The 459,388-nt window shown below is 59.8% G+C and carries 411 protein-coding genes, 8 tRNA genes, 4 rRNA genes and 3 pseudogenes (1 of these 426 only partly in view); 173 read left to right on the top strand and 253 right to left on the bottom strand.

The window, feature by feature from the left end; all coding sequences use genetic code 11:
* Positions 1–413 precede the first annotated feature (413 nt).
* Positions 414–818: a hypothetical protein gene (locus ACEE43_RS09555; protein ID WP_421084770.1), complete on the top strand. Its 405-nt coding sequence runs from the start codon at positions 414–416 to the stop codon at positions 816–818.
* Positions 819–867: 49 nt separating this feature from the next.
* Here the strand turns inward: ACEE43_RS09555 and ACEE43_RS09550 are convergent, their stop codons facing one another.
* Both ACEE43_RS09550 and ACEE43_RS09545 read right to left on the bottom strand, forming a co-directional pair.
* Positions 868–1,335, bottom strand: a complete 468-nt coding sequence (locus ACEE43_RS09550) for a hypothetical protein (protein ID WP_421084771.1) — start codon at positions 1,333–1,335, stop codon at positions 868–870.
* A gap of 86 nt (positions 1,336–1,421) precedes the next feature.
* Positions 1,422–1,760: a hypothetical protein gene (locus ACEE43_RS09545; RefSeq protein ID WP_449108128.1), complete on the bottom strand. Its 339-nt coding sequence runs from the start codon at positions 1,758–1,760 to the stop codon at positions 1,422–1,424.
* A 529-nt stretch (positions 1,761–2,289) separates the two neighbouring features.
* On the opposite strand from ACEE43_RS09545, the gene ACEE43_RS09540 reads away from it, so the two are divergent.
* Positions 2,290–2,916, top strand: coding sequence for a GNAT family N-acetyltransferase (locus ACEE43_RS09540; protein WP_449108127.1), 627 nt, complete (start codon positions 2,290–2,292; stop codon positions 2,914–2,916).
* Between the two features lie 8 nt (positions 2,917–2,924).
* Positions 2,925–3,488, top strand: a complete 564-nt coding sequence (locus tag ACEE43_RS09535; RefSeq protein ID WP_449108126.1) for a recombinase family protein — start codon at positions 2,925–2,927, stop codon at positions 3,486–3,488.
* On the opposite strand, the gene ACEE43_RS09530 is transcribed toward ACEE43_RS09535, so the two are convergent.
* From ACEE43_RS09530 to ACEE43_RS09495, 8 genes are all read right to left on the bottom strand, one after another.
* The gene (locus ACEE43_RS09530; RefSeq protein ID WP_449108125.1) at positions 3,485–4,015 is read right to left on the bottom strand and encodes a hypothetical protein; all 531 of its coding nucleotides are present in this window, start codon (positions 4,013–4,015) and stop codon (positions 3,485–3,487) included. The genes ACEE43_RS09535 and ACEE43_RS09530 overlap by 4 nt on opposite strands.
* A 521-nt stretch (positions 4,016–4,536) precedes the next feature.
* On the bottom strand, positions 4,537–4,881 hold the full coding sequence (locus tag ACEE43_RS09525; RefSeq protein ID WP_449108124.1) for a hypothetical protein: 345 nt from the start codon (positions 4,879–4,881) through the stop codon (positions 4,537–4,539).
* Entirely contained in the window at positions 4,881–5,537 is a 657-nt protein-coding gene (locus tag ACEE43_RS09520) for an AAA family ATPase (protein ID WP_449108123.1), read from the bottom strand. Before ACEE43_RS09520 ends, ACEE43_RS09525 begins: the two co-directional genes overlap by 1 nt.
* Positions 5,538–5,627: 90 nt before the next feature.
* Positions 5,628–6,365, bottom strand: coding sequence for a hypothetical protein (locus ACEE43_RS09515; RefSeq protein ID WP_449108122.1), 738 nt, complete (start codon positions 6,363–6,365; stop codon positions 5,628–5,630).
* 100 nt (positions 6,366–6,465) lie between these two features.
* Positions 6,466–7,431, bottom strand: a complete 966-nt coding sequence (locus ACEE43_RS09510) for a hypothetical protein (protein ID WP_449122311.1) — start codon at positions 7,429–7,431, stop codon at positions 6,466–6,468.
* A gap of 190 nt (positions 7,432–7,621) precedes the next feature.
* Positions 7,622–8,482 carry an RNA polymerase sigma factor gene (locus ACEE43_RS09505; protein WP_449107943.1) on the bottom strand — a complete coding sequence of 287 codons (861 nt, stop codon included), beginning with the start codon at positions 8,480–8,482 and terminating at the stop codon, positions 7,622–7,624.
* 165 nt (positions 8,483–8,647) lie between these two features.
* On the bottom strand, positions 8,648–9,760 hold the full coding sequence (locus ACEE43_RS09500) for a hypothetical protein (RefSeq protein ID WP_449107942.1): 1,113 nt from the start codon (positions 9,758–9,760) through the stop codon (positions 8,648–8,650).
* A gap of 300 nt (positions 9,761–10,060) precedes the next feature.
* Complete coding sequence (locus ACEE43_RS09495) at positions 10,061–10,273, bottom strand: helix-turn-helix domain-containing protein (RefSeq protein WP_449107947.1); 213 nt, start codon at positions 10,271–10,273, stop codon at positions 10,061–10,063.
* Between the two features lie 137 nt (positions 10,274–10,410).
* Here ACEE43_RS09495 and ACEE43_RS09490 point away from each other — a divergent pair.
* A pseudogene (locus tag ACEE43_RS09490) lies at positions 10,411–10,638 on the top strand (helix-turn-helix domain-containing protein); the annotation flags it as partial.
* Between the two features lie 91 nt (positions 10,639–10,729).
* Here the strand turns inward: ACEE43_RS09490 and ACEE43_RS09485 are convergent.
* Positions 10,730–10,802: transfer RNA gene (locus ACEE43_RS09485), tRNA-Lys, on the bottom strand.
* A 357-nt stretch (positions 10,803–11,159) separates the two neighbouring features.
* On the opposite strand from ACEE43_RS09485, the gene ACEE43_RS09480 reads away from it, so the two are divergent.
* Positions 11,160–11,870 (top strand): hypothetical protein, encoded by a 711-nt coding sequence (locus tag ACEE43_RS09480; RefSeq protein WP_449107941.1) that lies wholly within the window; start codon positions 11,160–11,162, stop codon positions 11,868–11,870.
* Between the two features lie 120 nt (positions 11,871–11,990).
* Here the strand turns inward: ACEE43_RS09480 and ACEE43_RS09475 are convergent, their stop codons facing one another.
* Positions 11,991–15,890 (bottom strand): S8 family serine peptidase, encoded by a 3,900-nt coding sequence (locus tag ACEE43_RS09475; RefSeq protein WP_449107940.1) that lies wholly within the window; start codon positions 15,888–15,890, stop codon positions 11,991–11,993.
* 496 nt (positions 15,891–16,386) lie between these two features.
* Between ACEE43_RS09475 and ACEE43_RS09470 the strand changes: the two genes are divergently transcribed.
* From ACEE43_RS09470 to ACEE43_RS09455, 4 genes are all read left to right on the top strand, one after another.
* Entirely contained in the window at positions 16,387–17,004 is a 618-nt protein-coding gene (locus ACEE43_RS09470) for a DUF47 domain-containing protein (protein WP_237196394.1), read from the top strand.
* Positions 17,005–18,015, top strand: coding sequence for an anion permease (locus ACEE43_RS09465; RefSeq protein WP_449107939.1), 1,011 nt, complete (start codon positions 17,005–17,007; stop codon positions 18,013–18,015).
* 94 nt (positions 18,016–18,109) lie between these two features.
* Complete coding sequence (locus ACEE43_RS09460; RefSeq protein ID WP_237207300.1) at positions 18,110–19,087, top strand: glycosyltransferase family 2 protein; 978 nt, start codon at positions 18,110–18,112, stop codon at positions 19,085–19,087.
* A 2-nt stretch (positions 19,088–19,089) separates the two neighbouring features.
* A complete protein-coding gene (locus ACEE43_RS09455) occupies positions 19,090–20,574 on the top strand; it encodes a polysaccharide pyruvyl transferase family protein (protein ID WP_449107938.1) in 1,485 nt (494 codons plus the stop codon).
* Between the two features lie 204 nt (positions 20,575–20,778).
* On the opposite strand, the gene pstB is transcribed toward ACEE43_RS09455, so the two are convergent.
* From pstB to ACEE43_RS09435, 4 genes are all read right to left on the bottom strand, one after another.
* Positions 20,779–21,558, bottom strand: coding sequence for a phosphate ABC transporter ATP-binding protein PstB (gene pstB / locus ACEE43_RS09450; RefSeq protein ID WP_135011575.1), 780 nt, complete (start codon positions 21,556–21,558; stop codon positions 20,779–20,781).
* 68 nt (positions 21,559–21,626) lie between these two features.
* On the bottom strand, positions 21,627–22,724 hold the full coding sequence (gene pstA / locus ACEE43_RS09445; RefSeq protein WP_449107937.1) for a phosphate ABC transporter permease PstA: 1,098 nt from the start codon (positions 22,722–22,724) through the stop codon (positions 21,627–21,629).
* The gene (gene pstC, locus ACEE43_RS09440) at positions 22,724–23,692 is read right to left on the bottom strand and encodes a phosphate ABC transporter permease subunit PstC (RefSeq protein ID WP_449107936.1); all 969 of its coding nucleotides are present in this window, start codon (positions 23,690–23,692) and stop codon (positions 22,724–22,726) included. The genes pstA and pstC overlap by 1 nt, the downstream gene beginning before the upstream one ends.
* 83 nt (positions 23,693–23,775) lie before the next feature.
* Complete coding sequence (locus tag ACEE43_RS09435) at positions 23,776–24,885, bottom strand: phosphate ABC transporter substrate-binding protein PstS (RefSeq protein WP_449107935.1); 1,110 nt, start codon at positions 24,883–24,885, stop codon at positions 23,776–23,778.
* Positions 24,886–25,174: 289 nt separating this feature from the next.
* Between ACEE43_RS09435 and ACEE43_RS09430 the strand changes: the two genes are divergently transcribed.
* Complete coding sequence (locus ACEE43_RS09430; RefSeq protein WP_449109329.1) at positions 25,175–26,584, top strand: FUSC family protein; 1,410 nt, start codon at positions 25,175–25,177, stop codon at positions 26,582–26,584.
* Here ACEE43_RS09430 and radA read toward each other — a convergent pair.
* The 3 genes from radA to ACEE43_RS09415 all read right to left on the bottom strand — a co-directional run bounded on the left by radA (position 26,581) and on the right by ACEE43_RS09415 (position 30,006).
* Positions 26,581–27,984 carry a DNA repair protein RadA gene (gene radA / locus ACEE43_RS09425; protein ID WP_449107933.1) on the bottom strand — a complete coding sequence of 468 codons (1,404 nt, stop codon included), beginning with the start codon at positions 27,982–27,984 and terminating at the stop codon, positions 26,581–26,583. The genes ACEE43_RS09430 and radA overlap by 4 nt on opposite strands.
* 64 nt (positions 27,985–28,048) lie before the next feature.
* Positions 28,049–29,116 (bottom strand): DNA integrity scanning diadenylate cyclase DisA, encoded by a 1,068-nt coding sequence (gene disA, locus ACEE43_RS09420; RefSeq protein WP_449107932.1) that lies wholly within the window; start codon positions 29,114–29,116, stop codon positions 28,049–28,051.
* Between the two features lie 95 nt (positions 29,117–29,211).
* Positions 29,212–30,006 carry a hypothetical protein gene (locus tag ACEE43_RS09415; RefSeq protein ID WP_449107931.1) on the bottom strand — a complete coding sequence of 265 codons (795 nt, stop codon included), beginning with the start codon at positions 30,004–30,006 and terminating at the stop codon, positions 29,212–29,214.
* 86 nt (positions 30,007–30,092) lie between these two features.
* Here ACEE43_RS09415 and ACEE43_RS09410 point away from each other — a divergent pair, with 86 nt between their 5' ends.
* Positions 30,093–31,058: an A/G-specific adenine glycosylase gene (locus ACEE43_RS09410; RefSeq protein WP_449107930.1), complete on the top strand. Its 966-nt coding sequence runs from the start codon at positions 30,093–30,095 to the stop codon at positions 31,056–31,058.
* A 16-nt stretch (positions 31,059–31,074) separates the two neighbouring features.
* On the opposite strand, the gene ACEE43_RS09405 is transcribed toward ACEE43_RS09410, so the two are convergent.
* The 23 genes from ACEE43_RS09405 to ACEE43_RS09295 form a co-directional block, all read right to left on the bottom strand.
* Positions 31,075–31,359, bottom strand: coding sequence for a hypothetical protein (locus tag ACEE43_RS09405; protein ID WP_449107929.1), 285 nt, complete (start codon positions 31,357–31,359; stop codon positions 31,075–31,077).
* Positions 31,353–31,919: a hypothetical protein gene (locus ACEE43_RS09400; RefSeq protein ID WP_449107928.1), complete on the bottom strand. Its 567-nt coding sequence runs from the start codon at positions 31,917–31,919 to the stop codon at positions 31,353–31,355. The genes ACEE43_RS09405 and ACEE43_RS09400 overlap by 7 nt, the downstream gene beginning before the upstream one ends.
* A 25-nt stretch (positions 31,920–31,944) precedes the next feature.
* On the bottom strand, positions 31,945–32,274 hold the full coding sequence (locus tag ACEE43_RS09395; protein WP_449107927.1) for a hypothetical protein: 330 nt from the start codon (positions 32,272–32,274) through the stop codon (positions 31,945–31,947).
* The gene (locus ACEE43_RS09390) at positions 32,259–32,816 is read right to left on the bottom strand and encodes a hypothetical protein (RefSeq protein ID WP_449107926.1); all 558 of its coding nucleotides are present in this window, start codon (positions 32,814–32,816) and stop codon (positions 32,259–32,261) included. Before ACEE43_RS09390 ends, ACEE43_RS09395 begins: the two co-directional genes overlap by 16 nt.
* A 90-nt stretch (positions 32,817–32,906) precedes the next feature.
* Positions 32,907–33,413, bottom strand: a complete 507-nt coding sequence (locus ACEE43_RS09385; RefSeq protein WP_377126950.1) for an amino-acid N-acetyltransferase — start codon at positions 33,411–33,413, stop codon at positions 32,907–32,909.
* A 419-nt stretch (positions 33,414–33,832) separates the two neighbouring features.
* Positions 33,833–36,451 carry an ATP-dependent Clp protease ATP-binding subunit gene (locus ACEE43_RS09380; RefSeq protein WP_237185229.1) on the bottom strand — a complete coding sequence of 873 codons (2,619 nt, stop codon included), beginning with the start codon at positions 36,449–36,451 and terminating at the stop codon, positions 33,833–33,835.
* Positions 36,452–36,898: 447 nt separating this feature from the next.
* The gene (locus ACEE43_RS09375; protein WP_185174003.1) at positions 36,899–37,252 is read right to left on the bottom strand and encodes a histone-like nucleoid-structuring protein Lsr2; all 354 of its coding nucleotides are present in this window, start codon (positions 37,250–37,252) and stop codon (positions 36,899–36,901) included.
* A 206-nt stretch (positions 37,253–37,458) separates the two neighbouring features.
* Entirely contained in the window at positions 37,459–37,656 is a 198-nt protein-coding gene (locus ACEE43_RS09370) for a hypothetical protein (RefSeq protein ID WP_326504093.1), read from the bottom strand.
* 123 nt (positions 37,657–37,779) lie between these two features.
* Positions 37,780–39,237 (bottom strand): lysine--tRNA ligase, encoded by a 1,458-nt coding sequence (gene lysS, locus ACEE43_RS09365; protein ID WP_237211919.1) that lies wholly within the window; start codon positions 39,235–39,237, stop codon positions 37,780–37,782.
* A 97-nt stretch (positions 39,238–39,334) separates the two neighbouring features.
* Positions 39,335–40,201, bottom strand: a complete 867-nt coding sequence (gene panC / locus ACEE43_RS09360; protein ID WP_449107946.1) for a pantoate--beta-alanine ligase — start codon at positions 40,199–40,201, stop codon at positions 39,335–39,337.
* 90 nt (positions 40,202–40,291) lie between these two features.
* Positions 40,292–41,194, bottom strand: a complete 903-nt coding sequence (locus ACEE43_RS09355; protein ID WP_449107925.1) for a Rossmann-like and DUF2520 domain-containing protein — start codon at positions 41,192–41,194, stop codon at positions 40,292–40,294.
* A 61-nt stretch (positions 41,195–41,255) separates the two neighbouring features.
* A complete protein-coding gene (locus ACEE43_RS09350) occupies positions 41,256–42,878 on the bottom strand; it encodes a PH domain-containing protein (RefSeq protein ID WP_449107924.1) in 1,623 nt (540 codons plus the stop codon).
* Positions 42,879–43,436 carry a PH domain-containing protein gene (locus ACEE43_RS09345; protein ID WP_237210233.1) on the bottom strand — a complete coding sequence of 186 codons (558 nt, stop codon included), beginning with the start codon at positions 43,434–43,436 and terminating at the stop codon, positions 42,879–42,881. It abuts the gene before it with no gap.
* An 84-nt stretch (positions 43,437–43,520) separates the two neighbouring features.
* A complete protein-coding gene (locus ACEE43_RS09340) occupies positions 43,521–44,048 on the bottom strand; it encodes a DUF3180 domain-containing protein (RefSeq protein WP_449107923.1) in 528 nt (175 codons plus the stop codon).
* Positions 44,045–44,551 carry a 2-amino-4-hydroxy-6-hydroxymethyldihydropteridine diphosphokinase gene (gene folK / locus ACEE43_RS09335; RefSeq protein WP_449107922.1) on the bottom strand — a complete coding sequence of 169 codons (507 nt, stop codon included), beginning with the start codon at positions 44,549–44,551 and terminating at the stop codon, positions 44,045–44,047. Before folK ends, ACEE43_RS09340 begins: the two co-directional genes overlap by 4 nt.
* Positions 44,541–44,951, bottom strand: a complete 411-nt coding sequence (gene folB, locus ACEE43_RS09330; protein ID WP_237196340.1) for a dihydroneopterin aldolase — start codon at positions 44,949–44,951, stop codon at positions 44,541–44,543. The genes folK and folB overlap by 11 nt, the downstream gene beginning before the upstream one ends.
* Positions 44,952–45,209: 258 nt before the next feature.
* Complete coding sequence (folP, locus tag ACEE43_RS09325; RefSeq protein ID WP_449107921.1) at positions 45,210–46,109, bottom strand: dihydropteroate synthase; 900 nt, start codon at positions 46,107–46,109, stop codon at positions 45,210–45,212.
* Between the two features lie 114 nt (positions 46,110–46,223).
* Positions 46,224–46,790 (bottom strand): GTP cyclohydrolase I FolE, encoded by a 567-nt coding sequence (gene folE / locus ACEE43_RS09320; RefSeq protein ID WP_237205595.1) that lies wholly within the window; start codon positions 46,788–46,790, stop codon positions 46,224–46,226.
* Positions 46,790–48,883, bottom strand: a complete 2,094-nt coding sequence (gene ftsH / locus ACEE43_RS09315) for an ATP-dependent zinc metalloprotease FtsH (RefSeq protein ID WP_272878932.1) — start codon at positions 48,881–48,883, stop codon at positions 46,790–46,792. The genes folE and ftsH overlap by 1 nt, the downstream gene beginning before the upstream one ends.
* A 308-nt stretch (positions 48,884–49,191) precedes the next feature.
* Positions 49,192–49,743: a hypoxanthine phosphoribosyltransferase gene (hpt, locus tag ACEE43_RS09310; protein ID WP_185173992.1), complete on the bottom strand. Its 552-nt coding sequence runs from the start codon at positions 49,741–49,743 to the stop codon at positions 49,192–49,194.
* Between the two features lie 84 nt (positions 49,744–49,827).
* Positions 49,828–51,021 carry a tRNA lysidine(34) synthetase TilS gene (gene tilS / locus ACEE43_RS09305; protein WP_449107920.1) on the bottom strand — a complete coding sequence of 398 codons (1,194 nt, stop codon included), beginning with the start codon at positions 51,019–51,021 and terminating at the stop codon, positions 49,828–49,830.
* Positions 51,021–52,151 carry a zinc-dependent metalloprotease gene (locus ACEE43_RS09300; protein WP_449107919.1) on the bottom strand — a complete coding sequence of 377 codons (1,131 nt, stop codon included), beginning with the start codon at positions 52,149–52,151 and terminating at the stop codon, positions 51,021–51,023. Before ACEE43_RS09300 ends, tilS begins: the two co-directional genes overlap by 1 nt.
* Before the next feature lie 154 nt (positions 52,152–52,305).
* A complete protein-coding gene (locus ACEE43_RS09295) occupies positions 52,306–52,824 on the bottom strand; it encodes an inorganic diphosphatase (RefSeq protein WP_237237040.1) in 519 nt (172 codons plus the stop codon).
* 208 nt (positions 52,825–53,032) lie between these two features.
* On the opposite strand from ACEE43_RS09295, the gene dacB reads away from it, so the two are divergent.
* The gene (gene dacB / locus ACEE43_RS09290) at positions 53,033–54,433 is read left to right on the top strand and encodes a D-alanyl-D-alanine carboxypeptidase/D-alanyl-D-alanine endopeptidase (protein ID WP_449107918.1); all 1,401 of its coding nucleotides are present in this window, start codon (positions 53,033–53,035) and stop codon (positions 54,431–54,433) included.
* Positions 54,434–54,521: 88 nt separating this feature from the next.
* On the opposite strand, the gene ACEE43_RS09285 is transcribed toward dacB, so the two are convergent.
* On the bottom strand, positions 54,522–55,640 hold the full coding sequence (locus ACEE43_RS09285) for a CAP domain-containing protein (protein WP_449107917.1): 1,119 nt from the start codon (positions 55,638–55,640) through the stop codon (positions 54,522–54,524).
* Positions 55,641–56,062: 422 nt separating this feature from the next.
* Here ACEE43_RS09285 and ACEE43_RS09280 point away from each other — a divergent pair, with 422 nt between their 5' ends.
* From ACEE43_RS09280 to ACEE43_RS09270, 3 genes are read left to right on the top strand one after another with little or no spacing between them, the layout of a single operon-like run.
* The gene (locus ACEE43_RS09280) at positions 56,063–59,857 is read left to right on the top strand and encodes an AAA domain-containing protein (protein WP_449107916.1); all 3,795 of its coding nucleotides are present in this window, start codon (positions 56,063–56,065) and stop codon (positions 59,855–59,857) included.
* Position 59,858: 1 nt separating this feature from the next.
* Positions 59,859–60,587 carry a hypothetical protein gene (locus tag ACEE43_RS09275; RefSeq protein WP_449107915.1) on the top strand — a complete coding sequence of 243 codons (729 nt, stop codon included), beginning with the start codon at positions 59,859–59,861 and terminating at the stop codon, positions 60,585–60,587.
* A 36-nt stretch (positions 60,588–60,623) separates the two neighbouring features.
* Complete coding sequence (locus ACEE43_RS09270) at positions 60,624–61,250, top strand: recombinase RecJ (protein WP_449107914.1); 627 nt, start codon at positions 60,624–60,626, stop codon at positions 61,248–61,250.
* Between the two features lie 19 nt (positions 61,251–61,269).
* Here ACEE43_RS09270 and ACEE43_RS09265 read toward each other — a convergent pair whose 3' ends face one another.
* The 7 genes from ACEE43_RS09265 to serS form a co-directional block, all read right to left on the bottom strand.
* Positions 61,270–62,190, bottom strand: a complete 921-nt coding sequence (locus ACEE43_RS09265) for an AEC family transporter (RefSeq protein WP_449107913.1) — start codon at positions 62,188–62,190, stop codon at positions 61,270–61,272.
* A 27-nt stretch (positions 62,191–62,217) separates the two neighbouring features.
* Positions 62,218–62,583, bottom strand: coding sequence for a thiol-disulfide oxidoreductase DCC family protein (locus ACEE43_RS09260; protein ID WP_449107912.1), 366 nt, complete (start codon positions 62,581–62,583; stop codon positions 62,218–62,220).
* 118 nt (positions 62,584–62,701) lie between these two features.
* Positions 62,702–63,562 carry an HAD family hydrolase gene (locus tag ACEE43_RS09255; protein WP_377126895.1) on the bottom strand — a complete coding sequence of 287 codons (861 nt, stop codon included), beginning with the start codon at positions 63,560–63,562 and terminating at the stop codon, positions 62,702–62,704.
* Positions 63,563–64,648: 1,086 nt separating this feature from the next.
* Entirely contained in the window at positions 64,649–65,494 is an 846-nt protein-coding gene (locus ACEE43_RS09250; protein WP_449107910.1) for a metal ABC transporter permease, read from the bottom strand.
* Positions 65,494–66,246: a metal ABC transporter ATP-binding protein gene (locus tag ACEE43_RS09245; RefSeq protein WP_449107909.1), complete on the bottom strand. Its 753-nt coding sequence runs from the start codon at positions 66,244–66,246 to the stop codon at positions 65,494–65,496. Before ACEE43_RS09245 ends, ACEE43_RS09250 begins: the two co-directional genes overlap by 1 nt.
* A 20-nt stretch (positions 66,247–66,266) precedes the next feature.
* Complete coding sequence (locus ACEE43_RS09240) at positions 66,267–67,211, bottom strand: metal ABC transporter substrate-binding protein (protein ID WP_449107908.1); 945 nt, start codon at positions 67,209–67,211, stop codon at positions 66,267–66,269.
* A 105-nt stretch (positions 67,212–67,316) separates the two neighbouring features.
* Positions 67,317–68,621, bottom strand: coding sequence for a serine--tRNA ligase (serS, locus tag ACEE43_RS09235; RefSeq protein WP_449107907.1), 1,305 nt, complete (start codon positions 68,619–68,621; stop codon positions 67,317–67,319).
* Positions 68,622–68,765: 144 nt separating this feature from the next.
* On the opposite strand from serS, the gene ACEE43_RS09230 reads away from it, so the two are divergent.
* Positions 68,766–69,926 (top strand): diacylglycerol/lipid kinase family protein, encoded by a 1,161-nt coding sequence (locus ACEE43_RS09230; protein ID WP_449107906.1) that lies wholly within the window; start codon positions 68,766–68,768, stop codon positions 69,924–69,926.
* Here ACEE43_RS09230 and pheA read toward each other — a convergent pair.
* Together pheA and ACEE43_RS09220 are read right to left on the bottom strand one after the other, a co-directional pair.
* Entirely contained in the window at positions 69,923–70,876 is a 954-nt protein-coding gene (gene pheA, locus ACEE43_RS09225; protein ID WP_449107945.1) for a prephenate dehydratase, read from the bottom strand. The genes ACEE43_RS09230 and pheA overlap by 4 nt on opposite strands.
* Positions 70,877–71,170: 294 nt before the next feature.
* Positions 71,171–72,673, bottom strand: a complete 1,503-nt coding sequence (locus ACEE43_RS09220; protein ID WP_449107905.1) for a MutH/Sau3AI family endonuclease — start codon at positions 72,671–72,673, stop codon at positions 71,171–71,173.
* A 131-nt stretch (positions 72,674–72,804) separates the two neighbouring features.
* On the opposite strand from ACEE43_RS09220, the gene dcm reads away from it, so the two are divergent.
* A complete protein-coding gene (dcm, locus tag ACEE43_RS09215) occupies positions 72,805–74,130 on the top strand; it encodes a DNA (cytosine-5-)-methyltransferase (RefSeq protein ID WP_449107904.1) in 1,326 nt (441 codons plus the stop codon).
* 28 nt (positions 74,131–74,158) lie between these two features.
* Here the strand turns inward: dcm and ACEE43_RS09210 are convergent, their stop codons facing one another.
* Entirely contained in the window at positions 74,159–74,287 is a 129-nt protein-coding gene (locus ACEE43_RS09210) for a hypothetical protein (RefSeq protein WP_449107903.1), read from the bottom strand.
* Between the two features lie 181 nt (positions 74,288–74,468).
* On the opposite strand from ACEE43_RS09210, the gene ACEE43_RS09205 reads away from it, so the two are divergent.
* The 4 genes from ACEE43_RS09205 to ACEE43_RS09190 all read left to right on the top strand — a co-directional run bounded on the left by ACEE43_RS09205 (position 74,469) and on the right by ACEE43_RS09190 (position 77,388).
* Positions 74,469–75,149 (top strand): DUF6318 family protein, encoded by a 681-nt coding sequence (locus tag ACEE43_RS09205; RefSeq protein WP_449107902.1) that lies wholly within the window; start codon positions 74,469–74,471, stop codon positions 75,147–75,149.
* 109 nt (positions 75,150–75,258) lie between these two features.
* Entirely contained in the window at positions 75,259–76,131 is an 873-nt protein-coding gene (locus ACEE43_RS09200; protein ID WP_449107901.1) for a hypothetical protein, read from the top strand.
* Positions 76,132–76,564: 433 nt separating this feature from the next.
* Positions 76,565–76,984 carry a hypothetical protein gene (locus ACEE43_RS09195; RefSeq protein WP_449107900.1) on the top strand — a complete coding sequence of 140 codons (420 nt, stop codon included), beginning with the start codon at positions 76,565–76,567 and terminating at the stop codon, positions 76,982–76,984.
* Positions 76,981–77,388 (top strand): hypothetical protein, encoded by a 408-nt coding sequence (locus ACEE43_RS09190; protein WP_449107899.1) that lies wholly within the window; start codon positions 76,981–76,983, stop codon positions 77,386–77,388. Before ACEE43_RS09195 ends, ACEE43_RS09190 begins: the two co-directional genes overlap by 4 nt.
* Before the next feature lie 92 nt (positions 77,389–77,480).
* Here ACEE43_RS09190 and ald read toward each other — a convergent pair whose 3' ends face one another.
* The 4 genes from ald to ACEE43_RS09170 form a co-directional block, all read right to left on the bottom strand.
* A complete protein-coding gene (gene ald / locus ACEE43_RS09185) occupies positions 77,481–78,569 on the bottom strand; it encodes an alanine dehydrogenase (RefSeq protein ID WP_449107898.1) in 1,089 nt (362 codons plus the stop codon).
* Positions 78,570–78,744: 175 nt separating this feature from the next.
* Positions 78,745–79,716, bottom strand: coding sequence for an Abi family protein (locus tag ACEE43_RS09180; RefSeq protein ID WP_449107897.1), 972 nt, complete (start codon positions 79,714–79,716; stop codon positions 78,745–78,747).
* Positions 79,717–79,896: 180 nt separating this feature from the next.
* Positions 79,897–80,313 carry a DUF3151 domain-containing protein gene (locus tag ACEE43_RS09175; RefSeq protein WP_135012220.1) on the bottom strand — a complete coding sequence of 139 codons (417 nt, stop codon included), beginning with the start codon at positions 80,311–80,313 and terminating at the stop codon, positions 79,897–79,899.
* A 41-nt stretch (positions 80,314–80,354) separates the two neighbouring features.
* Positions 80,355–81,566: a Fic family protein gene (locus ACEE43_RS09170; RefSeq protein WP_431464493.1), complete on the bottom strand. Its 1,212-nt coding sequence runs from the start codon at positions 81,564–81,566 to the stop codon at positions 80,355–80,357.
* 315 nt (positions 81,567–81,881) lie between these two features.
* Here ACEE43_RS09170 and gltS point away from each other — a divergent pair, with 315 nt between their 5' ends.
* Positions 81,882–83,105, top strand: coding sequence for a sodium/glutamate symporter (gene gltS, locus ACEE43_RS09165; RefSeq protein ID WP_449107896.1), 1,224 nt, complete (start codon positions 81,882–81,884; stop codon positions 83,103–83,105).
* 124 nt (positions 83,106–83,229) lie between these two features.
* On the opposite strand, the gene fbaA is transcribed toward gltS, so the two are convergent.
* The 10 genes from fbaA to ACEE43_RS09115 all read right to left on the bottom strand — a co-directional run bounded on the left by fbaA (position 83,230) and on the right by ACEE43_RS09115 (position 93,725).
* A complete protein-coding gene (fbaA, locus tag ACEE43_RS09160) occupies positions 83,230–84,255 on the bottom strand; it encodes a class II fructose-bisphosphate aldolase (protein ID WP_135012224.1) in 1,026 nt (341 codons plus the stop codon).
* A gap of 335 nt (positions 84,256–84,590) precedes the next feature.
* Entirely contained in the window at positions 84,591–86,201 is a 1,611-nt protein-coding gene (locus tag ACEE43_RS09155; RefSeq protein ID WP_449107895.1) for an SLC13 family permease, read from the bottom strand.
* A gap of 140 nt (positions 86,202–86,341) precedes the next feature.
* Positions 86,342–87,802, bottom strand: a complete 1,461-nt coding sequence (locus ACEE43_RS09150) for an MFS transporter (RefSeq protein ID WP_237237391.1) — start codon at positions 87,800–87,802, stop codon at positions 86,342–86,344.
* 207 nt (positions 87,803–88,009) lie between these two features.
* Positions 88,010–88,666 carry a TrmH family RNA methyltransferase gene (locus ACEE43_RS09145; protein ID WP_237187356.1) on the bottom strand — a complete coding sequence of 219 codons (657 nt, stop codon included), beginning with the start codon at positions 88,664–88,666 and terminating at the stop codon, positions 88,010–88,012.
* On the bottom strand, positions 88,667–89,248 hold the full coding sequence (gene pyrE, locus ACEE43_RS09140) for an orotate phosphoribosyltransferase (RefSeq protein WP_237196272.1): 582 nt from the start codon (positions 89,246–89,248) through the stop codon (positions 88,667–88,669).
* A 107-nt stretch (positions 89,249–89,355) separates the two neighbouring features.
* The gene (locus ACEE43_RS09135) at positions 89,356–90,288 is read right to left on the bottom strand and encodes a hypothetical protein (protein WP_377125574.1); all 933 of its coding nucleotides are present in this window, start codon (positions 90,286–90,288) and stop codon (positions 89,356–89,358) included.
* Positions 90,281–91,195 carry an ATP-binding cassette domain-containing protein gene (locus tag ACEE43_RS09130; protein WP_449107894.1) on the bottom strand — a complete coding sequence of 305 codons (915 nt, stop codon included), beginning with the start codon at positions 91,193–91,195 and terminating at the stop codon, positions 90,281–90,283. Before ACEE43_RS09130 ends, ACEE43_RS09135 begins: the two co-directional genes overlap by 8 nt.
* Positions 91,192–91,608, bottom strand: coding sequence for a GntR family transcriptional regulator (locus ACEE43_RS09125; RefSeq protein WP_449107893.1), 417 nt, complete (start codon positions 91,606–91,608; stop codon positions 91,192–91,194). Before ACEE43_RS09125 ends, ACEE43_RS09130 begins: the two co-directional genes overlap by 4 nt.
* Before the next feature lie 184 nt (positions 91,609–91,792).
* The gene (locus ACEE43_RS09120) at positions 91,793–93,217 is read right to left on the bottom strand and encodes an anthranilate synthase component I family protein (protein ID WP_449107892.1); all 1,425 of its coding nucleotides are present in this window, start codon (positions 93,215–93,217) and stop codon (positions 91,793–91,795) included.
* 178 nt (positions 93,218–93,395) lie between these two features.
* Complete coding sequence (locus ACEE43_RS09115) at positions 93,396–93,725, bottom strand: rhodanese-like domain-containing protein (RefSeq protein WP_237187352.1); 330 nt, start codon at positions 93,723–93,725, stop codon at positions 93,396–93,398.
* Between the two features lie 231 nt (positions 93,726–93,956).
* Here ACEE43_RS09115 and ACEE43_RS09110 point away from each other — a divergent pair, with 231 nt between their 5' ends.
* Positions 93,957–95,939 carry an OPT family oligopeptide transporter gene (locus ACEE43_RS09110; RefSeq protein ID WP_449107891.1) on the top strand — a complete coding sequence of 661 codons (1,983 nt, stop codon included), beginning with the start codon at positions 93,957–93,959 and terminating at the stop codon, positions 95,937–95,939.
* A 133-nt stretch (positions 95,940–96,072) separates the two neighbouring features.
* Here the strand turns inward: ACEE43_RS09110 and mnhG are convergent, their stop codons facing one another.
* The 6 genes from mnhG to ACEE43_RS09080 are packed head-to-tail and all read right to left on the bottom strand — an operon-like array spanning position 96,073 to position 102,691.
* Positions 96,073–96,429 (bottom strand): monovalent cation/H(+) antiporter subunit G, encoded by a 357-nt coding sequence (mnhG, locus tag ACEE43_RS09105; RefSeq protein WP_449107890.1) that lies wholly within the window; start codon positions 96,427–96,429, stop codon positions 96,073–96,075.
* A gap of 3 nt (positions 96,430–96,432) precedes the next feature.
* A complete protein-coding gene (locus ACEE43_RS09100; RefSeq protein ID WP_449107889.1) occupies positions 96,433–96,852 on the bottom strand; it encodes a monovalent cation/H+ antiporter complex subunit F in 420 nt (139 codons plus the stop codon).
* On the bottom strand, positions 96,849–97,433 hold the full coding sequence (locus tag ACEE43_RS09095) for a Na+/H+ antiporter subunit E (RefSeq protein ID WP_237207350.1): 585 nt from the start codon (positions 97,431–97,433) through the stop codon (positions 96,849–96,851). Before ACEE43_RS09095 ends, ACEE43_RS09100 begins: the two co-directional genes overlap by 4 nt.
* The gene (locus ACEE43_RS09090) at positions 97,430–99,046 is read right to left on the bottom strand and encodes a Na+/H+ antiporter subunit D (protein WP_449107944.1); all 1,617 of its coding nucleotides are present in this window, start codon (positions 99,044–99,046) and stop codon (positions 97,430–97,432) included. The genes ACEE43_RS09095 and ACEE43_RS09090 overlap by 4 nt, the downstream gene beginning before the upstream one ends.
* 9 nt (positions 99,047–99,055) lie before the next feature.
* The gene (locus ACEE43_RS09085) at positions 99,056–99,568 is read right to left on the bottom strand and encodes a Na(+)/H(+) antiporter subunit C (RefSeq protein WP_449107888.1); all 513 of its coding nucleotides are present in this window, start codon (positions 99,566–99,568) and stop codon (positions 99,056–99,058) included.
* A gap of 3 nt (positions 99,569–99,571) precedes the next feature.
* A complete protein-coding gene (locus ACEE43_RS09080; RefSeq protein ID WP_449107887.1) occupies positions 99,572–102,691 on the bottom strand; it encodes a Na+/H+ antiporter subunit A in 3,120 nt (1,039 codons plus the stop codon).
* 308 nt (positions 102,692–102,999) lie between these two features.
* On the opposite strand from ACEE43_RS09080, the gene ACEE43_RS09075 reads away from it, so the two are divergent.
* A complete protein-coding gene (locus ACEE43_RS09075; protein ID WP_449107886.1) occupies positions 103,000–104,346 on the top strand; it encodes a uracil-xanthine permease family protein in 1,347 nt (448 codons plus the stop codon).
* A 77-nt stretch (positions 104,347–104,423) separates the two neighbouring features.
* Here ACEE43_RS09075 and ACEE43_RS09070 read toward each other — a convergent pair whose 3' ends face one another.
* From ACEE43_RS09070 to ACEE43_RS09055, 4 genes are all read right to left on the bottom strand, one after another.
* Entirely contained in the window at positions 104,424–105,230 is an 807-nt protein-coding gene (locus tag ACEE43_RS09070; RefSeq protein ID WP_449107885.1) for a glycerophosphodiester phosphodiesterase family protein, read from the bottom strand.
* Positions 105,231–105,258: 28 nt separating this feature from the next.
* Positions 105,259–106,092 carry a Cof-type HAD-IIB family hydrolase gene (locus ACEE43_RS09065; protein ID WP_449107884.1) on the bottom strand — a complete coding sequence of 278 codons (834 nt, stop codon included), beginning with the start codon at positions 106,090–106,092 and terminating at the stop codon, positions 105,259–105,261.
* Positions 106,093–106,247: 155 nt separating this feature from the next.
* Positions 106,248–106,772 carry a YbhB/YbcL family Raf kinase inhibitor-like protein gene (locus ACEE43_RS09060; RefSeq protein WP_237241902.1) on the bottom strand — a complete coding sequence of 175 codons (525 nt, stop codon included), beginning with the start codon at positions 106,770–106,772 and terminating at the stop codon, positions 106,248–106,250.
* Between the two features lie 150 nt (positions 106,773–106,922).
* Positions 106,923–107,867 carry a carbohydrate kinase family protein gene (locus ACEE43_RS09055; RefSeq protein ID WP_449107883.1) on the bottom strand — a complete coding sequence of 315 codons (945 nt, stop codon included), beginning with the start codon at positions 107,865–107,867 and terminating at the stop codon, positions 106,923–106,925.
* A gap of 221 nt (positions 107,868–108,088) precedes the next feature.
* Between ACEE43_RS09055 and ACEE43_RS09050 the strand changes: the two genes are divergently transcribed.
* Positions 108,089–109,534 carry a glyceraldehyde-3-phosphate dehydrogenase gene (locus ACEE43_RS09050; protein WP_237207381.1) on the top strand — a complete coding sequence of 482 codons (1,446 nt, stop codon included), beginning with the start codon at positions 108,089–108,091 and terminating at the stop codon, positions 109,532–109,534.
* A 217-nt stretch (positions 109,535–109,751) separates the two neighbouring features.
* Here ACEE43_RS09050 and ACEE43_RS09045 read toward each other — a convergent pair whose 3' ends face one another.
* From ACEE43_RS09045 to ACEE43_RS09030, 4 genes are read right to left on the bottom strand one after another with little or no spacing between them, the layout of a single operon-like run.
* Complete coding sequence (locus ACEE43_RS09045; protein ID WP_449107882.1) at positions 109,752–110,678, bottom strand: ABC transporter substrate-binding protein; 927 nt, start codon at positions 110,676–110,678, stop codon at positions 109,752–109,754.
* 6 nt (positions 110,679–110,684) lie between these two features.
* The gene (locus ACEE43_RS09040) at positions 110,685–111,341 is read right to left on the bottom strand and encodes an ABC transporter permease (RefSeq protein WP_237210598.1); all 657 of its coding nucleotides are present in this window, start codon (positions 111,339–111,341) and stop codon (positions 110,685–110,687) included.
* Entirely contained in the window at positions 111,338–112,012 is a 675-nt protein-coding gene (locus tag ACEE43_RS09035; RefSeq protein ID WP_449107881.1) for an ABC transporter permease, read from the bottom strand. The genes ACEE43_RS09040 and ACEE43_RS09035 overlap by 4 nt, the downstream gene beginning before the upstream one ends.
* Positions 112,009–113,139: an ABC transporter ATP-binding protein gene (locus ACEE43_RS09030; protein WP_449107880.1), complete on the bottom strand. Its 1,131-nt coding sequence runs from the start codon at positions 113,137–113,139 to the stop codon at positions 112,009–112,011. The genes ACEE43_RS09035 and ACEE43_RS09030 overlap by 4 nt, the downstream gene beginning before the upstream one ends.
* A 178-nt stretch (positions 113,140–113,317) precedes the next feature.
* Between ACEE43_RS09030 and ACEE43_RS09025 the strand changes: the two genes are divergently transcribed.
* Positions 113,318–114,121, top strand: coding sequence for an exodeoxyribonuclease III (locus ACEE43_RS09025; protein ID WP_449107879.1), 804 nt, complete (start codon positions 113,318–113,320; stop codon positions 114,119–114,121).
* Between the two features lie 94 nt (positions 114,122–114,215).
* Here ACEE43_RS09025 and ACEE43_RS09020 read toward each other — a convergent pair.
* From ACEE43_RS09020 to ACEE43_RS08995, 6 genes are all read right to left on the bottom strand, one after another.
* A tRNA-Phe gene (locus ACEE43_RS09020) sits at positions 114,216–114,288 on the bottom strand.
* A gap of 63 nt (positions 114,289–114,351) precedes the next feature.
* Positions 114,352–114,425, bottom strand: a tRNA-Asp gene (locus tag ACEE43_RS09015).
* Positions 114,426–114,476: 51 nt separating this feature from the next.
* Positions 114,477–114,549, bottom strand: a tRNA-Glu gene (locus tag ACEE43_RS09010).
* A gap of 70 nt (positions 114,550–114,619) precedes the next feature.
* Entirely contained in the window at positions 114,620–114,859 is a 240-nt protein-coding gene (locus ACEE43_RS09005; protein ID WP_237236503.1) for a hypothetical protein, read from the bottom strand.
* A 67-nt stretch (positions 114,860–114,926) separates the two neighbouring features.
* On the bottom strand, positions 114,927–115,937 hold the full coding sequence (locus ACEE43_RS09000) for a universal stress protein (protein WP_449107878.1): 1,011 nt from the start codon (positions 115,935–115,937) through the stop codon (positions 114,927–114,929).
* Between the two features lie 296 nt (positions 115,938–116,233).
* A complete protein-coding gene (locus ACEE43_RS08995; protein WP_449107877.1) occupies positions 116,234–116,893 on the bottom strand; it encodes an LGFP repeat-containing protein in 660 nt (219 codons plus the stop codon).
* A gap of 192 nt (positions 116,894–117,085) precedes the next feature.
* Between ACEE43_RS08995 and ACEE43_RS08990 the strand changes: the two genes are divergently transcribed.
* Positions 117,086–118,423 carry a D-arabinono-1,4-lactone oxidase gene (locus ACEE43_RS08990; RefSeq protein ID WP_449107876.1) on the top strand — a complete coding sequence of 446 codons (1,338 nt, stop codon included), beginning with the start codon at positions 117,086–117,088 and terminating at the stop codon, positions 118,421–118,423.
* A gap of 87 nt (positions 118,424–118,510) precedes the next feature.
* Here the strand turns inward: ACEE43_RS08990 and ACEE43_RS08985 are convergent, their stop codons facing one another.
* The 3 genes from ACEE43_RS08985 to ACEE43_RS08975 all read right to left on the bottom strand — a co-directional run bounded on the left by ACEE43_RS08985 (position 118,511) and on the right by ACEE43_RS08975 (position 122,263).
* Positions 118,511–119,917 carry an FAD-dependent oxidoreductase gene (locus ACEE43_RS08985; RefSeq protein ID WP_283490149.1) on the bottom strand — a complete coding sequence of 469 codons (1,407 nt, stop codon included), beginning with the start codon at positions 119,915–119,917 and terminating at the stop codon, positions 118,511–118,513.
* A 182-nt stretch (positions 119,918–120,099) separates the two neighbouring features.
* Positions 120,100–120,552 (bottom strand): hypothetical protein, encoded by a 453-nt coding sequence (locus tag ACEE43_RS08980; protein WP_449107875.1) that lies wholly within the window; start codon positions 120,550–120,552, stop codon positions 120,100–120,102.
* A 1,147-nt stretch (positions 120,553–121,699) separates the two neighbouring features.
* Positions 121,700–122,263 (bottom strand): hypothetical protein, encoded by a 564-nt coding sequence (locus ACEE43_RS08975; RefSeq protein ID WP_449122310.1) that lies wholly within the window; start codon positions 122,261–122,263, stop codon positions 121,700–121,702.
* A 349-nt stretch (positions 122,264–122,612) separates the two neighbouring features.
* On the opposite strand from ACEE43_RS08975, the gene ACEE43_RS08970 reads away from it, so the two are divergent.
* The 3 genes from ACEE43_RS08970 to ACEE43_RS08960 are packed head-to-tail and all read left to right on the top strand — an operon-like array spanning position 122,613 to position 124,633.
* On the top strand, positions 122,613–122,801 hold the full coding sequence (locus ACEE43_RS08970) for a hypothetical protein (RefSeq protein WP_449107873.1): 189 nt from the start codon (positions 122,613–122,615) through the stop codon (positions 122,799–122,801).
* 8 nt (positions 122,802–122,809) lie between these two features.
* On the top strand, positions 122,810–123,964 hold the full coding sequence (locus tag ACEE43_RS08965; RefSeq protein ID WP_449107872.1) for a sensor histidine kinase: 1,155 nt from the start codon (positions 122,810–122,812) through the stop codon (positions 123,962–123,964).
* Positions 123,965–123,979: 15 nt separating this feature from the next.
* Positions 123,980–124,633, top strand: a complete 654-nt coding sequence (locus ACEE43_RS08960; RefSeq protein WP_449107871.1) for a response regulator transcription factor — start codon at positions 123,980–123,982, stop codon at positions 124,631–124,633.
* 116 nt (positions 124,634–124,749) lie between these two features.
* Here the strand turns inward: ACEE43_RS08960 and ACEE43_RS08955 are convergent.
* Positions 124,750–125,962: pseudogene (locus tag ACEE43_RS08955) on the bottom strand (IS3 family transposase).
* A 136-nt stretch (positions 125,963–126,098) separates the two neighbouring features.
* Here ACEE43_RS08955 and ACEE43_RS08950 point away from each other — a divergent pair.
* The 4 genes from ACEE43_RS08950 to ACEE43_RS08935 all read left to right on the top strand — a co-directional run bounded on the left by ACEE43_RS08950 (position 126,099) and on the right by ACEE43_RS08935 (position 129,034).
* Complete coding sequence (locus tag ACEE43_RS08950; protein ID WP_237187077.1) at positions 126,099–126,875, top strand: transposase; 777 nt, start codon at positions 126,099–126,101, stop codon at positions 126,873–126,875.
* A gap of 197 nt (positions 126,876–127,072) precedes the next feature.
* A complete protein-coding gene (locus ACEE43_RS08945; protein WP_449107295.1) occupies positions 127,073–127,963 on the top strand; it encodes a hypothetical protein in 891 nt (296 codons plus the stop codon).
* A 5-nt stretch (positions 127,964–127,968) separates the two neighbouring features.
* Positions 127,969–128,472 carry a hypothetical protein gene (locus ACEE43_RS08940; protein WP_449107294.1) on the top strand — a complete coding sequence of 168 codons (504 nt, stop codon included), beginning with the start codon at positions 127,969–127,971 and terminating at the stop codon, positions 128,470–128,472.
* 241 nt (positions 128,473–128,713) lie between these two features.
* On the top strand, positions 128,714–129,034 hold the full coding sequence (locus tag ACEE43_RS08935) for a type II toxin-antitoxin system HicB family antitoxin (protein ID WP_449107293.1): 321 nt from the start codon (positions 128,714–128,716) through the stop codon (positions 129,032–129,034).
* Between the two features lie 75 nt (positions 129,035–129,109).
* Here ACEE43_RS08935 and ACEE43_RS08930 read toward each other — a convergent pair whose 3' ends face one another.
* The 4 genes from ACEE43_RS08930 to ACEE43_RS08915 form a co-directional block, all read right to left on the bottom strand.
* Positions 129,110–131,407 carry an FdhF/YdeP family oxidoreductase gene (locus ACEE43_RS08930; RefSeq protein ID WP_449107292.1) on the bottom strand — a complete coding sequence of 766 codons (2,298 nt, stop codon included), beginning with the start codon at positions 131,405–131,407 and terminating at the stop codon, positions 129,110–129,112.
* A 30-nt stretch (positions 131,408–131,437) separates the two neighbouring features.
* Positions 131,438–132,319 carry a formate dehydrogenase accessory sulfurtransferase FdhD gene (fdhD, locus tag ACEE43_RS08925; RefSeq protein ID WP_449107291.1) on the bottom strand — a complete coding sequence of 294 codons (882 nt, stop codon included), beginning with the start codon at positions 132,317–132,319 and terminating at the stop codon, positions 131,438–131,440.
* The gene (locus ACEE43_RS08920; protein WP_449107290.1) at positions 132,306–132,608 is read right to left on the bottom strand and encodes a DUF6457 domain-containing protein; all 303 of its coding nucleotides are present in this window, start codon (positions 132,606–132,608) and stop codon (positions 132,306–132,308) included. The genes fdhD and ACEE43_RS08920 overlap by 14 nt, the downstream gene beginning before the upstream one ends.
* Before the next feature lie 65 nt (positions 132,609–132,673).
* Entirely contained in the window at positions 132,674–133,021 is a 348-nt protein-coding gene (locus ACEE43_RS08915; RefSeq protein WP_237210577.1) for a DUF2218 domain-containing protein, read from the bottom strand.
* A gap of 218 nt (positions 133,022–133,239) precedes the next feature.
* Between ACEE43_RS08915 and ACEE43_RS08910 the strand changes: the two genes are divergently transcribed.
* Positions 133,240–134,718 (top strand): NCS2 family permease, encoded by a 1,479-nt coding sequence (locus tag ACEE43_RS08910; RefSeq protein ID WP_449107289.1) that lies wholly within the window; start codon positions 133,240–133,242, stop codon positions 134,716–134,718.
* Positions 134,719–134,851: 133 nt separating this feature from the next.
* Positions 134,852–135,274: a YchJ family protein gene (locus ACEE43_RS08905; RefSeq protein WP_449107288.1), complete on the top strand. Its 423-nt coding sequence runs from the start codon at positions 134,852–134,854 to the stop codon at positions 135,272–135,274.
* A gap of 111 nt (positions 135,275–135,385) precedes the next feature.
* Here the strand turns inward: ACEE43_RS08905 and ACEE43_RS08900 are convergent, their stop codons facing one another.
* Positions 135,386–136,303 carry a spermidine synthase gene (locus ACEE43_RS08900; RefSeq protein WP_449107287.1) on the bottom strand — a complete coding sequence of 306 codons (918 nt, stop codon included), beginning with the start codon at positions 136,301–136,303 and terminating at the stop codon, positions 135,386–135,388.
* A gap of 85 nt (positions 136,304–136,388) precedes the next feature.
* Here ACEE43_RS08900 and ACEE43_RS08895 point away from each other — a divergent pair, with 85 nt between their 5' ends.
* On the top strand, positions 136,389–137,003 hold the full coding sequence (locus ACEE43_RS08895) for a GNAT family N-acetyltransferase (RefSeq protein WP_449107286.1): 615 nt from the start codon (positions 136,389–136,391) through the stop codon (positions 137,001–137,003).
* A 70-nt stretch (positions 137,004–137,073) separates the two neighbouring features.
* On the top strand, positions 137,074–138,162 hold the full coding sequence (locus ACEE43_RS08890) for a glutathione S-transferase family protein (protein ID WP_449107285.1): 1,089 nt from the start codon (positions 137,074–137,076) through the stop codon (positions 138,160–138,162).
* A 47-nt stretch (positions 138,163–138,209) separates the two neighbouring features.
* On the opposite strand, the gene ACEE43_RS08885 is transcribed toward ACEE43_RS08890, so the two are convergent.
* Entirely contained in the window at positions 138,210–140,096 is a 1,887-nt protein-coding gene (locus ACEE43_RS08885; protein ID WP_449107284.1) for a hypothetical protein, read from the bottom strand.
* A 2-nt stretch (positions 140,097–140,098) separates the two neighbouring features.
* Positions 140,099–140,644, bottom strand: coding sequence for a hypothetical protein (locus ACEE43_RS08880; RefSeq protein ID WP_449107283.1), 546 nt, complete (start codon positions 140,642–140,644; stop codon positions 140,099–140,101).
* Between the two features lie 266 nt (positions 140,645–140,910).
* Here ACEE43_RS08880 and purB point away from each other — a divergent pair, with 266 nt between their 5' ends.
* Together purB and ACEE43_RS08870 are read left to right on the top strand one after the other, a co-directional pair.
* Complete coding sequence (gene purB, locus ACEE43_RS08875; protein ID WP_449107282.1) at positions 140,911–142,344, top strand: adenylosuccinate lyase; 1,434 nt, start codon at positions 140,911–140,913, stop codon at positions 142,342–142,344.
* 93 nt (positions 142,345–142,437) lie between these two features.
* Positions 142,438–143,508, top strand: a complete 1,071-nt coding sequence (locus tag ACEE43_RS08870; RefSeq protein WP_449107281.1) for a hypothetical protein — start codon at positions 142,438–142,440, stop codon at positions 143,506–143,508.
* A 113-nt stretch (positions 143,509–143,621) separates the two neighbouring features.
* Here the strand turns inward: ACEE43_RS08870 and ypfJ are convergent, their stop codons facing one another.
* Together ypfJ and ACEE43_RS08860 are read right to left on the bottom strand one after the other, a co-directional pair.
* The gene (ypfJ, locus tag ACEE43_RS08865) at positions 143,622–144,557 is read right to left on the bottom strand and encodes a KPN_02809 family neutral zinc metallopeptidase (protein WP_449107280.1); all 936 of its coding nucleotides are present in this window, start codon (positions 144,555–144,557) and stop codon (positions 143,622–143,624) included.
* 12 nt (positions 144,558–144,569) lie between these two features.
* Positions 144,570–145,367, bottom strand: coding sequence for a di- and tripeptidase (locus tag ACEE43_RS08860; protein ID WP_449107279.1), 798 nt, complete (start codon positions 145,365–145,367; stop codon positions 144,570–144,572).
* A 677-nt stretch (positions 145,368–146,044) separates the two neighbouring features.
* Between ACEE43_RS08860 and ACEE43_RS08855 the strand changes: the two genes are divergently transcribed.
* Positions 146,045–146,359 carry a hypothetical protein gene (locus ACEE43_RS08855; RefSeq protein ID WP_449107278.1) on the top strand — a complete coding sequence of 105 codons (315 nt, stop codon included), beginning with the start codon at positions 146,045–146,047 and terminating at the stop codon, positions 146,357–146,359.
* Here the strand turns inward: ACEE43_RS08855 and ACEE43_RS08850 are convergent.
* From ACEE43_RS08850 to ACEE43_RS08830, 5 genes are read right to left on the bottom strand one after another with little or no spacing between them, the layout of a single operon-like run.
* A complete protein-coding gene (locus ACEE43_RS08850) occupies positions 146,356–147,165 on the bottom strand; it encodes a spermidine synthase (RefSeq protein WP_449107277.1) in 810 nt (269 codons plus the stop codon). The genes ACEE43_RS08855 and ACEE43_RS08850 overlap by 4 nt on opposite strands.
* Positions 147,166–147,189: 24 nt before the next feature.
* Positions 147,190–148,134 carry a cation diffusion facilitator family transporter gene (locus ACEE43_RS08845; protein ID WP_449107276.1) on the bottom strand — a complete coding sequence of 315 codons (945 nt, stop codon included), beginning with the start codon at positions 148,132–148,134 and terminating at the stop codon, positions 147,190–147,192.
* 9 nt (positions 148,135–148,143) lie between these two features.
* Positions 148,144–148,461, bottom strand: a complete 318-nt coding sequence (locus ACEE43_RS08840) for an acylphosphatase (protein ID WP_449107275.1) — start codon at positions 148,459–148,461, stop codon at positions 148,144–148,146.
* A gap of 16 nt (positions 148,462–148,477) precedes the next feature.
* Positions 148,478–149,293 carry a carbon-nitrogen hydrolase family protein gene (locus ACEE43_RS08835; RefSeq protein WP_449107274.1) on the bottom strand — a complete coding sequence of 272 codons (816 nt, stop codon included), beginning with the start codon at positions 149,291–149,293 and terminating at the stop codon, positions 148,478–148,480.
* 47 nt (positions 149,294–149,340) lie between these two features.
* Positions 149,341–150,012 carry a DsbA family protein gene (locus ACEE43_RS08830; RefSeq protein ID WP_449107273.1) on the bottom strand — a complete coding sequence of 224 codons (672 nt, stop codon included), beginning with the start codon at positions 150,010–150,012 and terminating at the stop codon, positions 149,341–149,343.
* Positions 150,013–150,235: 223 nt separating this feature from the next.
* On the opposite strand from ACEE43_RS08830, the gene pta reads away from it, so the two are divergent.
* The 3 genes from pta to ACEE43_RS08815 all read left to right on the top strand — a co-directional run bounded on the left by pta (position 150,236) and on the right by ACEE43_RS08815 (position 154,286).
* Positions 150,236–152,347 (top strand): phosphate acetyltransferase, encoded by a 2,112-nt coding sequence (gene pta, locus ACEE43_RS08825; RefSeq protein ID WP_449107272.1) that lies wholly within the window; start codon positions 150,236–150,238, stop codon positions 152,345–152,347.
* A gap of 288 nt (positions 152,348–152,635) precedes the next feature.
* Positions 152,636–153,772: an acetate/propionate family kinase gene (locus ACEE43_RS08820; RefSeq protein WP_449107271.1), complete on the top strand. Its 1,137-nt coding sequence runs from the start codon at positions 152,636–152,638 to the stop codon at positions 153,770–153,772.
* 253 nt (positions 153,773–154,025) lie between these two features.
* A complete protein-coding gene (locus ACEE43_RS08815) occupies positions 154,026–154,286 on the top strand; it encodes a hypothetical protein (RefSeq protein WP_449107270.1) in 261 nt (86 codons plus the stop codon).
* Positions 154,287–154,793: 507 nt separating this feature from the next.
* On the opposite strand, the gene ACEE43_RS08810 is transcribed toward ACEE43_RS08815, so the two are convergent.
* Positions 154,794–155,063, bottom strand: coding sequence for a type II toxin-antitoxin system RelE family toxin (locus ACEE43_RS08810; RefSeq protein ID WP_449107269.1), 270 nt, complete (start codon positions 155,061–155,063; stop codon positions 154,794–154,796).
* Positions 155,060–155,305 carry a type II toxin-antitoxin system RelB family antitoxin gene (gene relB, locus ACEE43_RS08805; RefSeq protein WP_237198326.1) on the bottom strand — a complete coding sequence of 82 codons (246 nt, stop codon included), beginning with the start codon at positions 155,303–155,305 and terminating at the stop codon, positions 155,060–155,062. The genes ACEE43_RS08810 and relB overlap by 4 nt, the downstream gene beginning before the upstream one ends.
* Before the next feature lie 263 nt (positions 155,306–155,568).
* Between relB and ACEE43_RS08800 the strand changes: the two genes are divergently transcribed.
* The 4 genes from ACEE43_RS08800 (at position 155,569) to ACEE43_RS08785 (ending at position 159,930) form a co-directional block, all read left to right on the top strand.
* Entirely contained in the window at positions 155,569–155,922 is a 354-nt protein-coding gene (locus ACEE43_RS08800) for a hypothetical protein (RefSeq protein WP_449107268.1), read from the top strand.
* 359 nt (positions 155,923–156,281) lie between these two features.
* Entirely contained in the window at positions 156,282–156,695 is a 414-nt protein-coding gene (locus ACEE43_RS08795) for a hypothetical protein (RefSeq protein WP_449107267.1), read from the top strand.
* 627 nt (positions 156,696–157,322) lie between these two features.
* Positions 157,323–158,756, top strand: coding sequence for a M48 family metallopeptidase (locus ACEE43_RS08790; RefSeq protein ID WP_449107266.1), 1,434 nt, complete (start codon positions 157,323–157,325; stop codon positions 158,754–158,756).
* 202 nt (positions 158,757–158,958) lie between these two features.
* Positions 158,959–159,930, top strand: coding sequence for a bile acid:sodium symporter family protein (locus ACEE43_RS08785; protein WP_449107265.1), 972 nt, complete (start codon positions 158,959–158,961; stop codon positions 159,928–159,930).
* A 62-nt stretch (positions 159,931–159,992) separates the two neighbouring features.
* On the opposite strand, the gene ACEE43_RS08780 is transcribed toward ACEE43_RS08785, so the two are convergent.
* Entirely contained in the window at positions 159,993–160,946 is a 954-nt protein-coding gene (locus tag ACEE43_RS08780; protein ID WP_449107264.1) for a LysR family transcriptional regulator, read from the bottom strand.
* An 88-nt stretch (positions 160,947–161,034) separates the two neighbouring features.
* Here ACEE43_RS08780 and ACEE43_RS08775 point away from each other — a divergent pair, with 88 nt between their 5' ends.
* Positions 161,035–161,748, top strand: coding sequence for a LysE family translocator (locus ACEE43_RS08775; protein WP_449107263.1), 714 nt, complete (start codon positions 161,035–161,037; stop codon positions 161,746–161,748).
* A gap of 114 nt (positions 161,749–161,862) precedes the next feature.
* Here the strand turns inward: ACEE43_RS08775 and ACEE43_RS08770 are convergent, their stop codons facing one another.
* Positions 161,863–163,968: a glycoside hydrolase family 15 protein gene (locus tag ACEE43_RS08770; protein WP_449107262.1), complete on the bottom strand. Its 2,106-nt coding sequence runs from the start codon at positions 163,966–163,968 to the stop codon at positions 161,863–161,865.
* Between the two features lie 157 nt (positions 163,969–164,125).
* Here ACEE43_RS08770 and ACEE43_RS08765 point away from each other — a divergent pair, with 157 nt between their 5' ends.
* The 4 genes from ACEE43_RS08765 to ACEE43_RS08750 all read left to right on the top strand — a co-directional run bounded on the left by ACEE43_RS08765 (position 164,126) and on the right by ACEE43_RS08750 (position 167,888).
* Positions 164,126–164,461 carry a metal-sensitive transcriptional regulator gene (locus ACEE43_RS08765; RefSeq protein WP_431464274.1) on the top strand — a complete coding sequence of 112 codons (336 nt, stop codon included), beginning with the start codon at positions 164,126–164,128 and terminating at the stop codon, positions 164,459–164,461.
* An 84-nt stretch (positions 164,462–164,545) separates the two neighbouring features.
* A complete protein-coding gene (locus ACEE43_RS08760; RefSeq protein WP_449107261.1) occupies positions 164,546–164,761 on the top strand; it encodes a heavy-metal-associated domain-containing protein in 216 nt (71 codons plus the stop codon).
* Between the two features lie 240 nt (positions 164,762–165,001).
* Complete coding sequence (locus ACEE43_RS08755) at positions 165,002–167,284, top strand: heavy metal translocating P-type ATPase (protein ID WP_449107260.1); 2,283 nt, start codon at positions 165,002–165,004, stop codon at positions 167,282–167,284.
* A gap of 28 nt (positions 167,285–167,312) precedes the next feature.
* The gene (locus ACEE43_RS08750; RefSeq protein WP_449107259.1) at positions 167,313–167,888 is read left to right on the top strand and encodes a YdhK family protein; all 576 of its coding nucleotides are present in this window, start codon (positions 167,313–167,315) and stop codon (positions 167,886–167,888) included.
* Positions 167,889–167,971: 83 nt separating this feature from the next.
* Here the strand turns inward: ACEE43_RS08750 and ACEE43_RS08745 are convergent, their stop codons facing one another.
* From ACEE43_RS08745 to ACEE43_RS08720, 6 genes are all read right to left on the bottom strand, one after another.
* A complete protein-coding gene (locus tag ACEE43_RS08745) occupies positions 167,972–168,979 on the bottom strand; it encodes an LLM class flavin-dependent oxidoreductase (RefSeq protein WP_449107258.1) in 1,008 nt (335 codons plus the stop codon).
* Positions 168,980–169,183: 204 nt separating this feature from the next.
* Entirely contained in the window at positions 169,184–169,876 is a 693-nt protein-coding gene (locus ACEE43_RS08740) for an MOSC domain-containing protein (RefSeq protein WP_449107257.1), read from the bottom strand.
* Between the two features lie 80 nt (positions 169,877–169,956).
* Positions 169,957–170,736, bottom strand: a complete 780-nt coding sequence (locus tag ACEE43_RS08735) for an enoyl-CoA hydratase (RefSeq protein ID WP_237196140.1) — start codon at positions 170,734–170,736, stop codon at positions 169,957–169,959.
* A 26-nt stretch (positions 170,737–170,762) separates the two neighbouring features.
* On the bottom strand, positions 170,763–171,692 hold the full coding sequence (mmsB, locus tag ACEE43_RS08730; protein WP_449107256.1) for a 3-hydroxyisobutyrate dehydrogenase: 930 nt from the start codon (positions 171,690–171,692) through the stop codon (positions 170,763–170,765).
* Between the two features lie 54 nt (positions 171,693–171,746).
* Positions 171,747–172,508 carry an SDR family oxidoreductase gene (locus tag ACEE43_RS08725; RefSeq protein WP_449107255.1) on the bottom strand — a complete coding sequence of 254 codons (762 nt, stop codon included), beginning with the start codon at positions 172,506–172,508 and terminating at the stop codon, positions 171,747–171,749.
* Positions 172,509–172,539: 31 nt separating this feature from the next.
* On the bottom strand, positions 172,540–173,745 hold the full coding sequence (locus ACEE43_RS08720) for an acyl-CoA dehydrogenase family protein (RefSeq protein WP_449107254.1): 1,206 nt from the start codon (positions 173,743–173,745) through the stop codon (positions 172,540–172,542).
* Between the two features lie 288 nt (positions 173,746–174,033).
* On the opposite strand from ACEE43_RS08720, the gene ACEE43_RS08715 reads away from it, so the two are divergent.
* Positions 174,034–175,803, top strand: a complete 1,770-nt coding sequence (locus ACEE43_RS08715) for an AMP-binding protein (protein ID WP_449107253.1) — start codon at positions 174,034–174,036, stop codon at positions 175,801–175,803.
* A 110-nt stretch (positions 175,804–175,913) separates the two neighbouring features.
* Here ACEE43_RS08715 and ACEE43_RS08710 read toward each other — a convergent pair whose 3' ends face one another.
* The 7 genes from ACEE43_RS08710 to ACEE43_RS08680 all read right to left on the bottom strand — a co-directional run bounded on the left by ACEE43_RS08710 (position 175,914) and on the right by ACEE43_RS08680 (position 185,008).
* Complete coding sequence (locus ACEE43_RS08710; RefSeq protein WP_449107252.1) at positions 175,914–176,999, bottom strand: enoyl-CoA hydratase/isomerase family protein; 1,086 nt, start codon at positions 176,997–176,999, stop codon at positions 175,914–175,916.
* A 12-nt stretch (positions 177,000–177,011) separates the two neighbouring features.
* Positions 177,012–178,511: a CoA-acylating methylmalonate-semialdehyde dehydrogenase gene (locus ACEE43_RS08705; protein WP_237186715.1), complete on the bottom strand. Its 1,500-nt coding sequence runs from the start codon at positions 178,509–178,511 to the stop codon at positions 177,012–177,014.
* A gap of 161 nt (positions 178,512–178,672) precedes the next feature.
* Positions 178,673–180,364 carry an alpha-keto acid decarboxylase family protein gene (locus ACEE43_RS08700; RefSeq protein ID WP_449107251.1) on the bottom strand — a complete coding sequence of 564 codons (1,692 nt, stop codon included), beginning with the start codon at positions 180,362–180,364 and terminating at the stop codon, positions 178,673–178,675.
* A 186-nt stretch (positions 180,365–180,550) separates the two neighbouring features.
* Positions 180,551–180,961 (bottom strand): hypothetical protein, encoded by a 411-nt coding sequence (locus ACEE43_RS08695; RefSeq protein ID WP_237196126.1) that lies wholly within the window; start codon positions 180,959–180,961, stop codon positions 180,551–180,553.
* 68 nt (positions 180,962–181,029) lie between these two features.
* Positions 181,030–181,695 (bottom strand): DUF308 domain-containing protein, encoded by a 666-nt coding sequence (locus ACEE43_RS08690; RefSeq protein ID WP_449107250.1) that lies wholly within the window; start codon positions 181,693–181,695, stop codon positions 181,030–181,032.
* A 58-nt stretch (positions 181,696–181,753) separates the two neighbouring features.
* Positions 181,754–183,355 carry a MocR-like pyridoxine biosynthesis transcription factor PdxR gene (gene pdxR, locus ACEE43_RS08685; RefSeq protein WP_449107249.1) on the bottom strand — a complete coding sequence of 534 codons (1,602 nt, stop codon included), beginning with the start codon at positions 183,353–183,355 and terminating at the stop codon, positions 181,754–181,756.
* 201 nt (positions 183,356–183,556) lie between these two features.
* Positions 183,557–185,008, bottom strand: coding sequence for a glycoside hydrolase family 16 protein (locus ACEE43_RS08680; protein ID WP_449107248.1), 1,452 nt, complete (start codon positions 185,006–185,008; stop codon positions 183,557–183,559).
* A gap of 536 nt (positions 185,009–185,544) precedes the next feature.
* Between ACEE43_RS08680 and pdxS the strand changes: the two genes are divergently transcribed.
* Entirely contained in the window at positions 185,545–186,462 is a 918-nt protein-coding gene (gene pdxS, locus ACEE43_RS08675) for a pyridoxal 5'-phosphate synthase lyase subunit PdxS (protein WP_185173864.1), read from the top strand.
* A gap of 124 nt (positions 186,463–186,586) precedes the next feature.
* A complete protein-coding gene (pdxT, locus tag ACEE43_RS08670) occupies positions 186,587–187,225 on the top strand; it encodes a pyridoxal 5'-phosphate synthase glutaminase subunit PdxT (protein WP_449107247.1) in 639 nt (212 codons plus the stop codon).
* 107 nt (positions 187,226–187,332) lie between these two features.
* Here the strand turns inward: pdxT and ACEE43_RS08665 are convergent, their stop codons facing one another.
* The 4 genes from ACEE43_RS08665 to ACEE43_RS08650 form a co-directional block, all read right to left on the bottom strand.
* Positions 187,333–188,346: a TPM domain-containing protein gene (locus ACEE43_RS08665; RefSeq protein ID WP_449107246.1), complete on the bottom strand. Its 1,014-nt coding sequence runs from the start codon at positions 188,344–188,346 to the stop codon at positions 187,333–187,335.
* A gap of 197 nt (positions 188,347–188,543) precedes the next feature.
* Complete coding sequence (locus ACEE43_RS08660; RefSeq protein WP_449107245.1) at positions 188,544–189,137, bottom strand: PIN domain-containing protein; 594 nt, start codon at positions 189,135–189,137, stop codon at positions 188,544–188,546.
* Positions 189,138–189,191: 54 nt separating this feature from the next.
* Positions 189,192–189,653: a helix-turn-helix domain-containing protein gene (locus ACEE43_RS08655; protein ID WP_431464239.1), complete on the bottom strand. Its 462-nt coding sequence runs from the start codon at positions 189,651–189,653 to the stop codon at positions 189,192–189,194.
* 118 nt (positions 189,654–189,771) lie between these two features.
* The gene (locus ACEE43_RS08650; protein WP_449107244.1) at positions 189,772–191,256 is read right to left on the bottom strand and encodes a phospholipase D-like domain-containing protein; all 1,485 of its coding nucleotides are present in this window, start codon (positions 191,254–191,256) and stop codon (positions 189,772–189,774) included.
* Positions 191,257–191,372: 116 nt separating this feature from the next.
* Between ACEE43_RS08650 and ACEE43_RS08645 the strand changes: the two genes are divergently transcribed.
* Positions 191,373–191,981: a TetR/AcrR family transcriptional regulator gene (locus ACEE43_RS08645; RefSeq protein ID WP_449107243.1), complete on the top strand. Its 609-nt coding sequence runs from the start codon at positions 191,373–191,375 to the stop codon at positions 191,979–191,981.
* A 53-nt stretch (positions 191,982–192,034) separates the two neighbouring features.
* On the top strand, positions 192,035–194,875 hold the full coding sequence (locus ACEE43_RS08640; protein ID WP_449122309.1) for a YhgE/Pip family protein: 2,841 nt from the start codon (positions 192,035–192,037) through the stop codon (positions 194,873–194,875).
* A gap of 81 nt (positions 194,876–194,956) precedes the next feature.
* Here the strand turns inward: ACEE43_RS08640 and ACEE43_RS08635 are convergent, their stop codons facing one another.
* Both ACEE43_RS08635 and ACEE43_RS08630 read right to left on the bottom strand, forming a co-directional pair.
* Positions 194,957–195,280 (bottom strand): HepT-like ribonuclease domain-containing protein, encoded by a 324-nt coding sequence (locus tag ACEE43_RS08635; protein WP_326503750.1) that lies wholly within the window; start codon positions 195,278–195,280, stop codon positions 194,957–194,959.
* Entirely contained in the window at positions 195,277–195,750 is a 474-nt protein-coding gene (locus ACEE43_RS08630) for a nucleotidyltransferase family protein (RefSeq protein ID WP_449107241.1), read from the bottom strand. The genes ACEE43_RS08635 and ACEE43_RS08630 overlap by 4 nt, the downstream gene beginning before the upstream one ends.
* 152 nt (positions 195,751–195,902) lie before the next feature.
* Between ACEE43_RS08630 and ACEE43_RS08625 the strand changes: the two genes are divergently transcribed.
* The 3 genes from ACEE43_RS08625 to ACEE43_RS08615 are packed head-to-tail and all read left to right on the top strand — an operon-like array spanning position 195,903 to position 200,076.
* Complete coding sequence (locus ACEE43_RS08625; RefSeq protein ID WP_449107240.1) at positions 195,903–196,370, top strand: YbjN domain-containing protein; 468 nt, start codon at positions 195,903–195,905, stop codon at positions 196,368–196,370.
* A gap of 2 nt (positions 196,371–196,372) precedes the next feature.
* A complete protein-coding gene (locus tag ACEE43_RS08620) occupies positions 196,373–198,205 on the top strand; it encodes an HSP90 family protein (protein WP_449107239.1) in 1,833 nt (610 codons plus the stop codon).
* Positions 198,206–198,231: 26 nt separating this feature from the next.
* Complete coding sequence (locus ACEE43_RS08615) at positions 198,232–200,076, top strand: hypothetical protein (protein WP_449107238.1); 1,845 nt, start codon at positions 198,232–198,234, stop codon at positions 200,074–200,076.
* Here ACEE43_RS08615 and ACEE43_RS08610 read toward each other — a convergent pair.
* From ACEE43_RS08610 to ACEE43_RS08575, 8 genes are all read right to left on the bottom strand, one after another.
* The gene (locus ACEE43_RS08610) at positions 200,073–201,533 is read right to left on the bottom strand and encodes an MATE family efflux transporter (protein ID WP_449107237.1); all 1,461 of its coding nucleotides are present in this window, start codon (positions 201,531–201,533) and stop codon (positions 200,073–200,075) included. The genes ACEE43_RS08615 and ACEE43_RS08610 overlap by 4 nt on opposite strands.
* Before the next feature lie 94 nt (positions 201,534–201,627).
* On the bottom strand, positions 201,628–202,467 hold the full coding sequence (locus ACEE43_RS08605) for a shikimate 5-dehydrogenase (RefSeq protein WP_449107236.1): 840 nt from the start codon (positions 202,465–202,467) through the stop codon (positions 201,628–201,630).
* Positions 202,468–202,653: 186 nt separating this feature from the next.
* Positions 202,654–203,166, bottom strand: a complete 513-nt coding sequence (locus ACEE43_RS08600; protein WP_449107235.1) for a GNAT family N-acetyltransferase — start codon at positions 203,164–203,166, stop codon at positions 202,654–202,656.
* 90 nt (positions 203,167–203,256) lie between these two features.
* A complete protein-coding gene (locus ACEE43_RS08595) occupies positions 203,257–203,778 on the bottom strand; it encodes an N-acetyltransferase family protein (RefSeq protein WP_449107234.1) in 522 nt (173 codons plus the stop codon).
* Between the two features lie 2 nt (positions 203,779–203,780).
* Positions 203,781–204,188, bottom strand: a complete 408-nt coding sequence (locus tag ACEE43_RS08590; protein ID WP_449107233.1) for an RNA-binding S4 domain-containing protein — start codon at positions 204,186–204,188, stop codon at positions 203,781–203,783.
* A gap of 37 nt (positions 204,189–204,225) precedes the next feature.
* Positions 204,226–205,359: a Fic family protein gene (locus ACEE43_RS08585; RefSeq protein ID WP_449107232.1), complete on the bottom strand. Its 1,134-nt coding sequence runs from the start codon at positions 205,357–205,359 to the stop codon at positions 204,226–204,228.
* Positions 205,360–205,483: 124 nt separating this feature from the next.
* Positions 205,484–206,803 (bottom strand): Y-family DNA polymerase, encoded by a 1,320-nt coding sequence (locus tag ACEE43_RS08580; RefSeq protein ID WP_449107231.1) that lies wholly within the window; start codon positions 206,801–206,803, stop codon positions 205,484–205,486.
* 2 nt (positions 206,804–206,805) lie between these two features.
* Positions 206,806–207,234, bottom strand: coding sequence for a LexA family protein (locus ACEE43_RS08575; protein ID WP_449107230.1), 429 nt, complete (start codon positions 207,232–207,234; stop codon positions 206,806–206,808).
* 193 nt (positions 207,235–207,427) lie between these two features.
* Here ACEE43_RS08575 and ACEE43_RS08570 point away from each other — a divergent pair, with 193 nt between their 5' ends.
* Complete coding sequence (locus ACEE43_RS08570) at positions 207,428–208,423, top strand: sucrase ferredoxin (protein ID WP_449107229.1); 996 nt, start codon at positions 207,428–207,430, stop codon at positions 208,421–208,423.
* On the opposite strand, the gene ACEE43_RS08565 is transcribed toward ACEE43_RS08570, so the two are convergent.
* Together ACEE43_RS08565 and ACEE43_RS08560 are read right to left on the bottom strand one after the other, a co-directional pair.
* Positions 208,364–209,110 (bottom strand): VIT1/CCC1 transporter family protein, encoded by a 747-nt coding sequence (locus ACEE43_RS08565; protein ID WP_449107228.1) that lies wholly within the window; start codon positions 209,108–209,110, stop codon positions 208,364–208,366. The genes ACEE43_RS08570 and ACEE43_RS08565 overlap by 60 nt on opposite strands.
* Positions 209,111–209,211: 101 nt before the next feature.
* Complete coding sequence (locus ACEE43_RS08560) at positions 209,212–210,201, bottom strand: alpha/beta hydrolase (RefSeq protein WP_449107227.1); 990 nt, start codon at positions 210,199–210,201, stop codon at positions 209,212–209,214.
* 129 nt (positions 210,202–210,330) lie between these two features.
* Between ACEE43_RS08560 and ACEE43_RS08555 the strand changes: the two genes are divergently transcribed.
* Positions 210,331–211,986, top strand: coding sequence for an alpha-keto acid decarboxylase family protein (locus tag ACEE43_RS08555; protein WP_449107226.1), 1,656 nt, complete (start codon positions 210,331–210,333; stop codon positions 211,984–211,986).
* Positions 211,987–212,013: 27 nt separating this feature from the next.
* On the opposite strand, the gene ACEE43_RS08550 is transcribed toward ACEE43_RS08555, so the two are convergent.
* Entirely contained in the window at positions 212,014–213,402 is a 1,389-nt protein-coding gene (locus ACEE43_RS08550) for an MBL fold metallo-hydrolase (protein WP_449107225.1), read from the bottom strand.
* 128 nt (positions 213,403–213,530) lie between these two features.
* On the opposite strand from ACEE43_RS08550, the gene ACEE43_RS08545 reads away from it, so the two are divergent.
* A complete protein-coding gene (locus ACEE43_RS08545) occupies positions 213,531–213,788 on the top strand; it encodes a metal-sensitive transcriptional regulator (protein ID WP_449107224.1) in 258 nt (85 codons plus the stop codon).
* 103 nt (positions 213,789–213,891) lie between these two features.
* On the opposite strand, the gene ACEE43_RS08540 is transcribed toward ACEE43_RS08545, so the two are convergent.
* The 9 genes from ACEE43_RS08540 to ACEE43_RS08500 all read right to left on the bottom strand — a co-directional run bounded on the left by ACEE43_RS08540 (position 213,892) and on the right by ACEE43_RS08500 (position 224,421).
* A complete protein-coding gene (locus tag ACEE43_RS08540; RefSeq protein ID WP_449107223.1) occupies positions 213,892–214,494 on the bottom strand; it encodes a rhodanese-like domain-containing protein in 603 nt (200 codons plus the stop codon).
* A gap of 14 nt (positions 214,495–214,508) precedes the next feature.
* The gene (locus ACEE43_RS08535) at positions 214,509–215,285 is read right to left on the bottom strand and encodes a sulfite exporter TauE/SafE family protein (protein ID WP_449107222.1); all 777 of its coding nucleotides are present in this window, start codon (positions 215,283–215,285) and stop codon (positions 214,509–214,511) included.
* Positions 215,286–215,453: 168 nt separating this feature from the next.
* Complete coding sequence (locus tag ACEE43_RS08530; RefSeq protein ID WP_237198277.1) at positions 215,454–216,911, bottom strand: amino acid permease; 1,458 nt, start codon at positions 216,909–216,911, stop codon at positions 215,454–215,456.
* Positions 216,912–217,169: 258 nt separating this feature from the next.
* Complete coding sequence (locus ACEE43_RS08525; RefSeq protein WP_449107221.1) at positions 217,170–218,480, bottom strand: type II toxin-antitoxin system HipA family toxin; 1,311 nt, start codon at positions 218,478–218,480, stop codon at positions 217,170–217,172.
* Complete coding sequence (locus ACEE43_RS08520) at positions 218,477–218,842, bottom strand: helix-turn-helix domain-containing protein (RefSeq protein ID WP_346923987.1); 366 nt, start codon at positions 218,840–218,842, stop codon at positions 218,477–218,479. Before ACEE43_RS08520 ends, ACEE43_RS08525 begins: the two co-directional genes overlap by 4 nt.
* Positions 218,843–219,042: 200 nt before the next feature.
* Positions 219,043–220,419: an NAD-dependent succinate-semialdehyde dehydrogenase gene (locus tag ACEE43_RS08515; protein WP_449107220.1), complete on the bottom strand. Its 1,377-nt coding sequence runs from the start codon at positions 220,417–220,419 to the stop codon at positions 219,043–219,045.
* Between the two features lie 256 nt (positions 220,420–220,675).
* Positions 220,676–222,022, bottom strand: coding sequence for a 4-aminobutyrate--2-oxoglutarate transaminase (gabT, locus tag ACEE43_RS08510; RefSeq protein WP_449107219.1), 1,347 nt, complete (start codon positions 222,020–222,022; stop codon positions 220,676–220,678).
* Between the two features lie 121 nt (positions 222,023–222,143).
* Positions 222,144–223,631: an NAD-dependent succinate-semialdehyde dehydrogenase gene (locus ACEE43_RS08505; RefSeq protein WP_449107218.1), complete on the bottom strand. Its 1,488-nt coding sequence runs from the start codon at positions 223,629–223,631 to the stop codon at positions 222,144–222,146.
* A 283-nt stretch (positions 223,632–223,914) separates the two neighbouring features.
* A complete protein-coding gene (locus ACEE43_RS08500) occupies positions 223,915–224,421 on the bottom strand; it encodes a hypothetical protein (protein ID WP_449107217.1) in 507 nt (168 codons plus the stop codon).
* A 303-nt stretch (positions 224,422–224,724) separates the two neighbouring features.
* Here ACEE43_RS08500 and ACEE43_RS08495 point away from each other — a divergent pair, with 303 nt between their 5' ends.
* The 3 genes from ACEE43_RS08495 (at position 224,725) to ACEE43_RS08485 (ending at position 227,627) form a co-directional block, all read left to right on the top strand.
* Positions 224,725–226,407 carry a hypothetical protein gene (locus ACEE43_RS08495; RefSeq protein WP_449107216.1) on the top strand — a complete coding sequence of 561 codons (1,683 nt, stop codon included), beginning with the start codon at positions 224,725–224,727 and terminating at the stop codon, positions 226,405–226,407.
* 128 nt (positions 226,408–226,535) lie between these two features.
* Positions 226,536–227,129 carry an arsenic metallochaperone ArsD family protein gene (locus tag ACEE43_RS08490; protein ID WP_449107215.1) on the top strand — a complete coding sequence of 198 codons (594 nt, stop codon included), beginning with the start codon at positions 226,536–226,538 and terminating at the stop codon, positions 227,127–227,129.
* Between the two features lie 36 nt (positions 227,130–227,165).
* Positions 227,166–227,627 carry a GyrI-like domain-containing protein gene (locus ACEE43_RS08485; RefSeq protein ID WP_135013458.1) on the top strand — a complete coding sequence of 154 codons (462 nt, stop codon included), beginning with the start codon at positions 227,166–227,168 and terminating at the stop codon, positions 227,625–227,627.
* Positions 227,628–227,719: 92 nt separating this feature from the next.
* Here the strand turns inward: ACEE43_RS08485 and ACEE43_RS08480 are convergent, their stop codons facing one another.
* The gene (locus ACEE43_RS08480) at positions 227,720–228,778 is read right to left on the bottom strand and encodes a hypothetical protein (protein ID WP_449107214.1); all 1,059 of its coding nucleotides are present in this window, start codon (positions 228,776–228,778) and stop codon (positions 227,720–227,722) included.
* A gap of 52 nt (positions 228,779–228,830) precedes the next feature.
* Between ACEE43_RS08480 and ACEE43_RS08475 the strand changes: the two genes are divergently transcribed.
* A complete protein-coding gene (locus tag ACEE43_RS08475; protein WP_237198268.1) occupies positions 228,831–229,301 on the top strand; it encodes a MarR family winged helix-turn-helix transcriptional regulator in 471 nt (156 codons plus the stop codon).
* 170 nt (positions 229,302–229,471) lie between these two features.
* On the opposite strand, the gene ACEE43_RS08470 is transcribed toward ACEE43_RS08475, so the two are convergent.
* Complete coding sequence (locus ACEE43_RS08470) at positions 229,472–234,373, bottom strand: NAD-glutamate dehydrogenase (protein WP_449107213.1); 4,902 nt, start codon at positions 234,371–234,373, stop codon at positions 229,472–229,474.
* 256 nt (positions 234,374–234,629) lie between these two features.
* Here ACEE43_RS08470 and ACEE43_RS08465 point away from each other — a divergent pair, with 256 nt between their 5' ends.
* The 3 genes from ACEE43_RS08465 (at position 234,630) to ACEE43_RS08455 (ending at position 238,985) form a co-directional block, all read left to right on the top strand.
* Positions 234,630–236,906, top strand: a complete 2,277-nt coding sequence (locus ACEE43_RS08465; RefSeq protein WP_449107212.1) for an NAD-glutamate dehydrogenase domain-containing protein — start codon at positions 234,630–234,632, stop codon at positions 236,904–236,906.
* A gap of 205 nt (positions 236,907–237,111) precedes the next feature.
* Positions 237,112–238,146 carry a helix-turn-helix domain-containing protein gene (locus ACEE43_RS08460; protein WP_237198265.1) on the top strand — a complete coding sequence of 345 codons (1,035 nt, stop codon included), beginning with the start codon at positions 237,112–237,114 and terminating at the stop codon, positions 238,144–238,146.
* Entirely contained in the window at positions 238,146–238,985 is an 840-nt protein-coding gene (locus ACEE43_RS08455; RefSeq protein WP_449107211.1) for a hypothetical protein, read from the top strand. The genes ACEE43_RS08460 and ACEE43_RS08455 overlap by 1 nt, the downstream gene beginning before the upstream one ends.
* Positions 238,986–239,028: 43 nt before the next feature.
* Here ACEE43_RS08455 and ACEE43_RS08450 read toward each other — a convergent pair whose 3' ends face one another.
* Both ACEE43_RS08450 and ACEE43_RS08445 read right to left on the bottom strand, forming a co-directional pair.
* Positions 239,029–240,351: an MFS transporter gene (locus ACEE43_RS08450; protein ID WP_449107210.1), complete on the bottom strand. Its 1,323-nt coding sequence runs from the start codon at positions 240,349–240,351 to the stop codon at positions 239,029–239,031.
* Positions 240,352–240,483: 132 nt separating this feature from the next.
* Positions 240,484–242,652, bottom strand: coding sequence for an acyltransferase family protein (locus ACEE43_RS08445; protein ID WP_449107209.1), 2,169 nt, complete (start codon positions 242,650–242,652; stop codon positions 240,484–240,486).
* A 1,001-nt stretch (positions 242,653–243,653) separates the two neighbouring features.
* Between ACEE43_RS08445 and ACEE43_RS08440 the strand changes: the two genes are divergently transcribed.
* Positions 243,654–244,232 carry a hypothetical protein gene (locus ACEE43_RS08440; protein WP_449107208.1) on the top strand — a complete coding sequence of 193 codons (579 nt, stop codon included), beginning with the start codon at positions 243,654–243,656 and terminating at the stop codon, positions 244,230–244,232.
* Positions 244,233–244,276: 44 nt separating this feature from the next.
* On the opposite strand, the gene ACEE43_RS08435 is transcribed toward ACEE43_RS08440, so the two are convergent.
* The 5 genes from ACEE43_RS08435 to ACEE43_RS08415 form a co-directional block, all read right to left on the bottom strand.
* The gene (locus ACEE43_RS08435) at positions 244,277–245,125 is read right to left on the bottom strand and encodes a glycosyltransferase (RefSeq protein ID WP_237198259.1); all 849 of its coding nucleotides are present in this window, start codon (positions 245,123–245,125) and stop codon (positions 244,277–244,279) included.
* Positions 245,125–246,195, bottom strand: coding sequence for a glycosyltransferase family 4 protein (locus ACEE43_RS08430; RefSeq protein WP_449107207.1), 1,071 nt, complete (start codon positions 246,193–246,195; stop codon positions 245,125–245,127). Before ACEE43_RS08430 ends, ACEE43_RS08435 begins: the two co-directional genes overlap by 1 nt.
* A gap of 52 nt (positions 246,196–246,247) precedes the next feature.
* On the bottom strand, positions 246,248–246,649 hold the full coding sequence (locus tag ACEE43_RS08425) for a DUF2304 domain-containing protein (protein WP_237237553.1): 402 nt from the start codon (positions 246,647–246,649) through the stop codon (positions 246,248–246,250).
* Between the two features lie 2 nt (positions 246,650–246,651).
* A complete protein-coding gene (locus ACEE43_RS08420; RefSeq protein ID WP_237237552.1) occupies positions 246,652–247,395 on the bottom strand; it encodes a glycosyltransferase family 2 protein in 744 nt (247 codons plus the stop codon).
* A 120-nt stretch (positions 247,396–247,515) separates the two neighbouring features.
* Positions 247,516–249,531, bottom strand: coding sequence for a DUF6541 family protein (locus ACEE43_RS08415; RefSeq protein ID WP_431464200.1), 2,016 nt, complete (start codon positions 249,529–249,531; stop codon positions 247,516–247,518).
* 463 nt (positions 249,532–249,994) lie between these two features.
* Here ACEE43_RS08415 and ACEE43_RS08410 point away from each other — a divergent pair, with 463 nt between their 5' ends.
* Positions 249,995–251,662, top strand: a complete 1,668-nt coding sequence (locus ACEE43_RS08410) for an alpha-keto acid decarboxylase family protein (RefSeq protein ID WP_449107206.1) — start codon at positions 249,995–249,997, stop codon at positions 251,660–251,662.
* Positions 251,663–251,744: 82 nt separating this feature from the next.
* Here the strand turns inward: ACEE43_RS08410 and ACEE43_RS08405 are convergent, their stop codons facing one another.
* Both ACEE43_RS08405 and ACEE43_RS08400 read right to left on the bottom strand, forming a co-directional pair.
* A complete protein-coding gene (locus ACEE43_RS08405) occupies positions 251,745–253,151 on the bottom strand; it encodes a GntP family permease (RefSeq protein WP_449107205.1) in 1,407 nt (468 codons plus the stop codon).
* A 23-nt stretch (positions 253,152–253,174) separates the two neighbouring features.
* A complete protein-coding gene (locus tag ACEE43_RS08400; RefSeq protein ID WP_449107204.1) occupies positions 253,175–253,693 on the bottom strand; it encodes a gluconokinase in 519 nt (172 codons plus the stop codon).
* 226 nt (positions 253,694–253,919) lie between these two features.
* On the opposite strand from ACEE43_RS08400, the gene ACEE43_RS08395 reads away from it, so the two are divergent.
* Positions 253,920–254,441 (top strand): flavin reductase family protein, encoded by a 522-nt coding sequence (locus ACEE43_RS08395; protein WP_185173806.1) that lies wholly within the window; start codon positions 253,920–253,922, stop codon positions 254,439–254,441.
* A gap of 39 nt (positions 254,442–254,480) precedes the next feature.
* Positions 254,481–255,710: an acetylornithine deacetylase gene (locus ACEE43_RS08390; protein ID WP_449107203.1), complete on the top strand. Its 1,230-nt coding sequence runs from the start codon at positions 254,481–254,483 to the stop codon at positions 255,708–255,710.
* A gap of 77 nt (positions 255,711–255,787) precedes the next feature.
* On the opposite strand, the gene ACEE43_RS08385 is transcribed toward ACEE43_RS08390, so the two are convergent.
* The 6 genes and pseudogenes from ACEE43_RS08385 to brnQ form a co-directional block, all read right to left on the bottom strand.
* Positions 255,788–256,750, bottom strand: a complete 963-nt coding sequence (locus ACEE43_RS08385) for an MIP/aquaporin family protein (RefSeq protein WP_449107202.1) — start codon at positions 256,748–256,750, stop codon at positions 255,788–255,790.
* 266 nt (positions 256,751–257,016) lie between these two features.
* A complete protein-coding gene (locus tag ACEE43_RS08380; protein ID WP_449107201.1) occupies positions 257,017–257,640 on the bottom strand; it encodes a VanZ family protein in 624 nt (207 codons plus the stop codon).
* A gap of 79 nt (positions 257,641–257,719) precedes the next feature.
* Positions 257,720–258,121 carry a fluoride efflux transporter FluC gene (locus tag ACEE43_RS08375; RefSeq protein WP_449107200.1) on the bottom strand — a complete coding sequence of 134 codons (402 nt, stop codon included), beginning with the start codon at positions 258,119–258,121 and terminating at the stop codon, positions 257,720–257,722.
* A 3-nt stretch (positions 258,122–258,124) separates the two neighbouring features.
* Complete coding sequence (locus ACEE43_RS08370; protein ID WP_449107199.1) at positions 258,125–258,577, bottom strand: fluoride efflux transporter FluC; 453 nt, start codon at positions 258,575–258,577, stop codon at positions 258,125–258,127.
* Positions 258,578–258,634: 57 nt separating this feature from the next.
* Positions 258,635–258,893 (bottom strand): annotated as a pseudogene (locus tag ACEE43_RS08365) (response regulator); the annotation flags it as partial.
* 477 nt (positions 258,894–259,370) lie between these two features.
* Positions 259,371–260,708, bottom strand: a complete 1,338-nt coding sequence (brnQ, locus tag ACEE43_RS08360) for a branched-chain amino acid transport system II carrier protein (RefSeq protein WP_449107198.1) — start codon at positions 260,706–260,708, stop codon at positions 259,371–259,373.
* A gap of 151 nt (positions 260,709–260,859) precedes the next feature.
* Here brnQ and ACEE43_RS08355 point away from each other — a divergent pair, with 151 nt between their 5' ends.
* Positions 260,860–261,711, top strand: coding sequence for a PRD domain-containing protein (locus tag ACEE43_RS08355; protein ID WP_449107197.1), 852 nt, complete (start codon positions 260,860–260,862; stop codon positions 261,709–261,711).
* A 69-nt stretch (positions 261,712–261,780) separates the two neighbouring features.
* On the opposite strand, the gene ACEE43_RS08350 is transcribed toward ACEE43_RS08355, so the two are convergent.
* Together ACEE43_RS08350 and ACEE43_RS08345 are read right to left on the bottom strand one after the other, a co-directional pair.
* Positions 261,781–262,704 carry a hypothetical protein gene (locus tag ACEE43_RS08350; protein ID WP_449107196.1) on the bottom strand — a complete coding sequence of 308 codons (924 nt, stop codon included), beginning with the start codon at positions 262,702–262,704 and terminating at the stop codon, positions 261,781–261,783.
* Between the two features lie 207 nt (positions 262,705–262,911).
* Complete coding sequence (locus ACEE43_RS08345) at positions 262,912–264,237, bottom strand: hypothetical protein (protein ID WP_449107195.1); 1,326 nt, start codon at positions 264,235–264,237, stop codon at positions 262,912–262,914.
* Positions 264,238–264,441: 204 nt separating this feature from the next.
* Between ACEE43_RS08345 and ACEE43_RS08340 the strand changes: the two genes are divergently transcribed.
* From ACEE43_RS08340 to ACEE43_RS08330, 3 genes are all read left to right on the top strand, one after another.
* Complete coding sequence (locus ACEE43_RS08340) at positions 264,442–265,527, top strand: LLM class flavin-dependent oxidoreductase (RefSeq protein WP_185173794.1); 1,086 nt, start codon at positions 264,442–264,444, stop codon at positions 265,525–265,527.
* A gap of 12 nt (positions 265,528–265,539) precedes the next feature.
* A complete protein-coding gene (locus tag ACEE43_RS08335; protein WP_449107194.1) occupies positions 265,540–266,316 on the top strand; it encodes a CE1759 family FMN reductase in 777 nt (258 codons plus the stop codon).
* Between the two features lie 384 nt (positions 266,317–266,700).
* On the top strand, positions 266,701–267,093 hold the full coding sequence (locus tag ACEE43_RS08330; protein ID WP_449107193.1) for a MarR family winged helix-turn-helix transcriptional regulator: 393 nt from the start codon (positions 266,701–266,703) through the stop codon (positions 267,091–267,093).
* 83 nt (positions 267,094–267,176) lie between these two features.
* Here ACEE43_RS08330 and ACEE43_RS08325 read toward each other — a convergent pair whose 3' ends face one another.
* The 5 genes from ACEE43_RS08325 to ACEE43_RS08305 all read right to left on the bottom strand — a co-directional run bounded on the left by ACEE43_RS08325 (position 267,177) and on the right by ACEE43_RS08305 (position 271,951).
* Positions 267,177–267,413, bottom strand: a complete 237-nt coding sequence (locus ACEE43_RS08325) for a hypothetical protein (RefSeq protein WP_237212084.1) — start codon at positions 267,411–267,413, stop codon at positions 267,177–267,179.
* Positions 267,414–267,429: 16 nt separating this feature from the next.
* Positions 267,430–267,813 carry a hypothetical protein gene (locus ACEE43_RS08320; RefSeq protein ID WP_237212085.1) on the bottom strand — a complete coding sequence of 128 codons (384 nt, stop codon included), beginning with the start codon at positions 267,811–267,813 and terminating at the stop codon, positions 267,430–267,432.
* A gap of 181 nt (positions 267,814–267,994) precedes the next feature.
* Positions 267,995–269,764 carry a cation:proton antiporter gene (locus ACEE43_RS08315; protein ID WP_449107192.1) on the bottom strand — a complete coding sequence of 590 codons (1,770 nt, stop codon included), beginning with the start codon at positions 269,762–269,764 and terminating at the stop codon, positions 267,995–267,997.
* A gap of 103 nt (positions 269,765–269,867) precedes the next feature.
* The gene (bioB, locus tag ACEE43_RS08310) at positions 269,868–271,103 is read right to left on the bottom strand and encodes a biotin synthase BioB (protein ID WP_449107191.1); all 1,236 of its coding nucleotides are present in this window, start codon (positions 271,101–271,103) and stop codon (positions 269,868–269,870) included.
* 146 nt (positions 271,104–271,249) lie between these two features.
* Complete coding sequence (locus ACEE43_RS08305) at positions 271,250–271,951, bottom strand: hypothetical protein (protein WP_449107190.1); 702 nt, start codon at positions 271,949–271,951, stop codon at positions 271,250–271,252.
* A gap of 81 nt (positions 271,952–272,032) precedes the next feature.
* Between ACEE43_RS08305 and ACEE43_RS08300 the strand changes: the two genes are divergently transcribed.
* From ACEE43_RS08300 to ACEE43_RS08280, 5 genes are all read left to right on the top strand, one after another.
* On the top strand, positions 272,033–272,575 hold the full coding sequence (locus tag ACEE43_RS08300) for a TetR/AcrR family transcriptional regulator (RefSeq protein WP_449107189.1): 543 nt from the start codon (positions 272,033–272,035) through the stop codon (positions 272,573–272,575).
* Between the two features lie 39 nt (positions 272,576–272,614).
* Positions 272,615–273,988 carry a galactokinase gene (locus tag ACEE43_RS08295; RefSeq protein WP_449107188.1) on the top strand — a complete coding sequence of 458 codons (1,374 nt, stop codon included), beginning with the start codon at positions 272,615–272,617 and terminating at the stop codon, positions 273,986–273,988.
* A gap of 162 nt (positions 273,989–274,150) precedes the next feature.
* The gene (locus ACEE43_RS08290; RefSeq protein WP_237198233.1) at positions 274,151–274,381 is read left to right on the top strand and encodes a CsbD family protein; all 231 of its coding nucleotides are present in this window, start codon (positions 274,151–274,153) and stop codon (positions 274,379–274,381) included.
* Between the two features lie 175 nt (positions 274,382–274,556).
* The gene (locus tag ACEE43_RS08285; protein WP_377127291.1) at positions 274,557–274,859 is read left to right on the top strand and encodes a glutaredoxin domain-containing protein; all 303 of its coding nucleotides are present in this window, start codon (positions 274,557–274,559) and stop codon (positions 274,857–274,859) included.
* Between the two features lie 53 nt (positions 274,860–274,912).
* Positions 274,913–275,515 carry a PepSY domain-containing protein gene (locus ACEE43_RS08280; RefSeq protein ID WP_449107187.1) on the top strand — a complete coding sequence of 201 codons (603 nt, stop codon included), beginning with the start codon at positions 274,913–274,915 and terminating at the stop codon, positions 275,513–275,515.
* 254 nt (positions 275,516–275,769) lie between these two features.
* Here ACEE43_RS08280 and ACEE43_RS08275 read toward each other — a convergent pair whose 3' ends face one another.
* The 3 genes from ACEE43_RS08275 to ACEE43_RS08265 form a co-directional block, all read right to left on the bottom strand.
* Entirely contained in the window at positions 275,770–276,534 is a 765-nt protein-coding gene (locus tag ACEE43_RS08275) for a rhomboid family intramembrane serine protease (protein ID WP_449107186.1), read from the bottom strand.
* 106 nt (positions 276,535–276,640) lie between these two features.
* Entirely contained in the window at positions 276,641–277,165 is a 525-nt protein-coding gene (locus ACEE43_RS08270; RefSeq protein ID WP_135011286.1) for a peptidylprolyl isomerase, read from the bottom strand.
* An 89-nt stretch (positions 277,166–277,254) separates the two neighbouring features.
* A complete protein-coding gene (locus tag ACEE43_RS08265) occupies positions 277,255–278,445 on the bottom strand; it encodes an AAA family ATPase (protein WP_449107185.1) in 1,191 nt (396 codons plus the stop codon).
* A gap of 354 nt (positions 278,446–278,799) precedes the next feature.
* Here ACEE43_RS08265 and ACEE43_RS08260 point away from each other — a divergent pair, with 354 nt between their 5' ends.
* Together ACEE43_RS08260 and ACEE43_RS08255 are read left to right on the top strand one after the other, a co-directional pair.
* A complete protein-coding gene (locus ACEE43_RS08260; RefSeq protein WP_449107184.1) occupies positions 278,800–279,432 on the top strand; it encodes a hypothetical protein in 633 nt (210 codons plus the stop codon).
* A 207-nt stretch (positions 279,433–279,639) separates the two neighbouring features.
* Entirely contained in the window at positions 279,640–280,611 is a 972-nt protein-coding gene (locus ACEE43_RS08255) for an amidohydrolase family protein (RefSeq protein ID WP_449107183.1), read from the top strand.
* A 64-nt stretch (positions 280,612–280,675) separates the two neighbouring features.
* Here the strand turns inward: ACEE43_RS08255 and ACEE43_RS08250 are convergent, their stop codons facing one another.
* The 16 genes from ACEE43_RS08250 to dnaA all read right to left on the bottom strand — a co-directional run bounded on the left by ACEE43_RS08250 (position 280,676) and on the right by dnaA (position 295,988).
* Positions 280,676–282,142, bottom strand: a complete 1,467-nt coding sequence (locus ACEE43_RS08250) for a sodium/glutamate symporter (RefSeq protein ID WP_449107182.1) — start codon at positions 282,140–282,142, stop codon at positions 280,676–280,678.
* Between the two features lie 264 nt (positions 282,143–282,406).
* A 5S ribosomal RNA gene (rrf, locus tag ACEE43_RS08245) occupies positions 282,407–282,523 on the bottom strand.
* Between the two features lie 3 nt (positions 282,524–282,526).
* Positions 282,527–282,599, bottom strand: a tRNA-Ala gene (locus ACEE43_RS08240).
* 347 nt (positions 282,600–282,946) lie between these two features.
* On the bottom strand, positions 282,947–283,234 hold the full coding sequence (locus ACEE43_RS08235) for a hypothetical protein (protein WP_449107181.1): 288 nt from the start codon (positions 283,232–283,234) through the stop codon (positions 282,947–282,949).
* A complete protein-coding gene (locus ACEE43_RS08230; protein WP_449107180.1) occupies positions 283,235–284,428 on the bottom strand; it encodes an anion permease in 1,194 nt (397 codons plus the stop codon).
* 437 nt (positions 284,429–284,865) lie between these two features.
* Positions 284,866–284,982 (bottom strand): 5S ribosomal RNA (rrf, locus tag ACEE43_RS08225).
* 3 nt (positions 284,983–284,985) lie between these two features.
* Positions 284,986–285,058, bottom strand: a tRNA-Ala gene (locus ACEE43_RS08220).
* Between the two features lie 12 nt (positions 285,059–285,070).
* On the bottom strand, positions 285,071–285,190 hold the full coding sequence (locus ACEE43_RS08215) for a DLW-39 family protein (RefSeq protein WP_449107179.1): 120 nt from the start codon (positions 285,188–285,190) through the stop codon (positions 285,071–285,073).
* Between the two features lie 23 nt (positions 285,191–285,213).
* Positions 285,214–285,287: transfer RNA gene (locus tag ACEE43_RS08210), tRNA-Ile, on the bottom strand.
* A 157-nt stretch (positions 285,288–285,444) separates the two neighbouring features.
* Positions 285,445–285,951 (bottom strand): DUF3566 domain-containing protein, encoded by a 507-nt coding sequence (locus tag ACEE43_RS08205; protein ID WP_449107178.1) that lies wholly within the window; start codon positions 285,949–285,951, stop codon positions 285,445–285,447.
* Positions 285,941–288,583 (bottom strand): DNA gyrase subunit A, encoded by a 2,643-nt coding sequence (gene gyrA / locus ACEE43_RS08200; protein WP_449107177.1) that lies wholly within the window; start codon positions 288,581–288,583, stop codon positions 285,941–285,943. Before gyrA ends, ACEE43_RS08205 begins: the two co-directional genes overlap by 11 nt.
* 74 nt (positions 288,584–288,657) lie before the next feature.
* Entirely contained in the window at positions 288,658–290,685 is a 2,028-nt protein-coding gene (gene gyrB / locus ACEE43_RS08195) for a DNA topoisomerase (ATP-hydrolyzing) subunit B (RefSeq protein WP_449107176.1), read from the bottom strand.
* A gap of 300 nt (positions 290,686–290,985) precedes the next feature.
* The gene (locus ACEE43_RS08190) at positions 290,986–291,579 is read right to left on the bottom strand and encodes a DUF721 domain-containing protein (RefSeq protein ID WP_449107175.1); all 594 of its coding nucleotides are present in this window, start codon (positions 291,577–291,579) and stop codon (positions 290,986–290,988) included.
* An 18-nt stretch (positions 291,580–291,597) separates the two neighbouring features.
* Positions 291,598–292,791, bottom strand: coding sequence for a DNA replication/repair protein RecF (recF, locus tag ACEE43_RS08185; RefSeq protein ID WP_449107297.1), 1,194 nt, complete (start codon positions 292,789–292,791; stop codon positions 291,598–291,600).
* Between the two features lie 36 nt (positions 292,792–292,827).
* Positions 292,828–293,955, bottom strand: coding sequence for a DNA polymerase III subunit beta (gene dnaN / locus ACEE43_RS08180; RefSeq protein WP_237221979.1), 1,128 nt, complete (start codon positions 293,953–293,955; stop codon positions 292,828–292,830).
* 461 nt (positions 293,956–294,416) lie between these two features.
* The gene (gene dnaA, locus ACEE43_RS08175; protein ID WP_449107296.1) at positions 294,417–295,988 is read right to left on the bottom strand and encodes a chromosomal replication initiator protein DnaA; all 1,572 of its coding nucleotides are present in this window, start codon (positions 295,986–295,988) and stop codon (positions 294,417–294,419) included.
* A gap of 496 nt (positions 295,989–296,484) precedes the next feature.
* Here dnaA and rpmH point away from each other — a divergent pair, with 496 nt between their 5' ends.
* The 6 genes from rpmH (at position 296,485) to rsmG (ending at position 299,725) form a co-directional block, all read left to right on the top strand.
* Complete coding sequence (gene rpmH / locus ACEE43_RS08170; RefSeq protein WP_083091541.1) at positions 296,485–296,622, top strand: 50S ribosomal protein L34; 138 nt, start codon at positions 296,485–296,487, stop codon at positions 296,620–296,622.
* A 95-nt stretch (positions 296,623–296,717) separates the two neighbouring features.
* Entirely contained in the window at positions 296,718–297,080 is a 363-nt protein-coding gene (gene rnpA / locus ACEE43_RS08165) for a ribonuclease P protein component (protein WP_135011299.1), read from the top strand.
* 3 nt (positions 297,081–297,083) lie between these two features.
* Positions 297,084–297,488 (top strand): membrane protein insertion efficiency factor YidD, encoded by a 405-nt coding sequence (yidD, locus tag ACEE43_RS08160; protein ID WP_449107174.1) that lies wholly within the window; start codon positions 297,084–297,086, stop codon positions 297,486–297,488.
* Positions 297,489–297,546: 58 nt separating this feature from the next.
* Positions 297,547–298,518, top strand: coding sequence for a membrane protein insertase YidC (gene yidC, locus ACEE43_RS08155; RefSeq protein ID WP_237205117.1), 972 nt, complete (start codon positions 297,547–297,549; stop codon positions 298,516–298,518).
* A gap of 22 nt (positions 298,519–298,540) precedes the next feature.
* The gene (locus ACEE43_RS08150) at positions 298,541–299,071 is read left to right on the top strand and encodes a Jag family protein (RefSeq protein ID WP_449107173.1); all 531 of its coding nucleotides are present in this window, start codon (positions 298,541–298,543) and stop codon (positions 299,069–299,071) included.
* 3 nt (positions 299,072–299,074) lie between these two features.
* Positions 299,075–299,725, top strand: coding sequence for a 16S rRNA (guanine(527)-N(7))-methyltransferase RsmG (rsmG, locus tag ACEE43_RS08145; RefSeq protein ID WP_449107172.1), 651 nt, complete (start codon positions 299,075–299,077; stop codon positions 299,723–299,725).
* Between the two features lie 65 nt (positions 299,726–299,790).
* On the opposite strand, the gene ACEE43_RS08140 is transcribed toward rsmG, so the two are convergent.
* On the bottom strand, positions 299,791–300,306 hold the full coding sequence (locus tag ACEE43_RS08140) for an N-acetyltransferase family protein (protein ID WP_449107171.1): 516 nt from the start codon (positions 300,304–300,306) through the stop codon (positions 299,791–299,793).
* Between the two features lie 354 nt (positions 300,307–300,660).
* Between ACEE43_RS08140 and ACEE43_RS08135 the strand changes: the two genes are divergently transcribed.
* The 5 genes from ACEE43_RS08135 to ACEE43_RS08115 all read left to right on the top strand — a co-directional run bounded on the left by ACEE43_RS08135 (position 300,661) and on the right by ACEE43_RS08115 (position 305,700).
* Positions 300,661–301,479: a ParA family protein gene (locus ACEE43_RS08135; RefSeq protein ID WP_449122321.1), complete on the top strand. Its 819-nt coding sequence runs from the start codon at positions 300,661–300,663 to the stop codon at positions 301,477–301,479.
* Positions 301,480–301,678: 199 nt separating this feature from the next.
* Positions 301,679–302,788, top strand: a complete 1,110-nt coding sequence (locus tag ACEE43_RS08130) for a ParB/RepB/Spo0J family partition protein (RefSeq protein WP_449107169.1) — start codon at positions 301,679–301,681, stop codon at positions 302,786–302,788.
* A gap of 908 nt (positions 302,789–303,696) precedes the next feature.
* On the top strand, positions 303,697–303,975 hold the full coding sequence (locus ACEE43_RS08125) for a hypothetical protein (protein ID WP_449107168.1): 279 nt from the start codon (positions 303,697–303,699) through the stop codon (positions 303,973–303,975).
* Positions 303,976–304,072: 97 nt separating this feature from the next.
* A complete protein-coding gene (locus tag ACEE43_RS08120) occupies positions 304,073–304,858 on the top strand; it encodes a helix-turn-helix domain-containing protein (RefSeq protein WP_449107167.1) in 786 nt (261 codons plus the stop codon).
* 182 nt (positions 304,859–305,040) lie between these two features.
* A complete protein-coding gene (locus ACEE43_RS08115; RefSeq protein ID WP_449107166.1) occupies positions 305,041–305,700 on the top strand; it encodes a hypothetical protein in 660 nt (219 codons plus the stop codon).
* 143 nt (positions 305,701–305,843) lie between these two features.
* Here the strand turns inward: ACEE43_RS08115 and trxA are convergent, their stop codons facing one another.
* The 5 genes from trxA to ACEE43_RS08090 all read right to left on the bottom strand — a co-directional run bounded on the left by trxA (position 305,844) and on the right by ACEE43_RS08090 (position 310,851).
* The gene (trxA, locus tag ACEE43_RS08110) at positions 305,844–306,164 is read right to left on the bottom strand and encodes a thioredoxin (protein WP_185173759.1); all 321 of its coding nucleotides are present in this window, start codon (positions 306,162–306,164) and stop codon (positions 305,844–305,846) included.
* Positions 306,165–306,199: 35 nt separating this feature from the next.
* Positions 306,200–307,234 (bottom strand): thioredoxin-disulfide reductase, encoded by a 1,035-nt coding sequence (trxB, locus tag ACEE43_RS08105; protein WP_449107165.1) that lies wholly within the window; start codon positions 307,232–307,234, stop codon positions 306,200–306,202.
* A gap of 94 nt (positions 307,235–307,328) precedes the next feature.
* Entirely contained in the window at positions 307,329–308,591 is a 1,263-nt protein-coding gene (locus tag ACEE43_RS08100) for a serine/threonine protein kinase (RefSeq protein ID WP_449107164.1), read from the bottom strand.
* A gap of 49 nt (positions 308,592–308,640) precedes the next feature.
* On the bottom strand, positions 308,641–310,323 hold the full coding sequence (gene murJ, locus ACEE43_RS08095) for a murein biosynthesis integral membrane protein MurJ (protein WP_449107163.1): 1,683 nt from the start codon (positions 310,321–310,323) through the stop codon (positions 308,641–308,643).
* Between the two features lie 24 nt (positions 310,324–310,347).
* On the bottom strand, positions 310,348–310,851 hold the full coding sequence (locus ACEE43_RS08090) for an NUDIX domain-containing protein (RefSeq protein ID WP_237197713.1): 504 nt from the start codon (positions 310,849–310,851) through the stop codon (positions 310,348–310,350).
* Positions 310,852–310,943: 92 nt separating this feature from the next.
* Here ACEE43_RS08090 and ACEE43_RS08085 point away from each other — a divergent pair, with 92 nt between their 5' ends.
* The 14 genes from ACEE43_RS08085 to ACEE43_RS08020 all read left to right on the top strand — a co-directional run bounded on the left by ACEE43_RS08085 (position 310,944) and on the right by ACEE43_RS08020 (position 322,759).
* A complete protein-coding gene (locus ACEE43_RS08085) occupies positions 310,944–312,350 on the top strand; it encodes a CCA tRNA nucleotidyltransferase (protein WP_449107162.1) in 1,407 nt (468 codons plus the stop codon).
* 65 nt (positions 312,351–312,415) lie between these two features.
* The gene (locus tag ACEE43_RS08080) at positions 312,416–312,994 is read left to right on the top strand and encodes a helix-turn-helix domain-containing protein (RefSeq protein ID WP_449107161.1); all 579 of its coding nucleotides are present in this window, start codon (positions 312,416–312,418) and stop codon (positions 312,992–312,994) included.
* A 119-nt stretch (positions 312,995–313,113) separates the two neighbouring features.
* Positions 313,114–314,124: an ABC transporter ATP-binding protein gene (locus ACEE43_RS08075; RefSeq protein WP_449107160.1), complete on the top strand. Its 1,011-nt coding sequence runs from the start codon at positions 313,114–313,116 to the stop codon at positions 314,122–314,124.
* 2 nt (positions 314,125–314,126) lie between these two features.
* Positions 314,127–315,011 carry a hypothetical protein gene (locus tag ACEE43_RS08070; RefSeq protein WP_449107159.1) on the top strand — a complete coding sequence of 295 codons (885 nt, stop codon included), beginning with the start codon at positions 314,127–314,129 and terminating at the stop codon, positions 315,009–315,011.
* A gap of 90 nt (positions 315,012–315,101) precedes the next feature.
* Positions 315,102–316,376, top strand: coding sequence for a hypothetical protein (locus tag ACEE43_RS08065; RefSeq protein WP_449107158.1), 1,275 nt, complete (start codon positions 315,102–315,104; stop codon positions 316,374–316,376).
* Between the two features lie 25 nt (positions 316,377–316,401).
* Positions 316,402–316,755, top strand: a complete 354-nt coding sequence (locus tag ACEE43_RS08060; protein WP_237187013.1) for a TM2 domain-containing protein — start codon at positions 316,402–316,404, stop codon at positions 316,753–316,755.
* 176 nt (positions 316,756–316,931) lie between these two features.
* Positions 316,932–317,237 (top strand): 30S ribosomal protein S6, encoded by a 306-nt coding sequence (gene rpsF, locus ACEE43_RS08055; RefSeq protein WP_135011322.1) that lies wholly within the window; start codon positions 316,932–316,934, stop codon positions 317,235–317,237.
* Between the two features lie 88 nt (positions 317,238–317,325).
* Entirely contained in the window at positions 317,326–317,994 is a 669-nt protein-coding gene (locus ACEE43_RS08050) for a single-stranded DNA-binding protein (RefSeq protein WP_237207639.1), read from the top strand.
* A 129-nt stretch (positions 317,995–318,123) separates the two neighbouring features.
* Positions 318,124–318,360 carry a 30S ribosomal protein S18 gene (rpsR, locus tag ACEE43_RS08045; RefSeq protein WP_004005948.1) on the top strand — a complete coding sequence of 79 codons (237 nt, stop codon included), beginning with the start codon at positions 318,124–318,126 and terminating at the stop codon, positions 318,358–318,360.
* Between the two features lie 22 nt (positions 318,361–318,382).
* Positions 318,383–318,832, top strand: coding sequence for a 50S ribosomal protein L9 (rplI, locus tag ACEE43_RS08040; protein WP_449107157.1), 450 nt, complete (start codon positions 318,383–318,385; stop codon positions 318,830–318,832).
* Positions 318,833–318,963: 131 nt separating this feature from the next.
* A complete protein-coding gene (locus ACEE43_RS08035; protein ID WP_449107156.1) occupies positions 318,964–319,290 on the top strand; it encodes a hypothetical protein in 327 nt (108 codons plus the stop codon).
* Positions 319,291–319,637: 347 nt separating this feature from the next.
* Complete coding sequence (locus ACEE43_RS08030; RefSeq protein ID WP_449107155.1) at positions 319,638–320,927, top strand: DUF418 domain-containing protein; 1,290 nt, start codon at positions 319,638–319,640, stop codon at positions 320,925–320,927.
* 357 nt (positions 320,928–321,284) lie between these two features.
* Positions 321,285–321,599: a DMT family transporter gene (locus tag ACEE43_RS08025; protein ID WP_449107154.1), complete on the top strand. Its 315-nt coding sequence runs from the start codon at positions 321,285–321,287 to the stop codon at positions 321,597–321,599.
* Between the two features lie 23 nt (positions 321,600–321,622).
* Positions 321,623–322,759 (top strand): glycerate kinase, encoded by a 1,137-nt coding sequence (locus ACEE43_RS08020; protein ID WP_449107153.1) that lies wholly within the window; start codon positions 321,623–321,625, stop codon positions 322,757–322,759.
* On the opposite strand, the gene ACEE43_RS08015 is transcribed toward ACEE43_RS08020, so the two are convergent.
* Together ACEE43_RS08015 and ACEE43_RS08010 are read right to left on the bottom strand one after the other, a co-directional pair.
* Entirely contained in the window at positions 322,756–323,799 is a 1,044-nt protein-coding gene (locus tag ACEE43_RS08015) for an ABC transporter substrate-binding protein (RefSeq protein WP_449107152.1), read from the bottom strand. The two genes, ACEE43_RS08020 and ACEE43_RS08015, sit on opposite strands and share 4 nt — an antisense overlap.
* Positions 323,800–323,886: 87 nt before the next feature.
* Positions 323,887–324,864: a siderophore-interacting protein gene (locus tag ACEE43_RS08010; protein ID WP_449107151.1), complete on the bottom strand. Its 978-nt coding sequence runs from the start codon at positions 324,862–324,864 to the stop codon at positions 323,887–323,889.
* 146 nt (positions 324,865–325,010) lie between these two features.
* On the opposite strand from ACEE43_RS08010, the gene ACEE43_RS08005 reads away from it, so the two are divergent.
* From ACEE43_RS08005 to dnaB, 3 genes are all read left to right on the top strand, one after another.
* The gene (locus ACEE43_RS08005; protein WP_449107150.1) at positions 325,011–325,358 is read left to right on the top strand and encodes a hypothetical protein; all 348 of its coding nucleotides are present in this window, start codon (positions 325,011–325,013) and stop codon (positions 325,356–325,358) included.
* Between the two features lie 9 nt (positions 325,359–325,367).
* Positions 325,368–325,733, top strand: coding sequence for a hypothetical protein (locus ACEE43_RS08000; protein WP_449107149.1), 366 nt, complete (start codon positions 325,368–325,370; stop codon positions 325,731–325,733).
* A gap of 84 nt (positions 325,734–325,817) precedes the next feature.
* Positions 325,818–329,039, top strand: a complete 3,222-nt coding sequence (gene dnaB / locus ACEE43_RS07995; protein WP_449107148.1) for a replicative DNA helicase — start codon at positions 325,818–325,820, stop codon at positions 329,037–329,039.
* 39 nt (positions 329,040–329,078) lie between these two features.
* Here dnaB and ACEE43_RS07990 read toward each other — a convergent pair whose 3' ends face one another.
* On the bottom strand, positions 329,079–329,765 hold the full coding sequence (locus tag ACEE43_RS07990; protein ID WP_449107147.1) for a TetR/AcrR family transcriptional regulator: 687 nt from the start codon (positions 329,763–329,765) through the stop codon (positions 329,079–329,081).
* Positions 329,766–329,916: 151 nt separating this feature from the next.
* Between ACEE43_RS07990 and ACEE43_RS07985 the strand changes: the two genes are divergently transcribed.
* The 5 genes from ACEE43_RS07985 (at position 329,917) to ACEE43_RS07965 (ending at position 334,459) form a co-directional block, all read left to right on the top strand.
* The gene (locus tag ACEE43_RS07985; RefSeq protein ID WP_449107146.1) at positions 329,917–330,582 is read left to right on the top strand and encodes a DNA alkylation repair protein; all 666 of its coding nucleotides are present in this window, start codon (positions 329,917–329,919) and stop codon (positions 330,580–330,582) included.
* 38 nt (positions 330,583–330,620) lie between these two features.
* Complete coding sequence (locus ACEE43_RS07980; protein ID WP_449107145.1) at positions 330,621–331,478, top strand: uroporphyrinogen-III synthase; 858 nt, start codon at positions 330,621–330,623, stop codon at positions 331,476–331,478.
* Positions 331,479–331,495: 17 nt separating this feature from the next.
* Positions 331,496–332,068 (top strand): DUF421 domain-containing protein, encoded by a 573-nt coding sequence (locus tag ACEE43_RS07975; protein WP_449107144.1) that lies wholly within the window; start codon positions 331,496–331,498, stop codon positions 332,066–332,068.
* A gap of 106 nt (positions 332,069–332,174) precedes the next feature.
* Complete coding sequence (locus tag ACEE43_RS07970; protein ID WP_449107143.1) at positions 332,175–333,614, top strand: histidine kinase; 1,440 nt, start codon at positions 332,175–332,177, stop codon at positions 333,612–333,614.
* A 35-nt stretch (positions 333,615–333,649) separates the two neighbouring features.
* Complete coding sequence (locus ACEE43_RS07965) at positions 333,650–334,459, top strand: LuxR C-terminal-related transcriptional regulator (protein ID WP_449107142.1); 810 nt, start codon at positions 333,650–333,652, stop codon at positions 334,457–334,459.
* A gap of 61 nt (positions 334,460–334,520) precedes the next feature.
* On the opposite strand, the gene ACEE43_RS07960 is transcribed toward ACEE43_RS07965, so the two are convergent.
* On the bottom strand, positions 334,521–335,504 hold the full coding sequence (locus ACEE43_RS07960; RefSeq protein WP_449107141.1) for an LLM class flavin-dependent oxidoreductase: 984 nt from the start codon (positions 335,502–335,504) through the stop codon (positions 334,521–334,523).
* An 852-nt stretch (positions 335,505–336,356) separates the two neighbouring features.
* Between ACEE43_RS07960 and ACEE43_RS07955 the strand changes: the two genes are divergently transcribed.
* The 5 genes from ACEE43_RS07955 to ACEE43_RS07935 all read left to right on the top strand — a co-directional run bounded on the left by ACEE43_RS07955 (position 336,357) and on the right by ACEE43_RS07935 (position 344,291).
* Positions 336,357–337,885: ribosomal RNA gene (locus tag ACEE43_RS07955) — 16S ribosomal RNA — on the top strand.
* 377 nt (positions 337,886–338,262) lie between these two features.
* A 23S ribosomal RNA gene (locus ACEE43_RS07950) occupies positions 338,263–341,355 on the top strand.
* Positions 341,356–341,559: 204 nt separating this feature from the next.
* Complete coding sequence (locus ACEE43_RS07945; protein ID WP_449107713.1) at positions 341,560–342,786, top strand: hypothetical protein; 1,227 nt, start codon at positions 341,560–341,562, stop codon at positions 342,784–342,786.
* A 123-nt stretch (positions 342,787–342,909) separates the two neighbouring features.
* Complete coding sequence (locus ACEE43_RS07940; RefSeq protein ID WP_322785916.1) at positions 342,910–343,119, top strand: helix-turn-helix transcriptional regulator; 210 nt, start codon at positions 342,910–342,912, stop codon at positions 343,117–343,119.
* Positions 343,116–344,291 carry a type II toxin-antitoxin system HipA family toxin gene (locus ACEE43_RS07935; RefSeq protein WP_431463508.1) on the top strand — a complete coding sequence of 392 codons (1,176 nt, stop codon included), beginning with the start codon at positions 343,116–343,118 and terminating at the stop codon, positions 344,289–344,291. Before ACEE43_RS07940 ends, ACEE43_RS07935 begins: the two co-directional genes overlap by 4 nt.
* Positions 344,292–344,334: 43 nt before the next feature.
* Here the strand turns inward: ACEE43_RS07935 and ACEE43_RS07930 are convergent, their stop codons facing one another.
* Positions 344,335–344,958, bottom strand: a complete 624-nt coding sequence (locus tag ACEE43_RS07930) for a LysE/ArgO family amino acid transporter (RefSeq protein ID WP_449107712.1) — start codon at positions 344,956–344,958, stop codon at positions 344,335–344,337.
* 70 nt (positions 344,959–345,028) lie between these two features.
* On the opposite strand from ACEE43_RS07930, the gene ACEE43_RS07925 reads away from it, so the two are divergent.
* From ACEE43_RS07925 to ACEE43_RS07915, 3 genes are all read left to right on the top strand, one after another.
* A complete protein-coding gene (locus ACEE43_RS07925) occupies positions 345,029–345,943 on the top strand; it encodes a LysR family transcriptional regulator ArgP (protein ID WP_449107711.1) in 915 nt (304 codons plus the stop codon).
* 117 nt (positions 345,944–346,060) lie between these two features.
* The gene (locus ACEE43_RS07920; RefSeq protein ID WP_449107710.1) at positions 346,061–346,600 is read left to right on the top strand and encodes a YceI family protein; all 540 of its coding nucleotides are present in this window, start codon (positions 346,061–346,063) and stop codon (positions 346,598–346,600) included.
* A 199-nt stretch (positions 346,601–346,799) separates the two neighbouring features.
* A complete protein-coding gene (locus ACEE43_RS07915; RefSeq protein WP_449107709.1) occupies positions 346,800–347,771 on the top strand; it encodes an arsenic resistance protein in 972 nt (323 codons plus the stop codon).
* Positions 347,772–347,806: 35 nt separating this feature from the next.
* On the opposite strand, the gene ACEE43_RS07910 is transcribed toward ACEE43_RS07915, so the two are convergent.
* Together ACEE43_RS07910 and ACEE43_RS07905 are read right to left on the bottom strand one after the other, a co-directional pair.
* Entirely contained in the window at positions 347,807–347,992 is a 186-nt protein-coding gene (locus tag ACEE43_RS07910) for a long-chain fatty acid--CoA ligase (protein ID WP_185173728.1), read from the bottom strand.
* A gap of 8 nt (positions 347,993–348,000) precedes the next feature.
* Positions 348,001–348,276, bottom strand: a complete 276-nt coding sequence (locus tag ACEE43_RS07905) for a cell division protein CrgA (RefSeq protein WP_237197782.1) — start codon at positions 348,274–348,276, stop codon at positions 348,001–348,003.
* A 133-nt stretch (positions 348,277–348,409) separates the two neighbouring features.
* Here ACEE43_RS07905 and ACEE43_RS07900 point away from each other — a divergent pair, with 133 nt between their 5' ends.
* From ACEE43_RS07900 to ACEE43_RS07890, 3 genes are all read left to right on the top strand, one after another.
* Positions 348,410–349,234, top strand: coding sequence for a class E sortase (locus ACEE43_RS07900; RefSeq protein ID WP_449107708.1), 825 nt, complete (start codon positions 348,410–348,412; stop codon positions 349,232–349,234).
* Positions 349,235–349,267: 33 nt separating this feature from the next.
* Positions 349,268–349,429, top strand: a complete 162-nt coding sequence (locus ACEE43_RS07895; RefSeq protein WP_185173726.1) for a hypothetical protein — start codon at positions 349,268–349,270, stop codon at positions 349,427–349,429.
* 64 nt (positions 349,430–349,493) lie between these two features.
* Entirely contained in the window at positions 349,494–350,135 is a 642-nt protein-coding gene (locus ACEE43_RS07890; protein ID WP_237186450.1) for an aminodeoxychorismate/anthranilate synthase component II, read from the top strand.
* 85 nt (positions 350,136–350,220) lie between these two features.
* On the opposite strand, the gene pknB is transcribed toward ACEE43_RS07890, so the two are convergent.
* Genes pknB through ACEE43_RS07855 form a run of 7 tightly spaced genes read right to left on the bottom strand, consistent with a single transcriptional unit; the run spans position 350,221 to position 359,896 of the window.
* Positions 350,221–352,185, bottom strand: coding sequence for a Stk1 family PASTA domain-containing Ser/Thr kinase (pknB, locus tag ACEE43_RS07885; protein ID WP_449107707.1), 1,965 nt, complete (start codon positions 352,183–352,185; stop codon positions 350,221–350,223).
* 26 nt (positions 352,186–352,211) lie between these two features.
* Positions 352,212–353,936: a protein kinase domain-containing protein gene (locus ACEE43_RS07880; protein WP_449107706.1), complete on the bottom strand. Its 1,725-nt coding sequence runs from the start codon at positions 353,934–353,936 to the stop codon at positions 352,212–352,214.
* The gene (locus ACEE43_RS07875; protein ID WP_449107705.1) at positions 353,933–355,375 is read right to left on the bottom strand and encodes a peptidoglycan D,D-transpeptidase FtsI family protein; all 1,443 of its coding nucleotides are present in this window, start codon (positions 355,373–355,375) and stop codon (positions 353,933–353,935) included. Before ACEE43_RS07875 ends, ACEE43_RS07880 begins: the two co-directional genes overlap by 4 nt.
* A complete protein-coding gene (locus tag ACEE43_RS07870) occupies positions 355,368–356,819 on the bottom strand; it encodes an FtsW/RodA/SpoVE family cell cycle protein (protein ID WP_449107704.1) in 1,452 nt (483 codons plus the stop codon). Before ACEE43_RS07870 ends, ACEE43_RS07875 begins: the two co-directional genes overlap by 8 nt.
* A complete protein-coding gene (locus ACEE43_RS07865; protein WP_449107703.1) occupies positions 356,819–358,558 on the bottom strand; it encodes a PP2C family protein-serine/threonine phosphatase in 1,740 nt (579 codons plus the stop codon). The genes ACEE43_RS07870 and ACEE43_RS07865 overlap by 1 nt, the downstream gene beginning before the upstream one ends.
* A 3-nt stretch (positions 358,559–358,561) precedes the next feature.
* On the bottom strand, positions 358,562–359,065 hold the full coding sequence (locus ACEE43_RS07860; RefSeq protein ID WP_449107702.1) for an FHA domain-containing protein FhaB/FipA: 504 nt from the start codon (positions 359,063–359,065) through the stop codon (positions 358,562–358,564).
* 3 nt (positions 359,066–359,068) lie between these two features.
* Positions 359,069–359,896 carry an FhaA domain-containing protein gene (locus ACEE43_RS07855; protein WP_449107701.1) on the bottom strand — a complete coding sequence of 276 codons (828 nt, stop codon included), beginning with the start codon at positions 359,894–359,896 and terminating at the stop codon, positions 359,069–359,071.
* 317 nt (positions 359,897–360,213) lie between these two features.
* Between ACEE43_RS07855 and ACEE43_RS07850 the strand changes: the two genes are divergently transcribed.
* Positions 360,214–360,297, top strand: a tRNA-Leu gene (locus tag ACEE43_RS07850).
* A 242-nt stretch (positions 360,298–360,539) separates the two neighbouring features.
* Here the strand turns inward: ACEE43_RS07850 and ACEE43_RS07845 are convergent.
* From ACEE43_RS07845 to nhaA (ACEE43_RS07800), 10 genes are all read right to left on the bottom strand, one after another.
* Positions 360,540–361,478: a DUF808 domain-containing protein gene (locus ACEE43_RS07845; RefSeq protein WP_449107700.1), complete on the bottom strand. Its 939-nt coding sequence runs from the start codon at positions 361,476–361,478 to the stop codon at positions 360,540–360,542.
* A 137-nt stretch (positions 361,479–361,615) separates the two neighbouring features.
* On the bottom strand, positions 361,616–362,680 hold the full coding sequence (locus ACEE43_RS07840; protein ID WP_449107699.1) for an NAD(P)-dependent alcohol dehydrogenase: 1,065 nt from the start codon (positions 362,678–362,680) through the stop codon (positions 361,616–361,618).
* A 66-nt stretch (positions 362,681–362,746) separates the two neighbouring features.
* Positions 362,747–363,082 carry a PLD nuclease N-terminal domain-containing protein gene (locus ACEE43_RS07835; RefSeq protein WP_431463522.1) on the bottom strand — a complete coding sequence of 112 codons (336 nt, stop codon included), beginning with the start codon at positions 363,080–363,082 and terminating at the stop codon, positions 362,747–362,749.
* 155 nt (positions 363,083–363,237) lie between these two features.
* The gene (locus ACEE43_RS07830; RefSeq protein WP_449107698.1) at positions 363,238–365,526 is read right to left on the bottom strand and encodes a 5'-nucleotidase C-terminal domain-containing protein; all 2,289 of its coding nucleotides are present in this window, start codon (positions 365,524–365,526) and stop codon (positions 363,238–363,240) included.
* 101 nt (positions 365,527–365,627) lie between these two features.
* Complete coding sequence (locus ACEE43_RS07825) at positions 365,628–367,046, bottom strand: TIGR01777 family oxidoreductase (protein ID WP_449107697.1); 1,419 nt, start codon at positions 367,044–367,046, stop codon at positions 365,628–365,630.
* A gap of 91 nt (positions 367,047–367,137) precedes the next feature.
* Positions 367,138–367,596 (bottom strand): hypothetical protein, encoded by a 459-nt coding sequence (locus ACEE43_RS07820; protein WP_449107696.1) that lies wholly within the window; start codon positions 367,594–367,596, stop codon positions 367,138–367,140.
* 455 nt (positions 367,597–368,051) lie between these two features.
* Positions 368,052–369,554, bottom strand: a complete 1,503-nt coding sequence (locus ACEE43_RS07815; RefSeq protein ID WP_449107695.1) for an APC family permease — start codon at positions 369,552–369,554, stop codon at positions 368,052–368,054.
* 178 nt (positions 369,555–369,732) lie between these two features.
* Positions 369,733–371,283 (bottom strand): alanine/glycine:cation symporter family protein, encoded by a 1,551-nt coding sequence (locus ACEE43_RS07810; protein ID WP_449107694.1) that lies wholly within the window; start codon positions 371,281–371,283, stop codon positions 369,733–369,735.
* Between the two features lie 306 nt (positions 371,284–371,589).
* Entirely contained in the window at positions 371,590–372,948 is a 1,359-nt protein-coding gene (nhaA, locus tag ACEE43_RS07805) for a Na+/H+ antiporter NhaA (protein ID WP_449107693.1), read from the bottom strand.
* Positions 372,949–373,156: 208 nt separating this feature from the next.
* Positions 373,157–374,506, bottom strand: a complete 1,350-nt coding sequence (nhaA, locus tag ACEE43_RS07800) for a Na+/H+ antiporter NhaA (protein WP_449107692.1) — start codon at positions 374,504–374,506, stop codon at positions 373,157–373,159.
* Positions 374,507–374,922: 416 nt separating this feature from the next.
* Between nhaA (ACEE43_RS07800) and ACEE43_RS07795 the strand changes: the two genes are divergently transcribed.
* Positions 374,923–375,447, top strand: a complete 525-nt coding sequence (locus tag ACEE43_RS07795) for a MarR family winged helix-turn-helix transcriptional regulator (protein WP_449107691.1) — start codon at positions 374,923–374,925, stop codon at positions 375,445–375,447.
* Between the two features lie 772 nt (positions 375,448–376,219).
* Here the strand turns inward: ACEE43_RS07795 and ACEE43_RS07790 are convergent.
* Positions 376,220–376,399 (bottom strand): NAD(P)-binding protein, encoded by a 180-nt coding sequence (locus tag ACEE43_RS07790; RefSeq protein WP_449107717.1) that lies wholly within the window; start codon positions 376,397–376,399, stop codon positions 376,220–376,222.
* Between the two features lie 88 nt (positions 376,400–376,487).
* A complete protein-coding gene (locus tag ACEE43_RS07785; protein ID WP_449107690.1) occupies positions 376,488–376,913 on the bottom strand; it encodes a nuclear transport factor 2 family protein in 426 nt (141 codons plus the stop codon).
* A 101-nt stretch (positions 376,914–377,014) separates the two neighbouring features.
* On the opposite strand from ACEE43_RS07785, the gene ACEE43_RS07780 reads away from it, so the two are divergent.
* The 4 genes from ACEE43_RS07780 to ACEE43_RS07765 all read left to right on the top strand — a co-directional run bounded on the left by ACEE43_RS07780 (position 377,015) and on the right by ACEE43_RS07765 (position 381,028).
* Positions 377,015–377,401: a winged helix-turn-helix transcriptional regulator gene (locus tag ACEE43_RS07780; RefSeq protein ID WP_449107689.1), complete on the top strand. Its 387-nt coding sequence runs from the start codon at positions 377,015–377,017 to the stop codon at positions 377,399–377,401.
* A 1,069-nt stretch (positions 377,402–378,470) separates the two neighbouring features.
* Positions 378,471–378,947: a 4'-phosphopantetheinyl transferase family protein gene (locus tag ACEE43_RS07775; RefSeq protein ID WP_449107716.1), complete on the top strand. Its 477-nt coding sequence runs from the start codon at positions 378,471–378,473 to the stop codon at positions 378,945–378,947.
* Positions 378,948–379,159: 212 nt separating this feature from the next.
* Positions 379,160–379,792: a superoxide dismutase gene (locus ACEE43_RS07770; RefSeq protein ID WP_135012588.1), complete on the top strand. Its 633-nt coding sequence runs from the start codon at positions 379,160–379,162 to the stop codon at positions 379,790–379,792.
* 168 nt (positions 379,793–379,960) lie between these two features.
* Positions 379,961–381,028 carry a thermonuclease family protein gene (locus tag ACEE43_RS07765; RefSeq protein ID WP_449107688.1) on the top strand — a complete coding sequence of 356 codons (1,068 nt, stop codon included), beginning with the start codon at positions 379,961–379,963 and terminating at the stop codon, positions 381,026–381,028.
* Here ACEE43_RS07765 and ACEE43_RS07760 read toward each other — a convergent pair.
* From ACEE43_RS07760 to ACEE43_RS07725, 8 genes are all read right to left on the bottom strand, one after another.
* Positions 381,025–381,882, bottom strand: coding sequence for a thermonuclease family protein (locus tag ACEE43_RS07760; RefSeq protein WP_449107687.1), 858 nt, complete (start codon positions 381,880–381,882; stop codon positions 381,025–381,027). The genes ACEE43_RS07765 and ACEE43_RS07760 overlap by 4 nt on opposite strands.
* Positions 381,882–382,706: an NUDIX hydrolase gene (locus tag ACEE43_RS07755; RefSeq protein ID WP_449107686.1), complete on the bottom strand. Its 825-nt coding sequence runs from the start codon at positions 382,704–382,706 to the stop codon at positions 381,882–381,884. The genes ACEE43_RS07760 and ACEE43_RS07755 overlap by 1 nt, the downstream gene beginning before the upstream one ends.
* 202 nt (positions 382,707–382,908) lie before the next feature.
* Positions 382,909–383,229 (bottom strand): putative quinol monooxygenase, encoded by a 321-nt coding sequence (locus tag ACEE43_RS07750; protein ID WP_237206921.1) that lies wholly within the window; start codon positions 383,227–383,229, stop codon positions 382,909–382,911.
* A 128-nt stretch (positions 383,230–383,357) separates the two neighbouring features.
* The gene (locus ACEE43_RS07745; protein WP_237242942.1) at positions 383,358–384,209 is read right to left on the bottom strand and encodes an anchored repeat-type ABC transporter permease subunit; all 852 of its coding nucleotides are present in this window, start codon (positions 384,207–384,209) and stop codon (positions 383,358–383,360) included.
* A gap of 148 nt (positions 384,210–384,357) precedes the next feature.
* Positions 384,358–385,149 (bottom strand): anchored repeat-type ABC transporter ATP-binding subunit, encoded by a 792-nt coding sequence (locus tag ACEE43_RS07740; protein ID WP_449107685.1) that lies wholly within the window; start codon positions 385,147–385,149, stop codon positions 384,358–384,360.
* The gene (locus tag ACEE43_RS07735) at positions 385,146–386,183 is read right to left on the bottom strand and encodes a choice-of-anchor M domain-containing protein (protein WP_449107684.1); all 1,038 of its coding nucleotides are present in this window, start codon (positions 386,181–386,183) and stop codon (positions 385,146–385,148) included. The genes ACEE43_RS07740 and ACEE43_RS07735 overlap by 4 nt, the downstream gene beginning before the upstream one ends.
* Before the next feature lie 37 nt (positions 386,184–386,220).
* Positions 386,221–387,840 carry an anchored repeat ABC transporter, substrate-binding protein gene (locus ACEE43_RS07730; RefSeq protein ID WP_449107683.1) on the bottom strand — a complete coding sequence of 540 codons (1,620 nt, stop codon included), beginning with the start codon at positions 387,838–387,840 and terminating at the stop codon, positions 386,221–386,223.
* Positions 387,806–389,887 carry a TIGR03773 family transporter-associated surface protein gene (locus ACEE43_RS07725; protein ID WP_449107682.1) on the bottom strand — a complete coding sequence of 694 codons (2,082 nt, stop codon included), beginning with the start codon at positions 389,885–389,887 and terminating at the stop codon, positions 387,806–387,808. Before ACEE43_RS07725 ends, ACEE43_RS07730 begins: the two co-directional genes overlap by 35 nt.
* Positions 389,888–390,012: 125 nt before the next feature.
* Between ACEE43_RS07725 and ACEE43_RS07720 the strand changes: the two genes are divergently transcribed.
* Both ACEE43_RS07720 and ACEE43_RS07715 read left to right on the top strand, forming a co-directional pair.
* On the top strand, positions 390,013–392,721 hold the full coding sequence (locus ACEE43_RS07720) for a choice-of-anchor M domain-containing protein (RefSeq protein WP_449107681.1): 2,709 nt from the start codon (positions 390,013–390,015) through the stop codon (positions 392,719–392,721).
* Between the two features lie 187 nt (positions 392,722–392,908).
* A complete protein-coding gene (locus tag ACEE43_RS07715) occupies positions 392,909–394,144 on the top strand; it encodes an NRAMP family divalent metal transporter (protein ID WP_237205381.1) in 1,236 nt (411 codons plus the stop codon).
* 78 nt (positions 394,145–394,222) lie between these two features.
* Here the strand turns inward: ACEE43_RS07715 and ACEE43_RS07710 are convergent, their stop codons facing one another.
* Complete coding sequence (locus ACEE43_RS07710) at positions 394,223–394,909, bottom strand: GntR family transcriptional regulator (protein ID WP_449107680.1); 687 nt, start codon at positions 394,907–394,909, stop codon at positions 394,223–394,225.
* Positions 394,910–395,071: 162 nt separating this feature from the next.
* Between ACEE43_RS07710 and ACEE43_RS07705 the strand changes: the two genes are divergently transcribed.
* A complete protein-coding gene (locus ACEE43_RS07705; RefSeq protein WP_449107679.1) occupies positions 395,072–395,728 on the top strand; it encodes a hypothetical protein in 657 nt (218 codons plus the stop codon).
* A gap of 167 nt (positions 395,729–395,895) precedes the next feature.
* Here the strand turns inward: ACEE43_RS07705 and ACEE43_RS07700 are convergent, their stop codons facing one another.
* Together ACEE43_RS07700 and ACEE43_RS07695 are read right to left on the bottom strand one after the other, a co-directional pair.
* A complete protein-coding gene (locus ACEE43_RS07700; RefSeq protein ID WP_449107678.1) occupies positions 395,896–397,704 on the bottom strand; it encodes an acetyl/propionyl/methylcrotonyl-CoA carboxylase subunit alpha in 1,809 nt (602 codons plus the stop codon).
* Between the two features lie 5 nt (positions 397,705–397,709).
* Entirely contained in the window at positions 397,710–399,551 is a 1,842-nt protein-coding gene (locus tag ACEE43_RS07695; RefSeq protein WP_449107677.1) for a 5-oxoprolinase subunit B/C family protein, read from the bottom strand.
* Between the two features lie 802 nt (positions 399,552–400,353).
* Between ACEE43_RS07695 and ACEE43_RS07690 the strand changes: the two genes are divergently transcribed.
* Positions 400,354–400,893, top strand: coding sequence for a DUF559 domain-containing protein (locus ACEE43_RS07690; protein ID WP_449107676.1), 540 nt, complete (start codon positions 400,354–400,356; stop codon positions 400,891–400,893).
* A 95-nt stretch (positions 400,894–400,988) separates the two neighbouring features.
* On the opposite strand, the gene ACEE43_RS07685 is transcribed toward ACEE43_RS07690, so the two are convergent.
* Positions 400,989–401,750 carry a LamB/YcsF family protein gene (locus ACEE43_RS07685; RefSeq protein WP_449107675.1) on the bottom strand — a complete coding sequence of 254 codons (762 nt, stop codon included), beginning with the start codon at positions 401,748–401,750 and terminating at the stop codon, positions 400,989–400,991.
* Between the two features lie 134 nt (positions 401,751–401,884).
* Between ACEE43_RS07685 and ACEE43_RS07680 the strand changes: the two genes are divergently transcribed.
* Both ACEE43_RS07680 and ACEE43_RS07675 read left to right on the top strand, forming a co-directional pair.
* Positions 401,885–403,123, top strand: a complete 1,239-nt coding sequence (locus ACEE43_RS07680) for an MFS transporter (protein ID WP_449107674.1) — start codon at positions 401,885–401,887, stop codon at positions 403,121–403,123.
* A gap of 41 nt (positions 403,124–403,164) precedes the next feature.
* Positions 403,165–403,656, top strand: a complete 492-nt coding sequence (locus ACEE43_RS07675) for a hypothetical protein (protein WP_449107673.1) — start codon at positions 403,165–403,167, stop codon at positions 403,654–403,656.
* Positions 403,657–403,749: 93 nt separating this feature from the next.
* Here the strand turns inward: ACEE43_RS07675 and ACEE43_RS07670 are convergent, their stop codons facing one another.
* Positions 403,750–404,139: a DUF805 domain-containing protein gene (locus ACEE43_RS07670; RefSeq protein ID WP_449122320.1), complete on the bottom strand. Its 390-nt coding sequence runs from the start codon at positions 404,137–404,139 to the stop codon at positions 403,750–403,752.
* Position 404,140: 1 nt separating this feature from the next.
* Here ACEE43_RS07670 and ACEE43_RS07665 point away from each other — a divergent pair, with 1 nt between their 5' ends.
* The 4 genes from ACEE43_RS07665 (at position 404,141) to ACEE43_RS07650 (ending at position 408,479) form a co-directional block, all read left to right on the top strand.
* On the top strand, positions 404,141–404,848 hold the full coding sequence (locus ACEE43_RS07665) for a hypothetical protein (protein ID WP_449122322.1): 708 nt from the start codon (positions 404,141–404,143) through the stop codon (positions 404,846–404,848).
* Between the two features lie 216 nt (positions 404,849–405,064).
* Positions 405,065–406,489 carry an efflux RND transporter periplasmic adaptor subunit gene (locus ACEE43_RS07660; RefSeq protein ID WP_449107670.1) on the top strand — a complete coding sequence of 475 codons (1,425 nt, stop codon included), beginning with the start codon at positions 405,065–405,067 and terminating at the stop codon, positions 406,487–406,489.
* A gap of 2 nt (positions 406,490–406,491) precedes the next feature.
* Positions 406,492–407,181 carry an ABC transporter ATP-binding protein gene (locus ACEE43_RS07655; RefSeq protein WP_237199995.1) on the top strand — a complete coding sequence of 230 codons (690 nt, stop codon included), beginning with the start codon at positions 406,492–406,494 and terminating at the stop codon, positions 407,179–407,181.
* Positions 407,178–408,479, top strand: coding sequence for an ABC transporter permease (locus ACEE43_RS07650; RefSeq protein WP_449107669.1), 1,302 nt, complete (start codon positions 407,178–407,180; stop codon positions 408,477–408,479). The genes ACEE43_RS07655 and ACEE43_RS07650 overlap by 4 nt, the downstream gene beginning before the upstream one ends.
* A 108-nt stretch (positions 408,480–408,587) precedes the next feature.
* Here ACEE43_RS07650 and ACEE43_RS07645 read toward each other — a convergent pair whose 3' ends face one another.
* Positions 408,588–410,237: a thiamine pyrophosphate-binding protein gene (locus ACEE43_RS07645; RefSeq protein ID WP_449107668.1), complete on the bottom strand. Its 1,650-nt coding sequence runs from the start codon at positions 410,235–410,237 to the stop codon at positions 408,588–408,590.
* A gap of 258 nt (positions 410,238–410,495) precedes the next feature.
* Here ACEE43_RS07645 and ACEE43_RS07640 point away from each other — a divergent pair, with 258 nt between their 5' ends.
* Complete coding sequence (locus tag ACEE43_RS07640) at positions 410,496–411,560, top strand: hypothetical protein (protein WP_449107667.1); 1,065 nt, start codon at positions 410,496–410,498, stop codon at positions 411,558–411,560.
* 81 nt (positions 411,561–411,641) lie between these two features.
* Here the strand turns inward: ACEE43_RS07640 and ACEE43_RS07635 are convergent, their stop codons facing one another.
* The 4 genes from ACEE43_RS07635 to ACEE43_RS07620 all read right to left on the bottom strand — a co-directional run bounded on the left by ACEE43_RS07635 (position 411,642) and on the right by ACEE43_RS07620 (position 418,610).
* On the bottom strand, positions 411,642–412,493 hold the full coding sequence (locus tag ACEE43_RS07635) for a GNAT family N-acetyltransferase (protein ID WP_449107666.1): 852 nt from the start codon (positions 412,491–412,493) through the stop codon (positions 411,642–411,644).
* Positions 412,486–413,904, bottom strand: a complete 1,419-nt coding sequence (locus tag ACEE43_RS07630) for a sodium:solute symporter (RefSeq protein ID WP_449107665.1) — start codon at positions 413,902–413,904, stop codon at positions 412,486–412,488. Before ACEE43_RS07630 ends, ACEE43_RS07635 begins: the two co-directional genes overlap by 8 nt.
* Positions 413,905–414,107: 203 nt before the next feature.
* The gene (locus ACEE43_RS07625) at positions 414,108–415,517 is read right to left on the bottom strand and encodes an MFS transporter (RefSeq protein ID WP_237186320.1); all 1,410 of its coding nucleotides are present in this window, start codon (positions 415,515–415,517) and stop codon (positions 414,108–414,110) included.
* Between the two features lie 27 nt (positions 415,518–415,544).
* Positions 415,545–418,610, bottom strand: coding sequence for a glycoside hydrolase family 2 TIM barrel-domain containing protein (locus ACEE43_RS07620; protein WP_449107664.1), 3,066 nt, complete (start codon positions 418,608–418,610; stop codon positions 415,545–415,547).
* 246 nt (positions 418,611–418,856) lie between these two features.
* On the opposite strand from ACEE43_RS07620, the gene ACEE43_RS07615 reads away from it, so the two are divergent.
* The 9 genes from ACEE43_RS07615 (at position 418,857) to ACEE43_RS07575 (ending at position 428,736) form a co-directional block, all read left to right on the top strand.
* Complete coding sequence (locus ACEE43_RS07615) at positions 418,857–419,627, top strand: DeoR/GlpR family DNA-binding transcription regulator (protein ID WP_237205416.1); 771 nt, start codon at positions 418,857–418,859, stop codon at positions 419,625–419,627.
* Positions 419,624–420,748, top strand: a complete 1,125-nt coding sequence (gene galT, locus ACEE43_RS07610) for a galactose-1-phosphate uridylyltransferase (protein WP_449107663.1) — start codon at positions 419,624–419,626, stop codon at positions 420,746–420,748. Before ACEE43_RS07615 ends, galT begins: the two co-directional genes overlap by 4 nt.
* Positions 420,749–420,760: 12 nt before the next feature.
* Positions 420,761–422,095, top strand: a complete 1,335-nt coding sequence (gene galK, locus ACEE43_RS07605) for a galactokinase (protein WP_449107662.1) — start codon at positions 420,761–420,763, stop codon at positions 422,093–422,095.
* 7 nt (positions 422,096–422,102) lie between these two features.
* Positions 422,103–423,035 carry an aldose 1-epimerase family protein gene (locus ACEE43_RS07600; RefSeq protein ID WP_377128414.1) on the top strand — a complete coding sequence of 311 codons (933 nt, stop codon included), beginning with the start codon at positions 422,103–422,105 and terminating at the stop codon, positions 423,033–423,035.
* A gap of 389 nt (positions 423,036–423,424) precedes the next feature.
* A complete protein-coding gene (speB, locus tag ACEE43_RS07595; protein WP_449107715.1) occupies positions 423,425–424,444 on the top strand; it encodes an agmatinase in 1,020 nt (339 codons plus the stop codon).
* Between the two features lie 2 nt (positions 424,445–424,446).
* A complete protein-coding gene (locus ACEE43_RS07590) occupies positions 424,447–425,718 on the top strand; it encodes an aminotransferase-like domain-containing protein (RefSeq protein ID WP_449107661.1) in 1,272 nt (423 codons plus the stop codon).
* Positions 425,719–425,911: 193 nt separating this feature from the next.
* A complete protein-coding gene (locus tag ACEE43_RS07585; protein ID WP_449107660.1) occupies positions 425,912–426,643 on the top strand; it encodes a glycerophosphodiester phosphodiesterase family protein in 732 nt (243 codons plus the stop codon).
* 114 nt (positions 426,644–426,757) lie between these two features.
* The gene (locus ACEE43_RS07580; RefSeq protein ID WP_237199268.1) at positions 426,758–427,132 is read left to right on the top strand and encodes a hypothetical protein; all 375 of its coding nucleotides are present in this window, start codon (positions 426,758–426,760) and stop codon (positions 427,130–427,132) included.
* A 110-nt stretch (positions 427,133–427,242) separates the two neighbouring features.
* Positions 427,243–428,736: a DUF1846 domain-containing protein gene (locus tag ACEE43_RS07575; protein ID WP_449107659.1), complete on the top strand. Its 1,494-nt coding sequence runs from the start codon at positions 427,243–427,245 to the stop codon at positions 428,734–428,736.
* A gap of 101 nt (positions 428,737–428,837) precedes the next feature.
* Here ACEE43_RS07575 and ACEE43_RS07570 read toward each other — a convergent pair whose 3' ends face one another.
* The 3 genes from ACEE43_RS07570 to ACEE43_RS07560 all read right to left on the bottom strand — a co-directional run bounded on the left by ACEE43_RS07570 (position 428,838) and on the right by ACEE43_RS07560 (position 432,831).
* Positions 428,838–429,239, bottom strand: a complete 402-nt coding sequence (locus ACEE43_RS07570) for a cupin domain-containing protein (RefSeq protein ID WP_449107658.1) — start codon at positions 429,237–429,239, stop codon at positions 428,838–428,840.
* A gap of 84 nt (positions 429,240–429,323) precedes the next feature.
* A complete protein-coding gene (locus ACEE43_RS07565) occupies positions 429,324–429,941 on the bottom strand; it encodes a lytic transglycosylase domain-containing protein (RefSeq protein WP_449107657.1) in 618 nt (205 codons plus the stop codon).
* Positions 429,942–429,990: 49 nt separating this feature from the next.
* A complete protein-coding gene (locus tag ACEE43_RS07560; protein WP_449107656.1) occupies positions 429,991–432,831 on the bottom strand; it encodes a multicopper oxidase domain-containing protein in 2,841 nt (946 codons plus the stop codon).
* 199 nt (positions 432,832–433,030) lie between these two features.
* Here ACEE43_RS07560 and ACEE43_RS07555 point away from each other — a divergent pair, with 199 nt between their 5' ends.
* The 7 genes from ACEE43_RS07555 (at position 433,031) to ACEE43_RS07525 (ending at position 439,327) form a co-directional block, all read left to right on the top strand.
* Complete coding sequence (locus ACEE43_RS07555; protein WP_237209743.1) at positions 433,031–433,534, top strand: DUF456 domain-containing protein; 504 nt, start codon at positions 433,031–433,033, stop codon at positions 433,532–433,534.
* A gap of 18 nt (positions 433,535–433,552) precedes the next feature.
* Positions 433,553–434,020: a hypothetical protein gene (locus ACEE43_RS07550; protein ID WP_449107655.1), complete on the top strand. Its 468-nt coding sequence runs from the start codon at positions 433,553–433,555 to the stop codon at positions 434,018–434,020.
* Between the two features lie 6 nt (positions 434,021–434,026).
* Positions 434,027–435,304: a glycosyltransferase 87 family protein gene (locus ACEE43_RS07545; RefSeq protein ID WP_449107654.1), complete on the top strand. Its 1,278-nt coding sequence runs from the start codon at positions 434,027–434,029 to the stop codon at positions 435,302–435,304.
* Between the two features lie 145 nt (positions 435,305–435,449).
* Positions 435,450–436,109: a hypothetical protein gene (locus ACEE43_RS07540; protein ID WP_449107653.1), complete on the top strand. Its 660-nt coding sequence runs from the start codon at positions 435,450–435,452 to the stop codon at positions 436,107–436,109.
* A complete protein-coding gene (locus tag ACEE43_RS07535) occupies positions 436,099–436,824 on the top strand; it encodes a hypothetical protein (RefSeq protein ID WP_449107652.1) in 726 nt (241 codons plus the stop codon). The genes ACEE43_RS07540 and ACEE43_RS07535 overlap by 11 nt, the downstream gene beginning before the upstream one ends.
* Before the next feature lie 60 nt (positions 436,825–436,884).
* The gene (locus tag ACEE43_RS07530; protein WP_449107651.1) at positions 436,885–438,012 is read left to right on the top strand and encodes a CPBP family intramembrane glutamic endopeptidase; all 1,128 of its coding nucleotides are present in this window, start codon (positions 436,885–436,887) and stop codon (positions 438,010–438,012) included.
* Positions 438,013–438,022: 10 nt separating this feature from the next.
* Positions 438,023–439,327: a M18 family aminopeptidase gene (locus ACEE43_RS07525; protein ID WP_449107650.1), complete on the top strand. Its 1,305-nt coding sequence runs from the start codon at positions 438,023–438,025 to the stop codon at positions 439,325–439,327.
* Positions 439,328–439,544: 217 nt separating this feature from the next.
* Here the strand turns inward: ACEE43_RS07525 and ACEE43_RS07520 are convergent, their stop codons facing one another.
* Positions 439,545–439,910 (bottom strand): GNAT family N-acetyltransferase, encoded by a 366-nt coding sequence (locus tag ACEE43_RS07520; RefSeq protein WP_449107649.1) that lies wholly within the window; start codon positions 439,908–439,910, stop codon positions 439,545–439,547.
* A gap of 68 nt (positions 439,911–439,978) precedes the next feature.
* Positions 439,979–440,434 (bottom strand): carboxymuconolactone decarboxylase family protein, encoded by a 456-nt coding sequence (locus ACEE43_RS07515; protein WP_237186266.1) that lies wholly within the window; start codon positions 440,432–440,434, stop codon positions 439,979–439,981.
* Between the two features lie 102 nt (positions 440,435–440,536).
* On the opposite strand from ACEE43_RS07515, the gene ACEE43_RS07510 reads away from it, so the two are divergent.
* Entirely contained in the window at positions 440,537–441,274 is a 738-nt protein-coding gene (locus ACEE43_RS07510; RefSeq protein ID WP_449107648.1) for a phosphatase PAP2 family protein, read from the top strand.
* Here ACEE43_RS07510 and nadE read toward each other — a convergent pair.
* Positions 441,243–442,067 carry an ammonia-dependent NAD(+) synthetase gene (gene nadE, locus ACEE43_RS07505; protein WP_449107647.1) on the bottom strand — a complete coding sequence of 275 codons (825 nt, stop codon included), beginning with the start codon at positions 442,065–442,067 and terminating at the stop codon, positions 441,243–441,245. The two genes, ACEE43_RS07510 and nadE, sit on opposite strands and share 32 nt — an antisense overlap.
* A 172-nt stretch (positions 442,068–442,239) precedes the next feature.
* Here nadE and ACEE43_RS07500 point away from each other — a divergent pair, with 172 nt between their 5' ends.
* Positions 442,240–442,707 (top strand): DUF4870 domain-containing protein, encoded by a 468-nt coding sequence (locus tag ACEE43_RS07500; protein ID WP_449107646.1) that lies wholly within the window; start codon positions 442,240–442,242, stop codon positions 442,705–442,707.
* Positions 442,708–442,711: 4 nt separating this feature from the next.
* On the opposite strand, the gene ACEE43_RS07495 is transcribed toward ACEE43_RS07500, so the two are convergent.
* Positions 442,712–443,137 carry an arsenate-mycothiol transferase ArsC gene (locus ACEE43_RS07495; RefSeq protein WP_449107645.1) on the bottom strand — a complete coding sequence of 142 codons (426 nt, stop codon included), beginning with the start codon at positions 443,135–443,137 and terminating at the stop codon, positions 442,712–442,714.
* Between the two features lie 262 nt (positions 443,138–443,399).
* Here ACEE43_RS07495 and ACEE43_RS07490 point away from each other — a divergent pair, with 262 nt between their 5' ends.
* Positions 443,400–444,584, top strand: coding sequence for a tyramine oxidase subunit B (locus ACEE43_RS07490; protein WP_449107644.1), 1,185 nt, complete (start codon positions 443,400–443,402; stop codon positions 444,582–444,584).
* A 188-nt stretch (positions 444,585–444,772) separates the two neighbouring features.
* On the opposite strand, the gene ACEE43_RS07485 is transcribed toward ACEE43_RS07490, so the two are convergent.
* Entirely contained in the window at positions 444,773–446,749 is a 1,977-nt protein-coding gene (locus ACEE43_RS07485) for a M13 family metallopeptidase (RefSeq protein ID WP_449107643.1), read from the bottom strand.
* Positions 446,750–446,989: 240 nt separating this feature from the next.
* Between ACEE43_RS07485 and ACEE43_RS07480 the strand changes: the two genes are divergently transcribed.
* The 4 genes from ACEE43_RS07480 (at position 446,990) to ACEE43_RS07465 (ending at position 451,016) form a co-directional block, all read left to right on the top strand.
* A complete protein-coding gene (locus tag ACEE43_RS07480; protein ID WP_449107642.1) occupies positions 446,990–447,961 on the top strand; it encodes a hypothetical protein in 972 nt (323 codons plus the stop codon).
* Positions 447,962–448,071: 110 nt separating this feature from the next.
* A complete protein-coding gene (locus ACEE43_RS07475) occupies positions 448,072–449,592 on the top strand; it encodes an MDR family MFS transporter (RefSeq protein ID WP_449107641.1) in 1,521 nt (506 codons plus the stop codon).
* Positions 449,593–449,613: 21 nt separating this feature from the next.
* Positions 449,614–449,874: a trypsin-like serine protease gene (locus ACEE43_RS07470; RefSeq protein ID WP_449107714.1), complete on the top strand. Its 261-nt coding sequence runs from the start codon at positions 449,614–449,616 to the stop codon at positions 449,872–449,874.
* Positions 449,875–450,029: 155 nt separating this feature from the next.
* The gene (locus ACEE43_RS07465; protein WP_449107640.1) at positions 450,030–451,016 is read left to right on the top strand and encodes an aldo/keto reductase; all 987 of its coding nucleotides are present in this window, start codon (positions 450,030–450,032) and stop codon (positions 451,014–451,016) included.
* 89 nt (positions 451,017–451,105) lie between these two features.
* On the opposite strand, the gene ACEE43_RS07460 is transcribed toward ACEE43_RS07465, so the two are convergent.
* Positions 451,106–451,531: an arsenate-mycothiol transferase ArsC gene (locus tag ACEE43_RS07460; RefSeq protein ID WP_449107639.1), complete on the bottom strand. Its 426-nt coding sequence runs from the start codon at positions 451,529–451,531 to the stop codon at positions 451,106–451,108.
* A gap of 101 nt (positions 451,532–451,632) precedes the next feature.
* Complete coding sequence (locus ACEE43_RS07455; protein ID WP_449107638.1) at positions 451,633–452,691, bottom strand: Ltp family lipoprotein; 1,059 nt, start codon at positions 452,689–452,691, stop codon at positions 451,633–451,635.
* A gap of 305 nt (positions 452,692–452,996) precedes the next feature.
* Between ACEE43_RS07455 and ACEE43_RS07450 the strand changes: the two genes are divergently transcribed.
* Positions 452,997–454,292, top strand: a complete 1,296-nt coding sequence (locus ACEE43_RS07450) for an adenylosuccinate synthase (protein ID WP_449107637.1) — start codon at positions 452,997–452,999, stop codon at positions 454,290–454,292.
* A 122-nt stretch (positions 454,293–454,414) separates the two neighbouring features.
* Positions 454,415–455,428 carry a magnesium and cobalt transport protein CorA gene (locus tag ACEE43_RS07445; RefSeq protein WP_237242659.1) on the top strand — a complete coding sequence of 338 codons (1,014 nt, stop codon included), beginning with the start codon at positions 454,415–454,417 and terminating at the stop codon, positions 455,426–455,428.
* 109 nt (positions 455,429–455,537) lie between these two features.
* Here ACEE43_RS07445 and ACEE43_RS07440 read toward each other — a convergent pair whose 3' ends face one another.
* Positions 455,538–457,073 carry an MFS transporter gene (locus ACEE43_RS07440; protein WP_449107636.1) on the bottom strand — a complete coding sequence of 512 codons (1,536 nt, stop codon included), beginning with the start codon at positions 457,071–457,073 and terminating at the stop codon, positions 455,538–455,540.
* Between the two features lie 142 nt (positions 457,074–457,215).
* Here ACEE43_RS07440 and ACEE43_RS07435 point away from each other — a divergent pair, with 142 nt between their 5' ends.
* Entirely contained in the window at positions 457,216–457,746 is a 531-nt protein-coding gene (locus tag ACEE43_RS07435; protein WP_449107635.1) for a TetR/AcrR family transcriptional regulator, read from the top strand.
* On the opposite strand, the gene ACEE43_RS07430 is transcribed toward ACEE43_RS07435, so the two are convergent.
* Positions 457,743–459,388, bottom strand: the 3' portion of a protein-coding gene (locus ACEE43_RS07430) for an alpha,alpha-phosphotrehalase (protein WP_449107634.1). It continues 16 nt past the right edge of the window; 1,646 of the gene's 1,662 nt are visible here — the last part of the coding sequence; its start codon lies off the right edge, out of view; it ends in the stop codon at positions 457,743–457,745. The genes ACEE43_RS07435 and ACEE43_RS07430 overlap by 4 nt on opposite strands.

Genomic DNA, 459,388 nt, shown 5'->3' with positions numbered 1-459,388 from the left:
CCCGCCCTGTGCCGGTTGGCGAAGCAAAGAGAACTGAGCCGTCAAAGAAAAAATGGCAACCCTTTAGGGCGGTGGGGCACCACTTTTTCTGAGGAAATAAGCGTAGCGCCGAAGAAAAAGGGGATAACCACCGCTGCGAGCTTGCGAGCAGTTGCATTTTTTCTTGGCTCAGTATCTTTGTCGTAGGCAACCGGCACCTACTATCACCGCGATCAGTAGCGGCCTTGCAAATAGGACTTAAGCTTTGGCTGGAAGTAAGCCGCTACTGATCCTGCGGTGAAGCTAGCAGAGCCAGCGGCGCGGCAGCGACGATGTCCTTTTCTTGCGCCTAAAAATCAGCAAGCTCTGTTAAAGAAGAAGGCTCTCAGGTAGTCTAGAAGCAAGAGAACTTCATTACCCTATGAGGAGGAACTATGGCAGGCCGTAAAAGTAGCACAGCCATTAATGCACAGAAGAAGGCAGCAGAAGCTGCTCTAAAGTTTCAGCAACAACAGGATCGCTTGTTGGAACTTGCAGCTGAGTTTTTCTCTATTCCTGAGAAGAACGGTGTTAGTGATCTGGAGAAGCAGATTGAGGATTTAGAAGTAAAAATTCAGCAACTGCGCGAAAAGATTAATCAGCAACAGGAAAGCTCACAGCTTGAACAGGCTGCCGTAGTTGTTCGGATGAAAACTGAAGGTATTGCTGTGGGTGAGATTGCTCAGCGTTTGGCAATTTCTTCCTCTGAAGCGCGTAGGCTTCTGAAGATGGCTCCCCAGCAAAGTGAAGGATCTTCTACGAATGACAGCGAAGATTCCCGTTCAGATACTGCGGTATAGATAGAAAGAATGGTGGCTCTACCCAGTGAGGGTAGAGCCACCATTCGTTCTAGAAGAGTGAAAGTTGTTCTGCCGGTATGCCTTTCATGAGTTCATCAACGGCTTGCTGCTTGTAGCCGTCCTTAAGGGTAATTTCGCGCAGGGTGCGTGCAGCTTCCGCTCGGTCAGTTTTTGATTTGGTAGGCCTGCCCTGGAAGTTGGATCGGCCTCTTCTAGAGCGGTCAGCCATGTTTTCTGCCCTGGTTCCAGCGGTTAAGTGTGTGTCAGCTTGAGCCGTTGCTTTGACGCATAGGGTGTTATCGCACCGGTGCAGGGCGTGCAGATCAGTGAGGTTCTCATGTATGAGGGAGAGTGCGTAGCGGTGAGCACGCATGGGTGCGTCCTTGCCGGTGGTGGTGTCTTTTCGCCAGAAGATTCCGTAGCCGTCGTCGCTGATAGCGCCAGTCCATATCCAGCAGGATTCTGGTGCAGGCCCTTTGACAACGTGGTTGAAAAATCGTTGTTCTTCTGTGCTCATGGCTCTACTGTAGCTGCTTCTGTACGTTCTTAAAAGAGTTCTGGCCGGTGTAGATGTCCACACCGGCCAATTATCGTCCATCAGCTTTATGCAGCGTGTGCCTTGACGTACTCTGCAACCGCCAAACGTACAATCTCAGATTCTTTCTTACCTTGGCGTGCTGCCAGAATAGCCACACTATCCTTGAGCTGCTGGGGGACGCGTGCACGGATAGATGGAGACTCTCCACGCTCTTTCCCTACCTGCGGGCGACCAGGGGCGAACATGGCCAGAGCTTCCTCTTCGCTGGATGCGCCAGTAGCTGCAAGAATCAGTTCAAGAGCCCCAGCGTTATCTCGGCGGATGGTGCGGGGGTCCGCTTCAACTTCGCCTGCCTCGATAGCTCGTGAGTAGTTTTCGTAGTATTCGTTAGTTCCGTAGGTCATCGTTTCCTTCCTTTCTTTAAAGGTACTTGCGATACTTGGACCCCAGGGGCATGACGTGAAAAATCTTCAGACCCCTTGGTGGGATTACCTCTGCGATAACTTCGATATACCGGTCAGTCTGACCGTGAGGGTGCCCGATATATAGAGTGGCGGGCTTGAATCCATCACGACCGGGGATGTCTACTGCTACCTCGTGGTGCAAGATCGCGTAGATCGCATCTTGCTGTGAGATGCCATGCTTGCTTGCGCTAGGGGTAAATTCAACTGCCATACCTATATTGTAGCCGAATAAACGACTACAGTAAATAGCCGCGCAGGAACTGAGTCAAAAATGTTCACTGACAGGTTATGACTCACTCAGGTTTTGACTCAGACTTCTGACGCAAGAAAGAGGGCTTCCCACTCCCCCGCAACGCCGGTAGACTAGGTTGCGTCAAAAACGTTCAATTATGAGTCAGCGCTCTAAAGACTCAACCAAGAACTCCCCTGCACGGCTACCCAGTCCTAAAAGGGCAAGAAAGAAGACTCAATGGAACTGAAAACCCTCAAGACTGAACGAGAACAAAAACCAGCTCGACTCATGGTTCACGAGCTCATTACTCCAACAAATCTCACCAAGTACAAAGAAGATGAACTACAACGTCGAAAGCTGCGCAACCTCTTCACAGCAGCAGGACTCGATGCACCAGAGGTACATGATCTGTGGCTAGGCGCTTTCGACCACAACCAGCTAATCGGTGCTATCCACGCCACCAGCTTCCTGTATCACTGGGACATCAACAGCTTCTTTCGGCTCGATACCCCAGGACAGAAAGAAACCCTCAAATCAATTCGCTACTGCTGTGAAAATACTGCCTTCATCGAAGAACTTGCCGTCACCCCGAACTACCGAGGTCAAGGCATTGGCAAAGAATTACTCCAGGCCTGCTACAACTACTTCCAAGAGCATCAGGTCACGAAGTTCTCTCTAGCTGCTCGAAAAATTGAATCACGGGAGTTCTTTGCCCATGCTGGATTTCAAAATTTCAAACACACCCTGCCTACAGAGTACTTCACCGGAGTAGGCCCAGTAATAATGCGCCCCGAATACCGCCCCAACAACATCTACATGGGGATTGATCTTAGAGCCACAAGCTCTGAAACAACTAGACAGTGAATCAGCTGATGAAAATTGGTTACGCCCGCGTCTCAACTAACCAACAACAAGACTCTCTCGAAGCTCAACACCAGACACTCAAGACCTACGGCTGCGAAAAAATCTTTACAGACCAAATCTCAGGGGCCCGAGCAGACCGCCCGGGCCTCACTGCTGCACTTGCCTACGCACGAAAAGATGACAGCATCGTTGTCACCCGCCTTGACCGACTAGGACGCTCCACCATCGACGTCCTCCGAACCGTTCAAGAACTCACCAGTCGAGGCATCACAATAGAAGCTCTTGATACGAAACTTGATACCCGCACCCCTGCTGGGAAACTCGTTCTTTCCGTGCTCGCGTCAATGGCCGAATTTGAACGTGACTTGATAGTAGAACGCACCCGCGAAGGCCTGGCACACGCACGTTCCCAAGGGCGTATTGGTGGCCGTCCACCTAAACTCACCGAAGACCAACAGCAAGCAGCGATGCGCCTTATCGACAACGGCATGAGTGAGAACCAAGTAGCTGCCACACTAGGGGTCTCGCGATCCACTATCACGCGCCTCAAAGCAAAGAACCGCAACGCCTAGGAACCTAATGTGCGCTCCAGATAGGGGCCAACAGTCTTATTGAGCAGCACCCATATCTTTTTCCGTTGCCCTTCAGTAGGCTCATTACGCTGATTGAACATCTTGACCAAGAACTGATAATCAGCCTCAGGGTTGCCATCATTATATGAATTAGGGTCAAAGCAACCCTCCTCATATAGCTTCTTCAGCACGGCTCTTGAGATAGCTCCGCCATTGAGTGCCAAGGTTCCAGATTCCCTATACTCTGCAAGGACCGCATACATCTGCCTAGCAACGCTAACTTGCTGGTCCAGGTCCTGACGCCCGAACAGCTTAATGCAACTAGAGCCGATGGGATAGAGCTTTGCCTCGGTCTCACGGTTATGGATAGTGAAGAGATACTTCAAATTCTCTTTGCCGCAAACACAGCTTTGCAAGCAATCAGGGTCAATATCCCGGTCTACCAAATCCCACTCATACCGGGCTGACTCAAAATCGCCAGCACAGGATAGGGCAACTACTTCCCTCGGTAAATTCCAGCTACTCATAGTGCCATCATAACCACGTCAAGAAACGAAAACGCCGCCCTGCTTCCAAGAAACAGAGCGGCGTTCCTGCCATCATCTCACCACAAGAATCAGGCAATTGTAGGCATTAGCCCCTCTCCCCCGGTGTCAAGAGAGCCCCTCATGCAAGAAAGGGTTTGAAAACACCAGAGAATCAGAGTAAGTGCCATGATTTTACTAGCGCCTAAAGCGCCAGCACCCATTGTACGGGATAATTCAATCTCTCTCCCTCCCCAGGTGTCTCATACCCCCGATGGTCTCTCACCTGATATGAGGGAACGAACGAGGTAAACGATGAAACTTATAGCCAGGCCCCAGAGGATGCAATATCCGATAGCTTGGCGTATCTGGGGGAACCTCCCCAGCACAGGAATCATGGCCGCAGGAATCCCCACGAACAGCCCCATCATCCAGATAACCTGATGGGCTGCCCGCACGAACTCCCAGAGCCGGTGTCTCAGTGGTGGTTTCCTGTACTGGGGCGGGTAACGATTCATATCAACTTACACTTCTTTGGTGATAGGAACTTCAGCCCCGAACTCTGCTTCTAAAGCTGTGAAGAAGTACCGCTCCATGAGCTTTGCCTTGCTAATGTCCAGCTGCTCTGCTGCGTAGTTCATCAGCTCTTTTTGGCTTTCAGTGGCCTGGATGGTGTAGATGCCACGTTTGAGGCTGGCTTTGGCTCGGGCTTTGACCCGATCTTTGGTATCAGCAGGCATCTCTACCGCCTGGGTCTTAACAACCTTCTTGATAGCTGCTGGCGTCTCTTCTTGTTTCCAGCTGGCATCTTTTTCTGCTGCCTCAATGAAGTCATCAGCAGTTTTTTCAGCGCTGCGTTTACGAACCATTAGTGGCCTTCTTTCAGGGTCAGGATTTCTTGGGCCAGCAGCTGCACCTCTGCCTTAGCCTTTGCATCTTTAGCTTCCACCACAGAGATACCTTCACTCATGGCACTTTGATAAGCCTTGCGGTGATAGATCACCACATCGGCCACCTCAGCTTCGATACCTTGGGGGAAGTCCTCTAGATAGTCTCGTGCTTCTTGGATTTCGTCGCTCAAAGCATGAGTCGATGCTTTGGATATGACAATGAGAGTCTTGAGCTCTTCGTTAAAGTCTCGTGCAGTGTCGATGGTGTCTGCCAGGTCAAGAGTAGAGTCTAAGTCAGCTTGGGAGGTGCCAGTGGGCACCAGAAGAATATCGGCTGCGATCATAGCTGATCGGGTCTCCTTGGAGTCCTTACCCGCCGTGTCGATGATGACAATATCGTTCTGCTCGTCCATCTCTTTGAGAGTGGCTGAGAGCTTGCCTTCTTTGCGGGTGGTGATAACCGGGGCATGCCCCAGCTCTTCTCGATCGTCTGCCCAACGGGAAGCAGTACGCACTGACGGATCGGTCTCCAAGACGTGAACTTTTTTACCGAGCTGCTGAAAAGCTACGGCTAGATTGACAGCGAGAGTGGACTTGCCAACCCCGCCTTTGTGGTGAGCAATTAGTAAAATCATGGCTCCATCCTAACAATTAACAGAACACAACACAACAGAACAAAACAATTTTGTTTTGTTGAGTTCTATGTAATGGTGAACAGTGGCGGCTTACAGACTGACTGGAGTAGTTTCAATGATGAGGTTGTCGGCGTAGCGGAACTGGAACTCTCCCCCGACATCCTCAACGGACGGCCCTGAGCAAGTCATCAAGACAATGCGCTTATCCCCTGCTGCTCGGAAGATTCGTGATTCAATTTCCTGCTGTTCACGCAGCTGTTCAGCCAGGGCTGAGTCGGATGGGTTTGCAGCTACTTTGGCTTCAAGGCTTGGGTCAAATTGAGGGGCAACAATTACGCTGGTTACTTGAGAGATAACTAAGGTTCCATCCCCCGCCTTTGTATAGATCACATCGCAGGCCTGGAGCTTATGCAGGTTACCCCAGGCAGTGAGTTCACCACCTTGAGGGCTTTTGACTCCCGGCTGTAAATCAACATGGCCGACCAACAAGGACGCCCCCTCGGGGGATTCAATAGCTTCTGAGGGTGCGTAGATAATTCCATCGTCGCCGATGGATTCACCCGGTAGATAGTCGCTGGGGTTGAAGCTGGCTCCCACCTCTAGCACCGGTGAGTACCAGCTGCCCGGTGTTAGGTCTAGATTCTGCGGTAGTTGCTCTGGTGGTGGGCATTGGTAGTCCATGAACTCGCTAGCAGGTGCTGGCGCTTGGGCGATTTCTTGCACGACGGCTGGGGCTGGCTCCTGATATGCCTGTGTGAGTACGAGCCCGCCTCCTGCCGCTAGGGTCAAGGCAGTGCCGGTGAGTAGAAGTGCCTGATATTTTTTCATGGGCTCTAGCCTTTTGTCTTCAGAGAGGGAAGGGGAAGGGAGGGGAGGAACCGGGGGTGCTCTCGCAGGCGATAGCACCCCCGGCTTTCTCTATAGCTTCTTAGGAAGCGGTGGTTGCCTGGCGGCGGTAGAGGATGATTCCTGCTGCGGCCAGGCTTACCCCGGTTGCACCTACAACGCCTAGAAGAAGGGGCGCTGTATTCTTGCGGTCTGTGGCTGGGGCTGCTTCGATAGATGCTGCGCCACCTGCCTTGAAGGTGGTTGCAGGCACCTTGCGCTCAGTAGTCTTCTTCTCGCCGGTAACAGGGTTAGTCACGGTCTGAGTAACGGTAGTCTGACCTTCTGCTGGGTTAACCACAAATTCAGTGGTGACATGTTCGCCTGCTGCGGTGACTTCTTCAGTCACCACAACAGTTTCGCCAGTCTCAGTGGTCTGCTCCTGTGTGACGGTGCCAGTGAGCAAAATGTTCTGCTCAGCGTCTACCTCAACGGGGATAACTTCAGCGGGGGCACTGGGTGTCGGGGCGATGGTTTCTACCGGCACCGGGGCGTTTTCAGGCTCGCTGGGATCAGCTGAAGGCTCGACAGGCGCAGCAGTAGGTTCTGCCGGGACAGTCTCACTCTCGACAGGTTCGGGGGTGGGCTCTGCTGATTCGCTAGGCTCCGGTGAGGGTTCCTCGGTAGGCTGGGGAGCTTCAGTGGGGCTAGCAGTCGGAACAGGGACGACCTCAATAGGCTCAGGGGTTTCGCTATCTTCTGGTTCAGGGGTGGGCTCTGCTGATTCGCTAGGCTCCGGTGAGGGTTCCTCGGTAGGCTGGGGAGCTTCAGTGGGGCTAGCAGTCGGAACAGGGACGACCTCAATAGGCTCAGGGGTCTCTTCAGCAGCGGGCTGGTCGCCGTCGAGTGTTTCGGCTGGTTTTTCCTCGGCTGCTTGGATAGCTGCTAGACGGAGCGTATTCGGGGTTGCTGAGGGCTTGGCGTCCTCAGCGAAGGCCAAGGGGGCTACAGCAAGCATGGAAGTTACAGCCAGGGCTGCGGCTGAGCCAGTGAGCTTTGCGGGCTTCATAGATTCTCTTTTCTCTTTCTGGTGGGGAGGCTAGGTGCCTCCCCACAGGTGTATATGAGGATTTGGGATGTTTTGAGAGCAGAACGGGGAAGTTTTTTCGAGCACGTTGCCCTCTAGGGGGTGCAATAGAACTAAACAGAACACAATTGTTTAGTTCTATTGCACATTGTTCTGTTGTGTCATGTGGTGGCTAGATATCTCCTTGCTGTATGACGGTGAGGGCTAGGTTGAAAAGCTCACAGGTGGTGGAAATGCACCGCTGGGCGTAGGCATAGCTCCAGTTGCAGATCTCGGCTAGGGCTACCACGTCAATATCGTCTACGTGCCCGGCGTCCAGGGTGGCTTCAGTAACGCTGTGCGTAAAGTGCGGAGACTTGCCTAGTTTGCTCTGGGGCAGGCAGGAGATGACCTCCTGCATGAGTACCGGCGCTGTCTCTAGCCCTTCTTCCTTTCGGTATCGGTGAATCAGCAAAGCCCGGTAAATAACCTCGGTGTACATGAGTACTTTGGCGCTGGACTTGTAGAGGGTTTTCTCAGCGATACCGAGCACCTCAGCTGTAGCTCGGTAGCTCAGCGGTTCCTCAGTCAGAATCAGATTCAGCACTCGGGTGATGGGTTCGATGTCCCCTAGTGCTTTGACTGCGATACCTAGCACCGCTGCTAGGTCCTGAAGTTTTTCTTCCATGTGGCCTAGGGCCAGCAGGGTTTCTAGTGCTGAGTCTGCGGTCAAGCCTGTGAGGGCTGCTTCGGTTGTGATTTCTGCTTGGGTGCGGTCATCGCTTTTGAGGTGTCGTAGGTGGGCATAGGCGCACCTGACGGCGATGCTGCGGATCCAGGCTCCAAAATCGCCTTGAGCCTCATCGAAGGTATGCAGGCCTTTGTGGGCGGCCAGGAAGGTTTCTTGGTGGGTGTCTTCGATGGCTCCGTGTAGGTCGCTGATGTGTGGGAATTTTGCCAGAACTGAGTAGATGACTTTGCTGGTGTTTTTCCAGGCTTCTAGACGTTCTGGTGTCCATTGGCAGGTGTGGTTTTGCATGTTGTTGTCTTGCATGACGGATCTCTCTCCTGCTTTCGCTGCCTGCCGGTGGTGAGGGGAAATCGGCAGGGGTTGAAGGCATATGGGAATTTTTTGGGTTTGGGACTTTATGGGGGAGGGCTAGGTGTGGTGAGTGGGGGAACCTAGCGTGTGGGGTTGTTTGAGGTCTGGGGTTCTTTCTTAGGCTGTTTGGTTCTCTCGGTGGAATCTGGGTGCGCTGGGGAAGTTTTGAGGCCCTGTAGGGTTCCAGTGCTCTTCTGGAGGGGCGGCTTTTCTGTCAGCTGCACAACTGCGGCACTCTCCGCCTGCTGAATAGTCCAGGTTGTGTATTGGGCAGGTCAGGCGCTTAGGAAGGTTCTGCTGGCGTTGGGTGGATTGGGCTAGGGAAATGAGCTCATGGAACTCCTGGGTGATGCAGGAGTAGGCGAATCGCTGGGGGCTACGCACTGGCTGAGTGGCACGGGAGAAAACGATGGTGATGATTTGGCTAAGCACATCATCGTCAATGGTGGATGTATCCAGGTGTGCCTGGTGCAGGTCTTGGCGGAGCTTGGTGTGGTTGACTCCGTGGGTAATCCGGGGTGAAAGACCTGGGGTCTGAGAACTAGCTGGAAGCTGGTTTGTGACAGCTGGGGAAGATTTTTTTGCTGGCTCTTCGGTCGGTCGGTCAGTCTGGTTATCCACAGAGGTGCCGTTGCTGACTGACTGAGGGACTGATGGGTCTTTTAACGGGTTAAACGCGCGCGCGTTCCTATTAAAGGCACTTTGCTGAATTTTTCCGGTTGAAATACCTGAGTTTTCCGGTTGGTCAGCATGGTTTTTCCGGTTGAACGTTCTACCGGAAAATTTTTCCGCTTGAGTCTGACTAGGGGTTTCTTTTCTACCGGAAAATTTTTCCGGTTGGTCATCGTGGAAGTTATCCACAGGCTCATAGCTGGGGATAACTTCGTATTTTTTGCGATTCCGTGCAGCCTTTTTGCGGTCTTCTTCGGCGTGGGGGTAAGGGGCTTTTTCGTAGCCTGTGACTTCGGGGTGGAGGACGATGGCGTCTGTCTTGCGTCCCCGCCCAAAGGTCATAGTGCGTCGTTCGGTATGGAGCAGGCCCATCTCTCGAAATTGGGCAATACAGGTTCTGAGGGTGCGGTCAGTGACATTGGCTTTGTAAGCAAGTTTGGCTTGGCCGGTGAAGCATACGCCGTCCGAGTCGGCTTCGTTGGCTATGGCTATGAGGACCTGGAACTGGGAGTTCTTGACGTCTTGTCTCAGGGCCCATGTGATCATTTCTAGTGACATGGCTTATTTCATTCCTGCTAGTGCGTACCAGATGCTTGGCTCAGTGAGGGATCTGGCTGCTTCGGGGAGGATTTGCTTTCCGCTGGTCATGAAGAGATAGCGGGCTTCTCGGGGGTAGGGAGCTGAAGGTGATCCGGAAAGTTTGGGGAGCTGCTGGTTGGCCTCAAGAGCTGTTAGCTTTTGCTCTCGATGGGGGTCTGTAAGCAGTTTTTTGAGTTGTGGTTGCAGAGCCTGTGCTCGAGTCTTAGGTTTTATCGGTGTGAGTCCATAAGTCTTGGCTACTAGAGCAGTCATGCAAATTCACCTCGTAGGGTTTACAAGTTGCTCGTAAGCGATTCCTAGCAGATTCGCCAGCTGGGCCAGCTCGTAGACGTTAAACGGAACCTGGCCTTTTAGCCTCCGCCTAAAAGCAGGAGCGCTCAGGTCGAGAGCTTGTGCAGCTCCAGTAATGCTTTGCCCAGAACGCGCTAGCTCCGCGCGAACATTGAGACCGACTTCAGTAGATATATTCATTTGCGTGTCCATAAAAGACACACTAGAACTTTAATGGCTACAATACAAGCTTTTTGTGCTCGTTTTAGACACAAATAGAGACTTTTTGGACTAGCTGTGCTACTTTGTAGAACATAAACGTTCCAGATGAAGGAGGCATGATGCCTAAGACTTGGACAAGTGGCCCAGTTTCTGAGTTTGAGTTAGCCGTTGCTGGAGAAGTTAAGTCCTGGATGGGAAGACGTGGCTTAAGCGCCCGACAGTTAGCAGATGAAATAGGAATGGCACATTCTGCGCTTTCCAAAAGACTTCGAGGCGTGAGCGCTTTTACTATCAATGATTTAGGGGTAATTGCTGCGTACCTGGGGATTACTCTTGGGCAGTTGCTTGGGTCAGTCGTAGACTCACCCCTTACCAGTGAAGACGCAGAAAACCCCGCCCCGGCATCGCCGGAACGGGGTGAATCTGATGAAGATGTGCGCCCTGTGGGGCTCGAACCCACGACCCACGGATTAAAAGTCCGATGCTCTACCAACTGAGCTAAAGGCGCATCCACTGAGTAAACTCAGCGCCTTCCACTATACACCCCGTGACGCAAAGCTCCAAAAACCCGGCCTCAACGGGCGTCCGCGCCGCCACCGTGCTCTAATAGCTGTGTGACCGCCCTACTGAACAGCCCCCTCACCCACTACGCCGCAGCCCTGCTGCTCTTCGTCGGCCTCACTACGGCCCTGCTCGCTGCCCAAAAGATTCAGCTCCGCTGGTAGCCCTATATCGTTATCCTGCGGGCCTGCCTGCAACTCGCCGTCATCGCCCTGATGCTCACCAGCGTCATCACGCGCTCCCGAGTTTTACCTCTCAGCGCATAGCCTTTCCCTCGTCCCGTAGCAGTTCTACACTGGTAGGCATGCCTTCTGACGCCCGCTTTCACCGCCCCGTCCGCCTCTCTACCGAAAAGTTTGAACGCTACCAGGGTGCTGGCAGCCCAGAGGACCTAGCTGCGGCTGCCCAGGCGTCCGCCCGCGCCCTGCTAGCCCGCGGACGCGCCAACGAAGACCCCTCCGTCACCAAACGCCTGGTGCACTACACCGACGAGTTCGGTATCGAAGCCGTAGCTGAACTCTGGTCGCGGGCAGCCCCCGTGACCGTTGCCGGGGCCCTCTGGCGTATCTATGCCCTGCGCGGCGTCATTCGTGCTAATTCCCAGCTCATGAGCCACTACTACGAGCGCGGCATGCACTCCAGCTACCTGGCTCAGGCCCTGGCCGGGGTGCCCTCGCCGCCTACTGCTGACGAAATCTGCGCCACCGTCGATGCAATTCTGGCAGGCGCCTACACCGGCGACTTCGACGTTGCCCTCAACCGCTTTGCGGCTTTCTGCCGCGTGCTGGCTTTGGGGCAGGACGATGTCGCCCTGGAGCTAAGGCACGGCCAGCGGGTCTCACCCAGGGGCGGGCACCCCGATGAGGTGACCGAGCTACACCGCCCCTCAGCCGAGGTGCGTGACGAGGCCGCTGCGCGGGCCGTCCGCCTGCGAACCGCTGCCCGTAGGCTCACCGGAACCGCGCGCGAGCTCGAAGAAGCCGCCCTCAACTGGCGGGCTGGAACCCTGGACTAATATAGGCCCAATAGCAAAAACTCGGCCCCTCTTCGATCTGGAAGAGGGGCCGAGTCTTGTTTCAACAGGTCTTGCTAGAAACCTAGCTACAGGACCCAGATGAAGTTTTCACCACCGACCTTAGCGGGGAGAAACATTCTGGTCGAAACGGTAGAGGAAGGCAGCCATTGCATCACGGGCGATGGGGGTAACGGGACGGAAAGTACCGTCAGCCCAACCGGTGGTTACACCAGACTCAGCCAGCCAAGAAATTTCCTTGTAGAACTGGGTGTCGGGAGCAACGTCAGAGAACTGGCCACCCTGGGGTGCCACATATTCAGGCTCACCTGCGAAACGGTAGAAGAAGGCAGCCATAGCGTCACGGTTGACGGAATCATGGGGACGGAAGGTGCCATCTGCCCAACCGGTGCTGATACCAGAAGCGTGCATCCAGGCAATTTCCTTGTAGAACTGGTGGTCAGTAGCTACGTCCTTGAAGGGAGACTCGCTCGGAGCGGTGAACTGGGGGCTACCGGCCAAGCGGTAGAAGAAGGCAGCCATAGCGCCACGCTCTACATTATCTAGGGGCTTGAAGGTGCCGTCGGGGTAGCCGGTGGTGATACCGCGCTCAGCCAGCCAAGCGATTTCCTTGTAGAACTGATCGTCAGGGCTGACGTCCTTGAAACGGGGGTTCTGAATCTTTTCTTCCTGAACCAGTGATACGATTTCAGCCTTGCCGCCGTCTTCACCGGCTTTGACGCCACTCAGGTCGCCAGTACCGTTATGCATGTGCAGGAGCAGTGCCTGAGCATCCTTGACGTTGACGCTGCCACGGTTAACCGTGATATCAGCCTCGGGGGCGTCAATGAACAAACCGCTTGCGTCAGACGCAGTGCCTTCGAACCACAGGTTGGGGCTGTGGGGATTGAAGGAAACCCAGTCAGTTGCATCGGTATGGCGGCCGTTCTCGTACCAGGAGTAGGTGTCTACCTTGTAGCGCAGGTCGCCAGCGTTATCAGCGGTAATACCCATCTTGGATAGCTGTACAGGTAGGGCTAGGACGTTGCTGTCGAAGGTGTTGGTATCAACGCTACCGAAAGCCCCATTGATGGGCTGGTGGTCCAGGGCGGTCAGCTTACCATTGACATAGCCAACCAGGGTTGCAACGGGGTAGTCAAGACCAGCAACACGGTTAGTGTAGACGTAGTAGTCTGCGCGGTTATTGCCATCAACATCGAAAGCTACTTCAATGCTGGTGGGGTTAGTGAGGTTCTCCCAGTTGGACCAGGTGGAGACACCGATACTCATCATGCCGTCCTTGGCGACATCTCCGCTAGTTGCCTGCAGGGCAGGAACGTTGGTAGAAGCACCGACGTACTGAAGGTCAACGCGCTGACTGGTAACAGCACCCAGGGTAGAGGTCTTCTTGCGTTCAGAAACAGCACCGAGCTCGAAAGCACCGACCAGAGACTTATAACCACCCTGATTAACGGCGGTCCCCTCAAGGTCGATGGTGCTCTTAAGGCTGTATTCCCCGAATTCAACGGTACTTGCAGCAGCCTTCATATCTGATACAGGCTTGGGTGCAATCTGCAGGGGCAGACGCATCTCGTTACCATTCTCAGTCAGCAGGAGACGGCCAGATTCAATGCTCATAAACTGGCGATCGTAACCCAGCTGCTGGGCTGAGCTGGCCGATTCAAGCTTCTTTTCCAGCTTGGAGGGGTCAACGGTGACAGTAACGACGAAGGTGGTCTTTCCACCAGCCTCAACAGATACGGTCTTAGGAGCCGATACCTCAACACCGGGCAGGTCGGAGGAAGCAGCGAATGAAACCTCGTAGGTATGAGCCTTGTTGTCTGAGTTATCGACGGTGAGTTTGCGGGTAAAGGTCTGAACACCAGCATCGGGGAGAACTTCAATCACGCCGAAGCTTTCAGAGACCTGATCGGGGTGATCAGCGCTGTAGGTCAGAACCTTCTGGTTGACAGCCTTCAGGGCGTCAACACGGCCGGAGCCCACACGCTCTACAGAGTGGATAGCGCCGTCTTCAGTCTTCAGGTCATGAACAGCTGAGTTCATGATAGCGGCCTTGACCTGGGGAGCTGAGTAGCTCTGGTTGGCTTCATAGACCAGGGCTGCAATACCTGCGACATGGGGAGAAGCCATGGAGGTACCGGACATTACAGCCTTATCAGAGCCGCCAGCAACGGCAGCTGAGCCGATGCCGGTACCGGGGGCGGCAACGTCCGGCTTGGTGTAACCGACGGTGCCGTGAACACCACGGCCGGTTGAAGTATTGACCTGGTCAAAGAGACCGTGCTCAACCAGAACGGAGGAAATCCATTCGTTCTTCAGCTCAATCTTGACTTCTTCACCGGCATCGAGAGCAGCACGAACCTTTTCAGCATCCTGAGCAACCAGACGGATGCCAGGGATGGTTGAGTTACCTGCGATACCAATCGTCTCGTAATCCAGGTTGGAGGCAAGGATTACACCCTTACCGCCTGCCTTTTCAATGTTGTTGAAGCGGACAGCCGAGCCACAAGGGAAGGTTTCAAAGTTATCGGTCCAGTCAATGAAAACCCATTTGCCGCCGAAGTCAGTGCCCTCGGGGTAGGCATCACAACCGAAGGGGTTCTCGGGGGTGCTCTTGACGACCTCACCAATCAGCTGCTCAGGGGTAGCAGCTGAGTAATCGAAGCTGACAGAGTAGTCACCGCTGAGGTCACCGGCAAGACCTGCAGGGGAATGAACCTTAGCCTTGTCGATAGCGGCGGTAGAACCGATGGAGTTAGCAACAGCCAGAGCTGAGCGGGCATTAGCCGGGTTACCGGAAATAGAGTAGGTATCGCCGTTGCCGTTAGCCGCACGGGAGTTGCCAGCTGCAGCGACAGAGAGGACACCCTGGCGGGTCAGGGCGTCAACAATGACGTTTTCGGGGTCGTCGGTAGCACCGTAGTCAGAGCCCAGGGACATATTAACTACATCAACGCGGTCGTCATACTTACCGTCGTTATTGGGGTCTAGGGCGCGGTCGAGGGCCTGGCCAGTGAGGTCGGTGGACCCTTCACAGCCAAAGACACGGAAGTCAACGATCTGGGCGCCCGGAGCTGAACCAGCACCGATCTTCATGCCCTTCATCTCTTCTTCGGTGATCTTGGTGTAGTCGCCCTTGAAGGTGCTGCCGTCAGCGTTGACGGCGTAGCCCGCTGCGGTACCTGCAACGTGGGTACCGTGCCCTGCAAAGCGGCAGTCAAGCGGGTTATTATCAGGCTGAGGCAAGGCATCAGCAGCGTCGCTACCTGAGTCGTAGTTGTCGCCGGCAAGGTCATAGCCACCGAGGTACTTTTCGGGGTCGTATAGGCCAGAGTCAGCGGCCGGCATATCGGTCATCTTGGAAGCCTTTTCGTAGGCTTCAGCGGTACCGGGGCCACCGAACTGGGTGTGGGTGTAGTCAACGCCGGTATCAATAATAGCGATTTTGACACCCTTACCGGTGTAGCCGGTCTGCTGCCAGCTTGCGATGGCTTGGGTATCGATGACGGTGCCGGTATTGGACGGGGTCTTCGACACGATGGGGGAAATCATGACAACATCGCTGCGAGAAGCCAGTTCACGAATCTTCTCAGCGTCACCGCGAATTGCTACACCGCGGACGGAATTATGAGCGGTATAGAGGACGCTTGCGCCAGTTTCAGCAGCCACTGCTCGCCCCTGACGCTCAACGGCCGCAGCAATGGCCTGAACTTCTGCCTGGGCATCGACAGGAGCCTGCTTACCTTGCAGGACGGCGGCAGGCTGGGTGCTCTCATAGGCACCTTTGCCCTTGAACTGGACAAATACGCTAACGGTACCCTCAGCCGCTTTCATGGAAGGAGTGAGCACCTGTTCGTTCATGGTCTGAGTAGCACTTTGGAACAGGTCAGCATCGGTCAGAGAGTTAGCCGCAGGCAGGCCCATAGAGAGAACCATACCGAGGCCAAGCAGGGAGGCCGCACCGCTGCGGGCTACCTTCTTGGGTGTGTATTTTTTCGTCATGGAAGGATTTCCTTTATCCAAGTGATCCGTTGTGGTGTATACCGCTAAATTTACGAGTGCTTCAACCATGACTCACATCACAACTACTGGTCAATACCCAACCCGGATTTTGCTCGAAATTTTTATATAACTTGTCACAATATGAGATATCCATCCATGTCAACTCAAAGTCTCTTCAAGGAAACCATTTTCATACCCAGGGTTGACATCCCACTCCAACAGGAGAATGATGGATACCAAGATGTCAGGCTGCTAATAGGTAGCCCCGGGCTCCAAATCTTTAGCCGCTTCGAGCGGCCTTCCGCCGAGAGGCGCTCCCAGCCTGACATCGCTAAACTTCATATCGCGGTGCCGGGCTCCGCCTCTCTTTCTATGAGGCAGGTAGCCCGGCACTTGCGTCCGCACCGGGGATTTTACCGAGCCCTCCCCCGTTAACCTTGGCGCGGTACCATAAGCTCATCACCTGCCCACCGCCCACACCCAGGAGAGCTGGCCCATGCTTCAACGTATGTTCCCCCAAGAGAACACCTCGCTGACCGCCCTAGCCACACTCTCAGAGCAGGTTACAGGTGCTGCAGCCCTGCTCTCAGAAATGGTGGGCTCCCCCGAAGACCGCTACCCCGAGCTACTCGAGCGCACTCTCACCCACGAAGCTGCCACCCTCGACATGCTGCACACCACCATGACCGCTGTGCGCAGCTCCTTCTCAACTCCTATCCCCCGCGAAGACATCTACACCCTGGCTGTCTCACTCAACAATGTCGTTGAGAAGCTGACCTCAGCCGCCAACATTCTGCACCTCTACCACATCGTGCGGTTCTCGCCCAAGGCAGCGACCCTGCTCGACCTCATCCAGCGCCAGGCTGTACTCACCACCGAAATCATCCCCAAACTCAGCACCCTGCGCGACCTGGACGACTACTGGATTACTATGCTCCGCATCGCCAAGCAGGCCGTACGCATAGCTGAAGAATACGACGCCGACATTCAGGACCGCTACAAGCAGACCCGCTACCTGCAAACCACCCAGTTCGTGCGTAAGCTCATCGAGGCTTCCGAAGCTATGCGTACCGTTGCCACCGAAATCGGCCGCATTATCGTGCAGGAGTCCTAGTTGACTCTTGCCCTCTTTGCCCTTGGCTGCCTAGCCCTGATTGCCTTTACCTTCGTCACCGGCTTTCGAGACGCCCCCAACGCCACCGCCATACCCGTGAAAACCAGGGCCCTCACCCCCAAAATCGCCCTACGCACCAGCGCCCTCTTTAACGCCGTCGGCATGGCCATGACCGGCATCATGCTAGGCTCAGTCACCACCCACTGGCTCACCGTCCCCCACAACAACACTGGCCTGGGTCTGGTACTCACCGCCCTCATCTCAGCGGTAGCCTGGGGCATTATCACCTGGTGGTTCCGCATCCCGTCCTCATCTACCCACGCCCTCATCGGCGGCCTAGCCGGGGCAGCATGGGCCGCACGCTCAACCGATCTAGGCAGCTTCAGCCCCTTCTCTGAGCCCCTTGCCACCTTCCTTTTCGTGCCCCTCATCCTGGCCCCCATCGTCCTCTTCGTCCTCGCATGGGCAGTGGTCTTCCCCTTCTACGGGCTCCTACAACGCTCCTACCCCTCAACCGTCAACCGCTTCTCCCGCAGCGTCCTCTCCCTAGCCAACTCCCTCATCTCTCTCATCCACGGCATTCAAACCGGGCAACGAGCCGTCGTTATTTACGCCGTACTTTTGCTTTCTGCCGGACTCGAAGTTCACCCCACCACCTACATCATCTCCGCCCTTTTCCTTGCTATGGTGCTGGGCTTCGGCACAGCCCGAGGTAGCTCCCGCATCGGCTACACCTTCGCCCACCAAATGGTTAAAGTTGACCCCTTCCGCGGGGCGGTTGCCCAAAGCTCAACAGCCCTGGCCTTGGTATTTCTCCAGTTCTTCCTCAACACCCCGGTCTCGTCCTCCCATCTGGCAGCCTCCGCCGTCCTCGGATCGGGAGTCAACCAGCGCTTCGCCGCGGTACGCCACAAAATCGTGCTCCGCATCATCCTCACCTGGTTTATCACCATGCCAGCCTGTTTTCTGCTCGCCGCTGTTCTCTTTCTGGCGCTCTCCCCCCTGCTGTAGCGCTCCTACCTGCTCCGGCGCGCTCTCGGCAAGAAAGCCACCTCTTCGATATATTGGGGACTAAGACTACGCACCGTCCACGTGAAAGAGCAGCATGCCTACAGTTTCAATCATTGTTCGCACAAAAGACCGCCCCATCTTCCTCCAGCGAGCCCTAGCTAACATCGCGGAACAAACATTTACCGATTATGTTGTTGCGGTAGTGAATGACGGTGGCAACCAACAAGCCGTAGAGCGCGTCATAGCCCAAGAACCCCGTATCAAAGAGCTGCTGACTATTCACAATGAAGAGTCACGAGGCATGGAGGCCGCCTCAAACCAAGGCATTCAAGCTACACAGTCCACTTACATCGCCATCCATGATGACGATGACCTATGGGAACCCACTTTCCTCGAAACAACCGTTCACCGCCTCGAAGAAACCGGGGAAAACATGGTAACGGTACGCACTGACGAATACTTTGAACGCATTACCGACAACGGAACATTCGAGTTCATCGACTCACGCCCTTTCTGGGCAATTCTTAAGGACATCACAGTTCAAGATTTGACCCGTATCAACCGCGCAGTTCCTATCTCAATCCTGCACCGCCGGTCCCTCCACGATGAACTTGGTTTCTATAATGAGAACCTACCCGTGGTAGGCGACTGGGAATTCAATCTACGCGTCGCGGCCCGATACCCCATTCTGTTTATCGACGAGCTACTTGCTCACTGGTCGCAACGCCCTGACCAGACAGAGGGCGCACTCGCTAATAGCGTTCATGCGGGCAAAGTTCTGCACGGAATCTACGACGGGCGTGTGCGGGCGCAGGCTATTCGTGATGATTTAGCAAACAACGGCCACCTCGGTTCCTACCTCTATCAGGCTCATCTCGCAAACCAGGTTGATGGCAGCGTGGGGCATAACATCGACCTCACCCACCGTGTTCTTGACGAGCTGAGGACGATTAGTGTCAAACTAGACCGTATAGAAGAAACCACTCGCACCACCTCAGAGCGGCTCGAACGCATCGAGCGGGCGTTGTCTCTCAAGTCTCGCCTCACACGCTTTGTGAAAGGAAACCGCTAATCATGCCTCGCATTCTTGTGCTCGCAGACCTAGGGCAGTCTGTGTACCACGTTGGCGACGAAGCTATGGGCATCGCAACCGCCGCTGAGCTCACCCGCCGCGGCTACGAAGTCTACATCGCTACCCGCTCTGTTGAGCACTCCCAGGCCTACATTGGTTCCGCTACTGGCTACATTAAAACCCTCGAATTCCCCTGGCCGCCTGCAGAGCGCGAAATTTTTTTGGGCGACCTCAAGGCCTACCTCGCCGGTGACAGTGCCCGCCCTGAAATAGCTGATTTTGTGCGCCAGGTTGCCGATATGGACGGCATCGTGATCGCCGGTGGCGGTAATATGAACTCAACCTACGGTTGGCTCCTGTACGAGCGGGCGGCCTATGCACTCATCGCCCGTCAGCATGAGATTCCCCTGGTGATCTCTGGTCAGTCGGTGGGGCCGGTACTTACAGAGGCCGATTCCGATACCCTGCGCGACATGCTTTCTTCTGCCCAGCTTGTGGGTATGCGGGAAAAATCCTCCTACACCTGGGCTACCCAGCAGGGCGTTCAAGCCCACCTGATTGTGGACGATGCCACCTTCTATCAGCATCAGAAGCGCTCCCTACCGGGCCGTCCGGTCGTAGACCTACCCGAACACTATATTTGCGCCACTTTCTCGGGCCTTAACCCGGGGCAGGCCCGGGTTATCGGGCAGTTGCTTGACGATATGCACCGCGAATACGGCCTGCGCACCGTCTTCCTGCCCCACATGGGCGAGCCCCTGACCGACCAGGGCGATGTGGCAGTGCACGCCGAAATCGCTTCACACATGTTCTCCGATCCCGTGCAGCTACCCATGGTGCACACGGACGACGCCGTACAGGTTCACCGCGGTGCCTTCATCGCGGTCTCTACCCGCTACCACCCCGGTGTCTTCTCCCTCTCAGCAGGTGTTCCCTTCGTGGCGCTACTGCCCGATGCCTTCACCGACATGCGGGTACGCGGCATGATGGAGCAGTACGGGGCTGAAAACTACGCTATTCCCCTGGCTCTGCTCAATTCTGATGCTCCGGCTGAAGCCCTGCACGAAGTCATTCAGCTCCGCAATGAACTCTCTGAAACCCTGCTGGCGCGAGCCGAGCAGCTGCGCGGTTTCTCCGCCAGCTGGTGGGACGCCGCCTCCCACGTCCTCCTGCACGGGGCAGGGCAGGCTGCCCCGGCCGTCCGCGAGCTAGGCAACACCCCCACCATCTTTACCGGCGAGTGGAACATAACCAACCTGCTGGTGCGCGACGATATCGCAGACATTTCACTGGCTGCTGCCCGTGCCAGCGCCGAAACCGACCGGGCCCTCTCCTGGGACTACCAGCGTCTACTCCAGCGCGACCGAGCTCAGGCTCGTGCCGACGAGCTAGAGCGTCGTAACGCCGAGCTGGCTGACTCCCTCATTGAGGCCGAAGAAAACGCCACCCTGCGCGGCTGGATGCGCCGCAAGATGCGCGGCGAGTAGCCAAGCACCGGCAGATACGCAGCACCCCGGTATAAGCCGGGGTGCCACACTAAAAGCCGCCCGACCCCGTCCTTTCCAGCAGCGAAAGGAGTTACGGGGCCGGGCGGTACACACATTCCCATGGTGTTCCCTCCCCCGCACAGCTACGGGGTGAGGGAAGTTTTGTATGCCCGCTTATAGCGGGCGGCTAGCGGGGCGCTAGGCTTAGCCGAAGCGGCCTGAGACGTAGTCTTCGGTGGCCTTCTGGCTGGGGTTGTTGAAGATTTCCTGGGTGGGGGCGTACTCGATGAGCTTGCCGGGCTTACCGGTGCCCGCAATGTTGAAGAAGGCGGTCTTGTCTGAGACGCGGGCTGCCTGCTGCATATTGTGGGTCACGATGACGACGGTGAAGTTTTCCTTGAGCTCGTTGATGAGGTCTTCAACGGCCAGGGTTGAGATGGGGTCGAGGGCGGAGCAGGGCTCGTCCATGAGGATCACATCGGGCTTGACCGCGATAGAGCGGGCGATGCACAGGCGCTGCTGCTGGCCGCCGGAGAGGCCGGAGCCGGGCTTATCGAGGCGGTCCTTGACCTCGTTCCAGAGGTTGGCGCCGCGCAGGGATGACTCGACCAGCTCGTCTGCATCGGTTTTGGAGATCTTGCGGTTGTTGAGCTTGACGCCCGCCAGCACGTTCTCACGAATGGACATGGTGGGGAAAGGGTTGGGGCGCTGGAAAACCATACCGATCTGGGAGCGGACGACCACGGGGTCAACGCCCTTGCCGTAGAGGTTTTCGCCGTCGAGCAGTACCTTACCTTCAACGCGGGCACCGGGGATAACCTCGTGCATGCGGTTGAGGGTGCGCAGGAAGGTGGACTTGCCGCAGCCTGAGGGGCCGATGAAGGCGGTGACGGTGCGGGGTTCGATTTCCATGGAGATGTCTTCTACCGCGAGGAAGTCGCCGTAGTACACGTTCAGGTTTTCAACGTCGATGCGCTTTGACATGGAGTTTTTCCTTTTTCTAAAAGTCTTGTGGGGGCCGGTGGGCACGCTAGGCTGGTGCGCTGCTGGGTTTATCGGCCGGTCTTGGGGGCGAAGATCTTGGCGATGGCTCGGGCGATGAGGTTGAGTACCATCACGATGATGATCAGGATCAGTGCGGCAGCCCAGGCGCGGGTCTCTGAGACCGAGGCGGCGGTGGGGCTGGTGGGCGTCATGATCTGGTAGTAGATGTAGGTGGGCAGGGTTGCCATCCAGCCGCTGAAGGCGCTCCAGTTGATGGAGGTGACGAAGCCTGCGGTCACCAAGATGGGGGCGGTTTCGCCGATGACGCGGGCGATAGCCAGGGTCACGCCCGATGCGATGCCCGAGATAGCGGTGGGGATAACGACCTTCATGATGGTGCGCCACTTACGGACGCCCAGGGCGTAGGACGCCTCGCGCAGTTCGTTGGGCACGATTCGCAGCATTTCTTCGGCGTTACGCACCACGGTGGGAATCATGAGGACGGACAGGGCGACCGCAGCCACCAGGCCCATACGGTTCATGGGGTTACCTGATACCAGGGCGAAGAAGGAGGCTGCGAAGAGGCCCGCCACGATGGAGGGGATGCCGGTCATGACGTCCACGAAGAAAGTGATGGCTTTGGAGAGCCACTTGCCCTGGCCGTATTCCACCAGGTAGATAGCGGTGAGCAGGCCGATGGGGACCGAGATGACGGTGGCCAGCAGGGTGATTTCCAGGGTACCAATGATGGCGTGGTAGATACCGCCGAATACGGGACCTTCACCGGCGGCTGCGGCGTTGTCGTGGACGCCGGTGACGCCCTTCATGGAGGTGCTCAGAAAGCTGCCTGAAAGGCCAGGAATACCCTTGGCGAGTACGGTGTAGAGCACCGAGACCAGGGGGATGAGGGCTACCAGGAAGGTGCCGTAGACCAGGTAGCGGGCGAAGGCGTCCTGGCCCTTGCGCTTGCCCTCGAAGGAGGTGACGGCCAGGGGGCCGGCAATCACGAAGATGATGCCTGCAAAGAGGGCGAAGGTTGCGATGGAGAAGCCGGTGAGGGCACTGGCGGCGGCGCCCAGAATCAGGGAGCCTGCGCCGACGGCCAGAGGCAGCCACTTGGGGGCCTGGCGGCTGGCGAAGCGGGATGAGGTGGTAGCTACAGACATTAGTTAGCTCCTGAGAAGTCCTTGTAGCGGGCCACGATCATGCGGGCCAGGATGTTGACGATGAGGGTGATGACGAAGAGCACCAGACCTGCGGCAATAAGCTCTGACATGCGCAGACCGTAGGCCTCGGGGAAGTTGAGGGCGATCTCTGAGGCGAAGGTCTGGTTGCCGGATTTGATGATGGAGGCGGTCAGCGGGCCGGACGCTAGCACCAGGGTCACTGCCATGGTTTCACCGAGAGCACGACCCAGGGCCAGCATAACGGAGGAAATGATGCCGGTGCGGGCGAAGGGGAAGACGGTCATGCGAATCATCTCCCAGCGAGTGGCACCCAGACCCAGGGCTGCTTCTTCCTGCAGAGTGGGGGTCTGGATGAAGATTTCGCGGCACATGGAGGTGATGATCGGCAAGATCATGATGCCCAGGACGATGCCCGCGGTCAGAATAGTCTTACCGGTCTGTGAGGCGGGGCCTTCGAAGATAGGGATGAAGCCCAGGTAGGCGGCGAGCCAGTCGTAGAAGGGCACGATCTTGGGGGCCAGTACCGAAGCGCCCCAGGCACCGAAGATAACGGAGGGGATGGCGGCCAGCAGGTCGATGACGTAGCCGATACCCTTAGCCAGCTTGCGGGGGGCGTAGTGGGAGATGAACAGAGCCACGCCGATGCCGATGGGGGTTGCCAGGAGCAGGGCGATAGTCGAGGCGATGAGGGTGCCGATAGTCAGCGGGATGATGTACTGAATAAAGCTGCCGCTGGTGAGGTCTGCTGGGTCTGCGGTGAAAACCGGCAGGGCCTGGGCGACCAGGAAGATAGCGACAGCTGCCAGGACGATAAGAATAAGGACGCCGGCGCCGAGGGAGATACCCGAGAAGATTTTATCTGCCGCCGGGTTTCCTACATCGGGAAGGTCCTTGGTTTTCGCGCGGGCGCTGCTGGTGCCCGACTGCGGTGCTGCTGTGGTTGACATGGGAATGTGAAACCTTTGTCGTTTTGACGCGGGTCAAGGTGCGACCGGGTGGGAAACCTGGCCGCACCTTGATGAACGCGGTGTTACTGGGTAACGGTGATGGATTCGATAGCCTTCTGAGCATCAGCGATGAGGGCGCTGGTCAGGGGGGCTGACTGGGCTGCATCGGCGGCGTCCTGCTGACCCTGCTCGGAGACTACGTAGTTCTCGTAGGCTTTGACCAGGGTGACGTCGTCTTCTGAGGAGTAGCCGGAGCAGACGATGTGGTAGGAGACCAGAACAACGGGGTAGGCGGTGGAGTCATTGGGGGTGCGGTTGATGTTGATCGCCATGTCGTTCTCGTTCATGCCGCCGACGCGCTCTGAGAGTTCAACGGTCTTGGCAGCGGCATCTGCTGAGAGTTCAACGTAGGAGTCACCGACCTTGACGTTGACCTTGCCCAGGTCGCCGATGGCTGAGGCGTCCGCGTAAGTGATAGCACCCTCGGTGGATGAGGTGGTGGAGACAACACCGGAGGTACCCTTGTTGGATTCACCGGCGTACTGGGAGGGCCAGTTGCCGTCTGCCTCTACGTCCCAGGCGCCGTTAGAGGCGGCAGCCAGGTACTCGGTGAAGTTCTGGGTGGTGCCGGAGTCATCCGAGCGGTGGACAACGGTAATCTTAGTGTCGGGCAGGGTAACGCCTTCGTTCTGTGAGGCGATAGCTGCATCGTTCCAGGTGGTGATTTCGCCCTTGAAGATCTTGGCGATGGTTTCGCCGTCCAGGTTCAGGGATGAGACGCCCGGCAGGTTGAAGGCTACGGCTACGGGGGAGATGTAGACGGGGATGTTGATGGCGCCGCCGTCACCGCAGACTGCCTTTGATTCTTCCCATTCGGTGGCCTTGAGAGCGCGGTCTGAGCCGGCGAACTTAGCGCCACCAGCGAGCAGGGCCTCGCGGCCTGCACCGGAGCCGTCCGGTGAGTACTGTACGGTGCCGCCCAGGTTAGCGAAACCGGTTTCCCAAGCGGTGATTGCTGCCTGCTGGGATGAGGCGCCGACGCCGGTCAGGGGGGTGGAGGGCAGGGAAGCTGCGCTGGAGCCTGCGTCTGAGGAGGTGGCGGTGCCGGTTGCATTGTCTGAACCGCAAGCGGTGAATGCGAGTGCGCCTACAGCTGCAAGTGAGCCCCAACGAGCAAGTGACTTAGCCTTCACAGGTGATTTCCTTTGAGTTTGTGTGCCCTACCCTGTCTCGTGTGAGAACTGTGTGAGACGGTGAGTAGGAAGGGAACGGTGTCTAACGCATCTGACTTTAGGAGCGTTAGGTAGCAGGTGGGCTAGCAGTGGGTGAACGGTGGGTGAACAGGGGGCGCACAGTTAGGGTTAAGGACGCTGGCGGTCGGGTTGAGGCCGCAGGTTTAGAATGGTGGGTATGGGTTTTGGTCAGCAGGTTGAAAGTTTAAAGAAGCGAGCTCGGAATCATAGTCGCCTGGGCTGGCAGCGTATGAAGGACGGCTTTTTCCAGTCTCTTCAGATTGTGGTCTCGGGTATCGGGGCCTATCTTTTTGCGGAGAAGGTGCTGGGGCATACCGAACCAATTTTTGCGGCAACCGCTGCCATTGTTTCTCTGGGTTATATCACCGGCGCTACCCATGCCCGCCGCATCCTAGAGGTGTCGTTTGGTGTGACCCTGGGCATCTTGATGGGTGATATGATGATGCTCGCCCTGGGTCGGGGCATCTGGCAGGCAGGGCTTGTGATGTTCCTGTCTGTTATGCTGGCCCGTTTTTTGGATAACGGTATTATTTTCACGATTCAGATGGGTCTGCAGTCCTGCCTGGTGGTCTTGCTCCCGCCGAATATTGACGGGCCTTTTGCCCGAAGCCTAGACGGTATTGTCGGTGGCCTGTGCGCTTTTTTGCTCATGTTCCTCTTCCCGAAAGACCCGCGTCGCACCCCGCGTGAGAACGCTAAAACCATGATGGGTTCTTTTGCTGCGGTCTTCCGCGATGCAGGTGAGGCCATGGAGCACTACGACGGCAAGGAGGCCTGGCATGCCCTGGCGTCTGCCCGTCGTCTACAGCCTCTCTATAACACCTGTGAGAAAGACATTATTACCTCAAAGGGCATGGCCCAGCTGGCCTGGACGGGCCGGTCTCATATGAAGGAGCTCGACCGCTATTCCCAGGCCCTGAGCAAGATTGACTACGCTATCCGCAACACCCGGGTGCTCAACCGCCGACTCGCTTCAACCATCAATAACGTGCAGATTTCGCAGGAGGCTATCACTTCTATCGCTGAGGCCCTCAAGAGCATTGGTGGTGCGGTGGAGGTGCTGGGTGAGGGTATGTCTGCCCCTGATGCGAGCGTCCGTAATGAGCGCAAGGTCAAGGCCCGCCAGGACCTATCGCAGCTGGCTGGGCAGCTAGAGCCGCACCTGATGGGTGTGCGCACGATGGAGGCCGAAGCCCTGGTGCTGATGCTTCGCCCCCTGGTGGTTGATCTTTTGGAGGCTTCGGGGCTGACCCACCAGCAGGCAGTGGATATGCTGGTACCCCTGGGGGATTCCATGACGGAGCACGCCCCCGCCACGACCATTCTGCCGGTGCAGGCAGGTGCGGACGCCGGTGGTCAGCAGGGCTCTCACCAGCAGCGGGTGGAGCAGAAGCATCGAGACGACACCCGTCAGCTCACCACGGTGCTGCGAGCCAAAGACCGGGCTCCGATTCGGGAGATTCGGGAGGCCTCGGTGAGGGACCCCCGCAGTATGCCAGCCGTACCGCCGGCAGGAAACGGGGCGGACGCGTCCGCCGGGCTACGTGAGAGCGCCGCTAGAGTCGAGAAGCAGCAGGCTCTGAACACGGCCCAGCTGACCGTGATCGAACAGAACCTCAAGAAGGAGAAGGGCAACTAGCCCTGACCGGGGAAGAGCAGAGCCAGGGCCTCCCCCAGCGAGGCGACCTCGCGCACCGATACTCCGGCGGGCACGTCACCCACACCGGCAGGTGATGCGGGCACAATCACGTGGGTGAAGCCCAGGCGGCCGACCTCGGCAATCCGCTGGCGGATGCCGGGAACAGCTCGTACCTCACCCGCTAGACCGACCTCGCCAAAGACCGCCAGCTTGCGGGGCAGAGGCTTGTCTTGGGCGGCGGAGGCCAGGGCGATGACGCAGGCCAGGTCGGCGGACGGCTCAGAAATCTTAGCCCCGCCCACCGTTGAGATATAGCAGTCTAGCTTGCCCACGTTGAACCCGGCCCGCTTCTGGAGCACAGCCAGCAGCATAGAGATGCGGGAGCTGTCGAGACCGCTGGTGGTTCTTCGGGGCTGCGGGGTGGCGCTGGTGTCGAGCAGGGCCTGAACCTCGGCGAGCAGGGGGCGGCGGCCCTCCATGGTGACGGTAACGCAGGTGCCCGAGACCGGGTGCGGGGTGCGGGAGACAAAGAGACCCGAGGGGTCGGTGACGGGGGCGATGCCGTCCTCGTGCATATCGAAACAGCCCACCTCGTCAGTGGGGCCAAAGCGGTTCTTGATAGCCCGCAGCATACGAATAGGGGTGTGCTTATCGCCCTCGAACTGGCAGACAACATCGACCAGGTGCTCCAGCAGGCGGGGGCCAGCGATAGTGCCCTCCTTCGTCACGTGGCCCACCAGCAGGGTGCACATGTTGCGGCGTTTAGCGGCGGCAATCAGCGAGGCGGCCACCTCTCGCACCTGGGTGACGCCACCGGCGCTCCCCTCGACCTCAGATGAGGCCAGGGTCTGCACCGAGTCCACAATTAGCAGGTCAGGGTTGACCTGTTCGATATGGGCCAGGGCGGTGCCGAGATCGGTTTCGCTGGTCAGGTAGAGGGTATCGGCCAGGGCACCAATGCGGTCGGCGCGGAGCTTGACCTGGGCCGCAGACTCTTCGCCGGTCACATACAGGACGTTGTGGGGCTTTCCCGTTGACTCACCGCGGGCAAAGGTAGCGGCTACATCGAGCAGTAGGGTGGACTTACCGACGCCGGGTTCACCGGCCATGAGAATCACTGCCCCGGGCACCAGGCCGCCGCCTAAGACACGGTCGAACTCCGGGTTGCAGGTGCTCATGTAGTGAGCCACGGTGGAATCAACCCGCCCAATGGGCTGGGCGGGCGTCTGCACACTCGATGCCACGGTGGTTTTCGCGGCGACCGGTCCGACGGCTTCTTCTACGGTGCCCCAGGACTGGCATTCGCCGCAACGCCCCACCCATTTAGCGGTGGTCCAGCCGCATTCGGTGCAGCGGTAGGCGTTAGCGGAGCGTGAGCGGGTTGTTTTACGGGTAGCCATATCAACAGCATAAGGCCGGTGGCTGACACTTTAAGCACGGCTAGCTACCGCCAGTAGCCAAAGCCTACATAAATCTCTCTAAGAGCGAGCTTTCGGCCATGCGGGAGAGGGATTCTCGAATCACGCGGGCGCGCTGTTCACCGATGCCCTCAACAGCCCGCAGGTCATCGAGGCTGGCGGCCATGAGCGACTGCAGGCCGTCAAAGCGGTCGACCAGGCGGTCAGCAACCGCCCCGGGCATGGACTTGATACCGGCCAGTAGGCGATGGCCGTGGGGGTGTAGCGGTGCATCCAGCTCTTCGCCCAGCCCCGCGGTACGGGCGATGGTCAGGGGGTCAATGATTTCCTTATCATCGAGCTGAATCAGGGCATCTACAGCAGCCTGAAGTTCCTCAGGGGTTGTATCTGCTGGGAGGTAGTCGCGCAGTACAACCCAGGTGGCGGGCAGGTTATGGGTCGTCAGTTCTTCCAGTTGCAGGGCAACCAGGCGACCCACGTTGCCCAGCTCCACCACGTAGTGGCCCGCTTCAACGGTGATTCTACGAACCATCTCCATGCGCTGCAGGGTGCTCGCTACATCACGCAGGGTCACGTTGGCTTCGATTTCTAGGGAAGAGAGCTGATGGAGCACCTGTTCTAGGCGTTCAGTGTAGCTATCAAGGGTACGAATCGCCTGGTTGGCACGGCTCATGAGCGACTGGGTATCTTCAACCGTGTAACGGATTCCCTCAGTGTAGACCGAAATCAGGGACATAGACGCGCTCACCGCGATGACGGGGAAGCCGGTTTGTTTTGCCACACGTTCTGCGGTGCGGTGGCGGGTACCCGACTCATTGGTATCGATGGACGGGTCGGGTAGCAGCTGCACTCCTGCCGCCAGCAGGGTGGAAGCGTCCTTGTCGCAAACAATCGCGCCGTCCATCTTGGCGAGCTCCCGAACGCGGGTGGCAGAGAATTCGGTGTTGATAGCAAACCCGCCCGATGACATCTGCGCTACGGTCTTATCGCTGCCCAGCACAATCAGCGCACCGGTGCGGCCGCGCAAGATTCGTTCCAGGCCCTCGCGGAGTTCGGTACCGGGGGCGATTTGGGCGATTGTTTTCAGCAGAGATTCACTATAAACCGTTAGCACTCCACCAATTTTAGTGCACAGAGGGGCTAGAAACGGCACCGCCCCGGCACGCGCAGGGCGGGCCGGGACGGTAGCGGTCTGTGAGGCTAAGGTTCTTAGCCGGTGACGATGATACGGACGGGCTGTGAGGTCACGCCGTTGACGGTTGCGGTTGCCCAGTAGTAGCCGGGCTGGATGGTTGCTGAGGTGTTGCAGCCCAGGACGTTGAGGGAGCGGTTCCAGGTCAGGGCGGTGGTGTTGGTGGCACCTGCGGCAACTTCGGCGTCTTCTACGGGGTTGGCGTAGCACTGGGCGTAGTTGTAGACCTGGGCGGGGCCGGAGGTGATGTTAACGTCTACGTTGTTGGCGCCGCCGGTCACGATGCAGGGGTTACCCGAGGTGTTGGTGTAGGTAACGGCCAGGGCAGGGTTCTGGCCCGCTGCGTAGCTGTTGCGGTCGGCGGTTAGGCTTACCTGTAGGTCGGCTGCGGTGCAGGCGGCCGCAACAACCTCGGTGGGTGAGGCGGACGCAGTGGGTTCAGCTGATTCGCTGGGCTCAGCGGACGCGGTGGGCTCGGCTGATTCGGTAGCCTCTGCGCTGGCGGTGGCTGATTCATTTGCGTCGGCTGACGCTGATTCGGTGGCGCTTGCGGAGTCGCTGGGCTCAGCGCTTTCTGAGGGGGTCGCTGATTCGGTAGCGCGCTGACTAAAGTCGCTGAAGGCTTCAGCGCTGGTGGAGGTACTTGCTGTGGCGGTTGCGTTGTCGGAGCTGTTACCGCGACCTGCTAACCAGCTGATGAGGCCGATAATGAGGAGCAGAACTAGGACCAGAATAAGCAGGGCAACAATGCGGCGGCGGCGGTAGACCTCGGGTGAGACCTCTTCCACCTGTGAATCAACGTTTTCAGACATACATCTAGAGTACCTTTTTCTATGCCGCCTGCGGAACTTTTGCGCCGTATTAGCTTGCGTGAAGGCCGGTGCTTTAGAGTGTTGGGGTGTCTTTTACTTTGCCGCTGAGCCAGCTGACTCCCCAGGAACTTGAGAACCTGCACACCGAGATTAACGGGTGGTATTTAGAGAACCGCCGTGACCTGCCCTGGCGCACCGGGAGCAATACTCCCTGGGAGGTGATGGTCAGCGAATTTATGCTGCAGCAGACTCCGGTTAAGCGGGTCTTGCCGGTCTGGGAAACTTGGTTAGAGCGCTGGCCCTCCCCGGCTGATTTGGCGGCTGAAGATTCGGGCGAGGCTGTGCGTGCCTGGGGACGCCTGGGCTACCCCCGCCGAGCCCTGCGGCTGCATGCTGCGGCCCAGGCTATCGTTCAGAAGCACGGTGGCCAAGTACCCGGCAGCTACGAGGAGCTGCTGGCTTTACCCGGTGTAGGTTCATATACCGCTGCGGCTATATCTGTGTTTGCCTTTGGGGCGCGGGCCACGGTGATTGATACTAATATTCGCCGGGTCCATGCCCGCCTTATCTCGGGCAAGGCGCTGCCGTCTAAGGCACTCACAGCAGCCGAAACCCGTTTAGCTGACGAGCTCATGCCCGCCGATCTGGCGGCGTCCTGCCTGTGGAATGTATCGGTCATGGAGCTGGGAGCGCTCGTCTGCACCGCTAAATCCCCGAGCTGCGAGCGCTGCCCGGTGGTGGATTCCTGTGCCTGGGTTGCGGCAGGACGCCCCGAGGCCGATTATGTACCTAAGGGCCAGGCCTGGGCCGGTACCGACCGCCAGTTGCGGGGTGCCATGATGGGCGTGCTGCGCGCCGCCCAGGAGCCGGTGCCGGCCCAGCTGCTGACCAGTGTGGGGCGGGTAGATATGGTTGTTCCCGAGGGCCTTGTTCCTGCTGTTGCGAAGCTGCGGGCGCTCACTCCCCCGCCGGAGCAGGTTGAGCGCTGCTTCTCGGGGCTCCTGGCGGACGGCCTCGCCCGGCAGGTTGAGGGCGGCAGGGTCAGCCTCTAGCTGGTTCTTAAATTCACTACGCCGCACTTCCCAAGAGAATCGCTGCGAAGGGGATAACCACTCCGGCGATGAAGGAGAAGAGGAAGTAGCCTCGCTTGAAGACCCCGTGCTGGCGGGGGTAGCGCACCCCGTTTGCGTATGTGCCTGCGATGAGCAGAATAAGAGACAAGAGTTGAGCGGAGGGAATAAGGAGCACAAAGACCAGTACCGGGTACCAGGGCTGGGCGAAGAAGCCCGGCCGGTAGTTGAGGTAGACCTGACGGCCGGTGGTGTCGTAGTGGGTGTCTGTTCTCTTTAGCATGTCAGTCTCGCTTCTGCGGTGCCCTCGCTGTCAATGGAAAAGTTCACGCAACGGGTGTAGCCATAGCTGTTGAGGCTGGTGCGGTTGAACTCCCGCACCACCGATACCCGGGCTGTCGAACCCTTTTCTTCCCATATCTCAGGCTCCCTATCGTAGACCGAGTTATCGCCAAGCAGGGAAAAGCTAGATGAGGTGTAGGTGAGGTTGCTCAGATAGGTGATGGCAGAGCCGTCGGTACACCATCCCAAGGAGAAAACCGTGGTGGTCAGGTCAGAACCCAGCAGGTTTTCTTCTGTCACCGGGGTACTCGCCTGCCAGCACTGATGGCCTGCATAGAGAGCGGCTTCTTTTTCGGTAATCTTATCGCGGGTTGATCCCGTCACCAGATTACTGACGCTCCAGAGGCTCACCGATACAAGTAGCGCACCGTCATTATTCTGCATGTGGTCCCAGTTCTTCATTTGCTGGCTAGAGACAAGCCAGCCCAGTAAGAGGGGCAGAATAATCAACATGGCGGTACATACCCGCCCTAGCAAGATGGTGTGATGCCTCGTTTTCATGATTCTCCTCGCTTTCTCACTGGGGCTAGGGGCGCGCGTCCGTCACGCTCACCCCGGTCGCCAAGGTAAGCACCAGGTGCACCACGGGCAGGAGGGCCACAAGCACCACTGAAAGATAGAAGTAGACCGGGTAAAAGACCTCATAGACCCTGGGGTAGCGCACCCCGTGGGTATAAACGCCAGCGGCTAGCACCAGCCACAGGGCTAGGGGCTGATTTACGAGCAAAAGCAGGAGCAGGGTCAGAGGATAAACCCAGGTCGCAAAGAGGCCGGGTACTGTCTGCACAAAGACCGGGCGACCGTTCTCAGCCAGAACCGTACCTGGTACCTGCTCTAGGTCTAGTTGGGGACGCATGAGAGCTCTCCTTCCGCTGTACCCTCAGCATCGAGGGTAAAGGCCACGCACCGTTCGAAACCGTAGCTCGGCAGGCCGCTACTGTTATTCACCATGCGGCTAATAACCGTGCGGTATGACTCGAGGGAATCCAGCTCATAGGCCAGTGAATAATCGGGGTTAGCAGGCGGGTCTGAGCGCATGTTAGGGCCCTCGTAGTCAACCGTGGTGGCGTCCTGCTGGTAGACGATGCCGCCGTCCTTCGCACACCAGATAACGGAGAATTTATGGGCCAGAAGCTCCTTGCCCAGAATATTTGTTTCGGCCACGCGGGTGAAAGCCTGCCAGCACTGGGCGTCTGAATAGCCGGGTACTGCTGCCTTACGGGTCACCGTAATGTGTTCAATAGGCTCACTGCTCGGTGAGCGCCCTAAAGTTGAAGTTCCCGCCAGGAAAAACGAGGCAGCAACGGCGAGCAAGAGGCTCAAGCCGAGTGCGGCGCCGGCAACGATGCCGGGTCGCTTTTTCTGACGGTATGTTCCCTGTAAATCCTGACGACTCATGGTTCACACCTTTCAGAAGTTGTGAACTAGATTACCTTAAAAGCCGGGCATATTCTAGACCTGTAGAAGGAAAACCTCCAGCTCCTCCCCCTAAATTTCCAGAATCATCCGGGTATTTCCCAGAGTATTGGGCTTCACCCGGGCAAGGTCAAGAAACTCAGCCACACCCTCATCGTGCGACCGCAGCAGCTCCATAAAAGTCTCAGGGTCAATCTGATCCTGATTCTCCATCACCCTAAACCCCTGGCGCTTGAAGAAATCTACCTCAAAGGTCAGGCAAAAAACACTGGCAACACCCAGCCGCCTAGCCCGCTCCACCAGAGCGGCCACCAGGGCGTGCCCCACTCCCCGACCGCGCGCAGCAGGAGCTGCCGCCAGCGTCCTAATTTCAGCGATATTCTGCCACATCACGTGCAGGGCCCCGCAGCCAAGAACCTGCCCGGCGGCGTCCTCAACAATAAGGAACTCCTGGATAGCCTCATAGTAGGCCACAGCTTCTTTATCAAGCAGGATCCCCTCAAGTGCCAGCGGGCGCACCAGGGCTTGGATAGCGGGTACATCGTGCACGGTGGCGGGGCGGACGGTCACATCTGTCATTCCTCAAGGCTACTGCCCTGCCCACCCGGGAGCCAAAGCCCCGTGAGACGCGAAGCCGCTTAAACAATAAATCAGCCCCCGACCGCCAACCGGCGCGGGAGCTGATTTACATCATTACACACACATACACACAAGAGTCTTCTTGTCCTAAAGTTGCCCCACACACCGGGGCTTTATCGCTTCAGGGGCTCTGTCGAACCGTATGACTTAAGTATGGCAAGCCAGCCTTGAGCGCAAGCCTTAAAGAGCTGGGCGCAAGCTGAAAGGTTGGTCAAGCTTTGGTTACATTTTTGACTGCCCATCACAAAAGCATCACAGAACCAGCCAGCGCACCACAAAACTACCCGGTGCAGCACAAAGCCGCCTGCGGCGTCCTTGGCATCAGGACGCCGCAGGCGGCTTGCGCTTGCAGAAGCGGCTTAGCGCTCGTCGGCCTCGCGGGCCTCTTCAGCCTCGAAACGCTGCTCGGCAGTCTCGTTAGCTACCTCAGCTTCGGGGATTGCGGGGAGTTCCTTCTCGTCCTCGCCAAAGGCCTTGTCGAAGGCCTCGGCGTCCAGCTCACCCAGGGGAGCTGACGAGAAGGTGAACTTGGCCAGGTCGCCCTCGCCCTCAACGTCCACGGTGATCTTCTCGCCGGACTTGATCTCACCGAAGAGGATCTTCTCAGAGAGCGGGTCTTCCAGGTTGCGCTGCATCTCGCGGCGCAGCGGGCGGGCACCCATGGAGGGGTCGTAGCCCTTAGCTGCCATGAGAGCCTTAGCCTTATCGGTCAGCTCGATTGACATATCCTGCTCAGCCAGGCGCTTGGCCAGGCGGGCAACGAAGAGGTCAACAATCTGCAGAATCTCAGACTCGGAGAGCTGGGGGAAGACGATGATGTCGTCCACGCGGTTGAGGAACTCGGGGCGGAAGTGCTCCTTGAGGGATTCCATCACGCGGCCCTGCATGCGCTCGTAGGAGCCCTGGTCGTCGCCGACCTGCTGGAAGCCCACGGGTACACGGCGGGCCATTTCGCGGGAGCCCAGGTTGGTGGTCATGATGATGACGGTGTTCTTGAAGTCCACCACGCGACCCTGGGAGTCGGTCAGACGGCCGTCTTCCAGAATCTGCAGCAGGGAGTTGAACAGGTCAGCGTGAGCCTTTTCAACCTCGTCAAAGAGCACAACGGAGAAGGGCTTGCGGCGGACCTTCTCGGTCAGCTGGCCGCCCTCCTCGTAGCCAACGTAGCCGGGAGGGGCACCGAAGAGGCGGGACACGGTGTGCTTCTCCTGGTACTCCGACATATCCAGGGTGATGAGGGCGTCCTCATCCCCAAAGAGGAACTCAGCCAGGGCCTTAGCCAGCTCGGTCTTACCGACACCGGTGGGGCCGGCGAAGATGAAGGAGCCGCCGGGGCGCTTGGGGTCCTTGAGGCCAGCACGGGTACGGCGAATTGAACGGGAGAGAGCCTTGATGGCGTTCTCCTGGCCGATGACGCGCTTGTGCAGCTCCTCTTCCATCTTGAGCAGACGGCCGGATTCTTCCTCGGTAATCTTGTAGACCGGAACGCCGGTGGAGAAGGCCAGGACGTCGGCGATAACCTCGGGGGTTACCTCACCGAAAGCATCGCCGGCATTGCGCCACTGTTGCTCGGCTTCTTCCTTCTCAGCAGCCAGCTTCTGCTCCTTGTCGCGCAGGTCAGCTGCTTTCTCGAACTCGTTAGCCGCGATGGCTTCTTCCTTCTCGCCCTTGAGCTTGGCGATGCGCTCTTCAAGTACCTTGATTTCCGGCGGGGCAGTCATACGCTTAATGCGCAGGCGGGCACCGGCCTCGTCAATCAGGTCAACGGCCTTATCGGGCAGGAAGCGGTCAGAGATGTAGCGGTGAGCCAGGTTAACGGCGGTCTCCAGAGCCTCATCTGAGATGGTCACGCGGTGGTGAGCTTCGTACTTATCGCGCAGACCCTTAAGAATCTCAACAGCCAGCTCGGGGCTGGGCTCATCGACCTGGATGGGCTGGAAGCGGCGTTCCAGGGCGGGGTCCTTCTCAATGTGCTTGCGGTACTCATCGAGGGTGGTTGCACCGATAGTCTGCAGCTCACCGCGGGCCAGCATGGGCTTCAGAATTGAGGCAGCGTCGATAGCACCCTCGGCGGCACCTGCACCGACCAGGGTGTGAATTTCGTCGATGAAGAGGATGATGTCACCGCGATTGCGAATCTCCTTCAGCACCTTCTTCATGCGCTCTTCGAAGTCACCGCGGTAGCGGGAACCCGCCACCATAGAGCCCAAATCCAGGGTGTAAAGGTGCTTGTCCTTCAGAGTTTCAGGCACATCACCGTGCACAATCGCCTGGGCCAGGCCCTCAGCAACAGCGGTCTTACCCACACCGGGCTCACCAATCAGCACGGGGTTGTTCTTAGTACGGCGAGAGAGCACCTGCATAACGCGCTCCATCTCCTTATGGCGACCAATCACGGGGTCAAGCTTGCCCTCGCGCGCCGCAGCCGTGAGATTGCGTCCGAACTGGTCAAGAATGGCAGAGCCAGCCGGGGTACCCTCGCGGGAGTTACCCGCACCCACACCGGCGGTCTCCTTACCACCCTCACCGTTGTTATTACCGGGGTAGCCAGAAATCAGATCCATCACGGTCTGACGAACCTTAGCCGGCTCAGCACCCAGCTTGGTCAGAATCTGGTTACCCACACCCTCATTAGCGCGCACCATACCCAGCAGAATGTGCTCGGTACCAATGTAGCCGTGGTTCAGCTGGATAGCCTCGCGCATCGACAGCTCAAGAACCTTCTTAGCGCGCGGGGTAAAGGGAATATGACCGCTGGACGCCTGGGGGCCAGAACCGATGATGTCCTGCACCTGGTCGCGCACGGCAGTGAGATTAATACCGAGCGACTCAAGAGCGCGAGCCGCAATACCCTCACCCTCGTGAATCAGACCGAGCAGAATGTGTTCGGTACCGATGTAGTTGTGGTTCAGCATGCGTGCTTCTTCTTGGGCAAGCACGATGACGCGGCGGGCGCGGTCGGTAAACCGTTCAAACATTGAACACTCCTTGGAAACTTACTATTACCCAAAAGATTACGCGCGTTTTCACCCCCGCGGGGCGCTGTTCGCCACGGAATGAATGGGGCTTATTTATCAGGGGTTCCGCATGCTCACGCTGGATGAAGCCCAGCAGATTCCGAGCGCGCGAGGAAATTAATCTGCGGGCGGAATAGGCGTAAGCCTGACCCTCACGCCCCGCCTGACGGCGGATTCCGTTCGCTCTTGTGTGCTCGCGCGCTCGCACTCGCTCACTTCATCGAGCCAGCAGCTTCGCTGTGAGCATGCTTCACCCGCACTTATTGAATAAGCTTCATTTACTCGATAAGACCTGCCGAAAAATCACCCAATTTTTCTTCTACACGCATGCTTTATAGGCCGCTTATAAATAATTGAGGCGGAACCCGCTGAGCGGGTTCCGCCTCATAGAGACAAGAAGAAGATTATTTACTTGCTTTCTTTGCCCATAGCCTTGTAGTAGGCGTCCTGAATGTTCTGGTGGATACGACCGCGGCTTGAAACCTCGTAGCCGTTTTCCTGGGCCCACTTACGAATTTCAGCGATTTCGGGGTTGCGCTTAGCGGTGGTGCGTGAACCTGCGGGGCGGCCGGGGGTGCGCTGGGCACCCTGAACACGGCGGGCCTTAGCAGCGAAAGGACGGATGGCGTCACGCAGACGGGCAGCATTAGCGCTAGAAAGATCGATTTCGAACTGGCCGCCGTCGAGACCGAAACGTACGGTTTCTTCTGCGGGGCCGCCGTCGAGATCGTCTTCAAGAATAATCTTGACCTTCTGAGCCATTATGTTCTCCTTGGATGAGGCTGTTTAGGGAATATGAACCCAACCGCGTTTTTGGGCAGGGAAGGACATATAAGAGGATAATCCGCCTTCTACCCTTTTCTGTGGGGTACGCAATCGAGTTAGTCACCCTTGATGACTAAAATAAATAGTACATATTCTTTTCTCAAAAAGGAAATAAAGTCACGCTTCAGAGAACAAAAAGACTTTTATTTAGTTTCTGATGTTCCAAAAGGGTCCCGGGTTCCGTCCGCGTTTTTTACAGAGCGGTACCAGGCTTCGGCGTCCTTTTCGATATCCCGGCGGGCAGCACGCTCGGTGCGGTCAGCACGATTCATCCAGCGCAAAATAAAATAAAGCACCAGGCCCGCGCCTATGGAGGGAACCAGGCCAATCAGGAATTCCATCTCTTCTCTACCTTTCTCGGGTTTATGCTCCCTCCAATCTACCCTAGGCGGCGGTGTAGAGGGGCTGGCAAACAAAAGCCCGCCTGGCAGGCTGCCAGGCGGGCACAAGAGCGTTAGGACGCTTTACTCGGCTTCGGGCTTCATCAGCGGGAAGAGAATGGTCTCGCGGATACCTACGCCGGTGAAGAGCATAATCAGGCGGTCGATGCCCAGGCCCAGGCCGCCCATGGGGGGCGCACCGTATTCAAGGGCGCGCAGGAAGTCGTCGTCGAGCTGCATGGCTTCGTCATCACCACCGGCAGCCAGCTTGGACTGCTCAGTGAGGCGCTCACGCTGAATCACGGGGTCAATGAGCTCGGAGAAGGCGGTGCCTCGCTCCATACCGCCGATGATGAGGTCCCAGGCCTCGATGAGGTTGGCCTCGGAGCGGTGCTGGCGGGCCAGAGGCTGGGCTGAGGGCGGGTAGTCGTAGACGAAGGTGGGGTTGATGAGGGTGGGTTCAACGATTTCACCGAAGAGTTCAACAACCAGCTTCTCGGCGTCCCACTTGGGGTCAACGGGGACCTCGTGCTTCTCGGCGATAGCGCGCAGTTCTTCTGCGGTGGTGGCGGGGGTAATCTCAACGCCTACGGCCTCGGACAGGCCGGGGTAGACGCCCAGCCACTTCCATTCGCCGGTCAGGTCGATGGTACCGGCTTCGGTTTCGATCTGGTGTACGCCCACAGCGTCGGCGCAGGCCATGATGATTTCCTGCATGCGCTTGGCCATGACGAACTGGTCGGCGTAGGCCTCGTAGCATTCCAGGGTGGTGAATTCGGGGCTGTGGGTGGAGTCTACGCCCTCGTTGCGGAAGACACGGCCGATTTCGTAGACGCGTTCCAGGCCGCCCACTTCGGCGCGCTTGAGGAAGAGCTCGGTGGCGATGCGCAGGGTCATGGGCTGGTCAAAGGCGTTCAGATGGGTTTCGAAGGGGCGGGCTGCCGCACCACCGTGAATGAGCTGCAGGATGGGGGTTTCCAGCTCAATATAGCCGTGGTCATTCAGGACGTTACGCACGGTCTGGGTAATCTTGGCGCGCTTGATCACCAGGTCGCGGGCTTCATCGCGCACCATCAAATCGAGGTAGCGCTGGCGCACGCGGGTCTCTTCGTTAAGGTCAGAGTGCAGGTTGGGCATAGGGCGCAGGGCCTTGGATGCCATCTGCCATTCTTCGGCCATGATGGAGAGCTCGCCGCGGCGGGAAGAAATAACCTCGCCCTTGACGAAGACGTGGTCGCCCAGATCAACCAGGGCCTTCCAGTCTGCCAGGGATTCTTCACCTACGCTGGCCAGGGAAATCATGGCCTGGATGCGGGTGCCATTGCCCTGCTGGAGGGAGGCGAAGCAGAGCTTGCCGGTGTTGCGGACGAAAACCACGCGTCCGGCGACACCCACGATGTCACCGGTGGTCTGGTCAGCTTCGAGCGTACCGTCGTACTTTTCGCGAATTTCGGTGATGGTGTGGGTGACGGGGACGCCCACGGGGTAGGCTTCGCGCCCGGATTCAAGCAGCTTGGCGCGCTTTTCGAGGCGGATCTGCATCTGCTCTGAGACGCCGTGGTCGAAGCCGGTGGTTTCTGCGGGGGTGTTGCCCTGTTCAGTCAATGATGTACCTGTTCTTAGGTTGGGTGTAGAGGTCTTAGTTAATTTCCATGTTATCGATGAGGCGGGTGGAGCCAACGTAGGCTGCCACGAGCGCTAGCACACGTGCCTGTTCATTCTGGGGGGCCTCGAATGTGTCGGTATCGACCACTTCTAGGTAGTCCAGGCGTACGCCGTCGGTGCTGTCGATGGTGGCACGGGCCTGGGCGATATCCTCAGCGGTGAAGCTACCGGTGATGTACTTTTCGCGCAGGGTGGCCAGGGTTCGGGACAGAACCAGGGCTGCTTCGCGTTCTTCAGCGCTCAGGTACTGGTTGCGTGATGAGAGGGCCAGCCCGTCATCCGCGCGCACCACGGGCACCGGTTTGATGGTCACCTGGTGGTTGAAGTCCTTAACCATGCGCTGAATGAGGGCCAGCTGCTGGGCGTCCTTCTGCCCGAAGTAGGCGTTAAGGGTGCCCTCCCCTACCAGGGGCTTCAGAATGTTGAAGAACTTATTGACCACGGTGAGCACGCCGTCGAAGTGGCCGGGGCGGGTCTTGCCCTCAAAGAGGGTGCCCAGCTTGCCTGAAACAACGGTGATTTTGGGGTCGCCACCGGGGTACATTTCTTCAACAGTGGGGGCGAAGATGACGTCGACGCCCGCTTGGGTTGCCAGGGCGGCGTCCGCTTCAAGAGTGCGGGGGTAGCGGTCGTAGTCTTCGTTGGGCCCGAACTGGAGGGGGTTCACGAAGATAGAGAGCACCACAACATCGTTCTGTTCGCGGGCACGGCGAATCAGGGTGGCGTGCCCGTCGTGCAGGGCGCCCATGGTGGCTACATAGCCTACGGTGAGGGGCTTCTCTGCGGCGGGGGTTTCACCGGTGTCTCGGCGGCGACTGGCGGTGGTGAGGGCCAGGAGCATTTCGTTGCCAAGATCGGTGATGGTGTGTGCGATAGGGGCTTGACTCGTCACGGTGGTGAGGGGTCCTTTCGTGTTTTGCGCCCTCCCAGTTTACCCGGCGAGCGCTTGAAGCACAGCATGGTAGCTCTCATCGGTGAGGGCTCCGCGGCTGTGGGCGCGTTCGGCGGTGGCGCGGGCGAGGGCCAGGTAGGCGGCCTTGATGTCGTCTGCGTTTTCTTCGAGTGCGTAGCTGGCGAGGGTTTGGGCGTGGGCGGCTACGGTGTGGGCGTCTCCGCGGGCGACGGGGCCGGTGAGGGCGCTATCGCCGTTGGCGAGGGCGTTGTCGAGGGAGGCTCTCAGCAGCGGTTCGATGTAGCGGGCCGGGTTCTCGATGCCGATGGAGGCCAGGATTTGGAGGGCCTGGCCGATGATGGTAACCAGGTGGTTGGAGCCGTGGGCAAGGGCAGCGTGGTAGAGGGGGCGGTCGCCTTCGGCTATCAGGACGGGCTCTCCCCCCATCTCAACGACCAGGGCCTGAGCGATGGGGGTGAAGGGGGCTGGGCCGGTGACGCCGAAGCTGGTGTTGGCGAGGCGGGGTAGGTCGAGGGAGAGGCCGGTGAAGGTCATCGCCGGGTGGATGGCTAGGCCGATGGCGCCCTGGGCGGTAGCCGGGGCTAGGACGCCCACACCGTGGCGTCCTGAGGTGTGGATGAGAATTTGCCCGGGCCGCCAGCCATCGGTTTCGGCGATACCTTTGACCAGGTCGGGCAGGGCGTCGTCGGGTACGGCCAGGAGCACCACTTCGCTGGTGGTAATGATCTCGGGGATGGTGGACACCGGGACGCCGGGGAGCAGGGCTTCGGCTCGGGTACGGGAAGCTTCTGAGACAGCGTGGACGCCGGTGATCAGGTGCCCGGCGGCGCGGAGGGCTGCGCCAAGTACGGCCCCTACCTTCCCTGCCGAAATCACGCCGATACCCAGGCGGGCGGGCTTAAGGTGGTTGGTGCTCTGCATGGGGCCCTTTCTGTCTGCGTCCTGCCTGCTTAGTTTACCGGGGCACCGTGCTGCTCACTCCCTAAGACCCTACTCCTTCTCTCTTTACCCTAGAGTTTGTCTCAGGGTGAAGAGAGAAAGAATAGGGTGATTCAGGCGCAGCCCCCATCTGGGCCAGGCGGACGGTCAGGGCGCGGGCGACCTCGGCGTCCGCATTATGCACGGAGGAGGACAGGGTTCCCCCGGCGACCCGCAAGGACAGGTGGGCCAGCCCGGCTTTCTTCTGCAGGGGCCCCTGGGCCAGCTCAAAACTCTGCACCTTACGGTGCGGCACAAAGGTTAGACGGCGCACCCAGCGACCCGAGCGGACCAAGAGAAGCAGAGGGGTCACCGCAAAACCGTTGCGACGGTAGGTGAACGGGTCAAACCAGCGGGCAGACGCCGGGGACACCGTAAAGCCCTGATCTGTGCCGCTTCCCGCCAGGCCAGCTAAGAGCTGGTCAGGTGACACGCCACCGTCCTGCTGGGCAGGGAGTACCAGGGGTAGCACCCGCATCACGTCATCAAGGGTGCCCACCGGGAGCAGCTCACCGGCAAACTCACCCTGTCCCTCGCCCTTACCGAGCAGGGTCACCTTGACCCGGTACCAGCCGGTTATACGCCAGAGCAGGGGCTGCTCCACCGAAATACGCTGGACGCGCCCCTCAGGTAGGGTCTGGGTGGTGGTATCGGTAAAGCCAAAGCGGGTTTTCAGCCCGTCCGGGCTGGTGGAGAGCGAAAAGTTAAAACCGGTGTTAAAGCGCTTCCAGGTGCTCGAGACGATAGCCAGGATAACAGCCGCGTTCGAGGCAAATATAGCGCCCAAGGACATCTCTGCCCAGAGCATGAGGCCGCCCAGGCTCAGCAGGAAGAGAAGACCCACAAGCCAGCCCAGGCTCAGCACCATGGACCCTAATAACCGCGCTACCGGTACCTTGACAATCAGCTGCTCGCCGGCGTCCTTAACCCCCAGAAAATTCTCGGTGAGATGGTCACCCAGGCGGTCTGCAATATCGCGGTGGGCAGGCTGCTCAACAGGGGCGGACGCCGCCGGGGAGGTTGCTGACCCCTCCTTGAGGGTGCGCACCTGAGCCAGCAGCCGCTCACGCAGGGAGCGGGCCTCGGAGTACTTGAGGAACTGCACGCGCAGGGCTGAGGAATCACCGTCAGCCACATCAAACTTAAGCTCAGCTAAGCCCAGTAAGCGAGCCATGAACGGGCGGTTCACGTCGATGGACTGCACCCGATCCAGCCGGGCTTTGCGCTCAGTTTTGAAGAGCATACCGCTCTTGATGTAGACATTGCGGTCATCGACGGCAAAACGGTAAAAGAACCAGGTGGAGAGGAAGGGCAGTAACAAGAGGAGGAAGAAGACGGCCAGCACGCCCAGGAACCAGAAGCCCCCGAAGATGCTCGTCCAGGAGAGGAAGACGGTGTCGGGCGGGCCGACCTCGCCCAGCTCGCGCAGGTCAAGGGGTTCTTCCCCGGTAAAGAGGTCATCGACCAGGTTGTTCGCGATGGTGTAGATAAAAACGACAATAATCAGCCAGGCCCGTACCAGGGGTGAGAGCGGGTGGGCTCGGCGCCAGGTGAGGGCTGCTTCTTCGCGAGCGGTGATATCGGTGGAAACCGCCGGTGACTCTGAGGTAGGTGCTTGTTCGCTCATTTAGAGACCCGCCATCTTTGCATCCGACAGGTCGGTCAGTACCTCGCGCAGTTGGTCAGCATCGCTCTTGGCCAGGCCCGGAATGGTGATGCTGTTCGCTGCGGTTTTTACCTCAACGCTGGCCAGGGAGAGCGCGTTTTCAAGGGGGCCAGAGGAAACATCGACGTACTGGATACGGCCGTAAGGCACGGCGGTGACCGAGCGGAAGAGCAGACCAGAACGCTTGAGCAGGTGGTCAGTGCGTTCGCTGTAGCCGATTGCCTGCACCCGGCGCTTAACCAGCACCAGAGCCCACACGCGCCAGATAAGCACCAGACCGAACAGACCCCAGTAGGCCCAAGGGGCCCAGTTCCAGCTCTCCACCACAAGCGTCATGATAAGCGGCAAGGACGCCAGCCCCAACAGAATAAGAGACCAGATCAAAGAGGTAATGAGCTTAACCCGAACGTACTTGGGCGAGACCCGCTTCCAGCTGACCTCGGGCAGATCTATAGTCTGCTTGCCCAGGCCATCCAGGTCGAGCGGGGGCAGGGTAGGTGTAAATTGCGGCTCGTTCATGGTGCTCTCTCGTTACGTATACATGTCAGGGTGTGGTCTACACCATTATGGCACGGAGGTGAGAAAGCTAAACCAAAGGTTACCTTAGGACGAGGCGTCCGGCTTATTACGAGCCAAGGGGCCGGTCTGCGGGCTGACCTCACCGACCCCACCACCGGCGTCCTCATCTCCCGGAGGAATTTTGCACCAGTTCTCGGCGACGATACCGGCAACCAGCATCACCAGTCCGCCGGCTAAAGCGACAGAGCTTTCCACCAGCGGTTGCGCCGAAGCACGGGAGGTCAGTAGACCCAGCTGGTAGACCAGGATAGCCACCTGCCAGCCGGTCACCAGGGCACCGGTGAGGGCAAGAGCCTGAGCGAAGACCGCTACACGGGCGGCCATGAGGGGGTTCATGGAACCGGCATTCTTACGAGTCTCAACCCGGCTGAATTTGAGCACCTGCCGGGCGAAGTAGAGGGCCAGGGAGCCGAGAATCAGAGCCGCTACTACGGTCAAGGCGGGCAGGGAGAGCTCCGGCCCGCCAGAGCTCACGCTCAGGAAGTTCAGTACAGCACCGCTTGCAACCCCGACAGCCGCTAGGAGGGCAAGGGCTCGGCTTCGCAGTTTCACGCGCAGACCACCGGGGCGGGGTGGAACTCGCGGATGCCACCGGCGTCCGCAGCATCATCTGCCAGCTGGCGCACCGATAAACCCAAAAGGAGGGCAGCGGGGTCCATACGGGCCCAGGGTTCCAGCACAAAGGCCCGTTCAGCAGCCCGCGGGTGGGGCAGGGTGAGATCGGGGTCGTCCATCTCCAGGGAGGCGATGTCAATAATGTCGATATCCAGGGTACGCGGGCCCCAGCGAACATCGCGGGTACGGTGGTGCTTCTGCTCAATCTGCTGGGTATATTCCAGTAGTATGAAGGGCCGCAGGCTGGTCTCAATCTCAACCACCATGTTGGCGTAATCGGGCTGGCCGACAGGGCCGCCCACGGGAGCTGTGATAGCGATAGGGGAAATCTTGGTCACCGCGATTTTCTCGTGGGAGCAGATATCGCCAATTGCCTTAATCAGGGTGTCTTCGCTATTGCCCAGGTTAGAGCCCAGGGCAAGAATGGCTTTAACCGGCATGCTTCTCCCTAAAAATCGTCACCGACACATCGGCAAAGGTCACCTCGATAGGGGCCTTGGGCTTATGTACGGTCAGCTCAACCGCCAGCAGGGGGAACTTCTCGAGCACAGCGGTAGCGATACGCTCAGCCAGGGTTTCGATGAGATCCAGGGATTCACCGGTGACGATTTCGCGGATGACCTCAGCTACTTCGGCGTAGTTGACGGTGTGCGCCACATCGTCAGTGGCAGCGGCCCGGGTAAAGTCGGTGAACATGGTGATATCGACGAAGAAGGGCTGGCCGGTCTGCTTTTCCGAGTCGAGCACCCCGTGGTAGCCCACGCTACCCACACCTGTGAGTGTTATGCGGTCAGCGCGCGAGTAGTCTCGCGTATCTGCCGATGAGCTGTGATCGTGCATGGTCACCTTTCACCGAGTCTGGTCACCGGTGGGAGTTCAGAGTTGAAGCGCCGGTGCTTTGTAGCCATTATCCACGCAGCGGGAGCAACCGTTAGTGACCGTTATGTGTGCCCTTCGACATGCCGAAAGATAGTCTCACCCGGGTATTTGCTGGGAAGGGTAGTACTTAAGCGGGCCTAAAGTACCACCTCTAAAGCGCTTAAAGTCACAAAGACATTTTCATTTATGACGCTTCTGTTTCATGGCTACCTGCGCCACCTAGTTTGAGAGAGCGGACGCTCGCCGCCAGGCTGCGCGCACGGCCAGGGCATCGGCGGTCGCCTGCACATTATGGACGCGCACGGCCCAGGCTCCTGCCTCAGCTGCCATCACCGAAAGGGCTGCGCTGGCAACATCCCGTTCAGTAGCCGGGCGCTCAGTAACCTGTTCTGCCGGCAGGCCGGAGGCTGCGGCGTCCTGCTCCTGCAAAAGCCGGGCGATAAAGCGCTTGCGGGAACCAGCCACCAACACCCGGTGCCCCTCAGCTGTCAGGGCCTGCAGACCCGCTAAAATTTGCCAGTTTTGCTCCCCCTGCTTAGCAAAGCCGGGGCCGGGGTCAAGAATAATCTGCTTGGGTGCCACTCCCCCGGCAAGCAGTCGCTCGCGCAGGGTAAAGAGCTCGCTAAAGACCTCACCGGCAACATCGGTGTAGACGGCCTGGGAGTCCATGGTGATGGAGGTACCGCGCGAGTGCATGAGAATGTAGGGCACGCCCAGCTCAGCGACAGTCTCAATCATGTCTTCGCGCAGGCTCATGCCAGCAACGTCGTTGATGATGTGGGCGCCAGCTGCGACGGCGGCACGGGCGGTTTCGGGGTTGAGGGTATCAACCGACATGACGATGTTCTCAGCAGCTAAAGCTTCAATAACAGGCAGGACGCGGCGCTGCTCCTCAGCCAGGTCAACACGGGTGGCACCGGGGCGGGTTGATTCGCCCCCCACATCAATAATGTCTGCCCCCTGGGCAACCAGGGTCTTGGCGTGCGCAACTGCCGTGGCGGCGTCCGCGTGCAAGCCACCATCTGAGAAGGAATCGGGGGTGACGTTGAGAATCCCCATGATCAGGGTGCGGTCGGTGGGCAGGTTGGCGAAGGAACCGTGGGCGTGAGGAAGGGTCATGCACCCAGGCTAGCACTCGCTTACCTGCTCGCCTGAGCTAAGGGGACCGCAAAACCAAAAAAGGACCGCATATTATGCGGTCCTTTTTTAGAAATCAGGTCCCCTTGGGAGAAATCAGGAGGCGTTGATCAGGCTCATCGCCTCGGCACGGGTAGCGGGATCGCGCAGGGCCCCGCGGACGGCGCTCGTCACCGTCTTGGTTCCCGGCTTCCGCACCCCGCGCATGGACATGCACATGTGCTCAGCCTGCATCACCACAATCGCACCGGTGGGCTGCAAATGCTCTTCGAGAGCCTCAATCACCTGGGTAGTCAGACGCTCCTGCACCTGGGGGCGCTTGGCGTAGACGTCCACCAGGCGGGCCAACTTGGAGAGACCGGTGACCTTACCGTCACCACCGGGAATGTAGCCGATGTGGGCGTGCCCGAAGAAGGGCACCAGGTGGTGCTCGCAGGTCGAGTAGAAGGGAATATCCTTGACCAAAACCAGCTCGGAATGGTCAATGTCGAAAGTGGTTCCCAGAATATCGCCGGCGCTCTGGTGCAGACCGGCAAACATCTCATCGTAGGCACGGGCCACACGGGCCGGAGTATCGAGTAGGCCGTCACGGTCCGGGTCTTCGCCGATAGCCAGCAGAATCTCGCGAATAGCGGCCTCGATACGGGGCTGGTCAACTGCCATTAACGGGGCCCTCCCAGGGGGTCAACATCGGGGTTACCTGCGGGGCCTGCGGCACCGGGGTGGGGGTTACCGGGATCCATGGGGTCAACGGTGGGCTGCTGAACGATCGGCTCTTCAGCGGCAGGAGCCTCATCAGCTTCTGCCTTAGCCACCTTAACCGGGGGAAGAGCAGAGGGCTCGCGGTTGGACTTGGAGTACCAGTGGTCGCGTTCGGGGCGCTTGCGCACGCCCGCGAAGATTTCTGCCAGGTCGTTCTCGAGCAGGGTTTCCTTCTCGAGCAGGGCTAGGGAGAGGGCATCGAGTACATCGCGGTTATCGCGCAGAATCTCGTAGGCCTCATCGTGGGCCTGCTCCAGCAGGGCTGCGACTTCCTGGTCAACAAGGTAGGCCATCTCGTCGGAGAAGTTGTTGCCGCCGCCAGCACCACCGCCCAGGAAGGGGTCGGATTCCTTGGCAGCTAGACGTACTGAGCCGACCTTGGCGCTCATGCCGTATTCGGTGACCATCTTGCGGGCAGTGTCGGTTGCCTTCTGAATGTCGTTGGATGCGCCGGTTGAGGGATCGTGGAAGATCAGCTCTTCGGCTGCGCGGCCGCCCATGGCGTAGGCCATCTGGTCCAGCAGTTCGTGGCGGGTGGTGGAGTACTTGTCGTCCTGAGGCATGACCATGGTGTAGCCAAGGGCACGGCCACGCGGCAGAATCGTAATCTTGGTGACGGGTGCTGAGTTGCGCAGGGCAGCTGCAACCAGGGCGTGACCGCCTTCGTGGTAGGCGGTGACGGTGCGCTCGTGCTCGCTCATGATGCGGGAGGAGCGCTGGGGGCCTGCCATGACGCGGTCGATTGCCTCGTCGATAGCGCGTTCGTCGATGACGTTACCGCCGTCGCGGGCGGTCAGCAGAGCCGCTTCGTTCATGACGTTGGCCAGGTCAGCACCGGTGAAGCCGGGGGTGCGCTTGGCAACGGAGGCTAGGTCAACGCGGCGGTCGATGGGTTTGCCGGTTGCGTGCACCTCGAGGATGCGCTGGCGGCCCTTGAGGTCGGGAGCGTCTACACCGACCTGGCGGTCGAAGCGGCCAGGACGCAGCAGGGCCGGGTCAAGCACGTCGGGGCGGTTGGTTGCCGCGATAACGATGATGTTAGAGGTGCCGTCAAAGCCGTCCATCTCAACCAGCAGCTGGTTGAGGGTCTGCTCGCGCTCGTCGTTACCGCCGCCCATGCCGACGCCACGCTGACGACCGACGGCGTCAATTTCGTCGACGAAAATGATAGCGGCCTTGTTGGACTTAGCTTCCTTGAAGAGGTCGCGCACGCGGGAGGCACCCACGCCCACGAACATTTCAACGAAGTCGGAGCCGGAGATGGAGTAGAAGGGGACGCCCGCTTCACCGGCTACAGCCTTAGCTAGCAGGGTCTTACCGGTGCCGGGAGGGCCGTAGAGCAGTACGCCCTTAGGGATCTTGGCGCCCAGGCGGGTGAACTTCTCGGGTTCAGCCAGGAATTCGCGGACTTCTTCGAGTTCAGCTAGAGCCTCGTCAACACCGGCGACATCAGCAAAACGCACGGTGGGGTTGTCTTTGTTGAACTTCTTGGCGCGGGACTTGGAGAAGTTCATAATCTGGTTGCTGCCGCCGCCCATGCGTGACATGAGGAACCAGAAGAGGGCCACCAGGATCACGAAAGGCAGGATGAAGGACAGCATGGAGGTGAACCAGTTGGTCTGCACCGGCTGATCGGTGTAGGACTCAAGGTTGGCATTGTCCATGGCCGCGACAACGTCGGTAGCGCGGGGCTGTACGTAGTAGAAGCTCACGTTCTTGCCCTGGTTCTCACCGGCGGCGTTCACGTAGTCTTCCTTGAGTTCCAGGTCTACGCGCTGGTCGCCGTCGAAGATTTTGGCGCTGACGACTTTCTCGTCATTCAGCAGGCTAATACCCACGTTGGTATCAACGCGGGTTGAGGCTGCTAGGGAGTTTGCGAAGATCATGGGCACGGCAATGAGAACTGCCAGCAAGACCCAGAACCAGGGCCCTGAGATGAGCTTGCCGAAGAACCCCTTTTTCTTGGGGTCGGGGGTATTATCCGTATTCTGCACAGCCGCGCCTTCCACAAAAATAACGGGGCGGGGCGCCGTGTGCGCCCCGCACAAAGGTAGCCCCAGCACCCGGCAGTGGGTGCAGTTGGGCCTAGACCTATCTAATGTACCTAAAGTTGCTGAGTGCTTGCTTGATACCTCAAGGTTTTCACCTCAGGGCTAAAGGACCAACGAAGCATGGCCCTGGTAGGCTCCCCGTAGCCGACTGGCTGGGTCTGGCATGAATTACGACGAGCCTCCAGGCGAGGAGCAAGAAGGTTAGTCGGCGGAGGGGAGTCTGCCAGGGCTCTCTGACAGGTGCTCGGTGTTTAGGAGTAGACGTGCGGTGCCAGGGTGACGATGCAGTCCAGGTTGCGGTAGCGCTCGGCGAAGTCCAGGCCGTAGCCCACTACGAATTCGGGTTCGATGTCCCAGCCGACGTACTTGACCTCAACGTCGGTCTTGACGCTCTTGGGCTTGCGCAGCAGGGTGCAGATTTCGACCGAGTTGGCGCCGCGGGATACCAGGTTCTGCTGGAGCCACTTGAGGGTCAGGCCGGAGTCGATGATGTCTTCGACGATGAGCACGTCGCGGCCGGTCAGGTCGGTGTCGAGGTCCTTGAGGATGCGGACGACGCCGGATGACTTGGTGCCTGAACCGTAGGATGAGACGGCCATCCAGTCCATGGTGTAGTGGGCCTTGAGGGCGCGGGAGAGGTCGGCTACGACCATGATGGCGCCCTTGAGTACGCCGACCAGCAGTACGTCGCGGCCTTCGTAGTCCTTGTCGATTTGGGCGGCAAGTTCCTTAATCTTGGCGTCGATTTCTTCTTTGCTGAAGAGAACGTGCTTGATGTCGTTCTGTACGTCGAGTGCGTCCACGGTTGATCGCTTTCTGCTGGTTCAAAGGGTGTGCGCCCTGCCCTGTTGGGTAGGGCAAAGCGCGTGTTCACCTTTAAGTATGGTTTATGGGGCGGTGTTGAGTAAAACGATGAGGCCGGTTTTCTTGAGGTTGTAGCTCTGACCTGCCCGGGTGATGGTGGTACCGGGGCGGCGGCGGTAGGCAGAAATATGGCCGGGCAGCTGGAGGGGGCCGGCAGTCGAGTGGTCGCCAGCGAAAGCATCGAGGGCGGCAAGACGCTCGAAGCCCGGGGCGATGCCGCCGGCTTGTTCGAGAGCTAGGGCCAGGACGCGGGTGCGCAGGGCCGGGTGCAGGGCGGCGAGCGCGGCGCGGTTGAGCAGAACCATGTCCCTGCTGGGCTCCACCCCGAGCAGACCCGCGACATCGGTGCCTGCGGGGGCGAGGGCGTCCGCGTCCACCAGTATGTCATTCAGGGCCTGGCGGGCGGCGGACGCCAGGTAGTCGGCGTCCGCACCGGCAATGGTCGCGGTGCGGGCCAGGGATACAGCTACGCCGCCGCCCAGGTGTTCTTCAAGGTAGGGCAGGACGCTGTGGCGCACGCGGGCGCGCATGAGCGACTGGTCGGTGTTGGTGGGGTCCTGCCAGGGGGTGAGGCCCGCATCAGCGCAGATCTCTTCGATGTCTGACCTGCGCAGGGTGAGCAGGGGGCGGATGACCCGTACAGGGCCGGCGGGGTGGTCTTCGGTGCGGTCCACGGGCATACCCGCCAGGGAACGGGTGCCAGAGCCCCGAGCCAGGCCCAGCAGTACGGTTTCGGCCTGGTCGTCGAGGGTGTGGCCCAGGGCAACGGCGTCCGCCCCGGTTGCGGCCAGCGCCCGGGCGAAAGCACCGTATCGGGCGGTTCGAGCGGCCATTTCGGGCCCCTCCTTACCCTCTTCAACGGTCACGGTTTCTACCAGCACCGGGCTAAGACCCAGCTCCCGCAGAATCTGGGCGGTGCGCTCGGCCACCTGGGCTGACCCCTCCTGGAGCTGGTGGTCCACCACAACCGCCCCCACGCGCACGTCCTGCCGCCGGTTGAAGTGGGCCAACAGAACCGCTAAGGCCAAGGAGTCGGGGCCACCCGATACGGCAGCCAGCACCAGGGGAACCTGCCCTGCTTCTGGGCCTGCGCCCGGGCGTCCTGACGAACCGGTGGGAGCAACCGTACCTGCCCCAAATACCTGCTCCAGCACACCGGCGACCTCGCGGCGGGCAGCTCCCACCAGGGGGTTCAGACGGGTTTTACGCTGCTGCACTAGTTCTTCTCTTCCTCTAGGTCTGCGCCCAGTACCCGCTCAATCCAGCGGGAAGGGGTGTGAATTTCGGCTACGGTGGGTAGGTTCTCGGGGGCCTGCCAGATACGGTTGAACCGCTCCATGCCTACCTCGTCGATGATGGCCTGCACGAACTTTTGGCCGTTCTTGTACTGGGCCATCTTGGCGTCCATGCCCAGAAGTTTGCTCATAAAGCGGGGGAAGAAACCCTGGGTTTGGCTGCGGCGCTCAAAACGGCGGCGGATGGTTTTAACGGAAGGGACGATTGAGGAATCAACGGCGTCCATCACCACGTTGGCGTGGCCCTCGAGCAGGCTCATCACACCGGTGATGCGGTCGAGCAGGTCCTTGCCCTCATCGCTGAGCAGCAGGGCAGCACCAGCGGGGCGGGCTGCCTCAGCGCTCTCCCCCGGCGCTTCCTGCTTCTTCATACCGCGCACAGCGCCACTGGCAGCTGCGGCGATACGCTCCGGTAGGTTATCGGTGGTCTCCCCCAGCTCCCGACCCAGCCGGTGCATCAGGTCAAGCAGGTAGTCGCGCAACCAGGGGGCAGCGGCAAACTGTACCCGGTGGGTCTGCTCGTGCAGGGCCACCCAGAGACGAAAGTCAGCCGGGTCGAGGTTCAGCTCTTCTTCCAGCTTCATCAGGTTGGGAGCCACAATCATTAGGCGGCCGCCGGGTGCCCCGTGGCCGGCAAGCGCCGCATAGGGGTCGTACTGGCCCAGGACGCGGGTAGACAGGAAGGCCAGCACACCCCCAATTTCTGCCGCCCCGCCAATCTCAGTCACAGCGTGCTCGGCATCAGACAGCTGAGCCAGGCGCTGACCCAGCACCTCTTGGGCAATAGGGCCTAGCATCACGTCAAATGACTGGGTATTAGCCTTCACCCAGGTAGCCCTATCAACAATCAGCAGTTCAGAGTCGTGCAGGTTCTCAGCTGCCGCCAGCTGCGTAATAGCGTGCACGTGATCAACCGCGGCAGTAGCCGCATAGCGCATCTCTTCAACGGCCCGGCGCTTAGCCGCAGCCTCAGCGCGGGGGCCAGCCGGAGCCAGCACACCGGCAATCTTATGGGCTAAAGAAAAATTCAGGGGCAAGGATGAAGAGCTCATGGCACCCCACTCTACCGGCTCCTAACCGCTCCGGCCTACCTCAGCCAACCGGCGGCGTCCGCGCCTTTAAAGGGGAAAAGGCCGGGCCCCGTGCAGAGCCCAGCCTTCTTTCCCGGTGGGGGCACTAGTTAGCTTTCGCTACCCCACCAAGTCTTTAGTTATCGTCTGCTTCAGCTTCAGCAGCGGACTCGTAGTGAGACTTCTCAAAACGAACCTGAGCCTCAGCTACCAGCTTCTCAGCGAAGGCGCGGTCTTCCCAGCCCTCACCCTTAACCCACTTACCGGGCTCCAGATCCTTGTAACGCTCGAAGAAGTGCTTGATTTCTTCCTTGAGCTGGTCGGCAACGTCACCGATTTCCTGGATGTGGTCGTAGCGCTTGTCTGCGGGAACGCAGAGAACCTTGTCGTCGCCGCCAGCCTCGTCGGTCATGCGGAAAACGCCGATGGGGCGAGCTTCAACCAGGACGCCGGGGACAACGTCAACATCGAGAATAACCATGGCGTCGAGGGGGTCGCCGTCTTCGCCCAGGGTGTCCTCAAAGTAGCCGTAAGCGGTGGGGTACTGCATGGAGGTGAACAGCACGCGGTCTAGACGCAGGCGACCGGTTTCGTGGTCAATTTCGTACTTGACGCGTGAGCCGCGGTTAATTTCAATCGTGACGTCGAGTTCCAAGGGGAACCTCCTGGTTGAGTGGTGTGTTTGACTCGCGCTGCGCGCGAGTGGTTCGGCATATTAGTCTAACCGAGAACCGGCAGGCTGCACCCCTTTTACAGGGCAGGCGCGCCAGTGTCACACGTATTACATGCCTCTGCTTCCAAGGTCAGGCATATACCCTATATAGAAGGACCCCTTCGCCCGAGAGCTAACCTGTGGAGGTTTCATGGCCACTTCTCACCGACGCCCCCTGACCGCCTGGGTGGTTACTGCCCTGCTCGCAGCCGGGTGTGCAGTAGCAGGAGCCTGGGCTGTACCGGCCTGGCAGGAGTCCCAGGACCTCCGCGAATCCTCGGTAGCCCCTGATATCACGGCCTCGCCGGTTGCGGTGACAGAAGCAAGCGCCGGTGCTGCCCTCGATTCAGCGGCCCTGAGCGCAGAGCTCGATAGCGTCCTTGACGGTTTAGGCCAGGGGGTTTTCTCAGCCCAGGTTCTTGATGCAGAAACCGGTCAGAGCCTCTACTCCCGTGAGGCCCAAGCGAGCCGAACCCCGGCGTCCAACATGAAGCTGCTCGTGGACTACGCCCTGCTGACCACTGCACCGCAAGCCCGCTTCACCACGTCCGTCGACCTCAACGACGACTCAACCCTTACCCTGGTTGCCGGCGGCGATACCCTACTGGTGCCTGGGCACTCCGACCCCACAGCTGTGATGGGGTACGCCGGCATCGAGACCCTAGCAGAACGCACCATCGAGGGCCTTAAAGAGCAGGGCATCAGCGGCAAGGCCCTTACCCTCAACCTGGACACCACTATCTTTTCCGGCAGCTCCCTTAACCCCGAGTGGGCCCAGGAAGATATCGACTCCGGCTTCATCAGTGCTGTTACCCCCCTCGCCTTTTACTCCCACTACTCCCCCACCAGCGACGGAACCGCATCAAGCGGCAGCCGCCCCAGCAACGCCCCGGCAGAAGTGCAGCAGGTGCTGGTAGAGGCTCTCAATAGGTTAGGAACGGACGCCGGGCTCACCTTCACCGCGGGCGAGCAGCTCACAGCCCCCAGCAGCGGACGCGAGATTGCGGCCGTGCAGTCAGCCACCGCCGCAGAGCAATCGGCCCTCATGATGCAGGAAACGGATAATTCGCTGGCTGAGACCCTAGGCCGAAACCTTTCTGCCCTCACAGGCGGCGATGGCTCTACCCAAGGGGCAGTTACCGCCGTACGCGAGGCTCTCTCTACCGCCGGCCTACCCACCAACTACACCCAGGTTGACCTCAGCGGTCTTTCCATGAACAACAAGGTCAGCAACGAACTGCTCACCAGCATTGCCCTGCGCGCGGTCAAGGGAAACACCAGCGAACGCCTCACCCTGCAGGGCCTGCCGGTAGCCGGCTACAGCGGAACCTTGGGCCTCGCCAGCCGCTTCAACGACGCTGACGAAACCGGTGGGCGCGGGGTCGTCCGCGCTAAAACCGGAACCCTGAACTCCGTGCTGTCACTCACCGGCTACACCGTCACAGAATCCGGGCGGGTAGTAGTCTTCTCGATTATCATGAACGACCTTGAAGACACCGGTGCCGCCAAGAACACTATCGATCGGTTTGCAGCTACTCTCAGTAACCAGTAAACATAGATAGCTATAAAGGCGGCGGCTCCACAGGTGTGGAGCCGCCGTTCGTGTCGGTGTCTAGGTGTCTGAACCTAGAAGATGGTAGTTAGCTTACCCAGGTACCGCGAGCCTGGGTCCAGTTAATGGTGGTACCGCTGGAAAAAGTCACACGGGTTACCCCATCAACCCAACGGATCTCGTCGGTTACAGGGAAGCCCAGCACTGCGGGGCCGCCCAGGGCGTACCAGCGAGCTGAAATAGCACCGGTTCCAACGATAACGCGGGCACCCGTGGAGGGGGTCCAGTAAACAGACATGATGCCATTCCCCTTGATGAAGTCCTGGCGCATCCCCCCCGAGAAGGCATGTTCAGAATTCATGGGGTAGCCCCAGTTACGCTCAAAGTTGCTGCCCGCATAACGGCCACCGATAGCGCCAGGCCAGTAAACATTGTGAGCACCGGTTGATGCGGTCCAGTAGATGGTGCGCCCCTTATCAAAGTTCTGAATAATGCCACCGTTAACTGAGGCAAAAGGATTACCTGTAGGTAAGCCAAAGGTATCCGCACCACCGTTAGCGTAGTAGTGGTCAGAAAGTTTATCGCTAATCGCATAGGCGCTTACTTCAGAAAACGCATTAGACAGGGTGTTGACGCTTGAGATGGTAGAGACATAGTCATTGGGCCCCTTACCTGCTTCGTAGCGGTAGATACCAACGTTGCCGAGTACGCGCCAGGGCAGGGAGGTACCGTGACCGTAGCAGAAGCCGATACCAATGACATTTGCCTGGGGAGCCAAGATGGCTGCACGGTGGGGAGGGGAGCTCTTCCAGAAGTTGAGAAGCTGGTTGAGGTCGTCATTGTAGGAAAGAGCGATAACTTCGCGAACGAAGCTGTAGCCCTGCACCTTGGAGTTGTAGAGGAACTCGGTGCCGTGGGAATAATACCCGGCCTTGAACTGGCGGATAGCCTCACCCTCCATCACCGATGCGACAGTGGCTGAATGCTTAACAGCGCCTAGGCCATTCTGAGCACGGTAGGCGTTGATGAGGTTGAGCAGGGTCTGCTGGTCGGCGGCACGCTGAGCTGCTGAGACCGTGCGAATGTCTGAAGCAGCTGCGGTAGCGGCGGTGACGGCGGTGGCAGTAGCCAGGCCGGTCAGGGTCAGGACGGCCGCCTGACGGCGAGTGGGGCGAACAGCTCGTGTGGTTTCAAGAATGCTCTTCATGCAGATTCCTCTTTTTCGAGTGGTAATCGAGTGGTAATGGCGCAAAGGGGAGTTTGCTGAACACAACTTTATAGAATCGTGACCTATTTTTGACCATTTTGTGATGTTTTTTTGGATTAAATTCGACGCGAATCTCATGCTGAAAAAATATAAAGTTTACTTATTTATATATATCAGCAGGCCAGCCCTGTTAATCAGCACAGCACCAAAAACCCTGAAGTCCAATCTGATTAAAATTTGTATCTGTGATGTAGATTACATCTATAAGATTTTTGTTCTATACCCAGTAGTAACTTATAGAATAAATGTTCTAAACAAATCTATTGGTACGAACCATTTGCGTGTGGAATGTGCTGACTCTGATCGCCCTAAAATGTCAGCCTCCCTTGCTAGCCTTGAAGACAGCAACCTCTAGGAGCCCCATGTTCTTCATCGATGCAGATTCCGCCCCGTCGCCGCTAGTGTCTGGCCTTGAACCCCTTGGTAAATCGCTGGTCTACTCAGCCTCTGACCTGGTGCTCTCAGCCCAGTGCCAATTTGCCGCCCTCTATGCTCTTGACCAGGCGTTAGGCAGGGTGCCCCGCTTAGAGCGCATTGAAGACCCTCAGCTTCGCAGAGCTGCGGCCCTGGGTGAAGCCCACGAACAGCGCGTCCTCGATGACTTTCTCCAAACCTACGGCAGCTGGGACCCAGCCTCGGGCCGGGGGGTGTATCAGGTTGAGCCCCCGCGTACCTACACTCGGCAGGCCCTTGAAGAGAAGCGGGTAGAGACCCTCGAAGCTCTGCGTGCAGGAGCCGATGTTGTCTTCCAGGCCAGCTTCTTTGACGGTTCCTTTCACGGGCGTGCCGACTTCCTTGTAAAGCAGTCCGACGGGAGCTACCGGGTGGTTGACACTAAGCTGGCACGTACAGCCCGCGTCCCTGCTCTACTTCAGGTCGCTGCCTATGCCGACCAGCTCCACCGCGAGAGCATCCCCTGTGACCCTTACGTCTCGCTCATTTTGGGTAACAATATTGAGTCCCTGCACGAGCTTGCTACCCTCGCACCGGTCTTCGAGCAGAAGCGCCAACGCCTCGTAGAGCTCCTCACCGCCCATCGGGAGCCGGGGGCTGCCCCGGTGAGCTGGTTTGTAGAAGCCGATAGCCCAGAGATTACCCGGTGCGGGCGCTGCGACACCTGCCAGGTGATGGTGCGAGAGCATCGCGACATGCTGCTGACTGCCGGCATGACATCGCGGTCGCGGCAAGCTATTTACGAGCGCTGTGGTGTGCAAAGTATCGACGAGCTAGCTTCCTTAGCGGGCCAGCCCCAGCTCCCTGGGCTGGTGCGCCGCTATGCGGAGCAGGCAGCCCTACAGACCGGTGTGTCGGAGCCTGACGGGGCAGTGGTGGTTGAGAAAGAGGGGCAGGAATATACTGTCTCTTACAAGCTCCTGCCCCGGCACTCTTTACGTATGCTTCCGCGGGCGAGCGCGGGCGACCTTTTTATGAGTCTTCGGTCTGACCCGCTCTGGCGCGATGGGAAGGCAGCTCACCCTTCTCTTGCCTGGGGTTTAACCTATCTCGTGGGTGCTGTGCACCTGGCTGATCAGCCCAGCGAGGAGCCCCTCTTTAGCCAGTTTTGGGCGTCTGACCGGGCGGCGGAGGGGCGGCTGTTAGCCGATTTTCTCGGTATGCTGCACCATCAGCGTCAGCTGAACCCTGGCTTGCGGGTCTATTACTTTGGGGCGTCTGTTGTGGCTGCTCTTCAGCAGTTGGCGTCGGTGCACGGGGTTGGCGAAGCTTATCTCACCGATATGCAGCGGGAGGGTGTTTTTGTCGATCTTTCTGAGGTGCTGCGCCGGTCGATGCGTTTGAGCGAGGGCACCCGGGCACTGACCGCTATTGAGCCCCTCTACGCTCAGGGGCTTGAGCCTGACCTTGATATTCCGGTGACGGCCTTTGCTGATGTAGCCGAGGCAGAAAAGGAAGGGCGTGCTGAGCAGGCCGAAGCTATGCGCTCTGCACTTGCTCGTAGTCTGTATCGCACGGGTCTGTCTCTGTCTCAGTTGCGTGCCTGGTTGCTGGGGTTGGCGGGCCGGTCGGTCGACGATGAGCTGGTGCAGCCCGCTCCCCTGGCCGATCTGAATGAGCTGCTGGTGCAGGCGGGTAGGGCTGAAGACGAGACGGATACTGAGCGGGTTCTACGCCGGTTTGTTGAGGCTCTGGACGCCGGTGGCGAGTTGGAGCCGCAGAAGCAGGCTGTTGCTATGGTGGCTACGGCGACGGGCTACCATCGTCGCGAGCGCCGTCAGTTCTGGTGGGATCATTTCAATCGGCTTATGGCTCCCCGTGAGGATTGGGAGGACGCCCGCGATGTGGTTTTGCTGGGGCGATTGCAGGTGGTTGCCGATTGGCATCGTCCGGAGCGGGCACGATCCACGGTGCGTTTGCTGAGCGGGGTGGCGAGGGTCGCTCCGGGCTCGTCGGTGAAGGTGGGCGATAGCAACCTCTTTGCCATGTATGCTCGCCCTTTTCCGCCCTTTTTGGAGCGGGAGGCTCGGCAGCAGGCTTTAACCTATGCGGCTCTGCATGAGGGGGTACTGCCGGTGGAGGCCGAGCGGGCCGGCGCCTTTAATACCGAGATTGTGGAGCTGGAAGAGATTCCGGAGCATGAAGCGGGTCAGCCCAATCTGGTACGGATTACGGTGCGGGAGAGTTTGAAGACCTCAGACGGTGAGCCAGCTGAGCCTTACTCGCATCTGCCGATGGCGCTCACTCCCGGGCAGCCTATTCCGACGCAGGCCCAGGAGCAGGCTCTACTTGAATTGGCGGCGCGTACCGCCCGGGTGCTACCTGAGTTACCGGCGTCGGCGGGTACCGATGTGATTCGTCGTGTTCCGCCGCGGCTGGTCGGGGGCGGTGTTTTGCCGCGTCCGCAGGATTTTGTAGAGACGCACGGTTCTCTTGCGACGGTGCAGGCTATTTATCAGGCGGTGAGCCAGCTCGATCGGTCGTATGTGGCGGTGCAGGGCCCTCCGGGGTCGGGTAAGACTTTCGTGGGTTCTCATGTGATTGGCCGTCTTGTGGCTGCGGGCTGGAAGGTGGGTATTGTGGCCCAGTCTCATGCGGTAGTTGAGAACATGCTGCTGGGCTGTATCAGTAATGGCCGCGTAGACCCTGACCAGATCGCTAAGGGGGCGGGCAAGAGCCAGACCCCGAATTTCCCCTGGCGCGAGGTTCGCAACCCCGATGTTTCCAGGTTCATGGATGAACCCGGTGGCCGTATTTTTGGCGGCACGGCCTGGGATTTTGCCTCTGACCGCAAGTTCCGGTTTGAGGGGCTTGATCTTCTGGTGATTGACGAGGCGGGTCAGTATTCCTTAGCCAATACACTGGCGGTGGCCCGTTCGGCCAAGAACCTGCTGCTCCTGGGCGACCCGGCCCAGCTACCCCAGGTCACGCAGGGCACCCACCCCTACCCGGTGGACGAGTCTGCCCTGGGCTGGCTTTCAGTGGGCCGTACGGTGCTGCCTGAAGAGTTTGGCTATTTTCTCGATGTCACCTGGCGTATGCACCCGGCCCTGTGCGCCCCGGTCTCGGCCCTATCGTATGAGGGGCGGCTGGCGTCCGCCCCCTCGGGCACCGAGAGGCACCTGGAGGGGTGGGAGCCCGGGGTCTACCTGCGCACGATAGAACACCGGGGTAACTCAACGGCTTCAGTCGAAGAGGCTGATGAGATTGTGGCTTTGGCCCGCGGCTTCCTGGGGCACCTGTGGACTCCCCACCTGGCTGCCCCCGAGCAGGCAGCGCCCCTAGCACCCTCAGACATTATTGTGGTGGCAGCCTATAACGCCCAGGTTGATACGATTCGGGCGGCTCTGCTGGAGGCGGGGCTAGCGGACTCCGACGGCGGGGGTGTGCGCGTCGGTACGGTTGATAAGTTCCAGGGGCAGGAGGCTCCGGTGGTGCTGGTGTCGATGGCTGCTTCGAGTGCCGGTGATAGCCCCCGCGGAACCGATTTTCTGCTCTCGCCCAACCGGTTGAATGTTGCCCTGTCCCGCGGTATGTGGGCAGCGGTGGTGGTGTGCTCAACCCGGTTTACCGACTTTCTGCCCACCAGCCCCGAGGCGCTAGCCCTGCTAGGTGCCTTTATCCGCCTTGAGCGGGCAGCCCTGCCCTTCCCCGATGAGGGGGAGGCGGGCGTCCGCCCCGATACCCCCACCGTTAGGAGTTAGCATGCCCCTCTCCCCCACCCACCGTAAGCGCTCCCCCTATCTCTTTCACTTTGATGGGCAGACCGTGGCCCTGGGTGAGCCCCGCTACTTGCAGCGTATCGACGAGCGTCTTCGCGAGCAGGGGTACGCCACCAGGCCCACCTACTGGGATCAGGCCTACCTAGCTGATTTGGCTGCGTCAAGCCCCGAGGATGCCGAGCACGGCCAGTTTGCGGCGCCGAGCGACCCGGCCCAGCTCAACAGCGTGGGGGTTTCGTGTAGCAGTAGCGAGTTCTGGTCTGCCATGTATGCCCGCAGCTTTGACGCTACGCCCTGGGGCGGGGAGGGCGACACCCTCTATATGCCCCAGCTGCCCGACTGGCTAGAGCGCACCCGGGCCTGGACGCTTGACCCTCTAGCCCCGCAGGACGGCCCCGGCGACTTAGACCCGGCAGGGGGCTGGGTGCGGGTGCGGGATCAGTCCGGTGCGGGCGCACCCCTGGGGCTCTTCCAGCTCACGAGCCCCGATTATTTCTGGGTCTTTGGGTCGGCTCCCGACCTCAAACAGGTGGTGCACCTGTGCCGGGAGTTGGGGCACGATTTATCCGGCTTCGACTCTGCCACCGCCTATCTGGGCTATGACCTGACCTGCAGTAGCGTCCGGCTGCCGATTGAGTGTGCCCAGCCGCTACAGGAGCAGCTCTTCCTTGCCGGGGTGGACGCCGAAACCCTGCTCTGGGGTGAGGGCTAGTTTTCTGCCCGGTGACTCTAGGGCATACTGAGAAGCATGTTTGTACTGACCTTCATTGCCCGCTCATCCCAGGGTTCGGTGCAGGAGCACCTCGCCGACCTGGAGAACCGTCTCGAACAGCTGGCTCCCACTGTTGCTTTTACCCGCACCTACCCTGATGAGGTGCAGGGGGCTTTCGATCAGGCCGAGGACGCCCTCGCCGCCGCCCTGCTCGGGGCTCGTTTTGGTGGTTTCTGGGTGGGTATCGGGGCCGGTGAACTGGTGCGGCCGCGCTTCGCAGCGGCCCTGGGCGCAATTTCTACCCCGGAGTGTTCCGGTGCTGCTTTGAGCCTGTCACGCTCGGCCGTGGAACAAGCCCAGACCGGGGCCCCGCCGCGCGGTATCTGTGTGCATGCAGCTGGCCAGGGGGTGCGGGCGGATCAGGTGACCGGTCTGTTGCGCCTGCTCTACCGGGTGGCGTCCGCCCGTACCGAAGCCGAGTGGCGGGTGCTTGACCTGCTCGTGCCCGGTGTGCGCGGGCAGCAAAAGGCGGTAGCCCAGGCTCTGGGAATTACCTCCCAGGCGGTGAGCAAGACCCTGGTGCGGTCCTACTGGCATGAGGAGCTGGCTTCTCGCGAGCTCATCGCCGAGCTGCTTGAGGGCTTGGAGGGTCAGGAGCAGTAGGCCGGATACCGGCAAACTGTCAGTGCAAGAGGAGTGAAATCACCAGAATCACGGGCATGGCGCCCAGGGTACTGAGCAGCACGATATCGCGGGAGAGCGTGGTTGCTACGTTGTACCGCACCGCGTAGTTATACATGTTCTGGGCGCTGGGCAGGGCAGCAAGAATGGTGGCCGCGAAGATATCGCTCTCACTGAGGTGGAAAATGTAGCGGGCCAGCAGGTAGGCAACCAGCGGCATCAGAAGGTTTTTAAAGCTGGCGGCAAGCACGGTTTCAAGGCGCTGGCCGGGAGTATCGAGCGCCTTGGAGCCCCGAAGTGACATGCCGAAAGCTGCCAGGATCAGCGGTACGCCCGCGCCGCCCAAGATGCGGAAGGGCTCCATTACCACGTCGGGAACCTGCAGGTTGAACACGTTGACCAGCAGGCCCAGGGCTGAACCGATAATCAGCGGGTTTTTGATGGGCTGGGTGGCAACGGCTTTCATGGAAACCGAGCCGTGGGAGATAGCATCCAGGATTGAAAGCACGATGGGGGCGGCGATCAGGAGCTGGAAGAGCAGGATAGGGGCTACCTGGGCGGCGTCGCCCACGATGTAGGTTGCTACGGGCAGACCCATATTGTTGGCGTTGATATAGCCGCTGGCGGCGGCACCCACGGTGACGGTGCCGGCGTCCTTTTTGAGCAGGAACCTGGCGATGACGGCAAACAGCAGGGCGACCGTAGCGAAGCTCAAGATAGCCACGGGAAGGCGGCCGGAGAAGATAACGTGCAGGTCAGCCCCGGCCATGGTCACGAACATGAGCGGGGGCAGGGCTACGAAGAAGGCAAAACGGTTGAGGGAGAGCCCAGAGTTGGGCGGTAGAATGTCGAGGCGGGCGACCAGGTAGCCTACGCCCACCACTACCGCGATGATGGTAAAGCCTTCGAGGACTGCGAGCATGCTGGGCTTCTTTCTGCCGTCGAGCCGTTAGGGCTTGAGCTGGCAGGCGGTGGAGCGGTTGGTGGAGATTTGCAGGTAGACTCGCTCAGCCAGCGGGCGCAGCAGGGGGTTCTTCAGGGCGGACGCCGCCACCCGCACGGGCGCGTACCGGCTGGTGGAAAGGGCTAGGGCGATGGCGAGCGCCCCGTAGGCCACCTGCCCGGTGGGGGTGATGAAGGGGATTTGGCGCATGAAGCGTTCGAGGTCGACGCCGTACTCTTGTAGACGGTCGTAGTGCCCGGCCTGCACCCGGGCGGCTAGGCCCAGGTGGGTGAGTACTCGGGCGGCTTTTTGGCAGATGCCGCAGTCGGGGTCATAGAGTAGGACGCCGGTGGCGGGCAGGGAGTTGCTCACGGTGGGCCTTTCGGTGTGCTGGGACAGTAAACCAAGTACGAATGTGACTCTTGTTCCCGAGCGGGCGTTGTTTTAACGTACTTTCGGGAATATCAGTCGCATTCGAATCTGCTGAATTTTAGAGCAGGTCCCGCAGGATCGGCACCGTGCCGTCCTCGTAGACCGAACCGGTGACGTCCGTAGCCAGCTCCGCCACCTCGGGTAGGGCCTGGCCCATGGCAACGCCGCGGGCTGCCCAGTGGATCATTTCCTTGTCGTTGAGGCCGTCGCCGATGGCGATGGTGTGGCGGGGGTCCACGCGCAGCTTGCGGCGGATTTGTTCCAGGGCGGTCGCCTTCGAAACCCCGTGCGCAGCCACATCGAGCCAGGCGCTCCAGCCCACCGCGTAGTTCACCCCATGCAGGCCCGAATCGTAGATAGCACGCTTGAAATCATCAGGGGTGTCTGTGGGTGAGCAGACCACCACACGCACGGCCGACTTCATCGCAGCCATCTCGGTGCGGGTGGTCTTCACGGTGTTGACGCCGAAGGACCAGTCCTCAAAGTTATCGGTGGCATAGACCGTTCCGTCGGGTGCTTCCAGGGCCAAGGACGCGTGTGGCAGCTTGGCCTTGAGCAGGGTGATGGCGTTGGAGGGGTCGAAGCTGACCTTGTCGATGATGCGGTAGCCAGCTTCTAGGGAGGGGTCGATGCTAAGGGTAACCGCGCCGTTGGAGCTCACCGCGTAGCCGCGCGTCAGCCCAATCATCTCAACGATGGGCAGGGTAGCACCCAGGGAGCGTCCGGTGGAAATGACCACGTGGTGGCCCGCGTCCACAACATCCTGGGCTGCCTTTTTGACGGCCTCGCTCATGGCCCCGTCGTGGTTGACCAGGGTGCCATCAACGTCGATAGCAACCAAGTACTTAGCGCCCTCTTCTTTCTGCCAGGCAGAGCGGCGAAGCGGCAGGGTTTGCATGTCTTTGATCTCTGAAATCATCGGTGTCTCTTTTCTCTCGTGTAGACCAGACTATACAAAAGCCGGGTTAAGGCAAGGTGAGCGCCGCGTGAAGCCTAGCGGTTAGGACGCCGCCCGCCGGGCACCTGCTCAATGCGCCTTGTGCAGATGTGGCGCTGCCCGCCAAATGTGGCAGTGCCGCCGCCACATTTGGGGATTAGTGCAACATGTTGCACCCACGAACAGGCTCGATAGCTTTGAATTGTCCCTAGACTAAGGCCTCTTGCTAAGAGCCCGTGGAATAAATGCTTGCCCCGCTAGCCAGGACGCCGCGACTGGATTAAGCGCATTGAGCAGACGTACTGCGCACCGGTGATAGTGCTGAAGTTCCCTGACATCGAGTAGAGGCTCAAGGTGCGAAGCTCGATTTCGCGCATATCGCAGATGCTGAGCCCAGTAATACACAACGTTGCGGTGCTTAGAAAAATATTTTGAAAGTTCCGTCTCCCAGATAGCTACTCGAATATTGTTACTTCCTGCATCGGGGTGCGGAAGTAGGCTAGTCCAGGTTCCAAAGGTCAGCCCCGCTACATAGTCATCGTGAGTGGGGTACGGCTTAGTGTTTTTATTATTAATGTCTTTCATCGAGGACCGACTTTTATCTTTGAGCGAGACTCGTCGAGCAGGGGCCACGATGTTTCTAATGCGTGGAGCTGGGTCTTCAATCCACTCTTGGCTGTAAGGCCCCTCTCGGCCAGGTTCAGCAGTGTAATCCTGTGCCGCGTTCCATGACTTTAGGGCCAAATCAACCGTGTTTCTTAGGTGCACTTCCACCATCGCGGTTGTTGATAAAACGGCAGCGGATGATTCAAGATTCCATAGATAAAGGGCTAGTGCTCTGCTACGGTCTCCCTGCGCCTGAGTGAGGTAGGTAGAGAGTCTGGCCGAACCTATTTGTGCAGCGATAATATTTTCAGTTGATTCCTTCATTGGCGTCTTTGCCTCCGGCAGGTCTTGCTGTTGATTTGAGCTCTATGGGATAATGGTAGGCATAAAACGGTTTAAAACCCGTATGCATTGAGGGCTACTGCTTAGTCATAAGCGGTAGCCCTTTTATTTATGTCCGTGTTATGACGCCCTCCGTGCCCGCGCAACCGCCAGCAGGCCGTGGTGCGGGGCGAAGAGGTAGGCCAGGCCGAAGAGGACGCCGAGGGCCAGCACCACGGTGCCGCCGGCTGAGACGTCGAGCAGGTAGCCCATGAAGAAGCCAGCAAGGGCAGCGGTCAGGGAGACCCCTGCCGAGATGAGCAGCATGGTAGTGAAGCGGTCGGTGAGCAGGCGGGCGGTTGCCCCCGGTATCACCAGCAGGGCTACAACCAGCACAACGCCCACGATCTGAAGAGCCAGCACAGAGGTCAGGGCCAGGGCAACCAGCAGTAGCCCGGAGAGCAGTTTGGGGCTGAGCCCGATGGCGTGGGTGTAGCCGGGGTCGAAGGCGTAGAGCACCAGGTCACGGCGCTTAATAAGCAGCACAGCAACAACTAGTACGGCCAGCAGGCCTATCTGCCAGACGTCCGCCCACGACACACCCAGCACGTTACCGAAGATGACCGAGTGCAGATCAACCTGGGAAGGGAAGGCCGAGATGAGCACCAACCCCAGGGCGAACATAACGGTGAAGACAATGCCGATGGCGGCGTCCTCGCGCACGCGCCCGCGGGCGGCAACCGACCCGATGAGGGCGACGGCCACCAGGGCGGCAATCAGGGCGCCCAGGGCGAAGGGGGCACCCAGAATGTAGGCCAGGGCCACGCCGGGAAGTACGGCGTGGGAGATGCCGTCGCCCATGAGCGACCAGCCCATGAGCACCAGCCAGCAGGAGAGCAGGGCGCAGACCAGGGCCGCCAGCACGGTCACCAGCAGGCCGCGCTGCATGAAGCCGTAGGTGAGCGGTTCGATGAAGAGTTCGTACATTAGTTCTCCCCTGTCAGCGGGTTCATTCCGAAGGCTCGCACGATGTTTTCGGGGGCCAGCACGGTGGCGGGGTCGCCGGTGAGTAGCACTTCGTTACGGAGCAGGACGGCAGTGTCGGCCAGGTCTGCCAGGTTGGCCAGGTCGTGGGTTGAGATGAGTATCCCAGCGCCGTCGGCGCGCAGCTCTTTGAAGAGACTCACCAGCATGGCTTCGCTCTTTTTATCGACGCCGGCGAAGGGTTCATCGAGCAGCAGCAAGCGGGCGCCCTGGGCCAGGCCACGGGCAACGAAGGCGCGTTTGCGCTGGCCGCCAGAAAGGTTGCCGATTTGCCGGTGGGCCAGCTCGGTGAGCCCGACCCGCTCCAGGGCGGTATCGACGGCGGCCCGGTCGGTGGCACCCAGGCGGCGGGTGATGCCCAGTCGGCTGTAGCGTCCCTGGCTGACCACGTCGCGCACCGAAACCGGGAAGGTGAAGTCGATGTCCTCGCTCTGGGGTACGTAGCTGACCAGGCCCTGTTTGCGGGCCTCGCGCGGGGCAAGCCCGTCAATCCGGACGCTACCCGATGCGGGCACCACGCCCATAATGGCCTTGAAGAGGGTGGACTTACCAGAGCCGTTCATGCCGACCAGCCCGCAGATACTCCCGGGGGCAACGTGCAGGGACGCCCGGTTCAGGGCACGCACGGCCCCGGAGCCGGGTGCCCCGTAGGTGACAGTTACATCGGTGAGCTGGAGCAGCGGTGGTGCAGTCATAGAACCTCAGTTTAGGGCGGTTATTGGCTGAGGGCCTCAGCCATGAGGCGGGTATCGTAGCGGATTAAATCGAGATAGGTGGGCACGGGGCCGTCGGCGTCAGACAGGGAATCGACGTAGAGGGCTCCGGCGTAGGTTGCGCCGGTGTCGGTGGCGATTTGTTCCATGGTGCGGGTGGGCACGGTGGATTCGCAGAAGACAGCGGGCACGGCGCTGCCCGCTACCCGGTCGGAGAGTTCCATCATGCGGCGGGCACCGGTTTCGCCGTCGGAGTTCACTGCCCAAAGGTAGGCTTCATCGAGACCGGCGTCGGCGGCCAGGTAGGAGAAGGCGCCCTCGCAGGTCACCAGAAGCCGCTGGTGTTGGGGGAGATTACTGATGGCGGAGATGAGTTCTTGGTGTACCTGGCTGAGTTCCTGCTTGTAGGCTTCGGCATTGGCCCGGTAACTGTCGGCGTGGGCCGGGTCGAGGTCGGCCAAGGCCGCCGCGATGTTATCGGCGTAGGTTTTGGCGGCGACCGGGCTCATCCAGGCGTGGGGGTTGGGGTAGCCCTCCCCCTCCCCTTCGGCGATGCTGAGGGGCGTAATTCCTTCGGTGACGGTGATAGCCGGGGCGTCGGCGTCCTGCAAAAATTGCTCAAGCCAGGCTTCTAGGTTGAGGCCGTTGGCGAGGATCAGGTCGGCGTCCGCTGCCTTGCGCACATCCGATGGGGTGGGCTCGTAGCCGTGGATTTCAGCCCCGGCTTTGGTGAGAGATTCAACCTCAACGTGCTCTCCGCCGATGGCGCTAGCCATGTCTGCGAGCACGGTGAAGGTGGCAAGCACCCGGGGTTTTCCCTGAATTGCGGTTTGCGCGGACGCCTGCCCGGCGGCGTCCTGCCCGGTAGCACTCGGGGCGCAGGCGGAAAGGACGCCTGCCACCAGCACCAGCACGCTGGCCAGTAGGGCGCGGGTACGGTTGGGCATGGGAGCTCCCTTCCTCGGTCACGCTTAAAAGCAGAAGGTACCATCTACGTCGATTATACCCACAAACGAGGTGGTCTTTTCCGAAGTAGATGGTACCTTACGGGGTTAGGCTGCTACGGGGATAACCTCAAGGCCGCCCATGTAGGGGCGCAGGGCCTCGGGGATACGCACGGAGCCGTCTGCCTGCTGGTGGGTTTCCAGGATTGCAACCAGCCAGCGGGTGGTCGCCAGGGTACCGTTCAGGGTGGCAACGGTGCGGGTGCCGCCCTTCTTGGTCTTGCCGTCTGCGGTGACGGTGTCGGGCATGCGCTCACGCACGTTCAGACGGCGGGCCTGGTAGGTGGTGCAGTTAGAGGTTGAGGTCAGTTCGCGGAAGGCGCCCTGGGTGGGTACCCAGGCTTCGCAGTCGAACTTGCGGGCGGCGGACGAGCCCAGGTCACCCGCAGCGGTATCGATGACGCGGTAGGAGAGCTCGCACTTGGCCAGCATCTCTTCTTCCCAGGCCAGCATCTTGGCGTGCATGTCTTCTGCCTGCTCGACGGGGCAGTAGACGAACATTTCGGCCTTGTTGAACTGGTGTACGCGGATGATACCGCGGGTGTCCTTACCTGCGGAGCCGGCTTCGCGGCGGTAGCAGGAGGACCAGCCCAGGTACTTCTTGGGGCCCTTTTCGAAGTCGATGATTTCGTCGGCGTGGTAGCCGGCGATAGCGACCTCGGAGGTGCCGACCAGGTAGAGGTCGTCGCGCTCGAGGCGGTAGATTTCGTCATCGTGTTCGACGTTGAAGCCGGTACCGTTCATGGTTTCGGGGCGCACCAGGGTAGGGGTGGTGAGCATGGTGAAGCCGTTGGCGGTGGCCTGGTCGAGGGCCATCCACATGAGAGCCTGCTCCAGGCGGGCTACATGGCCCTTGAGGAAGTAGAAGCGGGAGCCTGAAACCTTAGCGCCGCGTACCATGTCGATACCGTCAACCAGTTCGCCGATTTCAAGGTGGTCGCGGGGTTCAAAGCCGTCTGCTTCGAAGTTGCGGGGTTCGCCTACCTGCTTGACGACCACGTAGTCGTCCTCGCCACCGGCAGGAATACCGTCAATAATCAGGTTGCCTACGCTGGCGACCAGTTCTTCCTGGCGGGCTGCAGCGGCGTCAGCGGCGGCCTTGGCTTCTGAGACTTTCTGGGAGAGTTCCTTAACCTCAGCGAGCAGGGCCTGCTTTTCTTCCTTGGCGGCCTTGCCGATCTTCTTGGAGAAGACGTTCTGTTCGGCGCGTAGCTTCTCGAATTCGTTGATGGAGGTGCGGCGGGTGGCGTCCGCTTCGAGAATCTGGTCGATGACGGTTTCGTCAGCGCCGCGAGCGCGCTGGGAGGCGCGGAAGGCGTCGGGGTTTTCACGCAGGAGGTTAATGTCAATCATGCCTCTAAATTTACCGTAGTTGCCGCTGCGATGTCAGGCGTGCGGACGCTGGGAGCGGCGGGGTGCGTCCGCTGGGGTGGTGGAGGGGCAGGTGCTGGGGAGCCGGGGTCGGCGGGGAAGGGTTTTATTCAGTATGCTGGTGATATGGTTTCGCGTACAACTCTCGGTGTATCCCTTACTGCTGCTTCTGCTCTTGCCCTGAGTGGGGTGGCGCTGTCTGTGCGCAAGGGCAGGCGGGAGCGTCCTGATCTTTTCCCGGTCTACCGGCCCCTGCATCGCATGTTGGAACCGGGTGAACCGAAGCAGGTCGCGGTGGTCTATAACCCCACCAAGGATCGGGCTGATTCGGTGATTCGCATGATTACAGCCGAGCTGGGCCTGGCTGATTGGCCTCGGGCTAGGTTCTATGAGACTGAGGCGGACGACCCCGGCTTTGGTATGGCCCAGCAGGCTGCGGCGGACGGGGCTGAGATTGTGCTGGCTGTGGGCGGTGACGGCACCGTACGCGCTGTGGCGGACGGCCTGGCGGGCACCACTGCCACCTTAGGCATTGTGCCCTTGGGCACGGGTAATCTGCTGGCTCGCAACCTCGACATGGACGTCAATGACCTGCACGCCTGCATCAATATTGCTCTGCACGGGCAGAGCCGCACCATCGACATGATTCGTATGGAGATGCAGGGCGAGAAGGAGCTTCCACCGGTCAATTTTGTGGTCATGGGCGGGGCAGGTTTTGACGCCCAGATTATGACCGACACCCGAGAAGATTTGAAAGCCCGCATCGGCTGGTTGGCCTATGTTGAGGCTAGCACCCGGCACATGTTCACCCGCCGCCGCCCAGCGGTGATTACGGTGAATAACGGTGCGCCCGTTCGCCGCAAGATTCGGGCGGTGTTGGTTGCCAATACCGGCAAGATTCAGGGTGGGGTGAATCTTGCGCAGACAGCTCAGCTGTCCGATGGGCAGCTTGAGGTGATTGTGCTGACCCCACGCAACCTGGGTAGCTGGGTGCGTATGGCGGCTCAGTTTATTCTGCGCCCCACCCGGGTGCGCTACCCGGTGGTCGAGCACTTTGTGGGTACGGACGTCCGCGTCTACTTCCCCAATACCAGCTTGCCCGTTGAGGTGGACGGGGACGTGCTCGGTGACGTCAGCGATTTTCATGCCCAGGTGCTCCCCGCCGCGGTGAAGGTGCAAGTTTACCCTGATGACATGCAGATTCGTTCGCTCAGTGATTTTGTGAACGCCCGCGAGGAGCTAGTAGAGCAGCACCGCCGCTGGTGGCAGAGGCTCTTGCGGCTCTAGATATTGTGCTTGAGCGCCTCGGGCCGCCCGCCCGGGAAGAGGGTTTCCACCCAGTCGCGGGCAGCGTTGAAGGACTCTTCATCGTGCATGGGGTCTACCGCTGCCAGGCGCTTGTCGGCTCGCGGGTAGGAGCCCAGGTAGAGCACGCCGGGTGAGACCCGGTGGATACCGCGCAGGGCATCGCGCACACGGGCGTCGTAGAGGTGCCCGTCAATGTCGATGGAGAAGAAATAGGAGCCCAGGAATTCGCCGGTAGGGCGAGATTCAATGCGGGAGAGGTTGATTCCCCGGGTGGAGAACTGTTCGAGCAGGTCAAGCAGGGCGCCGGGGCGGTCCTGGGGTAGCGGGATGACCAGGGTGGTTTTGTCGGCCCCGGTCGGTGCGGGAGTTTCAGCGTCGCGGGCGACGAGCACGAAACGGGTGACAGCGTTTTTGTTATCGCCGATATTGTGGGCCAGCACTTCTAGCTCGGGGTGGGCTTGAGCGACTGCCGGTGAGCAGACGGCGGCCTCGTAACCCGGGTTATCGTTGAGCAGGCCAAGGGCCGCGCCAGCAGTGGACGAGCCGGGCAGGTAGCCGGCGTCCGGCTTATTCTCTGCCACCCAGCGGCGCACCTGCGCCCAGGCGTGGGTGTGCGTTGAAATGGTTTTGACGTTCTCTAGCGTGGTGCCGGGGCGGGCAACCAGCACGAAGGTGATGGGTACCAGCACTTCGCGAACGATACGCAGGGACCCGTCGAGAGCTGCAATGGCGTCGAGGGTTGCGGTCACACCACCTTCAACGGAGTTTTCGATGGGTACCATGGCAGCGTCGGCGGTGCCGTCGCGCAGGGCGTCGAGGGCTGCGGGGACGGACGTTGCGGGTATGCGTTCGGCGTCGGGGGCACCGGGCACGGTGAGGAGGGCTGCTTCGGTGAAGGTTCCGGACGGGCCGAGGTAGGTGTAGCGCATGGGGTCTAGTTTAGCGGGTGGACGCAGCACCCCGGCTTCTTGCCGGAGGGTTAGGGGAGGTTTGTACCGGGGGCTGCCCATATAGCGGGACCAGAAGGTTGAAAGAGGTGAAACAGGCTTAAGCTCGCTGCCGACCCTCTCACCTGGTTCATTAACTGGCTCACCAGATTCACACCCCGCCTTGCGGCAGATTCCGTCCGCTCTTGTGTGCTCGCATGCTCGCACCCGCTCACTCCATCGAACCAGCAGCTTCGCTGTAAGCCTGTTTCACCTCAGTTTTTTGAATCACTCTCCCTAAAGGAACTCAGATTGATTGAGTAGCTCAACCATGAGGGAACCCTTTATCCAATAATCCAGATTGTAGAAGGCATGTCCGTTAAGGACTAACGGTTTCTTCGATGAATTTCCGCTCGTACCCCTGATAAAGATTTCATATTCTTTGGACTTAGGTAGGTTGTTCCCCATCTTTGGGAAACCGTTTTTGTTATAGATAACCGTTCCATCTTTTCGCAGAGCCAAGTGAGTGGTCATCTCCTGCTGAAGGTACATGCGACGCATTGTCTCCCAAACTCTCCGGGCAGATTCTTCAAACATGCTGTCTGAAAATTCAATAACCTTAACGCCCCTGAAGATATCTAGGCTTCTGTCCTTCCCCTGATGACGTTCAAAGACCCCGCATAAGAACCTGTGGCTAAAAAGGTAATCAAAAAGTGTTGAATCTTCGAAAGCTGTATCGTCCTCAAATTCTGAGAATACGACCGGGGTAAGTTTAGAATCCTCCTTCTTATGGCCGGTGCCCTTAATGGGTATTGCCTTAACGATGAAGCCAGCTTTAGCGAGCTCTTCAATAGAACTAGCTTTAACGTAATCTCCAGTAAGCATGTACCCAAGTATGTAGTTGGTTGCCCCTTTGCTGATTTGGTCAGCAAGAGTAGAAGATTTAGCTTCTGCCGCTTCTTTAGCAATATCCCCTAGCTTCATACCAACATAAGGTGCTACAGACTTAGATATCTGTTGGAGCAGGTCCGAATAATCGGAAACCCCTGTCAGTCTCTGCTGCGATGATTTCGCGCTAAATATTTCTTTTGTCTTTACTTTGAAGTACGAGTTTTTTATAGCCAACCGGGCACGAGGAAATTTAGGAGCAACCTCTAGATACATCAGCCCACCAAGGGCAGCGGATAGCTCTGCCCTCAGAGCTCGACGTTCTTCGTCATCGGTTTGAGAGTCCTGAAGCTGTCTAATAACATGCTGACCACGCTCAGAAGCGAAGAAACCATGGACGTGCTCCCAATCTGACTTGATAATCTCTCTTTCTTCATCACTAAAGTGAAGATTTGAGTAAAGCAAGTATCGGAATTTTCTATAGTCTTCAGTCGAGAGCGCACGGGTGTCACCATACTGGTAGTACACCAGCAAGATATTCTGGATCTTCTCCCACAGATGGGAGTCTATGAAACTCTCTTGAACGACTCCAGAGTAGTTCACGTTAGTTATCGTAAGACGTTCCTTGGCGTGATACTCAGCCTTCGCCCCTTCCCCGCGTTTGTAGACCCCAGTCACCTTCAGCTCCGTTGGAATCCCGTCAACCAAGAGGTCAGCTTTCTGGAGAGAATCTTTGGGGAGGCCCAGGACAGATTGTTCGATGACATCGCCAGGAACCCCCTTGACCACGCGATCAGGACGGCTTTCCACATAACGATCAATAAGACGCTTGCTGTCAACTTCCCCCAGCGTCCTGCCCATAGCTGCATCTAGGAGGGACTCCAAAGACTCCCTGGTGAATTCATTGGCCATTCTCTAAACTCATTTCGCTCGACGAAAGCAGAAAGCACCTAAATTATAGATGCTTATCACATAGAATTGATCAGAACACCTATTCTGATCTATACTCTTAAGACCTACAGTTCCAAGCGGAAGGTTCAACCGTGGCAGACCAGCCGATTCGTATCATCGAGCTCTTTGCAGGTGTCGGCGGCTTCCGCCTGGGCTTCGAAGGCTACAACAAAGATGGGTTTACCCTGCCCTCAGCTGGCAGCTTTGAGACAGTCTGGGCTAACCAGTGGGAACCCCCAGGAACACCCACCAAGCAGTTTGCTGCCCGTTGCTATGTTGCACGTTTTGGTGAAGAAAACTTCCTCAACGAAGACATCAATAAAGCTCTCACCATGGCCGAGAATGGTGAAATCACTATTCCAGACGCAGATATGCTCGTTGGCGGCTTCCCCTGCCAAGACTACTCTGTCTCCAAGCCCTTATCTCAATCACACGGCATTGAAGGCAAAAAGGGCGTACTCTGGTGGGATATCTACCGTGCGCTAGAGATGAAGAAGCCTCGCTACGTTGTCCTCGAAAATGTAGACCGACTACTGAAATCACCCTCGAAACAGCGTGGTCGTGACTTCGCAATTATTCTTTCATGCTTCTACTCGCTGGGGTATTCCGTTGAGTGGCGCGTTATTAACGCAGCTGACTATGGCCACCCCCAGAAGCGTAAACGTGTATATATCTATGCAGAACTTACCGACACAACGTGGAACCTAGAAACAACCCTGCGTACCGAAGGGGTTTTTGCTGAGGCCTTCCCTATTACCCAGAACCTGACTCGCGAAGATAACTTCAGCATTAGTATTGACCCCTTTGAAGTGACTCAAAACTTTGGTCTAGGTGCAAAAACCTCACGGTTCCAAGATGCCGGCGTAATGCAGCACGGTAAAATCTATACCGCGAAGCCAGAAGCTCTGTACACAGGCAAATGTCTTACTCTCGGCGATATCGTGGTCGACGAAACCGAAGTGCCAGACCAGTTCTTTATTGAACCTAGCAAAATCCAGGCCTGGGAATACCTTAAGGGTGGAAAAAAGGAAGAACGCATTAATAAAGCTAGTGGATTCAAGTACACCTACTCAGAAGGTAGTATGTCCTTCCCCGACCCCCTCGACCGCCCGGCACGCACCATTTTGACCGGCGAGGGCGGAGCAGGTGCCTCACGATTTAAACATGTTGTGAAGACGAAATCAGGTCGCCTACGCCGTCTTATTCCCGATGAACTAGATCAGATTCAGGGTTTCCCCAAGGGCTGGACTGATGCGGGCTTAACTGATGGACATCGTGCTTTCTGCATGGGCAACGCATTAGTCGTGGGCATCCCTAACGCACTTGGCAAGGCTATCAATCGCCGCCACTACGGGCTAGAGCGCGAGAATGCATCTCTCACTAATACGGTAGATAGTTCTTCCGACACCCTTTTCTAGCCAATGCCCTAATTACTACAAGCGCCCCTCACACCACCATGTGAGGGGCGCTTTGCTCGTTATATTTTGGAGCACTGTTAGATAGAGAAACAGGATGAACAACAGGTTCAGCTTCCTCCTGACCCGCTTGCTTTCTTACCTGCTCAAATGCTTTCATAGGCCCTTCTCTGTAGGCCTATTAGCCCACGTCAGACGCAAGACCTGTGGATAACTGGCCGTCTTCAGCGTAATCTGCTGTCAAAAACCGGGCAAGCGGGCCGAAACTCTTGCCATGGCACAAACCCAGCACTATAAACACACATAAGACCTAGTCACAAAGATGTCACCAGGAGACCCTTATGAAACACACTCCCACCCGTAATCTTGCTCTAACAGCTATCGCGCTACTAGCTCTTACAGGTTGCGGTGCGCAGGCAACAGGCTCAGTTCCCGAACCGGATTCAAGTACCACAACTTCCGCGGTAGCAGCCACCTCTGCGAGCGCCGTGGAGGAAACTACCAGCGCAGAAGAAACCAATTATTCGGGTGGCTCAAAAGCACCCGAAGGTGAATACCGCGCTGCGGACGAGCACGGCCCCGCCCAGAACGTACCTAAGCCGGTTGCTCCAGAAGGCATGAACGTGGAAAGCACCGATGCCATGCTCCTGTTCATCAACTACTGGAACGAGATGCGAAACTACGCCAACCAAACAGGCGATATTTCTAGTATCCAAAGCTTGGTCGATGAGTCTTTTGAACAAGAGCAAAAATACTACGATTCCCTGCAAAAGATTTATGAATCAGGTGGATGGGTCATCGGAGGAAATCGGACTATTCACTACAATAAGGATTTGCTTATCTCCTACGGTAATGGTGAGTACTCAATAGGTTCGAACTTCGAAGTCGAAAATACTGTGCTCTGGGTTAACAACGAAGCAAGAGCGTACGATAACTCAGACTCTATTTATAAGGGAATTGACCTTCGTCTAAAATTTATTGATAATTCCTGGAAAATAGTAAGTGCTAAGGTAGTGAGCTAAAATGCGCAGAAAGTATCTAGCATTTACTCTAGCCTCTGTTTTGGCATTCGGCCCAGCATATACCGCTAGTGCTGAAACTAAAAGCGGCACAGAGGGAGATAATTTTTATGTGTCCCTAGAAGATATTAATAATTTTGCTATAGCCCACGAAGGTTATGAAGAGGACCGAGATATCCCTCAACCAATCGACGCCCCTTCTACCGACGCAGCAGCGGCCGTCCAGCTTATCTACTTCGATAAGCCCCGAGGCCCCAACCGTGCAGCCCTCCAAGTAGGAGGCGCACCCTCACCAGGCACCTACTGCCTGGCAAGCGACGGGGACCTCGGCGTCCTCTCCCTCGTCCCAGCCGACTGGGCCGACGGTGCAGACACCCCCTACAACACTCCCCAAGGTCCCATCGGCTGCGTCCCCCTCACCCCAGCAGAACTCGAAGCTGCAGGCCTAGAACTCGCCGAAGAAAACGGGCAAACCGTGCTGCGCACCATCCGCGTCACGCTCACCACCCACGACTTCGACACCTTCCCCATCGCAGCCGCCACACCCCAGCAAGAACGCGCACCCCACACCCTAAAAAACTACAACACCAACTTCTGGGCCGACCCCAACCCCCAAGAATTCACGCGCACCATCAACGGCCAAAACGTCGTACTCCGCGCAACCCCCATCTCCTACACCTTCGACTACGGAGACGGCGCCGCCCTCGGGCCAATAACCTACCCCGGCTACCAGCTCGGCGCGGACGTCTGGGACCAGCCCACCGACACCTCCCACCGCTACACAGACCCCGGCGACTACTACTTCGCTCTGACCACCACCTACCGCGGTGAATACTCCGTCGATGGCGGGCCCTGGCAGGTTATCGACGGTACAGTCAGCCGTACCAGCGACCCGCAGCTGGTGCGAGTCTGGCGCACACAGGTTGGCCTGGTTGCCGAGGACTGCGCTACAGGTGCGGACGCCTGGGGCTGCACCAGCGGCTAACCCAGCCCCTCACCCAAGAAACTTCACAAGAAAAGTATTTTCTTAGGTTTCGCACAGGTTCCCCGAATTGAGTTCAAAGGTTAGGGTGCCATAGTTAAAGACATGAGGACGAGGAGAGAAAACCTCGCAACCTCAAGAGACTGAGAATCTCACCGTGACGATGAGTCACCTCTTTCAGAGAGATGTGTGTAACCTCTGAAGCTCCTCCCCTAGGGGATAGGTGCGAAAGAAATGTGTGTGTATGAGAAAAGGTCGCAACCAAAAGGTTGCGACCTTTTCTCTATCCACCCAAATAGTAAGCAATGATATAATTGGGTGGAGTAGGCAGACAACAAGGAGGTTACCGCCATACCCAACAACAAATAGCGGGCAACCCTAGCCTGACTAGAGCCCCCAGTTCTACAATGGTAGAAATCTCAAGGAGGAGATTCTCATGACCGAACAGACCATCCAGTCCCGGCCAGCCGTGCAGCAGGCGTCCGCGCCCTATCTCTACGAGGAACGTATCGGCGGCAGCTGGCCACAAGCCCTCACCATCACCGCCCTCTTCACGGCTCTCGCAGCCAGTCTCATATTCCAGGCCCACCTGCTCACCATGGTTCTTATCTTCTGCTGTGTAGCGTTCGGTTTTTACATTAGCCGTCGTCGAGCATCAGCAAAAAGAACCCTGCCTATCAGCTATGGTTTAGCCTCCCAGACTGTTTTCGCAGTGGCCGTCTTTGCCCTGCTCTTTCCTGGTCTGGATGACCCCGCCAGCGCCACCTGGCGCCTCCCCCTCCTGGCAGTCACCACCTTCATCTTCCACCGCTTTGTCACCCCCGGCTACCATCCCCTCAGCCAGGAGCAGGAATGACAAACACCCCGGCACACGAACCAAGCCAAGACCCCATCATAATCGGGGCTTCTCCCGCAGCCGCTCTGGTCATTGGCCTAGGCTACGGGTCTATAGCCTGGGGCATATATGCCGACAGCAACTGGCTGGGATTCGTCTCTATCTTCCTCGGCGGAGTCGGCCTCGAAATGGCTCGTGTTCCCTGGCAGGGCAAGTACGCCTGGCACGGGGCCGGGATTCTCTTTCTCGGCCTGGCAGGCACCATGCTAGGAACCTTCCTCTTCTACACCCTGCTACCGGAATCACTTGCGCTCACAGTGTGGGGCACAGCGTCCCTCAACGCCGCGCTAGCGTACATGCTCTACCTCTTGGCGCGCAGGCTCCTGCCGGTGCGCCCACCATATACGGGCAAGCACAGCAAGTAGCCCGGAAATATACAAAGGACGCCCGCCCACCCCCCCTGCCGCAGGGCAGGAAGGTGGGGCGGGCGTCCGCACCCTTAAGCTACCTCTAAAACCTAGGCAGCAGGCAGCTCAGGGAAGGCCTCAGCAACGCCGGCGAAAGTAATCTTGCCAGCATCGGTGTTCAGGCCCAGAGCCAGGTCGGGGTTGTTGGCCAGGGCCTCGTCCACGCCAGCAGCCAGCTTCAGCACGTAGGGCAAGGTGGCGTCGGTCAGGGCAATAGTCGAAGTGCGGGGCACAGCACCGGGCATGTTAGCAACGCAGTAGTGACGGATGCCGTCCACCTCAAAAATCGGGTCAGCATAGGTGGTGGGGCGGGAAGTCTCGAAGCAACCGCCCTGGTCAATCGCAACGTCAATCAGCAGGGTACCGGGCTTCATGGTCTTCAGGTGCTCACGGCGCACAACCTTAGGAGCCTTAGCGCCAGGAACCAGAATCGAACCGATCACCACATCGGCCTCAGCGATTTCACGCTCAATATTCGCGGGAGTGGAGTTCAGCACGCGCGCAGTAGACCCAAACAGGTCAGACAGTTCACGCACACGGGGGCCGTAACCCTCAAGAATAGTCACCTCAGCGCCAGCACCAACAGCCAGCTTAGCGGCGTGGGTACCCACGTTACCGCCACCCAGAACCACCACGCGGCCGGGGGCAACACCGGGCACGCCACCCAGCAGAATACCCTGACCACCCTCGGTAGCCATGGTGTACTGGGTCGCAGCCTGAGCAGCCAGACGGCCCGCAACCTCACTCATGGGAAGCAGCAGGGGCAGGGCACGGCCGTTACGCACAGTCTCGTACGCAATACCGCGGGTCTTAGCAGCCAGCAGAGCTTCGGTCAGGGGCTTGTCAGCGGCCAGGTGCAGGTAAGTGAAAAGGGTCAGATCCTCACGCAGGTACTTGTACTCGGATTCAATCGGCTCTTTGACCTTCACCAGCAGTTCAGCCTGGTTCCAGGCCTCGTCCTGGCTGACCAGGGTAGCGCCTGCCTTCTCGTATTCCTCGTTGGAGAAGCCTGCGCCGAGCCCGGCGTCCTTCTCAATCAGTACTTCGTGGCCAGCCTGAACAAGAGCCAGCACGCCGTCGGGGGTGAGGCCAACGCGCTGTTCCTGGGGCTTGATTTCGCGGGGTACGCCAATGCGCATGAGGGGGTCTCCCATTCATTTTCGTCGTTGAAAACTGTTGCGTTAATCAGCCTACGCCCTTTTGTTGAACAAAAACAACCCGCCCCAAATTTTCCTCATATTTCTAAGAAAATCTGGGGCGGTCAGGGGCTAGGCCAGCTCGGCGGCGGCAGCCGGGTCGAAGATTTGAAGGCATCTATAGAGAGGGGAAAAGCATTCCTTCTTCATATGTTGCATCGCTACTGACAAGCTGCCATAGCTCAGTTGAGTACGTCTGGTCTCCTTGAATATGGTCCACCCAATCAGACAACAGACGCAGAATATGAGCGGGAGCTTCCACCGGTAATCCCGAATACTCTAAACCTGTTGCTCCTTTCCACGGTGACTTTGCAACAGGACGAGTAAGACGCCTACCCCACAATCGGTTGTGGTGAGCAGCTAGGTTCCGAAAGAAATTTACGTTACCAATAGCTCGACGTAGTTCCTCAGCTCGTGTAAACCCTAAATCATCCATCAGACGCTGTATCTGGTTGGTATCTTTCCAGGTGCTCACCATCTTTGAGAGATCCCCGAGAGACATCGCCTCAACCATTGCCCACAAAGGAACCTGCTGCCCCTGATTCACGAAGTGTTGAAGATACAGCTCCTCGCGATTCAGGGTGTCTTCAATGCTTCTCATCAAAGATTCACGGCTGCGAGTAAGACCCGCGTGTTTAGCCTGCCAAGCATCTAAGGGCATTCCACGAGGCGGCAGGTTACTAGGGCGGGAGGGCTCGTATGCACTTCTCAAAAGATAGCGGGTAGGCCCGTTCTTTGCCCCTTCTGCCAGGCGAAAGGCTACCCGTGTTCTAATAATTGGTTCAATCACCTGCACACCACGAAAAACCAGTAGCCGCATCTGATCATCAAGCGAGTAGACCGTCAGAAGCTGTTCGAGAGTCGTTCCCGGCTTGAACTCATCAGCCGGAGCAGGTTCCATAAACTGCTTAAAGTAACCGCTGAAACGGTAGTAGTTCTGGTGCGCAAGGAAGTTGGCCAAAAGAACCCGCTGAGAATCGTCTAAAGGCAACCCACGCATCTCTAGTTTGGCTACCTGTTGGTCTATATCAAGCCATGGTTTGGTACGTTGCGGAGGGTGTTTTGGTGCCAGGTCTGAAGGCAGAATCATGTCTAAATTTTATAGAAAAATCCCCGTAGCGTACACGGCTAACGGATCAGCCAGTCACAAAGGACCGTACGCAACGGGGATGAATGTTGCTCTATAGTCTACCCGATTTCTGCTCAAGTGTTGAGCCTGCTCAAGGTAATCTACTCAACATCTAGAGCCACTGGAGAACCTAGATACAACCTAGGCCAGCTCGGCGGCGGCAGCCGGGTCGGAGTCGTTCAGGAACTTCTCAATACGCTCAGCCTCATCCGTCTCACCGATCGCTGCTGCGGTCTGACCCAGAATCAGCAGGGCCTTCAAGAAACCCCGGTTCGGTTCATGGCTCACCGGAATCGGGCCGTGCCCGCGCCAACCATTGCCGCGCAGGGCGTCCAGACCGCGGTGGTAGCCCACGCGCGCATAGGCGTAGGCTTCAAGAGTCCTACCGGCGCTCAGGGTTTCTTCAGCCAGCAGGGCCCAGGCCAGCGACGACTTGGGGAAGGCCTGCGCAAGGTCGGCAGGAGCTTCACCGGCGCGGACGCGGGCCGTCAGCTCAGGCTCTTCAGGCAGCAGGGTGGGGGCGGGGCCATCTAGCAGGTTCTTACCGGCAAGTGACATGGGTACTCCATTCAACTCAAATTCTTGTAACTACAAAAAGTCTACGCGTGCCCGGGGAAAAGGAGGGCCTTGCCTGCCTCACTCAACCGCACGCGCAGGGGACGGGACGAGGTGCGCTCAACCAGTCTTTCTTGTTCCACTTCAACAAGATAGGCCCGAACCGTATTTCGCGACTTCCCAAGAATCTGCGCTAAATCGCTCCATTCAATTCCGCGGCCCCCGCTGAAAAGATGAGCCTGACCCAGAATAAACAGCGCATCAAGCGCGCCAGCCGACAGCTCAGACTCGCCTGACTTAAGCCCGTCGACACGCTCATGCAGCAACTGCATCATCTGTTTCTTTGCCTCAAAATCATCAATGAGTTCAAGCTGTGCGTCACGTATGAACCCAAGTATTACATGGGCAAATAGTGTGACTTCACCATAATTAAGCGGCTCCTCAGCTTCGGTAAAAGCCCTGTGGTATTCCTCTTTTTTCTGCTTTATAAGGTGCGAGAGGGCAAGCACCGTGTAGGTAGAGAGAACCTCCTGCAGCTGGGCGCTTAAGAAAAAACGCCCGAAGCGTCCATTGCCGTCATAGAAGGGGTGGGCCGCCTCAAACATAAAGTGCGAGACAGCTCTAGAAGGAAGAAAGGGCACCTCGGTGTTCTCAAGATGGTCAAACATAGCCCGTAGCTGCTGTTCAAGTGCCTCTTCGTCGCGAGCACCAGTATGAATAATTTTGCCTGCCCCATCATGCACAAAGACAGGACCAGCCCTAAAAAGCCTGCCATCAGGGCGGTCTTCATCAGCGATCTCTGACCCAAAAAGGCGGTCGTAGGTAGCTCGTACTTCTTCCAGGGTATGCGGAACGTCAACCTTGCCCTGCGATAGCTCAAGATAGAGCCGAGCAATCTCTCTAAACTTCTTGTTATCAGAGGGTTCAGCGTCGAGGGCCTCCTGGATCTCCTGCCTGGTTGACCGCACGCCCTCAATCTCGTTCGTCGCTGAAATTTCCTGGGTGATGAGCTCATACAGGTAACTTGCCCGAGCAGTCGCGGGAAGACTAGCGGCAAGTTCCTCAAGAGTTCTCTCATTCAGCAGGATCTGTTCCTGCAGAAGGAGCAGCTGGGGGGTCACTGTGTAAAACAGAGTGTGGTCGCCCAGAACAAAGCTGGTTTCGTACCCCATATCGCGGCGTTCCTGCGCGAACCTTTCAGCGGTCTGCCGGTCGAACTGGTGAAAAATAGATTTGAGGCTCCGGTATTTTTTCATGCTCCCCTATCTCCCAAAATCTCATCTTTTTGGTAGTTACAGGCAATCCTATGCCACTCTATCTCCCAAAAACACCCCATTTTGGGAGATAGAACCACAACCAAACGCCTCTAACTCCCAAAAACACCCTTTTTTGTATTTAAGCCTCGCGCCGCCCACCAGCTACTCCCATGCCTGCCGACGGCAGGCGTCCGCGCACCCCGCTGTGACGAAAACCCAGCCGCACCACACCGAGGTGTCCCGTATAGTGTGAGAGGTCAACTTCGCCGACGAAGTGGAAAACACACACGATCACATAGATACAGAGAGACTCCTATGACGCTTGAACTCACCATGGTTCAGTCCGCCGGCTGGGCAGTAATGCTGCTGCTGCTCGGTATGTGGATTAAGAACCGCTTCTACTTCTTCCAGCGGTTCGCCATCCCCTCGCCCGTCATCGGCGGCTTCCTCTTCTCCCTGGTCAACCTGGTACTCAACCAGACCGGGGTATTGACCATCAAGTTCGACACCACCCTGCAGAGCTTCTTCATGGTCATCTTCTTCACCTCGGTCGGATACGGTGCCTCGCTCAAGGTGCTCAAGTCAGCCGGCTCAAAGGTAGGCCTCTTCCTGCTGGTCGCAACGGGTCTCTGTATCGCGCAGAACATCGTGGCCGTCCTGGTCGCCCCCGTGGTCAACGTCGACCCGGCCCTGGCGCTCATGACCGGCTCCACCCCCATGACCGGCGGCCACGGTGTTTCCGGTGGTATCGCCCCGCTCGTTGAAGCCTCCGGCGTCACCGGTGCAGAAACCGTCGCCTACACCGCCGCAACCTTCGGCCTCATCGCCGGCTCACTCATGGGTGGCCCCGTCGCCAACCGCCTAATCATCAAGCACAACCTGCTCGAGAAGGAACCCTCCCACCAGGTCAACATCAATACGGCCCTGCTGACCGTACGCCCCCGCAAGCTCGACGCCGACAGCATCCTGCACGGCTTCATCATGATCCTGGTCGCCATGTTCATCGGTAGCTACCTGACCGAAGCCCTCAACTACCTGGTCGGCCAGCTCACCGACCGCGCCGCCTTCCCCAGCTACATGGGCCCCATGATCATCGCCATCGCCCTGCGCTACATCAGCGACCGCCGCAACTCCAAGGAATACCACGAGCTCGTCCCCGAGCAGGAGGTCGAGGTACTGGGCAACATCGGCCTCAACGTCTTTTTGGCGATGGCCCTCATGAATATTCAGCTCTGGCAGCTGGCCGAGCTGGCTATCCCGCTCATCGTGCTCCTGCTAGCCCAGATTGCACTCATGTGGGTATGGGCTAACTTCGTTACCTTCCGTGCCATGGGCGCAGACTACGACGCAGCTATCCTCACCGCCGGCCACTGCGGCTTCGGCATGGGCGCAACCCCCAACGGCATCGCCAACATGGCTTCCCTGGTCACCAAATACAAGGCCTCCAAGCTGGCCTTCTTCATCCTGCCCATCGTCGGCGGCATGTTCATCGACTTCACCAACCTGGTGAACATCATGACCTTCCTGTCCATCGTCTAGCCGGGACCGGCGTCCGCACATCACGGGGCACATTCACCACCACAGCACAAAGGCGCCGGACGCACCCGCACAAGCGGGAGCGTCCGGCGCCTTTGCTCTAGGCTAGCGGACCTAGCTACAGGGCTTACTTGCCGGAGGTACCAGCGGAGCCGAGCTGCTGGGCAGCTTCAACCACGCGAGCGGCCATGCCAGCTTCAGCAGCTGCACCCCATACGCGGGGGTCGTAGGTCTTCTTGTTGCCGACCTCGCCGTCAACCTTGAGCACGCCGTCGTAGTTGCGGAACATGTGGTCCACAACGGGGCGGGTGTAGGCGTACTGGGTGTCGGTGTCGATGTTCATCTTGATAACACCGTAGGAAACTGCATCTGCAATCTCCTGCTCGGTGGAGCCTGAACCGCCGTGGAAGACCAGGAAGAAGGGCTTTTCGCCCTTGCCGTACTTGGCGCCGACCTCGGTCTGGATTTCCTTGAGCAGTTCGGGGCGCAGGTGAACGTTACCGGGCTTGTAGACGCCGTGAACGTTACCGAAGGTCAGGGCTGCCATGTAGGTGCCCTTTTCGCCCAGGCCGATGGCCTCAACGGTCTTGATGGCGTCCTCAACGGTGGTGTAGAGGGAGTCATCGATAGCGCCTTCAACGCCGTCTTCTTCGCCGCCGACAGCGCCGATTTCGACCTCGAGAACCTGGTGGTTCTTGGAGGTACGCTCGATCAGTTCCTGAGCGATCTTGAGGTTCTCTTCGAGGGAGATAGCGGAGCCGTCCCACATGTGGGAGTTGAAGATGGGGTCTTCGCCGCGGGCTACAGCCTTCTCTGATTCTGCGAGCAGGGGCAGCACGAAGTCGTCGAGCTTATCCTGGGGGCAGTGGTCGGTGTGCAGGGCGATGTTGACGTCGTACTGCTTGGCAACTTCGCGTGCGTAGGCAGCGAAGGCGAGGGAGCCGACAACCATGTTCTTCTTGTTGGGGCCTGACCAGTAGGCGGCGCCACCGGTGGAGGCCTGGATGATGCCGTCTGAGCCTGCTTCTGCGAAGCCGCGGATAGCTGCGTTCAGGGTCTGTGAAGAGGTGACGTTGACTGCGGGGTACGCAAAGCCCTTGGCGCGGGCGTTTTCGAGCATTTCTGCGTAGACTTCAGGGGTTGCAATAGGCATGCTGACTCCTTGGTTGTCGGTGGGGCCACCCGGTTGGTGGCCTGGTGTGAGTTGGTGCTGCACCCGGTGCGTGTAAGGACGCGGTGGGGCGAGCGCCTGCCTGCTTTTCAGTTTACCAAGGGCGCGGCGGGAAAGGGTAGGTTTCCCACACTAATTTCGGACATAAACCCACAGAAAACCATGTGTTTCTGGGGGTCTTAAGCACCCTAACACCGGCTTTTGGTGCTTGCCGGTGTTAGGGTGTTGGGTTTTTATGGGTTTAGTGAGGAGTATTCAAAAGGTGAGTGAAGCGGGATCGCAGCCAGCGCGAGCCTGCCAAACCTTTTGAATACGGTTTACAGCGCGAAGATCCACATGGCCAGGGTCATGGTCACGGCGGTGATCGCCACGATGGAGAAGATGTTGAGCCAGAGGCCGCCCTTGACCATCTGCCCGATGGTGACGTAGCCCGAGCCGTAGGCGATGGCGTTGGGCGGGGTCGCTACGGGGAGCATGAAGGCGCAGGTGGCGGCGAGGGCGACGGGGATGGCGAGCAGCATGGGGTCGTAGCCCATGCCCATGGCTATGCCGCCGGCGACGGGTAGGAAGGTGGCTGCGGTGGCGGTGTTACTGGTGAGTTCGGTGAGGAAGATGACGCCGGTGGTCACCAGCAGCACGATGACGAGGATGGGCAGGGTGCCGAGGGCGCCGACGGAGTCGCCGATCCACTGGGTGAGGCCGGAGCTGGTGAACTGGCCGGAGAGGGCTAGGCCGCCGCCGAAGAGGAGCAGGACGCCCCAGGGCAGCTTGGTTGCGGTTTCCCAGTCGATGAGGCGCACGCCCTTGTTGGCAGTGCCACCGGCGGGTAGTGCAAAGAGCAGCAGGCCAACGGCGACGGCGATGCCAGCATCGGTGATGGGCGGTGACTTAGACCAGATGATAGGGACGAAAATCCAGGCCAAGGCGGCAGCGATAAAAATGATGAGCACGCGCAGTTCGCCCGAGCTCATGGCACCGAGTTTGGCGTATTCGTTGGCGATGAGTTTCTTACCACCGGGAATCTCTTTAATTTCGGGTTTGAAGAGTACCTTGGTGAGCAGGAACCAGCAGACAAAGAGCACGATCACCGACAGGGGTACGCCCACCAGCATCCACTGGCCAAAGCCGATGTGCACGTCGTGGGTGTCTGCCATGTAACCGGCAAGCAGGGTGTTGGGCGGGGTGCCGATCAAGGTGCCGAGGGAGCCGATGGAGGCGGCGTAGGCGATACCCAGCATGAGGGCGGTTCCGAAGTCGGACTTGATCACGGCGTCCTTGACGGCCTGGTCGTCGGGGGATGCGCCGTCCTCAATTTTAATTTCGGTGGTGCCGCTGGCCTGGGCAATCAGCATGAGCACGGAGACGCCGATGGGGATCATCATGACGGCGGTGGCGGTGTTCGAGACCCACATGGAGAGAAAGCCGGTGGCTACCATGAAGCCCGCAACCATCATGGAGGGCTTGGTGCCCATGACCTTGAGGGTGAGCAGGGCGATGCGACGGTGTAGGTTCCAGCGCTGCATGGCCAGGGCCAGCAGGAAGCCGCCCATAAAGAGGAAGATGATGTTGTTGCCGTAGCTAGCGCCGATGTCGTTGATTTTTACTTCACTGTTGAAGACGGGAAAAATCACCAGCGGCAGCAGGGCGGTGGCGGGAATGGGCAGGGCCTCGGTCATCCACCAGGCACCCATCAGGACGGCGGTGGCTGCGGTCAGGCGCGCGGCGTCGGGTACGTCGCCGGGCATGATGACGTAGACCAGGGCGGCTGCAAGCAGGCCGCCGAAGAGACCGATGAGGCGCTTTTTGCGTTCGCTGGCTTCAACCTCTGGCGCCTGGGAGCCGCGCGAGCGGTGAATTTGGTCTATGGCCTGGGTGGGAGCTGCACTGTATTTTTGCAGGTGGTCACCCGTGATGTGGGGCTTGTCCATATCAACCTCACTCCATTGTGTGCTGATGCCGCAGGTTGCTGTTTACGAAAAAGAAACGGCTGGCCTAGGCGGAATGTGTGTACAGGGAATGTTTTTACTGTACCTGATAAGCACTTTTATGAAGCGGGCGCGGGCGAGTGTTACCCCTCGCGCAGTTCGCGGCGGCGGTCGGCGATGGTGAAGGTGAGGCCCAGGGAAAGGGTCAGCACGATAGCGCCGAAGGAGGCTATGAGCCCGACGTTCCAGTGGGCGCCCGACTCTACCAGCCCGTAGAGGATTGAGGGAATGATGGCGGTACCGATAGCGGTGCCCATGCGCTGGCCGAGGGAGAGCACGCCGCCCGCTACGCCGCTGATGGCGGGAGGCACAGACGCCAGGGTCAGGGTCTGGTTGGGAGAAATCACCAGACCACCACCGGCACCAATCAGAATCAGGGGCACAGCCAGGGCCCATACCGGTAGCAGACCCTGTTCCACCGGGGTCACGGTGAGCATGGTGGCCACAATCGAGGTGAGCGACAGCCCAAACCCCAGCATCACCATACGGCGCCCCATAGCCAGCACGCGGCGTCCTGCCCAGGGAGCTGCAAACGCAGACAGCAGGGATGAGGGAATGGTAATCAGCGCGGCGGTCAGCGCGCTCTGGCCCAGGTGGTTCTGCACGTAGATGGGGATAACCAGCCACACGCTGGTGTTGCCCAAGAAGTAGAGGGTCACAATCATGATGCCGTTGCGGAAGGCAGGCTTGGTTACCAGGTCGATATCGAGCATGGGCGGGCGGCCTGCCTTCTTGTAGCGCTTTTCCCAGGCAATAAAGAAGGCGATGAGGGCAAGCCCTACAGGTAGAACCGCCCAGACCAGCGGGTTGCCGCTGCGCTCGACGAAGGGGAAGAGTACAGCGAAGATTGCCAGGGCCAGGACGATCATACCGATGGGGTCTAGGTCGAGGCGGGCGCGCTGCGAAGGGGCGGACGGCCGGTCGTTGGGTACCCAGAGACGGGCCAGTAGCAACCCGGCAAGACCGATGGGCACGTTGACCAGGAACATCATGCGCCAGCCCAGGGAATCTCCGAAAATCTGGATGAGGAAGCCGCCAAGTACCGGCCCCACGATGACGGCGAGCGCTACCACCGTACCGAACATGCCGTAGGCGCGGGCACGGGCCTGGCCGGTGAAGTTGGCCTGAATGATGCCCGTGGTTTGGGGGTTGAAGAAGCCTGCACCGAGGCCCTGGAGCACGCGGGCGGCGATAAGGATTTCGATGGTGGGTGCGACGGCACTGAGCAGGGAGCCCAGGGTGAAGAAGGAAACCCCGATCATAAACATGCGGCGGCGGCCGGTGGCGTCGCCGATACGTCCGGCGGCAACCAGGGGCACGCCGAAGGCCAGGGCGTAGCCGGAGACGACCCACTGGGTTTGGCTGGATCCCGCATTGAGGGAGTGCCCGATAGGGGTGAGGGCGACGTTGACGACAGAGATGGCCATGAGGGCCATGAAGAGCGGGGTGAGTAGAGCCGTGAGGAGCTTGCGGGGGCTGCTGGTGGCGGGCAGCTGGGCGTCAGGTGCTCCATGGGTGTTACCGGGCTCTGGCCTTGTGTTCATACTGCACCTCTTTGCTCTCGTCTTTAGCGTACATAGCCATTCTAGACCCGGTAGTACATTAATAAAATACTTCAGCGGGAAAGTTTTTGCAGAAATGCAAGTGCTTACGAGAATCGCGGAGTACCCACGAAACATGTGGGCACTCCGCGATTTTCATGGACACTCACCACCAGCGGACGCCGGCGGGGCGCGCGGCCGCTCCCAGGGCTAGCTGACGCGCTGGCCGAACTCGTGACGGCGGATCCAGGCATGCATGGCGATACCGGCAGCGGTTGCTGCGTTCATAGACCGGGTGGAGCCGTACTGCTCGATAGACAGGGTTGCCTCGGCGGCCGCGTGAATCTCCTCTGACAGGCCGGGCCCCTCCTGACCAAAGACCAGGACGCAGTCCTTGGGCAGGTCGTAGGTTTCCAGTTGCTTGGAGTCGGGGAAGATGTCGATGCCGATAATGGCAAGCCCCTCACCCTTCGCCCAGGTCACAAAGTCCTCGACGGTGGGGTGATGGCGCACGTGCTGGTAGCGGTCAGTCACCATAGCCCCGCGTCGGTTCCAGCGCTTCTTGCCGATAATGTGCACTTCTTTCGCCAAAAAGGCGTTAGCGGTGCGCACCACGGTGCCGATGTTGAGGTCGTGCTGCCAGTTTTCGATGGCTACGTGGAAGGAGTGGCGGCGGGTATCGAGGTCGGCGATGATGGCGTCCATGGTCCAGTAGCGGTAGTGGTCAAGGACGTTGCGGCGGTCGCCCTCGCGCAGCAGCTCGGGGTCCCAGTGGTCGCCTTCTGGCCATTCGCCTTCCCAGGGGCCGACGCCGATTTCCCGCTCCGGGCTCTCGGTTTCAGGCTCGGTTGCTTCTAGGTCTGCCACTTAGTCCAGGCCCAGGTCGGTCTTGGAGTAGGCGTAGAGGCAGGGCACACCCGCAACCTCTTCGATGTGCTCCTTGGCGCCGGTTGCACGGTCAACGATAACGGCGACGGCTACCACCTCGGCACCAGCCTTACGCAGGGCTTCGACGGCGGTGAGAGCGGAGCCACCGGTGGTGGAGGTGTCCTCGACAGCTACCACGCGGCGTCCTTCTACTGAGGGGCCCTCAACCTGACGGCCCATGCCGTAGGACTTCTGAGCCTTACGCACCACGAAGGTGTCGATGGCGCGGCCCTGGTCGCCAGCGGTGCGCATAATGGCGTGACCGACGGGGTCAGCACCCATGGTCAGACCGCCGGCGGCGTCAAATTCGATTCCGGCTGAGTCGAGCAGGTCGAGCATGACTTGGCCAACCAGGCGGGAGGCCTCGTGGTGCAGGGTGATGCGGCGCAGGTCAACGTAGTAGTCGGCTTCCTTACCGGAGGCCAGGGTGACCTTGCCGCGCACGACGGCCAGTTCGCTGATGAGCTCGCGCAGACGTTCGCGGGCTTCTTCGATGGGGAGGGGGGTGGAGAGGTTAGTCATGCTTTTTAGTCTAGTAGACCGGCAGATATTTACCCCGCGAAAAGTGCAAGTGCCCCGTGAAAAGTGACAGGCACTTGCACTTTTTAGGGGGTAGCAGGCAGGGCAGGTTAGCGTAGGGACGCTCGGGCCCAGCTCACAGCGGAGAGCAGGTAGGCGGCGCAGAGGGGGAAGACGAGCAAACCGTACTTCCACACGATCAACTCAAGGGGAGGATGATCAAATACAGAGATATCCCGGTCAGCGACTCCGCCCTGAGCTGCAGCTAGCTCCCAGACGTTGTAGGTATCGTAATCGGAATGGAACTGGCCCCAGAGGGTGCCAATACCCATATCCCAGGCAGTTGCACCGAAGAGCTGACGGGAAATATTGAAGATGAGCAGGACCACTACACACAGCATCAGGCACATCGCCAGAGACCCCCAGCGTAGGGAGACTATGGCAATAAAGAGGGCTGCCACCTGCACAGCCAGCAGGACGATAAACCAGGTAGCTAGGTAATCTGTTACCGCGTATGTACGCCCCAGGGTGCTGTAGGTCTTATCAAAGGCAAACGACCAGGTATCGAAGTCCTGGTTGAACACCTGCCACCCGCGCCCATAGCCCTTGTTCAGCAATTCGAGGGCAAGGGTTACAGCGTAGACCAGTGTGGCAAGGGCTGCCCGGTAGAGAGCTAAGGAGAGGTAGCCACGGAAGTAGTCCCAGCGCCCTAGCCCCATCCCCAGTATGAGCCGGGCATGTGACCGGTAGCTGAGGAGCATAGTCACACCCAGAACCAGGGGCAGGATAATGACCTGCATAGAGTTGTGGTTAATGAAGCCGCTGTAGTCCGCCAGCGGGTGGCCGGTCAGAACCGCATGAACCCAAGCGAGTCCCAGCATAAGTACTGCAACACCGAGCGGCAGGAACAGGGGAAGCAGAGTGCTGGTAGCCCGCTCGCTCAGGAGCATACGGAAGACGGTACGAGTACCTCCCCCGGTACGGGTGGGCTGTGCTTCCGGTAGAGCTGGGTAGAGGGGCTCAGCGTGAAGTGTGCTAGTCATGGCGACCTCCTTGGGGCTCAAGTAGGGGTGAGTAGGTGGCGTCGCTGTGTACGGCCAGGGAGTCCTGCAGGCTGACGGGTTGAATGTGAACTCCGAGCGAGACCGCAAGCTGTTCGTTCGTTTCGGTGAGCGGGGCGGCGAGTAGGGCTGTGACCAGCGAACCGATTGCGCGCTGCCGGGCGACGGCGTCCACTAGTCCAGTACGGGCTAGGTAGACGTTGATAGCGTCTTGACTACCGGCAATTTCGTGGGCGCTGGTGGCAGCCTCGTCGTGGGACCCGTCGAGTACGAGGGCGCCGTCACGGAGCATCAGCACGCGGTCTAGCAGGGGCGCAATTTCATTGAGCAGGTGGGTGGAGAGGACGATGGTGCGTGGGTTGAGGGCAAAGTCAGTTAGGAGCCGGTCATAGAAAATGGTGCGGGCGACAGGGTCCAGGCCGGAGTAGGGTTCGTCCATGAGGGTGAGTTCTGCCCGGCTGGCGAGGGCAACGATGATTCCGAGGGCGGATGCCTGCCCATCGGATAGCTTGCGAGCCTTGGCCGCAGGGTTGAGGGCAAAGTCCTTGATGAGGGTGTCAGCCAGGGTTTCGTCCCAGGCCGGATACGCTAGGCTTGCCAGTCTCAGGACGTCCCGCACTTTCAGTCCGTCGGGGTAGGCCAGGTGGGTGCGTTGAAAGTGAGTGCGGGCAAGGACGCGCCCACTCGGCTTGGTACCAAAGAGTTCAACAGAACCACTGGTGGGGATGACCTGCCCGACGAGGGCAGCGAGCAAGGTGGTCTTACCGGAGCCGTTTCGCCCGGCCAGACCGTAGATAAGCCCCTCCTCCAGGGTGATGTTAATGTCTGAGAGGGCTGCGGTGGAGCCGTAGATTTTGGTGAGGCCCTGGGTGCGTACTACTGCCGTCATGACTGCTCACCGCTTCCTTCTGAGGACAGATGGGCCTTCGCTCCCCCGACCCCATCGGCGTTAAACCCAGCATGGAGGGCCGAGAGAACCTCGTCCTGGCTCAGGCCCAGGGTACGGGCCTCATCAATGAGCGGGGTGATGTAGCCGGCAATGAAGTCGCGCCGCCGGTTAGTGCGCAGAATGTCTTGTGCCCCCGTTGCCACAAACATGCCTATACCTCGTTTCTTGTAGAGAACGCCCTGGTCGACCAGGAGGTTGACGCCTTTACCGGCGGTTGCAGGGTTGATCCGGTAGAAGAGAGCGAATTCGTTGGTGGAGGGAACCTGGCTTTCTTCGGCATAGGTTCCTGCCAGAATTTCGCTGCTGATATGGTCTGCAATTTGTTGGAAGATCGGCTTGTCACCGGTCAGCATGAGCACCTCCTTCTGTGTGGTTACCTAACCTGCCCAGCGGGCAGGCTAGTTGGTTAGTTACTCATGTAATTAACCTAAGTTGCAGAGCGGGGAAGCGCAAGAGTTTTTTAAAAAAAGAGGGGCAGGCTTCCGCCTACCCCACAGCTCACAGGGTTATTTACCTTATCGCAGCCCCTACCAGGTGCTACCTGGGCACAGCTGCCTTGAGCTTGGTGACCATCTCGTCATATTCGGCGGCCGGGTCGGAGTCAGCGACAATCGCCCCACCAGCGGCCAGGGTGACCAGGCCGTCCGAGTGGGCTACCAGCGTCCTGATGACGATGGAGAGGGCGGCTGAGCCGTCCGCCCCCAAGTAGCCCAGGGCACCGGAGTAGACCCCGCGGGCCCGGCCCTCAAGCCGGTCGATAATAGCCATGGTGGCGGCCTTGGGTGCCCCGGTCATGGACCCGCCGGGGAAGCAGGCGGCGACCGCGTCCAGGGCGGTGATGCCCGGACGCAGCTGGGAGACGATGGTCGAGACCAGTTGGTGCACGGTCGAGTAGGATTCCACCCCCATCAGCACCGGCACCCGCACGCTCTCGGGGTGGGAGACCAGGGAGAGGTCGTTACGGAGCAGGTCCACGATCATGAGGTTTTCGGCCCGGGTTTTGGGGTCACGTGCGAGCCAGGCGGCCGCCTGGGCATCTTCATGAGCGGACGCGCCCCGCGGCACGGTGCCCTTGATGGGCTTGGCTTCGGCGCGGCCGCCGGCGGTGACGGTCAAGAACTTCTCGGGCGAGGATGAGAGCACCGTGAAGTCATCGCACCGCAAGAAGGCGGCATAGGGGGCGGCGTTAGCCTGCCGCTGGGCCAGATAGAGGCTCAGAAGTTCATCGGCACCCAGTGGGGTGGGCAGCTGCTGGGAGGTCTCAGCCGTCAGGCAGACCTCGTAGCTGTTGCCCTCAGCAATCTCGGCCTGGGCGGTGGCAATAGCAGCTAGATAGTCCGTTCGATCGGGCAGGGGGAAGTCGGGTAAAACTACCCGCGAAGCATATTCTTGACCGGCTATAGATTCAGGTAAAGTGCTGGTTTTAAGCAGTTTTTGTGCGGTCTCTTCAACCCAGTCAGCGGGGCCAACCAGCCAGGCTTTCCCGCTATCGTGCTCGTACATCAGGTAGTGGGTGGCGGGCATCCAGAGGGCGTCGGGGGTGCGGGCCACCCGCTGGGGGTGTTCGCTGTGGAAGGCGGTGACTTCTAGGTCTGCGTGGGCCTCATAGCCCATAAACCCCACATAGCCGCCCAGCAGGACGTCAGCGGGCGGGGCATCCTGACCCTCACCGAGTTCGGGGCGGGGCGCGGATTCTAGGAAGCCGGGGAGCACCTGCCAAATACTGTCACGATAAACCTGGTACGGGCGTCCGCTCACATCGAGCACATCAACCTGCCCCGGCTGCGCGTAGCGCAGCACTCCCCCACCCAGGGGCGCCCCCAGGTAGGAGTAGCGGGACATAGGCGACTCGTCGCGGGCTGAATCCAGCCAAAAAGCATAGGAAGAACCGCCAGCCAGCACGGGAAAGGCGGTGGCGGGTTCTACCGGAAAGTTCAGGGTACGACAGGTTAGAGAGGTCACCGACTTATTGTAACGAGACAGGCGAAGGTTTTACCTGCGCGGGTGTGTTGGGGGCGGACGCCAAGGGGCGGGGCGGAGGTTTTACCTGAGCAAGCCTGGCTCGGGGCTGGCGTTAAGGGTGGCTTGCGCAGGTAAAACCGTAGTTACCCACCATCGAGCTAGTGAGGCTGGCGGGCAGCTAGCGAACCTGCGGGGTTTCGCCGTTTTCTGAGACCATGGGTTTCTCGGCGTCCTGCCAGGCACCCATACCGCCGATAACGTTGATGGCGTCGAAGCCGTACTGGGTCAGGTAGGCGGCAGCGCGCAGGGAGCGGCCACCAGCGCGGCAGATGACGTAGACGTCCTCATCGAGGGGAACTTCGCCGTAACGCTCGGGCACCTCACCCAGGGGGATGTGCTGGGCGCCTTCGATGTGGCCTTCTACCCACTCGTAGTCTTCGCGCACGTCCAGAATTTTGGCGTCTGCGGGGATTTCATCCACGGTTACCTGGCGGAGATCATCGTTCATAGTGGTACCTTTCAGTTGGTTATTCTGCCCCTTACTCTAGCCCTAGATAGCTCTGCATGGCTAGCCGTTTCACCCAACGCCAGCAGGTACGGACCCTACCTTTGCATCTTTAAATATATGCACTCTGAAGTTTAAATATGCTAAGTAACAGGAGTATTGTTGAGGCTGGTTTCAGAAGCAGCCCCACCTGAAACGCACCGCATTGGCATATTTTTTGGAAACGAGTTGATCTTGTCCTCACGTAAAGTAGAGGCACCAGCCCCCACTGGTTCCTCCAGTCCCGTCCGCGAGTTTACGCTCCGCGCTGTTATCCTCGGTGGTCTTATCACCCTGGTATTCACCGCTGCGAATGTCTACCTGGGCCTCAAAGTTGGCCTCACCTTCGCCACTTCTATTCCTGCTGCCGTTATCTCCATGGCAATTCTGCGCAACTTTAAGAACCACTCCATCATGGAGAACAACATTGTGCAGACCATCGCTTCGGCAGCCGGTACCCTCTCTGCAATTATCTTTGTGCTGCCCGGCCTGGTCATGATTGGTTGGTGGGCAGGCTTCCCCTACTGGACCACCGCTTTTGTCTGCGCTATCGGCGGCGTCCTGGGTGTTACCTACTCCATCCCCCTGCGCCGTGCGCTGGTCACCGGCTCAGACCTGCCCTTCCCCGAAGGTGTTGCAGCGGCTGAGGTGCTCAAGGTCGGTAACGACCAGGGTTCTGCAGAAGAAAACCAGAAGGGCCTGCGCATGATTGTGTGGGGTTCACTGGCATCTGCTGGCTTCGCCATCCTGACCTCGCTGAAGGCGGTAGCAGGCGGCTTCACCCAGTTCTTCCGCCTCGGCGCGGGTGGCACCATGGTCAGCACCTCCTTCTCCCTGGCTCTGATCGGCGTTGGCCACCTGGTTGGCCTGGCCGTCGGTATCTCAATGATCGTTGGCCTGCTCATCTCCTACGGCGTGCTGCTACCCATGCGCACCGCAGGCCTGTTGCCGGCGTCCGGCGATATCTCAGACGTCGTCTCCTCAACCTTCTCCCAGGACGTCCGCTTCATCGGCGCGGGCACCATGGCAGTTGCAGCGGTGTGGACCCTCGTCAAAATCATCGGCCCCATCATCAAGGGCATCAAGGACTCCCTGGTAGCTTCCCGCGCCCGCCAGGCTGGCCAGACCGTTGACATCACCGAGCGCGATATCCCCTTCTCCACCGTCGCCGGCGTAACCATCGGCGCCATGATCCCGGTCGGCCTGCTGCTCTGGCTCTTCGTCAAAGACACCGCCATTGCCCACCACACCGGAACCCTCATCGTCCTCTCCATCGTCTACGTCCTGCTTGTGGGCCTGATTGTAGCTTCTATCTGCGGCTACATGGCAGGTCTGATCGGCGCATCGAACTCCCCCATTTCAGGTGTGGGCATCATCGTCGTCCTGTCTGCGGCCCTGCTCATCAAGACCGTCATCGGCAACGACGCAGACACCGCCTCCTTGGTCGCCTACACCCTCTTCACCGCTGCCGTGGTTTTCGGTATTGCCACGATTTCTAACGACAACCTGCAAGACCTCAAGACCGGCCAGCTCGTCGGCGCTACCCCCTGGAAGCAGCAGGTTGCCCTGATTGTCGGTGTTCTCTTCGGCTCTGCCATCATCCCGCCCGTTCTGCAGCTGCTCCTGACCGGTTTCGGTTTCGCAGGCTCCCCCGGCGCTGGTGAGGAGGCCCTTTCGGCCCCTCAGGCTGCCCTGCTCTCCAGTGTGGCTCAGGGCATCTTCGGCAACTCCCTCAACTGGGAACTGCTGGGCCTCGGCGCTATTATCGGCGTGGTTATTATTGCCATCAACGAGGTTCTGACCGCTACCACCAAGGGTAAGTACTCCTTGCCTGCCCTGGCTGTCGGTATGGGCATGTACCTGCCTATCGCCCTGACCCTCATCATTCCCGTCGGTGCCCTGCTGGGCTTCCTCTACAACCGCTGGGCCGCCAAGCAGCGCAACGCTGAGGGTGCCGAGCGTATGGGCGTGCTGGTAGCAACCGGCATGATTGTGGGCGAGTCGCTGTGGGGCGTGGTCAACGCCGGTATTATCGCGGCGGCGGGCAACCCCGATATCCTGGGTGTCTTCAGTGACCAGTGGGTCGAGGGCGGCGGCTACTACCTGGCCCCGGTCGTCTTCATCCTGGTTATTTGGGCCCTCTACCGCAAGGCAAAGAAGGACGCCGTAACCTCCTAACCTTCTGCCCTTCCCCACTTCTTCTGAAAGGGGACCGCAGAACCAAAAAAGGACCGCATATTTCGCGGTCCTTTTTTGGTTCTGCGGTCCCCTTGCGGGAATAGGGGCAGGCGGACGCCCGTGGGCTAGTCCCCTAGTTCCCTTCCACCTCGTCGACCAGGGAGCGCAGGTCATCGTGGCGCAGGTCGTCCTTGCGGAAGTGCTTGTTGCGGTAGCCGGAGCGGCCCATCATGTGCCCTGAGATGGGGATAGTAAGCATCTGCAGCAGCAAAATCACTATGAGCACCGGCAGCAGCTCCAGGGAGCGGAAGTGGAAAGCCACCGCCAGCAACATGAGAATCATGCCGAAGACCTGGGGCTTGGTGCCCGAATGCAGGCGGGTGAGCAGGTCAGGGAAACGGACCAGACCGATAGCCGCACCCAGCGACATGAGGGCACCCAGAATCATGCAGATGATGGTTAGGGCATCAAAAACGGTATCGAGATTCATGGTTTACTCCCCCAGATCCTTGCTGGCACGCACGGGGTGGGCATTTTCCTGCCCGTCCTTGTCAGTATCTTCTGCCAGTTCCCCGGGGGCGTACTTGCTCCCCTTCTTCCGGGAGCGGCGGCGGGAACGTCCTTCGTGCAGACGGGAGACCGGGGTGCTCTCGTCCGCCTTGGAGTTATCGGCGAAGCGGGCCACGGTCACCGACCCCACGAAGCCGATCATGGCCAGGGCCACCAGTAGAATCAGGAAGAACTGGCTGTCGGTATAAATCATGAGCACGCAGAGCGCGGCCGTGAGAATTGAGAGCAGCACGTCGCTGGCGAGCACGCGGTCCAGCAGGGCGGGGCCCTTCCAGATGCGGTAGACGGTGCCCCAGGTGGCTAGGGTGAGAATCAGGCCGGTGGCCCAGATAGCCCAGGTCATGCGTGCTCCTTTCGGCTGGCTGTGCGGTCGGCTTCTTCGTCCTGTTTGAGGGCTTCGTACTCTTCGCGGCTACCGGCGGCCTTGATGATGAGGTCTTCGAAGTAGGCCACCTGGCGGGTGAAGCGCTCGATTTCTTCGGGAGTGGAGGTGTTGAGCACGTGGAAGTAGAGCACCGACAGGGAGCGATCCACTTCAACCACCACGGAGCCGGGAATCAGCGACATGGTGTGCGAAACGGCGGTCAGCAGCAGGTCGGAGTGGGTGCGCAGCTGTACGGCAACCACCGAGTTGCGCAGGGGCGGGCGGAAGGTCATGGCCAGCCACATAACCTCAATTGAGGCCTTGGCGATATTCCAGAAGAGTTCCACCACAAAACGCGCCGCGTAGAAGATGTTGAAGCGGTTCGACAGGTAGAGGGTCGGCAGCCGGAAGACCGACATGGTCAGAGCCGCCAGCACCGCGCCGAAGGCGATGAAACGCAGGGAGAAGTCCTGCCAGAGGGCGCACCAGACAAAGACCAGCCAGAGGAAGGGCGGGATAGCGTGAATCAGGCTCTCACGTGAGAGGTTGGGCTTTTTCACTGGTTCACCTCCTGGGAGTTGTTATCGACGATTTGCTGTTCGAGGTACTCGGCCCGGCTGGGGGCGTCGGGGCCAAAGACCGAGCTGATATAGACGTCGGGGTTGAAGAGGTTGTCTGAGGCGTTATCTGCCAGCTGGAAAAGGGGGCCTGAGAAGAGGGTAATCAGCACACCCACCACGACCAGGGAGACGGTGGACGCCATCATGGACGCCGGAATCGGCTTGGTCTCGTAATGGGCGGGGTCGTCGGAGTGCTCGGCCATGACCAGTTCGGGGGTGGGCTCTTCGGCTTCCTTGGCGGGGCGCCAGAAGGCCTTGTTCCAGACACGGGCCAGGGCCAGCAGGGTCAGCAGGGAGACCAGGACGCCCACGCCCGCGTTGATGTAGGCCAGGGCGCTACCGTTCTCTACGGACGCCTCGATAAAGCCGACCTTACCGATAAAGCCGGAGAAGGGCGGGATACCGCCGAGGTTGATGGCGGGAATGAAGTAGAGCAGGGCCAGGACGGGGGCAGTCTTCATCAGGCCGCCCAAACGGCGCACGTTGGTCGAACCGGCCCGGCGTTCTACGAGGCCAACCACCATGAAGAGGCCGGTCTGAATCACGATGTGGTGGGCGATGTAGAAGACCACGGTAGTAAGACCCAGCTCGTTACCCAGCGAGATACCCCAAATCATGTAGCCGATGTGGCTAATCAGGATGAAGGAGAGCAGACGCTTGATATCGCCCTGGGCCAGGGCACCTAAGATGCCCACGAGCAGGGTCAGACCTGCCACGACCCCCAGAAGCGTATCCAGGCGTCCTTCGGGGAAAAGCAGGGTTTCGGTTCGGATAATCGCGTACACGCCCACCTTGGTGAGCAAGCCTGCGAACACGGCGGTCACGGGTGCCGGGGCTGTGGGGTAGGAGTCAGGTAGCCAGAGGGAGAGCGGGAAGACCGCAGCCTTGATACCGAAAGCAATCAGCAGCATGAGGTGCAGCTGCATCTGGGTGCCCTCGGGCAGGGTGCCCAGTTTCAGCGATAGGTCTGCCATGTTGATGGTGCCCACCGAGGCGTAGACAAAGCCGATGGCGGTGAGGAAGAGCATGGACGAGACAACCGAAACCACCACGTAGGTCACGCCCGCACGAATACGCGGGGTGTTGGCGTTCATGGTAATCAGCACGTAGGAGGCCATGAGCAGGATCTCGAAGCCCACGTAGAGGTTGAAGAGGTCGCCCGCCAAGAAGGCGTTCGACACACCCGCCAGTAGCAGCAGGTAGGTGGGGTAGAAGACCGAGATGGGCACCTCGTCGTCCTCATCCTGCAGGTTCTGGCCGGTAGCAAAGACCAGCACCGCCAGCGAGATAGTCGAGGAGACCACCAGCATGAGGGCTGAAAGCTGGTCAACCACCATGGTGATGCCGAAGGGGGCCTCCCAGCCTGCCAGGTGCACAGTCTGGGGCGTTGCGTCCCACACTGCGGCCAGCAGTAGAGCCTCAAACACCAGGGTGATAGCTACCGCGGCGAAGGCGATGACGCGCTGCACGCTGTCCTTCTTCGAGACGAAGGTGATAGCGGCGGCCAGGAAGAGAATGATGATACAGAGAGGGGCAAGCTGGGCGATAGCGATATCCACGGGCTAGTCCCCCTTCTTTGACACGGTCGGCTGAGCGGTTGTCTGACTAATTTTCTTCTTCTCTTCTGCTTCGTTGAACTCTTTTTCGCGGGTCGCTTCATCGGCGTCGAATTCAGAAGCATCGAACTCGGCGGCGGCGTCTTCTTCCTTATCGAAGGTGTCCTGCTCCGCCACGCGAATATCTTCGGCGTCGTCGGTGATTTCATCGGCCTTAGAGAGCAGCCAGGAGCGGTAGATAATACCCAGAATCAGGGCGGTCACCGCGCAGGAGATCACGATAGCGGTCAGAATCAGGGCCTGTGGGAGCGGGTCGGAGTAGTCTTCAGCGGCAATGTCTTTGCTGTAGAAGGGGGCCAGACCCGCAGGGCCGCCCGCGTGCAGAATCAGGATGTTGGTCGCGTTAGTCATGAGCATGAGGCCCAGGAGCACGCGGGTCATGGAGCGGTCAAGAATCAGGTAGACCCCCACGGCGTAGAGCACGCCCATGACCAGGATTAGACTGAGGTCGATAATCATGGTTTATGCCTTTCGTGCCTTGTCGCGGGCTTGCTTTTCTCTCTTGCGGCGCTCAGCTACCAGTTTGAGGTCAATGCGCTCACCCAGGCTACGCAGGATATCGAGGACCAGGCCGATCACCAGCAGGTAGACGCCGATATCGAAGATAGTGGCGGTAACGAAGTGGACGTCGCCAAAGACCGGTAGCCAGAAGTCCAGCACGTAGCTGGAGAAGATGGGGTCGCCCCAGAGGGCCGGGGCCAGGGCGTAGAGGGTAGCAATACCCAGGCCGACGCCCAGGAAGGTACCGGCGGAGAAGGGGGACGCCGCCCGCAGTTCCGCACCGCCACCGGCCAGGTAGCGTACGGCAAAGGCCAGGCCCACCATCAGGCCGCCTGCGAAACCGCCGCCGGGCAGGTTGTGACCGGCAATCAGCATGTAGAAGGAGACAATGATGAGGGTATGGAAGAGCAGGCGGGTCATAACCTCCAGCAGAATCGAGCGGGATTCTGGGGGCAGGGTACGGCCTGCCACGATGAAGGGGTCACGCTCGACCGACGAGAACTGGCCGGCCACGCGCTGGGCCACAGTGATCTGGGTGCGCTTGGCGAAAGAGCTCTCAATTTTCTTCATGGCCTGGGTGTCGAGCCTGCGCGCGGACGCCGAGTCGGCGCGTCCTTCGATAAAGAGCAGGGAGGCAACGCCGGTGGCGGCCAGGGCCAGCACCGAGATTTCACCGAAGGTGTCCCAGCCGCGCATGTCGACCAGGGTCACGTTGACCACGTTGTAGCCGTGACCAATTTCGTAGGCCAGGCGAGGCATCTCGAGTGAGATCGGGTCGAGGGAGCGGGACGAGAAGGTGAACATGGCCAGGGCCATCATCAGGGCCGAGAAGCCCAGGGCGATGATGACGCGCAGGGTCTTGTGGGCCCCGTCCTTGCCGTCCTTGGAGCGGATGCGGGGAATCTGACGGGGCAGCACGCGCATAGCCAGCACGAAGGCTACCAGCACGATGGTTTCAACCAGCAGCTGGGTGGTGGCCAGGTCGGGGGCGCTGCGCAGGGCGAAGAGAATAGCCATGCCGTAGCCGGTCACCGAGACCATCATGATAGCCAAAAAGCGCTTGCGCACGAAGACCACGACCAGGGCAGCCACAATCATGACCACGGCAATAGCCCATTGAGCCGGGGACTCAGAAACGCGTACGTTGGCCAGCGGTGGGGTCTCATTGACGAAGAGGGCCGCGAAGGGCACCACCACCGCGGTAATCAGAATGACGCCCAGGTAGAAGCCCAGGGAGCCTCGCTGGGTCATACCGGTGACCCACACGGCCAGGCGGTCCAGGGCATCAATCACGTCGCGGTAGACGATAGAGGCGCTGGGAGCCGAGGGCAGAATACCCTGCAGCTCTTCAATCTGCTTACGGAAGATAAAGAGCAGGGCACCGATGGCCATGATGACCAGGGAGGTCAGCAGGGCGGGGGTGACGCCGTGCCACAGGGCCAGGTGGAGCTCAAGTTCGGCGGCAGTTTCGGGGAAGGCCTTCAGGAAGGGCTTGACGAAGAGGTGCACCGGCTCGGGGTAAAGACCGTAAACAAGGGTCAGGAGGGTCAGTACCGCCGGGGCAAAGAGGAAGGTAAAGGAGACCGGGTGGAAGGCCGTATCGGGGCTGAGCTTCTGGCCGCGACGGTTGCGGGCAAGGGCCCGGGTGTTGATATCGATATCGCCGTTGTCGACCTCTTCGAAGTCGGCGGTGCCCTTTTCTACGCGGCAGTACTTGACGCCTTCCTTGTGCATGTAGGCGTAGGGCTTGACGGCAAAGGCACCCCAGACAAAGCGGGCTGAGTAGGCGAAAGTGAGAATAGAGCCCAGGACGATGGCGATCAGGGTGGTTGCCCCCTGCCAGCCGGTGGTGTGGGAGAGGTAGGTTTCGAGCACCGCTTCCTTGGCCACGAAACCTGCCAGGGGCGGAATACCCGCCATTGAGGCCGCTGAGATAGTGGCGACAATAGCCAGCTTAGGGGCACGGCGGTAGATGCCTGAGAGCTTGTGGATGTCGCGGGTGCCGGACTGGTGGTCGATGATACCGACCGAGAGGAAGAGAGTTGCCTTGAACAGGGAGTGAGCCACCATGAGCGCCATAGCCGCGTAGATGGCGTCCGGAGTTCCCCCCGAGATCACCAGGGCCAGGAAGCCCAGCTGCGAGACGGTACCGTAGGCCAGAATCAGCTTGAGGTCGGTCTGCTTGAGGGCGGCCCAGCCGCCGAACACCATGGTGAAGGCGCCGAAGATAATCAGGACGTTCTGCCATATCGCCACCTCACCGTAGCCGGGGGCCAGGCGCAGCAGGATGTAGATACCGGCCTTGACCATCGCCGCCGCGTGCAGGTAGGCGGAAACCGGAGTGGGCGCAGCCATAGCGCCGGGCAACCAGAAGTGCAGGGGGAAAATCGCTGATTTGGAGAGGGCACCGCAGAGAATCAGCACGAGGGCGGCAGAGAGCATGCCCATGGTCAGGGGGCCGTGCCCCTCCTGGGCGGCGGCAAGGACGCTCGGGCCCCGCTCCACGAGTTCAGCCAGGGAGTAGGTGCCCAGGCTGTAGCCCAGCATGACGATACCGACCAGCATGGCCAGGCCACCAGCGGTAGTGACCGTGAGGGCCTGCAGGGCAGAACGGCGGGCTGAGAGGCGGTGGCGGGAATAGCCGATGAGCAGGTAGGAGAGAATGGTGGTGATTTCCCAGAAGATGAACATAAGGATGAAGTCATCTGCGGTAATCAGACCAAACATGGCACCGGCAAAGCCGAAGAGGTAGGCCGCGAACTGGCCGTTATCACCGGTGGAGTGCTTGAAGTAGCTGGCGCAGTAGAAAAGCACCAGGGAGCCTACACCCAGGACCAGCAGGCTCATGACCCACGAGAGGGTGTCCATGCGGAAGGTCAGCGCCATATCCAGCTCGGGAATCCACTGGTAGCTCTCGCTCCAGGGTGTACCGCCGAGAATCTGGCCGGTTTTGGTCAGCACCAGAGCCAACACAGCGGCAGGAATCGCAGCTAGTAGGTAGAAGGTGGAAGTGCCCATGCGGCGGTAAAGCCAGGGGGTCACTATGGACACAAGCAGGAAAAGCGCTAGAACTATGGTCACGTATCGGCCCTTAGGATAGGCGGCGGTGGGAACCGTCAGGCGCGAGGCTAGAACGGCAGAAGTCTCTCCTTTAAAGAGTAGGCATACTTAGTTTACCTGTCGATGACCCCCATCTCATAAGGGGTGTAATATTTCATTTATTTCTGCACGGTTCGCGCGGTACAAACCCTGATACATATTTTGCTCAGTGCCCACCAGCCCCAGCACCAAAGCCAACATCACATTTACCCACCCCCACCCCACCCGTCCACCCTCTTACCGGAGGCGTACAATAAGGACGATTTACCCACACACTGCGAAAGCATCTCATGTCTAACGGTTCCCAGCCCGAAAAGGGCTCACAGCTTGGCCTCGCCTGGACCCTGCACGGCGACGGCAAAAATATCACCCCGGGCGGGGTCGTCCGCCCCCTCGAACGCCTTACCTGGGGCCGCACCATCGGTATCGGTGCCCAGCACGTGGTTGCTATGTTCGGTGCGACCTTCCTGGTGCCTCTGCTGACCGGCTTCCCGCCCGCGACCACCCTCTTCTTCTCGGGCATCGGCACCATGCTCTTCCTGCTGATCACCGCAGGACGCGTACCCTCCTACCTGGGCTCGTCCTTCGCCTTCATCGCACCCCTAGCAGCTGCCACCAACCAGTACGGCCCCGGCGGGGCCCTGGGCGGTATCGTCATGGCCGGTGTCTCCCTCTTCATTGTGGGTCTGATTGTTCAGGTCGCTGGCACCGGCTGGCTGACCAAGCTCATGCCCCCGATAGTGACCGGCTCCATCGTGGCGCTCATTGGCTTCAACCTGGCCCCGTCCGCTAAGAACAACTTCATGGAAGCGCCCGTTACCGCCCTGGTGACCCTGTGCTCCATCATCCTGATTTCCGTACTCTTCAAGGGTATGATCGGCCGCCTGTCGATTCTGCTGGGCGTTATCATCGGCTACATCACCGCCGTACTGCGCGGCGAGGTCGATTTTGCCGCCATCGAAAAGACCTGGGCTGAGCAGGGCCTGATCGGCCTGCCCCACTTCCAGCACCCAGAGTTCCACTGGAACCTGGCTGGCCTCTTCATCCCCGTCATTCTGGTGCTGGTTGCTGAAAACATCGGCCATGTGAAGTCCGTTGCGCTGATGACCGGGGATAACCTCGACAAATACTCCGGTCGCGCCCTTATGGCCGACGGCCTGGCCACCACCCTGGCCGGTGCCGGTGGCGGTTCAGGTACCACCACCTACGCTGAAAACATCGGTGTTATGGCGGCAACCAAGGTCTACTCCACCGCCGCCTACTGGGTCGCTGCGATTTTCGCTGTCCTGCTCTCGATTTTCCCGGTTTTCGGTGCTGCCGTGGCGTCTGTGCCTGCCGGTGTGCTGGGCGGCGCTGCCACCGTGCTGTACGGCATGATTGGAATGCTGGGTGTGCGTATCTGGGTTGAGAACCGCGTGGACTTCTCAAACCAGGTCAACCTGACCGCCGCGTCCGTGGCCCTGATTGTGGGTATTGCTGACTACACCTGGGATATTGGCGACCTGCAGTTCGCCGGTATTGCCCTGGGTACCGCCGCGACCCTGGTGGTCTACCACCTGATGGCGGCACTCAATAAGGCGTCGAAGGCCCACCCGGAGCCGCTGACCCCGACCGAGGCTAAGGGAGACGTCCACTAGGCCCTCAACCGGCAGTAGGTACCATCTGAATCAGAAAAACCCACCTAGTTGGTGGGTTTTTCTAGTTTAAATGGTACCTACCGGGAGGAAGCGAGGACGCCCGCGAGCAGGTCGGCGCGGTTAGTGACGATTCCGTCGACCCCCAGGGTGATAAGTTCCCGCATAGTGCGTTCATCGTCAATCGTCCACACGTGCACCTCCACCCCGGCCCGGCGGGCGGCAGCCACCAGCTTGCGGTCAACAATGCGCAGGCGGCGGCCCGCCACCCGATGATAGGCCGGCACCTGAACCGCGTCGAAGGGAAGCATAAACCTACGGGTCAAAGGCTTAAGAAAACTCCACAGGCTAGGGTGTATGCGTGATAAGGCATAGAAAAAAGTGAAGGACGACTGCGAGGCACTCAGGGGGATCTGCACCCCTAGATTCTGGGCCACCCGGTGCGCCTGCCGCAGGCGGCGCTCCGAAAAGGACGCCAGTCGCACCCGCTCTACCGCACCGGCAGCTACCAGCACCCGCGCAACCTCGGCCGCCGAACCGGCGTCCTTAAGGTCAATATTGAAGCGGGTCTCGGGGAAGGCCTCGAGCATGTCGCGCAGGCGGGAAATTTGACCGCCGTCCACCAGGCTCAGGTCGCGCAGCTGGTCCCAGGTCATCTCAGCCACCCGGCCGGGGCGACCCACTAAACGATTGAGGGTGGGGTCGTGAAAAACCAGCACCTGGCCGTCAGCGGTGGTGTTCACGTCGGTTTCGAGCCAGTGGGCTCCAGCATCGAGGGCACGACGGAAAGATCCCTCGGTGTTTTCAGCCTGCCCTACAGCGAGCCCCCTGTGGGCGTAAATCTGGGTGCGGTCAGGTGAAGAAGGTGCAGATGCGTGTGAAGGCATAAGAACCAGTATATTACCGGCCAGTAACTTAGGCCTGGCGACCCTCGCGCTCAGCCAGCATGCGCTCGATAATCTGGGCAACACCGTCCTCTTCAAACCCCGGGCAGATACGCCCCACCCGGTCTTTGAGTTCCGGCAGGCCCGAGGCCATCACATAGCCGTGGCCGGCCCAGTCCAGCATCTCAAAGTCATTGGGCATATCACCAAAAGCCGCCACCTCATCGGGGGCAATGCCCAGGGACTGGGCAAAATCTGCCAGCACCCGCCCCTTATTCAACCCCCGCTGGGCAACCTCAACCAGGGGCTGGTAGGGGGCTGACCTGGTTACAGAGGCCCGCTCCCCCACCACTTCTTGAACCTGTGCCAGCAGGTCAGACGGAACAGCGCCTCCCTGGAAAAGCAGGTACTTCACGACCTCAGCATCAGATGCCAGAATCTGGCTCAGGGGCCCCTCCACCATCTTGCTCGTGTCTTCCTGAACATGGGGTTCATAGGTGCCCTGCACATAGACGTGCTCCAGGGTCTCAGCGATATAGAGAGCACCGGGGAAGGCCTCTTCTAGATCGGCGTGCAGGGCCTGTACCTCGCTCCCGCTCATGGTGCGGGTAGCGACCACCTGCGAGCGGGCAATATCGTAGGTCACCGCGCCGTTTGAGCAGAAGGCAAAGGAATTCTCGCCGTTCCATTCCTGCCCCAGTTGCGCTAGCACGGGTTCCATCCAGCGCAGCGGGCGGCCGGTCACAAAGACAATACGGACGCCAGCATCCGCCGCCGCGTGCAGGGCTTGCAGGGTGCGGGGACGGAACCTGAAGTCACTCCCGATGAGGGTGCCGTCCAGGTCGCTGGCAATCAGTTTAATCATGCTTTACATTCTAGAGGCTTGCTAGAAAGATTCCGCAGACTCACGCTTGCTGCCGACCCTCTCACTGGTTCACTGACGCTCACAAGCGATTCACGCCAGCCACCGAGCCAGCAGCTTCGCTGTGAGTCTGCTTCATCTATCTTTAGGCAAGCCCTCTAGTTCTCTTCTTCATAGGTGGCGGTCAAGAAGGCCCGGGCGATGCCGTGGAAGAAGAGGTTGAAGTTAACCACTGCGGGGCTGGCGTTTTCGTCGATGTCGAGTTTTTCCACGTCAACGGCGGTGACACAGAAGATGTAGCGGTGGGGGCCGTGGCCTGCGGGCGGGGCGGCACCGATGAAGGCGCGGGTGCCACCGTCATTGAGATGCCCCAGAGCTCCCTCGGGTAGGTTCTCGGCTGCACCGGTGGCAAGTTCGGTGACTGAGGCGGGGATGTTTGAGGCCGTCCAGTGCCAGAAGCCTGAGGGGGTGGGTGCGTCCGGGTCGAAGCAGGTGACCACAAAGGACTTAGTTTCTTCTGGGAAGCCGCTCCAGGAGAGCTGGGGTGAGACGTCCTCACCACCTGCACCCATGATGCCGGAAACCTGGGCGCGGGGCAGGGTCTCACCTTCGCTGATATCAGCGGACGTCAGCGTAAAGGTGGGTAGGTCGGGCAGGTCTGCGTAGGGTTCGCGGTTGAGCATGGGGGCTTCATCCTCCTTGATTGGCTGTGACCATGTACTACCCAGTCTACTGACTATCACCCCTGCCGAAAAGGGACCTGAAAATCAAAAAAGGACCGCGTATTATGCGGTCCTTTTGAAGTTATGCGGTCCCCTCGGGGAGCGGCGGAACTAGCCCTGCGGGTAGAGCACAGCGTTCAGTTCGTCGCGGCTGGGCGGGTTAGCGCCCTCGCGGGAGACGGTGATGCCGGCTGCAACCGCTGCGAAAGCCAGGATTTCCTTGAGGTCGCCCTTGCTCAGCAGCTCAATAGCGGCGCGGGCGCCCTTGCCCTTGATGTCGCGATCGAGCAGAGCCGCGATGAGGGCTGCCATGAGGGAGTCGCCGGCACCCACGGTATCGGCAACCTCTACCCGGTAGGCGGGCAGGGCGATGCCGTCGGGCGAGGTCTTGCGGGTAATAGCCCAGGGGCCCATCTCGCCGCGGGTCACAACCACCAGGGAGGCCCCCAGCTCCAGCCAGGCCCGCGCTGATTCTTCCAGGGTGCGGTTGGGGTAGAGCCACAGAAGGTCCTCGTCAGAAGCTTTCACCACGTCCGAGTGGCGCACGATGCTCTCAGCCCAGGCGCGCGCTTCTGCGGCGTCGGGCACGATGGAGGGGCGGCAGTTGGGGTCGTAAGAAATCAGGGCGTGGGGGGCTGCCTGCTTGACGGTGTTGAGCACAGCGGACGCGCCGGGCTCCAGCATGGCGCCGATAGAACCCACGTGCACGGCGGTGGCGTTCTTGCCCACCTCGTCGAGAGCTGCCTGGGCAGCGTCGAGTGACCAGTCAATATCGAACTCGTACTCCGCGGCGCCGGTATCGCCAATAGTTGCCTGGGCAACGGAGGTCTTTTTGGCGTCAGCACCGACAGGGAGCAGGACGCCCGAGGCCCGCAGGTGCGCGTCAATCAGGTCGCCGTAGGCGTCCTTGCCGTAGCGGCCAATGAACTGGGCCTCATGGCCCAGGCGGGAGACGCCGACGGCAACGTTCATGGGGGAACCGCCGGGATGTGCATGAGATTCGAGCCCCGGGCGCTGAACGACGTCTACGAGGGCTTCGCCAATGACAGTGAGCATGCCCTTATTTTACCGGTTGTGGCCCTGACCTCAGATAAGTTTCGCGTCACAAACTCCACATGTGAGACAACAAACTATAAACTTAGGTCTGTAGTGCCCACCAGCTCGTCGTGCCCGTGCATGAATCGGGGTGTGGGCCGCCAGTCACCAGCTACCAGCGCACCGCCGCGCTGCTAACCGATGAGTTCAATGACGCTACTCATCGAGGAAGAGGTCACACCATGACTATTTCTGCCGACAACGCTCACGAGCAGTGGCTTGCCTCTGAGGCTGAAGCCGAAGCTATGATCCCCCTGATCGGCAAGCTGAATCGAGAGAACAACGTGGTTGTCTCTATTCACGGCCACAGCCTGATCAACAAGTCTGTTATCCAGATTTTGAAGGCTCACCGTTTTGCCCGCCAGATTGATGATGTTGAGCTGAACCCGGCTGATTCCCTGAAAATCCTTGAAATTGTGAGCACCCTCGACCTGGGTGCCTGCTCGCTGGGTCTGGCCAGCCTGCAGCGCAAGTTTGAGGCTTCTGGTGCCGGTGATCTTGAGGCCTGGCTGAAGGAAGAACTGGCTCCCGTGGTCGGTAAGAAGGGGCAGATTGAAGCTGCCTCACAGGACGTCGTACTCTACGGTTTTGGCCGCATCGGCCGCCTGCTGGCCCGCATTCTGCTGGAGCGCTCCACCGGCGCCGGCCCCAAGCTCCGCGCGGTTGTTGTTCGTAAGAACACCGACAACGACCTCTACAAGCGCGCCTCCCTGCTACGCCGCGACTCCGTCCACGGTGCTTTCAAGGGCACCATCCGCGTGGATGAAGAGAACTCCACCATCATCGCCAACGGCACCCCCATCAAGTTCATTTACGCCTCTGACCCGGCCGAGGTCGACTACACCGCCCACGGCATTGAGAACGCTATCGTGGTCGATAACACCGGCCGCTGGCGCGACAAGGACGGCCTCTCCCGCCACCTGCAGGCCAAGGGGGCTGCGCGCGTCCTGCTCACCGCTCCCGGCAAGGGCGTAAAGAACATCGTCTGCGGCGTCAACGACGACATCATCGAAGATAGCGACACAGTACTGTCAGCAGCGTCCTGCACCACCAACGCCATCACCCCCGTACTGGCCGTTATGGACGAGGTCTTCGGCGTCAAGCGCGGCCACGTTGAGACCGTGCACTCCTTCACTAACGACCAGAACCTGATTGATAACTTCCACAAGGGCGATCGCCGCGGCCGCTCCGCTGCCCTGAACATGGTAATTACCGAAACTGGCGCGGCCAAGGCCGTGTCTAAGGCCCTGCCCCAGCTGGAGGGCAAGCTGACCGGCAACGCTATTCGCGTCCCCACCCCCGACGTCTCCATGGCTATCTTGAGCCTGCAGCTCAACAAGCCCGTCGGGTCTAAGGAAGAACTCAACAACCTGCTGCGCGAACGCTCCCTGCGCTCCAACCTGCGCCGCCAGATTGACTACACCGACTCACACGAGGTCGTGTCAACCGACTTCGTGGGCTCCCGCGCCGCCGGTGTAGTGGACGGCCTGGCCACCATCACCTCCGGTGACGATAACGCCATTCTCTACGTCTGGTACGACAACGAGTTCGGCTACTCCTGCCAGGTAATTCGCGTGCTTGAGACCATGATCGGCGGTAAGCTGCAGAGCTTCCCCGCAGCGATCTAAGAGCGCGGACGCCCGCCGCACGTTCGGGAGGGGTAGGGGCATAGGCTACGAGCCAGCTGGCTCGATGAAGTGAGCGAGTGCGGCAGCACGCAAGAGCGAACGGAATCCGCCGCAAGGCGGGGCGTGAATCGTGACGAGCCGCCAGGCGAGGAGCGAGAGGGTCGCTGGCGGTAGCCTATGCCCCTGCCCCTTTTGCAGCACGGTGGTGAGTCACGATTTACGCGAAGTTCTCGCTCACCCAGTCCTCTGCGGCGGTGGCGGGGGCTGCTTTTTCGGCGCCGGAGACGCGCGTATTCAGTTCGATTAGGGTCTCGGTGGTGAGCAGGGCCGATACCTCATCGAGGACGCGGGCGGCTGCGACCGAAACCTGGCGGGTGTTGATGACGGGTAGTACCTGCTGGGCCAGGATCATGTTTTTGGGGTCCTCAAGCACCACGAAGTTGTTGGCGGTGATGGCGGGGTCGGTGGAGAAGAGGTCCACGATGTCGACGGTGCCGTCGGCCAGGGCTGAGACGGTGAGCGGGCCGCCGCCGTCGTTGATGGGTTCGAAGGACGCCGGGGTGAAGCTGTAGAGGCGCTCTAGGCCGGGCAGGCCGTAGGCTCTTTCCGCGAATTCCGGGGGTGCTCCTAGGCTGAGCTGGCCGCTGAGGGTGGTGAGGTCGTCCAGGCTGGTCAGAGCGTGTTCTTCGGCGGTGGCAGCGGTGACGACCAGGGAGTCCTTGTTTTCTGCCTGCGAGGCTGCCAGAACGCCCAGCTCGTCGGGCAGGGCGGCGGGGAGGGCCTGCACGATGTCTTGGGAGGTGACGGCTGTAGTCTCTGCGTCGAAGTAGAGCAGGAGGTTGCCGGAGTAGTCGGGCACCACCGAGACGGTGCCCTCGCGGAGGGCCCCTAGGTAGGCTTCGCGGGCGCCAATGGCGGGGCTGGTGGTGGCGTCTAGGCCGCGGGCGCGCAGGGCTGCGGCGTAGATTTCGGCGATAATTTGTGATTCGGTGAAGTCGGCTGAGCCCACGGTAATGGTGCCGGTGGTGCTCCCGCTGCCAAAGGCGGTGGAGCCGTCAAGACCGCAGGCGGAAAGGCCTAGAGCCCCGGCGGCGAGTCCTGCCCCGGTGAAGAGGGAGCGTCGGGTGAGGCGGGGTGATGTCATGGGTGTTTACCTTAGTCCGGGGTAGGTGAGGGCTCTTTGCACAAGGGCGAGTAGAGCATCGACGATTAGGGCGAGGGCTGCAACGAGTAGGACGGCCGCGACCATGCGGGTGTAGTCGCGCACTGCCAGTCCGTCGATGAGGTAGCGCCCTAGCCCGCCCAGGTTGATGTAGGCGACCACGGTGACGGTTGCGATGATTTGCAGCACCGCGTTACGGATGCCACCGAAGATGAGGGGCAGGGCCACGGGAATTTCTACCCGGGTGAGTACCTGCCAGCCGGTCATACCCTGGGCGCGGGCGGCGTCCTTAATAACGGGGTCCACAGCCGCGATACCGGCGTAGGTGCCCGCCAGGAGCGGGGCGATCGCCAGTATGACGAGGGCAAGCGCCGGGGCGGTCAGCCCCAGTCCCAGCCAGAGAGCGAAGAGGGTGAGCAGGCCCAGGGTGGGCAGGGCCCGCAGGGCTCCTGTGAGAGCTACGACCAGGTTCTGCCCCTTGCCGGTGTGCCCCACCCAGGCACCGAGCGGCAGGGCGATAGCTGCCGCGACCAGCAGCACCAGGCCGGAGTAGGCCAGGTGCTCGCCAAGACGCTGCCAGATACCGCCGGTGCCCGCCCAGGCGCCGGGGGCGGTGAACCAGGCCCAGACGTCCTGAAAAATCATGGGTTCCTCCAACGGGTGAGCGCGGCGCCGGCCAGGGCTAGCAGGCGGTCGAGCACGAGGGCAAGGACGAGGGTGAGCAGGATTCCGGTGATGATTTCAGCCGGTAGGTCCCGGCGCAGGCCGTCGGTGAAGAGGGTGCCGAGGGACTGGATGCCAATAACAGCGCCCACCGACACCATAGAAATATTCGAGACCAGGGCAACGCGTAAACCGGCGATCATGACGGGTAGCGACAGGGGTAGCTCAACCTGCCAGAAGCGGCGCAGCGGGGTGTAGCCTACGGCTGTGGCGGCTTCGAGGGTGATGGGTGAGACCGATTCGAAGGCGTCTACAGCGCTGCGCACCATCATGGCTAGCACGTAGACGGTCAAGGCTACGTAGACGTTAATCGGGGAAGTAATAGAAGTTCCCAGCACCAGGGGCATGAGCACAAACAGCGCTAGTGAGGGCACGGTGTAGAGCAGGGCAGCGCCATTGACGACCGCCCCTTTACGCACCCGGCCGGCAGTTGTGTAGGCCTCGGTGGAGCGTCCGTCCGCCCGCCTCCCCAGGGCCAGCCGGGCCAGGGGCAGGGCGAGGGCAAAGCCCACCACTACCGGGATGACCGACTGCGCCAGGTGCAGCGTGGTGAGCTGCCCGATGTAGGGCAGGTTCGCTAGAAACCAGCTCATGCGGACGCCCCGCCGTCGGACGGCGCGTCCGCAGAGTTCTGCCCGGAGTCAGCGCTCTCCGCACGGGCCCACGGAGCTTCTAGGCCGTAGCGCAGGTAGCGCTCCTGGCGGGTTGCTTCAAGCACACTGTCAGCTTCCAGCAGGCCTATAGCCTTGCCCTGCTCATCTACGACCACGCCCCAGCCGGAGGGAGAAGAGAGTACCGAATCCAGGGCATCGCGCAGGGTTCCTCCCCGCACGAAAAGGGAGCCGCCGGGCAGGTGCCTGCCGCCGGTCAGCCAACCGTCGGGGCGTCCGTCCGCTAGTCTCAGCTGCCAGCCCTCGGCCTCAGCGGCCTGCAGGGGGCGGACGGCCACGTTCCCCGCCCCAGCAAAGGTCAGGCGGCGCATGCCGCGGTCGCGCCCCACAAAAGAAGCAACATAATCGCAGGCCGGAGCCCGCAAAATCTCTTCGGGGGTGCCAAACTGGGCGATGGTGCCGCCAGGTGCAAAAACAGCGATGTAGTCACCCAGGAGCACAGCCTCGTCGATATCGTGGGTGACGAAGACGATGGTGCGGTGAAGTTTCTGTTGCAGGTCTAAAAGGCTCTGCTGTAAATCCGCACGCACAACAGGGTCGATAGCGCTAAAGGGTTCGTCCATCAGGAGTATGTCTGATTGGCCTGCCAAGGCGCGGGCCACACCCACGCGCTGGGCCTGACCACCCGAGAGCTGGGCCGGGTACTTGCTAGCAGAGGCGCGATCTAGGCCCACCGTGTCGAGAAGTTCCAGGGCTTCAGCACGAGCCTGTTTCTTGGCTACCCCCTTGAGGCGGGGAACGGTGGTGATGTTATCGAGCACGCTCTGGTGGGGCATAAGCCCAGCCTGCTGCAGCACATAGCCCATAGAGCGACGCAGCTCGTGGGCTGGGCGGGAGGTGTTGGCTTCTCCCCGCACCAGAATCTCCCCGCCGGTATGTTCTACCATGCGGTTAATCATGCGCAGGGAGGTCGTTTTACCGCAGCCCGAGGGGCCCACAAAAACCGTGATGCTCCCCCGAGGAATACTGAGGTTAAGGTTGTCTACCACCACCGTGTCACCGTATTTCTTGGTGACAGACCGGAATTCAATAGCGGGGGCCGCTGCCATACTTGCTCTTTCGTTTGAGGTGGGGCGGGTTTTGCTTCAGCAACCTAACGCCCACGAATTCCACCCTATTCCAGGCAGTTCTTAAACAGCAAGTACCCTGCCATAAATGCAGATACCCTGCTTAAAGTGACAGGCATCTGCACTTTAAGGGGGGTAGGTGGGTTGCTAGGCTAGTGACATGAAAATTGCTACCTGGAACGTGAACTCTATCCGTGCCCGCGCCGACCGCGTGGAAGACTGGCTAGAGCGCAGCGACGTAGACGTCCTAGCCATCCAAGAAACCAAGGCCACCGACGAGACCTTCCCCTACGAGATTTTTGAGTACTCGGGCTATGAGGTGGCCCATTTTGGGCTGTCACAGTGGAACGGGGTGGCGCTGGCCTCCCGCGTGGGGCTTGAGGACATTCAGCGCACCTTCACCAACCAGCCGGCTTTTGGCAAGCCGGGTGAGGACGCCGTCGTTGAGGCCCGCGCAATCGGGGCCACCTGCGGCGGGGTTCGGGTCTGGAGTCTCTACGTGCCCAACGGCCGCGGTATCGATGACCCGCACATGCCCTATAAGCTGGCCTGGCTTGAGGAGCTCCGCAAGGACGCCGCCAGCTGGCTAGCGCAGGACCCCGCGGCACAGTTCGCCCTGGTGGGGGACTTTAATATTGCCCCGCTCGATGAGGATGTATGGGATATCGACTTCTTTAGGGAAAACCAGATGACTCACGTGACCGAGCCTGAGCGGGCGGCCTTTAGGGCTTTTCTTGAAGAGCCTCTGGGGCTGGTTGATGTGGCTCGTGAGCATACCACCGCGCCCTACACCTACTGGGACTACACCAAGCTACGCTTCCCCAAGAACGAGGGGATGCGCATTGATTTTCAGCTCTACTCCCCCGCGCTGGCCCAGCGGGTTGTGGGCGCTGAGATTGACCGTGAAGAGCGCAAGGGCAAGGGCGCCTCAGACCATGCCCCGGTGATTGTTGAGATTAACTAAAAACAGCCCCGGCCTGTGAACCCACAGGCTGGGGCTGTTTTTGTTTTAAAACAAAAAACCCACTCTCATGTAGAAGCCTAGAGAGTGGATTTCGTGGCTCCGACCGGCGTCGATCCGGTGACCTTACGATTTTCAGTCGCACGCTCTACCAACTGAGCTACAGAGCCAGGCATACCCTTAGATATGCCACAACCGCGTCTTCCCACAAGTGAGAACTTACGCGGTCGGAGCGACCCCGACGGGACTTGAACCCGCGACCTCCGGCGTGACAGGCCGGCGCGCTAACCAACTGCGCTACGGGGCCATACGCAAGAACCGAAGTTCTTACATGGCCGTGAAACCAAAGGTTTCACAGTACCCCCAACGGGATTTGAACCCGTGTTACCGCCGTGAAAGGGCGGCGTCCTAGGCCGCTAGACGATAGGGGCTAGTTCGCTGTATCGTGACCGGCTTTGTTTCCTCAGCCCGTCGCTCGAACAAGTAATACATTACGCGAGTTCAAACAGGCGCGCAAATCGAAAACTGCCCATTCGGGACATTTTGGGTCAAAAGCTGGGTGCCCTGCACCACAAAATTCACGCAAAAGTAACCGGCAATACACATAAACAACCTAGCCAGAACCGATATTGCCGCATCAAGCGTCCGTACCAAAAATTTTTTGAACTTTTTTAAAAAAGACGGCAGGATAGCGCCGTCGGAGCCCTTTTCAGCCTGAAAAGGAGCTTCGGCGGGAGCCATCCTGCCTTGTCTTACAACCAGCCTACTCCTTGCGAGAGAAGCTGACTAGAGTGCTTTTACGTTTTGGCTAGCCCCAGGTAACGCCAGCATCGGGGGCCTGATCGATGCGGGGGTCTTCGATCTGGGGAACAATCATCACGGGCACCTGGGTATTGTGCAGGATGCCCTGCGAGGTGGAGCCCAGAATCATGCCGGCAATACCACCGCGGCCGCGGGTACCAACCACAATCATGTCAGCAGCCTTACCCGCTTCTAGCAGAACCTGCACGGGGGAGCCGTCGATGAGCTTGAACTCGATTTCCAGCTGGGGAAAGTAGCCGCGAATCCATTCGGCAGCCTTACGCTGTAGGTCGGCGATTTCGCGGTAGAGGGCCTCGAAGTCAACAGCGGCGGGCACCCAGTTCAGGGCACCGGTGTAGGGGGCGAGCGCGTTGACCAGGGTGAGTTTGACGCCGCGGCGGCTCGCTTCGTCCGCCGCCTGCATCATGGCAAGGCGGGCTTCATCGGAGCCGTCCGAACCGACAACCACCGACTTGCCGCTGCCCAAGATGCCGGGGTCGGCTTCAATTTTCTCAGCGTAGGAGTGGGGAACTGCAACGGTGGGGCAGTGTGAGTGGGCGGGTAGGGAGGTGGAAACGGTGCCCAGCAGACGACCCAGGAAGCCGCCGTGGGAGCGGGAACCAACCACCATCAGCTCAGCCTTCTTGGAGAGTTCTAGGAGCACAGCGGTGGCATCGCCGGTTTCGACGGTTGCGCGAAGTTCAACGCTGGTTTCGCCAACGCGGGAGTGGGCCTCGTCAAGGATCTGGGCTACGCCATCGGTGAGGGCCTGTTCATCGACCATGGAGTAGCCGGCATCGAAACCGGTGCCTGTGAAGACGGGCAGGGAGTAGGCGGTGACCATACGGACGGGCACCTTGCGGATTTCAGCCTCGTGCACGGCCCAGCGCAGGGCACCGTAGCTCTGCTCGGAGCCGTCAATACCGACGATGATTTCACCGGATGCGTTGGCTACTTCTGCGATATCGTTGCGGGCAGCTACTGCTTTTTCACCGAAGGTGAGAGCGTGTTCGGTCATGGTCATCTCCTTAGATTCATGATGACCCCGCTCTGCCAGCCGGGTTGCCGGCGCTGCTGCCGGGGCCTACTTCTAGTTTAGTCCTCCCCTCGTGAGCGGCGTGACTTATTTCGCCTCATTACCGCACTTATTCATTTTTGAACTAGATAAGGTAAGGACGCCGCACCCCACTCCCCTGCCGCTGGGCAGGGAGGTGGGTGGCGGCGTCCTTGCACCAACGAGCGTGCGTTATATCGCCGAGCGTGCAGTAGCCATGCACACGCTCAGCGATACGGCGCACGCTCGCTGAGAAACACCTAACCCAGGGGGCTAAACACAGCGCCGGAGGCGGTCACCGTCAGCACGCCCTGTTCGGTGTACAGCACCGAGGCATCCCCTACCTGCTGCACCTCAGACACCGGGAAGCCAAAGGCATCTACAGCGCCGTGGGCATTGAAGTAGTCCCCTGCAGGGGTTCCGGACTCAACAAAATGGGCGCCAGTAGCCTCAGACCAGAAGACGTTACCACTAGCCAGACCCGGCTGGGCGAAGCTCTGGCGCACGCCGCTGCCCACCGGCTGCTCGTCGGTCACAGGAATCAGGTTGTACAGGGCAGAGCCGTCACCCACCGTCACCGCGCCAAAACGCCATAGGTCATATATAGCACCGTGCACAGCATGGGCACCCGTTACCTCGTTATAGAACACAGCCCCGCGGTTAAAGTTCTGACCCATAAAACCGGGGGCACCAGGAGTACCGGGAGCAATAAAACCCTCATCGGTGGGAGCACCCAGCCAGGCGTAATCTTCGGGGGCCCAGGGCAGGGTGCCGGCGCTTGAGCTGGTGACCAGCGGCGGCTGCTCCGCGGTACCGGCCTCGCTGGCCTGGGCGGGAGCAAGCCCCGTGAGCGTCAGCGCCCCGAGGGCGAGCGCAGCCGAACCGCAACGGGCAAAAATACGGAGTGAAGACTTGTTCATGGTGGTTATACCTTCCTTTCTCCAGTACTTCCACCCCATCACAGCCACCCTGGCCCGGGCAAGCAAAAACAGGCAGGTTGATCGAATTGTGAGCCAACTGTTACCGGGCTGTGACCGACCGCCCAGACTCACAGCCAGCACCCACCTCTTCGTGCGAAAATATGCATGAACGAGCAAGAATCGAGGTAGATCATGGCCGACACCCCGCAGACAAGCCCCTCGTGGAGCACCTGGGCGCGCCAACACACCGTGCAGCCCACCGGCGTCCTTGCGCCCCGGTCAGTGCCCGAGCTGCAACGGCAGATTCAGGACGCCGCCACGGCAGATACCCGGGTCAAGGTAGTGGGGCGGGGGCGCAGCGCGTCCGCCATTGGGCAGCCGGTCGGCACCATGCTGACCCTGGAGCACCTCACCGGCCTGGTGCGGGTGGACCCCGATAACCTCACCGCCACCTTCCTGGCGGGCACCACCGTGCGCGAGGCCAACCGCCTGCTGGGCCACTACAACCTGGCCTTTACCAACCTGGGGCGACTCGATGAGCAGACCCTGGCCGGGGCTATTTCAACCGGTTTTCACGGCACCGGCCTGACCTACGGTGTCTTCGCTACCCAGGTGGCTGAGCTCAAGCTGGTGGACGCGACCGGTGACCTGCTGGTCTGCTCCTCCCAGCAGAACCCGGAAATTTTTTCGGCAGCCCTGTGCGGGTTGGGGGCGCTGGGCATCATCGTGGAGCTGACCTTTAAGGTGGTGCCCCAGTTCCGCCTGCACGCGGCAGAGCGGGGCCATTCTTACCAAACCATTGTGCATTCTTTTGAAGACCGCTCCCGCGGGGCGGACCATTACGAGTTCAGTTGGTTCCCTGGCTCAGGTGAGGTGCGCACCCGCAGGCTCACCCGCCTGGCTCTACTGACCGAGGGCTACATGCCCGCCAGCGCTGCCCTGAGCCAGGCCCGGCGCTACGGCGGCGACCACCTGCTCAACAACGGGGTGTTCTCGGCTCTTAGCTACGCCGGGTCCAAGGTGCCCGCAGCGCAGCCGGTGCTGAATAAGGTGTCGAACTGGGGCAAGGGCAACCGTCGTTACGCCGATTATTCGGCCCGCGTCTTCACCATCCACCGCACCGTGCGGCAGAACAATATGGAGTACGCCTTCGATATGTCGCAGTTTGCCGACGTCATGCGCGATGTGCGCGCCCACCTGGCGTCCTACCGCAGCCAGATGGCTTACCCCCTGGTCGTGCGCACCGCTGCCGCCGATGATATCTGGCTCTCCCAGGCTTACGGGCGAGAAACCTTTTACGTTTCGGCCCGCGCCTACTGGCGTCAGCCCCACGCCGAGCTCTTCGGGGTGCTAGAAGGGGTTTTCAAGGAGCACGGCGGACGCCCCCACTGGGGCCAGTTCCACACCCAGGACGCGGACGCCCTCGCCCAGCTCTACCCCCATTTCAACGACTTCGTGGAGCTGCGCGAAGAGCTAGACCCGTCGGGCCTCTTCCTCAACCCCTACCTGGACTGGGTGCTCATGCGGTAGCCCCCGTAGGTACCACCTAAATCAGAAAAACCCACCTAGTTGGTGGGTTTTTCTGATTTAGATGGTCTTTTCTGAAAGAACCTGACGCTACTCGCCGCGTGAAATTGCGGTCATCTCGTCGCGGTCAACCACCTTGATGCGGGCGCGGGGCTCGCCGGCGGCGTCCTTGGCTTCTGCGCCCAGGGCCTTTTCGTGGTCGTCCAGGCGGTGCCAGCCTTCCCAGGTGGTGTAGCGGACGCCCGCCTCGTCGAGGAAGGCCTCAATCGCTGCGGGGTCGGCGGCCTCGGCGGTGTAGAGGTTGTCGCGGTCTTCCAGCAGGTGGGTGACGGTTTCGAGGGCGTCTGACTTGGTGGAACCAATCAGGCCGACGGGGCCGCGCTTGATCCAGCCGGTGGCGTAGAGGCCGGGGACGGGTACGTCGCTATCGTCGATGACGCGGCCCTCAACGTTGGTGATGACGCCGCGTTCGCTGTCGTAGCCAACCTCGGGCAGTTCAGAGCCAAAGTAGCCGATAGCACGGTAGACAGCCTGCACGGGGTAGTCGATGAATTCGCCGGTGCCGGTAACGCCGCCGTTGCCGTTGAGCTCGGTGCGTTCCATCTTGATACCGGTGACCTTGCCGTGCTCACCGAGGATTTCGGCGGGTGACTGCAGGAAGTGCAAGTGCAGGCGGCGGGAGGCGGTGCCGGGGTTTTCCTTCTGCTCTTCGAGCCAGCCGTTAAGGGTCTTCATCATGACCTTGGTCTGGGCGTTGGTTTCCATGGCTTCGCGGGAGGCGTCGTCGAACTGGAAGTCTTCTTCGTAGAGCACGATGTCTACGTCGCGCGAGTGGGCTAGTTCGCGCAGTTCGAGGGGGGTGAACTTGATCTGGGCGGGGCCGCGGCGACCGAAGACGTGCACGTCGGTGACAGGTGAGGCCTTGAGACCTTCGTAGACGTTGTCGGGGATTTCGGTGACGAGCAGGTCGTCGGCGTGCTTGGAGAGCACGCGGGCGACGTCGAGGGCTACGTTGCCGTTGCCGAGCACGGCGATTTCTTTGGCTTCCAGCGGCCAGGTGCGGGGCACGTCGGGGTGGCCGTCGTACCAGGAGACGAAGTCGGACGCACCGTAGGAGCCGGTGAGCTCAACACCGGGGATGTCGAGGTCGGCGTCCTTGATGGCGCCGGTTGCGAAGATGATGGCGTCGTAGTGCTTGCGCAGGTCGGCCAGGGTGACGTCGGTGCCGTAGTTGACGTTGCCGAAGAAGCGGATGTCGCCGCGGTCGAGCACCTTGTGCAGGGCGTTGATGATGCCCTTGATGCGGGGGTGGTCGGGGGCTACGCCGTAGCGGATCAGGCCGAAGGGGGCTGGGTAGCGGTCGAAGATGTCGATGGCTACGGGCACGGCTCCGGTGCGGACTTCTTCGCTTTTGGTGAGGATGTCTGCGGCGTAGATACCTGCGGGGCCTGCACCGATGACGGCGACGCGCAGGGCGCGGGGGGCTTCGGTTGACACGGGTTTTCCTTTCGGCGCCGGGCGTAGGTGGGCACGGCGGGTTGGGACTTTTGTTCTGCTCTAGTCTACCGAGTTTGGGGCGGACGCCGTCGCCCCGGTTACAGAGTAAGTCTTGGGATTACCGCGCGGGTTGGGGCTGGTCGTAACAGAGGTAACAGATGCGAGCGGGGGTGCAGCTGTTTTTAGATGGCTCCGGCCTGGGACCAGCCAGCGTCTAGGCATTCTTGGGGAGCGGTGAAGATACCGGTTTTGTTGTTCTCGCTCTGGGCAAGGACTTCTGCCGGGATCTGGCTGTAGTGCTGCTGGTATTCTTCCTCGCTCATGTAGTCACTGGCTAGTTCTTGCTCAGCAAACTCGGTGGGGTCAGCTAGTGTGCCACCGAAGCACATGACGCCGGAGTAAAGCACGTAGATATTGCCGGTGTCGATGCCCCGCTGAATATCTTCGTTAGAAATAGTGGGACCCTGGGTTGCCAGCTCTTCGGGGCTGGCGGTTGCTGTAGTAGCAGGTGGCGGCACAGTGGTGGTGCGGACGCTCGGGCTCTCATTGGGTGCCTCGGCGGTGGTGGACGCGCCGCTGGAGCAGGCTGCAAGAGCCGGGATGAGAAGTACTGGGAGAAGAAGTTGCTTTTTCATACTTTTTTATAACATGGGTCACCCGGGGGAGGGGGAAGGGGTTGGTGAAAATTTGTGGCAGGTTGCGCTGTTTAGTCCAACGGATCTTATTGAACAGTTAAACAGTGAGAAGCACGGGACCGGCACCTCATATCAGGGCGAATGAGGTGCCGGTCTGTTAGTTTCTGACTATCGATTCTCTCATTGAGCTTTGCGGTGTCTATACAGGGTCACGGATACAACACGAAGAGTGGCGGCCACACCACCGTACGTGATGAAACTCAGAAGAGAGCTGAGGGGCTCTGATATCATCATCAATCCTCCTCACTCCTTTTACGCATCCATCCAGAATTTGGAAATATCAAAGCAATACTCAATATAAAGGGAGTTATTTGTATTACTGTCAAACGAGTACCTAGCATCATGACCCCTATAGCAACAGAACAACATAGAGCAACTATTACTCGTAAAATTAGAAGACTTTCTGGGCTTGCACTCCACATACAAACAACAGCAGCAGTCCCAAGCAGGACCAGTAAAACATAGTAAATCATAGGGGCTGCAGGATTTGACCAAATCATAGCAGGTGCAACGAACATTATCCCTATTGAGCAGAATATCTTCCATTTACAATTCGTCATAGTGCTCACCCAATCTCAGTCGATTTAACAGGTGGATCGGTCTATGTATTGGCACCCCGATGCCCTACAACAGGGGTTTGACCAGTTAGAACACACGACACACCAGATACCTACACAAGCAAGGCATGACCAAGGATTTCCACACGCAAATGCGCATGGTCCGCAACAGTTTACTAAACATTTCAGATTCCAAGATGTACAAGCACACCCATAGCAGCGGCCTCGCTTTCTACATTCTGCAGAGTTACATCTCGATGAAGCTACTGAATTTTGGGGTTCAAATTTTGTAACAGAGCCCCCTTCAGAGGTAGCAACAAGATTAACTGACATATCAGATTCTCTACTTAAACCGTCAATCTCAAGCACCCGTGATGAATGAAGTGTATCATTTGCAAACCCAATTCCTTCATAAAGGAAATAGACCCGCTGCGGAATTTGAACAGAAACTGCTTTAATAACATTTCCGTCAACCGTATTGTGCAAAACACCCCTAATAGTGCAATCTGGTTGCCTCAAAATATTTTCATTTAGACCAAGTTTCTTTGACATATCACCCGTAGCAAAAATGTCACAACCCTTAGCGAGTCCACATCACTCATCTCTGTGGAATCCTGAATACGCGCTCTCTCAAACCATTCCACTCGTAGAGGACTCTGGTTTTTATTAGCCGCCGAGGCGGGCCGCACCCCCGAAAGAACTGCAGCGGCACCAAAAGCTCCAGCCACCCCTTTAAGGAAAGACTTACGCGATACGCCCCATCCAGAGTTTGCATAATTTTTTCGATCACCAAATGTTTGCAAAACCCTCCAGGCCCTCCGGGGACCCAAGCACTTCGCAAAAATCAGGCCAAATCTATAGCCATCATAGATTTTATAAACCCCCTCTTTTTCTAAAACAATCAGGGGTTTATCATACCTGACCTCTTTGCCCAGATATGCAAATGCAGCCGACACATAATCACTATTTAGAGGAACTACATCAAGTTTACCCTCAGATACATCTCGAATAGACCTAGCCGTTTCAACACACATGCTACACGAAGAATCATATGCTAAAGTCATTTTCCAAGAAGAGAAAGAAGAAAACTTCATGTCATACATAACTACTCCTATAGAATATATTTTTAAAGACTTGATTCACATCATTGAGAATTTATCAAAGGTTATTCAATTAAAATACTTATAAATGGGCTAGATTCTCACATCTGGCTACGCAAACCAAGCCAAAACTTTAATGAAATTAAAATTCCTAGATAGAAATATCTATCTTATGTGAAAGATTACTGCTCAGCGCCACCAGCCGCCAGACCTTGCAAGAAAATCAGTACTTAAGTACCGAAGAGTCGGTACTTAAGTACTCAATTCGCCCACAGCTCTTGAAATCCGCCCAAGAACCCTGTATTTCTAGGCGTAGAAGAACCCAGGTGACTAGGAGTTCCACATGAAATCTCTTCGCTCAATTGCCGTCACAGCAACGGCAATAGCCCTTCTGGCGCTCAATAACGTCTTACTCAGTTCGCCTGCTCTAGCCAGCGAACAATCAGCACAGACTGAATACACCACAGCTCATTCAGCACAACCTATGTTTATCTGCCAGCTCCTCAATAACAAGCCGCGCTTCTGCAAGTAAGTACACCCGTGATCCAGCTATCGCCCAACCTACGACACCTTCCAGCGCCATACCCTCCCCACCGCATCCGGCTCATAGCGCTGATTAGCTCTCTCGCGACAGCCACCGTAGACCTCATCCAAGCCATATCTCAACCAGCAAGCAATTTACCCCTACACATTGCTTTCTGTCTGCTCATCGTCACCTGGGCAGTAATCTATTACGCAGCCTTTCAGTATTCCGTCTATGCCCTCACCGCACTCATACTGCTCGCAGCCGCCTACTACGACCAAGGAACCGGCCTACTAGCCTTTTTTATCCTTGCTAGTACCTTCCTCTCTATTCTCACTGTTCCCACCAAAGGTATCTTTCTACTAGCTACTGCACACATCGTTGGAGAGATCGTCACAGCCTACACCCTGCAACAACCCTTCAACGTATTCTCACTCAGCATCAGTCTCTTCCTCTTTATTGGAATTCCGTTGGCCCTACGCACCTCCTGGGAACAGAAAAGAACCCTAGCCCAGGAATACGAAGACTTCAGGGAACAAGTCGCTGAATCCAACCGCGCCCTGGCACGCGAACTCCACGACACCGTAGCCCGGCACATCAGCGTCATCGGCCTCACCACCGAGCGCGGCCTCATCTCCCCCACCACAGACGACAAAGACGCCGCCCTACACACCATTGAAGAAAACACCCACAAGGCCCTGGTCGACATGCGCCTACTCATCCGCACCGCCCGCGGCGACCACGACCCCACCAGCCTGCCACAAACGTCCGCACCCACCGTAGACCTACGCCACGACCTCGAAGAAGCCCGCGCCCACCTCACCCGCCACGGCTTCACCCTCAACGACACCATCACCATCAAACTCAAAGACATACCCGACGGTGTGCGCCCCACCTTCCACAAACTCATCCACGAAATCACCCACAACGCCACCAAATACGCACAACCCGGCAGCACCATCACCGTCACCGCCAAACCCAACCTCACCGGCGTCACCATCACCACCTCAAACCCCGCCAAACCCACCCCAAAGGACAAGAAAAACACCCGCGGCACCGGATTCGGCCTAGTCGGAATCACCGAACGCATCACCAGGCTCGGCGGCACCATAAACTATGGGATAACAGACGGAACCTGGAACCTCACCATCCACCTACCCCTCGTCGTCTAAAGGAAGGCACCCACCATGAGCACCCACACCCTCGCCCTCATCGAAGACGACCCCGCCTTCAACGAACTCCTCGGCCTCTACATAAAAAACGACGAGGACCTCAACCTCGTAGCCACAGGCCGCAACGGGCAAGAAGCCATCGACATAGCCAACCGACTACACCCAGAGGTCTTTCTCATGGACCTCAACATGCCCGTGATGGACGGCCTCGAAGCCACCCGCCAGATTCTGGCAGCCCACCCAGACATCAAAATCATCGCCATCACCACCTTTGACAGCTACGAATACGTCAGCCAGGCCCTGGCCCTCGGCGTGCACGGCTACCTGATGAAAAACTCCCGGGTCAAAGAGATTAAGCAAGCTATCACCGCAGCCATTGAGGGGCGAGCCATCATCGACCGGCGGGCTCTGGCGTCCCTAGTAATCTCCATGAACCTCACCCACCCGCCACAGGGCGACCCCTGGAGCGAACTCACCGACCTCGAACAGAACATCACCAAACTAGTCTGCCGGGGGTACACCAACCAGGAGATCTCTGACGAGCTGAACTACTCACTGTCTAACGTCAAAAACACACTCACCCGCATCTACCAGAAGATGGGCGTGACCACCCGCACCCAGCTACTCGTGCACGCAGGCCACCACAACTTCCCGGTGCTGGGCGACTAAGAAAAACTCTTCTAAAAGTAAAGCCACCTCACCAAGAACAGAGGCTTATTCATAAGGGGGTTAAAGCATGAACCCCTACCAACTAGACTGATATGTACTGGCTTTAGTTCCTACCATCATACGAGACTCACAACACCATCCACCACCTCCTGCGGAGTCCGATAACCAAGGGACGAATGCAACCGCTGCTCATTCCACCAACACACCCAACCCGCCGTCTCAACCTCCAACTGAGCAACAGACTCAAAGAACCGGCCACGCACAAGCTCTGCCTTATACGCACCGTTAACCGACTCAGCCAAAGCATTATCGTACGAATCGCCCCTTGACCCAACTGACAGTTGCACACCCAGGCCCCGAAGCTCACGCGTGTAATCCTCAGCCACGTACTGGGCCCACGGTCAGAATGATGCACAATCTCAGTCAAAACAGACCCACACTTACGAGCATCGAAAAGAGCCTGCTTCAAAGCCGTCAAAGGCATCCCGAGTGTATGCATGGTTGAGGAAACACCCCAACCGACAATCTTCCGGCTGAAGACATCAGTGATGAAAGCGGTATAGCAGAAGCCGCTGGTGGTACGAACATAGGTGAAATCTGCTACCCACAGGCGATGTGGGGCATCAGCGGTGAACTGGCGGTTGACGAGGTCAGGGCGGTTATCAGGAGCCTTGGTAGCCCTGGTAGTCACCGGTTTACGACCCCGGTGTACCCCCTGGATACCAGCAGCACGCATGAGCCGGTAGGTCTGATCCCGGCCGATAGCCCAGCCTGCTCGTCTCATGGCTTGCCACATCTTGCGCACCCCGTAGACTCCGTAGTTTTCCTGGTGGATTCTCAGAAGCTCGGGGATCAGCAACTGGTCACTGAGTGTTCTAGCTGCTGGCACGCGGGCTTTTGCTGCTCGGTAGCCACGTGAGGTGATGAATCCACCGTCTAGATGCTCAGCGAGAGTCCGGCAAATCGGCTCGACCCCGAAGAGATCCTTATGGGTATCAATGAAACGGATCATCATCGGGCCGGACGGTCGAGCTCGGCTGCGAAAAAAGCCGAAGCGGCTTTCAGGATTTCGTTGGCTCTGCGTAGTTCAGCAATTTCTTTGCGAAGTCTTCGGTTTTCTGCTGCCATATCGCTGGTGGGCCCGGGGGTTTCTCCTTGGTCGATGGCGGCTTGTTTGTGCCATTTTCGTAGGGTTTCGGGGCCGATGCCGAGGCGTTCTCCAATGTTTCGGCATGCAGTGTAGATGCCTGTGTTGGGGTTGTTTTCCAGGTGGTCGGTCAGTAGGCGTAGGGCTCGTGTTTTGAGTTCGGCGGGGTATTTGGTGGGCATGGGTGAAGGTTCCTTGAGGCTTATTCAAAAGTAGACACGCACCCCACACCCACCAACTAGACAACGGCCCCACCCGCGGCAAAAATATGAGCGTTAAATCTCTACAAATAACCTCAAGCCATACCGGACAAGACCGTTGCTACACCAGCGTACAACCGGCCTCACAGCCACGCAATTCGCCACACTACACACAGCCCTCACCCATCACCTCACCTGGTCAAAACCAGGCGGAAGACCACCAGCGCTAACCCTCACCCAAGCCCTCAAAATCACCCTGCTCTACCACCGCCACAACCTCACCGAAGAACTCCTCGCAGAACTTTTTGCTGTCTCTCAATCGACAGTCTCACGAGCTATCAACACCATCGAAAAGGCCCTGGAGAAGATTCTCACTCCGCTGACTCAGCCTTTGAAAGAAAGCCTCAAAGCACCCGGGTCCTTAGTAGTTGACGGGACTCTGATACCCACGTGGAATTGGCGTTCACTTGGTAAAACAAATTTCTCTGGAAAGCACAAACGAGCCGGATTCAACCACCAAGTCATTTGCACCTTGGATGGAAAGTTGCTGGCTATCACAGACCCGGTGCCCGGGGCCAGGCATGATGCTTACGCCTTCAAACATCATGGCTTGGAAAGATATCTTGATGAGAGCACTGTGGCTGATAAGGGCTATATCGGGTTGGGGTTGGCTACCCCGGCCAGGCGCAAGCCGGGTCAGCGGCTGAGTCGGGAGCAGAGGCGGAATAATCGGGTGCTGAATCGGCTGCGGTCGGTGGTGGAGCGGGTTATCGCTCACATCAAGACTTGGCGGATTCTTCATACGGGGTTTAGGCGGCCGTTGGGGTTGTATGGGCGGGTGTTTGCGGTGGTGCGGGGGTTGGTGTTTTTGGCTGCGGGTGGGACTTTTGAATAAGCCTCCTTTGCTCTTTTTGTTTGTTTCTAAATTTACGGGAGCGGAACTAAACCCAGTACATATCACAGTACTTTCGTACACTACACAAAGTACTTAAGTACTCAACATTCTCAGACCTATTGCCTTCGCCATAACAGGAAAATAACATACAAGTAAGGAAAACACGTATATTCATCAGCCTTCTATTGGAGAACATCATGTTTTACGTTACTTACAAAGGAATATGCTCACCATGCTCCAACATTTCACAATCTATAGAGCATGAGAGCGGCGGAGCTATAAAGGCGATCACAATTGATTCTTTTAAAAATAGGTTCTCGACTGAAATCAGCTCATCAAAGCCCTCGCTTGTTGAAGTTATAGACAACTCAGTTATAAGTGTATATACTGGGCCGGCGATGTCTATTAAGCTCCTCAAACTTGTTGGACCACAAAGGGCAATGCGGATTTTCTCCGACCTTGCTTCTGCCATGAGGAGTCCAGCAGTAAGCAGAAGAAACACTATTGCCGGTGTTGCGGCAGCAGCTGGAATCGCTCTCACTGGAGCGTCTTGGTCACCTGCGGTTGCAGATAGTTCACACGTACCCGCACGTGAACAGGCAACACTTCACACCACTATAACCAATCATCCATACTTCCTAGCCGCTTCACACCAAGCCACTAAGGATGGGTACTCCCAACAGAAATCAGAATACGTAGTGATTCGACACGATAGAGGATATCTATTCTTCTATTTCATGGAACACAGTCAGCAACCCAAGACTGATGCAGCGGTGATTTCCTGTTTCATTAAAGATAATGCATACGATTTTTCACTAGAGTATCTCTCAGGTACTGTTACTGGAGTTACAACCGCAAGCAACGCTGGGTCTGCACTAAAAATTACTCGTCCCGCTAATTATGAGACACTGCCAATGGGTGCGACAGAATACTTTGGTTGCGTAGCCTTCTGCGTTGGGGCTAACTGTGGCGTGCAGGCAGCCCGATGCAGGATGCTGATTCATATGGCTGCGGTCCTAGCGTGCATGACCGCGATTTGCGGAAGCAAAGTTAAGACCTGTCACAACGTTTGTCGACACACATGGTGAGAAATATGAAAAATTATCTTGTTCATACAACCCAAAAGACTCCCGGAATCACATCAACTTCTGATGCGCAGGTTGCAATTGATTGGGAAAAAGAAGAGTTTTTAGAAAAGAGTACATTTTTATTAGATAACGACATTTCTTTTTCAAGTACTCTATCGTACCAAAATCAAGTCTTGCGACTGGACGGCGACCCCATCTCCAGCAATGCTAAGTTTTGGCTCAATCAATCATCGCACCTCGTAGGGCTATGCGCTACTAAACATCATCAATCTAAGGCCACTACTACCACATCAGAAGGCAAGTACCTTGGAACAATCCAGGAGCTCAATCGTATCTGCGAAAATCAGTTGAACCTTTCAGAGCTGGGGCAAGATTCAAATTACGCCCTAAAGTTCTCATCAGCGTTTGAAGGCGACACACAAATTTCTCTTACCATCACCAATCCACGTAGCGATACTGTATTCGAGCAGATAACAGTTCTGCAGAAAGATTCGTCTAACTCCCCCTAGGCACAACAGAATAAGAGTTCCCCAATATAAGGGAAACCTTCACCAGCATGAAGTCACCACATGCCGGTGAAGGTTTCTCATACATTGGGCATAAGGCGGACTCTGCCGCCTGCAGGCGCAAGTATCAACGCTCACTTTCCGTCCTTTCCCCTATGGTGTCATTATTGCTACCATCAATCTATGGGCAGAGAAGAGCTCAAGCAGGTTCTGCAAGCCATCGATAAACTCCACAGAGGCCACCATGATTGAGCACTACACCTACCGCGTTACCTGGTCGCCCGAAGATCAAGAGTATGTGGCTAGCGTCCTCGAAATGCCGTCCCTCTCCTGGTTAGACACCGACGAAATCGCAGCTCTACGCGGCATCAAAGACCTCGTAGCCCAGGTAGCAGCAGACATGCTAAGCAACGGAGAACAAATACCAGAAGCCCTTGCCGACAGGGAATACACCGGCAGGCTAACCCTTCGCATCCCACCCGAACTTCACCGCCGTGTGGCCTTCGAAGCACAAGAACAGGGAGTAAGCCTCAACCGCCTACTCTCCGCCAAAATCGCGGGGTAAAGAACCAAAAACGCCCCCCGCCCACCCTTCCTACACAGAAGGCGGGCGAGGGCGTCCTCACCATAAAAGCAGAAACTAGGCCTTGCGCCCCAGCGATTCCAGGCGCACCAGCACCGACTTATACACCGGAGTGTTCGAGCGCTTCGCCGCCGAATCCAGCGGAACCAGCACGTTCCCCTCGGGCAGGTAGACGGTGCAGCAGCCGCGAGCGTGGTCGTACTCCACCACGCGGAAATTAGGAGCCCGACGTTCGCCGTCCTCCCAGACCGACACAATATCCACCAGGGAGCCGTCCTCAAGCCCCAGGGCGGCGATGTCGTCCCGGTGCATAAAGACCACGCGGCGACCACCGCGCACGCCGCGGTAGCGGTCGTCCAGCCCGTAAATCGTGGAATTGAACTGGTCATGCGAACGCACCGTCGACAGCAGCAGGTGCCCCTCGGGGACCTCCAGCACATTGGTCTCATTGACCGTCAGCCGGGCCTTGCCGGTTTCGGTGTTAAAGACGCGCTCACGCGGACCGTTCGGCAGGTAGAAACCACCGGGCTTCTCAATCCGCTCGTTGTAGCGCTCAAACCCGGGGATAGTGCCCTCAATAGCCTCACGAATCACGCCGTAGTCGTCAATCATGGGCTGCCAGAAATCATCACCAAAGGTTTCACGACCCACCGAGCAGATAATCTCTACCTCTGACTTGAGGTCGAGGTCATCGTTAGCAGTGCGCTTGCCGATAGAAGCAGAGACGATACCGAAGGAGTTCTCCACGGTAATCTTCTGCGGGCCGGACGCCTGCACATCGCGGTCGGTACGAGCCAGGACGGGCAGAATCAGGGCCTTCTCGCCGGGGAAGGCGTGCGACCCGTTGGGCTTGGTCGAGAGGTGGACGGTCATCTCCTGGCTGCTCATAGCCTTCTCGCAGGCGGTGGTATCTGAGGCAACGCGCACCAGGTTACCGCCCAGGGACATGAAGAACTGGTTCTTCCCATCGCGCATCTGGCGCAGAGCATCCACGGTGTCAAGGCCGTGCTCGCGGGGGACGGGGAAGCCGAAGTAATCTTCAAGAGCCGCAAGGAAGGGCTCGGGCATCTTCTCCCAGATACCCACGGTGCGGTTGCCCTGCACGTTCGAGTGGCCGCGGAAGGGGGCTGAACCAGCCCCGGGCTTGCCCATGTTGCCGGTGAGGAAGAGGAAGTTCATCATCTCCCGCAGGGTACCCACCGATTCACGGTGCTGGGTGACGCCCAGGGTCCAGGAAACAATCGCGTTTTCGGAGGCCTCTACCAGGTCGGCAACCCGCGCCACCTGGGCAGCCGAGATGCCAGAGCCTCGTTCCAGCTCGGCGTCATCCAAGCCCAACAGGTGCTCGCGCAGCTGCTCAAAGCCGTCCGTAAATTTCTCAATGAAAACGTGGTCAATGGCATCGCGCCGAATCAGCTCTTTGTTGAGCTGCTGGAAGAAGGCGCGGTCACCGTCCAGCCGCACCTGCAGGTACTCGTCCGCCAGCTTCTCGGGCACAATCATGCCCACCGGCGACTGGGGTTCGCGGAAGGCCATCAGGCCGGTTTCGGGCATGGGGTTGAGCACCACCATCTTGCCGCCGTTTTCCTTCATCTTCTTGAAGCTGGTCAGCGAACGCGGGTGGTTGGTGCCGGGATTCTGCCCCACCGAGATGAGCAGGTCGGTGGTTTCGAGGTCGCTCATGGTGATTGAGCCCTTGCCCAGGCCGGCGACCTCTTTGAGGGCGACGCCGGTGGACTCGTGGCAGAGGTTGCCACAGTCAGGCAGGTTGTTAGAGCCCAGGCGGCGGGCCAGCAGCTGGAAGGCGTAGGCTGCCTCGTTGGAGGCGCGGCCCGAGGTGTAGAAAACGGCCTTTGTGGGGTCGGTTTTCTTGAGCTGCTCGGCAATCAGTTCAAAGGCACGCGCCCAGGTGACGGGGCGGTAGTGGTCGTCGCCGCTGGAGCGGTCGTAGAGCAGGGGCTGAGTGATGCGGCCCTGCTTACCCAGCCAGAAGTCGGTCTTGTCGCGCAACTCGGTGACCGAGTACTGCGCCCAGAAGTCGACACCCGCGCGTTCGGGGGTGGTCTCCTCGGCAATCGCCTTGGCGCCGTTTTCGCAGAACTCCACCACGTTCATGTCTTTCTGGTGGGGTTCGGGCCAGGCGCAGCCGGGGCAGTCGACGCCGCCGTGCTGGTTCATATTAATCAGGGGGAGCAGACCGCGGGCTGGGATTGCGTGGGCCATAGCGTGCAGCACACCACCGGGGCCCGCTGCGACCTTGGTGCGGTGGCCAATCTTGGGGTTATCAAAGGCCGTGGCTTCTTCGCTCACGCGGCTGACAACAGGGACGTCTTCGTGCTTGCTTACCGTGCTCATACACCCCAGTTTAGCGTGATGTGTGACAGATTACTGAGCCAGCTGACCCGAGTACAGGTTAAAACGTCGTTCTCGAGCAAAAGCTACCAGGGTGAGGCCCGATTCCTTGGCAAGATCCACAGCTAGAGAGGACGGGGCAGAAACCGCCACGAGCGCCGAGAAACCGGCCAGCACCGCTTTTTGCACCAGCTCAAAGGACGCCCGCGAGCTGACCACCAGCGTCCGCCCCGGTAGGCCGGGGGCTGGGGGCTCCAGCCCGTCGTTCATGAGCAGGTGGCCCACCACCTTGTCCACAGCGTTGTGGCGGCCGATGTCTTCGCGGGCTACCAGCAGGTCGCCGGACGGTTCAAAGACGGCGGCCGCGTGGATACCGCCGGTTTTCTTGAAAATTACCTGGTGGTCGCGCAGGCGGGAGGGCAGTTCCAGCACCTGCTCGGGGGTGAGCGCGGTGGGCGGTATGGGGCGACTGGCCTTGCCCATAATGGAGTCAATCGAGGCCGACCCGCACACCCCGCAGGCCGAGTTGGTCACGGTCAGGCGCAGGGGTGCAGCCTTCTCAAAGAGGGGTAGGACGCCGCCCGGCGGGCTGGGGTGCGTAGCTTCAGGGACTGCGCGGCTCAGGTCAAGCACGTTGTAGGTGTTGGCGCCGTCCGGCCCGGTAGCCCCCGCGCAGTAGCGGGCGGTGCTAATCTCAGCGGCGCTCCTAATCAGCCCTTCGGCGTGCAGGAACCCGTGGGCCAGCTCAATATCGTGCCCCGGAGTGCGCATGGTGGTGGTGACGGTCTGGCCATCTAGCCTGATTTCGAGGGGCTCTTCGGCAGTGAGGGCATCAGCCCGGCGGTCTACCGAAAAGGTGCCGTCATCTTTCAGCACATAGCGGGTGGCCGGGGCAGAACGGTTAAGCCTGCCCATGGTTCTCCCGGTACTCCTCGATCAAGGCCTCCACCTGTTCCAAAGCCGCCAGGACGCGCTCGGGTGCGGGGATGCCGTCCTCCCCCTCGCCGCCGGCAGCGGCATACCCCACCAAAAAAGCTGCCAGGGGCGCTGCCGGGCGCACCACCCCGTGCGCCACATGCTTGGTCATACCCAGAAGGTGGGGCATGGCCTGCTCCATCAGGGCAGGGTCAAGATTCAGGCGGGTGGCCAACTCTGCAAGAAAATCGCGGGCAACCTCAAGGTCGCGAGGGTCTCTCTGGCTCATAACGCTCCAACGGTGCAGCGGGAAAAAATTTCAGTTTCAAACATACACCGGCACACCGCAAGAGCCTAGAGGGCTACGAAAGTGACGGCAAGACCGTCCTTCTCACCAAAACGCTCCAGATGGCGGCCCAGCACACCCTCAAGGCGCTCACGCTTCTCGGGGGTCTCCGCGTAGGTCAGCAGGACAAGGTGTTCAACACCGTCAACCTCCTGCACCAGCACATCGCCGTAGCCATCGAAATTGCCGTCACGGTTGAAGGTCAGGCGGTGGCCACCCTCAATCTCTTCAGCCAGAATCTTATGCCCGAAGTGGCTAGCGAGCTGCTTGGCATAGCGGGCGGGGCGGTCGGTCAGGACGACGGCGCGCGAGCGGACGGCCAGGGTGTCGATGGAGGGGTAGGAGGCAGAATCCACGGTTAGCCTTTCTTATAAGTTAGGTTTACCTAAAATACTACCTCAGGGGCAGCCACTTCCAAGCCCTCCCCTTGCACAGCGTCACACCCGCCGCTCTCGCCAGAAACCGGCACACGGGCGTACACTAGACAGGTACATCAGCGCCGTCCGCACCAAAGACGGCGCACTTTCATTTCTGGGCCACACAAACCCACACGAGTATCTACGGATTTTCACGAATGTCTTCTGAGAACACCGCGGCTCACAAACCCGCACCCTCAGCGCCCACCAGCGCCATCGACCGCTACTTCAAAATCACCGAACGCGGCTCCACCCTCTCCACCGAAGTCCGCGGCGGTCTAGCAACCTTCTTCGCCATGGCCTACATCGTGGTGCTCAACCCCCTCATCCTGGGCCTCGGCCCCGACGGCGCAGGCAACACCCTCGGCGTCGAGCGCGTCGCTGCAGCAACCGCGCTCGTGGCGGGCGTCCTGACCATCATCATGGGCCTCTGGGCCAAGCAGCCCTTCGCCATGGCGGCGGGCCTGGGCGTCAACGCCCTGCTAGCCTCCACCATCGCAACCACCCCCAACCTGACCTGGCCCCAGATTATGGGCCTGGTCGTCTGGGCCGGTATCGTCATGGCTATTCTGGTGCTCACCGGCTTCCGCCGCGCCGTCTTCGACGCCGTCCCCGAATCGCTCAAGACCGCCATTGTCGTGGGCATCGGCCTCTTCATCTCCCTGATTGGCCTGGTCAACGCGGGTATCGTCCGCCGTATGCCCGATGCCGCAGGCACCACCGTACCCGTCTCCTTCGGCGCCGGCGGCCACCTGCAGGGTTGGCCCATCTTCGTCTTCCTCTTCGGTCTCTTCCTCATCATCGCCCTTTTCATCCGCAACGTGCGCGGTGCGATTCTCATCGGTGTAGTTGCCTCAACCATCCTGGCAATCGTGCTGGAAAAGGTCTGGCCCTCCGGCTCATCCATGGACTCAGCCACCGGCTGGTCCCTCATGATCCCCGGCATCCCCACCCAGTGGATCGGTCACCCCGACCTCTCCCTGCTGGGCTCCGTTGATATGGTCGGTGCCTTCTCCGGTTCATCCCTGGGCGCCCTGGGCGCAACCATGCTCATGTTCGCTATCCTGCTAGCTGTCTTCTTCGACGTCATGGGCACCTCCGTGGGTCTGGCCTCTGAAGCTGGCACCATCGATGAGGACGGCAAGATCGAGAACATCGACCGCGTTCTGCTGATTGACGCCGCCGGTTCCGTGCTCGGTGGTGGCTCATCGTCCTCAGCCCACCAGATTTTCGTGGAATCCGCCACCGGCATCGGTGAAGGTGCCCGCACCGGCTTCGCTAACATCGTCACCGGTGCCCTCTTCCTGCTGGCTGTATTCATCTCCCCGCTGGTATCCATCGTGCCCTTCGAGGCTGTAGCCCCCGCCCTGGTGGTCGTTGGCTTCCTGATGGTTCGCCAGGCTGTTCACATCGACTGGACTGACTGGGGCCTGGGCATTCCCGCCTTCCTCACTATCATCATGATGCCCTTCACCTACTCCATCGCGGACGGCATCGGTGCCGGCTTCGTCGCCTTCACCTTCATCCGCCTGGTACAGGGCCGCGGCAAGGAAGTACACCCGATTATGTACATCGTCTCAGCCGCCTTCCTGGTCTTCTTCGGCATGGGCGTGATTGAGGGCTGGCTGCACGCCTAACCCTCCCCTTTCCTAAGTACCCCAGTTATGGCGCAGTTACCCCGGTTTTTACCTGGGGTGCCTGCGCAAAAACTGGGGTACTTGCTTTTAAAGAGGACGGGTTGACCACCTGCCTACCTGTTTTAATAGAGGCATGCTTGAACCCGATACCCGCTGCCCCTGCGGCACCGGCGAAGTGTACGGCGCCTGCTGCGGCCGCTACCATTCCCGGTTTGCCCAGACCGGCGAACTCACTGCACCGACTCCCGAGGCGCTGATGCGCTCCCGCTTCACCGCCTTTGCGGTGGGCCTGCCCGACTACCTACTGGCCACCTGGCACCCGAGCACGCGGCCGACGTCCTTGCACCTCGACGACAGCCTGCGCTGGTACCGACTCGACATTCTCAGCACAGCAGGCGGCCCCTTTGACAGCACCGGCGGCGTAGAGTTCGCCGCCTACTACCGGTCAGTGCCGGGGACGCCCGAGGGCGAGCGGGTGCGCGGAGTGCAGACCGAGGTCTCCCGCTTCACCAAGGACGGCGGGGCCTGGTACTACGTGGATGGTGAGGTCAGCTAGCCCCGGCAGACTTCTTCGCCCTATCCCTTTTCTCATGACCCTAGAGATTATCTCGGGGTAAAGAGAGAAGGAATAGGGCGATTACTTTATTGTCCGGCGCGAAGCTGAATATTACTGATCGGCACGAAGTTGGGCGTCCAGCTGGGCTAGGTCGGCCTCTGGCTGGGCGTCGCGGCGCGGGGTAGCCGAGCGGGCGAAGTCGCGCACCCAGGCGTCGTCCTTGTACTGGGCAGGTACCCCGCCGCCCAGCAGGCGCTTGGTGATGGCGGCGGTAGCCAGGTCACCGGCTACCGGCAGGGGTGCGTGGGATCCGGCGATAATGACATTGCCCTTACGCCGCCCCTTGAGCATGGCCGGGTCGGCCACAATGCAGGTGTGTTCAAAGACCTGGGCGATAGCGGCTGCCTCGGCCCGGGCACCGGCCAGGGAACGGTCATCGCCGCAGTTGATAATGTAGAGCCCGTTTGGGGCTAGCGAGCGCTCGGCCAGCTGGGTGAATTCGAGGGTAGTGAGAGGCTCCGGGGTGATGTAACCGGCGAAGACATCGCGGATGATGACGTCGCGCGAGGCCGGGGCGAACCCTTCGGTGACGGCGCGGGCTTCACCCACCCTGATTTTGATGGTGGGGGCTTTGGGCAGGTCGAACCATTCGCGCACGTAGGCCGCGAGTTTTCCGTCGAGTTCGACGACGGTGTTGTGAGAGGCCGGGTAGACGTCGGCCAGGTAGCGGGCCATGGAGCAGGCCCCGCCGCCCAGGTGGGTAATGCGGAGCTTGGTCGGGTCGAGGTGGGTGTCGACGAAGGGTTCGATGACGGCCGCTAGCCAGCGCATGTATTCGAAGTCGAGTTCGCGGGGCTGGCCCAGCACGATGTGGGAGGATTCCATGCCGTTGATTTCAAGCACCCAGCCACCGGGGGTGTAGTCGTCTTCGATGAGTTCGGCGATGCCGGTGTCGATGGGGTAGGTGCCTTCAACGAGGGCTTCGGGGGTTTCTACCTGTTTTTTGGGGGTTCGTCTGCGTTTTGCCACCCCTCTAGCCTAGTGGGTGGGGCGGGTGCTGGAGGGCTTGCTAGAGTGAGAGGGCAGTGACAGTGATGTGAAAGGACGGACGCGCGTGGGTTTTGTAGCTAATGGCAGGTATGTGGTGACGCCGGTAGGCGCTGAGGACGCCGAGAAGTATGTTGACCTGCAGTTACGGTGCCTGGCGGAGACCTATAACGGGCTGGTAGACCCCGATTTTGGGGCCCGGCAGGCGGCTGAGCGGGACGGCTGGTTGGAAGAGTTTGCTGAGAATATCGCAGCGCCCGGTGCCCGCGCCTTTTTTGCCTACGAGAATCCGGCATGGACGCCCGCCGGTGGTCTGAGCTGTGCGGTGGGAGGCGAGATTGATTGGGACGCCCCGGTCGGTTTTGCGCTGTCCCGCCCCGGCCCCCTGGCCTGGGAGCTAGAGATTGGCCTGCCCTCGGTTAATGAGGGGACGCGGGAGCTCACCCACCTTTATACTCTTGCCTCGACACACGGCACGGGCTTAGGGGCGGCTCTTTTTGACGCTGTTCTCTACCCTGATGAGCCCGCCTACCTGTGGTACATCGTGGGCAATGAGCGGGCTCGGGAGTTTTATAGCCGCCGGGGCTTTGAGGACGAGGGGCTCCCCATCGACTGCGGTGGCGCCTGGGATCCCGCTCGAACAGCCCGTATGTACCGCGGGCTGACACTGCCTTCGCAATAGAGGGGTTCAAGCCTTTCTCCACCCCCACAAAATACTTTACTTTGAAAGTATTGTGTGAGAGGGTGGAAGCATGAGCACCACCGAACAGACAGAACACTCCACCCGCGGCTCCTACGTGCACGCCGGGGAAGAATACAACCGCGACACCACCTACATCGAAGACCGTATTGTTGCAGACCCCGCCGCTACTGCCCAGCTTGACCCCGACCACCAGCTCTGGCCGGTCAAGCCCGGCGCCTACCGCCTGATAGCCGCCCGTGCCTGCCCCTGGGCTAACCGCACCCTGATCGTCCGCCGTCTGTTAGGTCTCGAAGATGCTCTCTCCGTTGGCCTACCCGGCCCCACCCACGACGCCCGCTCCTGGACCTTTGACCTCGATGAAGACGGCAAGGACCCGGTACTGGGCATTGAGCGCCTGCAGCAGGCCTACTTTGCCCGCTTCCCCGACTACCCCCGCGGCATTACGGTGCCCGCCATCGTCGATATTGAATCAGGTGGCGTTATCACCAATAACTTCCCGCAGATTACCGAGGACTTCTCGAAAGAGTGGAAGGCCTACCACCGCGAGGGAGCCCCTGACCTCTGGCCTGCTGAACTCGAAGAGGAAATGCGGGCGGTGATGAAGCGTATCTACACCGAAATCAACAACGGGGTCTACCGCTGCGGTTTTGCCGGTTCCCAGGAGGCCTACGAGGCAGCCTACGACCGCCTCTGGACGGCCCTAGACTGGGTTGAAGAGCGCCTGGCCACCCGCCGCTACCTCATGGGGGACCACATCACCGAAGCAGATGTGCGCCTCTTTACCACCCTGGTACGCTTTGACGCGGTCTACTACAGTCACTTCAAGTGCAACCGCCAGACCCTGGCTTCCATGCCCAATCTCTGGGGCTACGCCCGCGACCTCTTCCAGACCCCCGGGTTTGGCGATACCGTGGACTTCCAGCAGATCAAAGAACACTATTTTATTGTTCATGAAGACATCAACCCCACCGGCATCGTGCCCGCCGGCCCTGACCTGGCCGGCTGGCTCACCCCGCACGGGCGTGAGGCGCTAGGCGGCTCCCCCTTCGATACGGACGCCGGCGCCACCGCCCCTGCCCCGGTACGGGAAGCCGAGCGAGTAGCGTCCGGCCATAACCCCCTCTACCCGGCAGCTTAAGAGCCCGCCGCTTCGTCCGCCTCCTAGCCTGGCTCCGCCCCGGTACTTCACTCGGGCGGGGTCGAGCTGGCGGGCAAAAAGACTCTCACCCCCTCATCGATTGCTTCGTCGCTGATGAGGTCACCCACCCCAGCTAGGTTGGTCAGGTTGCGTACCTGCTGCTGGGCGGTGGGTTCATACACCCGGATACTGCTATCGAGCACAGGCGCAGGCGGCTGCTCCCCCACCGCTGGCAGGGTGATGGTGGGGTTATAGAGCTGCACGCTGCCAATTTCTACCTTGCGGAGCTGGGTATCAAGCCAGATGTCCCCCTTCTGTATCACCTCGGTATCGAAGGTGCGCAGGGCTGAGTCGGCGTCCTGGTAGAGGTCAGAGGGGTTAATGCTGGAACTATTGATTAAGCGGTTGCCCAACCCTATTTTCTGAGCCCCCGCGTGCACAGCGTTACCAACTCCCGCTATAGCCATCTGTTCCTGTTCGGTGCGGGTGATGTCGGGCTTCTGGGTCGTGCCGGCGGTAATCGTCGTTTTTACCACGCTGTAGCCGCCCATCAAACCCTGCAGCTCGGGTATCACCCGCTCCGTACCGGGGTTTGCGCCCGCAATCTTCACGTAGTCCGCAGCCCCGTGAACCGAGGCATCTGCAGGTCTGTGCTGCATCACGGTAGACGCATCGGGCGCGTAGTCGGGGCGGTCACCCTGAAGGTAGGGGACGGGGTCACCCTTATACCGGGTATCAACGTGGGTCACCGAGGCAGGTACCTTGATCTCGTCCACCGGACTGCCCTGGGTGATGAGCCCCTTGACCCGGTAGCGGGAACCGAAGGACGTATTGGCCGCGAGCGCACCGGCAGCTAGTCCACCCTGACTGAACCCGGCCAGAATCACGCCACTGCCCTCAGCCGCCCCTGCCTGCTCTAGTGCTCGCTCTACCTGGGTCATCAGAGCCGTGTACTGGTTCGGGGTCAGGTCGGAGCCATACCCCGAGGTGGCACTCCCGGCGGTGCCAGCCCAGGTGTTTGTGCCCCCGCGCCAGGGCTGCAAGAAATCCTCGCGCTCGCCGTCACCGTCCGTCCCGGGAATGGTGACCAGGTACTGGGTTTCACCGGTTTCTGGGTTGTAGAGGGTTTGAACCATGACGTGGTCCCAGGCGCCCTGGTAGTGGGCGGCTTCAAAGAGCTCATCGCCCCGGCTCTCTATGCCTTCCATGCGCTGGAAGTGCTCGGCGATTCCGCGGGCGCTCAGGGGTAGTTCCCGACCGGCTCCATTGGGTTCAAGCCGGGGGATACTCTTACCGGGGTCTAGGTTATCGACGCGCAGGCTGGGGCTGAGCACATCCGTCATGTCGCGGGTAGCCCGCAAGCGCCCGGTCGTACCCGTTACCTGCGCCAGCTTATTAAGTCCCTTAGTCGTATCCTGCATGATCTTACGCCCATCGGGAGTAGTGCGAGCCAGCAAGAAGGCGTCCTTCGCGTAGACCACCGCCAGCACCGCTCCCCGCTTAACAACCAGCTTAAGCAGGTCAACCCGGTAGCCGAAGGCCGACTGGGTGCCACGCAGCACCGCCATGCCCAGGGTCTGAGCCTGATTCGTCTGGTTAATAACCCGATTGGCGAAGTCCTCCGCCTGCCGGTAGTTCTCAGCGGCGCTCTGCACGCCTCGGGCTAGGCCCCGCATACCCGTCACCAGGGTGGTGAGTGTCAGGGCGCTGGTACCCAAGGACGCCAGGGCGCGGCTGCCTGCCCCCGTCAGGTCAAGGGAGGCCAGAAGAGCCACAGGCGCGGTGAGACCGCCCAGTTCCCGGCTCGCTTCTTCGTACCGCCCAGCCACGGCAGCAAGCTGGTGGGCTAGGGGCTCTAGCTCAAAGAACTCCACCGAGATACGGCCACCCGAAGACCCTGCCCCCGGGGCACCAGAAACATATGCTGCGACCACGCCTACCACCCCTCTCCTGCCAAAGTAGAGCTCACTCGGGAAAGCAGAGGGTTGCCCATAGCCGAGGTGAGAGCCCCGTACAGGGCAGGTAGGTTAGCCCGCTCGGCGTGCACAATAAAATCATCGAAGTCGATATCCTCCAGCACCGCCATACCCGCTAAGGCGGCATCAAAAGCAGCCCCGGCAGCACCGATAGCAGAAGCCACCAGTTCAAGCTCAGCAGCAACAGCCTCACCGGCCAACCGCACCTCCTGGGCACCGGCCTCCAACTCCCCCTGCAGAGCCCTAGCCGCACCCCCTTCTGCCTCTAAAGCCCCCTGAAAGGCACGGCCAGCCACAGAATCCCACTGCACCTGCCCCGCAGCTAAAGCCTGCCCAGAGGCCTGCCCGATGGCGTCCGCCTGCCCCAGCACCTGCTGCGCCAGCGCAGCAGACCACTCCCGCACCCGCTGAGCCAAACCCAGTGCACCCGCGGACGCGCTCGTAGCTCCCTGGCTCCCCAGGCCGACCCTGCCCGCAGCCGCAACAAGCTCATACACCGAAGGCATCGCTTTTCCTCCTCACTTCTTTCACGGGCGATTCCTTAGCCCACACCCTAAAAGCAGCACCCGGCGGGGCGCCAGCGTCCGCCCGCCTGTGGATAAGCCCCGCCCCGGCCGTCCGCGCACATCGCCCCACAATTGGTGCAGCCGTGACGCAAGATGACGCAGCGAGTTCACACCCCTTGACGGCAGCCACCACCTACCCGTAAAAGCCCATCTCACACCCCCACAAAAACGTGCGCCACCCCACCTAGCCGTGAGAAACTAGAGTCATGTCTCATCGCGAAAACTGCACCACCCTGCCCTCTGGCCGTCACTCCCTCACCGGCGCAGGCCTTGCCCTCGGCGCCCTCGACGGACGCTACAAGGCCGCCACCGAACCCCTGGTTGACTACCTCTCAGAAGCCGCCCTCAACCGCGACCGCATCCACGTTGAGGTTGAATGGTTCATCTACCTCTGTGACCATCAGGTCCTGCCCGGCCTCGAACCCCTCACCGACGAGCAGCGGGCCGGCCTGCGCGCCATCGTCACCGACTTCACCGAAGAATCTGCCGCTGAACTGGCAGAAATCGAAGCCGTCACCGTCCACGACGTCAAGGCTGTCGAATACTTCATCGCCCGCCGCCTCGAGCCCCTGGGCCTGGGTCATCTGAAGCCCCTGGTCCACTTCGGCTGCACCAGCGAAGACATCAACAACCTCTCCTACGCCCTAGGCATCAAGGACGCCGTCACCAACGTCTGGCTGCCCGCCGCCCGCGGCCTGGTTGAGCAGATCATGAAGCTGGCAGAAGAGGCCCGCGACGTGCCCATGCTTTCTCGCACCCACGGCCAGCCCGCCACCCCCTCTACCCTGGGCAAGGAACTAGCTGTCTTCGCCTACCGCCTGAACCGCCAGATTAAGCACGTTGAAAACGCCGAGTTCCTGGGCAAGATTAACGGTGCGACCGGCACCTACTCCGCCCACGTCGTCTCTGTGCCCACCGCCGACTGGCAGAAGATTTCTGAAGAGTTCGTGACCGGCCTGGGCCTGGACTGGAACCCCCTGACCACCCAGATTGAAAACCATGACTGGCAGGCTGAGCTCTACTCCTCCATCGCCCACTTCAACCAGGTGCTGCACAACCTCTGCACCGACGTGTGGAGCTACATCTCTATCCGCTTCTTCCGCCAGATTCCCGTTGCGGGCGCAACCGGCTCCTCCACCATGCCCCACAAGGTCAACCCCATCCGCTTCGAGAACGCCGAGGCCAACCTCGAAATCTCCAATGCCCTACTGAACACCCTGGGCTCAACCCTGGTGCAGTCCCGCTGGCAGCGCGATCTGACCGATTCATCCTCCCAGCGCAACATCAGTGTGGCCTTCGGTCACTCCGTACTGGCTATCTCAAACGTGGTCAAGGGCCTGGAGCGCCTAGACATCGCCACCGATGTCATCGCCCAAGACCTGGACGAGAACTGGGAAGTTCTGGCCGAGGCCATCCAGATGGTCATGCGCGCCGAAGCAATCGCGGGCGTCCCCGGCATGGAGGACCCCTACGAGCGCCTCAAGGAGCTGACCCGCGGCCACCGCGTCGATGCCGCCCGCCTCAAGGAATTCGTCGCTGAACTCGGTCTGAGTGCGGACGCCGAAGCCCGGCTCTCTGAGCTCACCCCGGCTACCTACATCGGCCTGGCTCCCTCTCTGCTAGAGCACGCCACCCGCTAAAGGCTGACTCGCGCAGGTCACATAAGAAAACCCCGTCATACCTGGCGGGGTTTTCTACTCCCCCGAGAGGTTTTCACTTTTAGGATAGAAGGTATGACCGAGAACTCCCGCCCCGCAGACAGCTCGCCCGAGCAAACCCCGCTAGCGGTGCGCCGCCTGCGCAAGCTCCGCACCCGCTACCCCGAAGCCACCCCCGCCGACCTAGCAGAGCGCCTAGGCGGAATCTTCGTGCGCGACTTCACCCTGGTTGGGTCAGCCCAGGCAGGGGCACAGGAGCTGACCCCCAACGTCCTCGGCAGCGTCACCCGCAACCGCCGCGTCGCCGGGCTCACCCAAGCAGCTGCCCACCTGGGCGCGGTGCAGCAGGGCATGGCCACCTACAGCCGGGCCGCCAACAAGGGCATTAACACCACCGCCCACGTGGGCAGTGCCCAGGCCGTCAAAACCTACCTGCACGGTATGGCCCTGCTACACGGTCTTCACGTTGAAAGCAGCGACGAGGCCGCAACCGCTATCTTGGGAGCCGAAGTCAACGATATTCTCACCCAGATGCAGGAGGCCCCCCGCGATGGTGGAGCCACCCAGCAGATGAACATTCTGGGAGCCGTAGCCGCCATCGGCCTGCGCAACCCTCAGACCCTGCTGCTGGTCAAGGCAGGCGAACAGCTAGTCAAGACGGGAGGCGCTGTTTTCGCTAGTCAGAAGATGCGCCGGGATTTTGCCCAGCAGATTATCGCCCAGGTAGACCAGAACCTGGGGGCAGCTCCTGACCAGCTACCTGCCAGCACCCTCACGGTCTTGAACAGCGGGCAGGACGCCGGCAGCCCAGTCGACGAGTCGGGGCAGGATAGCGGGGGCTCGGTACCCGCCGATGATGACGCTGACCTGCTAGAACTTTCTGCCGAAGAGGTCAGTGCCATTGAAGCACCTGAGCCGGTAGCGCCTTCTGCTCTGGAAGAGCCCGAGCCGGTCGAGCCCTCCCAGATTGAGGCACCCGAGCCGGTGACGGCGTCCGCCATTGAAGAACCGGCCCCGGTAGTGACCGAAACTCAGGTACGGCCCAGCACCGAAGCGGAACTGGCGGCAGCCGACGGGGCAACCGCCAAGGGTGCCCGCATAGCTGCACGCGCCTTCGTCCGCGCCCGTTCTCGTTTTAAGGGTTAAAAGAAGGGACCAGATCCCTCCCGTATACCGTGTGGACGTTAGGTACTTTGGGAGGAATCTGGTCCCTACTGTAGAGACAGGCACGTGCCCGCGAGCACTCTACCTGCTACTAGCTAGGAGTTGAAGGGCTGGGCACAGGCCGCCATGGTGCCCTCGGTGTAGCCCTTCGTAAACCAGCTGACACGCTGTTCTGACGAGCCGTGGGTCCACAGGTCGGGGTTAACCTCTTGGCCCGAAGAACGCTGAATCGCATCGTCACCGATGGCGCGGGCCGTATCGATCGCCTGCTGGATCTGGCTCTCGGTCAGCGGGTCGAGCAGGGCGTTCTCACCCTTGTCAGCATGGGAAGCCCAGACACCGGCGTAGCAGTCGGCCTGCACCTCAACCTGCACGGCGCCAGAGTCAGCACCCGGGTCCTGGTAGTTGGAGTACTTCAGGGTGCCCATGGTCTGCTGAATATGGTGGGCGAACTCATGGGCGGTCACGTACATGACCGCGAAATCGCCGTTGGAACCGCCCATGGCCTTGAGCTGGTCAAAGAAGGGAACCGACATGTACACCGTCTGGTCAGCCGGGCAGTAGAAGGGGCCGGTCTGCGAAATGTTGGCGGTACCGCAACCGGTTGACAGCTGCCCCTCGCCCAGCACCAGGTCGGGTGCCGTGTACGAGATGCCGGCCTCGGCCGGCAGCTTCTCTTCCCACACCATATCGAGGCTCACGCCGGTTGCCAGAATACGGCAGTCGTCGTAGCGGTTGGCGTCCTCATAGGTCTGGCAGTGGTCAAAGTTCCCGGCGCCGGTGACCTGGTCCTGCTGGGCCTCGGTGCCGTACATGGAGCTAGAACCCCCGGTCAGGCCACCCAGGCCGCCTGAGGCAAACAGGAAGATAGCGCCAACAATCAGCACGCCGGGAAGACCGAACTTACGGGCCACACTGCTCATCAGCATCATCATGAGCGGGTTCGTGCCGCCGCCACCGCCGGAGCGGCCGTTACCCCCAGAAGAGCCACGCTGGGAGTAGTTATTATTCAGGTTGTCGTTAAAACCCATGACAGTTCTCTATTACTTCTCAAGCTGCGCAGTCTCACCCTGCGCACCCTCGGAGGTGCCGGCGTCCTGACCACCCTCAAACCTGGGGGCGCGGTCAAGGTTCAGGGCATCGGGGAAAACAGCGGGCAGGGCGCCGAAGGTCTGCTCGACCGACTTGACCACGTTCTTGCCCAGAGCCAGGTTGGCACCGCCACCCACCACAGCACCTACACCGAAGGGCAGGGCGCGGCCCAGCAGGGCGCCGGACTGGCGGGTCAAGAAACGCTTAATGAACATATTGCGAATGGTGCGCTCAATGCTGAAGATCTTGCCGGAGTCCTTGGAGCCCATCATCATGCCCCACTTACGGGAGACACCGCCGGTCTTACCGGTGTGGGCCAGAATCGAGTTCATCAGCACGGAGCCGTCCTCACCCAGCATGATCGCCATGACCATGAGACGGGACTTTTCGGGATCATCAACGTGCACGCCGTGCAGCTCAGCCATAGCCTGCGCGTAGATAGCGGTACGTTCCAGGTAGCCGCCCACCGCCAGGGCAGACAGGCCGACGGACGCCGCAGTACCCAGACCGGGCACAAAAGCGGTTGCGCCCACGGCACCGCCACCGAGCGTCACATCGCGCAGGTAGGCCTTTTCGAGGCGCTTGGCGATCTGGTCGGGAGTCTCGTGGGGGTGCTTCTCACGCATCTTCTTGAGCATGGAAACAATCAGGGGGCGCTGAACCTTCAGCACGGTATCTACGGTGCGGGTAACCGCGGGCTTGGGCTGACCGTTAGCGTCAAAAGCGCTAGATGCGTTGAAGTTGAACATAGCTTTTAGTTTACCGGCAAATAGCTGTAAACACAGTGTGCTTGCTATTGTGTACGCCCTAGGCGTGGCGGGCTTCGGTAGCTCACGGTGGCAACTGTGGCACCGGCCGCCACATGTGTGAGCGGCACCGTAACATTTGGCGGTCAGCGCCACCCCTACGACAGGCAGCCACCTACACTGTTTGCAGTACCCCTCGCGAAAGAAGGCACCCGTGCAGGCAGTTCGTTCTCGTTTCACCGGCTCCGATAAGACCACCGGTGTGCTTCTCGTGATCGGCTCCTGTATCTCCCTGCAGATAGGCGCGGCTTTTGCGGTGCAGCTCTTCCCCCAGCTGGGTGCCTGGGGCGTGACCACCCTGCGGCTAGGGGTAGCTGCCCTGGTCATCTGCGCTCTTACCCGGCCCCGTTTCTGGGCCTGGAATCTTCCCCAGTGGATTGCCGTCGCCCTACTCGGGGCGTCTTTTGCCTTCATGAACGGGGCCTTCTATCACGCCATCGAGCTGCTGCCGCTGGGGCTGGCGGTGTCTGTAGAATTCATCGGCCCGCTCGTACTCGCAGCGGTGCTCTCCCACCGTCTCATTGACGGTCTCTGGATCGGGCTAGCCACCATCGGCATGGCCCTCATCGGAGTTGAAAAGGCCTTCGGGGCCGAGCATATCTCCACCCAGGGCCTGGTCTTTGCACTGGTCGCAGGCTTTTTCTGGGCCTGCTATATTCTGGCGAGCTCCCGCGTGGGCAGGCTCATCGACGGGGCTGGCGGCCCTGCGCCGCCTGCCCAACAATGTCTTCTCTATTCTGCTCAGCCTGGAGCCCGGCATCGCGGCTATCGGCGGCTGGCTGTTGCTCGCCCAAGACACCGGGGCTCTACGCTGGACGGCAATTCTGCTGCTGACGGTGGCGTCCATGGGCATCACCGTCACCTCACGCCCTCAGCGGGCAGCGGGCGAACCCGCTCCCGTCACCAGCACGATTGCTCAGGTAGACGCGCCCTAGCCCAGCTTCCCCAGGAGCTCCACCAGCTCGTCAGTGCCCAGGGCGGACGCCGGGTGCGGCCCGGCGCCGACCAGGCGGGTGGTGGCGTCCTGGGTGAGTGCCACGTGCGAGCCCACCAGGATGAGGTTGCCCGCGTGGCGTCCGCTCAGCATGGTGGTGTCGGCCAGGCACCAGACGTGCTCAAAGACATCGAGGAGGGTGCGGGCCTGGGCAACGAAGAAGCTCAGCCCGGCGTCATCCCCCACGTTCACAGCCAAGAGCCCGCCCGCGCTATCGCCGCTTGCCGGAGCCAGGGAATCGCGTAGGTCGGTGTAAAACTCAGCGGTGGTCAGGTGGGGCGGGGCCTCCCAGCCCGAGAAAATATCGAGGACGACCAGGTCAAGGCCACCCGGCGCGCCCAACTCCGCTTTCAGACGGGGAGCGGCCGCAGCGGCGTCCTCAATCAAAATTGTGCAGTTAGTACCCTCTGGCAGGGGTAGCTGCTCCATCACAAAACCGGGCAGCTCCCGCTCGATGTCAACAGCCAGCTGGGCAGAACCGGGGCGGGTGGCCTGAATGTAGCGCACCAGGGTCAGCGCCCCGGCCCCCAGGTGGGCGGCGGTTATCGGTTCCCCCGGCACCCCCTGAAGGTCGACCAGATTACCGATACGGCGCAGGTACTCGTAGAAGATGAAGTCGGGGTGGGCTAGATCCACGTGAGACTGCTCAGCCCCACCGATTTCAAGAATACGGCCGGTCTCAGAGAAGCCGTCGGGAGCAACAGAGGCGCTCAGGCCAGAGAAGGACAGCTGAATAGTGCGTGACATGCTCTCTAGCCTAGTGCCTGTTACCTAGTGCAGGTGCCGCAGGTCTTCATCGGCGGCCAGGGAACGCGGCTCCATCTGGAAGGTGGAGTGCTTAATAGAGACCTCAAAATGGTCGGCCACACAGCTTTGCAGGTTCTTGAGGATCTCCACCGAGTGGCCGGTGGTGAAGCATTCGTCGTCCAGCACGATGTGGGCGGTGAGCACGGGCAGGTCGGAGGAAATCTGGGTGGCGTGCAGGTCGTGCACGGCAACCACGTGGGGCTGGCCTTCGAGGTGGCGGCGTACCTCGTCGAGGTCGAGCCCGCGCGGGGTTGATTCCAGCAGCACCGAGGCGGTTTCGCGGAAGAGCTTGACGGTGCGCGGGATAATCAGCAGACCGATGAGCACAGCCACCAGGGCGTCGGCCTGGTAGAAGCCGGTACGCCAGATAATGAGGGCCGAGATAATGACTGCCACCGACCCCAGTGCGTCGTTGAGCACTTCCAGGAAGGCGGCCCGCATGTTGAAGTTGGTGCGGTCGCCGCCCACCAACACCGCAATCATCACAATGTTGCCCACCAGGCCAATGACGCCGAAAATCAGCACTTCGCGGCCGGGTATGGGGGCAGGTTCCAGCAGGCGCTGCACCGCCTCATAGAGCACAAAGAGACCAACCCCGAGCAGCACAGCGGCCTGGAACATGGCTGAGAGCACCTCGACCCGGCGGAACCCCCAGGTGTGGCGCGAGGACGCCGGCAGGCGGGCCAGACGCGCGGCGGCCAGGGCAACACTGACCCCCAGGGCATCGGTGAAAACGTGGACCGTGTCAAAGAGCAGGGCCAGAGAACCGGTCAGCCAGGCCCCAACCAGCTGGAAGGCAACCAGTGACCAGGCAATAACCACCACGATGATGAGGCGGCGCTCGTTAGCCCCGCTGCCGTGGGAATGCCCGTGGGCATGGCTGTGGGAGTGGCCGTGCGAGTGGCCCATTGCGCCCTCCTAGTAGATGCCGAACCCCTTATAGGAGCCAACCGGCTGGGTGATGTCAGAGTCAACATGATCAACCCTACCAGCGGTATCACCGCCGGTCAGTTCGGCAAGGAGCTGCTCACAGGCGTCCGCACTGCCCTGGGCGATAACCTCAACCGACCCGTCATCCATGTTTTTGGCGTAGCCCACCAGCCCCAGGGGCTTAGCGATACCGGCTACCCACCAGCGGAAGCCCACACCCTGCACGTGCCCGTAGGCGGTGGCCATAAGCTGGGCCTCGGCAGGTTCGGCGGGGGCTTTATCGGTGAAGATGTCAAAGAAACCCATGTCAGGTGCTCTTTCTCTAGTAGTCCAGCTTGGCGTTGGCCAGAACGGGCAGGGCGGAGCGGGCGCGGTCTACCTCAGAGAGGTCAAGGTCAACCACCAGAATTTCGGGGGCTTCACCCGCCTCAGCCAGGGGCACGCCGAAGGGAGAAACCGCCCGGGAATAACCCACGCCGGTTGGCTGGGTGATATCTGCCCGCGGGTCAGCGCTCGTGGGGGAAGCCTGGTCAACAGCCAGCACAAACATATTGGAATCCAGGGCGCGAGCGCTGGTCAGAATCTGCCACTGGCTCACCTTACCCTCTCCCCCGGCCCAGGACGCCGCCACCACCGTCGCCTTCGCCCCGGCGCGGGAGTAGTCGGCAAAGAGCTTAGGGAAGCGCACGTCGTAGCAGGTAGCCAGACCAATTTTGGTGCCGTCCACGGTGACGGTCACCAGCTGCTCACCGGCCTTAACCCCCTCAGATTCTTTAAACCCAAAGGCGTCGTAGAGGTGCATCTTGGTGTAGACAGTCTCTACCCCGTTCTGGTCGAAGCAGTAGAGGTTGTTGTAGACCCGCAGGTTCCATTCGTCAGCTAGCTGCACCGGGGCGAAGCCGCCCACCACCACGGTCACGTAGTTCTCGCGCGCGATGTTAGCGAGGGCGGTGCGGAAGGTCAGCTCGTGCTGGGCCGCATCGTCATACAGCCGCCCGCCGAAGCTGAGCATGGCCGCCTCGGGGAAGACCACCAGGCGGGCACCGCGCTCCGCCGCGAGCGCCGTGTATTCACGAATCGTCTCGATGTTGCGGGCAACGTCTTTGGTACTGAGCATCTGGGCGAGAGCTATCTTCATACCTTCAACTCTAGAGGGCGCAGCTGGCGGTGACCAGGTTAACGCGCTTAGAGCCCGGCCGCCTGCTTGAAGGCCGCCACCATGTCGGCGGTGCTGGTTGCGGAGTCGACGTTCTCAAGTTTGGTGCCCTCCACCACGAAGCTCGGGGTGCCCTTCACACCTGCGGCGACGCCGTCCTGATACTCCTGCTCAATGAGGGCAAGGGCCTGTTCGCTTGGCAGGTCAGACTCGAAGCGGGCACGGTCCAGGCCCAGCGCCTCGGCGTAGTCACCCATGAGGGTGGCGAACTGGGCGGTATCGGTGATTTCCTTCCAGTCAGCCTGGTGGGTGTAGAGGTGGTCAGCCATCGCCACATAGGCGCCCTGGGCCTCAGCAGCCTGCACAGCCTGGGCAGCGGGAACCGCGTTGGCGTGCATCGGCAGCGGGAAGTGGCGCACCGTCACGTTCATGGTGCCCTCTAACTCGGCAGCGGCCTCACGGTACTTGGGGTCAGCCTTAGCGCAATAGGGGCACTGCAAATCGGTGTAGAGGGTCACCGTGGGGGCGCCGTCGGTCACCGCATTGAGCTGGTAACCATCATCGGTGCGGACGCCCGCCGCAGCTTCCCCGCTTGCGGCGGCAGAAGCGCTACCGGCAGTCTCGCTAGAACCACCACAGGCCACCAGACCTACAACCGGAAGAAGGCTCACCAGGGCACGACGGGTTAGCTTCACAGACATAAGACTCTCCTCAAAAAATACTGCTTCTCCCAGCCTAACCACCCACCCGCGCGCACCGCGGGCACACACTGTCAGCAAGCGTCCGTACCTCATGAGATACCACACAAACACACGCCGCTCCGCCCCTAAAGCCCACACAAAGGAATAAACTCAGAAGTAAACATACGGTAGCCCCACAGCCACCGTAACCCACAAAAACACAGCCACAAGGATGTAGACCCAGATGACCAACGGCATGTACATTTCCGCGATGAACCAGGGCTCAGGCAAGTCCCTCATCGCCATCGGCCTAATCGACTCCCTGCTCAAAGAAACCGACCGCGTCGGCTTCTTCCGCCCCGTCTTCAGCGGCGAAATCGAGTCACAAGACCCCCTCATCCGTCTGCTCCGCACCAAGTACAACCTCAGCGACGCCCAGGCCCGCGGCGGTGTCTCCCTCGAACGCTGCCGCGAACTGCTGGCCTCCGGCGACCACGAAGAGATGTCCTCCATCGCCGTCTCCGTCTACTCCGACATGGCCAAGCACTGCGACGCCATCATCGTCGACGGCACCGACCTACTCTCCCACAACGCAGCAACCGTAGAATTCGACCTCAACGCCCAGTTCGCCAAGGACCTCGGCACCCCCGTCATTGCCGTCGTCGGCGCCCAGGAATCCACCGTCTCAGATGTGGTCAACGCCGTTGACGTCGCCCGCACCGAACTCCACGGCGCCAAGGTAGACGTCCTGGCCGTCATGGTCAACCGTGCCCGCCCCGAACTGCGCGAAGAAATCCTCAAGAACGTCAAGCGCGGCCCCTCAAACCGCCCCGTCTACGTCCTACCCGAACTCCCCGAAATCTCACTCCCCACCGTCGCCGAAGTCGTCTACAACCTCGGCCTCAACCACGACGGTATGAGCCAGGACTTCCTGGACCGCGACATCCACGACATCAAGATCGCGGCCATGACCGTCTCCAACTTCCTCTCCCAGTTCACCGACGGCGACTTCGTCATCGTCCCCGGCGACCGCTCCGACATCATGGTCGCAACCCTCGCGTCCGCGCTCTCCCCCAGCTTCCCCGCCCCCTCCGGTATGCTACTGACCGGCGGCCTCGCAGCAGAACTCAAGGGCGACACCGCCATCGGCCAGCTGGTCGAAAAGGCCCCCTTCCCCGTCTTCTCCACCCAGCTCGACACCTTCAAAGCCGGCCGCGCCGTCTCCATGGTGCGCGGCCAGCTCGCCCTCGGCCAGCCCCGCAAAATCGCAACCGCCCTCGGCGAATGGTTCCGCAACGTCGACGAAAAGGAACTCTTCGAGCGCCTCGAACTCGAACGCCCCGCAACCATGACCCCCCTGCGCTTCCTGCACAACCTCATCGAAAAGGCCCGCAGCGACCGCCGCTCCATCGTCCTCCCCGAAGGCTACGACCCCCGCATCCTGCGCGCCGCCTCCATCATCGTCCGCCGCGACTTCTGCGACCTCACCCTCATCGGCAACCCCGAAAAAATCGCAGAAATCTGCCAGCGCGAATCCATCGACCTGCCCATCGCAGAAGACGGCAAGCGCGGCGTCACCATCATCGACCTCGACAACAACGAATACACCGACGACTTCGCCGCCACCTACGCCGAACTGCGCGCCCACAAGGGCATGACCCTCGAAGGCGCCCAGAACCGCATGATGGACCCCTCCTACTTCGGCACCATGCTCGTACACAAGGGCATCGTCGACGGCATGGTCTCCGGCGCCGTAAACACCACCGCCAACACCATCCGCCCCTCCCTCGAATTCATCAAAACCCGCGAAGGCGTCAAGGTCGTCTCATCCGTCTTCCTCATGCTCATGGAAGACCGCGTACTCGTCTTCGGCGACTGCGCAGTGAACCCCAACCCCAACTCCGAGCAGCTCGCCGACATCGCCAAGGCCTCAGCAGAGACCGCCCGCCAATTCGGCGTCGACCCCAAGGTCGCCATGCTCTCCTACTCCACCGGCACCTCCGGCTCCGGCGCCGACGTCGACATCGTCATCGAAGCCACCGAAAAACTGCGCGAATCCAACCCCGACTTCGCCTTCGAAGGCCCCATCCAGTTCGACGCAGCCTCCAACATGTCCATCGCCTCCTCCAAGCTCCCCGGCTCAGAGGTCGCAGGCCAGGCAACCGTGTTCATCTTCCCCGACCTGAACACCGGCAACAACACCTACAAGGCTGTGCAGCAGACCTCCGGCGCTGTAGCCGTCGGCCCCGTCCTGCAGGGCCTCCGCAAGCCCGTCAACGACCTCTCCCGCGGCGCTACCGTCGATGACATCATCAACACCGTAGCCATCACCGCGATCCAGGCACAGACCCTGTAATAGGACGCGGACGCGCGGGGTTGTTGGCGGAACCGGTTACGTCCCCGGAAGCCGCTTGGCGCGGGGCTGGCGTGAATTACGACGAGCGCCCTGCGCGAGGAGTAAGAGGGTCGAGCGGCGGAGGGGACGTACCCGGTTCCGCGATTTCCAGGGGCACACGGACGCCCTTGGAGCCGACTGGCTGGGGCTCGCTCGATTCATGCCAGACCCAGCCAGTCGCCTTTCGGGGAGTCCGCCTGCGCCCTCATTCCATCGAACTTAAGTAAGCAACTAAAGGAAAACACTTTCATGCTCGTACTCGTTATTAACTGCGGTTCCTCATCTGTGAAGTACCAGGTGCGTGACACCACCGCTACCGGCGAAGAGAACCAGGTCATCGCCAAGGGTCTGGTCGAAAACGTCGGATCAGCCGACGTTCCCAACCACACCGTAGCCCTCGACATCATGGCTAAGGCCCTGGTTGAGCCCCTGCACGGCAAGAACATCGACGCCATCGGCCACCGCGTTGTTCAGGGCGGCGACGTCTTCTCAGCACCCGTCGTCATCACCGAAGATGTCATCACCAAGATTGATGAACTCTCACCCCTCGCACCCCTGCACAACCCCGCCCACGTCCTCGGCATCCGTGCAGCGCAGGAAACCTACCCCGGCGTCCCCATGGTCGCGGTCTTCGACAATGCCTTCCACTCCACCATGCCCGAGCACGTCTACCGCTACGCCGTCCCCGAAGAACTCGTCGAAAAGTACGGCGTACGCCGTTACGGCGCCCACGGCACCAGCCACGACTACGTCACCGGCGTTGCCGCCGAATTCCTCGGCATTGACCGCTCAGAATTCAACGGCATCATCGCTCACCTGGGTAATGGCGCCTCCATCACCGCCGTCCAGGGCGGCAAGTGCCTCGATACCTCCATGGGCTACACCCCCCTGGCTGGTCTGGTCATGGGCACCCGCTCCGGCGACATCGACCCCTCAGTACTCACCAACGTCATGCAGCGCGGCAACATCTCCCCCGAGAAGATGGACCACATCCTCAACAAGGAATCAGGTCTGCTCGCCATCGCTGGCAACAACGACATGCGCGCCGTGGTTGAGGCTATGGAAGCTGGGGACGAACGCGCCAAGCTGGCCCTGGACATGACCTCCTACCGCCTGGCTAAGTACATTGGCGCCTACCATGTGGCTGTTGGTGGCGCTAAGGCCCTGGTCTTCACCGCAGGTATTGGTGAGAACTCCCACCAGTTCCGCAAGCTGGCTGTTGAGCGCCTGGGCGCCCTGGGCATCAAGCTGGACGCCGAAGCCAACAAGGTACGTAGCGACGAGCCCCGCATCATCTCCACCGAGGACTCAGCTATCCCCGTACTGGTCGTTCCCACCAACGAGGAAAAGGCTATCGCTGAGGCTACCGAGGCCCTGGTCGCCTAAGTTTTAGGGCCTCACCGCTGATAGGGCGGGGTTTCTTTCGAACTACGGTTCTTTACTGTGTTTCGAAGGAAACCCCGCTTTTCGTTTCTGGCCAGGTAGCAAGACCCACCGGGCTAAGTCTCACGTAAGTTTCCCGTTGAAAATGCTTCAACTACTATTTTTCCCTTAGGTGACGTGCCTTACAATTTTAGCTACAGAGCTTTTACCCAACTCTAAGTTGAAGACAAAGAAGGTTTCACGAAAAGTTCTTCGCATGAGCTCCGCAGAAAAGAGGCAGACCTTGCTAACAGCAGAAGAAAAAACAAACCTGCTCAGCCGTTGGCTCAAAGCTAACCCCCAACAACCCACCAAAGAAGAGATCTACATTCTCCTTGAAGAAAAATACGGTGCCTACCAACTCCCCCTTGCCTATATGGAACCAGACGGCTACCACCGTGACGAAGAAATACGAGCAGACACAGTAGATTCCCTATACACCATCACTCACCCCATCACGCTCAACACAATATCCTGACCCCTAGATACTTACGAAACAGATAAAATATTCGACGGAGGATATACCGAAACCGCAGAAGAAAGAGCTGAAATTGCAGAATGGAAAATGCAGTTACTCTTCGATCAATGCAACTCAAATATTCCTCTTGAATACCGCATTATCTCAACTCAACACAGTTTGGGACACAGAGTCTCGCTCATCCTCATAGCAGAAAATGGGCGTACCACTGATTATAAAATGTACGGCTCCCGTGGTATGGGCAATAGCCTAGATCGCTACCTTAGAGGCTGGATAGGCTTCCCAACCAAACGCCCACAAGACCCCGAAGAAGGCCCCTACATGAGACCCGGTGACATTACTGATGTGGGCTTCCTCCAATACCTGGAAGTCGCAGCTGAACAAGGGTTTGTATAGAGCTGATGCCCTGGTTATGCTTAAGCCTTATAAGCTCTAGAGCGCAGCAAAGGGCTGCAACCCAATGCACCGGGTTGCAGCCCTTTACTTTCTACTCTTTCAATCACGCGCTTACCGATAAACAGCAGAACGGTGCCCAACTTCCAAGGCCAAAAGGACCAAGGCACCCTGATCAATATCCAAAATCACTCGGTAGGAGCCTGCTCGATAGCGCCACAGCCCCGAATAGTTGCCGGTCAGGGCCTGACAGTCCCTCTGCGGGTGCTCAAAACCCTCTAGTTTTTCCAGTTCTTCTAAAATACGCTGGGCAACTGGCTTATCCAGCTTTTTCAGCTGTTTGAGAGCTCGAGGAGTTAGCTCTAGCCTCCAGGTGTTACTCACAGACCGAGCTCCGCGCGAGCTTCATCCAGGCTATATGTTTTCTGTTTACCTGCACGCACTGATTCAGCATCGGCCTTCAAGGTAAAGGCATGTTCTAATTCAGCCAGGTGTTCTTCTAACAAGGTGTTGATGTAGAAGGAAACAGGGCGATTAGTTTTGTGCGAGAGCGCTTCAAGGCGTTGGCGCACATCGTGAGAGGGGCGAAAGGTGAGCCCTTTCCGAGCCGTTGTTTCTACTGTCATGCTTCAATCGTATTACACGTCATACACAGATTTTAAGGGGGCACCCTAAAAGAAGACCCTGCACTTCGTTGCTAGCTAGACAGCAAGACCCACAGGCTAGAGTTACACCATTACGAAGAAGCAGCCGAACAATCTATTCAGTATTTTTAGATAGGTTCTTGCCTGGGCCCTAAACAAGGTATTAAAGTCAGAAGCACAAGAACTCACTCTTGATCCCCAAGTCTCAGCCAAAGACGGCTGACCAAGCACTCAAGGAGAACCAAGTGAAAGCTAAATTTTTCGGTAAGATTTCTGTTTTATTTTTTACAGTTACTTTTCTAGTGCCGCATACCGCACACGCTACTCCAATCTCCTCACAAGTAGAGCATTCTGAAAATATAAGTACCACAAACAGCTATTATAGTGAAATTCTAAGCGAATCAGCTTATATCATTTCACCACAAGAACTAGAGGAAATGGGGTACAGTGAAGAGATTATTCACCAACAAAAGGAAGCTTTAAAAGCCCTCCCCGTTTTTGTTAAAAATCAAAATGATGAAACAACAGAAACACAGCAGATCATTACCCATAGATATCGCGCACAAAGCGTACATGAAAACTCCAGAATCGCATACTGAACAAAACTCAATCATCACTGAGAAATACCTACCAGATTAGAAATACCTCTGGTGAAACTTTTCATTTTAGACAAAAAGGGGTCTTCGATGTAAACGTTCGCTCTGCCAAAACAGTCTCCCCCGGCTTTGGCAAGGGACGGGTTATGTATCATTCACTAGAGTCAGGCTTACCTACAGCAAAAAGTCTGGACAGTGTGGCGCGAGAATACAAACCAGGAGTTTGAGATGCCATACAGGACACACTATTCAAGCAGGGTATATCCAAGTATAGAGAAAATTAAAAGGTACTCCCTTGCCCAATAAGAAGAACTGATTCGGATAAAACATCATTAAATAATGCTAAATGGAACGATTTTAAAATGAAGAAAATAGGAACTCTGGTAATTCTAGGGGCTTTAACCCTAAGCGGCTGCGGAACGGGAACTATCAAAGAAGAATCTCCAGACACAAAATCCCAAGCCACTGCGCCACCCCTGCGCCAATATAAACCGGTAGCTGATGAGAGTAAGGCCCTATCAAACCTCAGCAAAGAACAGTTCGATAGCTACTACGACATCATCTGCCACACATCATCTTTTAGGGATTTTTCAGAGATAGAAAAATCCCTCACAGAATCACCAGAAGAAAAGGAAATGAATTACGCCTATATTAACGATGCACCAGATGTAGTTCGACAGATAAGCGATAGAAATAAAAATCAAGTCTCCTCAGATACAGCATTAGAAAAGCCTCAGCCACCCCGCTGCCAGGAGCAATCAGAACCTCAGAATTAAGGGCTAGTGTTACCTATACAAAAATTTATTTGGCAAAGGAGACGTGTGCCACTGAACATTTTCTAGTGGCACAGGTTCTACTACTTTTCGTTGGGCTGCGAGCGGATAAATCTGTATGCAATAGCAAAAGCAAGGAGAAACAAAATTCCGCTGTTGATAATTTCTAATCGTGTTATCTCAAACATTTACGACCCGCAGGTGTCAACTATTCCATTTTTATCTACACGGATACCTTGATATCCAAACGTCGTAGATACAATAAACGCTAACGCCACAACTTTTGATATTGAGATGGCTCTCATTTGATGCTCCCGGAGTGCTTGGTCAGCCGTCTCTGGCTGAGACTTCGGTATCAGGAGATATCCTCATGATTCGCTCTCTACCGCCGATCCAAATCGCGTACAAGAGGTTATTTAAAACATTATATGAATTTTTAGTCCCCCCTCACAGAGCACAGCTCAACACCGGCAGATCTCGTCAGCAACAGGCAGAAACCTGCACCCTCAGGATCCATCCCACCCACGTAGCCAAGTAACGGCCCTCAACCAGCTCGCCCAGAACACAGCGCTCACCAACTTTCTTGCTACTGTGGAACCAAAACACACCGCCTAACCAGCAGGAAATCGCATGAGTGAGAACAACCCCGGCACCACCCCGCCCTACCCGCAGCAGCCCGGCCCACAGGCGTCCGCGCACATCAACGAGCAGGGCCTCGCCCAGCCCCTACCCAACGACCTCAGCGGCGGCTGGCTGCCCGAAGACATACGCCAGCGGCCCCTCTCGCCCCTGCCCGCACCCAAGCTCTTCGGCTTCCAATCCCTGCTGCCCTTCAAGTTCCTCAATGCGCTGCGCCACCCCGCAGAACTGCCCCTGGTCGTCATGGCCTACGCGCTCACCATCATGCTCTACGTGGGCGGCGGTATCTACCTCATCTACTCACTCTTCAGCAGCGTGCTAGGAGACGACTTCGTCAACTACCAAATCAGCAACCTGGTCGGCCAACTCATCGCCATCGCTATCTACCTGCCCCTGGGCATCTTCTTCGTACGCGGTGCCATGTACGGCCAGCTACGCCTCAGCGGGGTGCGCATTACCCCCACCCAGTTCCCCGAGGCCTACCAGATGGTTGTTGAAGCCGCCCACGCCGCCGGCCTGCGCCGCGTACCCGACGCCTACGTCGTACTCGGCAACGGCCAAATCAACGCCTTCGCCTCGGGCCACGGGCACCGCCGCTTCATCGCCATCTACTCCGACCTCTTCGAAATCGGTGGCGCAGCCCGCAACCCCGAAGCCCTACGCTTCATCATCGGGCACGAGGTGGGGCATATCGCTGCCGGTCACGTCAGCTACTTCCGCCTGATTTTCACCAGCTTCTTCATGCAGATTCCGATCCTCGGCAACCTGCTCTCCCGCACCCAGGAATACACCGCCGACAACTTCGGCTACCGCTACGCCCCCGACGGCGCCGAAACCACCACCACCGTACTCGCCGCCGGTAAGTACCTGATGAACGACGTGAACTTCCACGAACTGGCCAACCGGGCCGTCTACGAGCGCGGCTTCTTCACCTGGTTCGCAAACATCGGGTCCACCCACCCGCCGGTCACCTGGCGTGCCCATGCCCTGCGCGACCGCACCGAACCCGGCCGCCTCGTCTGGCGACCCAAGAACAACCCGCCCTACCCGCTGTCCATGATTCCGGCGGCAGAGCCTGCCGAAGCCTGGGCCGACCCCCTACAGGCCACCGACCACCTGGCCACCTACCCCGAGCGGGCCGATAACCAGCACTGGGGTTCAGTCAACACCACCTACCGCCGCCCCGCCCAGTACCGCGACCGCACCGTGGGCGATATGCTCTACACCGGCTGGGTCCCCCCGCAGTACCGCCAGCGCACTCCCTGGAACAGCTTCGGAGCCCTCTCACCGCAGGAGCCCCAGCAAGCGCCTGGCCAGTCACCTGAGCAGCAGGGTCAGGACGCCGGTAGCGGCCCAGGTGCTACGCCTCGGGAAGGCGAGCGCCCGGCGTCCGCTCCGAGCAACCCGCCCACTGACCAGGGCTAACCCTCGACACGAAAACCCCCACCCCAACCTATTGCCCACATCACAGGCATGGGTTAGGGTGGGGTTTATTAGCCCTCAACGAAGAAGGTGAGCCCCGTGGGTTTTCTCTACGCTATCGCAGGTATTGTTGCCCTGGTTCTGGCCGCGCGCGGCGGCGCTAAATGGTACGAGGCTGAAAAAGGCAAAGAGTAGAATGGGCTAAATGGCCCTACCCCAGAAATTGCGCTCCTGGCGCCCCGACCCGCTGATTACCCTAATTCTGCTCGCCGTTGCCCTGGCGATCATCTTCCCAGCTCGCGGAGACTTCGCCGAAGGGTTCAGCGTCGCCACCAAAATCGCTATCGGCCTGCTCTTCTTCCTCTACGGTGCCCGGCTCTCACCCCAAGAAGCCCTGCAGGGCCTGAAAAACTGGCGGCTTCACAGCACCATTCTGGGCTTCACCTACCTGGTCTTTCCCCTCATTGGCCTGGCCCTCTACCCCGTGCAGGGCATTATCGGCCGGGAGCTCTACCTGGGCCTGCTCTTTATGACCCTGGTGCCATCCACTGTGCAGTCCTCAGTGGCTTTCACCTCTATCGCCAAGGGCAATGTGGCAGGGGCAATTGTTAGCGCGAGTGCCTCGAATATCGTGGGCGTGATAGCCACTCCCCTGCTGGTCATGCTGCTGATGCAGAGCGATCAGCTCACCATCTCAGGCTCCGTTTTTGGTGATATCGCGCTCCAGCTGCTCTTACCCTTTGTGATGGGCCAGCTCCTGCGCCGCTGGGTGGGCGACATAGCTAAGAACAAGCTCACCAAGCACGTTGACCGTCTCTCCATTGCCATGGTGGTCTACGCGGCTTTTTCGGACGGCATTGTGCAGGGTATCTGGACCCGCATTAGCCCCTGGCAGATTCTGCTCCTGGTTCTTCTGTCTATTGCCCTGGTTGAGTTCCTGCTCTGGCTCAGCGGGGTTGTGGCCAAGAGGCTGGGCTTTAGCTACGGCGACCGGGTCGCAGTGCAGTTCTGTGGCTCGAAGAAGTCCCTAGCAACCGGCCTACCCATGGCAGCGGTAATTTTCGGGGGCGGAGCCGTGGGTGCCCTCATTCTGCCGCTCATGATTTTCCACCAGGTTCAGCTCATGATTTGCGCTGCCAAGGCCGCCCGCTGGGGCAGGCAGGTTCAAGCTTCATAGCGAAAATCATGGTGACTATCATGGTGAAAATGGCCATCATGGTTAGCAATGACGGCCGATTTTCACATTGAGGACGCCGGGTTCAGCTCCCGCAGAATATCAATGAGCAGGCGGGCAGCGGCGTCCTGCTCCGAACTTGCCCGAAGCACCGCAAAAACCCGGCGGCGGCCCAGCGGCTCACTCACCCACAGGTTTCCGGTGCGGGTTCCCTGCCGCCAGGGCTCAGCCCCGCTAGGAGCCGGGGCCTCTGACCGATAGAGGCCATCAAGCACCAGATGGGGCAGCAGGGCTACCGCATAGCCACCGTAGGCCGAGTGCAGCTGCCAGCTCAGGTCGGTTGAGATGAACCGCGGGCGGGGTGCAATTTGGGCATCGGCTAGATAGGCGTCCGACCAGGCCCTGAGCTCCGTTCCCGGAGGTTCCATACACCAGGGGGCGCTCTCAGCCCAGGCAAGAGAATCGAGCGGTTGCGGTGGCACCATAGCCGCCGGAGCCACCAGCACGATGGGGTCTTCCCAGAGCTCCCGCCGCACCAGAGTGACGGGGAGCTGCACCGGGCGTCCTTCGTATTCTTCGGCGATGACCAGGTCAAACTGGTGGCGGGTCAGCTCGGTAATAGACCGCTGGGGCTCCAACTGGGTGAGCTCCAGACTCAGGTGAGGGGCGCGCTCTTCAAGCAGTTCGAAGACCCGCGGCACCATATAGCGGGCTGCCGAATTGAAGGACGCCACCTTGAGGGTTCGCGGGGCCAGGCTGGTTTCGCTGGCCATGGCGTTGTGGGCGAGCTCCATGAGCGAGAGAATCTGTCCGGCATAGTCGGCAAGTTCCAGGCCGCGCGGGGTGAGCACCACGCCGCGGCCGGACTTCTCGTAGAGCCGATGCCCTACCTCATCCTGGAGTTTGGCCAGGTGGTTTGAGACGGTTGAGGGGTCGTAGCCCAGCACATCGGCGGCAGCGGCCAGGGAGCCCTGCTGGGCTAGCTCGTAGAAGATTTCAAGGCGGCGGGAGTCGTACACACTCACTCCAATTCATTGATAAATCCCATGAATACTGTTTGAACTCATGGAATTGAACCGGGTTTACCCCTAGTTTACAGTGGAGTCCATGACTCTCACCCAGGCCCTCATGGGTTTCGCCGGCATCGCTTTCCTCATCACGATTATCCCGGCCACAGACACCGCCCTGGTGTTGCGCTCCCTGGTCGCGGGCGGACGACGAAGCGCCTACGCCTGTGTCTTTGGCATCACCGCGGGCCTGCTCATTTGGGGCGTCACCGCAGCAACCGGCCTAGCCGTGCTCATGGCCGCCGCTCCCCTGGTCTTTGACCTCATCACCGTGGCTGGCGGCCTCTACCTGATCTATCTGGGTATCAAATTCCTGCTCAACCTCAGGCGCTGGGGGCAGGTGACCGCCCTCAAAACCGACCAAGCCGCCCTGGCCTCGCTGCCTGCACCCGCGGCGTCCTTACCCGGAGTTAGCGGAGCGGACGCCCCCGCTGGCGAACACAGGGTGGGTAAGGATTTTCTCGCGGGCTTCATCGCCAACATTCTCAACCCCAAAATCGCGGTCTTCTACATCGCCAGCGTGCCGCCCTTTATGGTCGCCAGCGTGCAACCCTTCATCATGGGAAGCCTGCTAGCCCTCATCCACGGCGGCATTAACGTGCTCTGGTTTACCCTCATTATTTCGCTGGCCTCACTGGCCATGAAATGGCTACTGCACCCGCGCGCCACCCTCGCCATCGACGGCATCGCGGGGTCAGTGCTCCTGGTCTTTGGCGTGCTGATTCTGGTGGAGGCGGCGCATAAGCTGCTCTAGAGCGCCCTGGGCTGTGTGCATAACCGGAAAGGACCATCTAAATCAGAAAAACCCACCTGGTTCGTGGGTTTTTCTGATTTAGATGGTACCTACCCAGGGGTGGGTGGAACCTGCCTATAGCCCCAGCGCCTCCACCGCCCGGATCAGAGAGATATGGGCTAGGGCCTGGGGGAAGTTGCCGGTGAGGCGCTGCTGCTCAAAGTCGTACTCGGAGCTCATCAGCCCCAGGTCGCTGGCGCAGTCCAGGACGGTGTCGATGAGGGCGCGTCCGTCCGCCTCCCGTCCGGAGCGGATGTACTGCTCTGCCAGCCAGAGGGAGGAAATGAAGTGGGGGTTGTCCTGCCCCTCAAAGCCGTCTTGAGAGTCGGAGTTGTCGTAGCGGTAAATCATGCCCGAGGAGTGGCGGATGGTCGCTTCGATACGTTCAACGGTTGCTAGCATGCGGGGGTCGTCCCAGTCTACGAGCCCGATTTGGGGTAGTTGCAGCAGGGAGGCGTCCACGGCGGTGCCGCCGTAGGTTGAGACGAAGCAGCCCAAGTCGGCGTTGAAGCCGCGGCTCAGGATTTCATCGGCAACAGCGTCGCGGCAGTGTTCCCAGGTGGCGGCGTCCCCGTCGAGCCCGAAGTCGCGCACGGCGGAAACACCGGCGTCAAAGGCTGCCCAGAGCATGGCCTGGGAGTGGGTGTAGACGGCAGGTTCCCCGAAAGTCTCCCACATGGAGCGGTCAGTGTCGCCAATGCGTTCGGTGGCGGCGTTGAGCAGGGCCTTCTGGATAGGCCAGGAGAGATGGTCTTCTGCTACGCCCGCTTCGCGCAGGTTGGCGAAGGTGACGAGCACCTGGCCCAGGGCGTCCCCCTGGAACTGGTCGCCCGAGCCGTTGCCGCTTCTCACCGGCTGAGACCCCTCGTAGCCGGGCAGGGCGAGGCGGCGCTCGATGTCGTCCTTTTCGCCGGCCAGGCCGTAGACCGCGTGGATGCGGCGCGGGTTGTTAGCTAGGGCTCGCAGGATCCAGTTACGCAGCTGGGCAGTCTCACGCTCGTGGCCGTGGGTGAGGGTTACGTCCATGGCCATGGCGACATCGCGCAGCCAGGTGAAACGGAAGTCGTAGTTGCGCTTGCCCCCGATAACTTCGGGCAGGGAGGTGGTCACAGAGGCGACCAGGGCACCGGTTTCACGGGAAATCAGGGCGCGCAGGACCAGCAGGGACCGCAGGCGGGCTTCCCGGTAGCGAGCGTTGGCCTCTTCGCGGTGGCCCTCGGCGGTGGGGGCAACCACCTGGCTCGCAGCCGTTTGGGCCAGCTCATGGTAGGTGGCTTCATCGACTTCGGGGGCGGCGGTGTTGGAGCCAGTTTCCAGCAGAATTGATGAGGTCTTAGCTTCTTCTAGCTCTTCAACCTCGCGCACCGCCGAAATAGTAGCGGGCGCCTGCTCTGTCTGCTCAGATGCGCGGACGCCGGTGGGCACCTGCCCGCCCTCGGGCAGGTGGGCGGGGGTGGCGTCCTCATCTTCAGCCTCTGGCAGGGAGTCTGCGGGGCTGTAGAGGTCGGACCACTCCTGCCACTGCTCCTGGGTGTAGGTCAAGGCCGTGGGGTAGTCCACCGGGGCAGGCGGATTGTGGTTAGACGCAAAGTAAGACAGGGTGAAGGTATAGCTCTGACCAGCAGAAACAGTGAAGGTTTCGGCCTTAGATTCGGGGTCGCCCTCAGGCAGGGAATCACCCCGGAAGACCAGGGCATGAGGGCCAGCCATACCCACCAGCATGTCGGCGGACGGGTCGGGGGCGCCAGCGGCGTCCACCCCCTCATAGCGGGTAACCCAGGGAATCGTCTTGCCGTAATCAAAGCGCAGGGCAAGCTCGTGATACATAGTGACCTCACCGGTCAATCCCTCCACGTTGCGCACAATCGTAGTACCGCCCGAAAGCGGCATAAACTCGGTGACGCGCACCGACGCGTCCCCCACAAACCAGACAGTCTGCAGAATAAAGGTGTTCTCGCGGTAGGAGCGCTCCGTGCGAATCTCTTCCACCGGGGCGGGGTTGACCGATTCGAGGGGGGCCAGCAACCAGCGTCCGTGCTCCCGCTCCCCCAGAAGGGCGGCAAAGACCGCACGGGAGTCAAAGCGCGGGGCGCAGAACCAGTCAATGGAACCGGTGCGGGAAACCAGTGCGCCGGTGTTCATGTCTGAGAGCAGGGCGTAATCCTCGATGAAAGAAGCCATACCACCAGTCTAACAGGGCGCTTAGTATCGGCCGGTGGCGCTGAAGGTAGTCAAAAGTTTCATAAGTGCGTTCTTTGCCCGCACCTATGAAAATTTCGATGACATTCGGGGCTTTACCCTCTTGTGGCCATACCCCTAGGGGGTATATGTTAAAGACATGAGCGAAGAACACTGCGCAACCCACCAGGCAGAACACCACCACGGCTACACCGCCGACAAGGACGCCTACCTCAAGCGCCTGCGCCGCATCGAGGGGCAGGTGCGCGGCATCCAGCGCATGGTCGACGAGGACGTCTACTGCATTGACATCCTCACCCAGGTCTCTGCCATCAACAAGGCCCTGCACAGTGTCTCCATCCAGCTCCTAGAAGACCACGTGCGGCACTGCGTCGTCGACGCCGCCACCCAGGCAAAAGCCACCGGCGACACCGCCCCCCTCGACGACAAAATCAGCGAAGCAATGGCAGCCATCACCCGCCTCATCAAGAGCTAGAATCCAGACCCCGGCAGGGAGTCAACCGGCTCCCGCCGACCCAAGTACGGGCGTCCGCGCCCCACACCCACAAGGAGAAAACCCATGTCAGCAACCATCGTCAAAGCAACCGGCCTCACCTGCAACCACTGCGCCATGAGCGTGCGCGAAGAAATCGAAGAAATTGAGAACGTCACCGGCGTAGAGGTCGACGTGGTCAATGGCGGCGAATCCACCGTCACCATCAACCACACCGGCGACCTGGACGCCACCGCCGTCTCAGCCGCCATCGAAGAAGCCGGCTTCACCCCCGTCGGCTAATCTTCTAGCGCGCTCTGCCGGCTCATTTTTCTAGGGCTTTGGAGGGCGGCTTTGCCCAGGGGCAAGCACCTCTCCCTATGGGGTGCGGACGCGCGTCTCTGCCAACTAACCTTCTCGCGGGCTCGCAAGCTCGCGCGCGATTCATGCCAGACCCAGCCAGTTGGCTGCCGACGCGCGTCCGCCCCCCAAACACCCTATAAGCACCGAACACAACAAACACATCAAGTGAAAGAAGGCATCATGCCAACCCAATCCACCGCTGAGGTTTTCACCGGTGACACCCGCATCGTGAATCTAAATGTGGGGGGTATGACCTGCGCGTCCTGCGTGGGGCGGGTGGAGCGCAAGCTCAAGAAAATTGGGGTGGACCCCTCGGTTAACCTTCCGCTGGAAACCGCCCGTGTGGTTGCGCCTGCTTCGGTCACTGATCAGCAGCTGATTGAGACGATTGAGAAGGCCGGGTACACGGCGAGTTTGAAGCAGGACGCCGTGGAGCAGGCAGACGAGGCCGGGCAGGATTCGCTCGCCCCGCGACTGTGGGTAGCGGCACTCTTCACCCTGCCGGTCTTTCTAATTTCTATGTTTGCGACCTTCCAGTTCCCTCATTGGGGCTGGGTGGTCGCAGCCCTGACCCTGCCGGTGGCCACCTGGGCGGCTATGCCCTTCCACCGCCCGGCCTGGATTAACCTGCGGCACGGCTCTTTCACCATGGACACCCTCATTTCTCTGGGTGTGGTTGCCTCCTACGCTTTTTCGCTCTGGCAGCTGGCCATGGATCCGGCTATGACCGCCCATGCCGGGCACGGGGCGTCCGCAGGCGGGCACGGCATGGACCACATGCTCTACTTCGATGCCGCCGCCATGATTACCCTCTTCCTACTGGCTGGGCGCGCCATTGAGCACCGCACCGCCCGGCGCTCGTCGCAGGCCCTGCGGGCTCTGCTGAACCTGGGGGCTAAGTCTGCCACGGTTCTGCAGGGTGGGCGGGAAGTGCAGATTCCCGTCAAGGATCTGCTCCCCGGCGACCTGTTCTTGGTGCGGCCCGGCGAGAAAATTGCGGTGGACGGCGAGGTTGTTGAGGGACGCTCGGCGGTGGACGCTTCCCTGCTGACCGGTGAGTCCGTGCCGGTTGAGGTTGGGGTGGGGGACGCCGTTGTTGGCGCGACCGTCAATACATCGGGTTCGCTGACGGTGCGGGCGACCCGCGTGGGGGCCGATACTGTGCTGGCCCAGATGAGTCGTACCGTGGCTGAGGCCCAGTCTACTAAGGCCCCTATTGCCCGCCTGGCTGACCGGGTTTCTGCGGTTTTTGTGCCGGTGGTGATTGCCCTGGCCCTGGCAACCCTGGTCGGCTGGCTGCTGGTGACCGGCGATGTCAATGCTGCTTTTACCGCGGCGGTGTCGGTGCTGGTCATTGCCTGCCCCTGTGCCCTGGGCCTGGCGACCCCTACGGCCCTGCTGGCGGGTACTTCGCGCGGGTCCCAGCTGGGTATTTTGATTCGATCGGCCCAGGTACTTGAGTCCACCAAGCGCCTAACCACCGTGGTGCTCGATAAGACCGGCACCGTGACCACCGGGGCCCTGGCTCTGGCCGAGGTGATTCCCCTGGCAGGTTTTGGGGGTCAGGACGCCGCCCGCCTGCTGGCGCTGGCCGGGGCGGCTGAGTCTCGCTCGGAGCACCCCATTGCGCGGGCTATTACTCAGGCGGCCCAGGCTGAGGCCCACCTGCGGGGGCAGGCCCTGCCGCAGATCACTGATTTTGCGTCCTCCCCCGGCGGGGGCGTGCGGGCTACCCTGCACGAAGAAGTTTCCACAGGTGAGAGCCGGGAGGTTTCGGTGCTGGTGGGCCAGCCCAGTTTCCTTGTCTCTGAAGGCATTGAGCTGAGTGAAACCCACACCCGCGCCCTGCTTGCCGAGCAGGAGGCCGGGCGCACCACCGTCGTCCTTGCTATCGGGGGTCAGCCCGCTGCCCTACTGGCCCTGCACGATACCCCCAAGGCCGGGGCGTCTGAGGCCCTGGCCGAGCTGCGGACCCTGGGTCTTACCCCGGTGCTGCTGACCGGGGACGCCGAGCCCGTCGCCCGCGCCGTGGCAACCGAAGTGGGTATTGCCCCAGCGGACGTCTACGCGGGGGTCAGCCCGTCCGACAAGCTAGCCACCATCACCCGCCTGCAGAAGGGCGGGGCCGGGGTCGCCATGGTGGGCGACGGCGTGAATGACGCAGCCGCCCTGGCCAAGGCCGATGTGGGCGTGGCCATGGGATCGGGCACCGACGTGGCTATGGAGGCTGCCGATATGACCATTGTGCGCAGCGACTTGAGCTCACTGCCGACAGCCATTCGACTCTCGCGGGCCACCTTGCGCCTCATTAAGAGCAACCTCTTCTGGGCCTTTGCCTACAACACGGTGGCCATTCCGGTGGCAGCAGCCGGCCTGCTCAACCCCATGATTGCGGCAGCGGCCATGGCTTTCTCATCAGTTTTCGTGGTGCTCAACTCCACCCGCCTGCTCCGTTTCTCCTAAAACTCCACCCCATCCCCAGGAGGTCCCCATGAAAATCCCGACTGCCCGCGTCCTCGCCCTGACCGCTGCATCGCTGCTAGCGTTGACGGCCTGTGGTTCCAACGACTCCACGGCTAAAAGTGAAGCCGAGGCCCTGGTGTCATCGGCCGCAGCTGCCCATGCTGATCACGCTAACCACCCGGCAGATGGCGGGCCTGCCCCTGCCGGCATCGCCGAAGCTACCGACCCCACCTACCCTGTTGGCACCGAGGTAGTTCTTGCTGCTGACCACATGAGCGGCATGGACGGGGCGACCGCCACCGTCGTTGGTGCTTACCAGACCTACACTTACTCGGTGAATTACACCCCCACTGACGGGTCTGACCCCGTGACTGACCACAAGTGGGTTGTGCAGGAAGAACTTGCGGACGCCGGGAGCAAGCGTCTTGCTGACGGCGCTCCCGTGACCATCGAGGCTGAGCATATGACCGGCATGAAAGGAGCTGAGGGTAGCGTTGAATCATCAACCGATGAGACCGTGTATATGGTGGACTTCACCGCGGCCGGCATGACCATGAAGAATCATAAGTGGGTCACGGAGTCTGAAATTAAAAGCACCCGGTAAGGCACCCTCACGGTAGGTACCACCTAAATCAGAAAAACCCACCAACGAGGTGGGTTTTTCTGACTGGGATGGTACCTACCCGGTTAGAGGGCGGGCTTAATATCGCGGACGATTGCCTCCAGCTGGCGCAGGTTGAAGTCCACTCCTAGCATGTTGGGAATAGTCACCAGCAGGGTGTCTGCCTCAGCCACAGCCTCGTCTTGGGCCAGTTCTTCGGCGATTTTGTCGGGCTCGCCAATGTAGCTCTTGCCGAAGCGGGAGACAGCACCGTCCAGAATACCGACCTGATCCTGCCCCTCAGCCTGGGCGCGCAGGCCGAAGTAGTAGTTACTCTGCTCATCAATAATCGGGATAATCGAGCGCGAGACCGAAGTGCGCGGGGCACCCTCGTGCCCGGCGTCCACCCATGTCTGCTTGAAGATACGTAGTTGCTCGGCCTGGAGCTGGTCAAAGGGCACACCGGTATCTTCCAACAGCAGGGTGGAGGACATAAGGTTCATACCCTGTTCGCCGGTCCAGCGGGCGGTATCGCGAGTACCAGCGCCCCACCAGATACGACGCGGCAGGCCGGGTGACTGGGGTGTGATGGGGTCAAGCTGGGTGGGGTCAGAAACGCTCTGGGCGATTCCCTTCCCGGCGATGGCCTCGCGGAAGAGGGCGGTGTGACGGCGAGCCATGTCAGACTCGTCCTCCCCCTCGGCGGGTAGGTAGCCGAAGTGGGCAAAGCCCTTGTAGACGGTTTCGGGTGACCCGCGGGAAATACCCAGCTGCAGGCGCTCGTTACCGGCAATCAGGTCGACCATGGCGGCCTGTTCTGCCATGTAGAGCGGGTTTTCGTAGCGCATGTCGATGACGCCGGTGCCCAGCTCGATGGTGGAGGTGCGGGCCCCTGCGGCGGCCAGTAGGGGGAAGGGGGACATCTGCTGCTGGGCAAAGTGGTGGACGCGGTAGAAGGCCCCGTCCAGCCCGATGTCTTCAGCGCCGACGGCCAGGTCAATGGCCTGGTGGAGCATGTCGGCGCCCGTGCGGGTTTTAGAGCCGGGGTAGTCGCCGTAGTGGCCGAAGGAGAGGAAGCCTATTTTAGGTGCCACGATTGTATGCCTTTCAGGTTGATTTTCCTTACAGGAATTACTTTACCAAGAAAGCATTGCGGATGATAGGGAGATGCCATCGGAAAAGTGCAAGTGCCCGTCACTTTTGGCAGGGCAGTTGCACTTTTCGAAGGGTTGCAAGGCATTTTTTGCATCAAAGGCTAAGTCAAAAAATAAACCGCATGAAGTAGGCAGACGAGTCAGCTAGCGCCCCAGCTTAGCCAGTAGCCGGTCGTGGTAGAAAGGCGGGTAGCAGCCTGTTTCTACCACCGCCTGCATGGCGGCACGGTCACCCATAGCGGCTGCAAAGGCCTGCCCCATAGTCACCTTGTGATCGGGGGCAGGTAGAAAAGTAATAGTATCCCCGGCTGTGATCGTACCCGGCTCAATCACCCGGAGGTAGGCACCGGCGTCCTGATGCTCGGTAAAGGTTTTTACCCAGCCTTTTTGACCCAGCCAGTCGGCAAAGGTGCGGCAAGGCTGGCGCGGCACAGAAACCTCAAGCACAGCGGAACCCACCGCCAGACGCTGGTTGACGAGCACCTGTGCCCAAACAATTCCGGAAGTTGTGAGGTTCTCGCCAAACTGCCCATTCCCCAGAGGGCGGCCTAGTCGTTCTGACCAGTAATCCAGTTCCTCTCGGGCAAAGGCGTAAACCGCCTTGTCAGCACCGCCGTGGTGCTTGGCGTCCCCCACAAAATCCCCGCGCACGCCGGAGCCGTTGCCATAGCCGGGTGCCGGGGCAAAAACCTCCAGGGAATCTACTGGCTGCTTATTGATGCCGGTGGTGCCCTTACCTGTAGGGTTGGGCATCTCGGCACCAAGGTTGGTGGAGCGGACGCTCGCGGACGCCGTATACAGGCCGGGAGCGGTAGGGCTTAGGCGGGTCTTATTCATACCCTCAAGATACCCCCTGAAAAGCGCAAGTGCCCGTCACTTTTGGCAGGGCACTTGCACTTTTCGGAGGGCATGAAGCTTTAGCGGTGCTTAAAATCAGCCTCCCGCTTCTCAACGAAGGCAGCCATGCCTTCTTTCTGGTCCTCGGTTGCAAAAAGAGCGTGGAAGGTGCGGCGCTCAAAAGCAACACCCTGGGCCAGGGTGGTCTCAAAGGCGGCATTGACGGCCTCCTTGCAGACCTGGGCCACAAACTTTGACTTAGAAGCGATGGTTTCTGCCATCTCAAGGGCGGTGGGAAGGACGTCCGCGTCCTGCTCCACCAGGCGGGATACCAGCCCCGCCCGCTCGGCTTCGTCCGCCCCCATAAAGCGCCCGGTCAGGCAGAGGTCCATGGCCTTAGCCTTGCCCACAGCGCGGGTAAGGCGCTGGGAGCCACCCATGCCGGGGATGACCCCAAGGTTGATTTCGGGCTGGCCGAACTTGGTGGAGGGCCCGGCAACCAGCATATCGGCCATCATGGCCAGTTCGCACCCGCCACCCAGGGCGTAGCCGTTGACGGCAGCCACGATGGGGGTGCGCAGGCGGGTGAGGTTGTCCCAGTGGGCAAACCAGTCGGCCGCGTACATGCTGGCGTAGGTCTGAGACGACATCTCCTTGATATCGGCACCGGCGGCAAAAGCTTTTTCGCTACCGGTCAGGACGATGGCCCCCACCTCGGGTGAGCGGTCAAAGTCGGTTGCGGCGGCAACAACCTCACGCATGGTGGCGTCGTTGAGGGCGTTGAGGGCCTTGGGGCGATTGAGGGTAATCAGCCCTACCCGGCCGCGGGTTTCAACCAGAATGTTCTCGTAGGTAGTCACGGGTGTTTCTCCTTGCTGTAGGCGGGTTAGATACCTGAGACGGGTGAGCCGTCGGCCTCGCGAATGGCGTTAATGACGTCTGAGAAGTCCTTGGTGCCGCGCCCTTCTTCTACCAGGTGAGTATAGATATCTGCGGCGTGCTTGCCGAGTTCGCCGTTGACCCCTGCGGTGTCGAGGGCAGCAACTGCCAGGCCCATGTCCTTGCTCATGAGGGCGGTAGCGAAGCCCGGTTCGTAGTCGCGGTTAGCGGGCGACCCGGGCACGGGGCCGGGCACCGGGCAGTTGACGTTGACCGCCCAGCAGTAGCCGGACGAAGTGGAAATGACGTCGTAGAGCACCTGGGCGTCGAGCCCCAGACGCTCGCCCAGCACGAAGGCCTCGGAGGCGCCCACCATGGTGATGCCCAGCAGCATGTTGTTGCAGATTTTGGCGGCCTGGCCGGTGCTATTGGTACCGCAGTGCACCACCTTCTTGCCCATCACCTCAAGCAGGGGGCGCACCTGCTCTACGTCCGCCTCAGTGCCGCCCACCATGAAGGTGAGGGTGCCCTGTTCGGCTCCCACCATACCGCCGGAGACCGGGGCATCGACGGCCCGCATGCCGGCCTGCACAGCTAGGTCGGCTGCCTGGCGGGCGTGCTTTACCTCGATGGTGGAGCAGTCCATGAAGAGGGTGCCGGGCTTGGCTGCAGCCAGCAGACCGCCCTGCCCCTCGCGTCCGCCGTAGGCTCCCAGAACGTGCTGGCCAGCAGGCAGCATAGTGATGACGATATCGGCCTGAGCTGCGGCCTCTTCACCGCTGGCAGCGACCTGGATTCCGCGGTCACGGGCGGCATCGAGCGCTGCGGGCACCAGGTCGAAGCCGTGCACGGTGTAGCCTGCAGAAACCAGGTTGGCTGCCATGTAGCCGCCCATGTGCCCCAGGCCGATAAAAGCGATAGCGGGTGTGGTGGTCATCTTCTTCTCCCTTATAAGGTGGGCTATTCTGTCTCGTCGGTTCCGGGGTGCGGCCTAGCGGGGGGCCATGCGCAGGGCGCCGTCCATGCGGATTGTTTCGCCGTTGATGTAGTCATGCTCGGCGATAAAAACAGCCAGGTCGGCGTATTCAGCGGGGGCCGCGAGGCGCTGCGGGAAGGGCACGTTTTGAGCAAGTTCTTCGCGGAACTCTTCGGTAATGCCAGCCATGAGCGGGGTGTCCACGATGCCCGGGGCGATAGTGTTCACGCGAATTCCTGAGCTGGCCAGATCTCGGGCCGCGGGTAGGGTCAGGGCTACGACCCCGCCCTTTGATGCCGCGTAGGCTATCTGACCAATCTGCCCCTCATAGGCGGCGATAGAGGCGGTGTTGATAATGACGCCCCGCCCGGCTGTGCCTTCCACCGGCTCCTGGGTGGCCATCAGGGCTGCCCCGGCTGTGAGCACATTGAACGTGCCATTGAGGTTAATGCTGACGGTTTTAGCGAAGAGGGCAGGGTCGTGCGGCCCCCTTTTGGAGAGGACGCGGGCCCCCGGGGCGATACCGGCGCAGTTGACTACGGTACGCAGGGGGCGCTCGTCCTGCCCCACCCGTTCGAAGGCAGCTTCAACGGCAGCGTAGTCGGTGACGTCGCCGGGCAGGAAGGTGACGCCCTCAACCTCCCCGGCCTTTTCGATACCGGCGGGAAGGTCGAGGCCGTAGACGTGCACGCCGCGGGCAACCAGGGCGCGGGCGGTTGCTGCCCCGATACCCGAGGCTGCGCCCGTGACCAGGGCGGTGGTGTTGGTGAAATCCATGGTGCTCTCTTTCAGGTGGGAGGTGAGGGGTTTAGACGAAGGCTGAGTAGCCGGTCAGGGCCCGGCCCACGATGAGGGAGTTGATTTCGTAGGTGCCCTCGTAGGTGTAGAGGATTTCGGCGTCCCCAAAGAACTTGGCCATCTCGTAGTCGGTGGTCATGCCGTTGCCGCCCTGGATTTCCCGGCCCAGCCAGGCGCTCTGCCGGGCCAGCTTGGTGGTGGTGGCCTTGGCCATGGCGGCGTGAACCATGTCGAGGGTTCCGTTTTCTTGCATGCGGGCGCAGTTCATCATGAGCCCCAGGGCTGCCTGGGTGTTGCTCATAATTTCTGCGATGTTCTTTTGGATGAGCTGGAACTTAGCCAGGGGCTTGCCGAACTGCTGGCGGGTGAGGGCGTAGTCGCGGGCGATATCGAAGATGCCCAGCTGAATACCGTAGCCCTGCCAGCCCACCCAGGCGCGGGAGTTGCGCAGCATCTCGTTGGCGGCGTCGAAGTTGATGGCCCCGGGCAGGTGGGCGCTAGCGGGCACCTTCACGTCGGTGAGGGTGATGTGGGCGTTCTGCATGACGCGAAGGCCGATCTTGTTGCGAATCTTCTCAGCCTCATAGCCGGGGGCGTCGGTGGGTACGATGAAGGCCTTGATCTGCTGGTCGGCGGTATCACGGGCCCAGACCAGGGCGAAGTCGGCGATGGTGCCCATGCCGATCCAGCGTTTTTCGCCGTTGATGACCCAGTTTTCGCCGTCAAAGGTGGCACTGGTTTCGAGGCCGCCGGCGATATCGGAGCCGTGGTCGGGCTCGGTCAGGGCAAAGGCGCCGGTGAGTTCAAAGCTTTCGAGTTTCGAGAGCATCTCGGCTTTCTGCTCGTCAGAGCCGAGAATGTTGATCATGCCGAGCACCAGCTCGTTGTGAATGCCGACCAGGGCTGAGAGCGAGACGTCCACCCGGGTCACTTCTGCGTAGACCAGGCCGCGGAAGAGCCAGGAGGTGCCGCTGGTTTCAAGGCGGGCCAGGCCCACCTCAGCCATGCTTTCGAGCAGGTGGAGGGGGAATTCTTCGGTGTTCCAGTAGTCAACGATGTGGGGGCGTACTTCTTCTTGCAGGTAGGTGCGGATGCGCAAGAACCACTCTTTTTCGTGGTCGGGCAGCAGGTTAAGGACGCCGAAGGGGTCGATGTCGGGGAAGGGCAGGGGCTTTTCGGGTGGGTTTTTGACCATTCCGCGGATGTGGGTGTTCATAGGGTAGCTCTCCTGTGCAACGTCGTCGTGTGCAACTCACGGGCGGGGTTCGCCCGCACTTTTTGTGTGAGTCAAGCCATATTTAGCTCTGAATGTACTCCACCTTGGGGGCCGCCGGGTAGCTTTTGGGGGAATTAATCGGTTCGTTACGCGCAGACAGGTTTGCATTCGTTGATTTTTCCACAGGGTCTTGGCAGGGGTGTCACCCCTCCCCTATAGTGACTCACAGCACCCTATCGTGACCCATGCCACTATTTTTGTGTGGTTTATTGCCGAAAGAGGTTACTCATGAGCGTTACCGAAGAGTTCCGCACCATTCGCGATCAGCTTGTCGCCCTGCGCGAGGACTATGCCGCCGCGCGCGAACAGTTCACCTGGCCCCGGTTTGAGCATTTCAACTTCGCCCTCGACTGGTTTGACCAGGTAGCTGCCAGCGAGGAACGCAAGGACGCCCCCGCCCTGATTATCGCGGAGCAGGACGGTTCCAGCGTGAGCGTGAGCTACGCAGAAATGTCTCAGCGGTCATCGCAGGTGGCTAACTGGCTACGGTCGGTAGGTGTGAAGCGCGGCGACCGTGTGATTCTCATGCTGGGCAACCAGGTAGAGCTCTGGGAACTCATGCTCGCCGGCATCAAGCTGGGCGTTATTCTCATGCCCTCCACCGAGATGCTTGAGCCGGTTGACCTCGATGAACGCATCAGCCGTGGCACGGTCGAATGGGTCATTACCAACAGCAAGAACGTGCCCAAATTCGAGCGGGTTGAGGGCAACTTCACCGTGATCGAAACAGACGGTAAGACCGAGGGGGCCCTGACCAAGCACCCCCACCTGAACTACCTGGATGCGGCGTCCGCTCCCACCGATTTTACCCCGGACGCCCCCACCCGGGGCGACGAGCCCCTGCTCTGGTACTTCACCTCGGGCACCACCTCACGGGCCAAGATGGTGGAGCACACCCACACCTCCTACCCGGTGGGCCACCTTTCGACCATGTACTGGATTGGCATGGGCCCCGGCGACGTGCACCTGAATGTGGCCTCACCCGGCTGGGCCAAGCACGCCTGGTCCAACATTTTTACCCCCTGGATTGCCGAAGCAACCGTCTTCATCTACAACTACTCCCGTTTTGACGCTGCTGCCCTCATGCAGAATATGGAGAAGTTCGGGGTCACCAGCTTCTGCGCACCGCCCACCGTCTGGCGCATGCTCATTCAGGCTGACCTGAATCAGCTGGCGACCCCGCCCACCAAGGTCGTTGCCGCGGGTGAGCCGCTGAACCCCGAAGTTATCTCCAAGGTGAAAACCGCCTGGGGCGTAGATATTCGAGATGGCTTTGGGCAGACCGAGTCCACCGTGCAGATCGCCAACACCCCCGGCCAGCCCATCAAGATTGGTGCCATGGGCAAGCCCCTGCCCGGCTACGATATTGTGCTGATTGACCCGGCCACTGACGAGATTTCTGAGACCGAAGGTGAGATTTGTATCCGCCTGGGCGATGCCCGCCCCCTGGGCCTGATGACCCAGTACAAGGGGGACCCCGAGAAGACTGAGGACACCATGCGCGGGGGCTTCTACCACACCGGTGATATTGCCGAGCGGGACGAGAACGGGGTGCTCACCTATGTGGGCCGCGCCGACGACGTCTTCAAGGCCTCCGACTACAAGCTCTCCCCCTTTGAGCTGGAATCCGTGGTCATTGAGCACCCGGCTGTGGCTGAGGCTGCGGTGGTTCCCTCACCCGACGAGATCCGCCTGGCTGTGCCCAAGGCCTACATTGTGCTGGCCGCTGGGCACGAGCCGACGGCTGAGACCGCGAAGGATATTCTCAAGTACGCCCGCGACCACCTGGCCGCCTACAAGCGGGTGCGCCGCATCGAGTTCTACGAGCTACCCAAGACCATTTCGGGCAAGATTCGCCGCGTGGAACTGCGAGCCCGTGAGAACGAGTTCCACGGCCGCCACGGCGAGAAGAGCGCCGCAGCTCTGGCCGCCCGCACCACCACCGAGGGCTACGGCCACGAGTTCGCCGACACGGACTTCCCGGACCTCAAGAGCTAGTAGGCAAGCTATCTTTCTCTACAACGAATGTGACTCATATTCCCAAGCGGGCGTTAAAACAACACCCTTTCGGGAATATGAGTCACATTCGTGGTGGGGTGACTGCGTCTTTAGGCTAGACCCAGTTCCCCCGCCTTCGTGGGGGTGAAGAAGGCCAGGACGCTCTCGCGCGAGACCTCCGCGAGGCTGGCAGGGGACCACTGTGGGTTACGGTCCTTATCGACCACCTGGGCCCGGATACCCTCACGCATATCGTGATGTGCCAGGGCATTACAAGAGGTGATGAAATCCTGATTCAGGGTCTCTGCCAGGCTCTGGCTACCGGCTCGGCGCACAGCCTCCAGAGCCACCTTCATGCCAGTCGGGCCGTTCTTCTGCAGGGCCGCCAGAACCGTACCGGCGAACTCGGCGCCGTCCGCCCCCGAATCAGCCACCACCTGGACCTTCTCAAGGATTTCCTCAACGGTATCGGCGGCAAAAGCACCCTCAATCCAGCGGGCGTTCTCCACGAGCGGGGAGGGAGGCGCATCAGCCGCAAAGCCCTCAATGACGCGGGTGACGGCGTCCGCACCCTCGACCTTCTCAAGGGCAGCGACCAGGTCATCAAGCTTCTCAGACGGCACGAAATAATCAGCCATGCCGACAGCGAGCGCGTCCGCCCCGGTCACATGCAGGCCGGTGACGGCCATGAGGGTGCCCAGGTTCTGCGGGGCGCGGGCCAGGATGTTGAGGCCGCCCACGTCGGGGCAGAAGCCGATGACGGTTTCGGGCATGCCGGTGCGGGTGTGTTCGGTGACGATGCGGTGGGAGCTATGGGCTGAGACGCCCACGCCGCCGCCCAGCACCAGGCCGTCCATGAGGGAGATGAAGGGCTTGGGGTAGCGGGAAATACGCAGGTCCAGGGTGTATTCCACTCGGAAGAAGTCCACGCCCTGATCCGGGTTTTCGCCGGTGGCCTTGTAGAGGGCTACCACGTCACCGCCTGCGCAAAGACCCCGTTCACCGGCGCCGCGCAGGAGCACGGCGGCGATGTCGGCATCCTGTTCGAAGTCGTCCAGGGCTGCGTTCATCAGCTCCATCATCTCGGCGTTGAGGGCATTGACCGCGCGTGGGCGGTTCAGGGTGATAACCCCCAGGCTGCCGCGTTTTTCGGTCAGGACGCTCTCAGTCGGCTGGGTGCCGGGCGTATCGGTCACGGTGGGCCTCCTTTAGTTGCCGGTGGGCATAACGAAGCTGGCGCCCTCTTTAATGCCGGAGGGCCAGCGGGATGTTACCGTCTTGGTCTTGGTGTAGAAGCGGAAGGCGTCGGGCCCGTGCTGGTTGAGGTCGCCGAAGCCGGAGGCCTTCCAGCCGCCGAAGGTGTAGTAGGCAATCGGCACGGGGATCGGCACGTTCACACCTACCATACCCACATCGACGCGGCGGGCGAATTCGCGAGCGGTATCGCCGTCGCGGGTGTAGATGGCAACGCCGTTGCCGAACTCGTGGTTGGTGGGCAGGGCCAGGGCCTCTTCAAAGTCATCGACGCGCACCACGGAAAGGACGGGGCCGAAAATTTCTTCGCGGTAGATGGACATATCGGTGGTGACCTTATCGAAGAGGGTAGCGCCGATGTAGTAGCCACCCTCGTGGCCTTCGACCTTGACGCCGCGTCCGTCCACCAGTAGCTCGGCGCCTTCCTTCTCGCCGGCGGCGATGTAGCCTTCGATGCGTTCGAGGGCGCTGGCGGCAACGACGGGGCCGAAGTCTGCCTCGGGGTCAAGGGCGTGGCCGACCTTGAGGGTCTTGGTGCGCTCGACCAGCTTTTCAACCAGGGCGTCGGCGGTGGCCTGGCCGACGGGCACGGCCACCGAGATAGCCATGCAGCGTTCACCGGCAGAGCCGAAGGCTGCGCCGATCAGGGCGTCGGCCGCCTGGTCGAGGTCTGCGTCAGGCATGATGATTAGGTGGTTCTTGGCACCGCCGAAGCACTGGGCGCGTTTGCCGGTGCGAGCGGCGTGCTCGTAGATGCTCTGGGCGATGGGGGTGGAGCCCACGAAGCCGACGGCCTTAATGCGGGGGTCATCGAGCAGGGTATCAACGGCCTCCTTGTCGCCGTTGACCACGTTGAAGATGCCGTCGGGCAGGCCGGCTTCAGTCCAGAGCTCAGCCAGGCGCAGGGGCACGGAGGGGTCACGCTCTGAGGGCTTAAGGACGAAGGCGTTACCGGCTGCGATTGCGGGGCCGCACTTCCAGAGGGGAATCATGGCTGGGAAGTTAAAGGGGGTGATACCAGCGACCACGCCCAGGGGCTGACGCATGGAGTACACGTCGATGCCGGTGCCTACGGAGTCGGAGTATTCGCCCTTGAGCAGGTGGGGGGCGGCGGTGGCAAATTCGACGACATCAAGGCCGCGCTGGATATCGCCGTGGGCGTCAGCTACGGTCTTGCCGTGTTCGAGCGAAAGCATCTCGGCCAGTTCGTCGGCGTTCTGGTTGACCAGGTCCACAAAGCGGTGCAGAATACGGGCGCGCTTCTGGGGGTTGGTAGCAGCCCACTTGGCCTGGGCTTCTGCGGCGTTGGCGATAACATCGCGCACCTCATCAGCGGACGCCAGAGGCACCTGGGCCTGCACCTGGCCGGTGCTGGGGTTGTAGACATCGGCGAAACGACCTGAGGTTCCGGGGCGATGGGCGCCGCCGACGTAGTGGGTTAACTGCTTCGTCATCGAAGCCTCCTTCCGTGAGGGCGCACAGACTTCTGTGCATCAGCTCACACGATACAGAAAAAATAGACGGGTGCCTAGAGGCAGATGAGCTGTTACGCAGAATATGCAGCATTAGCGCATGACAGACAGAAAATCCGTAGGGAAAAGTTAAGATACCCCCCTTACTTTTGGGCTTCCACTCGCTCCTCCAGCAGGTCGGGCACATCGTGACGATCCACCAGAACCTCGAGAAGTACCATGCGGTCGGTGGTTTTTACCGCGCGCTCTAGAGCCTCACACAGGTCGGCACCGGTTGCCGCCTGGAGCGTCAGCACCTGCTCCTTCTTTGCCCCCAGAGCCGCAGGAACCAGGGACCAGTTGTACAGCTGTATATCATTGTAGGGTTGGGTAGGTCCGTGAATTTCACGCTCAACCGTGTAACCCTCATTGTTCACCAGGACGATAATGGGGGTAAGACCCAGCCGCAACAATGTTCCCAGCTCTTGCACCGTTAGCTGAGCAGACCCGTCCCCAATGAGCAACACCCCGCGAGACTCAGGGGCAGCCAGCTGAGCCCCCAGTAGAGCTGGCAGACTATAGCCAATAGAACCCCATAGGGGCTGACTTATACACCGCGCATCCGAGGGCAGTGGATGGGGCGCTATGCCCGCAAAAGATGTACCCTGATCCACCACTACGGTGGCACCCTGGGGAATCCTGGAGGCTACTATCTGCCACAGCGTGTTTTGCGTCAGCGGGGCACGAAGGTCTGCCGCATCTAAGTCTGAGCTGCAAGACCCTATCAAGCCGCTCTCCACTGCGTTCTCACTGTTACCTTCCCCTTCAGGCCCCTGCCACCCTGCATCACAGAGCGCACCGAGAACTACCGATAGGCTGTCAGCCAGGGTCAAAGGGGCATATACCGTATCACCCATAACCACCTGCTGGGGCTCTAGGTAGACAGTGTGCTCGGGGAAGGCATGGGTGAAACCGGCCGTTATAGTATCGGTGAGCACTACCCCCGCACAGATCAACACATCTGCCTCTTCCACCGCCTGCCGGGTCGCGGCCTCCGACACCTCACCGGTATAGATTCCGCGCCACCCTGAAGCTGTTTCATCGAACAGGCCCTTGCCCCACTTCAACGTAGAGTAGGGCAGAGCGGTTTCATCCACCAACTCGCGTATTTCAGTCTGAAGCCCCATTCTCTGAACAAGAACATCAGCAAGCAGGGTCAGGTTCGCCCGCTCACCCACCCGCTGCAGAAGCTCAGTGAAGTCCTGCCTAAAACGTTCTTTCTCACCGGGAACAGAGGCGGGGCTCGGCAGTTTCAGGGGCTCACTGGGCGGCATGCAGGGCAATACCGCTACATCGTCAGCCAACAACAGGTACCCCGGCCGCTTCCGCAGGGCAATTTCAGCAAGCACCCGATCGATATCGTGAGCCGCCGTTGCCGGCTGCACCTCAACCACAGCGCTCGATACTTTTTCTGCAACCTGCCGGAAAGCGGTAAAGTCACCATCACCCAGGGTATGGTGAATAGCCTTCCCCGATTCCTGCACCTGCCGGGTGGGAGCGCCCACCACATGGAGCACCGGCGCGTACTCGGCATAGGCCCCCGCCAGGGCATTGAGGGCTGATAATTCTCCCACCCCAAACGTCGTCAGCACCGCACCGAACCCGTTGACGCGGGCGTAGCCGTCCGCCGCATATCCTGCGTTGAGTTCATTCGCGTTGCCGACCCAGCTAACCTTTGGGTGGTCAATAACATCGTCAAGAAAGCGTAAATTAAAGTCGCCGGGCACACCCAGTAGGTGGCTCACCCCGCACTCAGCTAGGCGATCTAGCAGATAGGTGCTGACAGTGTAGGTCATGGCAGGCCCTTTCACATAGCTCATGCCCGCGCACGTCGGTGGGCGCGGGGCTTTTGCCCTATGCTACCGGGGCACAGCCACATAGTCAGCAGGCTTTTCTTATATGACGTGAAATCTACACCTTCCCACACAGCAGGCATAAAGAAGGGAGCTACCCGCAGGGTAGCTCCCGTCTTCTACCGGCGCCTATGCCGAGGGGTCAGATTCGCCCTTCTTCTGAGCTGCATTCGCCTCGTCAATACGCTTGGCCAGGCGTTCCTTTTCTTCAGCCTCGCGGCGCTTGGTCTCGGCCTCTCGGCGGGCCCGGGCCTCAGCGTACAGCTTGGCGGACGACCGGTTGATACCCGTACCCTCACCCAGCTCGGGGTCGTTGGGGCGCTCCACCAGAATCAGGGTTGCACACATGACCAGGGTGACCACAAAAACAGCACCGGCAACGGTCAAAGCCAGCACCACATTCGGGGTGTTATTTGTACCGCCGGTTGCAAAAACCACGATGCCCAAGAAAGCCACCAGGGCCAAGACCGCCGCAATAATCAGCGGACCGCGCACCTGCGCCTTAAACCCACGATTGGGTGATTCACTCTTCTGAGCCAAGACCATTCCTCCTGAAAACAAACTCTCCACCAGTCTACGGGGTGAGCACCACTTTTGCCCGACAGCCCCTAGCCGTGACGGGTGTCCGCGCGCAAAGACAGCGCACCGATCACCAAGAAAATACCGGCTACTAGGGCGCCCCCACCGGCGGTTCCCATAATGGCCTTATCGCCAATCTCAGAGACCACAGGCAGGGCTGCCGCCGAAAGCGTCACAATAGCGCCCTCAAGCTGCCAATCACGGGCCGCCGGGTTACTCTCCTTAGTACGCATGCCGGCGAGCAGTTTGAGCACACCGGTCAAGCCCAGCACGCAGGCGGCAACCAGGGTTAGCCAGAACTCCCCGCGGGGGGCCACAAAAGCCAGCACGCCACCGGCCGCCTGCACCAGGGCGATGGAGGTAAAGGCCTGGGCCGAGCTGGCGTCCCCTACGCGGCGCAGGGTTTGGGCCGTCAGGTAGGACGCCCCCGCATAGCCCAGCATGTAAAGACCCAGCATGACAGTAATGACGCCCAGGGTCGGTTGCTGCCAAAAGACCGTGGTGAGGCCGAAGGCCAGGAAAACCAGGGCGTGCACCAGGGTGGGGCCGGTGAGGGCGGCTGCCAGAACGGGGTCCACAGGACGCTTGGGGTCGGTCTGTTGCCCGCCGGCAGCCAGGTGGGAGCCAGAGGGCTCGGAATCGGTGCGCTGGGAATCGGAGTGCCGGGAATTGGAGTGCTGAGAATCAAAAGTCACCCCACCAGTCTAACCAGCCAAGCTGAAAGCCGCCGAGCCACAGGCAGCCTGTTACGTCCTAGCGGCCAGAATGGGCACCTAGACCAGCAGAGTAACCTTCCAACACCTGCCGCAAACCCTCTAGACCGAGAGCCAGCTTGCGGTCACTGACGGCCCCAAACCCAAGCACCAAGCCGTATAAGGCCTCGCCCGACTCAGCCCGCGCTGACCAGTAATCCCCCAGCGGGGCCACAAGCACGCCTTCTAGGCGGACGGCTTCAACCAGTTCACTCTCAAGGTCCCTCCCCCGGGCAGAATCAATGCCGGGCAGGTGAAGCACCGCGTGCAGGCCGCCGTCCATGGGTAGCACCCGAGCAGCATCCAAACCCTGCAGGGCGGTGAGTACCTGCTCCCGGCGTCCGCGGTAAACCCGGCGCATGCGCGCCGTATGGCGGCGCACCCCGCCCGCAGCGAGGAAGGCCGCCATGGCGTCCTGCACGACCGACGACACCGGGTTGCCCAAGTCGGCACGCAGTTCTAGCAGGTCAGCCTGCAAGTGCCGGGGCAGCACCACATAGCCCAGGTTTAGGCCGGGAGCCAGCATCTTCGCAAAAGACCCCAGTGTCACCACCCGGTCGGAGGCCCAACGGGCCGGGTGGGCCTCAGCCCCGCCCGGCAGAGGCGGGCGGTCAAGAGAAGCTAGAGCCGGTAGGGGGTCGCCCACATAGCGCAGCTCAGAATCGTAGTCGTCTTCAACCAGCAGGGCGTCGTGGGTGCGCGCCCAGGCCAGCAGTTCCAGACGGCGCGCCAGCGGCATGGAAGCTCCCAGGGGGTACTGGTGGCTAGGAGCTATCAGGACGAGGTCGGGCCGGCGAGGCCCCGTAGGCAGGTGGGCGGGGTTGAGGCCCTGCTCATCAACCTCAATCGGTAGGATTTCGTGCCCGAAGGCGAGGGGGATGCGGTGCAGGGAGGGGTAGCCGGGGTTCTCGACCGCGATTCGAAGCGGACGGTTGCGCACCCGGCGCCGCAGGGCGGTAAGAATCAGACGGAAGCCGTCGCGGGCACCGGCAGTTACCAGTAGGTCGTCCGGGGTGCGCAGCACCGACCGCATCAGCCGCAGGTGCTCAGCCAGCTGCACCCGTAACTCATAGGAGCCAGCAGGCGGGTAGGCCGTACCGGGAGTGGCAGCCGCCTGCCGCCAGGCAGCCCGCCAGGTAGCACTTGCCACCAGAGAAGTATCGGGGCTACCAGGGCGAAGATCAATCATCGAGGGGTCGCCACGATAGGGAGATATACCCTGCGGACCTTGCAGAGGGACGGACGCCTGCCCTCCCTCCCTGCCCCCAGGCAGCAATCGCGCGGAGCCCACACCCCAAACCGGCACCGCCGACTGAGAAACCCCCGCGGCACCCAGGGTGAGGTAGTCAGCTACGCGGGTGCCCCCGCGTCCGCTGGTTAAATACCCTTCGCCCACCAGCTGTTCATACGCAAAAACAACCGTTCCACGTGAAACATTCAGCCGCTCAGCCAGTGCACGGGTAGAAGGCAGCGGGTCACCCGCCACCAGAAAACCACCCAACACCAGGGTGCGAATCTGCTCAGCCACCTGCGACGGCAAAGAACCCGGCGCCGACCGCGATACGCTCACCGGCAACTGATCAAACCGTGAATACTCCGCCACGTTACCCTCCCCTGACATCAAAGCCGCGCTCCCCCGATATTAGCCCACCGGCGTCCGCACCCCACGAAACATGTCCACCACGAAAAATGCCCGCCGCGAAGCACACGCGGCGGGCACCTATCCCAAACAAAACGAAGAGGAGGCACCGGGCTGCTGGCGCCGGTACCCCCTCTCGCATCAGATTCTTCCCAGGGAATCTGACTAGCCTACGTACTCCCAAACGCGTACGTAGTCAACCTCGATTGCGCAGTCTGCGGTGGTCTCAGCGAGACCGCCCCAGTAGGCATTACCTGCCTGCATGCACAAACGGATGTTGAACTTCTCACCAGCAGGCAGTGCGGCCTGGTAGCGAGGATCCTCTGACGAGACGAACAGATATTCAACCCCGTCAAAGAAGAACTTAATACCGGCAGGAGTCTTCTCAACTGCCCAGGTGTGGTATTCGTCGGCAAGGTTCTGACCCAGTACGGGAATCAGGGCGTTCTTCTTAGCCTTGTTACCCTGCTGCTGGCCGTAGTGCACGGTACCCTCAGAGCGGTTGGAGATATCAACCTTCTGCTTGCCGGAAGCGTAGCCGTAGGACTCGGAGATGTCGATTTCACCGAGCAGAGCGGTGTTGTTGGGGCGCATCCAGATGCCGCCCCAGGCGCCGATGTGGGTGGGGTTTGAAGCGGGCTGCTTAGCGCGGTATTCCAGGCGGAAGCTCTCGGCGGAGAACTTGCCCATGGTGTCGATGTAGCCGGTGGCCCATTCGCGCAGCTTGCCGTCCTTGTAGGTGACGGGGGTAGCCAGCTTCTTCAGCCAGATCTTGGTGGAGGAGTCACCCATGGTGACAGCTTCCTTGAGGTTGACGCCGGAATCGTAGCCTACGTAGGACTTATCGCGCACGCGCCACTTGGTGCCGTCGATAGCGCCGTTGTTGAAGTCGTCCTCGAAGATGAGCTTGCCCCAGCCTGAGGAGGTCAGGGCACCGCGGTGCTCGCCCCAGTTATCTGCCTTGGACTTCTCAACCTTGACCAGGTGGGTAGAGGGAACGGTGCGACCTGCATAAGCACTAATACCGGTGCCGGCACCCTGAGGGGTTGCGTGGAAGGGGACCTGGTTGTCGTTGAAAACCAGGTTCTCAACAGCCTGGCCATTGACAATCACCTGGGCAACCAGGCGGGTAGCACGCACCGACAGAGCCAGCTCGTAGGAGAAGGCGGCGGTGGGGGCTGCGGTTGCCAGAACCTTCTGACCGAGTACAACGGTGCGGTGGTTGATCACACGCTCGATGTGCAGGGTCATTGCGCCGCTGTTAGCGATGGAGAGCATCGCGGTGTAGTAGTCACGACCGGTCGAAGTGCGGCGGGCAATAACGCGGGTGTAAACAGTGCCAGCTGCGGGACGTGAGGTGGTGTAGGTTGCTTCCACCAGGGCGTCTGAGTGCTTGGTGCCTACGGTAGTGAAGGCACGAGCGTCAGTGAATGTCTGAGCGAAGGGGGAGGTGTAGTTGACGTCTGCCAGGGGGGTAAAGCGCAGGACGCCTGATTTCAGGCCTTCACCGTTGAGTACCATACCGGTGTTTGCGTGCGCAGCCTGGGTGGTCAGCGCGGTTGCAACGGCGGTAGCGGCGGTCAGTGACAGGAAGTTGCGGCGGGATACAGAAAGCATGGCTTGGGTCTCTTTCGTGTGTACTTGTTTGGGATGGGAAGCTCTTGGGGAGAGCTGGGGTGGTTGAGATTCTTGGGGAATCTCGGGGTGAACCCTGGGTGGGTTCGTGTGGCTCCTGGGTGGAGCCTGTGAGCTTTGGGTTAGCCCTTTGTGCTTCGGTTGAAAACTTTATAGGACGTTTGGGGGACAAAACAAGGCGAGATGGGGACAAAATTAGCACTTTCTCGGTCAAGCAATTTTATTTCCCCTTGTAGATGTTCGCTTGTCCGGCAAAAAAATTTTTCGGAAAAAATTTTGAACCTGTCCCCAAGGTCGGGTTTTTTGGGCAAATCAGCTCATTTTTTCAAAGATTTTGCTGCAGTTTTGTCCCCCAAACCTCTTCACCCTTCGGTATGGAGGGGGCAAAATTTTAGCTTTTGGGGACAAATTGCCCCCTAAAACGTGCTGACGAGCGTCCGCCTCGCTACCTGTGGTCTAAAAACTTTGCTAGAAACTGGCCCTATTCTTAGACCACATCGGCGGGCACAGTTGAAACCATGACTGAACACAACACCGCAGAAACCACCGTTACCGGCTCCCCCCTCGTCAAGCGCGGCCTAGCCGACATGCTCAAGGGCGGCGTCATCATGGACGTCGTCACCCCCGAACAGGCAAAAATCGCAGAGGACGCCGGCGCCGTAGCCGTCATGGCCCTCGAACGCGTCCCCGCCGACATCCGCGCCCAGGGTGGTGTTGCCCGCATGAGCGACCCTGACATGATCGAGGGAATCATCGACGCTGTCTCTATTCCCGTCATGGCCAAGGCCCGCATAGGCCACTTCGTAGAAGCCCAAATTCTGGAACACCTCAAGGTTGACTACATCGACGAATCCGAGGTCCTCTCCCCCGCTGACTACGTCAATCACATCGACAAGCACGCCTTTAAAGTGCCCTTTGTCTGCGGTGCCACCAACCTGGGTGAGGCCCTGCGCCGTATCACCGAGGGCGCTGCCATGATTCGCTCTAAAGGCGAGGCCGGCACCGGTGACGTCTCTGAAGCCACCAAGCACATCCGCACCATCAAGACCCAGATTGCCGAGCTGCAGGCCCTGCACGCCACCGCCCCCGACCTGCTCTACGTCAAGGCCAAGGAGCTCGCTGCCCCCTACGAGCTGGTACGCGAGGTGGCCGAAACCGGCAAGCTGCCCGTCGTGCTCTTCACCGCTGGTGGCGTGGCAACCCCGGCAGATGCGGCCATGATGATGCAGCTGGGTGCGGACGGCGTCTTTGTCGGCTCTGGTATTTTCAAGTCTGGCAACCCCGAGGCCCGTGCCAAGGCCATCGTCAAGGCAACCGCCTTCTACAACGACCCGGCTGCTGTTGCGGATGCTTCCCGCGGTTTGGGCGAGGCCATGGTCGGTATCAACGTGGCAGACCTGCCCGCCCCCCACCGCCTGGCGGAGCGTGGCTGGTAAAAATGATTTTTCGCCCCCAGGCGAATCAAAAAATCATTTTTACCGCCGAGCATAGCGTAGCGGCGAGGCGAAGACAGGGCGAGCTCAGCGAGCGCCTCTAGACCTTTTGAGAGATAGGATTCCCATGAATGGATACCGCCCCGTTGTTGGCGTCCTTGCCCTGCAGGGCGGGGTCGCTGAGCATGCATCCCTGTTGGAGGGGCTGGGTGCGCAGGTGGTTTTGGTCAAGCGCCCCGAGGAGCTGGAGGGGCTGGACGCCCTGGTGCTTCCCGGTGGGGAATCTACGACTATTGACCGGTTGACCAGAATTTTTGGCCTGCGCCAGCCCCTGATTGACGCTATCGCGGGTGGTCTTCCCACCCTGGGCACCTGCGCCGGGCTGATTCTTCTGGCTCGGGAAATTGAGGACCCGGCGGCAGGCCAGCAAACCCTGGGTCTGCTCGATGTGACCGTGCGCCGTAACGCTTTTGGTTCCCAGGTGGATTCGGCTGAGGCCGAGCTGGCCTGGGGCGCTACCGGGGCGGACGGCTCCGGTCAGCTTACCGATGCAGGCGGGCAGGTACCAGTGAAGGCCGCCTTCATCCGAGCACCCATTGTCACCCGGGTGGGGGCGGACGTCACCGTACTGGCCCGTCACGCCGGGCAGGTGGTCGGGGTGCAGCAGGGCCACCTGCTGGGTATCTCCTTCCACCCGGAACTCACCGGCGACACCACCGTGCACCGGGCCCTGCTGGGCCTGGCCAGCCGGGCGGAGGCGCCCTAGTTTCTACTCGCTTCTTGTAGGTAATCGAAAACTTCATCTGCGTGTTCTTTGAACGCGCAGATGAAGTTTTCGATTACCTTCAGCATGAGTGGGCTGAGCTGCCGTGGCTAGAAGCGTCCGCCTCCCCCGCCGCCGCTGAAGCCCCCGCCGCCACCGAAGGAGGAACCGCCCGAGAAGCTACCCCCTGATCCTGCCGAATTTTCTGGCACATGGTTGCTGCCCGAGTAGAGGTGGGGCATGGTCGCATAGAGGGGCAGCCAGGTGCTAAAGGTGGGGGCGTAGCGGGTGTAGGTGTCCTTGTTCTCCGCTTCCTGCTCGGCGAGCTCGGCCTCGCGCTGGTCGGGGTCTGACGGGGCGGTGCGGTTGGCGTAGCGGTATTTGATGTAGTCACGGCGCATATCGTCGGGAATGCTCAGGCCGGGGTTCTCCTCCTTGGCCCGGCGCATCTCGTCCTCGGCAGCCCGCTTGACCTTGCGGTAGTCGTGGAAAACCCACCCGACGATAATTGCTGCAACAGCACCCAGGGTTCCCAGGATGCCCCACAGGATCAGGTTGCTATCTGCGCTCTCGGTTTCTGCGGCGGTATAGATTTCGTCGATGGTGGTCTCTAAGCCGGCGGCGTAGTTGCCGTCAGTGAGGTAGGGGCCCAGGACGTCGTTGGCGATGGTTTCTGCCTCGGAATCGCTGATGTAGTCCCCGGCGCCGTCTGCGACCGCGATGAAGGTTTCACGGCCCTCCATATCGATGACCAGCACAGCCCCGTTATCTTTACCCTGGTCGCCAACGCCCCAAGCGTTTCCTAGGTCGGTGGCGTAAGCGGGCAGGTCAGGTGGGCTCTGGTCGGTGGTGTAGATAGCGAAGCGGGCGCGGTCGGTGCCGCGGTTTTTCTGGTCGATGAGGTCGTTGAGGCTGTCCTCTTCGGTGTCGGTGAGCAGGTTAGCGTCGTCCCGAATATTGCCGGAGGCCGGGGTGGCAGGCAGGTCTGCTGCCTGAGCCGGTGCGAAGGCAAGGGGTGCAAGAGTAAGGACGCCCGCCGCCGCTAGCGCGGGCAGGGCAGAGAGCCTGCGGGGCGGCTTCTTGTTCTGGATCCGGGGGCTTGTGATGTCGGTTCGAGGGTTCACGGCTGCGTCCTTTCTGGCGTCGGGTAGCAGGCGTCTTTACCTGCTCTCACCGCCAGCATAGCAAGCCTGCTGACAAAAGAGTTCCCCCGGCAGGATGAAAGAGGGTAAGGGAAAACTCCATATAGTCTCGCAGACTAGGCCCGCATGAGTCCACCGAAGAGTAGGTCATAAGGTTTTCATCTAGACCAGGTCCCACATCATAAACGCGGAATTACAACCGTTTGAAGGTGACGAGCAAAATTCAAAGCCCCTGCTTGTCGAAGCAAACTAGGTACAGTTGCATCAGGGTTCCTACGTTCAAGATAGGCTTCCTGTTTTAGGTACACCGAGTCGAGAATCTCTGGGGGTATGAAGTGAGCCATCTGCATGAGAAAGTCATCCGCACTCATGGTGTCATAGGGTAGGGCGTCCTCCCCCTGATAACTTTGGCCAAAAGCTATCAGTTTAGAATCATCGGTTATGAGAGCATCCGCTGTAGATGCAAGCACGGCCGAATGAACATGGGCGTCATGCTCGTCAGGATATCCGGCGGGAGTCTCTACTTTAAACCCCTCCACAATGCCCGTCGCGCTACCCATAATCTGCTTCATATAGCGCTGCCTTACGGCATCATCATGGTGTGGATGCTGTTTACGCCAGTGATAACCGAACTCATCTAAGATACCCTGCGAAAGATATACCTGATAAAAAAGATTATTTGTCTCCAAACAGGTAAGGAAAATCCAGTCTCTCAACGTCTTACTCATCAGCACGTTGGTGTCGAGAACTATCCGATAGATATCGCTACTCATACCACCCCATCCTAAAGATGTGGGGTAGCACAAGTAGCGATGTTTCTATTTTGTTTAGTCTAAAATTCCGAGCTCTTCGTCAAGTTTCATAAGCTCTTCGAAGGCGGCTTTCTGTTCAGCAGTTTTCACAGCAAGCAGCTGCGCTCTGTAAGCATCAACATCTGCCGTACGAACACGCCAGTGGGTACCTACCTGATGGGCAGGAATCTGACCTTCACGAATGAGCTTCATAAGAGTTGGGCGAGAAACTCCGATGCGGCGGGCCGCCACAGTCGTGGTCAGATCCTTGGGTACGGAGACAACCTGCGCTTGACCTCCTTGACTGATGATTGACAGGGTTGCCTTCAACGCTGCGACCAGCTCTGGCCCCAGCACTTCACTTGCCTCGCCAGATACAGTCAACGACACAGACAGCGCAGGTGACTTCTCAAGATGAGTGAGAAGGTTATGAGCCTCTTGAGCCACAGCTTGGCTTGTTTCGATAGTCGCAGTGTTTTTGAGAGTCTGCGCGGTCATCGTCTTCCTTGATGGTAGAGGTTCTTGGATTTATACACCCTCAGACTATCGATTAAGTGAAATAAGTGCAAGCATTTTCCTTTATTGCACTTATTACAAGCTTTTGCGCTGTCTTCACCTAGAAGGTCCCCAGCCCCGTCGCCTCCTGGGCGCGGTAGGCCAGGGTGTGCAGGGCAGGTTTGAGGACGCCGCCACCCGCCTTAGTCTCATAGGGCAGGGTAAAGAGGGCGGGAGCACCACCCACAGGTTCGTTGTTCCAGATGAGGGACCAGTAGCCGGCGAACTCCTGAGCCAGGGCTGAATCGCTCTCAGCTCGCACCCGCAGGCTGGTTTCCAGGTTGTAATTACACATATTTCGGCGGGTGAAATTACCCGACCCGCTCAGGAGCTCAAAGCCACCAGAATCTGCCGGGGCGGGAGCGTCCGCCCCTCGGTGAACCGCCAGATACTTGGGGTGGAACTGCTCGCCCCCTGTGGCGTACCAGCGCACCTGAACCCCGGCGCGTACCAGCTCTCGCGCAACGGGCAGGGCGGGCAGGCCGGTTTTTGTGCGGCCGAAGGCGTCAATGTTGAGGTCGAGCACCACCTGCACCGAAGCGCCACGAGCTGCGGCAGCCTTAAGCCCGGCAATGACAGCGCGTTCCGATAGATAGAACATACCCAGGCAGACCCTGTCCCCCGCGCCGGCACCAGCCAGCAGCTCCAGCACCGCGGTGCGAATACCGCCCTCAGTCACCAGCTGCACCTCAGACGCCTGCCCCGGGAACTCAACACCCCCAGCAAACCTGAGCCCCCGCAGGGCACGGGCAAGGTCGGGAGCAGAAAAGTCTAGAACCGCCAGCTCGCTAGCCAGCAGGTCATCCACCACAGCACCAGTGACCCGCAGACCCAGGTTGGAGTTAGGCGCAGAGGCGTCGTGCGGGTTGGCAGACGCCACCACAGCCTCGGCCTCAGACAGGGCCACCTTGCGGTGGTTGGCCTTGAAGTTAAAGAGCCTGGCGTAGGCATTGGCAGAGACGCGCGGCCCACCCGGTGCTAGAGCATTGGGCAGTACGGCGGGGAGCTCCGGCAGGTGCGCCAGGGCTGCCTGGTAGAAGCCGGAGTAGGCGGGGCTGGAGTCGCGCAGAGCTTCTAGCCGGGTTTCAACCACCTGTACCCTGGCGGCCCGCAGTCGCTCTAGATGAGGCAGAGGGTAGCTGCCGTAGAAGGTGTTGATGGGGTCGGTGATGAGCACGATGGGCACATCGGGGGCGGCGGCCCGCTTGGCAAGAAGGGCCGCGGTAAGGCGCTGGGAGAGGGCCGGGTAGGTGCGCCCGCTGGAGCGGTCATAGTCGCTATTGAAGAGGAACATATCGAGCACCAAGAAGCTTGTAGCCCGCTCAATGACCCCCTCAACAGCGGTGAAAATCTGCTGGTCAGAGCGGCATTCACCGTCGGCCGTATAGGTGAGATCTGCCAACAGCTCTACCTGCCCGCTTCGCCAGGGCCCGGTAACATCCAGGCCAGCTGGCAGGGGTTTGTAGCGGTGATAGAGGGCGGACGCGGCTGCGGCAGCACCGCAGGCCAGGGCGGCAAAGGCGAGGGGGCGGGGCAGTGTGCTCATGTTTCTAATCTACCTAGACAGCTATTTCTTATCTCACACGCCCACCGCTTGCCGATATTTTTTACAAGTGTAAACTTTACATCTGTAAGAAAAATTGTTGGTAGAGGATACCCGCTATGACCCCCACCCTGGCACCCGCCGCAGAGGACGCCCGCGCCGCCGACCCGCGTCCGGCCCGCTCCCGCGCAGCCCTCATCGACGCCGCCACCGAGGCCCTGGCTACCAGCGACCCCGGCAACCTCAGCGTCACAACCCTGGTCAAGACCGCAGGGGTCAGCCGCCCCACCTTCTACCAGCACTTCGCCGACGTGCACGAGCTCATTCACGCCGCGGCCCTCACCAAACTCAGCGCCGCCTTCGACGCCCTACTACCAGCCGACCCCGCTGCGCCCGTCGCTGTCTTTACCAGCGAGGTCAGCACCAACCTGCTCAAGCAGCTGCAGGTCGACGCGGATTTCTACCGCAATGTGCTGGCTATCTCGGGCAACTCCTCCCTGGTCGCCGAGCTCATCGACTTCCTCAGCCACCGTTTTCTCAGCCGACCGGCCGTTGCCGAACGTTTCATCGCCAAGAACCCATATCTGACCAGCGACTACGTCCAGTTCGTTGCCGCCGGGGTCGCCTGGCTGGCCGTCCGCTGGCTGGCCACCGACTTCACCGGCGAGCACACCGCAGAAGCCACCGGCGAGCGCCTGGCCCAGATGATGCAAGCCGTGATTTCCTAACCCGAGAAACAGACTTTTCACGATCCCAACAACCCGAAAGTAGGTGAGATCCCGTGCCCTCAACACGCGCTAAACGCCCCAAGCTGCACCCGCATCGCTTCAGCCCCATGAAGTACCTGGTGCTGCTGGCCGTCATTATCATCCCCTCGATTTACTCAGGCATTCTAACCTGGGCTAACTATGACCCCACGGACACCATCGACGCCGTTCCGGCTGCCATTGTGAACGAAGATTCACCGGCAACCACAGCCACCGGCAGCACCCTTAACCTGGGCCAAGACCTCACCGACGAGCTTCTGAGCAACGACAGTAAACAGAATTTTGACTGGTCGACCATGAGCGCAGACGAAGCGCAGACCAAGCTCGAAAACGGTGACATCCAGGCTATTTTGACGATTCCGTCTGACTTCTCTGCGAACGTCGCGTCAGTGTCTGAAAACGACGCGGCGGCAGCCCAGACCGCCAAGCTAAATATCACCACCAATGACGGCTCCAACATCATCTCGGGCAATATCGCCAGCTCCCTGGGCACGGCGGTTACCGACACCTTGGCCAGCAAGGTATCCACCGAATACCTCAACAACATCTACGCGGGCTTCACCGATATCCACGACTCCCTGGGGCAGGCAGCCGATGGCGCCAGCCAGCTCGCTGACGGCTCCACCAGCGCCAAGGAAGGCTCCGACGAGCTCGTGGTGGGCCTGACCGACTTGAAGTCCGGTACGAGCGAGTTGAGCTCGGGCGCAGCCTCTTTGGCGGACGGTGCGACCCAGGTTAATGACGGCGCAACCTCCCTCGCCTCGGGCGCAGCGTCCCTGTCGGACGGCGCAACCCAGGTCAACGACGGAGCCTCATCCCTCGCATCCGGCGCAACCCAGGTCAACGACGGAGCCTCATCCCTCGCATCCGGTGCAACCCAGGTCAACGACGGAGCCTCGTCCCTCGCATCCGGTGCAACCCAGGTCAACGACGGAGCCTCGTCCCTCGCATCCGGTGCAACCCAGGTCAACGACGGAGCCTCATCCCTCGCATCCGGTACCGATAGTGCCGCCAGCGGAGCCGCAACCCTCGCTAATGGCCTGAACCAAATCAATGACGGCGTCTCTGCCCTACCCTCCCAGCTACCAGCCCTCACCGACGGAACGAGCTCCCTGGCGTCCGGCGCGAGCAACCTCGCCACCGGCGCTCAGAACCTTGAGGACGCCGCCGGGCAGCTCGTCAGTGGAAGCACCGCAGTCTCTGACGGCGCCGACGCGGCGGTCAAGGGTGCACAAACCCTTGCCGACGGAACGCAAGCTCTCCACACCGCCACCGGTACCCTCGCGTCCGGCGCGAGTGATCTAGCCAGCAGCTCCCAGCAGCTCATCGATAACTGGGGCTCCCTCAGCGACGCTCAAAGGCTTGCCGCGCTCCAACAGATTAACGCCGGTGCCACCACCCTCTCGGAGGGTGCGAGCGCCGTGGATAGCGCATCAGGCGACCTCGCTACCGGTGCATCCTCCCTCGTCGGCAACGAATCGGGCGGGTTGACTAAGCTTGCCGCCGGCGCTTCATCCCTTGAAAGCGGAGCCGGACAGCTCGCCGCTGGCGCAACCTCCCTCTCTGACGGGGCCGACACCCTGGCCGGCGGGGCTGCAACCCTCAATGACAAGGCCGGTTCTATGGCGAGCGGCTTGAGCTCGCTAGCCACCGCAATTTCTCAGGCCAATGACGGTGCCTCTGCCCTGGCTGACGGCACAGGTACCCTGGCCTCCGGCGCGCACAGCCTCGCTGATGGAACCAGCTCCCTGGCATCGGGAGCGGGGACGCTGGCTGATGGAACCAGCTCCCTGGCTTCCGGTGCGGGAACCCTGGCTAATGGAACCAGCTCCCTGGCTTCCGGTGCGGGAACCCTGGCTGATGGAACCAGCTCCCTGGCATCGGGCGCAGGAACCCTGGCTAACGGCACCAGCACCCTGGCGTCCGGCGCAGGAACCCTCGCCGACGGTGCAGGAACCCTGGCCGACGGTACCAACTCCCTGGCGTCCGGCGCAGGAACCCTCGCCGACGGCACCCAGACCCTGGGCGAAGGCGCAGGATCCGCCGTTGACGGAGCCACCAGCCTCTCCAACGGCCTCAGCGACCTGAACGATGGTAACAGCGAGCTAGCGACCTCCCTGGGGGACGCCGTGGGGCAGGTTCCCAGCTACACCACCGACCAGGCCAGCGAACTCAGCGCGGTCACCAGCGACCCCGTCACCATTGAGAAAACCCGCCTGAACGAGGTGCCCACCTACGGCCACGGCCTGGCCCCCTACTTCATGACCCTGGGCCTGTGGGTTGGCGCTATCGCCTACTTCATGATGTACCCGGCGATCTCCAGCAAGTTCGCCCGTGGCGGCCACTCCGGCCTGCGGACCCTGCGCGGGGCCCTGGTGCCGGTGCTCTTCATGGGTATTCTGCAGGGAACCGTCATGTCGCTCATCATCCACTACTGGGTGGGCATTGAAGAGGTGAACTTCTGGGGCCTGACCGGCTTCGCTATTCTGACCTCTATCACCTTCCTGGCTATCAACCAGGCCCTCATCGCCCTGCTGGATGCTCCCGGCCGTTTCATCGCTCTGATTCTGACCGTGGTTCAGATTGGTGCGGCAGGCGGTACCTACCCGATTGAGACAGCCCCTGCCTTCCTGCAGGCTATCCACCCCTGGCTGCCGCTGACTCACGCACTGGAGGCTTTCCGCTCCCTGATTGCCGGTGGCTCCATCGGTATTGCAACGGGTATTGTCTGGTTGCTGGGCTGGATTACTCTGGCTGTTGCGGGCACTGCCCTGAGCATCTGGATTCGCCACCGCCGCGAAGATAAGGCAGAGGCCGAACGCCAGGCCCGCCGCAGCGCCCTGGCGAGCGCCTAAAGAATCAAGGCCTCTAACCTACGCCCTTTCGTTCTGCCCCGGTGTATCACCCCGGAGGCAGGAACGAAGGGGCGTAGAAGGTTAAAGGCTCTGCCTATATGCGGTGATGGTGGCGATGAGGTCGGGAATTTCCTCGGTAACAGTTACCTGAACCATGGCACTATCAATAAGGGCGTAGCCGTGAGCGATTCTATTTCTCATGCCATACATAAGTGGCCAGGTTGCCCCGAACAAATCATCCTTAATAGCTCCTGGCAACCGATTGAGCACATCAATGGCCGCAGAGAGCCTCAGGGCAATAGCGTCAAGCACGAGAGAGTCCTCTAAGTCTCGTTCAGCATATCTTTGTACGTAGTCAAGATGCAGTAGAGATTCATCGAGTATCTCTTGAACTGTTCTACTCATAAGAGCACCGCTTCATTCACAATTCGGTCACGCACATCGGGGCGAATCGCATGGTCAAAAACAATGTCAACAGGGGCGCCCAGAATCTGTGTAGCTTCAGCCTGCAAACGGCTCTGTGCAAGTAAGCCGAGAGGCCTGTGCGCTGTGACAAGCAGATCGATATCTGATGTGGGTTTATCTTGACCAGTTGCTACAGACCCAAAGACCCTCACGTTATCTACCCCGTGTTCTTCGAAATAGTCTATGAGCTCTGCCCGGCGCTCTCTGAGAACGCGGCCGTGAGGTGAGGATCCATGAAAATGAATGATACGGGAGACCTCTGGTTGACTTCGCCCAACGACTTGAGCGATAGCCCGCTGTGACATGCCCGCCCGATAAGCCGAACGCACAGCGTTCACGAGCTGCTGGCGTCCTTCTTCTATCTTTTGCTGGGCGGTGTGAGCCGCCTCGGATAACTGCACGGTGTCCATAGTTTTAAGATAGCAAATGCTATCACCAACCTGTAGGGCGGTCTCGACAGATCTCAGCGTCCGTATCCGCCCTCCACCCCAACCCCACCTTCGCCCGAACCTATAGGATAGAAGGAACCGCACCACTATCTTCCACCGCTGAAAGAGGAACCATGGGGTACTTTGACTCCGTCCAGTCTGCCGCGCAGCTACTCACGCCGATCACTAACGAGCGTATGTTGCAGGCTCTTGACCGCCTTGAGGTGGATTACGAGCTGGGCGACGACGGCACCGCCGTGTTCCATTTTGAGCGGGGCTACTTTTACTACACCCTCTCTAACGCCCCCGCCCGGGATCTGCTGAGCGTGCGCGGTAGCTACCGTGGTACCTTCCCCCTGGAGGCACTGCCTGCCCTCAACGAGTTCACCAATGCCTGGAACCAGCAGAACCTCTTCCCCAAGGTCTTCCCTTACCGGGTTGAAGAGGACGGTCAGGGGTTTGTGGTGCTGCCGGTTGAGCTGAGCATGGTTTACGCGGGCGGGGCAACGGACGCCCAGATTGACGAGCACCTGCGCGCTGCCCTGCAGACTTCGCTGGAGTACTTCGAGACCGTGGCCTCCACCTTCGGCGGGGAGGAGTAGCCTTGTCACAGCGCTTTAAAGTTGATTTGGGTGGCCTGGTTGAGCTGCTGTCGAAGAACCTGTATTCGGGCCCGCAGGTTTACCTGCGCGAGGCGATTCAGAACGGGGTTGACGCTATTACTGCCCGCCGGGAGCAGGACGCCGACGCCCCCGCCCGGGTGCTCCTTGAGCCCTGGGAGGACGGCACCGGCATCACCATTACCGACACCGGTGTGGGTCTGACGGCTGAGCAGGCTGAGGAGTTTCTGGCGACGATTGGCCGTACCTCTAAGCGCGATGAGGTCTTTAACGAGGGTCGCGCCGAGTTTTTGGGCCAGTTCGGTATTGGCCTGCTGGCCTGTTTTTTGATTGCCGATACGGTTGAGGTCACCTCGCAGAGCGTGCTGCCGGGGGCTGCCCCGGTGCGCTGGCTGGGTCATGCGGACGGCACCTTTGAGGTGCTTCAGCTAGCCGGCGGTGAGGACGCCACCGGGCAGGTTCCCGAGGTCGGCACGACGATTCGCCTGAAGGCGCGGGCGGACGCCGCCCACTGGGTTGCCGAGGAGACGGTGGTGACGCTGGCGAGCGACTACGCCGATATGCTGCCGGTTGAGGTGGCGGTTCGGGTGACGGCTGCCGGCCAGCGTCTCTGGCGCCGTATTTCCCTGCCTGCCCTGCCCTGGGCGAAGGGGGAGGGTGAGCACCAGCCCAACCAGCACGAGCGAGCCCTGGCCCTGACTAACTACGCCGAGAAGACCCTGGGCTTCACTCCCCTGGCGGCTCTTGAGCTCGACGTGCCCGCCACCGGTACGACCGGCGTGGCCTATGTGCTGCCTCAGGCGGTGTCACCGGGCTCAGGCCGCCACCGCGTCTACGTGAAGAACATGCTGGTGAATACCCGCGAAGACACCCTGCTGCCCGATTGGGCTTTCTTCGTGCGGGCCGTGGTGAACTCGGAGTCCCTGACCCCAACGGCCTCCCGCGAGCAGCTGCGCGAGGACGAGATTCTTCTGCTCACCCGCGAGGCGATCGGTGAGCAGCTCAAGACCTGGATTACCGCTACCCTTTCTGAGCCCAGCGCCCTGCGTGACCGCTTTGTCGAGACCCATTCTTTGGCCCTGCGGGCAGTGGCCCTGGCTAGCGACGACATGCTCGATGTGGTGGCGTCCTCCCTGCCCTTTGAAACCACCGGGGGTATCGCCACGCTGGCCCAGGTTATTGAAGAGACCGGGCAGGTGCTCTACACCCCCACCACCGAGGCCTACCGCCGGGTGGCTCCGGTGGCGCGGGCCCAGGGGCTGTGGGTGGTCAACGGCGGCTACGTCTACGACGCTGACCTGCTGGCTAAGCTGGCTGACCGCCCCCGCTGGAAGGTCACCGAGCTGACCAGCAAGGACGTCACCCAGACCCTGGCAGCCGTTGAGATGGAACGCGAGTTCGAGGTGCTGCGCGGCTTGGAGCGTGCCCGGGCTGTGCTCGCCGCCCAGGACTGCGGCGTCCTTCTGCGCACCTTTGACCCCGCCGAGGTACCCGCGGTGCTGCTGCGCGATGCGGACGCCGAACGCGCCCGCGACCTAGCCCAAGAGGCCGAGGACGCCGGTGGCGCCTGGGGTGGGCTGCTCGGCTCCTTTACCGAGGCGGCAACCGAGCCAACCCGCACCCTGGTGCTCAACGACGCCAACGAAAATACCCGCCGTCTGCTGCACCAGCCGGAGCACGCGTCCTTTGAACCGGGCCTGACAACCCTCTACCTCTCAGCCCTCATGCTCGCCGGTGAGGGCCTACGCGGGGCCGAAACCAACCTGCTCAGCGACAGCCTGGCCCAGCTGCTCGAAGCTGCCCTGCGCCAGCCCTAAACTAGCTACTGATAAGGGAGAAAACTGTGTGGTCAACCCACGAAGCCGCCCAGAAAATTGCCGCGATCCGCGACCTGCCCTACGGTAGCGCCCGCACCGCCGCCATGGAGTACATCACCCGCACTCTTGAGCGGGAGGGCCCCGAATCCATGCTGCCCGAGGCCTACCTCAACCTGGTGGAGGCCTATGTTTTTGGGCAGCCGACCCCGGCGTCCTTTGCGGTGTTCTCTAAGCTGCTGCGCCTCTACGACGCCCACCCCGAGCACTTTGACGAGTTCACCGCCCGCACCCTCTTCTGGCAGTTCAAGTGGATTATTGGCGACATGACCGCCTACCCGCAGATCTCTAAGGCGCAGGCGCGCGAGCTGCTCGATGAGATGCGCCGCCGCTACCGCCTGGCGGGCATGGGCGAGATGGCCCCTGACCGGGCCGAGTACATGTGGGCTGCCCATATTGGCGAGGACGAGGCCGCCGAGACCTGGCGCGCCCGCTGGCTTGCACACGGTGAGGACGAGATGGACTGCGGCTCCTGCAGGCACGGCGGGATTCTGCGCGACCACGTGACCGACGGGGAGTTTGAGGCGGCTATCCGCATGGGTGCCCCCACCGAAGATTTGTGTAACCGGGAACCTGCGGCCTCCCACCGGCAGCTGGCCCTTGCCTACCTACATGTGGAGGACGGCGAAGCTGCCGGCCGGCACCTGCTGCGGGCTGCGGCTAACCGCGACCAGTATGACCCGGACGATCTGGGGGTTGAGTTTGAGGTGCTGGCCCGCGGCCAGAATCTTCAGGCGGCCTTTGACCTGCTCGCTGACCACGGTAAACGTGCCCTTGACTTGGCAGGGGATCCCGGCGATAACCGCAACTTCCTGCGCTATATCGTCGCTGGCCTGGCCTGGGCTTTAGAGGACCACGGGGATATGCCCACCGGCCTGCGGCCTGCCGGTCAGACATCGCGGGCGACCCTGCGGGAGCTTTACGACTGGGCGCTGGATGAGTCCCGGCCGCTGGCCCAGGCCTTTGACCGCCGGGCGGGTAACACCCGGTTCTCGGAGTCCCTGGAGGCCGCCACCGAGCTGCCCGCCCTGGTACCCATTGTGCTGCCTACGGGGGCGGACGGGGCTGGTTCGGCTAGTTTGACCGAAGCGGACGCCGCCGAAGGTGCCCAGACCGGTGGTGCGAGCGCGACCGACGCTACTCCCCTGTCCTTTACCCCGGTGGAGTCCTACCTGGCGGTGGCCCGCGAGCATGAGGCGGCGGGGGCTTCCCTTGAGGCGGGTATGGCCTATGCCGAGGCTGCTTTCTTGGTGCTGGCCGGTGGGCCTGTCACTGGGGCGCAGGCGCTTGAGGCCCACGGGTTCTTTGAGACGGCCTGGCCTCTGCTGGCGGACGGCGGTGCCGCCCCCGCCCTGCTGGCCGAGGTAGTGCGCGTGTGGGCACCGGTTGCCGAACGGGTGAATGACCTTGAAGCCCTTCGCACCCCGGTCAATGAGCTACAGGAGCTGGCTCGGCAGGCGGCCCACCCCGACCTTCTGACTGTGATGCAGGCTCAGGATCTCGCTGCCCGTCTTTCACTGGCGGCCGATGACTCTGCGAGCCAGCAGCTCGTGGATGAGCTGGTAGAAACCTACCGCGAGAACGAGTGCCTGGAGCGGGCAGCCCGCCTGCTGATGGTTGCCGCTGAAGCTGCGGCTACCGCCGGGCAGAGTGAGTTGGCGATTGGCCGCTACGAGTTGGCGGCGGAGTTTTTTGAGCCTTTGAGACTGAAGAAGTCCCGTGCTGCTGCCCTGGACGCCTGCATTGAGCTGCTGCGCGCTACCGGCCAGGAGCACCGCGTCGAAGCCCTGCTGGCTGAGCTTATGGCGGGCTAGCGCAGCCACACCCCGCTGCGGGCGCGCAGACCCAGGGTGAGGGCGCGGGCGCCCATGTACCACAGGGCGTAGGAGCACCAGAGCAGCAGGTAGGCCAGGGTGGGGCCATCGAACAGACCGCCCCAGCCCCAGGAGGTGCCCCCAGCGAACTGGGCGGGAGCGTCCGCACCGGTACCGAACCAGAGATACAGCCCAGCCAGCACCGGCAGATAGGCCACCAGGGTAAAGAGCCCTGCTAGACCCAGATAGCGTACGTCCTGGGCGCCGATGAGCACGCCGTCCAGAATGAAAACGTAGGCGGCCAGGGGCTGCCCCACCGCCAGCACCAGCAACGACAGAGCAAAGAGGCGCTGCACCTCGGGGTCGGGGGTAAACACCCAGGCCAGGCCAAACCCGACCACTGGGCAGACCAGGGCCGTGACCAGACCAAAGGCCAGGCTCCACCGCACCAGGCGGTTTTTGAGCTGAACCACCGCGCCCTGCCCCTGCCGGGTTGAAAGATCCTGCGCACCCATCTCCTTACCCAGCAGGGCCTGGGCAGCAATGGCCAGGGCGTCTAGGGCGAAGGCCAGCAGGTTAAAGAAGGCCATCGTCAGCTGGTAGGCGGCCAGGTTTTTCTCCCCCTGGCTGGTCACCACAAAGACCGTAGCCAGCAGGGCAATCCGCAGGCAGGCGGCCCGCACCATTAGCCAGGCCCCCACCCTAAAAACAGCCTTAAGACCGGCGAGGTCAGGCAGCCAGCCGGGCACCCGCGTCCGCACTGATAAGCCGGAGGGTCGGGCAGTAGAGCCGGGTGCCCGCGTCCGCGCCACTACCGCATAGGTCAGTGCCAGGGCCATGCCCCACTGCACCACCGCCGTTGCCACCGCCGAGCCAGCCACGCCCCAGCCTGCCGGGTAGACCAGGGCCCAGCTCAGCGGCACGTTGAGGGCAGCGCCGGTGGTAGCAACGTAGAGGGGGGTTGTGGCGTCCTGGAAACCGCGCAGGGCACCGGTCGCCGCCAGCACCAGGAGCATGCCGGGCAAGCCCGCCAGGGAGGGTAGCAGGTAGGCGGTGGCGTGGGTCAGGACGTCCCCGCCCGCCCCCAGTGCACGCAGCAGGGGGCCGGCGGTCAGCGCCAGCAGCACCGCGAAGAAAAGACCCAGGCCAGCAGCCACCCACAGGCCGTTGCGGGCGGCAGCAAAAGCGCTGGGAGTATCGCCTGCCCCCACGGCCCGGGCCACCGCCGGGGTGGTGGAGTAGGCCAGAAAAACCATGAAGCCCACCAGGGTCTGCACCACGGTTGAGCCCAGCGTCAGGCCAGCTAATGGAGCGCTGCCCAGATGGCCCACGATGGCAGAATCGGCCAGCACCAGCAGGGGCTCAGCAATGAGGGCACCAAAAGCAGGCACCGCCAGGGCAAGAATCTGGCGGTTGAGCGAAGGCTGCCGGGGTGAAGAAGACGGTGTAGAGGGCATAAAACCACCCTACCGGCGTCCGTATGGGTAAGCGAAACCTTCATCTGCGTGTGCAAAGAACGCGCAGATGAAGGTTTCGGCTACCTTCAAGAACCTAGTTGGCCTGGGCCTCAGCCTCGGCCACATCGGCGTCGCTCACCTCAACCCCGGTGTAGAGCTTGAACTGTTCAGCAGCCTGCAGGGCAATGACCTCACCGCCGGTAATGACCTCCTTACCAGCAGCCCGGCCAGCGCGAATCAGCGGGGTTTCAACGGGCATGGCGACCACGTCAAAGACCACCTGGGCGGCCTCAATCGCGGGAGCGGGGTAGGCCAGGGTGTCAACCTCGGGGCCGCCCTCCATGCCGATGGGGGTGACGTTCACAATGACGGGGGCGGTCAGCTCGCCCACCTCAGCGGCCCAGGTGTAGCCGTAACGCTCGGCCAGGGCCCGACCCGCCTCTTCGTTACGGGCGATGATGGTGCCGGTGCGGAATCCCGCATCATAGAAGGCTCCAGCCACAGCCGCCGCCATGCCGCCAGAGCCGCGCAGCAGGAAAGGCAGGGCGGGGTCTACCCGGTGGGAGGCCAGCAGGGAGGCCACCGCAATCACGTCGGTGTTGTAGGCCTTGAGGTAGCCGTCAGTATTCACAATGGTGTTGACCGCACCGATGACCTCAGCGGAGTGGTCCATCTCGTTGACCAGGGGAATCACCGCCTGCTTGAAGGGCATGGACACCGAGCACCCGCGAATTCCCAGGGCCCGCACGCCACCGATAGCGGCCTCAATGTCGGTGGTGGTCATGGCCTTATAGAGAAAGTCCAGGCCAAACTTTTCGTAGAGGTAGTTGTGGAACTTGATGCCGTGGTTTGAGGGGCGGCCCGAGAGAGAAATGCAGACGGTGGTGTCGCGGTTCAGGGGCGGACGGCCAGGCGCGGCAGGTGAGCTAGTCATAGGGTGTTTTCCTTGGTGAGGGTTCGAGCCGGGCTCCTCACAGCGGGGCCAACCCGGCCTGACCCTCTCACCCTACCACCGGCGTCCGCGCACCGCTCCGCCTCGGCTGAGTGTAACGATAAATGCCATGTGCGCGAATCGTTACCGCGCACATGGCATTTAGCGTTACGGTCAAAAGTGGGGCTGCTAGGGCCGGGTCATGATGTAGGTTTTACGGCCCGCAAACTCGTCAGAGCGGGCGATAGTGAAGCCTTCTTTTTCATAGAAACGAATCGCGCGGGCGTTGGTGGAGAGCACCTCAAGTTCAGCCGGGCCGGGGTCGAGCACCTCACCCAGCAGGGCCTGGGCAACTCCCGTGCCGAAGGCCTCGGGCAGCAGGTAGAGCATTTCAAGTTTTTGTACCTCGTAGGGCATCTGTGAGGCGAAAGCCAGGCCCAGTAACTTGCCCGCGGCGTCCTTTTCTACCGCCACCAGGGCTCGGCGGTGCTGGCCCAGTTGCTGCTGAATATCTTCACCGGTGCCGCCGGTGGAATCTAGCCACTCTGCAAATCCGTTGGCGCGGGCGTCCAGCTGCTCTTCCTGCTTGGCAAACATTTTAGGGGTAAATGTGCCTGCGTAGGCGTGACGCCAGGACGTCATGCGCAGCTCTTCCCACGCTCTGGCCTCTGCGGGCACAGGTGGGCGGATCTCAAAATTCATTATTCTCCTCGAGCCCTGCCGCTGCGAGCGAGTGGGGGAAGGCAAGGCGTAGAGTCATGATACCGCACCGACCTGCACAATCTTCAGGTTTTAAATAGACAGGTGGTAGATGTAGTCGTGGGCAACTTCGGTGTCGGTGAGCTGGAAGGTGCGCTCACCCACCCGGGTGAATCCCATCTTTTCGTAGAAGGCCTGGGCGCGGTGGTTGAGCTGGTGGGTGCCAAGGTGCAGGCCGTCTTTACCGTCTGCGCGGGCAGCGGCGACAGCGGCATCCATGAGTTCCCTAGCCAGACCGGTTCCACGGGTTTCGGCAGAGAGATAGAACTTACTCAGGTAGGCAGCCTTGCCGGGAATTTCGGCGGGCTGGGGCGCCTCGTGGTCGATGCCGAAGTAGGCGATGATGTCGCCCGCTTCGTTGACGGCCAGGGTGAAGCTGTAGGCGCCGGTTTCGATGTAGCGGGTGAAGGACGCCTCATCTAGGTTTTCGCTCACAAAGGCCGCAACGAACTCGCGGGGAACCACGGGCGGAGCAGCGTCGGGGAAGTGGGCACTGGCAAAAGCTGAGAGGGCGGGCACGTCGGCAAGGACGGCCGGGCGCAGGGTGTGGGGCATGGCTATTCTTTCTCGTAGCCGCGGAGTTTATTGAGGGCGCGGCGTTCATTTTTGGTGGGACGGCCTGCACCCCGGTCGCGACGGGGTAGGGCACCGCTGGTGAGGTACGCGGGTTTGGGGGCGGAGATATCGTTGTAGCAGGTGACGGCTACGGGAGCACCGACGCGCTTGGAGATGGTTTTTCGTACGATAAGTACGCGCTCCCAGCCGGGGTAGCGCACGGTGACGGTGTCGCCGGGTTTGATTTTCTGGGAGGGCTTGGCGTGCTCGCTGTTGATGCGCACGTGCCCGGCTTTGACCTCGGTGGACGCCAGTGAGCGGGTTTTGAACACGCGCACTGACCATAGCCAGGCGTCGATGCGCACAGGTGGCTGCGGCTCTGCGGGGGCTGAGTCTGCGGGTGAAGTCATGTATCTAGGCTACCGTCACCAACAGGCCAGTGTCCGTCTAGTCTCGCAGGATAGAAGGCAGCATCCCCAAGGCATCGAGTTGGCGCACAACAAATAAGGTAACCACATTACCCATAATTTTGATACTGTAGTGCCGTTTTCCTTCTTCCTTAGCAAGCAGACCACGACCGATAAGCTTTGCCAGCCTCTGGCTTCTCGTTGATGCAGATCCAGGAATGAGATCTGCAAGGTCACCGGCCTTTATCCACCCATACTGAGCGGTACGCATGAGGATATCTACCTCAGCCTGTGTCAGCAACGATGCTTCATAGGCCCTTTTGAGTGCAGGATAATAGACTGTTTTTACCACCGAATCGTGATTACTCAGGGTCATGATATGTTCGAGATCTTTTTCGAGCCCCTGAATAACGTAACTACACCAGGCAATGAGATCTTCGTTCTCAAGCGAGTCCGCCTGCTCCAGATGAGCGTAGTAGGCTGAGCGGTCAGCCCCAAACACCACAGTGGGGTTTAAAGCTCTGTAACCACCTGCAGACGTGAAGTTTTGTTTAACCAGCATGGCATAGGTAAGTAGGCGGGAGACACGTCCATTCCCATTGGTAAATGGATGAATCCAGACAAAGCGGTGATGGGAGATGGCGGTTTGGAGTAGGTGGTATTGACTGGGCAGGTCTTGGTTGATGAACTCCAGTAGCTGACGCATATCTGCCGATATTGATTCTGGGCCAGGCGGGATATGCCGCGATTGTGAGATTCTCACAGGGGTTGTGCGGTAGCTACCCGGTGCAGAGTCACCTTCACGTACCAGACCCTGCACAGACAACCGGTGGAGTTCCCTCACGAACACTTCTGTGAAATGAAATTCTTGGTCTACTACCTCATCGATAAAGAGGCTGGCCTTCTCTAGATTAAGAATTTCCTGCAACCCATCGTTTCCTTCTTCCCCCTGTGCTTTTTTGTTCAGAGCATCAACAACGGTGGTGCGGTTACCCTCTATACGTGCGGACATCATACTTGTGAGGTACTGAAAAAGAGTCCTAAGCTCATACAAAATAGGCTCATCGAGATTCCCCTGGGTCACCTTTAGCGCGCTCCTAGCACGTTCTAACCGCACCACATGTTCTGCGAGCGGTGAATCAAAGGAGAAGGAGGGAAGACCAATAGGTTTCATAAGAGTATTTTACCAACGTCTTTCTATCATTTAATGTTTTTCTATAATTTTCACTTGTCAAAGCCATATTATTCATATTAAAAAGAAGAAATTATTTTATATCAGACCTGCCTCTACTTTAGGATTACATTGAACCTATAGCCCTACTAGACCATTCAAAGCCTTCCCCCACCCGCACTTTCACCAGCTCGTCCCAGTGGGTGGTTGCCCTGGGCGAGAGCATCTCACGCTTCATCTGCCATTCCGGCGGACGAGCTAAGCCCGCATACCCCAGCCCCACCGAGCCCTCACCACACCTCTCCTGCACCCGAGCGAGCAGGCCCGCGATGTCTCGGGACTCATGACGGTATTCCATGCCCCAGAGGGGTTCCTGCCCGCCGGCAGGGCGCAAATCCGTCAGCATGACACCCGCTCTGGCATAGGCGACAGTTGAGAAGTCAACGTGTTCCAGGAGCTGATGAGCAGCCCGGGTCAAGATGACCGGGTCGGACGTATACCCCGGCAGGCGCATCTGTAGGGCGGGGTGATGCTGCTGCCCAGAGCTGAAAACGGCGGTTCCACAGAAGGCGGTGAGTAGGCCGGCTAGTTGGCCGTGGCGGGCTAGTCGGGCAGCAGCTTTCTGTGCGTAAATACTGAGTACCTGGCGTAAAGAATCTGCGTCAGATACGGGTCGGGAGAAGGCCCTCGAGTAGATGAGCTGGTCTTTAAAGCGGCGCTGCTCTTCCAGCTCGCACGCCGGAATTTCTTGTAATTCCAAAACTGTGCGCATCAGAACCACCGAGAACTTTTTTCGAATCACGTCGGGTCGCGCTGCCGCCAAATCGGCAATCGAGGTAATACCTAGAGCCGCAAGTTTCTGCGTAGTTCGCCGCCCCACTCCCCACACCTCAGATACCGGCAAAGCCGCCAGCAGGGCGTCCTTACGTTCCAAGGGCAAACAACCCCACACGCACACCCCCGCCAAGGTGGGAATCTTTTTGGCGGTTTTATTGGCGAGTTTGGCGAGGGTTTTTGTAGGGGCAACCCCCACGCAGACTGGCACCCCCACGCCGCGTAGCAGCTGGTCTTTGATGCTTCGGGCATAGGTACGGGCAGCAGCGGGCTCAATCGGCACAGTCAGGAAAGCCTCGTCGATGGAGTACTGCTCAAATTCGGCCGCCTGTGAAGCGAGTACCCGCATCACCCGGGCAGAAATTTCGCCGTAAAGCTCGTAGTTGGAAGATCGGGCAATAACCCCCTGCACGCGAGCCCTGTGCTCTATCTGAAACCAGGGCATACCCATGGTGTACCCCAGGGCTTTCGCTTCTGCCGAGAGGGCAACCACGCAGCCGTCATTATTAGAGAGCACCACTACCGGCCGCCCCATGAGCGAGGGGTCAAAGATACGTTCGCACGAAACGTAGCAGGAGTTGATATCAACGTGCACTACCTGTCGCCTAGTCACAGCTACACCCTGTGAAGGCAGCGGGTGACCACCCCAAAAATCATGAACTCCGATTCAGCAGGGATGGGGATGGGTGGGTAGGCGGGGTTTTCGGGCAGGAGCCACCCGGCGCCGTAGCGGTCAATGTGAAAACGTTTGACAGTAAATTCGCCGTCGATAGCTGCCACCACAACTGACCCCTCAACGGGTTGGCGGGAGCGATCCACAATAATTTCGTCACCGTCTGCGATGCCCGCGTCGATCATTGAAGACCCGCTCACTCTCAGAATGTAGGTGCAGTTGCGATCGGCAATAAGCACCTCATTAAGGTCAATGTGGGTAGCTGAGTAGTCCTGGGCAGGGGACGGGAAGCCCGCAGGAATTCGGGTGGGGCTGGTAGGGAGAGGCCAGGGCACCCCCGGGTGTAGCTGGCCTACAACTATGGCTTTCATGCCTTAAATATAGTACAAAGTTTCGAATGTTGTACGAATATTTATTCTATAGATTAAACAATATTTTGCCAGCAGCCCTGACCCGCGTGAGCGTGCGGCATATCGCTGAGCGTGCAGCAGTCGTGCGCACTCTCGGCGATATGATGCACTTTCGCCGCCCCCTTGAAGCCCGCGCTGGCGTACACTTATGCCCATGACTAGCCCTACCGCACCCGTTATTCCTGCCGATTCCTGCTCCCTGCCGGTTGATGAGAACCTACCGGGCACCGCTGCCCGCGAGACGCTCTGGGTTCTGCTGGAGCACCCCGGCGGCTGGGGCCGCGATATTCTCGATGGAACCGTCTTTGGGGCAGAACTCTCAGCCGCCCTTAAAGAGAAGATGGCGCAGGTGGGTGCCCGCCTGCTGCTGATTCGGCAGCCCGGTCGTGAGGGGCAGAAGGTTAAGGACGTCGGCGCCCGCCGCCGCGCCTTTCTTGCGGTTACCGGGGGTAGGGATTTTTCACCCGCCAGGCTCTACTCGTTTGAGGTAACCGGTGCGGAGGATTTGCTCTCCCTTCCCCTCGAAACCCCCGAAAATATACCCGGTGCGGTTGTTTCACGTGAAACACTCACCCTTGTCTGCACTCACTCTAAGCGCGACCGCTGCTGCGCGGTACGCGGCCGACCCATTGCGTCCTTTGTATCCGAACAACTCGCGGACGGCAGCGTCTGGGAGTGCTCCCACACCGGTGGGCACCGCTTCGCCCCGGTCGCCATCAGCCTGCCCACCGGCTACACCTACGGGCGCCTAACCTTCGAACAGGCCCTGACCTTAGCCCAGGGTGCCCAGCAGGGCCGGGTAGAACTCACCGGGCTGCGCGGGCGCTCCTCCCACTCCCCCATTGAGCAGGTAGCCGAGGTAGCCGTCCGCACCCTCCTTACGGACGCCGGTGAGCAGGTAAGCCCCGACGACCTCAACCCCAGTGAAATGACCGCCACCGAACCCGACCTGCACGCCGCCCATGTCTCCCACCGCGACGGCCGTTTCTGGGTCGTGACCGCCCGCCGCACCGAGCTAGCGCCGCGACCGGCGTCCTGCGGTAAGGACGCCGGCCCCGCCTTCAGCTGGGAGGTCGTCAGCCTCGTTGGCCTAGACCACGCCGGTTGCCCCCAGCAGGGAGCCAACACCGAAGGTGACGGCCAGGGCTAGGGCGCCACCGATGACGACGCGCAGGGCGGCCTTGCCGTAGTGCGGGGAGCCGCCCCACTTAGCGCCCAGGGTACCGGTGATTGCCAGGGCAACGAGCACGCCGGCGAAGGTCACCGGAATACGAATCGACTCGGGGAAGAGCAGAATCAGCAGGGTCGGGAGCAGGGCACCCACCAGGAAGGAACCGGCCGAAGCGAAGGCAGCAGACCAGGGGGAGGGGATATCCTCATCGTCGATACCTAGCTCAAAGTGCAGGTGGGTCTTGAGGGCGTTCTTCTCGGTCATCTCGATAGCCGCCTTGCGGGCGGTTTCGGGTGAGATGCCGCGCTCTTCAAGAATCTCGGTCAGCTCATCGAGCTCGTACTCGGGCATGTCACGCAGCTCAGCCTTTTCCTTGGCGATTAGGGCTTCCTGGCTATCCACCTGGGACGAGACCGAGACGAACTCGCCCAGGGCCATGGAGATAGCACCACCGACAACAGCAGCAGCGGCGGCAACACCAATGGTTGAAGTGCTGGTGTTTGCACCGGCAACACCAACAACGGTGGCGGCGACAGAGACAATGCCGTCGTTAGCACCGAGGACGGAGGCGCGGAGGCGGTTGAGTTTTTCCTGGTAGGCTCCGCCCATGTTGTGGGCTTCTCCGGTGTGGGAGTGAGGGGCGGTTTCGTTCGCTTGGTTCGTCATACCCCTTACCTTAGCCCTTGTGCCCAGGCTTCTTCCAGCAAGCCCACAGTGCCCCTTAGCTCGGCGGAGCTTAACCGGCGGGTGAGGCTAGGCTGGGCTACCTAGAGACGGTCGATGAACTCGCCGATAGCCCGGTAGGTGGCGGTACGGGCGGGTTCGGGTGAGAGGACGAGGTCGTGGGTTCCGCCGTCGATGACACGGCTGGTGACGTCCTTGCCCAGCCCCAGGCCCCAGCGGCGGATTCCCTGCACATTGAGCACCGCGTCGAAGTCGTGGCGATCAGTGGGGTTCTTGAGTTTGCCGGAGCGGGCCGAGGTTAGCAGCAGAACGGGGGCCTGGATGTCGAGGCCGCGCTGTAGCTGCCGGTGGGCCCGGCGCACAGCCGCCAGCCAGCCCGCGTAGACGGGTGGGAAGTTGAGGGTCTTCCAGTCGGTGTTGAACTGCCAGGTGCCCGCGTGCTCAGCGTGCAGGGAGCGGGCGTAGGCGTCCTCCTGCTCCTTCTGCACGATGGCGCGCGGCTTGAAGCGCGCGAGCGCCGCCACCGACCCGGTCATGAGGGCACGCTCAAGCGGGTTGTTGAAGTGGTCGAGCCAGGGGGAGTTGAGGACGACAGCAGCCAGCTCGGGCGGGGCGGTTCGGCTGGCCCAGAGGGAGGCGATGAGTCCGCCGGTGGAGTGGGCCATGAGAATAACCTGCTGGTGCCCGTCGCGGCCGGTGATGAGCTGCCAGGCGGCGGTGAGGTCTTCGAAGTAGTCGTCGAGGTTTTCGGTGTAGAAGGGGGTCTGCCCCGGTAGCAGGGAGCGCCCATATTTGCGCAGGTCAAGGGCGTAGAAGTCGTGGCCGCGGGCTGCCCACCAGTCGCCGAGGTCCTTCTGGAAGAAGTAGTCCACAAAGCCGTGCAGGTAGAGTACGGCGGGCTGTGCCGCCCCGTCTTGCCCCTGCGCGGACGCCGGGAGGTGGGGAGCTGCGTCCGCCCCGCCAGTATCTGCGGGTCGGTGGACGAGGGTGGCAACGATGGGGCCTTCTGAGTCGCGGCCCAGATCGATGGTTTCGGCGGTGTAGGGGGCGCCGAGAATGTCTGGCTGTGTCATGGCTCCCAGTCTACGCCTGTTGGGCTGGCGCTCTGTCTAGCGAAGCTAGCCTAGACACACCTATCATAGAGAGGATAATCAGTGACGCCCGCAACACCCCGCGGGCACCCACCAGTAAGGACACCACCCATGACCTACACCGTCAGCGACTACCTGCTTGACCGCCTTGTTTCCCTGGGCGCTACCGATATTTTCGGTGTGCCCGGCGACTTTAATCTGCAGTTCCTCGACCATGTGATTGCGCACGAGCAGCTGACCTGGGTAGGCAACGCGAATGAGCTCAACGCCGGGTACGCGGCGGACGGCTACGCCCGCGTGGGCGGTATTGGCGCCCTGGTGACCACCTACGGTGTGGGTGAGCTTTCCGCTATTAACGCAACGGCCGGTTCCTACGCCGAGCACGTGCCCGTCCTGCATATCGTGGGTGCTCCGTCGAAGGACGCCCAGGCCGCCCACCTGACCATGCACCACACCCTGGGTGATGGCGATTTCACCCACTTTATTCGTATGGCGTCTGAGGTGTCCTGCGCGGTTGCTAACCTTGAGCACGCCACCGCTACCGCCGAAATTGACCGCGTGCTGCGCGAAATGATGATCCAGAAGCGCCCCGGCTACATTCTGCTGGCAACCGACGTAGCCCGGGTTGAGGTGGCCCCGCCGAGCGGCCCGCTGGAGGTGCCCAAGGCCCTCTCGTCCCCCGGTGCTGTTGAAGCCTTCCGCGCTGACCTGGCTGAAGTGCTGGCGGGCAAGCAGACCACGGTGCTTGCTGACCTTTTGGTTCACCGCATGGGTGCGCAGGCTAACCTGACCGAGATGCTGGCGGCAACCGGCCTGCCCTACGCCACCCTGATGTGGGGCAAGACCCTGGTGGACGAGTCCAAGCCGGCTTTTGCTGGTATTTACGCCGGGGTGGTGTCGTCGGCCCGCACCAAGGACGCCGTGGAGCAGGCAGAAGCCCTGATCTGCGCGGGCGTAACCTTCACCGACACCACCACCGCCGGTTTCTCCCAGAACCTGCCCGAGAACACCGTCTTTTTGGGGGCCCAGACCGCCAAGATTGGCCGCAAGACCTACGCCCCGCTCACCCTCGATACCGCCCTTGACCTGGTGCGCGAGGTCGCCCTTGAAGTGGGTGCAGCCCCCAAGGAGCTACTGCCCTGGGACGAAGAAACCCACGAAGACATCGACATGGACGCCCCGCTGACCCAGGACGTCCTCTGGTCCCTGCTCTCCCGTGAGCTGTCCCCGGGCAACATTGTGGTGGCCGACCAGGGCACTTCCTTCTTCGGTATGGCCTCCCGCCGTTTCCCCGAGAATTCCATGTTTATCGGCCAGCCCCTGTGGGGTTCGATCGGCTATACCCTGCCTGCCATGCTGGGGGCTTCCATCGCAGACCGGGGTGCGCGCGGCGTCCTGCTCATTGGCGACGGCTCAGCCCAGCTAACCTTCCAGGAAATCGGCACCATGCTGGAGCAGAAGACCAACCCGGTGGTGGTGCTGATCAACAATGACGGCTACACGGTGGAGCGTGCCATTCACGGCCCCACCCAGCCCTACAACGATATTCGCCGCTATAACTGGCAGCTGATTCCGGCAGCGCTGGGGGCGACCGAGGACGACGTGCTCATGCTGCGCGTGACCACCGCCGCTGAGCTGCTGGAAGCAACCGCCCTGACCCAGGCCACACGCGACAAGCTGGTTTTCCTGGAGGTCATGATGGATAAGGACGACGTGCCCGCCCTACTGGCCGACGTCGCCGCCGCGCTCACCCGCGCCAACTCCTAAAGGTAGCCTGGTCCATCCCGCACCCGGCTAGTTCTGCGCCACCCAGGCGGCATAGCTGCCTTCAAGTTCAAGCACGGTGTAACCGGCTCGACGCAGACCGCTGGCAACCACCGAGTTGCGCACGCCGGACTGGCAGAAGGTCAGCAGAGTCGAGCCGGGGGCGGGCAGTTCATCAAGGCGCCAGAGGGCTGAACCACCTGAGAGCTGCTGGGCACCGGGAATGGTGCCTGCGGCGTACTCATTTTTAGCGCGCACATCGACCAGAGCATCGCGGGAGGCTGTATCTAGCTCATCCACCGCTACCAGGGGCGGGGTGAAGTTCACCAGGGGTTCGATGTCGGTGGTGTAGTAGCGCACGGTATCGATACCTACCCGGTAGAGGGCATCGCGCAGGTGAGTCGCTTGGGCTTCAGTATCAGCCAGGACGACCAGGGGGCGGCTTTCGCGGTCGGGGTCCAGCACCCAGGCGGCGAAGTTGGAGACCTGGGGGCCTGCCGGGACGTTCAGCGAGCCAGCCACCGTGCCGCTGTGCACGTCGTGCTGACTACGGGTATCGATGAAGATAGCCTGGTCAGCCTCAAGTTTTTCTGCCACCTGGGCTGCGGTGAGTTCAGCAGGTTCGGGGGCTGGGTAGCCGATGAGGGCCGGGCCGAGACGGTTTTCCTTCTTCATGCGGGCGAAGTAGGCGTGAGCGTCGGGCTGGCCGTTGAGCAGTTCATCGATGAAGCCCTGCTCGTCATTATTGCGCACGTAGGGTGCCCACCAGGCGTAGGCCTTTTCGTAGCCGACGGTGCTTGAGGGAACCGCACCCAGGGCTTTGCCGCAGGGGGATCCTGCGCCGTGGGCTGGGTGCACCTGCACGTGATCAGGCAGGGGCATGAAGATGTTTTTGAGGCTGGCGAAGAGGTCCCGGGCACCGGCAAAACGGGTGTCGATACCGCCTGCAGCTTCATCGAGCAGGTCGGGTCGGCCCAGGTCGCCCACAAAGACGAAGTCGCCGGTGAGCATGTAGCCGGGGGCGTCGGCCACTGCACCGTCGGTGATGAGGAAGGAGAGGTGCTCCGGGGTGTGGCCGGGGGTGTGCTGGGCGGTGACAGTGATTTTGCCCAGCTGGATGGTGTCGCCGTGGTAGAGGCGGGTGCCGTCGAAGTCGTACTGCCAGTCGTCCCCGCCTTCGCCGGAGAAGTAGACGGTGGCGCCGGTTGCGGACGCCAGCTCACGGGTTCCTGAGAGGTAGTCGGCGTGGATGTGGGTTTCGGTAGCTGCCACAATCTTCATGTTGTTTTTGGCAGCTAGGTCGAGGTAGACCTGGATGTCGCGACGGGCGTCCACCACAATGGCTTCACCCTTGCGCTGGCAGCCGATGAAGTAGCTGGCCTGGGCGAGGCCTTCTTCGTAGATGCGTTCAAAGAGCACGGTAGGTCCTTTCGGTATCACTCGTTTAAAAATACCCCTGGGGGTATTTAAAAGATAACAGAGCCCCACCCAAAAACAAACCCCCGGGGGTATACTAGAGAAAAAGTTTTTACCAGAAAGCAGGAGTCGTGCAACTCAACCCCGAAGAGATGAAACCCGTGATCAACCGCCTCAAGCGAGCCCAGGGGCAGCTCAACGGTATTATCCGCATGCTCGAAGAAGGTGATGACTGCCAAAAAATCGTCACCCAGTTGGCCGCCGCCTCTAAAGCGGTCGACCGCGCCAGCTTTGCCGTGGTCGCCAGCGGCCTCCAGCAGTGCCTCACCGCAGATGAGCCCGAAATGACCCCCGACCAGCTAGAGAAAATGTTCCTCTCCTTGGCCTAGGCCTCACCCAGCACACCAAAACGCCGCACCCCGGCACCTACCCCAGCACCACTAGGTGCGGAGTAGGAGCCGGGGTGCGGCGTCCTTGCTTTAAAACGGGAGTCTAGATCACCTGGGAATTACCCGTGGCAGCCAGGCGGCGCTTGGCTTCGCGCAGGGTCACATCCCCGCCCCTGTTGTAGGGCAGCTTGGAAAGTGCTGTACCCATAGCGCAGGTATTGCTGACCGCTGAAAAGGTTAGGCCACCACCGATAGCGCCAGCCAGATACTTAGCCTTGGGGAAGATAGTGCTAGCCACTACCCCACCCAGCACCAGGGAACCTGCAACCAGGCGCACCTGACGCTCAAGATCCCAGCGAGCCGGGCCCACGTTCACGGGCTGGTCAGCCTTCTTCCAGGCCTCCATACCGCCAGTGAGTACACTGGTGCGAGTAACACCAGCCCCAGCCAGGAGCTTCTGGGCGCGGGTAGCGCGAGCACCGGAACGACAGATAATGACAGCTTCATCATCAATGAAAGCACTCAGCTCTTCGGGGTGCTTTTCAATTAGAGCCAAGGGTACATTTACACTCCCGGGAATATGGGCACCCTCGTATTCCGCTGCGGTGCGCACATCGAGCAGTAGGGCCGCTGGGGAGTCTTTGATGTTCTGTGCCAGCTGCTGCACCTCAAGAGTGGAGGGGAGGACGCTTGTAGTATCTGACATATTTTTTCCTTTCCTTATGCCATCAGTTCAACGAGAGTGGTAGCTGCCATGTAGACCGCAACAATGTAAAGGAAGATAGCAAAAACCATCTGCAAGGCCCGCTGGGGCAGCCTCTTGCCGCCCCAGGTACCCACCAGGGTACCGACCGCAGTTGCAGCCAGCAGGGGTGCGAGCGCTGACCAATCCAAGGACGGCAGAGCCCCAGCTCCCAGGGCGAGGGCAACGAGGCTGTTGATGAGGATAACGAGCAGGGATGTCCCCACAGCAGTTGCCATACTGAGCCCCAAGATGAGAGTCAGGGCGGGCACGATAGCAAAACCGCCACCCACACCAAAGAAGCCGGTCAAAAAACCAACCCCCGTAGCCGCCCCCACCAACGTAACTCCCTGCCGAAAGGTGGAGGGGTGGGAGGTGGCGTCCATACCCTGGGCTCGCACAGAGCTTCTGCGCGCTTTGCGCACCATTAGACTGGCCACTACCAGCAACAGAGCAGAGAAGGCCAGCAGGAGCAGCCGCCCATCGAGGCCATGGGCTAACATTCGACCGCCGTAGGCGCCAGCCAAACCAAGCGCCCCAAAGAAAGCGCCGCGACGCCAGTCAACAGAGCGGGCTTGGGTCAGTACACCGGCGGCAGCGCCAATACCCACCACTACGAGGGAAGCCAGGGTCGCCTGGGTCGGGCTAAACCCGAACCCGTAGACCAGCAGGGGAATCGCTAAAATAGCCCCACCCCCACCCAGGGCACCCATGAGCAGGCCTACAGCCAGGCCGCCTGCAAGAGCTAACAGCACAGTTCCTCTTTCTCTTTCTTCACCCTAGAGATAATACCCCCAGGGGTATATAAAAAACAAGGCTGCCCTCGCTAAGGCACCCAACTCCACACCCTGCCACAAACCGCTGCGGGCGTCCGCGCAATTTCGTGACAGGGCGTGGGGTTGGGAATACCTTGCAAAGGCGATCTAGCTCTTCGCCGCCACCTTCTTACGGGCCAGGGGCCACAGGGCCAGCATAGCTACGGTGACAATGAGCGAGGTGTAGACCTGGGTGCGGCCCGACTCGCTGCCCAGCATCACGATCAGCACGAAGAGAATACCCGCGATGAGCACAATATTGAGCCAGGGGAAGAGCCACATCTTGAGCTTGAGCCCGGCAACTTCTTCGGGGGTCATCTTGCGGCGCATGTTCCACTGGGTCAGGGCGATAAAGACGTAGACGAAGAGGGCGACCAGGCCCGCCGAGTTCATGATGAACTCGAAGATACCCGAGTTGGGGGCGGCAAAGTTCACGATGGAGGCAATGACTCCGCCGATGGTGGATGCCAGTAGGGCGTAGACGGGCACGCCGCGGCGGGATTTCTTGGCCAGCAGGTCGGGGCCGAAGCCCTGCTGGGAGAGGGCTGCTGCCATGCGGGAGGCAGAGTACAGGCCGGAGTTCAGCACCGAGATAACGGCGGTGAAGATAACCAGCTGCATAATGACTGAGGCCCCGGGCACGCCCAGGCGTTCGAAGACCAGGGTGAAGGGGGCGACCGACACGTTGGTGGGTTCGGGTAGTTCGTCCCAGGGAATCACCATACAAATCACGGCGATAGCGCCGACGAAAAAGAGCAGGATGCGCCAAATAACGGTCGAGGACGCCTGGCGGATACCCTTGGCGGGATCTTCCGATTCGGCCGCTGCCATGACGGCAATTTCGGTACCGAAGTAGGAGAAGATCACCAGGGCAACGCCGGTGAGGGCGATGCCGTAGCCGTTGGGGGCGAAGCCGCCGTGGCTCCACAGGTAGTTGACGGTGTTGGTGGAGTCGGGCCACAGGCCAAGGGCGAAGAGCAGGCCGGCGGCCAAGAAGACCACGATGGCAATCACCTTGATGGAGGCCAGCCAGAATTCGACTTCACCGAAGGTGCGCACAGAGATAAGGTTGGTGCCCACAAAGATAGCGAGAAGGACGAGGGAGGCGGCCCAGGCGGGCACGCCGGGGAACCAGCCCGCGATGGTTTCACCACCGAGCACCGCCTCATAGGCGAGCACTCCGACCCAGAAGTACCAGTAGAGCCAGCCGACCAGGTAGGCGGCCCAGTTGCCCAGGCCTACGCGGGCGTATTCCATGAAGGAGCCGATAGCGGGCCGGGCAGCGGCCATTTCGCCCAGCATGCGCATGGCGAGGAAGACCAGCAGGCCGCCGATGAGGTAGGAGATGAGGGCGGCGGGGCCGACGGAGCGAATCACGTTACCGGAGCCCACGAAGAGGGAAGCGCCGATAATGCCGCCAAGGGTAATCATGGTGACGTGGCGGGGGCGGAGTTTACGCACGGTGGCGTCCCCGGTGATGGGTGGGGCGGTGTGCTGATTGACCCGCATACCGACGGAGGTCTCGGGCGAGACCGCATCGTCGTAGGGTGAGTGGGGTTGTGTCATGTGTTTTCCTAGGGGTGCGCGCTGGGTGCGCTGGGAATTTTTAAGGACGCCGCCGCCCGCCTACTCTGCCGGGGGCAGGGTGGCGGGCGGCTGCGTCCTTGCAACGTATGTTTATTGTACGGCGCTACTTTTGGACGAAGTAGAGGCGCTTGTTGACGAATTCGTCCATGCCGACGTCAATCTGCTGAGTCGGGTAAGCAGAGCTGCCAAGGGCTACACCTAAAACCAGAAAGCCAGCTCCCTACTAGCCCCTATGACCTAGTGCCCACGATCCAGGAGAGTCAGCGTCACATCAGATAGACGCTTAACCTCCGTGTGCAGACGCTCAGGCAAAGCACTGCTTCCTATAGCCAAAGACTCTGCAGTGAATACAGTCTCTAATGCAACCGGCAATCTCTCAGCAATCTCCCTCACCGTTGCTACCACCCAATCTGCGTCTATGCTGGCCGCTCTTGCAAACCTCTCCCAATGTCTACGGGAAATTTTGCCAAAGCGTCGTTCGCCGCCAATAGCCATAGCTGCCTTTCTCAGCTCGTCAGAAACCCCAGGAAGCCCATCGTTTTCGCTATAGCCAAACTCCGAGCCTCCCGGCTCGTAGGGTAAGGCTGATGCAACATCATAAAAAGGAGCCAAAACCAAGCGACCGTTAGGAAGGTGTATCAGCGAATAATTTTTCGCGTGGGCGTCAGGAGCACCCAACAGGTAGTTGCCGATAAGCCCTTGAACGAATTTTTCAACTTCTGAGTCAGCCGCCCCGTTCAGCCTTAAAACTTCAATTATTTTTAGGGCGCTGGGCCCTTTATTGGATTCGTATTTATTCTGCGGGAGAGTAGAGGTTGCCTGGCAGAAATCCTCCTGGTGCAGACGCATAACCTGCCCATCACCTAGGCGTAAACGGTCATAACGACTAACAATAATCGCCGGTACTCCATCGAAAGTACGGTACTCCGTAGAAGCAACCGCTAATCCCACTTCACCCAAGGCCTTAAGACAGAGATGCTCATTAAGAGCCTGGTCTTTTAGGGTATGAATACCCGGCTTAAAGATATGGGTTGTTGGTTCTGCACCTCTAGCTTCAAACCAGTCACCGTTCTCCTGCCGTAGCGCAAATTTACTCTGTGCACCTGCCAAGGACCACCGCTCCCGAGGAAGAATCCATGACTGCCCCGAATCTGTCAGGCTCCTCAAACGGTTAGATATTGTTTCTTCATTGCAGGAGATTAACTCACCAGTAAGGTTCAGAGAGGGGTCTTCACTGTCGGGATCGAAAAACTGAACCGCTCCGGCACAGTCAGCACCAATGTGTTCAAGCAGGGCAAAAGGATTTCGGGGGGAAACACCAAACTCCCGCCCCAAGGCCTCACGCACCCCGTAGCCTTCTGGCACAAGGCCCTCGATAAAAGCTCTGGTGACTTTTGCTGAGTAAGGGGCTTCACGCACTGGCATAGCAACTGAGAGCTGCAGAGTATCACTCACACCAGAAAAGTATTGGAAGGAAAGACTACCTGCGCCTGACTGTCTAAGAGTGCCGATTTTTTGACCATAGGAGTAGGCTACGAGTTGTTTCATGACTTTCTACCACCTTCTAGGGTGGCACGTACTTCTTGCTGCAGCCTAGTCTCACCGAAGAGGTAACTCAGTTGGTCGTCCGTAGGAAAAATAATATCGGGCATATCGTCTGTTGTTTTTTTAGGGCTGTGCGCCCCCTCTGCCGCAGACCAGGACAGGGTAATATCAACTCCCAGAACCTTCAACAGGTCCAGAACTTTACCCAACTCTGCTCTAGGGCGTTTGCCCTGTTCGATACCACTTATCCATTCGCGTGAGACCTTAGCCCTTTGGGCAAGCTCTTGCTGAGTTAGACCAGATTTTGTGCGGGCGTCATGAATAAAAGCTCCCAGATTTTTCTGATGGGTGATTTTTCGCTCCATTTTTACCCCCGCACCACAAAAGTTATGTGTCAACACGTACACACCATTGAATGTGAACGTACCATCACAATATCAAATGTGAACGTACTACCACAAGACTAAAAGGAATGAACCCTCCTTGACCTTCTAGACCTCCACGACATAAACACAGGGGCCCACACCCCGCAGGGTGTAGGCCCCTGTCAGCCAGGGAATCTGGTTTAGCCAGCTACATAGTAGAGGCGCTTATTGACGAATTCGTCCATGCCGTAGGGGCCAAGTTCGCGGCCGTAGCCGGAGTTCTTGACGCCGCCGAAGGGGATTTCGGCGCCTTCACCGGCGGGGGTGTTGACGTTGACCATGCCGGCGTCAATCTGCTGGGCCAGGCGGCGGGCGCGGGCCTCGTCCTGGGAGAAGACGGCGCCACCCAGGCCGTACTGGGTGTTGTTAGCCAGCTCGATGGCTTCTTCGTCGCTTTCTACCCGGTAGACGGTGGCGACGGGGCCGAAGAGCTCCTGGTAGTAGACCTCGGAGCCGACGGGCACGTCGGTAAGGACGGCCGGGGAGAGGTAGGCGCTCTTCTCATCCAGTAGCTGCCCACCGACGCGCAGGGTGGCACCGGCGGCAACGGCCTCGTCCAGCTGCTTCTTGAGGCCTTCGGCTGCCGAGCGGGAGGAGAGGGCCATGTAGGTGGTCTCGTCCGCTTCGGCGGGCTTGCCCGGCTTCATGGCCTCGGCCAGCTTGACGAGTTCAGCGACAAACTCGTCGTAAATGTCAGCCATGACAATCATGCGCTTGTTGGAGTTGCAAGCCTGGCCGGTGTTGTACATGCGGAAGCCCCAGGCGGTGGCGGCAGCTTCAGCGACATTGTTGGTGTCGAGCACGATGTAGGGGTCGGAGCCGCCCAGTTCGAGCACGGCCTTCTTGAGGTTGCGCCCGGCAATACCGGCAACGATAGCGCCAGCTCGTTCGGAGCCGGTCAGGGAGACACCCTGAATGTGGCGGTGACCAATCATGGTCTCGATCTGCTCGTGGCTAGCAAAAACTGCCTCGTAGGCACCTTCGGGCAGCCCGGCGTCCTTCATGATCTCAGCAATGACGAGCGCTGACTTGGGGCAGATTTCGGCATGCTTGAGCACGATGGTGTTGCCCAGCATGAGGTTGGGGGCGGCGAAGCGGGCAACCTGGTAGTAGGGGAAGTTCCAGGGCATGATACCCAGCAGGGCGCCCAGGGGCTTGCGCTGGATGTAGGCCTCGGAGTTTTCGGTCTCTGAGGGAATCGGCTCGTCTTTGAGGTGATCGGCGGCGATCCCGGCATAGTAGGCGAAGATTGCGGAGGAGAACTCGGCTTCTTCAATGCCCTCTGAGATGGGCTTGCCCATCTCCTGGGAGATGATTTCGGCTAGTTCCTGCTTGCGTTCTTCAAAGAGTTCGGCAATGCGGTTCACGATGGCGGCGCGTTCTTCAACGCTGGTGGTGCGCCAGGAAAGGTAGGCGGCGTGGGCACGCTCTACAGCCTCAACGGCCTGCTCGTCGGTGAGGGTGTCGAAGGTTTCGAGTACCTCGCCGGTGGTGGGGTCTTCAAGTCGGTAGCTCATGGGTTTAGTTCCTTTGTGTTTGTGGGTATGTGCGGTACGGACGCCCCTAGATACAACTCAACAAGCTGGATGCGGGGCCAGCCTCGGGCGGGAAATACCCTCAAAGCCAGGCTGGCTGGGTCTGGCGTGAATCGTAGCGAGCCCCCAGGGCGAGCTACGAGAGGGTCAGCCTGGCGGAGGGTATTTCCTGCCTGTTTCCTGGCTCAGGGGCACCTGCCCGCTCCTACCCTGCCCTTACGAAACTGCAAACAGGCGATTAGTTCCCCGCGACCTTGCGGATTTCTTCCACAAAGATGTCCAGGGCCTGGCCGAGGAGTTCTTCGCTGATGGTCAGCGGGGGCAGCAGGCGCACGACGTTGCCGTAGGTGCCGCAGGTGAGGATCAGGACGCCGCGTTCGGCGCAGGCTGCTGCGATGTCTTTGGCGGCGGTGGCGTGGGGTTCCTTGGAGTCAGAATCTGCTACGAATTCGACGGCGAACATGGCGCCGCGGCCGCGGATTTCACCAACGATGTCGAGTTCGTCGACGAGGGGGCCGAGCTTTTCGCGGGCGATGTCTTCGATACGGGCGGCGCGGGCGTTGAGGTCCCACTCTTCCATGGTTTCGATGGTGGCAAGTGCTGCGGCGCAGGCGACGGGGTTGCCGCCGTAGGTGCCGCCGAGGCCGCCGGGCTGGACCTTGTCGAAGAGTTCGGCGCGGCCGGTGACGGCGGAGAGGGGCATGCCGCCGGCGATGCCCTTGGCGGTGGTGATGAGGTCGGGTTCGATGCCTTCGTGGCCGGAGGCGAACCAGCTGCCGGTGCGGCAGAAGCCTGCCTGGACTTCGTCCGCGATGAAGACGATACCCTTTTCGCGGGCCCAGGTGACCAGCTCGGGTAGGAAGCCTTCGGCGGGGACGATGAAGCCGCCTTCGCCCTGGATGGGTTCGATGAGGATTGCGGCAACGTATTCGGAGCCGATCTGCTTTTCGATCATGTTGATGACGCGGGCAGCGGCTTCCTTGCCACCTAGATCACCGTCGCGGTAGGGGTAGCTCATGGGGGCGCGGTAGACCTCGGGGGCGAAGGGGCCGAAGCCCTTCTTGTAGGGGGCGGCCTTGGCGGTGAGGGCCATGGTGAGGTTGGTGCGGCCGTGGTAGGCGTGGTCGAAGACGACGACGGCGTTGCGGCCGGTGGCTGCGCGGGCGATTTTGACGGCGTTTTCGACGGCTTCGGCGCCGGAGTTGAAGAGTACGGTGCGCTTGTCAAAGTCGCCGGGGGTGAGCTGGTTGAGTTTTTCGGCGACGGCTACGTAGCCTTCGTAGGGGGTGACCATGAAGCAGGTGTGGGTGAAGTGGGTGGCTGCTTCGCGTACGGCGTCTACGACTTTGGGGGCGGAGGCACCGACGGAGGTGACGGCGATGCCGGAGCCGAGGTCGGCGAAGGAGTTGCCGTCGACGTCGACAATGACGCCACCGTCGGCGTCCGCTGCGTAGACGGGCAGGGTGGAGGCTACGCCAGCGGGGACGTTGGCGGCGCGGCGGGCTGCGAGTTCGGCTGATTTGGGGCCGGGGACGGTGCCGTGGAGGCTAATCTGCTGAGGTAGGCGGTAGGCGATGTCGGCCATGGTTGAGGGTTCCTTTGGTGATGGATTTTTGTAACTACAAAAAGTTGGGGTGCGGACGCCCGCGCTGGGGCGACGGTGCTGAGGCAACGGTGCCAGGGCGGGCGTCCGCGGGGTTTGGGTCTTAGTTGGCGTAGGGGTCGCGGATGCCGATGTACTGGATGGAGGAGTACTCGTCGATGCCTTCGGCTGCGCCTTCGCGGCCCATGCCGGACTGCTTGACGCCACCGAAGGGGGCGGCCGCATTGGAGACTACACCGGCGTTGAAGCCCATGATGCCGAACTCTAGGTGGTCGCTGGCGCGGTAGAGGCGGTCGATGGATTCGGTGTAGACGTAGGAGGCCAGGCCGTATTCGGTGTCGTTGGCTAGCTCGTAGGCCTCGTATTCGTCCTTGAAGGTGAAGACGGGGGCGATGGGGCCGAAGATTTCTTCACGGGCGACGCGGGCGTCGAGGGGCACGTCAACGAGCACGGTGGGCTTGAAGAAGTAGCCTGCGCCCTCGCCCTTTTCACCGCCGGTGAGTACGCGGGCGCCCTTGGCAACGGCGTCCTCGACGAGGGCAACCATGGAGTCCTGGGCTTTCTTTTCGACGAGGGGGCCGCAGGTGACGCCTTCGTCCAGGCCGTTGCCGAGCTTGAGTTCGCCCATTTTTTCGGCGAACTTCCGGGAGAACTCTTCGGCGAGGGATTCGTGCACGATGAAGCGGTTGGCGGCGGTGCAGGCTTCGCCGATGTTACGCATTTTGGCGGCCATGGCGCCGGCGACGGCCTGGTCGATGTCGGCGTCCTCGAAGACCAGGAAGGGGGCGTTGCCGCCGAGTTCCATGGAGGTGCGCAGCACGTTGTCGGCTGCCTTTTTGAGTAGGTCCTTGCCGACGGGGGTGGAGCCGGTGAAGGAGACCTTGCGCAGACGGGAATCGCTCATGATGGGCTCGGAGATAGCGGCTGCCGACTTAGACGAGACGACGTTGAGGACGCCCGCGGGCAGGCCAGCGTCCAGCATGGTCTGGGCGAAGTACTGGCTGGTCAGCGGGGTCAGGCGGGCGGGCTTGAGCACCATGGTGCAGCCTGCTGCTATGGCGGGGGCTACCTTGCGGGTGCCCATGGCCAGGGGGAAGTTCCAGGGGGTAATCAGCAGGCAGGGGCCCACGGGCTTGCGGCGGGTGATCATGCGCAGGGTACCCTCGGGCATGTCGAGGGAACGGCCGTAGTGGCGGGGGGTTTCTTCGGCGAACCAGCGTAGGAACTCGGCCCCGTACTTGACCTCACCGAGGGCTTCGGCGTAGGGCTTGCCCATCTCTAGGGTCATGAGGGTGGCAAATTCTTCGGCACGTTCGGTGACGAGTTCGAAGGCGCGGCGCAGGATCTCTGCGCGTTCGCGCGGGGGTGTGGCGACCCAACCGTGCTCACCGGCTTCTTTTTCTGCCCGGCAGGCTGCGTCGAGGGCGGCGAGGGCGTCTTCTTCGGTGGCGGAGGCCAGGGTTGCGATGACTTCACCGGTGGCGGGGTTTTCTACGTCGAAGGTTTCGCCGTTTGAGGCGTCTCGCCACTGGCCGCCGATGAGCAGGCCGGTAGGTACCTTTGCTAGGAGTTCTTTCACATCTACGGTCATAGCCGGTGTGCACCTTTCGTGAACTATCTGTGTGATGGGCACACCATCAGGCCCATCCTTCTGCTTATCTTACGCCCCCTACCCGCCGGGCAGGTAGCCTGTCTCACACGCCCCGGGGCAGGCGTCCGCGCCCGGCAGGGCGGTTATTCGGGCAGGTCAAGGTGTGGGATCTCTAGCTCAAATCCGCAGCATAGATATAAATAAAAGGTGGGGGTAGTCATATGACTACCCCCACCTTATAGATCCTTATCCATCGTATAGACCGCTGGATACCTTAAGGCATTTATTCACGCATCCTTGTGCTACCGCTGAAGTCCGAGAAGCCGTCAACAGTCGCACATTCACCATCAATAGTGAAATTAACAGTGGAAACATAACCACCGGTCGATGCCGCATCGTTGACCTTCGAAGCAGGAACCTTCACATAGATATCAAATCCAAGGGCATCGAGTGCTCCGTCATTAACCACAGTGATAGTTCGGTTGTCAGCATTCATGGTGTAGTTCTGAGCATCGAAGGAATCGAAAATCACCACTTCATCACTCGCCACAAAAGTAATGGTGTTGTAGTTACTGGTAGAGGTGAAAGCATAGGAGTACACAATCACGTAGTAGCCATCTGCTGTATCGGTGGCAATTGCCTGCTCCTCATACACAGGCTGGGCCAAGTAATCAGTCGGGCAGACCAAGGATGATGCTGCGTAAGCAGGCACTGCTGCGGTAGCAAGAACGACAGGAGCGGCCCAGGCGCTCCCCTTGACCACATTACGGCGCGAAAGTGTGCGAGACATATTTTTGTTTCCCCTAAAAGTAATAAAAATCTTTTTTATGGTAGCACCCTGCGGGAATTCTGCCAGTAGTTAAATCAAAAAATATCGGCCCCGTCTAGACCGTGCAGAAGCAAGCGTTCACCAACCCTCAAATCTGTCTATTTACCCTAGTCGCAACCTGTCTTTTTTCTTCAGCTAAATCTGCTCACAACCTTGCGAATTTTTAATACATACGCCCCAGCACACCTTTCAAACGCGCCCTCAACCCACCGGGCCTTCACACTTTCTCACCCGTCACCGCCCAGCCGTGCAAAAATAGAGTCTATGAGTTTTGATTCGCACTCCGAGCTCCCCCCGCACCTTTTAGCTCTCGCACACCTTACCCAGTGGCATTCAGAGGCCCATCAGCAGCCCCTGGAGGTCCGTTTTACCGTACACAACACCGAACTAGACAGCGTTACCTACGCCGTCACCGGCTCTCTAGGCACCGCTCCCCCAGCCGATTACGCCCGCTCTGCCACTGTCGCTATCTACGAAATGGCCCGCGCAGGGAACTTTGAGGGTTCCTATAACGTGCGTATCAACTCATCACCTAGTGGTCAAACCATCGTCAAGCAGATGCCACTCTCTTCCGCATCTGAACATGAAACTGACCACACTGAGGCACCTGCCCCTGATTCAGCGTCTACCGTCTCAAATAACGGGCTGCGGTTGCGCTCTGCCCTGCTCGCCCGCGGGCACAACTCCGGCTATTCACCTGCCGAAGTTGCCGCCGAAGAGAAGCAGCGCGGCTTTACCTTCACCCCTGAACTCAAGTTCTACCGGGCACTAGTACGCAACGGTGTAGTTGCCGAAGTCGCAGGCCAGAACGTTATCGCCTCCACCCCGCAGGCTGACTTTGGGGCGTCCACCCTCGATTCAGCTCCCTGGAAGGCGCCCGAAAAGACGGACGGCACCGTCCAGGCCGTCCTTAACCACACCCTGTGGATCGAAATTGCAAACTCCCCTACCCACCTCTACGCCATTGACCTGGCGCCCGGCGCCCAGGGTACCGTGGGCCAGGTGATTGCGCGTAGGCGCGGTGAGGCCTCTGTGCCGGTTCAGGTTGCGCTCTCGTTGGCAGATTTTGTGACCGGCGAGCTGGTAGGTCAGGACGCCGGCAGCAACTCCCCCGCCCCGGCAGCTGCCGTTGCCCCCAGGGTGGCACCGGGGGCGTCCACTCTCGCGCAGACTATCGCCTGGGTGGGCACCGTTGAGCCAGTCGCCCTCCCGGGCTTCCTGGGGTGGACGCTCGCCCCCACCGAAGCCCGTTACCGCGCGGTCCTAGCCGAAATTGATCCCGAATCAGCAGCTGAGCCTGAGACTGCCGCAGCCGAAGAGCCCGCCAAGAGCGATGAAGCCCCCGCTCTGGCAGACGAGCCTACCCCAGCCCCGACCAATAGCTCCGAGCCGGTGATTGCCCCCGCAGCGCCGGTGGTTATTAAGTCGACCACGACCTCAGAAAACGCCTCTAGCCTCTTCACCACTCCAGATGCAGATGAGTCTGCTTCTGAGCCAACTGCCACCCCTGAACCGGGCACCTCACCCGAGGCCGAGGCGCTACCGGCGCCGTCCGCTCAGGAGCAGGACGAAAGCACCGCCAGCCCTCTGAGCCGGGCAGCAAGTGCCTACGCAGCGGCAGCGTTCCCCACTGACCTCCCCGTAACTAACGATGAGAAAACCCCGGATATCCGCGATATCGACCCCGGGGTGGCCCGTGTGCCTGCTTCTCCTGAGCAGAAGAACATCGCCAACACGATAGGAACCCTCGCTTTCGGCACCCCCGAAGAGCGCAAGGAGTACCAGACCACCGATACCGACGCTGTACCCAGCATTGCTGCCCGGGCTAAGAAGGTATCACTGGCAGCTGAGTCGACTGAGCCCCAGCAGCCTATGGATGAGACTGAGCAGAAGCAGGACGACCGCAGCCTGCGTTCTGCCCTGCGCAAGTTCTTTATCGGCGACTAGCCCACCTACATCGAACTGACAAGGAATAACAGGAGGTGCACCCCGACTGGGGTGCACCTCCTGACCTTTTCTGCAGGCGTTTACGGGCGTAGGCTGGTAGGGCACACCAACCAACGAACGGAGCAGCAGTGGCACGCCCCTCTCAAGACACCCTGGGTAGCACCCCCCTTGAAGTTTTCATCCCGGCTGCCGGTGAAAATCCGGACGACCCCGGCGACACCCAGCGCGACGTCTTCCTCACCGCGGCCCAGGAGCTGCTCGATGAGGGCCTAGATATTGCCGTCTACTCCACCGACTCCTACCCCTCTGCTTTTACCGACTGTGAGCCGGTAGCCGATCAGCTCGCTATGGCCGGGGCCGAGGTTCTGCCTATCTTGCTGGTAGAGGGCCTGGTCAAGGTGTCGTACATGTACCCCACCGCTGAGCAGCTCCGCCGTTTCTCCCGCTTTGGTGAGGTCAAGCAGCCCAAGGCTAGCGCCGCGGCGGCCTGCGGTACCGGTGGTGCGGACGCCCCCGCGACGGTTCCTGCCGCGGAGCCGGCTGGCTTTGCTGCGGTGCTGGCAGGGGTGACCCCTAAGCCTGCCGGAGGCCCCGACATTGGCAACCGGGTCAACCTGATGGGAGGCCACGATTCTGCACCGGTTTCGCAGGGGGCCGCTACCGAATCAGGGCAGCCTGCGAAGCAAGCCTCGTGTGGCTGTGGCTGCGGGTGTGGCGACTAAAATAGAGCCGACACACATTTTTCTAAGGAGTAGTCGATGATTGGTGCGCGCGTAGAGCACAAGGATGAGTTCTTTATTGCGGGCTTCCGCGAGACCGTGAAGCAGGGCGCCGGCATTGGTGAGCTCTGGAAGAAGCTCACCGCCCACGCCGAGGCGCGGGGGGTGACCATGCCTGAGGTCCACTCGATGGGTGTGATTGTGGGGATGAACGCTGCCGGCGAGTTCGACTACATGGCGGGGATTCTGGTGGAGAACCTGGAAACCGCCCAGGCCCTGGGGCTCAATGCCCTTAAGGTGGACGGTGGTGAGTTCGCGGTGACGACCGTTGAGGGCCCGGTGCCTATGAGTACCATGGCCGGGGTGGACCACCTGATGGGTACCTTCCTGCCCGCGTCAGGCTTTAAGCCCAATGGCCCGGTCTTTGAGGCATATGGGCCGGGCGACCCGTCCGCTGATGATTTTCAGATGCAAGTCTGGGTGCCGGTTAAAGCGGCCTAGACGTACTTTTCTTTTAGTGACTAGAACTGCCCCTCACACATGGTGAGGGGCAATGTGTGTACGTGGTAAGGGAAGGGCGACCTGCTGGCAGGTTAGTGTGCAAAATGTAGTTTCTGCCGCTGACGGTTTTCCCAGGCCTTACCTGCTATCAAACAGATGAACCCTACAAGCAACCAGCCGAAGAGAACTGCGAGGGAGTGGGCGTTTGGAAGCTGAGGAAAATAGGTCAGGTTGCGCATCGTCTCAACAAACCCAGCACCAATCCAGAATTCGTGGAGGAAGCCAAAAAAGGCAGGTTGCACCTCAGGTGAGAAAACACCGCCCGAGCTGGTGAAGTTCATTCCGACAAAGAGGGTGGCCATCAGCAAGGTGCTGTAGTGGGTCACAATGGGACGCAGCCCTATGCCAATCATAAGAACTGCCGCGGAATAAACCAGGGAAAGGCCCCATGCCGCTCCTAAATGCCCCTCAAAGACACCGAAGCCCCAATTTGATGCCGGCACGAAAAGGGTGGGGATTGCTAGGGCAGCGATGAACGCCATCAACAGGCGCTCTTTGAGAGAACTGTGCATGCCAACGGCAGCAATAGCAAGAGAAGTAGCATAGGACCCAACGGATAGGGCTACTAGGTAGAAAAAGGAGTTCTGGCCAATGGGGTCAGCTTCCTCAAGGGGTACCAGGTCTTCGACGGTGAGGGCTACTCCCTGTTTCTGGGCTGCACTCTGGAATATCTTGTTGACGATTTCTGCAGTAGTCCCCGATGCGCCCGAAGCAATAAGGACTGTAGCCCTTCCTTCTTCGGGGATGTAAGCCCCCTGGAGCTCCCGGTTCTGTAGCTGAATCCTTGCCTCTTCGGCAGATGCCAGAGGGTAAATATGGGCACCCTCCCCCAGAGCTTCTTGCAGCCCGGCTTGATAGGCAGCTGCTATCTGGGGATTATCGGTCACAATAGCAAGGTTAAGATCTTGAGATGCCGGTCGGTGGAAGCCACCTAGGTAGAGTAAGAGCATAAGAAAGGCCATCAGTGTACTCAGCAGAGCATGGCCTGCCAGGGCAGGCATCCCGGGGATGGGCGAGTGGGCGTGTTTGTGCTTGGTTGCAGAAGCAGGCATTGCCGGCACAGCCCCGGCAGATGACTTGATGACTGACATAAGATTCCCAAAGATAGTTGTATTATACAACTATTGATACTAAGGAGACCCGATGGAAAAATCAATGGCCGCAGATGAGACGCTTGACCCACTCTTACACCAGCTGCGCGTACTCATTAAGGACTATCGAAACTCCCGGGTAAGGCATGACCCAGGGTTTAGCTATGTTGAATCCCTGCTCATGGGTTTTGTAAGAGAGCATGCAGGGGCAAGCTCAGCTGCTTTAGCTGAGGCTCTTCACTCCGACAAATCAACAATTAGCCGCCAGGTAGCCGCACTTGAAGCTAAAGGATATTTGCAACGCGAAACCGACCCCACTAATCGCAGGGCGCACCGCATCACCCTCACCGATGAGGGGCAGCGGGTCCTTGCCACTTCTGATGAACTCTGGACAAAGCTCATCAGAAAACGCTTGGTAGGCTGGTCAGCGGCTGACCAGAACCTATTCTTAGAACTACTGACTCGATACAACACCGGTGAGCTAGCAGGCCACCCAGCTCCCACCAGCCAGCCCCCGCAATAGGTAAGCGCCGATTCCCTACTTCCTCAGTTCTAACAAAGGGAGCTGAGAGGCTGAGGTAATTATCTAAAACCCACTGATGCGGGGCAAAGACATGCCCCCGCTTCTCTAGTATCAGTCTGGAATATCTCAGACAGAGAAGCGGGGGCATCAGATTCCCTGGGCTAGCCCTTCTAGCTCACGGCGCCGCGCAGGGTTCGCAGGGCTACCTGCAGGACGGCCAGGCGGGGGCGGCCATCGGCGCCGGGGGCGGCGTCCTGAATCTCAGCCAGCATGGAGTCCACACGGCCCATACGGACGGGGTGGTTCTCTACCCAGCGAGCCAGGGCGGCGTCGCCGCTCTCGGTTCCAGCGGCAACGCCTTCGCCGACTTCCTGGACGACGTTGAGAGCCAGGGAGGCAGCAATCTCGTAGAGGTCATCGCGCAGGGATGAACGGGCCAGGGTCTCCCAGCGGTCATTGCGAGGCAGCTTAGAGATGGTGGTCAGTAGCAGGTCAACCTGGAAGCGGTCGTAGACCGAGTAGTAGACGCGGGCGACCTGCTCGGTGGAGAGACCGTTGGCTTCTGCGATACGCACTACGTCCATGAGGGCGAAGGCTTCGAACTCACGGATCCAGTTGACGATGAGCTCCTCGGGCAGGCCCCATTCTTCAGCCTGGTCACGCATGGCTCGAACTCGGGCACGAGTATCTTCTGAGAAGTAATCCTTGAGTGAAGGAATGAGCTCTGCAACGGGCTTGAAGCGCTCAACCATCTCGGCGATGGGCGTGCCCACAACCACCGAACGTTCGGCCGCAAACCAGCGGGCCAGGCGGTCGAGCACACGCTGCCAGTCCTTGATAACAGCCTGCCAGCCTTCCAGAGGAACAGAGGCAGGAAGCTCGCGATGCAACCGCGCTGAGTTGCCAATGCCAAATGTTTCACGTGAAACGTAGAAGGCGCGTGCCAGGGCGTCTACCCCCACGCCGGTTTCTTCCACCGCGCGGAAGACGTGGGTGATGCCACCCAGATTAACCATCTCATTGGCAACGCGGGTGCAGATAATCTGCTTGCGCAGGGGGTGAGATTCTAGGTGCTCGCCGAAGCGTTCAACCAGGGCGGGTGGGAAGTACTCGGTAAGCACACGGGCCAGGTAGGGATCGTCTGCCAGGTCGGTCTTCTCAAGCTCTGCGGTGAGGTGAATCTTCACATAGGCAGCAAGAACAGCCAGCTCAGGCCCGTTGAGGGTTTCACCGGTGGCTTCGTAGCGTTCGCGGATTTCTTCATCGGTGGGTAGGAATTCCACCTCGCGGTTGAGGCCGGCGTTCTCTTCGAGGTCGTGAATCAGGCGGATGTAGGCCTCGACCCCGGGAATTACACCGTGGCGTTCTGCCTGCAGCAGCACGTTCTGCTCAACGTTGGTGCGCAGCACCTGAGCACCGACGTCCTCGCGCTGGGCTTCGATGAAGCCTGCGCGTTCTTCGGCTGAGAGCTCACCGGCGGTGACTAGGCGATCAACCAGAATCTTGATGTTGACCTCGCGGTCTGAGGTCTCAACACCGGCGGAGTTATCGATGGCATCGGTATTGATGAGGATGCCGGCACGGGCAGCTTCGATACGACCCAGCTGGGTAAAGCCCAGGTTGCCGCCCTCACCCACGATGCGAGCGCGCAGGTCGCGGCCGTTGACGCGGATGGCGTCGTTGGCCTTGTCACCTACGGCGGCGTGGGTCTCGGTGAAGCCCTTGACGTAGGTACCGATACCACCGTTGTAGAGCAGGTCGACGGGGGCCTTGAGGATGGCGGAGAGCAGTTCGGGCGGAGCCATCTCAGTTACGTCTTCGTCTAGGCCCAGCACTTCGCGTACCTGGTCAGAGATCGGGATTGACTTAGCGCCGCGCGAGTAGACACCACCACCGGCTGAGATGAGCTCGGGGTTGTAGTCCTGCCAGGAGGAGCGGGGCAGGTTGTAGAGGCGTACACGCTCGTTGAAGGCGACATCGGCCTTGGGGTTGGGGTCCAGGAAGATGTCGCGGTGGTCGAAGGCCGCAACCAGTCGGGTGGCGCGGGAGCGCATGAGGCCGTTACCGAAGACGTCGCCACTCATATCGCCGATGCCGACGGCGGTGAATTCTTCGTTCTGGCAGTCGATGCCCAGCTCAGCAAAGTGACGCTTGACGGACTCCCAGGCGCCGCGGGCGGTAATGCCCATGGCCTTGTGGTCGTAGCCGACGGAGCCGCCGGAGGCGAAGGCGTCGCCCAGCCAGAAGCCGTAGTCTGCGCTGATGGCATTAGCGGTGTCTGAGAAGGATGCGGTGCCCTTGTCAGCGGCTACGACCAGGTAGTAGTCGTCGCCGTCGCGGGCGATAACGCGGGGGTTGTGTACGACGGTTTCGCTGCCGTCAGCCTCGATAGCCAGGTTGTCGGTGACGTCGAGCAGGGAGGCGATGAAGACCTTGTAGGACTCGCGACCTTCGGTAATCCAGGCGTCTCGGTCGAGGGCCGGGTTGGGGAGCTGCTTGGGGTAGAAGCCGCCCTTGGCGCCGGTGGGGATAATGACGGCGTTCTTGACCATCTGTGCCTTGACCAGGCCGAGCACCTCGGTGCGGAAGTCTTCGCGGCGGTCAGACCAGCGTAGGCCACCGCGGGCAACGGAGCCGAAGCGCAGGTGCACACCCTCAACGCGGGGTGAATAAACGAAGATTTCGAAGGTGGGGCGGGGCAGAGGCGCGAAATCAATCTGGCCGGGTGCCACCTTAAGAGCCAGGGCCGGACGGTCCAGGTAGGCGTTGGTGCGCAGGGTCGCCTTCATGACGGCGGCCAGGGAGCGCATGAAGCGGTCCACGTCGAGGGTGGGGATGGCATCCAGGACGCCGCCCAGTTCACGCCAGACCTGCTCACGGGCGTCCTCGCGCTGCTCTTCACCTGCGAACTCGGCATCGGGGTCGAAGCTAGCTGCGAAGTAGTCGGCGAGTAGGCGGGTAGCGGCGGGGTAAGCCAGCAGGGTATCAGACATGAACTCTGCGGTGTAGACCTGCCCCAGCTGCACCAGGTAGTGGGTGTAGGCGCGCAGCACGCGGACCTGCTCCCAGGTCAGCCCCTCTGCCAGAATCAGGCGGTCTAGGCTGTCGGACTCGCGCTTGCCCAGCAGGTAGGCGTTCAGGGCATCCTCGTAGAGGGTGGCGACCTTATCTGCCTCCACGCCCTCGGGCAGTTCAACACCGAAGTCATAGAGGGAGAAGCTGCGGCCGTCTGCCGGGGTGATGTCGTAGGGCTTCTGATCGATAACGACCAAACCCATATTCTGCATCACGGGTAGCAGCTCGGTGAGGGTGTGGGCGCTGGCCAGGTAGGTCTTTACGCGGGTGCGATCCTGGCGCTCCCCCATGCGGATAGCAGCCGGCTGAGCCTCACTCAGGGATTCGAAAATGCTGATATCTTCAACAGCGTTCTCAACCTCGTAGTCGGCGCGGTAGGTCATGGGCACCGCCTCAGACCAGGCTGAGGCGGCTGCACGGCCGTCCTCGGCGCTCAAACCTTCGCCGGCAGCTGCTGTCTCAACGGCAGCCGCGGTTGCCTCGCCCCAGGATCGGGTAGCTTCCTGCAGACGGCGCTCAATCGCCTTGGCATCCAGGGCAGGAATGGTGTTAGGGGTGGTCAGGCGTAGACGGAAGAAAATACGAGCCAGGGACGAGGTGGAGAGGTAGACCTCAAAGTCTAGGCTTTCGATGTCGATGAACTCGTGGAAGGCAGCTTCCAGGCGCTGACGCACGTGGGTGTTGTAGCGGTCGCGCGGCAGGAAGACCGTGGCGGAGACAAAGCGCCCAAAGGCGTCCGGACGCAGGAAGAGGCGGGTGGTGCGACGCTCTTCCAGGCCCATGATGCCGCGGAAGGTATCGGTGAGTTCCTGCAGATCGGCGTGCAGCAGCTCGAGGCGGGGATAGTCCTCGATGATACCGGCCAGGGTCTTGTCGGAGTGGGAGCCCGGCTGGTAGCCCAGGTGGCGGCGCATAATGGCAACGCGCTCACGCACCAGAGGGGTTTCGACGGCGGGCAGGGAGTAGGCCTGGCGGGAGAAGAGGCCCAGAATGACGTATTCGCCCACGATTTTGCCGGAGCGGTCAAAGTCGCGCACACCGATGTAGTCCAGGTATTCGTGACGGTGCACGGTGGAGCGGGAGTTGGCCTTGGTGATGTAGAGGGGCTTGGGGTCGCGGGCGTTTTCGAGGCCCAGGCCGGTGAGGACGATGGGGTCACCTTCTCCGGTGTCGGCAAGAATACCCAGGCCAGAGCCAGCACGATCAGTTAGAAGTAGGTCACCCGAGCGGCCCGAAAGGTCGCGTTCCTTAATGCCCATGAAGAGGAAGTTGCCGCGGGTGAGCCAGCGCAGGAATTCCTGGACGGATTCAATGCGGGTCATGGGGTCGGCGTCGGAGTTAATGGAGCCGGTGTAGTGGGCAGCTCCACCCAGGGTGACGTCGGTGAGCTCACCCAGCTTTTCGGCGATGTCGAGGGTGCGGGCGGCCATGGCGTCGTTGTCACGGGCGGCGCGGCGCACGTCGATCAGGATGGAGCGAATTTCGTTTTCAAGGCGGGCGATGCTATCGCCCTCAACGCGAGAGGTAAGGCGAACGGCAATCCACGACTCGATGGTGGCACCGGCTCCAATATTGCCGGTGGCAGCGTCACGCAGAATGGGCATAGAGACGGTGTCACCGCTTGCCACAGGCTGCTTAAAGCCGGTGCCAGTGACGCTGGTCAGGTGGCCGTTTGAGTCGCGCTCTACAACGAAGGTGGGGTGGATCAGACCCGAGATACCGCCCCAGTTAGCGGCAATTTGGGCGGTGATAGAAGAGACGAGGAAGCTGGTGTCGTCTACAACGATATAGAGAGTGCTGCCCGCGTCGTCGTTGCTCACCGAAATCAGGGCTTCACCGGCTTCCCGCTGCTCTGCCAGGGCTCGGTGCGCCTGGGCAAGGTTGGTAAGCTGCTGGTCGCTCAAACCTTCAAGCTCATCAGCTGAGCTGTGACGGTAGTATTCGTTAATCCAGTCTTCGTTGCCGGACCAGTGGGCTGAACGATCGTTCGTGAGCAAGGGTTTGCCTTTCGCTGGGGCGGATGTCACTCCGTTGTGATATCTGGGAACACAGGTGTGTGTTCCACTTACATAGTAGTCGGGAAGCCCGTGGGAGTGAACCTCAACACCCTGGAAGGAGCAAGCGTCCGCTAGCTCTTCACATTCGAGACATACAGTCTCACATTGCAAAAACGGTATCGCCAGCTTTCTTCACCCCTCTTATGCTGGAATTTCCACCAGGGCACTAAGGTGCCCTCCCCGACTAGAAGGGCAGATGATGTCAGCCACTACTACTTCAGCTCTCTCATCAAAGGTTCTGCACGCTTATTCCCGCTATCTCCTGCAGCTCGGAGCCGACTTCAGCGAAGACTTCATGGCCCAGGCTCTTGCCAACAACCCCGGTGTCGCCGCAGGTATTGCCGATATCTTCAGCACCGGCTTCGACCCCGCCCTCGAAAAGGACGCGGACGACCGCCGTATCTCCCAGCGCACAGTAGCTGAGGAGGTGCGCGCCGATATCGAAAAGCTGGACGACGAAACCCAGGATTTCTTCACCAAGCTGCTTGAGGTCGTCCTCGCAACCGTGCGCACCAACGCCTACCAGGGCAAAGAAACCATCGCCCTAAAAATTTCAACCCGCGACGTTTCTTTTGCCCCCCTCCCCAAGCCGCTCTTTGAAATCTTTGTCGAAGGTGAAGCCCTCGAAGGTGTGCACCTGCGCTTTGGCAAGGTTGCTCGCGGTGGTCTGCGCTGGAGCGACCGCCCCGAGGACTTCCGCACCGAGGTGCTCGGTCTGGTTAAGGCTCAGGTCACCAAGAATGCCGTCATTATCCCCACCGGCTCCAAGGGCGGCTTTGTTCCCAAGAACCTGCCCGACCGCGACGCTGAGCAGGATAAGTACAACGAGATGGGTGTAGCTGCCTACAAGCTCTTCATCTCTTCCCTGCTCGATGTCACCGATAACCTGGTGACCGACAATGGCCAGCAGACCATCGTGCGCCCCGACGCGGTGGTAGCCCTCGATGAGGACGACCACTACCTGGTCGTTGCCGCCGATAAGGGCACTGCCACCTTCTCAGACATCGCTAATAGCATCTCTCTAGACCGCGGCTTCTGGCTGGGCGATGCTTTTGCCTCCGGCGGCTCAGTCGGCTTCGACCACAAGGAAATGGGTATTACCGCCCGCGGCGCCTGGGAATCTGTCAAGCGCCACTTCGCTGCCCTGGGGCACGATTCTCAGGCTGAAGACTTCACCATGGTGGGCATCGGCGGCATGGCCGGCGATGTGTTCGGCAACGGTGCCCTGCTCTCAGAGCACATCCGCCTGATTGGCGCCTTCGACTCCCGCCACATCTTCGTCGACCCCAATCCCGATGCAGCCGTATCGTTCAAGGAACGCCAGCGTCTCTTCGAGCTGCCCCGCGCCTACTGGACCGACTACAACCCCGAGCTCATCTCGGCAGGTGGCGGCGTCTACTCCCGTAAAGACAAGGCAATCGAGCTCTCCCCCGAAGCGAAGGAAGCACTAGGCATCGAGGAACCCGCAGAGACTCTCTCTGCTGACCAGCTCATCACCGCTATACTCAAGGCGCCCGTTGACCTGCTCTACACCGGTGGCACCGGCACCTACGTGCGCTCCACCGAAGAGAGCAACAGCCAGGTCGGGGACTCCACCAACGACAAGCTCCGCATCACCGCACCCGAGCTGCGCGTGCGCGTCATTTCCGAGGGCGGCAACCTGGGCCTGACCCAGCGAGCCCGCATTGAGGCAGCCGCAGGTGGCATCCTCGTTAACACCGACGCGATCGACAACTCCGCCGGCGTTGAAACCTCAGACCGCGAAGTCAACCTCAAGATTCTCATGGGTCGTGCTATCGAAGCAGGTGAGTTTGACGAAAGCGAGCGCGCAGCCTTTATCGCTGAGCAGGTGGAAGAAGTGGGCCGCCGGGTACTACGCTCCAACCTCGAGCAGAACGTGTTGCTTCAGGCCGAACGCACCGAAGCCTTCAACACCAATGCCATCGCTGGTGAGTTCATGGACCACCTCACCGAGACCGTCCACCTGGACCGCGAAGTTGAGCTGCTCCCCTCAGATGCCGACCTGGCAGACCGGGCAGAGGCACACGTCCCCCTCACCAGCCCCGAACTCTCGGTACTCACCGCCTACGCAAAGATCGACCTCACCGCAGCCCTTGTTAACAGCGGCTACGCCGATGAGCCCGACCTTGACCTCAGTGACGTACTGGCCGACTACTTCCCGGCCCCCGCTACCGAGAAGTTTGGCTCCTACTTCGACGAGCACCCCCTGCGCAGCGAAATCATCGCAACCCGTGCCGCTAACCGCATGATCAACCACGCGGGTATCACCTTCGTGTACGAGATGAAGAAGAAGCACGGGGCTTCGGTCAACGATATCGCCCGCGCCTTCCGCGCAGCCCGTCTCGAAGCTGGCGCCCTGCCCGACATTGAGGGTAACGGCGACTTCGACGCCTGGGTCGAAGGAGCACAGGCCCTCCGCAAGGCCATCGACGCCAAGCTCGCAAGCAAGTAGGGTTACCTCAAGCTCCCTTGAACAAGGACGTGCCCGCCCCGGCTCACAGAAGCCGGGGCGGGCACGTCCTTACCCTCAGAAAAGCTAACTAAACCTCTCCTAGCGCTACACCAAAACTTGATATACCATAAATTATAAAATTTGTCATATACGCTATATTTATTTTAGTTAGTATCATGTATATGCCCTCGTAAAGGCGGTAATAATGCCGAAATACACTATCCACGGCTTCTTACAAGAGATTGGCAGTGTTCTCCTCGAAGCTTCTGCTTTCCCTCAACAGCCGCTCAACCACACACACCAATACTGGATGCTAGAGCTCCCCAACAGCAAAACTGTCGCCTTCTCCACACATATTTTCGAAACAGTAGGAGCCGCACAGGTACACCAGCTAGCTCCCTACGAGTCCCACAGTCACCGCAGCGTCGGTGGAGATGAAACTTCAGCAATTCTTGTTATCGCATCAACCATTACCCCCAGAGCCTGCGAACACCTCATACAAACGGGCAGCAGTTATATTGCTCTCGACCAGGGCTCTGCTTATCTCGATGGCACTTTCTACGGGAAGAAAAGCATAGCCCAAAATTCCCAGAAGGGGCACCGTCCTAGGTCTTGGAATCTCTACGCACTGGCTCGAATACATATCCTCTCTCCGCAAACTCCAAGCCAACAAGAACTAGCCGATATACTCAACATCTCCCAGCCCACCGTCTCACGCACCTATAACCTGCTTCGTCACACTCTCAAACAATATGACGATTCCGCGTCTACCACTCACAAATCAGACCTATTGCGTTGGCTCGAATTCGCCTACCCGAGCAGACATGACCTCGTCACATCCTGGTTCTCTCCAGCACCCCTTGTTCAACAAATTAAAACTATTCGTCAGGTTCTATCGTCTGCAGATATCTCATCAGCAGTAGCTGGGGTGGTAGCTGGTGACATGTACTCACCGTGGAAGCACCCCCAGACATGTCTAGTGCTCGCTTCAAAAGTCACTGATTTGGAAGAAGAAGGCTTTTTCGAGAGCTCACCAGAAAAAGCAACTATGCAGATATCGATACCAGCTGATCCCACACGTTTTGCCACCGCACGATGGTGGAGCCAGGAGTCTGAGCTCCCTGGAATCTACACTGACCCCGTTGACACATACTTAACTCTGGCCTGTAGCAAGGAATCAGATATCCGCGAAGCTACTCAGATACTTAAAACCAAAATATTAGAAGGGGCAATGAGCTAATGTCTGAGCCCATATTCTCAGTTACGCTAACCCCGTCAAGTAGAGCTGAGTTCCTCGCGCATGAAACTCTACTGCTCGTTGCCCAAGCATACAGCGGAAGAACAGATTATCGAATTGTTGGAGGACAAATGGTTATGCTTCTCCAAAAGGTTTACCCCTTAGCAGGTCACGCTGAACCCAGATTCACGCTCGATACAGATGCCGCTCTAGGTAATACTGACACGCCTCTTGTAAAGAACAGGTCAGTTCTTGAGTTACTTGCAAAGGCTGATCAGCAGCTCGTGCAAGCAGGTTTCACTAGAGCAGGCGGCTCTGCATACACACGAGGGCGGCATGGTACGCGGGAGTACCAGGAAGTAAATTTTCTACAGCCCTTCAACGCCAGCCGAAAAGCGGGGGAGATTCGAGCTGCACCAATTCCTCTTGCTCGTGAAGGTGACTTACGACAGCTTGATTCTCTGTTCGAGCTGGAGCATGTTCTCACTGTTCCTCCTATCTTGCTTGAGGTGTATTTTTCAGCGTTTAGCACTACGGTTACCGTATGCGTTCCTCCCGTTGAACAGGCTGTCATCCTAAAGACTTTTGCTGCCCTAAGCAGAGGCTATCTTGACAGAGACCTCAAGGATCTCAAATCACTCCTGCTGATACGTGATCAATTCCCTACCATTCCTTGGAGCCTTCAACGGGAAAATCTTATTGGTCTGCGCAGGGATACAGCACACCAGTTACATACGATGAGAGCCCATCTGAGACGAAGGAATATTGATGGTTTGAGTGTCCATGATCGTAATGAATTACGACAGCTTATCGGCCAGTATATCGCTGACCCTATGGTCTGAGATTGCCTCAAACTCCCTTAACAAGGACGTGCCCTCAGAAAAACTAGTGCTCCTGCACGCGATCAACCTCAGCCAGGGAAAGCTTGCCGGTCTCTCGGGCAGTTAAAGCGGCCGTAGCTGCCAGAGCAGCCATGCCCAGGGTAAAGGCGGCGGGGCCTACCCAGTTGCCGAAGTCGTCCCCTGCAAGAGCCGTTGCGGCTGCAGGAGCAATACCGCCAGAGAGGGCAAAGCCAATCTGGGTGCCGAGTGCCAGGCCGGTGACGCGCACCTGTGTGGGGAACATTTCGGCGTAGAAGGACGGCCAGATACCGTTGGCCATGGAGTAAAAAGCCCCGTGCATGAGCACACCGAAGACAAAGACCAGCACCACGTTGCCACTGGTAATAGCGTTCAGGTAGGGGAACATCAGGCCGCCAGCAACCAGGGCTCCGGTGGCAAAGATGGGTTTACGGCCGACCCGGTCGGCGACCGTAGCCCAGAGCGGGATAGCAAGCAGGCTCAGGCCGTTAGACGCGATAGGAACCCACAGCATGATGCCCGAGTCAATGCCGTGCCCCTTAGTGGCGAAAGAGATCGAGAAGGTTGTGAAGACCATGTTCACGGTATTCACCATGGCGCACACAGCTACCACGGCGACCGCCCGCTTGTAGCGGGAGAAAACAACAGCCAGCGGTGCCTTGCGGCGGGAGGGGTCGACCACCTGCTGTGCCTGGGTTTCAACGAAGGAGGGAGCCTCTTCGAGGCGGCGGCGAATCAGCCAGGCTGCAACCAGCACGAAGGCTGAGAGCCAGAAGGGAACGCGCCAGCCCCACGACAGGAGGTCTTCTTCGGGTAGGGCAGCAAAGGGCAGGAAGACCGCTGTTGCGAGCAGGGAACCGAACTGGGTGCCATGCAGGGTCCAAGAGGTGGTGAAGGCGCGCTGGTGGTCATGGGCATGCTCCAGCGACATTGAGATAGCGGACGCCTGCTCACCCGAGGCAGATAGACCCTGGAAGACCCGGCACAGCACCAGTAAGGCGGGGGCAAGCAGCCCCACCTGGTCGTAGGTGGGCAGGCAGCCAATGGCAAAGGTCGCCCCGCCCATCATGAAGAGGGTCAGCATCAGCACGAAGCGGCGTCCGAATCTGTCGCCCAGCGGGCCCATCAGCATGGCGCCAAAGGGGCGAACCACGTAGGCGACGCCCAGCACCATCATGGATTTGAGGATGCCGGCGGCGTCTGAGTCTTCGGGGAAGAAAATACGGTTAAGCACCAGGGCTGCGGCTGTGCCAAAAACCGCGAAATCGTAGTACTCAAGGGCGGAACCGATCCAGGAGGCCAGCGCGGCCTTCCGCGGGCGTTTTTGCGGGGTTGCGGGTGCGGTCATAGTTTTCCTGCAGGGGTGCGGACGCCCGGCTCGGCTAGCCCTGCCCGGCGTGTGTGCGTACGGTAGTACCCTGAGCGTATGCGCGGGCGCCCCGGCTGGTCAAAGCCGGGGCGCCCGTATTTCGTATGGTGGTTATTCGTCCGTCGGGTTAGGAGCAGAGGGGTCCCAGCCCTGGACTTCAAGTTGTTGCATCACTGCACCCGAAAGAGTCTTGCCATACTGCGCTGTAATGTGGTTGTTATCCATGTATAAAGCTACATTTCCTATTACAGGAACGCAGTACCCTTCAGGGCAATAATAGTTTGATAAATCCACTTCGTAGACGTTAGAGAAACGGTCGAGAACGGGTTGAGCAGGATCCATAGATGCTAATACCTGCGACCGTGGAACGCTACAACTCGAGGTATTTTCACGCTGAGAGCATTCAAACATATTTTGAGCAAACCGAGGGTTATCACGGACAGATATGATTTTGCCTCCGTAGGATTCCGCAAGATTTGCAACAGCATCAATCCCGTTTACTAGCCGCTCATCAGGGATGCCATCTTGAGGCCGGGTAGAGATTAATGCTAGATAGGTTGGCTTCAGCTGTTGAATTTCTTCAAGAGCTCGCGCATTATAGCTTTGACAGGCAGCGTCAGCTGTAGGGCCAGCTGTTGAGTAGCTTTCTTCCGAGATAGTCAAACGGCACCAAGGTTTAATCATTAGAATCACCGTGGCATCGTCGGGGATTACTTCTTCAAATAAGGACAGTGATTGTTGGCTATGCGAATCACCTGCAAATACAAAAGTAGGCGCATCAGGGCTTCTCTTTGTTTGCATCACATAGCAATATTCCTCTGCTTCTGGATTGTGAAGACTTGAGTTTTCCATACCGGGGTAGGAGTTGCACTGTTCGCCATTAGAGGTATCGACCCACCCTTGATCCCGGATGACAGGGATTGGAGGATTCTGATATCTCTTGGTCTCGCCTATAGCCAGTGCACCAGGAAACTGAGGAGTCCCTGCAAGCGAGGCATTATATTCCCACACGGTGGTTTGTGCATTCAACCACCGTGTAGCTCCTACATCTAGGCCACCAACCAGAGTGAAACATACTGCGATGACCGCCACCGGGCGTACCCAACTTCCTCGGGCGTCCTGCTTTTTACGGTTCCACGGAGCCTCACTACGCTTTGCGTGGCGCAGAGCGCGGCGGCTGGGCTTCTTCTCCCAGGCACGCAGAGGCTTCTCAACAACGTTGTGCAGGAGCCAAGCTACCGCGATAGACGACAGAATAACCAGGGTGCCGTCGAGCCAGCCCGCCTTCGGTTCTCCGATGGCGGTGGTGTACAGGATGAGGATGGGCCAGTGCACCAGATAGAGGCAGTAAGAAATCGCTCCCATCTTCTGGAGAGGTTTAGCTGAGAGAAGGCGGTCTGCACCCAGACGGGAGCCAGTTTGACCAGCTGCAATCACGAAAGCACCCGATAGCAGGGGCCACAGAGCCAGGTAACCAGGGAAGGCCCTCTCCACGGGCAGAAGCCAGCCACAGGTCACAAGGCCGATAACACCTAACCAGCCCATGGGAACTTTGAGCCAGGACGGCACCCGCCAAGCCAGCACCAGCATGGCGAGCAGGGTGCCGGCTGCAAATTCCCACAGGCGGGTTCGAGTATCAAAGTAGGCGAAGGACTGGTTGGTGGAAGTCTCGATAACGGAGAAGGTAAGAGAGGTAACGAAGACCGTACCAAAAACAAATAGGGCGGTGGGGAGAACCTTCAGACGCAGATAACCCACCAGGAAGGCTACGAAAGCAAACAGCAGAGGCCAGATAATAAAGATTTGGCCCTGCATAGATAGAGACCAGAAATGCTGGAAGGGGGTTTTGAGGGTGGCATCTTGGGCGTAGTAGTCCACCGAGTTGAAAGCCAGGCGCCAGTTGAGGAAATAGAAGAGCGCTGCTTTGGCATCAGCTAAAAGGGATGCCCAGCGGGAGGGGGCGATGATGAAATAAGCGGCCACCAAAGTTGCTGCAATAACAGTTGCAGCGGCAGGTAGTAGGCGCTGAAAAACATGGAGCCAGTAGCTGACAACTTTAAGGGGCTTTCCATCCTGAATCTTACGTAAGGACGAGAGGGAAAGCAGGAAGGCGGAAATAAAGAGGAAGACGTCAACGCCGCCAGAGACTTTACCAAACCAGACGTGATACATGACCACTAGAAGAACCGCCAGGGAGCGGAGCCCCTGCACTTCTGGTCTGAATTTGGGTTGTTCAATGAAGCTACCCAAGGGCTTATGTCTGTGGCTGGTTCGATTCATCTATGTTGCTTTTCTGTGGTGTGGTGGTTACCCGGTGGCTGGGCAACTTGGGCAGTCTACCACAGGCACCGGTTAGGTCTCCGAAACGCTAACCGGTAAGGTAGCAACCTCCTCTTCCAAGCTATGCCTTCTCTTTAGACGCAATTGCAGCGATTGAGAGTACAGGGGTAACGGTGCAAAGCGTGTGGCACAAAACCATCATACGGCATACCCTAGAACGCCTTCTGGAGTGGCAAGACGGATAAGCTAGAGATACTTTCCTTATCGGCATAGAAGATAGAGATTCCGTGAGCGAAGAACATACCGAAGCTGTGATTAGTCGCGGCCAGTCGCTTTTTATTACGGCTTCATCCATTATTAGCGCGGGTACTACTTTCTTGGTGACCTGGCTAGCTGCCCGATCTTTAACGGTCGAAGACAACAAAGATTTTTTGGTTTTTTGGTCTCTTACTTCTTTGGTGTTCGCAACTTTGTTGGGGGTTCAACAAGAGTCAGCGCGCCTCATCGGCTCTCATCATTTAAGCAAGGGCAATTCTGCTTCTGTCCCCCGTCAGAGAACCTACAACCCGCTCGTGGTAGCGACCTGGGTGGGTCTCACCTGTGCTCTCATTTTTGCAGCTCTTACACCGGTGTGGATCGGCACCGTTCTACCAGCAGGGGACTGGAGAACAGTACTTCTGATTACCCTGGTGACGGCTGTATATGCCTGCCACGTCTACTGCATTGGGGCGATGGCTGGCACCCGTTCCTGGACAGAATATGCCCTGTTGATTTCAACCGGCGGTATTTTCTGTTTCCTGTGTACCCTGCTTGTATCTGTGGTTGGGGGCAGCCTGCTTGCCTTTCAGCTCTCTTTCTTGGCAACGGCCTTCCTCTGGCTCATTTTTGTGGCTTTCTCACCCCGGGTACGCTCAGCGACTCGTTTGCGTCTGGTAGGACGCCCAGGCGCGGCGTACCGGAGCATGCTTTTAGCTGTGGGGACCGCGGTAGCTATGGCTGCTATGTCTACGGGCTTTCCTATCTTCTTGGAAGCAACAAGTTCGAAGGCTGAAACAGAGTCCGATGCACTTCTGGCCGCGATTATTTTGGGTATCTCCATCACTCGCGCACCCATCATGATGCCCCTGCAAGCTTTTCAGGGTGTCGCGGTGTCTTATTTCCTGGCCCATGCCCAGCGCCCTACCGCTGCCCTGCTTAAACCTGTAGGGGCTTTGCTAGCTCTGGGGGCGGTAGGAGCCGGAGCAGCTTATCTGCTGGGTCCCTGGCTTTTCGATGAAATCTACGAGAAGTATGCCGGGCAGCTCGACGGTGCTTTCCTTGCGGCTCTCACTTTTGCTGCGGCCCTTCTAGCGGTGACAACGCTGTCAGGCACGGCGGCCCTGGCGATGGGCGCCCACCGCATCTACCTTGCAGGCTGGGTAGTTACCGTTGTGGTTGCTTTTGGCTGTCTGCTGCTACCGTTAGATCTTGAAACTAAAACCATTGTGGCCTTGATGGCTAGCCCGGTCATCGGTGCGGCAGCGCACCTTGCCGGCATGGAGGTACTGAGCCGAACACAGACGTCCGCACCAGTCATCTAACAGTGCATACAACGTGAGGGGCAGCTGAGCTGCCCCTCGATGTTTTAAGAACGTTTGAAGTAGGTGAAGTACTCGTGCAGGGGGCGAATAAGCCCGGACGCCCGCACAAACTGGACGCTGCGCCACAGCAAGTGCGGGGGTAATGCCAGGACGGCGGGAACGCCAAGAGTCTTCGCTAGCTGGCGGCGGCCACGAGTCACACAATCCACATGAGAGCCTCGAGGCGAAGCACCCTTGCTTAAATTGGAGGTATGGACTCTGTACAACACCAAGAAGTCAGGCAACACAGCAACTTTTCCCAAGGTACCAATTCTTAGGGTTAAATCGTAGTCTTCACACTGGTCTAGCCCGGGAGTATGCCCCCCAATCTTGTCATACGCGGATTTACGGAACATGACGGATGAATGAGGGATTGGATTAAACAAGAAGAGGCTCTTACGCACATCATCCGATACCACAGACTTCAAATCACCAATTTGCTGACCGTCCTCGTCAATTATACGAGCGCGTGCTCCCACTAGAACGCAGTCTGGGTGAGACTGAAGGTACTCTAGCTGTTTTGCAAAACGCTGGGGCAGAACAATATCATCACCGTCGAGATTAGCGATATATTCAGTGTTGACATATTTAATACCTTCAATAATTGAACCGCTCATCCCCAGATAATGGTTAAAGCGCAACACCAAGACTCTGCTATCAGTAAGCCACGGATACTGTTCTTCCTCAGACTGTATTTGCATAGCATCAAGGCTGATATTAGGTCCGTTCAGAACTAGAACAACTTTTAAATCAATACTGTCACTCTGGAGGGCAGACTTCATAGCTTCATCTACCCACCGATTAAGCTCCCCGCTACGAACGATAACGGCAAGGGTTCCCTCTATCTTTTCCACTACAACTCCTCGGGAATCTTATGCCTAAAAGTCTGAATAATTCGCTCATAGGTCTTACCCTGGCTAGCCCAGCCCCACCGCTGGAGGTCTTCTACAGGGTACGCCTGGGGGCCCTGCGCGAGCTCAGCACGTACGGCTGCTACCAACTGGGGTACGCCCTGCTGCCCGACAATGTGAACCCGAACCCCGGCGTCCTTAAGCACCCGGGCGCTCGATACATCGTAGGTAACGATTGCCGCCTGTGAAACGTAAGCATCGATGATGGTGGTTTGGAACCCTTCGGCTGCCACAGTGGGATTGACCAGGGTCGCCCCGCAAAGCTCACGAGCTACAGTTGCGTGATCGACGAAGCCCTTGAAATCTACTGCGTCAGAAATACCCAGCTCAGCGGCATACGCTTTAGCCTTCTCTAAATCAACCCCAGCACCCAGCACTACACCGGTAATCTCAGCATCTTCTGCATGGAGTTGCTGGACAGTTTCGAGAAAGGCCCGCCAGCCCTTCACCTCAACTACACGGGCTAAAAAGACAAGCTTTTTCCGCTGGAAGACAACATCTTCAGGGGCAGCCATAGGCAGGGGAGAAACGTTATAAAAAACCTCAGCGTCTACACCTGAAAGCTTTTTAACAAAATCGCAGGAGGGCTGAGAAACACCCAACACCTTAGAAGCTGCACGGAGTGTCAGCACACCTAATGTACGGTCTACCAGCTGACTTGCTAGGCGAATAACAGCCTTCTCCGAGACAACAAAGCCCGAACCGTGTTCTGTATGCACCACCGGGATATTCAAGAGGCGTCCCAAGACGACGCCCCACCAGCTCATACTGAAAAAACGCGTATGAACAGAAATAACGTCAATTTTTTCTTTCTTGAGAACCCGGAGTGCCTTATATAGGCCGACAGGGGAAGCAAATCCCACAATACCTTCAACGCGTAAATATTCTTTAAGCCTGTACACGGTAATACCGTCTTCAACAGACCTACCGGGGGTATCGTCAAGAGTAATTACTGTGACGCGGTGCCCCTGTCGCACCAAGTGGGTGCCTAGCGCATGGACGTGCTGTTCCACCCCACCTCGTTTAGGGGGGTAGTTATTGACCACAAAGGCGATGTTCACTCAGCTACCCCTCAAGAGAGTCAGTGTCGCGGGAGCGAACAGATTGCTTAGTTACAGAATCTGCATGCTGCTCATCAAATTGGGCTCGCAAAATCGCTACCTCTTCAGCAAGGATACGAATATCTTCGCCCATCTTGGATAGGGCAGCTGTCAGGTGCAGACTGACCCCTATGAGCATGATAATCGACAGCAAGAACAGCAGGTTTACTGGAGATTCAATACCGATAAGATCTGCAAAGAAGAGGAGCAGGCGCGGAAAAATTACCAGAATAATAATAATTGCAGAGACAATAAGCCAGAGCACTGCATACTTTTCCTTCATGTTTTGGCTTCGCACCTGGGCAAGAACAAGCAAGACAATAACAGCAGCAAAAACCAGAAAAAATATGTATGAATTAGCTGACATTTTTATTTGCCTCCCACCATGGTCTTCGTGCGGGTCATCGACATTGCAAAGGAAAAGAACGAACGGACGAGATAAATAGCCGATTTCCACGGGTTTGATGAAGGAGTGCCCGCCTGGCGCTCACGCATCTCCACAGGAACTTGTTTGACGCTCAAACCTGCACGAATTGCCATAACGCAAGCATCAATGCAGTCTCCTAGATACTCTGCAGGTAGATGTTCACAGTACTGCTCAATAGCCCTACGGTTAGCAGCACGAAAACCACTGGTTGCGTCGGTGAATTTCTCACCAGAGATTTTGGTGAAGAGGAAGGCAAGGACGACCATAGCCCATTTTCGGGGGCCGCTGACCTTGTAGTTAGTTGCCTCAGCGAACCGGGACCCGATGGAAATATCTGTTCCGTCGTCCAGGCCAGCTAAAACAGTCCGAATGCCCTTCGGGTCATGCTGCCCATCAGCGTCTACCTGAATCGCCCGGTCATAATTCATGCGACGGGCATACTTATAGCCTGTGCGAAGGGCACCACCAATCCCCATATTGTACGGAAGGTCGATGACAAAAGCACCAGCTTGACGGGCGATCTCTGAAGTGCGGTCCGTCGACCCATCGTTGACGACCAACAAATCAACCTCAGGCATCATACGGTAGAGCTCCGTAATAGTGCCTCCAATAACCTCTTCTTCATTCCACGCTGGCATGATGATGAGTGTGCGTAGTTCTGCGTCAGGTGCCGGTGTCTGAGGCATAAAGTGATTGTCTCCTCGTCAAACAGTGCCCCACGGGTAAACCCCAAGGCTATATGCCTACCCAGTCTAACAGGCCAGTGCCAGTGCTATAAAAAGCCCGCTCCGTAGCAATATAAATTCCTAGTCGCATACATCAATCCGGTACAAGGCTGCATCCCCTACCCGATAAACCTCGGAATACCCAGGCTGATTTGCCAAATGATCAATACCATTACTTTCACCTTCGCGCCCAACCTCACCGAAGTCAAGAGCGTAGTAGGCGTTCTCTTCACGCACAGCCTCACATACCTCAGGGTGGTTTGCTACGTCATCAAAATAAAGGTTCAGCAGATGTTGATTGTCGCTTTCATTCCGGAACATATGGGCAGCTGTTACTTTTCGGTCTGCAAGAGCATAGGCGTAAGCACCACCTGTACCAGGATCAACCACAATAGTACTGTCTTGGGGAACATTTTCTTTTACATAGTCCAGCACCTGAAGCTCATCTAAACTAATCCGCCAGCTGTTAAGTTCAGGGTCATAGTATTTAGACACTTTCTCAACATAGTCGAGGTACGGCTTTGCGTTCTGTGTACTAGAACCTAGCTGGAAAATAAGGAATCCGGTAAGAGCCAGAGCAATAAGGTTTTGAAGGACTGGTTGAAGTTTAGGCAGAATAGAATCAATTTTTTTAATCTTCTGCACTAGGAAATCAGAAACTTGGGAAACACCGAGAGCTGCAAGTAGCACTGCCATAATAGGTGTAAGTGCAGCGATTCGATAAACATCGTTATACCAAACACCAGTGATATCGTTCCTACCTTCATCGTAAGGCAGGTACCGTCCCACAACGTAGAAATAGGCAACTACAGCCCATGCTCCAACAAGCCATAGGGAGCGGTCACGGTTTCTTACCACAAAGAAAACACCGAGAAGCATGAAGATACTGGTTACCCAGTAGGCATTCATACCCATTACGCCGTTCGTTAAAAATTCACCGACTGCCTGTGCGCTACTGGCCTGCGGCTCCCAGCTAAGGTAAGGAGCGGGCCTGATAATTCCCCACAAAATCCAGATAACAATAAGCAAACCAGTAAGACCAGCTACTTGAAGTCCTCCTACCCATGGAGAGGTTACGCTATCGATAATATTTCTTACTTGCAGGGCTATACGAACTACAACAATGGGTGTGATCATAGCTAACATCGACATCATGGCACTGGGATGAGCTACCGCTATCCCCAAGACCACCATAAGGCCCAGGGCAAGCCCTTGAGGAACACCCACATAAAACTTATGTGAAACCCGGAAAACTTGAGCGGTTAGGGCAATCCCGACTGGAATCAAAGCGATTCCCAGGCTATTCGGGTACAGAATTCCCCAATGCACGAGAAGCAGGGGGAAAGCTGGTAGCGAGGCTGAAAAAATTCCGACAGTCAAAACAGCCATTCGGTTCAGCGAAACAGTGGTGTAGACAAGGTACATCATAGACAGTGGCCACACGACTGCTCCCACTATAACTGCGGTAACGTTGACCGCCATAGGGATGGTGGTCCCGTCTGTTGCCTGGAAGACTAAAGCCACGAGCGCATGCCATACAGCGGGATAAAATGACCCGGGTTCATCACCAGATGTAACCCCCGTTGCCCCCAGCGATGAAGCGTTGCCTGTATCTACAAAGTAACGAACGAGATTCAGGTGGAAAATTTCATCATAAGACTGACCAATCGACTCAGGAGTGCGAATAGCCCTGGTCATGGTTGCCATAATGAGCCACACGCCAAGACCAACTGAGATGTACCACCAATGGTCGCCAGGTGACCACCATCGTTGGCGGGTACCTTCTACGGCACTCCCAGCTTGCCGGGCAAACCTAGCGTTGAACCATGCTTCTGTTCTATACAAACATGCAGTCAACACCCAAAAAAGAAGGGCAAAAAATAAAGCAAAGCCAAAAACCACCCCATAAGACCATGAAAGACCCATCAGGGGGGCAACAATCGATGCTATGGCAAGAATACCTATAGACAGGGGCGCTGCAAGCCCTATCGCATGAATACCTCTTTGACGAGCACCTACCGCCACCATAAGACCTGGTGCTAGAACCATAAAAATACACACCACGAAGGGGGTAGTAACGTTTTCCCAGCCGCCCATAGGAACCCCTTTTCTTTTCATCTAGCAGGTTGCCACATCACATGGTCTAGCCCTACACATTTTGTATCGCACTCTAGTTTATAGTCTCTCGCCTCTACCCAAACCATTTGTATTGAGAGGTGCATACAACCATCTGAAAGCTCTACCGGTCAACAGGTGAAACAGGACAACCCATGAACTAGTTCTCTCGATGATACGAGAAGAGGGCTGCGTTCATAACTCTGCACAGTAGGTAGCAGCAGGTTGAGGAGGCGAGTGGGCAGCATGTACGAGTCCGGGAAATCATGATGGTCACGCATTATTTCCCATGTGTCTTTGCGCAGTCCTCCAAACATGATTCATGCACCCTCGCCCCAGGTGGTGACACTGACCGCCCAAACCGGGGTGGGTTCGCCCTTTTAGACTAGAAATGAATGATACAGGTCACAAACCTGCTGTGCTTTCCTACCTTCCTAAGGAGTCAATGATGACCTATACCGTCGGTAATTACATTCTTGATCGTCTGGCTGAGCTGGGCGTTGACAAGGTTTTCGGTGTGCCCGGGGACTTCAACCTCTTCTTCCTCGACGACGTCCTGGCGCACGAGAAGCTGGATTGGGTGGGCAACGCGAATGAGCTCAACGCCGGGTATGCGGCGGACGGCTACGCCCGCGTCAAAGGCCTGGGTGCCCTGGTGACTACCTACGGCGTGGGTGAGCTGTCAGCTATCAACGCAACCGCCGGCTCTTACGCTGAGAATGTGCCCGTGATTCACATTGTGGGTGCACCCAGCCTGTCGGCCCAGAATTCTCACCTGCGTATGCACCACACTCTGGGCGATGGGGATTTCAAGCATTTTATGCGTATGGCGTCCGAGGTATCTGCCGCCGTTGCGGCTCTGCACCCGGCGACCGCTGCGACCGATATTGACCGCGTCATTCGCACCGCCGTCATCCACCGTAAGCCCGGCTACCTGATGCTGCCGGTTGATGTTTCAACTATGCCCGCTACCCCACCAGCCCAGCCGCTCGATGTGGATAGCCACGTTTCCTCGCCCGACATTGAGGCCCTTTTCAAGGACGCCGTCGCCGACTTCATGCGCGGCAAAAGCGTGACGGTGCTGGCAGATATCATGGCTGAGCGTCTGGGGGCGGTGCAGGACGTCCGCGCCCTGGTCACCGAGACCAAGTTCCCCTTCGCGTCCCTCATGTGGGGCAAGGCCGTACTGAACGAAACCAAGCCCAACTTCGCGGGCATCTACGTGGGCGGCCTGTCGGCTGAACATACCCGTGCGGTAGTAGAAGATGCCGAGGTTTTGGTCTGCGCTGGCGTGGAATTTACAGATACCACAACCGGCATATACTCACATCAGATAGACTTTGGGCGGGTTATTAACATCGGTGCTGAGAGCACCAGCATCGCCGATCGTCACTATGCCCCGCTCACCATGTCCAGCGCCCTGAACATCATTAAAGAGGTGTCTCTCAAGCTCGGTCTGAAAGGCACCCCCTTTGAGGCACCCACCACCGACGAGCCCCTACCTGAGATCACCGACGAAGCCCTGACCCAGGACGCCCTGTGGCGGGTCCTCTCATCAAACCTGGATGAGAAGAACACCGTTGTAGTCGATATGGGTACCTCTTTCTTCGGCATGGCAACCCGTAAGTTCCCGCGCGATTCTCGCTTTATCGGCATGCCCCTGTGGGGTTCTATCGGCTACTCCATTCCGGCCCTGCTGGGTGCGGCTATGGCCGATACCGATTCCCGTGGCGTGCTGATGGTTGGTGACGGCTCAGCCCAGCTGACGATTCAGGAGATTGGCACCGTTATCCGCGAGGGCGTGAATCCGGTGGTCTTCTTGATCAACAACGACGGCTACACTATCGAGCGGTCGATTCACGGCGTCGAGGCCCAGTACAACGACATCACCGCCTACGACTGGTCGAAGATTCCGGCGGCCTTCGGCGGCACAGACTCTAACGCTGTCACGCTACGCGCTGCTACGGTTCGCGAGTTCGACGAGGCCTGCCGGGTGGCTAAGGAGAACCGTGACAAGCTGGTTTTCATTGAGGTAGTCACCGCACCCATGGATATGCCCGAACTGCTTGAGAAGTTCGGCGCCCAGGCAGCCCAGCTCAACAAGAAGAAGTAGTACAAGAGCCCGCAAGGACGCGCCCGCCCCGCCTTCACGCACGAAGGCGGGGCGGGCGCGTCCGGCTATAGGCCACAGGCAACTAAAGCAGGCTAGCGACCCCAAACACGGCCACGGCACCGGCAAAACCTACGACACCAATGAGGGTTTCCATTACCGTCCAGGTTTTGAGGGTGGTCTTCTCGTCCATATTGAAGAAGCGGCTGACCAGCCAGAAACCTGAGTCGTTGAAGTGCGAGAGCACCACAGAGCCTGCGGCGACCGAAACGACAAGGGCAGCCAGCTGGATGGAGTTGAAATCTGCAGCCAGAACACCGGGGGTGATGAGACCTGCGGCGGTTGTCAGGGCTACGGTCGCTGACCCCTGGGCAACGCGCAGAATTGCGGCAATGAGGAAGCCCGCAACAATGAGGGGAACACCCAGGTCACCCAGCACATCGGCGAGAGCATCGCCGATTCCTGAGGATCGTAGCACGCCACCGAACATACCACCGGCGCCGGTAATCAGGATGACGGAGCAGACCGCGGGAAGTGCTCCGTCCATAGTCTGCTGGATACCCAGCGCGTGATCCTTACGTTTGAAGCCGAGCAGGTACATGGCAACGAGGGAGGTAATGAGTAGGGCAACAGGGGTCTCGCCGAGCAGGCGCAGGGTTTGGAACCAGGTTTCATCTGCTGCGCTTTCAGGTAGCACACCTCCCTTTGCCAGAGTGTTGAGGCCGGTGTTGAGGAAGATGAGGAACATGGGGAGCAGCAGCACGAAGAGAACGGTGCCGAAGGAGGGCGGGTTGAGGGGCTCGTCCTGGGTTTCTTCGTGGCCCATGAGGGCAGGTACGGGAAGGTCGATGCGCTTACCGATGAACTTTGAGAAGAGGTAAACGGCAAGGTACCAGGTCGGTACCGCGATGATGAGGGAGACGAGCAGTAGAGTACCGACGTTGGCTTCGAAGAAAGAGGCTGCGGAGACCGGCCCGGGGTGGGGCGGCACGAAGACGTGCATGACGGAGAATGCGCCCACAGCGGGGATTCCGTAGAGCAGAAGGGAGCCGCCAACCCAACGAGCGACAGAGAAGACGATGGGGAGCATGACGACAAGGCCGGCATCAAAGAAGATGGGGAAGCCAAAGAGCATAGATGCCACGCCGAGGGCGATGGGGGCGCGGTCTTCACCGAAGACCGAGATGAGTTTGTGGGCAAGTACCTGGGCACCGCCGGAGTATTGGATGAGAGCCCCCAGCATGGCTCCAAGGCCAACGAGCAGGGCTACAGACGCCAGGGTTGATCCGAATCCGCTGAGCATGACGGGCACGACGCTGGCGACGGGGATTCCGGTGGCGACTGCGGTGAGCAGGCTGACGATAATAAGGGCGGGGAAGGCGTGGAGTTTGAATTTGATGATGAGGAGCAGCAGGAGCAGGATTGCGCCGGCGGCGATAGCGAGCAGGGGCCCAGCAGTGAGGGTTTGAGCCCAGTCTTCGGGGAGAGGCATAGTGGTGTGCTTTCGTGTGGGGCTTATAGGGTAGGACGCAGGGCGGCCAGTGCCGCGGTTGCAACCTGTTCCGGGGTGCCAGAGATATCAACGAGCACCCCGGCTTCGTCAGCTTCGAGGGGTTCGAGGGTGGCGAACTGGGAGTCGAGTAGGGAGGTGGGCATGAAGTGGCCTTCGCGGTGCTTCATGCGTTCTGCAATAGTTTCTCGAGGGCCGGTCAGGTGTACGAAAAGGACGCCGGGGGCGGCTTCGCGCAGCACGTCACGGTAGGTACGTTTGAGGGCGGAGCAGGTGACGATTGTGTGCTCGCCGCGGGCGTCCGCGTCCTTGATCCAGGTGGCGATGCGGGCAAGCCAGGGGGCGCGATCGTCGTCGGTGAGGGGAATCCCGGCGCTCATTTTCTGGATGTTTTCAGCAGGGTGCAGGTCGTCGCCTTCGACGAATGGCCACCCTAGCTGGTCGCGCAGGGCGTGGGCGATGCTGGTTTTGCCGGTACCGCTCACGCCCATCACGACAATGTGATGTGTGTTTTCCGTTGTCATGTCTATTATTGTGCACCCATTTAGTCTGTATATCGAATGCACAAAGCACTCAAGACATACGACTTCTACCCTTTGTTACAGCAGGTTGGCGTAACAGTGTCACAGTTCTACTCATAGGGGCAATATGTGAGAAAGGCTAGGGTTTGGTGCATCTGAAGTCCTAGGCTGAAGACCAAGCGCTCCCAGCGCTGTAGTCCCCAAGCAGCCGCACAAAGGAAAACCGACCATGACCACCCAGGTAAACATCAGCGAGAAAACCGCCACCGAACTTTTCTGCGAGGCTTTCGGCGCCCAGGCAGCCGGCGTTGCCATCATCACCGCTGAAGGCTCTGACGGGCTGCCGGGTGGCCTGACTATCTCGTCCCTGTCGTCGGTTTCTGCTGAGCCCCCTATTGTGTCTTTTTCTTTCAAGGACCGCACCGGTTCGGCTGCCCGCATCATCGACGCTGACTCTTTCCTGATTCACCTGATTGGTGCCGATAACATCGAGATCGCCAAGCTCTTCTCGGTTAGCAAGGCCGATAAGTTTGGCGATACCTCCACCTGGGACCGCCTGCCCACCGGCGAGCCCCTACTACACGGGGTAAGCCGGGTGCTGCGCGTCCGCCCCCTGGGTACCCTCAATGCGGGCCCTGCCGTGGTCTTTACCGCTGAGGTCACCGACTTCATCCGCCACGACGCCAACGCAGCCCCCACCGTTTACCACGCCCGCCGTTTCCACGGTCTGGGTGACCACTCAGCTCTGTAATCTAGCGCCCCGGCAGGCCCGGGGTTTTAGACTGGTGCTATGACACTCCCTGCATCTCTTCCCTGGATTGAAAAGCTTATTGCCGCGCAGTCCATCAGCCAGACCAGCAACCGCCCCGTGCTCGACCTGCTGGCGGCTGAGTTTGAGGCTCACGGCCTGACCCCGCACTACACCTATAGCGAGGACGGCGAGCGCGCCAACCTGTTTGTAACCGTGCCCGCCGCAGATGGTGGTAGGGACGGCGGTGTGGTGCTGTCGGGGCATACGGACGTGGTGCCGGTTGAGGGCCAGGCCTGGACGGTCACCGACCCTTTCACTCCCCTGGTGAAGGACGGCAAGCTCTACGGGCGCGGGGCGTCGGATATGAAGTCTTTTATTGGGTCGGCTATGTGGCTGCTGCCCCAGTTGCGTGAAGCGGAGCTGGCTAGGCCCGTTCATTTCGCTTTTTCCTACGATGAGGAAATTGGCTGTGTGGGTGCGCCTGCCATGGTCAGAGATTTTAAGGCCCGCGGTATTAACCCTGATTTTGCGGTGATTGGTGAGCCGTCCATGATGCAGGTTATTTCTGCCCATAAGGGTGCCCACCGCGGCCGGGTGACTTTCAAGGGTATCGCCAAGCATGCCTCCCTGGGCCCTCACGGGGTTAACGCCCTGGCACCGGCGGCGGAATTTATTACTTTCTTTGAGCAGTTGGCCGGTACCTGGCGAGCTGAGGGTCCCTTTGATGAGGGGTTCGTGGTGCCCTATTCCACCGGCGGGGTGAACTTTGCCCGCGGTGGTATTCAGTACAACATTGTGGGTGAGCACGTGGTGCTGGAGTATGACTTCCGCACGGTTCCCCAGATGACCACCGACGAGGTCATTACCCAGATTGAGGCGAAGATTGCCGACGACCTGCTGCCCGCCCTCAAGGCGCGGGCGGCGGACGCTGAGGCCCTGGCTGGTGCTGCACCCGGTGAGTTTGTTGACGCTGTGGGTATTACCCATGAGCTGCTGGCTGCCGTCCCTGCCCTGGGTACCGCTGACGGTGCTGAGATTATTGCCCTGGCCAATGAGTGGGCGGGGCGCCCCGGTTCTGTGGAGGCCCAGAAGGTTACCTACGGTACTGAGGCTGGGCAGTTCGCCCTCTACGGCGGGGTGCAGGCGGTGGTGTGCGGCCCCGGCGATATCGCCCAGGCCCACACCCCCAATGAGTGGATTGAGCTGGCCCAGATTGAGGCCTGCGACCGCTTCATGCTCAAGGTGCTGGAGTGGGCTAGCCGCAAATAGTCCGGTGCAGACTTCTTGGGCTGGGTGCAGAGAAAACCCTGCACACAGCCCAAGAAATCTGCACAGCGCCGAGTGGGTTACTCCCAGAAGGCCCTCTTCTGCACGACCGGGATTTTGCCGGTGGGCACGTAGGTGGCAGCAGCGGACGCGGCAGTAGCCTCGGTGTCCTCGCTCTGGGGCAGCACCTCAGCCGACTTAGACCGGTACATGTGCTTGTTAGCCCACAGGCCAAACCCGAGCACGGCCAGAGCCAGCACGACGCCGACCACCTGGAAGATAGAGAACTGGCCGTCGTAGTAGAGCTTGAAGAAGGACCCGCCCATCATGCCGCCTGCAATGGGGGCGCACACCGGCACCCAGGCGTAGTACCAGCGGGAGGTTCCCTTACCGTGGATAGGTAGCAGGGCGTGCATGAGGCGGGGGCCGAAATCGCGGGCCGGGTTGAGGGCAAAGCCGGTCTGGCCACCCAGACCAATCACCAGCACAGTGACCAGGAAGCCAAAGGCCAGGGGCTTGAGCACATGGTTCAGGTTGAGGGCCAGGGCTGAACCTTCAAGGACGGGGGTGAAGTTAACCCCCACGTAGAGGGCCGAGAAGACCAGCAGGAAGGTACCGATAATCTCAGACAGGGCGTTGGTGAAGTAGTTGTGAATAGCCGGCACGGTAGCAAAAACGCCGAGTTTGATCTTGCGGTCGGCGGTTGCCTTCCAGTGGGGCAGGTAGTTGAGGAAGACGAAGCCCGCGCCCACCATGGCACCGGCGACCTGGGCGATGATGTAGCCGGGCACCATGGCCCAGTCGAACTCCCCGTAGGCGGCTAGGCCGATGGACACAGCGGGGTTGAGGTGCCCACCTGAGTAGGCGTGGGAGGCGTAGACACCGAAGGCAACGGCAAAGCCCCAGCCGAAGGCGATGGTGAAGAAGTTGTCGCCGTGGCCCTTGGAGCGGCGCAGTTCGACGGTGGCGATGACGCCGCAACCGATGGTCACCATAATCATGGTGCCCAGGAATTCAGCGAGGTAGGGGCTGATGGTATTCACGTGTTTCTCCGCAAGTGTCGGGGGCTAGTACGCCCAGGCAGGTGCCGGATCCTTCAGCCCATAGTTTGCTTCACTTGGCTTTAAGTGTGAATGATTGGGTTTTACCCGGCAAGGCTTAGGGGTAAAAGTGCCCTAACACTTAAGCGGTTTATCGCCCTCTCTCCCGAACGCTGTGACCAAGCACCCACCAACCCCGCCCACCAGCTAAGACGGCGAGGGGCGGGGCAGGCGTCCACGCGGGCAACAGAGGCGGACGCCCCGCCCCACTAGCGTCCAAAGAGGCGGCGCAGCTGCCCCGGCAGGGTATGGCGGTGCTGCCAGGTGGCAAGGGTACCCCAGCCCAGCACTGCACCCAGGGTGTTGTTGAAGATGTCTTCGGCGTCAAAGGTTCGGATAGCGCAGTCGTAGTAACCCCAGATACCGGTCAGCTGGGTCAGCTCGATCGCGAGCGAGGTGCCAAAGGCAGCAAAGAGCACGGTGCGAAAACTAGCTCCCCAGCGCCAGCGGGCCAGCACGCCGAAGGGCACAAAGAGCAGCACATTCAGCAGCATCTGCAGCACGTAGATCGAAAAAAGGGCTCCGAGCAGGCCGTCGTTGGCGGCAATGGCGAAGTCAATACTCCATCCCAGGAAGAAGCGGGGGTAGGTGCTGCCCCAGCCGTCGGGGCAGACAAAGACGTCATTATCGGGCAGGGGTAGGAAGGTGTAGGCGATGACCCCGGTAGCGTATAGCACCAGGACGCCCGTGGCAGCTATGCGGCGCAGGAGCCTGCGGGCAGGCAGGTGGCGGCCAAACCACCAGAGGGCGGGCACGATAAACACCATGAGCAGGGCCCAGAGGGAAAGCGCCTGCTGGAGCACGGGAATCGAGAAGTAGAAGTAGTACCGCATAGCCTTATATATCAACAAGAATCTGAGTGATTGAGTGTACCGGCCTTAGCTGGGTCTTTACAGAGAAAACAGGACGAGCCTAGGCAGACAATCCCAGAGTCAGCCCGGCCGCGGCGGCAGCGGTTGCGGCAAGTAGTTGGCCGAGGGCAAGGACGACGGTGGCCAGCTTACCGGGGGCTCGTAGGGTTTCGAGCAGGGCGGTGGAGAAGGTGGTGTAGCCACCTAAGAAGCCCACCCCCAGAATGAGGGTGAGGTTTTCTGTAATTACAAAAGTTTCCGCACCGGGAATAGGCTCAATATGGGCAGCAAGAAGGCCGGTAAGGCAGCCCAAAAGAAAGGATCCAGTGACATTAATAAAGAATGTCCCAAGCGGCATAGATACTTGCCAGAGCCTTGATACGAGCGCCTTAACCCAGCTATCAACCCACAGGCGCAGGGCGGCGCCTGCGCCACCGGCGATAAAGACTAAAAGGTAGACCATGCCCTACTCCCCCGTTCCACGAGCTGGCCTACCGGCGTGGGGCGGGCGTCCGATCCTCCCCCATCTGCCCCCGAGCTGCCAACCGGCCCAGGCCAGCAGGTAGCCGCCAGCCAGCGAGAGCAGGGCATAGGCGGCAGCCACCCCCCAACGCCCGTCCAGGGCGAGCTGAGCCAGGGCGAGGGCAAAGGTGGAATAGGTGGTGAACCCACCCAGAAAGCCGGTACCCAGCGTAAGACGGAGCTCCTCAGCACGAGCCGATAAAGCCCCTCCCGGGGCAGCGGCAAGCAGGACGCCCGTCAAGAGAGCCAGCAGGAAGGCCCCTACCCAGTTCACCACCAGCACGGTCACGGGTAGGGTGCCAGAGACGGGAAAGGCAGCCAGAAGCAAGGCCCGCACCAGGGCACCTGCTCCACCACCCAGAAAGACGAGCCAGGTTGCGCGGAATGTAGGGGTCATTCCCCCAGCCTACGCCCCCAGCAGGGACAAACGCACCGTAAACTCGGTACGCCCCGGGCGGGAGAGCAGCTCGACGCCGTCGAAGCCGGGCATCATGATATCGAACGAGGACGTCGGGGCGCCGGTCGCGGGCGATAGCCAGGGCTGCGGGGCCCTCGCCCGCTGATTTAACCTCCCAGCCAATCATTTTGGGTGCCACGCTGACCAGCTCTTCGAGCATGCGCTCATCGTCTACTACGAGGGCGCGGATCGGCGACCCGTCGGGGTGTTCAAGGGCCGGAAGGTTCTTGGCGATATCGGTTGCTGTGCTGCTCATACTTCTAAGGGTAGCCAACCGCGGGAGTTTAGGGGTCTCTTGACCCCTATTTGAGGGGATATGGGGGGGGCTGTTTTCACAGGCGATTCTTATGCGAGTGTGAGCGGGAGCAAACCGAGGGGTGGGCCTGTCTTGTATGAGCAAGTGAGAGAACATTTAGTGTCAGGAGGATGACACAGAGATGTAATGTTTCACAAAGACCTGCCTTTACGAGCACCGCGGGTTTATTTCCTGGACTTCATCGGGTAGAGTTCTGAACAGGCTGTCAATTGTTTATTTTTGAAGAAACTTTATGACGGGTTGCCTAGAGGCTTTCTAAATTTGAGTTGAATGAACCACCTCGCAACTCGTTAGACGGGCTCGCGTTGATGGTTGTGGTTCCCCTCAGCGCGGGCCTCTCTACAGCAAAGGGTCTTGCTCCGCAGATGCGGGAGCAAGACCCTTTCTTTTTGCCCTCATACAGGGGCGGTGCCCGGCTTAGCGGGCGGACGCGCGGCGGTGCTGTACCAGGTCGATGGCGGCGCCGATGAGGGCGGCAACCAGAGTGGGTACGAACCAGCCCAGGTCGTAGGCGTGGGCGGGAGCCCAGCCGATGAGGGGCTCGATCACGTTTGAACCAAGACCCTGGGAGTTGAGGGTCATGAGCAGGGCCCAAATCACCGAGACCAGCAGGGCGAAGCGGTGGGTGAGGTTCATCCAGGGGGCGCGCAGGGCGGCCTCAATGAGAGTGAGGACGACCAGGGTCAGGGCCGGAGGGTAGAGGGTGGTGATAATGGGGATAGCGAAGCCCATCAGCCCTTCAAGGCCGAAGGACGCCAACGCGAAGGCAATCAGGGTGAAGATGATAGCCCAGGTGCGGTAGGAGACCGAGGGCACCAGCTTGTTGAAGAAGGAGCTGGTTGCGCCGATGAGACCCACCGAGGTGGTCAGGCAGGCTAGCAGCACAATGAGGCCGAATACGACGGCACCGGGGCCGCCCATGGTCTGGGCTGCGGCGTCGGTGAGCAGGGCTGCGCCGTCCTTGTATCCCTGGCCGTCCGCGATATGCTCGCCAATATAGCCCAGCCCCAGGTAGACCGCACCCAGCAACACGCCGGCAATACCGCCGGCCAAGGCGACGCTGCGGAGCATCTCGCTGCGTCCGGTCACCCCTTTTTCACGCAGGGAGGCAATCACGATGATGCCGAAGGCAAGAGCTGCCAGGGAATCCATGGTCATGTAGCCGTTGACGAAGCCGGTGGCAAAAGCACCCGTGGCGTAGTCTTCAGTCGGTGCAGCCGAGGGAGTGCGCAGGGTAATAAAGCTCATCACGACCAGCACACCCAGCAGGATCACCAGGGCGGGGGTCAGGTACTTGCCCAGGGTGTCGACGATACCGGTGGGGTTCATAGCCAGCAGGTAGGAGATGCCAAAGAAGACGGCAGAGAAGATGAGGGTGGGCACCATGCCGTCCACCGACAGATAGGGGTCTACGGCCATGGCATAGCTGACGGTACCGGTACGCGGCAGGGCGTAGAGGGCGCCGATGGAGAGGTAGACCAGGGGAGGGAAGATGAGGGCGAAGATTTTTCCGCCGCGGGCCGCCAAATCTTGCAGGTCGCGGCCGGTGACGGCGAGCGCGATAACAGCCAAGATGGGCATGAGGACGCCGGTCACCAGGAAGCCTGTGATGGCGGGGGTGAAGTTTTCACCGGCTTCTGCACCGAGCATGGCGGGGAAGATGAGGTTGCCTGCGCCGAAGAACATGGAGAACAGCATGAGGGCTGTGACCACGATGCTGATGAGCGGTGATGATTTGGTGGGTGCTGAGTTCATAGGTTCGGGTAATTCTCTATTTGTACGAAAGGGTTTAGTTTACTCCTGTTTATTGGGCAGGTTGCGGGTAGGTAATCCCGTAGTTGGCGGTGGGTCGGTAGACTGATAAGGATATTCGCGCGTTTTATACCTGAGACGAAAGGGGGTCACGTTGCGCATTTCACGTATTTATAACAACAATGTGGCTCTGGCTCAGGCCTATACGGGCGAGCAGATGGTGGTTATCGGTCGCGGCTTAGCGTTTGGTAAGCGTAAGGGCGACATGGTTGATCCCACCCTCATTGAGCAGACCTTCGTGCCGGAGCACGGCACCCCCGATGAGCATTTGGCGGGGTCGCTGGCGAAGATTCCGTCTGAGATTCTGGGTTTGGCGACCGAGCTTGAGTTTTTGGTCAAGGCCGAGGGTATTACTATTTCCCATTCCTTTATTGTGCCGGTGGCTGACCATATTAGTTATGCGGTGGTTCGGGCCAGGGAGGGGCTGGCGGTGGATTATCCGCTGGCTCTTGAGGTGTCCCAGCTTTACCCGCAGGAGGTTCGGTTTGGCCGCCGGGCGCTGGAGCTGGTCAAGGAGCGCTTGGGCGTTGAGCTGCCCGAGATTGAGGCGATTCCGCTGGCTATGCACCTGGTTAATTCGCAGTTTGCCTCTGAGGATATGGGCGGCACCTACCGCATGACTGAGGTGCTCTCTCAAATTTTTGAGGTGATTGGGGCTGGCTTTGGCGGCCCGGTGGACCGGTCGCTGATGAGCGCTGCCCGTTTCGTCACGCACCTGCGCTATCTCTTTGTGCGCGCGGGTGCCGCCCAGGCAGCGGACGCGGGCACGAGCGTCCCTATGCTCCTTGAAAGCCTGAAGGACGCCCACCCCCGCGCCTTTGCTGCGGCGGTGAAGGTGAAGCTGGTGCTTGAGATGCATCTGGAGCAGAACCTGACCGATGATGAGCTGACTTATCTGACGATTCATATCGCCCGCCTGGCCCGGGACCAGTACGGCACCTCCTAGCGGCGTCCGCCCTATTCTTTTTCTCTTCACCCCGAGATAATCTCTAGGGTCATGAGAGAAAGAGTAGGGTCATTGGGCTGTTGTCCGGACGCCGAGGTGACGCAACCTCGAGATCAACAGTTCCGGGCGCTGAGCCAAGTCACCCCAGGTGGCACGGATAACCGTCCACCCCGCCAGTTCTAATTCTCGTTGCCGTAGCGCATCATTGCGTAACTGCTCATCGGTTGCCCGGTAGGCTCCGTAATACTTGTGCAGACCGTCCACCTCAAGAAGTAGCTTGAGGTGAGGCCAGGCAAAATCAGCACGGTACAGGCGCCCGGACGGGGTAATAATTTCAAACTGTTGAATAGGCGGCTCGACACCTCCCTGATAGAGGCGAAGTCTGGCAAAAGACTCCAGAGGAGATTCGCTCAGCGGGCTCATCAGCGCAGCCACAACACGTAATTTCTGAGATCCTCGCCCCGCACAGCGTTCAATCTCTTCCCGTGCAGTATCGAGTTCAAGATTCCCGTGTTTTAAAAAGAAATCTGCTATAGCTAGCGACTCTTGCAGGGGCATAGTTTTTCCGCAGTCTACGACGGTCGTTAGCGGATCCGTGACTTTGACTCCACCTAAATCAGTGGCCAGGGAACATTCTTTTACCTTATGGCTATGCAAGATTGTTTGCGGGTGCCCCGACTTATTGATACCCAAGAGGGAGAGGTGCACTTTAGAAGGTAGGGTCATCAGCGGCGCACCCCACAGCAGAGCGGCTGACTGGTGACTTACTACGGCTGTGGGGCGGGTTTTCTGCAGGGCTACCGTCACAGCTTTAGCTCGATCGCTGTCTGTGCAGTGTCGTGCGATATCGCCTTTGAGATAGACCCCGCGCGTCAGACGTATAAGCTCACCTCTACGGTGCTTCGCACTGATGAGGTTGTTGCTCATGCCTGCTTCTTTGAGTTCGCGGTGAGTGTGCATCGCTGAACAGATGTGTGAGAGGTTGAGTTCCATGCCGTTACTGTGGCAAAAAGGTGCGAGGGCTTCAAGTGACCCTAGATGGGCCTGTGGATAACCCTTATTTTCACTCGTCAGATGCCTGTGGACAAGAAGACACGAGATGGCCTCTGCACCGTCACAAAGAACGCCCTATTCTTTTTCCCTTCACCCCGAGATAATCCCTAGGGTCATGAGAGAAAGAATAGGGCGGTGAGGACTGCTTTAGATTTCGGCGGCAGTTTGACCGTCACGGGCGTAGAGGGAAAGGCCGTCTAGAGGCAGAGAGCCTGCACGGTAGCGGACGGCGTCCGCCCCAGCTCCCGTTGCGCGGACGGCGGTGGCAGCAAAAGCCTTGACGGAGCCGGCAGACTCAATGGCGGGCACATTGTCGCCGCTAGTTGAAATTTCACCGCCGACCTCGATGGAGTCGAGCTCGCCGCCGTCCTTGATGGACAGGGCGATGGCCTGCAGGGTGACCTGGACGCCACGTACCAGGCTCAAACCCTCGCCGCCGACGGTGGTGAGGTCGCGCTTGACGGTCAATGACGGTAGGGGCTTAGAGACCTGAATGCCGATGGACCCGTCGCCGGTGGTAGCGATGGAGTCGAAAATTGCTTGCTTGAGATAGCCGTCGTAGAGGTTGAAGCCGCGAGCGCCCTTGCCGGTGGTAAGGATGGGCTGGCGGATGTCGAGGGTGTCGATACCACCGAAGTTGACGAAGCCAATGCCAGAGGGTCCATGAGAGGTGACGCGGCCTTCAGAGATCCATTCGGTGGCCTTACCCCAGTTATCGAGCACCATATCGTTTTGCCCGTAGGTGGTGGTGGAGCCCAGGTTGATGACCTTGTCTGCGATACCGCCGTAGATGAGGAAGACACCGCCAGAGATGAGGTCAGGGGTACCTGGAGCAATACCACCGTCGGTGTAGATGTCGCCGGTGGTGAGCTTCGAGATAGTGAGGGTGCCACCTGCCGGTGTGCCGTCTTCAGTGCCCTGACCGCCAACGAATACGCCGGAGCCGCGGACGGGGGTGTCTTCGGTTCCAGCAGAGATATTCAGTAGTTCTGCGGTGATGACTACGGAATCATCTTTCTGTAGGTTCCAGGCGGTGAAGCCACCTTGCAGGGCATCAACTCCGTAGCCGTGGGGGCGCAGGGTACGTCCGCGCACATCAGCGGCTAGTACATGAACACCATCAGCTTCGAAGCGGCCTGCCCGGTTAGCACCAGCGGCGGTGAGGAAGACCTGCCCCACGGTACGGACATCTTCGAGGCGCAGGGTGCCGAAGTCTTCAACATCGTCGGAGTTGAAGATAGCGAGTTCCTGAACCGAGGTTGAGATTTTGAGGTGGGAGACGGTGTTGTTGGCGGTGAGCTGTAGGCCCTTGGCGCCGAAGACCAGTTCGGCGTCGTCGGTGGTACCGCGCAGGGTAACCCCTTCGGGGAGTTTGAGGGAGGGCATGCCGATAATACGGCCGGAGATTTCAAGGACGCTTGTGCCAGCTGAGAGGGCATCGGTAAGTTGCTGGGCGGTTGAGATGGTTGCCATGTCGAAAACCTTTCAGATAATTCATTAATGTATCTCTTACACCCTTCACACTACTCTCTTTTGCATTCAGCGCAAGTCAAAACGACTTAAACAGAAGACCTCCCCACTCCAACACGTGTACCAACATAAATACTTTACAAGGAAAGTTTTTAAGGGTAGATTAAAAACATCAAAACAACAACACCACCTCGAAAGGTCACCACCATGCAGTTCGGTATCTTCTCCGTCGGCGACGTCACCATGGACCCCACCACCGGCAAGACCCCCAGCGAATACGAGCGCCAAAAGGCCATCGTTGAAATTGCCAAGAAGGCAGACGAAGTGGGCCTCGACGTCTTTGCCGTCGGCCAGCACCACAACCCGCCCTTCATCGCGTCCTCACCGACCACCACCCTGGCCTACATCGCAGCCCAGACCAAGAACATCCTGCTGTCGACCTCCACCACCCTGATTACCACCACCGACCCCGTGCGCATCGCCGAAGACTACGGCACCCTGCAGCACCTGACCGACGGCCGCATGGACCTCATGCTGGGCCGCGGCAACACCGGCCCCGTCTACCCCTGGTTCGGCAAAGACATCCGCCAGGGAGTCAACCTGGCCATCGAAAACTACGCCCTACTGCGCAAGCTCTGGAGCGAACAGGTGGTCAACTGGCAGGGCAACTTCCGCACCCCGCTCAACTCCTTCACCGCAACCCCGCAGCCCCTGGACGGCACCGCCCCCTTCGTCTGGCACGGTTCGATTCGCACCCCCGAGATCGCCGAGCAGGCCGCCTACTACGGTGACGGCTTCTTCCACAACAACATCTTCTGGAACAAGGAGCACACCCAGCAGATGATCAACCTCTACCGCGAGCGCTACGAGCACTACGGCCACGGCACCGCCGAGCAGGCCATCGTGGGCCTGGGCGGGCAGGTCTTCATGAGTAAGAACTCCCAGGACGCTGTTGCTAAGTTCCGCCCCTACTTCGACAACGCCCCGGTCTACGGCGGCGGCCCTTCTCTGGAAGATTTTGCTGACCAGACCCCGCTGACCGTGGGTTCACCCCAGCAGGTCATTGAGAAGACCCTGTCCTTCCGCGACTACGCTGGCGATTACCAGCGCCAGCTCTTCCTGGTGGACCACGCAGGCCTGCCCCTCAAGGAGGTTCTGAACCAGATTGACATGCTGGGTGAGCAGGTTGTGCCCGTGTTGCGCGAGGAGTTCGCTAAGCTGCGCCCTGCCGGTGTGCCCGAGGCCCCCGTCCACCCCCGCTACGCTGCCCACCTGGCTGAGCAGGGCAAGTAAGGAGTAGGACCCATGAGCACTCCTTCTATCGTTGTTGTCACGGCGGGTTTGGGCGAGCCGTCCACCACTGCTCTGCTGGGTGAGAACCTCAGTGAAGCTACCGACCGCGCCCTAGCCGCTGCTGGAGTTGAGGCGAGCTTCACCCAGATTTCGCTCCGCTCTCTAGCTACCGATATCACCAACCACTACCTGACCGGCTTCCCCATGGGCAAGCTGGCAACCGCCCTGGATCAGGTGCGGGAGGCTGACGCCCTCATCGTGGTGAGCCCGGTCTTTAAGGCCAGCTATTCGGGGCTCTTCAAGAGCTTCTGGGACCTCGTCGAGGACGGCTCCCTGGCAGGTAAGCCCGTGCTGATTGCCGCCACCGGCGGCACCGCCCGCCACTCCCTCATGCTGGAGACGGCCATGCGTCCGCTCTTTAGCTACCTCAAGGCAACCGTAGCCCCCTCAGGCGTCTTTGCCGCTACAGATGATTTTGGCTCCGATGCCAACCTGGCTCCGCGCGTTGCTAAGGCAGCAGCCGAGTTCGCCCAGCTGGTCCTCTGGACGCTCGGGGCAGCGCCTGCCGGGCAGGGTTCGCAGCAGGCGTCCCAGCAGACCCGCGAAAGCGGGGCAGACGAGGCCAAGCAGCAGGCAGTTCAGGACGCCAACGCCGGCTCCTTCTTCGGGATTCTTGAGGAAGAGCGGGGCGGGAAGGCGCCTGCGCCAGCCTACAAGGCACCGGGCTTAGAGGCTTTAACCGTGACCCCTTTCGAGGAATTACTTAAAAGGAATATGCCGGGATCCTAGGCCTCGTCATAAGTACACCGCATAGGCGGGAGGGTATATGCCCTCCCGCCTGTTCTTTAAGATGTCTAAATCATCACCCTCTTTGCCGCGCAATCAAAAGGGAGTCCTAGCTGGTGAAGGCCCACAGACCCGTTAACCCGTCTTAATATTTCCCACATATATTCCATACAGGTGACACTGCGCGTTAGGCTAGCACCGAATAGAGATTTTCTGAGTAAAGTCTCCTGAACCACACCTGCCCACCCGGTAGAGAGGAGAGGAGGTTCTATGGGAACAGCCCCCACACCGGCTCGCTTCACCAAAGAACAGGAAAATCTGTGGAAGATCTATACCAACACATTAGAAACCCTTAATCTGCATCTCGATAGATGCCTGAAAGAAGAGGTGAAGATTAAGCTGGCAGACTACAGGATTCTGGCAGCAATCATAGATTCACCACAGACAGATTCCACCGATGCACACCCCGTGGTGCGCATGCGCGACCTTGCCCGCGCCACCAATGTCTCGGCATCACGGCTGACCTATCAGGTTGATGTGCTGGAGAAAAACGGCTGGGTCACCAAGGTCTCGGTGCCCAGCGACAAGCGGGGCAAGGGAGTGCTCATCACCCAGCAGGGGCGGCAGGTCTTCAGAGAAGCCACCCCGATCTATACCCGCGAGGTGCAGCGCACGGTTTTTGAGGGGCTAGACCCCGATATCGCCCGGGCCCTGGCCCACTTTTCCCGCAGTGTTCTCGGTAAGGTTGCCCACCCCGAGCGCAGGCGGGTAAGAGCCTAGAAGATACATAGAGGGGCGGACGCTTGTAAGCGTCCGCCCCTCATCTTGTTTCTGCCGCTAGGCAGAGAAAAAAATTTTAGATTTTACTGCTGATCAGCAGAATCAGCCTTCTGTGCCTTCGGAATAACCCCAACCCGCTGTGCCTTATACAGCTGTTCACGGTTAGCCAGTACCACCAGGGCCAGGGCGTTGAGGGCCAGGCCGATGATGAAGATAATCCAGCCAATCACCATCAGGGCGGTACCACTGAGAATCGCACCAACGATCAGGGCAGCAACGGAAACCAGGTAGGCGGGAGAGAGAAGAAAGCGGGTATCCATGGGGTCCTCTCGGTGGTTAGCGGACGTGCGGGCGCGGGGCGCGAGAGCGGAAGATGCGCTCGTCGCTAGCAGCAGCACTGGGAGCTGCAGCTGAAACCAGGGGCTGGGATTCTGTAATTGCATCAGGTTCAGAGAAGTGGATGTCAGCCGGGGCGTCCTCTTCTTCCTCATACTCTACCTGGGCGTCGCTACCGGCGCCGGTAATCATCGCGGGCAGGGGGCCGCCCTTGAGGCGCTGTACCATCACCAGGGTGGCAAAGACGTTCAGACCTACACCAGCCAGTAGTACAACCCAGCCCAGCACTGATACCCAGGTGGAACTCGCACCCACCATCAAAGCTGCTACAAAGAGGGCTGCGAGGGAGGTGAGATATGCCGGGGAAAGGTCTTTGGTGTCCATTGGTCCTGATTCTGTGAAAAAATTTAATATTCTGATTGAAGAATATATTGCGTGTGCCCACCGGCCCCTAAAGACCCTCATCAACCTTGGATCCATATAGACCTATATCAGAATAAGCACTTACCCATAGTAGGTGATGATTCTGCAAATTTCTTGAGTGCCACCTAGCCGGTGCCTCGAATCACTCCCGCTCGCGGGCGTCCGCACCCCCAACTACAGGCAGCTGACGGGTCGCCACCCGCAGGGCTTCATCGTCCAGCTCCTTTTGGGCCGAGATAATGCGCATCTCGGTGGTCTTGAACAGCTGCTCTGCCTTCTCACGATCCAGCTTGTGCTCGCCGTTGATGAAGGACTTGGGCAGTGACATGGTGAGTGCCCCGGAGCCCTGATCCATGGCATCCTGAGCCTGCACCTGCACGTCAATCTGGTAGAGCACGTTGCTCACCACTTCGTAGTCGTACTTGTTACGCACATCGAGCACCGCAGCCTGGGCGGCCAACACCGATTTTTGCCGCACCAGGTTCACGAACTCGCGCTGACGCTGGCGTTCAGCCCAGCGCTCCTGGAAGTCACCGGTCTTCTGGCCCTCCTCGATGCGGTCCATCATGCTGGTGACCACGTGCTTGAGCTGCTCGAAGGACTGAAAATCCCCGCTCTCAGCAACGGTTTGATACATAGACTTCCACATGGCCCGCTGGGCAATCTGCAAGAGTTCCTGTTCCTCGTGGTCGTCCTTTTCAGCCGTGGCGCTCACGCCCAACACCCGCACCAGCCAGGGCAGGGTCAGGCCGGGGAAGACCATGGTGAAGAAGAGGACAGTCAGCACGATAAAGACAGCCTCGGTGCGCAGGCCGTCAGCCATCTCGGGCAGACTCAGCGCCAGAGCGAGAGTGACCAGGCCACGCATACCGGCCCAGGTCATCACCAGCACCTCGGCAAAGGAGCGCGGGGTGGTGCGGCGGGAGCCCCGCCAGCGGCCCCACAGCCACATACCGGTCAGCCAGGCTAGGCGCGTACCAATGGCAACGGCCGAGATCAGCACACCGTGCCACACCATGGTCAGCACATTGCGGTCTGCACTGTAGAGCAGTTCACCCGCCTGTAGGCCGATGAGGCCGAAAGCTAGACCGGTCGCCAGCATTTCGAGAACATTCCAGAAGGCGGTGTTAGCCAGGCGCTCTTCGGCGGTGAGATCGGCGCTGTAGCTGGCCATCTGGATTGCCGCAATGACCACGGCTACCACACCCGAGGCATGCAGCTCCTCGGCGATGATGTAAACACCGAAGGGAATGACCAGAGTTAGCGCACTGCGGGCCACGGTGTCGGAAAGGTTGCGGCGTAGCAGGCTACCGCCCCAGCCCAGGGCTAACCCCAGGGCCACAGCAACGAGAGCACTATAGGCGAAACTGCCGAGGGCAGAGAGGGGCTGGGGATCAGTGCCAGCGGTCAGGGCCGCGAGGGCGATTTGAAAGAGCACCAGAGATACGGCGTCGTTGAAGATACCCTCAGTCTGCAGATTGGAGATAACGCGGCGGGGAATACCCACCGGCTCAGCCACAGCTTCTACCGCCACGGGGTCGGGCGGGGCGACGGCCGCACCGATAGCCAGCGCCAGGGCGATGCTGATGCCGGGCACAATCATCCAGGTAGCCCATCCCACCACCAGGGCAGAGACAGCGGTTAGGGCAATGGAATAAATCAGGACGCTGCGCCAGCTTCTGCGCAGCATGCCCCACGAGACGCGCTGGCCAATAGCCCACAGCAGGGGCGGCAGGAAGATGGGCAGAATAATCTCGGGCTCAATGTGTAGGCTGGGCATCTGCGGAATCACAATGACCACGGCGGTCACCAGCGTCAGCAGCACGGGCCAGGGCAGGTTTAGCCTGTCTCCCACACTCACCAGCACCACCGTCGCCAGCAACAGCACCACAATCACAATGAGGACTTCCACGCCCACCCCTTCACAACCAGCCTGATGTACCAGCTTTTAACTCTAGTACCTCAACCTAGGGTGAACCTGTGCCGCAGGTGCAGTTTTGAGATGCCAGCTGGGGCTAGAAGTTGGGGGTGGCGTCCGTCCCGACCCCGCGGCGGCGGATTTCGGGTATAAGAACATCAGGAGTCCCCTGGTCAACAGGGCGGACGCCGGCGTCCACCTCCCCCGCGGATGGGTGGGTCCCGCAGTCCCCGGAGCTACACCCACCGCAGCCACCGGACGCCCCGCAGGGCGCTGGCGCAACAGCAGTTTCTTGGGCGAGGTCTACGCCGTGGGCGCGCAGGTAGTCTTCGTGTTCGGCGACCAAGTCACGGTCTTCGGCGCCAAGGACGACAAACCCGCCGTCCCGAATCATCTTGAGGTCCTCAAGGGCTGACTGGCCGGTTGAGGTCAAGTAGTCGCCCAGGAAGAGGGAGTTAACCACGTGCAGAGCTAGGGGTTGCAGGGTGCGCAGGTGCATTTCGCGTCCGCCCGCCATGCGGAGCTCCTTATCAGGGGCTACCAGGCGCACGGTAGCGAGAATACGCAGGCAGCGCATGGGGGTGAGCTCCCAGGTGCCAGCCAGCGGGGTGCCCTCAAAGGGCATGAGGAAGTTGACGGGGATGGAGTCGCCGCCCAGGTCACGCAGGGCAAAAATCGCATCGACCAGCTGCTCGTCGGTTTCCTTCATACCCACAATCAAGCCGGAGCAGGCCGAGAGCCCGGCGCTCTGGGCCTTATCGACGGTGTCCAAGCGGTCCTGGTAGGTGTGGGTGGTGCAGATGTCGGCGTAGTGGTCTTCGCTGGTGTTGAGGTTGTGGTTGTAGGCGTCCACCCCGGCCTGCTTGAGACGGTCGGCCTGGCCGTCCTTGAGAATGCCCAGGCAGGCGCAGACTTCTACCTGGGGGTGTTCTTCTTTAAGCCCCTCGACCATGGTGGCAACGCGCTCGACGTCACGGTCAGTAGGTCCCTTGCCGGAAGCGACCATGCAGACGCGGGAGGCCCCGCCCGCGATACCGTAGCCGGCCTGTTTGACGGCCTCGTCGGTCTTGATCCAGGAGTATTTGAGCACTTCAGCTTCGGAGCCAAGGCGCTGGGAGCAGTAGGTGCAGTCTTCAGGGCAGAGGCCGGACTTGAGGTTGACCAGGTAGTTCACCTTGACGGTATTCCCGAAGTAGTGGCGGCGCAGGCGGGAGGCGGCGTCGACAAGGGCGAAGGTTTCGGCGTCGCTGGCGGTCAGGGCGGCAAGCGCTTCGTCGCGACTTGCGGGCTGACCGGCCAGGGCACGATCGGCAATGGCAGAGAAGTCAATCATGGAACCAGTCAACACCGATTTTGAACAGTGTTCAAATTATTACTTTTTTCCACACAACCCCCACCACCCAAAGGGACCGCAAAACTTAAAAGGGACCTCGCGTTTTGCGGTCCCTTTTAAGTTTTGCGGTCCCCTTGCGGAAAGCGCTAGGCGCCACAGCCTCCAGAGCCACAGGCACAGTTACCACCGCAGCCGCCGCCGGACGCCGCGCCCTCCAGCGCGACCTGGGCGTAGGCGTCCGCGTCCTCCACCCCGGCAGCACGCAGGTGCTCTACATACTCAGCTACCAGGTCGCGGTCGCCCGCATCGGCAATGGTGAGGCCGGCACCCACAATGAGCTTGAGGTCCTCAAAAATCAGGCGGGGCTGGGCGGGGTCTACGGTCAGCACCAGTGAATCCAGGGCGCCCACCGCCAAAGGTTGCAGGGAACGCAGGGTCATTTCGCGGCTCTCCCCCAGGTGCAGGCTCTTTGCGGGTGCGGCCAGGCGGGCGGCAGCTAGCACGCGCAGGGCCTCCATGGGGGCCAGGGCGGGTACGCCCACAAAGTCCACGTCGATACGCTCCACCGCGGGGTCGGCAGCCAGGTCAGCCAGGGTAGCTGCCAAGGCATCGGCGTCGAGCGGGGCTGCGACCTCTACGAGGGAGGACGCCACCTGCCGCGCGGGTGCGCCCAGCAGGTTGGTGGCGGTAATGGTTGAGCCGAAGTGGGTGGCGCGTAGTTCTGCAGCCAGGTCCATGAGGGCGAAGGTGGCGGCAGGGCTGGCGGTCAGTACGTCGTGGAGGTCGGCCGGTGAGGCAGTTTCGCCTGCGCGCAGGCGGGCAGCAAGATCTGAAAAGTTGAGGGTCATGGGTTCAAATTTACTCCTCTTCGAGGGAACAGCGCCCACTGCCAGCTGTTGCCGGGAGCGAAAGTAGGTCACAATGAGGGGGTGGCTTTATCCCGTGAGAAGATTCTTGACACCGCTTTTGATGTGCTGCGCCAGTTTGGCTTAGCCGACCTTTCGATGCGTCGGCTGGCTACCGAGCTGGGCGTGGCCCCCGGTGCGCTCTACTATCACGTGAAGAATAAGCAGGAGCTTCTAGCCTCGCTGGCCTCCCGCATGCTGGCAACGGTAGAAGGGCCCAGCACCCCGGCCACCCCCGATACCCTGCTCATCACCGGGGAAAACACCTACCGGCAACTTATTCCGGTTAAGGAATGTTCCGAAGTCATCCGCCTAGCCCTGGCCCTTCACCCCGCAACGCTCACCCCCGATAGGCTAGCGCTGCTCGACGCCCTTGAAACTGACTTTGCAGCCGCCACCGGCACTCCACAACCGGCCCTAGCTGCTGAAATCTTCATGCATACCTGCCTGAGCCTCATTGAGCAGGAGCAGACCCGAGCCCTACTCGCAGGCAGCACCCCGCCAGCTGAACCACCGGCGTCCTACACCGCCGCGCTCACAGCCCTTATTAAGGGCTTTACCGCCTAAGCCCCCCCGACATCCAACCAACCGAAAAGAAGAAAAACCGTGACCCTCCGCGTTGAGCCCGCATGGGCCTCCCTGTCAGACCACCGAGCCGAAGTTGAGGCAGCCCGAGCTGCCTTTGTCGAGAAATACGGCGTGGAGCCCGACGGGGTCTGGTCAGCCCCCGGCCGCCTCAACCTCCTCGGTGAATACATCGATTTTCTCGGCGGATCCTGTATGCCCATGCCTCTGCCCTACCGCACCTATGTGGCGGGCAGGCTGCGCACCGACGGGGTGCTACGGGCGGCGTCCTTGCAGATGCCGGGGGACGACCGCACGGTCGTAATTCGCGAGATCACCCCGGGCACTTTTAAGGGCTGGTTCACCTATGTGGCGGGCGTAGCCTGGGCCATGAACCGGGAGGGCGGCAAGGATATCGCCCTACCCCATAATTTTGGGGCTGACCTGCTGATTACCTCCCAGGTGCCGGTGGGCGGGGGCCTGTCGTCCTCTGCCGCCCTGGAGTGCTCCACAGCCCTGGCCCTGCTGGATCTTTCCTGCCCCCTACGCCAGGGGTGCGACTGCACTGAGGCTCTACCCTCTGACCTCTCCCCCGCTAACGACGCCCTGCGTGCCCGCCTGGCCCAGGTCTGTATTCGCGCCGAGAACGAGGTGGCAGGGGCCCGCACCGGCGGCCTTGACCAGACCGCTTCGCTGCGCTCGGCACCGGGCAAGGCCCTGGTGGTGGACTTCCGCGATTTCTCCATCAACCCGCTGACCGTTGATGTGGCAAGCGCTGACCTAGGCTGGCTGGTCATCAACACCAACACTCCCCACGAGCTGGCGGGGGGTGAGTTTGCTGCCCGACGCGAGGCGAACGAGGCGGTGACCGAGGCGATGGGGCTGGACTATCTGCGCAATGCCCTACCTGAGGATCTCACCTGTGCCGGTATGAGTGAGCGCGAGGCTAAGCAGTGCCGCCTGGATTTGGTGGATCAGACCGTCAACCGCGCCCTGGTTGCCCTGGAAGAGAGCGGCCAACCCCGCACCTTCCCCCGCGGCTGGGTGCGCCACACCCTGCACGATATGACCCTGGTGGAGCGGGCGGCCTACCTGCTGGGCCGCAAGGACGCCGGTGAGCAGGTTGATTGGAGCGAGCTGGGCAGGCTCTTTACCGAGAGTTTCGTGTCGATGCGCGATGAGCTGCGCGTTTCGCGCCCCGAGATTGATCTAGCGGTTGATACCTGCCTGGCGGCCGGAGCCCTGGGTGCCCGTATTGTGGGTGGCGGTTTTGGCGGGGCCGTAATGGCCCTGCTGCCGACCCACCTGTTGGAGTCGGCGGCAGAGCAGGTGGCTCTAGCCTACGCCCAGCACGGCTATGCCGACCCCGAGTTCCTGCCGATGGTAGCGGGCTTCCCGGCAGATCGGGATATTTAGACATATCTTTCCCTTCTGGCTAGTTCAGGGCTAGTCGTCAGAATTTTCTCAGCTTACCGGGTTCCCTTTTATAGGGCTAGTGCGTAAACTTATTAATAAGGGAAGCCTGCGAACTATCCCTGTATTCCAGGCTCGCACAGGCGAGAGATGAAAGGAGCCACCATGGCTGCAGAAGACAAGATTGAAAACGGCCTCGACAACCTGGCTGGCAAGGCCAAGGAAGCCGGCGGCAAGCTGACCGGCGACGACCGCCTCGAATCTGAGGGCAAGGCCGACCAGGTTCAGGCCCAGGCTAAGGACAAGGTCGATGAGGCTAAGCAGACCATCTCAGACGGTGTCGATAAGGCTAAGGACGCCATCAGCGGCATCAAGGATTCCCTGAAGAAGGACTAGTCTCACCCCATTGAGGCACTACATCGCCGGGTTCTCACGATAATCGTGGGGCCCGGCGATACTTGTATCTAGGCCCGGGCGTGGGTGCCCCGCCCAAGTAGCTGCAGCGGGAATATCTGCCCTTGTAGTGCGTTATATCGGGCACTAGGCCATATTTTCACAAAAGGAGCATTGTATGCCGAGCACATCTTCCACCCACGCTGCCGCCGAAACCTTTGTCGCCGAGGGCGGTGTCGCAATTTATTGGCGCCCGGGCTGCCCCTTCTGCCAGCGCCTGGACGCCGGCCTGGGCGAGGTGGGTGAGCGAGCCCTCTGGGTGAATATCTGGGAGGACGCGGACGCCGAGGCCTACGTTAAGAGCGTCAATGACGGCAATGCCGTAGTGCCGACCGTCCGCACCGCTGAGCGGTCTTTTGTTGCCTCAGCTGCGAGTGCCCCGCAGACCGTAGCTGAGCTGATTGAGGCTTCAGGCAAGTAGCGGCTTAAGCCTCGTTTAATCCTGGTTTCATGTGGGCCTGAAAGAATGAGCGCATGATGTTTTCTATGAAAAAGACTGTTTTTACTTCTTCAGCGGCAGTAGTAGCACTGGCACTTACGGCCTGTGGATCAGCAGGGAGCGCCGAGACCAGCGCCCCGAGAATCTCTACAGCAACCACCGATGCAGCTACCTCAAGTAGCCAGGCAGCTACGTCCGCCAGCCCCTCCCCTACCCTTGAGGGCCCTGCCGAAACGGGGGCCCTGCTGGCTGCGCTTGAGCAGGGTCTAGCTGCCCGCCCCGGTGGCATCGTGGTGCAGGTGGATGAAGAGGATGCGACCCAAGACAGCTTTGACCTTGCCATAGTGGTGGACGGGGTCAAGCATGAGTTCACCGTCTTCGCCGATGGTTCTATAGCTGATGAAGAGACCAGCGACGATGCTGATGATGTAGCGCGTGCGGCTGCGGCCCAGGTTCTAGCTGCGGACGCCGTCCGCACCGCTGCTGAGGGTCGTGGCGGGCAGGTTGCCACCGACCTTGATCTTGATGATCAAAACGGTGCCCTGGTGTGGGAGGTTGATTTTGAGGACGCCCGCGGCAACGACGTGGGTTCGGTCAAGGTTGATGCCCTCACGGGTGAAGTATTACCTGCTGAATAGTCGCCTTTTTGAAATTACAGGTTTTCTACACCCTGCGGATGAAAGTTATCCACAGGTGGGGATAAAACTGGGGAAATCTCTTACACCGGTGTAATTACAGGCTCCATTTAAAGCCTTTTAGCCCTGTACACAGGTTTTTAACATCTGTGGAATTACACCCCTGTAGTTATTAACAGCTGTGGATAAAACCTGTGAATAAAAGAAGTGCGGGGCCGTCATCCCGACGGCCCCGCACTTCTTTGCTGACATCGACTTTACTGTGAACGGTTTGGAATCCGATCAAGAACTGTAGCGACAAGCGCACCCGTGATTAGACCTCCCAGGTGGGCTTCCCAGGAGATACCCGGCATGAGGAAGCCGAAAGCAAAGTTGATGGCCACCAGAATTACGATGCCGCTGGTGCTCTGCTGGCGCGCCCGAGACAGTGCAAAGAAAGCCCCGAAGAGACCAAAGACGCCACCGGAAGCTCCCAGGGTGCTCACGTCCATGCCACCCAGAACAGATGCCAGCAGGTGCACTGCCACGGAGCCACCAATAATTGAGAGCAGGTAGGTGGCAAGGAACTTCCACTTTCCCATGAGCGGCTCTAGCGCCTGCCCAAAGAGGTAGAGGGTGAACATGTTAAGGAGCAGGTGGGTGACGTTGTTGGGCGAGTGCAAGAACCCAGAGGTCAGCAGACGGTACCACTGACCCGTGTATTCCACGTAGAGGGGGTTATAGATACCGAAAGTGGTGATGCTAGCGAAGAAGAACTGCAAAATCCACACCACACTATTTATACCGATAAGAGCATATGTAATAGTGGGGCGGGCCTTAGCGTAACGGATACGCGGTGCCGAGCGTTGCGCTTCTGCCAGGCAGTCCACGCACATCATGCCCACCTCAAGCGGCACCTGGCACTGCCCGCAGGCTAGCCGCCCGCAGCGTCCGCACCGCACATAGGTCACCTGATCAGGGTGGCGGGGGCATACCGGAGTCTCATCACTGGAATAGCCGTACCTGCCGACCTGCTCGCTCACGCGCTCGTCCTTTCAACTGCGGCGTTAGCCGCTCAAAAAAATTTTTCTAGGGTAGAGCAAAGGCCCACCCAGGAAGGGGCGGGCCTTGCACTAACCTGTGGAAGGTTTAGAGTTCTTCGATGTCGATGGATGAGATAACGACGTCCTCGACGGGGCGGTCCATAGCGCCGGTTGCTACACCTTCGATGGCGTCAACGACCTTCTTGGAGTCCTCATCTGCGACCTCACCGAAGATGGTGTGGCGGCCGTTGAGCCAGGGGGTCTCAACGGTGGTGATGAAGAACTGGGAGCCATTGGTGCCGGGGCCTGCGTTGGCCATAGCCAGCAGGTAGGGCTTGTTGAAGCTCAGTTCGGGGTGGATTTCGTCCTTGAACTGGTAGCCGGGGCCGCCAATACCCTGACCGAGGGGGTCGCCGCCCTGGATCATGAAGTCGCGGATGATGCGGTGGAAGATGACGTCCTTGTAGAGAGGGCCTTCCTGTACTTCACCGGTGCGGGGGTGGCGCCATTCCTGGGTGCCATCAGACAGACCGATGAAGTTCTTGACGGTCAGCGGTGCGTGGTTACCGAAGAGGTTAACGACGATGTCACCGTGGTTGGTGTGAATAGTTGCTTTTGCAGTTGCAGTCATGCCCCTATTCTCGCACGGGCAGGTGGGCAGCCGCTAGATATGACCTGAGCTTTTGCGGTGAGTGAAAGGGGCGGACGCCGGGGCGCGGCCTACACTTGCCCCGCCTGTCTCAGCACGAAGTCCTGCATTCCCGGCACCGTAAAGGCCAGCTGGCCTACACCCGGCGAGTACACCAGCCCTTTCTCAATAAGGGATTTACGCACCACGCTGGTCCCGTTAGCTGTCTTATCCAGGGTCTCTGCGATTTCTCCGGTACGGGCGGCCTGACCTTTCATCACGCGGGCCATAGCAACCAGGTAGTCCTGTTCTGCATCGGTAGTCCGCTGCCAGCGGGTGAGGTAAAAACCGCTATCTAGTTCGCTTCGCCCTACGGCAAGGCCAGCAAGCACATCGTCGTCGGTGATGGTCTGTTGGGCGGCAGAGTTCCAGATAGCCTGCCCGTACTGCTGAATGAAGTAGGGGTAGCCCTGCGAGGCTACGGTTGCTTTTTCGAGGGCGCTTTCTACGATATGGCCACCGGGCCTGCGGATAGGTTCGATGAAAGCCCGCCGGGTCGCCTCCGGGGTAAGAGCACCTATTTCGCGGTAGCTGAAGAGACGTTCGGCGTAGGTTTTGATTTCCCCTAGCCGGGTGGGCACTGAGGGCAGACCGGCCCCGATGATGTAAAAAGGTAGTTCCCGTTGTCCTGCTTCATGCTGGGTTGTCAGGAGCATATCGAGCAGTTCGCTGTCGAGGTCTTGGATTTCGTCAATGAAAAAACCGATAGCTTTAGGCTGGGGAAGTTCTTTGAGGGCTTCTGCCAGGTTCAGGATTGCTTCGGGGAAGTCTATATCGAGGACGCCGGTGGTGAAGGCAGGTTCGTCAGTCTTAGGTTTGAGCACTAGGCGGGCTTGGGCAAAGCCCAGCGTCAGTGATAGTTCGGCAATAGAGGCGATTGCTCGCTGTATTGCACTTCCAGTATGCCCCTGGGTGGCTACCCTGGTCTGCTGGGCAAGATCTCGTGCGAGTTTGATACGAAGCTGTTTCTGGGCAGAGGAAGTAAGGCTCCCTTCAAGTCTGAGGGTGAGCCAGCCGGAGCGTTCTGCATGGGTTTCTAGTCTGCGAAGCAGGACGGTTTTACCGACTCCGCGTAGACCGTAGAGCATAAGCCCTCTATCGGTCAGACGCATTTTGCTGCGGGCTACGAGCCTGTCGAAGTCGATGATTTCTTGGTCTCGACCTGTGAGTTCAGGCGGTGTGAGCCCTGCTCCGGGGGTGAAGGGATTGAGGTCTTGATTCATCGTTCGCTGCTTTCTAAATCTTTCTAAGGCGTTCTAAAAAATATTTTAGAACGCCTTAGAAAGATTTAGAACCGTATATCCCGCGAATGTGACTATCCGTCCCAGGCGTCCGTTCAAACAACACCCGCTCGGGAATTCACGTCGCATTCGCGCGGGCGATCCCCGGCGTCCGCGCACCCTTCAGAAGCTCTTAACTTTAGCGGGCAGAGAAACACGAGGGTTTTTGTGCCGTCTCAAAGCACTTTTACGGTTTTAGAAAGTAAGCTGATACTAAATGTAAGTTGCTTGCCACCGCACTCTACTCAAACTCACGAGTTAGATTAGGGGGCAGCCCCACACATGGAGGAAACAACCATGGCACTGTGCAAGAAGAGCAAGGCTAAGAAGGCTCAGAAGCAGGCAGAGAAGTTCTTCTCAAAGGCCGCTAAGAACACCGGCAAGAAGGCTGACAAGCTGACCGCCCTGGCCGAGAAGAAGGCTGCTCGCGCCGAGAAGCTGACCGGCAAGAAGGTTTCAGCGCTGCAGAAGGCTGCTGAGAAGCAGGGTAAGAACATCTCAAAGGCAACCCAGTCTGTTGCTAAGGACAGCTCCAAGAAGCTGGAGAAGGCCCAGTCAACCCTGGCTGACAAGATTCAGCACACCATCGACGACGTCACCCCCGCCGTTGAAAACGCTGTAGCTACCGCCCGCGTCAAGGCTGCCGACGTTGCAAGCACCGTTGCAGACAAGCTCTCTGACGCCGAGGTTCCCACCCAGGTTGAGACCGTTGCCGCTAAGGTTACCGGCGACAAGAAGGCTCTGAAAAAGGCTCAGAAGGCCGCCGTTAAGGCTGCTAAGGGCTACGCCAAGGAGCAGAAGAAGGCTGCTAAGGGCGGCAACAAGGGCCTGCTGGTCTTCGGCCTGATTGTTGCTGGCGCTGTCGCTGGGGCGGCTGCTTTCAAGGCTTCTCGCCCCGTTGAGGACCCCTGGAAGACCCCCTCCGCCTAGTCCTCACAAACCGCTAGCCCGCGTCCTTAGCTCACTCACCGCGAGCGCGGACGACCGGCCCCGGCTCCCGCTCAGGGAGGCCGGGGCCTTTGCTGTAGGGGGCTTATTCTGAGGTACCCATATCACTGCCTAGCAGAGCCTTAGTGAGCGGTCGGGGCGAGGTGTAGAGTCAGGAACTGAAAGGTAAACCCGATCAAGGAGGATTCAGTGAACACCATCGATACCCACGCCCATCTCTACCCGGCCCGCTACCTTGATTTCTTAGAGGAGCACGGGGTAGATCCCGCCACCACCCAGATTGCCCGGAACATGCGGGCTAGCGATGAGCCCGAGGAGATGGCTGCCCGTCTGAAGCAGATGGATGATGCCGGGGTCGCCGAGCAGATTCTCTCGGTGACCCCGCAGGTCCCCATGCTTGCAGATGCGAAGGACGCGCTGGCGGCAGCCCGCTTGGTCAATGACATCTACGAAGAGACCATGCAGAGCTACCCGGGACGATTCCGCTCCTACCTGGCACTCCCCGTCCCCCACGTGGCAGAGTCCCTAACCATACTCGATGAATACTTTGACCGAGAGGGCTTCATCGGGGTCGGTCTTCCCACCGTCATTCAGGGCACGCTATCCATCGCTGACGACTCGCTACTCCCCCTCTACGAACGTCTCAACGAGTTGGGCGCTAGGGTCTACATCCATGCCACCGGCGGCGGGGCCAGCTCTGGCCTTCTGACCGAGCACGGCCTGGTCTGGGTCAACGGCGCACCCGTTGAGGACGCGGTGGCGGTGCTCCACCTGCTCAAAGCAGATATCCCGGCCCGCTTCCCAAAGATTCGTTTCCACATCGCCCATCTAGCGGGCGACCTGCCCTTCTTGGCTCAGCGCATCGAAGATAACTACACCGACTGGGATGCCTTCAACCACTCCCCCGCTCAAACACTGCGCAGCATGTGGTTTGATACCGCGAACTTCCACGGCCCATCCCTACTGCTAGCAGCTGACGCCTACGGAGTGAGCCAGCTGATGATGGGCTCGGACTACCCCTACTTCCAAGACGCCCAATACACTCGCGCGGTGGAATACGTGCAGGGCGCTAGCCTACACCTGGGAGATCAGACCATAGCCCTCTCCCCCGAAGACACTGACGCCATCCTCACCACCAACGCCCAAAAGTTCTTCTCCTAAAGGACGCCCGCCCCACCGCCGCCTACCCCAGCGGGGCCAGGCGGCGGGGGCGCCCGGGCCGCGCCTAAGCGTCCTTAGCCTTGACCTGCTGCATCTGCTGGGTGTGGCGCTCGCGGTCCTTCATCTCTTTGGGGCGCAGGAAGATGAGCCCCACCGCGATGGAGATAATGAAGATGGCGAGCATGACGAAGAAGAGGGGCCAGATGCCGGTCAGATAAATGACGGGGACGGCCAGGGCGGTCACCAGGCCACCGCCGAAGAAGGGTTCGAAGACCAGCTGCTTGTAGCCGAAGGCTTCGAAGGCCGGGGATTCGCCCTTGGGGTCAACCACGCGCATCAGAATCAGACCGGTGGCGGTGACGCCCATAGACTGGCCGAAATCGCCGATGCCGCGCTCGAACCAGTAGCGGCCGATCAGGCGCGGGGCCAGCCAGAGGAAAATAGCCACGTTGAAGCCGATACCGGCCACCGCCAGAATGGCGAAGACAGCAAGGTTCTCGCCCACAGCCTGTAGGGACAGGTTGGCGATTGCGGCGACGATGAGGAAGTCCAGGGCCCAGCCCTGAATACGCAGCATCATCTGGTGGTCGATGATAGAAGCAGCCCCTACCGCCTTAGCTGCCATCTGCACGATGACGCCGCCCAGCAGGGCCATGGGGAAGAGCGGCACATAGGCGAAGATTTCAAGCGGGGTGTTCTCGTCCAGCATGATAGAGGCGTAGGTCTGCTGCTCAATCCAGCGCAGGCCCTCCAGAATCAGCCAGCCCACCAGCACCGCCAGCGCCATAATGGCCATGTGCAGGGAGAGCGGTTCGACGGACGCCGGGCGGGAAGTCATAGTGCCGGCCGAGTAGTGCTCGTCCTCGCGGAAGAGGCCTTTCTGCTCGGCAATCGACATCTTGGCATCGCCCTTGAGAATTTCGGTCTTGCCGGTGCGCACACCCCAGTTGATGAGGGCAATACCGATGACGATACCGCCCACGATACCGACGGTTGCCAGACCGACAGCCAGGTCAGCACCTTCACCGAAGCCGAGATCTTCCATCACTCCGCGCATACCGGCAGCGGTACCGTGCCCGCCCTCGAAAGCGATTTCGATGAGGGCGCCGGTCATGGGCGAGGCTGCAAAGACGGGGACGAGCACCAGGGCGGCAAGGAGCAGGCCCACGACGTACTGGCCCGACCCTAGAGCCACGCCCAAGGAGAGCTGGGGGCCGGCGAGCTGCACAGCCCGCTTGGGGGTGGGGAGTTCCTGGCCCAGGAACATGGTTGCGAAGATGACGCTGATGAGCAGGCCGGGGAGGGCTCCCCAGGTGGTGAGCATGGCGTCGGTAAAGAGGCCGTTTTCGCCCCAGGGTCCGGAGAACCGGCCGAGCACCTGGGGACCGAGCAGGAGCAGAAGGACGCCCGCCACGATGGAGCTGGGTAGGAAGAGGGCTTGCACCCAGCCGACTTTGACTCGAATAATTTTGCCGATGAGAAGGGCTACGCCGAGGATGAGGAGGGCGAAGCCAACTGCTTGTGGTGACATGGTTTTGCCTTTGTTCTCGCTGGTGCGTCCTTGCACCTACAATCACAGAGATTGCAACACTACTTACTTTTGAAGTGTTTAGTTTACCTATACAGGGCTACCTCTGGCTATTTATGACAGGGGCGGACGGGCACGAGCGTGCACCATATCGCCGAGCGTGCACCCACTTTGCGCACGCTCAGCGATATCATGCACGCTCGCCAAAAGAACTGCGCACACAAAAAGGAACCCCAGTCTTTCGACTGGGGTTCCTTACCACATTTAATTCGGCGATGACCTACTCTCCCACACCGTCGCCAGTGCAGTACCATCGGCGCTAAGAGCCTTAACTTCCGGGTTCGGGATGGGACCGGGTGTTTCCCTCTTGCTATAATCACCGAAGAGTGGAGGCGAGGGGACTCGAACCCCTAACCCCCTGCTTGCAAAGCAGGTGCGCTACCAATTGCGCCACGCCCCCGTGGTGTTATGCTTCTACCTTACTACAGGTTTTTTGCACGCGCAAACCAATTCTACCAAATGCGCGGTTAGCTCCGCCACAGGTTGAGGGTGAAAGTCTGAAAAATAGGCGATATACCCCGGTTTACCCAAGGTGGTGCAGGTACATAGCGGACACCGGTGAGCGGCTCAAAATCGCTACGGGCGGTGATACTGCGTAAGGGAAGGTCGTTGAGCACCATACTTCGCACCCTGCCTGCGTCTCCCCTCACAAAACAAGACACCAGCCCACCGGCGTCCGCCCCTTAAAACCAGCGGGGGCTGGTGGTTACAAACCACCAGCCCCCGCCGTCTATATACAGAACCCTTTTAGCCTACAGCTCCCAGGAAGTTGAAGCCGGTGTAGGCATAGATAAAATCCTTGGCGATCCAGAGAATACCGCTCACAACAGCCAAAGCCAGTACCGCAAACAGCACGTAGGCGACAGTGCGGGCCACAGGGGCAGGCTCAGTGTAGACAGTACCCTCGGGGGTCTCTACAGCGGTGCCGCTCATCAGGCGCACACCCAGGGCGTAGAGAATCGGCAGGCCAGCACCAAAGCCCAGACCGGCCAGGAAGACGGGGTAAATCTTGTGGAAGATATCAACAATCAACATTTAGGAACCGGCCTTCACGGTGGGAATCGACTCGGTGTGTACTTCGCGGGCGTTGACAGCCTCACCCGAGTGCATATCGATGTGGCTGACGGCGCTCTTGCGGGAGTGGGCCCACATCCAGAAGCAGAAACCAACCAGAATGAGGAAGACGGTTGCCTCGCCCATCCAGGCGCTACCGGTCATGGAGTTGATGCCGTTACCCACGAACCAGGTCAACGCGCCGACGGAGCCAGCGGCGGGCAGGGTGATAATCCAGGCGATGACCATACGGCGGGCGGTTGACCAGCTCACCTTGGCGCGACGGCCGAGGCCGGAGCCGATGATGGAGCCGGTTGCCACGTGAGTGGTAGACAGGGCCATACCGAAGTGGGAGGAGGTCAGGATGATAGCTGCCGAGGAGCCGTCCGCCGCGAAGCCCTGGGGGCCTTCAATATCGACGATACCCTTACCCATGGTCTTGATGATGCGCCAGCCGCCCAGGTAGGTACCCAGGGCGATAGCCAGGGCGCAGACCAGGCGAACCCAGAAGGGGATGTCCGCTTCGGGGTTGATTTCGTTGGCAGCAACCAGGGCCAGGAAGATAACGCCCATGGTCTTCTGTGCATCGTTGGTACCGTGCGCCAGGGACATCAGGAAAGCGGCAGAGATCTGGCCGAAGCGGAAGTTCTTCTTTTTCTGGTCGCCGGGCACGCTCTTGGTCAGCGCGTAGATGATGGCAGCGCCGAAGCCGGCAACAACGCCAGCGATGAGCGGGGCCATCAGGGCGGGGACGATGATCTTCATCAGCACGCCGTTCCAGAGCACGCCGCTTGCACCCAGCGATGCCAGGGTTGCGCCGATCAGGCCGCCGAAGAGGGCGTGAGAGGAGCTGGAGGGCAGGCCCAGCAGCCAGGTGAAGACGTTCCAGAGGATTGCACCTACCAGGCCGGTAAAGACGATCAGCATGAGGCTGGGGCCGCCGCCGGCAGTTTCAAGGTCGATGAGGCCGGAGCCGACGGTCTTAGCTACCTCAATGGAGAGGAATGCGCCGATGAGATTAAGGGTGGCTGAGAGAGCGACAGCCGCCTTGGGCTTGAGGGCGCCGGTGGCGATAGATGAGGCCATGGCGTTGGCGGTGTCGTGGAAGCCGTTGGTGAAGTCGAAGGCTAGTGCGGTCAGCACTACGATCACCAGAATGATGAGTTCTGTAGTCACGGTTTCTATTCTTGTGGGCAAGGCAGGTTTTTGGAAACATCAGGCAACTGAGGGGTTAGGCAGGGGTGAAATGTTGCTTAAGTTTCATAAAACCCACAAGAGGCATATTTTTGGCAAGGACGCCCGCCGCGGCGAAGGTGGAAATACTTTCGTTTCACCTGGTTAGGGGGTATTCCCTGTGAGGCTCCCCCTTAAAAGAATATGGTTTTATATGGTTTTCCCCGAGTAGGCAGGGCCTCTCGTCACGAGAATCCCACACTCGGAGCGATGTTGTTTACCATTTGTTCATCTTAAGACCCCGTGGGGTTACTCATAAACTGCCACAAAAGTTCAAGGTTTAGTTGAACCCTATTTCCACACCCCACCCGCCCCAGAGCAGAAGCGCCTATACAAAAAAGGAACCCCAGTCTTTCGACTGGGGTTCCTTACCACATTTAATTCGGCGATGACCTACTCTCCCACACCGTCGCCAGTGCAGTACCATCGGCGCTAAGAGCCTTAACTTCCGGGTTCGGGATGGGACCGGGTGTTTCCCTCTTGCTATAATCACCGAAGAGTGGAGGCGAGGGGACTCGAACCCCTAACCCCCTGCTTGCAAAGCAGGTGCGCTACCAATTGCGCCACGCCCCCATCGGGTGCTACCTATGAAATTTTATCTGTAACTTCTTCCCAAGTTTTTTTATTCTCCTGAGAATCCTTAGCTTTCTTTGCTGCTACCGCTGTTGCCAGCGCAGCGAGCGTGATTGCCATAAATTTCTTCATGTCAACCTTTCAACCAAGGTGAGTGGGCGTACCAGGAATTGAACCTGGGACCTCTACATTATCAGTGTAGCGCTCTAACCGTCTGAGCTATACGCCCTTGGTGTTCATCAGAACGAGATATAACTTTACACAGGTTTTGACACCTTGCCAAATCGAAATGGCGTGTTCTGAGACACATACCCTGAAGGGGTGTTTAAAAGCTTCGTGGCACCCTGAGTTTGCAGGGCGCCACGAAGCTGAACAGGGGTTTTGGTTTATTCGTCGGTGAGGGTTACGCCCACGCCGCCAACCAGCTTGGCTGCCACGTTGTAGAGCATGGCTGCCAGGGTGCCGAGCAGGGTGAAGAGCACGACGTTCACAACGGAGATGATGGTGCTGTAGAGAGCCACCTGCCCCAGTGAGAGGTACTGGGAGATGTCTACGGCGTCACCGGTGGTACCGAGTAGGGTCAGCAGGTCGTTGAGGCTCTGGAAGGCGCCGGTGGCCTGCATGACGAGCCAGAGAATGACGGCTGCAACCACAGTAGCGATACCGATGGCGACCGAGAGCAGGAAGACGAGCTTGGCGACCGAGAAGGTATCTACCTTGGCAACGACCAGGCGAGCGCGACGGATCTTGGAGCGGGGGGCGGGACGCACCAGCGGCTTGCGCTGAGCACCTGCGGACGCTGAACCCTGAGGGCCCGCTTTACCCTGAGAAGCGCGCGGGGTGCCGGCTCGCGGCGCTGGCCGCGGTGCGGTTCCGGTGCTTTTAGTGCTCACTCTTACCTCCAAGTGCGTCTGCGGTGTCGGCTACTGCCGGGGTGGTGTTGTTTTCTAAAGGTACTTCATCTGCCGGCTTTTCGGGGCTTTCGGCGCTGTTTTCGTCGGTGTCGTCTGCCTCATCGATGTTGCGCTCGTAGTTGCGGGCAACTTCGAGGATCTCGTCGTTCTTGCCGGGCTTAGCGAAAATGACGCCCATGGTGTCTCGGCCCTTGGCCGGTACTTCTGAGACCGAGGTGCGCACGACCTTGCCGGACTGCATGACGACCATGACCTCGTCCTCTTCGCCCACAATCAGGCCACCGACCAGGTCGCCGCGGTCTTCAGCCAGCTTGGCGACCTTGATGCCGAGGCCACCACGGCCCTGCACACGATACTGGTCAACCTGGGTGCGCTTGGCGTAGCCGCCTGCGGTGACAACGAAGACGAAGGAGTCATCGGTAACGACGTTGGCTGAGAGCAGCTCATCGCCCTCGCGGAACTTCATACCGGTCACACCGGAAGTTGCGCGACCCATGGGGCGCAGGGCTTCATCGGTGGCGGTGAAGCGCAGGGACTGACCCTGACGGGAGATCAGCAGCAGGTCGTCCTCGGCGCTAGCCAGCTGGGCTGAGACCAGTTCGTCGCCGTCACGCAGGTTGATGGCAATGACGCCGGCGGCACGGTTGGTGTCGTAGTCCGACAGGGCGGTTTTCTTCACCAGGCCGTTCTTGGTGGCCAGGATCAGGTAGGGGGCGTCCTCGTAGGACTTGAGCTCCATAACCTTGGCGATGGTCTCATCGGGCTGGAAGGCCAGCAGGTTAGCCACGTGCTGGCCCTTGGCGTCGCGGCCGGCTTCCATGAGCTCGTAGGCCTTGGTGCGGTAGACGCGACCCAGGTTGGTGAAGAAGAGGATCCAGGAGTGGGTTGAGGTGACGAAGAAGTGCTGGACGACGTCGTCCCCGCGCAGGGAGGCACCCTTGATGCCCTTGCCACCGCGGTGCTGGGAGCGGTACTGGTCGCTGCGGGTGCGCTTGACGTAGCCGCCGCGGGTGATGGTGACGACCATTTCTTCCTCGGGGATGAGGTCTTCCATGGACATGTCACCGTCGTAGCCCATGAGAATCTTGGTGCGGCGCTCATCGCCGAAACGGGCAACGATTTCAGCCAGCTCTTCAGAGATGATGGAGCGCTGGCGGTCTTCTGAGGCGATGATCGCGTTGTATTCGTCGATCATGCGCATGAGCTCGTCGTGGCGATCCTGAATCTTCTGGCGTTCCAGGGCGGCAAGGCGGCGCAGCTGCATGTTCAGAATGGCCTGGGCCTGGGCCTCGTCGATGTCGAGGAAGTCCATGAGGCCGGTGCGGGCGTCATCTGCGGTGGGGGAGCGGCGAATCAGCGCGATGACCTCATCGAGGGCGTCGAGGGCCTTGAGCAGGCCGCGCAGGATATGCGCTTCTTCTTCGGCCTGACGCAGACGGTAGCGGGTGCGGCGGACGATAACTTCGAGCTGGTGGTTGACCCAGTGGCGGATGAAGGCATCGAGAGAAAGGGTGCGGGGCACGCCGTCCACAATCGCCAGCATGTTGGCGGAGAAGTTCTCCTGCAGCTGGGTGTGCTTGTAGAGGTTGTTCAGCACCACCTTGGGCACAGCGTCGCGCTTAAGGACGATGACCAGGCGCTGGCCGGTGCGGCCGGAGGTTTCGTCGCGCAGGTCAGCGATGCCGGTGATTTTGCCGTCCTTGACCAGTTCGGCGATCTTGATGGCCAGGTTATCGGGGTTGGCTTGGTAGGGCAGTTCGGTGACGACCAGGCAGGTGCGGCCCTGGATTTCTTCGACGTTGACCACAGCGCGCATGGTGATGGAGCCGCGGCCGGTACGGTAGGCCTGCTCGATGCCCTTGTGGCCCAGGATGGTAGCGCCGGTGGGGAAGTCAGGGCCCTTAATGCGGGCGATGAGGGCTTCCAGCAGCTCTTCGTTAGAAGCGTCGGGGTTCTGCAGGAACCACTGCACACCGTCGGCGACCTCGCGCAGGTTGTGTGGCGGAATGTTGGTGGCCATACCGACCGCAATACCTGATGAGCCGTTGACCAGCAGGTTGGGGATGCGGGAGGGCAGGACGACCGGTTCCTGGTTCTTGCCGTCGTAGTTGGGCTGGAAGTCCACGGCGTCCTCGGTGATGTCTCGCACCATTTCGAGGGCCAGGGGGGCCATCTTGGTTTCGGTGTAACGGGGGGCTGCAGCGCCGTCGTTACCGGGGGATCCGAAGTTGCCCTGGCCAAGAGCCAGGGGGTAGCGCATGACCCAGTCCTGGATCAGGCGGACCAGGGTGTCGTAGATAGCGGCATCGCCGTGGGGGTGGTACTGGCCCATGACTTCACCGACGACGCGGGCGCACTTGTTGAAGGATCGCTCGGGGCGGTAGCCGCCGTCGTACATGGCGTAGATGACGCGACGGTGGACGGGCTTGAGGCCGTCACGGACGTCGGGCAGGGCGCGGCCGATGATGACGGCCATGGCGTAGTCCAGGTAGGAGCGTTCCATTTCGGAGCGCAGGTCGACGACCTCAACGTTCCCTCCGGTGTGAACCGGGTTGTCTATGATGTCGCCCTCGACGGGCTGGGGTGAGCTGGTGGTGTTCTCGTCGCTCATAAGTTCCTCGTTTTTCGTCCTTGATTTTTATATTCCATATTGGCTATATAGCGCTTAATTCACACTAAAAAGCCCTAGATATCAAGGAAGCGGATATCCTTTGCATTCTGCTGGATGAATTCTCGGCGGGCCTCGACGTCCTCACCCATCAGCACGGAGAAGATCTGGTCAGCCGCTGCGGCATCTTCCATCTTGACCTGTAGCAGGGTGCGGCGTTCGGGGTCCATGGTGGTGTCCCAGAGCTCGGTGTAGTCCATCTCGCCCAGACCCTTGTAGCGCTGGATGCCGTTGTCCTTGGGGATGCGCTGGTTCTTGGCGTAGCCGGCTTCCAGGGCAGCGTCGCGCTCGGCGTCAGAGAAGACGTAGTCGTGCGGGGCGTTGGACCACTTGATGCGGTACAGCGGGGGCTGAGCCAGGTAGACGTAGCCGGCTTCGATGAGCGGACGCATGTAGCGGAAGAGCAGGGTCAGCAGCAGGGTGGTGATGTGCTGGCCGTCCACGTCGGCATCGGCCATCAGGACGACCTTGTGGTAGCGGGCCTTCTCAATATCGAAGTCCTCACCGATGCCGGTACCGAAGGCGGTAATCAGTGACTGAATTTCAGCGTTAGACAGGGCGCGGTCGAGGCGAGCGCGCTCGACGTTCAGCACCTTACCGCGCAGGGGCAGAATAGCCTGGGTTTCGGGGTTGCGGCCGCGCACGGCTGAACCGCCCGCAGAGTCACCCTCCACCAGGTAAATCTCTGAAATCGAGGGGTCCTTAGAAGAGCAGTCCTTGAGTTTTCCGGGCATGGAGCCGGTTTCAAGCAGGCCCTTGCGGCGGGTGGTTTCGCGGGCCTTACGGGCAGCCAGGCGAGCCTGGGCTGCGGTGATAGCGCGGCGGACGATTTCCTTGCCGGTGCTGGGGTTGCGCTCCAGCCAGTCACCCAGCTGGTCCATGGTCTCGCGCTGAACGAAAGCCTTGGCTTCGGAGTTACCCAGCTTGGTCTTGGTCTGGCCCTCAAACTGGGGCTCGGAAATCTTGACGGACACCACGGCGGTCAGACCTTCGCGGACGTCCTCACCGGTGAGGTTGTCGTCCTTCTCGCGCAGCAGCTTGTTGTCGCGAGCGAAACGGTTGATCAGGGTGGTCAGAGCAGTACGGAAGCCCTCTTCGTGGGTACCGCCCTCGTGGGTGTTGATGGTGTTGGCGTAGGTGTGCACCGATTCCTTGTAGGCGGTGGTCCACTGCATGGCCACTTCCAGGCTCATCATGCGGTCGGTATCTTCGGTTTCGAAGGCGATGATGTCATCGTGCACCGTGGTGAGCTTCTTGGAGGTATTCAGGAAGTTCACGTAGTCGAAGAGGCCGTCCTTGTACATGTAGGTGACGGTCTTGTGGCCGTTGGCGTCGGCACCTACCTGATTGAGGGGCAGCTTCTCGGGCTTCTCTTCGCCGGTGACTTCATCCCCCTCGTGCAGCTCGCGTTCGTCGGTCAGCTGGATAGTCAGCCCCTTGTTCAGGAAGGCCATTTGCTGGAAGCGGGCACGCAGGGTCTCAAAGTCGAACTCGACGGTTTCGAAGATGTCGGGGTCGGGGTAGAAGGTCTGGGTGGTGCCGGTTTCGTCGGTTGCTTCCCCGCGGGTGAGGGGTTTGACGGTGTGGCCGCCGTTGGCGTAGCTGATGTGCCACTTGTAGCCCTGGCGGCGCACCTCGGTTTCGACCTTGGTCGAGAGCGCGTTCACAACAGAAATACCCACGCCGTGCAGGCCGCCGGAGACCGCATACCCGCCGCCGCCGAACTTACCACCGGCGTGCAGGATGGTCATGACGACCTCGACGGTAGGCTTCTTCTCGGTGGGGTGCTCATCGACGGGGATGCCTCGCCCGTTGTCGGCAACTCGAACCGCGCCGTCCTTCTGAATGACGACCTCGATCAGGTCAGCATGCCCTGCCAGGGCTTCATCGACAGAGTTATCAACGACTTCGTAGACCAGGTGGTGCAGGCCGCGTTCGCCGGTTGAACCGATGTACATACCGGGGCGCTTGCGAACGGCTTCAAGGCCCTCAAGGACCGTGATGTCGGCTGCGCCGTATTCGTGGGAGGTTTCTTCAGTTGCCACTGCTAGTTAGGCTCCTTGCATGGTCGGTCTCGCACCGGCAGCCGTTCAGCGCGGACGGCCGCGCACAGGGAGGCGGGGCAGGGTGGGCTGTACGGACGGGCAGGCGCGCGTATTCTGCTCCCAATTCTACCGCACAGGGCAATTTTTGAACCTGTTTTGTGATGTTTTAGAGGGGCACTTACTGCCAGAAGATACCTAGAGCGCCGCTAGAGCGCTCAAACCCCCGATGCTGTGGGTTCTCACAGGGGCAGGGGGTCAGGGGCGCAGAAACGATTTTTGTAATTTACCTTCCCCAACCTGCTACCCGTAGGTATCGCGGGGTCCCCGCCCTCCGGGAGCAACCCGTCGCCCTTTTTTCCAGGAGGGAGCCGCTGGGCCAAAGGCACGCACATCTTTGACGACATCGTCGCCTAGCTCCCCGTTGAAGCGGCGCATAATGTCGTACTTCATCTGGCGAATCTGCACGGCCCAGGCAGTGGATTCACAGCGCACGGTCATGACCCCGTCTTCAAAACTTTCGGGGGTGGCTTTTGAGGCAATCTGAGGGCCGACCAACTTGTCCCAGCGGGCCATGACCGATGAAACAGCTAGGGGAGTGGTCCAGCCTCTTTCCATGATGACGCGATCTAGCAGACCTCCCAGGCTCTGGGGGTCTCGAGCACTGGGGCCAGCCCCGGTGTAGCCACCCAGCTGGCCGCTTGCTTCTGTTGAGGTATAGCGGCGGACTTTAGTGCCGGGTTCAGCATTCATCACCCGCCCGAAGTCTTTGATGATTTTTCGCCCGGCTGCACCCTGCACGCGGTGTTCACCGCGGGCTTCTTTCGCAGCTCGTATGCGGCTGAGCAGGGCATGGGGAGCATCCACTGCTTCTACATCATATTCTGAATAAACCATATTTACCCCGCTGCCAAATTATTCCTTATTTGGAATATTACCTAGTGGGGAGCTTTCCACTCGGGCACTACCGGGCTCGACTCTTACCAGGGTAATCTCTCCCAGTTCTTCTGGGATATCGCTTGCTACAGCACAGGTCACCAGCACCTGTTCAGCCCCGGCCACAATAGCACCCAGCTTATGACGCCGGGCAGTATCAAGCTCCGCGAAGACATCGTCGAGAATCAGAATCGGCGAGGCCCCGGGGGCGTCATTATCTGCCAGGTGTACGTACCAGGAGGCCAGCTTCAGAGCCAGGGCGTAAGACCAGCTTTCACCGTGGGAGGCAAAGCCCTTGACCGGAATACCGCCCAGCTCCAGAGCCAGGTCATCTCGGTGGGGACCCACCAGGGTGACGCCCCGCTCTAGCTCTTCCCGCTGCTTATCGGCAAAGCCTCGCAGCATGGCCTCTCGCAGATCGTCTACGCCCATCAGGGCAGCGCTCGGAAGAACAGCGGAAGAAATCGGCGGGAAAACAGTGGAGTCGTACACCAGGCTCACGCTCTTAGAGCCGTCCGTGAGCTCGGTATAGGCCCTCTGTAGTTGCGGCAGAAGCAGGGCCAGGGTGCGCAGCCGGGCCTGCAGAAGGTGGGCACCGGCGTCCGCCAGCTGCTTGTTCCAGACCTCCAGGGTGTAGGCGTCCTCGGTCCCGGTGCTGCGCCGCGAGCGCATGGACTTGAGCAGGGAATTCCGCTGACGCAAAACCCGCTCATAGTCCGCCCGGTAGGCGGCAACGGAGGGGCGCAGGGATACCGCCAGATCATCAAGAAAACGGCGCCGCCCGGCGGGGTCCCCCTTCACCAGCTGCAAATCCTCGGGTGAGAAAAGCACGGTGCGGGTGACACCCAGGGCTTCACGGGCGCGGACGGGCGCCGCCCGGTTGATGCGCACCCGGTTGCTTTTACCGGGGGCTAGTTCAAACTCAAGGACGGTCTGCTGGTTGCCGCGAACCGTGCGGGTGCGGATATAGGCGCGGTCAGCGCCCACACGTACCAGCGGGGCGTCCTGACTCACCCGGTGTGAAGCCAGCTGTGCGGTGTAGTCGATGGCTTCAACAATGTTGGTTTTGCCCACCCCGTTTGACCCGAGAAAGACGGTGACGCCGGGGGTGAGGGGGAGAGTCAGGAGCTGGTAGGTGCGGTAGTCCATCAACGAAAGGTGGTCGATGTACAGCGCGCCCTCCTTGAGATAGCGGTTTGACCTGCGGTTTTACTGGTTCTGCAGGCGGATAGGCATGAGCAGGTAGCGGTAGTTCTTCTCGTCCTCAGCCTGCCAGTCCTCCTGCTCAGAAAGCACAACGGGCTTGCGGGGGTCGGTGAAGGAGAAGCGTACGAACTTGTTAGCCGCGAAGGTGTGCAGACCCTCTGAGAGGTAGCTGGGGTTGAAGGCTACGGTGATATCGTCCCCGTGCAGGTGGGCTTGCAGAACCTCGGTTGCCTGGGCGTCCTCGCCGGTGCCAGCATCTAGGGTGACCTGGCCCTGGCTGAAGGCCAGGCGGACGGGGGTGTTGCGCTCAGCGACCAGGGAGACACGGCGGACGGCTTCCATCAGGTCTGAGGTGCGGACGATCGCGTGCACGGGGGTGACTTCGGGGAAGAGGGAACGAATCTTGGGGTACTCGCCGTCGACCAGCAGGCTGGTGGTGCGGCGGGAGTCAGATTCAAAGCCGATGAGCTCGTGGGCATCTGACAGGGCGATGGACAGCTCTCCTGCACCACCCAGAGTCTTGGCGACCTCAGAAAGAGTCTTAGCCTTGACCAGTGCAGCGGTTGAGATAGAAGCGTCTGCGGGGTTCCAGGTCAGCTCGCGCATGGCCAGACGGTAGCGGTCGGTTGCGAGCAGGGTAATCTGGTCACCTTCGATTTCCATGCGCACACCGGTCAGAATCGGCAGGGTGTCGTCCTTCGACGCTGCTACCGACACCTGGGTAACAGCCTTGGCGAACTCAGAGCCCTCAACGGTACCTGATACCGCGGGGAGGGCAGGTAGCTCGGGGTAGTCGGCTACAGGCATGGACGAGAGGTTGAAGTTAGAAGAACCGCAGGAGAGGTGAACCTTGCCCTCACGCAGTTCAAAGAGCACGTCAGACTTAGGCAGCGAACGGCAGATATCAGCAAGCAGACGGCCAGATACCAGGGCTTCGCCCTCTTCAGCGATATCCGCTGCGATGTTGAGCTTAGCTGAGGTCTCGTAGTCGAAGCTGGCGATAGATACTTCACCGGCTGCTGCCTTGATGAGCAGGCCAGAGAGTACCGGTACAGGTGGACGAGGGGAGAGGGAGCGGGCAGTCCAGCTGACGGCCTCGGCCAAAGTATCGCGTTCGACAGTAAATTTCACTGGAGCACCTTCCAAAGCTTTAAACATGAGAAGCCCTTAAATCGGGCACAGTTCAGTTGTCCAGTCTACCGGACTGACCTAGCTCCATAGCCAGTTTTCTGTAATTACAAGCCGTGACCCTGAACCGAAGAGCCGTGGAGGAAAATCTGTAATTACAAGAGCCGACTCTCAGGCAAGAGTGCGCGCGTAGATTTTTTGTTATTTGACGTTTTTTCTTTAAGAATCGTAGTGTTAATAACCCCTGTGAAAACTGTGGAAAACCCCGTTTGAGCCCGGAATACCGGCAAAATGCTTGTGGGGGATCTGTGCAGAAAACCTAGCTCCACTGTGAATGAATAGTGGATGGATATTTATGCAGATAATGAACTGCACAGGCTTTGCATATTCATGCACTTAACATCCACATTAAAACCCCTTAAGTCTCAAAGTTATCCACAACCCTGTGACTAGGCCTTTTAGGGTTAGGATGCGTCACGAGACCCCTGCTTAATACGGTTGGTAAGCTCTGTGACCTGGTTAAAGATAGGTCGACGCTCTGCCATGAGGTTACGAATCTTGCGATCTGCGTACATCACGGTGGTGTGGTCACGGTCGCCCAGCTCCTGCCCGATACGGGGCAGCGACATATCGGTGAGCTCTCGTAAGAGGTACATGGCGATCTGACGCGCGTTCACCAGAGTGCGGCTACGGGACTTCGACCGCAGGTCATCAATCGTTACGTCAAAGTACTCTGCCGTCGCCTGCAACACCTGCGATGCCGTAATCTCCTGGGCACCGTCGTCCAGCAACAGATCTTTGAGCACCTGCTCCGCCAGCTGCATATCCACCGGCTGCCCCTGCAAGGAGGCAAAAGCGGTCACACGAATCAGCGCGCCCTCCAGCTCACGAATGTTGGTGGAAATGTGCGAGGCAATATATTCCATCACGTCATCGGGTACATCAAGACCCTCATTCTGGGCCTTCTTACTCAGAATCGCGATACGGGTTTCGAGCTCCGGCGGCTGAACATCGGTAATCAGACCCCACTCAAAACGCGAGCGCATACGCTCAGCAAAACCGGTCAGCTGCTTGGGCGGCAGGTCAGAGGTAATAACCACCTGCTTCTGGTGGTTGTGCAGGGCGTTGAAGGTATGGAAGAACTCTTCCTGGGTGCTGTCTTTCCCAGCCAGGAACTGAATATCGTCGATTAGGAGCATGTCGACATTGCGGTAAATCTGCTTGAAAGTAATCCCGTTGTTATCGCGAATAGAGTTGATGAAGTCGTTGGTGAACTCCTCAGAATTCACGTAGCGCACCCGCAAACCGGGGTAGAGACTCTTGGCGTAGTGGCCGATGGCGTGCAGCAGGTGGGTCTTACCCAGACCCGAGCCGCCGTAGATAAAGAGGGGATTGTAGGCAGACGCCGGGGTTTCGGACACCGCGAAGGCAGCCGCGTGGGCAAAACGGTTGGACTGGCCAATCACAAAGCTATCGAAGGTGTACTTGGGGTTCAGACGTGCAGTGGAGTCCCAGGTCTTTACATCCCCCGGCTCCGCGGGAGCCTCAACCACCTCGTCTGCCTCGACAGGCTCTTCAAGGGGCTCTACCTCATGGTTGACCTGGGTAAACTCGGGAGCCACAGGTGCCTGCCCAAAGGCGGGGGCGGCGTCCGGACGCTGGTGGGCAGCGTCGTCGAAACCGGCACGGGAAGCCTGCTCCCGCTCAGCGGGCGCAGGGAAAGACGGAGCAGCAGGACGCTCGGAAGCGGGCAGCGCCACCTTCTCGGGAGAATTCTCGAGGCTGGTATCAATAATGAAAGCCTCGGTCACCCCCTGACCAAAGGTCGCGGTAATAGCCTCCTGCAGGGTCTCCTTCAGCTCGTGCTGAAAAATATCGCGGGTAAACTCGCTCGGCACCGCAATCAGCAGCACATTACCCATAAAAGCGTGAGGCTGAGCCAGGCCAATATGCGCGCGGTGACGCTGAGCCACCGAGGTATCTGCCCGCAACAGGGTTACCAGGTGCATCCACTTCTTCTGAAGCTCCGGGTCCATATAATCGCCCACTGGCTCTCCTTTAATCTCAGGTCACGCAAAAAACTTACCCACAGCTTAGCCGTAGGACCCACCGATTTATCACCATGTTATCCACAGGGTGGAAAACTTGTGATTTAACGAGGGGAGTACCTGTTTACAGTATGTGATTAAACCGCGCACCGCTAGCTCAAAGCCGCAGTTTTTGTAACTTACAACTTTCCCCGGTGTGCCTGTGGATAACTCTCGCTAGGGCGAGCGCGCTCGCAAGCTATCCACAGGTGTGGGCAAACTCTCCCACATACCTGTGATTAAAGACCTACCCCTAGCGGGCTTGACCTTATATCGCAACCTCTTCTAGAGTTGTTTAGTCAAAGTGTGCTAGGACTATGCCTATATCTAAGGCCTGATATCCGCCCCTTACACGGCGGAGCTAACACACGAGCAAGAAGCGTCAACCTGTTCGAAGAACTGTTGAAAGGTTGGCCCCCGTACCAACCATTTTTGGAGTAACCAAATGAGCAAGCGGACTTTCCAGCCGAATAACCGCCGCCGCGCCAAGAAGCACGGCTTCCGTCTTCGCATGCGCACCCGTGCAGGCCGCGCCATCCTCGCGAACCGTCGTTCAAAGGGCCGCGCAAGCCTCTCAGCATAAGGCTTCACATCTCCTCGCCTCGGCCTAGCCCCTTGTGCAGGCCAACGTGATCACGCAGCCCGCCGAGAGACGACCGAAAAGACAAAGGAGACTACGTGCTGGCACAACAGCACCGGATGCGAGCTTCGGCTCAATTCTCAGCAACTACACGTTCCGGCGCCCGCTCAGGGCGTCGGAACTTAGTTCTATATACAGCCAAAACAGGCGAAGAACCAACCATCATCGGTTTCATCGTCTCCAAGGCCGTCGGTAACGCCGTTACCCGCAACAAAACCAAGCGACGCCTCCGCGACATCATCGCCCCCTTTGTCGCCGAAAACCCCACCGGCTACCGGGTGGTTGTGCGCGCCCTGCCGCCGGCAGCGTCCGCCCCCTACACCGACCTCGAAACAGACCTGACCAGCGCGCTGGCCACCACCCTCAAAAAACTCGGTGCCACCGCCCGAGAGGAGCTCTAACCCATGAGCGCCTCCCATCAGCACCCCAGCGGGGCTCACACGGACGAAGACGTCCTGCTCAACCAGGCCCCCCACGAGTTCGTCGTACCCACCACCCTCGTTCAGGCAGCTATCACCCTGCCCCAGAACGTCCTCATCGCTTTCATCAAGGTCTACCGCGCCATCGTCTCGCCGCTCTACGGCAACGTCTGCCGGTACTATCCGAGCTGCTCAGCCTACGGGCTCGAATCGCTCACCACCCACGGCGCCATACGCGGCCTCTCGCTGACCGTCCGCCGTCTACTGCGCTGCCACCCCTGGGCCACCGGAGGCCTCGACCCGGTTCCACCCGGGCGGCGCACCTTCGCCCCCGGCACCGAACCCAAAATAATACTTCTAAACCACCCGCACCAGCACCTGAACCACTAACAGGCACTGGCTGCAGTCCACCACAACCGGCTCACACACCCGAGCCAGGGAGAGAACTATGTTCGACATCATTCTCTGGCCCTTCAAATGGATCGTCTCGGCGATTCTCTGGGCATTCCACGAACTCTTCACCGCCATCGGCATGGACCCCGCGTCCGGCGTCACCTGGGTACTGGCCATCATCGGCCTGACCCTGGTCATGCGAACCCTCACCATCCCGCTCTTCATGAAGCAGATCAAGGCCATGCGCGGCATGCAGGAACTGCAGCCCGAACTGGCCAAGCTCCAGGCCAAGTACAAGGGCAAGACCGACCAGCTCTCCCGCCAGGCCATGGCCCAGGAGCAGATGGAACTCTACCGCAAGACCGGCTCCAACCCCCTGGCCTCCTGCATGCCCATCCTGGTGCAGATGCCCATCTTCTTCGGCCTCTTCCAGGTACTCAACGGTGTACCCAGCGCAGCTGCTAACAACGAGAGCATCTTGATGCTCTCCAACGACAAGGTCGAGCAGTTCAACGACGCCTACATCTTCGGCGCCCCCCTCTTCTCCACTATGATGCGCCCCGGCGATGGCAACCACGCAGCGACCATCATCATCGCCGCCATCATGGTCGTGCTCATGAGCGCTACCCAGTTCTACATCACCAAGCAGCTCTCGGTGAAGAATATGTCGGACGCCGCCAAGCAGTCCCCCATGTACCGCCAGCAGCAGATCATGCTCTACGTGCTGCCCCTGGTCTTCGCTATCTCGGGTATCAACTTCCCCCTGGGCGTGCTCGTCTACTGGACCGTCTCCAACTTCTGGTCACTGGGCCAGCAGTACTGGGTCATCAAGAACAACCCCACCCCCGGTTCTCAGGCCGAGCGTGAGCTCAACGAGCGCCGCGCCGCCAAGGGTCTGCCCCCCGTTGGTAAGACCAAGGAAGAGCACGAAGCTGAGCTCGAAGCCCAGCGTGAGCGTGCCAACCGCGGCCAGCGTCAGCAGCCTATGAGCAAGAAGCGCCAAAAGCAGCAGAACAAGAAGAAATAGCGGCAGCTACAGGAGGAACCCCATGACTGAAGCCTACGAAGAAACCGCCGCAGACAGCGTCCTTGAAGACGCCGCAGAGCAGGGCTTTGAGGACGAAGGCGACATCGCCGCTGACTACCTCGAAGAACTTCTCGACATCGCAGACATCGACGGCGACATCGACATCGAGGTGCGCAACGGCCGCACCTACCTCTCGGTTGTAACCGAGGACGGCAATAACACTGAACTCTCTGCCCTCGTGGGTGAAGACGGCGAAGTGCTGGACGCCCTGCAGGAGCTCGTGCGCCTCTCGGTGCTGGCTGCCACCGGCCAGCGCACCCGCCTGATTCTGGACATCGCTGAGCATCGTGCCGGCCGCCAGAAGGCTCTCGTGGACATGGCTGAAACCGCCATTGCCCGCGTCAAAGAAACCGGTGACGACGTGCACCTGGAGCCCCTGGGCTCCTACGAGCGTAAACTGGTACACGACATTGTGGCAGCCCACGGCCTCCACTCCGAGTCCGAAGGCGCTGGTCCCGACCGTCATATCGTCATCATGCCGGCGGAGGACTAGACCATGAACGAAGCAACCACCGACCTTCCCGAACTGGCTGGCCCTACCCTGGTAGCTGCCGACCAGATCTTCGGTGACCGCCTGCCCCTGGCAGAGCGCTACGTGGAGCACCTAGCTACCAGCGGCATCGAACGAGGCCTGATTGGCCCCCGCGAGGTTCCCCGCCTCTGGGAGCGCCACGTGCTCAACTGCGCCGTGGTTGAGGAGTTCATCGAGGACGGCGCCCGCGTCGCCGACGTGGGCTCCGGTGCGGGCTTGCCCGGCCTCTGTCTGGCCATTGCCCGCCCCGACCTGCAGCTGACCCTCATTGAGCCCTTGGAGCGCCGAGTTATCTGGCTGACCGAGGTCGTGGACGATCTCGGGCTCGATAATGTCGAAATCCTGCGCTCGCGCGCTGAGCAGGCCGTAGGCCAGGTTGACGCTGACTATGTGACCGCCCGCGCCGTCTCAGCCCTCGTTGGCCTGCTGGACATCACCCTGCCGATTCTGCGCGGCACTGGCCAGCTGCTAGCCCTCAAGGGCCGCAGCGCGGCGGACGAGATTACCAAGGCTCAGAAGAAGCTCAACAAGTACGGCGCTCGCGAGACCGAAATTTTGGTTGCCGGTGAGTCCCTGCTCGAAGAGCCCACCACTGTAGTGCGCGTTAGCCTCTAACCTTTACCCGAGGACGGCACAGCCCGGCTCCCCTTTCAAGGGGAGCCGGGCTTTTTCTTATGGGCCTAGCGGGGGTCCCTTCTGAAGATGAACTCAAAGTCCCGGGTGCTGCCGACCTCGAAGTAGTAGTCGCCCACCCGTTTAAAGCCGTAGCGGCTATAGAGGCGCTGAGCCCCATAGTTTTCAGACCAGACACCCAGCCAGAGGGTGCGCTGTGGCTTGTCCTTGAGAAGCCACTGGAGGGCCTTTTCAAGGAGCTGGGAGCCTAGACCCTGCCCCTGGTGCTCAGAACGCACGTAGAGCCGCCTGATCTCTCCATCAGTGCTTTTGAGCTCTGGGTGGGGGAGATGGGCGGAGGACGCTACTATGTAGCCGATGAGGTTGCCGCCCTGCTCCGCTACCCAGATGCCGTAGTCGGGGCTGGCGATATCACGCGCATATCCCGCTTCTGTGTAGGCCTCGGCTAGATAGGTGGCTAGGTCTTCTGGTGGGTAGTAGGTAAAGGTTTCAGAGAAGGTTTCTGCTGAAAGGACGGCCAGGTTGGCGGCGTCTTCTGGGCGGGCTGGTCGAATGATGGTCATGGTTGGTGATTATAGAACTGGAGCAGTGTTTCACGTGAAACGTGGGGAAATATTTATTTAAACAACCTATAAATAGTGTTTAATATTTAGTGATTCAGACGGCCGGGTGTAAGCAGGTAACCTTAGATGAGCGAGACCATCACACCTACCGAGGGAGCACAGCCGGTGTCTACTATCTCCAATATTCCCGATTTTGGGTTACCACCTGAACCTCAGGACGCCTCCGCAAAGCCCGACCGCGGCTCACATGTTTCACGTGAAACACGTGAAAAGCTAGAGCGTGCTGACCTTGCGTCCGCCCAGAATAACCCCATCAGCCAACAGGCCCGCTCTGCCAAGCAACAGTTTGAAGCGCTGGCAAGTGAGACTCTCAGCCGCCCCCATGAGACTCGTATCTTTACTATCTCCAACCAGAAGGGTGGGGTCGGTAAGACCTCAACCGCTGTCAATCTAGCTGCCGCTCTCGCCCTCAAGGGCATGAATGTTTTAGTGATCGACAATGACCCCCAGGGCAACGCATCTACTGCCCTAGGCATTGAGCACGGGGTAGAGGTTCCTTCAACCTACGATGTTCTGATTGACGATAAGCCCCTGGCAGATATTGTGCAGCCCTGCCCAGATATCGAGAACCTTTGGTGCGCCCCTGCCAACATCGATCTAGCGGGTGCTGAAATCGAGCTGGTCTCTATGGTGGCCCGAGAGACGCGATTGAAGACCGCTGTATCTGATTACGCGGCAGCCCGCGAAGCAGCCGGCCTTCCCCGCCTGGACTATATCTTCATTGACTGCCCACCCTCCCTGGGATTGCTCACCATCAACGCTTTCTGTGCTGCTCGTGAAGTACTGATTCCTATTCAGTGTGAGTACTACGCCCTGGAAGGGCTGAGCCAGCTGCTGAAGAATATCGGCATGATTCAAAAGCACCTCAATTCAGAGCTGCACATTAGCACCATCTTGCTCACCATGTACGACGGCCGTACCAACCTTTCATCCCAGGTCGCTGACGAAGTGCGGGAGCACTTCCCAGATCAGGTGCTCGATACCGCTATTCCCCGGTCTGTGCGCATCTCTGAAGCCCCCAGCTATCAACAAACGGTGATGAGCTATGACCCTATCTCACCCGGCGCTGTGGCTTATTTGAAAGCCGCCATGGAGATGGCAAAAAGGGCATAAACACAGTATCAAAGATGTTTTAGCAAATATTTACAGAAAGCCCCAGCGGACTCGCAGTGAGCGTGAGCCTGCTGGGGCTCTCGGATAAGCTCAGCGAGAATAGCGGCGCCTTGTGTTTACACAGGGCGCCGTTGGTCTACGCAGCGCAGTTGACTCCACTAGACTTGGGTGGAGAAAACTTTTGAGCACGGAGGTCAATGTGGCAGAGAAAAAACGCGGTCTAGGTCGGGGTCTGGGAGCCCTCATTCCGGAGAGCGCTAAGCCCCCGGTGGAGCAGAAAAACACCGAGTCGGTAGAGAGCGAACAGCTAGATCTGGGTCTAGGTGTAGAGACTCCTGCCCCCGCCCAGAAGAGCGTTTCACGTGAAACATCAAAGAAGAAGCGGGCAGACATGGGAGCTGCCCTGCGCACCGCAACCGGTTCCCGGCGTCCTGTCGATTTCTTCTTCGGCGACGAAACCGCTGCAGCAGGAGACGGCCTTGTGCCTGTTCCTGGCGCTGATTTTGCGACCCTCAACGTCACCGATATTCACCCCAACCGTAAGCAGCCTCGTACCGACTTTGACGAGCACGATATGCAGGAGCTGGTGCACTCTATTAAAGAAATCGGCGTACTCCAGCCGATTGTTGTGCGCCCCAGCCGGGAGGACGGCGCTGAAAAGTACGAGCTCATCATGGGTGAGCGCCGCTGGCGCGCTACCCAGCGGGCGGGCCTGACCACCATTCCTGCGATTATTCGTGAGACTCAGGACGAAGACCTGCTGCGGGATGCCCTGCTGGAGAACCTCCACCGTTCACAGCTCAACCCCATAGAAGAAGCTGCCGCCTACCAGCAGCTTCTGGAAGAGTTTGGAACCACCCAGGAACAGCTGGCCCAACGCATTGGTCGCTCTCGCCCGCAGATTTCAAATACTATCCGCCTGCTGAAACTGCCTGCCCTGGTTCAGCGCCGGGTTGCTGCCGGTACCATTTCTTCGGGTCATGCCCGTGCCCTGCTGGGGCTGAAAAAGGCCGCTGATATTGAGACTCTGGCCCAGAAAATCGTCAATGAGGGTCTGTCTGTGCGAGCTGTTGAAGAGCTCGTGTCAGCTGGTAGCTCTGCTGCCCCCGAGCGTGCTCAGAAGACCACTAAGGTGCAGGACCACTCAGAACGTCTGGATTATCTGGCCGATGCTTTGGCCGACAAACTGGATACCAACGTCAAAATTAATCTGGGAGCTCGTAAGGGCAAGATGACCATCGAGTTCGCCTCGGTGGACGACCTCAATCGAATTCTTGACATCATTGATCCCAAGCTCAAGAAAAAGTAGGGGATCGGTCAGTTTGGGTTGGCTGGCCTGCCCGTGAGACCTGAAAGCGGTACCTGTTCGAAGCGCAGGTACCGCTTCTTTATGTTTCACGTGAAACATGACGTATATGGGTGCCCCTGAGCGGAAATCTAGGTTTTTTGGGCTTGTGGGGAGGTGAAAAAGCGCTGTACGGCCGTCTGAGGGCCTTAAAGAGGGTGTAACTTACTTGGATGCCGGTTAAGTCGCGTTAGGCGCTGAGAGTGGCTTCTAGAGCTCCAATTTTTTGCTGCTAGAGCGCAAAACCGTATGAATTCTTTGTTGCGTTGCATTCAGCAGATCTTTGCCTGGCCCCTGCTGGTAGGGGGTTCTCATCTTCTGCTTCCCGGTGAAATGTCTGTGAGGGCGTGAAATGTGGGCGTAAAGAAGTGGTGATGTGAATACCGCATGTTTTACACTGGGTGTATCACAAGGAGGTGGTGATCGTGAATTTTTTTCTATGAATTTATTGCCTGGTTTGGTGTTTTTATTATTTACGGCTTACTGTTTTTTGCCTTTGTTGCCGTTGTGCGCCGTGTGGTTATTAAAGAAAATCCTAAAGCGAGAAATTCTAAAAATAAATCTGTCGCTAGTGAGGGTGATATATCTTCTGGTAATAAATCGACGCTGGGTGATGCTTTAGCCCAGCCCCTGGAATTATATGGTTCTTCTTTTGCTCCCGGCCGATCTGCTGGATATGAAGCATCTCAGAAAAGCGGACGCGAGAGCTCATTAATCTATGACCCCGGTAAAGACCCTCTAGAATCATAAAAACAACCTTAAAGAATCAAGTTTGTTTAAATTGAAAGGTCATTCCTCCGTTTCACGTGAAACAGAACCTGATTCATATACTCAGTCATCACTGACTTTCAACTGAAAATAGAGATTGGAATATGTCGAATAAATTATTTTTTGCAGCCCTTCTTATATGGATATGTGCTGTAGGCGCTGAATTGTTTATTTTCTCGCAAACGTTTACCTCGTGCCCAACTAATCTTGATTCCATTTATGGTGAAGCAGGTTTTTCAGTTATTCCTTTAGGGTACACCTGCACATGGGAGAATCTCCCTGAGGGTGCGGTAGTAAAAAGTTATCCATCTCTATCAACCCTGCTGGCACCGCTGGTGCTTTTATTGTGGGGATTTAGTCTTCTTGGAAAGAAAATAAAATAAGATTCTTGTGAAACGAATGGAGTGATATTTCAAAATATGTGTTGCGTGCGTGCACCGTCTGTTGCATGTATGCAACAGATATTTTAGGGTGGGGCATGTGGATATATCTGAACTCATTAGTGAAGCAGTCAAACAGCCTACCCAAACAGCTCGAAAAGCCGGTATAGCTCGCTCAACCTTGCTCCGCATAACCCAAGAAAAAACGGAGCCCACACCCGCGACCTTGCGTGAAATAGCACTAGCTCATGGGTATGATCTCAGCTGCTCCATCAGGCCAGCCTCAGACCCCTGGGCTGTTACTGCAGCTCGTTATCTTCTCGACCCTACCCTGCCAGAAAACCTGCCTCAAACTCGTCCAGAAGTAGCCCAATGGTTAACTCGCTATGAGCGGTGGGAAATTATCCCCACCACCCCAGAAGCTCCCCTTGACCCTGAAAAAATTGCTGAAAAAATCGCTCCTTACGGAAACCTGGCCCAGCGGCAGGGAGTGCGTTTCTATGCGCCAGCTCCTTCGATGTCACCAGCCGAACTTGCCTTGCGTGTAGCTTCAGCAGGAGATCAAAGCAAAGCCTCCTGGGCTCTTTCTGGTGCCCCCCTTGCCTCGCACCTTTTGGGGAAGCAAGCTGTTTTGGCTCCCATTGTTCTCTGGGTAGCAGAAAACCTTGAACTAGCAGCTCAGAATCTTTCTCTAAACCTGGCCGAAGCCACAAATTTTCAACCTGCAGGAATTGTTCTAGCGCAGGCTGAAACCTATGAGCTCGAAGGAGCCACTTATGAAGGAGGCATAAACCTAGTTTCCCCCGTCCAAGGCATACTTGACCTGCACTCTCTTAGCTTTGGAGCATTAGCCCGCCAGATAACAAGCCAGTGGGGTGAAAACTAACCATGAGTCTCCCTCCTCGCCGCATACATTGGGGCAACGGTAACCCTTCAGGCAGCCCTTTACAGCCGTCCCAACCTGAAGGATTTATAGCTCCCCAAGATGAGCGGCACACGACAGGACGCATTTTTTGGAACGGCCCTATAGATACTTCCTCTATCTTGCCTAGTGAGCCTGGGCGAGCTGTGGCACGTTTTAAACACAATTTGAACGAGCTGATTTGGAATACTGCAGCCTTAGAAGGAAATGCTTTCACTCTGCCAGAAGTCATTACCCTGCTCGATGGAGTAACGGTGGGCGGGAAAAGCATTGAAGATGAGGAGCAAATTTTTGCCTTGAGTGAGGGCTACAACTTCGTTGCAGAGCATGTTGAGTCCGGAACATTTGAACTAACCAGGGAGTTCTCCAATCAGGTTCATGCCCTTGTTGCCCGGCATGAAGCTATCGAGAGCGGGCTTTTTCGAGGTCAGGGAATTGTGACCGGCGGAGGAAATGTGCGCCTCTCTCAAGGTGGCGTCATTGACGGCGATGATCACGGTGAGAACGGGGAAAAACTTCTAGCAGACTACGCAAACCTCCTGGCTGCCTTAAGCCAGATAGAAGACCCTCGGGAGCGGTCCCTTGCCTACTTTTGTTCCGCAGTGCGATCTCAGTTCTATTTTGATGGAAACAAACGTACCGCCCGATTGATGATGGCAGGAGAGCTAATGTCGCATGGCTTTGACGCCATCAATATTCCCTTTGCTCGACGGCTAGAGTTCAACCAGGCGCTTGACACCCTCTTCACTCGCGATAATGCAACACAGCTCATGCGTTTTCTCGTATCCTGCGCGCTTCGTCCCTAGTTATCAGGCGGTCAATCTGCTGAGTTTCACGTGAAACACTCCGACCCTCTTCTGATGTCTCTGGCAGTCATCTGTGGCCACAAACAAGCCCCTCAGCAGGAAGCTGAGGGGCTTGTCAGGGGCGTCTAGAGAAGAAGCAGAGCCTACTTGAGGAACTCCGCGAACTCCTGCTCCAGGGCAGCCTTGGGCTTAGCGCCGACGGTCTGCTTGGCAACCTCGCCGTCCTTGAAAACATAGATAGCGGGGATAGAGGTAATACCGTATTTCATTGCGGTGGCGGGGTTGTTCTCAACGTCGAGCTTGAGTACCTTGACCTTGTCGCCGTACTCTTCACCGAGCTGGTCGATGATAGGGCCGACCATGCGGCAGGGGCCGCACCATTCAGCCCAGAAATCGACGATGACGGGCTTGTCTGACTTCAGAACCTCGTCAGCAAAAGTAGCGTCAGTAACCTGCTGTGCCATGATAAATAACCTTTCGTAGAGGGGGTAGAGGAGGCTTAGAGGGCCTCGAGGTAGTGCTGGGCATCCAGGGCTGCGACGCAGCCTGAACCGGCTGCTGTGATGGCCTGGCGGTAGGTGGGGTCGATGACGTCGCCTGCGGCAAAGACACCCGGGATAGAGGTACGAGAAGAACGGCCCTCAACGGCGATCGTGCCGGCTTCGGTCAGGTCCAGCTGGCCCTGAACCAGGGAGGTACGGGGGTCTGAGCCGATAGCAACGAATACACCCTCAACATCCAGGGAGGTTTCCTCACCGGTCTTTACATTCGACAGGGTCAGGCCGGAGACCTTCTCGCCACCGTCGATAGTCTTAACAACCGAATCCCAGATGACCTCAATCTTCTCGTGGGCCAGAGCTCGCTGAGCCATAATCTCTGAGGCGCGGAAAGAATCGCGGCGGTGAACTAGGTAAACCTTCGAGGCAAAAGAGGTCAGGAAAAGGGCCTCTTCGAGGGCGGAGTCGCCACCGCCAATAACAGCCAGGGCCTTCTCCTTGAAGAAGAAGCCGTCGCAGGTTGCACACCAGGAGACGCCGTGGCCAGAAAGGCGGGCTTCGCCATCCACGCCCAGCTTGCGGTACTCAGAACCGGTGGAGATGATAACGGTCTTGGCCAGATGAACTGACCCGTCGGTCAGAATAACCTTCTTAACATCGCCCTCCAGCTCAACCTCGGCAACGTCCTCGTAGCGGATATCCGCACCAAAACGCTCGGCCTGGGCACCGATGTTGGTCATCAGCTCTGGGCCCTGAATGCCGTTAATGAAGCCGGGGAAGTTCTCGACCTCGGTGGTGGTCATCAGGTCACCACCGGGGGAGATAGAAGAAGCAAAAAGGACGGGCTTGAGATTGGCCCGTGCGGTGTAAATAGCGGCGGTGTAGCCCGAGGGGCCTGAGCCCACGATGATGACGTTGTGGACGGTCTGGTCGCCGCTCTCGGCGGTGGCGTCGGGGGCAGTGGTAGTGGCTGCTCCTGCCAGGTTGATGCCGGCAGCAGCGCCGCCGAAGAGGCCTCCGAGTGCGTTGTCGGTCATTGTTCTCCTTGGTGTTGGTTTGGTGCGCTATGGGTATGGAACGGCGGGTGGGTGGGGTTTATTCCCAACCCACCCGCCGGCGGTAGGTGTACTGTTACTTGACGGAAATTTCTGCCAGTCGCAGGCCGTAGACGTAGCCCGATACGATGGGCTGGCTCAGCTGCGGTGCGCTGGTGAACTGGACGATGATGTATTCGGTCTTGCCGTCCTGGGCGTCCTTGTTGAGCTGGACGGTGGTGTCGCCGGTGGCTGCGAAGCTACCGGAGCCGATTTCGGTGGCTCCTTCAATGGAGGCTGAGTCGTTGGCATAGATGGTGAAAGCGCCACCCACACCTGACACCTGGTTGATGGTGATGCTGTTGACGGTGGTTGCCTCATCGAGCTTGGCTGAGAGATAGAAGGAATCGGTCAGCCCACCGAAGTTCGCTGAGCCAAAGGCCAGGGAGAGCCAGGTGGTGGAGGCATTGCCATCGGTCAGGTTGTCCAGCAGGGAATCGCTTTCAGCCATGAGGGTGGGAGCGGACGGTACCGTGCGGGTGAAGGTGCCCTCAATCTTGGGGGTGGGCAGGGAGGTTTCGCTGGGGGTTGCTGAGGCGGACGCGCTCGCTGAGGCGCTTGCCGAGGCACTGGCTGGTGCGGTGGCTACGGCGGTGCCGTTGGCGTCGAGTACCTGCTTTGAGGCGTCAGAATCTACCATGCCGCCGAGGCTGGCAAAGACGGCTCCGGCGCCGATAACGAGCAGCAGGACGGCCGCGATACCAACGACCCACATGCCACCGTTGCGTTCGGTGGGTTCGTCCCCCTCGTAGTAGCCCTCTTCTTCGGCGTCGTATTCTTCGAACTCGTCGGCGGGTTCTTCTTCTACGGTGGAGAGGTTACGGGTGGCAGAGATGGAGGTTGCACCCGCTACCGCTGCGGCACCTGCTGCCGCGCCGGCGTCCTGGCCCTGGCCAGCGGGCTTTTCTTTAGCCACCACGTAGGTATTGGGGGCGGTCATGGAACCGGTATCACCAAAGATTTCCTCGCCGAATTCTTCAGCGGAGTTGCTGCCGCCCTCGGTCAGGAGCACATCGAGCAGGGTGTCAGGGCGGGAATGAGAGGTGATTAGGTAGGTGCGCTCGCTGTGGTTGCCCAGGTCGAGCACCTGCACAGCGGAACGGGAAAGCGCGCTGGAATTGCGGGCATTGGCGACCAATAGACGGCTGTGGTCGGGGGCTGCCACAACGATGGAGACCTTGCGGTTAAGTACCGTATCAAGGCCCTCAAGCACGGTGTCGCCGCTGGCTGTGTCGAGCAGGTGCGCGGTGACTTTGTAGCGATCTCCCAGCAGGGTGTTGAGGGGAATCTGCTGTGTCAAGTGGGGCCTCCCGTTGCGAATGGGTGAGTGATTGGTTAGGTTACTGAGTTTACCCTTTGTGGCGGACAGTGGGGCGGTGCATACCGAGTTTCGCCATAATCGGGTTCATCAGGGTATCGAGCTCGCGTACGCGGAAGAGCATAAGCATGGCGTAGTAGGCAACCGCCATGACGATACCGCCTGTAAGGACGGTGATGAAGGCGCTCCCTCGTGAGGCCCAGGCGAAGCCGTCGAAGGTGTAGCCACCCAGTAGGTAGAGGGCGGCGGCACCGGCTAGACCTGCGCCGATGGATGCGAAGGAGACGCGGGCGTGGGTTGAGACGAGTTCACGCACCCCGTAGTCGCCGAGGCGGCGGGCAAGGACGCGGTGGCTTAGATAGACCGCCAGCACGTTCTGCAGGGCGTAGGTGAGGGCCAGGCCATAGATGGTGTATTGGGGAGCCAGCTGAGAGGCGGTGAAGCCCATGGCGACAATAACAACCGCTGAGATGAGCTGGATGTAGAAGGGTGTTCTGGCGTCTTCTTGGGAGTAGAAGACGCGACCCATCATGAAGGCGATGGTGAGGAAGGGGCCGCCCAGGGCTATGACGGCGATGGTCTGGCCAATCACTGCGCCTGCTTGCTGGGAGCCGCCGCCGAAGATCATGCCGATGGGCCCGGCGAAGACGATGAGGGCTACAGCGCAGAAGATGGTGGCGATAGATGCGGTACGCAGGCCGGACGAGAGTGCGGCGGCTACCGAGCTATGGTCGTCGTCCTGCGAGGCGGCTGACATGCGGTTGAAGAGCACCGTGGCGATGGAGAGGCCAATGACGCCGTGGGGCAGGGAGTAGAGCATAGATGAGTAGTTCAGGGCCTGCACACCGGGAATTTGCACGCCCATGGCGAGGAAGTCCTCGCGGGCGCCGATTACACCGGCTGCGACCTTGGTGAGGTACATGAAAGCCAGGTTAGAGATTGCACCGGTAGCTAGCGTCCATCCTGCTAGGTTTGCTGCTGTGCCCAGGCCGATGCCTCGCCAACCAAATTTCGGGCGCAGCTTCAGACCCACCTTACGCAGGGGGATAAAGAGAATGAGGGCCTGCAGGGCTACACCCAGGGTCGCTGAACCTGCCAGCACCAGGGTCTGGGCAGACGTCCAGCTCTCTAGGTTATGGAAGGGCGGGTTGGTGGTGACGTCCTGGGGGCCGAAAGAAACGATGAAGACAACCAGGGCGGCAATAGCTACCACATTGTTGAGGACGGGAGCCCACATGTACCAGCCAAAGGCACCGCGGGCGTTGAGCACCTGGCCTAGGACCGTGTAGAGGCCGTAGAAGAAAATCTGGGGCAGGCACCAGAGGGCGAAAATCCAGCCGAAATGCTGTTGCTCGGGCGTCCACTTGCTGCCCATCACCGCAATAATGGGCCAGGAGAAGAGCAGGACGACCGCGGTTACTGCCGCGATACCGCTGACCGCCAGCGTTACCAGACGCGAGACGTAGTCGGAGCCGCCGTCATCGTGCTTGGCAGCCTTGATGATTTGAGGCACCAGGACGGCGTTAAAAATACCGCCAGCTACCAGCACATAAATCAGGTTGGGCAGGGTGTTAGCGGTTTCAAAAATATCGCCCACGGTAGTGGTGGCACCGAGAGCAACAGTAATCAGGAAGGTTTTGACGAAGCCCAGAACCCTCGAAACGAGCGTACCAGCGGCCATAATTGCGCTGGATAAAGCACCGGAACGTGCCACGGGAATCCTTATCTACTCAGTCAGCTAGGAGAGCTGGTGAATGATGTACTCACGGGCAATCTCAGCGATGCGCCGCTCATTGGGGAAGGAGAGTTTACGCCCCAAATCATCGATGTTGACCCAGGCGACATCAACCGCCTCATGGTCGGGGTCGTTCTCGGTGGTTAGCTCGCCACCGGTTGCAGAGAACAAGAAGTGGTGAACCGTCTTATGCACGCGGTGCCCGGACACATTGAACCAGTAGTCGATGGATCCCAGCGAAGTAATCACGTCGCCAGAAATACCGGTTTCTTCTTCAATTTCACGGGCCGCAGCTGCCGCCTTGGACTCGTCCCCCTCGGGATGGCCCTTGGGTAGGCACCATTCCAGGCGCCCGCCGCGGTTGATGCGGGCGATGATAGCAACGGGCAGGTTGCGGTCGTCAAAGTTGACGATGACGCCGCCTGCAGAGACCTCCTCAACCGTGGGCATGGCAGCAACGGGCGTGAAAGCCCGCCTCTTCGGTGCCCGGGGAATAGGAAAAGTCATGTCTCTACCTTAACCGATATATCGGGGCTATGTTTTAAAAGTTGAGGGTGTAAGTGGTAACTTGTGCGGTTTGCTGGCACGATTGAAGGGTTATGGCGCATGTTTTTGATACCTCCCTCATCCACCCGGTAGCACGTGAAGCGGGCGAGCTCTTTGCCCGCGCGGGCTTTGAATTAGCCCTGGTGGGCGGGCCCGTCCGTGACCTGTTTTTGGGGGAAACCTCGGTAGATTTGGACTTCACTACCAACGCCACTCCCGATGAAACCCTGGCTGTGGTGGACGGCTGGGCCGACGCTACCTGGGAGATCGGCAAGGAGTACGGCACCATCGGCATCCGCAAGGGTAATGAGATGGTTGAAATCACCACCTACCGTGCTGAAAAGTACGACCCTGATTCCCGTAAGCCGGTTGTTGCCTTCGGTACAGATTTGAAGGAAGACCTCTTCCGCCGCGACTTCACCATCAACTCTATGGCCCTGCGCCTGCCCTCCCTTGAACTGGTTGACCCCTTTGGGGGTCAGGAGGACCTACAGAAGGGCATTATTCGTACCCCCGGCACCCCACAGGCGTCCTTTTCTGACGACCCGCTGCGCATGATGCGCGCCGCCCGCTTCGCATCCCGCCTGGATATTGACCTGGCCCCCGAGGTTTTTGAGGCCATGGTCGATATGGCCGACCGTATTCAGATTATTTCGGCTGAGCGCGTGCGCGATGAGCTGGTCAAGCTCATCTGCGGTACCGCCCCCCGCCGCGGCGTTGACCTGCTTGTGGAGTCGGGACTGGCGTCCTTTGTCCTACCCGAAATCCCGGCCCTGAAGCTGGAGACCGACGAGCACCACCGCCACAAGGACGTCTACCAGCACTCCCTGACCGTCATGGAACAGGCTGCCGCCCTCGAAACCGGTGCAGACGGCGCTGTGCCCGGCCCCGACTTCATCCTGCGCTTTGCCGCCCTCATGCACGATATTGGCAAGCCCGCCACCCGCAAGTTCGAGAGCAACGGGGCTGTGAGCTTCCTGCACCACGACGTGGTGGGGGCTAAGCTCACCAAGAAGCGCATGCGCGAGCTGCGCTTCGATAACGACACCATCAAGGCCGTTGCCCGCCTGGTAGAGCTTCACATGCGCTTCTACGGCTACGGGGACGCCGGCTGGTCGGACTCTGCGGTGCGCCGCTACGTACGCGATGCCGGGGACCTGCTGGAGCGCCTGCACCGGCTGACCCGGGCGGACGTCACCACCCGCAACAAGCGCAAGGCCAACCGCATTGCGTCCGCCTACGACGACCTGGAGCGCCGCATCGCAGAGCTGGCCGAGCAGGAGGAACTGGACGCTATCCGCCCTGATTTGGACGGCGAAGAAATCATGGCGATTCTGGGTATCAAGCCCGGCCCGCAGGTGGGACAGGCCTACAAGTTCCTGCTCAACCTGCGCCTGGACGAAGGCGCCCTGGGCAAGGAAAAAGCAACGGCCCGCCTGTTGGAGTGGAGCAAAAAGTAAGGCCAGAAACCTGAGTATAAGCATATAGCCTTATATATAAATATATAAGGCTATATGCTTATCTTATGTTTGTTCTGACTGTTGACCAGGTGGGCTCATCCGGTGATAAGGATCGAATCCCCGACCTCTTTACCCTTGTCGAAGGGCTAGAGGGTAGCGGTGCCCCAGTCCGTCCATTCCAGCGCACCGCAGGCGACGAAGCCCAAGCGGTGTTCGACGACCCAGCTGCTGCGCTTGTAACCGCTCTTGCCCTGGTGCGTACCGGTCACTGGTACGTGGGCATAGGGGAAGGCCCGGTAAATGCCCCGCTACCTGCAGAAACTCGGGCAGGGGCCGGGCCCGCTTTTGAGTACGCCCGTAGGGCGGTTGAGCGGGCTAAAAAAGCAAAAGGACGCTGCTGCTTCGCTGGGTCTGTAGCGTCAGCTCAGCTGGTTGATAGAGCCCTGAGCCTGCTCGCCCGTCTTGAAATAGACCGGCAAGAAACCCGCCAGCAGGCAGGAGAAATGGCTCGTCAGGGGTTGTCTCAGAAGCAGATAGCTGAAAAACTTGGGATAAGTCAGTCTGCCGTGAGCCAGCGGCTCAGTGAGGGCTACTGGTCTGAAACACGAGCCCTGATAGATGAACTGGTAGAGATCCTGCGGTAGTCCATATATCTGCTTCATTCCTAAGGTGTATGAAGAACTCATCCCGTAGACTGATGTTTTCTTTAGCCTGACCCCCTAGTGTTAAAAGTGAAACAGTCACACATATCAAGGGGAGACCCATGCTCGAGGTCAAAAACCTCACCAAGAAATACGGCCCTAAAACCGCCGTCAACAACATCAGTTTTACCGTGCCCAACGGCAAAGTCACCGGCTTCCTCGGCCCCAACGGGGCAGGCAAGTCCACCACCATGCGAATGCTCGTGGGACTCGAAAACCCCACCTCAGGCAAGGCCCTCGTCGACGGCCAACCCTACCGCTCCCTCAAAAGCCCCCTGACCTCCGTCGGTGCCCTGCTCGACGCCAAGGCCATGCACCCCGGACGCTCCGGAGTAGCCCACCTGCGCTCCCTGGCCCTCACCCACGGAATCCCCAAGAAACGCGTCGACGAAGTCATCGAGATGACCGGCCTGGCTGCCGTCTCCAAGAAAAAAGTCAAGGGCTTCTCCCTCGGCATGGGCCAGCGCATGGGTATCGCCGCCGCCCTGCTCGGCGACCCCCAAAACATCATCCTGGACGAACCCGTCAACGGCCTCGACCCCGAAGGCGTCATCTGGGTCCGCAACCTGGCCCGCCACCTGGCCTCAGAGGGCCGCGCCGTCCTCATCTCCTCCCACCTCATGAGCGAAATGGCCCAAACCGCCGACGACCTCATCGTCATCGGACGCGGCCGGGTCCTGGCTAACTGCTCCATGGAAGAGTTCCTCGCCATCGGCGACTCCAATAAGGTCCTGGTCCGCACCGACGCCCGCGACGCCTTCGCAGCGACCCTCACCGGGGCAGGCTACAGCTTCACCCCCGTCGACACCGACGGCCTCATGGTTGAGCAGGCTGACGCCCGCGCCCTGGCCCAGCTGGCTGCCCGCACTGACGTCCTGCTCCACGAGCTGACCCCCCAAAAGTCCACCCTTGAACAGGTCTACATGAACATGACCCGCGACGAGGTCGAATACCACTCAGCCGAGTTCACCCCCTCCACCGGCCAGGACGGCGCCACCCCGGCGCTCGCAGGCCCTGCAAGTGGCCCTGCAGCCCCCTGGACCCAGACTTCAACCGACGCTAAGGAGAACTAATCATGACTGCTACCCTTTCTGCTCCTGCGTCAGCCTCCCAGTTCGCTGGGCGCAAGCTCTCTTTCCTGGGGGTTATGCGGTCTGAGGCCCTGAAGTTCCGTACCCTGACCACTAACTGGGTGATGACCCTGGTGTTGGCTGTGGTGATGGTGGGTATGGCCCCCCTCTATTCCCAGGTGCTGAACTCTATGATGGACAGCCCGGAGCTCATGGCCCAGGCTGAGCAGGGTATGGCGTCCACTAATGCCGGTGTTGAAAGTATTGCCAATATGGCATATGCCCTGGGTGTTTCGGGTATTGATATGGCAAATATGCTGATTGCTTCAATTGCTGCGGTCTTCATCGGGTCTGAATATGCCACGCGGTCTATTCATACCTCTATGACCGTTGTGCCTCGTCGCAGCACCCTCTACCTGGCAAAAATCCTGGTCATTTCCCTCTATGCTTTCGTCATCGGCTTTGCCCTGGCTGCGATTGCTTTCTGGGTTGGCTACCCGGTGCTGGATGAGTCTATCCGTGAGGCGCTGGAGATGAATTCCGGTTTGCTGATGAACTGGGTCGCCGCAGGTATTTACTTCATGTTTATGTCCTGGATGGGCTTTGGCTTTGGTGCCCTCTTCCGCAATAACGCCGGCGGTATTGTGCTGGTGGTTTTCCTGCTTCTGATTCTGCCCATTATTGCCAGTATTTTTATGGGTCAGTTTGAGTGGGTGGCGGATGCCTTCAACTACCTGCCGTCAGGTCTGGGCCGGGTTATTTTGACCTATAACCTGAGTGAAGATGCCGACTTAGGCTACCTGGAAGGTGGCGCCTGGTTTGCCCTCTGGGCCGCTGTGCCCGCCCTGCTGGGCTACCTGCGGTTTACTCTCACCGATACCCGCGGCTAAAACTAGCTAGTTCTTGACTGGCATGGGTGGTGACTTCTTCTCAAGGGGAAAGAAGTCACCACCCTTATTGTTTGGCTTTACAATAGAGCCATGGTTGAGCGCAAGAAAAAGGACGGCGAACAGTGGCTGGCCCGTGCCGTCTCCCATGCCCGTCCCGAGGCTGTGCGCGACACCTTCACCACCTCCATCCAGCGAGTAAGCCGAATCCCGGGCCAGGTCGGGGAGTTCTCCGGGCGCGCCGCCGGCGTCCTAACCCGCAAGGACGCCCGCACCGTCCGCGTCCGCCTTACCCTCACCACCCTCTTTGTCACCCTGCTCGCCATACTGGTCGCCGCTGTAGGCAACTACCTCTCCCTCACCCACACCCCCGAAGACAGCGTGGACCGCTACATGAGCGCCCTCGAACGCGGCGACTACATCGCCGGCATCGACCGCGGTGCCTACAGCGACTTCACCTACACCTACCTCACCAACTCCATCTACCGCGCCGCCCAGGGGCGCGTAGAAAACTACACCATCACCGGCACCAGCAAGGACGCCACCGGGCAGGTCACAGCCAGCGTCCTCGCCACCGTTGCCGGGCAAGACCACCAGCTCACCCTGCCACTCACCCAGGTGCCCCGCACCGGGCCCTTCAATGACAGCTGGCAACTTGCCACCCCCGCCCAGTCCTACCTCACCCTCACCGCGCCGGTGGCGCTCGCCGGGGTGCAGGTCAACGGCCAGTCCCTCGACCTTCCCGTTACGCGCCGTACAGAAACAGAGGCCGGGTATCAGTGGGTTATCCCCATCCTGCCTGGCACCTACGAATTCACCCTGCCCAGCAGCTCCTACTACACCCTCAGGCATGCCGACCATACCGTTACCGCTCCTCTACCGGGCGACGGAACAAGTACTCAGGAGCTCACCCTCGACGTGCGCCCGTCCCCACGCATGTGGAATGAAACCAACAACCTCATCACCTCCTGGCTAGAGCGTTGCGAAAGCGCTCGACGGTTGGATGCCCCGGGCTGCCCCGCCTCGATCCTCCACGGGGAGGACTCCACAGCTACTATCAGCGATGTCTCCTGGGAACTCACCGACCGCCCTGCCTTCTATCTGGTGCCAGACCGCACTGACCCCCGCGTCTGGAGGGCCTCACGCTACCGCCAGGCGACCTTCGAGGTTACCTACCTCGCTGATGGTAAAGCCCAACGAGAAATCATCCCCTTTTACATCAACGCTGAGGTAGTCTCAGATGGAGCCCAAGCAAGTATTAGCGTGGGCCTTGGTGGCAGTGAAGAAAGCGAAGCCCAGCTACGCCAAGCCATCGTGGAGGAAGAAGCCTCCAAATCCACCCTCCAAAAATTTGTGGCCTCACTCTAGGCCCACCTTCTAAAGGCAGGAGACCATGCCCGAACAGCCCCAGCATTACCAGCCCACCTACATTAACAATCCCGGTCGCGCCCGCTCCTTTGCGCAGGGCCAGCCGGTCTACATCGTGCAGGCCAAGTCCACCCTGGTGGCCTACCTGCTCTTCTTCTTCCTCTGGTGGCTCGGGGCCCACAAGTTCTACCTGCGCCAGCCCATCATGGGCATCTTCTACATCGTGGGTAACCTCATCGCGGGCGGTATCACCGCGGCTGTGCCCTTCATCGGCTGGATCTTCTACATCCCCCTGGTCATCGTTATGATCTGGGACCTCTTCACCATCCCCGTACGCGTCGGCTACCTCAACGCCCTCGCTAACCGCCGCATCTACTAATGGTGCTGTGAACAACACCGCTTTAACCGCGCCACCCCTGCCCAAACCGGGCGTCCTGCGGTAAAGTTGGTCAAGTCTGTGCTGGCACTCGGCCAACACCTGAGACCGGCCAGACCGTACGTAATCTCCTGCTATGGAAATCCCATAGCCGCTTAGCCCAAAGGAGGGGTTTAATCATGCGTGCATACGAACTGATGGTTATCCTCAACCCCGAGGTAGAGGACAAGGCCGTAGAGCCCACCCTCACCAAGTTCCTCGAAGTTGTCACCAAGGACAACGGCACCGTTGACAACATGGACATCTGGGGCCGCCGTAAGCTCGCTTACGAAATCCAGAAGAAGTCCGAAGGCATCTACGCCGTCGTTAACTTCACCTCAACCCCCGAGACTGCTGCTGAACTGGACCGCGTTCTGAACCTGAACGAATCCGTCATGCGCACCAAGATCATCCGCCCGGAAGATCAGCAGATCTCCTCCAAGTAAATGTTTGAGACGGGGCCCTGTTCACTAAAATGTCAGACCCCCGTGCAAAACTTCAAATACTTACTCTTATTACGACTGGAGGCATCACATGGCTGGCGATACCGTCATTACCGTCATCGGTAACCTGACCGGCGATCCTGAGCTTCGCTTCACCCCCAACGGGGCAGCGGTAGCTAACTTCACAATCGCTTCGACTCCCCGCAACTTCGACCGCGCATCGGGCGAATGGAAAGAAGGCGAAACCCTCTTTCTCCGCGCCAGCGTTTGGCGTGAAGCTGCTGAGAACGTCGCCGAGACCCTCAAGAAGGGCATGCGCGTCATCGCGCAGGGCCGTCTGAAGTCTCGCTCGTATGAAACCAAAGAAGGCGAACGCCGCACCAGCATGGAGCTAGAGATCGAGGAAATCGGTCCCTCACTCCGCTTCGCCTCCGCTAACGTATCCCGCAACCAGCGCTCAGGTGGCAACTTCGGTGGCGACCAGGGCTTCGGTGGCGGTTACGGTAACCAGCAGGGTGGCGGCTTCAACGCCGGTAACCAGGGTGGTTACGGTGGTGGCGCAGGGTACGGCAACCAGGGCGGCTACGGTGGTAACACCGGTGGCGCACAGCAGGGCAACTTCAATGCTGCCCCTGCCGCACCGGCAGCAGCCCCCCAGGCCGCACCGGCCCAGCAGGCACCTGCTGCTGACCCCTGGGGCCAGCAGTCCGGTGGCAACTACGACTGGGGCTCCGGCGCAGACGACGAACCCCCCTTCTAAACCCCGCGCAGGCACCGCCTGCACGGCAGAAGGAAAGGGACGCCGGGCGTCCTTCTTTGAACCAAGACAAAATATTCATCCATCCCGCGGTTTATCCCGCGGGCTCCCACCAGAAAAAGGAGCACCACGATGGCTAAGGCTGAAATCCGCAAGCCCAAACCCAAGCAGAACCCCCTGAAGGCTGCTGACGTCACCGTAATCGACTACAAGGACGTCGCACTTTTGCGTAAGTTCATCTCCGACCGCGGCAAGATCCGTGCACGTCGCGTCACCGGCGTGACCGTTCAGGAACAGCGCAAGATCGCTCAGGCAATCAAGAACGCCCGCGAAGTTGCACTGCTGCCCTACTCAGGCGCTGGCCGCTAAATCGATAGGAGAGTAGAAGAACATGGCTAAGATCATTCTTACTCAGGAAGTCACCGGCCTCGGCGCCGCTGGCGACGTTGTAACCGTCAAGGATGGCTACGCACGTAACTACCTGCTGCCCCGCGGCTTCGCAGTCACCTGGACTGTAGGTGGCGAAAAGCAGGTTGAGTCCATCCGCGCAGCCCGCGCTGCTCGCGCCAAGGCTAACCTCGAAGAAGCAAAGGCAACCGCAGCTGCTCTGGCATCAAAGCCCGTTGTTGTTGCTCACAAGGCTGGCGCTGACGGCCGCCTCTTCGGCACCGTCAAGGCTGAGCACGTTGCTGACGCCATCGAGGGTTCAGGCGCAGGCTCCGTCGACAAGCGTGCGATCAACCTCGGTTCCGCTATCAAGCGCACCGGCGTTTACACCGTTTCCGTGCGTCTGCACGAAGATGTTGTAGCTAACGTTGAGCTGGACGTTGTAGCTGAGTAATTCTCTTGAGGGTTATTCGCTAGGCTTCTAGCAGCATCAGGACGCCCCGTTCCCCCTTGGTGGGGGAGCGGGGCGTCTTTGCGTGGGCCAGCGGGTGCGGTTTCACAGGGGAGTCTGGCATGCTAGAGGGTATGGCTTTACAATCAACACCTTCTTCTACCCGTACCCGCCGCCCACAGAGCACTCAGATGCTGCTTGCAGCTGCGGTGACCGAGGGCCTGGCGGTGCTGACGCTGGTGTTGGCTTTTGTGGTGAACGTGGGGTCACCCTCAACGGTTCTGGCCACCTTCTTGGGGTTTATGGCTGTTTCTGTCGTAGCGGCTACCCTGGCCTTTGTGCTGGCCCTGGTGGGGCTGCTGCGCTTTGCCCGGCACACGGCCTGGTTCATCGTGATTCTGGTGGTGTCTGTGCTGGCTAACCCGGTGCTCTGGTTCTTCCTGATTGGCTACTTCTCCTAGAAGCTCCCCGGGGTGGCCGGTGCCTGCCCGCACCCGGGAAGCGCCCACGGACGTCCGCAAAAATACCCAGCTTGCTCCCAGGCAACTCAAAACCCAGTTCAAGCCTAGTGCGGTTATATGGATATAACAGCTCGAAAGGCTACAAGAAGCGAATGTGTGTGTGCTTCGAAAACCGGGTAATGCTGAACCCGGCTTTCACTCACCGATGGCGAGACCAGTATGGGGGTCTCGCCATCGATGTTTAAGTTGTTTTCACTGCTGAGGGTCTCTTTTCACCCGTCCGGCGGATGCGCTCTAGCTCCGTTTTCTCTAGGGTAGAAGTAGGTACCCACACACGAAAGGTCGCAATGGAGCACCCCACCCAGCCTTCTCATCGACAGCCACCACAGGCTCAGTCCACGCATGCCTTGGCTCCGCAGCCTCAGCCCTTACAGGCCCAGGCGTCATCCACCCGCTCGCGTATGCTGGTGCCCGATGCTGCCCGCGGGCTCATGCTCTGGGGCATTGCGGTAGCCAACGTAGCTACAGCCTGGGTGCTCTTTGCGGGCGGCCCGGCGTCTATGACCGGGCGGGTCGTCGATGGTAATTTCTGGGACAAACTGACCATCATGTTCACCACCTCCTTTGTGCATGCCCGCGGCTTCCCCATGTTCTCGACCCTGCTGGGCTTTGGGGTGGGGCTAATCGCCGCCAGCCTCTACCGGCGCGGCTACCCCCTACCGAAGGCCCGCGGGGTCATCGCCCGCCGCTACGGCATGCTGGCGATTTTCGGTGCTGTTCACATGGTCTTTCTCTTCTGGGGCGACATCATGCTGGCCTACGGCCTGATTGGCCTGTTCATGGCCTGCCTGATTGCGGTGCGCACCAAGGTCCTGCTCTGGGTCGCTGGAACGCTCTTTGCTGTGACCAACCTGGTGGCCCTGGCCGGGGTGCTCCTGCTTCAGGCGGTGCTGGGCTCTGGCCAGCTCCAGGAGCTACTGAACGGCGGCAGTGGTGATTTGTTGCAGGTCACAAGTTACTGGTCGGTACTGCTTAACGGCCTGATTGTGCTGCTGGGCAGCCTCCTCGGTGTACCCCTGCAGGCTTTCATGCTGCTCCCTCTGATGCTGCTGGGGTTTGTGCTGGCGCGAGAGGGCGTGCTGGCTGAGCCCGCGCGTCACCGCCGGGTACTGGTCTGGCTGGCCGGGGCGGGCCTGGTGGCTTCCCTGGGCACCGGCATCCCCGCCGGGCTTGAGGCCCTGGGCGTGCTGCATACCGGCATTTTTGGCATTCTCACCATGACCCTGGGCGTGCTGGGTGGCCCGGGCTTTATTGCCCTGCTGGCGCTGGCACTTGCCGGGGTTCAGGAGCGTGTGGACGCCGGCGCCCCCGTCCCTGCCCCGCTTCGACCCCTGATCGCCCTGGGCAAGCGGTCTATGACCGGCTATGTGCTACAGTCGGTAATTTTCTTGGTTGTCTTTGGCAGCTTTGCCCTGGGGCTCTTTGCGGACGCCGGTGCCTCGGTACTCCTGCTGGTTGGCACAGGCGGGTGGCTGGTGACGGTTCTCGTAGCGGTGGCCCTTGAAGCGGCGGGCAAGCCCGGCCCGCTAGAGGCCCTGCACCGCAGGATGTCCTATGGCAAGGGTGGGCTGAACTAGCTGAGGGGTGGAGGCTTCACCCGCGCCTGGGGCGCTGTCTAGGTTTCTTGGCGTGTGTGCACGGTTCTCTCTGCACACGAGCTAAGAACCCTAGACAGACTGCCGCTCCACATTCCCAGGCTGTGCACAGGAATGATATATAGGAGCTTAAGAAGGCTCCGCCATACTAGAGGTACAAGGTTCGAAAGAGCAGCCGCCCGCAGGGTGGCCCTGGAGAATCTCAAGAAAGCAGTAGTGTGTGTTTCTTGCATGGGGCCTAGCCCCGATGTGTAAATGTGTGTGTATGGACGAGGCCGGGTCGGGGGACCCGGCCTCATCGTTTTAAACTGTGCGAGTGCGCGCCTAGAATGGGTGCTTATGCACTGGCTTATTCTGATTATTTCTGGCCTTTTCGAAGCTGTCTGGGCAACTGCCCTGGGTAAGTCCGAGGGGCTGACCCGCTTGACCCCCACCCTGGTCTTTATCGTGGGTCTGGTGCTGAGCATGGTGGGCCTGGCCTATGCCATGCGGGAGCTGCCTACTGGCACCGCTTATGCTGTGTGGGTGGGGATTGGCGCAACCGTCACCGTCCTCTACGCCATGGCGACCGGCACGGAGCCGGTTTCCCTGCTTAAGGTGCTCTTCCTGCTCATGATTGTGGCGGGTATTGTGGGGCTGAAGGTCACCTCCTAGAGAGACAGGCGCATAATAGACCCATGAAGGTTTTACTCGCTGTCGATAAGTTCAAGGGCACTCTCACCGGCGCGCAGCTCACCGAGGCGCTCGCCGCCGGGCTAGAGGAGGCTGTCGGGTGTGAGGTCATCACCTGCCCCATAGCGGACGGCGGCGACGGCACCGTAGACGCCGCCCTGGCCGCTGGCTACAGCGAGGTCACTTGCACCGTCACGGGCCCCTTTGCCGGTCAGCCGGTGACCGCCCGCTACGCCTACTCGCAGGCTGAACGCACGGCCGTCCTCGAAATTGCTGAAGCGGGCGGCATTGCCCGCCTGCGCGAAGACCAGCTGGACACCTGGCGGGCCACCTCCTTCGGTGCCGGTGAGCTGATTCTGCACGCGGTGGGCGCGGGTGCGCGGACGCTCATTATCGGCCTGGGTGGGTCGGCCAGCACCGATGGGGGAGCGGGGCTCATGCAGGCGCTCGGTGTGACACTTCAGGACGCCGCAGGGTGCGACCTTGCCCCCGGTGGCGGGGCACTGGGGCAGCTAGCTTCTGTTGATGTGACCGGGCTTGACGAGCGCCTAGCCGGGGTAGAGATCATTATGGCGAGCGACGTGACTAACCCGCTGTGTGGCCCGTCCGGCGCTGCTGCGGTCTATGGACCCCAGAAGGGGGCTACTGAGGAGCAGGTTCCCCAGCTTGACCAGAACCTGCAAAAACTAGCCGATGCGGTAGAAGAAACCCTCAATGTTTCACGTGGAACATTCGCTGATTCTCCAGGCGCCGGTGCCGCCGGTGGCCTGGGCTTTGCCTGCCTGTCGGTGCTCGGGGCCACCATGCGCCCCGGCGTGGAGGTCTGTTTCGAGCTCACCGGCTTCCACCGGGCACTTGAGCAGGCAGATATCGTCATCACTGGCGAGGGAAAGTTCGACGAACAAACCCTGCAGGGCAAGGGTCCGGCAGGTGTGGCAGCAGAAGCCTCCGCCCGCAACCTGCCGGTCATTGCCGTCTGCGGAATCAGCGAACTATCCTCCGACCAGGCCCGTGCCGCCGGGTTCACCGCCGTCTACTCGGTCGTGGGTGACACCCACGCTACCCTGGAAGAATCCCTGGCCAACCCGCGTCCTTACCTCCACGAACTAGCGGCCACCATCGCCAGCGCCCACCTGCGCTAGGAAGCTGCGTGCGTGTTCTCTACAGCCCCTGCTAGGTCTGCAAGCAAGGTGGTCTCGTTGAGAGCCCATACCACTGAGAGTGGCGAGGCAGCAGAGAGGGCTAGCCCCTTCTGCTTGTCGGTCTCAAAGACCGTCGCATTATTCTTAAGGGCAGGCAGCTGGGCAAAAAGTTCATGGGAACGCACTGCCTCTGCTTCTTCAGTAGAGTTGGCCCAGGCCCAGATGACGTCGCACTCAACCTGGTCAAGAACCTCAGAAGAGATAGTCATATAGACACCCTCGGCCTCACCCTCATGCTCGCTAATGTAGGGGGCATTGACCATGCCAAGAGAGGTGAAGAACTGGGGGCGGGAGTCCTCTGAGGTGTAGGCGCCAAAGGTGTTGGCGGCGGTATCGAAGTAGCCGGCGATGAAACTTGCACCCTTCAGAACAGGGTATTCTGCAACTGCTTCTGCGAGCTTCCCCTCAACTTCTGCGATAAGGGAAGTGGCGTCGTCCTCCCGCTGGAGCATCTTCCCTGCCATCTCAAGGCACTGCTGCCAGCTGGTCTCGTAGGCCCCTACTCCTACCGGGGCAGGAATTACAGGGGCGATACCCGAGAGCTTATCGTAGACCTCCTGGGTCATGTCGCCGTAGGGGGAGAAAATGGCGTCAGGTTCTAGGGTGGCAAGGGCTTCGTAGTTGGGGCCGTCGGTCTCGTCGTAGCGAGTGGGCTCTTCGCCGCCCAGTTCGGTGAGCTTAGCGTCGAACCAGTCGGTGGAGCGGTTGGCATTCTCACCCCAGCTCACATAGGGGGTGCCTGCTGGGACTACACCCAGGGCAAGAAGGGCATCGGGGTTTTTCCAGGGCTGAACAACAGCAATTTTTTCAGGAACAGCATCAAAGGTGGTGCTGCCAAAGGCGTGCTCAACGGTATAGCTACCCCCACTGGTTTCTGATGTTGAAGAGGACGTGCCTGAACCTGTTGAGCAGGCGGAAAGGACGCCGGTGAGCGCGGTTGCTGCGGTGAGCTTGAGGAAGGATGCGCGGGTGAGTGTCATGAGTAAAACTTTCTTGTTAGGTGTGCCTAAATCTTTGTTTAAGATACCCTAAAAATTTGTTTTGTTTGATGACACCCTGTACCCAAACTACTTCTTCTTCCAATACCCCTTGGCATAGCCGTGGCCCTTGGGCACGCCCAGCTCCCGCCGCGCCCAGATACGCAGGGGGTGAATAGACCCGGACTCACCCGCCAACCAGGTACACACCGACCCCTCCGGCAGAGGGTAAGCCATCACGGCCTCAGCCAGCGCCCCGCGCCGGGTGGAATCCACCCAGACCACCTCAAAATGCTCAGGAGCAGCAATCACCTGCTGCGAGGCCTCCCCGGGCACCTCAATAAAGGCCGCGCCCCGGGCGCTCGCGGGCAGACTCTCAATCCAGCGGGCCATACCGGGCAGGCCACTCTCGTCACCGGCCAGCAGGTAGAAGTCGTAGTCGTCGCTGATGGAATAGCCCGACTTCGCCCCCAGAAAATGCGCGCTATCGCCCACGGCAACGGTGCGGGCCCAGGTCGTCCCAGCCCCGTGTTCGTGCAGCATGATGTTAATTTCCAGGGCCCCGGTGTGCTCGTCAAAGTTTCTGACCGTGTACTTGGCGGTGGTGGTCGGCTGGCTCCAGCGCGCCTTGCCCTTCTCGAAGGTCGGCGCGGGCAGCACCTCCCCCTTCTTGCCGGTCACCAGGTAGATGTACTCACCCACCAGCCCCTGGGCCTCAACCCGCTTGCCGTCAGCAGGCTCAGCAACCACCCGCATAACGGTGGGCGTCAGCTGCCCCACCTCGGTCACCCGGTAGTGGGAGTAGCCGCCCCGGTACTTGCCCGACTTCATCGGCTGCGGGTAGGACGCCCCCGCCCCGCCCCGGCTGCCCCCGGCATCTGAGGCGCGGGTTGGGTTCTGCACAGGGGAGGTCGCGAGCGCCGACCCCTGCCCGGCGGCGAGCGCCTTTTCCAGCTTCTCCACCCGCTTGAGCAGCTGCTTCTGCCCCTTCTTGAGGTACTTCACCTCGGCCTTGAGGCCCTTGAGCTGCTCCTTGGCGTCCTTGCCCTTGCTCTTTGTGCTGCCCACCGGCGTCCTTTCTCTGGCTACGACCAGCCCCTCTTGGCACTGGCCAGCTCAATCTCTAGTACATAAGTACTCTAGCTAGAACCCATGCTACCGAGATAAAGTTAAGCCCATCACACCAATGCAGTTGTGACATCAAGGAGGCACCCATGACAGCTACCTTCACCCCAACCAGCTCCCCACTGGGAAAGGCCGCCTGCTGGCTGACCTGGGGCGGGTTCAGCCTAGCGACTTTCACGCTCATTGCCTGGTTTGCATCGTTAGGCTTTTACCAACCTGACCTGGCCCTTGTTTTTATCCTCATCCCCCTCACAGGCTTTATAGGAATTGCCCTCTACAACCTCGGGCTGATTCTTGGCCTGGTTGCTATCTACCGGGGTCAGGCCAAGACGGCACTCCACTGGGGGCTCTGGCTCCCCATCGCACTGGTTGTCCTTCTCTTGCTCATCGCCTGGGTAGGGGCTCTTCTCTTACAAGGCTCAGCCCTGCACCCCTAGGAGAATCCCATGTCAGACATCACCCAACCCCACATCGCCGGTTTTCACATCGCCAACCCCCGCAATGCTAAGTCGGCTACCGTTCTGACGGCTATCGGCGTCGTCCTCATCCTGGCCCCCGTAGCGCACCTGCTCGCTGTTCCCCTCGGCGTCCTAGGAATGCCCGTCGCCAAAGAATGGGTAGCCTACAGTTACGACCCCTTTAGCGCCAATGTCCTTCTTGCTATCGTGGCCCTAGCCCCCGGCTACTTCTGCCTCCTCGCAGCCCTACGCCGCGCCCCCTCCATACCCCGCCTTATCGCAGCAGTCACTGCCCCCACCCTGGTACTGCTCTATGCCCTCTTTGCCGTCTACTACTACCTCACCAGCATCTAGTCTCACAGCGAAGCGGTGGTCTCCGGGCGCTCGCAGGTGAGATGATAGAAGCTCATCATATTCTTCACCACCGAGGGGGCCGCCTTGTCTGAGAGCCAGTCTGAGTTCGTCCGCACACCGCCGCACGACGACACCGCCGAGCAGTCGGTACTGGGCGGTATGATGCTCTCCAAGGACGCCATCGCCGACGTCGTTGAGGTCATCGGCGGCGGCGCTGACTTCTACAAGCCCGCCCACGAGATGATCTATGAGGCCATCATCCACCTCTACGGGCACGGCGAGCCGGCGGACGCCATCACCGTAGCCGACGAGCTGACCAAGCGCGGTGAACTGAACCGCGTGGGCGGCGCAGCCTACCTGCATTCCCTGATTGCGGGCGTCCCCACCGCCGCTAACGCCGGTTTTTACGCCGAAATTGTGGCCGAGCGCGCCATGCTCCGCCGTCTGGTTGAGGCAGGCACCAAGATTGTTCAGCTGGGCTACTCCGGCGACGGCGAGGCCGAGGCCTTGGTCAACGCCGCTCAGGCCGAGATTTACGGCGTCTCTGCCAACAACACCAAGGAAGACTACGTCCCCCTCTCTGAGGCCATGAATAGCACGGTCGAAGAGATTGAGGCCAACGGCTCCCGCGACGGCGGCATCCACGGCGTGCCCACCGGCTTCATCGAGTTTGACGAGCTCACCGCCGGCCTGCAGGCTGGGCAGATGATTGTGATCGCCGCGCGTCCGGCGATGGGTAAAGCGCTTGCCCTTGACACCCCTATCCCTACCCCCACAGGCTGGACCACCATGGGCGATATCTGCGTGGGCGACACCGTTCTGGGCGCAGACGGGCACCCTACGACTGTCACGAACGCTACCGACGTGATGACCGGGCGTCCTTGCTTCAAGGTCATTTTTGATGACGGAACCGAAATCATTGCGGACGCCGAGCACCAGTGGCTCACAGAAACCCGCGCGTCCCGTCGGGCACGCTCGTCAGCTCTGGCGGGTTCAGGCGGGGGGCGTGTGCGGATGTCTGTGGGCGCGCAGGTGCGCACCACCGCTGAGATTCGTGAGACGGTTCGCTGCGCGACGGCTGACCGTCGAGCCAACCACTCTATTACCAATGCCCGCCCGCTCCAGCTGCCCGAAGCTGACCTGCTGGTTGCCCCCTACACCCTGGGAATTTGGTTAGGTGATGAATCGACTGCTCTGGCACCAGATGTTGAGAGCCTGTGCACTCTGGGCGTTCTGAATAATAAGCACATTCCTATGCAGTACCTGCGGGCCTCTGAAGCGCAGCGCCGAGCTTTGCTGGCAGGGCTGCTCGATAGCGACGGCACCGTTACAAATGCCGGGTGTATTCAGTTCACGGTTACGAACCGCCAGCTGGCGTACGATACCCAGGAGCTGGCGCTTTCTTTGGGGTACCGCACGGGTATGGCAACGAAAAAGGTCAAGGGCAGTAGCGAGGCTACGTCGACGGCCTACAAGCTGACCTTCTCTTCCTCTGATTCTGTTTTTGCTCTGTCTCGCAAGAATCAGATGCACCGTGACCGCGATGCCCGTCCGACCGCTAAGCGAAGCTCTCGCTACATTGTTGCTGTGGAGCCTGTTGATTCTGTGCCGGTGCGCTGTATTGAGGTAGATAACGAGCAGCATCTTTTCTTGGCTTCTCGCGCTTTTGTACCCACCCATAATTCTACGTTTGCCCTAGACATCGCCCGGTCTGCTGCCATTAAGCACGGTATGACCACGGTGTTCTTCTCCCTGGAAATGGGCCGCAACGAAATCGCTATGAAGATTCTGTCGGCTGAGGCTGGTATCAATCTGTCTGATTTGCGTAAGGGCAAGCTGGACGATGATCAGTGGGCCAAGATTGCTACTGCCATGGGCAAGATGGACTCCGCTCCGCTCTTTATCGACGATTCACCCAATATGACCCTGATGGAGATTCGCGCTAAGGCCCGCCGCCTGAAGCAGAAGAATAACCTCAAGCTGATTGTTCTGGACTACCTGCAGCTGATGAGCTCGGGTAAGAAGGTTGAGTCGCGCCAGCAGGAAGTCTCGGAGTTCTCGCGTGCTCTCAAGCTGATGGCTAAGGAGCTCGAAGTGCCTCTGATTGCCCTCTCACAGCTGAACCGTGGCTCTGAGCAGCGTACCGATAAGAAGCCGCAGGTATCGGACCTTCGCGAGTCGGGCTGTCTGACTGCCGATACTCGTGTGCTTCGCTCTGATACGGGAGCTGAAACAACGATGGGTGAACTTTTTGAGCAGGGCGCTCAGGACGTCCCGGTATGGTCCCTGGGGGACGACATGCGTTTCGTGGAGCGGCACCTGACCCACGTCTTTTCTACGGGCGTGAAACCTGTGTATCGTCTAACGCTAGCATCGGGTAAGACCCTGCGCGCTACCGCCAATCACCCCTTTTTTACCTACACAGGTTGGAAGGGGCTGGGTGAGCTTGCAGTGGGCGATCGGTTGGGCGTACCCCGCCATGTTAACGGGCCGTCTGCCCGGACGCACTGGAGCGACGAGCAGGTCATCGAAGCTGCTTCCACAGCGCCTGTGCTGGGGGTTCCCTCTGAGGTATTTTCCTTACCGAAAGAGCAGATTCGCCTTTTTCTGCGCTCAGTGTTCTTAGGCGTACAGACTGTAGATTCATCGGTTACGGTAAATCTGCCTCGACCGGTTGCTGAGCAGGTAAGCCTTCTGCTTCTACGTTTTGGTATTTCAACGGTCGTTGAAGATGGTTCTCTGTCTGTGACTGAGTTGGATGATTTAGTCCGGTTTAGCTTTGAGATTCAAGAAATCGAGATTCCGGACGCCGGTGTTCCGCTGGGTAGGAATGAGCAGGTCTGGGGGCAGGTAGGTGATGTTTTGAGCGAGCCTACCCGAGTAGCTGATGCTCTTACATCTGCTGGCGTACGCACGAGTGCTCCTGTGCTGACTCAAGTAGCTAGCGTCCTTGATGCCGCTGAGCTCGACATGCTTGCGGTCAATGACCTTTTCTGGGACACCGTCACTTCTATCGAGTATGAGGGGGAAGAAGAGGTTTTTGACGCCACTGTGCTAGGGAACCACAACTTCATCGCCAACGGCATCACCGTTCATAACTCTATTGAACAGGATGCTGACATGGTCATTCTCTTGCACCGTGAGGACTACTACGAGAAGGAATCAACCCGCGCAGGCGAGGCGGACGTCATCGTCGCTAAGCACCGTAACGGCCCCACCAAGACTATCGCGGTCGCCTTCCAGGGTCACTACTCGCGCTTTGCCAACATGGTGCACGACTCTTACACCGGCACCGAAACCTTCTAGCCCCAGCCTAAAAGTAACCCCCGGGAGTCGGCCCTCTCGTTAGAAGAGGCCGTCAAACAGCGACAGCTGCTCCTGGGGGCTCTTCTTTTTCGGCGCGGGCCGGGTCTTACGGGAGCGAGAATTCCCCTCAAGATAGCTCTGGACTGCCGGTGCGGCGCGTTCAGCCAGTTCATCGGTGCTGAGCGCGACAAGGTGGGGGAGCTGTAGAAGGTAGCGCCCCACGGCTAGCCCCAGAAGTTGGGTACCTAAGAGTTCTGCGGACGCCTCATCCAGGGTGGGTAGCAAAGGGCTAGCTGCGCTGTGCGTAAGGTGTCGTGCTAGAGCATCCTTGATGGTTGGGGTGGCATCAGTTGAGGCCAGCGCTGAACGCACGAGCGCTCTCAGAAGTGGGCCAGTCTCATCTGACTCCCACATCTGCAGGTAGGCAGTTACAAGGGTTACCCCCTGACTGTCGGCACCCGATGCAGGCAGGGCTGGAGCCTTCTCAGCGTGGTCCGCCATCTCATCGAGCAGAGCTAGAAAAAGTGCTTCTTTCGATCCAAAAAAATGTCGAACCAGGGCTGGGTCTACCTTGGCCTGGGAGGCGATAGCTCGAACGGATGCTCCCTCAAAGCCACGTTCAGCAAAAAGCGTTCTCGCGGCGTTGAGGATGTCCTCGCGCGAGCGGGTGCCGCCGCTGCGTCGTCCGCGGGGTGAACTGGAAGGTGTAGAGTTCTGGGCTGCCATGTGCTCAGTCTACCCAAAAATTCCTCATTCGTAGATGAAATTCATCAGATGTAGAATAATATCCTCACCTGTTGAATTATCTAAGATGTTTCAACAGAAGCACCAACCTGCTCCAAGCACTCCGACCGTCACCACCTGAAAGACCCCCCCCATGAATTTCTCTGCCCTGCATGAGACCCTTACATCGGCGTCCAATCCCGTCAATGCTGCCCCTATGGCCGCCTACATGCGCAATCAATTCCCCTTCCTAGGAATTAAAACCCCGCAGCGCCGGGAACTCATCAAACCCCTCCTAGCAGAGGCCCGCACCGAAGCCAAGACCGCAGGAATCGACCGCACCTTCGTCGAGGCCTGCTGGCAGGCCCCGGAACGCGAGTTCCAGTACGCCGCCCTCGACTACCTGCATGCCCTGCGCCGCTACCTTGAACCCGAGGACATCGACTGGCTACGCGAGCTCATCGAAGAGAAAAGCTGGTGGGACACCGTTGACCGCCTCGACACCATGGTCGGCGAGATCCTCTGGCGCAACCCCAACGATGCCCTTATTCTCGACTGGGCGCAGGACACCAACCTGTGGGTGCGCCGCGTAGCTATCGACCACCAGCGCCCCCGTAAGGCCGAAACAAACACCGCCCTGCTCGAAGAAATCATCACCCTCAACTTTGGTTCTAAGGAGTTCTTCATCAATAAGGCCATTGGCTGGTCCCTGCGCGAGTACTCCAAGACCGACCCCGCCTGGGTTGCAGACTTCATCGCCCGCCACGGCACCCGCATGGTCCCTTTGAGCGTGCGTGAAGGTTCTAAGCGTTTGGGATAGTTCTACCGCGTGTTCCACCCCGGCGGTACCCTGGTGTTATGACTTCCTCACCTTCTTCACACCGCGCGTCCGCCGCTCCCGATGCCGGCCTGCTGGTCGGTAAGACCATTGCCGTGACGGCCTCCCGTCGTATTCAGGAGCAGGTTGCTGCTTTCGAGCGGCAGGGTGCGCGTGTGCTGGTGGCCCCCGCCGTCCGTATTGTGCCGGTAGCAGACGACACCGAGTTGCACGCGGCCACCGACCACATTATTGCCCACCACCCTGACGTCCTGCTGGTCACTACCGGTTACGGCCTGAACGGCTGGTTTGATTCTGCCCGCGAGCGCGGTCTTGAGGAGCAGCTGCGGCAGGCTCTTGCGGGGGCTACGATTTTGGTGCGTGGCGCTAAGGGCCGGGGTGCGGTGCGTGGTTTGGGGTTTGAGGACGCTGGTATGGCGGCGCAGGAGCGTACGTCGGCTTTGGTGGATTTGGCGCTGGAGCGCGGTGTTGCGGGTAAGCATGTGGTGGTGCAGCAGCACGGGTCGCCGGATGCGGCGCAGGAGGAACGCCTGGTGGCTGCGGGGGCGCGGGTGACGGCTGTGGTGCCGCACCGGTGGGAGGCTCCTGAGTGTCCTGAGCTGGTGGATGAGCTGATTGATGCCCTGGTGAAATCTGAGCTGGATGCGGTGACGTTTACTGCTGCTCCTGCGGTGACTGCCCTGTTTGAGGCGGCGTCTGCTCGGGGTGTGTTGCCGCAGGTGGTTGAGGCTTTTAAAACGGGAACTATTGCTGCTGCTGTGGGGCCGGTGACGGCTGAGCCTCTTGAAGAGGTAGGTATTGTGCCTGTGGCTCCTGAGCGTTTCCGTCTGGGGGCGCTGGTAAAGGAGCTGACCGCGGCCCTTGCCGCCAGCAGGTAGACGACGAGAGGGGACTAGTGACTGTGTTTGAGCCGCCGCAGGGGTGGGGCCCTGCTCTGATTGAGTATCTGGGTATTGAGCCCTGGCGTATTCCGATTGTGATGCTCTCTGCCCTGGGTATTTACCTGACCTTTTTGGTGCTGGTGCGTATCTTCGGTGTGCGGGTGCTGAGCGGCTGGAACGGTTTTGATGCGGTCATCATCATTATGTTTGGCGCGGTGGCCGGCCGTGTGATTATTGGGCACCCACCGACGCTGGCGTCGGGCATGGTGGGTCTGGGCACGCTCATGCTGCTGGAGAGTATCTTTGGTGCGGTGCAGTCGGTCACCGGTATTCGGCATATCAACCATAAGCCCCGGGTGATTATGGCCCACGGCAAGTTTGTGGTGCGCCATTTGAAGCGCTCGCATCTGGCCCCGGCGGAGGTGTATGCGGCTCTGCGTAAGGCGGGTATTTCGCAGCTGAGTCAGGTGCAGTGCGTGGTGCTGGAGGCTACCGGCCAGCTGTCGATTGTGCGCGAGGGCGTGCAGATTGACCCGCAGTTGCTGCGCGGAGTGGTGGGTGCCGATAAGGTGTTGAAGAAGCGGTGAGGACGCCCGGGGTAGAGCTAGCTCTACCTGGCAGGTGGGGTGCAGGTGAGGTAAGAGTAGAGACCGCCCCACTGTGCTCGGGGGTTTGGCGCGAAAGAATAGAAGCATGACAAGCACCGATTACACCCTGCACGACGCCGCACCTGCCGCACCTGCGGCAGGGAGCCAAGCACCGGCGTCCTTTGACATTGACTCTGCCAAGCAGCCCAAACCCGTCAAGAGCCTGTGGCGCCGTATGGCCAACCCCTTCTATATCTTTACTGCCGGCCCCTGGATTGCCTTTGCTGTGCTGGTGGCTCAGGGCATTGTTGCCTCCCTGGTATCCGGCCTGGCTGCCTCGCTGATTGGGCTCCTGGTTCTGCCCTTCGTTGCGATCGGCTTCGGCGCGTATGAGCGCTGGCGCCTGGCCAAGACCGGCCACGGTGTCGTCGCCAACGGCCACGTGGACTACCCCAAGGCTGGTTTCTTTGAGGGTGCCCTTTTCCGCCTCAAAGAGATTGCCACCTGGCGCGAGGTCGGCTCCCTGGCCCTGACCACTGTCTGGGGCTGGCTCGCCGGTGTCGTCCTTTTCCTTCAGATCATGATGATCGGTGCCGCGGTTGCTGTTGCCTCCTACCTATATGCGGGCAGTAGGCTCTACCTCGACTGGCAGTACCTTTCCCTCTACTCCCAGGGGGAAATGAACTACTACATCGACCAGGGTCTTCTTCCTGCAAGCGGCCAAATCTTTGAAGTTACACCCCAGTACTGGTGGGTTTTCCTGGCAGCTATCCCCGTCCTGCTCATCATCTTTGCCTACGTCAACGGCCTGCTGGCCGCCACCGGCGCTAGCCTCTCCAAGCTCATTCTTTCTCCTCGTCCCGAGGAGCAGGAGCGTCAGCTGGCTCGTCTGACCGCTTCTCGGGCCACCATCGTTGACGCCTTCGAGGGTGAGCGCCGCCGTATCGAGCGCAACCTGCACGACGGCGTCCAGCAGGAACTGGTCAACCTCAACCTGCGCCTTGGCCTGGCCGAGATGGAAGCCAAGAACCTGGTTACTGATACCCAGGACGCCCGCGCCGCCGCCCTGCTCAACCACGTCACCGAGGCCCGCACCCAGCTCTCCCACGCCCAGCAGACCCTGCGCGACACCGTCCGCGGTATCTACCCTGCGGTGCTGGAAGACCACGGCCTCAAGGCTGCCCTAGAAGAGCTGGTACGCCATAGCGTCCTGCCGGTTCACCTGACCTACGACGCTCCTGCCCGCCTGCCCCGCGACCTTGAACGCACCGCCTACTACACCGTCAATGAGGCTCTGACTAATACCCTCAAGCACGCTCAGGCCCAGTTTGTCTCACTCTCTGCCTTCGTGGCGGGGGAGTCTTTGGTGGTTACGGTAGAAGACAACGGTATCGGCGGCGCTGACCCTGCCCGCGGTACCGGACTTGCCGGCCTGGTAGAGCGCGCTGCTGCCCTGGGTGGCACGGTGCAGGTAGATTCCCCTGCCGGTGGGCCCACCCGCCTGACCCTGGCCCTGCCCCTACCCAAGGGCTCAACAACCCTGTAGCGTTTCACGTGAAACGTTGTCACGAAAGGTGCCCCATGCGCATTATCCTCGCCGAAGATTCCGCCCTGCTCCGCCAGGGGCTGACGATGGTGCTAGGAGCGCTGGGGCACTCCGTGCTTGCAGAGGTTGAGGACGCCCCCTCCCTGCTCACCGCCGTTGAGGCAGCAATGGCGGGGGAGGGCGTCGACGCCGTCATCACCGATGTGCGTATGCCTCCCACCCACACCTCCGACGGCCTCAAAGCCGCCCTACAGCTGCGCGAGACCTACCCCGGCCTGCCCATCGTGGTGCTCTCCCAGTACATCACCACCGCCTACGCCCGCGAACTTTTCGCTCGCTCTGCGGCGGGGCTGGGCTACCTGCTCAAAGACAGGGTGGGAGACGTCGAAGAATTCGCCCGCGCCCTCGACACCGTGGTGGCAGGCGGCACCGTCATTGACCCGGACGTCGTCCAGCACCTGCTCGGCGGCACATCCTCTAGCGGGCAGACCGCCGGGCAGGTACGCGGGGCACTGCCGGGCACCGCTGCCGATACTTCCGGTGCGGACGCCCCCGCCCCTTCTTCCTCCCCCGGGGCAGGGGCCGCCGGGGGAGCGTCCGCCCCTTACACCGCCCATGCGGCAGCCCACCCCACCGAGGGTAAGCTGGCCAGGCTCTCCCCGCGCGAACTAGAAATCCTGCGGCTCATGGCGCAGGGGCGATCCAACGCAGAAATCGAAGCTGAACTCTTTATATCCCCGGCCACCGTCGCTAAGCACGTGGGCAATATCTTCGACAAGCTGGATCTGCCCGCCGATACCGGCAACCGCCGCGTCCGCGCGGTCTTGGCTTTTCTAGAGGGATAACTATTTATAAAAGGTGGAACAGGCTCACAGCGAGTGCGAGCCTGCTACACCTTCCTTTGTCCTATTTCTGAATCATGGCCTGCGCCAGCACCTCAAGGCCGCGGTGGGCCTGTTCCGTGCTGGGGGAGAGGTTAGAGATCATCAGCTCGTCGGCCTGCACTGAATGAGCGAAGCGGGTGAGGTAGTCACCTACCTGCTCCGAGGTGCCTATCGCGGTGTAGCGCAGCATATCCAGGATCTGCTGGCCCTGGGGTGAAGCGACCAGCATATCCATCTCATCGTCGGTCATATCGCGGTCATCTAAGCGCATCATGGACTTCACCCGCTGCCGGTGCGCAACCACCTGCTGGGCGCGGGCGTCCTCTTCCGTGTCGGCGGCAATCACATTCGCAGCGGCAATTACGTAGGGCTGCTCAAGCTGCTCTGAGGGGGTGAAGCGCTCGCGGTAGACCTTGATGGCCTGCTCCAGGTGGGTGGGAGCGAAGTGGGAGGCGAAGGCGTAGGGCAGGCCCAGGGCGCCAGCGAGGGAAGCGCCGAAGAGGGAGGAGCCCAGAATATAGAGGGGCACATTGGTGCCTGCGCCGGGGGTGGCGTGCACGCCGGGTACACGGGTATCCCCGCTCAGGTAGCCTGCGAGCTCTTGGACGTCCTGGGGGAAGTTCTCTGCGTCCTGCGGGTCGCGGCGCAGGGCAGCGAGGGTGCGCATATCGGTGCCGGGTGCCCGGCCCAGGCCCAGGTCGATGCGGCCTGGGTACATCTCAGCCAGGGTGCCGAACTGCTCTGCCACAGTAAGAGGGGAGTGGTTGGGTAGCATGACGCCTCCGGCTCCCAGGCGAATAGTTGAGGTCTGGGCACCTACGTGTGCGATCAGCACCGCAGGGGCTGCTGAGGCGATGCGCTGCATGTTGTGGTGCTCTGCGTACCAGATACGTTCATAGCCCAGTTTCTCTGCATGCTGGGCTAGGGCAACGGAGCGCTTGAAACTGTCTGCGGGGCGCTCACCGGGAAAAATCAGGGCAAAGTCGAGCAGGGATAGGGCTGGCATACTGAAACTTCTTTCCGTATATAGGGGTTGTGTATGCCTGGCATAACGGTCAGGAGGGGTGCGATATTCCTTGATAGGGGGTGAAAATGGGCCTTACGGTGGCCTGAGGAAGATTTTTGAGGGATTTTTTGGTGTAGTAGGTCATAGATTTAAGCCATAGACCTGCCTCACTGAATTCTTCTGACTAGGGAAAACATTCTTGATGGGTGTGGTTTTTGGGGTCAAAAAGGGGTGCAAGGACGCCTGTGGCTGGTTTTTGGGGTCATTTTCGACTTGCGAAGTGTTTTGAACCTGCGTAGAGTATTACGAGTCGCCACGGCACAGGGGAAACCCGCCAAGCGACAAAACACCTAGTCACATAGCGAATTCAGGCCCCGGCCGGAACCGAAAAACCTCACCTCAAACGAGTGAGATTTTGAAGTAACAATCCAGCCACAAGCCACTGTGAGGCACAACACGGAGCACCGGGTTGACACACAGAAAAGAAACGCGATAGACTAGACGAGTTGCCCAAGCGGGTAACACAAAAACTGAGAATGACCGATACGAAACACCGGCCAGCATCTGGCTAGGGTTGAGAATGCGGTTTGTTGCTTGAAAACTCAATAGCGTACCAATGTTATAAATAACATTCTTATCGTCCACACTACACACTAGTGTTCACACATGAACACCAGGTAGTGCGGAAATTGAACTGATACCAAATATTTATATAACAAGGTAAGAAACTCTTGGTTTCTTATCTGAATTTGATAATCAATTGGTTTCAGATTCGTCAGCTCGAACCACACCACCCCGTGGTGAATGGTTCGCTAACAATCAGAGACCAGGATCATCAACTACTTCATTTTTCTAACGGAGAGTTTGATTCTGGCTCAGGACGAACGCTGGCGGCGTGCTTAACACATGCAAGTCGAACGATGAAGCCCAGCTTGCTGGGTGGATTAGTGGCGAACGGGTGAGTAATACGTGAGTAACCTGCCTTTAACTCTGGGATAAGCCTTGGAAACGAGGTCTAATACCGGATACGACCAGTTCCCGCATGGGATGCTGGTGGAAAGGGATATGTACTGGTTTTAGATGGGCTCACGGCCTATCAGCTTGTTGGTGAGGTAACGGCTCACCAAGGCGACGACGGGTAGCCGGCCTGAGAGGGTGACCGGCCACACTGGGACTGAGACACGGCCCAGACTCCTACGGGAGGCAGCAGTGGGGAATATTGCACAATGGGCGCAAGCCTGATGCAGCGACGCCGCGTGAGGGATGACGGCCTTCGGGTTGTAAACCTCTTTCAGCAGGGAAGAAGCGAAAGTGACGGTACCTGCAGAAGAAGCGCCGGCTAACTACGTGCCAGCAGCCGCGGTAATACGTAGGGCGCGAGCGTTGTCCGGAATTATTGGGCGTAAAGAGCTTGTAGGCGGTTTGTCGCGTCTGCTGTGAAAGCCCGGGGCTTAACCCCGGGTTTGCAGTGGGTACGGGCTAACTAGAGTGCAGTAGGGGAGACTGGAATTCCTGGTGTAGCGGTGAAATGCGCAGATATCAGGAGGAACACCAATGGCGAAGGCAGGTCTCTGGGCTGTAACTGACGCTGAGAAGCGAAAGCATGGGGAGCAAACAGGATTAGATACCCTGGTAGTCCATGCCGTAAACGTTGGGCACTAGGTGTGGGGGACATTCCACGTTTTCCGCGCCGTAGCTAACGCATTAAGTGCCCCGCCTGGGGAGTACGGCCGCAAGGCTAAAACTCAAAGAAATTGACGGGGGCCCGCACAAGCGGCGGAGCATGCGGATTAATTCGATGCAACGCGAAGAACCTTACCAAGGCTTGACATATACCGGACCGCTCTAGAGATAGAGTTTCCCTTCGGGGCTGGTATACAGGTGGTGCATGGTTGTCGTCAGCTCGTGTCGTGAGATGTTGGGTTAAGTCCCGCAACGAGCGCAACCCTCGTTCTATGTTGCCAGCACGTAATGGTGGGGACTCATAGGAGACTGCCGGGGTCAACTCGGAGGAAGGTGGGGATGACGTCAAATCATCATGCCCCTTATGTCTTGGGCTTCACGCATGCTACAATGGCCGGTACAAAGGGTTGCGATACTGTGAGGTTGAGCTAATCCCAAAAAGCCGGTCTCAGTTCGGATTGGGGTCTGCAACTCGACCCCATGAAGTCGGAGTCGCTAGTAATCGCAGATCAGCAACGCTGCGGTGAATACGTTCCCGGGCCTTGTACACACCGCCCGTCAAGTCACGAAAGTTGGTAACACCCGAAGCCGATGGCCTAACCCCTTGTGGGAGGGAGTCGTCGAAGGTGGGATTGGCGATTGGGACTAAGTCGTAACAAGGTAGCCGTACCGGAAGGTGCGGCTGGATCACCTCCTTTCTAAGGAGCTTCAACATATTGGTTGAGCCACGCCGGACGCGAGTGTCGTTTGGGTGGTTTGCTCATGGGTGGAATGTTAGTTCAGGTGCCTTTGTGGTGCTGATGAGAATGTGTGTAATGCTGGTGCGCTTTTGGGTTTTGAGGTAACAAGCCATGATGGTTTGTTGCTCTCAGGTTCCCGGCATGAGAGTAGTGGTCAGGCGGTTTTGTCTGGTTGCCTCAAGTGGTATCGGGTTGTTGTTTGAGAACTGTATAGTGGACGCGAGCATCTTCGAATTTATTTGAAGAAATCTCAATTCAATTTTTGGATTGTGTTCTTTTGATACTTTTGATTTTGTACTTAGTTAGTCAAGGTTAATATCTTTGATTTTATCTGTGTGTAAGTTATTAAGGGCACACGGTGGATGCCTTGGCACTAGAAGCCGATGAAGGACGTGTGAATCTGCGAAAAGCCTGGGGAAGCCGATAACAGGGCGTTGATCCCAGGATGTCCGAATGGGGAAACCCAGCAAGCCATCATGGTTTGTTACCACCAGCTGAATGTATAGGCTGGTTGGAGGGAACGAGGGGAAGTGAAACATCTCAGTACCCTCAGGAAGAGAAAATAACTAATGATTCTGTGAGTAGTGGCGAGCGAAAGCGGAAGAGACTAAACCTGTGGTGTGTGATACCGGTTGAGGGTTGCATCATGGGGGTTGTGGGAGTACGCATAACAGTTTCAACCAGCTGTTGACGTGATGTTCTAGCATGTAGGTGAACGCCTTGGGATGGGCGACCGGAGAGGGTGAGAGTCCTGTAATCGTAATGTGTTAGACCGCGTGTGTGCCACCCGAGTAGCACGGGGCTCGTGGAATCTCGTGTGAATCTGCCAGGACCACCTGGTAAGTCTAAATACTTTCTAGTGACCGATAGTGAATCAGTACCGTGAGGGAATGGTGAAAAGTACCCCGGGAGGGGAGTGAAATAGTACCTGAAACCGTGTGCTTACAAGCCGTTGGAGCCTTTTGGGGTGACAGCGTGCCTTTTGAAGAATGAGCCTGCGAGTTAGTGTTCTGTCGCGAGGTTAACCCGTGTGGGGAAGCCGTAGCGAAAGCGAGTCTGAATAGGGCGAGTCAGTGGCAGGATCTAGACCCGAAGCGGAGTGATCTATCCATGGCCAGGTTGAAGCGACGGTAAGACGTCGTGGAGGACCGAACCCACTTCAGTTGAAAATGGAGGGGATGAGCTGTGGATAGGGGTGAAAGGCCAATCAAACTCTGTGATAGCTGGTTCTCCCCGAAATGCATTTAGGTGCAGCGTTACGTGTTTCTTGCCGGAGGTAGAGCTACTGGATGGCCGATGGGCCCCACAGGGTTACTGACGTCAGCTAAACTCCGAATGCCGGTAAGTGAGAGCGTAGCAGTGAGACAGTGGGGGATAAGCTTCATTGTCGAGAGGGAAACAGCCCAGACCATCAACTAAGGTCCCTAAGCGTGTACTAAGTGGGAAAGGATGTGGAGTTGCTTAGACAACCAGGAGGTTGGCTTAGAAGCAGCCACCCTTGAAAGAGTGCGTAATAGCTCACTGGTCAAGTGATTCTGCGCCGATAATGTAGCGGGGCTCAAGTACACCACCGAAGTTATGGCAATCTAGTTTTCTAGGTTGGGTAGGGGAGCGTCGTGTATCCAGTGAAGCTGCGGTGTAAACCAGTGGTGGAGGGTACGCGAGTGAGAATGCAGGCATGAGTAGCGAATCACGGGTGAGAAACCCGTGCGCCGGATGATCAAGGGTTCCAGGGTCAAGCTAATCTGCCCTGGGTTAGTCGGGGCCTAAGGCGAGGCCGACAGGCGTAGTCGATGGATAACGGGTTGATATTCCCGTACCGGCGAAAAACCGCCCATACTGATATTTTGATGCTAACTGTGAGAAGCCGTTTGTAACCTGCACCTTCGGGTGTGGGAGCTTGTGGTGGACTGCAGGACCCGATTTTTGGAGGTAAACGTATTAACAGGTGTGACGCAGGAAGGTAGCCAAGCCACGCGATGGTTGTCGTGGTCTAAGCGTGTAGGGTATCCGGTTGTTAAATGCGCCGGTGTTGGCCTGAGACGTGATGGGACCCCGTTTTTGGGGGATTTGGTGATCCTATGCTGCCGAGAAAAGCATCGACGTGAGGTTTTAGCCGCCCGTACCCGAAACCGACACAGGTGATCAGGTAGAGAATACTAAGGCGATCGAGAGAATCATGGTTAAGGAACTCGGCAAAATGTCCCCGTAACTTCGGGAGAAGGGGAGCCTTGAGCGTGACCCACCTACGCGGTGGTGAGCGTGTATGGGTCGCAGAGAATTGGGGGAAGCGACTGTTTATCAAAAACACAGGTCCGTGCGAAGTCGTAAGACGATGTATACGGACTGACTCCTGCCCGGTGCTGGAAGGTTAAGAGGATTGGTTAGCCCCTTGTGGGCGAAGCTGAGAATTTAAGCCCCAGTAAACGGCGGTGGTAACTATAACCATCCTAAGGTAGCGAAATTCCTTGTCGGGTAAGTTCCGACCTGCACGAATGGAGTAACGACTTCCCTACTGTCTCAACCATGAACTCGGCGAAATTGCAGTACGAGTAAAGATGCTCGTTTCGCGCAGCAGGACGGAAAGACCCCGTGACCTTTACTATAGTTTGGTATTGGTGTTCGGTGCGGCTTGTGTAGGATAGGTGGGAGACTGTGAAGCATGGACGCTAGTTCGTGTGGAGTCGTTGTTGAAATACCACTCTGGTCGCTCTGGATGTCTAACTTCGGCCCGTGATCCGGGTCAGGGACAGTGCCTGATGGGTAGTTTAACTGGGGCGGTTGCCTCCCAAAAAGTAACGGAGGCGCCCAAAGGTTCCCTCAGCCTGGTTGGCAATCAGGTGTTGAGTGTAAGTGCACAAGGGAGCTTGACTGTGAGACTGGCAGGTCGAGCAGGGACGAAAGTCGGGACTAGTGATCCGGCGGTACGTTGTGGAACGGCCGTCGCTCAACGGATAAAAGGTACCTCGGGGATAACAGGCTGATCTTGCCCAAGAGTCCATATCGACGGCATGGTTTGGCACCTCGATGTCGGCTCGTCGCATCCTGGGGCTGGAGTTGGTCCCAAGGGTTGGGCTGTTCGCCCATTAAAGCGGTACGCGAGCTGGGTTCAGAACGTCGTGAGACAGTTCGGTCCCTATCCGCTGCGCGCGTTGGAAATTTGAGAAAGGCTGTCCTTAGTACGAGAGGACCGGGACGGACGAACCTCTGGTATGTCAGTTGTACCGCCAGGTGCATGGCTGATTGGCTACGTTCGGGAGGGATAACCGCTGAAAGCATCTAAGCGGGAAGCCTGTTTCGAGATGAGATTTCCTGGTGGTTTTGTGCCATGTGAGGATCCCTATAGATGATGGGGTTGATAGGCCAGGTATGGACGCGGGGAATGCCCGTGGAGTTGACTGGTACTAATAGTCCGAAGGCTTACACTTTTCTGAGTATGTTTGTTTGTTTGCGTCCACTGTATGGTTTTGAGATAACAACCCAAGGGTTGAATCAGCGAGGGGTTCTAGAGCTAACGCTCTAGAACCCCTCGCTTTTTTGTACCCAAAAACTGCTTTTTATAAAAATAGAACAAATATTTTATATATTGTGCGGTTAAAAATACCCCTCAGCTCAGCCCGTAGAATCAGAGTATGACACTCACCGAGCAAGAAGCACACACCTGGTTCAGAGCCGCCGGGGCTCCGCTAGTTATCCCTGCGCGAGAGCGTGCGCGATGGACTCTCGCCCGTTCCGCCCCGCTTTCTGCCTGGCTTATAGTTTCCTCCTTCACCTATCTTGCTCTGCTGTGGGGCCTAGCCCAGCTTGATGTTGAGGCGCAGGACGGAGGTGTGCCGGTAGACGTGCCAGACAGCGTCCTGACGCCCATCTTCATTGCCCTAGCCCTCGTGCCGCCCCTTCTGCTTCTGGTTGTACCCTGGGCGGTATCGCGTGTACTAGCGCCCCTGCCCTTCTGGCGCCAAACCTTGATTGGTGCGTTGCTTCTGCCTCTAGCGGCTTTCTCCATGCTGCCGCAGACTGCCCGCTGGATAGGGCTGGCAGATATTGCTGATGCCTTTGCTGCCGGTGACGTGCTCTGGATCTTGGGAGCTACGCTCCTTGCTGTTTACCTGGGCCTGGATTCCCTGTGCTATTGGGCGCTTCGGCAGGTTGTGAAGGAGTTGGCTGCTCTTTCAAGCATGGTGGTCAAGGTGCTGCCGGTGCTCATGATTGCTGTGCTCTTCTTTTTTGTGAACGGCGATATCTGGCGTGTGGCTGCGGCTTTGAGTATGCAGCGTACTCTGCAGGTGGTGGCTATCCTGACGGTGCTGAGCTTTCTGGTTGTTTCGTCGACAGTAACCGAGAAGACCCGCCGACTGCTGGGTGCCCGTAAAGGGGATAAGGTGGAGGAGTTTACGGACGCCGAGTACGCGGGTGCTGCTCTTCAGGCTGGGGATAAGTGGCGTCATGAGCTTGAAAATTTGCCCGCTGCGGGCTTGGGGCGCCCGGCTGATTTTAGGTGGGGTGAGTGGAATAACCTGGTGCTTCTTCCGATTGTGGTGCAGATGATTCAGGCTGTACTTTTTGCCGGGGTTGTTTTTCTGTTTTTTGTTTGGTTTGGCACGATCGCTATCCCTGATGCCACCATTACGAGCTGGCTGGGTTTTGAGGCCTCTAAGGTGACCCTGTTGGGTGTGCAGTTCCCGTTTACGGACGTTCTAGTGAAGGTGTCGATGGTGTTGGGGGCTTTTGCTGCCCTTAACTTTGCTGCGCAGACTAGCACGGATTCCCGGTATGCGGAGGAGTTCTTGGAGCCTGCCATCGGCCAGGTGCGGCGCACGGTGATGGTGCGAAATATCTACCGGGCTCGCACGAAGTAGAAGTGCCGCAGTGAGACAAGCGAACACAGCTCTATATTCAGAACAATTCTTCTGTTTTTTGCTAAATCAGCTTAGAATGAAGGCAAGAAAGTACATTTCAGAATAATTCTTCCGAAAGGTGAAGTGGTGGAGACGGCAGTAGTTGTAGGTGCAGCTATTCGAGATGCCCGTAGACACTTTCGTCTTACTCAGCTTGAGTTGGCCGAACTGGTTGGGGTCAGTGACCGCACGGTTCGGGATATTGAGAAAGGGCGCTCGGGGCCCTCGTTCTCGACGGTACTTGCGGTTGCGGCTGCCGTTGGGGTTCATCTTGAGGTTGCTAGGTCCGTATGATTCCTGAAGATTATAAAGGTGTGAGGGCTGCGGACGTATACGTGGCAGGTACTCTTGCCGCACACCTCACGAAAGACCAACAAGGGACAGTAACTTTTTCTTACAAACCCGGTTATCGAGGGCGTCCGGTAGCAACTACTCTTCCACTAGATGCGCCCCCGTTGGTTTCGCCTGCGGGTGCCCTCCCCGCTTTTTTTGCCGGACTTCTTCCAGAAGGATATCGTCTTACCCTACTGAGAGCAGCTACTAAAACCAGTCTGGACGATGAGTTTACGCTTCTTCTAGCTGTTGGGCAAGACACCCCGGGTAATATCCAGGTTGTCCCCGCAGGTCAGCTGCCATCTGAAACTCCAGCTCTGCTTGTTGGTAATCCTGAAACCCTTGATTTCTCTCAACTCTTTGTTGCAGTTGATTCTCATGCCTTGCCCGGAGTTCAGGCTAAGGCTAGCGCTCAAATGATGACAGCGACGGCTACTGGGGGCGATGGCACCAGTGCCCTGGTGAAAGTAAATCCTGGTAGCTACCCCCAACTCGTTCAGAATGAATACGCCCATCTGCGAGCAGCTCAAGTATTGAAGCTGCCTGTTGCATCGGCTCAGTTGGTCTGTGATTCTTTGGGTGTGGAGGGCCTTTGGATATCTCGTTTTGATCGTGGTGAAGGGGGCGCGCGCTATGCTTTTGAGGACTCTACTCAGGTTCTAGGCGTGCACCCGGCGCAAAAGTACTCTCTTGAGACAGAGCGCGTTATATCGGCTTTAGCTGACCTTGCTGTGTCACCACTTATTGCGAGGCGGAATCTCTACCTGCAGTTTGTTTATGCGTGGCTAACGGGTAACGGTGACCTTCACGGTAAAAATATTGGCGTGCTTGAGACTGCTCGCGGCGGTTGGGAGGTGGCCCCAATCTATGACGTGCCGTGCACCCTGGTTTATGGTGATAACTCTTTGGCTTTACCTGTAGCAGGGCAGACGCGCAACCTACGTCGCCGACATTGGTTGGAGTTAGCTGACTCCATTGGTCTGCCCCTAAAAGCTGCGGTGTCTGCTCATCGTCTTGCCCTCACGGCTGCTGTTTCTGTGGATTGGGGTGCGATTGGGTTAGAGGGCTCGTCCGTGCGGGGTGCCCAGCGCGAGTTGCGTTTTCGGCGTTACGAGCTGGAGCAAGACGCGTAGAGATAAAAACTTCAGATACCTACCTACAGGTCGGGCAGGTGCCTTAGTGTCCGAACATGACCTTGTAGGCCAGGAAGAACATGAGGGCGGCGATGCCGGCGTCCAGCACGCGCCAGGCACGGGGGTTGGCAAAAACAGGACGCAGGAAGCGGCTACACGAGGCCAGGAGGGTAAACCAGATAGCGCTACCGGTGACCGTGCCCGCGTAGAAAAGCCAGCGGTAGTCGCCCTGCTGCGCCGCAATGCCACCAATGAGAACAAAGGTATCGAGGTAGGTATGGGGGTTGAGGTAGGTCATGGCAGCAGCAATGAGCAGGGCCTTGCCCAGGGTTTGCGGCCCGGAGTCTTCGCTGGTGACCGTCATGGCGGACGGCCGCAGGGCACGTTTCGCGGCCATGGCACCGTAGATGACGAGGAAGGCTCCGCCACCCCAGCGCAGAATCTCTAGTACCCAGGCGGCTGAGTCCACCAGGGACCCGATCCCCAGCACTCCCAAGCCGATGAGCAGGGCATCAGAAAGAATGCAGAAGATGGCAATGGGCCAGATGAACTTGCCGATGATGCCCTGCTTGAGCACGTAGGCGTTCTGGGCACCGATAGCCACAATGAGTGAGAGCGAGGTGCCGATGCCAAAGAGGACGTGGGGGAGGATTTCTGCGATAGTCACGAGAATCTATCGTAGGTGACCAGCATTCATAAAGCTATCTAATGAAACTTCAATAGCATAAGATGTTCTTATGATGCGCTTTACGACCGACCAGCTCCAAACCTTCGTCACCGTCATTGAATACGGCACCTTCGACGCAGCCGCCGATATTTTGGGCGTCAGCGCCTCTGCCATCTCACAACGCGTCAAGGCAATGGAACAGCTGGCCGGGCGGGTGCTCCTTAAACGCACTAACCCGGTGGCTCCCACCGAGTCGGGGCAAAGCGTCCTGCGTATTGCTCGGCAAAGCGAATTCCTGCACGCAGAAATGGAGCGTGAGCTCGGCGGTAGCGAAGAGGGGCAGAGCGTAGCTGTGGCCGTCAACGCTGACTCCCTGGCCACATGGTTTCTCTCGGCCGTTGCAGAACTGGCCGCCCGCGACCGCATCTTCTGCGATGTGCGCCGAGAAGCCGAGTACCACTCGTCCGCCCTGTTGCGATCTGGGGAAGTCATGGCTGCCCTGACCTCCAGCCCCGAACCTATCGCCGGTTGTTCCGTTGAGAAGCTGGGCGATATCCGCTACCGCGTGGTTGCCTCTCGCGACTACCTGGCGCGCTACTTTCCCGCCTACCCGCAGGTCACCGCCGAGCAGCTGGCACTTGCGCCGGTAGTGGAGTTTGACCGCAAGGACTTTGGGCTCGCGTCCGCCCGGGGTCTGCTGCTCGACCGCTTCGCGGTGGAACCTGACTCCTGGCAGAGCTCACCCACCATCTACCTGCCCAGCTCACCCGACTATGCGCGGGCCGTCCTGGGTGGAATTGCCTGGGGTATTCTGCCCGAGGTGCAGGCCCTTGACGCCCTTGCCTCCGGCGACCTGGTGGAGCTCGCCCCCCAGCCGGTTGACGTGCCACTTTACTGGCAGCACTGGAACATCAGCTCCCCCGTGCTTGCCCGGCTGAGCGAACGGGTGTACGCTGCAGCCGCGGGTGAAGGGGTTCTGCGATAGCCCCGCCGGCTAAAATTTTCTTTGTAAAATTTTTCGCCGCACAGCTTGCGCGAGTAAAACTTTACTTGTAAAGTAATAACTGTTGAAAACAAACCGTACCGCTTGAAAGGCACAATCATGGCAGAACTCACCGCAGGCACCTGGAACTACGACTCAGCACACTCAGAGGTGGGCTTCACCGTGCGCCACGCAGGCATCACCAAGGTGCGCGGTACCTTTGAACAGGTCGATGCCCAGCTCGTCATCGCTGACAACATCGCAGACTCCTCCATCAAGGCAACCGCACAGATCGCTTCGGTTAACACCAACAATGCTGATCGTGATGGCCACCTGCGCAGCGCAGACTTCTTCGATGCAGACGCTCACGCCACCATGGCCTTCGAGTCAACCTCCTTTGAGCTCGACGGCGAAGACCTGACTATCGCAGGTAACCTCACCATCAAGGGTGAAACCCGCCCTGTCACCTTCACCGGCGAATTCACCGGTGCAGTCGTCGACGCCTTCGGTGTTACCCGCGCCGGTGCATCTGTCTCAGCAACTATCTCCCGCAAGGACTTTGGCATCACCTGGAACGCCGCAGTTGAAGCCGGTGGTGTGCTGGTCTCAGATAAGGTCGTCATCAACCTCGATGTAGCCTTCACCGCTCCCGAAGCATAATCAGACTCCCGGCGTGAGAACGCTGACGAGATAAAGCACACTGCTTGAGGCATATGCCCAAGCCAAGGTGCAAAATCAGCTGAACTCGAGCTGATAGGTGTTGTGTAGCCCTGCCCTTCCCTGCCTTACAGTAGGGGAGGGTAGGTTGCTTTAACAGAAAGGACGCTCGTGGTCAGCTTCATGGAGAGACACCAGGTGGTTGCTTGCCCTGGCAATGGGGCTTGCGGCGTCCTTTGTGCCGGGGGTTGCGGGTCTTGCTCAGCCGCTGGTTACCCCGGCCCTTAGTGTGCTGCTCCTGGCCACCTTCCTAACGATTCCGCTCCGCGGCCTTTTGGAACCCGGGGCGCTCACCGGTTTTACTAAAACCCTGCTGGCTCTCAACTTTCTTCTAGCACCCCTGGTGGTGGCGCTACTTCTGCTGGGGCTCCACCGACTTGTGCCTCAGGTGCCTGATCTTCTGGTGTTTACCGCAGCACTTGTGCTCCTGGCACCCTGTGTAGATTATGTGGTGACCTTTACCGGTCTTGCGGGAGGCGCCCATGTGCGCCTCCTGTCGTGCACCCCGCTCCTGCTCCTGGCGCAGATGTGCCTTATTCCCCTGTGGCTTCTGCTCTTCCGTTCCGCCGGTATCTGGCGGGGGGATTTTCTGGCTGACGGCACCCTCTGGCAGGCCCTGCCGCAGTTGGCAGCCGCCCTGGCGGTGGTGGTAGTCCCCCTGCTGGGTGCGGCCCTTATCCAGGGAGTAGGTGGGCACCTGCAGGGATATTCTGAAGATGCAGCAAGTGTTTTAATGGTGCCGCTGATGGTGCTGGTGCTTGCCCTCACCCCGGCCGCTCATGCCGTTCACGTCACCCAGCTCGCCTCGTATCTTATGCCCCTGGCCTGCTTATATGCCCTATACGCTATATGTATGGGGTTACTTTCTAGCTCCCTCCTGCGACGCTGGGGCAGGGCCCTACCCGCACCCGAGCGGGTCGCCCTCACCTTTTCAGCCGTCACACGGAATGCCCTCGTGATACTGCCCCTGGTCCTCGGCCTTTCAACCGCCCTAGCCGACGAACCGGCGTCCGCCCTCATGCCCCTGGCGGTACTCACCCAAACCCTGGTAGAGCTCCTAGCCCTTACCGTGCTGGTGGCCCTCTACCGCACACAAAAATCCCCGCTACCGTAGGCCGGTAACGGGGATAGAGGAAGGGGAGCGGACGCCTAGCCCGCCACCGCCTGCCACACAAAATAAATAGCCACAGCAGCAACCACACCAAACAGCGCCCACCGGCGTAGCTTGGTCTCAAACCGGGCGGCACGAATATCGGCACGCTGATCCAGCGTCTCGTTCGGATCAACCGGCGCTAGATTCGAGGGATTGGTTGTCTCAGGTTTCTTCTCAGCCACAGCGGCACCTAGCGCCAGCGGGTGGTCATAATCAGACCCACCATCATGAAGCCAATGCCGATACCGATATTCCAGTTACCGATACCCGGAATCGGGTACACCGACTGGGAAATGTAGAAGGTAATAATCCACAGCACGCCAATCACAATCATGGCGAACATGATCACGCGATACCAGAGGGGGGTCGGCGACGGGAAATCATCGTCGCTGTACATCGATTCAGCAACGCGGCGTAGCTCCGCCTCTTCAAAATCCTCGTCACGAATAGACTTCGACTCAGCCACTTTTCCTCCAGTAGGGGAGCGCGCTCCCGGGCAAATTATAAAAATTACGGTTTAGACACGATTTTAACCGTAGTACCTGAAAAAGTTCTAACATTAAACAGTCCCCAGTAACTGTCCCACGCCGAGGTGAGATGTGACCACAGCAGCCCCTACCGCTAGCCGCCGCGCGCGTCCCCCTGCTAGCCGCACCCCCCTTCAATGGGTTATTCAAATCGTCGGCGAACTTCTAATCACGGCGGGTCTTATCTTGCTCCTGTTCGTTGCCTGGCAGCTCTGGTGGACCAACATCGACGCCAACCGCACCCAGCAGCAGGCCGTCGACAGTCTCATCCAAGAATTCAACAGCAGTAGCGGTAACGGGGGGTCTAACCCCGCTGCCGCCGGTCAGGGGGCGGACGCTGAAGGAACGGCGTCCGAAAACGTCGTACCCGACTATGACCCCGCTGATCCGCCGGTAGTCTCCCCGCCTGCCTACGGGCAGGCCTACGGGGTGGTTTATATACCCCGACTGGGTGAAAACTATGCCCGCCCCCTCGCTGAAGGCGTCGGCACCGACGTGCTCGACACCCTGGGGCTAGGACGCTACCCCACCACCCAGATGCCCGGTGAATACGGCAACTTCGCTCTAGCAGGCCACCGCCAAACTAACGGGGCCGTACTCGATAACATCGACCTGCTTGAGAGCGGCGACAACATCTACGTACGCACTGCCGAAGGTTACTACACCTACCGGGTCTACGAGCACAAAATCGTTCTCCCCAACCAGGTTGAGGTAATTGCACCCAACCCCGATAACCCCGAAGCTCCAGCGGCTGACGCTGACCGCCGTCTACTCACCCTCACCAGCTGCCATCCCCGCTACGGCGATACTGAACGTTACATCGTTCACGCCGAATTCGTCAGCTGGCAGCCTGCTGAAGCGGGTGCCCCCGAAGAAATCGCCGCCATCGCCGGCTAAAGCCAACCACCGCCGTCCACCCCAAGGAACCCCATGTACGCCTGGATTTTCCGCCACCTGCCCGGCCCCCTGTGGCTACGCATCATCATCGCTATCGCCCTGATAGCGGCCGCCGTCTATCTGCTCATGGAATACGTCTTCCCCCACTTCGCTGAATACAGCCCCTTCAACACCGACGTGACCATAGAGCAATAAGTACCGGACGCCCGCCCCACCCCGTGCGATAGAATCAAGACACCATCACGAAAGGGCAGGTGCCATGACCAAAATCCTCGTCATCGATAACTACGACAGCTTCGTCTTTACTCTGGTCGGTTACATCCAGCAGCTAGGTGCTGAAACCACCGTTATCCGTAACGACGAACTGACTCTTGACGAGACCATCGCCCTCGCCCAGGAGCACGACGGCGTGCTCGTCTCGCCCGGCCCCGGCAACCCTGCCGAGGCGGGCGTCATTATCGACGTCATTAAATGGGCCAAGACTGCTAACAAGCCCCTGCTCGGCGTCTGCCTGGGCCACCAGGCCCTCGCCGAAGCCTTCGGCGGGGTAGTGGGTCACGCCCCCGAGCTCATGCACGGTAAGACATCCCAGCTGGTCCACACCGGCCAGTCAGTCTTCAAGGGCCTGCCCAGCCCCTTCACCGCCACCCGCTACCACTCCCTCGCCGTTGAACCTGCCACCCTGCCCGCTGAGCTAGAGGTTACTTCCAGCACCGATAACGGCATCATCATGGGCCTGCGCCACGTTACCGCCCCCCTGCACGGTGTACAGTTCCACCCCGAATCGGTACTTACAGAAGGTGGCTACCTCATGCTTGGTAACTGGCTCGAAGAAGTAGGCCTAGAAGGGGCCGCAGCCCTGGGTGCGACCCTCTCTCCCCTCATCGAACCGGCAGCCTAACACCAGCTTGATAGCCCAAAAACCCCTATAAGAAAGCCGCCCTCCCCACGTGGGGAGGGCGGCTTTCTTATAGGTTGAGCACGACCTAGTCGTTGTTGTTACCGCTTGCGCTCGCTGCTGCGCTCGGGGTTGCCTGGGCAGTGGCCGTAGCGGCAGGCTGGGTGGCCTGGGCCGTAGCCGCTGCACTCGGTGCGGTAGTAGCTGCCGCACTGGGGGCGCTGGTTGCCACAGGGGCAACCGCCACGCGAATAGTCACGGTTGAACCCTGCTCAATCAGGGTTCCGGCAGTGGCACTCTGTGAGATAACGGTGCCAGCGGGCTGGGCGGTGGTGGTGACGGTTTCGATATTGGTGCTCAGCAGGGTATCTGATGCGGTCAGTGCTGCGATAGCGGCATCGCGGCTCAGGCCGACCAGGCTGGGGACCTCAACCTTACCGTTGGAGAGAATGATATCGATGGTCGCGCCGGCATCGGCCTGTTCACCGGAGCCGGGGGTTACACCAACAACCATGCCCGCGGGGATGGTGGGGCTGTTGACGGTGGTGGTGCGGCCGGGCACGAAGCCAGCGTTCGTGAGAGTCTCACGCACGTACTGTTCACTCTGGCCCTCAAGGTTGGCAGGTACGGTCAGTACAGCCGGGCCGGACGATACCGTCACAACAATCTCACTGCCCTCTTCAGCTTCGAGGCCGGTCACGGGGGAGGTCTTGATAACTGAACCCTTGGGAATGGTGTCGGAGTGCTCTTCTTCGAACTTGAGCGCGAAGTTCAGGTTACGCAGCTGGGTTTCAGCCTCTTCCTTGGTGAGACCCTGAACCGCAGGAACCACGTGCACGGGAACCTCGTTGAGCTTGGCCTGGTAGTAGAGCACAGAGCCTACACCGAAAGCTGCCAGCAGGAGGATGAGCATAGTGGTGAGAGCCTTGCTCCAGGCGCTGCGGCGGCGCTTTTTGCGGGCCTTAGCCGGGTCCTGGCCGTAGCCGTAACCGTAGAGTTCTTCGTCGGTGTATTCAGACTGAGCATTGTCAAAGAAGCTACCAATGCCAGCTTCTTCGGTCTCACGCGAGCTGGCAGCTACAGCGCCAGCTGCAGCCCCTGCGCCGATAGAAGCTGCACTAAAGGCAGCGGTAGCTTCGGTGGGATCCTGGTCCTCACCAGAAACTATGCCGTCCTCGGCATCTTTCAGGGCGGACGCGAACTCCCCAGCACTCTGGTAACGGCTGGTAGGGTTCTTGGCCAGGCCCTTGAGCACAGCAGCATCGAGGGCGGGAGAAATCTCTTCACTCGCGTAAGCGCTGGGCGGCTGAGGAGTCTCGCTCAGGTGCTTACCGGCCAGTTCCACGTTGGTGGGGGCGTCGAAGGGGGAGCGCCCTGCCAGCATCTCGTAGATGACGCAGGCGGCCGAGTAGACGTCGCTACGGGCGTCGACAGTCTCACCGCGAGCTTGCTCGGGTGAGATATAGCGGGCGGTACCCATGACGGTATTGGCCTTGGTGAGGGCATCACCGGCCTCTTCAGCAGCACGGGCGATACCAAAGTCCATGACCTTAATCTGACCGGGCTCACCCAGCTCACGGTCTTCTGCTGTCTGGGGCAGAATCATCACGTTAGCGGGCTTAATATCGCGGTGCACAATACCTGCGCTGTGGCTGTAATCGAGAGCCTCAAGAATCTGCACACCGTAGGCCAGGGCCTGAGCCTGGTCAACCTGCCCGCGAGACATAGCATCGCGCAGGGTAGTGCCCTGAACCAGCTCCATCACCATGAAAGGCACCGATACCTCAGAGCTACCTACCTGAATATCGAAGGAGCCGGTGTCGTAGACACCCACGATAGAGCGGTGGTTGAGAGCCGCAACGGCCTCGGCCTCGCGCTGAAAACGGGCGCGGAAGATAACGTCCTGAGCATGCTCAGTCCGTAGAACCTTAAGCGCAACCTTGCGCCCCAGGCGTGTATCAACCGCTTCGTAAACGGTCGCCATGGCGCCGGAGCCAATAAGGGCTCCGACCTCGTAGCGCTGATCGATAGTTTCAGGAACCTGCTGGTCCATGTATTCACCCATCATTTCCGGTGGAGTTAGTTGCCGGTCGAATCAGCGCTCGGTGAGGCTGCTTCTGAGGCGGTATCTGACTGTGGTACTGAGGCGCTCGCTGATGCGGACGCTGACGCACTGGCTGCGGGGGCCTTGGCCACGTAGACGTCTACGCTGCTTCCCACTTCAACACGGGATCCCGAGGTGGGGCTGGTGCGCAGCACGGTGCCTTCGCGGGCGCTACTGCTTTCTTCGAAGTGAATCTGCACGTTCACGCCCAGGGCGGTAATTGCGTTGATGGCCTCTTCAGAGTCTGTACCCTCCAGATTACTGGGTAGGGTCACTGATTTGGGGCCGGTGGAGTACTGTACGGTAATGGTTTCGCCCACTTCTACACTGCCGGTAGGTGAAACAGACAGTACCGTGTCTACGGCAGATTCAGAGGTGACGCCGGTGGTGCGGGTTGAGAAACCCAGGGCGGTGAGCTCGTTGACAACCTCATCGAGGGGGCGCCCCTCGTAGCTTGCCGAGTCAATTTCAATGCGGGTGGGGGTCTCTGCCGCGCTGGCTTCTTCGGTGGTGGGTGAAGCGCTGACGGTTGAGACGGTACCCGAGGCAGTGGGGGTGCCGTCGCTGGGGGTACTAGAGCGGTTGCTTCCCGCTAGTACAAACCAGACAACAGCGGCGATCAAGAGCAGGGCAAGTACCAGGGATACCCAGCCCCAGGGGCTCTTCTTTTTTGCCGGGGTTTCAGCTGCCGGGTAGGCGGCGGCCGGGGTGCTGGGTACGCGAGCTGTGGTGGGCTCGGGCTCGTAGCGGGCTCCTGAACCGAAGCGTGCAGCCGCGGGGGCTACAGCGGTGGGTGCCGTCATGACCTGGGTGGCCTGGGTGTCTGCCCCCTGGGGCAGGAACTTGCTCAGGGGCGGCACAGCTTTGATGGCAGCTGGGATGTCGCGGCGGCGGATGGCGTCAATGGCGGACGCCAGCGCGGTGGCGGTCTCGGGGCGGTCCGCTGGATCTTTGGAGAGCAGGCACATGATGAGCGCTGCTGCGGGGGCGGGGACGTCCTTGGGCAAGGGCGGTGGCGGATCGTTGACCTGTGCCAGGGCAATGGCGATCTGCGATTCACCGGTGAAGGGGCGCTTACCCGCTAGGCACTCGTAGCCGATGATGCCCAGGGAGTACATATCGGAGGAGGGGGTTGCCTGCTGGCCGGTTGCTTGTTCCGGAGCCAGGTACTGGGCGGTGCCCATGACCTGGCCGGTGGCGGTCAGGGGTACCTGATCGGCCAGGCGGGCGATACCGAAGTCGGTGACCTTCACGCGCTCGTCCGGAGTGATAATCAGGTTGCCGGGCTTCACGTCGCGGTGCACGAGCCCCTGGGCGTGGGCGGCTGCCAGGGCGCGGGCGGTCTGCGCCATGATGTTGAGGATGCGGTCAGCAGGTAGCTGCTTGTCGCGCTCAATGATGTTAGACAGCGGCTCACCGGGTACGAGCTCCATGACCAGGTAGGCAGAGCCGTCCTCTTCGCCGTAGTCAAAGACGTTGGCAACGCCGGGGTGGTTGAGCAGGGCGGTGTGGCGGGCCTCGGCGCGGAAACGCTCCAGGAAGCCGGGGTCGCCCGTATATTCCTCTTTCAGAATCTTTACGGCGACGGTACGGCCCAAGACCTTATCGCGCGCCTTCCAGACCTCGCCCATACCGCCAATCGCGATACGCTCGGTCAGGGTGTAGCGACCACCAAGAGTCACATCTACCGAAGGCCTCACTTGTTCAACACCGCCTCAAAAAGTTGTTTACCTGCGGGAGCAGCAAGCTGCGCCCCTGTTGTGACGTCTACACCTTCATAGACTACCGCGATAGCTACCTGCGGGTCGTCCGCTGGAGCGAAACCGGTGAACCAGGAGTTGTTTAACCCCGTGTCTCCAATTTCAGCGGTACCGGTTTTACCGGCCACCTGGACCCCGCTGACCGCGGCGCCCGAGGCGATACCGTTGCTCACGCCGTTTACCATCCAATCGGTTACCTGGTTGGCGATATCGGCTGAGGTGGAGCGTCGTAGCTCCTCAGCTGAGAACTCATACAGCGAGCTGAGGTTGTGGGACTTAACCGACCTGATCAGGTTGGGTTTCATCTGCACACCGTCGTTCGCGATAGCTGCGCTCATCATAGCAACCTGCAAAGGGGTGGTCTTCACATCGTACTGACCAATAGACGCCTGTGCTAGCTGGCTGTCTTCCATGTTGGTCGGGAAGACTGACTGTGACACAGCTAGAGGGATTTGGAGGTCTTGCCCGTAGCCAAAGTTGCTGGCGGTCTGGGCGATGGTTTCTTCACCCAGGTCCATGGCAATCTGGGCAAAGGGGGTGTTGCAGGACTGCGCCAGGGCCCACTCGATGGTGGCGGACGTGCGGGTTGAGCACTGGCTGCCGGTGTAGTTGGGCAGGGTGACGGTGGTGTTCGGCAGGGTCAGGTTCTGAGGGTTGGGAATCACCGAGTCCGCATTGTATTTACCCGATTCGAGGGCGGCTACGGCGTCAATAATTTTGAAGGGTGAGCCGGGTGCGTAGGTGTCGCCCGCGATAGCGCGGTTGTAGAGCGGGTGGTTGGCGTCCTCATTGAGGGCCGCGTACTGGGCCAGCACCGATTCGGCGTTGTGGGACGAGAGGGTGTTGGGGTCGTAGGAGGGGGTGGACACCATAGCCAGGATTTCGCCGGTCTTGGGGTCAAGTGCCACGATAGAGCCCTTGTAGCCGTCCAGCAGGTTGTAGGCCAGCTGCTGGAGCTCGCTGTCGATGGTCAGCTCAACGCTGGCCCCCTGGGCGGTGTTGCCGGTGAACATCTGGGCCAGGCGGTCGTAGAACTGGGCGTCGGAGTTGCCCGACAGCTGGTCGTTCATGGCAGATTCCAGGCCGGTTGCCCCGTAGATGGATGAAAAGTATCCGGTGAGCCCCGCGTAGAGCTCGGGCTGGGAGTAGGTGCGCTGGAAGGCGTAGCCGTCGTTTGATTCTACGGACGAGGCAATTTCTACCCCGTCAACCACAATGGACCCGCGCTGGGAGCCGTAGCTTTCGTAGAGGGTGCGGGAGTTCCAGGCGTTGGCCTGCAGGTTTTTAGCGTCGAAGAATTGGATATAGGTCAGGGTGCCCAGCAGCATCACGAAGACGCAGGCCGCAGCAATCCATGCCCGGCGGATAGCTTTATTCACCGCGAGCACCTCCTGAACGGTTGGTTTCGGTAATTCTAGAGATGACGGACGTGGCGCCCTCGGGCTCGTAGCCCTCGTAGTCGATGCTGTCTGCTTCGTCGAACTCTTCTACCACGTGCGGGGCGCGGGCGGTGTGGGAGATAGCGAGCAGGATGGCTACGATGACCCAGTTTGAGAGTAGGGAGGAGCCACCGGCGGACATGAAGGGGGTGGTGAGGCCCGTCAGAGGGATTAGGCGGGTGACGCCGCCAATGACCACGAAGAGCTGAATCACGATGAGGGCTGAGAAACCGGCAGCTAGGAGCTTACCGAAGGCATCACGGGTGCCCAGGGCCGCACGGAAACCGCGGGAGACCAGCAGCAGGAAGAGCATAAGAATCGCTCCCAGACCCAGCAGACCCAGCTCTTCACCGAGGGCGGTGATAATCATGTCTGAGTTGGAATACGAGACGAGGTCGGGGCGTCCGTTGCCCCAGCCGCGTCCGAACAGGCCGCCAGAGGCCAAGCCGAAGAGGCCCTGCACGATCTGACCCGAGCCACCCAGGGGCTGGTTGTAGATTTCAGGGTCAAAAGCGTGCACCCAGGAGTTGATGCGGTAGTAGACGTGGGAGATGTAGTTGTAGGCCAGCACGCCGCCGGCGGCTACAAAGAGCAGGCCCAGGGCAACCCAGGTGAGGCTTCCGGTCGCTAGGAAGAGCATGGCCAGGAAGATGCCGAAGAAGAGAATGGCCGAGCCCAAGTCGCGCTGGAAAACCAGCACCGCCAGGGAAACGAACCAGGCGATAAACATGGGAGCTAAGTCTTTGAATCGGGGCAGACGTACCGGGCCTAGGCGCTTACCGGCCAGCATAATGAGGTCGCGGTGGGTTGAGAGATAACCAGCGAAGAAAATGGCCAGGGTAATCTTGGCAATCTCACCGGGCTGGAAGGTGCGGCCCCCGAGAGAAATCCAGATGCGGGCACCGTTAATTTCGGTACCAATAATCGGTAGCAGGGGCAGCAAGAGCAAGACAATGGAGGCAACCAGCGAGATATAGGTGACTTTGCGTAGTACGCGGTGGTCGCGCAGGAAGAAGAGCACCACGGCTGAGGCAATCATGGCTAGCCCGGTCCACATGAGCTGGGCGGCTCCCGCGTTGGCGGTGGTGGTCAGGTCGATACGGTAAATCATGGCCAGGCCCAACCCGTTCAGAGCTACCGCAATCGGCAGGATGAAGGGGTCGGCATAGCGGGCCCGCATATACATGACAGCGTGTAGCACCAGGGCACCTACACCTTGAACGGTTAGGGCCTGTACCCACATGCGGTTAGCCAGGGCAGTTTCGGGGTCTACCAGGTACATAGCGGCAGGGCAGAGCAGCACCGCTAGTACGGTGAGTATCAGCTCGGTCAGGCGGCGGGAGCGGGGCAGCTCAACCGCAGGTGCGGTAGATGACGTGCTCACTAGTTACCTCCCTGGGTGGTTGTGCTGGTATCGGGTGTTGGGCTGGTTTCGGACGCCGGGGTTGGCTCGCTCGATTCACTGGCAGAGGCGCTCGGGGTGGACTCCGCCGTGGTGACGGTTCCCGGCGTGACCGTAGCCGGTAGCTGGTCGCGCAGGTTCTGCACGATCTGCTCAGCCTCGTCCTGGCTGGTGGCGGTGATGGTGCTGCGCAGAAGCGACTGGGAGAACTCCGGCAGGGAGCTGACCTCAATATCGGTCTCATCGACCACGGTGTGCAGGCTGACCGGCCCCAGGGACTGGTTGATGCCGTTGAACACCGTCACGTGGTCGTCCTTAACGCCCACGTAGTACTGGGTCTTAGTCCAGGCGAAGAAGCTCCAGGCACTGGCCACCAGTACAGCTAGGGTTAGGGCAGCCACGAAGATACGCATGGGCCAGCGGTGCGGTGACGGAGCTACCTCGTTGCTCAGGGCAACCCGGTACTCTTCGGGCAGCTCGGCAGGCTCCAGGGTCTGGGTGGTCTGCTGCTGCGAGAGGGTGCTGATGTTCTGGGCGGTGCGGGCCGTGACCGCCGGAATCATGCCGGTCTGGGTGGCATTGGCGGCAGCTCCCACCAGGTCGTGGGGGCGCTCTGAAAGCTCATGGCGCAGGACGGACGCCGGGGTCGGCTCGTCCTCCCCCTCACCGCTGGCGGGGGGCGCGGCGTCCACCCCGGCCTTGACGGTCATCGTGTTGAGCACTCCGTCGGTGAAGGATTCACCGCGCCACTTGCCGTGGCGCAGGGCGTTGCGCATCTTGGCGTGCTGGGGCATGCGGCGGCGCCAGGGGGCGCGGTGCTCGCCGTCCTCGTCGAATATTTCCCCGGCGTCCGCCCCTTCGGCCTCGCTGTCGCTAGAGGCGGGCTCAGCGGCCTCCTGCTCCACGGTGGGGTAAACCCCCACCAGCTCGCCGTCCTTACCGTACTTGCGCACCGGGATAATCGGCTGCGGGGCGGTAATCGCCGCTGAGAGGGAGTCCTCGCTAATGACCTGCAGGGCCACTACGGTTACGTTGTCGGGGGCACCGCGTTCTAAGGTCATGTCGGTCAGAATGTCGACCACCTGCTGCAGGTCGCCGGTGGAGCGCATGACCGCCTCAATCTCAGCTACCTGCACCACGGCGTCCAGGCCGTCAGAACTTAGCACCCACTTTTCGCCTACCACGGCGTCCAGGGTGCGCAGTTCAAGCTCGGGGCTGGCGTCCACATCGCCCAGAACGCGCATAATCACGTTCTTGTGCGGGTGGGCCTCGGCCTCCTCGGGGCTAATACGCCCCTCCTGTAGCAGGCGCTGCACAAAGGTGTGGTCGGTGGTGACCTGCTCAAATACCCCGTCGCGCAGGCGGTAGGCGCGCGAATCACCAATATGGGCCATCTCGATGCGGTCCCCGTCAATGAGCAGGGCCGTGCAGGTGGTACCCATGCCCGCCAAACGCGGGTTCAGCGCCACCAGCTCATTCATGATGATATTGGCATTCACGATCTCATCGGCCAGGTACACCCCGGCATTACCCTCAAAACCTGCCCGGTCAAGAGGAGTCAGATCAAGCACCGTGGTGGCCGACGCGACGTCGCCGCCCACATGCCCGCCCATGCCGTCGGCAACCACCGCCAGGTAGTGGCCGGCATAGCCGGAATCATCGTTCTTCGAGCGTACTCGCCCCACGTCGGAGCGGGCCGCAAAACGGAAAGCGATACTCATGCACTAGGCTTTCAGCTGCATGGTGGTACGTCCTACCCGGAAGAGCTGACCAGCCTCAAGCGGAGTAGCACGGGTCAGACGGGTATCGCCCACAAAAGTTCCGTTGGTTGAGCCCATGTCTTCAAGGAACCAGCGCGACCCCTGCGGGAAGAGGCGGGCGTGGCGACCCGAAGCGTAGTCGTCCTGAAGAGAGACCTCAATATCGGTGGCACGACCAATGGTCACCGGGCTATCGCCCAGGCGCATGGTAGCCCCGGCCTGGGCACCCTCAACAATCGTCAGCAGGGACGGACGGGCCGGCGGGGCAGCCGCCGGTGCCGGGTGGGCAGGAGTTGCCGGAGCAACCGGCGCATCAACAGCCGCCTCATCAAACTGAGCCCGCGCAGTGCGGATATTACGCCCCACACCCAGATCGCGGCGCGACGCGGCCAGAACCATAAAAATAAACAGCCACAGCAGGCCCAAGAAGGCGAAACGTAAAACCGTCACGGTAATTTCAGATGCCACAAGCTACCCCTTACGAACCATCAGACGGAAAACAATACGGGCCCGGCCCATCTCAATCACAGAGCCGTTGCGCAGCTCAGCGCGGCCGTGCAAGCGCTTACCGTCGAGGTAAGAACCGTTCGTGGACCCCAGATCAACCGCAAGGTAGGTACCATCCTGCTCCACAATATCGAGGTGGCGGCGGGAGACACCCGTATCTTCAACGGTGATATCTGCATTCGACCCGCGCCCCAGAGTAACCGGCAGATCGCGCACGACTACGCGCTCGCCGTTGATGTCGAGCACCACCTGGGGGGTGGGGGCGGGGCGGCGAGACTGCGGTAGCTGGTGGGCGGGCACCGGCTCGGTGCGCGGTGGCGCTGCCGGGCGGGTAATGCGCGTGGGAACTGACTGGGGTGCGGACGCCGGGCGGGCGGGTGCTGCCTGAGGGGCAGGGGCCGGGGCGGCCTCGTCCTGCGGAGCCTGCATCTTCCTTACCGCGCTGGTGACGTCGAAGCTGCCCGGTTCAAGCTCGTTATTGAGCGAGAAGGTCACGCGCACCGCCCCGCGCAGGGAGTAACCCTGGTCGCGGGCGTGGCGGATGACCACGTCGCAGAGCTCTTCAGCCAGTGGCACACCCCACTGCTGGGCCCGGGAAAAGTCACTGGCAGAAAATTCGGCGGTGAAGTTATTGGGGGCGATGGTACGCCCGGACGAGACGGAGAAGGCCTTGTTGTCCATTTCGGTGCGGAGCCGGTTGGCGATATCTACGGGCTCAAAAGTGCCGCCCTTGCTGAAGGTGCCACGCACGGCCTTTTCTAGGCCCTGTTCAAGTCTGTCGATGAACCCCATGCTTGCCTCCTTCAACACAAAACTACGGGCGCACCGCGCCGTGTTCTGCGGGTGCTCGAGCTGATTCGCTGCGCAGGGTGTGCGCACAGCCTAAGCTTCTAGTCTAGTGGATAACCGTAAAAACTCCCCGGGAAAACCTGGTAAAGCCCTGCTATCTCACGGGTTCTAGGGTGGTGCGCGGACGCCCGCGCGCCAGTTTTAGGTGCCTTATAGGCTTGTGTGTGGTTGAGGACACTTAAGAGCGGTTGGACATCTTCTTGGAGGTGTGTGTATAGTTATCTTCGTTGCTCATTCAGCAACGATAAAAAATGAATAATGCGCAAGTGGCGGAATTGGCAGACGCGCTGGCTTCAGGTGCCAGTGATCGCAAGATCGTGGGGGTTCAAGTCCCCCCTTGCGCACGGTGAAGAAAAACCCGTTTTTCCTAGTGAGAGCTAGGGGGAGCGGGTTTTTTCGTGCCCGAAAATGGCCCCGTGATACTCGTTTGCCCAGCAGTCGGGCACAGGCGTCCTTTTCTCCACAATGTACCGTGCCCTGCCCGTTTTTGATACTAAAAACGGGCAGGGCACGGTACAAACTAGGGGGAGGGGTTCATAGGGGAGAGCGTGAGCCTGCAGAACCCCTCCACGAGAAGTTACAAAGCCTAGTGGTGCTTCTTGCCGGGCAGGAAGTGGACCACAGCGGCAATAATGCTGCCCCAGATCAGGCCAATCACCATAGAGCAGAAGGTGTTGATCAGCCAGGCTGCTACTCCGCCCAGGGCGGGCAGGTGGTGGCCGTACTCCTCAAGGTGGTGCACGAACTGGTAGGGAGCCTCCCACCAGTGCATATCGTAAAGACCCAGCAGAATAATGTGGCCACCGACCCAGAGCATGGCGAACGTACCCACGACAGAAATAACGTTCATGACCACGGGCATAGCCTTCACCAGGCCCATGCCAAACTTCTGCGCCCCGGCAGATTCACGCTGAGCCATGGCTAGGCCGATGTCGTCCATCTTGACCAGCAGGCCCACAGCACCGTACACCAGCAGGGTAATGCCGATACCGACCACAGCCAGAATAGCGGCGCGGGCCCAGAAGCCCTCAGAAGCAACCTCGTTCAGGGCAATCACCATGATTTCGGCGCTCAAAATGAAGTCGGTGCGCACAGCCCCCGAGATAATTTTCTTCTCGGCGTCCTCACCCTGCACCACCGCGGGGGTTTCTTCTTCGGCGTGCTCCTTCTTCGAGAACATCTCGATGACCTTTTCGGCGCCCTCGAAGCAGAGGTAGGTGCCGCCCAGCATGAGCAGGGGGGTGAGCATCCAGGGCAGGTACTGGCTCAGCAGCAGGGCTGCAGGAAGAATGAAGACCAGCTTGTTGCGCAGGGAGCCCATCGCAATTTTCTTGATGATGGGCAGCTCGCGCTTGGGTTCGATATTGCGTACGTACTGCGGGGTGACGGCGGCGTCGTCCACCACCACACCGGCTGCCTTCACGCTGGCACGGCCAGCTGCCGCTGCTACGTCGTCCACGCTGGCGGCTGCCAGCTTGGCGAGAGCCGCTACGTCATCTAAGAGAGCCGCTAAACCACCGGCCATAGAAATCTCCTCGGGGAACAAATAGGTTTGTGTTGTTCCTAAGAATACTGCCCGGCGGCCCCGGGCGCGCTAAGACCCCGCGCACACTTTGGTGGGCGGGGCCCTAGTTACCTCAAGATGAGGACGCCGGCGGTCGGCTAGGCGCTGACCTCAGCGCTGTCGAAAGTTGCGGTATCGATCACCACGCGGAACTGGACGTCGCCGGCGACAACGCGCTCGTAGGCGGCATCGACCTCGTCCACGCCGATTTTCTCAATCACAGCGCCGATGCCGTGCTCGGCGCAGAAGTCCAGCATTTCCTGGGTTTCGGGAATACCGCCGATGTTGTTGCCGGTGAGTACCTTGCCGCCCCCAATTAGGCGGTTCATGTGAATCTCCAGGGCCTCCGGGGGTAGGCCCACCACCGAGAGGATGCCGCGGGGCTTAAGCAGGCCCAGGTAAGAATCCAGGTCGATGGGGGCAGAGATGGTGTTGAGGATCAGGTCGAACTCACCGCGGTGTTCGGTGAAGAAACCCTCGTCGGTGGTAGCTAGGGTGCGGGCGGCACCCAGCTTGGCGGCGGCGTCCGCCTTCTTCAGGCTGCGGGAGAGCACGGTGACCTCAGCGCCCATAGCGGCAGCAATCTGCACGCCCATGTGCCCCAGGCCGCCCAGGCCCATCACGGCTACCTTCATGCCGGGCTTAACGCCCCAGCGGGCCAGGGGCGAGTAAGTGGTGATGCCGGCGCAGAGCAGGGGCGCTGCCACGTCGAAATCCAGGGCGTCGGGAATGCGCAGAACGAAGCGCTCATTGACGGTGACCTTCTGGGCGTAGCCGCCCTGGGTGATGGTGCCGTCCACGTCCTTGGAATTGTAGGTGCCCACAGAGCCGTTCAGGCAGTTATTCTCGAAGCCAGCGGCGCACTGCTCGCACTCGCCGCAGGAGTTGACCAGGCAGCCAACGCCCACGCGGTCGCCCACATTGAACTTGGTGACGGCAGACCCAACAGCCTCAACAGTGCCCGCGATCTCGTGGCCTACGGCCAGGGGGAAGTGGGCTTCGCCCCACTCGTTGTGGATGGTGTGAATGTCGGAGTGGCAGATACCGGCTGCCTCAATCTTGATGACGACATCGTCCTCGCGGGGGTCGCGACGCTCGATTTCGGTGACTTTGAAGGGCTGGTCGGGGCCAAATTTTTGCAGGGCCTTGACGGTGATAGGCATGGGGGTCTCCTTGGGCGAAGTGTTCTTGTCACCTCTCACTCTACGCCTGCCTGCAGGCTGCGCTACCTACAGCCCGCCCGGTTCGCTCTCAGAGTGAGCGGTTGTGCCGTCGGTGCGCTCACGCCGGTCAGCGCGCATGCGCAGCCAGTAGGCGAGGGGGCCCACGATGGGGATAAAGAGGGTGAAGAGCAGCCACTTGAGCTTCTGCGTCTCACTCAGGTGGGGCTGGCGGTGCACGGTGAGCACGCAGAAGATGGCCAGACCCATCGCGAGAAAGAGCAGGGGGTAGAAGAACCAGCCGAAGAGGCTGAGCTGGGTTCCTGTCTGCTCGGCGGTGAGGACGCCCGCGGCAAGTGTGCGTGTAGGCGATAGAGCGAGGGTGGAAAAGTAATCGAGGGGCATAGTGTCCATGGTAGTGGGCAGAAGAAAGAGAAGGGACCAGATTCCTCCGATAGTCCTTGTACTCAACACATACAATTCAGAGTAATCTGGTCCCTTCGTGAGGGCAGACTAGATTTTTAGCGCAATCGCGGTATCTAGCCTATGAAAGCCAACTCTTAGGCCTTGCGGCGGCGGTTAGCTACCAGGGCAGCACCACCGGCAAGCAGGGCTAGGGCACCTGCACCGGCAATCATAGAAGCGGTGAAACCGGTGTTAGCGAGTGAGCTGCCGGTCGAAGAGGAAGAGCTACTTGACTCCTGGCGTGAAGAGCCGGCATTGCTGATGTCGCTGCTGTCGGAGCTGGGAGCCACGGTGGGCTCAGCGGTCGGCTCAGCAGAGGGAGCGGCGGTGGGCTGCTCGGAGGGAGCTACAGTCGGGTCCTCAGAAGGTACCGCAGTGGGCTCCTCGGAGGGTGCGGGGGTGGGTTCAGCAATCTCACCGGTGAAGTTCGCAGAGAGGCGGACGGTGGTGCCAGCAACGCCGGTCGCATCAGTCAGAACAACCTCGTGGGTGCCGTTGGTGATGCCCTTACCTGCCAGGTCAAGGGAAACTGCCGCGGTGCCGTCCTCAGCGACAGCAACGGTGCCAACCTCAATGCCACCCACGGTCACCTTCAGCTCGGTCAGGGCGGGTACGCCGTAGCTACGGACGTTCAGGTCAGACAGGGAGAAGGCCAGGGTGCCGTTGACGTCGTAGCTCTCAGCCAGATCAGCAACGCGCACAGCCTGCTTAGCGAAGTTGGGGTCAACGGTGCCAGCGTTCTTGAAGTATTCAACGAAAGCGTCCGAATCTACCAGGGCGGTGTCCTTGGCGTTAGCGCCCTGGGAGAGGGTGCCGAAGTTGTCGCCGCCACCCAGCAGGAAGCTGGGGATAGCGACGGTGTAGGTGTCTGCGTCCTCAACCTTTGTGCCGTTGACGTACACATCGAGCACGTTGGAGCCGCGGCTTGCGTAGCCCTCAGCGTCGGGGGAGCCGGTGTAGGTGTAGGTGACGTTTGAAGAGAAGCCCAGCTGCAGGTAGGGGCGGGTTGCCATCTCGCCTGCCGAGTTCTGCTGCCACTGCTCTTCGAGCACGGTCTTGAGCTGGGCGCCGGTGAGCTCGGTGGTCCAGAGGTTGTTGGCGAAGGGGGTCACATTGACGATGTCCATGACGCGCACGTTCTTGTTCACGGCCAGACCCAGTGAGGTGCGCAGGCCGCCGGGCAGCTCATCGCGCAGACCGCCGGGGTTGACGATGCCGATATCGGCGGGGGTGCGGCCGGTGGAGTTAGCGGCAGCCAGGTACATATCCGCTACCAGGTGACCCATGGTGGACTCGTAGTTGCGCATGTCAAAGCCACCCTGGGTGTCCTTGGCGGAGTCAAAACCGGTGGTGATGGGAGCGCTGACCTGGCCAGCTACCACAGAGCCCTGCTCGGTGGCGTAGGCGTTAGCCTCTGTGACGATGGTGTTCACGTTAGCCAGGACGGGGTCAGCTGCAATCTGCTCGGCGGTGGGGGCGCTCATGCGCTTGACCAGCTCAGAGGAGTAGGCGGTGACGTTCTTCTCGGCATCCAGGGTCAGCACAACCTTGCCCAGGTTATCGCCGTAGTTGCCGGTCTGAATAACGGGGCGGGTCTTGCCTGCCTGGCCGGGAACTGCGCCATCAATGACGTATTCGGCGTGGGTGTGGCCGGTGAAAATAGCGTCCACGGCGGCGCTGGTCTGGTTGATGATCGCGTCTGACTCGGGGGCTGAGGTGTCTACGCCCTCGTGGTACTCAGCGATGATGACGTCGGCCTCGCCGTTGCTCGCATCGCCGTCGGAGAGCTGCGCGGCGTACTTGTTCACGGCCTCAATGGGGTCGCTGAACTGCACGGACGCCAGCGCTGACGGGTCGGTCAGCTGCGGGGTCTCGGTGGTGACAGCACCAATGACGGCCACGGTAGTGCCGTTAACCTCGGTGGTGTAGTAGGGTTCCAGGGCGGGGGTGCCGTCAGCCTTCAGGACGTTGGCGCCCAGGTAGGTGAAAGAGGACGCGGGGATGATGCGGTTAACCAGGTCATCCATGCCGGCATCGAACTCATGGTTACCCACAGCGCTGGCAGAAAGGCCCAGGGCGTTCAGGTAGTCCAGAGTGGGCTGGTCCTTCTGCACGCTGGAAACGTAGAGGGAGGCACCTACGTTATCGCCAGCAGAGAGCAGCAGGGAGCCATCGGCGGCAGCTGCACGCTCGGTCTGGATGGTGTTAGCCAGGCCCATAGCGATGCTGGTGGAAATACGACCGTGGAAGTCGTTAATGTTCAGCAGGGTCAGAGTAGTGGTATCGGCTGCACCAGCGCCCGGAACGGGGGCAACAACCAGGGCAACAACGGTTGCGCCACTTGCAGCCAGGCCAGCAAGACGGCGGGAGAGAGAAGAAGACATGCTAATCTTTCGCTCGGTGAATGATGTGTGTCATTCAACAGAATAGCCCGCTTCCTGCCCTCCCGTCGCTGTTTTAGATGACATTTCAGTGAATTAGAAAACTAGCGGACGAGCTCATGGGCCAGGGCCTGCTCAAGTTCTGGCTCAAAGAAAACGTAACCACTGGCCAGCAGCTTATCCGCGCTGGCACGCTGGCTTGCTAGCGCTAATTCCTTAACCCCCTCCTGCCCCAGGGCCAGGGCAGGTACGGCAGCAGGGATAGGTAGCAGGACGGGGCGGCGTAGCACCTTTCCTACTGTCTTGGCCAGGGCCTTCGCCGTTACCGGCGTGGGAGCCACCGCGTTCACCGGCCCCTCCAGCTTCTCGGTCAGCACCGCGTGCACATAGATACCGGCAATGTCGTCCAGGCTGATCCAGCTCTGCACCTGTTCACCTGAACCAACCCAGCCACCGGTCCCGCTCAAGAAGGCCGGAAGCTGCAGGCGCAACATGCCACCCAGGGCAGACTGCACCAGGCCGGTACGCACGTTCACTACTCGAAGTCCAGCCTCGCGGGCAGGCTCACAGGCAGCCTCCCATGCCTGGCACACCTCCGCCAAGAAGCCACGCCCGGCGCTATCTTCTTCAGTGAGCGCCTCATCACCCCGGTCAGTACCGTAAATCCCCACCGCCGAAGCGCAGACGAAAACCTGCGGGGCAGCGTCCGCACCCCTCTGCTGCACAAGCTCAGCCAGAGTTGTTGCCAGCAGGGTTGTGGACTCAACACGGGAATCAAGAATCTTCTGCTTATTCTCCTCGGTAAACCGCTGGTTGATGCTGGCCCCGCCCAGGTGGATGACGGCGTCCGCACCCTCAAAAGCGGCAGTATCAATCTCACCGGCAGAAGGGTCCCAGCGGAACTCGTGCTCCGCCTCGGGAGCGCGACGTACCAGCGTGCGCACCGTATGCCCACCACCGGTCAGCAGGGCAACCACCTGACGGCCGACCATGCCCGATGCGCCCGCAACCACTACCGTCAAAGGGTCACTTTCATAGCGCTGCTGGAAATCAAGATCAGCGCGGATACGGCGCTCGCGGGCAGCAAAAACCTTCTCAAGCTGTTTCTGAGCAGCCACCTGAGCCAGTCTCTCGGCGCCAGCCCCTACCTTTTCTACGGGGGTAGGGGCTGTGGGGAGCACCCTAAAAGTAATGCTGTCACGCACCACCGTATCGCCCGGGGTGGGCAGGAAATCATGGGTGTGCTCCCAGACCGAAAGGGGGCCGCGGGCCAGCTCATCGGTAAAGGAATCCGCGGACGCCCGGGTATGGCGGGCTGCCCAGGGGAGGGTCAGCAGGCCCGAGGTCAGCGGCAGAGCCACCCTGGTACGAGCAGTACTTCCCGGCTCGTTCGGTTTGCCCTCTTCGGTGACGGAACCAGCCCAGTGAGGGGTTGCCCGAGTCAGGGCACCCGGGCGCATAAACCAGGTGCGCACGGTGTCTTCGTCGTAGGGGTAAGCGGCGGTGTAGGTAAAGTCAGCCATGGCAACCTTCCTGGAATCAAAGGAATTTTAAGTAACCTTACCTTTTGGGCGGTGCGATGCCTAGAAGGCACACACGGGATGAAAACCTTTTCTAGAGAGCCAGAGCGGTCAGCTTCTCCTCCACCGCCTCAATCAGCTCAGCCAAAGTGGTGATGTAATACTTCTCAGCCAAGGTGACCGCATTCTCACCCGGCAAGCCATCCGTGGCGAAAGACCCTAGGCCAAAACTCGCCCCCGCACCAAAGCTGCTGGGTGTGGGTGCCGCACCGCCTGCGTCCTGACCAAAAGCGCCCACTCCAAAAGCGGACGCCGGGGCGCTCGCCGCCTCGCGCGTGAGGGTGTACCCGTAGGCGGTCGAATCGGCATAACTGATATTGAGCACATACTCCACCTGCACGCCGTCCTCGGTGCGCTCTACCGACAGGTCGGCATCATCAAGGAACTCGCCGTCTAGCTCCAGGCCGCCGTTGTATTCCAGGGCCCAGCCAAACTTGCGGGCTAGCGCAAAAGCGGTCTCTTTAATCTGGGTATGCTGCGGGTCAATAGCCACTGACTCTCCTTGCCGGGGCGGGTGTTTCGTATCTACTGTACTTCGAGTCAAAGAAAGAGGATAAAGAGAAATGGAGACGAGCCCTTCCCAGGGGGCCCGCCTCCACTTCGGTTTACTGCCCACACCCCTGCGGGCAGCTATCAGAGACGATAAATTTGAAACACACTCATACTCTGAATCGCAGGTCTGTCAGCCCAAACTCTTCCAGACCTACTACACCAAGTATGACACCTGAACCTCAGCAAAACCTGAGATTCTGTGGGCATAAAAGGGGATAAAAACCAGGCAGGTGAGGGGCCTTGCCCCCTGTTTTGGGTTTGGCAAGGTGAAACAAAACCACCCCTCAATAGTGCAAATTTTATCTATCTGTAAAAAATTTCTAGACCTTCATGGCGTGTTGCCCTCCCTGTCACACGCTTGACCGGTGATAGAGAGGGCATGGTGGCACAAGCGCCCTATTTCACCTCGTCAAGGTCAGCAGACTCAGGCACTTTCACCCGGGTATCCATGTTCAGGGTATCGCCGCGGAAGAAGGGCTTGAACTCGTCGCGGCCCATCAACAGGGCCATCAGCCCAAAGCCGATTACAAAGGAGGCTACTGCCGTAACGAATACACCGCTGGTACCTAGCATCTGGGTGTAGCCGTACTCAGGGTCAGCCATGTTGTAGAGCGAAATGACGAGAATAGCGGTCATCATCAGACCACCGGTTGCCGGAATAACCAGGCGGAACACCACGTTGCGGGCGCTAGTGAAAATATCGCCCCGGTAGTACTTGATGCAGGCGAAGGATGTCACCGCGTAGTACAGGGCCACAGCCACACTGGCAGCCTCGATGGTATCGGCCAGCATGTTCTCGCTGATGTAGGTCATGCCCGCGTAGAAAAGAGCCGAGCACACACCCATATAAACGGTAGAGGTCTTAGGAGTCTTGAACTTAGGGTGCACATCGCCGAACTTAGCCGGAATTGACCGGTAAACAGCCATGGCAAAAATACCGCGGGAAGAGGGCAGAATCGTGGTCTGGCAGGTCGCCAGGGCAGAAACAGCCACCGCCAGAATAATAACCCAACCCCAAGAGCCCAGGGCGGCGTCCTTAAAGGGGGCGAAAACGTCGTCCGAATTATCGGGGTTAGCCAGGCCAATGCCGCCCGACCCAGCGCCCGCGTACATCAGGGCCACCACGGTCACAAACACATAGGTGACCACCAGAATTGAGCTAGAAAGGACGGCCGCGCGCCCCGGGGTGCGGTGCGGATCCTTGGTTTCCTCGGCGATAGCCAGGCAGGTATCCCAGCCCCAGTAAATGAAGATAGCGATGAGAACAGCCTGAATCATTCCGTCAAAGCTAGCCTCAAAGGGGTTAAACCAGCTGGACTCAAACTCAAAGCCCGTCACTGCACCCGATGCCAGGGAATTGAAGACACCCAGAGCCAGCAAAACAATCGCCACGTACTGAATACCCACCAGCAGCCACTGGGTCAGCGAACCGGCCTCAATATTGCGGTAGGAAATCCAGGTGGTCAGGGTAATCACCAGAACACCGGTCGCCACAATGACGTGCTTGTTGTGGGCCAGGTCGTCCTGCCCCACCAGCAGCCAGAAGTAGATAGCCGCAATCTGGGTCTGATTCGCCATAGCAATCACACCCGCAACAATCACGCCCCAGCCAGAAATCCAGCCGGTCTTAGGCCCGAAAGCTTTAGCGCCCCAGGTGAAGACCGTGCCTGAATCCGGCACCGCCTCGTTCAGCTCCTTATAGGAGAGCGCCGTCAGGAGCATAGGGATAAAGCCCAAAATCAGGGCTATCGGGGCTTGATAGCCCACGGCTATCACGATGAAGCCGATAGAGGCAGCCAGTGAGTACATGGGGGCGGTTGACGCAACCCCGATGACGGTTGAAGAAGCTAGCCCCAGGCGCCCTGCGGCGAGGCCTTTGTGGCGGAAGTCGTTGGTCATTGTCGCTAAAGATCATCCTCTGCGGTGGAGCAGGCGTAAGCAGCCTGCCCCGGTGGCGGTTAAGAACAGCTTTCAGTATAGGGGTTTAAAACCAGGACGCCGCCGCTCACCTTCCCTGCCAAGGGGCAGGGTGGCGGGCGACGGCGTCCTTGCGGGTTAACTACCTGGGGCCTTGAGCCTACTTGCCGCGGGCGGCGCGCTTTTCAGCCTGCTCGCGGTCGAAGTTCTCCCAGTATTCGCGCTGGGTGAGCTCGTCGGTGCCGTCCCAGGCGTCAAGGTTCTTAATCTCGGGCAGGTCTGACGCCTGGAAGATAGGCTCAAGACCGGCCTTGCGCTGGGCCTCGTAATTGCGGAGTACCTTCATGACCTGGGGCATGAGCAGGCAGACCGCTGCCAGGTTGACGATGACCATGCCGCCGTTGAGCAGGTCAGCCAGGTTCCACAGCAGGTCGATGGAGGCAATAGCGCCAAAGAACACGAACAGGATCACGATGACGCGGAAGATGTTCATGGGCAGGTGCTTCTCGGTGACGAAGCGGATGTTGGACTCGCCGTAGTAGTAGTTACCGATGATGGAGGAGAAGGCGAAGAGGGCGATAGCTACGGTCAGGAAGTGAACCGCCCAGGGGCCTAGCTGGCTTGAGAGCGCAATCTGGGTGAGGGTGCCTGCGGAGTTCTTGTCGCCGTAGGGGATGTCGCCGGCTACCAGCACGATGAAGGCGGTGACGGAGCAGACCAGCATGGTGTCGAAGTAGACGCCCAGGGCCTGCACGAAGCCCTGCTTGGCGGGGTGGGAGACGGACGCGGTCGCACCAGCGTTGGGGGCGGTACCCATACCGGCCTCGTTGGAGAGTAGGCCGCGGCGCATGCCCTGGGTAATCACACCGATGAGGGTGCCGGTCACGAACTCTTCCAAACCGAAAGCACCGGCGAAGATAGCCCCCAGTACAGCGGGAACCTCACCCAGGTTCATTGCAACAATGATCAGACCCAGAATCAGGTAGAGAACTGCCATGAAGGGAACCAGGATCTCGGTGACCGAGGAAATGGTGCGGATGCCGCCGAAGATAATAAAGCCCGCAATGACCGCGATGATAATACCGAGGGTGACGCGGAATCCCATGCCGTTGGTACCGCTGATATCAACACCGAAGGAGCCAGCTGCCGCACCCACGATGGAGTTGGTCTGTACAGCCACGAACACGAAGGCGTAGGTGATGACGATGAAGGCAACGAAGATGAGACCCAGCCAGCGGGCATTGAGGCCGCGGGCCATGTAGTAGGCAGGACCGCCGATGTAGGAGTCCTCACCCTTGCGCTTGTAGAGCTGACCCAGCAGGGATTCTGCAAAGGCGGATGCTGCACCAATGGAGGCGATGACCCACATCCAGAAGACAGCGCCGGGACCACCCAGGATGATAGCCATGGCAACGCCGACGATATTACCCACACCCACACGGGAGGCTGCCGAAACTGTAAAGGCGCGGAAGGCTGAGATGCTCTTCTTGCCGTTGTACTCGGTACCTGCCGGGTCCTTGAGGGTGCGGAACATTTCGCCAATCAGGCGGAACTGCACGCCTCGTGTTGCGATGGTGATGCCCAGACCTACGGCTACCAGAGCGTACATGAGGAAGTAGGCCCAGAGCGTGTCTGAGATGCCGGTGATAACCTCGGTTGCTCCAGCGGTGGATTCGTTGATCCAGTTCACTGCATTGAGCAGAGTATCCATGTGTACTCCAAATCGGTAAGAGGCCGGGCCGGCCCGGGGTATAGGTGGGCGCGGTGGCACGTGGTGGGGCGCCTTAGCTGCGGCACGGTGGGCAGCAAGGGCGGAGAATCACCGGCGCTAGGGGCGGTGAACACTAGGGGTAATTCTCACAGCTCGCTTGCGTTTGTGCAAAACAGGTACGGTGTGATGTTGCCGTTTCGCTCTTAGACTTCGCTCTAGAAGGGGACCGCACAACCTAAAAGGGACCGCAGATTATGCGGTCCCTTTGAGGAAATAAGGCCCCCTTGAGGTAGCGGGGGGCGGACGCTAGGCGCCGGGGCGGGGTGCGTCCGTATTGTCGGTGAAGACGTCGGGGATGCCGTCCTGGTTCTCGTCCAGGCTTTCCTTCAGGGCGACTTCCTTGTAGTGCTTGTTACGAATCGACAGGATGGCGGCACCCAGAATCGCGGCAATGAGGGAGCCAATCATGATGCCGACCTTGGCGTCCTCGGTATGCAGGGAGCCTGCCTCGAAGGAGAGCTCGGCAACCAGCATCGATACGGTGAAGCCGATGCCACCGGTGACCGCCAGACCAATGACATCGATCCACTTAATATCGGGGTCGAGATTAACCCCGCGGAAGCGGGTAATGAGCCAGGTGGTGCCGGTGATGCCAACGGTTTTACCCAGCACCAGACCGACCATAATACCGATAGCAACGGAATCTGCCAGGGCGGTCTTAAGGCCGTCCCAGCCACCAACGGCTACACCGGCGGAGAAAAAGGCGAAGACGGGGACGCAGAAGCCGGTGGAGAGCGGACGCAGGCGGTGCTCCAGGGTCTCGGCCAGGGAGGCGTGAGCATCGGCCTGCTTAGCCTGGGCAGTCATGCGGACGGGGACGCAGAAGCCCAGAATGACGCCCGCGATGGTGGCGTGAATGCCTGACTCTAGGAAGAGGGCCCAGGTGATAAGCCCCAGGGGTAGCAGGATGACCCAGGCCGCCCACTTGTGGTCGTGGAAGAGTTTTTCGTGCTTGTGAGTCAGCCAGAAATATAGCCCGATAGGAATGATAGAGATAATCAGGTACCAGGCGTGGAAGTTACTGGTGTAGAAGAGGGCGATAATGACGATGGCAATCAGGTCATCGACCACAGCCAGGGTCAGTAGGAAGGTGCGCAGGGCCGCGGGCAGGAAGGTGCCCACACCGGCCAGGACGGCCACCGCGAAAGCGATATCGGTAGCGGCGGGAATAGCCCAGCCGTGCACAGCGGTCTCATTGCCGTGGTTGATGGCGAAATAGATAATAGCCGGGGTCATGGCACCGCCGAAGGCGGCCGCGATGGGGACGACGGCTTTACCCGGGTCACGTAGGTCTCCCACCACGAACTCTTTTTTGAGTTCTAGACCGGTGAGGAAGAAGAAGACCGTGAGCAGGCCGTCAGCGGCCCACAGGTGCACGTTCATCATCAGGTGGCTGAAGCCGGGAATGTTCAAGCCCAGCTCGGTATCGCGCACACTCTCGTAGAAATGTGCGGCTTGGGAGTTAGCCAGAATAACGGCGAGCACGGTGGCGGCGAGCAGAATAAAACCACCCACCGATTCCTTGCGCATAATCTCTGAGACGCGGCTGGTCTCGGCGTACGATCCGCGGGAAAAGAGCGGGTCCTTGTGAGGCGCTTCAGTCATGCCTCTCCTTAGGTTGGGTGTGTCTTCGCTTGCTTCAGGTTCCATTATGCTCCTTTAGCCCAGCTAATGCCGGAATCTGAGATGCAGAACTGCACACCGGCGTCCGCCCCTTATCTCACTCAAGGGGACCGCACAACTCAAAAGGGACCGCAAATTATGCGGTCCCTTTGAGGAAATAAGGTCCCCTTGAGGTAGCGGGGAGCGGACGCTAGGCGCCGGGGCGGGGTGCGTCCGTGTTGTCTGTGAAGACGTCGGGGATGCCGTCCTGGTTTTCGTCCACAGTCTCCTTGAGCGCAACCTGCTTGTAGTGCTTGTTGCGGATCGACAGGATGATGGCACCGAGCAGGGCGGCGGTGACCGAGGCGGTCAGAATCGCGACCTTAGCGGCGTCGTTGTAGTCGGAGCCCAGGCCGAAGGACAGCTCGGCAATCAGCAGGGAGACAGTGAATCCGATGCCGGCCAGGGTGGCCACGCCGATGACATCAATCCAGGCGATATCGGGATCGAGGTTGGCGCGGCGCAGGCGGGTAATGAGCCAGGTAGAGACCGTAATGCCAATCATCTTGCCGAAAATCAGGGCCAGAATGATGCCGTAAGCAATAGGCTCGGTGACCGCGTCAATGAAGCCCTGGAAGCCGCCGATAGCGACGCCCGCTGAGAAGAAGGCGAAGACGGGGACGCAGAAACCTGCGGAGAAGGGGCGCACGCGGTGCTCCATAACCTCGGCTAGGCCGTGGTGGGCGTCCGCAGCTTCGGTGCGCTTGTTCTTGCGCACGGGAATCATGAAGGCCAGGATGACGCCCGCGATGGTGGCGTGAATACCGGAGTTAAGGAAGAGTACCCAGACCACAAAACCGATGGGCAGCAGGATGAACCAGGACGCGGCGGGGGAGAGGTGGAAGAGCTTCTCGCCCTTGCGGGCAACCAGGGCGTAGAGGGCAATGGGAATGATGGAGAGGGCCAGGAAGCCGATCTTCAGGTCTGAGGTGTAGAAGAGGGCGATGATGGTGATAGCGATGAGGTCATCGACCACGGCCAGGGTGAGCAGGAAGGTACGCAGGGCAGAGGGCAGGTGGGATCCAATGACGGCGAGGACGGCCACGGCAAAGGCGATGTCGGTCGCGGCGGGAATAGCCCAGCCCCCGAGGGCCTCAGAGCTGCTGTTGAGGTTGACCAGTGCGTAGATGATGGCGGGCAGGGCAACGCCACCTGCTGCTGCCACGATGGGCACCAGGGCCTTGCCGGGGTTGCGCAGGTCGCCCTCGACGAATTCTTTTTTGAGTTCCAGGCCGACGAGGAAGAAGAAGACTGCTAGCAGGCCGTCCGCTGCCCAGTGGCCGATGGAGAGTTTAAGGTGCAGGCCCCAGAAGTCTGCGCCCAGGTAGCTGTCGCGCAGGCCGAAGTAGTGCTCGGCGGCCGCTGAGTTAGCAAAGATGAGGGCGAGGACGGTGGCAACCAGCAGGATGATGCCGCCGGTGGATTCCTTCGAAAGGATTTCTGAAATGCGCTGGGATTCCTTGTAGGAGCCGCGCGATAGGACGGTGTTTTCTGATGACATAAACGCTCTTTGAGGTCGATGAGTAACGATAAACCGCCTACTCACCACACGCTTCTGAAGGGGGGGGATTGGTGCGGACGCCTGTAGCGCCGCGGGAGCCTACCTTCAGGTGGGGCTGTGGTGAGTTGGGCGGGCCGACCAGTCTTCCCGGCACACCTTAGTAATCTAGCTTATCAAATGAAGGCCTGGTGAGGAATTAGGGGAGTGGGTGTAGGTTTTGGGCGCGAGTCATACTAGCAAGGGGCTGGCTTGAGGGGGCCCTGCTGAAGAGTGGAGGGAAAAACTAGCCCTAAATAATCGATATTTTTCGCAAAAGGCATCAACACGGGTGCACCAGAAGCAGAAACTGTTTTGAATGAAACTTAGACTAGGTATAGACAACCCCACTTTTGCCTACAGTACCGACCAGAGGAACCATGAGCGAAGAAACCCCTGTAGCTGCTAACCAGAGCCCCCGCTGGCTGAACGAAGAAGAGCGCGAAGGCTGGCTCTTTATCTCCTCTATCATGTTTAACCTGCCCGGTCAGCTTGAAAGCCAGCTGCAGAAGGATTCGGGCCTGAGCTTTGTGGAGTACATGGTGCTGGCTATGCTCTCGGAATCCCCCCAGCACAAGCTCACCATGACTGACCTTGCTAAGCAGACCAACACCCTGCTACCTCGTCTTTCGCGTGTGGTCACTCGTCTGGAGAAAGATAACTTTGTAGAACGCAGTATCTGGGAGAAAGACCGCCGTGTGTCTATCTGCCACCTACTACCTGGCGGTCTGGCTAAGGTGCAGGAAGCTGCCCCCGGTCATGTCGAAGCTGTGCGACGTATTATTTTTGATCAGCTCAACGCCCGTCAGGTGAAATCCCTGGCCAAGATTGGGGAGTCAGTATTAGGGGATAAGCCCAGCGAAATTATCAATGTACGCAAGGCTGAACTCTTCGACGAAGAATAGGTGATGGCCGATCCCGTGCCTTCTCGCGGCTAGGTATTCCTCAAGTTCCGCTCCTGGTGTCAGGGGCGGAATTCTTTTTATCCACAGGTTTTATCCCCAGGAGGGTGCGGACGCGCCCCCGCGCGCTTATCGTTTTAAGGCCGGTGACAGGGGGTGTAAGAGGGCGGGGAAGAAGTTTTGGGTTTTTTATCCCCACCTGTGGATAAGTCTGTGAACAATATCCACTTAAAAGGTGGAAAACTACTAGCCCCTGTGGATGAAGCCAATGAAAAAAGCCTATAAGCGGCAGTTTTGGCTCTGTGGAGACAATTTTCCACAGGGGTTATCCACACCCGTGGATAAGTGACACCGGTGTGATTTTCGAACAACACCGGTGTATTTTCGAAAGGCTACACCCCTCCTTGCCCTATCCTCTGCACTATTTCCTCGAACATCTTCGAAACTCCCAGCCGTGTAATTCGAATATCCCCAGTTTTATCCCCATCTGTGGATAACTTTTTTGCCCTTAAGTGGAAAACCGGCCTTCACGTGCTCTGATCACAGGGATAATCAAAGTCAACAATGGGTTCAGGGTCGAAGTTCAGCGGTTGAACGCGTCGCGCTCAATGAGTCGACCGTTACATCCCAGAACTGCCCTTCCTCGTCCCACTGCAAAGCACTAACACGAGAATTGAATTGAATATCTGAGTGCAACCCGAGACGGGTGGCGAAGTGCTCCGCATACTCGCGCACCTCACCACCCGTCGGGAAGCGTTCCTTCAAGTTCCAGGTATCAATGACATCCTGAGAGAGTTAGGCAGTAATACCGTGACTCGCAGTCCGTTCGGACTCCGGGATACCGATTGCTACTCCAGGTACCGCCGAGCGCAGTGCCGGCCTCTAGTAGCAGCGCATCAATGTTCTTCGTTAGAAGTGATTGGAGCATTGCAAGACCGCTAAAGCCGGCCCCAATGATGACAACTTCACGCGGTACGCCTGCGGAAGCTTCTGTGGTTTGCGTCGTGGTTATCTTGTGTCCTCTCTCAGGAAATCAACCCGATTTATCCGTTATTCACGGATTCGGAAGGGCCCCAGAAGTCGTCTTCTGCTGGACCATCGGACGAGAACAGATGCACAGCTATGATCTTGCCTTGCTGCACGGTAATGAGGTCAGTTCCCGCTTGGTCAAGCTTGACATCGCCGCGGTCACCGGTGAAGTGAACTGGGACAACCACAAGATCGCCATTGACCATCAGCGGGCCGGTCGGAGCAATAGCAAAGGTGCCCTGGCTGACAGCCATCATTTCGCCAATCAAGGCGTACACAGCATCCGGACCAACGTGGGTACCCGAGAAACGGTTTTCCCCCGGCTGGAACCACTTAACATCAGGGTCAAGGTAGCTGAGGGCATCTTGTACACGGCCCTCGGCCAATGCACCAAAGTACTTGGAAACAACCTCAATAGGGGGTGTCGTCGACGTAGTCATGGATCTTTCCTCCAAGAAATAAATTTGTTTTGCTGACCTTCCTATGGTAACAATTAGTTACCTGTTACCTCAACGTAACTATCAGGAGAATTGTTGAAAGGATGTTGATGACTGCGACGAACTGGAACGTGATGATGGCGAAATGTCCTTCGCGTACCTCACTCGCGAGAATCGCGAATAAATGGACGGCCATGATTGTCATCGCGTTGTCGGATGGGCCCTTGCGATTCAAAGAGATCAAAGCAACGGTGGAGGGGATCAGCGGCAAAGTACTGACAGACACACTCCGAGCTCTGGAACGTGACGGAGCGGTTTCTAGGACGTTTTACCCTGAAATGCCGCCGAGAGTGGAGTACCACCTCACTGAACTAGGTCAAACCCTATCCGAACCTCTCAACGCGTTGCGAGTATGGTCGGAGACATACTTTGATGCCGTCCAAGATGCACGCGACGCATATGACCGGGCATTAGAGCCATCGAAGAACTGAGGCATCGCCCAAGGCCAGGGGATTGATTCTTATCACAGGAGCAACCGGTGGACTGGGATACGAGACAGCGCTTAGCCTTGCCTCCCATGGCGACAGTCTTATTCTTTGCGTACGAGACCTTGAACGCGGGCAACATCCCAGCCACAATAATCTGCAATGCAGGCATCCAAATTGTGAATGGAGTTCAGGTATCGGAAGACGGGTTCGAGCTGACGATGGCGACGAACGTCTTGGGGCATGTCTCTCTCATTGCTCATCTGCTTCCTCATCTAAGACCTAGTACGAGCATCATTACTATCGGCAGTGAGACCCACAGAGGTGGTCTATATGCATTCGGTTTCCCAGCGGCGGACTGGAATGGAATGGCAAATCATCTGAATCCGGGGAGTGTCACTGATAGGTCCTCTAGAGGCGGCAGGGTTCGATATTCAACCTCGAAACTAGCTTGCATTGTCCTTGCATACGAACTCAACCGATTATTTAGTCCTAGCGGAATACATGCGGTGGCGTTTGATCCAGGTCTGATGCCTGCGACAGGCCTGGCCCGTGACTACCCCGCCTTTATTAAACGTATTTACGCTGGGCTGGTTCCACTTCTGACGCGTTTTCCTGGAGCAAACAGCGTTAGTAGATCAGGGTCGAATTTGGCATGGCTGGTCCATCAGGCCCAGGAGAACGATTTGTTTGGTAGGTATGTCAGTAACCGATTCCCTCGTAAGAGTTCGAGGGAGAGCTATGCTCCAGGTATCGGCAGTGATGTGTGGACGACCTGTTGTCTGGTAGCTGGAGTAGACCCGAGTAGTCTATGACAAAATTTGAACAGCCTAGTGGTCTCCTCGCGATTGCCACGGCGCCGGGCTGCCCTCCGTGGGCAGCGGAGTCGGTACTCAAGAAGCAGAGGAAAAGGCAATTTTTCGGCAACAAATGCACGCAGCCCGCTTCGATACCTACTGTCTTGGGTGAACTGTTTCCCATCGTGCTTTGGCAGGTGGCTACCTTACCCACGCTTGGCTAGAAGAGTGAGGTTGTTCGGGTAGCGTTGGGCTATCCGTTAGCAATAATCGACAAAATGTGTGTGGCTGGGCTATCGATTGCCCATTCTGGCAACACTGCTTGTGCACTTGTCTCTGAGTGCGGACGGCCCTTCGGCGTTGATGTGGAGGAGCGAATAAATGTGGAAATGGCGGTTCATAATCTTAACCCAAATCAATGTGAACGCTTCCATAACTTAGGTCTTCCAGATGCTGACCTATCGATGCTTCTTTGGACAGCGCGTGAAGCTGTAGGTAAAGCCCTTAAGATGGGGTTGGCTGTCGCCTCTGATGCCCTAGATGTAAATTCGATATCAGCCGCTCACGATGGTTCCTATGATGTCCGATTCGAAAAACTCCCCATGATGCGTTGTGGGACTCTAGTATTTGATGACGTTGTCATGTCCCTAGCCACGCCCCTTCACCGACGTACCCAGTTACGTATAAGCGAAGCAAAGATTAACACCGGTGGGTATTGTGGAGAAATGAGGTGCTGGAAGATTGATTCTTGCTAAGTTTAGTTTAAGTGTTCAGTGATATGTACTGGATTCGGTCCTGTGTTTGGTTTTGTTGGGGGGGGGGCTGGTTTAACTTTTGGGGAGCACCGCATAACTGAAGCCAGTACATATCAGACTTATCAAGTAACCTCCCGTGACCCACAGGGCACAAGTGTGTAGAGTTAAACCCAGAAAGACCCAAAGAAGGGGCCTTCAACGAAAGGAACACCATGTCAGAAAAGTACGTTCTCCCCGAACTCGACTACGACTACGCAGCCCTCGAGCCCCACATCTCAGCCCGCATCATGGAGCTGCACCACTCCAAGCACCACGCCACCTACGTTGGCGGCGCTAACACCGCCCTGGAGAAGATGGAAGAAGCCCGCGAAAAGGGCGACTTCGCTAACATCGGCAAGCTCTCCAAGGATCTCGCCTTCAACCTGGGTGGCCACACCAACCACTCCATCTTCTGGAAGAACCTCTCACCCGAGGGCGGCGACAAGCCCGTCGGTGAACTGGCAGCAGCAATCGACAACGACTTCGGCTCCTTCGACGGCTTCCGCGCCCACTTCGAGAACGTAGCCCTCACCATCCAGGGCTCAGGCTGGGCTATTCTGGCCTGGGACACTGTCGGCAAGCGCCTCGTCATCGAGCAGCTCTACGATCAGCAGGGCAACATCTCCGTCGCCCTGATTCCCGTCCTGCAGCTCGACATGTGGGAGCACGCCTTCTACCTCGACTACCAGAACGTCAAGGGCGACTACGTCAAGGCCTTCTGGAACATCGTCAACTGGGAAGACGTCGCAGCCCGCTTCGACCGCGCTGTCTCCCAGACCAAGGGTCTCATCATTCCCGAGGCCTAAAACCCTCGCACCCCGTGTGCAGGTGAAAAGCCGGGTGCCGGCGTCCTTCTCAGCAGAGCGGACGCCGGCACCCGGCTTTGTTTTAAAGGCGCGCGGGAGCCGGTAATAGTAGTTACTTTCGGCTGAAGAGGACTATTATGGGGTGCGACACACAAGGAGTAGACCATAATGCACACGCGCACCTCCCTAACCCCCGTAGTGCTTGCTACCGGTATCTTAGCCCTCACCGGGTGTGGAATGTTCAGTAGTGATGAAGCAACTTCCGAATCCACCGCTACTGCGGTAGAGGGCACAGGGACTGCTGCCAGCATTGTCGATATCATCGATCCTGACACCGTTAAAGTAGACCGTAACGGTGAAATTATTTACGTGGACCTTCTGGGGATCGCCGCGCCCCAGGCTAAGCACGACAATGAAGATATGCGGTGCATGGCTCCTGAAGCCAAAGAATACCTAGCTAAGCTCCTGCCCATCGGCTCACCGGTCACCCTCACCCACGAATCTGCTGTGGGGGACAGCGAAGCAGACGATAAAACACCCCCCACCATTCAAGCGGGAGTTACCCTCCCTGACCGCCGCATGGTGAACACCGAAGTTACTCGTGCAGGCTTTGCTGTAGCCATAAACCAAGGTAACTCCGACCTCCACGAGAAAATTAGCGCAGCCCAGGAAGAGGCTGCCCAACAGCAGGCCGGTATCTACAGCCGAACCAACGACTGCACCCTGCCTGCCCGCCTTGACTCTGCCCTGACCAATATCAATAAAGCTCAAGGGATTGACCTCAAAGACCCCTTAGAGGCAGCAGATACCCTCACCCGTCGACTCGATGAGTACGAGACAGCCAACGACCTGCCCCTTCTCTCAGCAATTGCCCAAACCCAATCCGTCAAGACCCAGCGTGATGCTCTAACTCGAGCCAGTGACAGCAAGCGTATTGTCTACAACCTGGCAGAAGAAGCAGAGCGCGAAAGGGTAGCGCGCGAACAGACAGAGCAGAACTCTCACTCTGGAGAGCCCGCCCCACCCGAGGTACGTCAGCCTGAGGTGCCCCAACAGCCTGAGATTCAGCAACCTAATACCCAGGAGATAGCACCGCAGCCTCAACCCGAGACGCCTGCCCCTCCGCAGATAGAAGAACCTCAAGGAGAGCCTGCACCAGTGACCTCAGATGCTGGTCAGCCCGTCGATGCGCCCCAACCTGAAACCCCGGATACTCCCTCCGAAAGCTCTACCTAAGAGCCAGGGCGCACCGGGGTGGCCTCAGCCTCAGCCTTCTTCTGCTGGTTCACGCTGGTGCCGTTCTCAGGGTAGAAGTCATCACCGAGAAGATTCATAAACCCGTCTAGCTGACTAGATACAGCATCGAGCGTCACGATAGAGCCAACCCACTGGGCCGGAGCAGTCTTCTGCTTCTCAAGTTCGTTATAAAAGGCTGATGCTTCCTGGTAGATAGCTTCACGCTCAGATGCTCGTCTCTGATCCTCAACCGACGCCTCAGCTGAGGTGTCAATCTCCCAGCTGCGGGCGTCCTCAACCTTAGCCTGCTGGGCCTGAATTTCAGCGGGAATGGTGCACTCGGTGTCCTTGGAATAAAGACCGAGACCCTCATTGGCAGCGTCCTGCTGAGCCTGAGAAATCTCGCCGTAGAACTCATCTGCATTGCTAGTAAAAGTGGTAGCAACCATGCCAGCCCGCGCCATATCACGATTGATAAAGGCATCTCCTGCATATACGGCGGCCTCAACGTAGCCGGTTGCCCCGCGCTGGGACTCATCAAAGTTCAGAGTTACCTGGCTGCCCTCGGGCAGCTTCTCTGCCAGCAGAGACTTAGACTCTTCCACCAGACAGTTAGCAGACAGGGCGATACCGTTATCGGTCGGGGCAGAAGTATTAATCAGGCGAACCTGCTTCTCAACCCCATCAAAACTGGCGGTAAAAGTATTAGCCGATTCAACCGACACCACCGTAGCCGTCATGCCGTCGGTGTAAGTAATCGTCGGAGCGCTCGCAGTGCTACCGGCAGTATCACCAGATCCGCAGGCTGAGAGCGACAGTAGCGCCACCGCAAGAACAGGAGCTACACGCTTCATTAAGCATCACCCTTCTCAGCGTTATAGGCGGCTTCACGGTACATGCCCAGGGGGCCCTGGTCTGCAAAGGCGCGCGAGTGGTTGTAGCGGTAAAGACGCGGCGGACGGTGACGGGTACCCTCAACGCGCTTTCCCGTATCAATAATAGATTTGGACGCCGCAATCTGACGGCGGAAATTCGCCGGGTCAAGCGCCCGGCCCAAGATAGCCTCGTAGACCTCACGCAGCTGAGCGAGCGTAAACTCCTCACCCAGGAAAGAGTGGGCGATACGGGAATACTCCACCTTGTTCTGCAGGCGGTAGAGGGCGTACTCAACGATCTCATTGTGATCAAACGCCAGGATAGGGAGCTCGTCAATCGGGAACCAGCGGATGTTCTCGTGCACGCGGGTGCGGTTCACCTCGGTCTGGGGAATCGACGCCCAGTAAATCACCGACACCACACGCTCATGCCGATCTTCCTCAGCAGGAACAGGCAGAGAACCGCCCTCACGCATAATCTTGTAATCCGGGGTGCGGTGCACATCGCCAAAAGCATAGAGCTGCTCAAGATACCCCGGCACCAGGCCGGTCGCCCGCTGAAGGGTATAACCAGCCGCCTCTTCAAGCGACATGTCGGGCTGAAGCGGGCCACCCGGCAGAGCCCACTGACCCTTATAGGGCTCACGCAAACGACGCACCAGCGGCAGCCACAGCGAATGGTGAGACTCGCCCTCCTTGCGGCGCAGAGCCAAAATCACGGTAGAAACAGCAAGCGAAACCGACGTATGGTCAGCATCAAGATGCTCATCGCGGTGGGCCTGGGCGGCATTCGGCAAAGTCATGTGGCTCCCCGGTCGTAGGCAGTAAAAATCAGGACGCCCCACGGCGACCTCCACACCCATTCTAGTCAATCGGTCAAGAGATAACCCCAGCCCAACACCCCGGGCACAAGCCCGGGAACAAAAACAAGGACGCCGGCAGGCAGCTACCTGCCCACCGGCGTCCTAGTGCGGGGAAAGCTAGGAAATTTTCCAGCCTCGCAAGCTACGAAATTTTCAGCTCTCCCATCTCATCCCAGTCGTTGCCGTCGATTGTGCGGGAAATAATCTTGGGGGTCTCGGTCAGCCAGGGCTTCATGGCTTCTAGCCCCTTGGCGAAGTGATCCGACTCTACGTGAGCTGCCGCGGCGTCGTCCTCAAAAGCCTCAACGAGAACAACCTCGTTGGGGTCTTCCACGCTCAGTGACCACTCAAACCACTTGTTGCCCGGCTCGGCGCGGGTAGCCTCGGTGAACTCGCGGGTAGCGGCCAAAAAGCCCTCGCGGTCGCCGTCCTTAACCTGGTACTTCACAACAATGAAAATCACGGGTGCTCCTTCACTCGATTGATAACAGTTCACTTACTATCTTTCCGAGGTAAAGAGGCAAAAGCAAGGCAGAGACCAACTTCCCGTAATGAAGATGCCCTTCGAAAAGTGCATATGCCTGTCACTTTTTAACGGGAAGTTGCACTTTTCAGGGGGAACCGCCCGCGGGCTGCCCAGCAGAGCAGGAACCCGGCAATCATGGTCAGCACGATGACGCCGCCGGTGGGCAGGTTAAAAGCCCAGGAAAGGTAAAGCCCCACCGTGGACGTCACCGCCCCGAAGGCCGGTGCAAAGACCATCATGCGCCCCAGGGTAGAGCAGAGTAGGCGGGCGCTCGCCGCCGGAACCACCAGCAGGGCCAGCACCAGCACATTGCCTAGGGTTTGAAGGGAGATCACAACAGACACGGTAACCACCACGTAGAGCAAAATATCCAGGGCTAGCACCGGCAGACCCGCAGCTTTGGCGCTCTCCTTATCGAGCGATACCGCCACAATCTCCTTATGGAAGAGCCCCAACACAAGCGCCAGCACAGCAGCAATGGCCGCCGCCTGGGCGACGTCCGCCCCCGAAATACCCACGATGGAACCGAACAAAAAGTCCTGCACTGACCCCGAATACCCCGGGGCCAGGGAGATGATGGTGATACCCAGGGCAAAGGAACCGGCAAAGAAGATGCCGATGACCGAGTCCTCTTTGAGCTTCTGGTTCTGGCTAAAAATCGCCACCAAGATAGCGGTGATGACGCCTGCCACCAGCCCGCCTACTACCAGTGATCCGCCCACCACGAAGGCCACCGCCAGGCCGGGGAAGACCGAGTGGGCAACAGCGTCGCCGATAAAGACCATGCCGCGCATGACCACATGGCAGCCCACCAGCCCGGTAATCAGGGAGGCAAGGACGACCGCCGCCAGCGCCCGTGCCAGGAAAGCCAGGTTGGGGTTGAAAAGGTCTTGGATAAATTCGTAGGGAGTAATCATGTGTTTGTATCGGTGGGGAATCTAGAGATGAATCATACGAGGCGCTCAGGACGCCCCCGAAAGCCGACTGGCTGGGGCTGGCATGAATTGCGTGTGAGCGCTAGCGAACCCGCAAGAAGGTTAGTCGGCGCGGGGGCGTCCTGAGCGCCTAACTTATATGCTTGGCATCCCTCTCACACCCTTCGTGCTGGCCGTGCAGGAAGGCGTAGAGTTCTTCGATGCTGTGCTGCTGGGCGGGGGCGTCCACGGCGAGGTGGCCGCGCACCCCGACGATGCGGGTGCACCAGGTGCGGGCGGCGATCATGTCGTGGGTGGACATCAGAATGGTCATCCCTTCGGCGGCTAGCGCCCGGTAGAGGCGGTTGAGGGAGTCCTGGGTGGGGGCGTCCACGCCGGTGAAGGGTTCGTCGAGAAGCAGGAGCTTGGGTGCGGACGCCAGGGCGCGGGCCAGCAGGACTCGCTGCTTTTGCCCGCCGGAGAGTTCGCCCACGGGGCGGTCTTTGAGGTCGGTCAGCTCTGCCTTGTCGAGGGCGGAGTAGACCGCCTGCCAGTCGGTGCGGCGGGGGCGGCGGAACCAGCCGATGGCGCGGGTGCGCCCGCTCATGACGGCGTTTTCAACGGTAATGGGGAAGTCCCACTGGAAGAGGTGCTTTTGGGGTACATAGCCGATGTGGGCGCGGGCTTTGAGGGGCGGTTCGCCGAGAATATCGATGCGCCCTTTACCGGTGGGTACAAGCCCGAGCAGGGAGCGCAACAGGGTGGTTTTGCCTGCACCGTTTGCCCCGATCAGCCCGACGAATTCGCCGGGGTGCAGGGTTAGGTTGAGGCCGGTGAGGACGGGCCGCCCCGGGTAGCCTGCGTGCAGGTCGGTGATGGTGACGGTGGGGGTGGACGCCGCTGCGCCGGTTTCTCGCACGGGGGCAGGAGAGGCGGTGGTCATGCGCGGCCCCCGGTGGACTGCTCGAAGGCTTCAGCCTTAGCGGCTGCGGAACGACGGGCTAGGAGAACACCACCGACGATGAGGGCCAGAAGTAGCGCGCCACCACCGGCCATGAGGCCAACCGGCAGGGTTGAGTCGCTGTTCTCTGCTTCACTGCTGGTGCTTGAATCGCCAACCGTCGCAGTGGATGTTGCCTCGGTTGCAGGGGCGCTCGCGTCCTGGTCTTCCCCCTGGCCCTCGCCCCCTGCGCTGCCCTCGTCAACCGCACCGAGGGCGTCCGCCCCGGCAAAGACCTGCTCGTTAGTTACGGTCGAGCCGACGGCGAAGAGCAGGCGGGCGGTGTCGCTGACGACGGTACCATCGGCCAGCTCAGCGTGGGCGCGCACGGTCAGGTAGTAGGCGCCGGGGGCGGTGAAGACCCAGTTAGCGTGGGTGTGAACGTTGGGTTCAACGAAGATGTCCTGGGGGCCGGTGCTGTCGGAGGTCCACAGCACTTCCGGCGCCCCGAAGGTGCCGTTTTCCAGGTACATGGAGAACCCACCGGGGCCCTCTACCGCCTCAAGGGTGAAGGTAACGCCGCGGCCCAGGCGCTCCACCACCTGGGGGTTCTGGGTGTTCCAGCCGGGCCAGACCACACCGGCCAGCTCGGTCTGAGGGATCACATAGACCTGTTCACCGGCGGCTGCCTGCACAAAGGAGTAGCGAGGGTCATCGGGCACGGGCATCATAGCGGTGTCGTTACCGCGCAGCACCACATCGGCGGGGTCGCGCCAGACCGGCTCGGCAGTCGAATCGTCGCGGAACATAAGCTCCCAGGAGCCCTCAACAAATGCCGGGCCCATATCCACGTGCCCGGCGGCAATCTCATGCTGACCGGTTACTACCGGCTCGTCGGGCGAGAGGGTCTGTTCCAGGGCGCGCTCTTCGGCACTCTTGTTCTCTTCGGCCGCGTAGGCTGCGGGGGCCAGGGCGGACGCCGGCACCAGCAGGGCTGCCAGGGCCAGGGCAGTGGTGAATCGGGGAGAGATTTTCATGGAAATCCTTGGGTTAGGTGGAACAGGTGCTAGGGGCTCACAGCGAAGCTGTGGAGCAATCGGCAATAGCCCGTGCATTGACTAACATCATCTGGGAGTAGGTGGGGGCAGCTGAGTCGAGGGAGTCGGAGTAGAGCTCGCAAACTCGCACCCCGGTCTCGTTACCCACCTGCTGGAGTACCGGCGTCCTGTTCATGGACCCGTGTTCGGTGTAGAGGGCGGGTACGGCCAGGTCGTCGATGGTGCGGCGTAGGCGCTCGCGCTGCTGGATGCTGGGTTCTACGCCCGCGCCGGGGGAGACGTAGCCGGCGACGGTGAGCCCGTAGGTTGAGGCCAGGTAGCGGTAACCGTCGTGGGTGGTGACCAGGTTCTTAGCCGCATCGGGGAGCTGGCCGTAGATGCGGTGGAGTTCCCGGTCGGTGTCTGCCAGTTCGGTGAGCAGGGCTTCGGTGTTGGCCCGGTAGGTGGCGGCCCCGGCGGGGTCGGCGGCGGTGAGGGTGTCGCGTATGAGCTGGGCTGCGGCCATGGCGTTGGGTACCGAGTGCCAGATGTGGGGGTCGATTTCGCCGTGGACGTGCTTGCCCAGCACCGCCTGGGCCAGCAGGTAGACCTGGTCGCCGGGCTTGCCGAGGAAGCGGTACTGGGGCCCGGCGGGGAGCTCCTGCAGGGTGCGGGAGGGCACCGCAATGACGGTGGTGGCGGGGTCGTGTTCGGTGACCTGCCCGTCGGAGTCGGTGCGAATCACCAGGCGTCCGGTGTCGAGCTGGGCGGTGAGGTCGGCATGCCCGGCATCGAGGACGGTGACGGGCTGGCCGGTGGCCTCCTGTAGGGCGCGTGCCTGGGCGTCGGGGGAGACGCCGACGGCAAAGTGCACGGTGGTTGGGCGGACGTCGGTGAGGCCGTCCAGGGCCGCGCCGTCAGCGTCGCGGGCCTGGGCTTCAAGCTCCAGGGAGTATATACCCGGTTGAGTATATGCCCATGAAAGATGGGTATGGGCCTGAAGGGGGAGGGCGGTTTCCCCCAGGTTTCCCGCCTGTGTGCCGCCGTCCGCACCGGAGTCCGCTACCTTCTCAACTGACCCGAAGGTGCCGGTAATAAAGGCGGCGAGCTGGCCCGGCCCGCTGGCCTCGGTGGCCCTAAAGGTTACAGAGGCGTCACGGCTCAGAGCGCTACCCGACTCGGTATCGCGTGGGGCACCGGAGGTGCGCAGGCCCAGCCAGATGGAATCCAGGGAGGCGTCCTCAACAATCGGAATCAGGGTGCCCCCGTAGCTCTCAATCTCTTCGGCAACCGCCACCGAAAGCGCCCCCTCGGGCAGGTTGGCGTCGACCGTGCGCACCAGCTTCTGCTGCTCCAACAGCAGGCCGTTGGTGAAGGCTACATCGGCGTAGGCTACGTCGCGAACGTCGCGCAGGGAGGGCTCGTAGGTGTGGGGGTCAGCCCCCGCTGGAACCAGTGAGCTCACCCGGGCCCTGTCCCCGGCAACAGCCGAGGCCAGGTCGGCCACAATGGGGGTGGAGGCTACCACCTGCAGGCCCTCCTGGCCTCGCTCCCCTGCACCGCCACAGCCGGTGAGGGCCAGCAGGGCGGTCAGCAGGAGTGGGGCGAAGCGGCGAAAACGGTTACGCTGCACGGCGGGCAGAGCGATGACGAACAAAGAGCAGGACGCCCGCCCCGGCCAGCAGGGCCAGGCCACCGGCTGCGGCGAGGGTGCCAGTCGATGAGGTGCCGGTGTAGGCCAGCTCGCCTCGGGCTGAGGCTTGCTGGGCCTTGGCGAGTTCGTCCTCGCTCAGGGTGCAGTCGCGCCCATCGGCGGTCTTGCCCACAATGCGCACCTGGGAACCGTCGGGTCTAGTGACCAGGCCGGTGGCGCTATCGACAGAGCCCTGTCCACTACCTGCGGGGGCGTTGGAGCTAGAGCCGCTACCGGCGTCCTGCTGCTGGGGCTGCTGTTCAGCCCGGGCAATATCGCCCACCTCAAAATTCAGGGTGCCGCTGGCCGAAGCCTGCCCGCCGCTCTTGAGCGGCACAGACCAGGTGAGGGTTGCGGAGTAGACGCCGGGGGCGGTGAAGACCCAGTTGGCGTGCTGGTGGGTGTTGAGCGGAACCGAGAAGGAGTCGCCCACCCCGTTAAAGACAGTGGTTCCGGCGGATCCAAAGTTGCCGGAGAGGAAGACCGAGAGCCTACCCGGGCCCTGCAGGTCGGTCAGTGTGAGGGTGGCCGGGCCAGAGGCCTGGGCAACGAGCTCGGGGTTCTGGGTGTTCCAGCCGACCCAGGGCACGGTGGCCTGCTGGGTTGCCCCGATTAGGTAGACTTCGGCCCCGGCCGGGGCGATATGGCCCATGCCGCCGGGCATGGTGGTCTTGGCGCCGTCACCCAGCACGAAGGTCAGGGCGCCGGGCTGCTTCCAGGTGGCGGGTGAGGTGCGGTCGTCCTTGATCTGGGCCGAGAGGTTGCCGCCGCTCAGCACCGCCCCGAAGTCGAAGTGGCCGCTGGTGGCTTTGTTGGTGCTTGTGTTGACGGCTTTTTGGATGGTGAAGGCGGGCTTATCCAGGGTGCGCGCGGAGGCTCTGTTAGCCGTACCTGCCTCACCCTGCTGAGCCTGCTCGGCAGGTTTGACCAGTTCTTCGGTGGCCATGCACTGCTGGGGCGCGGTGCCCCCGCTACCGCCTGTAGCTGAGTGCTGTTGGGCTGGATTCTGGGCAGCCGGTGCCCGGTGAATCTGGCTGTTGCTTCCTGCGGCCGGGGCTGAATGTTGCTGGCCGGGCTGGGGGTTAGCGCTTTCCTGGCTACCGCCGGGGGCCGGTGCCGGGTTGAAGGGAGCGTAGCTTGGTGCTGCCGGTGCGGACGCCGGTGCTTCGGTTGTCTCTACCGGTGCGGGTGCGCTGGGCTCGGGGCTAGTAGATGAAGGTGTCTCGGGTGCCGTGCTGGGGGAGGGGGTGGCGGTCGGCTGGGTTGCCTCGGTTGGGCCGCCCAGTTCGGCGGGGAGCTGCCCCACCACAAAGGTGTAGGTCTGCTCGGTGCTGACGGGGGTGCCGTCCGCCCGGGTGGCGCTGGCGCGGAAGGTGAGTTCGTAGGTGCCGGTGGCGGTAAAGGCCCAATTGGCGTGCACGTGGGAGCCCACCGGCTGCTGAAGGGCGGGCAGCTTCTCGCGGGAGCTAAAGACCCGCTGGGTGCCAAAGGGGGAGGACTGGAAGACTTCAACTGCGCCGCCATCGGGGGCCTTGGTATTCACAAGTTCCAGGGTCAGCGTATCGCCGACTAGTTCACCGGGGCGGATGCCCTCGGTATTCCAGCCGGGCCAGAGTACCCCGGCTGCCTGGGTCTGGGGGGCTAGCCAGATGGTTGCCCCTTCAGTGCCCAAAAAATCGAACCCGGCAGGCACACTGACCCTGGTTTCAGCGCGGTCTTGCAGGTTGAAGACTGTCTGGGTGGGGTCTAGTCGGGTGCGGGGTGCGCCGGGCAGGTCGGCATAGGTGAAGAGTTCTAGCTGCCCGTTGGCTAGGGCCATAGCCAGGGCGTCGGTGTGCTCGACGGCGAGGACGGTGCGCGCCGCGGCTTCTTGGCTCGCAGTGGGGGCTGCCTGGCTGGCGGTAGGGGCAGAGCTGCCCTGTTCGGCTACTGCTGGGGAGGCTGCTAGGGGGCCTGCAAGCAGGGTCAGTGAAAGGGCTGCAACCGAGAGGGCGCGGGGGAACTGGTGCATAGTGTGCTTTCTAACTGTGTGTTGTTTGGCTTTTCTCGACATATAGAATATCTTTAATGATAATCATTCTCAAGTTGGTTGGGGTGCTGCTGCCCCCAACCCCGCACACACCTAGAAAGACCGCAATGCAGACCCAAGCACCCGCGTCCGCTCCCTCACTACGCCCGGCAGCTCGCAGGCGTCCCTACCGCGCCCTCACCCTCTCAGCCCTGGCCATCGCCACCCTAGTGGGCTCGTCCCTGCCCGCCGCCGCAGGCCCCGACGACGGCAAAATCGTAGGCACCCAGGCTCACATCGACGCCCCGCAAACCGTCTGGGAAAACAACAGCTTCAGCCTCTACGCCAAGATGCCCCACGGCGACAAAAATGACGCCCTCGTACCCTTTGATCGGTCGGTTCTCTGGCTGGGCAAGGGCTATTCCGCCCGCGCCGAGGCCAAAAACCAGTACATCTTCACCGTGCCCGATTCGCCCAACGCCAGCTTCCTGGGCAAGCCCGGCGACAAGCTCTACATGGCCCCCTCCCTGCCCTACGGCAACCACAACCCGGCCTGGATCGGCTTCGGGGCGGACACCAACATCCCCGTTGAAAACTTCCGCGACGGCACCTTCACCCTCGACCTGCTGAACGTCAACGGCCCCGGCGTCATGGAAATGTTCACCTACCGCTCCAACTACTTCCCCAACGACGTGCGCCGCATGCTCAGCTCCACCGACCCCGATTTCCAGTCGGCCGTGCTCACCCCCGGCGCCCACACCCACAACTTCACCACCTTCTCCCGCCCCGGCCGCTACGAGGTCACCTACCGCACCGTCGCCCGCGGTCTTGACGGCCAAACCATCGAATCTAAGCCCACCACCGCCGTCTGGCAGGTGGGCGGCAACCGCCCCGTGGACGGCGCTGGTGTTGCAACTGAGGCACCCCTGATTGATACCTACAACAAGGCTCTGACCACCTCTCTTGCCGCAGAAAACTACAGCCTCACCCTGGCTCCCAAAGCGAACCCTGAAAAGGACGGCGACGACTCCCTCACCGACATCACCTTCGATGCCGGGCGCACCGACGTCTCGGGCACCCTGACCCTCTACAACCAGGGCTACTTCCTCACCGACGTGCGCGTTGAGGGCGGAAAGGCCACCTGGTCAGAGATGCTGGGTTCCCTAGATTCCCAGATTCAGGGCGTCTTTATTCCGGACGGCGCCGCGGCGGCTTCCGGTGCCAAAGCCGCCAAGTGGGTCACCCCCGCCCTGACCTACGCACCCGGGGGGAGCGCGTCCGTACGCTCAGACGCGGGTGAAGGACGCTGGCCCGCCCCTGCCGCTGACCCCGGTAACACCCTGCTCCCCACCGGCCACCATTCCCTGACCAGCGGTGACTACACGGTCACCATCAAGCCCTCAGAGCACGAGGGCTACAACCTGGTGCAGATTAAGTTCGCTGACCCCACCGTGCGCGGCTATGTTTCAGGTGGCATGTTCCGCCGGGCCGAGGACGCCTCGGGGGCTGCCAACTGCTACGCCCACATCGATAACGGGGTTGCTAGCTGCTACCTGAGCGCAGCCAGCTGGCTCAAGGGCTACCACGCCATCTTCAACATCACCCCCCACCCCGACATGGACGCCCGCACCGACCGCCACACCGTCACCAGCGACTATGTGCCCGGCCAGGAATATAGCTCCAGCGGCTCCCTTACACTCACCGACCCCGTGGTAGCTCCTAGCCAGCCTGCGCCCAGCCCTGAGCCCAGCTCACCCGCACCGTCACCGAGCAACCCGGCTCCGAGCCCGTCCGCCCCGGAGCCGACCGTTAGCCCCACGGCCCCCGCCCAGCCCCTGCCCGATGCCCGCCAGTGCAAGGCTCCTGAGCTTGAAGGTCGCTACCTGCTCACCGACGGGCACGTCGATATCAAGGCATCCCTGGCAGGCGGGGCGCTGAAGCTGGCGCTGAAGGATGAGACTGGGGCTGTCACCCGTGAAGCTGCTGAGCGATCTCTCAATGACGTGGTGCTGGGCCTGGGCGATAACACCCGCTTTGCCCGCCAGGAGCAGATGATGGCCCCCGAGCTGGACTTCCTGGGCGAGGCCGGTAGCGAGTTCTACGGCCTGCCGCAGACCCAGCAGGCCGGTATTCTCTGGCCCGGCTGGAACACCCAGGACGTTGACTACGCCCAGCTCGCCGGGCCGGTCACCCTGCACCTGGTGCCGGTTGAGGTTCCGGACGGCGCTGCCTACGGTGTCTACGAACAGGACTTCGCTGGGGCCGTCACCCTGCACGCCGGGGGTGCTACCAAGGACACCACCATCGACATTGATTTCGCTACACACGCCCACGCCAACTGGGTCTTTACCGACCCCGGGGTCTACGGCTTCGACGTCTACTACAGCGCCCCGCTGCCCAACGGAACCACGGCCCGCAGCGAGACCCAGCGTGCGGTCTTTGCTGTAGGCGGCGCGGCGATTGACGACTGCCTGGCTGTAGCTGAGAATGCCCCCAGCCCTGAGCCCAGCCAGCAGCCGACTGCCCAGCCCACGGCGCAGCCCTCAGGGCAGCCTTCTGTGCAGCCCGGTGATCAGTCGACCGCCGGGGTGGGTGGGCCTGGCTCCACCTCGCCGGGGGCAGGGGAGCCGGCGGACGGCGTCCGCGCAGCTGACAATGACGGCACAAGTGGCGGCGCCGGGGCGGCCACCGGCCAGTCTGGCACCGGTCAGAGCCAGCAGGCCTCGGGCAGTGGTGGCAGCCTGGCCTCAACCGGCGCGTCGGTGCTGGGTGTAGCTGCTGCCGGTGCCCTGGCGCTGGGGGCGGGCGTCCTGATGCTGCGTCGCCGTCAGCGCTAACCCCCTGCTGAACCCGCCCCCTTAAAAGTGCAACTGCCCTTCACTAAGTGACGGGCAGTTGCACTTTTACGATGGCGCGTGCGCGAGCTCTCCTCTTGCGATTGTTCAACAATTGTGTAATCTATGTCTATGACCTAGCACGCATTATGACGCCCCCCGTCGCGTGCCCGCACCCCCAAGGAGAGACATGGCAGACGCAAACGCCCTGATCACCCCCAAAGACCAGGCCGCCAAGGGGCGCCGTACAGCTCTGCTCGGCTCCCTCTTCCTCATGGCCACCAGTGCCATCGGCCCCGGCTTCATCACCCAGACCGGCCAGTTCACCTACCAGATGGGCGCAGCCTTCGCCTTCGCGATTCTGGTATCGATCCTCATCGACATCGCCGTGCAGCTCAATGTCTGGCGCGTTATTGGCGTCTCCGGCATGAAAGCCCAGGAACTTGCTAACTCCGTCCTTCCTGGCCTCGGCATCTTCCTCGCTATCCTGGTAGCCCTCGGCGGCTTCGTCTTCAACGTCGGTAACGTCGCCGGCGGCGGCCTGGGCCTCAACTCCATGCTCGGCATGGACGCCACCACCGGCGGTATCATCACCGCCGCCCTCGCTATCGGCGTCTTCCTTTCCAAGCGAGCCGGCGTCGCCCTGGACCGTATCGTCGTGGTGCTCGGCGCCGTCATGATTCTGGCAACCCTCTACGTCGCGATTGTCTCCAACCCGCCCGTTGGTGAGGCCCTCAAGAACACCGTTATTCCCAGTGAAGTGAATTTCACCGTCATCACCACCCTGGTCGGCGGCACCGTGGGCGGTTACATCACCTACGCCGGTGCCCACCGTATGCTGGACGCCGGTATCCACGGCCCCGAGTACGTCAAGGACATTTCCCGCTCATCCGTCACCGGTATCGTCATCACCGGCATCATGCGCTTCCTGCTCTTCCTCGCCATTCTGGGCGTGGTCGCTACCGGCGTAGCCCTCGATACCGATAAGTCCATCGCCGGTCAGGCCTTCGGCATCGCTGCCGGTGAGATTGGAACCCGCCTCTTCGGTCTGATTCTCTGGGGCGCAGCAATCTCGTCCGTCATCGGTGCGGCCTTTACCTCGGTGTCCTTCCTGACCACCGCCAAGACTTCCGTAACCGTCAAGAACACCCTGACCATCGGCTTCATCGTCGTCTCAACCGTCGTCTTCATCGTTGCGGGCAAGGCCCCCGCCACCCTGCTAATCGTGGCAGGTGCCGTCAACGGCCTCATCCTGCCGGTAGGTTTTGCGGTGCTTCTCTTCGTGGCAACCTTCCGCGCCAAAACCCTGCTGGGCGGCTACCGCTACCCCGTCTGGCTTATCGTAATCGGCTGGATTTCCTGGCTGCTGACCATCTACCTGGGCTACAAGTCCCTCAGCGGTATCGCCGCCCTCTGGGCAGGCTAAGTTTCGGCCCCGGTAAATAAGGACGCTCCCGCCCCGCCTTCCCGTACGAAAGGCGGGGTGGGAGCGTCCTTGCGTCTACTACAACTCCTGTGTGAAGTAGTTGCGGGTCTCTGCCAGGTAGTTCCGCAGGTAGGTTCGGGCTGCCTCCCGCTGGCCGGTTTCCATCAAATTCAAGAGGTGGGCATTGCGCTCAACGTAGGGGGCGTGGAAGCCCGGAACCGTGACTTGAGAAAAGAAGAGCAGGCGCATTTCAGCCAGAATGCGCGACATAGCCTGAGTCAGACGGGCGGAGCCCGCGTGGTCGACCAGGGCCCGGTGGAAGTCCTGGTTAGCCCCAGCCATGCCCGTCACTGACCCGCGCTCTCGTGCCTCTTCAGCCCGAGCCAGGGCACGGTGAGCCTGGGGGATAGGCCCTGCCGGTGCTATATCAAGGGCAGCAGCCTGGATTGCCCAGCGCTCAATAAAAAGATCGGCAACCTGTTCCGGGCCGGGGTTAGCCACAAAAACACCCCGGTTGGGAATACGCTCAACCAGATTCTGGGCTTCAAGCAGGGTAAAAGCAGCCCGCAATGTATTACGGGAGACCCCCAGGGCGGTAGCCAGCTGCTCTTCGGTGAGCTTGGATCCGGGGGCGAGGGTACCGGCGTCCATGGCGGTGCGGAGGCTATCAGCAGCCCAGTCGGTGGCCTGGGCGTGGCTCGGCCGGGTACGGGCGATATCAGCTAACGACGGGGTGATGTCGATGTTAGTAGTCTCGGGGTTCACCGTTTCAAGTGTAGTTGGGAGACTCCCGAAACTAGGCGTGAACCCATACAAATTGTTATTTTGCTCCCTAGGGTTTGTCACGGCGACAGCTGCATGCTGTAGAAGTTAGGTGTTAGAACCTGATACCGCTGTAACGAAACTCTTCCCTATTAGAATGTTTCTATGTCACGGTCTCTTCACCCATCCCTTGTTCGTCTTTATAACTGTGCTCTGGACAGTGAATTCCTTTATTTTGATGAGACCTACACCTCTCCTGGCGACCTGCTTCATGAGAATAGTTTTTATGCGCTGACAGCGGTGCAATTTAGAGCCTCAGAATTGGACCTAATCCGCACTGACCTAATGGATATTGTGGATGGAGATTACTTCCATAGCACTGAGGCGTTGCGAACGTATGAGGGGCAGAGAGTTTTTGAAGAGGTGCTGAAGTATTTCTCTGATAACCGAGAACCTTCTTTTATTACCTGCAATGTTAATCTTGGCCCGGACGATGATCTTGAGCAGGCACGCCGTCGTTGCATGAAAAACCTAGTAGAAAAATACACTCCTGAAGTGCCTTCATTGCGAGGACTTATTTTTGAAGCCCGACATGAGCGAAAAGATAATAACCGTGATAGAAGCTTCTTGAAATACCTTCGAAAGGAAGGGCTTCTAAGCGATGAAGTCGGAGCAGCATGGGTGTCTCCACAGGATGAGAGACTGTTGTGGGCTCCCGATGCTATGTGCATGGCTTATCGGCGTACTCGAACCCACAGCGATATGACAGCTCACTACTTTGAGAAGTATCTTAGCGACATAGCTCGAGTGTATGAATTTTAAAAAGATGACCCCCACCTGCCGTAGCCACAGTGGGGGTCGAGTTGCTGTGATGCTCTAGGCACCAGGGCTAACTCTACTGCCTCTAGTATCTCGAAAAGTAGTACTAAATTCAAGGTTTGGGGTAGCAATAAGCTGATCCCCCTTGTCATTAGTTTTAATCAAAATTTTTACTCAAAGACCACCAGCACCTGGCCCGCAGTCAGGCGCTCGCCTGCTTGGGCGGGGAGCTCAGCCACGGTACCGGCGGTTTCAGCCAGCACCGGAACCTCGGTCTTCATGGCCTCCAGCAGGGCCACCTGGTCCCCGGCGGCTACCTCATCGCCCACAGCAACGGTGTACTTGAGCAGGGCCCCGCCCATAGGCGCCAGTACCTGCCTGGCACCTGCCTGCCCCTGCCCGCTGGCGGGGGTGGCGGCGTCCGCACCCGACCTCAAAGAAGCAAACACCGAATCGGGCAGGCCCACCCGGTGCGGGGTGCCGTCAATTTCCAGGGTGAAGCGGGTGATGCCGGTACCCGGGAAGACGCTAGCACCCACCGGCAGCAGGGGCTGACGGTAGGACGCCTGCGCCCCGCCCCCAGCCTCGGTGCTTGTAGAGGTGGTGGCAGCGTTCTTGCCCTGGGCAAGGGAGGGGAGGAAGACGTCCTCAATCCAGGTGGTGTAGACCCCGAAATCTCTGCCCTCAGCGGTAAAGGCGGGTGCTTCAAGCACCTGCCGGTCAAAGGGCAGGACGGTTGCCACCCCAGCAATCTCCATCTGGGCCAGGGCGAAACGGGCCCGGCGCAGGGCCACCTCGCGGGTGGGGCCGGTGACAATCAGCTTGGCCAGCATAGAATCAAACTCACCGCTGACCACAGAGCCCGGGCGCACCCCGGCGTCCCAGCGGATCCCGGGGCCAGAGGGCACGGTGATGGACTCAAGACGGCCGGCTGCGGGCAGGAAGCCCCGGGCCGGGTCCTCAGCATTGATGCGGAACTCAAAGGCATGGCCAACCGGCTCAGGAGTCTCGGTAAAGGGCAGGGGCTTGCCCGCCGCGATATCAAGCTGCAGGGCCACCAGGTCAACGCCGGTGACCTCCTCAGTGACCGGGTGCTCCACCTGAATACGGGTATTGACCTCCAGGAAGGAAATGGTTCCATCAAGGGCCACCATAAACTCGGCGGTGCCTACACCCACATACCCGGCGGCTCGGAAAATTTCAGCGGACGCCCGCTCAATCTGGGCCCGCTGCTCAGCGGTGAGGAAGGGGGCGGGGGCTTCCTCCACCAGCTTCTGGTTACGACGCTGCAGGGAGCAGTCGCGGGTGCCAACCACCACCACATTCCCGTGGGAATCCGCAGCCACCTGGGCTTCCACGTGGCGGGGCTTCTCTAGGAAGCGCTCAATGAAGCACTCCCCGTTACCAAAAGCAGCCACAGCCTCGCGCGAAGCCGAGACGAAGGCGTCCTCAACCTCGCCCAGCTCCCGCACAATGCGCATACCGCGCCCGCCGCCACCGTGGGCGGCCTTAATAATAGAGGGCAGGCCGTGCTCCTGGGCAAAGGCGCGGGCCTCTTCGGGGGAGGCGACGGGGCCATCCGACCCGGGGGCCAGGGGGGCTCCCACCGCCTGGGCCAGCTCGCGGGCCTTGACCTTATCGCCCAGGGCCTCGATAGTCTCGGGAGCAGGGCCAATCCAGGTCAGCCCCGCAGCGATTACAGCGCGGGCAAAGTCGGCGTTCTCCGCCAAAAAACCATAGCCGGGGTGAACATCGGTAGCCCCCGACTTTACCGCTACCGCCAGCACCTTCTCTATATCCAGGTAGGTTTCCGCCGGGCCGGTGCCCTCCAGGGCGTAGGCCTCATCGGCCAGGGCGGTGTGCAGGGCCTCGGCGTCCGAGTCGGCGTAGACCGCCACCGACGCGATACCCTGGGCGGCGCAGGCGCCAATAATACGGACGGCAATCTCGCCACGGTTAGCAACTAAAACTTTACGCATGGGGCTCACTTTTCGGTCTCGGAGGGGCGGGCAGGGGTGGAATCGGGGAAGTTCAGGAGGCCAAACCGCAGCCGGGTACCGGGCGGGGCCTGGGCCAGTAAGCGCAGGTCAGCCGGGTGGACCGTCGCAATCACGGGGTAGCCGCCGGTCACCGGGTGATCAGCTAAGAAGACCACCGGCTCCCCGCTCGGCGGCACCTGAATCGCCCCGGCCACCATGCCCTCACTGGGCAGCTCCCGGGTTATAGCCCGGGTGAGGACGTCGGTGGGCTGGGGGGCTGCGGACCCGTCGGTGGGGGTGCTCAGGACGTCCTGCCCCAGCGGGGCTTCCTGCACAACGTCAGCCAAAATCAGCCTGACCCCGATACGGTCACTGGACTGGGAGACTTCCCAGGTCACCTCGGTGAAGCGGCCCAGAGACTCGGGGGTAAACCAGTCCTCACGCGGCCCGGGCAGGGCGCGGATCTCCAGCACCTTACCCGGTTCCGGCAGGGGGAGGACGGGCGCCGGGTCAGCCACCACCGCCACCGGCAGGCTTGCCAGGGAGAGCCTCTCACCGGCCGCCAGCGGCTTCGGCCCCAGCCCGGCCAGGGTGTCGCGGGAAGCGCTCGCCGCCTCGGTTCTAGCGGCAAACCCGCCGCGCACCGCAAGGTAGGTACGCAGACCACGTGCGGGTGCCCCCAGGGTCAGGGTCTGCCCGGGCTTTAGGGCAAAGGGGGCGTAGGGGTGGACGGTCAGAGGGGTGCCTGCTGCCTGAGCTGCTCCCTGTCCGGAGTCCGTGGCCTGCCCGCTGGCGTCCTCGGTTATCTGCGCTGGGGTATCCGCTCCGGTCAGGGCCAACTCGACGTCGGCTAGGGCAGTAATTTTTAGCCCGCCCGCCAGGTTCTCAAGAACGGTAGCACCCGTGCAATTACCGACCAAACGGTTAGCTTCGGCTGCCGCTTCCCGGTCGGCCGGGCCGGAAGGAGAGACACCCCAGTGGGTCAGACCCGCTCGACCGGAATCCTGGAAGAGGGTGAGCAGGCCGGGATTTTTAACCTCCAGAACCTCGCCGGGAACTACCGCGGGGGCGTCCGCCTGCTCGGAGTCAACCGGGTACGAGCTAACCGGGCACGAACCTGCCCGAGGCTGCTGGGCCGGGGCGGGAGCGTCCTGAACCCCTGCCTGACCTGCAGAAATCAGCTCACGCACCGCCTCAAACTGCACCTGCATACCGGGCTCCAGCAGGGCGGGCGGATTCTGGCTGAGGTCCCAGAGGGGAGCGTCCGTGCGGCCAATGAGCTGCCAGCCGCCGGGAGAGGTGCGCGGGTAAATACCCGAAAAATCACCGGCCAGGCCAACAGCCCCGGCAGGAACCGAGGTGCGCGGGGTGGGGCGGCGGGGAACGTCCAGCACATTATCGTGCCGGTGCAGGTAGAAGAAACCCGGGGCGAAGCCCGCAAAAGCAACCGACCAGTGTCCTGTGGTGTGGGTGTAGATTACCGCCTGCTCGCTCATGCCCAGGTGGGCGGCAACATCGGTGAGGTCCTGGCCATCGTAGACGACCGGGATGGTGACTGTGCGGCCGTGGGTGCGTACATCTCCGGACGCCTGCGGCAGGTCGGGTGCGGCAAGAAAGTCAGCGGCCTGCCGGGCTGTTTCAAAGCGGACGAGCACGGTTTGAGCTGCCGGGACCAGCTCGGTCTGCCCTGCGGTAGGGTGTTGCTGCAGGTGGCCGTGCAGGTGCAGGGCGTTTTCGAGAGTTCGGCAGTCAACCATAACGGCCAGTAGGCCGAAGGGCTTGACCGTATAGATGGTGGCGGCGTGCCCGCTGGGTGTGCGCCCGCTGGATGTATGTGCGGTGGTCATGGCGCCCCTCTCTACTAGCTTCTGCGGTGAAGATGGAGTGGTGGGCTACAGGCTCTCGCACTGGGGTTTGGCCTACGCCACCGCTCAGGATTGTTCAACAATTCTGGCAGATGTGGCGCCGCCCACGCAAGCTGCGCTTTCGTTGTGGCTGTTCTCTCTGGCGAATGTGACTTGTTTTCCCGAGAGGGTGTTGTTTTAACGTCCTTTCGGGAAGACGAGTCGCATTCGGTGATGAAGCCATTTTTTGGAATACTTTGTGCCGGGGTAAGCGCCGCTCAACGGCTCTATATCTGTGGAAAACCTTGACGCACTGACGTCATACTTCTCGCCCTGAGCAAACCTCCGCAGCTAGGCCTCAAAGTTATCCACAGATGGTAGAAAACGGCTAGTAGAGACGCACCGTATAGGGCATTTTTAACCCATGGAACACTTGTTTGAGACTGTCAAAACTTCGGTTGAGCTTAGACACCTGGGTAAGAGTACTTCCGGTGTAAGCCGTGAGTGCACCAGGGGAGAGCTCTTTAAAATCGGTCACAATGCCTATATAAAGACAGCTTTATGGGACTCGCTAAGCAATACCGATAGGTGTCTAGCCGGGCATGTGGCTTTCATAAAAACAAATCGGGGGTACGTGTTAAGCCATGTGTCTGCCGCTCTCTGGTGGGGTGCCCCTGTGCTGCGGTTACCGCACAAAATATGGGTGAGCCATCCGCACGATTCAGTCAAATCTCGAGGGCGGGTGCAGGTCAGTCGCAACCGGCAGAAGGAATGCGACAGTGCAGTGTTCCACCGGGGAGCCCGTGTGACGTCGCCGCTGCAGACGGCTATCGATTGCGCGCGGACGCTTCCGATCATTGATGCCCTCTGCATTGCCGATTACTTTTTGCATTGCCGACTGGTTGATTATGAGGTTTTAGCCCAGCACTTGAGGGAGTTAAGCGGTCGTGGTGTTTGTACGGCGCGTGAGGTGGCTCGTTTGATGAGTACGAAGGCGGAGTCACCGCTGGAGACTGTTGCTCGGTATTGGATTCTGATGTGGGGTCTTGCGCCACCTGCGGAACAGGTGCCTTTATGGGTTGGTGGAAGAACTCTCCGACCTGACTTTTTGTGGGAGAAAGAGCGGGTCATTTTAGAAGTTGATGGCAAGGTCAAGTATGCGGGTACTTTTGGTGAGGCTGCAGAGGACGTGGTTCAGAACGAGCGCCGTCGTCAGCACGAATTAGAGAGTATGGGGTATACCGTGGTGCGCGCTTTGTGGGAAGACATTGTGGTGCACCCTGAGCGCTTGCGTGCAAAGTTGGCGAGGGCTGGAATGTGTGAAGGCTCGCGTCGTCGAATGTGACTTAAATTCCCAAGCGGGCGTTAAAGCAACACCCGCTCGGGAAAACACGTCGCATTCGGCAGAGCAGTAGGGGCAGGACGCCGCCCCCCGCCTACCTAGACAAAGGCGCGGACGTTCGCACCGGCGTCCTCAAGAGCTGCCCGCACCTGCCGGGCAAGAGCAACTGCACCGGGGGTGTCGCCATGCACGCAGATGCTATCGGCCTGCAGAGGCACAACTGAGCCGTCCACGGCTACAACTTCGCGGTCTACCGCCATGCGTACCACGCGCTCGGCCACAGCCTGCGGGTCGTGGATGACCGCCCCGGCCTCCCGGCGAGACACCAGGGTACCTTCGGGGGTATACCCACGGTCGGCAAAGGCCTCGTAGAAAACCGGAACGCCCAGCGCCTGAGCCTCGCGGGCAACAGCTGAGTTCGGCAGACAGAGAATCGGCAGGCCACCGAGTTCGTGCAGGGCACGGGCCACAGCCTGAGCCTGCACATCGTGGTGAACAATAGCGTTGTAGAGTCCGCCGTGGGGCTTGCAGTAGCGCACTTCAGCGCCCTCAACCCGCGCTACCGCCTCAAGCGCGCCCACCTGGTAAATCACCGCGTCGGTGAGTTCGGTGGCGGTCATATCCATGAAGCGGCGGCCAAAGCCGGTCAGGTCGGGGTAAGAAACGTGGGCCCCGATCGTCACGCCGTTCTCCCGCGCCGCCCGCACGGTGGTGCGCGCAACCGACGGGTCACCGGCATGAAAACCGCAGGCGATATTGGCTGAAGAGACGGTCTGCATCATCGCAGCGTCATCTCCCATAGTCCAGGAGCCAAAAGACTCCCCAGAATCAGAATTCACATCAATACGTAGGGTGCTCATGGCACTAGCCTACCGCCGCAGCTGCCTGCCGGGCGTACCTGCTGGGGCGCGGACGTCCGCCCCAACTATGTGCGGGCCTGTTCCCTGGGCGGGGCAAGAGGGCTAGAATTGCTGAGGTCTACAAAGGAGTGCGCATGACACACGCTACCGACCCCCGCCGGGTCACCCTCTACACCTGGATTATCTCGGTGGGCGGTTTTCTCTTCGGGTACGACACCGGAATTATTAACGGCGCCCTTCCCTTCCTGCAGCAGGACTTTAGGCTGTCCCCCGCGGCAGAGGGTGTTGCGACGTCCGCACTGACCCTGGGTGCTGCTTTCGGGGCGCTCCTTGCCGGGCAGCTGATTGACCGGTTCGGACGCCGCCGCGTACTCTTCGTGCTGGCTCTAGTTTTTGCCGCCAGCTCCCTGGGCCTTACCGCTGCGCCCAGCCTGGGTATCTTCATCGTCTTTCGCGTGCTGGTGGGTCTTGCGGTCGGTGCCGCCTCAGCGGTCGTACCGATTTACCTGGCCGAGATTTCCCCCGCCAACCGCCGCGGCGCGATCGTTACCCGCAACCAGTTCATGATTGTCTTCGGCCAGCTCACCGCCTACGTGGTCAACGCGATGATTGGCAATGTTTTTGCTCATCAGGTGATGATTTGGCGGGTCATGTTCGCTATTTCAATCATTCCGGCCCTGGTACTGTTTGTGGGTATGTTCCTGGTGCCCGAGTCGCCGGGTTACAAGCGGGAGGCTACCGCCGAACGCGGTGCCCTGAAGTTGCTCTGGCGGGACCCGGCCCTGCGCACCACCCTGCTGCTGGCCGCCGCTATCGGTATTGTGCAGCAGGCTACCGGCGTCAATGCCCTCATGTACTACGGCACCCAGGTGCTGCGCGAGGCTGGCTTTTCCACCGACGCGGCTCTGACCGCCAACATCTCCAACGGTGTGCTGTCGGTGCTGGGTGCCGCTGTTGGTCTCTGGTTTGTAGGACGCTTCCCCCGCCGCCTGGTGCTGACTATCGGCCTGACAGGCACCACCTTTTCCCTGGTCATGCTAGCCGCCACCTCGCAGCTGCTGGACGCGTCCGCTCGGCCTTGGGCCACCCTTTTCATCTCTATTATTTTCTTGGTCTTCCAGCAGGGTGCCGTATCGCCGGTGACCTGGGTACTCATGAGCGAGGTCTTCCCGACCCGCGTGCGCGGCGCCGGTATGGGCGTGGCTACCTTTGTCTCCTGGATCGCTAACTTTATGGTCTCCCTTTTCTTCCCGCAGATGGTGGCCGCCCTTGGCTTGGGTATGACGTTTGCGGTCTTTGCCGTTATCGGCGTCGGCCTGATTACCTTCACACGCGCTGCGGTACCTGAAACTGCCGGCCGCGATATGGACTAGCCGCCCGGCGTCCGTCCGCCCTACTACCCTAAGGAACCCCTATGGCTCGCCCCGACTACGGCATTGGCCCGCTGGCCCACGCCCTGGCTACCGACTTCGGCTACGACTTCGAGTACGATGCCCCGGCTGAGGTTGACGGCCTGTGGCTGGAGACCGCCGAACTTGAGAAGACCTACATCGACCTGACCGGCCGCGTCTTCACCCTGCTTCTCAACATTTTTTATATCGGGGACGAGCGCCGCTACGGTTTTGCCCTCTTTGAGCTTGAGGACGCCGCGGAGCCGGGTTCTGAGACCGACGGTGCGGACGCCGGTGAGCAGCTGGTGCTGCAGGAGGACGGCTTGGCGAGTGCGGCTGATTTGAAGGCCCGGGTCGCTGATGTGCTGGCTGATTCTGCCCAGCTGCTGGCCGAGCAGGACGCCTACGACCTGGGTGAGGCCATTCGTGCTGTTGATGCTACCTATACTCCGGAGCAGCAGGCGGCTATTCTTGAGGCTTCGCAGGTGCAGAAGGGGAAGTCTTTCTTTGCATAGGGTTTCCCCCCGCCCGTGAGGGCCGCGAGAAATGTGTGTGTTTGAGAAAAGCGAGCTGATTGACTCGCTTTCTCTCGTTAAAAGTCGTTTGCTCTAGTCAAATCTCTCACCCTTGGGGTTACTGGGTAGGGCTGAGAGTGCGAAGGCTGCGAGGGAACCTATAAAAGGGAATGCATGAATCCACATCCAATGACCTGACAAATTAGCATCATGGAGGCGTCGAACCGAAAGCGACAACGTAGGCACGCCAAGTGCTACAAGCGCCGGAGCACTAAAAGCCAAGGAAGTCATCTCAGCTCTGTTAAAACGCTGTTTACGCGCTGCCTGTTCTTCTTGTGTCTCGGGTTCGCCGGGAGCCGGTCGATCAGGGAAGGGCCAGAAGGCATCCTTATTGTGAGGCCCTGTATAGGAACCAGGGTTTCGGGAGCGGTCGTAACGTCGTGCCGCAATATCGCATGCCATCAGCACACTCAAGGCAAGCATATTGGGCCACCAGAACTCACTACGAGACGCCCGCCCCGAGAAGGTAAAGGTCTTGGCGAACATACGACGTGTTGCTAGAAGGGGGCTTGCCCCTGGAATAGGCTCAGGGGAAGAGAAAAGAGGAGTGGTCACGGAAAACCTCCTTGTTAGTCCGTTTACCATATTCTACAGAGGAAACGTCAGGGGCCAGCTTTCATTGGCGCGTCTGTGGATAACTCTCGCAATGCTCGGTCATAAACCTGCCGGGTACCCCGGAGTTATCCACAGATTTCTAAAATGCCTAGTGGGGGCCAAAATTTTTTCCCATACTGGTGCCATGAATACTACACATTGGCACTCTGAACATCAGCCCTATCCGCTGCCCACTGCCCCGGCTCACCCGACCCAGCCTACCGGCGTCCGCCCGCCCCACGAGACAAACAGGCTCAACCCCTACGGCCTCACCGCCCTCGTGATGGTGCTACTCATGATCTGTATAGGGTTCATCAACCTCATCTTTTTCAACTGGGAACTCAGAATAGTTCTGCCCACAGGGTTTACCTGGCTCGGTGCCATGGGGTTCGGCATAGGGGCTCTCTTTATGAAAAACAGAGAAAAAATAACCGCAATTATCGCCCTCATTCTGGGCGTGCTCGTTATAGTTTCTATTCCCCTGATCGCCTTCCTGGCAATCACTTTCATCATGTGGGTGAGCGGCGCCTTCGCCTAGAGGATGAGCTCGCTGCGCCCCTTCTCATACCCGGGTATGATTTGTTGTTTTCTGGGCAGCAACCGGGTGTTGTCTGGGCAGGTTAACGCTTACACTAAAAGAGAACTGCACCACTTTTATCTCCGCTAGTGAAGGGCCAGCACCATGAGCACAACCCCCACACCTCCGACCCAAGCACCGGAAGCTGCGCACCGGCGTCCGCCTGCCAAAAAGAAAATGAGCACCCTCACCAAGGTACTCATCGGCCTCGCCGTAGGCATCATCGCCCTCATCGCCATCGGTGCGCTGTTTGTGGGTAGCATCTTCGGCAGCAGCAACACCGCCCAGAATTCCATTCCCTCCACTGACTACCTGATTCTGAGCGACGAAGGCGTCAGCAACAAGGTGCGGGTGGACGGCACTATCGCCCCCGGTGAGGTCCGCTCCATCACCACCCATCTGACCAGCCCCATTAGCTCCGTTGAGGTAGAGGTTGGCGACCGGGTTGAGCTCGGCCAGACCCTAGCCACCATCGACACCTCCGCTGTGCAGGGCGATCTCGACACCCAGCGCACCCAGCTCGACGGGGCCGTCACCAGCGCCCAGGGCGCCCTGACCGCAGCGCAAACCGCCTACGACCAGTACAACCAGGGAATCGCCAACGGCACCAACCCTGAAATTCTGGCAGCCCTCGCCACCCAGCGCTCCGCTAACGAACAGGCCTCACTGGCAGCCACCGACCTGAACGCCAAGTATCAGATGCGCGATCAGGCCGCTGCCGCCGGCGAAGACCTCACCATGATCAACTCCGAAGTTGCCGCCGCTGAGTCGGCTCTGCGCCTGGCTAACGGGGCAAAGGCGGACGCAGACACCGGCGTCACCACCGCTCGCAACTCCGCCAACACCCAGCTCGCAGCCCTCGAAACCGAACTCAACAGCGCCCGTACCGCCCTGACCAGCGCAGAAACCACCCGCGACCAGACCCTCGGCGCCCTGCAGGGCGACCTCACCTCGGCCACCCTCACCTCGCCCATCAACGGCGTGGTCATGAGTGTTGCTAAGCCCGGTGCGCCGGCAACCGGCCCCGTCGTCACCATCGGTGACGATTCCAAGCTCACCATCACCACCAGCGTCCGCGAGGCTGACGTTGCCACCATCAAGGAAGGCAACCGTGTCACCTTTACCGCCGGGGCAACCGGCACCAAGGAGTACTCGGGTACCGTTACTTCGGTTGCGTCCATCGCTGACTCAGCCCAGCAGGCCAACCCTGAAGCCGCTGCTGCAGGTATGCCAGGTGGCGGCTCACCCACCTTCACCGTCACCATCGAGGTAACCGGCAACCGAGACGGGCTCTACCTGGGCTCTTCCGTCAAGGCCAGCATTATCACCGCTGAAGAAGAAAGCTCCCTGGCGGTACCCCTCGACGCGGTCTACACCAACGACCTGGGGAGCGAGAGCGTCGTGGTAGCTGTGCCCAACGACGACGGCTCCTTCACCCTCGAAGAGCGCTCCGTTGAAACCGGCCTGGCTAACGAATTCGACATTGCCATAACCGACGGCGACGTAGCCTCCGGCGACATGGTGCTCACCTACGGTGAGGCCTACCGCCACCGCGTGGGTGAAACCGTCACCCTCGATGCCGGCACCAGCTTCGGGTGGTAGCCATGAGCACCCTGCTCGATATGCAAGGCATCGTTAAAACCTTCAACGCGGGCACCCCCAGTGCCATTACGGTGCTCCCCGGCGTTGACTTTCACGTCGACCGCGGTGAGTTTGTATCGGTGGTGGGCCAGTCCGGCTCGGGTAAAACCACGCTGATGAACATCATCGGCCTGCTCGACCGGGCCACCTACGGCTACTACACCTTCGCGGGCGAGAACATACCCTCGCTCAGCGACGACGAACTGGCCTACTACCGCAGCCAGAACATCGGGTTCATCTTCCAGAGCTTCAACCTGGTGGGCCGTATTTCTGCCCTCAAGAACGTGGAAATGCCCATGATGTACGCCGGCATCAACCCCCGTGACCGTCGCGAACGAGCCGCCCACCTGCTAGAGCAGATGGGCATGGCCGACCGCATGAATCACAGCCCCGCGGCTCTATCGGGCGGCCAGAAGCAGCGCGTCGCTATCGCCCGCGCCCTGGCCAACGACCCGCCCCTGCTCCTGGCCGACGAGCCCACCGGCGCCCTGGACTCCCAAACCGGGCGCATGGTCATGGACCTCTTCCACGAGCTCAACCGCGAGCAGGGCAAGACCATCGTCTTCATCACCCACAACCCCGAACTGGCTGCTGAGACCGACCGCATCGTCACCATGGTCGATGGTCGGATTACAGAGGAGGTCTCGCAATGAACGTGCGTGAATCAATCTCCCTGGCCCTGGGGAGCCTGCGCAACAATAAGATGCGCTCCTTCCTTACCCTGCTCGGCATCATCGTGGGTATCGCTTCGGTCATTACGATTTTGACCCTGGGGCATTCGCTGAAAACTCAGGCCTCTGAGTCGATTGTGAGCTCCGGTGCTAACGACCTGATGGTGAGCGTGGTGCAGCGCCCCACTGAGGAGCAGGAAGAAGCGGGGCTGACCTCCGGCCCCATGCCCATGGGTATGCCGAACGGGGAATACATCGAGCCTACGGCTGAGTCCAAGTTCGACGAGGATGACATCGCCCGCCTCAAAGAGGCCCTGGGTGATAACATCGCGGGTATTCCCCTCGGGGCAAACTCTTACACCAGCGTAGACCTCAGTGCTGGTGAGAGCGAGGCTCCCTACGCCAGTGCCCAGTTCGTCAATATGGACTACCTGGAGCTCAACCCGGTCAGCCTGGTGGCGGGGCGTTCTCTGACGCAAGCCGACATGGATGCCAAACGACCGGTCATCCTGCTTTCAACTGATCAGGCGTACCAGCTCTTTGGCGACCCCCAGGCGGCAGTGGGAAGTGAAATCGATGCGCAGTTTGGCATGACCTCACGAGGCCTTATGGTGGTCGGGGTCTATCAAACCGAGTCTGTGGGCAGCGGTATCTTCGCCTACACAGGGCCGGGCACAGTCTACCTACCGGTTTCGCTGGAACCCGACTTTAACTCCTATAACAGCGACGGCTGGAACAGCATCACCGTACGCCCGGCTGAGGGCAAGGATCTGGGCCAGGTCAAGGCCCTGCTCCAGGCCCACCTGACCAGTATGTACCGCAGCGACGACCAGTTCATGGCCGAAATCCAGGACTTCTCGGCCATGACCGAGCAGTTCAACGCGGTTCTGGACGGCATCAGCGCAGCCATCTCGGCTATCGCCGGTATCTCGCTGCTGGTGGGCGGCATTGGCGTCATGAACATTATGCTCGTGACCGTCACCGAACGCACCCGCGAAATCGGCATCCGCAAGGCCCTAGGCGCAACGCGAGGGGCAATCCGCCTACAGTTCGTGGTTGAGGCTATGATGGTCTGCCTGGTTGGCGGTATTCTCGGCGTCCTGCTGGGCGGGGGCCTGGGTATGCTGGGCGCCAACATGCTGGGCACCTTCGTCTTCCCGCCGCTCAGCGCCGTCCTCCTAGCCCTGGGTTTCTCCCTGGCTATCGGCCTCTTCTTCGGCTACTACCCGGCCAACAAGGCAGCCAAGCTCGACCCCATCGACGCCCTGCGCTACGAGTAGCTCACCTCTTTCAGGGAAGAGAATAAAAACAAGGACGCCGCCCCCACCTTCCTGCCCTGTGGCAGGGGAGTGGGAGGCGGCGTCCTTATTTCTGTGCGCTACCTGCGCCTAGCGCAGGGTCTCACCAATCTTTAGGTGCACGACCGAGGGACCGCTGGTAGCAAGAGCCTGCTGGACGGTCTCTGCCAGGGTGTCCATGGTGGCTGAGAAGCCGGTAGCGCCGAAGCCCTCGGCCAGCTTGACCCAGTCGGGCTGTACCAGATCCACTGCCACAGGGGCGATGCCGCGGTCGCGCTCGTTCTGGCGGATCTCGCCGTAGCCGCCGTTCTCCACACAGATGATAGGTAGGTCAAGCTGCTGCTCAACGGCGGTCATGAGCTCCTGGATGGCGAACATGAGGGCGCCGTCGCCGAGTAGGCAGACCACCGGACGTTCGGGCGCGGCTACCTTGGCGCCAATAGCGGCGGGCAGGCCGTAGCCCAGGGTGGCGTAGGTTGCCATGTAGAGCAGGGAGTTGGGGCGGGCTGCGCGGTAGAAGGTGGTGGTGCCCATGTAGGTGACCTGGGAGGAGTCACCGGCGATGATGGTGTCCTCGGGCAGGATCTCCATAATCTTCTCGTTGAGCTCGGCCAGCTCGGGTGCCAGGGCGCGGCCTTCGTTATCGAGAGCATCGAAGATGTTTTGCAGGTCGCGGGGTTCGCGGGAGCCGGGAGCCAGGCCAAGCTCGGCGAGGGCGTCCAGCAGCTGGGGGATGACGGCCTTGGAGTTGCCCGGCAGCTCAATGTCGGGGGTGATGTTGGTCAGCATCTGGTCGCGCGTAATATCGATGCGAATGACGGGGCCAGCGGGGCGGATGTCGCCGTCCCAGAGCTCAGCTTCACCAATCTTGGAGCCGATGATCAGCATGGCGTCAGCCTCACGGCAGAAGGCGTGGGCGGCGCTCAGGCGCAGGTCAGCACCCAGGGAGAGGCGGTGCTTTTCGGGGATAGCGCCCTTGCCGTTGACCGAGGTGATGACGGGCGCTTCGAGGGTTTCAGCCAGGCGGAGTAGGTCTGCTGCTGCCCCGATAGAGCCGCCACCTGCGACGATGATGGGCTTCTTGGACTCTGCTAGCATGCGGGCTGCCTCGCGCACGTCGTCAGCCGGGGCGGGCTGGGGCTTGCCCAGGGGACGGGCCTGCAAGATGGCGGGGTCGAGTTCGACGTCGCGTTCGAGCACGTCGAGGGGCACCTCAATGTGGATGGGGCGCGGACGGTTGTGGGCGAAGGAGCGGAAGGCGTTGTGGATGATGTCCACGGCTTCTTCGGCAGAGTTGACGCGGCGGGAGAACTCGACGATGGAGTTGACGGCGCCGGTGGGGTTCTTGGTCTCGTGCAGGGCGCCGATGTCGCGGAATTCGTGCCCCACTGGGCGGCCGGGGGACAGGATGATCATGGGGCGTGACTCAGCGTAGGCGGTGGCAGCACCCGAGAGAGAGTTAAGCAGACCGGGGCCCGAGGTGGTGATGACGACGCCGGGCAGGCCGCGGGTCAGGGACCAGCCGTCCGCCCCGTAGGAGGCACCCTGCTCGTGGCGGGTGGTGACGGGGTGAATGTCGAGCTCTTCGAGATGGCGGTAGAACTCAAGGTTGTGGGTTCCGGGGATGCCGAAGACGGTGTCGATGCCGTAGCTGCGTAGAGTTGCCAGAATGGCGTAGCCGGCGTTGCGGCGGGGCTCAGTGGTTTCAGCGGAACGGTCGGGAAGTGATGGGTGAGTCATGGTGGCCTTTCGTGGGCGCGGGGTGCGGGCTTCCGCTTTAGCATACGGGGTCAATGCATAGATATACGGGATTTTCGCTCCTGAAATGTTATGCGGAGCACAGTATGTTTATGAGCGGACGCCTGTGGCAGCTTGGGCGGGTCTGGCGAGCTTGGGGGTGGGTATCCGACTTGGGATTTTACTCTGTGTAATAGAAAGGCGTTGATGGTGGGTGTTCAGTAGACTGATTAAACACATACAGCCAACTCACAGGACACCATGCACACTCGCCACACCCGCTTTCTTGCCCTTATGACTCTCTCTGCCCTCGCTCTGGCAGGGTGCTCAGCCACTTCAACTGAGGAACCCACAAGCGAAACCTCTACCCCGACAACGGTTGCAAGTAGTTCCTCGGCAAGCGCCAGCCCTGCGCACAGTACGAGTGCAACAGCATCTCCATCTGTTTCTACCCCCTCGACGACTAGCCCGTCCGTAAGCGCCAGCGCCACGGCGTCCGCTCCCGAGCAGTCCTCACGTGCCAATGCACCAAAGAGCGAGGTGCTTGGTGGCGGTGATCAAATCTTTGCCCACCGCTACGTGGCACTCTACGGTAACCCCGGCGGCCCGTCCCTGGGAGTGCTCGGTGAGCAGGGCCCGGCTGAATCTGTTGCCCGGGTTAAAAATCTCGCCGCTGAATACCAGGCGCACACCGACGAAAAGGTCATTCCCGCCTTTGAAATCATTACCACGGTAGCCAGCTCAGCTCCCGGGCCTGACGGCGATTACTCCGATGAGGCAACCATTGAAAGCCTGCGCCCGCTTATTGATGAGGCCCGCAAAAACGGGGTCTACGTTATCTTGGACTTCCAGCCCGGCCGCAGCACCTTCACCGAGCAGGTCAAACAGTATGAAGAGCTGCTCAAGGAACCCCACGTTGGTCTGGGCATTGACCCCGAATGGCGTATTTACCCCGGGCAGGTGCACCTGCAACAAATTGGTACCGTGGATGCCTCAGAAATTAATGAAACTCTGGAGTACCTGGCGGCGCTGACCGATAAGCACCGCCTGCCCCAGAAGATGGTGGTGCTGCACCAGTTCACGCATTCCATGATTACCAATCGTGCGGCGCTTGACACGAGCCACCCGGAGTTGGCTCTTACCCTGCACGCGGACGGCCACGGCACGCCTGAGTTGAAAGATTCTACCTACCAGGAGCTCATCCGCGATCTTGACCCGGCTATTAAGCCCTCGTGGAAGAACTTCTACGACGAGGACACCCCCACTCTGACCCCCGCCCAGACGTACGCGTTGACTCCCAAACCCTATGTGGTGACCTACCAGTAAATACGGCGGGGTGTGCAGGTTTCTTGGGCTCTGTGCAGGTTTTTCTGTGCACAGAGCCCAGGATGCCTGCACAAGCTGATGCTATGGTTCGGCAGGTATCTCCACTAGCCGGTACCAGCGCCCGCTTGCTCCGGTTTTTACCCAGGCGGGGAATAGATGCGGGTCTGAGATGTGCCCGTCAGCTTCGACCGTGCTGTGCCCTGCGTCTGCTAGTTTTTCGAGAGAGCGTCGCAGGCAGGCCTCTAGGAGTAGTTCCCCCTGATCAGGGGCTGGGGTGGTCGTCTCCCCGCAGAGTTCAGGCTGATCACCGGGAAAAACTGCTATCACCGCACACACCTGCCCACCGGCGTCCACCGAAACCGATGAGTAGCTGTCGTAGGCTTTGGTAGCGTGGCGGGCCAGAACCGGCCGATGGTCGCCCGAGACGGGGTGCCAGCTGGCGTGCGTCCACTCATAAAAATCGACGTAGGCCTGCTCAAATTCCGGGTAGCTCACGTTTTGGGCAGAGTGGACGGACGCGTGCTCCCGCAGGTTCTGCGCCGAGTCGGTGGGCATAGTGGCAGGTGGCACCATCTGAATAGTCTGGGCACCCAGCGAATCGGCAAAGTGTAGGGTCGGTTCGCCCAGGTAGTCCCGCATGAAGAAGGGCAGGGGCGCGGACGCCTGCGCCCGCGCCTGCTGGTAGAGGGCAGTACCTATACCCTGACGCCGCAGATGAGGCGTCACCGCAAGCTGGAGTTCATAGCGGGTGCGGTGGGCGCGCGCAGTCCACCAGGCAACAATCCCTACCAGCTGCCCATCGCTATGCGCCAGTAGGCAGCGGGTGTGGTTATCGCGCGTGAAATCCTCAAAATACACGGCTTGCGCCCAGTCGGGTAGTTGATCCCGGTGGTTGGCCGGGGCGCTGGAGAAGGTTAGCTGCACACTAGCCATTCAGCCGCTCCTGCCAGGCATTCATTACCTCGGGTGAGGTGGGTTTGGTGGCCAGGGACGCTACCACATACACCACCAGCGACACTGCCAGGCCGTAGTAAATCGGCTCGTTCGCCAGCACGCCAAAGATCGGCATGCACCCTAGGGTCACCAGGGAGCCTGCCGCCATAGAAAGCGCCGCACCCATACCTGTGCCGCGCTTCCACACCAGCCCGCCCAGGATTGCAACCATCAGGCCGCCCACCAGGATGTCGTAGGCAATGGTCAAAGAGGTCACGGTGTCGGTCAAGAAGATGGCAATAAAAGTAACCAGCACGCCCAGAACCAGCAGGTACAGGCGGTCAGCCTTGAGAGTGGCATCGGTTTCCTCGCCTTCCTCAAGCGCAGGGCGCCCGGTGATAAAGGGAATTACATCTACACGGGCTACGGTGGCAGAAGCAATCAGGGCACCCGAGGCCGTTGACATCATGGCGGCCACACCGGCGGCCAAGACAACCCCTCCCACACCCGCAGGCAGGTAATTCTGCGCAATAGCCGCGAAGGCGTCGTCCTGGCTCTCAAGCTGAGGAGCTAGTACCGCAGCCGCCATACCGATCACCGCACCGGCTACGCCGTAGAGGGCGATGTAGATACCGGCGCTCGCACCGCCCCAGCGGGCGACCTCGGGGGAGCGGGCTGAGAAGACACGCTGCCAGATATCCTGGCCAACCAAAATGCCCAGGGTGTAAATCACGAACATGGTGATGATGGAGTTCATGCCCATAGAACCTAGCTGGAAGAACTCGGCGTCCAAGCGTTCAGTGAGGCCCTGCCAGCCGCCAGCCTGGCTCAGTGAGAAGGGCAGCATCAGCAAGAACATGCCCACTGTCATAATCGCGAACTGCATCATGTCGGTCAGGGTAATAGACCACATGCCGCCCAGTAGCGAGTAACCAATGACCACCAGGGAGCCAAGAAGAATAGCCCAGGTGCGATCCATATCGAACATCACGCGGAAGATTGAAGCGTAGGCGGCTGTGGATGTCACTGCAATCATGACGGTGTATGCCAGCATGACGATAGAAGAAACCTGGGTTGCTCGTACCCCATAGCGTAGGGAAAGCATTTGCGAGACGGTATAGATCTTGAGCCGCGAGATAATGGGCGCAAAGACCAGGGAGAGCAGTAGAACGCCCGCCGCAATAGCCACGACCAGCCACATACCTGACAGGCCATAGGTGTAGCCCAGGCCCACACCGCCCACGGTTGAGGCCCCGCCCAGCACTACCGCGCTCATGGTGCCGGTATAAAGGAGCGGGCCCAGGCGGCGACCTGCAACACGGAAGTCTTCGGTACTGTTGGCGCGGCGCTTGCCGAGGTACCCGAAGAAAACGAGGGCACCGAGGTAAAGCAGGATAATGGCGAGGTTCATGGGTCGCCTTTCGTGGTGATACGGCTTTAAGGTCGTGATGTAGCATACGCGATGGTTGTCACATATAGAAATTGTTGGTGAGCCTAGGAAGGCGTTTGTAGATCCCCCGCTGACCTCGATACGAGGAATACCTAATAACCGCATAAAAGCGTTGCACACCAGGGGAATGGCGTGCAACGCTTTTGGGGTTCAGCAGAATACTTTTACCTATCGAGCACCGTGTAATTGATAGGTGCGTTTTCCCTTAGTTCCTTGTTGGCTTTCTCCACCTTAAGCTGGGTGAGCAGGAGAAGAATGATGAGGTTGACCGCTGCCGGGATCCATAGGTACATGATGTAGAGCATCTGTAGTGCAGATTCTGATTGCTCCGGTGCGTTAGCGACGTAGCCGCTGAAAGCGAGTAGCCAGCCAGCGAGCGCAGTGCCTACACCGCCACCGATCTTGACGCCCAGTGAGGTTGCGGAGAACATGGTTCCATCTACCCTCTTCTTTTTGGAGAGGAAGGTGTATTCCGAGGCTTCAGCGATGAGTGCGTTGATGGTGCCCTGGAGGGGGCTCATTCCGATGGAGGCAATACCGGAGAAGACCAGCATCAGGGGGATATTGCCCATGTAGGCTGCCACGATTACAAGAACGCGGGCAACGAACGCGATGATGTAGCCGATGACGTTGATTTTGTACATGCCTTGGAATTTTTTCACCACGATGGGGGTGAAGAGCAGGCCAATGATGAGGGGGACGTTGATAGCCCAGGCGAAGGGGCCGAGGAGCTTGGCATCACCCAGGATATAGGTCATGAAGTAGATGCCCATGCTCAGTGTAGTGTTGAAAATCTGGTTGAGCAGGAAGACTGCAAGAATCAGGAGATAGAACTTGTTGCTTCCGAGCAGGCCGAGGGATTCTTTGAAGCTGTACTTCTCGGGAACAGGGTTGTTCCTCTCGTGAATGATGGGGATAGCCTGGGTTTCTTCTTCAAGGACTGATTTGGGGAGCTCCTTGACGGAGAAGACGGAGAGGGTATTGACGGCGAGGCCGATGAGGGCGTAGATGATGGCGATGGTGCGCCAGCCTTCTGCGCCGCCGCCGAACATTTCGACGCCTTGAACGGTGATGCTTTGAATGAGGAGGCTGGTGCCGAACGCAAACATGAAGCGGGTTGAACCCATCTGTACGCGCTCGTTACCGTTCTTGGTGATGAGTGAGGTGAGTGCGGAGTAGGCAATGTTGTTGGCGGTGTAGAACACGCCGTTGAGGAGGGTGTAGGCGATGAAGAACCAGGCGTACTGGGCGAAATCACCGAGTGATGGCGGAATCGCGAAGATGGCGATAATCATTGCGGCGCAGCCGACGTAGCCCCAGAGCATCCAGGGGCGTGCTTTACCCATGCGGGTGTTGGTTTTGTCGATCATTGCCCCAAAGAAGAGGTCGGAAACGCCGTCAAAAATCTTGGAGACAAGAATGAGGGTGCCGATAATTCCTGGGTTGAGTCCTACCGTGTCGGTAAGGTAAATCATCACGAATGATGCGAGGAAGGCGTAGACCACGTTGCCGGCAACATCGCCGGAACCGTAACCTACTACGTTGTACCATTTCAGGTATTTTGTTTCTTTCATTGTGTTACCTTTTGCCTGTTTCTCGCGCTATAGGGTGGGGGCGAGAGTGAAACCAAAGTTGATGTTTTGTGCGTTGAGTTTGTACTCGTCTAAGACTTCGGGGCCGCAGCTGTTGGACCCGATTCCGTTGTGGGCGTAGTCGAGGCAGAGGACTGTTGAGTCGGCTTCGACCAGCTCGAAATTATGGTTTTTGTTCGTCAGCTCTTCCTGCGTGTAGTGGGAGGCACTGAACGAGAAGGGGTGTTCGGAGGCTACAGAGAGCTGATGGTGGGGGCTTGATAGGTGGACGTAGTCGCAGTCGAATCGGCTACCGTTTTCCTGCGGCATGATGTAGTCCTCGTGGAGATCTTCGACGGAAGATTGGAAGGTGCCGTGGTAGCTTGCTTCGTGTTTGTCGCTGTAGCTTTCATGGGGACCCATGCCGAAGTACTCAACATCGGCAAAAGACTTGTCGAGGAAGAGGCGAACTCCGAAGCGGGGGAGATCGGGGAATTCTGGGGCGCGTTCGATGTTGAATCGAGCGGTGATTTTTCCGTCGTTTGTGATGTTCCAGAGGACGGTGCCGGTGAAGATGGGTTGCACTGTGGGGGCTACCATGCTCAGGGTGCAGGAGATGGTGACACCGTTTTCGGTGTGCGTGTATCCACTGGTGTAGACCCTTGAGTAGGCCTGGTGGTAGTGCGCTTCTGCCCATTTGAGTTTGATGTACATGTCATTATCTGTGGGTGCCCGCCAGATATTGATGTTCATGGGCTGGGTGAGGAGGTTGTGGTCTTTGGTGGAGAGCTGGTCGAATACACCGGTTCGTCGGTTGAAGGTGTAGGTGAATCCATCGCCTTGGACGGTGTAGTGCTTACCTGTTTCGGTTACAGCGAGGTTCTGTGCGTTGTTGGTGGTGCCCAGAATATCTAGTGCCTTGGCATGGGTGGGGTTGATGGTGTGGACGGGTACTTCGTCGCGGCCGAGGAAGAGGCCTGTGGGAAGTAGGGGGAGGTCCTTCTTGAGAATGTATTCGATGTGGAGGTAGCAGCGTCCGCTGGTGAGCGAAGGTGCCTCAAGGTTAATGGTGGTTTCTTGGTGGGGGAGGAATGCCTGCTCAAAGTGGTAGGTGCCTGATGCTACTTCTATGCCGTCCTGGCTGAAGGTGTATTTCAGTTCTATGGCTTCTTGTGCGTCGGTGAAGTCAAGGTAGTTCTTGAGGGTGAGGGAGCCGGATACGGTGTCGAAGGAGACGACTCTGAGGGGGCGGTAGACGTTGCGGTATTCGAGGAGACCAACGTGGGGAGTGCGGTCGGGGTAGACAAGGCCGTCCATGCAGAAGTTTCCGTCGTGTACTTCTTCGCCGTGGTCGCCGCCGTAGAGGTATTTGGGTGTGCCATTTTCGGTGGTACCAGCGTAGATGGCGTGGTCGCACCATTCCCAAACGAAGCCGCCGCACATTGCCTGGTTCTGGTCGATGACCTGGAAGTAGTCTTCGAGGTTGCCGGGGCCGTTGCCCATAGCGTGGGCGTACTCGACGAGGAGGAAGGGCTTATTGGGGTTGCTGTTGAGGTACTGTTCGATGTCCTCGAAGGGCGGGTACATGCGGCTGTAGAGGTCGATGTTGGAGTAGTCGTAGCGGCGCTTTTTGTCGTCGTAGTAGGCGCTTTCGTACTGGGTGATTCGGGTGGTGTCGTAGGACTTGACCCAGGCGAGGGACTCTTCGAGGGTAACGCCGTAGCCGCATTCGTTACCTGCTGACCAGGAGACAATGCTGGGGCGGTTCTTTTCGCGGAGCACGCAGAGCTGGACACGGTCGAGTGTTGCTTCAGTCCATTCTGGGTTGTCTGAGATGCGTTCGTTCCAGTGATTTACCTGGTTGTCGAAGGAGCCATCTTCGAGGTACTGGACCTGGGTGCCGTGGCTTTCGTTGTCGGCTTCGCTCATGACGAGGAACCCGTACTCATCGCACATTTGGTAGAAGTAGGGGGAGTTGGGGTAGTGGCTGCTACGGATAGCGTTGAAGTTGTGCTGTTTGATGAGTCCGAGGTCGCGTTTGATGTGGTTGTAGTCCACGGTTGGGCCGGTGACGGGGTCGGAGTCGTGGCGGTTTACGCCGCGGAAGGTGATGGGCTTGCCGTTGAGCAGGATGACATTGTGTTCAATGCGAATGGTGCGGACGCCCACGCGTTCGGTGATGACCTCGTCCTGGGTTTTTAGGTGGAGGGTGTAGAGGTAGGGGTTTTCTGGGTTCCAGGTGTGGGCGTTAGGGATATGAAGGGTTGCTGAGTGAGTGAAGTTGGGGTTGGCAGCACTGGGTGTGAGCGTGGAGCTTGCTACCTCTTCGCCTTCAGCGTTGGTGAGGGTGAGTGTGGTGTGTGTTTCTTGGCTGAGGAAGTGTGCCGCGATGTTGAGGGTCGCGTCGCTGGTTTTTTCGTTGAGGTTGGTGGTGATGAAGTAGTCGTAGAGGGCGTGGCGGGGGCGGCTGAGAATGTAGACGTCTCGGAAGATGCCACTCATGCGGAATTTGTCCTGGTCTTCGAGGTAGGAGCCATCGCACCACTTGTAGACAAGTACGGTGAGGCGGTTTGAGCCGTTGGTGAGGTATTCGGTGATGTCGAATTCGCTGCTTGCGTGGGATACCTGGCTGTAGCCGATGTAGCTTCCGTTGACCCAGAGGTAGAAGCATGAATCAACGCCTTCAAAGGTGAGGTGGGCGAGCGGGGCCTGCTGATCCTGGGTGTACTGGAAGTCTAGAGTGTAAAGACCGCAGGGGTTTTCGTGGGGTACGAAGGGTGGGTCAAGAGGGAAGGGGTATTTGAAGTTGGTGTACTGGTGGGTGTCGAAGCCCTGGGTTTGCCAGGCGCCCGGGACGATGATGGGGGACGCGTCGGTGTGGGCGTATGTGGCAGTGTAGAAGTCCTGTGGTAGTTCGGAATCGTCGTTGAAGTAGGTGAACTGCCAGGTTCCATTGAGGTTGAGGAAGCGGTCGGAGGACTCACGGTTGTTCACCAGCGGGCCCATGTCATGGGAGGCAGGGACGTAGTAGGCCCGGGGGGCGAGGACGTTCTCGTGGAGAACGTTGAGGCTCTCGTGGTGCTTGGTGGGGTGCATGCTCTCTTGTCCTTCCTGATGGAATTGGCTGAACCTCGGGTCCTGTTGCTATCGAGAGGGCTGAGGTTCAAGCCCTACGGTGTTCATATTAGTTCAAGATTGTTGCTTTTTGTAGATATCTGAACAAAAAATCGTTCCTTTTTGTTCAAAAGACTCATTTTGAGCATGTTTCAGCTCTGGAAATGCTTGTTTTTGTTTGATATTGTTCAGTTTAGAAGAAGTCGTTACAACCGGAATGAGGTTTAAGTGCTGGCTCAACAACGCCACAACGCAATCGTTGCAAAAGTACAGGAAAAAGGCACTGTTCAGGTCCAAGATCTGGCTGGCCTGCTGAATGTATCTGCGATGACGATTCGCCGTGACCTGGCAGAACTAGAAGAACAGGGGTTACTGAGCAGGGTTCACGGAGGTGCAACCATCTCTGAATCTACCCATGAGCCAATCTTTGCTGAGAAGACCACGCTCAACGCAGAGTCGAAAGCAAAAATTGCAAAGGCCGCAGCCCAGCTAGTCCGCAGCGGCCAATCAATTGCAATCGGCGGAGGGTCAACCAGCGCACGCCTTGCCCAAGAAATAGCTGCCCGCACAGAGCTTGAGAACCTCACCATCGTCACGAACTCCCTCCCCGTCTCTGACTTCTTCCACGGGTTAGCTGATACAAAGAACAAGCCCAAAGTGCTCCTTATCGGCGGTGAGCGCACACCCTCTGACGCCTTCGTTGGACCGCTTGCGGACGCAACCCTGGCAAACCTCAACATCGATGTTCTGTTTCTGGGTGCTCACGGGGTGACTCTGAAAGGCATGTACACCCCCAACATGAACGAGACCAGTACTAACAGAACTTTTATCGCAAACGCCCACGACACCGTGGCTGTTTTCGACTCCAGTAAATGGAATGTGGCTGGGCTATCCCGGTTTGCCTCCTGGGCAGACATCGACACCGTCGTCACCGACGAACTCACCCAGGAACGACACAACTTCCTATCCGACAACGTAGCTAAGGTGATTACCGCATGACCAACGTAAAAGTTACTAAAGGAACCCTCGCAGACGGGCGAGAAATCATCTTCTTCGATGACTCTGAACCCTACGTCTCAGGCCGGAAAACCCGAATTATCCGCGATACCCGCCCCCTGGAACCTCGCACTCTGCCTCCCCACGAAGCTGCCTGCGTGCGTACCGACCCTCTGACCGGCGAATCAATTGCTATCGCTGCTCACCGCAACAACCGAACCTTCCTGCCGCCTGCTGATGAGGACCCCCTGGCACCTGCTGGCGTAGGAACCGTACCCGGTGAAATCCCGGAAGAATCCTACGACGTTGTTGTCTTTGAAAACCGTTTCCCTTCACTGCAAGGGCCGCTAGAGACCCTCCGAGACGAGCCCCTTTTCAAGGAGACCACACCAGGCGGCCGTTGCGAGGTTATCAGCTTCACCTCAGACCAGTACGGTTCTTTTGGCTCCCTCAGCTATGAACGGGCACGCACCGTTGTAGAAGCTTGGACCCACCGCACCAAGGAGCTCTCAGCCCTCGACGGAGTCGTACAGGTCTTTCCTTTCGAAAACCGTGGAGAAGAAATTGGTGTAACCCTGCCCCACCCCCACGGTCAGATCTACGCCTACCCCTACATGCCGTCCTATACAGCTTCTGTTGCACGGCGAGCAGACGCATGGGCATCAGAAACCGGTGGAGACCTTCTGGGAGATGTTCTCGCTGCGGAACTTGCAGCAGAAGAACGAATCATTAGGAAAACCGACTCCTTTGTGGCGTATGTACCGTATGCCGCCAAGTGGCCTGTAGAACTTATGGTCATGCCCAAACGCCCGGTTCGTGACTTCACAGAACTTACCGAAGCAGAAAAAGACGAACTCACCGAGCTGTACCTAGACCTGTTGCATCGACTCGACAAATTCTTCGAAGGGGTAGACAAACTCCCCTACATCTCAGCCTGGCACCAGGCCCCCATCATCGGCGGAAAAAACGTCTCACGCATGTACCTCCACGTTTTCTCCCTCCTGCGTGCCCCCGGAAAGATGAAATACCTGGCTGGCTCAGAATCCGCTATGGCCGCGTGGGTATCTGACACCACACCCGAGCGTATCGCCACCCGATTCAAAGAACTTGCTTCTGACGCATAAAGGAAACACACCATGCCTGCTATCTGGAAGAACACCGTACCTGCACAGACACTCCGCAAGAACGTCGAAGACCGCTTCTATACTTCCTTTGGGGAAGCCCCTTACGGAGTGTACTCAGCCCCTGGGCGCGTCAACCTTCTGGGCGAACACATCGACTACTGCGGTGGCACCGTCCTTCCCTTTGCCCTCCCCCAACGCACCTTCGTAGCAATGACCCCCCGCCAAGACGGAAAAATTACGGCAGTCACCGCTCAGGGTGATGCCGGTTCAACCGCCCCTGATAACAATACTGAAACCGTTCAGTTTGCTGAGGTGGGCACCCAGCCCCTCTCCGGCTGGCTCTCCTACGTTGCAGGTGTTCCCTGGGCTATGCAACAGCAAAAGCAGGGCGATTTTGCTGGTTTCTCGCCGGAAGGGTTCGGCGCCAACATCGCCATCGACTCTTCCGTCCCCCTGGGTGCAGGACTCTCATCATCAGCTGCCCTAGAGTGCGCTGTAGCTCTCGGCGTTGACGACCTGCTAACCGCCCAACAGCCCACTAGAGAACTTCTCGCCAGCACCGACCAGGGACGTGCCGCACTGGCCTCAGCCTGTATCCAAGCAGAAAACGACATCGCAGGGGCCTCAACAGGGGGCATGGACCAGTCAATTTCCCTCCGTGCAGAAGAAGGCTCCGTCCTCGCCATCGACTGCCGCGACTTCTCCACCCGCCCTCTTACCATCGACGTCGTCTCAGCCAACCTCTCCGTACTCGTGATAGACACCCGTGCCTACCACAACCTCTCCGACGGGCAATACGCCGCCCGACGGGCAGCAACCGAGGTTGCCCGCGAAGCCCTGGGCGTGAACTACCTCCGAGACGCTTTCCAAGGAACCCCCACCCTCAAAGAAGCCCAAGAACTCATCGAACAGTGGGATAACAACGTAGACTCCTACAACCTGCCCGACGGAACAGACCGGGCAGTAATCCGTGATGCCCTACGCCATGTCTGGACCGAGATTGCCCGCGTTGAAGAATGTATCGCCCTCTTCGACAGCGTAAACTCACCAGCCGATGACGTATGGGAAAAGCTCGGTGAACTCCTCAACGCCTCCCACGACTCCCTCCGTGACCAGTACCGAGTCTCATGCCCCGAACTAGACACCGCAGTGAACGCTGCCCGCGAAGCAGGAGCACTAGGAGCCCGCATGACAGGAGGTGGCTTCGGTGGCTCTGCTATTGCACTGGTTCCTACTGAAAACCTGACGAACCTCGCTGAAGCAGTTGCAGAAGCATTCGACCGTGAAGGCTTCAACCCCCCAGAGTTCTTGGTAGCCACCCCCTCCCGATCCGCGGAGAAGGAGTAAGACCCCCATGTCCACCTCCACCCAGAACCAGCCACAGGGAGCCGCAGTCACCCTCAAACACTCCGGCTACCAAGCAATAATTACCGAAGTCGGTGCCAACCTCTCATCGCTCACTTCCCCCAAAGGGCGCCAGCTCGTACTCCCCGCCCCACCACACAAAATACGAGAAGCCGCCCGAGGCGCCCTCCTCGCCCCCTGGCCCAACCGCATAGCAGAGGGCCGATACACCTGGAAGGGCGCCGAGTACCAGCTGCCCATCAATGAACCCACCCTTAGAAATGCAATCCACGGACTCGCTGACTGGACCCGCTGGGAACTCAACCAAGCAATTAACACCCCCGACTCATCATCAGTCACTGCCAATCTCCACCTAGTACCCCAACCCGGCTACCCCTTCCACCTCAAACTCACCGCAACCTACACCCTCACCGCCCAAGGGCTCACCACAACCTTCACCGCACTCAACACTGGAGAAACAACAGCCCCCTACGCCCTCGGCGCACACCCCTACCTCATGGCAGGCACAGAACAGGAAACCCCCGGCGCAGTCGACTCATGGAACCTCACTGCTCCTGTCTCTACCTACCTCAAGGTCAACGAATCCATGATTCCTACCCAGGAACTCCCCCTCACCGAAGACCTCAATCTCGCAGATACACTCCCCCTCAAGGGCATAAATCTCGACCACGCCTTTGGAGGAATCCAAAAAACTGCTGGAGAAGCACACATCGTCCTCACCGCTCCCAACGGTGAAGCCACCCGACTAACAATCGGAGACGGTATCGAATGGTTGCAGTTCTATACAGACGGAACTCAGCGGCGAGCCCTTGCTGCTGAACCCATGACAGCCCCCGCAAACGCCTTCAACAGCGGCACAGACCTCATTGAACTAGAACCACACCAAAGCCACACCAGCTGGTGGCGAATCCAAGAAGACTAGGGGCAAACCGGCTGCATATAAAAGTGTGGGACTTTGCGTCATAGTGCCCTCATATTTTTTATGCCCGCCCTGCTGCAAATTTATGCACCCCCGCCCCTATCCTGAGCGGTAAGGACGCTTGCCCTCGCCCGGGTGCCCTCGGCGGCTTGGCATAGCTTTACTAGCACCTGAATAAGTATCGGTAGAGCATGTCTGCCAGCTGGAGAACCTGCCCCGCCGCTGCCCCGCAGGCGGGTTATAGTGGTAGCGATTCTAGTGCGCCCGGCCACACTAACACCGGGCCCAGCCCGCACCCAACCTGCCCCGCGCACTAAGCCAGCTACCCGCGTCCTAACCCTCTTGGAGAACCCGTGACTCAAGCCTTCTTCTCAGCTGACCCCAACCGCGTCATCGCCACCGGAGCCGACGGCGTCGAACGCGTCGGCCCCGTCAACGCCGCCGAAGTACCCCGCTGGGCCGGCCTTGCCACCTTCGCCCGCCTGCCCCGCCTAGACGAGGTCGAGAAAGCCGACATCGTCGTGGCCGGTATGCCCTGGGACTCTGGCGTCTCCTACCGCCCCGGCGCCCGCTTCGGCTCCAACCACGTGCGCGAATCCTCCCGCCTACTGCGCCCCTTCAACCCGGCTGCCAACATCTCCCCCTTCAAGGAAGCCCAGGTGGCCGACGCCGGTGACATCATCGGCAACCCCTTCAACATCGAAGAAGCCCTTGCCATGTTCGAGGCAGGAGCCCACGAACTGACCAAGGACGGCGCCCGCCTGGTCACCATCGGCGGCGACCACACCATTGCGCTCGCCAACCTGCGCAACCTGGCCAAGAAACACGGCAAAATCGCCCTGCTGCACTTTGACGCCCACCTGGACACCTGGGACACCTACTTCGGTGCCGAATACACCCACGGCACCCCCTTCCGCCGCGCCTTCGAAGAAGACCTGCTCGACACCGACGCCCTCTGCCACGTAGGCACCCGCGGCCCCCTCTACGGCACCGAAGACCTTGAGGACGATGCCCGCTTCGGCTTTGGCATCGTCACCAGCGCGGACGTCTACTACCTGGGCGTGCAGAAGGTCGTTGAGCTCCTGCGAGAGCGCATTGGCGATAAGCCACTCTATATCTCCATCGACATCGACGTGCTCGACCCCGCCCACGCCCCCGGCACCGGCACCCCCGAAGCAGGCGGCATCACCTCCCGAGAACTGCTGGAAATCCTGCGCGGCCTGCGTGGGCTCAACCTGGTGGGCTCCGAGGTGGTGGAAGTATCCCCGGCCTACGACCACGCCGAACTGACCGGCATCGCCGCCGCCCACACCGTCTACGAACTCATCTCCCTACACGCCGCCGGTGTGGGGGCTGAGCCGACCTCACCGGCGTCCGGCGTCGCCGACATTACCTACGGCGGCAAGGAGTAACCATGAGCAAGATTGCAGCCCTACTGGCCGAAGCCAACCCTGCCGAAGCCCGCATCATGCGCCACTTCGCTGACCGCGCCGCCGGGTTCCGCCCGTCCGCTGTGCGTGACGTCTTTGAGGTGGCCATGCGCCCCGGCATTATTTCCCTGGCAGGAGGCAACCCCGACCTAGACCTGCTACCCCTCGACCGACTTGGGGCTATGAGCGCCCGCATTATCGAAGAAGAGGGCCTGGAAATCCTGCAGTACGGCTCAGGTGCCGGCCTTGAGGCCCTGGCCGAGCTAGTCTGCGACTTCATGGAATCTGAGGGCGCTCGCCCTGCCGTCGATGACATTCAGATGACCGCGGGTTCCCAGATGGGTCTGGACCTGGCCACCAAACTCTTCGTCAACCCCGGCGACGTGATCCTGGCGGAGGGCCCCACCTACACGGGCGCCCTGGGTGTCTTTGAGGGCTACCAGGCGGACGTCCGCCAGGTACCCCTGGATGCGGATGGCCTCGATCCCGCCGCCGTCGCTCGGGCTATTGAGGCGATTCGGGCTGAGGGTAAGCAGGTTAAGTTCCTCTACACCATCCCTAACTTCCAGAACCCCACCGGCATTTCCCTGTCGGATGAGCGCCGCGCCGAGCTGGTGCGCGTCTGCCGTGAAGCTGACGTGCTGATCGTTGAGGATAACCCCTACGGCCAGCTCTCCTTCACCGGGGAACGCCGCCGCTCCCTCTACTCGCTTGACCCCGAGAACGTGCTCTACCTGGGCTCCTTCTCGAAGGTTTTCTCGCCCGGCGTGCGCGTGGGCTGGATGGTCGCCCCCTTCCGCGTGCGGAAGTTCCTGCAGATCGCGGGTGAGGCCGTGATGATTTGCCCGTCGGTGCTGTCGCAGCGCCTGGTGCTGGGCTTCATGAGCGAGGGCCTGTGGGAGTCCCATACCCGCGCCACCGCTGCCCTGTATGAGGCCCGCTGCAAGGCCGTGCTGGACGCCTGCGAGAAGTACATGCCCGAGGGCACCACCTGGACGGTACCCGAGGGCGGCTTCTTCACCTGGCTGACCCTGCCCGCCGGCGGTAAGTACGAGGATGCAACGGACGCCCTCGCCCCCGCCATCGAGGCCGGCGTGGTCTTCATTCCCGGCTCGGCTTTCTATGAGCCGGTGGTTGGTTCAGATGGTGTTTCGCGGAACCCCGGCGCTAACCAGCTACGTATCGCCTTCTCAGCCATCGAGCCGGACGCCCTGACCGAGGGTGTGAAGAGACTTGCTGAGGTTTTGAAGGGCTAGAGTTCTTTGCCGAATGCGACCTCTTTTCCCGAGCGGGTGTTCAAGCGTCACCCGCGCGGGAAAAGAGGTCGCATTCGTCTGTGCAGGGTTCTTGGGCTGTGTGCAGAGTTTTCCCTGCACACAGCCCAAGAACCCTGCACAGAGGCCTATGGCGGGGCACCTTTCGTTAACCTCCCTGCCCCATACTGGTGCCATGCGTATTTTTGCTCACCGCGGGGCGTCCGGAACCCGCCCTGAAAACACCCTCGCCGCCTTCACTGCCGCCGCTGACTCCGGCGCGACCTGGGTCGAAACCGACGTTGACATCGCCGCCTGCGGCACACCCGTCCTGCTGCACGACACCGACCTCGACCGCACCACCAACCTCACCGGCCCCCTCTACGGCTACACCGCCGAGCAGCTTTCCGGGGCGGACGCCGGCGCCTGGTTTTCGCCCGACACGGCGGGGGAGGCGGTGCCCACCCTGGCCCAGCTGATTGAGCTGGCCAATGAACGCGGGCTCAACCTCAATATCGAACTGAAATCTAACGAGCAGGGGGCAGGGCGTTCCCGCCTACTCATCGATAGAGTAATCGAAGAGCTAGCCCACCTGCAGTCGGAGCGGGAGGTGATCGTCTCCTCCTTCAACCACCTGCTCCTGGCCGAGTTCAAACGCTGCGCCCCGCAGTATGCGGTGGGGGCCCTCTTCGTCACCGAGATGTTCCAGCCTGACTGGCGCTCCGTTCTAGAACTCATCGACGCCAGCGCCGCCCACCTGGAAGACCGGGGCCTGACCCGCGCGACCGTCCGCGCCCTGCGCGAAGCCGGGTATGAGGTTAACGTCTGGACGGTCAACAGCCCCGCCCGCGCCAACGAGCTCAAAAACTGGGGCACCACCGGCGTCTTCACCGACTACCCCGAGCGGCTGTTGCACCTAGAGAAGTAAATCATCTATACCCCCTTGATTTTTCAATCAAGGGGGTATAGATTTTAAAAATGAGCAAGCGATAGAAGCTTATTAAAATACTGCCGCCTGAGGCTCATGACTGGAGGTAGAAAAATGCAAGAAATTAAAGCAACAGCCCGTAAGGACGGACGCTGGTGGCTGGTTGATATCCCTAGCCTCGACAGCGCAGGTCAAGCTGCCAAACTTGATGATGTTGAGCGCGCTGCCCAGGAAGTGATTGAGCTGGTGACCGAGCAGAAGCCCGGTAGCTACAGGTTGCTCATTGACTACATCATGCCCGCAGATATCAGGATTATCTGGGAAGGCTCAAAAGAGCGCGACCGTAAAGCTCGTGAGGAGCAAGCTATTGCGGCTCGGCTGGCTCGGCAGACCGTGCAAGGGCTTCTTGACCGCGGGTATAACCAAAAAGAAACGGCAAAGCTGCTCGGCCTATCAAATCAGAGAGTTAACCAACTGACCCACAGCTAGAGAAAGCGTGCAGTAAATTCCACCGGGGTACTGTACGTGCCCGCCCTCACCGCCGCCACGCGGTCGGGGCGCGAGCGTCCGCACCCTTGGGCTTGATAGGCTTGAATTCCATGGTGAACAAAATTGGCTTTGACCGTGAGAAGTACATCGAGATGCAGTCTCGACACATCCAGGAGCGCCGCGAAGAAATCGGCGGCAAGCTCTACCTCGAAATGGGTGGCAAACTCTTTGACGACATGCACGCCTCCCGTGTGCTACCCGGCTTCACACCCGACAACAAGATTGCGATGCTGGAGCAAATCCGCGACGAGGTAGAGATTCTCATCTGCCTCAACGCCAAAGACCTGCAGCGCAACAAAATCCGCGCTGACCTGGGCATCACCTACGAAGATGACGTGCTCCGCCTGGTCGACGTCTTCCGTGAGCGCGGCTTCCTGGTCGAGCACGTGGTGCTCACCCAGATGGAGGATGACAACGCCAAGGCCGTTGCCTTCAAGCAGCGCCTGGAGCGTCTGGGTCTGAAGGTTTCGCGTCACCGCGTCATTCCCGGTTACCCCACCAACACCGACCTGATCGTGAGCGAGGAGGGCTTGGGCCGCAACGAGTTCGCTGAAACCACCCGTAACCTGGTGGTTGTTACCGCCCCCGGCCCCGGTTCCGGCAAGCTAGCAACCGCCCTGTCGCAGGTCTACCACGAGAACAAGCGCGGTGTGAAGGCTGGCTACGCCAAGTTCGAGACCTTCCCCATCTGGAACCTGCCCCTGGAGCACCCGGTTAACCTGGCCTACGAGGCTGCCACCGTTGACCTTGATGACGCCAACGTCATTGACCATTTCCACCTGACCGCCTACGGTGAGTCCACCGTCAACTACAACCGCGACGTTGAGGCTTTCCCGCTGCTCAAGGTGTTGCTGCAGAAGATGACCGGCACTACCCCCTACCAGTCGCCCACCGACATGGGCGTGAACATGGCCGGTAACTGCATCACTGATGACGCCGCCTGCCGTTATGCCTCTGAGCAGGAGATTATCCGCCGCTACTTCAAGGCCCTGGTGGACGAGGCCCGCGGCGGCCTGGATTCCACCCAGTCAGACCGCGCTGCTGTGGTTATGGCTAAGGCCGGTATCAAGGCAACTGACCGCCCGGTTGTCACCCCCGCCCGCCTGCGCGAAGAGACCACCGGCGCCCCCGGTGCGGCGATCGAGCTGGCAGATGGAACCATCATCACCGGTAAGACCACCGACCTGCTTGGCTGCTCGGCTGTTGCCCTACTCAATGCGCTCAAGCACCTGGCAGGCCTGGACGACAACAAGCACCTGCTGTCGAACGAGGCCCTGGAACCCATCCAGCGCCTGAAGACCCTGCACCTGGGTAGCCAGAACCCCCGCCTGCACACCGACGAGGTGCTGATTGCCCTCTCAACCTCTGCGGCCCACGACGAGGATGCCCGCGCTGCCCTTGAGCAGATTAAGAACCTGCGTGGCGCTGACGTACACACCACCACCATCTTGGGCTCGGTGGACGAGGGAATCTTCCGCTCCCTGGGCATGCTGGTCACCTCTGACCCCAAGTTCCAGAAGAAGGCCCTCTACCAGAAGCGCTAGGCTTCCCCGGTAGGGCTTCTGAGTAAGGACGCCGCCACCCGCTTTTCCTGCCTGAGGGCAGGGGAGCAGGTGGCGGCGTCCTTGTTGAAGGTGTATCGGGTCTAGCCGGTGTAGGTGGCCTCGTCGACGGGTTCGCCCCAGTTAACGAATTCGCCCTCCTCGTTGAAGGGGGTGACGGCGATGTGGGTCATGGGCCCGTCGCTGGTGGCTCCGTGCCAGTGGTTGACGCCCGGTTCAAAGAAGAAGGCCTCACCGGGTGTGAGGGTCTGGGGTTCCTGGCCTTCGAGCTGGTAAATGCAGATGCCGGAGGTCACCACAATAAGCTGGCCGACGTCGTGGGTGTGCCAGTTGGTGCGGGCTTCAGCCTCGAAGGTAACGGCTAGCGACTGGAGCTGGCTGCTGGGTGCCAGCGGGTGCATATATGCTTGGCCGGTGAAAGAACCGGCAGGGGCGGGCTTGCCCTGCGGGAAGAGCTGATCTGAGGGAACGGACGAAGCGGTCACGGGAATCTCCTTAATGGTTAGGTTTTCCCATTATCGCCCACAGAAGCCAAAACATGTATAACAGATGTTTATTTTACGGCTCCCCTAGCGCACCAGGGTAGCCTGCTTGAAGCTGGGGTCGGGTGCGCAGGTCACCGCGTATTTAGTGGCGGCGAGCTCGTCAATTTTGACCACGTAGTTTTGGGTCTCAAAGTAGGGTGGGATGCCGCCAAATTCCTCGACTGCACCGGGCCCGGCGTTGTAGCCAGCTAGAACAATATCCTGAAGCGAAGTTTCAGCCGAGGCATAGGGGGCTAGGCGCTCCGAAAGGTAGGCCAGGTAGCGACCCTGGGCGGCGATGGAGTCTTCGGGGCTGTTGATATCGCCCTCGCCCCAGATGTCCCAGGTGTCTTGGGTGAACTGGGCTAGACCGTGAGCGCCTGCGTGGGACTGGGCGGTGGTGACCCAGCCTGATTCGGTTTCGAGCTGGGCTGCCAGCACGCCTGCGCGGAAACCGGAAACCTGGGCGGCAGCTTCAATGTCGTCCCGCAGTTCTGTGGGGGCGTAGGTCAGGTCGGTCTGCCCGCAGTAGTCCTCGTAGGTAGCAGAAAGCCCCACGACACCGGCCGACATCAGCACCGCCGATGCCACAATCTGCCAGTGCGCGACCAGCCCCGCGCCGATGCGCAGGGCGAGGTTGGGCTTGGTGCGTTCACTTGTCATCAGGTCAAGACTACTGGAAAACTTTCTTGCCCGCACAGGCGCGCTTTTCTTATTCTCCGGTGACGACAATCTGCCCGCGGGCCCCGCGTTCGGCGGCGGCAAAGTTGTGGTTGACGAAGGTGTAGGTGCCCGGTTCGGCAAAGACCATTTCGACGAAGCCGCCCTGGGCGGCTGAAAGGTCGAGGGCTTGGGCGCCGCCCCCGCTGGAACCAAATGCGTCTACGCCGTCCTGTAGTAGGTAGCCGCCTTCCTTGTAGACCGTGTCGAACTGGCTACCCACCACATGGAAGCTCAGCTCCCCGTTGGGCCCGGCATTGAGCACCCAGATGCGCACGCGCTCGCCGACGCGGGCGGTGAGCGGGTCGCGTAGGTACTGGGTGGCGTGGCCGTTGAAGAGGGTGAGGGTGGGGGTGCCAGCGGCGAGGCCTTCGGGGGAGATGTCGGTGAGGACGCCCTCGCCCGGGTCGGTGGTGGACGTTTGGGTGCTCGTGGTTTCGGTGAGGGCTACCTCTGACTGCACCAGCAGGTATTCGCGGTCGACCTGGGGCAGGTCGGCGGGGTCGATGATGACCGCCCCAAACATGCCCGTTGCCAGGTGGGTACTCATGGGCATGGTGGAGCAGTGGTAGAGCCAGATACCCGAGCGCACGGCTTCAAAACGGTAGGTGAGAGATTCACCGGGGGCGATGGTGCGCATAACTTCGTCGGGGGAGACGGTTCCGGCGTGGAAGTCTACCGAGTGCCCCATGCTCCCGTTGTTGACGAGTGTAATTTCAAAAATATCACCCACGCGCCCGCGCAGGGTGGGGCCCATGTAGGAGCCGTTGAAGGTCCAGGCGTTGAGATTGACCCCGGGGGCGATTTCACGGGGGAGCTCCTGCACATCCAGGGTCTGGCGGTGCACGGTGCGACCGTCGATGCTTTCACCGTCGGCTACGGGAGCCAGGGTGGCGTCGCGGGTCTGGTAGCTTTCAGAGATATCGCCCTGCAGGTCAATATCGGTGGGGGCTAGTACCGAGTCGGTCACCCCGCCGGTGCTGTGCCCGGCGTGGGCTGAACTGTCGGCGGCGCTGGTGCCCGCCTGGGCGGCGTCCGCCCCGCTTGCTACCACCGTGAAGGTCATGCCCATAGCCTTGTGCCCGACAACCGAGCACCAGCCCTCTAGGTCACCGGTGATGATGCCGACGTCCACGCTCTTGGTTGCCCCGGGGTCGATGCGGCCGGTGGTGGCTCCGTTGGAGAAGGTGAGGTCGTGGGCGTTCTTGGTGTCGGTGTTGGTGACCTCAATGACCAGGCGGTTGCCTGCCGGTACCTCTGCGGTGTCGGGGGTAAAGCGCATGTCGGCGGTGGCTTCGACGGCCAGGGTGGTGGTCTGGCCGGTGGCACTCCCGGCGGACGATGGCGCGGCAAGTCGTGCGCGTGCCGCCGGGTCAACCGCGACCCCTAAGGCTACGATCAGAGCCACAGCCAGGGCACCGATGAGGGCATTACGCAGGTGGGGTACGGGAGTCGGTGTGAGTGCCTCGGGGTCGGGGGTGGGGGCCTCGCCGCGGGCCCGGGCCTGAATCATGGCCTTGCGCGCACTGACGGAGGCCCGCACCCCGCGCATCATGAGGGGGATGAAGGCGAAGAGGGTAAAGGCTCCGAGCAGGGAGACGCCGGTGCGCACCCAAGAGCCGGTGAGAGCAACCGGCAGGATGAAGATGAGCAGGGAGAGGTTGACCATGACGGTGCGGCCCGCCGCGAAACGGTTGAACTCCTTGTTGGCGGCGCGGACGGCCTTGGGGCCGCCGCCCATACGGGCAGGCAGTAGGCAGGTCATGGCACCCAGCAGGGTTTGGGCTAGAAAACCGGCAACAAACATGGGGGTGACCGGGCGCAGGGTCAGGGAGTCAAAGGGGGAGGTTGCCACCAGGTAGGCGGAGAAGAGGACGCCGACGGTCAGCCAGATCATACCGGCGGCTACTGAGAAGGTGGCGTAGTCGGAGGGTTTCTTGGCGGTGGTGGTGCGCACCATCAGGGTAAGGACGAGCGCCAGGGCGGCTGCGTAGAGAAGCAGACCGGCAACGGCCAGCCAGGTAAGGCCGATAAGGGCACCTGCCACGGTGAGCCCCAGCCCCGTACACAGACCTGCCAGGGCGCGGGTAGAGCGGGCAACGGCGTCCGGCACCATAACCGTGCGCAGCATGGTAGGCCAGAGGGTCATCAGGGTACCCACCACCGTGATACCCACAAAGCCCAGCACATTGATAGCCTCGTGGGCCAGCAAAAGACGACCGTGCCAGGTGGCACTCAACCCGTCATAGGCCAGCAGGGCACCAAAAGTAGCACCCACCGGCAGAAGCCAGGAGGCCGCAATGTAATAGCGAATCGTCACCCCAAAGCGGGCAGGTAGGGCAGCACGCATCTGCTGTAGCAGGGCAACCCCGTGCCAGGTCACCGCAGCGCCCACGCCCACCGATCCGAGCGCCGTCAGCGGGTAGAGAGAAAAGACCACACCCACCATCAGCACCACCATCGAGGCGTTGAGGGCATAGATACGGGCCAGCTGCACCGGTCGAGCGGTGTCGGGGAGCTTGTGCTTGAGCAGGGCCTCGGTGAAATGCTGGGACCACACCAGAATCGAGTTGGTGATGAGACCCAGGGTGACCATGTGAACCATCAGCCAAAGAGACTCTGGAACCCACCGGTGGGTCATGAGCACAATGAACAGGGCGAACATCCACAGGGACACCGGCTTAGAAGCCCTGCGGTGCCAGGTGCGGCGGCCGGTGGCGATATCGCGGGCCTGCCGGTCGGTGATAGGTGCGCCGGGGGCATCGAGCGGACGCGTCCCCAGGGTCAGCTGCTCGCGGTAACCGGGGCGGGGGGCGGCGTCCTTATCTGGCATCTCTACTCCAAAACTTGTATGTGTAATGCTGATTATATCAGTGTGGTTTTACGATGAGATAGCTAAGCATTGGGCATACCTCTGCCTATCGACCCTCTTGCTCCTCGCCTGGGGGCTCGTCGCAATTCACGCCAGCCCCGGCCAATAGGCTTCGGCATGCCCAATGCTTGCCAGTAACCGCACCGGTAAACTGAACAGTATGACCCTAGCTATCGTGATGACCCTTATCGCCGTCGTCCTCATTGCCGTCGGTATTGTCGGTATCGTCTACCCCATCCTGCCCGGCTCCTTCGCCGTGCTCGGCGGTGTGCTGCTCTGGGGGCTTACCCTGCGCGGGCCGGAAGGCTGGTGGCTCCTCGGCCTAGGCCTTCCCATCATGATTGCGGGCATGGCCGCCCAGGCCCTACTCACCGGCAAGACCCTCAAACAGCGAGCCATTCCTAACCGCTCTATTCTCTGGGGCGTGCTCGGCGCGGTAATCGGCATGTTCGTGATCCCCGTCGTCGGCCTCTTCGTCGGCTTCGCGGTAGCCCTGCTGCTCAGCGAAACCGTGCGCAGCCAGGGCGATATCGCCACCTCAGCACGCAGCACCCTGGCCGCCCTCAAATCAATGGGCATCGGCATCCTCATCGAACTCGCCGCAGCCCTCACCACCGGCACCATCTTCACTATCTGCGCCATCACCTACTTCATCACCGCCTAGCCGGTAGACTGGTTTCCCGTGAAAACACTGCCTGCCTCCCTCATCCTTGCCGCCACCGCCATCGTCCAGGCCCTCGGTATCTTCCGCTACACCGAAGACACCATGGCCCTCTCCGGTCAAATCTTCTTCCCCGTACTCTTTGCGCTCATGGCCATCTACATCACCTGGCGCAACAAAGAAAACAACGGCGCCTTCCCCCTCGCCCACATCATCATCGCCGCCCTCGCCGTCGTAGCCCTGGGCGCCACCATCGCCGGGTGGAGCGCCAGCCTCTATTACTTCTACCCCTCCTACTACGTCTTCTACGCAGCCCTCGGCCTGCTCGTTCTCGAACTCGCCCTGCGCATCGCCGCTCTGCCCAAGAAAGCCGCCGAGGAACGTCCTGCCAAACGCCTACCCGGCCGCGCCAAAACTAAGCGCGGCACCAACCTGGTAGCCGTCCGCAAAACTGCAGATCAGGACGCCGCAGCCCCCACCGAAAAGTAGCCCCAGGTGCCCCTCTTCAGCCTCACTACCCGCCTGCCCGCCCGGCACATCATCTGGCCGGCCCTCACCGGCATCTTCTTCCTAGCGGTCATGCAGTGGCACATCCGCCACTCCATGATCCTCAACGGCCAAGACTTCGAGGTTTACCGCACCGGCGCAGGCGTAGTCTTCGGCGACCTCTACCCCGGCAAGACCCTCTACAACTACTACCTCGAAGACGGGCAGCCCATCACCCTGCCCTTCACCTACCCGCCCTTTGCGGTCATGGTCTTCGCCCCCTTCGCTTTCCTGCCCCTATGGGCCGGTGCCGGGGCTATGACCCTCCTGGCCGTCCTGGCAGCCCTCTGGATCTCGGTGCTGATTCTTAACCACGCGCGCGCTCGCGGAATCACCGTACCCGGCGAGGCTCTGCTGGGTAGCCGCTCGACGGTTGTAGTGATGGCTACCTGCATCACCATGTTTAGCCCCTGGGACCGCGGTATTGGCCTAGCCCAAATCAACGCCCTAATCCTGCTGCTGGTGCTCATCGACCTGCTCCGCCCAGCCACCCGGGTGCCCCGCGGCGTGCTCATCGGTATCGCTGGCGGTATCAAACTCACCCCGCTGGCCTTCGGCCTAATCCTGCTCATGCGCCGGGACATCAAGGGGGTGCTTACCCTGGGCGTCACCTTCGCAGCCACGGTCGCGGCAGGGTTCATCTTCATGCCCGCCACCGCCCGCGAATTCTGGTTCTTCGCCATCTCAGACCCCTCCCGCGTGGGCAACATCGCCTATGTCGATAACATCTCCACCCTGGGCTGGCTTCTGCACCTGGGACTTGCTGAAGGGCCGCTGCTCTCGGCGTTGCGCTACGGCCTTATTCTGGCCCTGCTGGTGGGCGTAGCCTACCTCATTCCGGTGCTGCACCGCCACGGCATGGTGCTCTCCCAGATAGCCCTCAACGGGTTTCTCATGATGGCCATGTCGCCCATTTCTTGGTCCCACCACAACATCTGGCTACCCCTGCTGATTGCCGCCTTCTGGCTGGATGCTTTCCCCACCTTCTTCGCCCTCGCCCCCCGCGCGGTTCGCCTACTGGCCGGTGCCCTAACGATCATCGGCTTCGCCGGGCTCATCTACGGGCCCATGCGCATTGGCATTCGCCTGGACCCCACCACCCACAACCTCGACGAGCTCAGCCAGGCCGCCCTGGCAGCGTCCTCTGCCCCCATCATCTGCCTCACCGCAGCGGTGCTGCTCTGGGTCGCGGTTGCGGTGCGCTACCGGCGGGCGCTCGCCAGCTAGTTTTCTGCCCTCAAGGCCGTGTGACGTGCAAGTTTTCATAAGGACGCCTGAAATTTAGGGGAGTAAGGCGGTTTAACGCTTTGAAAGCGGAACCTAAACGGAGAGAGATATTTCATAACTATGCCGGCTTCGGTACAATTATGAAATGATAACCGTTGAAGCTTACTCCCAAAAAGCAGGCATAACCCCCAGAGCAGTGCGATCCAAAGCTCAGCGTGGGCTGATAAAGGCACATAAATTTGGAAATCAGTGGGTTATCGAAGAAGATCCCTCACCTGCTGAAAAGTTATCTGCTGGTCGCCCCCTCTCAACTCGGGCTTTTAACGACTTAGCTCTTATTGCTGACAATTTTTCCCCAGAACTTCCACCTCAGCGCAAGCACCGGGCTAAACAAAGACTTCAGCAGCTAAAAGTAGAAGGCTTTAGCCGTTTTCTTGGTTTTGCTCGTAGAACAGATCTCGATGTGCAGTACTTCTTGCTCTCCCACCAGGAGATTGCTGAACTTTCTCAAGAGCTTGCTTCACAGCTCACCGGCGTTAGTAACCCGCTAGCAGGAATAAACGGAACTCTCGTTGATGCCTACGTATCCAGGGAACAGCTAGAAGATATCGTACTTTTCTACTCTCTATCTCCAGCAACGAAAGCACACCATAATGTACGGCTTAGAGTAGGGGATGTACCTAAGAACATCTCACGTCTGCATATTGCCGCTGATCTCTATGAGGATGCTACTCCTCGTTCACAAACTCGTGCGCGGGAACTTTTTGCGCAAGTAATGCAACAAGGACTCGGCCATGGAGACTAACGTCGTTAAAATCAATGCTCTTAGTGAAGCTGAAAAAGAGACCTGGTGGGCTCTCTTTGATATTGCCCTCCAAATGCCAGATGGGTGGGCGATAACCGGTGGAAGTCTCATGAGACTTCTTCTTGAAGAAAGGCGGCACCTTGGCGCGCGGGCAACAAACGACATCGACGTTGTGCTTGATGTAAGAGCCCGTCGTGCAAATGTCTCCGAGTTTTATGAGGCTCTTGACCGGGTTGGTTTTTCTGTAGATGGACATAACGCAAGCGGGCAGAACCATCGGTGGGTGCGAGGCCGAGCTCAGATTGATGTTCTTGTTCCCTCTGGGTTGAGCTTGAGGACGCTATCGTGGAACTACCCGGGATTTGGCAAGCTTTTGCCCACGCGGGGAGCCCAATTCGTTTTATTTGATGTCGAAAAGGTGCTGGTGCAGGTGAACGAGCGTCAAGGCACCGTTAACCGCCCGACAGCATTAGGAGCTTTATATGGGAAATGCTCTGCACTTTTGAATAATGGGGATACTGATAAAAGCCGTCACCTTGCAGATATAGCTCTGCTGAGTAAAGTTCTCAGTGTAACGGAGCGAAGACGCATAGTTGGGTTAAGCGGTAAACAAAAATATCGACTAAAAAAAGGAATTCAGGGTTCGTTGAGTGCGTCTTCAGATGCTGAGTCAGTTGAATCGCTTAACCGGTTGCTTAAAATTCTCGAGCGTTAGACCTGTGTAAGAAAGCCCTTCCTCGGTTTTCTCTGTAAACCTGCCCTGTAGGGTAGAGGCATGAGCACACCCAACGACCCCCGTATTCCCTGGCAGACACCCGCCCCCAACCCACCGCAGACTGTGGCACCGGACTACGGGCCGGCGTCCGCCCACCCGCTAGCAACCCACCCGAACCCGGTGCCCCTGCCGCCGGTCGGCTGGCGCCCCGGCTATCGGCAAGAGAAGCAGAGTCTGGGCTACCACCGGCTTTCCCACGCCGACCCTAAAGGTGCCTGGTGGAAGCCCCTGGTTGAAGCCGTCATCGGGGTGCCTCTCTACCTGGTGCTCTCCCTGCTGCTGGTTGTTGCCTTCTTCTTCGTGCTCCTGCTGGGCCTTGACCCCGCTCTGCCCGCTGACCCCAGCTACCTCATCCTCGCTGCGAGCCCGGGAATCCTTGAACAAGAGGCCCTGCGGAGCCCCGCCACGTTCGTCTTTCTCTTCGGGTCTGTAGCCCTCATGTTCCCTGCCCTCTGGCTTGCCCGCCTGATTCTGGGGCCTAAGCCCTGGGGCCTGATTCACTCGGTCGCCGGGCGTATGCGCTGGGGCTGGCTGGCTACCTGCTTTGGGATAGCAGCCCTGCTCATTGTGGCCCTGCCCCTCGCCTTTGATACGGCTCTGGGGGCCCGCTACGTTCCCAGCACGACCCTGCCGGTGAGCGGCCTCATCGCTATGCTGGTCGCTATCGCCCTGGTGGTGCCGGTGCAGGCTTACGCTGAAGAACTGGTCTTCCGCGGTTATCTCATGCAGACCATCGGCCGCTGGCTGAAACACCCCGCCTGGGCCATTGTGATTCCGGCCCCGCTCTTTATGCTGGGGCACCTCTACGACCTGTGGGGGCAGCTCTCTGTACTGGTCATGGGTCTTGCCGCCGGGTACATTACCTGGCGTACCGGCGGGCTCGAAGCGGCGATTGCCCTGCACGTGGTCAACAACCTGCTGGCCATGAGCTTCGGTGTGCTGGGCATGGCCGATCCCTTCCTGCAGGAAGGTTCCACCGTGGGCATGTTTATCTCGTCGCTGGTGTCGAACGGCCTGTTCGTGCTGGTCGTTATCTGGGCGGCGAACCGTCGCGGGCTGGAACGCGCCCGCCCAGCCCTGGTCTGGGTCAAGGAAGGCCACCCTGAAGAGCCGCAACCTGTCCGGTAAAATGTGGTCTATGACTCTTTCACAGACCTTCGATGCCCGAACCAACATTGATGATTTAGCCGCCTTCGTCACCGCGTCCCCCACCTCCTTCCACGCGGCGGCCGAGGCCGCCCGCCGCCTGACCGCTGCCGGTTTCACAGAGCTGAGCGAGCAGGACGCCTGGGGTAGCACAGCTGCGACCGGCAAGCACTTTGTGGTGCGCGACGGGGCCATCATCGCCTGGGTGGGCACCGAAGCCCACGAAAGCTACCGGGTGCTGGGCGCCCACACCGACTCCCCGGGCTTCAAGGTCAAGCCCAAGTCCTCCGTACGCACCCTGACCTGGAACCAGGTGGGGGTCGAAGTCTACGGCGGGCCCCTCCTCAACTCCTGGCTCGACCGCGAACTGCGCCTGGCCGGGCGCCTCACCGTCCTGGTCGACGGGGCACTCGAAACCCGCCTGGTCGCCACCGGGCCAATCGCCCGCGTCCCCCAGCTCGCCATCCACCTGGACCGCGCCGCCAACGAGGGCCTCAAACTCGATAAGCAGGGCAACCTCTACCCCGTCTGGGGCTTCGGCGACTCCACCGGCGACGTGCTCGCCTACCTGGCCGAACGTGCCGATGGCGGGCCCATCGACCCCGAAACCATTGTGGGCTACGACCTCATGTTCGCCGACTCCGCCGAACCCCGCGTCTTCGGCGAAAACAACGAGCTCTTTGCATCAGGTCGCCTGGACAACCTCAGCTCCGTCCACGCCGGCCTCACCGCCCTCATCCGCTACGCCGAGGCCGGGGTAAAGTCAGCCCAGACCGCCGTGCTCGCCGCCTTTGACCACGAAGAAATCGGCTCAGAATCGCGCTCCGGGGCTGCCGGACCCTTCCTTGAGGACGTCCTGGTTCGGCTCTCCGAAGCCCGCGGCGAGTCCGCCGAAGCCTACCGCCGCTCTATCTCTGAGTCGGTCTGCCTCTCCTCGGACGCTGGCCACCTGGTGCACCCCAACTACGCCGGGCACCACGACCCGACCGTCCGCCCCGTGCCCGGCGGCGGGCCCCTGCTCAAAATCAACGCCAACCAGCGCTACGCCACCGACGCCGTCGGCGCCGGAATCTTCGCCCAGGCCTGCGCCCTGGCCAAGGTGCCCTACCAGGAGTTCGTCTCCAACAACAACGTGCCCTGCGGCTCCACCATCGGCCCCATCACCGCCACCCGCCTGGGTATGCGCACCGTGGATGTCGGCGTCGGCCTGCTCTCCATGCACTCAGCCCGCGAACTCACCACCGTAGCCGACATGGCCCACCTGACCCGCGCGATTGAGGGGTTCTACCGGGTCTAACACGGAAAGAAGCGACGAAGGTTCACGCTCGCTGCCGACCCTCTCGCTGGTTCGCTAGCTGGCTCGCAAGCTCGCCAGATTCGCACCGAGATTTATTTTCCTCGCACGCTCGGAATCTCGGTGCTCATCACCAGCGATTCACGCCAGCCCCGAGCCAGCAGCTTCGCTGTGAACCTTCGTCGCTTCTACGTAAATGTTTAGGCTGAGTGAAGGCGTCTTAGCCACGCACTGCCTTCGCTAAAAAGCGCAGGTGGGCAGGTTCGGGCTTGCGGGTCTTATCGGCGTAGTCGGGGTGCTTCTCCACCCAGCTCTTGATGTAAGGGCAGACAATGACCGGTTCGTACCCGGCTTCAATGGCCTGGTCGAGGGCGCTTTTGACGAGCTTGGATGCCAGCCCGTGCCCGCCGAATTCTTCCTTCACCACCGTGTGGGGGAAGATACGCTGGTTGACCCCGCCTTCGGTGTAGGTGAAGAACTGGGTGAAGCCAACCGGGCTGCCGGAGCTGTCGGCAAAGATTTCGTAGGCGCCGCGGCCGTCCTCGTCGCGCTCAGCAACACGCGGGTTCTCAAGGGTTGCGTTCATAGGGAAGTCCTTTCGTTGGGTCTACCTACTTCAACCGTGTTCCCGTTCAGGTATTCCCGGGTGGGTGGCTAGGCCGGGTGCTGCGACATAATCGAAATCCGGTTAGCTGCGTTCATAGAAATCGCTAGCCACTGCACGGCACTGTACTGCTCGTCAGTGAGCACACCCCGGGCGTAGGTGCGGGCAAAGTCGCGGTCCTCGGGGCAGGGGAGCTTGGTAACGGTTTCAGCCAGGAAGAGCGCCGCCTTTTCAGTGAGGCTGTATTCGCTGCTTTCCTCCCAGACGCTCACCAGGGCCCGACGGTTCTCGCTCAGACCCGCCTTGATGGCTCGCTTTGTGTGCACCTTCAGGCAGTAGGCGCAGCCGTTAATCTGCGAGATACGCAGGCAGACCAGTTCGATGAGCTGGTCATCAAGGCCCGCTGCGCGGGCTGACTCGCCTGCCTGCTTGCTCAGTGCACCAAAGGCTGCCCAGGCTGCCGGGTCGGATTTATCGAGATAAAACTCTTTGGGTGTATCAGACATAGCACCAGCTTACTTGCCCGGCTCTCTAGCAAGCAGGCAGCTAGACTGGACGGTCCGGGGTGAGCCGGTAATCTAGAGGTGCCCCCGTGAAGAGAGGTAGCCGTGAACCACATCCCCGAATCGCCCCGTACCGGTGGGGTGCGCGTCCGTCCGCCCGCTGCGAGCAAGGACGCCCCCGCGCCCGCACCTGCCCCCGGCGAGTTGGCGGGGCTCCGGGCCCGTCTGGCTCGTGCCAGCCTCACGGGCTTTCTGGTTTTTGTGGCAATGTGGCTGGTCAACGCGCAGTCCCTCACTAACCTTGTGGATAACGCCGTCTGGCAGGCGTCGCTGACCTGGCGCACGGGTGCGCTCGATGCCTTTTTCTCGGTGCTCACCCAGGCCTTCAACACCCTGCCCATGACGATTTATGTGCTGGTGGCTCTGGGGTTCTTCATCTGGCGCTACCGCTCTGCCTGGCCCCTGGCGACCCTGGGCGTAACCATGATCCTGGCCCCGCTCACCGTCACCCTCATCAAAAACCTTGTGGACCGTCCGCGTCCCTCCCTCACGCACCGCCTCGTTGAGGAGCTGACCTTCTCGTTCCCGTCGGGGCATTCCACCAGCACCGCTGCCTTCTGCGCTGCCCTCTTCCTCACCGCCTACCCCGCCCTGATGCAGCGAGGACGCCGTGCTCTGGGAGTAGGGCTCGGCGTCCTCGCGGTGACCATCGGGTTTTCCCGTATCTATGTGGGGGTGCACTGGGCTACCGACGTGGTCGGCGGCCTAGCCTTGGGCCTGGCAATCGCCTGCCTGGTGCACCTGGCCGTTTTTACTGCCTATACCAGGAATCAAAAATCGTGACCGGGGTGGTGCGCTTGTGGCGCGACCGCAAGAACCTACCTTCGATGTTTTCTGCTGCCGCCGGGTCGATGTCCTTGCCTTCGAGGTAGTCGTCAATCTGGTCGTAGGTGACGCCCAGCTCGTCCTCGTCGGTGCGGCCGGGCTTACCGTCGAGCAGGTCGGCTGTGGGTACCTTCTCCCACAGGCGGGTATCAGCCCCTAGCACCTTGAGCAGGGCCCGGTTCTGGCGCTTATTCAGACCGAAGAGAGGCATGATGTCAGCTCCACCATCACCGAACTTGGTAAAGAAGCCGGTGACAGCCTCAGCGCCGTGATCGGTGCCGACCACCAGCAGGTTCTTCTCACCCGCCAGGGCGTACTGGGCAATCATGCGGGCACGGGCCTTCACGTTGCCCTTGTTGAAGTCAGCAATGGGGCGGCCGGTCGCGGTAGTAAAAGCGGACTCAAAGCCGTCAACAGCCTCTGCGATGTTATAGGTGACGGTCTGCTGGGGCATGATGAAGCGCAGGGCAGCCTGGGCGTCGTCCTCGTCGGCCTGCACCTTGTAGGGTAGGCGGACGGCAATAAACTCAGCCTCAACACCCTCTAGCTCCAGCTGCTCCACAGCCAGCTGGCACAGGCGTCCGGCCAGGGTAGAATCCAGCCCGCCCGAAATGCCAAGCACAAAACCGCGGGTGCCGGTGGCTTTGAGATAGTCCACGAGGAATTGGACGCGCTTGCGCACCTCCTCAGCCGGGTCGATGGAGGGCTTCACGCCCAGTTCTTCAATGATGTGAGCCTGTAAATCGCGCATGACTCTATGCTACTGCCCGGCATGCCCCGGTCTTACCGTTAGGACGTAACGCACCGGTTAACTCTCCACCCAGAGTATGAACTCGCATACGCATGTATCTGCCTATACCCACTTGAGCCCGTCTGTTGACTACAGTGAAAAGTAGAACACTGACGACGAAGGAGATACAACCATGACTGAACAGAACCAGAACCCCTACGGTAACTACGGCAATCAGAATGGGCCAGGGCCTAACTTTTCTACCCCAACCTACGACGCCTACGGCAACGTCATTCCGGCTGATGCTAAGAGCCTGGCTACGTTCGCCCACCTCTCAGGTCTGCTGGGCCTGGTATTGACCGCATCTTTCGCGAGCTTTGTGGGCCCTCTAATTTTCTGGGCAATTTACAAGGATAAGCCGGGGTACGCCTTTGTGCGTGTGGCTGCTGCCGGTGCCTTTAACTTCAGCTTCACCCTCTGGATCATCAATACCGCCGCCTGGGTGCTGACATTTGCGACCTTCGGGCTGGCAGGACTATTTACCTGGATCGTCTTCATCGCGGTATGGGTAGCCCTGATTGTTGTGCACATTCTTGCAGCGGTGAAGGCCAATAGCGGTGAAGTTTTCACCTACCCCATGACCCTCACCGTGCTGAAATAAAGCCCTAGCGGGTGAGTTCGTCGAGCAGGGCCCTGACGCGGTGATCAATATCGTCGCGAATCAGGGCCATACGCTCTGCACCCTCAATACCCTGGTGGGAGGGCTCTACGGTTTCCCAACGCTCAGTCTTAGCCAGGATCTCAGGGTCATCGGTTTCAAGCTGGGCAGCAGCCCCCACAATAACGATGCGGTCTGCGGCAGCTAGATCCCCAGCGGATGCGAACTTGGGGGTACCTGTGCTCATATCGGCCCCAATTTCGGCCAGTGAAGCGGCCGACTCAGAGTTCACCGCACTACCCACCGCAGCCTTGGTACCCGCAGACGTCGCGCGCACGCGTCCTTGCGCATGAAGGTTCATCAGGGCCTCAGCCATCTGCGACTTACCCTTGTTGGACTGGCAAATAAAAAGAACGCTGGGGGTGGGGTTCACGGGGCCTCCTCGGGACTGGTGCGGGTGGGCTACTACCCACCGTGGTGAGACGCATACAGAGACGACCTTACCGCCTCTTGCTTAACATCGCATGAATTCTTCAATGACCTGTCTATCAGGTTAAGCTGCTCCACGGCGAAAGCATGCGGAAAAGGGCCCTACTACCTGCCAGGTATGCCCAAAAACTCATTTATCTGCACCCGGCAAAAGTGTTATGTTGATTCGTCTGAACTTTTAACACTCACAGTTGGAGATCCCCCGCTTGACTTCACACGACGCCTACCTCAACGCAGCCGTTGACCCCGAACTCAACCCCGTCTTCCCCCGCATCGACTTCCGCTACCTCTCAGAAGCCGACATGATTGCAGCGGGCGTAGAAGACGTCGCCGCCTGCACCGACGCCATGGAAGAAGCCCTGGCCCTGCACGCCCGCGGCGACTACCGCATGGCCGGCCACAACGGCGAATCCCACGGCGCTAAGGTACAGTTCCCCGTCAACCCCGCCCACGAGGGCATGCCCGCCGACGGCCCCGACCGCCGCTACGTTGCCATGCCCGCCTACCTGGGCGGCTCCTTCCGCACCATGGGCGTCAAAACCTACGCCTCTAACATCGACAACCGCGAGATTGGCCTGCCCCGCTCCATTCTCATGCTCACCCTCAATGACGCGACCTCCGGCGCCCCCCTCGCCTACATGAGCGCCAATCTGCTCTCGGCCTACCGCACCGGCTGCGCCTCCGGCGTCGGCGCCCGCCGCTTCGCCCCCAAAAACGCAAAGGTGCTCGGCCTGCTGGGCCCCGGCGTCATCGCCAAAGCAACCGTCGCAGCCCTCATCGAAGCCCGCCCCACCGTCGAAACCATCAAGGTGCTCGGCCGCTCCCAAAAAGGCATCGATACCTTCATCAGCTGGGCCGAAGAAACCTACCCCGGCATGAACGTCATCGCCGTTGAAGAACTCGAAGAAGTTGTGCGCGACTCAGACATCGTCACCTTCTGCACCTCAATCCACGTGGGCGACCCCGAAACCTACCCCACCGTCCGCCGCGAATGGGTCAAGCCCGGAGCCTTCTTCGCCATGCCCGCCGCCTGCAACCTCGACGAGGGCATGTTCGAACCTGACGTGCGTAAACTCGTCGACAACGCCGGTATGTACGACGCCTGGGCCGAAGAAACCGAACCTGGCAAGTCCCACAACTACGTCTCCATCGTCGGCTGCAAGTTCAACGACCGCATCCACAACGGCCTCATGGCCCCAGAAGAACTGCGCGACATGGGCGAAGCCCTCAACCACCCCGCCCCCGAGGACGACGAAGAAAAAATCACCGTCTACTCCGTCGGCGGCATGCCCATTGAGGACGTCGCCTGGGGCACCGTGGTCTACCGCAACGCCGTCCGTAAGGGCATCGGCACCGTGCTGAACCTCTGGGACGTCCCCGCAATGTCCTAGCGCTCGGGCACACACATACTACTAAGGGTGCAGGGGCTTTCCCCTCCGGCGACTAACCTTCTCGAGCTCGCGCTGGCGCGCTCCCTCGATTCATGCCCCGCCTGACGGCGGATTCCGTTCACTCTCGTGTGCTGGCGCACCCGCTCACTCCATCCAGCCAGTCGCCTTCCGGGGAAAGCCCCCTGCACCTACCAGATACGCACGCGCTCCTCCGGTGCCAGGTAGAGGGCGTTGTCGGGTTGTACGTCGAAGGCGGTGTAGAACTCGTCGATGTTGCGGACCACGCCGTTGACGCGGAACTCCTCGGGGGAGTGGGGGTCGATAGCCAGGAACATTTCGGCGGTCTGCGGGCGGGTCTTCATTCGCCAGCCCTGAGCCCAGGAGATGAAGACGCGCTGGGTGGCGGTGAGCCCGTCGAGGACGGGGGCGGTCTCAAGGGTGAGGCCCTGACGTTCCAGGTAAATCTGGTAGGCCTTAAGGGCGATGGAGAGGCCGCCCAGGTCGCCGATGTTTTCGCCTAGGGTCAGTTCGCCGTTGACGGTGAACTTCTCGGGGTCCAGGCCGGTGGGAGTGTAGCCGTTGTACTGCTCCACCAGGGCCTTGGTGCGGGCGGAGAACTCTTCGCGGTCGGCGTCCGTCCACCAGTTGTTGAGCGCGCCGGTGCCGTCGTACTTGGAGCCCTGGTCGTCGAAGCCGTGGCCGATCTCGTGGCCAATGACGCCGCCGATAGCGCCGTAGTTGACGGCGGCGTCTGCGTCCACGTCGAAGTAGGGGGCCTGCAGAATTGCGGCGGGGAAGACAATCTCGTTGGCCGGGGGCATGTAGTAGGCGTTGACGGTCTGCGGGGTCATGAGCCACTCGGTCTTGTCAACGGGCTCGTTGATACGGGCAACCTGGAACTCGTGCTCGAACTGGCCTGAGCGGCGCAGGTTTTCGAAGAGGTCATCGGTGAGTTCCAGGGTGGAGTAGTCGCGCCACTTGTCGGGGTAGCCGATCTTGGTGACGAACTGGCCCAGCTTTTCAAGGGCGCGGGCGCGGGTTTCGTCGGTCATCCAGTCCAGGGTGGTGATGGAGCGGCGGTAGGCTTCGAGTAGGTCTTCGACCAGTTCCATCATGGCAGCCTTGTGGGTGGGCGGGAAGTGGACAGCGACGTACTCCTTGCCCAGTTCTTCGCCGAGGGAGCCTTCGACCAGGCCGACGCCGCGCTTCCAGCGGTCGCGCTGCTCTTCGGTGCCGGAGAGGGTGCGGCCGTAGAAGTCGAAGTTTTCGGCTGAGATTGCGTCGGTGAGGTAGGGGGCGCGGGCGTGGGCCATGTGCCAGATGTACCAGAGCTTCCAGATGAAGAGGGGCGCGGACGTCCACATCTGGGCGACGGCTTCGAAGTAGGAGGGCTGGTTGACGACGACGGTGCCGGCCTTGTCGGTGGAAATACCCATGCCTGCTAGCCAGGTGGTGAAGGGGAAGCCGGGGAACTTGTCATCCAGGTCTGCGGCGGCAACGGGGTTATAGCGGAGGTTAGCGTCGCGGGATTTGACCTTGTCCCAGTGATGGGAGGCCAGTTCGGTTTCGTGGGCGAAGACGGCGCGGGCGGCGTCGGCAGGTTCGAGGCCGAAGCTTTCGGCGAGGCCGGTGAGCTCGAACATGCGGCTGATGTGGGCGACGTAGGCGTCGCGCAGGTCGGCGTATTTTTCTTCGCGGTAGTAGGATTCGTCGGGCAGGCCCAGGCCGGTTTGGGTGAGGTAGAGGACGTACTTGTCGGGGTTTTTGGCGTCGATGCTGGTGTACCAGCCGATGGGGCCGCCGTGGCCGTGAATATCAAGCTGGGACATGACAGCTACGAGGTCATCAGCGGTTGCGGCGTCGAGGACGGGCTGAACTTCGGCCAGGAGCGGAGCGATGCCGTCCTGCTCGATCTTGTCGGTGTTCATGAAGGAGGCGTAGAGGGCGCCGATGCGGGAGGTGGGTTCGTCGGCCGCAAATTTTTCGACGATGTCACGGACGTGTTCCTCGGCTGCGTCGCGGAGGAAGTACATGCCGCCGTCGCGGGAGCGGTCGGCGGGAATTTCGTGGGCGTCGTACCAGGTGCCGTTGACGTGGCGGAAGAAGTCGTCGGCTGGGTTGGTGGCGGGGTCGAGGAAGCTAGTGTCAATACCGGTGTTACTCATGCCCCTTAGTTTAGGGGGCAGGACGCGCCCCCGTCAGCTGGGTCACGCCGGTTCGGCTAAGAGCGTGAGCGTCCATCCCTCACCCCCTTTGGACCATATGGGGCTCAAAAAAGGGGTAAAAATGGGCAATTTTTGGGCTCATTCCGGTCCAAAGACAAGGGAACGTGCCGCTGCTACTTAACAAGAATTCCGAGGACTAGGCTAGATAATACGAGAACACCGCCGTCGAAAGGCACCGTCATGGGTAAGAAGCCAGAACTCAGCAAGGAACTTAAGCGCTCCACGGGCAAGGCCCAGGAACGCTACATCAAGGCCTACACGAAAGCCCTCAAGAAACACGACGACGTGAAGAAGGCTCACACGAAAGCCCAGAAGAAACTCGAGGAGAAGTATGAGCTGGTCGGTAAGGCGTACCAAAAGATATCTGACAACAAGCCCCAGCAAGCAGATCACAAGGAAAATCAGAAGAAAAACAAGGGTAAAGGTAAGGGTCAAACCCCGGCCGGTGCGCGTCCCCAGCCCGACAAGGTCACTCAAAAGAAAACTAAAAAAGACACTCAAAAAGCTGACCGGCCTAGCGTAAAGGCCAAGAAGAAAGACCAGGACGCCGCCGCCCGCCCTGGCAAGACCAAGAAGGGGGCCGACAAGGCACAGGCAGAAAAGAAGGCTGACCAGAAAAAGTCGAAGAAGTCAGATCCTAAGAATGCCCAGAAAGCTGAGCCGAAGAAGACTGACAAAAAAGCCAAGAAGAGCGCAGCCCAGCGTGAGGCAGAGCTGATTCTAGCTACCGTCGACGCCCCCGCTGAAGAACCTATCACCTACGAGGACATCCTGGACGCCGAGGCCGTCACCCCCGAAGACATCGACGCCTTTGAAGAGAACTCAACCCTGCCCGAGCTAGACCTGCCCGAAACTATCACCGGGGTAGGGGCGTCCGAGGGCCTGGCCCCTGAAGAGGCGGACGAGCCAGATAACGCCGAAGAAACCTACGAAGAGGTCTTCACTAGCCCCAACCTGGCTGACGACCCCGCCGCCCCGGCGTCCGCCCCGGAAGAGAAGCTAGCCGTTGAGAACCTGCTGGTCGACGAAGCTGACCCCCTGGACGGAATGACCCGCAACCAGCTCTACAAGCTGGCCCAGGGCCTTGAAATCCCAGGGCGGTCCGCCATGACCAAGGCCCAGCTGCTAACTGCCGTCCGCGCAGCCCGGTAAACCTGCCTGCCCCCGGGGCCCTGACCTAGCGGGCCCCGGGGTGCTGTGACCTATATCTGTGAGCAAACAGCTATTGCGCGAAAGGTAAGACAGGAGTAGGCTTAACGCCTATGTCTTCAACGAAAACACACTCACAGAACCCTGAAACTGGCACAAACCCAACAGTCTCAACCGGCCCGGGCACCGCGTCCGTACCCGTGGCCCACAAGCTAGAACGCCACGAGTTCCTGCTGCTGGCCATCATGGTGATTGCGGCTTTTGTGCTCATCCTCAACGAAACCCTCCTGGGTGTTGCCCTGCCTGACATCATGGCAGACCTGAGCATTTCAGCATCCACCGCCCAGTGGACCTCTACCGGCTTCATGCTGACCATGGCCGTGGTGACCCCGGCCTCAGGCTTCATCATCTCCCGCTACTCCATCCGCACGGTTTTCGTGGCGGCTATGGCCCTCTTCTCCCTGGGCACCCTGGTAGCGGCTATCGCCCCCGGCATTGCCCTGCTCCTGGTCGGGCGCGTCCTGCAGGCAGGCGGCACCGGCGTGATGATTCCCCTGCTCATGACCACCATGATGCGCCTGGTCGCCCCCAGTAAGATTGGCCAGGCCATGGGCATCATCGGCATGGTCATCTCAGCAGCACCCGCAGCCGGGCCGACCGTCTCAGGCATCATCCTCAATGCCGCCTCCTGGCGTTGGCTCTTTTGGCTCATCCTCCCCATTGGAATCATCGCGCTCCTCATTGGTCTGCGCCTGGCCCCCCGGGAGGCCCCCGGGGCCAGCACCCAGAAGCTGGACCTGCTCTCTATCGTCCTCTCAACCCTGGGCTTCGGCGGCCTAGTGCTGGGCCTGTCGTCCATGGGTGGCGACTCAGCCCACGGTGGCGCCCACCTGCCCGTTAACCCCTGGGTTGTGGTTGTTGTAGCCGCCGTCCTCATCGCCCTCTTCGTGTGGCGCCAGATCCAACTCCAAGACCGCGGCCCCTTCATGGACATGCGCATCTTCCGCGCCCGCCCCTTCACCCTGACCGTCATTATGAGCTCAGTCGGTATGGGCGTCATGCTAGGAACCGCTATCATGATCCCCCTCTACACCGTGAACGTCCTGGGCATGACCGCCCTACAGACCGGCCTGATGCTCCTGCCCGGTGGGGTGCTGATGGCCGTGCTCAGCCCCTTTGTTGGGCGTCTCTCGGACCGCTTCGGTGCCCGTACCCTGGTGATCCCTGGGGCCCTGCTCTTCAGCGCCTCCATCTGGCTGATGAGCACCTTCTCGGCGTCCACCCCGGTCTGGTACATTATCGCCACCTACATGCTTATGACCTTCTCCCTGCCCCTCATCAACACCCCCATGATGTCAGTGGGCCTGGCCTCGCTGGGGCATGAACTGCACGCTTTTGGCTCCTCTGCCATGACGACCTTCCAGCAGGTATCAGGTGCGGCGGCAACGGCCTCCTTTGTGGCCCTGATGGGGGTTGGCATGGCCGCCCACGGCGGGAGTGGGGTGGAGGCCTACATGGCCGGTGTCCACCTGGCCTTCCTGGTGGCCGCCTTCCTCTCCCTAGCCTCTATTGTGGTGGCCTTCCTGGTGCCCCGGGGTAAGGCTGCTGCCGGTCACGCACCGATGGCCCACTAAACGTCTCTTCACCGAGTCTTTCTGAAAGGACGCGGCCCCCCCGCCGCCCAGGTCAACGGTGTCACAGGCGCCGCCAACCATGGCGACTCCGGCGGGCCCCTCATCGTCGGTGGCCGGGTCGTCGGCGTCTGCTCCAAGGGCGACACCAACGACCCCGGAGCCAACATCAACGCCGGATCCCAATACGCCCTGCTGAACCAGTCCTCCGCCTGGATCCAGCGCACCACCGGCCTGAATTTTGCCGGAACCTTCTCAGATGGACGTGACACCCAGCTGAACTAAAACCATCTGAATTCCTTTCAAGGTATCTTGTCCCTTTGTGTGTGAGGGGTGGTGCCCGGGACGTTTGCGGCCCGGGCACCACCTTAAGGGAAGGGAAAGGACGCCCCCGCCCCGGCCCCTGGCACCAGGAGGCCGGTGGGCGTAGGGTAGGGGATATGAGCATTGAATACCGCCAACTAGGTCAGAGCGGCCTGACCGTATCCACCGTCGGCCTGGGGTGCAACAACCTAGGCCGGGCCAAAACCGCAACCGAAAGCCAGGCCGGAACCAACGCCGTCCTCACCGCTGCCGTTGACGCCGGTATCACCCTCTTCGATGTCGCCGATATCTACGGGTCTGAACCGGGCGTCTCTGAAACCATGTTCGGGCAAGCCCTGCGCGAGACAGGCATAGACCGCGATGAGATTGTGATTGTCTCCAAGTTCGGCATGGACATGGGCGGGGCCAACGGCACCGACCACGGGGTGCGAGGCTCCCGCCGCTACATCATGCGGGCAGTCGAAGCGTCACTGAGCCGCCTGGGCACCGACTACATCGACCTCTACTTCCACCACACCCCCGACCCCGCCACCCCCATGGAAGAAACCCTCTCCGCCCTGGGCACCCTCATCGACCAGGGCAAGGTGCGGTACATCGGCCACTCCAACCACGCCGGCTGGCAAATCGCCCACGCCGAGCACCTAGGCCGGGCCCTAGGCCACCGCTACATTGCGGCAGAGAACAACTACAACCTGCTCGACCGCCGCGCTGAGCTTGAGGTTCTGCCGGCCGCGCGGGCTTTCGGCCTGGGCGTCCTGCCCTACTTCCCCCTAGCCAACGGCCTACTGACGGGCAAGTACAGCCGCAAGACAGCCCCGTCCGACGGCCGCCTGACCCGCATCAAGCCCGAGCTCCTTGAGGGTGCCAACTGGGACCAGCTTGAAGCCTTCTCAGCCTTCGCCGCCGAGCGCGGCCTAACCGAGGTGCAGGTTGCCTTCTCCTGGCTGGCCCAGCAGGCACCGGTTGCTTCAGTGATTGCCGGGGCGACGCGCCCTGAGCAGGTACGCGCCAACGCGGCAGCTATTGTCCGCCGGTTTGACGCGGACGAGCTTGCCCTGCTTGACGAGATTTTCCCGGCCCCGGAGAAAATCGCCCCCTTCTAAACCAACCCCAATAAGATAGGCCGCCCTTTTCTCCTACCTCCGGTGAGATTTCTCGGAGGCAGGAGAAAAGGGCGGCCTTTTATACCGGACTAGGCGGTAAGCTCAGTCAACAGGGCGCGGACGCGGGCGTCGATATCGTCCCGAATCAGGTTCATGCGCTCAGCTCCTTCAATTCCATCGTGGGAGGGCTCAACGGTGTTCCAGCGTTCGGTCTTAGCCAGAACCGCCTCATCCGTAGTTTCAAGCTGGGCCGCCCCACCCAGAATCACAATGCGGTCAGCCGCTGCCAGGTCATCGGCGCTCGCGAACTTGGGTACGCCCTTGCTCATATCCGCACCGATTTCAGCGAGCGAAGCGGCAGATTCAGCGTTAACCGCGCTGCCCACCGCAGCCTTGGTGCCTGCGGACGTCGCCCGCACGCGTCCTTGCGCATGGAGGTTCATCAGGGCCTCAGCCATCTGAGACTTGCCCTTATTGGACTGGCAGATAAAAAGAACGTGAGGGGTAGAACTCATAGCTCCATAATACGGCCCGCCAAGAACTTCTACACACACAAAAGCCCGCACTGACCCCATTTCAGAGAAAGGGGCAGAGCGGGCTTTGATATTTTCTAGTTTTAGAGATTATCGATGGCGTACTGGGCCTGTTCGGGGGTGAATTTTTCACCGTATTCGCTAATGAGTTGATCGTAGAGACGGTCTGTGCTCATATCCATAGTATCTAGGTAATTACGGGCTGACTCCAGAGCCTCAGCATTCCAATCTGCCTTGACATTATCTACCGCATATTGAGCCTGCTCAGGTGTGAACTGTTCGCCGTATTCACTAGTTAACTGGTCATAGAGACCCGCGTATGAGAAAGGCATGATATCGATGTAGTTCTGTGCGCTTCCCAAGGCTTCAGCATTCCAGTCAGCGTTGAGATTATCCATTGCATACTGGGCCGCCTCAGGTGAGAACTTTTCACCGTATTCACTGGTGAGTTGCTCGTAGAGACCTGCGTACGAGAAATCCATGATGCTGAGGTAGCGGTTTGCGGTTGAAAGGGCATTGCTGTAATCGCGTGGGACATCACTACTAGCAGAATTAGTCTGCTGGGATGCTTCGGTAGACGGCGCGCTCGAAGCAGCAGGGGCAGTTGTCGCAGGGGCAGTTGTCGCCGGGGTAGTTGTGGTTGGGGCTGCAGGGCTAGCAGGGGCTGTAGACCTTATGGGAGCAGTTGCCGTCGGGCTAGCTACCGCTGACTCAAGCTCTTGTAGGCTCTGCTGGAGCTCAGAATCGTTGGCGATGGTATTGAGCGCAAAGAAAAACAGGACGATACCTGAAATCACTGACCCGATCACCGAGAGTGCAATGGCGATAATCGAGGTGACCTTTTCCTTGTTCTTCTGGAAAAGGCCAACAATGCCGGTCACAAAAGCTGCAAACAGCAAGAGCCAGCCAAGGACGGCAACGGCGGGAATGCAAGCCAAAATAAAGCCGAGAACGCCCAGGCCCAGAGCCACCAGACCAACCACATTCTTAGGCTTTTTGCCGTTAGGTTGCTGTTGCGCGGCGTAGGGGTCCTGGTAGGGGTACTGGCCCGGTGCGGCATAAGCACCGGCAGACGATGCTGGCGCTTCGGGCTGACCAGGTTGAGAAGACGGAGTGTTAGGTGTGTATGGGTTTTCGCTCATACCTACCAGTTTAAAGACATTCTGAGTAAGCTCTGACTACAAGTCATATTATTTCTTAGTGCTTCATTGGTGCCCTCTACCTAAGTCCTTCCAGCACACCTGCACATCTTCTAAAGTACCGCCCGGCGTCCGCCCACCTTCTACCGCTAGTAGCGCAAAACCTGGAACACCTGCCCAAACACAAACCACCCTTGCTATCCTTAAGAATGGTGTGCCCTGCGTCCGCGCCGTCTGCACAGGCCGCGCAGCCCCACCCCACCGCCGTGAAACCCGGCAGGTGACCACCCTATTCAGGAGTAAGACTTATGCCAGCAATTGTGATTGTAGGCGCCCAGTGGGGCGACGAAGGTAAGGGCAAAGCAACCGACCTGCTCGGCGGCCGCGTCGACTACGTCGTCAAGCCCAACGGCGGTAACAACGCAGGCCACACCGTCGTCGTCAACGGCCAGAAGTTCGAGCTCAAGCTCCTTCCCGCCGGCATCCTCTCAGAAAACGCTGTACCCGTCATTGGTAACGGTGTCGTCGTCAACCCCGAAGCTCTCTTTGAAGAAATCGACGGTCTTGAAGCCCGTGGGGCTGACACCTCCAAGCTCAAAATTTCAGCGAATGCCCACCTGGTAGCGCCTTACCACCAGACCATGGACAAGGTCACCGAACGCTTCTTGGGCAAGCGTGCCATCGGCACCACCGGCCGCGGTATCGGCCCCACCTACATGGACAAGGTAGGACGCCTGGGCATTCGTGTGCAGGACATCCTCGACGAGTCCATCCTGCGCCAGAAGGTTGAAGGCGCCCTGCGTCAGAAGAACGAACTGCTGGTCAAGGTCTACAACCGCCGCCACGTCGAGGTTGAAGAAATCGTTGATTACTTCATGAGCTTCGCCGACCGCCTGGCACCCATGATCGTTGAATCAACCCAGCTGCTCAACAAGGCCCTGGACGAGGGCAAGACCCTGCTCATGGAAGGTGGCCAGGCTACCTTCCTCGACGTAGACCACGGCACCTACCCCTTCGTCACCTCCTCTAACCCCACCGCAGGTGGCGCCTCCGTTGGATCCGGCGTCGGCCCCACCCGCATTTCCCGCGTCATCGGTATTCAGAAGGCCTACACCACCCGCGTGGGCGCTGGCCCCTTCCCCACCGAACTCTTCGATGACATGGGCGAATTCCTGCGTACCACCGGTGGCGAGTTCGGCGTGAACACCGGCCGCCCCCGCCGCTGCGGCTGGTACGACGCGGTTCTGGCCCGCCAGGCTGTGCGCATCAACGGCTTCACCGACCTCTTCATCACCAAGCTGGACGTGCTCACCGGGCTAGAGAAGATTCCCGTCTGCGTTGCCTACGACGTGGACGGCGTGCGTCACGACGAGATGCCCATGACCCAGTCAGACTTCCACCACGCCAAGCCCATCTACGAGTACTTCGACGGCTGGACCGAAGACATCACCGAGGCCAAGACCCTCGATGAACTGCCCGAGAACGCCCGCAAGTACTTGGAGAAGCTGGAAGAAATCTCCGGCTGCCGTATCTCGGCCATCGGCGTTGGCCCCGGCCGCGAGCAGACCATCGTGGTGCGCGACCTGATTGAGGACGAGAAGTAGGGCGGACGTCCGCGCCCCTTCCCCTGCACCGGGTAGGTACCATCTAAATCAGAAAAACCCACCAACTAGGTGGGTTTTTCTGATTTAAATGGTCTTTTTGTAGAAGGACTACGATAGACACCATGCCCTTACTCAACACACTCAACCACACCACCGGGGCCGTCACCGGCTACGACTCCCTCGCCGACCTTGCCCGGGCCTTCACTCCCGGCACCGATTGCGCTTATATCGGCCTGGTTGACCCCTCCCGCGACGACCTCACCACCCTCACCGGCCTCTTCGACCTGCACCCCCTCGCCGTTGAAGACTCCGAGCAGGGCCATCAGCGCTCCAAGCTCGATCGCTACGGCAGCACCTACTACCTGGTGCTCCGCCCGGCGATCTACCTCGATGACACCGAAGAGATCCGTTTCGGTGAAACCCACATGTTCGTGGGCGAGAACTTCGTGATTTGGCTTGTCAAAGATGCCCTGCGCTCTGTCGACACCACCCAGCGCACCATGGACGCGGTCTTCTCGGGCGCACTGGAGAGCCCCACCATGCAGGCCTACCCACTGGCCTTCCTGCACCGGGTGCTCGATATGCTCGTGGACGGCTACTTCCCCGTCATTGAGGGGCTAGAAAACGACGGTGACGAAATCGAGGACGCCCTCTTCTCCGATAACTCCGAAGCCAGAGAGATATCGCAGCGCATCTACAGCCTGCTGAACGAGGTCAGCGACTTCAAACGGGCGGTCAAACCGGTGGGGCAGATGCTGGACCTGCTCATGGGGCGTATTCGTATTCAGGCTGAGACCGGCGATGAGCACCAGCTTGAGTTGCTCCGCCACTTCCGTGACGTGAAAGACCACGTGATTCATGTGGTTGACCGGGTAGACGACCTGCGTTCCTCTCTCGAGAATGCCCTGGCGGTGAACTCAACTATCGTGGCTGAGCGGCAGAATGACGACATGAAGAGAATCTCGGCCTGGGCTGCGATCCTGGTGGCCCCCACCGTCATTGGCTCGATTTACGGCATGAACTTTGACGTGATGCCCGAACTTCACTGGACCTTCGGCTACCCGGCGTCCCTGCTGCTGATGGTTGTGGTGTCCTTTGGGCTGTGGGTGGTCTTTAAGAAGAAAGAATGGCTTTAGCGGTCTGCTGGCCTACTCCCCGGAAAAGACCATTTAAATCAGAAAAACCCACCTAGTTGGTGGGTTTTTCTGATTTAGATGGTACCTACCCTGGTGGGGCGGTGCGTCCCTACATCTTCACTCCGCGCAGGGTGCGCACCACCATCACGGCGCAAATCAGCATGAGCACCACGCCGATGGCAGAGGTGTAGACTACGCCGGAGTCGAAGGCGTGCTGGGCCGAAGCCAGCAGAGCAGCGCCGGTTTCCCCACCGATGCGTTCGGCGGTTTCCGCAGCCCCGCCCAGGGTCTCGCGGGCAGCGTCCGCGTCCGCTGCACTAACCCCCTCGGGCACCACCAGGTGGGCAACATAGGCCGCGTTCAGGATCGACCCCAGAATCGCCGTGCCCATAACCGAGCCGGTCTCGTAGGCGGTCTCGGAGATAGCGGACGCCGCACCCGCCTTGTGCGGGGGCACAGCGGCCAGGATGATGTCGTTGGTCAGGGTCTCAGCGAAGCCAATGCCCACACCGAGCAGGGCAAAGGCGACCAGAATACCGGTGTCTGAGCCAGAATCGGCGGTGAAGAAGACCAGGGTGAAGGCCGCTGCGTTCATGAGCAGGGCGCCGGCAATCACAATCCAGGGCTTGACCACCTTGACGATGTACACCACGACCAGGCCTGCAATGACGGTCAGCACCAGGCCGGGCAGCAGTACCAGGGCCGCGCTAAAGGGGGAGTGGCCGCTCACCAGCTGCAGGTGCTGGGAGACGAAGTAGAGGAAGCCGACCAGCGAGAAGATCGCCATGAGATTGGTGAGAACCGCACCGGTGAACTGCTTGTTGGTGAAGAGGCGCACGTCCAGCATGGGGTTGGTGCGCGCCAGCTGACGGCGGGTAAAGGCAACACCGCAGGCGGAGGCAATTAGCAGCAGGACGACGGTGAGCAGGTCGAAGCCGTCGTGCGCGAAGTGCTTGATGGCGTAGACGAAGGGGGTCATGGTCGCCATAATCAGGGCGATGCTGACGAAGTCGATGGTGCCGGGGTTGGGGTCCTTGGAGTTGGGGATCAGCCAGAAGCCCAGCAGGAGCATGGGCAGGAGGACGGGGACGGCCATGAGGAAGACCGAACCCCAGTAGAAGTGCTCCAGCAGGAAGCCGCCGACGACGGGGCCCAGGGCTGCGCCGCCAGCAAAGCCGGACGCCCAGATAGCGATGGCGGTGCGGCGTTCGGTGGCATCGGAGAACATGTTGCGGATAATCGAGAGTGTTGCGGGCATGAGCATAGCCCCGAAGATACCCATGCCGGCGCGGGCGGCAATGAGCCAGGCGGCGGTGGGCGCGAAGGCAGCGGCTGCCGAGATGACGGTAAAGCCGAAGCCGCCTAACAGGAGCATGGTGCGGCGGCCAAAGCGGTCACCCATGCTACCTGCGGGGATGAGCAGGCCCGAAAGAATCAGCGGGTAGATGTCGTTGATCCAGAGCAGCTGGGTGCCGCTGGGAGAGAGCTGGGCTGAGATTTCGGGTAGGGCAAAGGAGAGCACGGTGTTGTCGACAGAGACCAGGAGCACCGGCAGCATAAGGACGGCCAGGGCCGCCCAGCGGCGGGAGTAGGGTGCTGTGGTGGGTTCGGTGACGACTCTCATCTGGCCGGTTGCGGGGTGCATGTCTGCTCTTTCGTGAGGACGGCTACCTGGGGTTGGATGCCCGCTGGGTGCGGGTGTTGCGTCGGTAGCTTTAGTTCAACACAGATTACTGTACCGTCTGGACGGTTTTGTTTTCAAGTGCCAGCCCGGTAGGGTGGAACACATGAGTTCTCGCGAAAAAATCCTCGACGCCTACGAAGCCCTGCTCATTGAAGAGGGGGAGCGGGCGGCGTCCATGAACGCTATTGCCTCCCGCGCCGGGGTGTCGAAGGGTGGCCTGCTCTACCACTTCCCCGATAAGACCGCCCTAATCGACGGGCTGTTGGAACGGGCCTGGGCGCTTGCTGAGCGGGATTTCAAGGCCATGGCAGATGACCCTGCCGGGGCCTGCGCCTACTATGTGCGCACCTCCATGTACCAGGACACCCCGTTTGTCCGGGTTTTTGTGGCCGCGTCGCGTCTGCGTCAGGACGCCGCCGAGAAGGTCGCCGGGGTCTATGACAGGATCCAGGGCCGCTGGTTTGAGATGATTCGGGCCGAGGTGCCCTCGGATGCGGTGGCACGAGCTATCTTGCTAATGGGGGACGGGCTCTACTACAACGCGGCGGTTGCCAGTAGTGAGTCCCGCCCCAACCTTGCCCTCAGTGGCGATATGCACGCCCTGCTCGAGGTCGTGGAGCAGCTCAAGGGCTAGCCAGCCAGTACCGCTACCGCCTCATAGGGTCGCAGGGTAAGGGTGCCTGCGTCAGTGGCGGCGTCCAGCGCAGAAGAATTCTTGTAATTACACAGGAGCACCGACCCCGCCGCGAACTCGGCAGGCAGCTGCACGGGGGCGTCCTTACCGTAGAAGTTGCAGAGCACCAGCAGGCGCTGACCCTCGTACTCTCGTACAAACCCGTAGACGCTCTCGTGCTCGCGGGCAAAGGGCTCGTAGGAACCCTCAGCAATCAGCGGCAACTCGTGTCGCAGGCGCACCAGCTCCCGGTAGAAGGGCAGAATGGTGCCCTCAGCCTCTTCGCGCTCCACGTTAATGTCGGCCTGCGAGGTGGGCATGAGCCAGGGCTTTACCCGCGAGAAACCGGCGAATTCGGAAGAATCCCATTGCATGGGGGTTCGGGAGTTGTCACGGGACTTCTTGGTGACAATGCGGAAGGCCTCGGCCTCGCTCACGCCCCGCTCCTGCAGAATGGCAAAGGCGTTGTGGGATTCAACGTCCACGTAGTCATCCATGGACGAATAGACCGGATCAACCATGCCGATCTCTTCGCCCTGGTAGATGTAGGGGGTGCCGCGGGTCAGGTGCACGGCGGCAGCCAGCATGGTGGCGGACTCAGCCCGGTAATGCTCCACATCACCAAAGCGGTTGATGGCGCGGGGCTGGTCGTGGTTATTCCAGAAGGACGCCTGCCAGCCACCTCCCGCCTGAATACCTACCGCCCAGTCGGTCAGCAGGCCCTTAAGAGCCATGAAATCAAAGGGCACATCAGACCATTTTTCGGCACCGTCATAGTCCACCTTGAGGTGGTGGAAGGAGAAGACCATATCCAGCTCCTGGTTGGCCGGGTTGGTGTAGCGCACGCTGCTGTCGATGGTGGTGGACGACATCTCGCCCACGGTCACGGTGCCCTCGGTGTCGCCAAAGGTAGCCCGGTGCAGTTCCTGCACCCAGGGGTGGACACGGTCGGTGTCGGTGTAGATGAGCTTGTCGTTCTCGCCGGGTGCGGCATCCCGCAGTTCCTCAGCCTTGCCAATCACGTTGAGCACGTCAAAGCGGAAGCCGCGAACGCCCTTGTCCTTCCAGAAATTCACGACCTTAAAGAGTTCTTCACGCACCCTGGGGTTATGCCAGTTCAGATCTGCCTGGGTCACGTCGTAGAGGTGCATGTAGTAGAGGTCGGTGTCGCCAAACTGTGACCAGGCCGGGCCGCCGAACTTGGACTCCCAGTTGGTCGGCAGGGAGCCGTCCTCCTGTAGGGGGCGCAGGTAGAAGAAATCCTGGTACTCCTTCTCGCCGGCCAGAGCTCGCTGGAACCACTCGTGCTCGGTTGAGACATGGTTGAGCACCATATCGAACATCACCCCGATTCCTTCTCGCCCCAGGGCTGCAATCAGCTCTTCGGCGTCCGCCATGGTACCCATCTCGGGGTCTACCTCGTAGTAGTTAGCGATGTCGTAGCCGTTATCGTTCTGCGGTGAGACAAAGAAGGGGTTGAACCAGACCATGTCCACCCCCAGGGAGGCAATGTAGGGGACCTTCTCGATAATGCCCCGTAAGTCGCCCACCCCGTTGCCGTTCGAGTCGTAGAAGGACTTGGGGTAGACCTGGTAGATGACCT

The sequence above is a fragment of the Rothia sp. 11254D007BW genome (genome assembly GCF_053548195.1).
Note: the sequence above shows the minus strand (reverse complement) of the source record. Positions and strands in the feature narration are given on the sequence as shown.

Bases quoted from the DNA above. Each gene is read 5' to 3' on its own strand.
- ACEE43_RS08835 (WP_449107274.1), bottom strand. From the start codon at position 149,293: ATGAAGATAGCTCTCGCCCAGATGCTCAGTACCAAAGACGTTGCCCGC.
- ACEE43_RS09470 (WP_237196394.1), top strand. From the start codon at position 16,387: ATGCTTCAACGTATGTTCCCCCAAGAGAACACCTCGCTGACCGCCCTA.
- ACEE43_RS07485 (WP_449107643.1), bottom strand. From the start codon at position 446,749: ATGAGTAACACCGGTATTGACACTAGCTTCCTCGACCCCGCCACCAAC.
- ACEE43_RS07480 (WP_449107642.1), top strand. From the start codon at position 446,990: ATGGGTAAGAAGCCAGAACTCAGCAAGGAACTTAAGCGCTCCACGGGC.
- ACEE43_RS08840 (WP_449107275.1), bottom strand. From the start codon at position 148,461: ATGGGTTTCTTTGACATCTTCACCGATAAAGCCCCCGCCGAACCTGCC.
- ACEE43_RS07990 (WP_449107147.1), bottom strand. From the start codon at position 329,765: ATGGCAGCCCAGAACTCTACACCTTCCAGTTCACCCCGCGGACGACGC.
- ACEE43_RS07530 (WP_449107651.1), top strand. From the start codon at position 436,885: ATGAGCACACCCAACGACCCCCGTATTCCCTGGCAGACACCCGCCCCC.
- ACEE43_RS07435 (WP_449107635.1), top strand. From the start codon at position 457,216: ATGAGTTCTCGCGAAAAAATCCTCGACGCCTACGAAGCCCTGCTCATT.
- ACEE43_RS07715 (WP_237205381.1), top strand. From the start codon at position 392,909: ATGGCAGACGCAAACGCCCTGATCACCCCCAAAGACCAGGCCGCCAAG.
- ACEE43_RS09255 (WP_377126895.1), bottom strand. From the start codon at position 63,562: ATGATTTCAGAGATCAAAGACATGCAAACCCTGCCGCTTCGCCGCTCT.
- ACEE43_RS08945 (WP_449107295.1), top strand. From the start codon at position 127,073: ATGTTTTACGTTACTTACAAAGGAATATGCTCACCATGCTCCAACATT.
- ACEE43_RS08790 (WP_449107266.1), top strand. From the start codon at position 157,323: ATGAGTGAGAACAACCCCGGCACCACCCCGCCCTACCCGCAGCAGCCC.
- ACEE43_RS08870 (WP_449107281.1), top strand. From the start codon at position 142,438: ATGACCGAGAACTCCCGCCCCGCAGACAGCTCGCCCGAGCAAACCCCG.
- ACEE43_RS08540 (WP_449107223.1), bottom strand. From the start codon at position 214,494: ATGTCAGATACTACAAGCGTCCTCCCCTCCACTCTTGAGGTGCAGCAG.
- ACEE43_RS07635 (WP_449107666.1), bottom strand. From the start codon at position 412,493: ATGGCTAGTGTGCAGCTAACCTTCTCCAGCGCCCCGGCCAACCACCGG.
- rsmG (WP_449107172.1), top strand. From the start codon at position 299,075: ATGAACGAAGCAACCACCGACCTTCCCGAACTGGCTGGCCCTACCCTG.
- ACEE43_RS08680 (WP_449107248.1), bottom strand. From the start codon at position 185,008: ATGCTTTCTGTATCCCGCCGCAACTTCCTGTCACTGACCGCCGCTACC.
- ACEE43_RS08485 (WP_135013458.1), top strand. From the start codon at position 227,166: ATGATTGGTGCGCGCGTAGAGCACAAGGATGAGTTCTTTATTGCGGGC.
- folP (WP_449107921.1), bottom strand. From the start codon at position 46,109: ATGACCCTTCCTCACGCCCACGGTTCCTTCGCCAACCTGCCCACCGAC.
- ACEE43_RS08705 (WP_237186715.1), bottom strand. From the start codon at position 178,511: ATGACGAAGCAGTTAACCCACTACGTCGGCGGCGCCCATCGCCCCGGA.
- ACEE43_RS07985 (WP_449107146.1), top strand. From the start codon at position 329,917: ATGAATTTCTCTGCCCTGCATGAGACCCTTACATCGGCGTCCAATCCC.
- ACEE43_RS07520 (WP_449107649.1), bottom strand. From the start codon at position 439,910: ATGAACGCAACCCTTGAGAACCCGCGTGTTGCTGAGCGCGACGAGGAC.
- folK (WP_449107922.1), bottom strand. From the start codon at position 44,551: ATGCCGGTTAAAGCCATTCTTGCCCTGGGCTCTAACCTGGGCAATAGC.
- ACEE43_RS09350 (WP_449107924.1), bottom strand. From the start codon at position 42,878: ATGAGCGAACAAGCACCTACCTCAGAGTCACCGGCGGTTTCCACCGAT.
- ACEE43_RS09180 (WP_449107897.1), bottom strand. From the start codon at position 79,716: ATGATTCTGCCTTCAGACCTGGCACCAAAACACCCTCCGCAACGTACC.
- ACEE43_RS08960 (WP_449107871.1), top strand. From the start codon at position 123,980: ATGAGCACCCACACCCTCGCCCTCATCGAAGACGACCCCGCCTTCAAC.
- ACEE43_RS08505 (WP_449107218.1), bottom strand. From the start codon at position 223,631: ATGACCGTAGATGTGAAAGAACTCCTAGCAAAGGTACCTACCGGCCTG.
- ACEE43_RS08760 (WP_449107261.1), top strand. From the start codon at position 164,546: ATGTCAGCAACCATCGTCAAAGCAACCGGCCTCACCTGCAACCACTGC.
- ACEE43_RS07640 (WP_449107667.1), top strand. From the start codon at position 410,496: ATGCACACTCGCCACACCCGCTTTCTTGCCCTTATGACTCTCTCTGCC.
- ACEE43_RS08720 (WP_449107254.1), bottom strand. From the start codon at position 173,745: ATGAACACCCACATCCGCGGAATGGTCAAAAACCCACCCGAAAAGCCC.
- ACEE43_RS07465 (WP_449107640.1), top strand. From the start codon at position 450,030: ATGAGCATTGAATACCGCCAACTAGGTCAGAGCGGCCTGACCGTATCC.
- ACEE43_RS08320 (WP_237212085.1), bottom strand. From the start codon at position 267,813: ATGGACACCAAAGACCTTTCCCCGGCATATCTCACCTCCCTCGCAGCC.
- rpsR (WP_004005948.1), top strand. From the start codon at position 318,124: ATGGCTAAGGCTGAAATCCGCAAGCCCAAACCCAAGCAGAACCCCCTG.
- ACEE43_RS08820 (WP_449107271.1), top strand. From the start codon at position 152,636: ATGCTCGTACTCGTTATTAACTGCGGTTCCTCATCTGTGAAGTACCAG.
- ACEE43_RS08530 (WP_237198277.1), bottom strand. From the start codon at position 216,911: ATGACACAACCCCACTCACCCTACGACGATGCGGTCTCGCCCGAGACC.
- ACEE43_RS08755 (WP_449107260.1), top strand. From the start codon at position 165,002: ATGCCAACCCAATCCACCGCTGAGGTTTTCACCGGTGACACCCGCATC.
- ACEE43_RS09205 (WP_449107902.1), top strand. From the start codon at position 74,469: ATGAAACACACTCCCACCCGTAATCTTGCTCTAACAGCTATCGCGCTA.
- ACEE43_RS09385 (WP_377126950.1), bottom strand. From the start codon at position 33,413: ATGACAGATGTGACCGTCCGCCCCGCCACCGTGCACGATGTACCCGCT.
- galK (WP_449107662.1), top strand. From the start codon at position 420,761: ATGCCTGCTATCTGGAAGAACACCGTACCTGCACAGACACTCCGCAAG.
- ACEE43_RS09525 (WP_449108124.1), bottom strand. From the start codon at position 4,881: ATGGTTCGTAAACGCAGCGCTGAAAAAACTGCTGATGACTTCATTGAG.
- ACEE43_RS08285 (WP_377127291.1), top strand. From the start codon at position 274,557: ATGCCGAGCACATCTTCCACCCACGCTGCCGCCGAAACCTTTGTCGCC.
- ACEE43_RS09550 (WP_421084771.1), bottom strand. From the start codon at position 1,335: ATGAGCACAGAAGAACAACGATTTTTCAACCACGTTGTCAAAGGGCCT.
- ACEE43_RS08415 (WP_431464200.1), bottom strand. From the start codon at position 249,531: ATGGGCGGCTGGGAAAACGTTACTACCCCCTTCGTGGTGTGTATTTTT.
- ACEE43_RS08880 (WP_449107283.1), bottom strand. From the start codon at position 140,644: ATGCCTTCGGTGTATGAGCTTGTTGCGGCTGCGGGCAGGGTCGGCCTG.
- ACEE43_RS08370 (WP_449107199.1), bottom strand. From the start codon at position 258,577: ATGACCCCTACATTCCGCGCAACCTGGCTCGTCTTTCTGGGTGGTGGA.
- ACEE43_RS09075 (WP_449107886.1), top strand. From the start codon at position 103,000: ATGTCTAACGGTTCCCAGCCCGAAAAGGGCTCACAGCTTGGCCTCGCC.
- ACEE43_RS09475 (WP_449107940.1), bottom strand. From the start codon at position 15,890: ATGACGAAAAAATACACACCCAAGAAGGTAGCCCGCAGCGGTGCGGCC.
- fdhD (WP_449107291.1), bottom strand. From the start codon at position 132,319: ATGGGCAGGCTTAACCGTTCTGCCCCGGCCACCCGCTATGTGCTGAAA.
- ACEE43_RS07835 (WP_431463522.1), bottom strand. From the start codon at position 363,082: ATGCCCCTCGATTACTTTTCCACCCTCGCTCTATCGCCTACACGCACA.
- ACEE43_RS07755 (WP_449107686.1), bottom strand. From the start codon at position 382,706: ATGACTTTGCCGAATGCCGCCCAGGCCCACCGCGATGAGCATCTTGAT.
- ACEE43_RS08305 (WP_449107190.1), bottom strand. From the start codon at position 271,951: ATGACCCTCAACTTTTCAGATCTTGCTGCCCGCCTGCGCGCAGGCGAA.
- galT (WP_449107663.1), top strand. From the start codon at position 419,624: ATGACCAACGTAAAAGTTACTAAAGGAACCCTCGCAGACGGGCGAGAA.
- pheA (WP_449107945.1), bottom strand. From the start codon at position 70,876: ATGCGCTACACCTACCTCGGCCCGTCCGGAACCTTCACCGAAGCAGCC.
- ACEE43_RS09130 (WP_449107894.1), bottom strand. From the start codon at position 91,195: ATGACGGCAGTAGTACGCACCCAGGGCCTCACCAAAATCTACGGCTCC.
- ACEE43_RS09540 (WP_449108127.1), top strand. From the start codon at position 2,290: ATGGAACTGAAAACCCTCAAGACTGAACGAGAACAAAAACCAGCTCGA.
- ACEE43_RS07625 (WP_237186320.1), bottom strand. From the start codon at position 415,517: ATGAAAGAAACAAAATACCTGAAATGGTACAACGTAGTAGGTTACGGT.
- ACEE43_RS08495 (WP_449107216.1), top strand. From the start codon at position 224,725: ATGAGTTTTGATTCGCACTCCGAGCTCCCCCCGCACCTTTTAGCTCTC.
- ACEE43_RS08650 (WP_449107244.1), bottom strand. From the start codon at position 191,256: ATGAGCACACTGCCCCGCCCCCTCGCCTTTGCCGCCCTGGCCTGCGGT.
- trxA (WP_185173759.1), bottom strand. From the start codon at position 306,164: ATGGCACAGCAGGTTACTGACGCTACTTTTGCTGACGAGGTTCTGAAG.
- ACEE43_RS09370 (WP_326504093.1), bottom strand. From the start codon at position 37,656: ATGGAATTCCTGATTGGCCTGGTTCCCTCCATAGGCGCGGGCCTGGTG.
- pstC (WP_449107936.1), bottom strand. From the start codon at position 23,692: ATGTCAACCACAGCAGCACCGCAGTCGGGCACCAGCAGCGCCCGCGCG.
- ACEE43_RS08270 (WP_135011286.1), bottom strand. From the start codon at position 277,165: ATGACTGCAACTGCAAAAGCAACTATTCACACCAACCACGGTGACATC.
- ACEE43_RS07585 (WP_449107660.1), top strand. From the start codon at position 425,912: ATGCGTATTTTTGCTCACCGCGGGGCGTCCGGAACCCGCCCTGAAAAC.
- ACEE43_RS08940 (WP_449107294.1), top strand. From the start codon at position 127,969: ATGAAAAATTATCTTGTTCATACAACCCAAAAGACTCCCGGAATCACA.
- ACEE43_RS08845 (WP_449107276.1), bottom strand. From the start codon at position 148,134: ATGGGCCACTCGCACGGCCACTCCCACAGCCATGCCCACGGGCATTCC.
- ACEE43_RS07705 (WP_449107679.1), top strand. From the start codon at position 395,072: ATGTCACGGTCTCTTCACCCATCCCTTGTTCGTCTTTATAACTGTGCT.
- ACEE43_RS07895 (WP_185173726.1), top strand. From the start codon at position 349,268: ATGTACGCCTGGATTTTCCGCCACCTGCCCGGCCCCCTGTGGCTACGC.
- ACEE43_RS09035 (WP_449107881.1), bottom strand. From the start codon at position 112,012: ATGAGCTGGTTTCTAGCGAACCTGCCCTACATCGGGCAGCTCACCACG.
- ACEE43_RS08440 (WP_449107208.1), top strand. From the start codon at position 243,654: ATGTCTACGGGCTTTCCTATCTTCTTGGAAGCAACAAGTTCGAAGGCT.
- ACEE43_RS07500 (WP_449107646.1), top strand. From the start codon at position 442,240: ATGACTGAACAGAACCAGAACCCCTACGGTAACTACGGCAATCAGAAT.
- ACEE43_RS08480 (WP_449107214.1), bottom strand. From the start codon at position 228,778: ATGTCAGTCATCAAGTCATCTGCCGGGGCTGTGCCGGCAATGCCTGCT.
- ACEE43_RS08570 (WP_449107229.1), top strand. From the start codon at position 207,428: ATGACTAGCCCTACCGCACCCGTTATTCCTGCCGATTCCTGCTCCCTG.
- ACEE43_RS09250 (WP_449107910.1), bottom strand. From the start codon at position 65,494: ATGTACGAACTCTTCATCGAACCGCTCACCTACGGCTTCATGCAGCGC.
- ACEE43_RS09375 (WP_185174003.1), bottom strand. From the start codon at position 37,252: ATGGCTCAGAAGGTCAAGATTATTCTTGAAGACGATCTCGACGGCGGC.
- ACEE43_RS08565 (WP_449107228.1), bottom strand. From the start codon at position 209,110: ATGACGAACCAAGCGAACGAAACCGCCCCTCACTCCCACACCGGAGAA.
- ACEE43_RS07565 (WP_449107657.1), bottom strand. From the start codon at position 429,941: ATGACAAGTGAACGCACCAAGCCCAACCTCGCCCTGCGCATCGGCGCG.
- ACEE43_RS08080 (WP_449107161.1), top strand. From the start codon at position 312,416: ATGTTTGTTCTGACTGTTGACCAGGTGGGCTCATCCGGTGATAAGGAT.
- yidD (WP_449107174.1), top strand. From the start codon at position 297,084: ATGAGCGCCTCCCATCAGCACCCCAGCGGGGCTCACACGGACGAAGAC.
- ACEE43_RS08290 (WP_237198233.1), top strand. From the start codon at position 274,151: ATGGCTGCAGAAGACAAGATTGAAAACGGCCTCGACAACCTGGCTGGC.
- ACEE43_RS07700 (WP_449107678.1), bottom strand. From the start codon at position 397,704: ATGCGTAAAGTTTTAGTTGCTAACCGTGGCGAGATTGCCGTCCGTATT.
- ACEE43_RS07980 (WP_449107145.1), top strand. From the start codon at position 330,621: ATGACTTCCTCACCTTCTTCACACCGCGCGTCCGCCGCTCCCGATGCC.
- ACEE43_RS09170 (WP_431464493.1), bottom strand. From the start codon at position 81,566: ATGAAAAAATACCGGAGCCTCAAATCTATTTTTCACCAGTTCGACCGG.
- ACEE43_RS08425 (WP_237237553.1), bottom strand. From the start codon at position 246,649: ATGTCAGCTAATTCATACATATTTTTTCTGGTTTTTGCTGCTGTTATT.
- ACEE43_RS08700 (WP_449107251.1), bottom strand. From the start codon at position 180,364: ATGACCTACACTGTCAGCACCTATCTGCTAGATCGCCTAGCTGAGTGC.
- ACEE43_RS08215 (WP_449107179.1), bottom strand. From the start codon at position 285,190: ATGAAGAAATTTATGGCAATCACGCTCGCTGCGCTGGCAACAGCGGTA.
- folE (WP_237205595.1), bottom strand. From the start codon at position 46,790: ATGGCAGTTGACCAGCCCCGTATCGAGGCCGCTATTCGCGAGATTCTG.
- lysS (WP_237211919.1), bottom strand. From the start codon at position 39,237: ATGCAGATCCGCCTCGAAAAGCGCGCCAAGCTGCTTGAATCCGGGCGC.
- ACEE43_RS08035 (WP_449107156.1), top strand. From the start codon at position 318,964: ATGGCTTTACAATCAACACCTTCTTCTACCCGTACCCGCCGCCCACAG.
- pyrE (WP_237196272.1), bottom strand. From the start codon at position 89,248: ATGACTAACCTCTCCACCCCCCTCCCCATCGAAGAAGCCCGCGAACGT.
- ACEE43_RS09150 (WP_237237391.1), bottom strand. From the start codon at position 87,802: ATGAACACAAGGCCAGAGCCCGGTAACACCCATGGAGCACCTGACGCC.
- ACEE43_RS09500 (WP_449107942.1), bottom strand. From the start codon at position 9,760: ATGTCACTAGAAATGATCACATGGGCCCTGAGACAAGACGTCAAGAAC.
- ACEE43_RS09510 (WP_449122311.1), bottom strand. From the start codon at position 7,431: ATGAAGCCCGCAAAGCTCACTGGCTCAGCCGCAGCCCTGGCTGTAACT.
- dnaA (WP_449107296.1), bottom strand. From the start codon at position 295,988: ATGGACCCGGAGCTTCAGAAGAAGTGGATGCACCTGGTAACCCTGTTG.
- trxB (WP_449107165.1), bottom strand. From the start codon at position 307,234: ATGACCGACAACGCACTCGGAGGCCTCTTCGGCGGCGCTGCTGCCGGC.
- ACEE43_RS07680 (WP_449107674.1), top strand. From the start codon at position 401,885: ATGACACACGCTACCGACCCCCGCCGGGTCACCCTCTACACCTGGATT.
- ACEE43_RS08970 (WP_449107873.1), top strand. From the start codon at position 122,613: ATGAAATCTCTTCGCTCAATTGCCGTCACAGCAACGGCAATAGCCCTT.
- ACEE43_RS07925 (WP_449107711.1), top strand. From the start codon at position 345,029: ATGATGCGCTTTACGACCGACCAGCTCCAAACCTTCGTCACCGTCATT.
- ACEE43_RS07945 (WP_449107713.1), top strand. From the start codon at position 341,560: ATGACACTCACCGAGCAAGAAGCACACACCTGGTTCAGAGCCGCCGGG.
- ACEE43_RS09270 (WP_449107914.1), top strand. From the start codon at position 60,624: ATGTTTGTACTGACCTTCATTGCCCGCTCATCCCAGGGTTCGGTGCAG.
- ACEE43_RS07440 (WP_449107636.1), bottom strand. From the start codon at position 457,073: ATGCACCCCGCAACCGGCCAGATGAGAGTCGTCACCGAACCCACCACA.
- ACEE43_RS08920 (WP_449107290.1), bottom strand. From the start codon at position 132,608: ATGAGCCAGAGAGACCCTCGCGACCTTGAGGTTGCCCGCGATTTTCTT.
- ACEE43_RS08445 (WP_449107209.1), bottom strand. From the start codon at position 242,652: ATGAATCGAACCAGCCACAGACATAAGCCCTTGGGTAGCTTCATTGAA.
- ACEE43_RS09220 (WP_449107905.1), bottom strand. From the start codon at position 72,673: ATGGCCAATGAATTCACCAGGGAGTCTTTGGAGTCCCTCCTAGATGCA.
- ACEE43_RS09390 (WP_449107926.1), bottom strand. From the start codon at position 32,816: ATGAGTCGTCAGGATTTACAGGGAACATACCGTCAGAAAAAGCGACCC.
- gabT (WP_449107219.1), bottom strand. From the start codon at position 222,022: ATGGCCGACATCGCCTACCGCCTACCTCAGCAGATTAGCCTCCACGGC.
- rplI (WP_449107157.1), top strand. From the start codon at position 318,383: ATGGCTAAGATCATTCTTACTCAGGAAGTCACCGGCCTCGGCGCCGCT.
- nhaA (WP_449107693.1), bottom strand. From the start codon at position 372,948: ATGACTGAAGCGCCTCACAAGGACCCGCTCTTTTCCCGCGGATCGTAC.
- ACEE43_RS09405 (WP_449107929.1), bottom strand. From the start codon at position 31,359: ATGCTAAAGAGAACAGACACCCACTACGACACCACCGGCCGTCAGGTC.
- brnQ (WP_449107198.1), bottom strand. From the start codon at position 260,708: ATGAACTCAGCACCCACCAAATCATCACCGCTCATCAGCATCGTGGTC.
- ACEE43_RS08995 (WP_449107877.1), bottom strand. From the start codon at position 116,893: ATGAACAAGTCTTCACTCCGTATTTTTGCCCGTTGCGGTTCGGCTGCG.
- ACEE43_RS08575 (WP_449107230.1), bottom strand. From the start codon at position 207,234: ATGAAAGCCATAGTTGTAGGCCAGCTACACCCGGGGGTGCCCTGGCCT.
- ACEE43_RS08410 (WP_449107206.1), top strand. From the start codon at position 249,995: ATGATGACCTATACCGTCGGTAATTACATTCTTGATCGTCTGGCTGAG.
- ACEE43_RS08795 (WP_449107267.1), top strand. From the start codon at position 156,282: ATGAAGAAAATAGGAACTCTGGTAATTCTAGGGGCTTTAACCCTAAGC.
- ACEE43_RS09155 (WP_449107895.1), bottom strand. From the start codon at position 86,201: ATGGACAAGCCCCACATCACGGGTGACCACCTGCAAAAATACAGTGCA.
- ACEE43_RS08625 (WP_449107240.1), top strand. From the start codon at position 195,903: ATGGGGTACTTTGACTCCGTCCAGTCTGCCGCGCAGCTACTCACGCCG.
- ACEE43_RS08905 (WP_449107288.1), top strand. From the start codon at position 134,852: ATGCTTGAACCCGATACCCGCTGCCCCTGCGGCACCGGCGAAGTGTAC.
- ACEE43_RS08395 (WP_185173806.1), top strand. From the start codon at position 253,920: ATGACCACCCAGGTAAACATCAGCGAGAAAACCGCCACCGAACTTTTC.
- fbaA (WP_135012224.1), bottom strand. From the start codon at position 84,255: ATGCCTATTGCAACCCCTGAAGTCTACGCAGAAATGCTCGAAAACGCC.
- ACEE43_RS08090 (WP_237197713.1), bottom strand. From the start codon at position 310,851: ATGACTTTTCCTATTCCCCGGGCACCGAAGAGGCGGGCTTTCACGCCC.
- ACEE43_RS08660 (WP_449107245.1), bottom strand. From the start codon at position 189,137: ATGAGTAGCGATATCTATCGGATAGTTCTCGACACCAACGTGCTGATG.
- ACEE43_RS07770 (WP_135012588.1), top strand. From the start codon at position 379,160: ATGTCAGAAAAGTACGTTCTCCCCGAACTCGACTACGACTACGCAGCC.
- ACEE43_RS09135 (WP_377125574.1), bottom strand. From the start codon at position 90,288: ATGACTAGCACACTTCACGCTGAGCCCCTCTACCCAGCTCTACCGGAA.
- ACEE43_RS07535 (WP_449107652.1), top strand. From the start codon at position 436,099: ATGGAGACTAACGTCGTTAAAATCAATGCTCTTAGTGAAGCTGAAAAA.
- ACEE43_RS09230 (WP_449107906.1), top strand. From the start codon at position 68,766: ATGGTTTCGCGTACAACTCTCGGTGTATCCCTTACTGCTGCTTCTGCT.
- ACEE43_RS08050 (WP_237207639.1), top strand. From the start codon at position 317,326: ATGGCTGGCGATACCGTCATTACCGTCATCGGTAACCTGACCGGCGAT.
- ACEE43_RS09460 (WP_237207300.1), top strand. From the start codon at position 18,110: ATGCCTACAGTTTCAATCATTGTTCGCACAAAAGACCGCCCCATCTTC.
- ACEE43_RS07590 (WP_449107661.1), top strand. From the start codon at position 424,447: ATGAGCAAGATTGCAGCCCTACTGGCCGAAGCCAACCCTGCCGAAGCC.
- ACEE43_RS07695 (WP_449107677.1), bottom strand. From the start codon at position 399,551: ATGACCACCGCACATACATCCAGCGGGCGCACACCCAGCGGGCACGCC.
- ACEE43_RS08060 (WP_237187013.1), top strand. From the start codon at position 316,402: ATGCCCGAACAGCCCCAGCATTACCAGCCCACCTACATTAACAATCCC.
- ACEE43_RS08005 (WP_449107150.1), top strand. From the start codon at position 325,011: ATGACAGCTACCTTCACCCCAACCAGCTCCCCACTGGGAAAGGCCGCC.
- mmsB (WP_449107256.1), bottom strand. From the start codon at position 171,692: ATGACCACCACACCCGCTATCGCTTTTATCGGCCTGGGGCACATGGGC.
- ACEE43_RS09380 (WP_237185229.1), bottom strand. From the start codon at position 36,451: ATGTTTGAACGGTTTACCGACCGCGCCCGCCGCGTCATCGTGCTTGCC.
- ACEE43_RS08765 (WP_431464274.1), top strand. From the start codon at position 164,126: ATGAGCGAAGAACACTGCGCAACCCACCAGGCAGAACACCACCACGGC.
- folB (WP_237196340.1), bottom strand. From the start codon at position 44,951: ATGCACGATCACAGCTCATCGGCAGATACGCGAGACTACTCGCGCGCT.
- ACEE43_RS07450 (WP_449107637.1), top strand. From the start codon at position 452,997: ATGCCAGCAATTGTGATTGTAGGCGCCCAGTGGGGCGACGAAGGTAAG.
- pstB (WP_135011575.1), bottom strand. From the start codon at position 21,558: ATGTCAAAGCGCATCGACGTTGAAAACCTGAACGTGTACTACGGCGAC.
- ACEE43_RS08150 (WP_449107173.1), top strand. From the start codon at position 298,541: ATGACTGAAGCCTACGAAGAAACCGCCGCAGACAGCGTCCTTGAAGAC.
- ACEE43_RS07830 (WP_449107698.1), bottom strand. From the start codon at position 365,526: ATGTCTTCTTCTCTCTCCCGCCGTCTTGCTGGCCTGGCTGCAAGTGGC.
- ACEE43_RS08715 (WP_449107253.1), top strand. From the start codon at position 174,034: ATGAGCGTTACCGAAGAGTTCCGCACCATTCGCGATCAGCTTGTCGCC.
- ACEE43_RS08740 (WP_449107257.1), bottom strand. From the start codon at position 169,876: ATGAATAAGACCCGCCTAAGCCCTACCGCTCCCGGCCTGTATACGGCG.
- ACEE43_RS08340 (WP_185173794.1), top strand. From the start codon at position 264,442: ATGCAGTTCGGTATCTTCTCCGTCGGCGACGTCACCATGGACCCCACC.
- ACEE43_RS09265 (WP_449107913.1), bottom strand. From the start codon at position 62,190: ATGCTCGCAGTCCTCGAAGGCTTTACCATCATCGCGGTAGTGGTGGGC.
- ACEE43_RS08325 (WP_237212084.1), bottom strand. From the start codon at position 267,413: ATGGATACCCGCTTTCTTCTCTCTCCCGCCTACCTGGTTTCCGTTGCT.
- pdxS (WP_185173864.1), top strand. From the start codon at position 185,545: ATGACTGAACACAACACCGCAGAAACCACCGTTACCGGCTCCCCCCTC.
- ACEE43_RS07580 (WP_237199268.1), top strand. From the start codon at position 426,758: ATGCAAGAAATTAAAGCAACAGCCCGTAAGGACGGACGCTGGTGGCTG.
- relB (WP_237198326.1), bottom strand. From the start codon at position 155,305: ATGACAGTAGAAACAACGGCTCGGAAAGGGCTCACCTTTCGCCCCTCT.
- gyrA (WP_449107177.1), bottom strand. From the start codon at position 288,583: ATGAGCGACGAGAACACCACCAGCTCACCCCAGCCCGTCGAGGGCGAC.
- ACEE43_RS07670 (WP_449122320.1), bottom strand. From the start codon at position 404,139: ATGCTTGCCTTGAGTGTGCTGATGGCATGCGATATTGCGGCACGACGT.
- ACEE43_RS07575 (WP_449107659.1), top strand. From the start codon at position 427,243: ATGGTGAACAAAATTGGCTTTGACCGTGAGAAGTACATCGAGATGCAG.
- ACEE43_RS08975 (WP_449122310.1), bottom strand. From the start codon at position 122,263: ATGAAGTTTTCTTCTTTCTCTTCTTGGAAAATGACTTTAGCATATGAT.
- ACEE43_RS08770 (WP_449107262.1), bottom strand. From the start codon at position 163,968: ATGGCTTCTTTCATCGAGGATTACGCCCTGCTCTCAGACATGAACACC.
- ACEE43_RS09415 (WP_449107931.1), bottom strand. From the start codon at position 30,006: ATGTCTGAAAACGTTGATTCACAGGTGGAAGAGGTCTCACCCGAGGTC.
- purB (WP_449107282.1), top strand. From the start codon at position 140,911: ATGTCTCATCGCGAAAACTGCACCACCCTGCCCTCTGGCCGTCACTCC.
- ACEE43_RS09175 (WP_135012220.1), bottom strand. From the start codon at position 80,313: ATGTCACTTGCCGGTAAGAACCTGCTAGATGGCCCCGCCCCCACCCTG.
- ACEE43_RS07630 (WP_449107665.1), bottom strand. From the start codon at position 413,904: ATGAACCTCGCCATTATCCTGCTTTACCTCGGTGCCCTCGTTTTCTTC.
- ACEE43_RS09240 (WP_449107908.1), bottom strand. From the start codon at position 67,211: ATGCCCAACCGTACCCGCGCCCTACTGGCCAGCGTGCTGGTGCTGGTG.
- ACEE43_RS08190 (WP_449107175.1), bottom strand. From the start codon at position 291,579: ATGGTTTATTCAGAATATGATGTAGAAGCAGTGGATGCTCCCCATGCC.
- ACEE43_RS09300 (WP_449107919.1), bottom strand. From the start codon at position 52,151: ATGAGCTCTTCATCCTTGCCCCTGAATTTTTCTTTAGCCCATAAGATT.
- ACEE43_RS09210 (WP_449107903.1), bottom strand. From the start codon at position 74,287: ATGAAAGCATTTGAGCAGGTAAGAAAGCAAGCGGGTCAGGAGGAAGCT.
- ACEE43_RS09000 (WP_449107878.1), bottom strand. From the start codon at position 115,937: ATGACCGAACACGCTCTCACCTTCGGTGAAAAAGCAGTAGCTGCCCGC.
- ACEE43_RS07515 (WP_237186266.1), bottom strand. From the start codon at position 440,434: ATGTCTGATACACCCAAAGAGTTTTATCTCGATAAATCCGACCCGGCA.
- ACEE43_RS07845 (WP_449107700.1), bottom strand. From the start codon at position 361,478: ATGGCCGGTGGTTTAGCGGCTCTCTTAGATGACGTAGCGGCTCTCGCC.
- ACEE43_RS08405 (WP_449107205.1), bottom strand. From the start codon at position 253,151: ATGCCTCTCCCCGAAGACTGGGCTCAAACCCTCACTGCTGGGCCCCTG.
- ACEE43_RS09275 (WP_449107915.1), top strand. From the start codon at position 59,859: ATGCCCCTCTCCCCCACCCACCGTAAGCGCTCCCCCTATCTCTTTCAC.
- ACEE43_RS09515 (WP_449108122.1), bottom strand. From the start codon at position 6,365: ATGAAAAAATATCAGGCACTTCTACTCACCGGCACTGCCTTGACCCTA.
- ACEE43_RS09505 (WP_449107943.1), bottom strand. From the start codon at position 8,482: ATGCAAGACAACAACATGCAAAACCACACCTGCCAATGGACACCAGAA.
- pta (WP_449107272.1), top strand. From the start codon at position 150,236: ATGACCAACGGCATGTACATTTCCGCGATGAACCAGGGCTCAGGCAAG.
- ACEE43_RS08375 (WP_449107200.1), bottom strand. From the start codon at position 258,121: ATGGTCTACCTTTTAGTCTTTATCGCCGGTGGCGCAGGCGCCGCCCTG.
- ACEE43_RS09280 (WP_449107916.1), top strand. From the start codon at position 56,063: ATGTTCTTCATCGATGCAGATTCCGCCCCGTCGCCGCTAGTGTCTGGC.
- ACEE43_RS08450 (WP_449107210.1), bottom strand. From the start codon at position 240,351: ATGACCGCACCCGCAACCCCGCAAAAACGCCCGCGGAAGGCCGCGCTG.
- ACEE43_RS07960 (WP_449107141.1), bottom strand. From the start codon at position 335,504: ATGCCAGCCCTATCCCTGCTCGACTTTGCCCTGATTTTTCCCGGTGAG.
- ACEE43_RS09400 (WP_449107928.1), bottom strand. From the start codon at position 31,919: ATGAAAACGAGGCATCACACCATCTTGCTAGGGCGGGTATGTACCGCC.
- ACEE43_RS07555 (WP_237209743.1), top strand. From the start codon at position 433,031: ATGACCCTAGCTATCGTGATGACCCTTATCGCCGTCGTCCTCATTGCC.
- pdxT (WP_449107247.1), top strand. From the start codon at position 186,587: ATGAATGGATACCGCCCCGTTGTTGGCGTCCTTGCCCTGCAGGGCGGG.
- ACEE43_RS09555 (WP_421084770.1), top strand. From the start codon at position 414: ATGGCAGGCCGTAAAAGTAGCACAGCCATTAATGCACAGAAGAAGGCA.
- ACEE43_RS08250 (WP_449107182.1), bottom strand. From the start codon at position 282,142: ATGTCACCACAAGCAGTTGGCTTCGCCCTCCTCATCCTCGGCGTAGCC.
- ACEE43_RS07660 (WP_449107670.1), top strand. From the start codon at position 405,065: ATGAGCACCCTCACCAAGGTACTCATCGGCCTCGCCGTAGGCATCATC.
- yidC (WP_237205117.1), top strand. From the start codon at position 297,547: ATGTTCGACATCATTCTCTGGCCCTTCAAATGGATCGTCTCGGCGATT.
- ACEE43_RS09045 (WP_449107882.1), bottom strand. From the start codon at position 110,678: ATGACATCACCCCGCCTCACCCGACGCTCCCTCTTCACCGGGGCAGGA.
- ACEE43_RS08475 (WP_237198268.1), top strand. From the start codon at position 228,831: ATGGAAAAATCAATGGCCGCAGATGAGACGCTTGACCCACTCTTACAC.
- ACEE43_RS07765 (WP_449107688.1), top strand. From the start codon at position 379,961: ATGCACACGCGCACCTCCCTAACCCCCGTAGTGCTTGCTACCGGTATC.
- ACEE43_RS08030 (WP_449107155.1), top strand. From the start codon at position 319,638: ATGGAGCACCCCACCCAGCCTTCTCATCGACAGCCACCACAGGCTCAG.
- ACEE43_RS08065 (WP_449107158.1), top strand. From the start codon at position 315,102: ATGGTTGAGCGCAAGAAAAAGGACGGCGAACAGTGGCTGGCCCGTGCC.
- ACEE43_RS07725 (WP_449107682.1), bottom strand. From the start codon at position 389,887: ATGCACCAGTTCCCCCGCGCCCTCTCGGTTGCAGCCCTTTCACTGACC.
- ACEE43_RS07965 (WP_449107142.1), top strand. From the start codon at position 333,650: ATGCGCATTATCCTCGCCGAAGATTCCGCCCTGCTCCGCCAGGGGCTG.
- ACEE43_RS09530 (WP_449108125.1), bottom strand. From the start codon at position 4,015: ATGAGTAGCTGGAATTTACCGAGGGAAGTAGTTGCCCTATCCTGTGCT.
- rpmH (WP_083091541.1), top strand. From the start codon at position 296,485: ATGAGCAAGCGGACTTTCCAGCCGAATAACCGCCGCCGCGCCAAGAAG.
- ACEE43_RS08515 (WP_449107220.1), bottom strand. From the start codon at position 220,419: ATGAGCTACCGACTTGAAGACCCCACCACCGGCGAGGTACTCGAAACC.
- ACEE43_RS08600 (WP_449107235.1), bottom strand. From the start codon at position 203,166: ATGAATTTTGAGATCCGCCCACCTGTGCCCGCAGAGGCCAGAGCGTGG.
- ACEE43_RS08380 (WP_449107201.1), bottom strand. From the start codon at position 257,640: ATGCGGTACTACTTCTACTTCTCGATTCCCGTGCTCCAGCAGGCGCTT.
- ACEE43_RS09195 (WP_449107900.1), top strand. From the start codon at position 76,565: ATGACCGAACAGACCATCCAGTCCCGGCCAGCCGTGCAGCAGGCGTCC.
- ACEE43_RS07460 (WP_449107639.1), bottom strand. From the start codon at position 451,531: ATGAGTTCTACCCCTCACGTTCTTTTTATCTGCCAGTCCAATAAGGGC.
- ACEE43_RS08725 (WP_449107255.1), bottom strand. From the start codon at position 172,508: ATGGATTTCACCAACACCACCGCCCTGGTCACGGGCGCAGCCTCGGGT.
- ACEE43_RS08990 (WP_449107876.1), top strand. From the start codon at position 117,086: ATGGCCGACACCCCGCAGACAAGCCCCTCGTGGAGCACCTGGGCGCGC.
- ACEE43_RS09355 (WP_449107925.1), bottom strand. From the start codon at position 41,194: ATGCAGAGCACCAACCACCTTAAGCCCGCCCGCCTGGGTATCGGCGTG.
- ACEE43_RS08455 (WP_449107211.1), top strand. From the start codon at position 238,146: ATGTCTGAGCCCATATTCTCAGTTACGCTAACCCCGTCAAGTAGAGCT.
- ACEE43_RS09285 (WP_449107917.1), bottom strand. From the start codon at position 55,640: ATGAAGAGCATTCTTGAAACCACACGAGCTGTTCGCCCCACTCGCCGT.
- ACEE43_RS08075 (WP_449107160.1), top strand. From the start codon at position 313,114: ATGCTCGAGGTCAAAAACCTCACCAAGAAATACGGCCCTAAAACCGCC.
- ACEE43_RS08980 (WP_449107875.1), bottom strand. From the start codon at position 120,552: ATGAAAAAGCAACTTCTTCTCCCAGTACTTCTCATCCCGGCTCTTGCA.
- ACEE43_RS07685 (WP_449107675.1), bottom strand. From the start codon at position 401,750: ATGAGCACCCTACGTATTGATGTGAATTCTGATTCTGGGGAGTCTTTT.
- ACEE43_RS08935 (WP_449107293.1), top strand. From the start codon at position 128,714: ATGATTGAGCACTACACCTACCGCGTTACCTGGTCGCCCGAAGATCAA.
- ACEE43_RS07795 (WP_449107691.1), top strand. From the start codon at position 374,923: ATGAGCGAAGAAACCCCTGTAGCTGCTAACCAGAGCCCCCGCTGGCTG.
- ACEE43_RS08815 (WP_449107270.1), top strand. From the start codon at position 154,026: ATGAGCTCCGCAGAAAAGAGGCAGACCTTGCTAACAGCAGAAGAAAAA.
- ACEE43_RS08635 (WP_326503750.1), bottom strand. From the start codon at position 195,280: ATGAGTAGAACAGTTCAAGAGATACTCGATGAATCTCTACTGCATCTT.
- ACEE43_RS08020 (WP_449107153.1), top strand. From the start codon at position 321,623: ATGAAGGTTTTACTCGCTGTCGATAAGTTCAAGGGCACTCTCACCGGC.
- ACEE43_RS07745 (WP_237242942.1), bottom strand. From the start codon at position 384,209: ATGATTACTCCCTACGAATTTATCCAAGACCTTTTCAACCCCAACCTG.
- ACEE43_RS09065 (WP_449107884.1), bottom strand. From the start codon at position 106,092: ATGATTAAACTGATTGCCAGCGACCTGGACGGCACCCTCATCGGGAGT.
- ACEE43_RS08400 (WP_449107204.1), bottom strand. From the start codon at position 253,693: ATGACAACGGAAAACACACATCACATTGTCGTGATGGGCGTGAGCGGT.
- ACEE43_RS08085 (WP_449107162.1), top strand. From the start codon at position 310,944: ATGGCGCATGTTTTTGATACCTCCCTCATCCACCCGGTAGCACGTGAA.
- ACEE43_RS08610 (WP_449107237.1), bottom strand. From the start codon at position 201,533: ATGCCCTCTACACCGTCTTCTTCACCCCGGCAGCCTTCGCTCAACCGC.
- ACEE43_RS08260 (WP_449107184.1), top strand. From the start codon at position 278,800: ATGGCACTGTGCAAGAAGAGCAAGGCTAAGAAGGCTCAGAAGCAGGCA.
- ACEE43_RS07650 (WP_449107669.1), top strand. From the start codon at position 407,178: ATGAACGTGCGTGAATCAATCTCCCTGGCCCTGGGGAGCCTGCGCAAC.
- ACEE43_RS08525 (WP_449107221.1), bottom strand. From the start codon at position 218,480: ATGAAACAACTCGTAGCCTACTCCTATGGTCAAAAAATCGGCACTCTT.
- ACEE43_RS07810 (WP_449107694.1), bottom strand. From the start codon at position 371,283: ATGGATACTCTGCTCAATGCAGTGAACTGGATCAACGAATCCACCGCT.
- pstA (WP_449107937.1), bottom strand. From the start codon at position 22,724: ATGTCTGTAGCTACCACCTCATCCCGCTTCGCCAGCCGCCAGGCCCCC.
- ACEE43_RS08265 (WP_449107185.1), bottom strand. From the start codon at position 278,445: ATGAATCAAGACCTCAATCCCTTCACCCCCGGAGCAGGGCTCACACCG.
- ACEE43_RS07740 (WP_449107685.1), bottom strand. From the start codon at position 385,149: ATGACCACCGCCTCTCCTGCCCCCGTGCGAGAAACCGGCGCAGCGGCG.
- ACEE43_RS08645 (WP_449107243.1), top strand. From the start codon at position 191,373: ATGACCCCCACCCTGGCACCCGCCGCAGAGGACGCCCGCGCCGCCGAC.
- ACEE43_RS07675 (WP_449107673.1), top strand. From the start codon at position 403,165: ATGGCTCGCCCCGACTACGGCATTGGCCCGCTGGCCCACGCCCTGGCT.
- ACEE43_RS08785 (WP_449107265.1), top strand. From the start codon at position 158,959: ATGGCCCTACCCCAGAAATTGCGCTCCTGGCGCCCCGACCCGCTGATT.
- ACEE43_RS07525 (WP_449107650.1), top strand. From the start codon at position 438,023: ATGACTCTTTCACAGACCTTCGATGCCCGAACCAACATTGATGATTTA.
- ACEE43_RS09455 (WP_449107938.1), top strand. From the start codon at position 19,090: ATGCCTCGCATTCTTGTGCTCGCAGACCTAGGGCAGTCTGTGTACCAC.
- radA (WP_449107933.1), bottom strand. From the start codon at position 27,984: ATGGCTACCCGTAAAACAACCCGCTCACGCTCCGCTAACGCCTACCGC.
- ACEE43_RS09545 (WP_449108128.1), bottom strand. From the start codon at position 1,760: ATGACCTACGGAACTAACGAATACTACGAAAACTACTCACGAGCTATC.
- ACEE43_RS07815 (WP_449107695.1), bottom strand. From the start codon at position 369,554: ATGACCAACGACTTCCGCCACAAAGGCCTCGCCGCAGGGCGCCTGGGG.
- ACEE43_RS07735 (WP_449107684.1), bottom strand. From the start codon at position 386,183: ATGAAAATCTCTCCCCGATTCACCACTGCCCTGGCCCTGGCAGCCCTG.
- ACEE43_RS08420 (WP_237237552.1), bottom strand. From the start codon at position 247,395: ATGCCTCAGACACCGGCACCTGACGCAGAACTACGCACACTCATCATC.
- ald (WP_449107898.1), bottom strand. From the start codon at position 78,569: ATGCGCATTGGCGTACCCCGCGAAATCAAGCCCCAGGAACAGCGCGTT.
- ACEE43_RS08015 (WP_449107152.1), bottom strand. From the start codon at position 323,799: ATGACACTCACCCGCGCATCCTTCCTCAAGCTCACCGCAGCAACCGCG.
- ACEE43_RS08070 (WP_449107159.1), top strand. From the start codon at position 314,127: ATGACTGCTACCCTTTCTGCTCCTGCGTCAGCCTCCCAGTTCGCTGGG.
- ACEE43_RS07720 (WP_449107681.1), top strand. From the start codon at position 390,013: ATGCAGACCCAAGCACCCGCGTCCGCTCCCTCACTACGCCCGGCAGCT.
- ACEE43_RS09005 (WP_237236503.1), bottom strand. From the start codon at position 114,859: ATGGCTCCCGCCGAAGCTCCTTTTCAGGCTGAAAAGGGCTCCGACGGC.
- ACEE43_RS08930 (WP_449107292.1), bottom strand. From the start codon at position 131,407: ATGAGCACGGTAAGCAAGCACGAAGACGTCCCTGTTGTCAGCCGCGTG.
- ACEE43_RS09190 (WP_449107899.1), top strand. From the start codon at position 76,981: ATGACAAACACCCCGGCACACGAACCAAGCCAAGACCCCATCATAATC.
- ACEE43_RS08345 (WP_449107195.1), bottom strand. From the start codon at position 264,237: ATGGCAACCATCTCAACCGCCCAGCAACTTACCGATGCCCTCTCAGCT.
- ACEE43_RS07855 (WP_449107701.1), bottom strand. From the start codon at position 359,896: ATGGGGTTCATCGACAGACTTGAACAGGGCCTAGAAAAGGCCGTGCGT.
- ACEE43_RS07775 (WP_449107716.1), top strand. From the start codon at position 378,471: ATGTGTGTGGCTGGGCTATCGATTGCCCATTCTGGCAACACTGCTTGT.
- ACEE43_RS07655 (WP_237199995.1), top strand. From the start codon at position 406,492: ATGAGCACCCTGCTCGATATGCAAGGCATCGTTAAAACCTTCAACGCG.
- ACEE43_RS08025 (WP_449107154.1), top strand. From the start codon at position 321,285: ATGCACTGGCTTATTCTGATTATTTCTGGCCTTTTCGAAGCTGTCTGG.
- ACEE43_RS08595 (WP_449107234.1), bottom strand. From the start codon at position 203,778: ATGCCCCACACCCTGCGCCCGGCCGTCCTTGCCGACGTGCCCGCCCTC.
- ACEE43_RS09050 (WP_237207381.1), top strand. From the start codon at position 108,089: ATGACTATTTCTGCCGACAACGCTCACGAGCAGTGGCTTGCCTCTGAG.
- ACEE43_RS07445 (WP_237242659.1), top strand. From the start codon at position 454,415: ATGCCCTTACTCAACACACTCAACCACACCACCGGGGCCGTCACCGGC.
- nhaA (WP_449107692.1), bottom strand. From the start codon at position 374,506: ATGTCATCAGAAAACACCGTCCTATCGCGCGGCTCCTACAAGGAATCC.
- ACEE43_RS08850 (WP_449107277.1), bottom strand. From the start codon at position 147,165: ATGTCACGCACTATTCAGCTGTCCTTCTCTGGCCTGAGCGCCTCTGTT.
- ACEE43_RS08460 (WP_237198265.1), top strand. From the start codon at position 237,112: ATGCCGAAATACACTATCCACGGCTTCTTACAAGAGATTGGCAGTGTT.
- ACEE43_RS09070 (WP_449107885.1), bottom strand. From the start codon at position 105,230: ATGCCTTCACACGCATCTGCACCTTCTTCACCTGACCGCACCCAGATT.
- ACEE43_RS08605 (WP_449107236.1), bottom strand. From the start codon at position 202,467: ATGACTAGCTCACCTGCCGCGCCTGGCCGTCCGCCCCTGAACCGCGAC.
- ACEE43_RS08585 (WP_449107232.1), bottom strand. From the start codon at position 205,359: ATGAAACCTATTGGTCTTCCCTCCTTCTCCTTTGATTCACCGCTCGCA.
- ACEE43_RS08555 (WP_449107226.1), top strand. From the start codon at position 210,331: ATGACCTACACCGTCAGCGACTACCTGCTTGACCGCCTTGTTTCCCTG.
- ACEE43_RS09100 (WP_449107889.1), bottom strand. From the start codon at position 96,852: ATGACCTGGGCTATCTGGGCCACCGGCCTGATTCTCACCCTAGCCACC.
- ACEE43_RS08520 (WP_346923987.1), bottom strand. From the start codon at position 218,842: ATGGAGCGAAAAATCACCCATCAGAAAAATCTGGGAGCTTTTATTCAT.
- ACEE43_RS08000 (WP_449107149.1), top strand. From the start codon at position 325,368: ATGTCAGACATCACCCAACCCCACATCGCCGGTTTTCACATCGCCAAC.
- bioB (WP_449107191.1), bottom strand. From the start codon at position 271,103: ATGATTGACTTCTCTGCCATTGCCGATCGTGCCCTGGCCGGTCAGCCC.
- ypfJ (WP_449107280.1), bottom strand. From the start codon at position 144,557: ATGGGTTTTAACGACAACCTGAATAATAACTACTCCCAGCGTGGCTCT.
- ACEE43_RS08500 (WP_449107217.1), bottom strand. From the start codon at position 224,421: ATGTCTCGCACACTTTCGCGCCGTAATGTGGTCAAGGGGAGCGCCTGG.
- ACEE43_RS08335 (WP_449107194.1), top strand. From the start codon at position 265,540: ATGAGCACTCCTTCTATCGTTGTTGTCACGGCGGGTTTGGGCGAGCCG.
- ACEE43_RS07825 (WP_449107697.1), bottom strand. From the start codon at position 367,046: ATGGCTGACTTTACCTACACCGCCGCTTACCCCTACGACGAAGACACC.
- ACEE43_RS08630 (WP_449107241.1), bottom strand. From the start codon at position 195,750: ATGGACACCGTGCAGTTATCCGAGGCGGCTCACACCGCCCAGCAAAAG.
- ACEE43_RS08910 (WP_449107289.1), top strand. From the start codon at position 133,240: ATGTCTTCTGAGAACACCGCGGCTCACAAACCCGCACCCTCAGCGCCC.
- ACEE43_RS09025 (WP_449107879.1), top strand. From the start codon at position 113,318: ATGAAAATTGCTACCTGGAACGTGAACTCTATCCGTGCCCGCGCCGAC.
- ACEE43_RS09125 (WP_449107893.1), bottom strand. From the start codon at position 91,608: ATGCTGACCGGTGACAAGCCGATCTTCCAACAAATTGCAGACCATATC.
- ACEE43_RS09395 (WP_449107927.1), bottom strand. From the start codon at position 32,274: ATGCGTCCCCAACTAGACCTAGAGCAGGTACCAGGTACGGTTCTGGCT.
- ACEE43_RS08280 (WP_449107187.1), top strand. From the start codon at position 274,913: ATGATGTTTTCTATGAAAAAGACTGTTTTTACTTCTTCAGCGGCAGTA.
- ACEE43_RS07935 (WP_431463508.1), top strand. From the start codon at position 343,116: ATGATTCCTGAAGATTATAAAGGTGTGAGGGCTGCGGACGTATACGTG.
- ACEE43_RS07620 (WP_449107664.1), bottom strand. From the start codon at position 418,610: ATGCACCCCACCAAGCACCACGAGAGCCTCAACGTTCTCCACGAGAAC.
- ACEE43_RS09245 (WP_449107909.1), bottom strand. From the start codon at position 66,246: ATGACTGCACCACCGCTGCTCCAGCTCACCGATGTAACTGTCACCTAC.
- ACEE43_RS07645 (WP_449107668.1), bottom strand. From the start codon at position 410,237: ATGACTCACCCATCACTTCCCGACCGTTCCGCTGAAACCACTGAGCCC.
- ACEE43_RS08860 (WP_449107279.1), bottom strand. From the start codon at position 145,367: ATGTTCAACTTCAACGCATCTAGCGCTTTTGACGCTAACGGTCAGCCC.
- ACEE43_RS07890 (WP_237186450.1), top strand. From the start codon at position 349,494: ATGACCAAAATCCTCGTCATCGATAACTACGACAGCTTCGTCTTTACT.
- ACEE43_RS08655 (WP_431464239.1), bottom strand. From the start codon at position 189,653: ATGACCGCGCAGACTCTCAAAAACACTGCGACTATCGAAACAAGCCAA.
- ACEE43_RS09040 (WP_237210598.1), bottom strand. From the start codon at position 111,341: ATGATTTTTCAGGACGTCTGGGCCTGGTTCACCGCCCCCGGCGCCTGG.
- ACEE43_RS08235 (WP_449107181.1), bottom strand. From the start codon at position 283,234: ATGTTGATTGTTGATATCTTCCACAAGATTTACCCCGTCTTCCTGGCC.
- gltS (WP_449107896.1), top strand. From the start codon at position 81,882: ATGACGCTTGAACTCACCATGGTTCAGTCCGCCGGCTGGGCAGTAATG.
- ACEE43_RS08750 (WP_449107259.1), top strand. From the start codon at position 167,313: ATGAAAATCCCGACTGCCCGCGTCCTCGCCCTGACCGCTGCATCGCTG.
- ACEE43_RS09115 (WP_237187352.1), bottom strand. From the start codon at position 93,725: ATGAACGATGATCTCCGCCAGGTAACCGTGGATGAAATCCCCGCAGAC.
- ACEE43_RS07780 (WP_449107689.1), top strand. From the start codon at position 377,015: ATGTTGATGACTGCGACGAACTGGAACGTGATGATGGCGAAATGTCCT.
- ACEE43_RS08830 (WP_449107273.1), bottom strand. From the start codon at position 150,012: ATGTCTGTGAAGCTAACCCGTCGTGCCCTGGTGAGCCTTCTTCCGGTT.
- panC (WP_449107946.1), bottom strand. From the start codon at position 40,201: ATGCTCCTGGCCCTCACCACCGCCAGTCGCCGCCGAGACACCGGTGAA.
- ACEE43_RS08890 (WP_449107285.1), top strand. From the start codon at position 137,074: ATGAGCACCACCGAACAGACAGAACACTCCACCCGCGGCTCCTACGTG.
- ACEE43_RS09060 (WP_237241902.1), bottom strand. From the start codon at position 106,772: ATGCTCAACCGCGAACCCTACGCAGACCTGCCCGACCTACCCACCTTT.
- pknB (WP_449107707.1), bottom strand. From the start codon at position 352,185: ATGGACCAGCAGGTTCCTGAAACTATCGATCAGCGCTACGAGGTCGGA.
- nadE (WP_449107647.1), bottom strand. From the start codon at position 442,067: ATGCGCGATTTACAGGCTCACATCATTGAAGAACTGGGCGTGAAGCCC.
- ACEE43_RS09430 (WP_449109329.1), top strand. From the start codon at position 25,175: ATGAAGGACGGCTTTTTCCAGTCTCTTCAGATTGTGGTCTCGGGTATC.
- ACEE43_RS09520 (WP_449108123.1), bottom strand. From the start codon at position 5,537: ATGATTTTACTAATTGCTCACCACAAAGGCGGGGTTGGCAAGTCCACT.
- ACEE43_RS07475 (WP_449107641.1), top strand. From the start codon at position 448,072: ATGTCTTCAACGAAAACACACTCACAGAACCCTGAAACTGGCACAAAC.
- ACEE43_RS08350 (WP_449107196.1), bottom strand. From the start codon at position 262,704: ATGGAACTCAACCTCTCACACATCTGTTCAGCGATGCACACTCACCGC.
- ACEE43_RS08125 (WP_449107168.1), top strand. From the start codon at position 303,697: ATGTCGAATAAATTATTTTTTGCAGCCCTTCTTATATGGATATGTGCT.
- ACEE43_RS09535 (WP_449108126.1), top strand. From the start codon at position 2,925: ATGAAAATTGGTTACGCCCGCGTCTCAACTAACCAACAACAAGACTCT.
- ACEE43_RS07455 (WP_449107638.1), bottom strand. From the start codon at position 452,691: ATGAGCGAAAACCCATACACACCTAACACTCCGTCTTCTCAACCTGGT.
- ACEE43_RS08465 (WP_449107212.1), top strand. From the start codon at position 234,630: ATGATGTCAGCCACTACTACTTCAGCTCTCTCATCAAAGGTTCTGCAC.
- ACEE43_RS07760 (WP_449107687.1), bottom strand. From the start codon at position 381,882: ATGAAGCGTGTAGCTCCTGTTCTTGCGGTGGCGCTACTGTCGCTCTCA.
- ACEE43_RS07540 (WP_449107653.1), top strand. From the start codon at position 435,450: ATGATAACCGTTGAAGCTTACTCCCAAAAAGCAGGCATAACCCCCAGA.
- ACEE43_RS07865 (WP_449107703.1), bottom strand. From the start codon at position 358,558: ATGAGTATCGCTTTCCGTTTTGCGGCCCGCTCCGACGTGGGGCGAGTA.
- ACEE43_RS09495 (WP_449107947.1), bottom strand. From the start codon at position 10,273: ATGAATATATCTACTGAAGTCGGTCTCAATGTTCGCGCGGAGCTAGCG.
- ACEE43_RS07920 (WP_449107710.1), top strand. From the start codon at position 346,061: ATGGCAGAACTCACCGCAGGCACCTGGAACTACGACTCAGCACACTCA.
- ACEE43_RS09055 (WP_449107883.1), bottom strand. From the start codon at position 107,867: ATGCTCACTGTCATTGGCGAAGCCCTCGTAGACGTCGTTCAGCGCCCG.
- dacB (WP_449107918.1), top strand. From the start codon at position 53,033: ATGGCCACTTCTCACCGACGCCCCCTGACCGCCTGGGTGGTTACTGCC.
- ACEE43_RS07600 (WP_377128414.1), top strand. From the start codon at position 422,103: ATGTCCACCTCCACCCAGAACCAGCCACAGGGAGCCGCAGTCACCCTC.
- rpsF (WP_135011322.1), top strand. From the start codon at position 316,932: ATGCGTGCATACGAACTGATGGTTATCCTCAACCCCGAGGTAGAGGAC.
- ACEE43_RS07785 (WP_449107690.1), bottom strand. From the start codon at position 376,913: ATGACTACGTCGACGACACCCCCTATTGAGGTTGTTTCCAAGTACTTT.
- ACEE43_RS08560 (WP_449107227.1), bottom strand. From the start codon at position 210,201: ATGACACAGCCAGACATTCTCGGCGCCCCCTACACCGCCGAAACCATC.
- ACEE43_RS08590 (WP_449107233.1), bottom strand. From the start codon at position 204,188: ATGACTTCACCCGCAGACTCAGCCCCCGCAGAGCCGCAGCCACCTGTG.
- ACEE43_RS07970 (WP_449107143.1), top strand. From the start codon at position 332,175: ATGACAAGCACCGATTACACCCTGCACGACGCCGCACCTGCCGCACCT.
- ACEE43_RS09345 (WP_237210233.1), bottom strand. From the start codon at position 43,436: ATGAACGAGCCGCAATTTACACCTACCCTGCCCCCGCTCGACCTGGAT.
- ACEE43_RS08390 (WP_449107203.1), top strand. From the start codon at position 254,481: ATGACACTCCCTGCATCTCTTCCCTGGATTGAAAAGCTTATTGCCGCG.
- ACEE43_RS08775 (WP_449107263.1), top strand. From the start codon at position 161,035: ATGACTCTCACCCAGGCCCTCATGGGTTTCGCCGGCATCGCTTTCCTC.
- ACEE43_RS08140 (WP_449107171.1), bottom strand. From the start codon at position 300,306: ATGACCATCATTCGACCAGCCCGCCCAGAAGACGCCGCCAACCTGGCC.
- ACEE43_RS09480 (WP_449107941.1), top strand. From the start codon at position 11,160: ATGCCTTCTGACGCCCGCTTTCACCGCCCCGTCCGCCTCTCTACCGAA.
- ACEE43_RS07840 (WP_449107699.1), bottom strand. From the start codon at position 362,680: ATGCCTATCACCGTCAAGGCCCTGCAAAAATTTGGCCCCGACCAGCCC.
- ACEE43_RS09030 (WP_449107880.1), bottom strand. From the start codon at position 113,139: ATGGCAGCGGCCCCCGCTATTGAATTCCGGTCTGTCACCAAGAAATAC.
- ACEE43_RS07560 (WP_449107656.1), bottom strand. From the start codon at position 432,831: ATGCCAGATAAGGACGCCGCCCCCCGCCCCGGTTACCGCGAGCAGCTG.
- serS (WP_449107907.1), bottom strand. From the start codon at position 68,621: ATGATTGACATTAACCTCCTGCGTGAAAACCCCGACGCCTTCCGCGCC.
- mnhG (WP_449107890.1), bottom strand. From the start codon at position 96,429: ATGAATCTCGATACCGTTTTTGATGCCCTAACCATCATCTGCATGATT.
- ACEE43_RS09085 (WP_449107888.1), bottom strand. From the start codon at position 99,568: ATGATTATCGACCTCAGTCTAATCCTGGTCATGGGCGTGCTCTACGCC.